The sequence below is a fragment of the Ancylobacter rudongensis genome, assembly GCF_900100155.1.
Taxonomy (GTDB): domain Bacteria; phylum Pseudomonadota; class Alphaproteobacteria; order Rhizobiales; family Xanthobacteraceae; genus Ancylobacter; species Ancylobacter rudongensis.
The window spans coordinates 227,907-664,556 of record NZ_FMTP01000003.1 but is presented as its reverse complement, the minus strand read 5'-3'; the positions used below and the strand labels follow the sequence as shown (position 1 = coordinate 664,556).

Below are 436,650 nucleotides of genomic sequence, written 5' to 3'. Positions count from 1 at the left end.
AACACGCAGGTCATCCCGGCTTCATGGGTCAGGGAGTCGACCACGACCTATTCCTCGGCGAAGCGGATTCGGCAGGGCTATGGCTATTTGTGGTGGACCCTTCCCGAGGACATTTGGGGAAAGAACGCCTTCTACGCGTCGGGCTATGGCGGCCAGATCATCGCCGTTGTGCCGGCCAAACGGCTGGTGGTCGTGCAAACCGTTGATCTGAGCCAAAATCCTAAGGGCGTCCGGACAAGCGCCTTCATCGACTTTTTAAAGGCGATCGCCTCCGCTTCGCGGCAAAGGGTTGGGCCGCAGCGCATGATGACCGAGCACCCCGAGAGCCGGCAGATCGCAGCCCAAGCGAGAGGGCGCTCAATGGTCGGTCGGGGCGCGCAGCAATTCAAATATGTGGGACGAAATGAGGGGCAGCTAACAGGCCCTGCGATAAAAGCTGTTTTAAATCAGCAATTTAACTGAGTTAAATGGCGGGCCGCGAGGGATTCGAACGGGGTTCGCGACGCAGCTTCATGCCGGTAAGCGCTGCTCATATTTCGCTTAGCAGAGTGGGGTAGTATCGGTTGACCTGCTCGGGGACGAACAGGCTTCGGCACGCGACGAATTGCATCTGCACAGCCGAATGAGCGGGCCTTTTTTGGTACGACCGCCTTCGGTTGGTCCCGCCTGCCCCAACGCCAGCACCAGCTGACCAATCCGAAGGCAGTATCTGGCAATCATTTCAGCTTGCAACTGGTATACCGGTCAACCAGACTGTCGGTATGAAAGTGCCCTTCGAATTCGAGCGCGACCGCGCCTATCACCGCCTCGTCGACCTGATTTTCGGGCAGGCGCTGGAGGCCGGCGCGCCGCTGTCCGAGCGCAAGCTCGCTGAACAGCTCGGCATGAGCCGGATGCCGGTGCGCGAGGCGCTGCATCAGCTTGAGCAGGAAGGCGTTGTCGAGGTGAAGCCGGCGCGTGGCACCTTTGTGCGGCGGATATCGGCGGGCGATCTCGCGGAGATTTACCGCGTGCGCGAGGTGCTGGAATGCCTGGCTGCCGAACTTGCCGCCACTCACGGGCCGACGGCGGCGCTTACCGCCTGCGGCGCCCGTATGCGCACCATGGCCAAGGACCCGTCAGCCTTCACCGCCGTCGAGATCGACGATTGCGGCACCGAGTTCCACGAGTTGCTGATGGTGGCCACCGGCAATGCGGCGCTGATCGAAACGGTGCGCCTGCTGAGGCTGCGCTTCCGGCTGGCCTTCCACCTGCCGCGCTATTTCTCCCACGAGAACCTGTACTCAACGCTCGCCGACCACATCGAGATTCTCGACGCCGTTGAGCAGCGCGCCCCGCGTGCCGCCAAAAAGCTGATGCGCGCGCATCTCAAGCGCGGCCTCGACATCCGGCTCAAGCTCGAAGCGGCCTCCGCCGCCAGCCACGTTTCAACACAGAAAAACGCCGCCAAGGGCGCCACCAGAGGTTTGGAGATCACGGAATGAAAAAGCATTTTGCGACCGGGCTCGTCGCCCTCGGCGCCCTTGCCGCCGTGTGCGGCACGGCGGGCGCCACCACGCTCGAGACGGTGAAGAAGAACGGTGTCGTCACCTGCGCGGTGAATGGCAGCCGCCCCGGCTTCTCCTCGGTGGACAGCAAGGGCGAGTGGAACGGCATTGATGTCGATACCTGCCGTGCACTGGCCGCCGCGATTTTCGGTGACGCCACCAAGGTCAAATATCTCAAGACCAATAACCAGACCCGCCTGACCGCGCTGCAAACCGGCGAAGTCGACGTCACCGTCGCCAACACCACCTGGACCCGTGCCCGCGACACCGATCTCGGCGTCGATTTCGTCGCGCCCACCTTCTATGACGGCCAGGGCCTGATGGTGCCGAAGGCGCTCGGTGTGAAGAGCGCCAAGGATCTCGACGGCGCCAGCGTCTGCGTGCGTCCCGGCTCGACCTCCGAGCGCGTGGTCGCCGACATCCAGACCAAGTTCAAGATCACGCTGAAGCTCGTCGTCATCGACGACCAGAAGGAAATCAACACCGCCTTTTTCGGCGGACGTTGCGATGTCGCGGTGCAGTCCTCCTCGGGCCTGTCTTCCACCCGCGCTGCGGTCGCCCCGAACCCAGACGACTATGTCATCCTGCCGGAACTGTTCGGCAAGGACCCGATGGGCCCGGTCGTCCGCCAGGACGACGCGCAGTGGCGCGATATCGTCCAGTGGACGGTGTTCACCCTGTTCCAGGCGGAAGAGAGCGGCATCACCTCGAAGAACGTCGACGAGATGAAGGCCACCAGCACCGATCCGATCGTGCGCCGTCTGCTGGGCGTCGAGGATGCCGGCAGCAAGGGGCTCGGGCTCGATCCGGCATGGGCCTACAACGTGGTCAAGCAGGTCGGCAATTACGGCGAAGTGTTCGAGCGCAACGTCGGCAAGGGCTCGCCCTTGAAGCTGGAGCGCGGTCTCAACGCCCAGTACACCGATGGCGGCCTGATCTACGCCCCGCCGCTCTGAGCGCATTGACCGGAACGAGCAGCCTTCGATGAGCCTCACATCTCCGGCAAGGGTGGCGCCCTCCGTGCCACCCTGGCGAAACCCGCGGGTGCGGGCCATCGTCTGGCAGACGCTGCTCGTTCTTGCCCTGCTCGCGCTCGCCATCTGGCTGGTGATCAATGCCCGCCGGGCGCTGGCCGAACGGGGCATGACGTCCGGCCTCGGCTTTCTGTTTGATCCCGCGCAATTCGCGCTGGGCGAGGCCTTCTTCGTCTTCACGCCGGGCTCGTCCTATCTCGCCGCGCTGGCGGTGGGCGTCGGCAATACGGTGATGCTGTCGCTGGTCAGCATCATCACCGCCACCGTCATCGGCGTTGCACTGGGTTTCGCCCGGCTGTCGCGCAACGCGCTGATCGCCGGTCTGGCAAAGGCCTATGTCGAGGCCTTCCGCAACACGCCGCAGCTGGTGCAGATCGTGTTCTGGTACAGCTTCTTCACCTTGCTGCCAGGACCGCGCCAGTCCTGGTCGTTCTTCGGCCTCGCCTTCGCCTCCAATCGCGGCCTGACGGTTCCGGCACCGGAAAATGGCTCCGTTTTGCTCATCGTGACCGCCATGCTGGCGGTCGGTGCGATGCTGGCGCTGATCTTCGCCCGTCTCGCCGATCGCCGCCGTCGTCGCACGGGGCGGCCGTGGAAGGCCGTCCGCGCGATCGAGGTCGCGATAGTCGTGCTGCCGGCGCTCATAACATGGCTTGTGGCGGGTGCGCCGCTCGGCTGGAGCGTGCCGGAGCTGCGCGGCTTCAACTACACGGGCGGCGCCACGCTCGCCCCGGAATTCCTCGCCATCTATTTCGGCCTGTCCTTCTACATCGCTGCTTTCATCGCCGAGATCGTGCGCGGCGGTCTGGTTAGCATTGATGCCGGGCAGATCGAGGCGGCCAACGCCATTGGCCTGAGCCGTGGCGACCTGTATCGCAAGGTGATGGTGCCGCAGGCGCTGCGGGTCATCATCCCGCCTTTGGCGGCGCAATATGTCAGCCTGCTCAAGAACTCCTCGCTCGGCGTCGCCGTCGGCTATCCCGATCTGTTCAGCATCTCCAACACGGCGCTCACCTATAGCGGGCGCACCATTGAGGTGCTGAGCATCATGGCGGTGATCTATCTCGTGCTGTGTCTGGCCATCGGTGCGGCGGCGAATGTCGTCAACCGCTTCGTGCAGATTCCGGAGCGATGAGATGAACACCGCGCCGCGTTCCTTCGCCCTTCCGGCCTCTTCCCCACCCCGGCTGCCGCCAGCGGATGCGCGGGGCCTGCGGGCCTTTCTGCGTACCCATCTTTTCCAGTCGCCGCTCGCCGGCGTCTTCACCTTTCTGCTCGGTGCGCTGCTCATCATCGCGCTCTGGCATGTGGTGCGCTGGAGCGTGATCGACGCGGTGTGGTACGCGCCGGACAACGGCGCTGCCTGCCGCACCGCGCTAGGCGCCTGCTGGGCTGTCATTGCCGAGAAATACCGTGTCATCTTCTTTGGGGCCTACCCCTATGACGAGCAGTGGCGCGGCGGCCTCATCATCGCGCTATGGGTTGCGTGGGGGGCAATCTCTGCCACCCGCCTGCTCAGCGTCGGCACGCGGCTGGCCGGTTGGGCATTGGTGTTTGTCGTCACCATTCTACTCCTGAAGGGCGGCCTGTTCGGGCTTGCTCCCGTCGGCACCGACCTCTGGGGAGGCCTGCCACTCACCTTCCTGATCTTCGGTGGCACCATTGCCGGCGGCCTGCCGCTTGCCATACTGCTCGCGATCGGTCGGCGCTCGGAATTGCCCGTGGTGCGCCTGCTGTGTGTCGCCACCATCGAGGGCGTGCGCGGGATTCCGCTGCTGGCGCTGCTGTTCTTCGCCGCGCTGATCCTGCCGCTGTTCCTGCCGCCGCAGCTCACCGTCGACAAGCTGATCCGCGCCGAGATCGGCATGATCATCTTCTTCGCCGCCTATGCCGCCGAAGTGGTGCGCGGTGGCCTGCAAGCCGTGCCCGAAGGGCAGGACGAAGCGGCCAAGGCGCTGGGCCTCGGCTATTGGCTGCGCATGCGCAAGATCATCCTGCCGCAGGCGCTGGCCATCGTGGTGCCGGCGCTGTTCAACGACATCATCCGCGCCTTCAAGAACACCACCTTCTTCAGCATTCTCGGTCTGTTCGACGTGCTCGGCGCCACCAAGGCGGCGCTGCAGGACCCGAACTGGGTGCGCTACGGGACCGAGGGCTATCTGTTCGTTTTCCTGCTCTACTTCATCATCTGCTCGGCCATGTCGCTGTATGGCAGCTCTATCGAGCGCGACAATAAGCGCCGCGTGCGGAGGGCGACATGACCGTCACCCGCGATCTCGTGGTCGAAATGTCCGGCCTCAATAAATGGTATGGCGAGCACCATGCGCTGCGCGACGTGTCGCTGGGGCTGGCGGCCGGCGAGAAGATCGTGCTGTGCGGCCCCTCGGGCTCCGGCAAGTCGACACTGATCCGCTGCATCAACGGGCTGGAGGCGTTCCACGAGGGCGATCTCATCGTGTGCGGCACCCGGCTGGACGGCACGCAGGACAGCCTGACAGCCGTGCGCCGCAAGGCCGGCATGGTGTTTCAGAACTTCAACCTGTTCCCGCATCTGACCGTGCTGGAAAACCTCACTCTCGGCGCGGTCTATGCGCGCGGCGAACCCCAGGACCGCGCCATCGAGCGCGCCCATGGCCTCCTGGCGCGGGTGCAGCTCACCTCGCAAACCCTCAAATTCCCCGGCCAGCTTTCCGGCGGCCAGCGCCAGCGTGTAGCGATCGCCCGCGCGCTGATGCTGGAGCCCGAGGTGATGCTGTTCGACGAGCCGACCTCGGCGCTCGATCCGGAAATGGTTCATGAAGTGCTCGACGTCATGGAGGAACTGGCCGTGAGCGGCCAGGCCATGATCGTGGTGACCCATGAGATGGGGTTCGCCCGCAGCGTCGCCGACCTCGTGGTCTTCATGGACCAGGGCGAGATCGTCGAGGCCGCGCGCCCTGAGATTTTCTTCGATGCCCCGGCCACCGCCCGCGCCAAGGCCTTTGTCGGGCAGATTTCCCACGCCACGTAGGACGCCATGAATAAGAACACGACAGCTCCGAACGATCCAGCTTCCCTGGCTCCGCGCCTCGCCGATGGCACGCCGGACTGGGCGCGGCTACGTGAGGAATTCCCCGCGACGCAGCTCACCACCTATCTCGACATCGCCCGCAAGGCGCTGCTGCCGCGCTGCGCCGCGCAGGCCGCCGCCGACTGGTTCGCCGACATCGAGTCGCGCGCCACCGGCCGCCGCGCCTTCTCGATGAACGAGGTCGAGATCACCCGGCGCGTCGTCGGCGAGACCTTCGGCGCAACGCCGCAGACGCTGGCATTGGTGAAGAACACCTCGGAAGCCATCAACATCGTCGCGCAGGGATTCGACTGGCGCGAAGGCGACAATGTCGTCATTTCCGAAGCCGAGCATGAGAACAACACCTTCCCCTGGCGCCCGCTGACCAAGCGCGGCGTCGAGGTGCGCGTGGTTCCCGGCGGGCCGGAGGACCGGGTGAGCACCGACGCGCTGCGTGCCGCCATCGATGCCCGCACCCGCATCCTGTCCGTGGCGTGGGTCAGCTATGGCCTCGGTGAGCGTGCCGATGTCGATGCGCTGGCGCAGATCTGCCGTGACAAGGGCGTTCTGTTCGTGATCGACGGCATTCAGGCCATCGGTGTGCTCGACCGCCGCATCGACGATCTCGGCGCTCATGTCGTCGCCTCCGGCGGCCACAAGGCGCAGATGAGCGTTGCCGGCGCCGGCCTGATGTATGTTGCGCCTGATGCGCTGGAGCGTTTCCGCCCGCCATTCGCCGCGAAATACTCCTTCGCCACCTTCGACCGCACCGAGGCCGAGCCCGCGCTGGCGCCCGACGCGCATCGCTTCGAGTATGGCAACCCGAACTTCCTCGGCCTCGCGGTGCAGCGCCGCTCGGCGCAGTTCATCCAGGGCATCGGCCTGAGCGCCATTGAAGCGCGCATCCATCAGCTCACCGACCTGCTGATCGAACTCGCCGACAAGGCGAAGCTGAAGGTGCGCACCCCGCGCCCATGGAATGAACGCGCCGGCATTGTCAGCCTCGATCTGGAAGGCGCCAGCGCCGACGCTCTGGAAGCTGCGCTGGAGGCCGAGGACATCCGCGTCGCCAGCAAGGACGGCCATCTGCGGGCGGCCGCGCATTTCTACAACAACGAGGACGACGTCCACCTCTTCATGGACCGGGTGCAGCACCATTTGCGGGGAGCCAAGGCGTGACCCGGCCCATCGAGATCGATCTGGTTTCCGACACCGCGACCAAGCCGTCGCCCGGCATGCTGGCGGCGATGGTCAATGCCCGCGTCGGCGATGAACAGCGCGACGAAGACCCCACCGTGCTGGAACTCAACGCGCGCGTCGCCGATCTGCTCGGCATGGAGGCGGCCTTGTTCCTGCCGTCCGGCACCATGTGCAACCAGATCGCGTTCCTGGTGCATTGCCGTCCCGGCGACGAGATCATCACCGCCGCCAATGCCCATGTGTTCGGTTCCGAAGGCGCGGGCGCCTCGGCGCTGGCCGGCGCGCAGTTCCGCACCGTGCCGACCGCTAACGGCATATTCCAGGCGCGCGAGGTCGAGGCCGCCATCCGCGCGCCGCGCCATCGCTCGCCGCGCAGCCGGGTTGTCAGCGTCGAGCAGACCGCCAATCGCGGCGGTGGCAGCGTCTGGCCGGTGGCAACCCTGAACGAGGTTGCCGCTGTGGCTCACGCGCACGGCCTTGCCGCGCATATGGACGGCGCCCGGCTGCCCAATGCGGCGATCGCTTCCGGCCTGCCGATGGCCGCTCACACCGCCGGCTTCGATAGCGCGTGGATCGACCTCTCCAAGGGCCTCGGTTGCCCGGTCGGCGCGGTGCTGGCGGGCTCCAGTGGCTTCATGGAGGAAGCGCTATTCTGGAAGCACCGTCTCGGCGGTGCCATGCGGCAGGCCGGCTTTATCGCGGCAGCCGGTCTTTACGCGTTGGAGCACCATTACCAGCGCTTGGCCGATGACCACGAGAAGGCGCGGCTGTTCGCGGGATGGGTCCATGGGGCCGGCGGCGTCGTGGTTTTCCCGGCTGAGGTCGAAACCAACATCCTCTTCCTCGACCTGTCCCAGTGTGCACTCAACGCCAATGCGGTCGCCACGCGGTTGCGCGACCATGGAATCCGTTTTGGTGTCGAGAGCGCGACACGCATGCGGGTCGTTACCCATCTCGACGTGAGCACCGCACAGGTGCGTCAGGCGGCTGAGCACTTCATCCGCATTGTTGAGGCGCGCTAATGCAGCTGGCCTGACGGCCGGTCGCCGTGAACTTGGAAGCGGCTAGCCGACCTATCGCCGATGAATGTCTGAGGCCCAAACGGACGGACGAAGAGGAGAAGGGGCGCCTGACCTTCGAGCATTGCTCAATGTGGCGGCTGGGAAGCAACCAACGACAAGGGCTGGTATGCTGACCAGTGTCACTATGGTAAAGCTGCCCCGGCTTGGGGCGAGTTTTGCGAGCCGCTTGGCGAAGTTCTAGTCATCGCGGACCTTGCGAACGAACGCTGCTCGTTGGTCTGTGTGTCTCGATATTCCGAATTGCAGTAGGCCAGGGACGGCGACTGGCAGGGCCTTTACAATTGCTTCACCCGTCGCATTGCCGGGGCGCCTTCGATGGCCACACGTCTTGCTCCCACCGGGGCGAGAAGGTCAGTTGTCTGGTTGTAAGGGAAGGTCTCTTACTGGCGCTTCTCCGGCAGGCCGGTGGCGCTGGCTCATCGTCCCAAGTTGCCGACGAGCCGCCAGCACCAGCACCGATGCTCGTAGGGGCATCATGACCAGAACTCAAACGCGGTACCGGGCCTCAAACCGCCCGGGCCACTTCCGCCGCATCGTTCGCGCAGCCTCGGGCAAGGCCATGGAACCATGGCTAGTCAGTCCATCGGATTACCGAACGACCGCTGGTCAGATCCGCCAGCAGCCGGTCCACCCCACCGGCTTCCGGCTTTGGCACTGACACCGACAGAATCGCGCCGCTGTCCGTGAAAGCGTGAACGCTCATTTGCACGCCCGGAACGGCGGTCAACCTCGCCTGGGCCAGCGCCAGATCACTGAACCCGCATGTGACGGTTCCGGAGACGGTCTCGATGAGCGCCACCTTCTCGGCTTCTCGCAGGCAGAGGGCCGCCGTTCCGCCATAGGCACGGATCAGGCCGCCGCTGCCCAGAAGGATGCCGCCGAACCAGCGCGTGACGACGACAGCGACGCGATCGAGGCCTTGCCCGTCGATGGCGGCTAGGATCGGCTTGCCCGCGGTTCCACTGGGCTCGCCATCGTCGTTGAAGCGGTAGTTCTGCTCCACGCGCCAGGCCCAGCAATTGTGGTTGGCGGCCGGATCCGACCGTGTCGCGATGAAGTCCTTCGCCGCCGCCTCGTCCGCGACGGGACCGGCGATCGCGATGAATCGGCTCTTCTTGATCTCCTGGCGGCGGATCGCGAGGTCAACGAGGGTAAGGCGCTCGACCATGCGCTCGTCTGTCATAAACTCGGTTCCCAATCGTCCGTGGCCTGAGGGAATGTCTGCTTCCAGGCAGAGCGCTCACATTAGCTGATGGCGCTCGTCGCCGATCAGCTCCCCATCGATCACGGCTCCCAACTCGGCGGACTTCCGATAGACGTCCGCAAGGCGTCCGTGAAGGCGCGCACCTTCGCGCTCGGCTGCGGCAGGGCGCGAAGGAGGTAGATGCCTGACGGCTCCTCGTTCCACGGCTCGTCACCGAACCGCAAGCGCATCAGCCTGCCGGCCCTCACGTCCGGCCCAACAACCCAGCTCGCCAGAAACGCAATCCCCAGACCCGCCTCGGCTGCCGCACGCAGGGCCTCGAAATCATCCGACCGGAACGTCACCGTGCCATTCCCGGCGTGGCCCGCCGGGCAACGGAGCACGTCGCGCCAGCCAAGGAGATCGGCACCGTGGAGCTTGTCGAGCAGCCGATGCGATGACAGATCCGCTGCGCTGTCCGGCGTGCCCGCCCGCGCCAGATAGGCCGGGCTCGCGACCAGCAGCCGCGTGAGCGGCGCCAGCCTTGTCGCGATCAGCGTACTGTCGGCAAGCGCGCCCATGCGGATGACGGCATCAAGCCGCTCGGCCACCGGATCGGCCAGCCGCTCGGTCAGGTCGAGCTCGACATGCAGGGCGGGATGCTCGGCCTGCAGCGCGGCTACGACCGGCAGGACATAGCGCTTGCCGAAGGTGGGGAAGCAAGCAATCCGCAGCGTGCCGGAAACGGAGCCGTCGAAGGCGGCGACCTCGGCATGGGTATCGGCGAGTTCATCGAGATGCCGCAGGGCCCGTTCATGCAGCCGCCGGCCGGCATCGGTGAGCGTGAGTGCCCGCGTCGAACGGACGAGCAGGGCGACGCCGAGATCCGCCTCCAGCGCGTCGATCTGGCGAACGATCGCCGAAGGCGTCACCGCGCGCCGGCGAGCGGCACCGGAGAAGCTGCCCGCCCGGACGACATCAACGAAGGTGGCGAGATATTCGGCGAAATGGGGTCTCATCTTTGCGATCCAGGCAAAGCCGTTTGCAGCAGGCTCCGGCTTATCGCCGGTCCCGGACACTCGCATATTCGCGGCGTTCACACAGCGGCGGCTCCCGTCGCCGGCACGCAATCCTCACGGCACATTGGGTAGTCGTTCCATCTCGCAAGCAAGATCAGCGATCATGGAGATATTGAAATACATCCGGCCGCGGCATCGCGCCTAACCGTTTTGGCATTTATCTTCATCGTATTGGTACCTGACCTCTGGGAAGACAGCGTTGGAATCTAATGCGAACATCTATAGAAAGGCAAACTCGTGAAAGTTCTAGCCGACAAGATCCTCTCTCAATCTGCCTATACGGCGGAAATCGACATTCCTCTCGAAAAGATCGACATCGCAGACTGGCTGTTTACGCTGCCGGAAGCGGAATATCTGCGTTGCTGCCCACCCGACCATATCGGTTCCGGCGTCACCACGACCGATGATGGCCGTCGCATGGTGATCAATGTCGAGATGATCGGCACCGGGCTGGTGATCCAGCACTATGTGGCCGAGGAAGCCACGGCGACCTATTGCCGGATGAACTCGATCTCCGACGTCTTCACGCCGGTGGGCCGCACGCAGGTCAATGTGATCTGGGAGCTGATCGCCGAGGCCATCGAGGGCGGGCGCACCCTTTATACCAACCGCGTCACCTCGCACCCGACCGAGAGGTTCATGGACTTCCTTGCCGCGCATGGTCAGACCTTCGAGCAGGCAGCCCTCGCCCGGCAGGAAGCCGGTGGCGACCACAACCGCCGCGAGACGTCCCTCTTCGCTGCCAGCATCGCCCGCCGCGCCGTCGCCAAGGCCGCGGCAAAATGAAAGCGATCGTGTTCGACGATTTCGGTGCGGCGGACGTGCTCCGCCTCACCGATGCGCCCGTGCCGGAAGTCCGCGCCGGCGACCTGCTGGTGAAGGTCCGCGCGGCCGGCGTCAACCGCGCCGATCTGCTGCAGCGTCAGGGCTATTATGGTCACCAGAGCTATGGCGAGAGCGACCTGCTCGGGCTGGAATTGGCCGGCGAGGTGATTGCGGTCGGCAGCGATGTTACTGACATCCGCCCTGGCGAGCGGGTCATGGCGATCGTCGGCGGTGGCGCCTATGCTGAGTATGCCCGGGCTGACCGCGGCATGGCGGTGCGCATTCCCGCAGTTGGCCAAGGCGGCAGGGATTGTCGGTCACTTCCGCCGGGTGCCAGCACCGCCCGTCCGGGGGTATGATGTCCCGTCGGGCTGGTGTCGCCCGCTGGCTCGACATATCTTGGGAACCTTTGCCATCAACGATCCGCCGGCTATGATAAACGACGTAGAGCTCCGGGTGGCGGACAAAGGCGGGTATCCTCCGGGACTGGCAGCAGCGATGCTGCTAGGGCCCCCAGCCGGACGAGCTGCCATGTCCCGCGCGAGCCCGATTTAGGCCGTGAACCCATAAAGACGGTGCGTCATTCGGCAGGGAGGCCGGACTTAAATCGCCATTCTGCAGCGAAGCACTTAAGGTGTCATCGCGAAGGTGGAAGAGGAAGTGACGCTTTTCCGGTGTCATTGCCTTAAGCTCGCGCCAATCCGTCGGCGCGAGGCACTGGTCGTCCTCGCCAAGCAACTCGTAAAACTCGCCCCAAGCCGGGGCAGCTTTGCCATAGCGACACTGGTCGCATACCAGCCCTCGTCGTTGGTTGCGCCCAGCCGCCACATTGAGCAATGCTCGAAGGTCAGGCGCCCCTTCTCCTCTTTGTCCGCCGCGTAAGCCGTTGGCATGAGCCGATACGACCTGACCGCCGCGTGATCGAGCCGCTGCTGCCCAACAAGCCGGGAGGCGTGCCGCGCGTCGATGACCGCCGCGTGCTGAACGGCATTTTCTAGGTGCTGCGTTCAGACGCGCCGTGGCGCGCCCTGCCCGAGCGCTACGGTCCGCGCACCATCTGCTACAACCGCCTCGTGCGATGGAGGAAGGCGGGTGTCTGGGACCGGCTGATGGACGCCATTACCGCCGCCCGCGACGGCGACATCCAGATGATCGACAGCATCTTCGTTCGCGCCCACCAGCAGGCCGCGACGGCAAAAGGGGGGCAGATCACTGTCTCGGTCGATCACGCGGCGGGCTCACGACCAAGATCCACGTCGTTGTCGACGCGCAGGGTCTCCCGATCCGGCTCGGCCTAACCGCCGGGCAGACGCACGACGGGCAGATCGCCGACGCGCTGCTCGACTATCTCGGCCCACGCACCATCGTGCTGGCGGACAAGGTTTATGATGCCGATCGCACCCGCGAACTGATCCAAGAACAGGGCGCCACGCCCAACATCCCGCCGAAGGGCAATCGGCGCTGGAAGCCCTGCTTCAGCAAGCGGCTCTATCGCGAGCGAAACCTAATCGAACGGTTCTTCTCGAAGCTGAAGCACTTCCGCCGGATCGCCACACGCTACAACAAGCTCGCTGCCAACTTCCTCGCCATGGTGATGGTCCAACTGGCCTCAATGCGGCTTTGGCTCCGGGCTTATGAGCCTACGGCCTAGGTGTTTGATCCCAAGCTTTGGTGGTGCAGTCTTTTCGCGGGAGTGGAAGGAAGCATTATGGGCCAGGTTCTTCACGGGAGCGCCACGACGACAGAGGCGGTCCGTCGAGCGATACAGCATAGTCAAGAGAGCCTGAGAGCGCTGGCGAAGCGTTACGGGATCAATCAGAAGACCGTCGACAAGTGGAAGAAGCGGACCTCGGTCGATGATCTGCCGACCGGCCCGAGGGAGCCGCCATCGACGGTTCTGTCGATCGAGGAGGAGGAGGCGATCATCATTGCCTTCCGCCGGCATACGTTGCTGCCGCTCGACGACTGCCTCTATGCCTTGCAGGCGACGATCCCGCATCTGACGCGTTCATCTCTGCATCGCTGCCTGCAGCGCCACGGCATCAGCCGGCTGCCGGAGGCGGAGGGCGACAAGGAGCCGAAGAGGCGGTTCAAGTCCTATCCGATCGGCTTTTTCCATATCGATATCGCCGAGGTGCAGACGGCCGAGGGCAAGCTATACCTTTGTGTAGCCATTGATCGCACGAGCACATTCGCCTTCGTGCAGGTCGTCAGGAAAACAGGCCGGCCCTCAGCGTCGGCCTTCCTCATGGCGCTGATAAACGCGGGGCCCTACCGGATCCACACCGTTCTGACGGACAACGGCATCCAGTTCACCTTCCCGCCACGTTATGCCGACGGACCGACGGTGATGAAGCCCAGGGAGCGCAGGTGGCCGATAACGTCGCGGCTGATCGGCTGGAAGTAGCCGATACACAGCAGTACCAGCGCCTCGGACTGGGAGAGCGGCCTGGCCTGGGCTGTGCCTAGCCCGGTCGCCAGTTGGATGGCATCCGTGAAGCTCGTGCGGGTGCGGTGCTGCCAACCGCCGGCGACCGCCACCAGCTCATAGGGCGGGCCCCGCAGCTCGGCGCGGATGTCGTCGATGATGAGGTCGAGATTGCGGTCGAGCCCTACCAGGCGCGCCGGCGCCGCGCGGGTCTCCCCGACAATCGCCAGCTTATCGGCCGGCGCGCAGCGGTGCCGACGCTGCGGTCCTGGAAGGACCTCACTCTTCGCGATCGTACCAGTCATAGAGACGACATCGCTCCTACCTCTTAGCGAAGTCGGAGGACGTGTCCGGTCCGTTCGGGGGCTGCTTCAGAACAGCCTTGGGTAGCGCGACGCGGGAGCCAAGGTCTCGAACGCATCGAGAAGCCCAGTATCGAAGGCTGCTTCCTTCAGGACGTCGAGGAGGACGGTCATCGTCTATCGGCACATCGTTCTGCGGCACGAACCGGCCTCCATCATCCAGCCTCGCCCCAACCCAGTCGAAGGCGGACAAGACCGGTCGCCAGACCGCATCGTTCGAGCCAAACTTCAACACGGAAAGCAGACCTGGCAGCATTTGGCGGTGATGTTCCGGCGCATAGAGTGCGCTGCCGAGGCCGAAGCCATCGGCGCGGGCCGCGCGGTAGGGTGCCATGGCCTGACGGGTGATGCCGCCGACCGGCAGCAGCCGCGCCTCGAGCGGCAAAATGGTGCGGATTGCCTGGACCGCAGCGGGGGGAATCATCTCGGCCGGGAACAGCTTCAGAAAGGCTGCACCGGCCTTCAGGGCGGTAAAGGCTTCGGACGGGGTCGTCACGCCGGGACCGTAGATCAGGCCTCTCGCGGCGGCGGCTGGAAGCCCGGTATGCGTGGCCATCGCGTGCACATCGCGGCCGACGGCATCATGTGCTGAAGGCGATTTCCAAAGGTGTCGAGCCGAAGGTCGCGCTGAGGGACGCAAGGTCGCCACCTTCTCCGCCTTTGGCGCCGAGATCGATGGCCAGTGCGATCAAGCGCAGAGGTGGGAGTGGGACGAGCCCGCCTCCAGGGGCGGGAGGCACGACGGGGATGGCCGCGACTGCCATGCTCGCGGCGATCCGGCGCCGCGGCTATTGGTCGACCGAGCTGCCCGCGCTATCGTCGGTCCATGAACCCCATCCGCATTCTCCTTGTCGACGATCATCCAATCGTGCGCGAGGGCTATCGCCGCCTTCTCGGCCGTCAGGCCAGCCTTTCGGTCGTGGCCGAGGCGGAAGACGGGGAAACAGCGCTGGCGGCATTTGTCGAGCACCGCCCCGATATTGTGCTGATGGACCTCTCCATGCCAGGTGGAGGAGGCTTTTCAGCGGTGGAGACGATCCTCGCCGACGACCCCCAGGCGCGGATCATCATTGTTTCCATGCATCAGGGCGCGGTCTTCGCTCAGAAGGCGATGGCTGCCGGCGCGCGCGGCTTCGTCTCCAAGTCCAGCCCGCCGGACGAACTCGTCCGCGCCATCGCGACGGTGATGGGCGGGCGGCGCGCACTGTCCACGGACGTGGCGCAGGAATTCGCCCGCACCGTGGTCGAGGACGACCCGACCACCGGCCTCACACCGCGTGAGCGTGATATTCTGCTGCTGCTGATGCGGGGCATGAACGGGCGCGCCATCGCCCTCGACCTCAACCTCTCGTCCAAGACGGTCCAGAACAACCTGTCGCAGATCCGGGCCAAGCTGGGCGCGTCGGGCGATGCCGACCTCGTGCTCAAGGCGCAGCGCGCCGGCCTCGTGCCCACCCTGTGATGCGCGGTCTGCTCCCGCAGCTCGTCATGCGGGTGCTGGTCGCCGGGCTGCTCACCGTCATCGTCGCCGCCGGCTGGGTGCTGTGGGACACGGCGAACGCCGCGCGCCGCGACGCCCAGACGACGGCCGCTCTCGTCTCCGACGCCGTCGCCGCCCGCCCTAGCTTCGAGGGACTCGCGTTCGGCGGCGTCGCACCGACACCGGTTTTCCGCGACTGGCAGCAGTTTCCGGCCTGGAGCCTGATCGCGCCGGGGATCTGTGTCGAGCTCGGGCCCCGGGATCAGCCGGTTCAGCGGCGCTGCGGGCCTTATCTGGCCGCTGCCACGCCGCCGGATTGGTTCGTCTGGCTGGCGAAGCGCCTCGGTCTGGTGCCCGAGCCGGTCGCCGTGCCGGTGCGCACACGCTACGTATCGGACGTCTATGTGACGGCCATCGCCGATCCCGGCGTCATCGTCACACGCGCCTGGTCCCGCACCGGCGACCTGATGCGGGTCGCCGTGGGGATGGCGATCGGCGGCGCGCTGCTCACCGGCCTGCTCATGATCCGCCTGCTCGCGCCGTTCGGCATCCTGTTGCGTGGCATCGAGCGGCTGCAGCGCGGCGATTTCGCCTCCCGCCTGCCGCGCCTGCGGGTGGCGGAATTCGACCGGCTGAGCACGGCGGTGAACGACACGGCGGCCACGTTACAGGAGGCGCAGGCCATGCGGGCCGAACTCACGCGTCGCCTGTTCACGGTTCAGGAGAGTGAGCGGCGGGCGCTGGCGCGTGAACTGCATGACGAGTTCGGCCAGTGCCTGACGGCAACCCGCGCCATGGCAGCCGCGATCGCGCAGTCCGGTGAGACCACCGCACGGGATGGCGCGCGCATCGCCGAGATCACCGGCCAGATGATGGACAGCCTGCGGGCCGAACTGGCCCGGCTGCGCCCGCCCGATCTCGACGATCTGGGCCTGCGCCCGGCGCTGGAGCGGATGGTGGCCGATTGGCGCGCGCGCGTGCCGGCGGTACGTTTCGAGCTGGAACTTGCCGGTCCCGTCGACGCCGTGCCCGACGAACTCGCGCTCAGCCTCTACCGCATCGCGCAGGAATGCCTGACCAATGCGATCCGGCACGGTGCCCCCACCAACGTCGCCCTGCGCATCGAGGTCGGCGAGGAGATCACGCTGGCCGCGACCGACAATGGCTCGCCCCGGCATGACGGCGCGATCGGCGACGGCTACGGCCTGCTTGGCATACGCGAGCGGGTCGACGCTCTCGGCGGCAGTTTCGCGTTGACGCCGGTCGAGGGCGGCATGCGCGCCCTTGCCCGCCTTCCGCTCTGACCCGGGCGATCTTCCCGGGTCAGCCGGGAAGCCTTCTCTGGCGCCCTGCTCCGTCCACCCACATCCTTGGAACGGCCGGAGAATCGGGCAGGGAAGGTCGCCGCATGAACGATATGAGCCATCCCATTGCGCAGCTCGGCACGGCGGTCGCGGCTGGGTTGATCGGCCATGAGGAATTGGTCGAACGGCTGCTGATCGCCCTTCTCGCCGGGGGCCATGTGCTGATCGAAGGTCCGCCGGGTATCGCCAAGACGCGGGCGGTCAAGCGGCTCGCCGCCCATCTCCCCGGCAGCCACGCGCGGATCCAGTGCACACCGGACCTGCTGCCTTCGGACCTGACCGGCACGCAGGTGTTCCGCCCCGAGAGCGGCGTTTTCGATTTCGTGCCCGGGCCTCTGTTCCATGCGCTGGTGCTGGTGGACGAGATCAACCGCGCCCCGCCCAAGGTGCAGTCGGCGCTGCTGGAGGCCATGGCCGAGGGCCAGGTGACGAGCGCGGGCATCAGCCGGCCGTTGCCCGATCCCTTCATCGTCGTGGCGACGCAGAACCCGATCGAGCATGAAGGGACCTTTCCGCTTCCCGAAGCGCAGATGGACCGTTTCCTGCTGCATCTCTCGCTGGGTCTTCCGCAGGCGGAGCAGGAGCGCGCCATTCTCGATCTCGTCTCCGCCGAGCGGATCGAGGCCCCCGCCTTCCTGGCCAGCCCGCTTTCGACCGAAGCGCTGCATGCGGCGAAGGCCGAGGTGGCACGGGTGCATCTGGCGCCCGCGCTGAAGGACTTCATCGTCCGGCTGGTCATGGCCTCGCGGCCCGGCGGTGCGGTTTCGCAATGGGTCGAGCATCCGATCTCCCCGCGCGGGACGCTCGCTCTCGCCGTGGCCGCGCAGGCGCGGGCCTGGCTGAAGGCGCGCGACTATGCGCTGCCGGAAGACGTCATCGCCCTCGCACCCGACGCGCTGGCCCACCGGCTGATACCGAGTTGGTCCGCCATCGGCGAAGGGCGCAGCGGGCGCACCCTCGTCGGCGACATATTGCGACGGGTCGAGCCATGGTGAGCGCCGCGCTGGAGGCGCCCGGAATCCGGCTTCACGCCGCCGAGCTGCTGGCCCTTCGCGAGGGGGCTCTCAGAACGAAGCGATCGCAGCCCGCCTCGCGCCGTCCGGGCGCCGTTCCAGCCAAGCCGCCAGGGGCAGGGATGGATCTGCGCGAGATCCGCGCCTTTGCCGAGGGCGATGACGCCCGCCGCATCGACCCTTCCGCCACCGCCCGCACCGGCGCCCCGCATATCCGCAGCTTTCATGAGGATCGCGACGACACGCTGCTGCTGATTGCGGATTTCCGCCCGCCCATGTTGTGGGGCACCGGTGCCACGCTGCGCTCGGTACGCGCGGCTCGGCTGGCGGCGCGGCGGGGGTGGCAGGCGGTGGCGCGGGGCGCCTCCCTGGCCGTCATCAGCGTCACCGCTCACGGCATCGCGGTCGTTCCCCCTGGCAGTGGCACGCCGCAGATGATCCGCGTCAGCCACATGCTCGCCAGCCGGCACGACCAGGCGCTCCACTCTGGGAGAGAGGCGTCGTCGCTGGAGGAGGCGCTCATCCACGCGGCGCGCCTCTCGCCGCCCGGCGGCGAGGTGATACTCGCCACCGGCCCGGAGGGCCTCGCGACCGGCGACGAGCCGGCGCTGGCCCGGCTGGCTCGCCGGCGCCGGGTGCGGCTCCTGCTGCCGCTCGATCCGCTCGAGACCTCCCCGCCGGCCTGGCCGCTTCCCATCCGGGCCGGCGCGCTCTGCCGCCTCGCGCGGTTGGCCCCCTTCGACCGCGCGGCGCTGGCGCAGCAGCTGCGGGCGCTGAATGTGAGCCTGGAGGTGGTAGACGATGACGCCTGCTGAACTCATCGCTGCCCTGCCGGAGGGACGCCTGCCGCCGGCGCTGACGCAGATGAACGCTGCCGACCTGCTGCTGCTGTTCGGCGCTGGCCTGCTGGTGGCGGCGGTGCTGTCGCTGCTGGCAGCGCCCTTCTTCGCCTACCGCCCGTCGCGGCGGGCGCTTGTGCGCGCCACGCGTGGGATGCCGCCGCAGGAGCGGGTGCTGGCGATCGGCCGCCTTCTCGGGCATCTGCCGGAAGCGTTGCGTGCCATGGCCTATGGCAGCGCGCCAGCGCTTGAACCGGAAGAGATCGAGCGCATTGCGCTGGCGGCAAGGCGCCCGCGGCGATGACGCTGGCGTTTCCCCTGGTCCTGCTGCTGCTTCCGCTTCCCGTGCTGGCGCGTCTTCTTCTCGCCGGTCGGGCGCCGGCGGAGGTCGGGCTGCGCGTCGCGCCCGGTGCCTTCGCCGCAGCGCTGACGGCTCGCGGCGGGGGGGATCGGGTGGCAGGCGCGGTTCTCCTCGCGGCCTGGGTCGCGCTGGTGGTGGCACTCGCCGGCCCCCAGGTCGCGGCGACGCGTGAACCGGTGACCGCCTCCGGCCGCGAGATCCTGCTTGCTCTCGACCTCTCCGGCAGCATGCTTAAGGAGGACTTCGTACTCGACGGCAGGCCGCTCTCGCGGCTTGATGCCGTCAAGCGCGTCGCCGCGCGCTTCGTCGCGGCGCGTCGCGGCGACCGGATTGGGCTCGTGATCTTCGGCGACCGGGCCTATGTGGCGCAGCCGCCGACGTTCGACGTCGCCTCGGTGGCCCGCGCCATCGACATCGCCCAGATCGGCATTTCGGGCCGCTCCACCGCCATATCGGACGGGCTGGGGCTGGCGACGCGGCGCATCATGGCAAGCGATGCGACGACCAAGGTCGTCGTCCTGCTGTCGGACGGCATGGATACGTCGGGCAAGGTTCAGGCAGCGGATGTGGCGCGGCTCGCGGCCGGGCATGGGGTGCGGGTGCACACCATCGCCCTCGGCCCGGAGGATCTGGAGGGCCAGCCGGACTCGCGCGACGCGGTGGACGCCGTGGCCTTGCGGGAGATAGCCGAGGTCGGCGGCGGCACCAGCTTCCGGGTGCGTGGCATGGAGGACCTGGAGGCGATGGCGGCAACGCTGGACCAGCTCGAGCCGAACCCGATGAAGCGCCCGCCATCGCGCTACTGGCGCCCGCTCTGGATGTGGCCCGGTGGCGCGGCACTGGCACTGGTGCTGCTGCTCGCCGCATGGAGGCGGACATGAGTGAACTCGTCCTGCTGCGTCCATGGTGGCTCGCAGTGCTGCCGCTCCTCCTTGTCCTGGCGCTGTGGCAATGGCGGCGCGGCCCCGCTGGCGGGGGCTGGGAGCGGGTGATGCCGCCGACCATGTTCGCGGCGATGCGGGCGCTGGGGCATCTGCAGGGGAGAGCCCCGCGCCAGGGTGTGGCTTTGCTGGCCTCGGCAGCCCTGCTTTGCCTCGGCCTCTGCGGCCCTGCAGTGCCGCGCGCGGACGCGCCGCTTCTCGCGGGGAGTGGGGCGGTCCTGATCGCCCTGGACATGTCGCCCTCGGTGACGGAGAGCCCCGCGCTCACCGACGCGCAGGCCGCCGCCGCCACTCTATTGACGGCCGCCTCCGGGCGGCCGGTCGGGATGCTGCTCTATTCCGGTGAGGCCTATGAGGTGGCGGCGCCCACGGCCGATCCGGCGACGCTGGAGAGCCAGATCGCCGTGCTCGGCGCCGACACCATGCCGGGCAGCGGGAGCCGCCCCGCCAGTGCACTGGCGCTGGCGCGGCAGATGCTGCAGGGCGTTGGGGACGCGGATCTCGTGCTGGTGTCCGACGGCGGCGGCGTCGATGAAGCCACGCGCGCGGAGGCCGAGCGTCTTGCCGCCGACGGCGTGCGGCTTTCCGCGCTCACCCTTACCGGCCCGGCGGGCGGCACGGCCGACGCAGCTGGGCTCGAAGCACTTGCAAGCCTCGCCGCTCCCGCCCGTGCACCTGGCCCGGTGCTCCGTCGGCTGTCGCGGCAGGCGACGCTGGAGCGGGACTCGGCGCTCGCGGCTCTGGCGTTCCTCGATCTCGGCCCCTACCTCGCCGGCCTCGCTGGACTGCCGCTGCTCGGCCTTTTCCGGAGGCGCGGATGACCAGCGCCCTGCGCCCGCGTCTGGCGCTCGTTGCCGTGGCCGGGCTCGCCTGCGTCCTCATTGCCGGCCCTGCCGCCTGGGGGCGCCTGCTGTTGCAGAGCGGGGCGCCCGGCGCGGCCGCGCGGCTGCTGGACGACGCGGCGGCCCGCGGGCTCGCCCTGTACCGCGCGGGCGACTACGCTGCGGCCGATGCCGCCTTCGCCGAGGCGGGGCGCAGCCAGACCTTCAACCGCGCTCTGACGCTCGCCGCCACTGGCCGGTACGCCCTGTCGGTCGCCTATTTCGACGCCGTGCTCTTCGCCAGTCCCTCCGACGAAGAGGCGCGCCGGCTGCGCGATCTGGTCGATGCCATGGTGCCGAAGACCACCGGCGAAGCCAAGGTGCCGGGGCGGCTGCCCGGCGAAGGCGGTCTCGGCCCCTCGGCGCAGGCAGACGGCCCCACTATGGCGGGCACGCCCGATCCCGCATGGAAGAAGCCGATTGAGGCGCGCGGGTTCGCCGCGTCCGATGCGTGGCTGGAAACGCTCGCCGACGATCCCGGCGAATTCCTGCGCCTGCGCCTGCGCAGAGAATATGAGCGGCGAGCGGGCCTTGGCCTGCTGCGGCCGGAAGAGGGCGAGAAATGGTGAGATGGATAGGCCTGCTTCTGCTCCTGATCGCGAGCGGCGCCCATGCGGACAGCCTGCGGCTGCTGCTGCCGGAGGGTGCGCGTCCGGTTGTCGGCGAGATGATCCCGGTGACGCTGCGGGGCGAATACACCAGCCGGATCGCGCTGGAGACGCTGAGCTTCCCCGGCTCGCAGGAGTACGACTGGATGCAGCTTGCCCGCGACCAGTGGCGGGACGAGGAGATCGACGGGCGCACCGTCCGGGTGTTCGAGCGGCGCCTCGCCGTCTTCCCCCGGCGAGCCGGGACAATATCGCTCGGCCCGGTAACGCATCAGCTCACCGTGGTCGACGAGAAGAATCTGCGCGCCCCGCTCGACGTGACGGCGCCGCCGGTCAGCTTTTTCGTCGCGCCCTATCCGGGCGAGGGAACGCCGCTGTCCGCCCGAAGCCTCACAGTCGAGGACACGCTGTCGGCCGCGCCGGGCGCGCTGCGCGACGGCGACACGCTGGTGCGCCGGGTTACGCTGAAGGTGGAGGGCACGCTGCCGCACATGCTGCCGGCGCGTCCGGCCATGCGCGAGCCCTGGCTCATCAGCTTCGCCGCTCCGGAACAGCGCGAGATGCTCCCCACGCCCGCCGGCCCGGTGACGACGCTGGTCTGGGAATGGCATCTGCGCCCCAAGACCGGAGAACCCGGCGTGCTGCCGCCGGTCTCCATTCCCTGGTTCGACACGGTGACGCGCCAGATGCGGACAGCAGAAATCCCCGCCCTTCCCTTCGGCTACGCCAGCTTCAACGACAATCGCAGCGGCACCGGCCGGCTGGCGGCCGGGCAGGCGTGGGTAGGTGGGGCGGTACTGCTGGCGGGGACCCTGACCGGGCTCGGCCTGTGCATCTCCGGGCTGGCGCCGCGCCGCAGGGCGCCTCTTCTGCGCGCCCTGCGGCGGCTCTCCCCCGTCGACCCGACGCGCCGCCGGCTGAAGCGCGCGGCCCGCGCCGGCGACATCTTCGCGCTTCGCCGCGCGGCGGCAGCCTACCTTCGCCGAAGGCGGGAGCTGGGTCTGCCGGTGAGCGGAGGTGAAACCGCCGAACTCGACGCAATCCTTTACGACCGGGCCGTCGCGGCAGGAGAAGTCGACCTGAAAGCCAGCGTCAGGGCCATTTTGAGGTTCCCGCCCACCCCCTCGCGCGCCGGGCTGGGACACGCCCTCGAGGGCTCATAACATTCCGGCGTCGTGCCGCTTGCCGAGCATCGCTCTCCCGGTTCCGCTCCGGCGTGACGTCGCCCGGCCTGCCTCCTGGAAAGGCTGCGTGGGCAGCCGTTCGCGGCGGCGTCAGCACGCGCATCACCGCCGGCCGGTCCGCGTTTTCGAGCCAGACCACGTCTCAGCACGGCGAGCCAATCCGCCTCCGTTACCACCCCAAGAGGACGACGTGCGGCGTCCACGATGAAGACGGCATGGACACGGCGCGCACCTCATCCACCGACATCGTTATGCGGGCCGCCACGACGCACGCATGCATGATGTCCGCGCAGGGAAGGTCTCGGTCGGAGCGCGCCAACGCCCTCTGCTCGATCTCGCGCAACAGCCGCTCGAGATCGTTCACGTCAATGTGGAAGGTCTCGCCCGTCCGCTCCAGAGCGGCGGCCAGGTCCGTCCAAGTCAGGTTTCCGACGTGCAGGGGCAGGGGCCCCCTTCCGTCTTCACCCCCGGCTCGGTTCCCTGCTCCGCTCTGCGCCCGAGGAAGGTGAAGACGACAACAGCGGTGATGACTGTGATGACGCAGAGCATCAGGAGCAATGTCGCGAAGGCGTCGCCATAGCTCTGGACGAGCGCAGCGTGGCTCATCTGCGGCAAGGCGGCCGCCGCGCTCCCGATATCGCCGGTGACGAGCCGCTGGGCGGCCGGGCTTGCATGCGCTGCCAGCCCGCTAGCAGCGAGATGTTGCGCCGTCAGCGCCGACAGCACAGCGCTGACCACGGCGAGCGCCACACCTTCACCGGCCACGCGCGTCGTGCTGAAGATGCCGGTCGCCATGCCGGCGCGCTCCTTGGGCACGACACTGACGGCAAGCCCGTCCATCAGTCCCCACGGCAGGCTAATGCCGATGCCGATCAATGCCATGGGCTGAACAACGGCCATTGTCTCGCCCCCAAGCGGGAGGCGGCTCAGCCAGAACAGGCCGACGGCGCAGATCAGCAGGCCTACGCCGCAGATCACCGCTGGTGACAAGCAACGCGTCAGCAGTCCGGCCGCAACCGGCAGAACCAGCAGCGGCGCGGAAAGCGCGATCATCAATCGGCCGGCCGCGATCTCGCTCATGCCCTCGACGCCGATGAAGCGCACCGGCAGCAGGATCAGCAGCACGACGAAAGCATAGGCCGGGGCAGCCGCCAGCAGTTGCACCCCGACGAACCGGGGATAGCGGAACAAAGTGAGATCGAGCATCGGCCGCATGACACGCCGCTCGATCGCGCCGAAAGCGATGAAGAGTGCGACAGAGCCCGTCAGCACACCGATCACGGTCGGTTCGGTCCAGCCGCGCTCGGGTGCCAGAAGGATGCCATAGGTGAAGAGCGCCAGGGCCAGCGTGAAGCTGAGCGCGCCCGGCCAGTCGAGGCCGGCGGCGTCAGGGTCGCGTGTCTCGCGTAGGAAGCATGCGCCCAATCCCAGGGCGAGCATTGCAAGAACGACCACGAGCGCAAAGATACTGCGCCAGCCGAAAGCGTCGATCATCAGCCCCGATGCGACCGGTCCGAAGGCGAGGCCGACGCCGAAGCTCGTCCCGACGATGCTGAAGGCACGGGTGCGCGCAGCCCCCTCGAACTCCTGCGCGAGCGCCGCCATGCCGCTGGAAAAGGCGGCCGCGGCCGCGCAGCCCTGCGCCGCCCGCCCCAGATCGAACCAGAGGATGTCGGGCACAACGGTCAATGCCAGCGAGCACAGGGCGAACGCACCGACGCCGACGAGGAAGACGCGCTTGCGGCCATAAGCATCCGCCAGTCCGCCCGCTGCCATCAGGCTCGATCCGAACGTCAGCATGAAGCCGTTGGTGACCCAGTTGAGCGCGATCGGGCTGCCGCCCAGCGCTTTACCGATGGTGGGAAGCGCCACTGCCGGCCCGGTGAAGGTCAGCGGCATCGCGGCAGCGGCGAGGCAGACAGAAAGGAGCACGAGCGCCTGTTCGGCCGCGCGCGGCCGCGTGATGGTTTGCGTCATATGTCGAAGGCCCTTGTTCGGACGGCGCCGCTAACTCAGCCCGCGCTCGCCATTCTGTCGAAACAGGATAATCTTGAGGGAATCTCTGCCAATGAACCGCCTATTCCGCTCTTATCGGAACAGAACGCTCGAATACCCCTGTGTCGAAAGGGCCTGAATGGACTCGCTCAGCGGCTTGATAGCCTTCGTCCGAACTGCCGATCTCGGCAGCTTCGTGGCAGCCGGACGCATGCTCGGCCTCTCCGCGTCCGCGGTTGGCAAGGCCGTGACCAAACTCGAACAGCAGCTCGGCATCCGCCTATTCCAGCGCTCCACGCGCAGCCTGCGGCTGACAGAAGAGGGTCGCGCCTTCCACGAGCGCTGCCGGCGCATTCTCGATGATCTCGACGACGCCCGCGCCATGCTGGCCCGCACGACGGACGCGCCACGGGGGCGCCTGCGTGTCAGCACCCCAATCGTGAGCTACCACCTGCTGTTGCCGGTCCTGCCGGACTTCATGACGCGCTATCCCGAGATCGATGTCGATCTCGACTTCAATGACCGCCTCGTCGATCTGATCGACGAGGGCGTCGATGTTGCGATCCGTAGCGGCGAACTTCCGGATTCTCGCCTTATGAGGCGGACCTTGCGTCCATTCCAGATGCTGCTCTGCGCCGCGCCCTCCTATCTTGAACGGCACGGCACGCCAGAGTGTCCGCGCGACCTCGACCGGCATCTCGGCATCCGCTTTCGCTATCCCAACAGCGGCAAGATACAGGCCTGGCCGCTCACGCTTCCGGCTGACGGACCGGATCTGCGTACGCGCACGGTGTTGACCTGCAACAATATGGAGGCGCTGCGCGGCGCCATCATTGCCGGGCTAGGCATCGGCTGCATGCCGGACTTCCTGGCGCGGGATCCCCTCGCGAAAGGTGAGCTTCGCACCCTGCTCGACGACCATATCGATGCTCCCGGTCATTTCAGCCTGATCTGGCCCTCCAACCGCAACCTCTCGCCGAAAGTCAGAGTCTTCGTCGACTTTATCGGGGAGCGCTTATTCTCAACCCGCTGCGAACGCCTTCCCAGACAGCCTCTCTCCGGGTGAGTCTTTGGTCTGCGTCCCCGCACGAAATCATGTGTTGATCGGCCGGACTGAACACCTAGCAGGTTGGGCGGCGGATCGCTGCGAGTTTTCATGTTACGCATGCTCACAATGGGACAGAGACCCACAGTGACGAGTAACATCAAAGAATTGAGGGGGGAATTGTAATGCGCTCAATGATTTGGGGCTTCGGGCTCGCCATTCTGGGAATGGCCCTTTGCCTCGCGCAGCCTGCGGCGGCGAAGAACTATCTCTGCAATCAGCAATTCGCCCTGTGCACTTCGGCACCCTGCATCCCCCAGCCGGGCAACCCCGACATCTCGATCTGCGTCTGTGACGTGCAGGAAGGGCCGAATCTTGCGACGGTCGCCTGTGACACGGTCCAGCCGAGCACGGACGCGGCGGGCGTTCGCACGGTCTATTCGCAGTTCGCTCTCACCCAATTCGAGCACGGCAAGAAGGGGCTGAAATGCGAGAGCGGCACGCCCTGGTCGCAGTGCCTCAACAAGATCTGCACCGTCGATCCCGCCAACCCCGACAAGGCGATCTGCGCGTGCGACGTGGTCCGCACGGGCGAATGGCAGACCGCGGGCGGCGATTGCGACGCCGCAACCTGCAAGACGGCATACTGGTCGGGTGCCCTCCTGGCCGACTCCAAAAGCAACGCCGATTTCATGATGGAACAGCTCAAGATCACCAAGTCGCCCGCCGAGGCGTGCCCCACTCCCAAGCCCTAATCGGATCGCATATCGTCATTCGACAGCGGCAACCACAGAGGAGCGGGTACATGCGCAAGATCGCGCTCGAAGAGCATTTCACCACGCCCGAGCTTGCCAAATACGTGGCGCGACCGACGCAGAGCGACGCCATCTTCGCCGATGTGGAACGACGCCTGGTCGATTTCGATGAGCTTCGGCTCGAGATGATGGACCGGACCGGCATCGAGCTAATGGTGCTCTCCGTCACCACGCCGGGCGTTCAGGGCGTCCGCGACACTCAGGAGGCCATCCGGCTTGCGCGCGGCGCCAACGATTTCCTCGCGAGCGAGGTTCAGAAGCGGCCGGATCGCTACGCTGGCTTCGCCCATCTCGCCCTGCAAAACGCCGAGGCGGCAGCGGCCGAACTGGAGAGGGCCGTGAGCGAACTCGGTTTCCGCGGGGCGCTCATCAATGGCCAGACCAACGGGCATTATCTTGACGAGGACCGCTACCTGCCCTTCTGGGAGCGTGTCGAGGAACTGGATGTCCCGATCTATCTGCATCCCGGCGCCATGGCCGACCAGCCCGCCATGTTCGCCCATCGCCCCGAAATCGGGGGGCCGATCTGGGCCTGGACGGCGGAAACCGCGGCCCATGCGCTGCGGCTTGTTTTCGGCGGCACGCTCACGCGCTTTCCCAAGGTGAAGATCATTCTCGGCCATATGGGCGAGACGCTGCCCTTCCTCCTCTGGCGCCTCGACAGCCGGCGGGAGTTCGACCTCGGCGAGACGCTCGCGCCGGACGCTCTTCCCTCGGCGATCATCAAGCGCAACATCGCCGTCACCACCTCGGGGGTATGCGACCCGGGAGCGCTCATCGCGACCCTCCAGGCGTTGGGCGACGACAATGTGATGTTCTCGGTCGACTATCCCTATGAGGATCCGCAGGTCGCCTCCGACTTCATCGAATTCGCACCGATCAGTGAGGACGTCCGCGCGAAGGTCTGCCACGGCAACGCCGAACGGCTGCTGCGCCTCTCGATTGGCGCGGGCAAAATTCGATCGACATGAACCAGTTTCATCGACGAAAGCCGCAATGGACGGAAGCTCTCGATCGGAACAGCGCGTGCCTAACGCGACGATGATCGCTCCTGGCGCGTGAAGCACCGACGAACCAAGCATCCCGCATCGAGCCTACTTACGGCAGCGCTGCCAATGCGGGGCCGTCACTCAGGATAGGTCTCGCCGCGATCCAGTGCATCCTTGTGGAACAGGATGAACACCGAGGGGGTGCCGGGCTCGGCCATCGCGTCGCTCCGCTGGCCGGTCATCTCTCCGGCCCCCTGGCTGGTGCATTCGGCGTTGGACTCTTGCGCCGGAGCCGGCGGGCATAATCCGGTCCGATTTCCGGGCCCAGCGCCGCGCCGTCTCGTAGGACACGCCGATGCCGCGTTCCAGCAGCAACTCCTCGACCAGGCGCAGGCTCAAGGGGAAGCGGAGATACAGCCACACGGTGTGCGCGATAATCGCAGGCGGAAATCGATGGCGCTTGTAGCTGACAGGCGAGAGGCTCATGCCGCTCCAGCTACGACACGCAGCTTTAATCCAGAGCTCACGTGACATCGCCCAGACCGGACGTTCAGAGACGCATTTTGGCAAGGCCTGCTTCGTCCGCCTTGACGCCATTGAACCCAAACGACAGGGATCAGCGCCGGTATCAAGACCATGTCGTCACCCCGACATTCCCGGTGGCTGCAAACCTGACACTGGCTTCAAAGCCCGATTGCCCGCCGAGCAGCTCGAAGTCATCCGCGGGATCCGGGAAGGCGCGCATGTCATGGTCTGCGGCGGGCGGCAGATGGCGGTCGGGGTTGCCGAGGCGATGACACGGATGCTGGAACCGCTCGGCCTGTCGCACCAGCTTCTGAAGGCCGAGGGACGCTATGTCGAAGATGTCTACTAATCTCGCACGGTGCGCCCTCAACGGCCCGACGATGGGGACGCGCTGGTCCGCGCTCTTCCATGCCCCCTCCGGTTTCGATGCCGGTGCCGTTCAGGGGGATTTGCAGGGGCGATGGACGAGGTCGATGCGCAGATGTCGACATGGAAGCCCGACAGCGAGCTGATGCGCCTGAACGGGACTCCGGCGGGAGAATGGGTGAGCGTTCCGGCACGCCTTCTGGATGTGCTCCGGCTGGGGCTGGCGATCGGTCGCGCCTCCGGCGGCGCATTCGACATCGGCATGGGCGACGCGGTCATCGCGTGGGGCTTCGGCGCCGCGCAAGCGAACCCGAACCGCATCCGCAGCGCAATAAAGGCCCGGCGCGTGCCCGCCCATGACGCGCTCGAAATCGATGGAACGAGGGTCCGCAAGCGCGTGCCGATCACGCTCGACCTCAACGGCATTGCCAAGGGATATGGCGTGGACCGCCTCGCCGGGATCCTCGGCTGCGCCGGCATCCGCGATGGGCTCGTGGGCATCGCCGGCGAAATGCGCGCAATGGGCCTGCACTCACCGCAAACGCCACTCTCGGCGCCACCTACTCCGGCCAATACGGCTTTGAAGCCTATGAGAACGCGCTCAGGCCAGCCAAACTTGGAGGTTCTGAAAAACCGGAAAGCTGGCGCGGACTATGGTCAGGTTTACCTGAACTGATCTCGCCACTCGCTGGGCGAGACGCCGAACCGGCTGCGGAACATCCTTCCGAAGGAGGACGGGTCCTTGAAGCCGCACTCGTAGGCGATGACCGAGATGCTTCGTCCTGTGGCCGCCTCGATCAGCTTGCGCGACATGGCGAGCCGGACGTCGCGCACCGTGTCCATGATCGTCACGTCGTTCAGCGTGAAGGCACGGTAAAGTGTCGAGCGCGAGCAGCCGAGCGCACGGGCGACCGCCTCCGGGGAAAGGTCGATCATCTGGTAGTTCGATTGGATATAGTGCTTCGCAGCCAGGAAAAGCGCGTTTGCGTCGGCTTCGCCAGAGCCGTTCAGTTCACGGCCGATGCGTTGGAGCAGCAACAAGGCCAGCGCGTGGATCGCGTCGAGCGCAGCCGCCAATTCCTTTGGCTCAAGATGTTCGGCATGGCGATCCAGCGCCAACATCTGGTCTCGAACCATAACGCCAAGAGGGATGGTATCAACCAGGAGGAAAAGACCGGGAATGCGGCCGCCCAAGGCGCCCAGTGCCTTGGCACGAGGCAGAAGAAGATAGATTTCCCTCCCCGCACTCCGGTGATAGCGCATGGGACGGGTTGCGTCATAGGCGGCGAGGCGACCATGGGGTGCCATGGACAGCGCGCCTCCGGGACCCTCCAGACCGAGTTCCCCCACCGGCATCATCGAAATCACCACGACGTCGCCGGCGCCGCTGAGACTGGCCGAGCGCGAGAAGAGCGTTCGATGCTCCGAGCCTTCCTGGCTGGCGAACACGCCTGTCTCCCCATGCACCGAACGCTTGATGGCGAAGAGGTCGGCTTCGTCCAGACGGGGCGCTTCGAGGTCGACGACGCTATAGGCCGTCTCGCGCCAGGCGTCGAAACGCTCAGTCCGATCGAAATCCGTAGTGGAGATACACTTCAACCGGTAGAGGCCGGTGTCGGCCTCTTTTGGGAATACCGTCTTGATGGCCTTGCCCCTGCGATCGCTCATCCAAACAGGTTCCCCACGTCCTTGGGCGTCTTGCCGTTGCGGGTGTGTGGGGCGAGCGATCCGCCCGCCACGTTAACTGAAGCCACAGGCTTCGGTACGTCCGACAACCACCATCGCACAATCCCGGCCCGCGTCCAGTCGCACCGCCGCGTATTGCGGCGCCGACTGGGCCGCTCGCTTCCAGCTTTGTCGACTGGGAACGCCTAGCCTCGGTCGCACGTGATTCGAATCCGATCACCATTCAGGCAATGAGACGCCACGTCGTGATTTGGAACGCTCCAACGATTGCCAGCCTGACCTGTGGAGGTAGTTTGTCGGCACTCGCGCGAAAGAAAAATCGAGCAACGACATAGTCTCCCTGAACGCGGAGGACATTGTGAGCCTCAAATTGCAGCTTTTCAGCACGTCGTTTAGGCGGGTCAATTTGCGCACGATGCGGAAATGCCCTTCTCTTCTTGTATACGCGCCGATGGAATTTGAAGGTCTCCTACCGGAGAATGCCCCAACGACCAAGGCCCGCGTGAAGAATGCAGCCCAGGTGGCTGCGCGCATGCCCTCCCCCCACGATGATAACCGGGGCGCTGCCTCGGTTCCGGCGGCTGGGTTGCTCACACCGGCCTCGACGTTGCCTCGGGCGATTGCAAGGAAAAGCCGCTCCTGGCCTTCGCCTTCCGACCTGCGGTCGGTTCATCGCCGGCAATGCACGTATTCGTCGCGCTTTCGATAGGCCGTTCACGCCTCCACCGCGCTGGGCGACGTCATCCATGCCGGAATGCGAGGCACAACTCACTTAGCGCACTCACTGAATTTCAACTTTCACTGCAGCGACGGGGAAGTATGCAAGGGGAACATTCAAACCGGCTCGCAATCGATGGTGGCGTCCCCGTGCGGACGCTCGCGCTGCCGCATGAGTTCCCCGGTGCCAACTGGATCGGGGAAGAAGAGCGAGTGCTCGTCGAGCGCGTGGTGATGGCGCGAAGTCCCTTTCGCTTCTACGGCGAGAACCCACAGCGCATGGTCGACACGCTCGAACGGGAGTGGTGCGCCAGCTTTGGCCACGGCCATGCCGTCGCCGTGGCGTCGGCGACTTCGGGCCTCTCTATCGCCATGTCGGCGCTGAGGATAGGGCCCGGCGACGAAGTGCTGCTGCCCGGCTATCTCTGGATCAGCTGCGTTGCCGCCGTGGTCCGTTCGGGAGCGATACCCCGGCTGGTCGACATCGACGACAGTTTTACCATCGACCCCGTCGACCTCGAGCGAAAGATCGGGCCGCGCACCCGCGCCGTGCTGGTTGTACACATGAACGGGGCACCAGGGCACGTTGCCGAAGTCGCCGCGATCTGCGAGCGCCGCAGCGTCGCGCTGATCGAGGATTGCGCACAGGCGGCGGGCGCCTCGTCGGGCGGGCGCGCCGTCGGGCGGTTCGGCGCTATTGGGGTGTTTAGCTTCCAGCTCAACAAGAACATCACCTCCGGAGAAGGAGGGATGGTGGTCTGCGAAGACCCGGCCCTTCACCGCCGCATTGTCGCGCTGCACGATCTCGGCTACGCGCGGGACGTGAACGGGCGGCTGGATACGGGCGACGAGAGCTGCCAGCTCTGGGGCTATGGCGTGCGCATGTCCGAACTGGCCGGCGCGCTCGCCCTGGCGCAGCTGCGAAAGCTGCCCCGAATCGCAGATGCGATGCGCGCGGCCAAATGGCGGATCCGCGAGGGGCTGTCCGACATCCCGGGCCTTGGCTTGCGCACCATTCCCTGTCCGGCGGGCGATACCGGGCCTTTCCTGATCACCCTGTTGCGCGATGAGGAGACGGCGCGCCGCTTTGCCGCCGCCGTGCATTCCGAAGGCATCGCGGGCCCAGGAGGCCGGCCGCTTTGCGTTTCCATGCGCGACTGGGGGCTGCACTGGTACTCGAACATTCCCAGCCTCGTTCGCCGTACTTCGAATAGCCGCGACGGCTTCCCCTGGAGTCATCCGCAGAATTCCTTTGCCGCCGGATATGATTACGACGTGGGCGCGCTTCCCTCGTGCGACGATCTGCATGCCCGCAGCGCCATACTCTCGATCGGATCGACGCTCGCCGAGCAGGATGTCGACGACATCATTCTTGCCCTGCGTAAAGTCGCCCGCCTGGTGCTGTCGTGAACGAGCGGTCGGAGCACGAGGCGGCAGCGCTCCTGCGGGCCATAATCGCGGTGAGCCCCTACCGTGACTATCTGAGCCCGATTGAAGACGACGTGGTCCGGGTCTCCTTCCTCAATCACCAAATCCGCGCCGCCCTTCTGGCTGCGAGCGCGGCCGGAGTGCGCGCCTCGCGCTTCTCCTTACGGCGCGGAGCAGACGAAAAGCTCATTCTGTCCTTCCTCGAATATGTGGCGTTCGCCTCTCCGGGCTTCCTTGCCTCCGTCGGGGAATGGCCATTGGAGCGCGCCAATGGCTGAGATCGATGGCTGCGACGTCTGCGTGGTGGGCACCGGGGCAGCCGGCGGCATCCTGGCCCACAGCCTTGCGATGGCCGGGCTGAAGGTCGTCTCGCTTGAGCAGGGGCCGCGGCTGGCGGCCAACTATTTCCGCAGCGCCGACCCTTATGGCAGCCGCAAGGACTTCGGCATCCGGGCGCATACGAGCTGGCCGGCCGACCCGCACGAGGCGTTTTTCGGCAACGCCCTGTTCGCGTCGGCCGAACACGGATCGGCGCGGCGCCGTGCCGGGGGCTTCCTACCCTATCAGGTCTTTGCCGTCGGCGGCCTGCAGAATCTCTGGAACGGCGTCAGCGTGCGCTTCTCCGCCGACGATGTGCGCGGCTGGCCGCTGCCCTATGACGACCTCGCCCGGCATTATGCGGCGACCGAACGGCTGGTGACGGTGTGCGGCACCTCGGCGAACCTGCCCGAACTGCCGGACGGCGAGTTCATCGCGCCCAAGCCCTTCCGGCCGGTGGACGACCTGCTGGCGAAGGCGGTGGCCAGCCTCGGCGCGCCGACCGCGCATGTCACCGCCAACCGCAAGGCGATCAACACGCGGCCCGGCACGCCCTCCTCGTGCCAGTCGACCGGCGGCTGCGCCTTCGGGTGCCCCACCGACGCTGTCTACAAGTTCTCCAGCCGGCTTCTGCCGCGCATTGCCGGGCGTTCCAATTATTCGCTGCGGCCCGAAGCCAAGGTGACGCGGCTGATCGCCTCGCCGGACGGGGCGCGGGTGGAGAGCGTCGAGTTTCTCGACACGGCGAGCGGTGAGCGGCATCGGCTGCGGGCCGGCATCGTGGTGCTCGCGGCGGGGGCGCTGGAATCGCCACGCATCCTGTTCAATTCAGCGTCCGGTACGGCGCCAGCCGGGCTGGCGAACCGCTACGACCAAGTCGGGCGGCGATTGCAGGACAATCCCAAGACCGTGCTGTCCACCTCGCTCTGGAAGCTCTGGGGCAAGCGGCGGGACTACGACATCGGCTATGGAGACCCTGTGCTGATCGTCGGGCGTGCCAGCTTGCCGGATGGGGAGACCTTTCCCTTCCTTTGCCACAACAGCCACTCGGTGCCCGATATCCCGCACTATCTTGCGGGCCTCAAACGATTTCCCCCGTTCGTGAAGCGGCGGCTGGCGCGGCTCATGTTCCACAGCTACCTGACCATCGGCATGTTCTGCGGCGGCGAGCCCAATCCCGCCAATCGCTTGCGGCCGAGCCGCGAAACCGATGCCTTCGGCGTGCCGCAGGTCGATATCGACTATACCAGCTCGCCGCGCGCGCAGGCCCGGATGGACGCCATGGAGCGCTGGGGCCGGCGCGTGCTGGGCCGCGCGTCGGGCACGATCATCCACGGCGGCAGCTCCGACAATGGAACGGGCATCCACTATGCCGGGACCACCGGCATGGCGGCGGACCCATGTGCCGGCGTGGTCGATGCCAATCTGCGCTGCCACGGCATCGCGAACCTCTATGTCTGTGACGGCGGCGTCATTCCCCAACTGCCCGAGAAGCACCTGACACTGACGATCATGGCCCTCGCGCACCGTCTCGGGGACCATCTGGCCGCCCGCGCGGCAGCGGGGGAACTGTCCGCCGCATGAGACTTCAGGGTGAAACAGCGTGTCCGGGCACGCTGTTTCGGCAATGCGTGTTTCCCGGTTGTGCCGGAGAAGGGAGCTTTCGATGTTCGTCTTGCATATCGCACTGCAGGGATGTCTGCGCGGCTCCGACGTCCAGTACGGCATCAACGCGGATACGGGAGGTCACATCCGCTATCTGTTGGGCATGGTGGAAGCCTCCGAGCGCATCGCGAAGGCCGAACGCATCGTGATCGCGACGCGCGCCTTTGAGAGCAATCACGGCGCCGACTACGCGGTGCCCCGCGAACGCGTGTCGTCCAAGACGGAGATCGTCCGCTTTGCGACGCCGAACCCAGACTACCTGACCAAGGAGGAACTCTGGAGCGAAGTGCCCGCCTATGCCGAGTCGCTCATCGACTGGATTGGCGCCCAGCCCGCCCCACCCGACATCATCCACGCGCATTACGCCGATGCGGGGGTGGTGGCTGGTATCGTTCGCGAGAGGCTCGGCATTCCCTACACCTTCGTCGCGCACTCCCTCGGGCGCGTAAAAATGGATGCCTTTCGCGACAATGCCGGGACGGAGAATCCCGACTCTATGGAATCGCTGGAGCGGCGCATCGAGATCGAGGAGCGGGCCATCCGCGACGCTTCGCTTATCGTCGCCAGTTCACGCGACGAGGCTGAGTTCCAGTATTCGCAGTATAAGAACTACGATCCCGGGCGCATACGCATCATTCCACCGGGCGCGGAACTCGCCGCTTTCCGGGGTGCGCCGCCACGCCTGCATGTGGACCGGCTCATCAACCGCTTCCTCACCCATCCGGAGAAGCCGGCGCTGATCGCCATTGCGCGGCCCGTGGCGAAGAAGAACCTCGCCATGCTGGTAAAAGCATATGGCGAAAGCGCGCAGCTGCAGGAAATGGCGAACCTCGTCCTGATCGCGGGAAATCGCTCCGACATCTCCCATCTGGAGCCGGAGATTTCCAACAGCCTCAACGAGATCCTGCGCCTGATCGACCTCTACGACCTCTACGGCAGGATCGCCTACCCAAAGGTGCACCTGCCCTCCGACGTGCCGGCCATCTATGGCTATGCGCAATACCGGCGGGGCATTTTCATCAATCCGGCGCTGAATGAGCCGTTCGGGCTCACCTTGCTGGAAGCCGCCGCGGTCGGCATCCCCATCATCGCCACGGATAGCGGCGGGCCGAACGATATCGTCGAGATCTGCCGCAACGGGGAGCTGGTCGATCCGAGCTCCTCCGACGACATTGCGCAGGCGGCCATCCGCATGCTCGCCGACCCCGCTTTGTGGGATTCCTACGCATCGGCCGGCGCGCGCGCGGTCAAGCGGTTCGACTGGCGCTCCCACGCCAAGCGCTATCTGCGCCTTGCTGAAGCCGTGACCGGCAAGGAGGGCATCGGAATTCGACAGCCGCGCGAACTGCTCGTGAGCGACATAGACAACACACTGCTGGGATCGCGGGACGCGCTGGCGGAGTTTAGCGAATGGCTGGCGGGCGAGCCCGAGATGGCGTTCGCCATCGCCAGCGGCCGCAGCTTCCACAGTGCCATGTCGGTGCTGGAGCAGGAAGAGTCGCCACTTCCCGATATCATGATCACCAGCGTCGGATCGGAGATCTATTATCGGGCGGAGAACGGGCCCGAATACCGCGCCGATCCCGAATGGGCCGAGTGGATCGCAGAGGGGTGGGATCGCGCGGGCATTCTTGCCGCCTTGCAGGAATTGCCTGGCATCCGGCCGCAATCCCCGCTCGAACAGCGCCGCTTCAAGCTGAGCTACCTCAGCCCGGCCAATCCGGAGGCCGCCGCCATGATTGCCGAGCGGCTGATCGCGGTGGGCCTGCAGGCCACCGTCATGGGCAGTCATGCCCGTTACATTGACATCCTTCCGCCGCGAGCGTCGAAAGGAACGGCGGTCGAGTTCGTGCGCAAGCGTCTCGGGCTGGAGACCCGGCAAGTCTACGTCGCGGGCGATTCCGGCAATGACGTCGAGATGCTCCGGCTGCTGCCCAATGCCATTGTCGTCGGCAATTTCTGCGACCAGTTGCGCAGCCGGCCGGAACTCGATCATTGCCATTTCGCTCCGCGGCGCTACGCGCGCGGCATTCTCGACGGGGTGGCGTACTTCCGGGGCGCGCAAGACGGGCAGGCGCTCTCCGTCGCCTGATCCCGACGGTGCCCCGCCGGTACGAACCGAAGGCTCGAGGTCGAAATGCTCCATCTGTCCGTGGCCATCGCCTCCCTTGGTGGCCTGCTGTTCGGCTACGAGACGGGTGTCGCCGCAGGCGCGCTGCAGCAGGCCGTCGGCGAGTGGGGGCTTGGCCGCTCCGCTCTCCTGCTGGTGAGCACGGGTACGCTGGCCGGAGCGCTTTTCGGGGCGCTTGTCAGCGGCTGGCTGTCGGACCGTATTGGCCGGCGCGACGTTATCATGGCGACCGCCGCACTCTTCACGCTTGGCGCCTTCTCGGGCGCGGTGGCGCCATCGATCGGGGTGCTGTTCGTCGCCCGCGTCGTGGTAGGGGTCGCTGTCGGTGCGATGTCGGCGGTGGGGCCGACCTACATCGCCGAGATCGCCCCGGCCCGTTCGCGCGGCGCGCTGGTAACGGCATTCCAGCTGGCGATTACGCTGGGGGTGCTGCTCGCCTATGGCGCCGACGAGGTCTTCCACGACGTGACAGCCGGCTGGCGCACGATGCTGGGCCTCGGCGCTGCTCCCGGTCTCGTGCTGGCCGGGGCGGCGCTGCTCCTGCGGGAATCACCGCTGTGGCTGGATCTTCAGGACGCGGAGGAGCGCTCCTACCACTGCCGGGACGAGCCGCGCGACGCGGGCCCGTTTTCGATTCAGGGCCGGCAGGCGCTGTTGCTCTGCGTCAGTCTGTTCTTTTTCCAGCAATTCGTAGGTATCAACACCCTTCTTTATTTCGCCCCCTCCATCATGGAGGGCGTCGACTTCAGCCTGGGGAGCGGATTGCTGGCGGGCGATGCGATGCCATTGGGCATCGTCAACGTGCTGGCAACGATCGGAGCCATATGCCTGATCGACCGGATGGGACGCCGGCCTCTGCTGTTGGCCAGCTTCATCGGATCGGCCGCAGGTCTCGCCCTCGCCGGCGCGGGCCTCGCCTTTAGCGTCTCGGAGCCCGGCCCGGGCCATGCGATGGCTGCAGCCGGTGTTTTCGCCTTCGTGGCCTTCTTCGCCATCGGTCTCGGGCCGATCCCGTGGGTGACGGCGGTCGAGCTCTGTCCAATCCGAGTTCGCGGCATGGCGATCGGCCTCGTGGCAGCCTCCCATTGGCTGTTCGATGGAATCACGTCGGCGATCAGTCTGGTTCCTGCCGACGAACCCACGCGGGCGGGCATCTTCGCGGTCTATGCCGGCGTCGCGGTCGTCGGCTTCTTTCTGTTTCGGCGCGCCCTTCCCGAATGCAACGGACTCGGGCTGACCGAGATCAACGCCCGCGCCATGGCCGCCGCCGCCGCAGTGCGGGCCAGAGGCAGCCTGTTCGTGCACTACGCCGTCACGGCGCTCGTCACGACCGGAGGTTTGCTCAACGGCTTCAATTTCGCCATCACCGCGGCGGCCATCGTCCTGCTGGCCCGGGAGTGGGGGCTTGGCCCGTTCGAACAGGGTGCCGTGGTCAGCACGCTGGTGCTCGGTCTTGCCGGCGGCTCCTTTCTCGCCGGCGCATTGGCGGACAGGTTCGGGCGTCGCTATCTTCTGATGTCGACGGCTGCCTTGTTTGTCGCCGGTGCATTCCTGTCGGCGCTTGCGCCCTCGCTGATGTGGCTGCTGATGGCGCGGGCAGCCGTTGGTCTGGCGATCGGGATTGCGTCCCCCACCACGGGCATCTACGTCGCCGAAATCTCGCCCAGCGCCATTCGCGGACGCCTGATGTCCTTCGAGGCGGCGACCTATGGAGCCGGTGCGATCCTGGCCTATTGCGTCAGCATCTGGTTCGAGGCGACGCCCGAAGGCTGGCGCTACATGTTCGCCTTCATCGCGGTTCCCAGCACGCTTTACGGGTTGCTCCTGCTCCCGCTTCCGGAATCTCCGCGCTGGCTTGCGATGCAGGGACGCCACGCCGCTGCCCGCCGCGTGCTGCGCCAGTTCGACGAGCACGATGTCGACCATGTGCTTGCGGAGATGGAGCCTGTGCCGCGGGAAGACATGTCGGGGGCCTGGCGGCAGCTGGCGTCGCGCGCCAACCGGCCGATCCTGGTGCTCGGGATCACGCTGATGTTTCTCATCGTGTTCTGCGGCTGGGACATGGTGCTGTTCTACGCTCCGACCCTGCTGGAAGAGATCGGCTTTGAGGACACCACGGTCAATTTCGTCACCACGCTTGGCCTCAGCGTGGTTTTCCTTGTAGCCACCTTCATCTCGCTCGGAATTGTCGACAGGGTGGGCCGGAAGCCACTGGTCATAAGCGGCCTTGTCATCATGTCTGGCTGTCTCGCCCTGCTGTCGCTGCTGCACGGGAGCGTGGACGGATCGGTCGCCGCCGCCTGGGCCATGGTCGCCGTGCTCGCCGTGTTCGTCGGCGTCTTCGCCCTGACTCTCGGGCAGGTGGGCGAGATCGTGGTGGCGGAGATCTTTCCGCAGGCCATAAGGGGACCAGGCACAAGCCTGTCACACGGCATGCGCAGCCTGTTCGCCTTCATATTCACCCTCACCTTTCCGTTCGTGATCGACACGGCGGGACTGGGCGTAACCTTCCTGAGCTATGCGGCGATCAACTTGCTGGGCGCGGCCTATCTGTTCCGGCACATGCCGGAAACGCGCAACAAGAGCTTGGAGGACATCGCCCGTTACTGGCGTGAACGATGAATGAGGGAGTCGCGCGCGCACCGCTCGGCAATCCGGAAACCGGGCCCCATGATAACAGTGCGACGGCCTATTCGCCGGCGCTGGGGTGAGTCCCAACGCAGCCAGATTGCCCCTCTACGAACGTAGATAACCTCTTAAATTGAATGCCGTAAATGCCAATTGAGGTGGGGCACGCCACTATGCAGGCGGGCGCGCGGCGCGCCGCTTCCATGCTACGCGATCTCCCAGACCGTCGCTCCTGTCCGTCTCCAGGGACGCCCAAACTGATCAGAGATCGAGTGTCACGGTACCTCTGGCCCGGGAGATGCAGGGCATGAGGCGACTGGCCCGGGCCTTAAGGTCAAGTACCGCGTCGCGATGGATCACATCCCCGCTCACATAGCCGCACTCACACGAGCCGCACACGCCGATCTCGCATGAGGAACCACGCACGAAGTGATTGTCCCGCAGCACCTCAAGCAAGCTGCGGTCGGCGGGAACGTGGAGCGTGCGGCCGCTGGAGGCGATAACTGCCTCAAAAGAGTCCGGGACGAAATCGGCATCCGACAGGGCTGCGAAATGTTCCCTATGGTAGAGTTCGACGGGAAAGCCCTGGGCGGCGATGGCGGTTTCAAGCGCCGCCGTCAGACTGTTCGGGCCGCAAGTGTAGAGTTCGGCGCCCGCAGCCTGGGCCAGCAACGTATTCGCGTCGAGGCGCCGTCCCTGCTGTGAAAACCATGTTGTCAGGCGATCGCCGCACACGGTCCTCAATTCGTCGAGAAGGGGCGCTTCGGACGCACTCCTAGCGCAGTAATGGACGGTGAAGTCCGCCTTCCCTGCCGCCAGCGCACGGCTCATGGCGAGGATCGGCGTCACGCCGATGCCACCGGCCACCAGCACGTGTCGTCCGCCCTTTCCATCAAGACCAAAATGGTTGCGCGGAGCGGAGACATGAAGCTCAGAGCCTTCCTTCGCATGGTCATGGATCCATTTCGAGCCGCCGCGTCCGCCTGCCTCGCGTTTAACCGCGATGCGGTAATAGGCGCGATCCTCCGGGTCGCCCCAAAGCGAATACTGGCGCACACCACCGGCCACCATTACGTCCACATGGGCGCCGGGCGTCCATGCTGGAAGCAACGGCCGCTTGGGATGCTGCAGATCAAGCACCAGGACATCCGGGGTCGTCAGCCTCGCACTGACAACCCGCAATTTCATAATCAGACGGTCACTCATCACCTAGTCCAACAACTCGATGAGATCTCCCGGCCGGATGATGCCACCCTTCTCAATGCCGCAATTGAGGCCGGACCGATTGTAAAGCGGCAGGAAAAGGGGACGATCGAGCAGTTTTTCGAGATACTTGCAGGGAAAGTTGAGGCGCCCGCCACGCAGGATCACCTCGCCAACACGAAAGCGCCGGCCCACTAAATGGTTGAGCGGCACCCCGCGCACCGTGAGATTGCGGCGGTGTTCCTCCGGCGCCAGCACCACCGGGCTCTCCTGAAGCGGTGGATCGTTGCGCGCAAGCGCGTCGAGCGCCTCCTGTTCGATAAGCGTGATCTGGCGCACATCGGGGCGGGTCGAATAGGTGCCGGTTCCAAGAAAATAGCGGTCGCCCTCGATCCCGCGGCCGGCGACACATGTCGCGACGGCAAGTTTCTCCATCTCGTAGCTTGCCGCGGGTGCGATATGAATGTGGAGCAATTCGCCCTTCCAGCCCGTGGTGCCGCCCTCAACGCCCAGCGCCGCCTGTGCGGCAGGATGGGCGAAGGCCTCGATTTGTTTCACGCTGGCTTCGTCCGTCATGCCGCCCTCAATCGATCCGCGCCGCAATGGCTTCGATCTCGACCAGCGCGCCCTTGGGCAGTCGTGCCACCTCGATGGTGGAGCGGGCTGGCGCACTACCGGGAAATGACTTGGCGTAGATATCGTTCATGGCGGTGAAGTCGTCCATGTTCTTCAGAAACACGGTGGTCTTCACGACGCTGGCGATGCTCGCCCCGCCGGCCACCAGCACCGCCTCCAGATTGCTCAGCGACGCCTTGGTTTGTGCCACGATGCCTTCCGCCAACTCCCCGGTAGCAAGGTCGATGGGCAATTGGCCTGAGACGAAAACGAGGTTGCCGAATGCGATTCCCTGGGAATACGGTCCGGCCGCCGGGGCCGCGTCTTCGGTCGCGATTACACTGCGTGACATGTGAATCTCCATTGATGCTTAGATTATCAGCTCAATAACCGACATAACTCGGCAACCATATAACCAGCGTCGGGAATATAAGACATAGTAAAAGTCCCATAAGCTGAAGTAAAGTGAATGGAATGATACCCTTGTAGATCTCGCCCAGGGTTAGATACCCCTGGCCTGCCTGGCGCAGGTAAAACAGGGCTGGTCCGAAGGGCGGCGTGAGGTAGGAGGTCTGAAGGTTCACCGCTACGGCAATAGCGAACCAGAGTAGGATCTTGTCCTTGGGAACCGCATCGCCGAAGTCCAGCGCCATCACGATCGGCCGGAAAACAGGCAGGATGATCAAAGTGATCTCCAGCCAGTCGAAGAAGAAGCCCAGCAGGAAGATGATGGCCATGAGCAGAAGCAGGAGCGTCCAGTCATGCAGATCGAGCAGTTCGATCAGATGGACGATGGCGTCATCCCCTCCCAGCTCGCGGAACACGTAGGAGAACAGGGTCGCACCGCAGAAGATGCCAAAGATCATGGCGTTGGTGAGCGCCGTGCCCTGCACCACGTCCTTCAGCAGCCGGAACGAGAACGTGCGGTTTACCATGGCCAACATCGTCGCCCCAAACGCCCCCACGCCCGCCGCCTCGGTGGGGGTGGCGAAGCCACCGATGATGGAGCCCAAAACCAGCACCACCAGCGCCGTGGGGGGCAGGAAGCCCCTGATCACGAGCCCGAGAAGGCTCTGCCCGTCCGCCATCGGCTTCTTCTCGAGCCGGGGCATGCGCTCGGGCTTCAGCAGCGCCATGACGACGATATAGACGAGGTAGAGCCCCGACAGCAGGAAGCCGGGAATGACCGCGCCGGTGAACAGGTCGCCCACGGGGATGGCCAGAAGGTCCCCCATGATGACCAGCATGATGGACGGCGGGATTAGGATCCCCAGCGTGCCCGAGGCGGAGATGACGCCGGCGGTGATGCCCTTGTCGTAGCCCCGCTCCATCATCACCGGGAGGGCAAGCAGCGCCAGCATCACCACCGAAGCACCGACGATGCCCGTGGTCGCCGCCATGATCGTGCCCATCAGCACGACGGAAAGAGCCAGCCCCCCCGGCACCCGCCGCATCAGCACGGAGAGGATTTCCAGAAGATGCCGCGCGACTCCGCTACGCTCCAGCATGATGCCCATAAAGATGAACATGGGAATGGCGACGAGCACCAGATTGTCCGCGATCGAGCCCCAGATGCGGCTGACGATCAGGAACAATTGGGCCGGCACGAACATGTCGAGCATGCCGCCGACCAAGGCGAAGACGAGCCCCACTCCCGCCAGGCAGAACGCAACGGGAAATCCGGAGAAGAGTACCAGCACCAGGACGCCCAGCATGGCGAGGGGCAAGGCGGTTTCGAACAGGCTCACAGCCCCACCTCCTGGTGCGCGTCGTGATGCCGCCCGGGCGGGCGGGCGCCGAGGAGCGTCGCCAAGGCGCCGGTTATGGCACCGAGGGCGGAAAGGAGAAGGGTCGTGAAGCCGATGACCAGCGCGGACTTGATGATCCAGCGGTGCGGCAGGCCGGTCAGTGAGGGCGAGCCCTCGTCAAGTCGGAAGGAATGGGCCACGAAGCCCCATCCGTAGTAGAGGACAACAATGCAGAACGGCACCAGGAAGAGGGCGGCGCCGATCAGCTCAATAGCCGCCGCGGCCTTCGCCCCGAAGCGGGAGTGGAGCACGTCGATGCGCACGTGCTCCCCCTCAACATAGGCGTAGCCGAGGCAGAGCAGGAAGAGAGTGGCGTGGAGATGCCACTCCAGGTCCTGCAGCTTCGTCGAGCCAAGCACGATGAAGCGGCGGGTAATGACGTCGAGCATGACGGTGAGGATGAGGGCGACGACGCACCACGCCGCAACCTCCCCCACGCGTCGTGCGCTCGCCTTCAACACGTTTGAGGTGACCAGCAAGAAGGTCATGGGATCACTTCAGATATCCGATGTCTTTCCAGGTCGCGTAATCCTTGCGGAACGCGGAGAAGCTGGCATAGGCCCGCGCGAAATCGGGGTCGGCGGCCACCTGCTCGGCGATCACCTCGTCGACAGCGACATGGAGCTTCTTCAGGTCCTCGTCGGACCACTTTTTGATGGTAACGCCCTTCTCCTGCAGCTCCTTGAGGGCGGGAAGCTGGATCGCCTCGCCCTCGGCGATGCCGTAGCGCACATTGTCGCCACACACGCTCTCGATCTGAGCCTGCTGGGTGGGGCTCAATTTGTCCCACTGGGCTTTGTTCATCATCAAGTCGAAGAAGGTCGACTGCTGGTGCCAGCCGGGGAAGTAGTAGTATTTGGCGATCTGCCAGAAGCCCATCTTCAGGTCGATGGCAGGCTGCACGAACTCCAGGCCGTCGATGACGCCGCGATCGAGCGCGGGATAGACGTCCGGGGCGGCAAGCAACTGCGCGGAAACGCCGAACTTGCCGAGCGCCTTGGCGCCCAGCCCGAAAAAGCGCAGCTTCATGCCGTTGAGGTCGTCGACGCTCAAGACTTCCTTCTTGAACCAGCCCGAGCCCTCCGGCGCGAGCATGCCGCACATGACCGACTTGATGCCGTACTTGGCATAGATCTCGTCGAAGATCTCCTTGCCGCCGCCGAAATAGAACCACGCCATGTATTCAGGCGCCGCGGGGCCGAACGGCAGAGCGGCAAAGACCTGCAGCGCCGGCACCTTGCCGCCCCAGAAACCGGGGGTGGAGAAAGCAGCGTCCACCGCTCCCATGGACACGGCGTCGAACACCTCCAGTGGCGGCACCAGGGCGTTGGGCTCATAGAAGCGGATCTCGATATTGCCGCCGGAGACCTTGGCGATCTGGTCTTCCAGACGCTTTCCGAGGGTGCCGAGCTGCGGCAGCGAGCTCGGGAAGGTCGCGGCCATCTTCCACTTCACCTTGCTGTCCGCAGCCGCTGCCCCGGAAATGGGCAGGGCTGCGACCATCATGGCCAACACTGCCTGACGCATGTGTTTGGCGAGAGTCATGGGGCAATCCCTTCGATTGTTGCCGTCTACAAATTGGACAACGTTGCTCAATAAGCAACCATTTTCAACTTCCTGAAACTGCGATACGAGCTTCTAAAGCGTTCCGTCGCAAGGCCTGTGCCAAACTTCTGAAGGATGGGCGTGACGGGTTTTCTCACCCTGGTTGCCCAATGGCCAACATTGTAGCTTGGGCGTAATTGCCCACTTGCAATCGGCATCTGAGTGGGGAAATTGTGCTGACGTCGTCGCCAAATTCCCTCCCGGGAATTTGGGTCGGGCAGGACGCGGGTTTGTACGATCCGGTGCATGCCGAGCGAACGCAGGAGTATGAGAGCCCCATGGTCACGCTAGCGGCCCCCGCGACCACGAAGGCGACGACCGATGTCAGCCTTGGTCGCGCCATTCGCGCGCTGCGCGTCGCGCGCGGGCTTTCCCTGTCGCAGTTGGCCTTGGCCGCGGCCCTGGACAAAGGTTATCTCTCCCGCGTGGAGCGTGGGCTGAAAGTCCCTTCCGTGGCCATCGTCCTGCGGATTTCCACGGCGCTGGAAGTATCCGCAGCGCAGCTGTTCGGAGCGGCGGAGAACCACCAGCTGATCTTCATCACGCGTGCGGGCGATCGCGATGCGCTCACCGCCGATGACGGCAACTACCACATGGAGGTTCTGACCCAGGGGACCGACAGTTCAGGCCTGGAAGTCTTCCTCATGTATCCGCCTGCCGAGTTCGCCAATGAGCCGGAAGCGACCCATCGCGGCGAAGAGCTGCTGTTCGTCATTCAGGGTAAGGTAGAAGTGCGTTTTCCTGATCAGGAACTGGTTCTCAACAAAGGTGATTCCGTGCAATTTCCCGGGGTTCTGCGCCATAAGGTCCGTCGCCTGACGGACCAGAGCTGCGTGCTGATATCCGTATACGGCCCTTAAACCTCTGCCAGATACTGGATACTGTTCCTATCTGAAATTTGAGCGGCCAACTCTCTGGAGAGCATGGGACAATTGAATTCTCCACATCCTTCGCACGCCCTCTTAAGAAGGGGAACTATCGCGCCTTCGCGCCGCGTGACGGTGCCACACCCGTTCCCAACCGTCTGGGCGGTACACCGACCCTTGCGGTATGCCGGCATCTTTCGACGAGCCGACGCCGCCCAAGGTACTGAGAAACCTCCACCCCGCTGGCGCCGCCACTGTCGGCGATCTCATTGATTTCAATCTCACTGGAACGCAGCGGATGTAGCGCTTTGCTTGGACGTCTGCTTTGCAGGATGAGCGATTGAGCCGAACGGAGGTGTAGTGATAAGGTCACTGTCTGTGGCCTGTTCCGGCCGCGAGGTTGCGGCGCGGCCCTACGAGGCCTGGCGCCTGCGGAAGGCAGCGGAGCCGCGATGCGAGTCACAGCTATCGCGGGTCAGTGCGCCGATCCGGCGACGTCGACGGCCTCCGGCATGGTGTGGATCCCCGCCGGCCGCTTCACCATGGGCTCGGACCGCCACTACCCGGAGGAAGCCCCCGCGCATGGTGTGGCCGTGGACGGCTTCTTCATCGACCGCACGCCCGTCACCAACCGCGCCTTCGCCGACTTCGTCGCCGCCACCGGCCATGTAACGCTGGCGGAGCGGGCGCCGCGTCCCGAGGACTATCCCGGCGCTGATCCGCGCCTCCTCGTGCCCGGTTCCCTCGTCTTCACGGCGCCCAAGGAGGCGGGGGGGCGGGAAGACTGGACGCGCTGGTGGCGCTTCATGCCCGGCGCCGATTGGCGCCATCCGCAAGGGCCCGGCAGTGACCTTTCCGGCCGCGAAGATCATCCCGTCGTTCACGTCTGCCATGACGATGCACTCGCCTATGCGCGCTGGTGCGGCAAGGAATTGCCGAGCGAGGCGGAATGGGAGTTCGCTGCGCGTGGCGGGCTCGACGGTATGGACTTCGCCTGGGGCGAGGAGCTGGCGCCGGGCGGCGTTCACCGCGCCAATAGCTGGCAGGGCGCATTCCCGCACGAGAACCTCGCGGAGGATGGCTATGTGGCCACCTCGCCGGTCACCGCCTTCCCGCCGAACGGCTTCGGCCTTCACGATATGATCGGCAATGTGTGGGAGTGGACCGACGACTGGTACGCCCCGCGCCACGCCGCTCTGCTGCCGTCCACCAAGCCGTGCTGCCTGCCGCGCAACCCGCGTGGCGCCCGCTGGGAGGAGAGCGTCGATCCGCTGGCGCCCGGCGGGCCGGCGCCGCGCAAGGTGCTAAAGGGCGGCTCGCATCTGTGCGCGCCCAGCTATTGCCGACGCTACCGTCCCGCCGCCCGCCAACCCCAGACGGTCGATACCGCCTCAGTGCATATCGGTTTTCGTTGCATCCGCCGAGCCACAACCTTGTAAATTCCGCTGCCGGAGAACCGCCGTGACCCATCCCGAAATTCACGCCATGCCGGAACGCCCCGCAGAACCGAGCCGGCGCGAGGTGCTCGCCGGCAGCGCCAGCCTGCTCGCGGCCGTCTCCGGCCTGCCGCTGTTCGCCACGGGCGCTTGGGCGCAGGGCACGCAGGTTGGGGGCACGGGTGGCCCGCCGCGCCCGCACATTCTCTACATCATGGCCGATGACCTCGGCTCCGCCGATGTCGGCTTCCGCGGCTCGGACATCAAGACGCCGAACCTCGACGCGCTCGCCGCCGGCGGCGCGGCTCTCGGCCATTTCTACACCCAGCCAATGTGCACCCCGACCCGCGCGGCGCTGATGACCGGGCGCTACCCCTTGCGCTACGGCCTGCAGACCGCCGTCATCCCGTCCGGCGGCGACTACGGCCTCGCCACCGACGAATTCCTGCTGCCACAGGCGCTGAAGGAGGTCGGCTATCGCACCGCGCTGGTGGGTAAATGGCATCTTGGCCACGCCGACCGGAAATATTGGCCGTGCCAGCGCGGCTTCGACCGCTTCTACGGCCCGCTGCTGGGCGAGATCGACCATTTCAAGCACCAGGCGCATGGCGTCACCGACTGGTACCGCGACAATGAGATGGTGGTCGAGGACGGCTATGACACCGAATTGCTCGGCGCCGAGGCGGTGCGGCTGATCGCGGAGCAGGACCCGAAGACACCGCTCTTCCTCTATCTCGCCTTCACCGCCCCGCACACGCCCTTCCAGGCGCCGCAGACCTATATCGACATGTATGCCAGCATCGACGACCCCCAGCGCCGCACCTATGCGGCTATGATCACCGCCATGGACGATCAGATCGGCAAGGTGGTCAAGGCGCTGGAGGCGCGTGGCTTGCGCGAGAACACGTTGATCGTGTTCCACAGCGACAATGGCGGCACGCGCAACAAGAAATTCGTCGGCGAAGGGGACGTGAGCGGCGATCTTCCGGCAAGCAACGTGCCGCTGCGCGACGGCAAGGGCACGCTCTATGAGGGCGGCACGCGCGTGGTCGCGCTGGCCAACTGGCCCGGCCGCATCACGCCCGGCACGAGCCCGGGGGTGATGCATGTAGTGGATATGCTACCGACACTGGCCGGACTCGCCGGCGCCGGCCTCGGCCATAGCAAGAGGCTGGACGGCATCGACATGTGGCCGACACTCGCGGCCGGACAGGCGGGCCGCGACGAGGTGGTCTACAATGTCGAGCCGAGCCAGGGCGCGGTGCGCGAGGGCGACTGGAAGCTCGTCTGGAAGGTGGATCTGCCGCCGAAGGTCGAGCTGTTCGACCTCTCCACGGACCCGACCGAGACGTCCGACATCGCCGAGGCTCACCCGGACAAGGTGGCCGCACTCACCGCGCGTGTGCTAAATCTCGCCCGCGCGATGGCGGAACCGCTGCAACCGGCCACCGCTCATCGGTTGACCCTGTCGGCGCCGCCGACAACTCCCCGGTGAGCCGTCTCCTCTTCGACAGAGTCATTCGACGGGAAATTCCGGACCGAATGCCCCAACGCGCACTGTTTCATGAGCCTGCCCGACGCCCGGGAAAAAGTGGAGACTTGGCTCAGAGAGTACAGCGAGCTACGACACTCATAGTGTGATCGGCAACAAGCCTCCGACATCGCTCGTCGATCGGCCACCGGCATGCAGCCCACGTTGACCGTTTTCCCCCTGGATGCGGCCAGCAGGCCGGTCAAATATCGGGGGCAGGGTAAAAGGCCAACAATGCATTAGCCTAACTGGACCGCTCACTCGGGGCAGGCCACTCGACGAGAACCGCATGGCCGCGCAACTTAAACAAATATTATCAGGCAGACCCCGAGCGGTTCACTCCCTAAAACTTGGTACCGCCGCTGAAGCGAAACTCCTGAACCTCGTCATACCATTCCTTGGTCAGCGCCCAGGCATAGTCGAAGCGCAGTGGGCCGAAGGGCGAGGACCAGATCAGGCTGACGCCGACCGAGGAGCGAATGCTGTCGCTGTCGGCGACGCAGACATTCGCCTTGCCCTTGGTCGACGAGCCGGACAGCGCGTCGCAATCCACGAGATTCTCTTCCCAGCCCGCAATGTTCGTGAAGGTGGTGTTGCCCTGATAATCCCACAGCGAGCCGGCATCGGCGAAGACCGCCGCCTTCAGGCCGAAATCCTTGGGCAGGAAGGAGAGCGGGAACTGGATTTCCGCCGACGTGCCCCAGTACATCGTGCCGCCCAGCGCGTCCATGTCATCGCCATTATAGCCGGAGGCCAGATCGCGCGGGCCGATGCCGTTGGAGGCGAAGCCGCGAACGAGGTCGGGGCCCTTGAAGAAATTGTCGGTGATACGCAGATCCTCGCTGCCCCATGAGATGACATTGCCGACCTGACCGTGCAGCAGCAGGACGAAGTCGCCAACGATCGGGGTGTAGAAGCGGCTGTCGAAGGTCGAACGGATATAGCTGGTGTCACCCCCGAGGCCGGCAAAGTCCTGCTTCAGTTCGAGCAGATACCCGTTGGACGGGTTCCGGTTATCGTCGAGCATGTTGTAGGATAGGGTGTAGCCAATTGCCGAGGTGATGATCGACTCACCGTTAATTTCGATCAACGCCCAAGACGAGTCGTCATAGTAGTCGTCATCGACCGTTATTTCCTTCTGCGACAGCATGTAACGCAGGCCCAGCGTCAATTCGTCGGTCAGCGGAAGCGCGACACGCAGCGTGCCGCCCATCGTCTCGGTGTCGTACTGGCTGGTGCTGGTGGCGCTGGTGGTCTTCCAGAACAGGTCGAAACCGGCAGCCACGCGATAGTCGAGGAAATAGGGTTCGGTGAAGCTGAAATCGGCGCCCTGCACGCTTTCGCCGAGCTGGCCGGCAAGACGGACATACTGGCCGCGCCCGAGGAAATTCTTCTCCGAGATCGCCACTTCGCCAATGATGCCGTCCGAGGTCGAATAGCCGCCCGAGACCGAGAACTCGCCGGTGGGCTGATCCTCGACCGTCACCACAAGGATGATGCGGTCAGGAGCGGTGCCCGGCTCGTTGGTGATTTTCACGTCCTTGAAGTAGCCGAGATTGCGCAGGCGGCGCTCGGCGCGATCCACCATGACGCGGTTATAGGCGTCACCTTCGGCGAAATCGAACTCGCGACGGATGACCCAGTCGCGGGTGCGGACGTTGCCGCGGATCTCGATCCGCTCGACATAGACGCGCGGACCTTCCTCCACGGCAAAGACCAGGGAGATGGTGCGCGCTTCGACATTTCTGTCGCCGCGCGGACGGACCTGGGCGAAGGCATAGCCGGACTTAGAGACCTCGATTGTGGCGTTCTCGACCGACTTCTCGACCAGCTCGGCATTGTAGACTTGGCCGGGCGCGACCCGCAGGGCGGCGCGCAGATCGTTGATCGAGACATCCTTGATGCCCGTAACGACATCGACCGTGCCGACCCGGTACTGCGGGCCTTCCTCAATCACATAGGTGATGACGAAGCCGTCGCGCTGGCGGTCGAGATCGGCCGTCACCGAGATGATGCGGAAATCGGCATAGCCATGCTTCAGGTAGAAGCGGCGCAGCAGTTCCTGGTCGGTGTTGATGCGATCGACGTCATAAATGTCGGTAGTCTTCAGCCAGGAGAGCCAGTTGGTCTCCGTGGTCGTGATCTCTTCCTTGAGCTTGTATTCCGAATAGGCCTTGTTGCCGACGAACTTGATCTCGGCCACGCCCAGCTTGTCGCCCTCGGTGATCTCGAACACCAGATCGACACGACCCTGGCCGCGGTCGATGATCTTCGGCTCGACGCGCACGTCGTAGCGGCCGCCACGATGATAGACGTCGATGATGCGCTGCGTGTCCGCCTGCACCGTCGTCTTGGAGAGCGGGCTGCGGGCCTTTGACTGCACTTCCTGCGCCAGCTGGTCGTCCTTGACCTTCTTGTTGCCCTCGAACGCCACGCGGTTGATGACCTGGTTCTCGACCACGTTGACCACAAGCCGCCCACCGCGGTTGCTGATCGTGACGTCCGAGAACAGGCCGGTGGCATAGAGCGCCTTGAGTGCCTCGTCGATCTTGGCGGGCGTCAGCGACTGGCCGGGCGCGGGCTGGAAATAGGAGCGGATGGTATCGGCATCGACGCGCCGATTGCCCTCGACGACGATGGATACGCTCGCTTGAGGTGCGGCCCCCGCAGCATGAAGCCGGACCGGAACTCCCGTAAACAGCAAAACGAAAAACGAAAGTAAGAATAATTCTGATATGATTTTACTATAAATCACAACCGGTTGATTTTCTAACAGCTTCATATTTCGCCACTCAGCAGTCATCTGTACCAACGCGGAGATAATTACAAATCAGATTGACTGAATTTATCAATCTTTACACATCGATAGCCCGTATTTTTGGCTATTTTCGCGTAGATTTGTTTCTGTATGTTCGATTTTGTGTCGCTTCGCTGGGAACATTGCGCAATGTCGTCTTATGTTGTTTGTAAAAAGTATCATGTATTTTTATGATTTATTTTTATTAATTTCCATATATATCAAACAACGTAATTTACTAGATTAGATATTCCACATTTATATAAGAATACGATATGATTTTATGAAATTGAACCCGCACCTGAAGGGCCGTTCCGTGTCCTTTGTGCGTTTAATTCCTAGGGGAGAGCCTGATCTCAGGGGGCGGCTGTGAACACTGGAATCGCCGCGCCGGGGACGCACACGGAGAATACCAACCCTGAGGATGATATAGGCTACGTGTTTCCTACGGCTAAGCTTCGATAGCACAGCCATGTGTGGACACTCTTAGCTCTTATCGATGACATAAACCCAAAGCATCTGGAGGAAATGCGGCGGTGCGGGCTGATTGACTATTATGAGCGGCTCATCTGCCGTCTCGACGTCGCGGCAGCAATCGGCGAGATGCGTCGGACAGACACCTTGTCGCCACGCAGATGGCCCCCTCCGTGACGTGGGCGATGCATCCGGCTGGACTGTCCATATCGCCACTCCGTTCATGCGCCGGGGGCGCGGTTCCATCATCGATGCGCGCGGGGGACTGGGGCGCCAAACGACGGGTGAGGTCTTTGGTCGGCGCCCCAGTCGGGCATGACGAAGTTGCGCTTCCATCAGCCACCCAGAATGTACCGCAGAATGAAGTATACGTATGTTACAATTTCAGTTTTTATGATGACATTTCGTGTTCTATGTTTCGGTAAAATTACAGCGCGTATCGTCAGCAACGTTTTGACGGAATGCACTTCTGGATTCCCGCACATTTTGCGCGCGTATTTTGATCGAAGACGATCGAGGCCAGCTCTAAGTGCGTCAGAGCGTTACGTCTGGCCACTCGGTACTGACCGATTGGATCGCATGCGGGCTATTTGCTGCGTGGAGATGAGCGGATGCTGGCCGCGCTGAAGGCCGCCCCCGCGTTCCTCGTATCTACCCCCGATGACCGCTCCCGCCGGGGGCGGATCCGTCGGCGTCTGTCCGGGCCATGAGAGTGTCCGCTGCCCGCCGCGGCCGAGGCGGGCCCGTCGGCTCCGGCGGCCGGGGATCCTCGAATCCGTCGGCTCACGTCAATGTGGCCAGCCTTGAGCCTCTGCATGGTCCCCGGGGGCGTTTCCCGTCGTCCACAACTCACACCATTTCAGCAGTCGGCACCTTCGCTGTCCGTTTCGCACCAAGCTGCCCCGTGAGCAGCCCAAGGAAGTCGTCGACGAAGGTGAAGATGACGGGAATGACAAGAAGGCTGAGGAATGTCGATGTCACAAGCCCGCCGATCACGACGATAGCCATGGGCTGCCGGAAGCTGGAGTCGCCGCCGCTCAGGCTCAAGGCTACGGGGAGCATGCCGCACCCCATGGCGATGGTGGTCATGACAATGGGCCGCGCCCGTTTGTGGCAGGCGTCGACCAGGGCCTCGAACCGCGGCATGCCGCCTCGGCGCGCCATGATGGCGTATTCGACCAGAAGAATGGAGTTCTTCGTCACCACGCCCATCAGCATGAGCAGCCCAATGACGGCAGGCATGGAGAAGCTGGTGCCGGTGAGCACGAGCGGCAGAAGGGCACCGCCGAGCGAGAGTGGCAGCGCCATGAGGATCGTCACCGGCTGCAGGAAATCGTGGAACAGCAGCACCAGCACCGCATAGATACAGAACACGCCGATCGCCATGGCGATGCCGAAGCTCTCGAACAGTTCGGAACTGCGCTGCAATTCGCCCTGTTCGACGAGCCGGATTCCCTGCGGCAGGTTTTTGAGAGCGGGCAGCGCCTGCGCTTCGCCATTGACGTCGCCGAGGGTTCGACCGTTGAGTTCGATCGACAAGGTGATGTTGCGCGAACGGTCGATGCGGTTGATCTCGGACGGGCTGCCGCCGATCCGGATGTCCGCAATCGAGCCGAGATTGACACTGCCATTGCTGCCCGCCACCCGCAGATTGGCGATGTCGTCCAGCGTCGCCCGGTTTCGGGGATCCAGCCGCACCCGGATCGGCACCTGCCGCTGCGTCAGATTGAGCTTTGCCATCGAGGCGGAGTAATCGCCATTCGTGGCCACTCGGACCGCTTCGGAAATCGCATCCGATGTCACGCCGAGGGCAGCGGCGCGCGTAAAGTCCGGTGCGATCTGGACCTCGGGCGCCTGCAGCGAGGCGCTGGACGTCACCGCGCCGATGCCGGAGAGGGTGCGCAGCTGCTCTTCAAGACTGGCGCCGACCTTGTCGAGAGTGTCGGGATCATCGCTGGCAAGCGTGATCTCCAGCTTGGTGCCGTTGCCACCCGATCCAACCTCGACGCGCGTGCCCGGCAACACGGCCAGGGCCTGGCGTATAGTGTTCTCTACCTCGGCCTGTTTGCGATCACGGTCGCCAATGGCCGTCAGGTCGACGACGAGGGTTGCCGAGGTGACGTCGCTGGTCGTGCTGGAGTTCAGCCCGCCACCTGACGAGACGCTGCCGACGGCAACGTAGACGCTGGTGACATCGGCCAACTTCGCAATGATGTCGGCGGCTTGGCGCGCCGTCGCATCGGTCTGCTCGACCGTGCTGCCGGGCTGCAAGGTCAGTGTGACTTTCGTCTGCGCGTCGTCGGAGGCCGGCAGGAAGCCCGACTTGAGAAAGGGAATCGTCGACAGCGACAGGCCGAGGAAGACGCACACGCCGAGAACCGTCAGCTTCCGGCGATGCAGGCAGCCCTTCATGAACGCCATATAGGCGCGCATGATCCGGCCATCCTTCTGTTCGTGCGGATGCACCTTCATCATGTAGGCGGCCATCATCGGCGTCACCAGACGCGCCACGAGGAGCGAAGCGAGCACGGCGACGGCCGCCGTCACGCCGAACTGCCGGAAGATGAGCCCGGGAATGCCGCTCATGAACGCCGTCGGCAGAAACACCGCGACCAGCGTGAAGGTCGTCGCAATGACGGCGAGCCCGATTTCGTCGGCGGCTTCGAGAGCGGCATCCATGGGCGCCTTCCCCATCTGCAAATGGCGCGCGATGTTCTCGACCTCGACGATGGCATCGTCGACCAGGATGCCCACCACCAGCGACAATGCGAGAAGGGTCACGGTGTTGAGGCTGAAATCAGCGAAATACATCACCAAAAAGGTCGGGATGACCGACAGCGGCAGGGCGACGGCGGACAGGAACGTCGCGCGCCAGTCGCGCAGGAAAAGCCACACCACCACGACGGCGAGGATCGCGCCCTCATAGAGCATGTGCATCGAGCCGTCGTAATTTTCGATGATCGGCCCGACCGTGCTGTAGGCCTCGACAATCTCCACATCCGGATTGTCGGCGGCGAATTTCAGCATCGCGGTTCTGAGGTCGGCAGCGACGCCGGTATCGGAAAAGCCGTTCGAGCGCTTGACCTCGACGCCGACGACCGGCTGTCCCTTGAGATAGGCAAGTGACGAGCGATCCGAAAAGCTGTCCGCGACGGTGCCGATCTCATCCAGCCGAACCAGCGTGCCATTGGAAAGCGGAATCGCGAGCGCCTTGAGGTCGTCGATCGAGGCGACGGCGCCGAGGGTCCGGATGGTCTGCCGGCCACCGCCGATCTCGCCGCGCCCACCGGAACTGTCCGCCTGGACCGCTTTGAGACGCGAGGACACGGAAGCGGCCGTGATCCCGAGCGACCCCATGACGTCAGGATCGAGATCGACATGCACTTCGCGATCAATCCCGCCGACACGGTTCACTTCGCCGACGCCGGAGACCGACAGCAGCGCTTTGGTCATGTCGTTGTCGACAAACCAGGACAGCTCGGTCTCATTGAGGCGCGTGGAGCGGACGGCATAGGTGATGAGGGGAGAGCTCTGCACCGTCACCTTGGTCACGCTGGGAGATTCCATCTCGGAGGGCAGATCCGTCGTGCTGTCCACCTTGTTGCGAACTTCGTTCAGCGCCTCCTCGCTGTTCTTCTCCAGCTTGAAGGAGACGGTGATCGATACCAGGCCGTCTGTAATCGTCGTCGTGATGTGGTCCAGCAGGCTGAGCGAGGCGAGATTGTCTTCGATCTTCCGGGCGACTTCGGTCTCAAGCTGCGAGGGCGCGGCGCCTTCCAGAGTGGCGGTTATCTTGACGGTCGGCAGGTCCATGTCCGGAAAATTCTGGACCGGGAGCCAGCTGAAGGCGAGCAGGCCACCCACCGTCAGCAGGATGAACAGGAGGATGACCGGGACCGGGTTGCGGATCGCGAGAGCGGAGAAGTTCATTGGACGTCTCCCTCGATCCTGACGAGCGCCTTGTCGGCAAGGAAGGCCCCGCCGGACTTCACGACCCTGGCGGAGGGAGCGAGGCCCGACACGATCTCGACCTCGCCCGCCGCGCGGCGGCCGGTCTCGACCCGTAGGCGTTCGACGCGCTTGTCGTCGTTGACGGTGAAGAGGTAGTTGAGGCCGTCGCGGAAAACGAGCGCCGATTCCGGCACCGAGAGCGCCTGGGTCGTTTCAAGTTCAATATGGCCGGTGACGTAAAGTCCCACCGGCGGACGCGCCTCCACCGGCAGGGAGACATAGACGATGGCCCGTCCCGTGTCGGTGCTGACCGTCGGCCCGACCAGCCGGACATGCCCGGTGATGCTCTTGTCGCCCGGCCCGGCGATGACGGCAACCAAGCCCTCCTTGATGCGCGGCAGATAGCGGGCGGCCACCTCGGCTTGCCACTCGACGCGCTGCTGGCGTACCAGGCGGAACAGCTCGGTGCCGGACGACACCACCGCCCCGAGTTGCGCCGAGCGGGAGGTGATGAGCCCGTCATCGGCGGCAACGATTGTGGCCTGATCGAGCTTGATCTTCTGACCCTGCAGCGTCGCTTCGGCCGACTTCACGTCGGCCAGCGCCGTCTGTTCGGAGATGAGGTATTCTGTCACCTTTTCATCCGACAAAGCGCCGCTTCCCTGCAATTTGCGCACGCGCTCGGCGTTGGCCTTCGCCTTGGCGAGGTTTGCCCTTGCCGTTTCAAGCGCCGCCTCTTCCTTGAGGATGTCCGACTGCAGGGTTTCCTGAGCCAGCTGCACCAGCACCTGGCCCTTCGTCACCATCGAGCCGACTTCGGCAAGCACTGCGGTAATGCGCAGACCGCTGATCTCCGACGCCACAATGGCTTCGTGCCAGGGCTTGAGCCAGCCGCTGGCCGGCACGGTCTCGGGCCACTGGCGCTCGACGGGTCTCACCACGCTCACGGTGAGAGCTGCGGCCTCGTTGGTTTCCTGTGCGCTGGCGGACGGGATGCCGGACGCAAGGCACGCCATGGCGAGCAGGGCCGCGCAGAGGTTCAGGTTTCGCCGCATCAGAGCTGATTTCCTTGTATCGTCGACGAATGACCCGGCGGAGAGCCGGCACCGGCATCCCAGCCGCCTCCGAGGGCCTTGTAGAGCGCGATCCAGTAGCGGACGGCGTCGCGCCGGATTTCGATCAGCGAGATCTCCGACGACTGCGCGGCGCGGCGCGCTTCTTCACGGTCCAGCAGGCTGACGCCGCCGGCCCGCCAATTTGTGTCGATCGCGTTGAAATAGGTGCGGTAGTTGCGGGCCGCGCTGCTGGCATCGCTGATCCGGCGGCGGGTGCTGTCGATCCGCACCAGCGCCGTCTCCACTTCCGCAACGGCGCTCAGTACGCCGGATTTGTAGTTCGCCGCGGCGGTGTCGTAGTCGGCGATCGCTCCCATCACGGTGGCGCGGCGCGCTCCGCCGTCAAAGAGCGGGATGGTGAGGGCAGGCCCGAAGGACCATGGCAAGGCGGCGCCGGTCAGCGTCGAACTGCTGATCGTAACCGAACCCGCAAGGCTCAGGCTGGGGTAGAGATCGGCCTTCGCGGCGCCGACATCGGCGACGGCGGCGGCCACCTCGAGCTCAAGCGCATTGATGTCCGGGCGCTGGCGCAACGCCTCGGCCGGCACCGCCGTGATCTGGAAGCTCTTCGGCGCGGGAAGGCCGGGCTTGCCCTGCGCCAGCAGGCGCCGCACCGCTGCCTCATCGCCGCCGGTGACCTGGGCGAGCGAGATGATCAGCACATTGCATTCCGTGCGCTGGGCGGTCAGCGTCGAGGAAGACGAGGCCGCGCTGGCCCGCGCCAAGGCAAGGTCGGCCGAAGACGTCAAACCGGATGCGGCGGCGGTCTCGGTGGCGCGGATGGTTTCGCGCTGCGAGGTGAGCTCGACGCTGTAGGCATTCTCAAGCTGGCGGCAGGCCCGGTACTGCACATAGTAGTCGGCGACCTCGGCCGCGAGAGACACGCGCGTGTCGTACCAGTCGTCGACGCGCTGATCCACGCGAAGCCCGGCCGCTTCGGTCTTCTGTCGAACCTTGCCGAACAGGTCGACTTCCCACGAGGCATCGAGGCCGCCGCTCGACAGCGTGCCCGCAGCAACCCGGTTGCTGGAGCTGCCGTCGGTGCCGGACCGGGTGGCGGATGCCGAGCCGTCGAGGACGGGGAACAGGTTCGCCTGCTCGGAAGCGAGCGTCGCGCGGGCCCGCTCGATATCGGCCACCGCCGATGCGACGGTGGGATTCTCGTCCTGCGCGAGCCGGATGAGGGCGATGAGCGACGGGTCGTTGAAGGTCCCCCACCACGTCACCAGTTCGGACGTGCTGCCATCATGCGGCCGGGTGGCGTGCCATGTGTCGGGCAGCCTGACGTCGGCGGGACGAAGCTCCGGAAATGCCGCGCAGCCTGACAGGCACAGGCCGATCCCGATCGACACAAGCGCGGCAGAGGTCTTCGTCAACAATGAACGCATGCGCCGCCCGGGTGATCGACAGGTACTCGCTGTGGGTAGCGGTTCGGGCGTTAAGTGCGGTCAAGCCAACGTTAAGATGGGTAAAATCCAGTGCCTGCCCGTCATTTTTCTGTATGGCTCTTGCCTGACTGAATGACGGACTCATCCGATGACCAAGGTCCTTCTCATCGACGACGACGTCGATCTCACCACGCTCCTGCAGGAATATCTTGCCGAGGAGGGCTTCGAGGTCACGGCGACCAGCGATGGGCGCGCCGCGATCGCGCAAGCTGCCGCGAACAGCATCGATATCATCGTCCTCGACATCATGATGCCGGACATGAACGGGATCGACGTGCTGCAGCGGATCCGGCGGCTGAGCCAAGTCCCGGTTTTGATGCTGACGGCCAAGGGCGACGATGTCGATCGCATTGCCGGGCTCAATCTCGGTGCCGACGACTATGTGTCGAAGCCGTGCTCGCCCGGCGAACTGGTGGCGCGGCTGAAGGCAATACTGCGCCGTTCGGGTTCCGCGAGCGCGGCGACACCGCAGGATTCGCTCCGCGCAGGCGAACTCATCATGCACCCCGGGACACGGACAGCGGATTGGCGCGGCCGCCCTCTCGAGTTGACCGGGACGGAATTCAGCCTTCTCGAAGTGCTTGCCCGCCACGCAGGCCAGCTCGTTTCCAAGCAGGACATCTCAAAGCACGCTTTGGGCCGGCCGCTGACGCCGTTCGACCGGCGCATCGACGTGCACCTGAGCAGCATCCGCCAAAAGCTCGGCATGCGGGAGGACGGCCAGTCCTGGATCCAGTCCGTGCGAGGTCACGGCTACCAGCTCCTGCAGGATCGCTGATGCGCCGCTTGTTCTGGAAGTTCTTCTCCATCATCTGGCTGACGCTCGCGGCCTCGATCGGAGGGTTGTTTGTCATCAGCAGCCTGCTCGACGCGGTTCCATTCTCACAGGAACTGGTGCGCCAGCAGCGGGTCATCGCGCTCGATGTCGCGGCGCGGCTGCTGGAGCAGCAGGGAATGGAGGCCGCCAAGGCCTACGCACGTGCCACCGCAACGCTGGCGCAGCCTGTCGAGCTGTCGATCTCCGACAGCGTTACACCGGCCGACTGCGCGGAGGGTGATAGCGCGCATGTGCGCAACGTCATCATCGGCGATACATGCCATCGCGTGACGCTGATTGCCCAGGATCCCGGCGTCATCGAGGGAACCTGGCCGACGCTGCTGCCTTGGGCTTCCGCCTTGATCGCCAGCGCCGTGGCCGCTTTCGCACTGGCGCGCTATCTCATTCGTCCCGTCGCCCATCTCCGCCACGGCCTGAGTGCCCTCGCCCACGGCCAGTTCGACGTCCGCATTGGTGACAAGATGGGTGGCCGGAAGGACGAAGTGGCGGCTCTCGCCCACGATTTCGATACCAGTGCCGGGCGCCTGCAGGAGTTGCAGGAGGTTCAGCAGCGGCTTTTTCACGACGTCTCTCACGAGCTTCGTTCGCCCTTGTCCCGCCTCCAGGCCGCCATCGGCGTGCTCAGGCAGAATCCGTCACGGCTCGAGACATTGCTGGGCCGTATGGATCGCGAGATCGAGCGTATTGACGGGCTGGTCGGCGAGATTCTCACCCTCGCCAGGTTGTCCGGCCGCGTCGACAACGTCGTGGCGCAGACCCTCGATGTCATCGATCTCGTCAACGAAATCGTGGATGACGCGTCATTCGAGGGCCAGGCGCGCGGAATATCGGTCGCGCATGAGGGTGCCGCGACGTTTGTCGCCCAAGTGGACGGAGAGCTGATCTATCGCGCACTGGAGAACGTCATTCGGAATGCTCTGAAGCACTCCCCTGACAACTCCCATGTCTACATTCGCTCCCGGATCATCGGAGAGACGCTCCATGTGACGGTCGCGGATGAGGGGCCGGGTGTGCAAGCGCATGATATCGAAAGAATATTCCAGCCATTCATGCGTGGAAGTGATGCTGTTGCTCACGACGGCTATGGCCTCGGCTTGGCTATCACCAAACAGGCGATCGGCAAGCACGGTGGCCGCGTTACGGCGGCATTGGGCACACGCGGCGGGCTCGGCGTGACGCTGGAAATCCCCAGAGGCGCGCCCGCCACGCCGGATCGGATGAATTAGAGCGCCTATGAGTTTGCGAGACGCTGATCTGCTATTTTACGTACAGCCCTCGGTGAAGGTTACACGGTTCAAAGCCCGCGAACCTACCCCCAGCCTGTCACGACTTAGGCCGTGTTGACAAAAGGGATTCTCAAATCGCTGTCTGACCGATTGAAGGCCTCCGTCCAGAGGAGGCAGGTTTGGCTCGGAGCGATCTGACGGATGATGAATGGGTTGTGGTTGGGGCGTTGTTGCCGGCCGAGCGTGGCCGATGGTCCCGGCCGGCCCTGGACAATCGCCGTTTTCTGAACGGAATGCTCTACGTGCTTCGGGTCGGCTGCCCCTGGCGCGACATGCACGAACGCTATGACAAGTGGAACTCGGTCTATGTCCGTTCCGTCGCTGGGCCGAGCAAGGGGTGTGGGACGCCTTGCTGGAAACGTTGGTCGAGCTTGGGCTCACCGACGACTGGCAGCATATGATCGACAGCACCATGGTGCGCGGCCACTCTCAGGCAGCGGGCGCAAAAAGGGGAACTCATAAGGAAGGTTCTGGTCGAAGCCGCGGCGGCTTTACGAGCAAAATCCACGCCCGCGCAGACGGTCAGGGACGCCCTCTCGGCTTCGTCCTCACCGGCGGCGAAGCCTCCGACTACAAGGCCGTCGACGACCTATCGCTTTGCCTGTCGCCAGGCCCAGGCTGATGCTGGCCGACAAGGGCTATGACAGCGACGACGTCCGCGTCAGCCTGCTGCTCCAGGGAATTCTGCCGGTCATCTCACCCAAGGCTAACCGCAGAGATGCCATCGCCTGCGACTTCCGCGCCTACAAGGACAGGAACCGGGTCGAGCGTATGTTCAACAAGCTCAAGCAGTTCCGCCGCATCGCCACCCGATACGACAAGACCGCCGTTTCTTTGCTCGGATTCCTGGTCCTCGCCGCCGCAAAGCTATGGATGCCGACTTTTGTCAACACCGCCTAGTAGATTTGAGGTCGTTCGCACACCCGCCCGTCTTCGAAGTGAACGATGCGGTCGAACAGGTTGGTCGAGCGCGGATCATGGGTAATCACCACCACCGCCGCCCCGCGCGTCGCGGCGATGCGGCGGAAGATCTCCATCACCTGACGGCCACGCACGCGGTCCAGCGCTGCCGTGGGCTCGTCGGCGAGGATGAGCGGCGGCGCATTGGCAAGCGCTCGCGCCACCGCCACACGTTGCTGCTCGCCACCCGACAGTTTCGCCGGCAGGCTGTCGGCACGGTGCGCGAGGTCCAGCGCAGCGAGCAGCCGCCGGCCATGCACGCGGGCGTCGGCTGGGGTGACATCCGCGATTTCGAGGCCCAGCGCGACATTCTCCACCGCAGAGAGGAAGGGGATCAGATTCGCCTTCTGGAACACGAAGCCGATGCGCTTGCGGCGGATCTCGCGCAGCGCGTCGAGGTCGGCCCCGGCATGGGAGACCCTTTCACCCGCCAGCCAGACCTCACCGGAGGTCGGATTCTCCAGAAGCCCGGCCAGCATGAGGAAGGTGCTTTTGCCTGAGCCACTTGGCCCGAAGATGCCGACCAGCTCGCCAGCGGCAACGTCGAGCGAGACGCCGTCGAGCGCGCGTACCAGGCCGGCACCGGTGGCGTAGTGGCGCGTGAGCGAGCGCACCGAAAGCACGGGCGCGCCGCTCACGACAACACCTCGCGCGCCTCGACCCGCGAGGCGCGGGTAATGCCGACCCATGCCGCGGCGGCGCAGACAAGGGCGAGGGCGAGCGCGATCTGGGCGAGATCCGGCGGCAGCATCACCACGCGGCGCGGGAAGAACGGGAAGATCATCCAGGCCAGAGCAACGGCAAGTGCGTAGCCGGCGATGCCGATGAGTGCGGCCTGCTGGCCGATGAGACGGACCACGACGCTCTCGCGCGCGCCCATCAGCTTGAGCAGAGCGATCACGTGCAGCTTCTCGATTGTCATGGTGTAGACGATGAGCGACACCACGATGGCGGTGATGACAAGGATCATCCCGGTGAAGGTCAGTATCTGGAGGCGCAGCTTCCAGAGCCTGGCATTGAGCATCAGGTCACGCTGCTCGCCCGTGGTCATGACCCGCACGTCGCCCCAGCGCTGAAGGGTGGCGATCACGCGCGCGGTGTCGGCGGCGGGATCGAGCCGGACGAGCACAGCGGAGATCTTGCTGTCCTGCGCTACCGAGCTTGCGTCTGCGCTCACGACGCCAGCGCCGGTCCCGGCGGCGCGCGCGAGATGGATCTCTTCCGATGTGCGGCGTCGGGCGATGACAGCCGCGTCATTGATACCGACGAAAAGCAGTCCGTCGCCGGCCGAATCGACCATGCGCCGCGTGAGGCCGACAACCGTATAGACATCGCGCGCAAGCTGTATCCGGTCGTCGACCTTCAGGCCGGTGCTTGCATCTGCCACGGCCTCATAGCGGCTGCCGCCGAGCCAGCGGCCTTCGGCGAGCGACAGCCAGCGTCCATTGTCGCGCGGCACGTCGACACCTGTCACGGTGGCGCGGCGCGGGGCACCGGCGAAGCTGAACTGCTGGCTGAACTGGGTGAAGCGCCGCACATCCGCGACACCGGGCACGCCCTCGACCCGCCGGTCCATGTCGGCCGCCACGGCGGAACCTTCGGCAAAAGGACCGGCGCGCTCGCCTTGCACGACCCAGAGATCAGCATCGATCCGGTCGATGATGAGGAGCGCATCTTCGACGATGCCGCGATAGAGGCCGATCATGCCGATCACCGCCATGACGAGGAAGGCGACGCCGAGAGTGGTAAGCGCGAAGCGGGCAGGTGCGTGGAGCGTATCTTTCAGCGCCAGATTCACGAGGCCGCTCCGGCGAGGCGCACGCGCATGAACGGGTAGAGGTCGTCAGGTTTGAGGATCTCCTGGCCGGCATCGAGGCCGCCCCGGATCTCGACGCGCCGCGCGCCGGCATCGCCCAGCGTCACTTCGCGCCATCGCGCGCGGCCGCGGGACGCGACCCATACGCCGGGGCGCCCGTCGCGCCAGACAAGAAACGACGTTGGCACGGTCAGCAGCGGCCCGCGCCGCTCGATGATGATGCGCGCCATGGCGCGTTGGCCGAGCGCCCAGTTGGCGGGAATCGTATCGAGCGCGATGTCGATCTCGAACTCCCTCGTCTCTCGGTCGACCTCCCGCCCGAGCCTGAGGACGTGGCCGCGAATGGTGCCCTCGGCGCGAGTGAAGGTGATCTCCGCCGCCTGTCCCGGCCGGATAGCGGATATGGCGCTCTCGTCCAGTCGCGCGGTCAGCACAAGACTTGCGGGATCGACGAGGTGGAGCAGCTCGCTGCCCGGCGCCAGCACGTCGCCGACATGACGCGTGCGCGACACCACCACGCCGGAAATCGGCGCGCGCAGCACGCTATCGTCGAGCTGGACGCGGGCAACGGCTATGCGCGCGTTCGCGGCATCGTGCTCGGCCTCGGCCTGCTCGATGGCGCGGCCTGCGCGTGCAACGTCGGCTTCGGCCTGACGGCGGGCGGCGAGCGCGTCTTCGAGCCCGGCCGCGCTGGAGACACCCTTGGCGAGCAGCGCGACCTGCCGTTCGTGCGTCGCGCGCGCTTGTTCCAGCGTCGCGACGGCGCGGTCGCGCTCGGCTTGTGCGGCGCCCACCCCGCGCTCGGCGGCATGGGCGCTCGCCTCGGCGGCCTCAACCTCGCCGCTGAGGTCATCGAAGGCGAGGCGGGCGAGTATCTCGCCCTTGCCGACCACGTCATTGCGGTCGACGGCGAGTTCCTTGATGCGGGCCTGGATGCGACTTGCGACGCTGGCCTCGGTCAAGGCCGCCAATGTGCCGGGCCCCTGAAGCTCCACATCCAGCATGCCTGGGCGCAGAATCTCACCCTCGACCCCATGCGGATAGAGATAGCGCAGGCCGACGAATCCGATCCCCAGAACCACCGCCGCGAGGACGGTCAGCCGAAACCCATGGCGACGACGCGGGCGCGGGAGGGGGGCCTCCAGCGACAAGAACGGGTCGAGGCCCGGCTGGACGTTCATGACAAGGGCATCCGGGTGAAGGGCGGCCGAGGGCGGGTCACGGGGCGGGGGTAGCCTTGGCGGCGACGAGAGCCTCCTTGCAGGGCTGGGAAATCTTGTCGGGATTGGCCTTGATGCACTGAAGGATGCGCCCGCCGCCCGGCTGCACGCCGGGGCAGGTGGCGCGGATGTCCGCCTCGCAGGCGGCACGGATAGCCTGTGCCTGGGCACGCGAGATATTCTGTGCTGTGGCGGCTCCGGAAAAGGCGGCGCCGAGCAGGGTGGCGAAAGCCAGCACGAGGCCGGCGCGAAGGAAGAACGCACGATCCATGAGGTCGGCTCCTTTAGCGGGTTGGGACGCAGAACCATGGAGCCCGCCCGGCAGGGGGCCGGCCGACCGCGACAGGCTCCATGGCGGGCAGGTTCGCGCCTGCCATGCCGCCGGGAACGGGTGTGCTGCGCACGGCGACGGAAGCGAATATCGACCCGAGGTTTTGCGGTCGTGTCTCCGCGCCGGGGCTTTTTGTTGCAGTTTGTATCGACGCCGTGGGGATGGCTTGCGCGGCTCCGTCGTCGCTGTCATGCCAGCGCCATGACAGCCGCAAGAGTGCTTCTGGTCGAGGACGACCGCGACATTCGCAGCCTGCTCGTCGATTTCCTCGGCGGCGAGGGCTATGACGTCGAAGCGGTCGGCAGCAGCGTCCTGATGGACCGGGCGCTGGCGCGCGGCATGCCCGACATCGTCATCCTCGACATCATGCTGCCCGGCGAGGATGGGTTGTCGATCTGCCGGCGGCTCAGGACCAGAAGCCGGGTACCGATCCTCATGCTCACGGCCAAGCATGACGACATCGACCGCATCGTCGGGCTGGAGATTGGCGCCGACGATTATCTCGGCAAGCCGTTCAACCCGCGCGAATTGCTGGCGCGCATCCGCGCCTTGCTGCGCCGCGCGTCGGGTCCCCTGTCCGCGGGTGTGCCGGAGAGGCGGCGGCGGCGTTTCGCGGGGCTGATCGCCGATCTCGACGCACGCACGGTGGCGGACGAGAGCGGCCAGCGTGTCCTGCTTACCACGGCCGAGTTCGACCTGCTGACCTGTTTCCTCGAACGGCCCGGCCGCGTGCTCTCGCGCGACCAGTTGCTGGACTGGACACGCGGGCGCGCCGGTGGCGACCCGTTCGACCGAACCATCGACGTCACCGTGTCGCGGCTGCGCAGCAAGCTGGCCCGCGGCCTCGGCGAGGCCGAGCAACCGATTACCACCGTGCGAAATGTCGGCTACCTGTTCTCGGCTGACGTGCACGAGGTCTGAGGCGAATTGACATGCGTCTCGGCCTGCTCGCCCGCATCATCCTGATCGTCGCGGTGGCATTTTTCGCCATCCAGCTGGTGGCGCTGGCCTTCTATTTCGGCGCGGGCGAGGGGCGCCCGGCTCTCGGCGAGGCGCCGCCTTCGCTGCCGCGGCAGATCGCGTCTATGGTCCTACTGGTCGACAAGGTGCCGGCCGATCTCCGGCCTGCTTTGCTGGAGGCCTTCAGCGAGAACGGCCGCACCGCAACGATCATTCCCGCGCTACCCGACGATCTCGACCCCACGAAAGGCATCGGACGTATCGAGCGTTCCATCCGGACGGCACTGGCGCTGCGGGGTGCACAGGGGCGGCAAGTGGTCGTGCGACTCGATGGGCCCAGTGAAGACGGGCGCGGCGACATGCTCAGCGTCTATGTCGGACTGGCCGAGGGCGGCTATCTCTGGCTCGACATCCAAGACCGCGTCACGGTCCGGCTGCTCGGCGTGCCGATCGGCTTCTTCGCCGGCCTGTTCGGCGTCCTTGTCGCTCTGGCCGCGCTGGTCGCGGTCGCGCGCGAGATGCGGCCGATCACGCGCCTCGCCCGCGAGGTCGACAGGGTCGGCGAGAACATCGCCCCGGTCACGATAGCCGAGCGCGGCGCGCCGGAGCTGCGCACGCTGATCCGCGCGGTGAACGCGATGCAGGAGCGTATCGCCGCCTTGGTGCGCAACCGCACGCTGACGCTCGGCGCGATCTCGCACGACCTTCGTACCTATCTCACCCGCCTGCGCCTGCGCGTTGAGATGTTGCCGGAGAGTCGCCACCGCGCCGGCGCCATTGCCGATGTCGAAGCCATGCAGTCGCTGGTGGAAGACACACTCGACTTCGCGCAGGAATCCTTCGCCCCGACGGAGCGGGCCTGCGCCGACGTCGCGGCCGCGCTGCGCCGCTACGGCGCCGAGCAGAACGACGCGCGGCTCGTCCTCGAGATGCCGGACGGCCCGGCATGGGTCGCGATGGGCGACAAGGCGCTCGGGCGCGTCATTGCCAACCTCGTCGGCAATGCGCTGCGCTATGGCGAGCGGGCCTTCGCCCGCATCGATGCGAGCGCCTCGCCTGTGGTGCTGGTCATAGAGGATGAGGGCCCCGGCATCCCCGCCGAGGAGCGCGAGCGCGTCTTCGAGCCGTTTCATCGGCTGGAGTCCTCGCGCAATCGCGACAGTGGCGGGACGGGCCTCGGCCTGACCATCGTCCGTCGGCTCGTCGAGCGGCACGGCGGCAGTGTCGAGCTGGACACGAGCCGGTGCGGGGGGCTTGCCGTCCGGGTCCGGTTGCCGCGGGCGGAACCTGCGGGCTGATACAAATCGACATGCCGCGGTTCGAGCGGCGATACCTTGGCCGCTCACCCTTGCCGCCTCATCAACGGCAAAGGACTTGACGCCATGAGAGCCACATTCCCGACCAGACTGACCACACGCCTAGCCGGGGGAGCGGCCGTCCTCGGCCTCGCCGCCGTCATACCCACACTCGGGAGCGCGCGGGAACTGACAGGGCCCGCCGGGCCCTGGGCATGCGAGCCGGAGCCGTTCGTGAGCGAGCCGGGACCGGCCTACGATCCGACTTCCGTTCGGCTCATTGCCGGCCTGTTGCTCTCGGCGCAGGAAACCGCGCTCGGCATCCGGAGCGACCAGATGGATGCCTGGCGCGGCTACACAACGGCGCTCATCGCGCTTCTGCCCTCAGGCGAGCGGCTCGGGCGCTGGACGCAGGAGAAGCAGCGCGCCGAGGCACAGGCTTTCGACCTCGCGCAAGACATCGCCATCGCCGCCATCGAGAGGGCGGAGAAGGCCCGCGCTTTGCAGGACGCGGTCTCCACACTCAAGACGGCGCTGACGCCCGAACAGATGAGCATGGCCAAGCAGATGCAGACGACGTTGGTCGAGCGAATCGTCCGTTTCTTGGAATGGCGCCGCAGCGAGGCGCCTGGCATGCCGCTCTGACGGTCACGCGCGGATAAGAAGAAGGCCGGGAGCGCAGGCTCCCGGCCTTCTTTATCGGGTGACGTCCGATCACCACCGCTGGAAGCTGCGCGAGCCGCTGTGCACACCGCCGCCGGGGCCGACGACCGCGCGATTGGTCGTGCAGCCCTGCCCAACAGCGCAGTTTCGTGTGCGCGCCGCCATGCCGCCATTCGGGCCGGCAGTGACCCGGGTCGAGGTGCACGCCCCGCCGGTGCAGACGCGCGTCTGTCCCGTCGCGCCGCCGTAAACTCCGGTGGCGCCGCGGACGCCGACGCAGGCGCCGCCTGCGCAGGAGACCGAGCGACTGGCCGACGTCACGCGCGGCGCGACATAGGGCGGGTAGGCCGCCCAGTGTCTGTGCCAGGGATAGGCGACATAGTAGCGGTCCCAATAGGCGCGGTTGAACGTCACGACGGCGATGCCAACCGCTGGCGCCACAGGCGCGGTCAGCACGACCGGCGCCCCGCGATAGACCACTTGGATGTAATCTGCCGCCACCCATCCACGATAAGGTCCGAAGCCGATGTCGCACCAGCTAAAGCCGGCAACGCAGCCGAAGGTGGTGATGGCGGCGCCCGCCGGCACCACGGTTATGGCGGGATAGACCGTCGACGGGCCGGCGCGCAGATTGACATTGGTGACGGCGACAGAAGTCGTCGCGGCGCTCGCCGCCGATACGGCAGCGACGGTGAGCGCGGCAGCGAAGAGAAGCGTTCTGAGCATGGCGGAACCCTGATGCGCGCCGCCCGAAGGCAGCGTCTGTTTGTCCGCCGACCTTGATAGTTGCCTGACCTCGCCCGCGTGTCTCGCCCCTGTTTCAGTTTGTGACAGCGAAGGCGGCGATGACGCAGTGGCGGCACCACACAGAAATCGACAGTCAGGTTGCCGCTGGGCAGGGATCTGCCGAGTTTGCCTTGCGCCACGCTACGCAGTTTACCGGCCTCGCGATGCCGCGCCGCCCTGCTTTTCCGCCGCCCGCAGGACTCAGCCTGACGCGGGGCGGAAGCGACTTCAAGATCCCGAACCAGCCATCTCTGCCGAACGTATGAATCCGGGGCTTGCCCAAGGGCCGTCGGCGCGGCAGGCGCGGGTGTGGTGCCCGACGAAGCTCACCCCCTCACATGGCGGGGCCGCCTCGCCTTCAAACACCCGCGCTCGGAGGGGCCGGGATCAGCGAGAACACCCTCAACACGCCTCGCGCGGCGGACCGCATTCGGATGGCCAATCCGCCGTGCCGCCTCGCTCGCTCAGAAGCGATAGTTCAAGCCGACCTTGACCATGTGCAGGTCGAGCGAGTCTGAGGCGCTGCGGCCATTTGCGATGCTGGAACTGCCGGGATGGGTGGTGGTGGTGTAAACGGGGGTTTCGGTTGGCAGGCAGAAATCGCCGCCGAGTATTTCGCACAGGAACTCGTTTGGAGGCTCGATCGTCGTGCCGGTCCGTTCCCTCGTCGTATAGTCCTTGCCAACCCCCGCTCGCGCATTGGCGAAGGTGGCCGTCCTGGCCGCGAAGCGGGTGAAGGTGTAGTCGGCCTTGATCGACCAGCGGTCGTTAATGGCGTATTCGGCGCCGCCGCCGATCGTCCAGCCGGTGCGATCGATCTTCACGCTTTCCGTCGAGAAGATCTTGGTGGACGTGCCGTAGGAATCCGACCCCCAGGCGTCGGCCGAGATATACTGGTCGCGCTTCATGTTCTCCCTGGCAAACGCCGCGCCGCCGGTCGCATACAGGAACAATCCGTTGTCGAAGGCATAGCCGATGCGGCCGCGCAGGCTCGCCATCAGGTCGATGTCGTAGCGCGTCTCCGCCTGCAGCATGTCGGTGCCGGCCAGCGCGCCTTCGGTCGCCAAGGCCTTTTGCGAACCGCTGAGATAGGTCTTGCTGACATCGGCTTCCATGCCGAATACGAAACCGTTCGCCAGCTGGTAGTTGAAGCCGCCCTGAACGCCCCAGAGATAGTTGTCGCCGAGATCGAGATCTGCGGATTCGGTGGCGGCGATGGCGCTCGGCAGCCCGTTCAGTGTCGTGGTGGTGCCATCGATATGGGCCAGAACCCCGCCGGCGTGGAAGCCGGCATAAAGGCCGGTCCAGTCCACCCCCTGCCCCGCGCTCCTGAGCGGCGGCATGAGCGTGGGCGGCTTCTGGTCGCCGCCAAATCGGCCGGTCAGGCCGGCATAGAAGGTGCGCCCCGGACCGGGCTGATTCACCAGCCCCAGCGGATCGACATAATACTCGTCCGTCACATTCTCGACGCGGAGGCTCGCCGTAAGGTCATCGTTGATCTTGTACTCGGCGAACAGGTCCACCAGCACATAGGGCTTCCAGTTGATCTGCGTGATGAACTGGGCGGCGCCCTGCGCCGTCACCTGGCCGTGGCCGATGGCGCGCGGGCCGATATAGGAGACCTGCCCGCCCAGCGTCAGCGCGTCGTCCAGGAATTTCTGCGACACGGTCAGGTTCACCATATATTCCGGCGGCACCTGGTTGGTGGCGTAGTCGCCATAAAGCGTCTTGCTGTCGCAATTGTTGGCGGTGCGGCAATATTCGATGTCGAGATAGTAATTCGCGCCGAATGCGGCGGTGAAGCCGGCATTTTGATAGAGGGCGGAGAATTCGAGGCCCGCGAACTTCGCCCGGTCGATATTGTAGACCTGCATGCCGTACCATTCATACCCGTCGCCCTGGAAGGCACGGAACTCGCGCGTGACATAGTCCTTCACGTCCCAGTTGAAATAGCTGAACTTCAGCATTCCCTGGTCTTCCGCCGCGAAGAGGCCGTCCCTGACATAGTTGACGCCGACTTCCCAATTGCTGGAACGCTCGGGCTTCAGATCGGGATTGGGAATGATGGTGAAGGCGGAGCCGGCCTCGAACAGGCTCGGGAAGCGCAGCGCATTCGAATAGTTGACATAGAACTGCGCGCCGTCGACCGGCTCCACCGTCACGCCGACCGACGGGCTGAAGCCGCCTTCGTCGCGCTGCGGCTCCGGGTTCACATAGGAGCTGTTGGAATTGGTGGAGCGGTCGTCGGACCAGTAATGCGAATAGCGCAGGCCGGCATTGAGCGTCAGCCAGTCGAGTGGCTGGTAGGCCACCTTGCTGAACACCGCCGCTTCCTCGCGCTGGGCGTCGCGCAGGTTGAGCCAGCCTTCCAGGGCCTGGGAATAGCCGCTCGGCCGCGTATCCTCGCTGAGATAGGACACGCCGCTGGTGAGATCGAGCGCGCCGTACTGCTCAAAACCGAGATGCGCGGTGTTGGTCGCGTCGGCGCCCCACATCACCGTGTCCGAGCCGGTGCGGTAGCCGGCCGGCAGGCCGATCGATTCCGGCGTGGGTATGGTCGAGCCCCGCCTCGGATTGCGCAGTTCCAGCCGCGTCGTCCACAGGTTGGACTTGAGGTCGATCAGGTCGTTGTCCTCGGGGTTCCAGCGATAGCGCAGCGTGCCGGTATCGACGGTCGTGCCGGCCGACTGGTTCTGCTGCCTGGGCTGGCCGCGTTCGCCGGTGAAGCGCGAGGCCAGCAGGTCGCCGGCCTCGGCGCGATAGCCCGTATAGCCCGCCTGCAGGCTGTGGCCGTCGCCGAACCGCACGGTTGCCTTGGTGATCCAGGATTCCGTTTCAAGCTGCGTGTTCAGCACCTCCTCGCCGGCGCGGTAATTGGTGAGACCCGTATTGTCGACATAGCTTGGCCAGTCGGTGCAGACATAGGTGCCGCAGACGGATTTCGGCCCGGTATTGACCGGGCTGGCCCCCGGTCCGTTCGTGCCGGCGAAGTAATTGCCACGGTTGCGATAAGCATAGGCCGCGAAGAGATCGTAGTTTTCCTCCTTCACGCCCGCCGCGAAACTGGCCGAGCCGTTCCTGGGGTCGAAGGGGCCGGGCCGGTCCATGCCGGAGGCGGAGGGCACCGCGACGGGAGCGGACCACGGCGTGGACGGCCAGAGATAGCCCCCCTTCGCGCCCGCCTCAGGCTCCGCCGAGTTGGTGCCGAACTCGCCCTTGACGCGCACGCCCCAGGTTTCGCCCGGCTTGACGATGTCGCCGGCGTCGAGCGTACGCATCGTCACCGTGCCGGCGATGCCGCGCGAGGCGACGTCCGATCCCTTGGTGATCTCGATGCCGGCCAGCAGATCGGGGTCGACATAGGTCCGGTTCGAGAGGCCCTGATAGCCCTGATAGACAGTGACGCCGTTCTCGGCGCCGTCGATCGTGGTGGCGACACGGCCGAAGCCCTGCATGCCGCGGATGTTGACATCAATGGCGCCGGCACCATTGCGCGCCTCGCCCGACATCACGCCCGGCGTGCCACGGAAAATATCGGCCGGGCTGCTGCCGCGAAAACGCTCAATGGTCTCCTGCGAGATATAGGCCACCGGCGCCGCCGTCTCGAATGGCCGGTAGACCGGATTGCCGGCATCGGACACGGTGATGACGTCCAGCACGACGACGTCGTCGGAAGCGCCGCTCCCGGCTCCACTTTGGCCGGGGTCGCTGATCGTCGCGGTGGAGCCGCTGATATTGTAGGCGAGGTTGGTTCCCCGCAGCAGCGCGTCAAGCGCCTGGTGGGGAGCGTAGCTGCCCGAAAGCCCCTGCGTGCGCTGCCCGCTCAGCACCTGCGAGGAGGCGAGGAACTTCATGCCCGAGGCACGCGCCCAGGTGGTGAGCGCGAGGCCGAGGCTTCCCGCCGGGATGTTGTAGGAAACCTGCTGCTGGGCGATTGCCGGGGCCCCATGGCCCGCCGTCGCCAAGGCCGTGGATCCGAGAAAAAGCGCCAGGCGCGCCTTGCGGAAAATGCCCCTGCCGTCGCGCCTCATCCTGGTTTCCCCTGCCTCGAGCCCTGCCCCTTCCGGGGCCTCAACGGGGAAAGACGCGGCTCACGCAAAACCTGACAGCACGGCACGAAAGATCGTAATTACTCTAATTCTGCGGCGGCTCCCTATTCAGACACGGGCCCGATCAAGATGAGATAGGGCAGGCGCGTGACACGCACCGGCAATGTCTGCTCAAGCGCCAGGAAGAAATCATCGGTATCATGGGTCGAGAAGATGCCGGTGACGGGAAGTTGCTTGAGTTTATCGTCGATGAAGAAGACGGTGCCGCGCCGGTACCGCCCCATTTCATTGACGACCTCGCCGAGCGGGCGGCCATCGAACAGGATTTCGCCCTTCCGCCACGCCGTCACCTGCTCGATATCGACCGCGCGCGGGGCGCTAAGCCCCGTCGCCGGGGCGAAGTCGACACCCTGTCCCTCGCGGACCTCGACACTGCCTGCCGACTCCAGCGAGACGCGGACGGCATGCTGGGTGACGCTCACATCCGTGCGGGCGCCGTCCCGGCGTATGTTGAAGGCGGTGCCGAGCGCCCGCACCTCGCCCTCGCCCGCATCGACGAGGAAGGGGCGCGAGGCGTCGGCGGCGACGGTGACGAAGACCTGGCCGTCCAGCACGCGGATACGCCGCTGGCTACCGCCGAAATCGACATCAAGGCTGGTCGCGGAATCCATGACCACGGAAGACCCGTCGTCGAGCGTGACGGTGCGGATTTCCCCCACCGACGTGGCCTGATCGGCAAACCAGCTGGAGAAGGATCCGGACGCACCCGCGCCGGCGAGAGCAACGACCAGCACCAGCGCGCCCGCCGCCTTCCATCCAGGCCGGGGCGGCGGCTTCAAGGCCGGGCCGAGGCGGCTCCAGACATGTTCCGCACGCGCGGCGGCCTCGGCATGGCTCGGATGCGCCATCTTCCACTCGTGATAGGCGAGCCAGTCCTGCTCCGTCTCGCTGCCCGAATGCAGACGGACCAGCCAGGAAAGCGCGCGCTCCGTCAGCGGGTCGTTGGTGGTGGCAGCACGCGCCCTGCGCCTCATGGGAGACCATCCATGACGATAAAGACGTGCGAGGGTGCCTTCATGACACTGGGTCTGGCGCTTTTCTAGAAGCCGGCTTCACTGAGCCGCGCGAGGCAATGGCCGAGCGCCCGCGAAATATACTTGTTGACCATGCTCGGCGAGACGCCGAGCCGGATGGCGATCTGCGCATGGGTGAGACGCTCGACCCGGTTGAGCAGCAGCGCGGTCCGGGCCTTGGCCGGCAGTTCGTCGAGCGCCTGCCGCAGCGCCCGGTACTCCTGACGCGCCGAGAGGCGTCGCTCGGCCGACGGCGCGTTGTCCGACAGCTCGTGCGGCGCGACGGCATCAAGGGCAACCATCTGACCGCGCCGCCGCTCGCGGCGGGCAAGATCGAGCAGGAGGTTGCTGGCAATGCGCCAGAGGAAGAAGCGCGGGCTCTCGGCCGCCATCTCCGTCTGCCGCACATGGGCGATGTACCGAACGAACGCATCCTGCACGAGATCGGACGCGGCCTCCCGGTCGTGCAGCTTGCGATAGGCAAATGTCGCCAGTTCCCGGTGATACTCCCGGAACAGGCTGTCCAGTTCAGCCGACGAGGTAGAGACAGAACCCATGCCCCGCCTTAACGCGAACAAAAAAACAATGCAAACTCAATAGTTTATAGATTTTCCAAATAACATGAAGAGAGCAGGCGCCCGACGGGCGGCCGGCCCGCCCTCACCGGGCATGCCGGCTGGCGGGGCGCCTGAGGCCGAGATTGTCGCGCAGGGTCGTGCCCTGATAGGCGGTGCGGAACAGGCCGCGCCGCTGCAGCTCCGGCACCACCTGCGTGGTGAACTCGACAAGACTGTCCGGCAGCACCGGAAAGGCGATCATGAAGCCGTCGCAGGCGCCGGCCTCGACCCAGGCCTGCATCTGGTCGGCGACCTGAGCGGCGTCGCCGAAGAAGATCGCCTTGCTGCGGTTATAGCGCCGGCACACCTCGCGCAGCGTCAGTCCCTGATGGATGAGGCCGGCGATCTCCTGGAAATAGACCTGATGGTGGTTCGAGGTGGCCGGCACCCGGTGCGGCGGCACCGGCTCGTCCAGCGGCAGGTCCGACAGATCGGTCTCAAGGTCGGTCTTCAGATAGAGCAGGCCGATGTCGATATGGACCTTGTCCTGCCAGGAGGCCCATTTCTCCCGCGCGTGCGCCTCGCTGTCGCCGACGACGATGGAGACGCCGGAGAGGATCTTCAGCGCGTCCGGATGACGATTATAAGCCGGCATACGACCCTTGAGATCGCGGTAGAAGGCGAGGGCTTCCTCCATGGTCGCGCCGGTGCCGAACACCACTTCCGCCGTCTCGGCGGCGAAGGCCTTGCCGGTCTCCGAGGCACCGGCCTGGAAGATCACCGGGCTGCCCTGCGGCGGGCGCGCCATGTTGAGGGCGCCATGAACCTTGAAGAACTCGCCCTGGTGGTCGAGCACATGGAACTTCGACGGCTCGAACATGCGGGCATTCGCCTTGTCGTAGATGAAGGCGTCGTCCTCCCATGTGTCCCACAACCCGCGTACCACATGGAGGAATTCGCGCGCCCTGGCGTAGCGGCGATCGTGCGGGGGCAGCCTGTCGAGGCCGAAATTGCGCGCGGCGAAGTCGTTGGCAGAAGTTACGACATTCCACGCCGCCCGCCCATGGCTGATGTGATCGAGCGAGGCGAACAGCCGGGCGACGTTAAAGGGCTCGTAGAAGCTGGTGGAGGCGGTGGCCCCTAACCCGATATGGGCGGTGGTCCCGGCAAGAGCGGAGAGCAGGGTAATCGGCTCCAGCATGTTCATGTAGAGCGGACCTCGGGTCCAGGCGTCGAGGTTCTCGGTCCGCGCGGCCGGCGTGTCGGCGAGGAAGAAGAAATCAAGCAGGCCGGCTTCGGCGATCTGGATGATGCGCCGGAAGTAATCGACATCCGTCGGCGCCTTGTCCTGCGCGCCCGGCAACAGCCAGGCGGAGGAGTGATAGCCATTGGCCTCGAACAGGCCGCCAAGCACCATGTTTCTACGCAACGCCATCTGCTTTCGCCGGCCCGATTTGGAGAGACTGAACGCTGGAATTGGAGGGCTAATGCCCCCGGCCGCTGCGGTGCACGGTGCCGATTGACGCGCCCGGTTCCTCGGACGGCCGGCTGTTCATGTATTTCATGAACAGCTCCGCCTGCGAGGAGATGTTGAGCTTCACATAGAGCCGCTTGCGATGGACCTTCACCGTGTCCTCGGAAATGCCGAGCACGCAGGCGATGGACGCATTGGTATGGCCGCGCAGCACCAGCAGGGCGACTTCCATCTCGCGGCGGGTGGCGTTGACGCGCCGCAGCCAGGCGGCGTCGAACTCCTCGCCCTTGTCAGCCGGCAGCGGCGCGGCACGCGGACAGAGGTCGGGCCGCAGCAGCGCATGCTTGCGCACCAGCGATGCCAGCAACGGCTCGGCGGCGTTGAGGTTGTCGAGCACCGACGGGTCGAAGTGCGGCGCGCCGGTGCAGCGGCCGAGCGAGATATGGATGGTCTGCAAAGCGCTTACGGGACAGAGGATGCCAATCTCGTCGACCAGCGGCACATCCTTGTAGTAGGTGTTGTGGTAGGCGCTGCTGGCGAAGTCATAGTCGAAGATCTCCTTGCAGCGGCTGACGCCGATCGTCATGCCCTGCACGGCGGCGGTGTAGAACGGGTCCAGCCGATAGGCCTGCGTCATGTAGCAGTGCCGGAACCTGTCGGGCTGGATGGTCGAGCAATGCTCCAGCACGATAGGCGGGGCGGAGGCGGAGAAGGACAGGATGAGGCAGCTGTTGAACCCGGTGAGTTCGTAGAGCGCGGCTCTTAGCGTGCGATGGAACTCGTCCGTGCCCAGCTGGTCGACAATGCTGCTGAACGAGCGGGACGACATCGCCAGATTGGCGCTTTGAGCGCGATCGATAGCACTTGCAACGCTCGGCTGTCCGGCATCGGTGAGCATCGAATTCCTCCCGGCTGTGGCGGGATGTCGACGCAAGAACAGGGCCATCCATGATTCGCCGCTCGGCGCGCGCGCCGTCAGCCCCTGGCGGTAGCTCGATGTGCCTGGACGCAGCCCCCCGGCCCAAGGCGGCAGCGTCCGGCGGCGCTGTCGCTGATAAAGGCGAAGGCAGCGTTCAGAATTCGAGCAGATTGTCCCGGAAATGCTCATGCGCATAGGCCTTGCGCATCAGGCCGCGCTTCTGCAGCGCCGGGGCGAGCCCGTCCTCGATCTCGGCGAGGGTGCGGCGATGAAGATTGGGCAGCGAGAACAGGAAGCCGTCGCCCCCCACTTCCTGCATCACCTCGCCCATCTGCGCGGCGACATCGTCGGGCGAGCCGAGCAGTTCGACGCCGTCGCCGTCATGGTTGAAGGAAACGATGGCCTGGCGCAGCGTCTTGTTGCCGGCGGCCTTCTTGAAATCGTCGAGCAGCTGCTGATGGCCATTGGTGGTGAGGTCGCCGATCGGCGCGTCGAGATCCAGCTTGGTGAAGTCGATATTGGTGATCTTGCCGAGGAAGGCCATCTTGAGGTCGGTCTGCCGGGCCTCGGCGGCCCGGCGCTCGGCCTGGATGGCGCGGGCATCCGCCATGCTGGCGGCGAGGATCGGCGTGACCAGGAACATCACCTTGCAGCTGTCCGGGTCGCGGCCATGGCCGACCATGCGGGCGCGCACATCGTCGCGATAGGCGCGCATCGCCGGGGCGCCGACCACGCTGGCGACGATGGTGTCGGCGTGGCGGGAGGCAAATTCCCGCCCGCGCGGCGAGCCGCCGGCCTGGGCGATGACCGGGCGGCCCTGGGGGGCCGGACCGCAATTGAGCGGACCGCGCGAGCTGTAATATTTGCCCTTGAAGTCGATCTGATGCACCCGCTCATGGTCGACCAGCATGCCGCTCTCGGCATCCGCAACCAGCGCATCCGGGTGCCAGGACTTCCACAGCCGGTCGACCAGATCGATATACTCGTCCGCCATGTCGTAGCGCAGATCGTGCTCGGTGAGCTTCTCGAGCCCGAAATTGCGCGCGGCGAAATCCGAACTGCCCGTCACCATGTTCCAGCCCGCCCGCCCGCCCGACACCTGGTCCAGCGTCGCCACCAGACGGGCGAGCAGGAAGGGCGGATAGGCGAAGGTCGCCAGCGTCGGCACGATGCCGATATGGCGGGTCGCCCCGGCCATAAGGCTCGCCACCACGGAAGGGTCCTGCCGGGGCACGGAGATGCCATTGTGGAGATAGATGGCGCGCGAGCCGGCAAAGCTCTCGCCGATATAGGAACTGTCCTCCAGCAGGATGTAGTCGAAGCAGGCCCGCTCCAGCGACCGCGCCGCGTCGAGGAAAAATTCCGGCTTCATCCAGGTCTCGGCGATGCGCCCGGTCCAGGGCTGGCCCCAGGCCTGGACGCTGGAGCCCTGGAGAAAGAGGCCGAGATGGAAAGGGTGTGGCATCGTCTTGTCCCCGGATAGGCGGCGCGGCGGGGCCCGGCGGCGCGCGCGCCGGCCGGGCCTCTCAATGCAGGATCGAGCGAATGAACCCGCTGAGACGCGGGTTCTGCGGGTTGTCGAAAATGCGGTCCGGCGGGCCGGATTCCATGATCGTGCCGTCGGCGATGAAATGGACGACATCGGCCAGCTTGCGGGCGAAGGCCATTTCGTGGCTGACCACCACCAGCGTCATGCCGCGATCGGCCAGGGCGCGGATGGTGTCGAGAATGCCCGCCACCAGTTCGGGGTCGAGCGCCGAGGTCGGCTCGTCGAACAGAATCAGCTTGGGCCGCATGGCGAGCGCGCGGGCGATGGCCACGCGTTGCTTCTGCCCGCCCGAGAGCTGGTCGGGATAGAAATCAGACTTGTCGTGCAGCCCCACCTCGCGCAGCAGCCGCTCGGCGTCGGCGATGGCCTCGGCGCGCGGGCGCCGCTTCACCATGATCGGACCTTCGATGACGTTCTCCAGCACGGTGCGATGGCTGAACAGGTTGAAATGCTGGAACACCATCGGCATTTCGCTGCGCGCGGCACGCAGCACACGCTCCGGCGCGAGATGGAAGATGCGCCCGTCCTCATGGCAGAGAGGGCGTCCATCGAAGGTGATTTCGCCGGAACTCGGCGTTTCCAGAAAGTTGATGCAGCGGATCAGCGTCGACTTGCCGCCACCGCTGGGGCCGATCAGGAAGGCCACCTCGCCCGAACGCACGGCAAGGTCGACGCCCTTGAGCACATGCAGGGCACCGAAGGATTTGTGCAGCCCGCGCACACTGAGCAGCGGTGCCTCGCTCATGGCAGCACCGCGATGTCAGGCGCCAGCGCCTTGGCCTTGCGCCCCTGCCGGCGCAGATATTTCGGCGTCAGCTGATGTTCCAGATGACGGATGAGGCGCGACGCCACGAAGCTGAGAATGAAGTAGATGATCGCCACCATCATATACACCTCCATATTACGGAACGTATTGGAGATAATGATGTTGCCGTTTCGGAGCAGTTCATTGACCGATATAAAGGAGACGAGGGACGAGTCCTTTAACAGCGCGATGAAGTATCCGCCAATGGTCGGGATCGCGATGCGGAAGGCCTGGGGAAAGATGATCCGCCGGTAGATCATCGGTTTCGACATGCCGATCGACATGCCCGCCGCCCGCTGGCCGGGGTCGATCGACAGGATGGCGGCGCGAAACACTTCGGACAGATAGGCCCCGAGATTGAGGCTGAGGCCGAGAACTCCCGCCCAGAAACCCGACAGGGTGATGCCGATCGTCGGCAGGGTGAAATAGATCACCATGAGCTGGACGATCAGCGGCACATCCCGCCAGATCTCGACATAGGTCATCAATGGCCAGTCGAGCCAGCGCTTCCCGCTCAGCCGCCCCAGCGCCGTCGCCAGCCCCAGCACGAGCCCGAAGGCCATGCTTAGGAAGGACAGTTCGAGGGTGACAAGAGCGCCTTCGAGCAGAAACGGGAAATGCCGGGGGATCAGGACGAAGAAGAACTCGTACATCGCGCCGTCTCCGCGCCGGTTATTTCATCGTCTTCTCCTGATGGGCGGCCCAGACGCCGTATTTGGAGAGGATGGCCTTGCGGGTGCCATCTGCTTCCATCGAGGCGAGCGCCTCGTTGATCGCGGCGAGCAGTTCCGGGCATTCCTTGCGCACGCCCACGGCCGTGCCACCGAGGATGTAGGGGGCCTTGGCCTCCGCCTCGGCCCATTCCGGCTTGGAGGTGTAGTAGATCGGATCGCCGAGCGCCCTGAGGTCCCCGAGCTGCTCCTGCTGCGCCAGAAGCGTGGCCTGATCCATGACAACGGCATCGGCCTGGCCGTTGCGCAAGGCCGAGAACGGAGCGCCGAAATCGTTGAAGTCCAGCACCTTTCCGGCCTTTCCGGCGTCGACGAGGACGTGGGCGTTCAGCGAGTCCAGCGTGCCGAGCGTCGACGCCAGGGTCTTGCCCTTCAGATCGTCGAAGGTCTTGATCGGCGAATCCTTGGTGACGATGACATAGTCATAGAGCAGGAAATAAGGGTTGGAGAAGGAGATGCCGGCGCCCTGCATGCGCTCCTGCGTCACCGCCATGCCCGACAGGATGATGTCCCAGCGCCCGACCTTCAGGCCGGGGATCAGCGAGGTCCACTCGGTGACGACATAGTCCTGCTTGGGCACGCCGATGCGCTTGCCGATCTCCTGGAAGATCTCCCATTCCATCCCGCCATAGGTGCCATCCTCGTTCTTCCAGACGAAGGGCTTGGTCCCCAGCAGGCCATTGCCGGCGGTAATGACCCCGGCCTTCTTGATGTCGGCCAGGCAATCGGCCCGGGCACCGGACACGGCCGAGAGCATCGCCAAGGTTGCCAGCGCCGTCAGTTTCATCGCCATTTTCATGATGCGCTTCCCTGCCTGAGTGGGGCCGCACCTTCCGGCGGACAGCGCCAGCGTGCGGAATCTGCCCTCCAGTTCAATCGCGCGGGGAGAGCCGAACAATAACCAAAGGTGGGTAGTCGCGGCCCTGTGCCGACGGGTTCCGGCGCTGTGGCCGGCCGGCGGAAATCCCGGCGACGACGAGACGCTCTGGCACGCGCATTGCTGCGTGCGGCACCCCGCCCTGTGCCGAGGTTCCGCCGATGACCGCTCACCCCTCCCGCTATCGCTCGCCGGCCGATTTCGGCGCACGCGCCCAGGACCGGGCGCAGGACCTCATCTTCGTGTCGGCGCAGTTCGGCGATCCGGGCGATGGGCTGGAGGCCCAGATCGACCAGGCGGCGGCGAAAGTCATCGCGGCGCTGGCGGAGGCCGGCGCCGGGCCGGGCGACGTGGTGAAGCTCGGCATTTTCTACCACCGTTTGCTGATCACGCGCGAGACGACGATCCTCTCCCGTCTGCGGGCGGCTTTCCCGGCCGAGCCGCCGGCGGTGGTCACCGCCATCCCCCTGCATGCCCTCGTCGCCGGGGCACTGGTTCAGATCGAGGCCATCGCGCTGCATCCCGACGGGGTCCGGCACGGTCAGCGGGTGGCGGCCGCGCCCGCCAATGCGGACGGCTTCAGCCGCGCGCTACGCTGTGGTGATCTCGTCTTCGTCGGCGCGCAGATGTCGCGGGACGGCCAGGGCCAGACGCTGCACCGGGACGACATTGTCGGGCAGGCAAAAGCCACCATCGGCCATATCGGCGAGGCGCTGGAAGAACTGGGCGCCGATCTTTCCTGCGTCGCCAAGCTCAACACCTATTATGTCGGCCACGGCACCACCGAGGACTGGGCGATGGCCGCCCGCGTGCGCTCGGATGCCTTCCGCAAGCCGGGTCCCGGCGCCACCGGCGTGCCCGTGCCCGGCCCCTATCCCGCCGACATTCTCATCCGCCAGGAATCGATCGGCCTTGTTGCGCCCGACGGCACGGCGGCGCCGCGCGCCACCAGCTGGCCGGAAGGCACCTGGGACTGGCCGATCCCGGTCTCGTTCGAGCAGGGGCTGAAGATCAATGAGCTGCTGATCCTCGGCGGGCAGATTTCCGCCAACCCGCAGGGCGAAGCGGTCTTTCCCGGCGATCTCGCCGCGCAGGCGCGCAACACGATGGAGTGCATTGGCCGCATCCTTGCCGGCTTCGGCGCCGGCCCTGACGACCTCGCCAAGGTGACGGTGTTCATCGCCACCGAGGGGGACGACGCGGATATCGCCGTCGTGCTCGACGTCCTCGCCCCGTTCTTCAGCAATGGTCTGCCCGCGCTGACCCTCATCCCGCTGTCCCGCCTCGGACTAACCGGGCTGGAGATCGAGATCGAGGGCGTCGGCACGCTCCGCGCCTGAACCGGACCGCGCCGTAACCCTTTGTGGGTAGATATTTCAAGCCGCTGTTATCCTAGAGGATTCCGAGCTTGCGTAACTGGCAGCATCGGGTCCTGCCCGACAGTTCGCTGCCGGAAGCGGCCCGGTTCCGACGCCAGAGGGGTCATCATGGCATCTCCTTTCCACATGGCCTGGTTCCTTCAGGGCTCCAGCGCCCAGGCCTGGGGCGAACCCTGGACGGGAAATATCGGCCGCGAATGGATGAGCGCGGATCTGTTTGTCGATCTCGCCCGCGCCATCGAGCGCGCCTGTTTCGACTATCTGCTGATCGAGGATTCGATCTTCATCGGCGAGAACTGGCAGAATTCGCGCGACATCTTCCTGCGCAATGGCATCTGCGTGCCGCGCCAGGAGCCCTCCGTGGTCGCCACCCTGCTGGCGGCGTCGACGAAGCGGCTCGGCATCGTGCCGACGCTCTCGACCTTCGCCTATCATCCCTACCTCACCGCCCGCATCATCGGCTCGCTCGACCAGATCTCCGGCGGGCGCGCCGGCTGGAACCTGGTGACAGGCTTCAACGATCTCGCGGCGCAGAATTTCGGGCTGGAGGGCATGGCCGACCATGACGAGCGCTACGCCATGGCCGAGGAATACGCTAACATCGTCAAGCAGTTGTGGGATTCCTGGGAGCCGGGCGCCATCGTCGATGATCGCCAGAACGGCGTGCTGGTCGATCCCTCAAAGGTCCACACCATCGACTATGCCGGCACGTACTACGCCTCGCGCGGGCCGTTGAACTCGGGACCCTGCCCGCAGGGCCGGCCGATCATCGCCCAGGCCGGCGGTTCCGCGACCGGGCGCGCCTTCGCCGCCGCCCATGCCGACACCATCGTCGCGGCGCCTTCGGGGGTCGAGAACATGAAGCGCTACCGCGCGGAGGTGCGCGCCCAGATGAGCGCCATGGGGCGCGATCCCGACAGCTGCAAATTGCTGTTCCTGCTCTCACCGATCATTGCCGAGACCGAGGACCAGGCCCGCTGGTTCGCCGAGCAGCGCAAGATCCAGACGGCGGAGAGCATTCCCGCCCGCCTCGCCCGGCTCGGCTGGGCGACCAATATCGACTTCTCGCAGTTCGACCTCGACGCGCCGGTGGGCGAACTCACCACCAACGGCACCCAGTCCACCCTGCAGGCCTTTCTGGTCCGCGCCGGCAAGCGGACACTGCGCGAGGCCATTGTCGCTCATTACGGCTCCGGCTACTGCGTCGACGTGGTCGGCACCCCCGACAGCGCGGCGGCGCAGATGGGCGAGATCATGGAAGAGATCGGCGGCGATGGCTTCCTCATCGTGCTGCCCGATGTCAGCCGCCGCTCCATCGCCACCATCACCGACGGGCTGGTGCCGGCGCTGCAGCAGCGTGGGCTGATGCGCCGGGCCTATGAGCACGCCCATCTGCGCGACAATCTCCTCGCCTTCTGACGGCGGGCCGCGGATGGTCGCCCGCCTCGGCCGCGCCCCTCATCCGCCTCAAGGCACCGCCGCGACGGCGGCGGGCTCCGCAGGCGTTGCCGGCGCTGCGGGCGCTGCGGGCCCGGCGCCCTTGTCGGTCCATTCGGGCGGCAGGCCCAACTGACCCCCGACCATGCCGGCAAGGCCGGGATAACGGCCATAGCGTTCGCAGGCGACATGCTTCGGCGGCAGGCCCATCGCCGAATTGATCTTCTGCGCCGAGGGCAGGTCGATGCCGCCATGGCCGAACGGGCTCTCGCCCTTGACCAGAAGCGCGCCGAAATCCTCGCCGAAGGCGTCGGCGAGTTCATAAGCGTCGCTCGCCTTCGAGGCCCGCGGCGAGCTGAAGAAGGCATTCGCCCCCCGGGCCCACAGCATCGACGCCTGCTGCTGGCCGGAGGGGTCGGTGGCCGCCGCCTCCATCGACAGATTGCCCATGCCGATGGGAAGGCGCGGGGTTGGCACCGGCACGCCCAGATCGACGAAATTCATGCCGATCGAGGTGGCGGCCGAAAGGCCGGCGGCAACCTCGTCGGTCTCGGTCGCCTGGGTGACATGGGCCTGCACGGTGAGATCGGCGGGCTCGTCCGGCGGCACCACCTCGAAGCGGTCGCTCAGGGAAACGCAGAGCCCGCGATTGACGCTGTTGGCGACCAGCGCCCGCTGCTGGCCGGTCAGTTTCGGGGCGATGTGGGAGGGGAAGCTGGTCGGCACGATCCGGACCGTCCTGGCGGCCAGAACCTGTTCCTTGTTCACCGCGAGGCGCGATTTTGTGAGAACGCCATCGGCGGGCACCATCGCGTCATAGGATGAGAGCCCGACGCCCTGCACCAGCGGCGCGGGGGCGCAGCCGCCGATGGAGCCGGCCACGGCGAACACGCCAGCATATCCGGCGCTACGAAGCGGTCGCATCTCTCGCCCCCTCTGCGCCCGAAACGCCGGGGCGGCCGGAACCTGCCAACCGAGAGAAAGAGCGAATACTTGGCCGCCTCCGTCGCGCCATCGGGCGATCCCGATCCGGCTTCGGCTCAGAAAGAACAAGCATCTCGCGCCTTCCTGTAGTGAACAGTGCAGTCCGTCATTGCACAGCGCTATCGATAGAGCGCGTTGTGGAGTAAAATCAGGCCGTAGATGTCTGAATGCGTCTGCTCGTCTCAATTTAATGTCAAAATATGTCTCGGCGTTCTTCGCGCCACCCTCGCCACGGCGACCGCCTTCGACAGGTCGGGAGGCGCGATGAAGAGGGCCGTGCGTGCAGGTCCGTTGCCGGCTAATGTGATCGGACACCCGTGAACGCCCTCCGCGCGCCGCCCGTCGAGGGGCGAGTTACGGCGCGCTCTGGATCATCGATTGCGACCAGTCTTCCAGAAACCGCTTGCGGCGGGCGGCATCCTGCACGGCGAGGAGTGCGGGCCCCACGGCAATGGGCCGGGCGATGCCCGAGGTGACGACATCCGGCCCCTCGATCCCCGGAGGGGCCGTCCCGTCCAGCCCGAAGAAGAAGGACTGGCTCTGTCCCACTCCCTGGCCCCGCTCGGACAGAAGATAGTCGACGAAGCGGGCAGCCAGGCCTGGATGTGGGGCATGAGCCGGCACCATCGCGCCGCGGCTCAGCACCAGCGTATAGTCCGCCGGCATGATGATGCCGATCGGCTGGCCGCGCCGCACCCGCTCATAGGCGTAGGAGCCGAGCATATTGTAGCCGATCAGCAGCCGGCCGGCCGCCACCTCGTCGAGTATCTCCGAGGTGCAGCAGCGCACGACCACCTGGGCACGGCCAAGGCTCTCCAGCAGGCGGCCATAGGTGGTCGTGGTCTGCCGGGCATCGTTGAAGGCGAGGAGATAGCCGATGCCGGACAGCCGCACATCATAGGTTCCCACCCGGCCGCGATAGCGGTCGGCCTCGCGCCGAAGCAGTTCGGCCAGTTCGAGATGCGTGCGCGGCACCTCGGCGGCGGGCACGCTGTCGCGGTTATAAACCATGACGATCGGTTCGAAGGTGAAGCCGAACACCTCGTCCCGCCAATTCGCCCAGCGCGGGGCGCGGGGCAGGTTCGGTCCTTCGACGCGCCGGGCGCAGCCGTCATTGGCCAGCTTCACCAGCTGGTCCACCGAGGAGGACAGCAGGACGTCGCCGAGCGGGCGGCCCTCGTGGCACGCCCGGGCGGCGGCAGAGAACAGGTCGTTGGTCACATATTCCCGTATCTCGACCGTGGTTCCGGGCGCGAGTTGCTGGAAATCCTGGATCAGCGGCGCCAGCGCCGTGAGATCCGTCGCGGCATGGATCGACAGCGTGTCGGATGGCGTGCCGGGGGCCGGAAACCGCGTCATGGCCTGGCCGTGTGCGCCAGCGCTCAGGGCGAGCAGCGCAGGGCCGATCGCAGCGGCAAGAGCGGCGGCCAGGATGAGGCGTCGTGTGGAAAGTCTCATGCGACCTCGCGTCCCTGCGCCGCCAGCGTCAGCACCACGACAAAGCCGAAGGCGCCCTTTTCCCTGAAGCATAGCGCTCCGCCATGGGCGGCGGCGACCTCGGCCGCGATCGACAGGCCCAGCCCCGATCCCTTGCCATCGGAGGAGGGCGCGCCGAAGCGCTGCACCACCCGCGCCCATTGCGCCGGCGGAATGCCCGGGCCGTCGTCCTCCACTTCGAGAACCGCCCTCGCGCCGTGCCGCGAGAGCCGCACCGTGATACGTCCCGGCGCGCCATGGCGCAGGGCGTTGTCGACGATGTTCTTGATCGCCTCGGCGAGGTTGACCGGGTCGCCACTCACGATCAGCGGGTCGGGCGGCGCGTGCAGGGTGACGAGAATATCCCGCTCCAGCGTGTCGGGGATCGCGTCGTCGAGCGCGCGTCGCGTCAGCTCGGTGAGATCGACCAGCGAACCCGCCACCGCCCGCTCCCTATGCGCCACCATGGCGTGGCTGAGCAGCTGGTTGGCGAGGCGGGAGAGCTGCCCGGTGCGGACGCGAATGCGGTCGAGATGCCGGCGCCCCTCCGGGGTTACCTCGTTGTTCGAGAGCAGGTCCACCTGCCCCTCCAGCGCCGCCAGCGGGGTGCGAAGCTGGTGCGCGGCATCGGCGATGAACTGCTGCATCAGCTCGACCCGGCCGCGCAACCGCTCGATGAAGCTGTTGATTTCCGCGACGAAGGGGGCCAGCTCGCGCGGGGTGGAGACGCTGACAAGCGTCAGGTCGAGCGGGTCGCGCTGGCGGATCGCCACCTCCAGCCGGCTGATCGGCGCCAGCGCACGGCGCACGGCGAAAATCGTGCCGCCAATGGCGATGGCGCCCATGACGCCCACCAGTATGAACGAGCGGAAGGTGAGGTCACGCGCCAGCGCCTGCCGGGCCTCCACGGTCTGGGCGACGATAACGACGGCGTCGCCGCGCATCTGCGGGTCGTCGAAGCGGCGCGACACGCGGGCGACGCGCACGACCTCGCCATCGAAGGTCGCGTTTTCGACAAGCGCCTTGTCGGGCGCGGCCGCCTCCGCTGCCGGATCGGCGAGGCTTTCATAGCCGGTCATTGTGCGCCCGGCCGGATCAAGCACCCGGTAGAAGATGCGGTCGCGATCCGACAGCGCCAGCAGCTCGAAAGCGGAGACGGGAAGCGCGATCTCCGGCTCGCCCTCCTGCACCTGGATGGCGTCGGCGATCTGGTAGGCGGCGCCGAGCAGCAGGCGGTCATAGGCCTCATCGGCGGCCTCGCGGGCCGAATACCAGGCGGCGGTCATCAGCACCGCCGCGCCGAACGCCAGCACGAGCGACATCAGGGCGAACAGGCGCAGGAAAAGCGAAGGCTCACGCCGGGCCATCGATCACCATCTGGTAGCCGAAGCCCCGCACCGTGACGATCTGGGCGCGGGCGCCGTCGATCTTGCGGCGCAGGCGGCCGATATAGAGCTCGACGGCATTGGGGCCGGGCGCCTCGTCATGGCCGAACATGCGGTCGAGCAATTCGTCCTTGCCGAAGACGCGGCCCGGCCGCGAGGAGAGGATTTCGAGCAGGGTCAGCTCGCGCCGCTTGAGATGGACTTCGCAATCGCCCACCCGCACCATGCGGGTAAGTCGGTCGATGCTGATGTCGCCGCAGCGCAGAAGGTTGGTCGCCTCGCCGCCATTGCGCCGGATCAGCGCGCGCACGCGGGCTTCGAGCTCGCGGAAGTCGAACGGCTTCACCAGATAGTCGTCCGCGCCGATGTCGAGCGCGTCCACCCGGTCCTCCACCCGCGAGCGGGCGGTGAGGATCAGCACGGGCGTCGTCGAGCCGCGCGCCCGCAATTGCGCCAGCAGGCTGAACCCATCGAGTCCCGGCAGCATGACGTCAAGGATGACGAGATCGTAGCTGGTGCGGCTGAGCACCTCCATGCCCGAGAGGCCGTCCAGCTCCCAGTCGACCGCATGGCCGATCCGGCTGAGGCGGCCGATGATCGCCTCGCCGACATCCCTCGTGTCTTCGACCAGCAGGATACGCATCTGTCACCCGGGGCGCGGCGCCTGTCGCAAAGACAGCTGTATGACAGGAAACGGCTCTAGCAAAGCACCTCCAAGCACCGCGCAGACGGTGCCGCACCAGTGGAGGAACGTCCGGCCAGCGCAGGCCCCGCCCGCGCGGGCCTCCCGACTCCGCTGACCTTTCGAGCCGCCCCCGCACGCGGTGAGGCGATGGCGCAGAGTTTTCGGAGGAGCCCCACGATGAACGCCACTTTCACGAAATTCGCCCTGGCCGGCCTGGTGAGCGCACTGCTCGCCGGCGGCGCGGTGGCACTGCCGCAGAAGACCGAGTGCCTTGCCGGCGCCAAGCCGGGCGGCGGCTTCGACGTCACCTGCCGGCTCGCCGCCAATTCCCTGCTCGCCGCCAAGCTGATCGAACAGCCGATGGTCGTCACCTATATGGAAGGCGGCGTCGGTGCCATCGCCTATAACCACGTCGTCGGCAAGCGCGCGGCCGATCCCAGCCTGATCGTCGCGGCCTCGACCGGCTCGGCGCTGCTGCTCGCCCAGGGCAAGTTCGGCAGCCATGACGAAAACGCCGTCCGCTGGATCGGTGCGCTGGGCGCGGATTACGGCGTCATCGTCGTCGGCGCGGATTCGCCCTACAAGACGCTGAAGGAACTTTCCGACGCCTATGGCGCCAATCCGACCAGCTTCCCGATCGGCGGCGGCGGCGCCGTCGGCAGCCAGGACTGGATGAAGGCCGCGCTCATCGCCAAGGGCGCCGGGCAGGACCCGAAGAAGATGCGCTATGTCGCGCTCGAAGGCGGCGGCGCGGTGCTGACCTCGCTGGAAGGCGGGCATATCAAGATCGGCGCCGGCGACGCCTCGGAGATGGTCAAGCACCATCTGGCGGGCAAGGTCCGCATCCTCGCCGTCATGTCCCCCGAACGCCTCACCGGCGATCTCGCCGATATTCCGACCACGCGCGAGCAGGGCTATGATTTCGACTGGGTGATCTGGCGCGGCTACTACACCGGCGCCAAGGTCAGCGATGCGGACTATGCCGCCTGGACCGGCACCTTCGAGAAGCTCGTGCAGACGCCCGAGTTCAAGGCGGAACTCGCGGCGCGCGGGCTGTTTCCCTACACCCTCATCGGCCCCGCCTTCGACGCCAAGGTGAAGAGCGACGTGCTGCGCTTCAAGACGCTGGCCAAGGAAGCCGGCCTCTAAGTCCAACCGAACAGCCTGCGGCCCCGCCGGCGTGCGGGGCTGCCCCTTGCCGCCTGTCAGGACCTCGCCATGGATGCCCCTCAACGCCCCCTCGCCGGCTCGCTCAGCAATCGCCTCGCCGCGCTCGCCCTGCTGGCGTTCAGCCTGGTCTACGGCTTTGCCGGTAGCCGGATCGACTACGCCTTCTCGTCCGATCCGCTGGGCCCGCGCGTGTTCCCGGTGCTGCTCGCCGGCATTCTCGGCCTGCTGTCGCTGATCTACCTCCTGGTTCCCGGCCGCTCGGAGACCTGGCCGCAGGGCTCGGTATTGATGCGCTGCCTCGCGCTGCCGGTGCTGGTGCTCATCGCCGCGCTGCTGTTCGAGCCGATCGGCTTTGCCGGCGCGATGTTCGTCATGACGGCGGGCGTGGGCCGGATCTTCGGCGCCTCCTGGCGCGCCTCGCTGATCGGCGGGCTGGTGCAGGCGGCCCTCTGGTACGTCGTCTTCGGCTATCTGCTCGACGTCTATCTTCCCGTCGGCGAGCTTTTCGCCGTCTCGCGCCGGGGCTAGCACACCGATGAATCTCGATTATCTCTGGACCGGCTTTTCCGTCGCGCTGAGCTGGCAGAACCTGCTGATCGGCCTTGTCGGCTGCTTCCTCGGCACCATCATCGGCGCGCTGCCGGCCATCGGCCCGATCAACGGCATCGCCCTGCTGCTGCCGATCGCCTACACGCTCGGCCTGCCGCCGGAGAGCACGATGATCCTGCTCGCCGCCATCTATACCGGCTCGGAATATGGCGGGCGCATTTCCTCCATCCTGCTCAACGTCCCCGGCGATGCCGGCGCGGTGATGACGGCGCTGGACGGCAACCCGCTGGCGCGCCAGGGCCGCGCGGGCGAGGCGCTGATGATCAGCGGCCTGTCTTCCTTTGTCGGCGGCATCATCGGCGTGGTGGGCCTGACGCTGTTCGCGCCCTTCCTCGCCAGCCTCGCCATCGGCTTCGGCCCGGCCGAGTATTTCGTGCTGATGGTCTTCGCCTTCGCCACGCTGGGCTCGATGGTCGGCAGCCAGCCGGTTAAGACGCTGATCGGCTGCGTGCTGGGCCTGATGCTGGCCACTGTCGGCCTCGACCCGACCTCGGGCGCCTATCGATTCACCTTCGACAGCCCGGAACTCGGCGACGGCATCGACTTCGTGGTGCTGGTGATCGGCCTGTTCTCGATTTCCGAAGCCATGCTGATGCTGGAGAGCCATGCTGCGGGCACCTCGATCGTCGGCAAGGTCGGGCGCACCTTCGTGCGCTGGAAGGATGTTGTCTTCACCACCGGGGCGACGCTGCGCGGCTCGATCATCGGTTTTGTCGTCGGCGTGCTGCCGGGCACCGGCGCCTCGGTGGCGAGCGCGGTTTCCTACACGCTGGAAAAGCGCGTTTCCGACCGTGACGGCACCTTCGGCAAGGGCGACATGCGCGGCCTCGCCTCGCCGGAAGCGGCGAATAATTCCTGCGCCGCCGGCGCCTTCGTGCCGATGCTGACCCTTGGCGTGCCCGGCAGCGGCACCACGGCAGTCATGCTCGGCGCGCTGATGCTCTACAACATCCAGCCCGGCCCGCAGCTCTTCGCCGAACGGCCGGAGATCGTCGGCGGCCTGATCGCCTCGCTCTATATCGGCAATGTGCTGCTGCTGCTGCTCAACATCCCCTTCGTTGGCATCTTCTCGCGCCTGCTGCTGCTGCCGAATTGGATATTGGTGCCCGGCATCCTCGTCCTGTCGGTGGTGGGCGTGTACTCGACCCATGCCAGCGTTGAAGCTGTCCTGCTCATGCTGGGTGTGGGCTGCATGGGCTGGCTTCTGCGCAAACTCGGCTTCGACATGGCCCCGATCATCCTCGGCTTCGTGCTCGGCAAGGTGATGGAAGTGAATCTGCGCAATGCCTTGGCCATCAGCGGCGGCGAGCTCGGCATTCTCTTCCAGAGCCACATCTCGCTCATCCTGTGGGTGTTGGCGGCCCTCGTCGCCGTAGGGCCCTGGGTTCTCCAGCGCTGGTCGCGGCGGCGCGCGGCGCGGGGGTGACGGCGCCAACGCCATAAAACGACCGGTTTGCGCCATCATGGCGCGCTCAAGGCGCGGGCCCCCGCGCCGGGCGCAAGGCAGGGCTGCGCTTGCCAGCCGTGCCTCCCGGGCGTTATCTCCTCCCGTGAAGAGGCACGCCGGCCGGGTGGCCCGCCCCTCCTTCGCGCGCAGTACGGGAAGCCCACAAATGATGCTCAGCCGCCGCTCTTTTCTCGCCGGCTCAGCCCTCGGCCTTGGCGCGCTGGGGCTGGCGGGCTGTGCCAATCCCGATGGGATGAGCCTCGCCGAGGCGGCCAAGGTCTATGGCCCGGTGCCCGAGGAAAAGTTCCCCATCCCGGCGGTCGATGTCAGCAAGGTCAAGCCGAAATATTTCCGCCGCACCGTCCGTTACGAGACAGAGGAAGCGCCGGGCACCATCGTCGTCGACCCGAAGAATTACTACGTCTACCGTATCGAGGAAGACGGCATGGCGACCCGCTATGGCGCCAATGTCGGCCGCGAGGGCTTCCTGTGGAGCGGTGACGCCTATGTCGGGCGCAAGAGCGAATGGGCGACCTGGACGCCGCCCAAGGAAATGATCAAGCGCCAGCCGGAAGCGGCCAAATATGCCCGCGGCATGCCGGGCGGCCTCGACAACCCGCTCGGCGCGCGCACGCTGCATCTCTATCAGAACGGCGTCTACACGCTGTACACAATCTACGCGACCAGCGACCCTGAATCGATCGGTTCCGGCGTGACCAGCGGCTGCGTCGGGCTGTTGAGCCAAGACATGATCGACCTGTATGACCGCACCCCGGTCAAGACCAAGGTGGTGGTCCTCCCGGGCTGAGCCTTCCCGGCATGCGGGCGGGTCACGCCCGCCCCCGGGCGCTCTGCGCGAGGAGCTCGAAGCGCTGCTGTACATCGTCGGCGGCGTGAACAATTCCGCCACCAGCGGGCGCCACGAGGACGTGCTGGCCAGTCCGCATTCAACCGCGTGCGCTGTCGAGCGCTTCATCATCGCACGCCGTGAGCCGGCCGAGGAAGGGTGCAGAGTGCCGGCCCCATTGTTGGGGCCGCACCGCCGATCCGCTGGCCTCGCCCGGCCTGCGGCATCAATGCCTGCAGCCTTCGCGGTGGTGCTCGGCATCGGCCCTGCCGGCATCGCCGACGCGATGGTGTTCCTGAAGGACGGCGTCCTCGCCGCCGCGGGCCCGCCGCGCCAGGTGCTCACCACCGCGACCATCAAGGACGTGTTCGGCGTCGCCGCCCGCGTGGTCGAGGACCCGACCGACGGCACGCCCTTCTGCTTCACCCGGCCCTGAGGCGGGTTCGAACGATCCAGCCCGGACGCCGATCGCCGGCCCAGCAAGGCTGCTTGCGTCTGGTTTTGCGTCGGCGCCACTCTAGAATTGATTTAAACTATTGATATTGCTGGACAATCCAACTTTTTGTAGAGAGTGTCTCACGGTGCGCTGGGCACTGCTTGCTGGAGTCATAGGATTGCCCGTGCTGGCTCTCGCCTCCGACCTTGGCCATTTGTTCCGCACCGAGCATGATCGCTTGATGCGGGCGATGCGTCGCCTGGTCGGCAGCCCGAGCACGGCGGAAGACCTGGTGCAGGACGTGTTTGTTGGCCTGCTGCGGGGCAACGCCTTTGCCGATGCCGAGAACAAGCAGGCCTATCTGGCCCGCTGCGCCACCAATATGGCGCTCGACCATCTCAGGCGCGAGCGGGTGCGGGCGCGCTATATCTGCGGAGCCGACCTTGCCGACTGCGAGGTCGCCTGCACCGTGCCGCTGCCGGACGAAACGCTGCAAGGCGTGCAGGAACTCGCTCTCCTGCGCCGCACCATCGACGCGCTGCCGTCGAAATGCCGCGCCGTCTTTCTGCTCTCGCGCGATCATGGCCTGACCATGAAGGAGATCGCCGCCCGTCTCGGCCTGTCGGACAAGACGGTGGAGAAGCACATCGCCCGCGCCATGACGCAGTGTCGTCAGGCCCTGCGCAATGCCGGGCGGGCAATCTGAGCGGGCGTGGAGGTGGGACTGGGGGACAGGCCGCTGCGGCTTCGTCTATATCGGTGGGCCACGGTCGGCCCGCCCGCTCGATTCCGGATGGTTGTTTGATGACTGCGTCCCGGCCCGGCCCCGCCACACGCGCCGATGCCGCCTTCGAGGCGGCCAGCCGATGGCATGCGCGGCTGCGCGAGCCCGACGCCGACGCCCAGACCCATGCGGCGTTCCAGGCCTGGCTCGCCGACGATCCCTGCCATTTCGAGGCCTATGAGCAGGCGGAACGGCTGTGGGCGGCCATGGGCGGGGCGCCCGGCGGGCGGCGCGACGAGGCCGCCATCACGGCGCTGGTCGAGAGCGCCGCCCCGCGCCGCAGGCTGGGGCGCGGCCTCGTGGCCGGCCTGCTCCTGTGTCTTTCCCTAGCGGGAGCCGAATGGGTGCGGCGCGGCGGGCTGGATGATCTGCGCGCCGACCACATCGCCTCGATCGGCGAACACCGGGCAATCCGGCTTGAGGATGGTTCGGTGGTCGAGCTGAACACCGACACCGCGCTGGCGGTCGATCTCGCTCCCGGGCAGCGCCGGGTCCGGCTGTTCCGCGGCGAGGCGTTCTTTCAGGTCGCCCCTGATCCACAGCGCCCCTTCCTGGTGTCGACCGGCGAGGGCGAGGTGCGCGTCACCGGCACCAGCTTCAATGTGCGGCTGCGGGACCATGTCACCGAGGTCGGCCTGGTGGAGGGCGCCGTCAGCCTGACCTCCGCCGCCGATCCCGACGCCTCGCTGCGCCTTTCCCCGGGAGAGGAAGGCGTCCTCACCCCGGATGGTCTCGGTCAGGTCCGGCCCTTCGAGGCCGATACCGCCACCGCCTGGCGCCGGGGGCAGATGGTGTTCTTCCGCGCGCCGCTTGGCGAGCTGATCGAGGAACTGAACCGCTACCAGCGCGGCCGCATCCTGATCCTCAGCGAGCGGGTACGGGCGCTCCCCGTCACCGGCGTATTCGATACGCGTGATCCTGCCGCCGTCATCGACATGATCGAAGCCACGCTCGGCGTGTCGTCGCTGCGCCTGACCAACGCGCTGATCGTCCTAAGATGATTTTGTGAGCGCCGCACTGGGGGAGTCCGCCCGCAGCCTTCGTCATACCCACTGAGGAGCTCGCCGATGCCGTCCGCCCGGCTTAGGCAGAACATGTGGGACCGACGATGAGGATGATGACTACCCGACGCCTGCGCCTGCTGACCCTGTGCCTTCTGGCGGGAACCGCGCTCGCGACTCTTCCTGCCGGAGTGCCGCACGCCCATGCGCAAGGCGGCCAGAGCGTCGCCCTCTCCATTGCCTCCATGCCGGTGCCGCGGGCCCTTGCCGACCTGTCGGTGCGCGCCGGGCTTCAGGTGCTCTACTCCGGCACCAAGGCCTACGAGATCATGTCCCGGCCGGTGAACGGGCTTTACCCCCCGGAGGAGGCGCTGCGCATCATGCTGGCCGGAACAGGGATCAGCTGGCGCTTCGTCGGCCCCCGGGCGGTAACGATCCTCGTGCCGGGGGAAGACGGTCCCTTGGGTGGGGCGGTGCAGGGGGCTGGTGCCGACGGCGCGATCGAGCTCGGCACGATCGACGTCACCGGCACCGGCACGCCCGCCGACCGGCCCTTCGAGACGGCGGGCTCCACCAATTATATCTCCTCCGAGGAAATCGAGCGCTTCCCGCCGCAGACCGCCGGCGCGTTGTTCCAGGGCACACCCGGCGTCATTTCCGGCGGCGGCAATAATGGCGCCTCGATCGACCCGAATATTCGCGGCCTGCAGGGCCAGAACCGCGTCGCCACCACGATCGACGGCTCGCAGCAATCGACCTCCTCCTATCGCGGCTATTCCGGCATCGACAGCCGCACCTATGTCGACCCCGACCTCATCTCGGGCATCACCATCACCAAGGGGCCGGACGGCGCGGTGGCCGGCGCCATCGGCGGCACCATCGCGATGGAGACCCTGAACGTCGAGGACATCCTCAAGGCCGGCGAGCGCTGGGGCGTGCGGGTGCGGGCCGGGATCGCCACCAATTCCATCGACCCGGTAATCGGGGCGAGCGCGGCGACGTTCGGCGACCCGGATGGGGCCGCCATCACCAATGGCAGCTTCGCTCTCGCGGTGCGCGAGGATAATGTGGACGCCATCGGCGCCTTTGTCCGCCGCAAGTCCGGCAATTACTTTGCCGGCACACAGGGGTCCCTGACCACCACCGACTATCTCGGCAATGAGGTGCCGCTGTCGAACTACGGCCATGGCCAGTTGGTCTACAACACCTCAGAGGACGTGACCTCGGCGCTGCTGAAGGCCACCTTCCGACCGACCGACGAGCAGCAATTGCAGATCGGCTATCTCTACTACGGCAACGACTTCGGCGAAGTGTCGCCCTCCGTCATCACGGCGGGCAACGGGGTGACCGACCAGCTGCCGCTGTCCTCGGTGGAGATCAACCAGGCCACGCTGCGCTATCACTACACGCCGACCAGCACCGATCTCGTCGATTTCAGGCTCGACACCTATGTCTCGAACACGGAAGAGTCGAACGTCTTCATGTCGCTCGGCGAGCTGCAGGAGCTTGACCAGCAGTCGCAGAATGTCGGGGTGAACGCGAGCAACACCTCGCGCTTTTCGGTGGCGGACATGCCGGTCGCGGTGAGCTATGGCGGCTCTTATGTCTATGAGAACGCCCGGCCGACGCAGATCTACGACTTTTCGGACGTTGCGCTCTGGGCCATTCCGGCCAATGGCGAGCGCGAGGTCGGCGCGCTGTTCGCCCGGGTGAAATGGGAGCCCACCACCTGGCTCGAACTTTCCGCCGGGCTGGAATATCTGACCTACAACACCTCCTTCAACGGCATCAGCACCTATAACGTCCAGGGCGAACCGTTCACCGGCTATTCCGGTGATGGCCTGAGCCCCAGCGCCAGCGTGATGGTGACCCCCCTGGAGGGCTGGCAGATCTATGGCCAGTACCAGAGCGGCATCCGCCCGCCGAGCGTGCGCGAAACCAGCCAGACCCGCAGCGACCAGGTCTTCAACCCGGACCTTCAGGCGGAAGAGGCCAGCAACTGGGAGTTCGGCACCAACCTGCTGCGCGACGATGTGCTTCTTGCGGGCGACAAGCTGCGGCTGAAGCTCGCCTATTTCGACAACACCACCGACAACTATATTGGGCGCCAGTTCGACGGCAGTATGGGGCTGTTCAACTACGACTATGTCCGCTTCAAGGGTGTCGAATTCTCCGGACGCTACGATGCCGGTGCTGTCTTCGCCGAGTTCGGCCTCAACTACTACACCGACTTCGAATCCTGCCAGCAGAACGGCGTCTGCACCGACTACACCCTCTCCGCCGACTACCTCACCAACCAGATTCCCCCTCGCTTCACCGCCTCGCTGACGGCCGGCGCGCGGTTCCTGGACGATCGGCTGACGCTGGGCGGGCGTGTGACCTATATGAGCGAGCGGCTGGTCCCGGTGGAGGAGGATGGCGGGTTCTTCACCTGGGTGACGAAGGTGTGGGAGCCCTACACCGTGGTCGACGCCTTCGCCCAGTGGAAGCTGAACAGCCACCTCACCCTCGATATCAGCGTGCAGAACCTGCTCGATACCTATTATGTCGACGCGCTGAACAACACCGACATGCCGGCCCCCGGCCGCACGGTCATGGCCACGCTCACCGGCACCTTCGGCAGCGACGAGCCGATCGCGCCGCTGCCCGTCGGCCTCCGGGGGAATGGCGAGCGCTGGACCGGCCTCTATGCCGGCGGCTCGTTCGGTTATGGCTTCGGCTCGGTTGACGGCACTACCACGCTGGCGGATGGCAGCTACGCCCCCCGCGCGTTCAATGAGTCCGCCAATGAAGAGTTCAGCGGCGGTCTGTGGGGCGGGCAGGTCGGCTATAACTACCAGTTCGCCAATAATGTCGTGTTCGGCATCGAGGCCGATATCAGCTCTCTCGATATCGGCAGTTCCAGCGTGCTCGGCGCGACCGAGGGGCCCAATCTGATCGCCAACCGCATGCCGGAGGCGCAGACCGACTATTCCTTCGATTGGATGAGCACGGTGCGCGCCAAGCTCGGCTATGCCCTGAACGACCAGTGGCTGGTCTATGGCACGGCCGGCATTGCCTTCCTGCACGAGACCGAGGATCGCGCCCAGTACATCTCGGCCTCCGCCACCGCCTCGAATCCGGGGGGCAGCCGGACCAATCTGAGCTTCACGGAATCCGCAAGCCGGACCCGCACCGGCTTTTCGGCCGGCGGCGGCGCGGAATTCGCCATCAACGACCGCTGGTCGGTCAAGGCCGAGTATGCCTTTGCCGGCTTTGGCGCCGAGAGCTTCACCTTCAACAGAGCGCGTTCAGGCGTCACCCGCTCCTACTCGACCACGACCCAGATCGGCACCGTATGGGCCGTCCGCAGCGAAGTCGGGTGCGCCACGAGGGGTGGAAGGTTCTGCGACATCATCGAGAAGCCCGTTTACGAGACGAAGAACTATGTCGGAACATCGGAGATCGCCGACGGCCGCGACGCCTCGAACTCGGCCTCGTTCCAGGCGGTCAAGATCGGGCTCAATTACCGCTTCTGAAGAGCGGACGGGCTGACCACCCCTCGCGCCTGCCGCGTCCCCGCCGAAGCGGCAGAATCGTCAGCCTCCTGTCAGCCATTCCGCCCGACAGTCGCGACGAGAGCGGAGTGGAGATCGTGATCGCCGATGGCGGCCCACCGCCGGCGGTCGAGGGGCTGAGAGATGGGTGGCAGCGGGCATCGTTCGACCTGGTGCGGAAGGCCGCCGCACGCGAACGCGGCCGGGACCCCCGGCCACTCCGACATCGTCGCGCCTCGGCTAGCGGCGTATCGGCGCCGTCTTGGGCTGATGGCCGGCGGCACTCTGCCGGCCGGCCACATCGGGCGCGTCGCCATCGTCGGCTTGACAGGAATGGCCGTCGATTTCCTGGCGTTCCAGGCGTTCTTCCTTCTCGGAGCCGGGCTGAACAGCGCGCAGATCCTGAGCTTCGGCCTCGCGACCCTTTTCAACGCTGCGCTGAACGCCCGCTGGGCTTTCGCGGCGGAGGATGGCAAGCCGCTTCCCCGCTCCGGCGATCACATTGCGCGCCTTCTCGTCGTCGCCCTGCTGGCGCTGTCGCTGCGCGGCGGGGTGCTGGCCTGCGCCACCGGCCTTCTGGGCCTGCCCGCGCCCTCCGCCATCCTCTTCGCCATCGGCGCGGCGGCGGTGGTGAGCACTGGCGGCGCGGCCTTCTTCGTCTTTCCCTCGGTCCGTTCGCCGGCGACAGGCGCCGCGCGCTGGCGTGTCGCCGCCATTGGCATCGTCGGCTACAGCGTGGCGCTGCGCCTCATGTTTCTCGGCACCGCCGAGCTCCTGCCGCAGGAAGCCTATTACTGGAACTACGCCCAGCATCTCGATATCGGCTATCTCGACCATCCGCCGATGGTGGCATGGCTGATCTGGGCCGGCACCGCCCTGTTCGGCAACAATGAGTTTGGCGTGCGCATCGCCGCCTGGCTGTGCTGGGGCGTGACCGCCTTCTTCAGCTTCGGCCTCGCCGGTCGCCTGTTCGGGCGGCAAGCTGCCTTCGTCTGCGTGCTGCTGGTGGCGGCGCTGCCCTTCTACTTCGGCACCGGCCTGGTGATGACCCCCGATGCGCCGCTCACCGCCTGCTGGGCCGGCGCGCTGTTTTTCATGGAGGGAGCGCTGCGCGGCGGACAGCGCCGGGCCTGGTGGGGCGTCGGCATCTGCATCGGCCTCGGCCTCCTGTCGAAATACACCATCGCCCTGCTCGGGCCGGCCGCCCTGTTGTTCATGCTGCTGGACGCGCGGGCGCGTGTCTGGTTCAGGCGTCCCGAGCCCTATCTCGCCGCGGCCCTCGCACTGGTGCTGTTCGCGCCGGTCATTGTCTGGAACGTCGAGAACGGCCTTGCCTCCTTCGCCTTTCAGAGCACGCGCCGGATCGAGGGGGCGTTCCGCTTCTCCCTGCCGGAACTGCTGCTCGGCGTCGCCGGCCTGCTGACGCCCACCGGGCTGGTCGCCGCCTTCGCCGCGCTCTGGCTGCGCGAGCGAGGGGTGCGGCCGCAGGCGCCCGGCCTGAGCCCCGGCGCCATCCGTGATCAGTCAGACCTTCCGGGTCCCTGGCTGTTCGTCGGCCTTTTCACCCTGGTGCCGCTTGCCGTCTTCGTCGCCTACAGCCTGTTCCACATGGCGCGGCTGAACTGGACCGGGCCGCTCTGGCTGGCCGTGCTCCCGGCGATCGCCGCCGGCCTTCTCGCGCCAACAGACCACGCCGGCGCCCTGCAGCGGCACCTGCACCGCGCCTTCATGCCCACCCTCGCCATCAGCCTGATCGTCTATGGCCTCGGCCTGAACTACCTGGTCGCCGGGCTGCCCGGGCTCGGCCATGTCGCGGATGTGCCTGCCCTGCCGGTCGCCTGGCGCGCCTTCGGCGGAGAGGCGGCGGCGATCGCCGATGAGGTGAGGACCGCCACCGGGGAGGCACCCTTGCTGATCGGTCTCGATACCTACAACATCGCCAGCGAGCTTGCGTTCTACGCTACCGACAACGGCGCCGCGCCCGGCGTTTCCGTCGGCCGCGGCGTCCTTGACCAGCCCAGCCTCATGTATGGCTACTGGTATTCTGCCGACACGCTGCGGGGACGGCCCGCCATCCTCTTCGCCTTCACTCGCCGCCAGATCGACAACCCGCTGCTGGACGCTCACCTCAGCGATTCAGGCGAGGTGGGGCAACGTGACCTGGTGCAGAACGGCCGGGTGGAGGGGCATTTCTACTATCGGGTCGGGCGCCTGCGCGCCCAGCCCGATTCGGCAGGGGCGGCGCAGGCGACCGTCATCCCGCAGACCGAAAGCGCGATCCGATCCAATTGACCCCTTTGACGGGGGCCCTCGACCTTCAAGGCTGAGCACGCGCCTCAGCGGGCGAGCCGGGCGGCGTGCCAGGCGATATGGTCTGCCATAAAGGTGGAGATGAAGAAGTAGGAATGGTCATAGCCCTCGCGCAGAGTGAGCGTGAGGGGGATGCCGGCGCTCGCGCAGGCGTCGGCCAGAAGCTGCGGCCGCAAGCCGGTCTCCAGGAACGGATCGGCGGCGCCCTGGTCGACCAAGAATTCCGGAAAGCGCTTTCCGTCCTCGATCAGCGCCACCGCGTCATAGGCCCGCCAGCCCTGCGGATCGGCGCCGAGATATTTCTCCAGCGCCGGCCGCGACCAGTCCGCCGTCGAGGGCTGAACGATCGGCGCGAAGGCCGAGCAGCTCTTGAAGCGGTCCGGATGCTTCAGCGCGATGGTCAGCGCGCCATGCCCGCCCATGGAATGGCCGAAAATGCCTTGCCGGCTCATATCGGCCGGGAACTGCGCGGCGATGAGCGCGGTGAGTTCCTCGACGATGTAGGAATACATCCTGTAATGGGTGGCGTAGGGCGCCTGCGTCGCGTCGAGATAGAAGCCGGCACCGGAGCCGAACTGCCAGTTGCCGGGCTCGTCCGGCACGTCTTCGCCGCGCGGGCTGGTGTCCGGCGCCACCAGGATGACGCCCTGGGCGGCCGCAGCGGCGCGGTATTCGCCCTTCTCCATCACATTGGCATGGCTGCAGGTGAGACCCGAGAGATACCAGAGCACCGGCACGGGGCCGTTGGCCGCCTGCGGCGGGACGAAGACGGCGAAGGTCATCGGCGTCCCGGTGATCGCCGAATCGTGGCGATAGACACCCTGCACGCCGCCATGCGACTTCGCCTTGGAGACGGTTTCCATCGTCGCGCCCATCAGTAGATCACCACGGAGCGGATCGACTTGCCCTCATGCATCAGGTCGAAGGCGGTGTTGATCTCATCGAGCGGCATGGTGTGGGTGATCAGGTCGTCGATGTTGATTTTGCCCTCCATGTACCAGTCGACGATCTTCGGCACATCGGTGCGCCCGCGCGCGCCGCCGAAGGCGGAACCCCGCCAGTTGCGGCCGGTGACGAGCTGGAACGGGCGGGTGGCGATCTCCGCCCCGGCCGGCGCCACGCCGATGACGATGGAGGTGCCCCAGCCGCGATGGCAGGCTTCCAGCGCCTGGCGCATCACGTTCACATTGCCGGTGCAGTCGAAGGTGAAGTCGGCACCGCCATCGGTGAGGTCCTGGATCGCCGCGACCACCTTGTCATTGCCGACGTCGAGCGGGTTGATGAAGTCGGTCATGCCGAACTTTCTGGCCATCTCGACCTTGGCCGGGTTGATGTCGACGCCGATGATCTTGTCGGCACCCACCATGCGGGCGCCCTGGATCACGTTGAGGCCGATGCCGCCCAGCCCGAACACCACGACATTGGCGCCCGGCCACACCTTGCCGGTATAGACCACCGCGCCGATGCCGGTGGTGACGCCGCAGCCGATGTAGCAGATCTTGTCGAAGGGGGCGTCCTCACGCACCTTGGCGAGCGCGATCTCCGGCAGCACGGTGAAGTTCGAGAAGGTCGAGCAGCCCATATAGTGGAAGATCTCGCCGCTCTGGGCGCCCACCCGTTCGCAGGAGAAGCGCGTGGTGCGGTCCGGCATCAGGCCCTGGCCCTGGGTGGCACGGATCGAGGTGCACAGGTTCGAGCGCTGCGACAGGCAGGTTTTGCACTGCCGGCATTCCGGCGTGTAGAGCGGGATGACGTGATCGCCGACCTTCAGCGAGGTCACGCCGGCGCCGACCTCGCGCACGATGCCCGCGCCCTCATGGCCGAGAATGGCGGGGAATTTGCCCTCGGAATCCAGCCCGTCGAGCGTATAGGCATCGGTGTGGCACACGCCGGTCGCCATGATTTCGACCAGCACCTCGCCGGGCTTTGGCCCGCCGATTTCAATGGTCTCGATGGTCAGCGGCTTCTTGGCTTCCCAGGCGACGGCGGCGCGCGATTTCATGGACGTGTTCCCTCTTGAATCTGGTGCGGCTACTTCAGATAGGTACGCAGAATTTTCATGGTAGCGTCGAGATCGTCGGCGGCGGGCGGCGCGGCGGCGTCCACGCGCGCATGCTCGAAGGTCTCGCGCAGGTGGATGTCGAGCACCTCAGCCATCAGTCCACCGGCCGCCCCTCGCAGGGCGGAAATTTGCTGGAGCAGCAGATTGCAGTCCGCCCCCGCCTCGATCGCGCGCTCAAGTGCCTCGGCCTGGCCCTTGATGCGACGCAGCCGTGTCAGGGCACGTTTCTTGTCGTCCGGCGAATGAGGCATCAGGACACCACGCTCCCACGTTTGCGCGTGCGGCTCGGCGTGTGAATATACTGGAGGGAGTATAGGTGCAAGTGCCGCCGGCGCGTCGGCACGGCGCGCGGAAAGCGTGGAACGCATCAGCCGTTGCAGCCGGCACCGACATGAAATGGCCGCCGTCCTTGCGGGCGGCGGCCGGGGCAGATGGTGGTGTCGCGCGGGATAGAGGGCGCGCTCAGGCGCGAATGAAGGCCAGCACGTCGGCGTTGAAGCGATCCGCTTCGATTTCCGCCAGACCATGCGAGCCGCCGGGATAGACCTTCAGCGTCGCGTTGGCGACAATCTGCGCAGCCGGGTGGGCGGAGGCGTCGATCGGCACGATCTGGTCGTCATCGCCATGAATGATGAGGGTCGGGCGGTCGATGCGCTTGAGGTCCTCGGTGTAGTCCACCTCGGAGAATTCGTGGACGCAGTCATACTGCCCCTTGATGCCGCCCTGCAGGCCGATGCGGCGGAAATTCTCGCGCAGGCCTTCATTGGCCGGAACGCCCTCGCGATTGAAACCGTAGAACGGAACCGTCAGGTCGAAGAAGAACTGCGAGCGGTTCTTGGCCGTGCTCTCGCGGATGCTGTCAAACACGGCCAGCGGGGTGCCGGCCGGGTTGTCCTGCGTCTTCAGCATCAGCGGCGGCACCGCGCCGACGAGCACCACCTTCGCCACCCGCGCCGTGCCGTGGCGGCCGATATAATGGGCGACCTCGCCACCGCCGGTGGAATGGCCGACGAGGATCAGGTCGCGCAGGTCGAGCGCCTCGATCAGTTCCGCCAGATCGTCGGCATACTGGTCCATATTGTTGCCGTCCCAGGTCTGGTCGGAGCGGCCATGGCTGCGGCGGTCATGGGCGATGACGCGATAGCCCTGCTGGCCGAAGAACAGCATCTGCTGGTCCCAGGCGTCAGACGATAGCGGCCAGCCATGGGCGAAGAGGACCGGCTGGCCAACGCCCCAATCCTTGTAGAAGAGACGGGTGCCGTCCGTGGTGGTGAAGCTGCTCATGTCGCTCTCCTGTGATTTGCGCTCAATTGAATCGAGCGCGATTGATTAGGATGCGATTTAATTAGTCCGCCTTGGCGCAGCTGTCAATCGCTTGCAAACCCATCGCGCACAAATTATCTGGAGGGAAAGGAGATCCCGATGAGCAGCCCGTCCCCCGGCACCGCCACCCCCGCCCCCGCCCCTGAGGTCAGCGACATGCTGTGCTTCTCGATCTATGCGGCGGGACACGCCTTCACCCAGCTCTACCGCCCGCTGCTCGACAAGCTCGGCCTCACCTATCCGCAATATCTCGTCATGGTGACGCTGTGGAACCGCGACGGGCAGAACGTGAAGGAACTGGGAAAGACGCTTTTTCTCGATTCCAGCACCCTCACCCCGCTGCTGAAGCGGCTCGACGCGGCGGGGCTGATCACCCGCACCCGCAACCCGAGGGATGAGCGCGAGGTGCTGCTGCGCCTGACGCCGGCAGGGCAGGCGCTAAAGGGCGAAGCTGCCGAGATCATGCGCTGCGTCGCGGCGGCGGTGGGACAGGACGGGCAGACCATCGACACCCTGCGCGCCGCCATCGACACCATTCGCGACCGTCTGCACGCGCAGCGAAAGGCGTAGGCCATCCGGCAAGATGCCGGCCGGGGACAACACGGCTCGGGGGCCGCCCCAGAAGCCCACCCAGCCGCCCGGCGGAATTATCCCGCAGGCGGTACTGTCTCGGTCAGCCACCGAATCCTGCGGCTTGACCGGCTAATATTTCTAACCTAACGACTGAATTACAGGATGTATTCTGCATCAATATCTGACCTTAGACTTCTTTCGGATTCCCATGACTAAAAGCGGCAATGGCATCCTCCCTACGTCAGCCCCGCTGGGATATAGACCGGAAATTGATGGCTTGCGTGCCATCGCGATAATACCCGTCATCTTAGATCATGCAGGATTCAGCATTGCTCCAGGAGGCTATCTTGGAGTTGACGTTTTCTTCGTCATAAGCGGGTTCCTGATCACATCAATCCTCCACCGTCATATCAGCGAAGGCAGGATGTCGTTCCTGACCTTCTACGAAAGGCGTGCTCGGCGGATACTTCCGGCATTATTTGTGGTTCTCGTTTTCAGCCTGATCGTCGGCTGGCTCATCATGCTGCCCGAGGATTTCCGGAATTTCGGCCAAAGCGTATTTGCAACCAATGTCTTTTTGTCCAATGTCTTTTTCGCGCGTGAAACAGGCTATTTCGACTCGGAATCGGCGCTCAAGCCGCTGCTCCATACGTGGTCATTGAGCGTAGAGGAGCAATTCTATCTCGTATTTCCCGTGATTATGGTCGCTATCTACGCCATACGTCCACGCCTCGCGCCGTTCATTCTTGCCATCCTGTTTGCAGTGAGTATCGCTGTGGCGCAGTACGGGTCGATCTATTTTCCTCAGATCAACTTTTTCTCGCCATTCAGTCGCGCATGGGAGTTGCTGGCAGGTGCGCTCGCAGCCTATGTGCACATTGAAAGGGTGAGGATATCCGCCCGACACCAGGCTTGTTTGGGCGCGCTTTCTCTTCTGGCGCTTTCAGCCATTGTCCTGGCGTATCTTCTGTTTGACGAGGACACGCCAAATCCGAGCTTGCTGACGCTGATACCTGTCATGGGCGCCGTTGGCGTCATCCTGTTTGCGATTCCGGGAACGCTCGCCCATCGATTGCTATCGAACCGCTGGGTCGTTCTCGTCGGGCTGACAAGCTACAGCGCCTATCTCTGGCATCAGCCCCTGTTCGTGTTCGCACGACTTTGGTTCGGCGCTATTCCCACGCTTGGCTGGGTCGGCCTCATCGTCTTGACGCTGAGCCTGGCCTGGTTGAGCTGGAAATATGTCGAGGCGCCCTTTCGCGACACGGCATGGCTTCGCCAGCGAACGATCTTCGCCTTGGCGGCCACCGGAATCTGCCTGTTTGCCGCGGCGGGACTTGGACTTCACATCACCAGGGGCGCCTGGTGGCGGCTGGACGCGCAGGGGCAGCTCCTGGCTGCCGGCCAGATCGACATCAGCCCGATGCGCGACAGTTGCGGCAATGTGCTGCCGGACACGTTCGATGATTACTGCATCATCGGCGCGGCAGCACCGGCCAGCCCGATTGTCGCCTATCTCGGTGACAGTCACGGCAAGGAAATGTTCTGGCGGCTGTCGGAAAAACTGAAGCACGATCCCGGCTCGACCTACCGCGTCCAGCCCTTTCTCTGGAATGCGTGCCTTCCCTTTGCCAGCATCGAGACACCGGGGGACAGCTGCAATGTCTTTCATGCGCGGGCGCGTGACTACATTCTGGCCAATCCAGACATCAAGATCGTGGTGATCGGCGCGGCCTGGCAGGGCCATCTGGATTGCGAGGGCTCCAGAACCGGCCGGGCGGCGCTAGCGGACTGCGCGTTCCTCGACGGCGCCGCCAAAAAGATGGCCGAGGAAATCGAGCTGTACCGGCAGGCGGGCAAAAAGGTGATCGTCGTCGGCCCGTTCCCATCCATGCCCTGGGACGTGCCGCGCGAGCTGCAGGCGCGACGCCTGCACGGCCAGGCGTGGACGGACCTCGCCCAGCGGCCGGTGATTGACCGCGAGGCCATGGCGCGTTTCCGGACCCTGGAGAGCCTGGTGCCCGATGTCCGGTTCTATCAGCCGGCCGCCGCGCTGTGCCCGGCCGCGCAGGAGGGCGCATGTCGGGTGTCGATCGACGCTCGCCCTCTTTACTTCGACAGCAACCACATCAGTGGACACGGTGCCGACCTTGCCCTTCCCGGCCTGATGGCCGCGATCGACCAAGAACTCGCCGCCATCAAGTAGCGCCTCGCGCCGGGCTCCAGCGCCCTTTCCCGATCGGGTGGATTCACCTGATCGGCGCGGAAGCGCTCCAGCTGCCCGAGCCGAAGTCGACACTGGCGCGCACCCCGGGCCGGTCCGTGCGGTTGGCAATGTCGAGCTGAGCACCGAGCCGACGGGCAGCGGCGTCGGCGATGGCGAGGCCGAGACCCGAACCGGCAGCGGTCGTCATGCGCCCGCGGTAAAAGCGCTGGCGCACCAGGCCAAGCTCCTCCGCGGGAATCCCGGGGCCTTCATCCTCCACCACCAGCCTGCCCGCCCCCTCCCCGCGCCAGCGGATGGTGCCGGCCGTCATGTTCTGGACGGCGTTCTCCTGAAGGTTGCGCAGCAGGAGAGTGAGCGTATCGGGGTCCAACTGCCGCACCATAGGGTCCAGATCGGGGTCGATGACGGTGATGACCTCCGGCGGGTGCGGCACCGCGGCCACCATGTCGCGAATGAGCGCGCCGATCGAGACGTCTCGCGTATCGACAGGAGCTCCCGCATCGAGCCGCGCCAGCGCCAGAAGCTGCCGCACGAGGCGGGTGCTCCGGTCGACCGAGACGAGGATCTGCCGCAGGGCATTCTCGCGCACTCCGGTCTCGCCGGCGGCGAGGGCAACCTGCGCCTGCGTCTTCAGCCCGGCCAGTGGCGTGCGCAGCTCGTGCGCGGCGAAGGCGGTGACGTCGCGCTCATGCGCGCGTGCCGCTTCCACCTTGGCGAACAGCCCGTTCAGGGCCGTGATGAGCGGCTGGATTTCATCCGGCGCGCCGTCCGGCGGGATCGGCCGCATGTCCTCGCCCTCGCGCGCCGCGATTTGCTCGGCCGCCCGGTTGAGCGGGCGCAGGCCCCGCCCCAGGCTCCACCAGATCAGCAGCCCCAGCAGCGGCATGGCCAGCAGCGCCGGGGCCGCAAGCCCGGCGACGAGGTCGCGCACCAGCCGGTCGCGCAGGCCGATCCGGTCGCCGACCACGACCCGGACGTTCTTTTCGGGATCGACGATCGTGTAGACGCGCCATGTCTCGCCGCCCACCTCGCGGTCGGCGAAGCCTTCCCGCTCCTCGGCGAGCACCGCGTCGGGCGCGCCGGAGGAGCGGGCAAGGAGCCGGCCGTCGAACGACCAGATCTGGCAGGACAGCTGGCGCTCATAGCCGCCGGGCTCGGAGGGCACCGCGTCGGCAAGGTCCCGGGGCTGTACGGGCGGGTCTTTGGCCGGCTTTTGGGCCGATTTTTCGGCCCCCTGCACCGGATCGCCCGCCATCACGAGCGAATGGACCATGCGGGCCGCCTCCTTGAGGCGCGTGTCGAGCACATGCTCCAGCTCGCTGCGGCTGCCCATGCTGATCCAGGCGACGGCGCACAGCCAGATCAGCCCCGTTGCCGCGAGCAGGATGAGGAAAAGCCGGCGGCGCAACGAGCTCATGCCGGCACCCGCAGGCGATAGCCCAGCCCGCGCACGGTTTCGATCACGTCGCGGCCCAGCTTGGCGCGCAGATTGTGCACATAGACCTCGACCGTGTTGCTCTCCACCTCCTCCTGCCAGCCATAGAGCCGCTCTTCCAGCTCGCCCTTCGAGCGGATGACGCCCGGCCGCTCCACCAGCATGGACAGCACGGCGAACTCCCGCCGCGACACCGGCACGGCGTGGCCATCCAGGTTCACCGAGAGCATGGCGGGGTCAAGCGCGAGGCCACCATGGGTGAGCAGCGGGCTTGCCCGCCCAACGCCGCGACGGACAAGGGCGCGCAGGCGCGCCGCCAGTTCGTCGAGATCGAACGGCTTGCCGAGATAGTCGTCGGCGCCGGCGTCGAGCCCGCGAATGCGGTCCGGGGTCTCGTCCAGAGCCGTCAGCAGCAGCACCGGCGTCGCGTCCTGCTGCGCCCGCAACGCCGCCAGCACGTCCAGCCCCGAGCCATCAGGCAGCATGAGGTCGAGCACGACGGCGTCGAATCGCAAGCCGGCGAGGGCCGCCTGCGCGTCGGCGCCGCTGGTCACGGCGTCGACCGTCAGGCCGGCCAGCCCGAGGCCGGCGCGGATTCCATCCGCCAGCACCGGGTCGTCCTCGACCAGAAGAATACGCATCACGCCCTGTTCATCTCCGCTTGTCGCCGCCGGCCATCATCAGGCGCCACCTTAAGCCTGGCTTAAGGTGGGGAGTAGAGCGCTGCACCGCGACGAATGAGGAGCGGTGACGCGATGGCAGGGCAAGACGGGATGACGGGGCACTCACTGGCAAAGGCGCTGCGCTGGGGAGTTCTTGCGCTGGCGTGCCTTTCGCCCCTGAAGGCCGGCGCCACCGAGGCCGCCGGCTTCACCTCGCTTTTTGCGCCCTCGGCCACCGGCGAGCCGTTCACGCTTGAGGCCGCGCGCGCGGCCTCCGGCGCGCTGCTGCTGCGCTGGACGGTCGAACCCGGCAATTATCTCTATCGCGACAGCCTGGAGGCAACGCGCGACGGCGCGCCCGTGCCTCTGGAGCGGCCGGCCGGCGAGGTGAAGGACGATCCCACTTTCGGCGTCGTGCAGATCTTCCCCCGGGATGTCGAGGCCAGCGCCGGCGGGCTTGAGGGGACCGGCACGCTCAGGGTCGCCTATCAGGGCTGCTCGGAGACGGGAATCTGCTTTCCCCCGCAGGCACGCCTCGTCGATCTCGCGAGCCTCGCCATCGAGCAGGCGCCCGCCGGCCTGATGTCTTCCCCGGCAGATGGGTCCGGCCGGAACAGCGTGGCCTCGACCGGCGCAGCGGCCATGCCCGCTTCGCTCGACGAAAGCGACGGCATCGCGTCGCTGTTCCAGGGGAGCCTGGGCTGGACGATGCTGGCCTTTCTTGGCTTCGGCCTGCTGCTGGCACTCACGCCCTGCGTGTTTCCGATGATTCCCATCCTCGCCGGCATGCTCACCCGTTCGGGCCAAGCGTTGACGGCACGGCGCAGCCTTGTGCTCACCGGCGCCTATGTGCTGGCCATGGCTGGCGCCTATGGGCTGGTCGGCGCGGTGGCCGGCTGGTCGGGGGCGAGCCTGCAGGCGGCGCTGCAGACCCCGCTGGCGCTTGGCGTGAGCGCCGCGATCTTCACCCTGTTGGCCCTCTCCATGTTCGGCCTGTTCGACCTTGCGCTTCCAGCGGGGCTCTCCGCCCGGCTGACCGGGCGCGGCACCGGCGGGTCGCTCGGTGGCGCGGCGTTGGTGGGCTTCGGCTCGGCGCTCATCGTCGGGCCCTGCGTGACCCCTCCGCTGGCCGGCGCCATGCTCTACGCCGCCGCAACCGGCGATGCTGCCACCGGCGCGGCCGCGCTGTTCATGCTCGGCCTCGGCATGGGCCTGCCGCTGATGCTGGTCGGGGCGTTCGGCCCGGCGCTGCTGCCACGCGGCGGCGTCTGGCTGGAGCGCACGAAACAGCTGTTCGGCGTGGTCTTCCTCGCCGTCGCCATCCTGCTCGCCGGCCGGCTTCTGCCACCGCCGGCGACGCTCGCCCTGCTCGGCGTGCTGCTGGTCGGCTCGGCGGCGTTCTTCGGCGGCTTTGACCGCCTCACCGCGGCGAGCGGTGCGGCCGCCCGCCTCGCCCGCGGCGGCGGCATGGCGGCGGCGCTTTATGGCGCGACGCTCATCATCGGCGCCGCCGGCGGCGCGCAGGATCCGCTGCGTCCGCTGGTCTTCGCCAGCGCCCCGGCCGCGAGCCAAGGGGAAGACACCGCCGTCACCGTCGCCTCCTCCGACGGCTTTGACCGGGCGGTGGCCGAGGCGGCCGCCGGGCCCGCCAACGGCCGGCCCATCCTCGTCGACGTCACCGCCGCGTGGTGCTCCGTTTGCAGGTCGAATGAACAGGTGCTCGCCGGCCCGGAACTGCGCGCCCGGCTCTCGCATCTGCCGCAAGTGACCGCCGATGTGACCCACACCAACGCCGAGACCCGCGCCCTGATGGAGCGGTTCCGCATCGTCGGCCCGCCCGCTTTGTTCCTCGTCGATGCGCAGGGCCGCGAGATTCCCGGTTCGCGCATCATCGGTCCCGTGACCGTCGAGGAGATCACCCGCCGGCTCGACGCCGCCGGCGCCTGAATTCGCCTCGCCCCTTCACACCCTTGAACGCTCAGGAGCTCCCATGCAGCGCCGACATTTCCTAACGCTTGCCGGCGCCGTTGCGGCCGGTGCCCTCGCGGGTTCTCGGCTCCTCGCGCAGGGCGTCGATGTGGACGCCATCCTGCGCGATCCGGCCGCGCCGACCGCCGGCAACCCGAAGGGCGACGTCACCGTCGTCGCCTTCCTCGATTACAACTGCCCGTTCTGCAAGAAGGCGGCGCCGGACCTGGAGCGCACGGTGAAGGAGGATGGCAAAATCCGCCTCGTCTACAAGGACTGGCCGATCCTCACCGAAGCCTCGGTCTATGGCGCGCAGATGGCGCTCGCGGCCAAGTACCAGGGCGGCTATTCCAGGGTCCATCACGCGCTGATGGCGATCCCCGGGCGCGGCGTCAGCAAGGAGCAGATGGCGGCAGCGGTCCGCGCATCCGGCATCGACCTCGCCCGGCTGGAGGCCGACCTCACGGCCCATGCCGGCGACATCTCCACCTTGCTCAAGCGCAACCTCGCCCAGGCGGAATCGATTGGACTGCAGGGCACCCCGACTTATCTGATCGGCCCGTTCCGTACCTCGACGCTGGACTATGCCGGCTCCAAGCAGGCCTTTGCGGAAGCGCGACGCCGGCAGGCGGCGGAGTGAGCTGGATGGACATGCGTTATTCGCGGGCGCGCGCCGGCCTGTCGCGCCGCGGCCTCCTCTGCCTGCTTCCCCTTGCGCTCGGCGCCTGCGCCACCCGCCGGCCACAGCCGGCGCCTGCGCCCGTGGCCTCTCCCTTCGCCGCGCGCTATGGCGCGCTGGAGGATGGCGGCTTCCGCGTGCCCGGCGTGCCCGCCGACGCAATGAAGGACCGCAACCGCCGTACACTGGTCGACGACCCCACCGGCCAGCCGCCGGGCACGCTGGTGGTCGATCCCGCCAGCCGTTTCCTCTATCTCGTGCAGGAAAACGGCAAGGCGCTGCGCTATGGCGTCGGCGTCGGCCGGGAAGGTCTGGAATTCAGCGGCACCGCCGAGGTCGCTCACAAGCGCGCCTGGCCGCGCTGGACGCCGACGCAGAACATGATCGCCCGCGAGCCGGAAAAATACCGGCAATGGGCCGGCGGCATGGAAGGCGGGGAGACCAACCCGCTCGGCGCCCGCGCGCTCTACCTGTTCAAGGACGGCAAGGACACGCTCTACCGCATCCACGGCACCAACGAGCCCTGGTCGATCGGCGAGGCGGTCTCGTCGGGTTGCATCCGCATGATGAACCAGGACGTGATCGACCTCTATCAGCGGATCCCCGACGGGACGAAGGTGGTGGTTCTCCCCGCCAACTGATCTCGTCCGGGCAGCTCAGCGCCGCGCGGCTACTGGCTCATCACCTTGACCTCCGGGGTCGCCGAAGTGGCAGCGATGCCGAGCATGAGGGCTGCCGATCGGCCGGCACGGTCGATTTTGCGCGATTATTACCTCCGCCCGGACCAGGGTTCATTTAGCTCTATCAAGGTCGAAGCTCACACGGAGCGCATGCCGGATGGACGAGGCCATCTTTGCCGGGCAGCAGAGCCGCCGACTGGCGCATCCGCTCCGGTGCCTATGGAAGACGCGGCCGCCGGGTCTTCGCTCTCCAGCCTGTTCGCGCGCCGGATGAATGGGGCGAGCGGCTTGGCCGCGCCGTCGAGGGGCGCGCCATCCGGCGCCAGCGCGGCATCGGCACTCACCGAGATCTGGACCGATCCGCTGCCACTTGCGCCGCCGGCGCGGGTTGAAACCGGCTTTGTGCTGTCAACGCTCGACTGGATCGAGAGCGATACCGGCGCACCGCGCACAATCGAGGCCGCGGCCGAGCGCGTAGGCATGAGCCCGTTTCATTTCCACCGCCGGTTCGCCGAGCTCATGGGCGAGACCTACGGCGCCTATGTGCGCCGCACCCGGCTTGCTCATGCGGCCGCGCTGATCTGCCGGTCGTCCACCTCCATCATCGAGGCTTCCCTGCGCAGCGGCTATGGCAGCCAGGCAGCGTTCACGCGCGCCTTCTCCCGGCAGTTCGCCGTGGCGCCGAACCGTCTGCGGGCCATGGCGCTGGCCCAGACGCCGCATCCCCAACGGCTGCACGTCGATCTCGTCGAGGCGGCGGCCCCCGTGCGGCTGGGCGCCGTACCTCTCATCGGCATGCGCTTTCACGGGCCGCTGACCCAAGTCCCCGCCCATTGGCAGCACTTCGCCTCAGCCCTCATGGCCGCTGGACTGCCGCTGGAAGCGGTGACAGCGGTGGGCATTCTCCACGACGATCCGGGTTTCACCGCGCCCGGGCAGATCCGCTATGACTGCACCATCGTGGACACGCACTCGACGTTCCCCACCCTGCGCGCGCCGCTGCGGCGCCTGAACGTGCGCGCCGGCTCGTTCGTGCGGCTGGATGTGGAGGGAGCTTATACGCTCATACCGGAAGCCGTGTTCGGCGTGTGCGCGGTGTGGATGCCGCGGCACCGTCGGGCGCTGGGCGAGGCCCCTGCCTATGAGATGTACCGCACCCCGCCCTGGCTGCGGACCGGCAGCGTCCGGGCCAGCGTCCTCGTGCCGTGCTCGCCCTGATCAACTGTTGTCGCCGCGCATCGCCGCCGAAGGCGCGCCGGCCAATAGCAAGAACGATCAAACAGGGCGCATCTCCAACTGTTAGGCGGGAGAGCCGGTGCCGGCTGACACCCGAATTCGCATGGGGAGGCTCTGATGGGCAGGGACGAGACGAGGCCCGCACGCGCAGGGCGAACGAGCCTTCACGCTGGTCGTATCGGCGCAAAGAGCGCCCTGATGGCCGCCATCTCCCTGCCGACCCTGTGCCTCGTCGCAGCTCCTGCACGCGCGCAGGAGCTCAACGTCACCGGCGCGGTCCAGATCGACCAGGGCGCCACCCCTTCCTATGACACTACGCGCATCGGTCTTGCCGGGATGGCGGGAACCCTGACCGTTACCGACCCCGGTACCGCGCTGTCCAACGCTGGGGCCGTTGTCGTCGGCGCCAGCGGCGACGGCACGCTGAACGTTCTGGCCGGCGCCTCCGTTTCCGGCGCAACTGGCACGGTGGGACAGGCGGCAGCGGGGCAGGTGCTGATAGCGGGCGCCGGCTCCCGTTGGGACACGGCCGGTACCCTCTCCGTGGCCATTGACGCCGATGCCAGTCTCGTGGTGGAGCAAGGCGGGCTTCTCACCTCCGCCGACGCCAGCTTTGGCGTGGCCGGCTCCAACGCCACCGGCTCGGTCGAGGTCACGGGCATCGGCTCGCAATGGCGCAATGAAGGCAGCCTGGCGCTGGGCGGGCTGGGATCCGGCCGGCTGACGATCGCGGATGGCGGCGTCGTCACCACCGGCGACACGGTGGTGGCCGGCCTGCTGTCACCCAGCGGCGAGGTCCTGGTCAGCGGTGCCGGCTCGGCGTTCCGGGTCGAGGGCTCCCTCGCCATCGGCACCAATGGCAGCGTCTCGATTCTCGACGGGGCGGCGATGACCTCGGGCCATGCCAACATCGGCGACGGCGTCAGTGCGGCAACCGGCAATGTCACCGTGGACGGCGTGGGCTCGCGCTGGGACGTCGACGGCGCCCTCACCGTCGGCGCGCTGGGCGCGGGCTCGCTGGTGGTGGCCTCGGGCGGCGTCGTTACCGCCACCAGCGCTCTGATCGGCAACGCCAACAGTAACGGGCAAGCCGCCGTGCAGGGCGCCGGATCGCTCTGGGAGATCGCCGGCGACCTCACAGTGGCGACGGAAGGCGGGCAAGGAACCCTGGCGATCAGCGACGGCGGCCAGGTCTCCAATGGCAACGCCGTAGTCGGCGACGAATTTTCGACCGGCCTTGTGGAGGTCGGGGGCGAGGGCTCACGCTGGGACAGCCGCGGCACGGTCCGCGTCGAGACCGGCGGCACCGTCTCCGTCTTTGATGGCGCCACCGCCACGAGTGCGCAGCTTCTGGTCGGCGTCGATCTCTTTGACCCGGCGCGGGTCGAGATCACCGGGCCGGGCTCCAGCTGGACCGCCTCGCAGGCGGTTGCCGTCGGCTATGGCGGCTATGGCTCGCTGAGCGTGACGGATGGCGCCTCGCTACGTTCCGGCGATGGCGTGATCGGCGCTTACTTCGGCACGATCGGCATTGTCGACCTCTCCGGCAACGCCTCCAGCTGGAACGTCGACGGCGCGCTGTATGTCGGCGATGGCGGCGACGGTGAACTCGGAATCGGCGATGGCGCCTCGGTCCGCGCCACTGTCGCGGTGGTGGGCTATCAGGCGCAGAGCCACGGCGCCATCGGCATCGGCGCCGGCGCTTCGCTCACGGTCGCCGACACGTTCTATGTCGGCTTCGGCGGCAGCGGCGAGGTGGTGGTCGAGGCCGGCGGAACGCTCGTCACCGGCGCCACGGCGCTGGGCGCCGGCCCCGGTTCCGACGGCTTCGTCAGTATCGCGGGCACTGGTTCGAGCTGGACCGTCGGGGGAGAGCTGTCGATCGCCAGCGAGGGCGGGCGCGGCACGCTTGAGGTCGAGAATGGCGGGCGCGTCGTCGCCTCCTTCGTCGACGCCCTCGGCGGCACGTCCGAAATCACCGTGACCGGCAGCGGGTCGCGGCTGGAGGCCGGCAGCATCCTCGCGCTTGGCGGGGTGACGCCGAGCGTACTGACCCTTTCCGACGGCGGAACCGTGGTCGCCGATCGTGTCTGGGTCGGCGATACCGATCAGGACGGCAATGCCGGCATCTCCGCCGTCATCATTGTCGGCGCCGCAGCGGGTGATGCGGCAACGGCGGCGGGAACGCTGCAGGCCGGGACGCTCACCGTGCAGGAGGGCGCCAGCGCGCAGCTGGTGCTGAACCACACGGACGAGACCCTGATCGCCGCCGACCTCTCCGGGGCGCTGACGATTGATGCCTATGCCGGCCTCACCACCCTGACCGGCCTCAACACCCACACCGGCACCACCACCATCCACGACGGGACCCTGATCGGATCGGCGTCAAGCTTCGGCAGCGGGGCGATCGTCAATGAGGGAACGCTGGTGCTCGACCAGACCGAGACCGGCCGGCTCGGCAGTACGCTGAGCGGCAGTGGAACGCTGGTGAAGACCGGAAGCGGCATGCTGACCTATGCCGGCGACGCCAGCGCCTTCACCGGTGCGACCAATATCGAGGCCGGCACGCTGGCGCTGGCAGGGTCGCTCGGCGGGGCCGTCAGCGTGGCGGAAGGCGCCGTGCTGGCCGGAACGGGCAGCGTCGGCGCGCTTGGCCTCGCCTCGGGTGCCACGGTGGCACCGGGCACCTCGGTCGGAACGTTGACCGTGGCCGGCGATTTCGATCAGGCGGCGGGTGCGCTTTACGCCGTGGAGGTTGCGGGCGGCCGGGCTGACCTCATTGCCGTCGGCGGCACCGCCAGCATCGCGGACGGCGCGCAGCTCAGCGTCGGTGGTCTCGGCGGCGTCACGCCTGTCGGCACACGTTTCACCGTGCTCACCGCCGACGGCGGCCTCACCGGCAGCTATATGCTGGTGGGCGATACCTCGATCTCGACCTTTTATGCAGTGGAGGGCAGCGCGGACGATACGGCAGTGTATCTCGACGTGATACAGGATCGCGCCTTCACCGCCGCCGCCTGGTCGCCGAACCAGTTGGCCACCGCGGCGGCGCTGGACGGGCTGCCCGGTGCAAGCTTCTTGCGCGAGGCGGTCGGCTCGCAAATGTCCGATTCCGCCGCCCGTCTCGCCTTCGACCAGCTGTCGGGCGATCTCTATGCCAGCGCCCAAAGCGCCGCGCTCGAAGACAGCCGCTTCGTGCGTGACGCCGTGCTCGGCCGGCTGCAGCAGGCCTTCGCTGACCCGGCCGCGGCGTTTTGGGGCCAGGCCTATGGGTCGTGGGGCACCTTCGACGGCGATGGCAACGCAGCCGGGTTCGACCGCACGATCGGCGGCTTCGTCATTGGCGCTGATCGCACCATCGGCGACAGCTTCCGGATCGGTGGCTTTGCCGGCTATGGACAGAGCCGCTACCGTCTCGCTTCGGGCGGTACCTCCGCTGAGAGCGACGATGTGCATGCGGGGCTCTATGGCGGCGGCCAGTTTGGCGATCTGGCCCTCCGTCTCGGCGCGGCCTACACTTACCAGGAGGTGGATACCACGCGGCAGATCGCCTTTCCCGGTTTCGCCGAACGCCTGAGCGGCACCTATGACGGCCACACGGCGCAGGCATTTCTGGAAGCCGGCTGGCGGCTGGCGATCGGTTCGGCCGAGCTGGAGCCCTTTGCCGGCCTGGCCTATGTCAACGTCTCCAATGGCGGCTTCAGCGAGAGCGGAGGAGTGGCGGCGCTTTCGGGCGCGACAGGAGACGCCGGGGTGACCTTCACCACGCTGGGACTTCGCGCATCGGCCGATGCCTCGATGGGTGCCGTTCAGGGTCACCTGACCGGGATGGCCGGATGGCGCCACGCCTTCGGCGACACGGATCCGCAGGCCATTCTTGGCTTTGCCGGCGGCGCCCCCTTCTCCGTGCTCGGCGTGCCGGTCGCGGAGGATGTGCTGGTGCTGGAGGGCGGCCTGTCGCTGCCGCTGTCCTCAACCGCAGAGCTCGCTGTGTCCTATACCGGTGCCTTCGGCTCAGGCCTCGTCGACAACGGTTTTGAGGCCGGCCTGAGCTGGCGCTTCTAAGCAGGACCTAGATCTGGAAGTCGGAATAAAACACGACCTTGTCTTGTACATTTTCGAGTTTCCGATTGATCCCTGTGAGATATTGACCCCGCCTTTCCGCCTGTCTAAGAACGGCGGCATGAGGATTGTCTCAGCCCGTCCATCTGGCACGCGTTCCGCGCCGTGCCGCGAGAGGCGGCTCAGGCATCGTTCTCGTCGACGGACGGGCGTGGCCCGCCGGCGCCACGGGCGGAAAAATCGTCATGCGCTCACCGGGCCGGGCGACGGAAAGTCTTGAGAGATAGGCGGATTTGATGTCGTCAGAACGGATGACGCACCTTAGGCGTCTGGAAGCGGAATCCATCTTCATCATGCGGGAGGTGGCAGCCGAATTCGCCAACCCGGTGATGCTCTATTCGATCGGCAAAGATTCCGCCGTCATGCTGCATCTAGCAGCTAAGGCGTTTTATCCCTCACTGCCGCCCTTTCCGCTGATGCACATCGACACGACGTGGAAATTTCGCGAGATGATCGCCTTCCGCGACGCGATGGCAGCGCGTCTCGGCTTCAAATTGCTCGTACACACCAACCAGGACGGCGTCGCCAAGGGCATCAACCCGTTCGACCATGGCTCCTCGCTCTACACCCATGTGATGAAGACCGAAGCGCTGAAGGAGGCGCTGACGCTGCACGGCTTCGACGCCGCCTTTGGCGGGGCGCGGCGCGACGAGGAGAAGAGCCGCGCCAAGGAGCGGGTGTTCTCCTTCCGCACCGCCAATCATGGCTGGGACCCGAAGAGCCAGCGCCCCGAACTGTGGAACCTCTATAATGCCCGCATCCGGCCGGGTGAATCGATCCGGGTGTTTCCGCTCTCCAACTGGACCGAGCTCGACATCTGGCAATACATCTTGGCCGAGAACATCCCTATCGTGCCGCTTTATCTCGCCGCCGAGCGGCCGGTGGTGGAACGTGACGGCCAGCTGATCATGGTGGACGATGAGCGTCTTCCGCTGGCGCCCGGCGAGGTGCCGCTGATGAAGCGCGTGCGTTTCCGCACGCTGGGCTGCTATCCCCTGACCGCCGCCATCGAGAGCGACGCCGACACGCTGGAGGCGATTGTCGGCGAGATGCTTCTGGCGCGCACCTCGGAGCGCGCCGGCCGCCTCATCGACCATGACGAGGCCGCCTCGATGGAAAAGAAGAAGCGCGAGGGATATTTCTGATGACCGAGGCAATCGCGCCCGTCAGTGCCGCCGACTATCTCGCGCGGCATGAGGCCAAGGGCCTGCTGCGCTTCCTGACCTGCGGCAGCGTGGATGACGGAAAGTCAACCCTCATCGGCCGCCTGCTCTACGACACCAAGCTGCTCTTCGAGGACCAGCTGGCGACGCTCGCCTCCGATTCGCGCAAGCACGGCACCACGGGAGATGAGCTCGACTTCGCGCTGCTGGTCGACGGGCTGGCCGCCGAGCGCGAACAGGGCATCACCATCGACGTCGCATACCGCTTCTTCGCCACCGAACGGCGCAAGTTCATCGTTGCCGACACGCCCGGCCATGAACAGTACACCCGCAACATGGCGACCGGCGCCTCGAATTCCGATGTCGCCGTGATCCTGGTCGATGCCCGCAAGGGCATCCTCACCCAGACGCGCCGCCATTCCTTCATCGTCTCGCTGCTGGGGCTGAAGGATGTGGTGCTGGCGGTGAACAAGATCGACCTCATGGACTATTCCCAGTCCGTCTTCGATCAGATCGTCGCCGACTACCGCGCCTTCGCCGCGGAATTCGGTTTCCGCACCCTCGTGCCGATCCCGATCTCCGCCCGCCACGGCGACAATGTCATCGCCCGCAGCGTCCACACGCCCTGGTATGAGGGCCCCTCGCTGCTGGATCATCTGGACACGCTGGACGTGGAAAGCGTGGCGCAGACGCGCCCGTTCCGCCTGCCGGTGCAGTGGGTGAACCGTCCCAACCTGAATTTCCGCGGCTTTTCCGGCACGGTCGCGTCCGGCACGGTGCGGGTCGGCGAAGCGGTGGTCGTGGCCGGTTCCGGCGCGACCTCGCGCGTCGCCTCGATCGTCACCGCCGATGGCGAGCTGCCGCAGGCCGGTGCGGGCCAGGCCGTGACCCTCACCCTGGAAGACGAAATCGACGCCTCACGCGGCGACGTGATCGCGGCGGCGAATGCCCGGCCGGACGTTTCCGACCAGTTCGCCGCGCACCTGATTTGGATGCATGAGGATTCCCTCCTGCCCGGCCGGCCCTATCTGATGAAGATCGGGACACGCACCGTCGTGATGTCGGTGACGGAGATCAAGCACCGCGTCGACGTGAACAGCTTCCAGAAGCTCGCCGCCAAGACGCTGGCGCTGAACGATGTGGCCGTCGTCAACATCGCCACCCACGATCCCATCGCCCTCGATCCGTTCGCCGAAATTCCCCAGACCGGGGCCTTCATCGTCATCGACCGCATGACCAACCAGACGGTCGGTGCCGGCATGGTCGACTTCGGCCTGCGGCGGGCGACCAATGTGCATTGGCAGGCTCTGGACGTCTCCAAGGCGAGCCGGTCCGGGCTCAAGCAGCAGAAGCCGGCCGTCCTGTGGTTCACCGGCCTCTCCGGCGCGGGCAAGTCCACCATCGCCAACCTTGTCGAGAAGCGCCTCAACGCGCTGGGCAGGCACACCTACCTGCTCGATGGCGACAATGTGCGCCATGGCCTCAACAAGGACCTCGGCTTCACTGATGCCGACCGCGTGGAGAACATCCGCCGCGTGGCGGAAGTGGCCCGGCTGATGGTGGATGCCGGATTGATCGTGCTGGTTTCCTTCATCTCGCCTTTCCGCGCCGAACGGCAGATGGCACGGGAGCTTCTGGAGGCCGGGGAGTTCATCGAGATCTTCGTCGACACCCCGCTGGCCGTCGCGGAGGAGCGGGATGTGAAGGGGCTCTACAAGCGGGCCCGCGCCGGCCTGATCCAGAACTTCACCGGCATCGACAGCCCCTACGAGCCACCGCTCGACCCCGAGATCACCATCGAAAGCGGCGCCCTCGCCGCCGAGGCGGCGGCCGAGCGCATCTTCGCGTTTCTGCTGCAGAACGGGTATCTCGGCTGATGGGAGCCCCGACGCCCCGAGGCGGGGCGTCATCTCTCGGGAAGGGCGGCGTCCCGAGGTCGGGGGCTGGTGCGGGCGGTCGGACTCGAACCGACACTCTGTCACCAGAAACGGATTTTGAGTCCGTCGCGTCTACCATTCCGCCACGCCCGCGCGGTGCGGTTCTCTATAACGAAATGAACCGCGCCGCCAAGTGAAAAGCCGGCTTTTCAAGGCGGAAGGGCCGCTTCCGAAAGCGGCCCTTGGCGATCTTCGTCATGGGCGGCCGGATGAAGTGCCGCCGTGAGCCTTCAGGATGCCGGCTTGCAGGTGCCGAAGGCGGTCAGCACCTTTCCGCCCGCCAGCGTCGTCAGCGTCGCCTCCGGCTTGGACGGAGACAGCTCGATCGCCCAGGCGGCCATGTTGTCATTGCCGTCCAGGATCAGCGTGTCGCCATCGCCGATCACGCTCTGGATCGAGCTGATATGCGGAAGGTCGTCATCCGAGACGCTGGCGATGATCTGCTCGCCGAAATGGATCAGGAAGCGCGCGGGCAGGTCGATCGTGCCGAGTTCCTGAGAGGGATTGCAGCCCGACGCCTCGCAGACGAACACCTTCTCGAAGGTGCAGGCGATCGGAGCCGGAAGCGCGTCGTCCGACGGGGCCGGCGGCGGCACGGCGGCGGAAGGCCCGGAGGTGGCGCCGGAAGCATCCTGTGCCTGTGCGGCGGCGAGGCCAAGGATAAGGCAGAGCGCGGTAGCGGCCGTCTTCAGCATGGGAGTGCCCTGGTGCGTGACCGGAAGGAACGGAACGATGCGTCTCAATAGACCGGCGTGCGGCATGGCGGGTAGGGCGGCGCGCCGCAATAGCCCGGGCCGTAGACCGGCCGGGGCGGCGGCGGCGGGTAATAGGCCGGCGGGGGCGGCGGGGGCGGCGCATAATAATAGGTCTTCGGCTGGTTTACGGCGGACGTGACGACCGATCCCACCAGCGCGCCGGCCACCAGGCCGCCAATCAGCGCCCCGGTCGAATTGCTCGCCTGAGCGGGCGGGCTCACCGCCAGCAGAGGCAGGGCGACGGCGACGGCGAGCGCCGCGCGCATCATCCACTTCAAGACCTTGGTGCCGAAGACTGTCATGTCCGACCTCTGCGATTCGCTTCGTTGACTATCGCGCGCGCCCCCGCAGCCGGCAAGTGCCGATACGGCCGTCGTCGTGCCGCCGCGCGGGCGCCGCGATTGCCGTCCACCCTGTCCATGGTCGGCGAACCATCTGCCCCGCGCTGCGTTGATCCGGGCCGGCAGCCCATCGTGGCGCGCACGGGGTGGAAGAGTGGAGAACGACATGGACAGACGAGGCTTTTTACTCGGCCTTGCCGGGGCGTTGGGAGCGGGCGTCGCCATCGGGACGCTGCTCACGCCCGCCCAGGCAATGGTCCTGGACCAGCTCAAGGATATCGCCCCCGAGGCCCCGCCCGGCGCGGGGCCGGCGGGCCACACGCCCGATGGCACCCCTGTCGATACGACTCAGTGGGGCCCTCCCGGCGTGCCCCCGGGTCGGCGTCACCGTCGGCGCCGGCGTCGGCGGGTTTGCGCCGTGCGGCGGGACAGGTGGGGCCGACCGGTGCGCCGCTGCTGGTATGTCTACCGTTAGCGCCTGATCCAGCCAGATTGGTGCGAACGGGATGACGCCGGCCGCGACGGAAGCCACTTCCGTCGCGGCCGTTCGTCTATTTGATCTCGATGGCCGTCTTCGGGCTAAGCCGCGCCAGCAGGCGCCGAAGATCCGTGGGCCGAAAAGCGACGCAGCCCGCCGTAGGTTCAAAGGTCCCCCGGGCAATGTGCAGAAAGACCGCGGAGCCGCGCCGGGAACGGCGGGGTCGGCTGTTGTGGTCGAGCACGACGACCAGATCGTAGAGCCCGTCATCCCGCCACATCTCCTCATGCGAGGCGCGCATCGGCAGGCTTACCGGGCGGTTGTAGCGCCCGTCGCGGGGATCGTCGCACCAGCCATCCCCGCGGCGAGTGCGGAGCACCGGCAGGCCGGTAATCGGGCGCGGGCCGCGATCGGCCCGGTAGCGAACCTCGCGCGCATGCCAGGTTCCCCGTGGCGTGGCGCCGTCGCCTTCGCGCTTGTCCGCGCGAATGCCGGTGCGTCCCAAGGCGACGGGGATCAGGCGTCCATCGAGGATGAGGTAGCCGCGCTGGCGTCCGTGGAGGTGACCGGCCGGCCGCATGGCGACACGCAGGCGGGAGGCAAAGCGGGATTTCCCGTGCGTTTCTGTGCGAAGGGTCTTCTTCTTCACGCCATTTCCGTTCACGATCACGTCACGAACCGGCAGCACCTTCGTCTCGCAAGTGCTCAACGCTTGCCGAATGCGTTTCGCCTGCCTACTCGGGACATACGGCATTTCACTCCAGCCTTGCGTGAGAGTGGACGCGCGAGGCGCCAGGAACAAGGGCTTCGGCCAGCGGCCTCTCGGGAACGCGGATATTCGGGAAAGCGATATGGCGAACGCTCTGCGAGTTTTGGTGGTCGATGACGACAAGGACCTGCGCGAGGCGCTGGTCGAACAGCTCTCGCTCTATGACGAATTCGAGGTGGTGTCGGTCGACAGCGCCAATGCCGCCATCAGCGAGGTGGAGACGACGCGGGTCGATCTCGTGCTGATGGATGTCGGCCTGCCGGACAAGGATGGGCGCGAAGCGGTGCGCGTGATGCGGCAGAACGGCTTCAAGGCGCCGGTGATCATGCTCACCGGCCACGATACCGACAGCGACACCATCATGGGGCTGGAAGCCGGCGCCAATGACTACGTGGCCAAGCCGTTCCGCTTCGCCGTGCTGCTCGCCCGCATCCGCGCTCAGATGCGCTCGCATGAAGCGAGCGAGGACGCGGTCTTCACCATCGGACCCTACACGTTCCGGCCCGGTGCCAAGATGCTGGTGACCGAGCGCAATTCGAAGATTCGGCTCACCGAGAAAGAGACCGCCATACTTCGATACCTCTACCGGGCTGGAAAGAAGCCGGTGGCGCGCGAAATACTGCTGCAGGAAGTCTGGGGCTATAATTCGGGCGTGACGACTCATACCCTTGAGACGCATATATATCGCCTGCGCCAGAAGATTGAGAAGGACCCGTCCCACCCCAGCCTGCTTGCCACCGAGGCTGGGGGGTACAAATTGCTGCCCTGACAGGCCGATTGATTCGTCCTGCCTTGGAGTTTCGCCCGCCGAATGTCCATCGAGGACGACATCGCCTTTCTGGAACGTGTGCCGACGCTCGCATTGATGGGGCGTGAGGCTCTGCGCGTCATCGCCATCAGCGTCGAGCATTTCGCGCTGGCGCGCGGGCAGGTGCTTTTCCACGAGGGGGAGCCGGCCGATTGCGCCTATGTGGTGCAGGACGGCAGCCTGGCGATCGCGCCGGACGACCCGCATCTGGCGGCGCGGCCGGGCCAGAGCGCGCGCGTCGGCGAAGGCGCGCTGATCGGCGAAATGGCGTTGCTGACCGAGACGCGGCGGCCCGCCACCGCCACCGCGCTGGAGCCGGCGGAGGTTTTGCGCATTCCCCGCAACGTCTTCCTGCGCACGCTGGAGAGCTATCCTGACGCCGCCCGCGAGCTGACGCAGCGGTTGAGCGAGCGGGTGGCGGCGACGCTGGCCGATCTGGACCGCGTGCGGGAGCGGCTGGAGGCGATCGAGGACGTGCGGCGGCCATGATTCCGGTCACGCCCCGGGTCTGGCTCGACGAGGACGAGATCGAGGAAACCTTCATTCGCGCCTCCGGTCCGGGCGGCCAGAACGTTAACAAAGTGTCGAGCGCGGTGCAGCTGCGCTTCGACGTGCGCGGCTCCAAGACCTTGGCAGACCACGTAAAAGAGCGCTTGTCCCGCCTCGCCGGGCGGCGCCTGACCAAGGACGGCGTGCTGGTTCTGGTGGCGCAGCGCTACCGGACGCAGGAGCAGAATCGCGCCGATGCGCTGGCCCGGCTGGTGGAACTGGTGCGCGAGGCGGCAATCGTGCCGATTACCCGCCGCCCGACCCGGCCGACTCTGGGCTCGAAGATCCGCCGGCTGGAGGGCAAGGCCAAGCGGGCGGGGGTCAAATCACTGCGCCGCGACCGGCCGGGCGCGCCGGACGAATAGGCGCTAACCCCTTAGAAATCCGTCGCTATTCCCTTCACTTCCCAGTCGCCATAGCGCACCGGCTCGGGCCCGTTTCGGCCGTCGATTTCCCTAGGCCCGGCCACCGGGGCCGCAGCGGCGCGGCGGGCGGCGGCCTCGGCCAGCGCCCGCTCGGCGGCAGGTGTGAGCGGCCGGCGCGGGGCCGGCGCATCGGCGCCATCGGACGGGCCGGTGAGGCCGGTTGGGTGGAGTGTCGGTGCGATCGGATCGATCTGGCTCATGCGCTATTGGAACCACCCGCCGCCCGCCCGCGTCAAGACAGGCCCGCTCACGAGCGCGCGACGCGCGGGCCGCTCACATGCGCCGGATCGCCCGCCGTGACACTCCCCTTGCCGCCGCGCTCCAATCTTGCGCGGCCGCCGGACCCATCCCATTTTCCCCACCGACAGGCCGCAACCTGCGGCGGATGAGGCAATGATGAACTATTTCCGTACGGCGATCCTGCTCGCGGGCATGACAGCGCTGTTCATGGGCGTCGGCTTCATGATCGGCGGCCAGGGCGGCATGCTGATCGCGCTGCTGGTGGCGGCCGGCATGAATGTGTTCAGCTACTGGAATTCCGACCGGATGGTGCTCTCCATGTACGGCGCCCGCGAGGTCGACCGTGCCAGCGCGCCTGACTATTACGCCATGGTGGAGGAGCTGGCCGCGCGGGCGCAGCTGCCGATGCCACGCGTCTACATCATGGACAACCCGCAGCCCAACGCCTTCGCCACCGGCCGCAACCCGCAAAACGCGGCGGTCGCCGCCACCACGGGGCTGCTCAATTCGCTGTCGCGCGAGGAAGTCGCCGGCGTCATGGCGCATGAGCTGGCGCATGTGAAGAACTACGACACGCTGACCATGACCATCACCGCCACGCTGGCGGGGGCGATCTCGATGCTGGCCAATTTCGCCATGATCTTTGGCGGCAACCGCAACAACAACAGCGGCTTCGGCGTGATCGGCACCATCGCGATGATGATCCTCGCCCCGCTCGCCGCCATGGTGGTGCAGATGGCGGTGTCGCGCTCGCGCGAATATGAGGCCGACAAGCTCGGTGCGCAGATCTGCGGCCAGCCCATGTGGCTCGCCTCGGCGCTGGCGAAGATTTCCAATGCGGCGCACGCCGTGCCGAACATGCCGGCCGAGCACAACCCGGCCACCGCGCACATGTTTATCATCAACCCGCTCTCGGGCGAGCGGATGGACAGCCTGTTCTCCACCCACCCCGCCACCGAGAACCGCATCGCCGCGCTGCAGGCGCTGGCGCAGCAGATGGGCGCCAGCGGCGGTTATCCCTCTGCCGCCGCGCCGCAGGGCGGGCCGTGGGCGGGCTCCGGCGCGGCGCGGCCGGCCAGTCGCCGGCCGGGCAATCCCTGGGGGCGCAGCGGTGGCGGCGAGCGGCGCGGCCCCTGGGGCTGAAGCGAGGCTGTCGCCGGGCTTGGCAGAAAAGACCGGCAGGGGCCGGCGGAGTCACTTTCGCCGGCAATGCGCGCGCCTGAGGCCGCCGCGCCGCTTGAAAAAGCCGCGCTTCGCAGCTATCAGAGCCGCGCGTGCCGCTTTAGCTCAGTTGGTAGAGCATCGCATTCGTAATGCGGAGGTCGTCAGTTCGAGTCTGACAAGCGGCACCATTCCTCCGCCTCCGCGCCGTTCTGGCGCCTTATGGCCGCCAAGCCCTTCCCCGTAGTAGACTCGCGCCCTATCGGCATCGCCGCCGTTTCGTGCCGCCGTGTCCCGCCGCTGTCCGTGTCTCCTGCCGTGCCCTCTAGCAGAGGAGGCCGGACGTGAAGCAGAGCCGCCCTCATCGCCGGGCCTGACCAGGGGATCCAGCCGTCTCGCTGCCTCTCAGTCCAAGCCTGGGTGGCCGGGTCAAGCCCGGCCATGAGGGGGAACGGGTGGGACGGGCTGATGGCTGTCGCACGCGCCGCTGCAGGCTTTCCCTCGCCGCCGCATGCCCCTTCTGCGCGACGCGCGGCTCGTCTTTCAGTGGAGCGCGGCGGACCACACGCACACCCTCATCCCCGGGCCTGACCCGAGGATCCAGCCGTCTCGCTGCCTCTCAGTCCAAGCCTGGGTGGCCGGGTCAAGCCCGGCCATGAGGGGGGGAACGGGTGGGACGGGCTGAAGGATACCGCGCGCCCTCACTCCCCGCCGCATGCGCTTCCTCCTCGCCGCGCGCGCCTAACTCGCGCCACACGCCCCGCCCTCTCGGCCGCACGCCCTTCTCCGCGACGCGCGGCGGGTCTTTCCGGGGAGCGACTGGCCATACGCGCGCCCTCATCCCCGGGCGTGACCGGGGAACCCAGTTTGCGCACCGGTGCGGAGGCAAGCCTGGGTGGCCGGGTCACGCCCGGCCATGAGGGCTCGGCCCTTCGCTCGTACGTGTATTTCCGCTGCACAACCCCGTTCCCCGGACCAGCCGCGCGCAGCGCGGCGCCGCTCCGGGGCCAAGGGTACCGGGAGCCGCGCTCCCCTGTTCGGTAAAGAGCCGAAGAGCTTGGCGCTGGGTCCCGGATCGCCTTCCGCTACCGCTGCAGGCGTCCGGGACACGGCAGCGCGCTTCGATACCTTTCAGCCCTCATGGCAGGCCGCATCCTTCTCCCTCTCCCCCTGGGGGAGAGGGTTGGGGTGAGGGGCTTTGTCCCTCCGCCCCGGCGCCCCCCTCACCGACCCGCTTCGCGGGCCACCTCTCCCCCACGGGGAGAGGCACGTCGCGGGTCAGCGCCGGGCATTGACCGCGCCCCAGACCGCCCTCGCCGCCAATGGTCAGTGCCAAGCCTGACCTTCGTCGCTCATGGGATGACAGCGGCGACGCGTTCAACTCTCCGATTTTATCGAATGATTTGTGCGATATAATGCGCTGGATCGAACGATCATCGCCTGCGATCAGAGGACGTTGCCGGAATGGAGACGTATCATGGTCGCGCATGTCGAAATGGCCGAGGGCCACAGGGTGGCGAAGGCGCGCCCCACCGCGATCCTGCCCGGCCTCGCGCTGACGGCGGGCATTGCCGGCCTCGCCTTCGGCCTGCGCCAGCTGCCGATGGTCGGGGTGCTGAGCCCGATGATCCTCGCCATCATGATCGGCATCGGCTTCCACAATCTCATCGGCACGCCGGCGCGGGCCAAGCCCGGCGTGGCGTTTGCCATGCGCCGCATTCTGCGCGCCGCCATCGTGCTGCTGGGCCTGCAGCTCACCGCCGCGCAGATCGCCGAAGTGGGCGCGACCGGCATCGCGGTGATCGCCCTCACCCTGGTCGCCACCTTCCTCTTCATCACCTGGCTCGGCCGGCTGATCGGGGTCGAGCGCGGGCTGGCCGAGCTGATCGCCGCCGGCACCTCGATCTGCGGCGCCTCGGCGGTGATCGCCACCAATACGGTGACGCGCGCCCCGGACGAGGATGTCGCCTATGCGGTGGCCTGCGTCACCGTGTTCGGCTCGGTGGCGATGTTCCTCTATCCGCTGCTTCCTGTCGTGCTCGGCCTCTCGCCGCATGCCTATGGGCTTTGGGCCGGCGCCTCGATCCACGAGATCGCCCAGGTGGTGGCCGCCGCCTATCAGGGCGGGCCGGCGGCCGGCGAGTTCGGCACCATCGCCAAGCTCTCCCGCGTGATGCTGCTGGCGCCGATGGTGATCGGGCTCGGGCTCGTCGCCGCCCGCCGCGCCACCCGGCACGGCCACGGCGCCAGCCGCGCCCGCCCGCCCATGCCGTGGTTCGTGCTCGGCTTTCTCGCCATGGTGGGGCTGAACAGCGTGGTGACGATGCCGGCGGAGATGAAGGCCGCGCTGGTGCTGGCCACCACCTTCATGCTCTCCATGGCGCTGGCGGCGATGGGGCTGGAAACCGACATCGCCAAGCTGCGCGCCAAGGGGCTGCGGCCGTTCCTGCTCGGCCTGGCCGGCTTCGTCTTCATCGCCCTGTTCAGCCTCGCTCTGGTAAAGATGACCGCCTGAGCGAGGCCGAGGACGGTGGATGACCCTGGAGCAGCTGCGCATCTTCGTCGCCGTGGCGGAGCGTGAACACATCACGCAAGGCGCGCGCGACATCCATCTCACCCCCTCGGCCACCAGCGCGGCGATCGCGGCGCTGGAGGCGCGCCACGCGACACGGCTGTTCGACCGGGTCGGCCGGGGCATCGTGCTCACCGAGGCGGGGCGGCTGTTCCTGCCGGAAGCGCGCGCCGTGCTCGCCCGCGCCAGCGCCGCCGAGAAGGTGCTGGCTGACCTTGCCGGGCTGGTGCACGGCGCGCTGGCGCTGGCGGGGAGCCAGACGGTCGCCAATTACTGGCTGCCGCCGCTGATCGAGCGCTACCGCCGCCGCTATCCCGGCGTCGCGGTGAGCCTCGTCATCGGCAACACCGATTTCGTCGCCGCACGGGTGCAGGACGGCGCCGCCGATCTCGGCTTCATCGAGGGCGAGGTCGAGGCGCCGGTGCTGGTGGCCGCGCCCGTCGCCGATGACGAGATGGTGCTGGTGGCGCCGGTGACGCATCCCTGGCACTGGCGCGCGCCCACCTCCCCGGCCGAGCTGGCCGACGGCCCGTGGGTGCTGCGCGAGCCGGGCTCGGGCACCCGGGCCATTTTCGAATCCTATCTGCAAGAGACCGGCCTCGCCCCCGGCGCGCTGCGCGTCGTGCTGGAATATCCCTCCAATGAGGCGGTGCGGGCGGCGGTGGAGGCGGGCAGCGGGGTGACGGTGATCTCGCGCCGCGTGGTGGAGGAGGCGATCCGCGCCGGCACCATGGCGCTGATCGACTACCCCCTGCCCTCGCGCCCCTTCCTCTCGCTGCGCCACCGCGAGCGCTACGCCACCAAGGCGGCGCAGGCCTTTCTCGACCTGGCGACGGCGGCGCCCGAAAGCGCCGGCTGACGGCCGTGCCGGGGCCCGGGAAAACGCCGCCTCCCCGCGCAGATCGGCGTGGCGCCGCCCGGCGCGACGCGGCACAATGGACGCGCGGCGGCCCTCGATTGGGCATGCGGGCGGTCGCGGGCGGGGGCAGAACGATTTGAACGCGCAGGAACGCAGTCAACCCGCCGGCCGCGGCGAGGTCCGCATCGACATTGTCGACGTGCTGCGCGGCATCGCGGCGAGCGCCGTGGTGGTGCAGCATGTGGCGGAATCCTCCGGCCTGCCGGGGCTGTGGTACCTGCTGGAACTGGCGCCCGGCGTGTTCGGCGTCGTGCTGTTCTTCCTCATCAGCGGCTTCGTCATCCCGCTCTCCGTCCGGGGAGTCTCGGACTGGCGGGCCTACGCGCTGCGGCGGGTGTTCCGGATCTACCCGCTCACCTTGTTCGCCTTCGCCCTGCTGGCGGCGCTGATGCTGCTGGGCGCGCTGCCGCCCGCCGACGCCCCGTGGTATGTGTGGCTGGCCAACCTTTTGCTGCTGCAGGATTTCGTCCGGGTGCCCGCCCTGCTCGGCGTGACCTGGACGCTGCCGATCGAATTCGCCTGGTACACGCTGTTCGGGCTGAGCTTCTTCCTGCTGGGCCGCCGGGGGCTGCGGTTGCTCAGCCTTGCCTATCCGATCGGCATGGTGGGGCTGATCGCGCTGTCGCTTCTGCTGGAGATCCGCCTGCCCTTCGGCCGGATCGGCATGCTCTACGCCGCCCTTATCGGCATGCAGTGCTTCCGCTTCGCCGGCGGGGAGATCGGGCGCCGCGAGATCCTGGTGTCGTGCGGCGTGTTCGTGGGGCTGATGATGGTGGCGAACTGGGTGGCGTTCGGGCATTTCTCCCACCCCAACATCAAGCTGCACCATGCGCTGATGCCCTGGGCGCTCGCCTCGCTGCTGTTCTTCGTCGCGCTGTTCCGCATCAAGCTGGCGTCGCCGCCCTCCTGGATCGGGCAGGGCCTCCTGTTTCTCGGGCGGATCAGCTTTTCGGTGTACCTGCTGCACCCGATCGTCATGGGGCTCGTGCACCCCTTTGCCGAGGGCCTCGCCTTCATCGTCGCGGTGTGCGGGCTGACCCTGCCGCTGGCATGGCTGAGCTTCACCTATATCGAGAAGCCCGGCATCGAGATGGGCCGGGCATTGGTGCGCCGGCGGCGGACCGTCGCCGCCTAGGCTGCCCCCCGGAACCCGGTCCGCTCAAATGATCTAGCGGCCGCCGAAAATGGCGCTGCCGACCCGCACATGGGTCGCCCCCAGCGCGATGGCGGTCTCGAAATCGCCGCTCATGCCCATGGAGAGCGTCTTCAGCCCGTGGCGGGCGGCGATCTTGGCCAGCAGGGCGAAATGCGGCGCGGCCGGCTCGTCGGCCGGGGGAATGCACATCAGCCCGTCGATCGCCAGCCCGTGCGTGTCGCGGCATTCGGCGAGGAAGGCATCGACCTCGCCGGGGGCGACGCCGGCCTTTTGCGGCTCCTCGCCGGTATTGACCTGCACCAGCAGGCGCGGCGCGGGCGCGGCGCCCTCGCGGCGCAGCTCCTTCGCCAGCGCGGCGGCGAGAGACGGGCGGTCCAGCGTCTGGATCACATCGAAAAGGCTGAGCGCCTCGCGCACCTTGTTGGTCTGCAGCGGGCCGATCAGATGCAGTTCGAGATCGGGATGGGCCGCGCGCAGCGCCGGCCATTTGCCCGCCGTCTCCTGCACCCGGTTCTCGCCGAAGACGCGCTGGCCGGCTTTGATGACGGGCGCGATGTGCTCGGCCCCGAAGGTCTTGGAGACGGCGACCAGCTGGACGCTGGCGCGATCGCGCCCGGCATCCTCGCAGGCCTGGGCGATGCGCGCGCGCACCTCGACGAAACGTGCGGTGACCTCGCGGGCCGCGAGCTCCTGCGCAATGACGTCCTCGGTCCGGTCCGGCTCCATCCTGGCTCTCCTGCTGATCCCGCCGCCCTCGATACGCCAATCGCGCCCGCGCGGGAATGCGGGCGCGGGGGAAAAGCGCCGGGCCGCCTCTGCCGCGCCCGCCCTTCCCCGCAATGCAGCGAAAAGGTTGACCAGGAACGCGGTTTGGTGCCTAGTCCGGCGCCATCCGTGAACCTTTTTCCTGAAGGTTCACGCCCCTTTGTCAGATGTTTGCCGATCCAAGAAGCCTGTCCATGAGCACCGAGCGCTACAACGCCCGCGAGGCCGAGCCCCGCTGGCAGAAGATCTGGGACGAACGCGGCATCTACCGCACCCGCAACGACGATCCGCGTCCCAAATACTATGTGCTCGAAATGTTTCCCTACCCGTCGGGGCGCATCCATATCGGCCATGGCCGCAATTATGTGATGGGCGACGTGGTGGCGCGCTTCAAGCGGATGAAGGGCTTCAACGTCCTCCACCCCATGGGCTGGGATGCGTTCGGCCTGCCGGCGGAAAACGCCGCCATCGAGCGCAAGACCCATCCGGGCAAGTGGACCTACGAGAACATCGCCACCATGCGCGAGCAGCTGAAGCTGCTCGGCCTCTCGCTCGACTGGTCGCGCGAGATCGCCACCTGCGACGTCTCCTATTATGGCGAGCAGCAGCGCATCTTCCTCGACTTCCTCAAGGGCGGCTTCGCCTATCGCCGCGAGAGCGAGGTCAATTGGGACCCGGTCGACAACACCGTGCTCGCCAATGAGCAGGTGATCGACGGCCGCGGCTGGCGCTCGGGCGCGCTGGTGGAGCGGCGCAAGCTGGCGCAATGGTTCTTCCGCATTTCCGACGCCTCGGAGGAGCTGCTGGCCGGGCTCGACACGCTGGAGCGCTGGCCCGACAAGGTGCGCCTGATGCAGCGCAACTGGATCGGCCGCTCCGAGGGCCTGCATGTGCGCTTCGTGCTGGCGGATGCGCCCGCCGGGGTCGCCGAGAACCTGCCCGCCGCGATCAAGGTCTACACCACCCGGCCGGACACGCTGTTCGGCGCCGCCTTCCTCGCACTCTCCCCCGGCCATCCGCTGACCGAGAAGCTCGCGGCGGCGAACCCGGCCCTGGCGAGCTTTGTCGAGGAATGCCGGCGCGGCGGCACCTCCACCGCCGAGATCGAGACCCAGGAAAAGATGGGCTTCGACACCGGGCTGAAGGTGCGCCACCCGCTCGGCGGACCGGACCTGCCGGTCTATGTCGCCAATTTCGTGCTGATGGACTACGGCACCGGCGCCATTTTCGGCTGCCCGGCGCATGACCAGCGCGACCACGACTTCGCCCGCAAATACGCCCTGCCGATCACCCCGGTCGTTCTGCCGCCCGATGTCGACCCCGCCAGCTTCTCGGTGGCGGAGGCGCCCTATGAGGGCGAGGGCACGCTGTTCAATTCTGGCTTCCTCGACGGCCTCACGGTGCCGGCGGCGAAGGAGAAGGTGGCGCTGCGGCTGGAGAACGAGATTCTCGGCAACGCGCCGGTGGGCGAGCGGGCGGTGAACTACCGGCTGCGCGACTGGGGCATTTCGCGCCAGCGCTATTGGGGCTGCCCGATCCCGATCATCCATTGCGATTCCTGCGGCCCGGTGCCGGTGCCCGAGGACCAGCTGCCCGTGCAGCTGCCGGAGGACGTGACCTTCGACCAGCCGGGCAACCCGCTGGACCGGCACCCGAGCTGGAAGCATGTGAACTGCCCGCAGTGCGGCGCGCCGGCCCGGCGCGAGACCGACACCATGGACACGTTCGTCGATTCGTCCTGGTACTTCGCCCGCTTCGCCGCCGAGCCCGGCACAGCGCCGCTGCAGAAGGGCGCCGCCGACCATTGGCTGCCGGTCGACCAGTATATTGGCGGCATCGAGCACGCGATCCTGCACCTGCTCTATTCCCGCTTCTTCATCCGCACGCTGAAGAAGCTCGGCCGCGTCTCCGTGGCCGAGCCCTTCGCCGGGCTGTTCACCCAAGGCATGATCGTCCACGAGACCTACAAGGACGCGGAAGGCCGCTGGCTGTTCCCCGAGGAGGTCGAGCGCGACGGCGAGGGCCGGCCGGTGAAGGTGGGCACGGGTGAGCCCGTGACCATCGGCGCGCCGGAGAAGATGTCGAAGTCGAAGAAGAACGTGGTGCCGCCGGAGATCGTCGCCGACACCTATGGCGTCGACTGCGCCCGCTGGTTCATGCTCGCCGACACCCCGCCCGAGCGCGACAGCGAATGGACCAGCGCCGGCATCGAGGGCGCCTGGCGCTTCGTCCAGCGGCTGTGGCGGCTGGTGGGCGACACCGTGGCGCTGGCGCCGGAAGAGGTGACGCGGCCGGCTGATTTCGGTGCCGAATCGATTGCCCTGCGCCGCGCCTCCCACCGGCTGGCAGCTCAGGTGGCGGAGGATATCGAGCGCCTTCGCTTCAACGTCGCGGTGGCGCGGGTGCACGCCTTCGCCAATGTGTTCGCCGAATCGCTCACCGGCGCCCGTACCGGCGCGGCGGCGGGCCCGGTGGCGCCCGACCTTGCTTTCGCGCTGCGCGAGGCTGCCACCTTCCTCACCGCCGTGGTGGCGCCGATGGTGCCGCATCTGGCCGAGGAATGCCGGCTGGTGCTGGCCGGCAGCGGGCTGATGGCCGAGGCCGGCTGGCCGCAGGTCGAGGACGAGCTGCTGGTCGACGATACCGTTACGCTGCCGATTCAGATCAACGGCAAGCGGCGCGGCGAGATCGTGGTGCCGAAGGCGGCCAGCCCCGCCGAGGTGGAGAAGGCGGTGCTCGCGCTCGATCTCATCGCGCAGGCACTCGACGGGCGCGCCCCGAAGCGTATCATCGTTGTGCCGCAAAGGATTGTGAATGTCGTCGCCTGACCGGAGGAACACGATGCCCGCACGCCGCCGCCTGCTTGGTCTCGCCGGGGCGGGACTGCTTGCCCTGTCTGCGGCCGGCTGCTTCCAGCCCATGTATGCCGAGACGAGCCCGGGCCAGGGCTCGGTGCTGCAGCAGAGCTTCAGCGAGATCGAGGTGGTCTTCGCCACCGGCCGGGTCGCCGACGAGGTGCGCAACGACCTGATCTTCGCGCTGACGGGCGGCGCCGGAAACCCGGTGGGCGCCCCTTATCGCCTCATCCTCGACGTGAGCAGCAAGACCGCCGAGGCTTCCGTCGTCAGCCCGCTCACCGGCCTGCCGGAGGTCGAGATCGTCTCGGTCGATGTCAAATGGCAGCTCTATGAGGCCGGCAACACCAAGACGCCGCTGCGCGTCGGCACCGCCACCGGCAAGGCCTCGCTGGACAGCGGCTATCAGCGCTTCGCCCGCGCCCGCGCCATTCGCGACGCCGAGAACCGCTCCGCCTCGGTGGTCGCCGAGACGATCAAGAGCCAGCTCGCCTCCTATTTCCTGACCCGCGCGCCCAAGAGCTGAACCGGCCATGGTCGCTGTCCGGCCGGGCGATGTCGAGGCGACGCTGAGCCGCCTCGATCCGCTGCGCCCCGTGGTGCTGCTGTTCGGGCCCGATAGCGGGCTGGTGCGCGAGCGCGCCCGCGCTTATCTCGCCCGCGCCAGCGCCGGCTCCGACGACCCGTTCGGCATTGTCCGGCTCGACGGCGACGAGATCTCAGGCGATCCCGGCCGGCTGGTCGACGAGGCCGGCACGATGGCGCTGTTCGGCGGCCGGCGGGTGGTCTCGCTGCGGGCCGGTTCCAAAAACGTCGTTCCGGCGGTCGAGGCGCTGCTGGCGGCGCCGCCGGAACAGGCGATCATCGTCATCGAGGCCGGCGACCTCAAGCGCGGCATGGGCCTGCGGGCGCTGTGCGAGGCCTCGCCGCACGCGCTGGCCATCGCCTGCTATGCCGATAGCGAGCGCGATCTCGCCCGGCTGGTCGATTCCATGACGGCGGAGGCCGGCATGGCGCTGGACCGCGACGCGCGCGGCGAGTTGCTCGCCCTGCTCGGCGGCGACCGCATGGCCTCGCGCGGCGAAATCGCCAAATTGCTGCTCTACGCCACCGGCGAGCCGCGCATCACCAGCGCCCATGTGCGCGCCATTGTCGGCGACGCCTCAAGCCTGGCGCTGGACGAGATTGCCGACGCCACCTTCGCCGGCCAGCCGGCTGACATGGCGAGCGCCTTCGCCAAGGCGACCGGCGAGGGCATGCGGGCCGATATCGTGCTGGGCGCGGTGTGCCGCACCGCGCAGGCGCTGCACCAGATGCGCCTTTCCATCGAGGCCGGCGGCAATGTCGAGCGGGCGCTGGACGGCGCTCGGCCGGCGATCCATTTCCGCCGCAAGCCGTTCGTGGAAAAAGCGCTGCGCGGCTGGAGCGTCGCCCGGCTGGAGGCGGCGCTGTTCGCGCTCGACGACGCGCTGCTCGCCGCCCGGCGCAACGCGGCGCTGGGCCCGGCGATCGCCGAGCGGGCGCTGCTGCAGGTGGCGGGACAGGCGAAGCGGGGCTGAGGTCCGGACGGCCGGAAATCAGATCCCCGCCAGACGCCGGCAGACCTCGTCCAGCTGGTCGAGCGAGGAATAGCGGATGCGGATCTCGCCCGCCTCGCCATCGTGCTTCAGCGTCACGGCGAGGCCCAGCTCGTCGGAGAGGCGGCGCTGCAGCGCGGCGGTGTCGGCGTCGAGCGCGGGATGCAGCTTGGCCTTTTTCGGCGGCTTGCCGGCGGCTTCCGCCTTGGCGACGTTGAGCTCCTGCGCCAGCGCCTCGATCGCCCGCACATTCATGCCCTGGGCGACGATGGCCTGCGCCAGCGTCTCCGGGTCGTCCTGGGTCAGCAGCGCCCGGGCATGGCCGGCCGAGAGGCGGCCATCGGCGAGAAACTGCTTCACCGTCTCCGGCAGGCGCAGCAGCCGCATGGTGTTGGCGACATGGCTGCGGCTCTTGCCGATCACCCGGGCGAGGTCGCTCTGCGAATAGCCGAACTGGTCGGCCAGCGACTGATAGCCCGCCGCCTCTTCCAGCGGATTGAGATCGGCCCGCTGGACATTCTCGATGATGGCGATTTCCAGCGCCTCGCGATCGTCGACCTCGACGACGACGATCGGCACTTCATGGATGCCGGCGCGCTGGCCGGCGCGCCAGCGGCGCTCGCCGGCGACGATCTCATAGGCCTCGCGCTCGCCGGCGACCTGGCGCACGACGATGGGCTGGATGATGCCGCGCTCGCGGATGGAGGCGGCGAGATCGTCGAGATCGCCCTCGGCGAAGGTCCGACGCGGGTTGCGCGGATTGGCCCGCAAAAAGGCGAGCGGCACCTTGCGCGCCCCGCCGCCGATGCGGCCCCGGTCATTGGCCGCGCCGCTGTCCTCGCCCATATCGCCGATCAGCGCCGCAAGGCCGCGCCCGAGCCGCGAGCGTCCGCCGTCTTCCGCCATGGCCATCGCCCCCTCCCCTACGCCGCCGCGAGGCGCAGGCTGCGCTCGCGCTGGATTATTTCGGATGCGAGACGAAGATAGGCCTGCGACCCGACGCATTTGAGATCGTACAGCAGCACCGGCTTGCCATAGGACGGCGCCTCCGACACCCGCACATTGCGCGGGATGATGGTCTCATAGACCTTGGACCCCATGAACTGGCGCACATCGTCGACCACCTGGGTCGAGAGATTGTTGCGCGCGTCGAACATGGTCAGCACGATGCCGTGGATGGTGAGCTCCGGGTTGAGCGTGGTCCGCACCTGCTCCACCGTCTTCAGCAGCTGGGAGAGACCCTCCAGCGCGAAGAACTCGCACTGCAGCGGCACCAGAATGGCGTTCGACGCCGCCATGGCGTTGACCGTGATGAGGTTCAGCGAGGGCGGGCAGTCGATCAAAACGTAGGTGTAATCAATATCGTTACGGGCCCGTTCGAACTGCTCGGCCGGACCGTTCAGCCGGCGGATGGCGTCGCGCAGGCGATAGGCCCGGTCGCGCTGGCTGGCGAGTTCCAGCTCGATGCCGGACAGGTCCATGGTCGAGGGCGCGATATGCAGCCGCGGCACCGCCGTCTCCAGCACCGCCTCGCGCAGCTCGATTTCGCCGGTCAGCACATCATAGGTCGAAACCCGCCGGCTGCGGCGGTCGATGCCGAGCCCGGTGGAGGCATTGCCCTGCGGGTCGAGGTCGATGATCAGCACCGTCTCGCCGATCGCCGCCAAGGCGGTGCCGAGATTGATCGCCGTCGTGGTCTTGCCGACCCCGCCCTTCTGGTTGGCCAGGGCCAGGACGCGGGGAACCGGCCGGGGCGCGGCCGGAGCGAGCAAAGCCTCATCCATGATGTCCACCCTGCGAAAATCCCTTGCCGCCCGAAGACTCGCCGGCCCCGTCAGGCCCCAGCGGGACTGCGTTGCGGACGATCAGGACATGGCCGCCGCCATCGGTCAGGCTCGCCCTAATCTCAGCCTCGATTCTCCAAGATTTAGCTGCCTGGGTCAATTCGTTATCAACATCTTGTCCCTTGAGGAACAGCCCGGTCGCTCCCTGCGCAAGGAAGGGAGCCGCCAGCTCCAGCAGCCGTGGCAATGGCGCAAGCGCGCGGGCTGACACGACCTCGACCCCCGGCGCAAGCACGGCGGCGACCTGTTCGATTCGCGATGGCAGCACGGTGACCGGAAGCTCGGCCAGCCGCGCCGCTTCGCGCAGGAAGGCGGCCTTGCGACTGTCGCTTTCCACCAGCGTCACATCGGCGTCGGGACGCTCCGCCAGCACCGCTGCCACCACCAGACCGGGAAAGCCGCCGCCCGAGCCGAGATCGACCCAGCGCCTGACCTCGCCGGCGAGCGGGATCAGCTGGAGCGAATCGGCGACATGCCGGGTCCACACCTGCGGCAGCGAGGCAGCCGCGACCAGATTGATGGTGCGCTGCCATTTCTCCAGCAGACCGACAATGACGTCGAGCCGCTGTTCCGTTTCACGTGAAACAGGGGTGAGGCTCAGCGCGCGGGCGCGATCGGACGAATCATTCCTGGACATGGCGCTTTATACCGCATCCCCGCCCCCGCAGCAGCCGGAGCGCGCGCGACAAAACCCGCCGGCGCGCCTCACGACACCCGGCGGGCATGCGCCGCCAGCAGCGCCAGCGCCGCCGGGGTCATGCCGTCGATGCGACCGGCCTGGCCAATGGTACGGGGCCGAATCGATTCCAGCTTGGCCTTGATCTCGTTCGAGAGCCCGGCCAGCCCGCGATAATCCATCTCCGCCAGCTCCGCCGCCTCGTCGCGGCGGAACGAGGCGATGTCGGCCTCCTGGCGATGGAGATAGACCGCGTATTTGGCATCGACCTCCACCTGCTCGCCGATGCGGGCATCCTCGCCCGCCACCTGCGGCCAGATGCGACAAATATCGGCCCAGCCGACATGTGGGTAGGACAGCAGATCGAACGCCGTGCGGCGCTGGCCGTCGCGGTTGAGGGTGAGACCGTGCGCATCGCCCTCCCCCGGAGTGATCGACACCGAGCGGCTCCAGGCCGAGACCCGCGCCAGCGCCTCCCGACGGGCGGCGAACTGCACCCGCCGCGCCGCGCCGACCAGGCCGAGCCCGTCGCCCTTGGCGGTGAGGCGCTGGTCGGCATTGTCAGCCCGCAGCGACAGGCGATACTCCGCCCGCGAGGTGAACATGCGGTAGGGCTCGCTCACCCCGCGGGTGACGAGATCGTCGATCATCACCCCGATATAGGCTTCCGCCCGGTCGAAGGTGACGCCGTCCTGCCCGCCCGCCCGGCGCGCCGCGTTCAGCCCGGCGACCAGACCCTGCGCCGCCGCTTCCTCATAGCCGGTCGTGCCATTGATCTGGCCGGCGAGGAACAGGCCGGGCGCCTTGCGCACTTCCAGCGTCGGCTCCAGTTCGCGCGGGTCGACATGGTCATATTCGATCGCATAGCCGGGACGGATGAGGCGCACCCGTTCCAGACCCGGAATGGTTGCCAGCAGCAGGCGCTGGACCTCTTCCGGCAGCGAGGTGGAGATGCCATTGGGATAGACGGTGGGATCGTCCAGCCCTTCCGGCTCCAGGAAGATCTGGTGGCCTTCGCGCTCGCCGAAGCGGACGATCTTGTCCTCGATCGAGGGGCAATAGCGCGGGCCGACGCTCTGGATGTTGCCGGAGTACATCGCCGAGCGGGCGATATTGGCGCGGATCACCGCATGGGTTTCCGGCGTCGTTCGGGTGATGCCGCACATCACCTGCGGGTTGGTGATCGCTGCGGTGAGCGAGGAAAACGGTTCGGGGGGCGTGTCGCCCTCCTGCATTTCCAGCCCGGCCCAGTCGATCGTGCGGCCATCGAGGCGCGGCGGCGTGCCGGTCTTCAGCCGGCCGAGCCGAAGCCCCAGCGCGGCGAGCGAGGTGGAGAGCCCGCGTGCCGGCGCCTCGCCCATCCGCCCCGCCGGGATCTGCTGGTCGCCAATATGGATCAGCCCGTTGAGGAAGGTGCCCGTGGTGACGACGACGGCGCCGGCTTCGAGGCGCCTCCCGTCTGCCAGAACCAGGCCGGTGACGCGCCCCTCCTGGAGGATCAGGCTGTCGGCTTCGCCCTCCACCACGAATAGGTTCGGCTGCGAATCGATCGCCCGCTGCATCGCCTGGGCGTAGAGCTTGCGGTCGGCCTGGGCGCGAGGGCCGCGCACCGCCGGGCCCTTGCGGCGATTGAGCAGGCGGAACTGGATGCCGCCCTGGTCGGCGACGCGGCCCATCAGCCCGTCCAGCGCGTCGATCTCGCGCACGAGATGCCCCTTGCCCAGCCCGCCAATCGCCGGGTTGCACGACATGGTGCCGAGCGTGGCGTGGCTGTGCGTCACCAGCGCGGTGCGGGCACCCTGCCGCGCGGCAGCGGCCGCCGCCTCTGTGCCGGCATGGCCGCCGCCGATAATGACGACGTCGAAGGAGAGAGAGTGAGCGGTCATCGGGCAGGCTCGCAGGCTTCTGTCGCGCCGTGACAACGGGCGCGCGCATCTCGGCGGGCGAAGGGATGGCCTGTTCAGCCAGCGATTTGCCCCGCCGTCAAGCCGGAGCGAGACCCTCACCACTTGTGGACAGCAGCGCAGCCTGATTCACGTGAAACATTTCGTTTACGAATCGGCCTCGGCACTCCCTGTGTTTCACGTGAATCCGCGCCCGCCGGCGGCGCTACTTGCCGATGCAGAACTCGCGGAACACGACATCGAGAAGATCCTCGACGCCGATCGCCCCGGTCATCCGGCCGAGCGCGCGGGCGGCAAGCCGAAGCTCCTCCGCAAGCAACTCGTCGTCCAGCCGTTCCCACTGCCCCAGAGCGACGGCGAGATGCGCGGCCGCTTGCCCGGCGCTGGCCCGGTGACGGGCGCGGATCAGCGCCGGGTGCTCGCCTTCCGTTCGTGCGGCGATGAAGCCACCGATGCCGCGGGTCAGCGCCTCCAGCCCCTCCCCGCTCGCCGCCGAGACATTGTAGTCCTGAACCGCCCAGCCGGCCGACGGCGCCGGCGCGGCGTCGGCGCGGTCGATCTTGTTGGCCACCAGCCAGAGCGGGGCGTCGACCTCGATCGAAGGGCAGGCCTCAGGCGCCGGCCCGGCGGAAAGATCATGCACCCACAGCACGAGATCGGCATCGGCGATGCGGGCGCGGGCGCGGCGTATGCCCTCGGCTTCCACCTTGCTCTCGGCCTCGCGCAGGCCGGCGGTGTCGACGAGTGTCGCCTTGTGGCCGTCGAGGTCGAGCGCCACCTCCAGCAGGTCGCGCGTGGTGCCCGGCTCGTCGGAGACGATGGCGATGTCGCGCTGCGCCAGCGCGTTGATCAGCGACGACTTGCCGGCATTCGGCAGGCCGGCAATGGCGATGAGCGCCCCTTCCCGCACCAGGGCGCCGCGCCGGTCGGCCAGCGCCGCCTGCAGTTCGGCCTGCAGCGCCTCGACCTCCGGCCGCGCCAGCGCGCGCGCACCGGCCGGCACATCGTCCTCATCGGCGAAATCGATGCCGGCCTCAATGAGCGCCATGGCGCGAATCAGGCGGCGGCGCCAGTCCTCCACCCGCTGGCCGAGATGGCCGAAGGCATGGGCGAAGGCGAGCCGGCGCTGCGCCTGCGTCTGCGCCCCGATCAAATCGGCCAGGCCCTCCGCCTCGGTAAGGTCCATCCGCCCATTGAGAAAGGCGCGCCGGGTGAACTCGCCCGCTTCCGCCGGCCGCAGGCCGGGGACGGCGAGCACGGCGCCGAGCACGGCGGCGACCACCGCGCGCCCGCCATGGATCTGCAGTTCGGCCATGTCCTCCCCCGTCGCGCTGCGCGGGCCGGGGAACCAGAGCGCCAGCCCCTGGTCGAGCACCTCGCCGGAGGTGGGGTGGCGCAGCCGCGCCAGATGCGCCCGGCGCGGCTCGGGCAACCGGCCGGCCAGCGCCACGAGAACAGCCCCGGCCTGCGGGCCGGACAGGCGGATGACGGCAACCGCGCCGCCGCTGCCGGAGGAAACGGCCGCGATGGTGTCGGCGCCGGCCACGGGAGGTTCGATGGCGCTTTTGTCGATTGCGCTTTTTTCCTGCACGTCCACCCGCTACGCCCTATCTGTTGAATCGGCCGCGTCTCCTGAAATGAACGCCTGCCGCCGCGCCACGATACTGTGTCCCAAGCCGGAGCGACATCTTGCCCAACCAGCTCGCCGCCGCCGCCAGCCCCTATCTGCTGCAGCACAAGGACAACCCTGTCGACTGGTGGGAGTGGACGCCGGACGCCTTCGACGAGGCCCGCCGCAGCAACCGGCCGATCCTGCTCTCCATCGGCTATGCCGCCTGCCACTGGTGCCATGTGATGGCGCATGAGAGCTTCGAGGATGCGGCGACGGCGGCGGTAATGAACGAGCTGTTCGTCAACATCAAGGTCGATCGCGAGGAACGGCCGGAGGTCGACCAGATCTATATGGCCGCTCTGCAGCAGTTGGGCGTCCAGGGCGGCTGGCCGATGACCATGTTCCTCGACCCCGAGGGCGCGCCCTTCTGGGGCGGCACCTATTTCCCGAAAGAGCCGCGCTATGGCCAGCCTGCCTTTACCGAGGTGCTGAAGACCATGGCCGGCGCCTATGCTTCCGGCGATCCGCGCATCACCCAGAACCGCGCCGCCCTGCTGGAACGGCTGCGGCAGAAGGCCCGCCCGGCCGGCCAGGTGGTGATCGGCACCAATGAGCTCGACGACATCGCCGGGCGCATTCTCGGCATCATGGACACCGAGCATGGCGGGCTGCAGGGCTCGCCGAAATTCCCCAACACGCCGTTCCTCGAACTGCTCTGGCGCGGCTGGGAGCGCACCGGGCGAACGAGACTGCGCGACGCGGCGCTGCACGCGCTCGACGGCATGAGCGAGGGCGGCATCTACGACCATATTGGCGGCGGCTATTCCCGCTACAGCGTCGATGACCGCTGGCTGGTGCCGCATTTCGAGAAGATGCTCTACGACAATGCGCAGATCCTCGACCTGCTCGGCCTCGCCTATGCCGAGACCGGTGCGGAGCTGTTCCGCGCCCGCGCCATCGAGACCGTTGGCTGGCTGCAGCGCGAGATGATGACCGAGGGCGGCGCCTTCGCCGCCAGCCTCGATGCCGATTCCGAGGGCCATGAGGGCCGCTATTATGTCTGGACGCTGAAGCAGGTGCTGGACGCGCTGGGCGCGCAGGACGCCGAGTTCTTCGCCCGCCATTATGACATCGCCCCGTTCGGCAATTGGGAAGGCGTGTCGATTCCCAACCGGCTGAAGGAGATGGAGCGCTCGGGCGCCGACGAAATCCGGCTCGCCATGCTGCGCGACAAGCTGCTTGCCGTGCGCGAAAAGCGCGTGCCGCCCGGCCGCGACGACAAGGTGCTGGCGGACTGGAACGGGCTGATGATCGCGGCGCTGGTGGGCGTCGCCCCGCGCATCGGACGGCCGGAATGGGTGAAGCTGGCCGCTGGCGCCTTCCGTTTCATCGCCGAATCGATGGTGAAAGACGGCAGGCTCGGCCATAGCTGGCGTGCCGGGCGGCTGGTGTTCCCCGGCCTTTCCGCCGACTACGCCGCAATGATCGGCGCCGCGCTGGCGCTGGCGGAAGCAACGGGCGAGCGGGCCTATCTCGATCAGGCGATTGCCTGGCAGGCGATGCTGGAAACGCATCACGCGACAGAAGCGGGCGGCTATTATCTCACCGCCGATGACGCGGAAGGGCTGATCCTGCGCCCGGAGGCCACCGCCGATGACGCCGTGACCAGCCCGCAGGCGCTGATCGCCCGCAACCTGGTGCGGCTGGCGATCCTGACCGGCGATGATGCCTACCGCGCCCGTGCCGACCGTCTGTTCGATGCGCTGCTGCCGCGTGCCGCGCCGCATCTCTACAGCCATGCCGGCCTGCTCAACGCGCTCGACACAAGGCTGAGGGCGCGCGAGGTGGTGGTGATCGGCGCGGGTGCGGAGGCTGACGTGCTCGCAGACGCCGCCCGCCGGATGCCGCTGGTCGATGTCAGTGTGCAGCGCGTGAGCGATTCCTCGGCCCTGCCCACCGATCACCCCGCGCGCGCGAAGGCGACAAGCCTGACGAGCGGAGGCAATGTCGGCAACGGCGCGCCCGCCGCTTTTGTCTGCGCTGGCGGCAGTTGCTCGCTGCCCGTTACGGAAGTGAATCGACTGGAGGAATTGCTGCGCGGCGGCTGAGCGAGGCGGCCGATGAGGCCCTCGCCTGGCTTGCCGGCAGGAGCGGACGGTTTGGGCGCAGCCGGCAGCGTGTTGGGGTCGAATCGGCCGTCGCGGCGGCCTTTGTGGGTAAGCCTGTGGATAATCTGGGGAGAAACCCCCCACCCCCCGGTCAAATCAACAGAAATGCCCGCTGGCGGGCGTTTCCACTTTTGCGAGGAATGGATCGGACGACCAGCTCTTCGCCCGTCCTGAGTCATTTCTGAAGGCCATCATTTCGTCAGCGAAATGATGTTATCTTGGCAAATTCGCCTGAGATATCGAAAATATCGCGGCCTTTATTGCGATAAAGCACTCAGCGTCGCTGGCGCCGCATTCCCGGACGGTTATCCGTGTCCAGCCGGCTGAACTTCACATTGGCCAGCATCAGCGGCACCACCAGCATCAGCGCACCGGCGAGGTCCGCCTGCAGCACATAGGCGAGCCCGAGTTCCTCGCGGACTGCCGGCCCGATGACCGGATCGGCGAAGTCGGCGATGAGGCTGGCGACGAACAGGGCCGTGGGCAGCCACACGGCGAGGGGAAGCCACCAGCGCCGGCAGGCCATGACCCAGCTGAGCGCGGCGATGCCGATGACGAACAGCCAGAGTTCCGCTGTCGGCGGCTCGCGTTCCGCGACGCCGGCTTGCACCGGCAGCGCGAGAAGCAGTGTGAGGGGAAGCGCCATGACGGAAAGCCGGTAGAACTGCCCTGCCCTCATGCCCGCCTCCCCGCGGTCTGCTTCGGCTTTACGCCTTAGGTATTCATGGAATCGAAGAAGTCGCCATTGGTCTTGGTCTGGCGCAGCTTGTCGACCAGGAACTCGATCGCGTCGACCGTGCCCATCGGGTTGAGAATGCGGCGCAGGACGTACATTTTCTTCAAAACGTCGGCCGGCACAAGCAGCTCTTCCTTGCGGGTGCCCGAGCGGGTGATGTCGATCGCCGGGAAGACGCGCTTGTCCGACACCTTGCGGTCGAGGATGACCTCCGAATTGCCGGTGCCCTTGAACTCTTCGAAGATCACTTCGTCCATGCGCGAGCCGGTATCGACCAGCGCGGTGGCGATGATGGTGAGCGAGCCGCCTTCTTCGATGTTGCGCGCCGCGCCGAAGAAGCGCTTGGGCCGCTGCAGCGCATTGGCATCGACACCGCCGGTCAGCACCTTGCCCGACGACGGCACCACCGTGTTGTAGGCGCGGCCGAGACGGGTGATGGAGTCGAGAAGGATGACCACGTCGCGCTTGTGCTCGACCAGGCGCTTGGCCTTCTCGATCACCATCTCGGCGACCTGCACATGGCGCTGCGCCGGCTCGTCGAAGGTGGAGGAGACAACCTCGCCCTTCACCGAACGCTGCATGTCGGTAACTTCCTCCGGCCGCTCGTCGATGAGCAGCACGATGAGGTAGCACTCGGGATGATTGGTGGTGATGGACTGGGCGATGTTCTGCAGCAGCACCGTCTTGCCGGTGCGCGGCGGGGCGACGATGAGGCCGCGCTGGCCCTTGCCGATGGGCGCCACGACATCGATGACGCGGGCCGAGAAATCCTTGCGGGTGGGGTCTTCGATTTCCAGCTTCAGCCGCTCGTCGGGATAGAGCGGGGTCAGGTTGTCGAAGTTGATCTTGTGCCGGATCTTGTCCGGGTCCTCGAAATTGATCGTATTGACCTTGAGGAGGGCGAAATAGCGCTCCCCGTCCTTCGGGGAGCGGATCTGGCCTTCGACCGTGTCGCCGGTGCGCAGGCCGAAGCGGCGGATCTGGCTCGGCGAGACATAGATGTCATCGGGGCCGGGCAGATAATTCGCGTCCGGCGAGCGCAGGAAGCCGAAACCGTCGGAAAGGATCTCGACCACGCCTTCACCGATGATATCGGTGTCCTTGGCGGCGAGCTGCTTGAGAATGGCGAACATCAGCTCCTGCTTGCGCAGCGTGCTGGCGTTCTCGACCTCAAGCTCCTCCGCAACCACGAGAAGTTCGGCGGGGTTCTTGGACTTGAGGTCCTGGAGCTTCATTTCCCCCATGGGAAAGGGCCTCGATATTTCTGATGTGGACGTAGCCGGTCGGGAAAACACCCGCCGAAACGACAAAAGGTGGGAAGCGCTGGTCTGCGGACCCAGGCCGAGGGGATCGGCTTCTTGTCCGGCACACCGTGCGGCATCGGGGAGATGCCCGTCTGAACGGAGCGACAGCCAGCTTCGTGGAGTTCGCGCACCATAGGCAAAGCCGCGAACCGGCGCAAGCCTGCCGTATGACGGTTTAACCCGCTTAAAACGGCTTTACGATGACCATGATGACGATGCCGATCATCAACAGCGTCGGCACCTCGTTCATCATGCGGAAGAAACGCGCCGGCCGGACATTCCGGTCGGCGGCGAAATCGGCGACCCAGCGGGCCTGATATTCCTGCGCGATGGTCATGCCGACCACCAGCGCCAGTTTCACGTGAAACCAGCCGGACGCAAACCACCCGCCCTCCCAGGCGAGGTAGAGCCCGGCCAGCCAGCTCACCGCCATGGCCGGGCGGGAGATCGCCTTCAACAGGCGCCGCTCCATCACCTTGAAGGTTTCCGACTGCGCCGAGCCCTTGGGCGCGTCGCAGTGATAGACCATCAGCCGAGGCATGTAGAGCAGCGCCGCCATCCAGGAGATGATGGCCATGACATGCAGCGCCTTGATCCACTCATACAGCATGGCAATCCCAACCCGGCCCTGCCTCTAGACGCCGCGAATGCGGGCGATCATCTGCTCGACATGGACGATCGGCGTTTCCGGGCGGATGCCATGGCCGAGATTGAACACATGCGAGGCGCCGCGGAAATCGGCCAGAATCGCGTCGATCGACGCATCGAGCGCCCGGCCACCGGCGATCAGGGTGAGCGGATCGAGATTGCCCTGCAGCGCGCATTTCGCCCCCAGCGCATAGCGGGTCGCCGGGCGATCGGCGGTCCAGTCGAGCCCCACCGCATTGACGCCCGTCGCCTGCACCATCGCGGTGAGGCCGGGCAGAGTGGCGCCCTTCGGGAAAGCGATGATGCGCGCGCCGGGAACTTCAGCCCGCACCAGGGATACGATGCGGCGGATCGGCTCGATCGACCAGCGACGGAAGCTTGTCGGATCCAGCACCCCGGCCCAGCTGTCGAAGATCTGCACCGCATCGGCGCCGGCCTTGAGCTGGCCGACGAGATAGCGGGCCGAAGTTTCCACCAGCCGATCGATCAGCGCGGTGAAGAACGCCGGGTCCCGCAGCGAGGCGAGGCGCGCCGGCGCCTGGTCCGGCGTGCCGCGCCCGGCGATCATATAGGTCGCGACCGTCCACGGCGCGCCGCAGAAACCGAGCAGCGCCGTCTCTTTGGGAAGCTCGGCCCGGATGCGGCTGACCGCTTCCAGCACCCGGTCGATCTTGTCCGGGTCCAGCTCCTCGCGCAGGGCGGCAAGCTCGGCGCTGGTGGTGACAGGCACCAGACGGGGTCCCTCCCCGGCCTCGAAGGTCAGCGGGCAGCCGAGCGCATGCGGCACGACGAGAATGTCGGAGAACAGGATCGCCGCATCGAAGCCGAAGCGCCGGATCGGCTGCAGCGTCACCTCGACGGCGAGATCGGGCGTGTAACAGAGGGTGAGGAAATCACCGGCCTTCTCGCGCACCGCCCGGTATTCCGGGAGATAGCGCCCGGCCTGACGCATCATCCAGATCGGCGTGCGGTTCGGCACCCGTCCGTCCAGCGCTTGCAGCAGGATCGGCTCGTTCTTCACGCTGGCCTCTGCCCTGGCGCTTTCCATTCCGGCGCTTTCCATCCGCTTGTCCCCTGCCTCTTCATACTTCTTTAAGCACTTTGAATCGAAGGTTGTCTGTGTAGTGAGCAGGGGATTAGACATGTTCCTCCCTGCCCACAACACGCCCCCAGCCTTGTCGCCTGCGGGCCGGCCGCGGATGAATCCATAATCCAGTCGGATGAAGGGCTTAGACGCGGCCTGCAGTGTTATCCACGCAGTTCGCCGATCCCGCCTTGATAAAGCGCACAGGGTGACGCCTGTGGAGGAAATCGCCCTCTATCCCCAGGGCGCCCTTGCGAACGCGCCGAGGGCGTGGCTTGTTCCCATCCTATGCACAGGCCTGTGGATGACCGGGGTGACTGAAACCGTCCGCCCCTCGGAGAGCTACTACCACCTCCATCTCGTGTCGGATTCCACCGGCGAGACGCTGATCAGCGTCGGCCGGGCGGCGGCGGCGCAGTATGATGTGAAGCCGATCGAGCACATTTACCCGCTGGTGCGCTCGCACAAGCAGCTCGACAAGGTGGTGCAGGCGATCGACGAATTTCCCGGCATCGTGCTCTACACCCTGACCGACCCGGAACTGCGCAACCGGCTGAAAACCTATTGCCGCGACCATGGCGTGCCGGTGCTCTCGGTGCTGGCGCCTGTGGTGCAGCTGTTCCAGGCCTATCTCGGCGGCGCGCCGGAACCGCGCGTCGGCGGCCAGCACCAGCTCGACGGCGATTATTTCCGCCGCATCGACGCGATGAACTTTACCGTGATGCATGATGACGGCCAGCATGTGGACGGGCTGGAAGCCGCCGATGTCGTGCTGCTCGGCATCTCGCGTTCGTCGAAGACGCCGACCAGCATCTATCTCGCCAATCGCGGCATCAAGACCGCCAATATCCCGCTGGTGCCGAGCCTGCCGGTGCCGCCGGGCCTCGCGGAACTCAAGCGGCCGCTGATCGTCGGCCTGCTGGCCAGTGCCGACCGGGTGGTGGAAATCCGCCGCAACCGGCTGCTCGGGCTGAATGCGGCGCAGGCGGCCGACACCTATACCGACCGCCAGGCGGTGGCGGAGGAGATCGCCTTTTCCCGCCGGCTCTGCGCCCGCCATGGCTGGCCGATGATCGACGTCACCCGCCGCTCGATCGAGGAGACGGCGGCGGCGATCATCGCCCTGTTGCAGGAGCGCCGGCGCAAGCTGACCGAGAATCCCAATGGCTGACGCACCGCGCGGAAATCCGCAGTGGCGCGGGACGGCGCCACTGCTGCTCGCCTCCAAGAGCGCCGCCCGACGTGCCTTGCTGGAGGCGGCGCGCCTGCCCTTCGAGGTGGTGAGCGCCGAGGTGGACGAGCGCGCCATCGAGGCGAAGGCCGTTGAAGAGGGTGCCGATCCCGCGGGCGTGGCGCTCACCCTTGCCCGCGCCAAGGCGCTGGCGGGCGCCGCCGCGCACCCGGGTCGGCTGGTCATCGGTGCCGACCAGACGCTGGCGCTGGGCGACGAAGCCCTCCACAAGCCGACCGACCGGGCGGCAGCGAAGGCACAGGTCGCCCGCTTGGCCGGGCGCACCCATGAGCTGCATTCCGCCGTGGCGGTGGCGCGCGACGGAGAGGTGCGGTTCGTGTGCGTCGAGAGCGCCCATCTCTCCATGCGCCCGCTCGATGACACTGCGATCGAGGCCTATCTCGATGCGGCCGGCGACGCGGTGCTGTCCAGCGTCGGCGGCTACCAGCTGGAGGGGCTCGGCATCCATCTGTTCGCGCGTGTCGAGGGCGACCATTCGGTGATACTGGGGCTGCCGCTGCTGCCGCTGCTCGGTTTTCTACGCTCTGAGGGATTTCTGCTGTGACCCGCAACGTGGCGATTATCGGCCATCCCGTCAGCCATTCCCGTTCGCCGCTGATCCATGGCTACTGGCTGGCCCGGCACGGCATCGACGGCGCCTATGGCGTGCGCGCTGTCGCCCCTGGAGATATCGATTCGTTTCTCGCCGCTTTCGCCGCCTCGGGCCTCGTCGGCGGCAATGTCACCGTGCCGCACAAGGAAGCCGCCTTCCGCGCCTGCGCAGCGCGTGATGCGGTGGCGGAGGCGCTCGGCGCGGTGAACACGCTGTGGCTGGAAGACGGCGCCCTGCATGGCGCCAACACCGATGTGCACGGCTTCCTCGCCAATCTCGACGCCGCCGAACCGGACTGGGCGCGGGCGCTGGGCGAGGCGGTGGTGCTCGGCGCCGGCGGCGCGGCGCGGGCTGTTGTCTATGGGCTGCTGCAGCGCGGCGTCGACCGCGTAGTGGTGGCCAACCGCACACGGGCGCGCGGCGAGGCGTTGCGCGACACCTTCGGCCCGCGCGTGCTGCCGATCGACTGGCGCGATCTCGGCGGGCGGCTGGTTGGCTGCCGGCTGCTGGTCAACACCACCTCGCTCGGCATGAAGGGCCAGCCGCCGCTCGACATCGACCTTTCCCCGCTGTCGCCAGACGCGCTGGTGACCGACATCGTCTATGTGCCGCTGGAAACGCCGCTGCTCAAGGCGGCGAAGGCGCGCGGCCTCGCCACGGTGGATGGGCTCGGCATGCTGCTGCACCAGGCGGTGCCGGGTTTTGAGCGCTGGTTCGGTGTGCGCCCGGAGGTGACGGCCGAGCTGCGGGCGCTTGTTATCGCCGATCTCAAGGCCAAGGGGCAGCTGGCGTGAGCCCTCGCCTGCCCTTCCGGCTCGGCCTGACCGGCTCGATCGGCATGGGCAAATCGACCACGGCGCAGATTTTCCGCGAGCTCGGCGTGCCGGTGCACGATGCGGATGCGGCGGTGCACGCACTCTATGGCGCGGAAGGGGCCGCCCCGGTCGAGGCGGCCTTTCCCGGCGTGGTGGTGGACGGGCGGGTCGACCGCGCGCTGCTGGGCGCCCGTGTGTTCGGCAATGACGAGGCGATGAAGCGGCTGGAAGCCATCGTTCACCCGCTGGTGCGGGCGCGGGAAAAAGCCTTCCTCGACCAGGCGGCCGAGGCGGGCGAACCTATCGCCGTGCTCGACATCCCGCTGCTTTATGAGACCGGCGCGCAAGACCGGGTCGATGCCGTGCTTGTCGTGACCGCGCCGGAAGACGTCCAGCGTGCGCGGGTGATGGCCCGGCCCGGCATGAGCGAAGAGACTTTCGCCGCCATCCTCGCCCGGCAGATGCCGGATGCCGAGAAGCGCCGGCGCGCCGATCATGTGCTCGATACCCGCCACGGGCTGGACCATGCCCGGGCCGCCGTGGCAGAGCTGCTGCACCAGCTGCGGGCGGCGCGCGGCGGGAACGCGAACAAGGAAGACGGCGATGCGTGAGATCGTGCTCGACACCGAGACCACCGGCCTCAACCCGCTCACCGGCGACCGGCTGGTCGAGATCGGCTGCGTCGAGATCTATAACCGCATCCCGACGGGGCAGGTCTACCACGTCTATCTCAACCCCCAGCGCGACATGCCGGTGGAGGCGTTCAACGTCCATGGGCTGTCGAGCGAATTCCTCGCCGACAAGCCGCTCTTCGCCCAGGTGGTGGACGATTTCCTCGCCTTCATCGCCGGCGATCCGCTGGTGATTCACAACGCCGCCTTCGACATCGGCTTCCTCAATGCGGAGCTGGCGAAGATAGGCCGGCCGGTGCTGACCTTCGACCGGGTGATCGACACGCTCTCGCTGGCGCGGCGGCGGCATCCGGGTGCGTCGAATCGTCTCGACGACCTGATGAACCGCTACGGCATCAACAGCTCGCGCCGCACCAAGCACGGAGCGCTGCTGGATTCCGAATTGCTGGCGGAGGTCTATGCCGAACTGTGTGGCGGCAAGCAGACGGCGCTGAGCCTGACCGCCTCGGAGGCCACCGTCGTCGTGATCGAGGGCCAGGTGGCGAGCCCGATGCAGCGTCCGCGCCCGCTGGCGCCGCGCCGGCACGAGGCGGAGGCCGCCGCCCATGCCGCCTTCATCGCCACGCTGGGCGAGAACGCCATCTGGAAAGACTACACGGCCGGAAGCTGACGCCGCCGGCCGTGCTGTAAGGCTCAGGATCGAAAGGCCTGCGTCAGGAGGCGAGCACGTTGCTCGGCGCCTGCTGCGCCATGCGCTGGCGATAGAGGGTGACGAAGTCCACCGGATCGATCATCAGCGGCGGGAAGCCGCCATTGCGCACCGTGTCGGCGACGATCTGCCGCGCGAAGGGGAACAGCATGCGCGGGCATTCGATCAGGATGAAGGGGTGGATGGTCTCCTGCGCCACGTTCTGGGCGCGGAAGATGCCGGCATAGACCAGCTCCAGCGCGAACAGCGTCTTGCCGTTCAGCTCGGCCTTGGCCTCGACCTTCAGCTCGACTTCATATTCCGAGCCTTCGCGCATCGGCTTGGCATTGACGTTGATCTGGATGCCGATCTGCGGCTGGCCCTTCACGACCAGCGATTCCGGCGCGCCCGGATTTTCGAAGGACAGGTCTTTCGTGTACTGCGTCAGTACCTGCAGCGTCGGCATCTGGGCGTTGTCGGTCTCAGCCATAGGTTTCTCCGTGGGGTTCGCCGGAATCGGCCATCCGGGGCGCCGGCGATGGTGCCGCTGGGTCGGGGATCCCGCCTCAGCCGGTCTTTCAAGGGGCGGGTGTCGCTAACACGGTTGGATGCGGCTCACAAGCGCGGTGCGGCGCCGTTTCCGGTGGGTTCTGGCATGCCAGGGCGCCAAGCCCCGGACCAGACCTCGAACCACGCCGCTTGGCGGAAGCCGCCGGCTTGCTCTACTGTGCGGATGGATGTCCGGCCGCGCTGTTCGCCTTCCCCTGTTCCGCCCGATGTGATGACCCTGGGGCAGGGACGGGGTGGCGAAATCGGCCAGACGTCGTAAATAGGTCATGTGAACGGGTCGGTTCTTCCTTGGAAGCCGCCGCGCCGGCACCACATGATGTTCAGTCCCGCGCCGGAACGGCTCCGGCGGGGCCAACAGCGGCGAACTGCGACGTGTTCGACATTTATACGATCATCTTCCTGGCCCTCGCCGTGTTCATTTTCATACGGCTGCGGAGCGTGCTGGGGCAGCGGACAGGGCGCGAGCGGCCGCCCTACGACCCCTATTCGCGCCGTGATGCCGCCAAGGCGCCGGTGGGCGCTCCCGACAAGGTGGTGAATTTCCCCGGCGCCGCCAATGACAAGCCGGCCGTGCCCGCGCCGGTCGAGCCGCTGGAGGACGCGGAACCCGCGCCGGCGCGCTGGGCGGGCGTGGCCGAGGTCGGCTCGGCGGTGGCCAACGGCCTCGACGCCATTGCCGCGCAGGAGCGCGATTTCGACGCCAAGCACTTCCTCACCGGCGCCCGCGCCGCCTATGAGATGATCGTCGTCGCCTTCGCCCATGGCGACCGCGCCGCGCTCAAGGACCTGCTGGCGCGTGACGTGTTCGAGGGCTTCGCCGCCGCCATCGCAGAGCGCGAGCAGCGTGGCGAGACGATGGAGACGCAGTTCGTCGGCATCGAGAAGGCCGACATCATCGAGGCCGATGCCCGCGGCCGCTCGGCGCAGATCACCGTGCGCTTCCTGTCGCAGCTGATTTCCGTCACCCGCGACAAGACGGGCGGCGTGGTCGATGGCGATCCCGAGCAGGTCGCCGACGTCACCGATGTGTGGACCTTCGCCCGCGAGCTCGGCGCCCGTGATCCCAACTGGAAGCTTGTCGCCACCGAAGCGGCTTCGTGAGAAGATGGCGCGGTGCGCGCTTTCCTTCTCATTATCGCCCTTTCCGGGACTTTGACCGGCGCCCTTCTCCTGGGCGCGGGGACTGCGCGCGCCGCGCCGGCGCCGCTGTTTCCGCAAGCGGTGCTTGAGCCGACCCGCTTTGCCGAGCTGCCCGGCTGGGCGCAGGACGACCACGCCAAGGCTCTCACCGCCTTCCGCCGCAGCTGCGGCGCGATTGCCCGCAAGGGTGATCGTGTCACCCCGCCCCGCCAGGTCTTCTCAGCCCTGCGGCCGATCTGTGCCCGGGCGGCGCGGCTGCCGAGGCAGCCGAGCGACGCGGTGGCGCGACGATTCTTCGAGAAGGAATTCCGCCCCTATACGATCACCGCGCTGGAGCAGGCCAACGGCTTCCTCACCGGCTATTACGAGCCGGAGGTCGAGGGGTCGCGCACCCGCTCGGGCGACTTCGCCACCCCGCTCTATGCCCGCCCGGCCGATCTCGTCATCGAATCGCCGCCCGGCGGCGGGCCGCCGACCAATAAGAGCGGCGCCTTCCGCAAGGTGGACGGCGCTCTGGTGCCCTATCACGACCGTGCCGCCATCGAGGACGGGGCGCTCGGCGATGAGGGCGCGGTGGTGGCCTGGATCCGCGACCCGGCGGATGCCTTCTTCGCCCATATTCAGGGCTCGGTGCGGGTTCGCCTGCCCGATGGCGAGGTGCTGCGGCTGAACTATGACGGACATAACGGCCAGCCCTATACGCCGATCGGTCGGCTGCTGATCGAGCGCGGGCTGGTGCCGCGCGAGAAGATGTCGATGGACGCCATCCGTGCCTATATCGCGGCGCACCCGGAGGAGGGCCGCGCGCTGATGCGGGAAAACCGTTCCTACATCTTCTTCCGCATCGCCCATGAGCTGACGGCCGAGGACGGGGCGGTGGGCGCACAGGGCCTGCCGCTGATGGCGGGGCGCTCGATTGCGGTGGACAAGGCGATCCATGTCTACGGCACGCCCTTCTATCTCGACGCTGATCTGCCGACCGGGCCGGAGGGGGCGAGCGAACCGTTCGAAAGGCTGATGATCGCGCAGGACACCGGCTCGGCCATTATCGGCCCGGCGCGGGCCGATATCTTCTTCGGCGCCGGCGATGAGGCGGGCACCGTGGCCGGACGGATCCAGCATCCCGGCCGCTTCACCCTGCTGCTGCCGCGCGCGCTCGATCCCGCCCGCGCCCGTGTGCCGCTGCCCAGGCCGAGGCCCGCGACGGCGCCCGAACCGGCACCCGCAGCGTCGCTGCTTCCCGCCGCCGTGTCGGAAACACCGTGATGGCCGGGCCGCCCGATCCGCGCCCCCGTCCCCGCCGGCGCCGCCCGCTCGATGCCGAGGAGACGGCGCTGTGGGAGCATGTGACCCGCTCGATCCGGCCGATCCGCCCGGTGAAGCGGACCACTCTCACGGCCGAGGCCGGCGGCGTGGTCGAGGCGGCGGCGGAGCCGGCCGCCGATAAGCCCGTCCGGCTGACAAAGGCCGTACCCGTCGCTGCCAAGACCGCCCCCAAGCCCCCCGCGCCGCCGCCGCTCGCCCCGCTGGAGCCGAAGCTGCGGCGCCGGCTGTCGCGCGGGGCGGAGGTGGATGCGCGGCTCGATCTGCACGGCATGACCCAGGCGGCCGCGCATGGACGGCTGATCGCCTTTCTGCGCGGGGCGCAGGGCGAGGGCCACGGGCTGGTGCTTGTTATCACAGGCAAGGGCGAGGCGATGAGCATGCTTGCCGGCGAGGGCGGGCGCGGCGTGCTGCGCCGGCTGGTGCCGCAATGGCTCGGCGCGCCGGAGCTGCGCGCCATCGTGCTCGGCTTCGAGACCGCCGGGCGTGGCCATGGCGGGGAGGGCGCGCTTTATGTGCGGGTGCGCCGGCTGCGGGGGGACCGGCCGTGACGCCGTTCGGCCGCCGCCTGCGCGAGCTGCGGGCCGAGCGCGGGGTGACGCTGAGCCAGATGGCGGAAGCGATCGGCGTCTCCGCCGCCTATCTCTCGGCGCTGGAACATGGCAAGCGCGGCCAGCCGACCTGGCTGATGCTTCAGCGCATCATGGCCTATTTCAACGTGATCTGGGACGAGGCGGAGGCGCTGCGGGCGCTGGCCGACCTTTCCGATCCGCGCGTGGTGGTGGACACATCTGGCCTCTCGCCCGAGGCGACCGAGCTGGCCAACCTGCTCGCCCGCGAGATCGCCACCCTGCCGCCGGAGGCGGTCGCGGAACTGCTTGGCCGGCTGAAGATTCTGGGGCGGCCGGGGTAGCGGTGCGGTGGACCTGCGTGCTTCGAGACGCGGGGCAATGGGCCGCTCCTCAGCATGATGCCCCTCGTCATCCTGAGGTGCTCGCGGAGCGAGCCTCGAAGGACGCAGAACATCGCCGATCCCGTTCCTGCTGGGCATGTGGGACGCCTTCCGAGCCAACGCCGGTTTAGCCACCTGCGTGCTTCGAGACGGCAGGCTCCGCCCGCCTCCTCAGCATGACGGGGGTATTTCCAGCGTCACTATCCGACTGCTCCCGTTTCACGTGAAACCTCAGCCGGCTCAGGACTCGTTCCGGGCCCGAATCAGAGGATGTAGCGGCTGAGATCGGTGTTGCCGGCGAGGTCGGCGACGCGGGAGCGGACATAGTCGCCATCGACCACCACCTTGTCGCCGGCGCGGTCCGGGGCGGTGAAGGACAGGTCGTCCAGCACCCGCTCGATCACCGTCTGCAGCCGCCGCGCGCCGATGTTCTCGACGCTGGCATTTACCTGCACGGCGATGTCGGCGATGGCGGCCACCGCGTCCTCGGTGATGATGAGCTCGACCCCTTCCGTGCCCATCAGCGCCACCGACTGCTTGACCAGGCTCGCCTCGGTTTCGGTGAGGATGCGGGTGAAATCCTCCCGCGTCAGCGCTTCCAGCTCGACCCGGATCGGCAGCCGGCCCTGAAGTTCGGGCAGCAGGTCCGAGGGCTTGGAGACGTGGAAGGCGCCGGAGGCGATGAACAGGATGTGGTCGGTCTTCACCGCCCCGTGCTTGGTCGAGACGGTGGTGCCCTCGATCAGCGGCAGCAGGTCGCGCTGCACGCCCTCGCGCGACACGTCCGCGCCGCCGCGCCGCTCGGAACCGGCGATCTTGTCGATCTCGTCGAGGAAGACGATGCCGTTCTCCTCCACCGAGCGGATGGCCTCCTGCACGATGGCTTCCTGGTCGATCAGCTTGTCGGCTTCTTCCGAGAGCAGCAGCGGATGGGCGTCCTTCACCGTGACCCGGCGCGGCTTGGAGCGGCCGCCAAAGGCCTTGCCGAGCATGTCGCCGATGGAGACGGCGCCCATCTGCGCCCCGGGCATGCCGGGAATCTCGAACATCGGCATGCCCTGGCCGCTGGAGGTGAGCTCGATCTCGATCTCCTTGTCGTCCATCAGCCCGTCGCGCAGCTTCTTGCGGAAGCTCTCGCGGGTGCCTGACGAGGCGGTGGCGCCGACCAGCGCGTCGAGCACCCGCTCCTCGGCGGCCAGATGCGCCTTGGCCTCGACGCCCTTTCGGCGCACCTCGCGCACCAGGCCGATGCCGATTTCGACCAGGTCGCGGATGATCTGTTCGACATCGCGGCCGACATAGCCGACCTCGGTGAACTTGGTCGCCTCGACCTTGAGGAAGGGCGCGCCGGCCAGCCGGGCGAGGCGGCGGGAGATCTCCGTCTTGCCGACGCCGGTGGGGCCGATCATCAAAATGTTCTTCGGCAGCACCTCCTCGCGCAGCTGGCCCTCCAGCTGCTGGCGGCGCCAGCGGTTGCGCAGCGCGATGGCGACCGCGCGCTTGGCCTTGTGCTGGCCGACAATGTAGCGGTCGAGCTCGGAGACGATTTCGCGGGGCGAGAAGCTGGTCATGATGATGATGCAATATCGGGGGTGGGAAGGACGTTCGGATGCGGCAGGCGCCGGGCCAGCCGGGCCGGCAGCACGGCGAGCACGGCCCGACGCAGCGGGTGCCACAGGGCGCTGAGCAGCAGGATGAAGGCGCCGAGAATGAAGAGGGTCAGCGGCGTCGAGCTGCCGGCAAAGCCGCTGACCTTGATCAGCGAGGCGAAGGCGATGCCGGCATAAGCGAGACCGGAGACCAGCAGCGCGCGGCGGTCGATCAGCACCGCGACCACGCCGAGCCCGGCGAACACCGCCAGCATCGGCACCGCGCTGGCCTCGCCGGGCGCGCCGTCCGGCCAGATGAAGCCACGGATCAGCGGGTGCACGATCAGCGGCGCCGCCAGCAGATGCAGCCAGAAGGCGATATCGGTCCGCCGCGTCAGCCGCTGCGGATCGCTGATGTCGAAGCGCATGGCGAGGGCAAAGACGCAGAGGCCGCACACCATCAGCACCGGATTGATCGCCGCCTCGATACCGCCGGGCGCCGCGGCAGCGACCAGGCCGACCACGATCGCGACCACCGCTGCGGCGCCGGCGGCAAGGGTGATCGGCACCCGGAAGCGCCAGTAATGCAGGGTCACGGCGAGCAGCGTCGCCAGACCCGCCAGCGCCAGGGTGAGCGGATCCTCGCCGAGCGACGCGAGGCTCGGAATGAGAGGAAGGGTGCTGCCGAGCCAGGTGGACGCCGCCATGAACACCGAGGCGCAGAACACCACCAGCAGCACGATGCTCGGCAGGGCCATGCGCTGCACGCGGGTGAAGAATTCCGCAAGCAGCCAGCTGGCTGCGCCGATCACGGCCCACATGCCGGCCGCGCCGAGCACGTCGCCGAAATAGCCCAGCGCCCCGAGGAACAGCGCCAGCCCGATGGTGACGAAGATGTCGCCGAAGCCGGTGATGAAGCGCAGCCGCTCGTCGTCCTCCGGCGGCGGGAGGGCGGCGTCGGTGCTGGTGCCGGGCGCCAGCTCCACTTCCAGCGCGCGCAGGCGCTCCGCCTGGTCCGGGGTGATGACGCCGCGCTCGGTGGCGATGAGGATGGTGCGGTCGGAAATCCTCACCCGATGGTCTCCACCACCACATTGTGGTTGGTGTAGATGCAGATCTCGGCGGCGATGGCGAGGCTCTTGCGCACGATGGCCTCGGCGTCCCTGCCGCTGTCGGCGAGCGCGCGGGCCGCCGCCAGCGCGAAGCCGCCGCCCGAGCCGATGGCGGCGATGCCGTTTTCCGGTTCTAGCACGTCGCCGGTGCCGGTGAGCACGAGGGTGATGTTGGCGTCGGCCACGATCATCATCGCCTCCAGCCGGCGCAGATAGCGATCGGTGCGCCAGTCCTTGGCAAGCTCGACGCAGGCGCGCTGCAGCTGGCCGGGATACTGCTCCAGCTTGGTTTCCAGCCGCTCGAACAGGGTGAAGGCGTCCGCCGTGGCGCCGGCGAAACCGCCGATCACATCGCCCTTGCCGAGCCGGCGCACCTTGCGCGCGTTGGATTTCATCACCGTGTTGCCGAGCGTCACCTGCCCGTCGCCGCCAATGGCGACACGCCCGTCAGCGCGGACGGAGACGATGGTGGTGCCGTAGATCGTATCGGGGGAATGGGTCATCAAGGACTCTGTATCGAGGGCGCGTCACATGCGCCCTTACTTAAGTCTTCAACGCGTCAGCGCAACTCGGGACCGGCTGCGGCCGTCGCCCCCGCCAGCCGGAGGCCGGGAAGGAGGGCGATCAGGACGATGACGCCCCCGGCCGCGAGGAACGCATCGGCCGGCAGGACAACGAGCAGGCTGCTCAGCAACCCGGCGATCAGGACGGAAAGCGCGACCCCCGCATTGGCGATGCCGAGCGCCCAGCCCCGCTCGCTCTCGTCCACCGCCGAGGAGATGGCGGCGAGCAGGGTGATGAAGGCGAGAATGTTGCTGGCGGTCGACAGGAAGCCGAGCGCCACCTGGGCCCAGGCCGGCAGGGGCAGCGCGCTGGCGATGAGACAGAAGCCGCACAAAGCGAGGCCGACGAGGGCGGTCGCCTTGTCGCTGCCGAGCCGCGCGCGAACCAGCGCGAATCCGACGGCGGAGGAGACGGCGCAGCCGATGCCCATCACCATGGAGAACAGGCCGAGCCCGGCCGTCGTGAAGCCATAGGAGCGCTGCATCTCGATGAGGATGAAGGTGTAGTAGATGAGGAACCCGAGCTGGAAGAGGAAGAAGGACGCCGCCGGCATGAGGATCGCCGGCCGGTCCCCGATCCGCGCCAGCAGGCGGAACGGCTGCCGCCAGTCGAGCACGAGGGCGCGGCGGGACTCATCCCGGGCAAAATGCGCCGCGTTGAGGCTGACGAGTGTAACGACGCAAAGCGCCAGAGCGACAATGAGCGGCAGGCGCAGCTCGAAATGGCCGAGCAGCCCGCCGATCGCCGGACCCGCCACCATACCGATCGTGTTGACCAGCACGACCTGCGCCATCGCGGCGCTGCGTTGGTCCGGCGGCACGGCGTCCACGACCGACGCCTGGGCGATCGGCGCGGTGCCGGCCATCAGCCCGGAGGAAAGGCGGCCGAGGAAGAACAGCCAGAGATGCCCGACGGAGAGCGCCACCGCCATCAGCGCGTAGCTTGCGGCCAGCCCGCCCATGCAGATCATCAGCGTGCGCCGGCGGCCCAGCGCGTCCGACAGGTCGCCGAGCAGCGACGAGCCGAAGAACATGCCGATCGGGAACAGGGAGAAGGCCAGCGACAGCAGCGTGTCGCGCGTCGCCGGACCATAGGCGTTCGTCAGCCATGGACTCTCGAAGAGCGCAACGATCAGCGGATACATCAGGCCGAAGGAGAAGATGTCGATGAAGACGGCGAGGAACAGGGGCGCGCGCGTGCGCAGCGTGGCCAGGTCCATCAAGAGATGCTCCCATGCGCGGAGACCGGAATGATGACGGCGTTTCTTACCGCGCGCCAGCCTTGCACGGCGGGAAAGGCTGGGCATATGGCCTCGCAACACTTTAGCTGCTAAGACGCGCGCTCTTTCCGGGAGCCCCTCGCCATGCGCACGGCCAGCATCACCCGCGCCACCAAGGAAACGCAGATCCGCCTCTCCGTCGACCTCGACGGCACGGGGAAGGGCACGATCGCGACCGGGGTGGGCTTTTTCGACCATATGCTGGATCTTCTGGCCCGCCATTCGCGCATCGACATGGAGATCGAGGCCAAGGGCGACCTGCACATCGATTTCCACCACACGGTGGAGGATGTCGGCATCGCGCTCGGCCAGGCGGTGAAGGCGGCGCTGGGCGACATGCGCGGCGTCACCCGCTATGCCAGCCTGCATTTACCGATGGACGAGACGCTGACCCGCGTCGCGCTCGACATTTCCGGCCGGCCCTTCCTGGTGTTCCGCACCGAATTCGCGGTGGCGAAGATCGGCGAGTTCGACACCGAACTGGTGCGCGAGTTCTTCCAGGCCTTCGCGATGAATGCGGGGCTGACCCTGCATGTCGAGACTCTCTACGGCGCCAACGCGCACCATATTGCCGAGAGCTGCTTCAAGGGGCTGGCGCGGGCGCTGCGGGCGGCGGTGGCCATCGATCCGGCGGCAGCGGGGGAAATCCCGTCCACCAAGGGCAGCCTTGGCGGCTGAACCGGGGCTGGAGAAGTCATGACGGTCTGGACGGTCTTCGAGCCTGACGAGGACGGCGAGCGGCACACCACCCTCGCCTGGGCGGACGGCTTCGTCTTCGTGCCCGAACGCCTGTCCTGGAGCGCGCTGCTGCTCGCCCCGCTGGTGCTGCTGCGCCACCGCCTCTGGCTGGCGTTCATTGTCTATGTGCTGGCGCAGGGTGCGGTGATCGCGGCGATTCTCACGCTCGACCTTCCCGACCGGGCCTTCGCCCTGCTGCTGGTGGCCAATATCGCGGTGGCGGTCGGCCTGCCGGGGCTGCGCCGGGCCAAGCTGCTCGGCAAGGGCTTTGAGGAGGCCGGCTGCGTGGTGGCACCGAAGCTGGAGGCCGCCGAGCAGCGCTATTTCGATGCCCGGCTCGGCGACATAGCCGTCGCCCGTGTTCCGCTGCCCCCCGTGGGCGGCGCCCGCATCAACGCTGCGGCGCGGCCGGCGCAGGCCGGCGTGCTGGGCCTGTTCCCGGAGGCCGCCCGATGATCCCCCCCGCGCCCGTCGTCCTGATCGACTATGGCTCCGGCAATCTCCATTCCGCTGGCAAGGCGCTGGAGCGCGCCGCGCGCGAAGGCGGCAGCGGCAAGAGCGTGCTGGTGACGGCCGACCCCGACGTGGTACGCCGCGCCGACCGCATCGTGCTGCCGGGCGTCGGCGCCTATGCCGATTGCCGGCGCGGGCTCGACGCCGTGCCGGGGATGGTGGAGGCGCTGACCGAGGCGGTGATGACGCGCGGCCAGCCCTTTCTCGGCATCTGCGTCGGCCTGCAACTGATGGCGACGCGCGGCCGCGAGCATGGCGACACCGCCGGCCTTGGCTGGATCGAGGGCGAGGTGGTCAAGATCGAGCCGCGCGATCCCACGCTCAAGATCCCGCATATGGGCTGGAACTCGCTCGATGTGGCGCGCCCGCACCCGATCCTGGAGGGTATTCCCACCGGCGAGGACGGGCTCGACGCCTATTTCGTCCATTCCTATCATCTCAACGCCGCGCGTGCGGACGATGTGATCGCGACCACCTCTTATGGCGGTACTGTCACCGCCATGGTCGGCCGCGACAACCTCGCCGGAACGCAGTTCCATCCCGAGAAGAGCCAGCGCCTCGGCCTCGCCCTTCTCGCCAATTTCCTGAAGTGGGCGCCGTGATCCTCTTTCCCGCCATCGATCTCAAGGACGGCAAATGCGTGCGCCTGCAGCAGGGCGACATGGCACGCGCCACCATTTTCAACCATGACCCCGCCCAGCAGGCGGCGCAGTTCGAGGCACAGGGCTTCCGCTATTTGCACATCGTCGATCTCGACGGCGCCTTCGCCGGCCAGCCGGTGAATGCGGCTGCGGTGGAGCGCATTCTCGAAGCGGTCGGCATGCCGGTGCAGCTTGGCGGCGGTATTCGCGATATCGCGCGGGTCGAGGACTGGCTGGAAAAGGGCATCACCCGCGTCATCCTCGGCACGGCGGCGGTGCGCGACCCGGCCTTCGTCAGGCAAGCGGCGCGCCGCTTCCCCGGCCGCGTCGCGGTGGGGCTGGACGCCAAGGACGGGCGCGTGGCGGTGGAAGGCTGGGCCGAGACCTCGGACCTCACGGCGCTGGAGCTGGCGCAGCGCTTCGAGGATGCCGGCGTTTCCGCCATCATCTACACCGACATCGCCCGCGACGGCCTGCTGAAGGGGCTCAATCTCGACGCCACCATCGCCCTTGCCGACGCCATCTCCATTCCGGTCATCGCCTCGGGCGGGCTCGCCTCGATGGACGACGTGACGGCGCTGCTCGCGCCGCGCGCGGCGAAGCTGGAAGGCGCCATCACCGGCCGCGCGCTCTATGACGGCCGGCTGGATCCCCGCGCGGCGCTGGCGCTGGTCGCCGGCCTGCCGGCATGAGCGGAAAAGGCGAGGCGTCCATGCTCAAGGTTCGCGTCATCCCCTGCCTCGACGTGAAGGACGGCCGCGTCGTCAAGGGCGTGAAGTTCGTCGATCTGCGCGATGCCGGCGATCCCGTCGAGGCGGCCAAGGCCTATGACGCGGCCGGCGCCGACGAATTGTGCTTCCTCGACATCACCGCCAGCGTCGAGGCCCGCAGCACGCTGATCGATGTGGTGAGCCGCACCGCCGAGCAGTGCTTCATGCCGCTCACCGTCGGCGGCGGCGTGCGCACGGTGGAGGACATCCGCGCGCTGCTGAATGCCGGCGCCGACAAGGTGTCGATCAACACGGCGGCGGTGAACCGGCGGGACTTCGTGCGCGAGGCGGCGGAGAAGTTCGGCGAGCAGTGCATCGTCGTCGCCATCGACGCCAAGAAGGTGTCCGCCGAGGGCGAGCCCGACCGCTGGGAGATCTTCACCCATGGCGGGCGCAACCGCACCGGCATCGACGCCATCGCGTACGCGAAGGAGGTCGTCGCGCTGGGCGCCGGCGAAATCCTGCTCACCTCGATGGATCGCGACGGCACCGGCGAGGGCTTTGACCTCAAGCTGACCCGCGCCATTTCCGACGCGGTGAAGGTGCCGGTTATCGCCTCGGGCGGGGTCGGAACGCTCGATCACCTCGTCGACGGCATTCGCGAGGGCGGCGCTTCGGCGGTGCTGGCGGCCTCGATCTTCCATTTCGGCACCTTCACCATCGGCGCCGCGAAGGAAGCCCTCGGCGCGGCCGGGCTTCCCGTCCGCCTGCATGGTGGGGACATTGAGGAGGCGGGCCGATGAGCGAAGCATCCAGCCGCGTGACGCTGGAAGACCTCGCCGCCATCGTCGCCGCCCGCGCGGCGGCGGAGGGCGAGGCCTCCTATACCCGCACCCTCATCGCCAAGGGCGTCGCCAAATGCGCCCAGAAGCTCGGCGAGGAAGCGGTGGAGACGGCGCTCGCCGCCGTCGGCACCGATACCAAAGCGGTCATTTCCGAAACCGCCGATCTTCTCTACCATCTGGCCGTGCTGCTTCAGGCACGCGGCGTGTCGCTGGATGACGTGTATGCGGAGCTCGGCCGCCGGACGAACCAGTCCGGCCTGGAGGAAAAGGCGTCCCGCCCCAAGGGCTGAGGGCGCCGCGACGATCGCGCTCGGCGCGGCTCCCGGGTCTCGCGCGGGCGGTATCACGTCTCCTCCTTTAGTGGTATACGGTCGACCAACGCCTGGCGCTTTGAATGTCCGGGCGAGCCGGGAAACGCTGCCATGGACCTGAAGCTCGACGGGGCGGGGCTCTCGCCCTTCCGTAATTTCAGCCGCGCCGAATGGGCGGCTTTGCGTGCCGACACCCCCCAGCCGCTGAAGACGGACGAAATCCAGCGCCTGCAGGGTTTCAACGACCGGCTGTCGACCCCCGAAATCGAAGAGATCTACCTGCCGCTTTCGCGTTTGCTGTCGATCTATGTCGGCGCGACGCAGAAGCTGTTCCGGCAGATGCAGAAGTTTCTCGGGCCCGAGCAGAACGGCAAGATGCCCTATATCATCGGCGTCGCCGGCTCGGTGGCGGTGGGCAAGTCCACCACCGCGCGCGTGCTGCAGGCGCTGCTGGCCCGCTGGCCCAACACGCCGAAAGTGGCGCTCGTCACCACCGACGGCTTCCTGCTGCCCAACGCCATTCTGGAACGCGAAGGGCTGATGGGGCGCAAGGGTTTCCCCGAGAGCTACGATTTGCCGGCGCTGCTGCATTTCCTCACCGACATCAAGGCCGGTCGCCGGCCGGTGCGGGCGCCGGTCTACAGCCATTTCGACTATGACGTGACGCCGAACCTCACGGTGGAGGTCGACCAGCCGGACATCCTCATCGTCGAAGGGCTGAACGTGCTGCAGACCAGCCGCCCGCCCAAGGACGGCAAGGGCATCCCCTTCGTCTCCGACTTCTTCGACTTCAAGGTCTATATCGACGCCGACGAGACGATCCTGGAGCGCTGGTATGTCGAGCGCTTCATGCGGCTGCGCGAGACCGCCTTCCGCGACCCGAAAGCCTATTTCCACCGCTATTCCAGCCTCACCGCTGCCGAGGCGGACGCCACCGCCCGCGCCATCTGGCGCTCTATCAACCTGCTGAATTTGCAGGAAAACATCCTGCCCACCCGCCAGCGGGCCGACCTCATCCTGCGCAAGGGCGGCGACCATGAGGTCGAGGCGGTTTCGCTGAGGAAGCTGTAAATGTCGACCTCGGTCGACATCGTGCCCGGCTGCCGCTACTGGCCGGGCTGGCTCGACCGCGCGGCTCAGGAGGCGCTGGCCGAGGAACTGCGCCAGATCCTCATCGAGGCGCCACTGTTCACCCCGCTTATGCCGCGCACGGCAAAGCCCTTCTCTGTCCGCATGTCCAATTGCGGGCCGCTGGGCTGGGTGTCTGACGTGACGGGCTATCGCTATCAGCCGACCCATCCCGACACCGGCCGGCCCTGGCCGCCCTTCCCCTCGGCGCTAACCCGCGCCTGGGACGCGCTCGCCGGCGTGGCGCTGGCCCCTGAAGCCTGCCTGATCAACTGGTATGCCCCCACGGCCCGCATGGGGCTGCACCAGGACCGCGACGAGGAGGAGTTCTCCGCCCCCGTGCTGTCGCTGTCGCTGGGCGACACGGCGCTGTTCCGCATCGGCGGCACGGCGCGCAAGGACCCGACGCGCTCGCTCCGCCTCGCCTCGGGCGATGCGCTGCTGCTGGCGGGACCGGCCCGGCTGGCCTTTCACGGGATTGACCGCATCTATCCCGGTACGTCGACACTGCTCAAGCAGCCCGGGCGGATCAATCTGACGTTACGGCGGGTGCATGCGGCGCCGGCGGGCGAAATTCGGCCTTGATGAACCCGCAGAAAGGGCGAAGTTACGGCTTCCTTAAGCTCGAAGGATTGCGAATGCGCCTTGTTGCCCGCTTTGCCGCCGCCGCCTTTGCCCTGGCAGTGCTCGGTCTTCCCGCCTCTGCCCAGACGGTTTTTCCCAATGACGGCACGATCGGCATCGTCCCGCCGGCGGGCATGGTGCCGGTGCCCGGCGTGCCCGGCTTCCAGGACCGCGCCGCCAGCGCCTCGATCCTCGTGCTGGAGATGCCCAAGCCCGCTTTCGCCGAGATCACGTCGAACCTGGCGTCGGACGAGCTGAAGAAACAGGGCGTGACAGTGGAGCAGCGGCGCGACGTGGCGCTGGCCGACGGCGTGCCGGCGGTGTTGCTGAAGGGCTTCCAGGACGTCAAGGGCGGCACCTTGAAGAAATGGATCCTGATCGCCGGTGGCAAGGAGCAGACCGGCATGGTGACGGTGCAGTTCCCCGAGGCCGCCAGCACGACCTATCCCGATGCCAAGGTGGAGGAGGCGCTCAAGACCGTGGTCTTCCGCGCCCCGCCGAGCACCGAGGAGATGCTGGCCAAGCTGCCCTTCACCCTCGGCGATACCGAGGGCTACAAGGTGATGAAGGTGATCGGTGCCAGCGCCGTCCTGCTCACCAAGCCCGAAACCGGCGAGGCGGGCGAGGCCGACAAGGCGGCGCCGCAGACCCAGTCCTTCTTCATCGTCGCCGTCGGGCCAGGCGAGATTCGCGAAGAAGAGCGCGAGGCCGCGGCCAAGCGGGCGATCACCAGCGTGCCCGGGATCAAGGAACTGCGTATCGAGCGCGGCGGCCCGCTGCGCGTCGGCGGCCAGCCCGGCTTCGAGCTGATCGCCAATGCGGTGGACCAGCAGACCGGCAAGCCGGTGAAGGTGGCGCAGTGGCTGAGCTTCGGCCGCACCGGCTATCTCCGCATGGTCGGGGTGGCGCCGACGGAGAATTTCGACACCGATTATACCGCCATGCGCGCGCTCCGCGACGGGGTCGCCCTGCGCTGACCGCCGGCGCGATGAGCCGACAAAAGGAAAAGGGCCCTCGCAAGGGCCCTTTTTTACGCGCGTTCGAGGGGGCGTTGGACGCCGGAGCGCCCGCCGCTCAGCCCTCGCCGGCCGGGGCGTCCGCCGGCGGCGCCTTGGGGCCGCCCTTGGACACGCCGACAAGCGCCGGGCGCAGCACACGTTCGCCGAGCTTGTAGCCGGGCTGGATGACCTGGACCACGGTGCCGGACGGCACCTCGGCATTGGGCACCTCGAACATCGCCTGATGCATGTTCGGGTCGAACTTGGCGCCCTCCGCCTCGATCCGCGCCACGCCATGCTTGGTCAGCGCCTGCACCAGGGCACGCCCGGTGAGGTCGATGCCCTCCAGCAGCGTCTTCAGCGTTCCGTCGGCCTTGGCGCGGGCATCGGCGTCGATGGCGCCCAGCGCGCGCTCGAAATCATCCGCTACGGTGAGAACGTCGCGGGCGAAGCCGGTGATGCCATAAATCTTGGCATCCGCCACCTCGCGCTCGGCGCGGCGGCGCACATTGTCGGCCTCGGCGAAGGCGCGCAGGAACTTGTCCTTGAGCGCGACGATCTCGGCCTCCAGCCGCTCCTTCTCGGCGGCGAAGGCGGCGGCGAGGTCGTCCGGCGCGCCCGCAGCGCCGTTCTCGGCGTCGACAGTCTGATCGGCCATTTCGGGCTGGTCAGCCGGAGTGCGGTTCTCGTCGCTCATGAATACCTCGTCGAAGAATGGATTTGTCCCGGCATCGGGCCACGCGGACGCCCGCCATATCGGGTCGGACGGCGCAAAAATCAAGCCGCGTCGGTGCCCGGCCCGCCGAGAACCCGGCTGACGACGCGGGCGGTGAAGTCGACCATCGGCACGATGCGGGCATAGTTGAGCCGTGTCGGGCCGATCACCCCGAGCACGCCGACCACCCTGCCCTGCCCGTCGCGATAGGGTGCGACGATGGTGGAGGAGCCCGACAGCGAGAACAGCTTGTTCTCCGAGCCGATGAAGATGCGCAGGCCCTGCGCGTCCTCGGCCCGGCCGAGCAGATCGACCACTTCCTGCTTGGCGTCGAGATCGTCGAACAGCAGGCGCACCCGCTCCAGATCCTCGATCGCGCGCAGGTCCTGCAGCAGCCGCGTCTGCCCGCGCACGATGAGCCGCCGATCGGCCTTCTCGCCGCCCGACCAGCTGGCCATGCCGCTTTCCACCACCCGCGCCGTCACCTCGTCGAGCTCGGCGCGGCGGGCGGCGAGCGTGCGCTCCACCTCGGCGCGCAGTTCGGTCAGCGTGCGCCCGCGCGTCAGCGAGGAGAGGAAATTGGTCGCTTCCACCAGCGCCGAGGGCGGCAGGCCCTTGGGCAGCGGCACCAGCCGGTTTTCCACCTCGCCATCGTCGGAAACGAGGATCAGCAGCGCGCGGGTGGCGTCGAGCGGGACGAACTCGATATGCTTGAGCCGCACATCGGTCTTGCCTGTCGTGACGACGCCGGCGCCGCGCGACAGGCCGGAAAGCAGGTTGGAGGCTTCCGCCAGCACCCCGTCCACGGTCTGGGCGCGGGCGGCGGCGCGCACCTGGGTCTCGATCGAGTTGCGCTCATCCTCCGAGACGTCGCCGATCTCCAGCAGCGCATCGACGAAGAAGCGCAGCCCGCGCTCGGTCGGCAGCCGACCGGCGCTGGTATGGGGGGCGAAGATGAGGCCGGCGGCCTCAAGGTCCGCCATCACATTGCGCACCGAGGCCGGCGACAGCGTCATCGGAATAAGCCGCGAAATGTTGCGCGACCCCGCCGGCTCGCCGGTGGCGAGATAGGTTTCGACGATCTGCCGGAAGATCTCGCGCGAGCGCTCGTCGAGATGGGCAAGCGAGGGCGCGGTGGCGGACAGAAATGGATCGAGGGGCATCGCCGGGCTTGTCCCTTGTGTCGTCTACCCGTTCATGGGCCGCTATTATCTCGGTATTCGCCAGCCATGTACAAGCGGCGCGGCTGAAGCGCCGCCCGGCGCCGGACGGAGAGTCCGCGCCCGGCGATTGCACCGGGCCCGCGCCACCCTTACAAGGTCCGGCCACAGGGCGAGGCCAGGATGCCCTGCCACCCGCCGTTCAGGAGACCACACGCATGCGCCCTTCCCGCCGCCTTCCCGACGAGATGCGTGCCGTGAGCTTCGAGCGCGGCGTGCTGCGCCATGCCGAGGGCTCGTGCCTGGTGAAGTTCGGCGAGACCCATGTGCTGGTCGCCGCCACGCTGGAAGAGCGCCTGCCGCCCTGGCTCAAGGGCCAGGGGCGCGGCTGGGTGACGGCGGAATATGGCATGCTGCCGCGCGCCACCCATGACCGCACCCGCCGTGAGGCCGCCGCCGGCAAGCAATCCGGCCGCACCCAGGAAATCCAGCGCCTGATCGGCCGCTCGCTGCGTGCCGTGGTCGACCTGGAAAAGCTCGGCGAGCGGCAGATCACGGTGGATTGCGACGTCATCCAGGCCGATGGCGGCACCCGCACCGCCGCCGTCACCGGGGCGTGGGTCGCGCTGCATGACTGCCTGAGCTGGATGAAGTCGCGCGGCATGCTGCCCGCCATCCCGCTGCGCGATCATCTCGCCGCCGTCTCCTGCGGCATCATCGATGGCGAGCCGCGGCTCGATCTCGACTATGCCGAGGATTCCGAGGCCCACACGGATGTCAATTTCGTCATGACCGGCTCCGGCGGCTTCGTCGAGGTGCAGGGCACGGCGGAGAAGACGCCGTTCTCCGAGGACGAGTTCAACGCCATGCTCGGTCTCGCCCGCAAGGGCGTCGCCAAGCTGGTCGATCTGCAGAAGCTGGCTGTCGCATGAACACCGCCCCGCACCGCCGGCTGGAAGGCCGGATCGTCATCGCCACCCATAATCCCGGCAAGCTGGAGGAGATGCGCGGCCTGCTCGCGCCCTATGGCATCGACGCCGTTTCCGCCGGCGAGCTGGACCTGCCCGAGCCGGAAGAGACCGGCCTCACCTTCACCGAGAATGCCCGGATCAAGGCGATCGCCGCCGCGACCGCCGCCGGGCTGCCCGCCTTCGCCGACGATTCCGGGCTGTGCGTCGACGCGCTGGGCGGCGCGCCGGGGCTCTACACCGCCCGCTGGGCCGGGCCGGAGAAGGACTTCATGGCGGCGATGACCCGCGTGGAGGAGGAGCTGCGCGAGGCCGGCGCCGAACTGCCGGACCTGCGCCGGGCGCATTTCGTCTCCGCCTTGTGCCTCGCCTGGCCGGATGGGCATGTCGAGGATTTCGAGGGCGTGGTCAACGGCACGCTGGTCTGGCCGCCGCGCGGGCCGGCCGGCTTCGGCTATGACCCGATGTTCCAGCCCGACGGTCAGCCGGAAGACAACCCGCGCACCTTCGGCGAGATGTCGGGGGCGGAAAAGCACGGCCTGCCGCCGCTCGGCCGCGGCCTGTCGCACCGCGCGCGCGCCTTCATGGCGCTGGCGCAGGCCTGCCTCGGGGCGGACTTTGACTGAGCGCCCCCCGGCGCCGCCGCCGCTCGATCCCGGCTTCGGCGTCTATGTGCATTGGCCGTTCTGCAAGGCCAAATGCCCCTATTGCGACTTCAACTCGCATGTCCGCCATGCCCCGCCCGACCAGGCCCGCTTCGTCGCCGCGTTCCAGGCGGAGATCGCCCACACGCGCGCCCGCATCGGCCAGCGGCGCACCCAGAGCGTCTTCTTCGGCGGTGGCACGCCCTCGCTGATGGAGCCGGGCACGGTCGGGGCGATCCTCGACGCCATCCATGCCGCCTGGCCGCTCGACGCGCGCGCCGAGGTGACGCTGGAGGCCAACCCGACCAGCGTCGAGGCGGAGCGTTTTCGCGGCTACCGCGCCGCCGGCGTCAACCGCGTCTCGCTGGGCGTGCAGGCGTTGGACGATGCCGCGCTGAAGGCGCTCGGGCGCATGCACAGCGCCGAGGAAGCGCTGGGCGCGGTGGCGGTGGCGCGCGCGGCGTTCGAGCGTGTGTCGTTCGACCTCATCTATGCCCGCCCCGGCCAGACGCCGGAGGCCTGGGCGGCCGAACTCAAGCGCGCGATCAATGAGGGCTGCGAGCACCTCTCGCTCTACCAGCTCACCATCGAGGACGGCACGCCCTTCGCCGCGCTGCACCGCGCCGGCCGGCTGATCGTGCCCGATAGCGAGGCCGCGCGCGTGCTGTGGGACGTGACGCAGGAGACCACCCACGCCGCCGGGCTGCCGGCCTATGAGGTGTCGAACCACGCCCGCCCGGGGGCGGAGAGCCGGCACAATCTTCTGTACTGGCGCTATGGCGAATATGCCGGCATCGGCCCCGGCGCGCATGGAAGGCTCGACACGCCGGAAGCGCGGGTCGCCACCTCCACCGAGCGCGGGCCGGAGGAGTGGGTGGCGCGGGTGGAAGCCGCCGGCCATGGCGTCATCGTCGACGAGAAGCTCACCCGCGCGGAACAGGCCGACGAATATCTGCTGATGGGGCTGCGGCTGCTGGAAGGCATCGACGCCCGCCGCTTCGCCCGGCTGGCGGGCCGGCCCTTCGACCCGGCGCGGGTGGCGGCGCTGCTGGAGGACGGCATGATCGAGGCGCTGCCCGATGAGCGCCTGCGCGCCACCGCGCTCGGCCTGCCGGTGCTCGACGCCATCGTCGCCGATCTGGCGGCGTGAGGGCGTACGCTTTCAATTTGCGATTGAGGCACTATGGTAGAGGCGAGTGTGGAGTTTTTAGAATCCTGTGACCAAGCACTACACCGCTTATATCGATGAAGCCGGTGACGAGGGTATCGGCAAACTTGCGGCTGGTCCTGTCGGTGGTCAGTCGCGTTGGCTTGTACTTGGTGCCTGTATAGTCAGTCGAGAAAATGATCTTAAGTTGCCAGCATGGAGAGACAAAATCCTCTCCAGATTTCCTGATAAGAAATCTCGCGATCTTCATTTTCGTGAATTAAAACATGAACAAAAGATTGTTGTATGTCAGGAATTGTCGGGTCTTCCGATTGGTGTATCCCTCGCATTTTCCCATAAAGTGACAATTCCAGGGACTAAATGGGAGTCAATTTTCAAGCAAAAGGGATATTTATACAATTATCTATTGCGGTGGCTGCTTGAGCGCGTGACCATGACATGCGAAAGGGCGGCAGGCGGAGACCAATGTGTACTTAAGATTGTTTTTTCCCGTCGAGGGGGGACCGACTATCAGGCTATGAAGGATTATCTATGTTTGATGCGGGATGGCAACGAGGTAATGAGGCCCGTACGATCAATTCGCTGGAACGTATTGGATATCGACACTATTTCGGTAGAAAATCATAAAAAATGGGCAGGATTACAATTGGCCGACTGCGTTACCAGCGCAGGATTTTGCGCTCTGGAGCCTAATAGATATGGAAATTACGAGTCCTCATACGCAAGAATTCTGCGAGAGAGATTCATAAAGCATAATGGATCTATATTTAACTGCGGAATTACAGCTGTTCCGTCGTTATGGCGATGCAATATTGACGATGCTCAACGAGAATTTTTTGAAAGCTTCAGATAAAGGTGGGCAGACCCCCGGCCCCTGATCCACATCGCAAAGGATGCTGCCGCTCAAAGAGCAACTCGGAGTTATTCCGGCGCGTGTCTGCCCAATACGAATCTGGAGGATGTGGGGAAGAAAGTCAAGAGTCAACAAGAACAAATATAGAACATAATGTGTCTCACATCCCCTGCGCGAAGCTGCGCGGGGCGGGGCTGACGATCTGGGTGGTGCCGCCGGAAATCTGCATCACCGCCAGCCCGCGCTCATTGGTGCCATCGGCGCGGAAGCGGAAAATGCCGTCGACGCCGGAAAAGCCCGAGGGGTTCTGGATCGCCGCGTCGGTGATGCCGTTCTCGCCATAGGAGTTGACCAGCGCCGCCATCAGCGACACCGCATCATGCGAGAGCGTGGTGGTGCGGACCGGCTCGCGGCCGAAGCGCGCCCGGTAGCGGGCGGCGAAGGCGCGGAAGCCTGCCGTGTCGGGCGCGGCGAAGATGCCGCCATTCATTACAGGATTGGCGAACAGCTTGGCATCGTCCCACAGGCCGGTGCCGATCAGCTGCTTGCCGGCGAGGCTGGCGCCCGCGCCTGAGAGCGCCTGCACGATCTGCGGCACGGTGTCGGCGGCATCCGGCAGGAACACCGCGTCGGCCTGCGCCACCGAGCCGGCCAGCCGCCGCGCGGCCTCCGCCGCCTGGCCGGCGCCATAGCGCTCCAGCCCGACCACGCGCCCGCCGACCGTGGGCACGGTCTCGCGGAAGGCGGCCTCGACCACCGAGCCATAGGCATTGTCCGGCACCAGCCCGACAAAGGAGCGCCGGCCCTGGGAGGCGGTGTAGCGGATGGCGCGCTCGACATCGGTCTGCGGCAGGAAGCTGAGGAGGTAGACCCCGTGCGTCGCCACATTGGTATCGGTGGAGAAGCCGACCAGCGGCACGCCGCGCTGGCGCGCCACCTGGCCGGCAGCGCCGACGGAATGGGCGAAGAGCGGGCCGATGATGGCGCGGGCGCCCTCGTCCAGCGCCTGCTGCGCGGCGGCCTGCGCGCCGGGGCCGGTGCCGCCATCGTCCTTGACGATCAGCCTTATACGGGCGCCGGCGAATTCCGAGAGCGCCATCTCCGCCGCGTTGCGCAGCGAGAGCGCCACCGCGCCGGCATTGCCGCTGGCGCCGAGCGGCAGGATGAGGCCGATGGGGGTGCCGGTGCCGAGTCCCGCATTGGGGTCCGGCGGCAGTTGCGGTGCCGGCAGCGCCGCCTGTGGCGGTCCCAGATCCGGCCCGGAGGAGCAGGCGGCCAGTCCGGCCGCGCCGGCCATGACGAGAAAGCCGCGCCGGCTGGTCCGGGCGAGGCCTGTGCGGATCGCGGCCGTATCCCTAGCGTTCATGCGGTGCGTTCGGCTCGGCTGTGCGCCTGCCACCCTGGCCGACGTCGCCCACCTTTTTAGGACGGCGCGACAAGCCCTGTCACCTTCCCGCCGCGGCACCGGGCCGGAAAGCCTGACATATCCACCCGTTCGGCCCCTTTTGGCGGCGGCGGGCGACGGCCCGGCGCGCGACGCGACACTGACGAGAGGCATGACGGCGCCGCCGGGGCTCTCTACAATGCGCCACCATGACGCTTTCACCCGATCTGCCTTCCGATGATGCCGCCCCCGACGCGGCTCCTGCCCGCCGCTTCCGCATCGGCGCGCACAGCCTTCCCGCCGCGCGCCCGCAGCCGGGCCTCTACATCGTCGCCACGCCGATCGGCAATCTCGGCGACGTGACGCTGCGGGCGCTGGAAACGCTGGCCGGCGCCGACCTGATCGCTTGCGAGGACACCCGCATCACACGGCGGCTGCTGGAGCGTTACGGAATCGAAACGAAGCTGGTGGCCTATCACGACCACAATGCCGAGCAGGCGCGGCCCCGGCTGCTGGCGCGGCTGGCGGAGGGCGGCGTGGTGGCGCAGGTGTCGGATGCCGGCACGCCGCTGATCTCCGATCCCGGCTACAAGCTGGTGGCGGCGGCGATCGCGGCCGGGCACCGCGTCATTCCGCTGCCAGGCGCCTCGGCCAGCCTCGCGGCGCTGGTGGCGGCGGGGCTGCCGACCGACCGTTTCTTCTTCGAGGGCTTTCTGCCGGCCAAGAGTGGCGCCCGCCGCACCCGCATCAGCGAGCTGAAGACGCTGCCGGCGACGCTGATCCTCTATGAATCGGGCCCGCGCCTGCCGGAAAGCCTCGCCGACCTGAATGAGGGCCTCGGCCCCCGGCCGGCGGCGGTGTGCCGGGAGCTGACCAAGACCTTCGAGGAGGCGCGGCGCGGCCCGTTGGATGCGCTCGCCGCCTTCTATGCCGAGGCCGGCCCGCCCAAGGGCGAGATCGTGATCGTGATCGGCCCGCCTGGGGCGGAGGAATCCAGCGCCGCCGATCTCGACGTCGCGCTGAAGCAGGCGCTGGCCAGCCTCTCGGTCAAGGATGCGGCGGCGGCGGTGGCGACCGCGACCGGCCTGCCCCGCCGCGCCGTCTATGCCCGCGCGCTCGCCCTGCAGGGCGGCGATGGCTGAGGCGGCGCGGCCGGACGCGCCGATTGAACGGGCGCGGGCGCGCCGCCAGGCCGCCTTCACCCGTGGCCTGGCGGCGGAGGCCGCTGCAGCCGCCCTGTTCGAGGCCGAAGGCTTTGTCATTCTGGAGCGGCGCGCCCGCACCCCGCGCGGCGAGATCGACCTGGTGGCGCGGCGCGACGGGCTGGTCGTGTTCATCGAGGTGAAGGCGCGTGCCTCGCTACGTTTCGCAGCCGAATCGATCCTGCTGCGCCAGCGCCGGCGCATCATCGGCGCGGCGGAAATCTATCTCTCCCGCCATCCCGAGCTGGCCGGTCTCGATATGCGGCTCGATGTGGTGCTGGTGGCCCCCGGTGCACCGCCGCTGCACCTGCCGGGCGCCTTCGAGGCGGAGTGAGCGGGGGAACGAGGTCGTGGCGCGACGCCGCGCGAGCGATTAAACAGAAAGGCGAATGCCGCCGGGCGGTCCCGCCTCCGGCCGGCTCCCTCCTGTCGCAGACGGAACTCCCATGAGCCTCAACGTCGCCGTCCAGATGGACCCGATCGACCGCATCAATATTGCGGGCGATTCCGCCTTCGCCCTGATGCTGGAAGCGCAGGCGCGCGGCCACGCACTGTCCTATTACACGCCCGACCGCATGGCGATGCGCGACGGCGAGGTGTTCGCCACCGTTCAGCCGCTGGAAGTGCGCGACCTGAAGGGCGACCATTTCACCCTCGGCGACCCCAAGCGCGTGCGGCTCGACACGTTCGACGTGATCCTGATGCGGCAGGACCCGCCCTTCGACCTCCACTACATCACCGCGACGCATCTGCTGGAGCGCATTCACCCGAAGACGCTGGTGGTGAACGACCCCGCCCATGTGCGCAACGCGCCGGAAAAAATTTTCGTCACCGAATTTCCCGATTTGATGCCGCCGACGCTGATCACCCGCGACCTCGACGAGATCAAGGCGTTCCGCGACGAGTTCGGCGACATCGTGATGAAGCCGCTCTATGGCCATGGCGGCGCCTCGGTGTTCCGCCTCACCCGCGACGACCTGAATTTCGGCTCGCTCTACGACCTGTTCGCCACCACCTTCCGCGAGCCCTGGGTGGTGCAGCGCTTCATCCCCGAGGTGAAGCATGGCGACAAGCGCATCATCCTGGTGGACGGGGTGTTCGCCGGGGCGGTGAACCGCGTGCCGAGCGAGGGCGACCTGCGCTCCAACATGGTGCGCGGCGGCGCGGCAGCGGAAACCGACCTGACGCCGCGCGAACGCGAGATCTGCGAGCGGCTGGGGCCGGCGCTGCGGGCGCGCGGGCTGCTGCTCACCGGCATCGACGTGATCGACGGCAACCTCACCGAGATCAACGTCACCGCGCCGACCGGCATCCGCGCCATCAAGCGGATCGGCGGGCCGGATATCGCACCGATCGTGTGGGACATGATCGAGGCCAAGCGCGCCTGAGGGCGCGGGCGCCCGCCAGACATGCAAACGGCACCGCCCCGGTTTCGAGGCGGTGCCGTCTTTTTCGCGCGCGGCGCGGTTCAGTGGACGCTGAGCGTCACCAGTTCGTTCTGCATCGCGTTGGCGATCGCCGCCTCGCGGCTGTCGGTCAGCATGATCGGCGTGCCATCGGCGGCATGCAGGGTGAACAGCACGAGGCCCGGTGAGAGATGGGCCTGCGGAAACAGCTCCGCCGCTTCTTCCGAACGGATGGTGCGCAGATAGGCGATGTGCCCGCCGCCGAGATTGGCGAAATCCTCCGCGGTGAGGGCGCCGGCGAGCGCCGAACCGGCGGAGGCGGGATCGATGTGAAATTCATTGGTCATGATCGGCTACTCCTCTGCGTACAGTCGAGCGGCTTGGGGGTCCGTCATTCATCCGTCGCTATGGTGATACGCCGGACGACGCGTTCCGGTTCCGGTCGCACCAGCTCGACGCAGAGCAGGCCGTTCTTCAGCTCGGCACCGATCACCCGCATGCCCTCGGCCAGCACGAAGACGCGCTGGAACTGGCGTGCGGCAATGCCACGGTGGAGAAAGACCCGCCCGGGCTCTTCGCTCTGGCGGCCGCGGATGACGAGTTCCTTCTCCTCCACCGTCACTTCCAGCTGCTCGCGGGTGAAACCCGCGACCGCCAAAGTGATGCGGAGCTTTTCCGGCTGCTCCGCCGTGGCGACCCGCTCGATATTGTAGGGCGGGTACCCGTCGGAACCTTTCATGACCCGGTCGAGCGCCCGCTCGACCTCGTCAAAGCCGAGCAGGAAGGGGCTCGACAGCGAGGGAATACGCGACATGCTCCCAAAGTCCTCGTCTGAAGCGACTTTGTGTGATGGGACCCCGTTCAGGCATCCCGTTGGGAAGCGATATGGGACAGCGCCCGCCTCCGCGCAAGACGCGGGGCGTGCGAGCAGGGTCGCAGGGGAAGGGGCCGAGCGAGGCGGCGCGAGCGGGGCGATGCGCTCAGGCGGCGTGGCGCTCGCCATTTACGCCGAAATGGTCGAGATAGCGCGGGCTGATCTTCTCCACCGGCAGCACGATCAGCACATCGGTGGTGCCGAACTGGCGATCGACCACGGCGCCGCGGCCGATCTGGGCGCCGAGGCGCAGATAGCCCTTGATCAGCGGCGGCAGCGCATTGAGCGCCGCCTTGGCATCCAGCGCCTCGACCGAGACGAGGTCCATCGGCGCGGCATGGCGGGGCAGCGCCTGCGCCGCCCATTCCGGATCGGTGGGGGCGAAATGGTGCAGGAAGGCCAGCGGCCGCGCCAGCGCCTGCGGGTCGCAGCCCTCCAGGCTGGCGCAGCCGAACATCACGTCGATGCCATGCCGGCGCACATAGGCCCAGATGCCGTGCCAGAGCAGCTCCACCGTGCGCTTGTTGCGGTAGGAGGCGAGCACGCAGGAGCGGCCGAGCTCCAGAAAGCGGCGGTGCGGGTGGCGCGCCAGCAAGGGGGCGATGTCGAATTCGCTCGCCGTGTAGAAGCCGTTGTGACGGTCGGCGATCTCCTGGCGCAGCAGGCGATAGGTGCCGACCACGCGCGGCACCCGCCGGCCGCGCACCATCCGGCAGGATTCGTGGTCGAGCACCAGAAGGTGATCGCAAATGCCGTCAAAGGCGTCGACATCGCGCCGGGTGAGTCGCATGGCGGCGGCGGGCGTCGCCGACATTTCCTCGTAGAACACCTCGTAGCGCAGGCGCTGGGCGCGGCGCACATCCGCCGCCGTGACCGCGAGGCGCACTTCCAGCGCGCCGATCCGCCCCAGCGTCGCCGGGCCGGGCTCGCCCCGGCTGCCGCGATGGCGCACGCCGGAATAGGAGCGCAGCGCCGGCATCAGGCGCGAGGGGGTGAGGGCGGCCGGCACCAGCCGCAGCGGCGTGGCGCCCTTGGACCCCGGCGCGGCATTCTTCGGGGTGAATTTGGGGGTGAAGAAATGGCGCCAGGCTGCCAGCCCGGGCGTGGCGAGCGAGGCACTGAGGGAGGCGACCCGCGAGGCTGGCGGTGTCTCGACAGTCCCATCGGCGAACAGCTGCGTCATGACCGACCCCCCACGCTGCCTTCACTATAGCGTTTTATGACAGGAATCACATTTCTCGGACGCCCATGTGACAGCCCGACCGCACCGGCCTGCCGTAGCGGGAGGCGGGTCGTCGGCAAGGGTTACGAACGCGCGTGGCGGCGGAGATCACGGCTTGTGACCGGCGGCGGACAGGGCCGTGTGCGCGGGATACCCGGCCGGCCACGGTCAGCCTTTTCGCTGGTGCGGGCCGTGAGGGCAGCGGTGCGGGCAGGCGTCCAGGACCGGGAGCCCATGATGCCTCAAACAGGGGCGCGCGACGTCATGGGTGTCGGCGGCGGCGCGAGGAGGCGTGTGCCAGCAGGGCGGGCGGTAGGACGGCCGCTGCCGCTCCCACCTCCCACTCCCTCCTGCCGCTCCTGCGGCCGCGCCGCTGCCGCTGCCGCTGCTGGGGGCGCGCGGCGCGCCTTGATGGTGCGGCGGCGGCGGTTTGCCCGGTGTCGGCGCCCAGGTTGGGCCCCCGGGTTGGGCGAGCGGTGAGAGGGCCGGGCCTGCTTGGACGCCTGTCCAGCGCATCCTTCCAGAAGCATCGCCGGCCCGCTCCGGCATCGTCTTCCCCGTCGAGGCGGGCCGAGAGGGATGGCGCGCCGTCAGCACGCTGCAAAAACGGCTGGCGCCCCGCATGTGGGTGCAAACCCTTCGCACGGATGCCCGGGGGCGCCCACGGCCTGAGCCCGGTCTCTGCGCCAGACCCGGCGCTCCCCGCGCCCGCTCTCAGGCTGCGGCGGCGTTGCGGTCGGCGGCGGCACGATAGGCGAGCGCTTCGGCGAGGTGGCCCCGCCCGACCGTCTCGGCGCCGGCGAGATCGGCCAGGGTGCGCGCCACCCGCAGCACCCGGTGATAGCCCCGCGCCGACAGCCGCATCAGCTTGGCGGCGTCCGCCAGCAGGGCCGAGCCGGCGGCATCCGGGGTGGCGATCTCTTCGAGTATCGGGCCTGTCGCCTCGGCATTGGTGAACAGGTCCGGCCGGCCGAGCGCGCAAAAGCGCTCGCGCTGCACGATCCGCGCCTGCGCCACCCGCTGCGCGACGGCGGCGCTGGGCTCGGACGGGCCGGGACGCACGAGATCGACCGCCGCCACGGCGGGCACGTCGAGATGCAGGTCCACCCGGTCGAGAAACGGGCCGGACAGGCGCGCCTGGTATTCCGCCGCGCAGCGCGGGCCGCGCCGGCAGGTCTGCCCCGGCTCGCCGGCACGGCCGCAGCGGCAGGGGTTCATCGCCGCGATCAGCTGGAAGCGGGCGGGGTAGGAAATGCGGTGATTGGCACGGGCGATCACCGCCTCGCCGGTCTCCAGCGGCTGGCGCAGCGAATCGAGCACGGCGGGGGCGAACTCCGGCAATTCGTCGAGGAACAGCACGCCATTATGCGCCAGCGACACCTCGCCCGGCCGCGCCCGCATGCCGCCGCCCACCATCGCCGCCATGCTGGCGGAATGATGCGGGGCGCGGAAGGGGCGCCGGCTGGTGAGCGCGCCGCCCTGCAGCGTGCCGGCGACCGAGGCAACCATCGACACTTCCAGCAGCTCGGAAGGGGTGAGCGGCGGCAGGATCGAGGGAAGCCGCTGCGCCAGCATCGACTTGCCGGCGCCCGGCGGCCCGCTGAGCAGGAGATTGTGGCGCCCGGCGGCGGCGATCTCCAGCGCCCGGCGCGCGGTTTCCTGGCCCTTCACCTCGGCGAGATCGGGCAGGTGCGCCGTGCTGGCCTCCAGCCGCGGTTCCGGGCGGGCGAGCAATTGGCGGCCGGCGAAGTGATTGACCAGCTGGATCAGCGAATGCGGTGCCAGCACAGGCATGTCAGGGCTGGCCCAGGCCGCTTCCGGCCCGCAGGCCTCGGGGCAGATGAGGCCATGGTTGCGGGCATTGGCGCCGATGGCGGCCGGCAGCACGCCGGCGACGGCGGCGATGCGCCCGTCCAGCGCCAGTTCGCCGACCACGGTGAACCCGTCCAGCGCGTCGGGCCCGATCGCGCCGATTGCCGCCATCAGGCCGAGGGCGATCGGCAGGTCGTAATGGCTGCCTTCCTTCGGCAGGTCGGCAGGGGCGAGGTTGACGGTGATGCGCCGGGCGGGAAGGGCGAGGCCGGAGGCGGTGAGGGCGGCACGCACCCGTTCCTTCGCCTCGGTGACCGCCTTGTCGGCCAGGCCGACCAGATTGAAGGCCGGCAGGCCCGGGCTCACCTGAACTTGAACGTCGACCGGGCGGGTCTCGACGCCCTCGAACGCCACCGTTGCCACGCGCTGGACCATCGACGCCCTCCTGCCGGAGCCTTGCGCGCCGGCTGCCAGCGGCCGCGCAGGTGGCAGAATAAGGGCTTGGCTGTTGGCGTCAAGAACAATACGGGAACAAATCGCCGCAAAAATCAACGAAACGTTAAGGAAGGTCGCGTCAGCCTTATGATAGAAAAATTCTATCGTGGCACGGAACACCTGAATTGATTTCGGTTTCGGCGCGTACCATCCTTACCTTTGGAAAATTCTAAAAGAAGGCTACGGGAGAAATGCCGCATTACGAACCCTGGAGCGACGAGCGCGCCCGCGCGGTCATCGATGAGTTCGCTCATCTGGAAGGCCCGCTGATGCCGATGCTCCACGCTGTGCAGGAGACGTTCGGCCATGTGCCCGACGCCGTCGTGCCGATGCTGGCCGAGAAGCTCAACGTTTCGCGCGCCGAAGTCCATGGCGTCGTGACTTTCTACCATGATTTCCGCCACGAGCCGGCCGGCCGCCATGTGCTGAAGCTCTGCCGCGCCGAGGCCTGCCAGGCGGCGGGCGGCGACGCGCTGGCCGAGCATGCCGAGCACCGGCTGGGCTGCAAGCTGGGCGAGACCACGGCGGACGGGCGCGTCACCGTCGAGCCGATCTACTGCCTCGGCCTGTGCGCCACGGCGCCGTCGGCCATGCTGGACGGCAAGATCGTGGCGCGGCTCAACGAGCGTCGTCTCGACGCGCTGATCGCGGAGGCCCAGTCATGAGCACCAATTCCGGGACCATTCGCATCTACGTTCCCAAGGATGCCTGCGCCATCGCCTGCGGCGCCGACGAGGTGGCCGAGGCCATCGCCGCCGCGGCGCTGGCGGCGCGCCAGCCGGTCGAGATCGTCCGCAACGGTTCGCGCGGCATGCTCTGGCTGGAGCCGATGATCGAGGTCGTCACCGATGAGGGCCGCATCGCCTATGGCCCGGTCGAGGCCGGCGACGTCGACGGCCTGTTCGCGGCCGGCTTCCTCACCGGCGGCGACCATGCGCTGCGCATCGGCAAGCCGGAGGAGCATCCGTTCCTCGCCAAGCAGACCCGCCTCACCTTCGCCCGCTGCGGCATCATCGACCCGGCTTCTTACGAGGATTACCGCGCCCATGGCGGCTATCGCGGGCTGGAGCGGGCGCTGACGCTCGGCCCGGCGGGCATTATCGAGGAAGTGAAGACCTCGGGCCTGCGCGGGCGCGGCGGCGCTGGCTTCCCCACCGCCATCAAGTGGAAGACGGTGGCGGACGCCAAGGGCGACCAGAAATACATCGTCTGCAACGCCGACGAGGGCGACAGCGGCACCTTCGCCGACCGCATGATCATGGAAGGCGACCCCTTCGAGCTGATCGAGGGCATGACCATCGCCGGCATCGCGGTGGGCGCGACCAAGGGCTATGTCTACACCCGCTCGGAATATCCGCACGCCATCTGGGCGATGGAGAAGGCGGTCGAGGTGGCGCGGGCCAATGGCATGCTCGGCGCCAACATCGCCGGCTCGCCCTACAGCTTCGACATGGAAGTGCGCATGGGCGCCGGCGCCTATGTGTGCGGCGAGGAAACCGCCCTGCTCGACAGCCTGGAAGGCAAGCGCGGCACGGTGCGCGCCAAGCCGCCGCTGCCGGCGCATAAGGGCCTGTTCCAGAAGCCGACCGTCATCAACAACGTGCTCTCGCTCACCGCCGTGCCGCATATCCTGGCCGATGGCGGGCAGTTCTACGCCGATTTCGGCATGGGCCGCTCGCGCGGCACGATGCCGATCCAGATCGCCGGCAATGTGAAGTTCGGCGGCCTGTTCGAGACCGCCTTCGGCATCACGCTGGGCGAGCTGGTCAACGACATTGGTGGCGGCACCGCCACCGGCAAGCCGGTCAAGGCCGCCCAGGTCGGCGGCCCGCTCGGCGCCTATGTGCCGACCTGGCAGTTCGACCTGCCCTTCGACTACGAGGCCTTCGCGGCCAAGGACGCGCTGATCGGCCATGGCGGCATCGTCGTGTTCGACGAGAGCTCCGACCTCGCCAAGATGGCCCGCTTTGCCATGGAGTTCTGCTCCGTGGAGAGCTGCGGCAAGTGCACGCCCTGCCGCATCGGCTCGACGCGCGGCGTCGAATTGATGGACAAGATCATCGCCGGCGACCGCGTCACCGCCAACCTCGCGACGCTCACCGATCTCTGCCAGACGATGAAGCTTGGATCCCTTTGCGCCCTTGGCGGGTTTACCCCGTATCCGGTGCTGAGTGCGCTGAACCATTTCCCCGAGGATTTCGGTGCGCCCCCGCGCGTCGTCCTCGAAGCCGCCGAATAGGAGGACGCATCATGTCACTCGTCCATGAGATCGACTACGGTACGCCCGCTCCCAAGACCGACAAGATGGTGACGCTCACCATTGACGGGATGGAAGTCACGGTTCCGGAAGGAACCTCCATCATGCGCGCGGCGATGGAGATGGGAACGCAGATTCCCAAGCTCTGCGCCACCGACTCGCTGGAGGCATTCGGCTCCTGCCGCCTGTGCCTGATCGAGATCGAGGGCCGCAACGGCACCCCGGCCTCCTGCACCACGCCGGTGGCACCGGGCCTGAAGGTCCACACCCAGACCCCGCGCCTCGCCCAGCTGCGCAAGGGCGTGATGGAGCTCTACATCTCCGACCACCCGCTGGACTGCCTGACCTGCGCCGCCAATGGCGATTGCGAGCTGCAGGACATGGCCGGCGCAGTCGGCCTGCGCGAAGTGCGCTACGGCATGGAGGGCGCCAACCATTTCGCCCCCTCCTCCGAGCTGCTGATGCCGAAGGACGAGTCGAACCCGTACTTCACCTATGACCCGGCCAAGTGCATCGTCTGCAATCGCTGCGTGCGCGCCTGCGAGGAAGTGCAGGGCACCTTCGCGCTGACCATTTCCGGCCGTGGCTTCGACAGCCGCGTCTCGCCCGGCCAGTCGGAGGCCTTCCTCACCTCGGAATGCGTGTCCTGCGGCGCCTGCGTGCAGGCCTGCCCGACCGCCACCCTCTCCGAGAAGCGGCTGATCGACATCGGCACCCCTGAGCATTCGGTGGTGACGACCTGCGCCTATTGCGGCGTCGGCTGCACCTTCAAGGCGGAAATGCGCGGCCAGGAAGTGGTCCGCATGGTGCCGTGGAAGGACGGCAAGGCCAATCGCGGCCATAGCTGCGTCAAGGGCCGCTTCGCCTGGGGCTATGCCATGCACCAGGACCGCATCCTAAAGCCGATGATCCGCTCCAAGGTCACCGAGCCGTGGCGCGAAGTGTCGTGGGAAGAGGCGATCGCCTACACCGCCTCCGAGCTGAAGCGCATTCAGGATACCTATGGCCGCAAGTCGGTCGGCGGCATCACCTCCTCGCGCTGCACCAATGAAGAAGCCTATCTGGTCCAGAAGATCATCCGCGCCGGCTTCGGCACCAACAATGTCGACACCTGCGCCCGCGTCTGCCATTCGCCGACCGGTTATGGCCTGAACCAGGCCTTCGGCACCTCGGCGGGCACGCAGGACTTCGATTCGGTCGAGGATTCGGACGTCATCCTGGTCATCGGCGCCAACCCGACCGACGGCCACCCGGTGTTCGGCTCGCGGATGAAGAAGCGGCTGCGCGAGGGCGCCAAGCTGATCGTCATCGATCCGCGCCGCATCGACCTCGTGCGTTCGCCCCACGTCACGGCCGACTACCACCTGCCGCTGCAGCCGGGCACCAATGTCGCCGTCGTCACCGCGCTGGCCCATGTCGTCGTCACCGAAGGCCTGGTGGACGAGAATTATGTCCGCCAGTTCTGCGACTGGGAGGAATTCCAGGACTGGGCCGAGTTCGTCGCCGATCCGCGCCACTCGCCTGAGGAAGTCGAGAAGATCTCCGGCGTGCCGGCCGAGCAGATTCGCGGCGCCGCCCGGCTGTTCGCCACCGGCGGCAATGGCGCGATCTATTACGGCCTCGGCGTTACCGAGCACTCGCAGGGCTCGACCACCGTCATGGCCATCGCCAACCTCGCCATGGCGACCGGCAATATTGGCCGTCGCGGCGTCGGCGTGAACCCGCTGCGCGGCCAGAACAACGTGCAGGGCTCGTGCGACATGGGCTCGTTCCCGCATGAGCTGCCGGGCTATCGCCACATCTCCGACGACGCCACCCGCGCCACCTTCGAGGCGATGTGGGGCCGCCCGCTTGATCCCGAGCCCGGCCTGCGCATTCCCAACATGCTGGACGCCGCCGTCGACGGCACCTTCAAGGCGATCTACATCCAGGGCGAGGACATTCTGCAGTCCGACCCGGACACGCATCACGTCGCCTCCGGCCTCGCGGCGATGGAGTTGGTGATCGTGCAGGACCTGTTCCTGAACGAGACCGCCGCCTACGCCCATGTCTTCCTGCCGGGCTGCACCTTCCTTGAGAAGGACGGCACCTTCACCAATGCCGAGCGCCGCATCCAGCTCGTGCGCAAGGTGATGGCGCCGAAGAACGGCTATGGCGACTGGGAAGTCACCCAGATGCTGGCCCGTGCCATCGGCATGGACTGGAACTACACCCACCCCTCGCAGATCATGGACGAGATCGCCGCGCTCACCCCGAGCTTCGCCGGCGTGTCGTTCAAGAAGCTCGACGAGATGGGCTCGGTGCAGTGGCCCTGCAACGACGCCAATCCCGAAGGCATGCCGATCATGCATATTGGCGGCTTCGCGCGCGGCAAGGGCAAGTTCGTACTCACCGAATATGTGGCCACCGACGAGCGTTCGGGCCCGCGCTTCCCGCTGCTGCTGACCACCGGCCGCATTCTCAGCCACTACAATGTCGGCGCGCAGACCCGCCGCACCGAGAATGTGGCCTGGCATCCCGAGGACGTGCTGGAAATCCACCCCCACGATGCCGAGCAGCGCGGCGTGCGCGACGGCGACTGGGTGCGGATCGACAGCCGCGCCGGCTCCACCACCCTGCGCGCGCAGATCACCGACCGCGTGGCGCCGGGCGTCGTCTACACCACCTTCCACCACCCGACGACGCAGGCCAATGTCGTCACCACCGACTTCTCGGACTGGGCCACCAACTGCCCCGAGTTCAAGGTGACGGCGGTGCAGATCGCCCGCTCGAACGGCCCGTCCGAGTGGCAGGAAGACTATGACGAGTTCACCCGCCAGAGCCGCCGCATCGCGGTCGCGGCGGAGTGAGCGGAGCCGTCCGTCGATGATCGCGCCGGTCGCCCGCGTCTCGCGCCTGGCCGTCACCCCTTCGGGGGCGACGGTGGGCGAGCGGGCGATCCCCGAGGAGACGCCGGTCGCCATCGTCCATAACGGCTCGACCTATGCCGTGATGATGGCGACGCCGGCGGATCTGGAGGATTTCGGCTATGGCTTCAGCCTGACCGAGGGCGTGATCGACAGCCTCGCCGACGTGCAGTCCATCGAAACGCTGGAATTCGAGGACGAGGCCGGCGTGCTCGGGGTCGAGGTGCGGCTCTGGCTCGACGAGGCGCGCGCCGGCCAGATGGTGGCGCGCCGCCGTCAGATCGCCGGCCCCACCGGCTGCGGCCTGTGCGGGGTGGAGAGCCTGGAACTGGCGGTGAAGCCCGCCCGTACCGTGGCCGACGGGGCGCGGTTCACCGCCACTGAGATTTCTCGTGCCGTCGCCTCGCTGCCGCCGGCGCAGGTTCTTAATCACCAGACCCGCGCCGTGCATGCGGCCGCCTTCTGGGAACCCGCCGCCGGGCTGGTGGCGGTGCGCGAGGATGTCGGACGCCACAACGCGCTCGACAAGCTCGTCGGCCATCTCGTCCGCGAGGGTCATGCGGCGGGCGGCGGCGTGGTGCTGCTGACCAGCCGGGTGTCGATCGAGATGGTGCAGAAGACCGCCATGCTCGGCGCTTCCGTGCTGGTGGCAGTGTCCGCCCCCACGGCGCTGGCGCTGCGGACGGCGGAGAAGGCGGGCATCACCCTCGTCGCCATCGCCCGCGATGATGGATTCGAAGTCTTTACCCACCCCCATCGCATCGTGCTGGACGGGGCAGAGAAGGAGCGTATCGCCCATGTCGGCTAACACGATGGAACGTCTGGTCTATATGGCGAACCAGATCGGCAAGTTTTTCCAGCCGCAGGGCCACGAAAAGACCGTCACCGGCGTCGCCAAGCACATCAGGGATTTCTGGGATCCGCGCATGCGCGCCCGCATTGAGGACCATATCGCTGCGGGCGGCGAGGGGCTGGCGCCGGACGTGCTCGAAGCGCTGAAGTCGCTGCCCAAGGTCAGCCGCGACACCATTCCCGCCGCCCGCCCGACGGTCGACGTGCCCGGCCCGACCGCGCACCACCACTAATTTGCTCTTTGCAGACAGAGGCCGGCACGCCGCGGGGCGCTGCCGGCCTTTCCATGTCGGCGCCAGCCCCCTGCGCCTTCCGTAAGGGCATGGGCCGCCAGCGTTTTTCGCAACGCCCGAATCACGCAATTGCGGCCCGGCGCGCGAATTCTTCACCGCACCATCACGCTTCCGCCATCGGCGCGCGTCATCCGATCCTCTAACGTAGGGGCTGGGCAGCGGGCGGAGGATGGCGGGTCCATGCATGAAGACGGTCACGGATTGCTGCTGGGGGCGCTGGTGTTTCTCGCCACCGCCGTCATCGCCGTTCCGGTGGCGCGCCGGCTCGGCTTGTCGCCGATCGTCGGCTACCTGCTGGCCGGGGTGGCGATAGGCCCATCCGGCATCGGCGCGTTCGATGATCCCGAGCGCATCATCACCGTCGCCGAGATCGGCGTCGTGCTGCTGCTGTTCATCATCGGGCTGGAGCTACAGGTCTCGCGGCTGCTGGCGCTGCGGCGGGCGATCTTCGGCCTGGGCACGGCACAGCTTCTGTTCAGCGGAGCCGCCATTGCGGTGCTGACCCATTACGCCGCAACCGGCTTCGACTGGCGCGGCGCGCTGGTGGCCGGCATGGCGCTGGCGCTGTCGGCGACCTCGATCGCGCTGCAGCTGCTGGAGGAGAAGGGCGGACTCGCCCAGCCCTATGGCCAGCGGGCCTTCGGGGTGCTGTTGTTCCAGGACATGGCGATCGTGCCGCTGCTCGCCCTGCTGCCCTTTCTCGGGCAGGGCACGCATGAGGAGCACAGCTTTCTCGATTCGGCGCGGCATGTGGCGATCATCGTCGGGGCGATGCTGCTCATCATCGGTGCCGGTCGCTATCTGCTCACGCCGCTGTTCCGCATCCTCGCCCGGTCCGGCGCCCGCGAGGTGATGACGGCGGCGGCGCTGCTGGTGGTGCTGGGGGCCGGGGCGCTGATGGCGGCGGCCGGCATGTCGATGGCGCTGGGCGCGTTCCTGGCCGGCGTCATGCTGTCCGAATCGAATTTCCGGCACGAGCTCGAAGCCAATATCGACGCCTTTCGCGGCCTGTTGATCGCGCTGTTCTTCATGGGCGTGGGCATGTCGATGAACCTGCCGGTGGTGCTCGCCAACGCGCCGCTGCTGATCATCGGCACGCTGCTGGTCACGCTGGTGAAGGCGGTCTCGGTGTGGGCGGTGTTCCGCTTCTCCGACAGCACGCGGGCCGACGCGGTGCGCTCCGCTTCGGTGCTGACGCCGGCGGGCGAGTTCTCCTTCGTGTTGTTTCCGCTGGCCCTCGGGCTTGGGCTGATCGATTCGCGCCAGTCCGACATGCTGGTCGCCTGCGCCGCGATGACCATGCTGCTTGGCCCACCGGTGGCACTGCTTGGTGAGCAGCTGGCGCGGCGGCTGGATCGCCGAAAGGCCGCTTTGCCGAGCGAGGATTTCAGCGACGCCCATGGCTCGGTGCTGGTCGTCGGCTTCGGCCGCTTCGGCCAGATCGTCTCGCAATGCCTGCTGGCGCAGGGGATGGAGGTCACGATCATCGACAATGATGTCGAGATGATCCAGAACGCTGGCCGCTTCGGCTTCCGCATCTATTATGGCGACGGCACCCGGCTCGACGTGCTGCGCGCCGCCGGTGCCGAGCGGGCACGGGTCGTTGCCATCTGCGTCGACCGGCGCGAGACCACTGACCGGATCGTCGAGATCATCCGCCAGAACATGCCCGATGTGCGGCTGCATGCGCGGGCCTTCGACCGGACCCATGCGGTGGCGCTGCGCGGGCGCGGGGTGGATTACGAGATTCGCGAGACCTTCGAATCGGCGCTGGCCTTTGGTGAGGCCGCCCTGCGCGCCAATGGCATCGACGCCGCTACCGCTCAGGCCACCGTCGCCGATGTGCGCCAGCGCGACCTGGAACGGCTCCGCCGGCAGCTCGCCGAGGGCGAGGATCGTGGGCCGCTGCCGCTCGAACCCGAGCCGCTGATCACTCCCGAGCGTCCCGCCCGCCCGCTCAACCCCGAGGCCGAGGACGTGCTGAAGCACGAGACCGAATTCTCTTCCTGAGATGTGAACGCACCGTCATCGGTCAAAGGCGGCGCTTTCTCACCCGGCCCGTTTCAATTGTCGCATGGTCGGCATAGGCTTGGCCTAGACATTCGGCTTGAATGCAACGGGCGCTGGCCCGGACCGCGGGGTTCGCGGGCGCTGGCGTCGTATCGGGGAGAAAAGCAGATGCAGCTCGGAATCGTTGGCCTTGGCCGCATGGGTGGGAATATCGCGCGCCGTCTCACCAAGGCGGGACACGACTGCGTGGTGTGGGACCGCAACGAGGCCGCCGTGACGGAGCTGGGTGGCGAAGGCAACCGGCCCGCCGCCGACCTCGCCGATCTCGTCGCCAAGCTCGACGCCCCGCGCGCCATCTGGGTGATGCTGCCGGCCGGCGCACCGACCGAGAGCACCATCGCTACCCTGGCCGGGCTGCTGGCGCCGGGCGATGTCATCATCGACGGCGGCAACACCTTCTACAAGGACGACATCCGCCGCGCCGCCGAACTGGAGCCCAAGGGCCTGCACTATATCGATGTCGGCACCTCAGGCGGCGTCTGGGGCCTGGAGCGCGGCTACTGCATGATGATCGGCGGCACCAAGGAGGCGGTCGACCGGCTCGACCCGATCTTCGCCGCCCTCGCCCCCGGCCTTGGCGACATTCCCCGCACCCCGGGCCGCGAGGGCCGCGATTCGCGGGTCGAGAACGGCTACATGCATTGCGGGCCGGCCGGCTCCGGCCATTTCGTCAAGATGGTGCATAACGGCATCGAATACGGGCTGATGCAGGCCTATGCCGAAGGCTTCGAGATTCTCCGGCACAAGGATTCGACCGCCCTGCCCGAGAATGAGCGCTTCACGCTCGATCTCGCCGACGTCTCGGAAGTGTGGCGTCGCGGCAGCGTGGTGTCGTCCTGGCTGCTCGATCTCTCCGCCATCGCCCTGACCAAGGACGAGCAGCTGAGCGATTTCCCCGGCGAGGTCGCCGATTCGGGCGAGGGCCGCTGGACGGTGATGGCGGCGATCGAGGAGGCTGTGTCCGCCGAGGTGCTTTCCGCCGCCCTCTACACCCGCTTCCGCTCGCGCCAGGACCACACCTTCGGCGAGAAGCTCCTGTCGGCCATGCGCTTCCAGTTCGGTGGCCATACCGAATTCAAGTCCAAGTGAGCGGCGGGCCAGCAATCCATGGGAAGCGAATCCGTCGTTCTCGGCAAGAAGGTGCTGGCGCCCGATACGGCGCCGGCACCGGCCTCGACCTTTTTCATCTTCGGCGCCTCGGGCGATCTCACCAAGCGCCTGCTGCTGCCCTCGCTCTACAACCTCGCCCATGAGGGCGTGCTGGTCGACGACTTCGCCATTGTCGGCGTCGACCATGTCGCGCAGAGCGAGGAGGATTATCGCGCCTTCCTGACCGACGCGGTGCGGGAGCTGCCGGGCTCGGTCGATACCGAAGGCGAGACCTGGCGCTGGCTGGTCAGCCGGATCTTCTACGTCTCCGGCGATTTCGAGGACCCCGCCACCTATGGGCGCATCCGCGAGCGGCTGGACCAGCGCAAGGCGCAGACCGGGAATGCGGTGTTCTATCTCGCCGTGGCGCCGCGCTTCTTCGCCACCATCTCCGAGCAGCTCGGCGCCGCCGGCCTGCTGGAGGAGGGGGAGGACAGCTTCCGTCATATCGTGGTGGAAAAGCCCTTCGGTTCCGACATGCCCTCGGCCAAGGCGCTGAACCGGCGCCTGCTGGCGGTGGCCGACGAGCGCCAGATTTACCGGATCGACCATTTCCTCGGCAAGGAAACGGTTCAGAACATGATGGCGCTGCGCTTCGGCAACGGCATTTTCGAGCCGATCTGGAGCAAGGAATATATCGACCATGTCCAGATCACCGCCGCCGAGACGGTGACGGTGGAGCAGCGCGGCGGCTTCTACGACGCGACAGGCGCGCTGCGCGACATGGTGCCGAACCACATGTTCCAGCTGCTCGCCATGACGGCGATGGAGCCGCCGAACTCCTTCGATGCCGACGCGGTGCGCTCGGAAAAGACCAAGGTGATCGAAGCCATCCGCCACATGCGCCCGAGCGAGGCGATCGGCGCGGCGGTGCGCGGCCAGTACCGCGCCGGCTTCGTCAATGGCGAGGCGGTGAAGGACTATCGCGACGAGAAGGACGTGCATCCTGACAGCCGCACCGAGACCTATGTGGCGCTGAAATGCTACGTCGATTCCTGGCGCTGGAACGGCGTGCCGTTCTATGTTCGCACCGGCAAGGCGCTGGCGGTGCGGCGCACCGAGATCGCCATCCAGTTCAAGCGGGCGCCCGGCGTGCTGTTCCGCCATCTGCCCACGGCGCTGAAGCCGAACCTGATGGTGATCCATGTCCAGCCCGACGAGGGCGTGTCGCTGCGTTTCGCCGCCAAGGTGCCCGGCCGCAAGGTCAAGCTCTCGGATGTCGAGATGAGCTTCAAATATGCCGACTACTTCAAGGCGGCGCCGAGCACCGGCTACGAGACGCTGATCTATGACTGCCTGTGCGGCGACCCCACCCTGTTCCAGCGGGCCGACACGATCGAGGCGGGCTGGGAGGCGGTGGAGCCGATCCTGGAGGCGGTCAGCGGCGGCGAGAACGAGGTGCAGTTCTATTCCGCCGGCTCCAGCGGCCCGGCGATGTCGGACGTGATGCTGGCGCAAGACGGCTTCCAGTGGCTTCCGCTCGAAAGGGATCGCCCGCGATGAGCGTATCGAACCTCGCTGAGGCAATTGACGAGCGCGGGGGCGCGACCAGCGCCCCGGCCTCGCGCATCCGCCTGATGGTGTCGGATGTCGACGGCACGCTGGTGAACAAGGCCAAGGAGGTCACGCCGGCCACGATCGAGGCGGTGCGCCGCCTGCACGCCGCCGGCATCGCCTTCGCTGCCGTCTCGGCCCGCCCGCCGCGCGGCATGAAGCTGATGGTCGAGGCGCTGAATGTCGATCTGTTCGGCGGCTTCAATGGCGGCTCCATCCTGCGCCGCGACTTCTCGGTGGTGGAGGAGCATTTCGTCGCCGCCGAGGCGGCCCGTGCCGGCATCGCCCTGATGAAGCCGCGCGGCGCCTCGATCTGGGTGTTCGCCGACAATGAGTGGTTTGTCACCGACCCAGACAGCACCTATGTCGCCGGGGAGACCCGCACCGTGGCGTTCCAGCCGACAGTGGTGGAAGATTTCGGCGACCACATCACCCGCGCCGGCAAGATCGTGTTCTCCTCGACCGATTTCGACATGCTGGCGGCGAGCGAGCCGGAGCTGCAGGCGCTGGTGGGCACAGGCGCCACGGCGCGGCGCTCGCAGGCCAAATATCTCGACATGACACCGCCCGGCACCGACAAGGGCTATGCGGTGCGCGCCTTCGCCCGGCACTATGGGGTGGCGCTCGACGAGGTGGCTGTCATCGGCGACATGTCGAACGACCTGCCGATGTTCGCCGTCGGCGGCCTTGCCATCGCCATGGGCAATGGCGCGCCGGAGGTGAAGCAGCAGGCGCATTTCGTCACCCTCACCAATGAGGAGGACGGCGTCGCCCACGCCATCGAGCGCTTCGTGCTGCCCCGCGCGCCCGGCGCCTAGCCCGGCGTGACGTGAGATGTCCTCCCGCCTTGGCGGGAGGACCCGGCGCCGCGTCCGGTTGTGGCGCTAGATGCCGAGCCGCTGGCCGATATTGTCGAATCCGCCGGGGCCGATGAGGCCCGAGATGCCGATAAAGATCAGGTAGATGGCGACGATATAGGCGAGCAGGCGCGGCATCACGAGGATGAGGATGCCGGCGATCAGCGCGACGATCGGCTGGATGGCGATGATGTTGATATCCATGGGACGCTCCGCTGGGTGGTAACGACATAAGCCGCCGCGCGCAGGATGGTTCCGCGCCCGCGTCTGTGCAAGCAGGGGGAGGGCGCTGTCCGCGCCGAGCGCTCCGCCCCTGCACCGTCATCCTGAGGTGCGCGCGCCGCGCGCCGCGAAGGATGGCGCGCTGCGGACGGTGGTGGGCTGGTTGCTTCGCGCCTGCGTGCGTCGAGGGCGCCTGCGGCGCCGCCTCAGCCTGACGGGCTGGGCTTTCAAGTCCCTGGGTCCCCGGGTCAAGCCCGGGGATGAGGGCGTGATTTCGCCCGCGGGCCGCCTCGAAGGGAGAGGCCGCGCCCCCTACCCCTCGATGCGGTCGAAATCGGCGATGGAGCGGGTGGCGGCACGGATGTCGGCGAGCAGGCGCAGGCGGTTGACCCGCAGCGCCGGGTCTTCCGCGTTCACCGTCACCTTCTCGAAGAAGGCATCGACCGGGGCGCGCAGGCCGGCGAGCAGCGCCATGGCGGCCTCGAAATCCTCACCGGCCAGCGCCGCCTCGATCTGCGGGCCGAGCGCGGCGATGGCGTCGGCCAGCGCTCGTTCCTCCGGCTCGTGCAGCAGCACCATATCGACGCCGCCCTCGTAAGTGACGCCGTCCTTCTTCTCCTCGATGCGCAGAATATTCGCCGCGCGCTTGGTGCCGGCGAGCAGGTTCTTGCCGTCCTCGGTGGAAAGGAACCGCCCAAGGGCTTCGACGCGCTTCACCACGAGCAGCAGGTCGTCCTGGCCGGGAAGGGCGAACACCGCGTCGACGAGGTCGTGGCGGGCACCCGCTTCGCGCAGATGGACCTTCAGACGGTCGGCGAAGAAGGAGAGGAGGTCCGTCGTCAGAGATTCGGCCTGAATATCCAGTGTTTCCGAAACTAGGTCGCGCGCTTGTTCAAAGCTTAATGCGGTATCAGAAAGTACGGCCCCCAAAATTCTCGTGCCAAACAATCCCGTTACAACTGTTGTGGTTCCGACCTCAACTTTCGCGGTCATACCCGATCGGAACAGCGAACGAAAGAACTGCCCCAGCCTCAGTTTCAGCCCATTCTCCAGCACGATCCGCACCACGCCCAGCGCCGCGCGGCGCAGCGCATAGGGGTCCTTGGAGCCCGTCGGCTTCTCGTCGATGGCCCAGAAGCCGACCAGCGTGTCGAGCTTGTCGGCCAGCGCCACCGCCACCGAGACCGGCGCGGTGGGAACAAAGTCGGTCGGGCCCTGCGGCTTGTAGTGTTCTTCCGCCGCCGCAGCGATTTCCTCGGGCAGACCTTCCAGCCGGGCGTAGTAGCGGCCCATCAGCCCCTGCACTTCGGGGAATTCGCCCACCACTTCGGTGCGCAAATCGCTCTTGGCGTAGAGCGCGGCCTGTTCGGCAAGGTCCGGGTCGGCCCCCACCACGGGCGCGAGTTCGCGCGCCAGCGCGGCGATGCGGCGGATGCGCTCCAGCTGCGAGCCGAGCTTTTCGTGGAAGGTGACGTTGCCGAACCGTTCCAGCCGTTCCGCCAGCGGCACGGTGGCGTTGGTCTTCTGGTCGGTCTCCCAGAAGAACTTGGCGTCCGACAGCCGGGCGCGGATGACGCGCTCATTGCCGGCGATGATCGCCGCGCCGCCATCGCTGGCGGCAAGGTTCGACACCAGGATGAAGCGGCGGGCGAGGCGCCCGGTGGCGGGGTCCCGCAAAACGAAGCACTTCTGGTTGGCGCGGATGGTGGCGCGGATCACCTCGTCCGGCACGTCGAGAAAGGCCGGGTCGAACGACCCCATCAGCACGACAGGCCATTCCACCAGCCCGGCGATCTCCTCCAGCAGGCCGGCATCCTCCACCAGCTCCAGCCCCTGCGCGAGTGCAAGGTCCTTGGCGTCGTTGAGGATGATGTCCTTGCGGCGCTCGCGGTCGACCACGACGAAGGCGGCCTCCAGCTTGGCCATCCAGTCTTCCAGCCGGCGCACGCGGATCGTGCCTTCCGAGAGGAAACGGTGGCCGCGCGTCACATCGCCCGAGCGGATGCCGTCGACCTCGAAGGCCACGACTTCCGGCTCCTCGGTCTCCGGCCCGAAGGTGCAGACGATGGACTGTAGCGGGCGCACCCAGCGCAGCGTGGTGGGGCTGGACGAGCCCTTGCCCCAGCGCATCGACTTCGGCCAGGGGAAGGCGCGGATCACCTGCGGGATGATCTCGGCGATCACCTCAGGCGTGGCGCGGCCATGCTTGTGCAGGCGGGCGACATAGAACTCGCCCTTCTTCGGGTCGCTCTCGATGCTCGCCTGCTCAATGGAGGTGAGGCCGGCGGCCTTTAGGAAGCCGTCGATCGCGCCTTGCGGGGCACCGACGCGCGGGCCCTTGCGCTCCTCATGCGTGTCCGGCTGCTGGGCAGGCAGGCCATGCACGGCGAGCGCCAGCCGGCGCGGGGTGACGAACGCCTTGGCGCCCTCATAGACCAGGCCGCGCTCCACCAGCGCATCGGTGACGAGCTTGCGCAGGCTTTCCGCCGCGCCGGCCTGCATGCGGGCGGGGATTTCTTCGCAGAACAGTTCGAGCAGAAGATCGGGCATGGCGCTGCGTCACGTCGGCTGGCGGGCGGCGCCTTGCGGCGGGCGCCCTTGCGGGAAGGTCGCGGCAGGCCCTAGCACGTCGGGCCGCGCGAGGGGAGGCGTCACGTTCAGGAAAGCACGCGGCCGCGCCCTTCCTTCATCGTCAGCGCGGCAATGAGCGAGACCGCCGCCACCGCGATGAGATAGACGGCCGGGCCCATGTCGAACTGCTCGCGGTTGACCAGATACACCGCCACCATCGGCGCGGTGCCGCCGGCAAGGCCGAGGGCGAGATTGTAGCTGAGCGAGAGCGCGCTGCACCGCGTCGCCGGGCGGAACATCTCCACCAGCACGCAGGGCATCGGCCCGGCATAGGCGGCGACCAGCACCGCGAAGCCGAGCTGTCCCACAAGCGCGGCGCCCGCATCGCCCGAATCCAGCAGGCGGAACAACGGCCAGGAGAACAGGATGAGGCCGATCAGCCCGCCGCACACCACCGGCTTGCGCCCCACCCGGTCCGACAGTGCGGCGAAAACCGGCGCCAGCCCGAGCACCGCGACCATGCTCACCGTGTTGATCTGCAGCGACAGCCGCTCGGTCAGCCCGTCCACCTGCTGCATATAGGTCGTGAGGTAGACGAACAGCATGTAGAAGCTGACGCCGAGCGTGAGGTTGAGCACCGCCGCGCGGATCATCTCCCGCCCGTCCGAGCGCATGGCCTCGATCAGCGGCAGCCGGCCGGGCCGGTGCGCCCGCGCCGGCGGCTCATTCCCATGGGCGGACGAGCCGCGCAGATAGAGGGTGAAGCCGCCGAGCAGAATGCCGAGCAGGAACGGGATGCGCCAGCCCCAGGCGATGAGGTCATCGGTGCTCATCAGTGTCGCGGTGGCCGCGCCCACCATCGAGCCGAGCAGCGTGCCGCCGGAGGCGCCGCAGCCGGCGAAAGAGGCGATAAGCCCGCGCCGGCGCACCTTGGCGTTCTCGGCCAGGAAGATCGCCGACGTCGTGTATTCGCCGCCGATGGAAAGCCCCTGCAGCAGCCGAAGCAGCAGCAACAGAAGCGGCGCGAGCGCGCCAATCGCCGCGTAGGTCGGAAGCAGGCCGATGGCGACGGTCGACGCCGTCATCATCGCGGCGGAGATGAACAGCGCCTGCCGCCGGCCGTAGCGGTCGCCGATATGGCCGAAGACGATGCCCCCCACCGGGCGCATGACGAAGGAGGCGGCGAACACGCCGAAGGCCGCGATCAGCCCGACAAAGGCATCGCTGTCGGGGAAGAAGTTCTTGGCGAAGATCGCGGCGAGGAAGCCGTAGGCGGCGAAATCATACCATTCCAGCGCATTGCCGAGCGCCCCGGCGAGCAGCGCGCGCGGACCCGCCGGCGCGGCGGCGGGCGGAGCGGTCGCCGGTCTGCTATCGCTGCCATGCGCAATGTCGAGGCTGGCCATGGACACGGCTCCGCGCGGGCGGTGGTGGGTCAGGGCGCGGGGGTGCCACCTGCTGCGGTGGCGAGCCAGGCCGCACCGCAGGCCTTGGCCAGTTCGCGCACGCGCAGAATGTAGCTCTGCCGCTCGGTGACGGAGATCACCCCGCGCGCGTCCAGCAGGTTGAACACGTGGCTGGCCTTGATGCACTGGTCATAGGCCGGCTGCGCCATCAGATGGCGGGCCTTGCTGGCGTCTTCCCAGCCCGCTTCAAGATATTTCGCCGCCGCACTTTCGGCCATGCGGAACTGCTCGAACAGCATGTCGGTATCGGCATGCTCGAAATTGTGCCGGGAATATTCCTCTTCCGCCTGCAGGAACACGTCGCCATAGGTGACTTTCTCGTCGCCCTCGCGGCCGTTGAAGTTGAGGTCGTAGACGTTCTCGACCCCCTGCACATACATGGCGAGGCGCTCCAGACCATAGGTCAGCTCGCCCGCGACGGGGGCGCATTCAAAGCCGGCCACCTGCTGGAAATAGGTGAATTGCGAGACTTCCATGCCGTCGCACCAGCACTCCCAGCCCAGCCCCCAGGCGCCGAGCGTCGGGCTTTCCCAGTCATCCTCGACGAAGCGCACATCGTGCAGATTGAGGTCGATGCCGATGGCCGAGAGCGAGGCGAGGTAGAGGTCCTGCAGGCCGGCGGGCGAGGGCTTCAGGATCACCTGGTACTGGTAATAATGCTGCAGCCGGTTGGGGTTCTTGCCGTAGCGCCCATCCTTGGGCCGGCGCGAGGGCTGCACATAGGCGGCTTTCCACGGCAGCGGCCCGAGCGCGCGCAGCGTGGTGGCGGGGTGGAAGGTGCCGGCGCCGACTTCCATGTCATAGGGCTGCAGCACGACGCAGCCCTTGTCCGCCCAGAAGGCATGGAGCGCGAGGATGAGCCCCTGGAACGACTTGTCGGGGCGCATATGCGGCGGCAAAGCGGGATCGATCATGGATGAGCCGGCGGTTGGCGGGAAAGGCGGCGCAACCTAGGCCGGGGAAGGGCGGGGATCAAGGTGGCGGCCAAGGCCGATCGTCGTCATCGCGCGCCACCCGCCGTCATCCCTGACGGCCGCAGGGCGAGTCGGGATCGGGTGAGTCAGCACTCCGGGCGAGAACCCGGCTCTATGAAATCCGCCCACAGCCAATAGAGGCCGGCAAAAGCCATCACACCGCTGCCCATTAACATCCATCCCCTCCAGCCGTCGGCGAAGAAAATCAGATACGCCGTGATGACAACGCCTGCCGATGACATCGACAGCGCAATCAGGAAATTGATGGTGCGACGGATTGGGCCCATGGCGCAGCTTGACCCGTTCATTCCGGCCGATCAATGCCCGAGAGTTCGGACGAGCCACCATCGCCGCCCCGTTTCCGCCCCGGCCAAAACCCATTATCACTTCCCCATGCCCGACAGCCTCTCCGAATCGCCCGTCTCCAACGCCCCCGACTGGACCGTCTCGGAACTCTCCGGCGCGCTGAAGCGCACGGTGGAGGATTCATTCGGCCATGTGCGGGTGCGCGGCGAGATTTCCGGCTATCGCGGCCCGCATTCCTCCGGCCATGCCTATTTCAGCCTGAAGGACACCAATGCCCGGCTCGACGCCGTGGTGTGGAAGGGCGTGTTCGGCCGGCTGAAGCTGCGCCCGGAAGAGGGGCTGGAAGTGGTCGCCATCGGCCGCATCACCACCTTTCCCGGCAAATCCTCCTACCAGATCGTCATCGAGCAGCTGGAATTCGCCGGTGCCGGCGCCATCATGGCGATGCTGGAGGAACGCAAGAACCGCCTCGCCGCCGAGGGGCTGTTCGCGCCCGAGCGCAAGCGCCGCCCGCCCTTCCTGCCGCGCGTGATCGGTGTCGTCACCTCGCCCACCGGGGCGGTGATCCGCGACATTCTGCACCGGCTGAACGACCGTTTCCCCCGCCATGTGCTGGTGTGGCCGGTGCGGGTGCAGGGGGATACGTGCGGGGGAGAGGTCAGCGCCGCCATTCGCGGCTTCAATTCTCTTGCTCCCGGCGGCCCGATTCCCCGCCCCGACGTGCTCATCGTCGCGCGCGGCGGCGGCTCGCTGGAGGATCTGCTCGGCTTTTCCGAGGAGAGCGTGGTGCGGGCGGTGGCCGACAGCGCCATCCCGCTGATCTCCGCCGTCGGCCACGAGACCGATGTGACGCTGATCGACTTCGCCGCCGATCTGCGCGCCCCCACCCCGACGGCGGCGGCGGAGATGGCGGTGCCGGTGCGGGCCGATCTCGTCGCCGAGGTGGCGCAGCTGCATGCGCGTTTGCGCGCCTGTTTCGCTCGTGGAATCGACCGGCGGCGCAGCGACCTGCGCGGCCTCGCCCGGCTGCTGCCGAGCGCCGATGCGGTGCTCGCCGTGCCGCGCCAGCGCCTCGACATGGCCGGACAGCGCCTGCCGAGGGCGCTCAAGGCGAATGCCGGCGCCCACCGGCTGCGGCTCACCCGCACGGAGGGCCGCTTCGGCCCGCACATCCTCACCACCGCCCTCGCCCGGCGGCGCGAAGGGCTCGCTGCGATCACTGCCCGGCTGCCGCGCGGGCTGAGCGCCACCACCGCCGCTCACCGGCTGCGCCTCACCGGCGCCGAAACGCGGCTGCGCCTGATCGCGCAGTCGCAGCGCGACCGCCGCGAGCGCGGCCGCGAGCGACTGGAAAATCTGCGCACGCGGCTGCAGCGCTGCCAGCGCCAGCAGGCGCTCGAGCGTGGCGCCCGGCTGGACGGCGTCGCCAAGCTGCTGACGGCGCTGTCCTATAAGGGGGTGCTCGCGCGTGGCTATGCGCTCGTCCGCGATAGCGCCGGCGCGCCGGTCCACGCGGCGGCCGGCATCCATGCCGGCGACGCGCTGGAGATCGAGTTCCGCGACGGCCGGGTGGCGGTGCAGGCGACGGCCAGCGCCCCGGACGCGCCACCCTCGCCTTCCCGGCCGGCGCGCAAGCCGGCGAAGGCGCGCGCGGCCCCCTTGCCGGACCAGCCCCGCCAGCCCACCTTGTTTGACAGCTGAGGGCCGCAACGCCGATACGTAGTGGCCACGGGCTTGCCGGACCCCCGGCCGGCTCTTTATTGTCGCGGTAACCGAACCGACAGGATGAGCGGGACCATGAACCGCTTCGAACGATTCTCCGCCTCGGGTGAAGCCGAAGTGCGCTATCTCGACGGCGACTTCCGCGTCGTGCGTCCCGGCACCTTCGTGCGCTGCGCCGTGACCGGCGAGGCGATCCCGCTCGACGAGCTGCGCTATTGGAGCGTCGACCTGCAGGAGGCCTATGCCACGCCGGAAGCCGTGCTGGCGCGGCTCTATCCGGAGCGGGCCAAGCCGACCTGATCCCGAGCGACGCGCGCCGCCTGATCGATAAGAGCGTGTTCTAATGCTCGCGCGGGCCCGCTTCCAGCCCGCCGAGCATGCGCTCCAGCGCCTTGGCGCTCTGCGGCTCCAGCGCCATCCGCACCGGCAGCACGTCCGACACCTCGATCAGATGCTGGCCGATCTCGCTGCCGGCCAGGCGCATGGCGTCCTTCTCGGTGGTGACGAGCAGGAGATCCATCTCCTCGGCCTGGGCGCGCAGTTCCTGCACTTCCGACGCGGTATAGACGTGGTGATCGGGAAAGGCCCGGGTCACGACCGGCAGCACGCCGAGCGTGCGCAGCGTCTCGAAGAACTTGGCCGGCCGGCCGATGCCGGCATAGGCCAGCACGCGCTTGCCGAACAGCCGCGCTACCGCCTGCGCTTCCGGCGCCAGCCTTCCGCGCAGCACCACGATGCCGGCGGCATAGCCCTCGCGGGCGGCGCGCTCGCCCGGCGCGCCCTCGCCGATGACGAGCAGCGCCTGCGCCCGCTCCAGCTGCGGGGCGAGCGGCGCGCGCAGCGGCCCCGCCGGCAGGCACAGGCCGTTGCCGACGCCCACCCCGGCATCGATGACGAGGATCGACAGCGACTTGGCCAGCGCCGGGCTCTGGAAGCCGTCATCCATGATGAGGACATCCGCCCCCGCCTGGGCGGCGGCCTGCGCGCCGGCGAGGCGGTCGCGGGCGACGAAGGTCGGGGCACTGCGGGCCAGCAGCAGCGGCTCGTCGCCCACCTCGTCGGCGCCATGCAGCAGCGGGTCGACCCGCACCGGCCCCTTCAGCCGGCCGCCATAGCCGCGGGTGAGAACGGCCGGCTTGTGGCCGCGCAGGCTGAGGCGACGGGCGATCTCGATCACGGTCGGCGTCTTGCCGGCCCCGCCGACGGTCGGGTTGCCGATGCAGATCACCGGCACGCCGACATCGGTGCCGGGCCGGCGCAGCCGGGCCAGCGTCGCCCCGCCCACCAGCGCGCCGAGCGGCGCCAGCAGCTGCGCCAGCCGCCCGCGTTCCCGACGCCACCAGAAAGCGGGTGCCCGCATGACGTTCAGTGCCTCTCCAGCCTGATCTGTACCAGATAGGGATCGATGGCGCCCAGCGTGCGCTCCAGCGCGCCGCCGAAGCTGTCCACCGTGACCTGCGCCGCCGCGATCATCTTCTGCCGTGAGGCGCCGTCGGCGAGCAGCATGTAGATGGCCGCGGCCAGGGTGCGCCCGTCGGTCGCCAGCGCGGCGCCGCCGGCCTCGTCGAGCCGGGCATAAAGCGCATTGAAATTGGTCACATGCGGCCCGTGCACGATCGCGGTGTCGAGCTTGATCGGCTCGATCGGGTTCTGCCCGCCCTTGCGCACCAGCGAGCCGCCGAGCAGTGCCACCGGGCCGAGGCGGTAGAACAGGCCGAGCTCGCCGATCGTGTCGGCGACATAGATGGCGGTGCCCTTGTCGGGCCGGTAGCCATCGCTGCGCAGCACCGCCGGGCATCCCGCCGCCGTCGCCAGCTGCACCACCGCCGTGCCGCGCTCGGGATGGCGCGGGGCGATGACGGTGAGCAGGTTCGGCAGTTCCTTGGCGAGCCGCTGATGCGCCTCGATGACGATCTCCTCCTCGCCCGGATGGGTGGAGGCGGCGACGAACACCACGCGCCCGGCGGTCGCCAGCCGCAGCGCGTCGAAGGCGGCGATGTCGACCGGCGGCGGGGGGGCGTCGAATTTGAGATTGCCGGTCACGGTGACGCGCGGCGCACCGAGCTGGCGCAGCCGCTCGCCATCCTCCGGCCCCTGGGCCAGGCAGAGATCGACCCGCGCCAGCAGCGCCGACACGCTGGCATGGACGCGCTGCCAGTTGGCGAAGGAGGAGGGCGACATCCGCGCATTGACCAGCACCAGCGGCGTCGAACGGGCGTTCACCTCCAGGATGAGATTGGGCCACAGTTCCGATTCCACCAGCAGGACCAGATCCGGCCGCCAGTGCTTGAGGAAGCGGCGAAGGAAGAGCGGCGAATCCAGCGGCACGAACTGGTGCGGCACATCCGGCGGCAGCCGCGCCTGGGCGAGCCGGGCCGAGGTCAGCGTGCCTGACGTGAACAACACGCGAAAGCCGCGCGCGCGCAGCCGCTCGATCAGCGGCAGCACCGCGATCATCTCGCCGACGCTGGCGCCGTGCACCCACACCAGCGGCCCGCGCGGGCGTGGTGCGCTGGCCCGGCCATAGCGCTCGGTGAGCCGCGCGCCATCTTCCTTGCCGCGCTTCAGCCGGCGCGCCAGCAACAGGCCGACAAAGGGCGTCGCGAGCCAGGTCGCCGTGCGGTAGAGGCGCACGAGAAGGGGAGAGCGGGCGCGGTCCATGGCGCGCTAGCCGTTGCGCGACGGGGCGGCCGCGGGATCGACGGCCCCTGTGGCCGTGGCCTGCGCCTTGCGGGCGAGCGCCCTTGCCTCCTCCGGCCGGCCGACGAGTTCCTCGGCGCGGGCGGTGGCGACCTCCAGCTGGCGCTGCACCTCGCGCCGCGCCGCTTCCAGCTCGGCCGGCCCGGCATCGGCCGCCACCCGTACGCCGTCGCCGGCGACAACGGCCGCGCGGCCGAAGGGCAGGTGGATGGCCGATTTGTCCCAGCTGCGGGCGATGATGCGCCGCGACGTGGCGATGGCGACCGGGTAGATCGGCCGGCCCGAATGCTTGGCGATGGTGACGACGCCGAGGCCGGCAAGGCGCGAGATCTTCGGCACATCCGCCGTCATCGCCACATTGGTGCCCTCAGCCAGATGGCGGATCATTTCCAGCGTGGCGTTGAACCCGCCCTTGGTGCGGAAATCGCGCCCCTGCGCGCCCGAGCCGCGGACCGCCCCGATGCCGAGCGCCTCGGCGGCGATGGCGTTCACATCGGCATCGGCGCTGCGCGAGATCATCACCTTGGCGCGGTGATAGGGCCGCACCAGGAAGGGGGTGAGGAAATGCTGGCCGTGCCAGAAGGTCAGGATCATCGGCAGCTGGGCGTCGGCCAGCTCATAGAGATTGGCCGGCTCCATGACTACCCGCTGGGTCCGCCAGACCAGGCGCAGATAGGACGCCATGCCGCGCCCGAGAACGGTGCGGACCGTCGGTGAGGTGCGCAGTCGACGCCACATGCGAAATGCCGGCGGTCAGCTGGTCTTCGCGCTGGCGTCCGGATCCAGCAGGCGATGGAGGTGCACGATGAAATAGCGCGTCTGCGCCTGGTCGACCGTCTGCTGCGCCTTCGCCTTCCACGCGGCGTGGGCGGTGGCGTAGTTCGGAAACACGCCGACGACGTCGAGCGCGTCGAGATCCTTGAAGGTGACGCCGTCGATCTTCTCCAGCTCGCCGCCGAAGACGAGGTGCAGAAGCTGGGGACTGGTGGTCTCGGGCATTCCGGTCGCGTCCTGTGCTCGGGGATCGTCAGCGCGCCACAGCTATGAGAGCCGGATGCAGCAGGCTGCCGGCGGAAACCAGCGCCCCATGCCGCGGTACCGGCGCGTTATAGGCGAGCGGACGACTGTCGAGCGTGGTCAGTCGTCCGCCTGCTTCGTGCACCAAAAGGTCCGCTGCGGCAAGGTCCCAATCATTGCCGTTGGGCGAGGCCAGCGCCGCGTCGAGCTCGCCGGTGGCAACCCGGGCGAGGCGCAGCGCCAGCGAACGGATGCGATCGACCCGGCGCCAGCTGCCAGCGTGGTCGAGATGGGCCAGCCAGGGGGCCGGGCCGTCGATCACGGCGCCGGCCAGCGCGTGGGTGGTGGACACCCGGATCGGCTGGCCATTGCGCGTCGCCCCGCCGCCGAGCACGGCAATGAAAAGCTCCTCGGTGACGGGGGCGAACAGGGCGCCGGCAATGGGACGGCCGTCCTCCACCAGCGCCGCCTCGACGCACCAGTCGGCGCGCCCGGCCATATAGGCGCGGGTGCCGTCGATGGGATCGACGATCCACACCCGCCGCCGCGACAGGCGGGAGGGCTCGTCCACCGTCTCCTCCGACAGCCAGCCATAGTCCGGCCCGACCAGGCTCAGGCGCTCGCGCAGCATCACGTCGACGGCGAGATCGGCCTCGGTGACGGGGGAATCATTGTGCTTCGACCAGCTCTTCACGCCGGCGCGGAACATGTCCACCGCCACCGCGCCAGCCGCGACCACCGCCTCGGCCAGATGCCGCGCCGCCACCGCCGGATCGGCGAGAGGATCAGGGCGGGGCGTGTCGGCGGCAAAAGTGGACATGGGTTCCATTGGCGGGGAGTACGCGGGAGAGATCAGGATTGCAAACGCGATATCGGCATTGCGAGCCATTCCGACAAGCTTTCATCAAGCATAGGTGCCATTCCCGGCCGAGAAGAAACGGTCAACCATGTCCCTTAAGCGGGCCGGCAGCCGCCCGCGACTAGGGTGTCCCCACGACCGAGGCCACAGAGCCAGAAGATCGGCGGGGAGTTGCGTGATGCGTCAACGGAAGATGGAAGCACAGACGATGCCAGCCGGGTCCAGCGCGGCGTTCGAGCCCTATGTAGCGCTGGCGCGCCCGACCACGGCGGAAGACTGGCCGCTGCGGTTCGACGCCGCCGATGCCGGCGCCGATGACGGCTGGCGCCAGATCGAGATCGGCCACGACGAGGTGGTGCTGCGCCGCCGCGTCGCCGGGGTGGCGATGAAGGCGGCGCGCCCGCTCAACGCCTATCTCGGGCTGGCGGTGGCGCTGCTCGATCCGGAGGGCTGGGATGATGGCGTCGCCATCGTGCTGGTGCATGAGGATCCGGCGCTGTCGGTCACGCTCTACAGCGCGCCCCATATCGACGATGTGGTGGCGGAATGGCGGGGCTGGAGCGCGGCGCTCGGCCGACCGATGCTGGTGACGCAGGCGGATGGGTGCCACCGGCCGGCCACTGCGATGATCGGCCGGCTCACCCTTGGCGAGGTGCGCGGGCGCCGGGCGCGCCGGGGCGCGCTCAAGCACCGCCGGCCGAGCGTCTACCGCCGGCGCGGCGCCGGGCGCCCGGGCGAGCTCACCGTGCATCGCGGCGAACGCGAACTGAGCGCGCGGGACTGAGCGCGGCGCCCGGCTCACTCGCTGGTCAGTCGCCCCCCTGCAGCCCGAACGGCCTCACCAGATGGCCGTGGAAGGCGAAGGCGGTCGCCGTGAGGCCTGCCAGCAAAAGGCACGCAGCCACCAGCGCCGGCACAAGCCCGGTCGCCGCCAGCAGCGTGGCGCCGATGCCGGCACCGGTCACGAACGACGCCCAGGAGCCGGCATAGGCCAGCGCCTCCACCGGCTTGCCTCGCCCCCGCGCCCAACGCGCCAGCGCCTGGCCGAGGCCGAACAGCGCCCCGGTGACGAAGCTCTTGCCGATATCCGCCCCGGCGATGATCTGGTGCACGCTGTTCTGCATGCCCATGGCGAGCGCCACCGGCAGCAGCGCCAGCCGGCCGACATCAAGGCCGGCCAACCCCGCCGCCAGCGCGAACAGCAGCACCTCGCTGCCGAGCACCGCGACCAGCTTCCATTCGCCCACCGCGTCGGTGATCAGCGTGCCGAAGAAGGCGCCGGCGACAAAGCTGGCGATGACCGAGGCGGTCAAGAGCGCCAGCGGCCAGTGCCCCTCGGCCAGCTGGATGCCGAGCCGGGTGCTGTTGCCGCTCATGAAGGAGAGAAACAGCCCGCCGAGATGGGCGTAGCCGACGGCGTCGACAAAGCCGGCGATGAGGGTGGCGAAGGTGGCGAACAGAAGCGGGCGGGAACCGGCATCGGTCATCGGCGTCTCGGGTCTCCCGCTCCTTCGACGAAGGGCGGGGGTGCGGCAGGGCGGTCAAGAAAAGGGCGGAGCCCAAGAAAGCGGCGGCCAGAAGGGCCGTCAAGCAGGGGGTGGCTGGGCAACGTGCGGACATGAAAAAGGGCGCACGAAATGCGCCCTTCCTCTCACGATCAGGCACGCCCCTCGGCGGCAGACCCGCAACAAGGCCGGGCTGCGTCAGGGGCAGACATGCACCCAGCCGCCACCCCAGCCGCGACGCCAGAAGCAGTTCGGACGCAGCGGCGGGCCCCAGCCGCGGGCATAGGGGGGCACGTACCAGTTGTTCCAGTTCGGCCGCCAGAAGCAGCGGAACGGACCGCAGACCCAGCGCACGGTCTCGGTAAGCGCGGTCGTCGGTGCAAGGATATCGAGCGCGGCGGCGGAGGGTGAGGCAAGGCCCGGCGTGGCGACGCCGGCTTCGGCCGTGCTGGTGGTCAGGCCGACGGCGGTGAAGGCGGCAAAAACCAGAGCGGCGGCGAAGACCGCCCGGCGCAGCAGCGCGAGAACGGACGTAACGGAGGGACGACGCATGAAGCACTCCCGAGGGAAAGATGGCGATAGCGAGGCAGGATAGCACGAGCCCTGCCTCGTGCCAGCCGTAACCCCATGCGGCAATGGAAATTTCTCAAGGCGGGCAACCGGCGGGCGACAGCGCGCCGCGCGCCGCTTACACTCGGCTTCCGCTCCCCCGATTGACCGCGCGCCGCGCCGCGCGCGCCGCCCCCGGAGACCTTCCATGCGCTCGAAGATCATCGGCACCACGCTCCCCGTTCTCGAACTCCAGCTCGAACCCGGCGACCGGGTCGTCGGCGTGCCGGACCAGCTGTCCTGGATGTCCGGCGATATCGCGCTCACCACCTCCACCGCAGGGGGCGGCGCGGGCGGACTGCTCGGGCTGATGAGCCGTGCGGTCTCCGGCGGCGGGCTGTTCATGACCGAGTTCCATGCCGAGCGCGGGCCCGGCAATGTCGCCTTCGCCGCCAAGCTGCCCGGCAGCTTCGTGGAGATCGAGATCGAGCCCGGGCGCGGCTATCTCGTCCACCGGCACGGCTTTGTCTGCGGTACGCCCGGCATCGAGGTGACGACCGCCTTCCAGCAGACGCTGGGCGGGGCGGTGTTCGGCGGCGAGGGCTTCATCCTGCAGAAGCTCGCCGGCCGGGCCAGCGCCTTTGTCGAGCTGAGCGGCGAGCTCGTCACCTATGAGCTGCAGGCCGGCCAGCAACTGCTCGTCCATCCCGGCCATGTCGGCCTGTTCGAGGAGAGCGTCGCCTTTGAGCTGACGACGATGCGCGGCGTGCGCAACGCGCTGTTCGGCGGCGACGGGCTGTTTCTGGTGCGGCTCTCCGGCCCCGGCAAGGTGTGGCTGCAGAGCCTGACCGCGCCGGGCCTTGCCCATGCGATCAGCCATTATCTGCCCGAGCGCCGGGGGTAGGCGGCGCTTTAGGGCGGTGGCATGCCGGCGCCGGTGCCGCTGAGCAGCGCGAGGCCGACCAGCCCGCCGCCGAGCACCAGCAGCGCCGGGTTGATCTTCTTGACGCAATAGACCCCGGCGAACACAGCGAAGGCGATGATGATGGTGAGCCGGCCGTCGATCGCCGTGCGGGCGATGGAGATGGTGCCCGACGCCATCAGCCCGACCACCAGCGGCGCCAGCCCCTGCTGCAGCGAGCGGCGCCAGGGCGAGCCCTCGAAATGGTCCCAGACCCGCGAGGCCGCCCAGGAGATCGCCCCGGCCGGCAGGAAGAAGCCGACAAAGGCCATCAGCGCCCCGAGAAAGCCGGTGACGTGGTAGCCGATGACGATCACCATCAGCATGTTCGGCCCGGGCACCACCTGGCCGAGGCCGTAAATGTCGCGAAACTGGTCGTCGTTCAGCCAGTGATGGGTCTCGACCACCAGCGCCTTGGTTTCCGGCAGCACGGCGGCGCCGCCGCCCACCGCGAGGATCGACAGCAGCGAGAAGACGCCGAGGACCGACAGGTTCTCGTTCATGAGGTTTCCCCTTCGCCCGTGCCGGCGTCATCCTTGCGCGGGCGGAACAGAAACACCGCCACCGGCCCGACGGTGAGCAGCACCCAGACCAGCGAGATGTGCAGGAAGCTCACCATCAGCACGGTCGCGGCGATGATGGCGACGTTCAGCATCTGGCCGAGCTGCTTGTGGCCGATCTGCAGCGTGACCGCCGAGAGCATGCCGACCGCCGCCGCGCCCACCCCGACCAGGGCCGCGTTGACATAGGGGTTATGGGCGTTGGCGGCATAGGCGACGCCGAGCGCCAGCACCATGCTGCCGCCGGGCAGCGTCATGCCGGTGAAGGCGACGATGGCGCCGGCGATGCCGCGCAGCCGGTCGCCGACGATGATGCTCATATTGGTGGCGTTGAGGCCGGGCAGCGCCTGGGCGATCTCCAGCGCCGAGAGGAAATGTTCCTCGTCGAGCCAGCCCTTCTTCAGCACCAGGCTGGCCCGCAGATACGCCACCACGCCGCCGCCGAAGCTGATGGCGCCGATGAACAGGAAGGTGACGAAGATGTCCCATAGCCGCACGTCCTGCGGCACCGCATAGGCGGCGGGCGCCTCGGCGACAGGGGCGTCGGCGGCATGCGCGGCGCCGGGAGCCGGCGGCAGGGAGGGGCTCATGGCGGGGGCGTTCCCAGATGCGAGGAGGCCGGCGTCAGCCCTCGTGGCTGGCCACGAGCTGCTTGCCGAAATTATAGACCAGCGCGGTCTTGGTGGCGCCAAGCTTCACCCATTCGGGCGCGCGGGTCTGCGCCGCCTTGAAGAACGCCTCCGAGCGCTCGCGGGCCTTGGCATGCACCGCGTCGTAGCGGTCGAACTTCGCCTGGAAGGCGAATTCACCGATGATCGCGCTCTCGGTGGCGCGGTCGCGCCAGACCGAGATGGTCGCCTTGGCGGTAAGCCCATGGCCGAAATCGAACGAGCCGACATTCACCTGCACCTCTTCCACCGGCAGGTTGTTGACCAGCGAGATGGTGGCGGCCTTGTCGGCCGGGCAGTGCTCGGCCAGTTCCGGGAACACGGAGGTGATGCGCTCCAGTCCCTCATTCAGCACAAGGCCGGGGCTGAGCAGGACGCAATTGTGCGAATAGAGCGAGCGCATGCCGCCCAGGCTGTCCTTCAGCGGCAGCAGCTCTTCCTTGAACTTGATGTCGGCCTGGCCGCTCAGATGCGGCACCACATCGACCGCCGCCGCCACCGCGAGCTCGGGATGGCGGAACTTGAGCGTCAGCTCATGCTCCGGCTCGGGCCAGCCATCGGTATAGAAGGTGCGTTTGCGCAGAATGAAGGCGTTGCGGTAAAGGTCGTAATCGGGCGTGTCGTAGAACAGGACCTCGCGCACCTGGCGCTTGAAGCCGTCCTTGTTCGTCGTCACCCCGACCTTGAACTCGGGGGCGATCAGGCCCAGCTTGTGCCAGTAGACCTCGAACTGGTGCGGATCGAAGAAGCGCTCCGGGCGGAGCAGGATTTTGTATTCGAGGTAGTGAATATCGTCCATGGAAGGTCCCGCTGGCCCAAGCCGCACGCCGGGTTGAGAGATTTACGCCTCTCACGGCGCCGCGACAAGGCCGCTTCAAGGGAGACGTCACATGCGCGTCATTGATTGCGCAGCTTGAAGAAAGCGCCCCAAATGTGGTCCAACGAAGCCGATCCGTCGCTCCGTGCCTGCGGACAGGACCACGGGGGTCCTTTCCCGCGAGAAGAGAGATAGCGCCATGCCCTCCAAGCTCGACCAACTGCGTGCCATGACCGTTGTCGTTTCCGACACCGGCGATATCGAGACGGTTCGCCGCCTGAAGCCGCAGGACTGCACGACCAACCCGACGCTGCTGCTCAAGGCGGCAGAAATGTCGGCCTATTCCTCCCTCGTCGACGAAGCGCTCGCCTGGGGCACCAAGCAGGGCGGCACCTCGGAGGCTGTCGTCGCCGCGACCTGCGACCGGCTGGCGCTGAACTTTGGCGCCGAACTGTCGAAGATCGTCCCCGGCCGGGTCTCCACCGAGGTGAATGCCGACCTCTCCTTCGATACGGAAGCGACGCTGGCCAAGGCGCGCGCCTTCGTCAAGGCCTATGAGGAGCGTGGCGTCGGCCGCGAGCGCATCCTCATCAAGATCGCCTCGACCTGGGAGGGCATCCGCGCGGCGGAGGTTCTGCAGAAGGAAGGCATCGACTGCAATCTCACCCTGCTGTTCTCGCTCGCCCAGGCGGCGGCGGCGGCGGATGCCGGCGCCTTCCTCATCTCGCCCTTCGTCGGCCGCATCCTCGACTGGCATGTGAAGGCGGGCGAAGGCCCGTTCACGGCCGAGACCGACCCCGGCGTCGTCTCGGTGCGGCAGATCTATGCCTACTACAAGAAGCACGGCATCCCGACCGTCGTCATGGGCGCCTCTTTCCGCAACACCGGCGAGATCGAGGCGCTGGCCGGCTGCGACCGGCTGACCATCGGCCCCTCGCTGCTCGACCAGCTCGCCGCCGACGAGGGCACGCTGGAGCGCAAGCTCGACCCCGCCAACACCGAGGGCGCGCCGGAGCGGCTGCATCTCGACGAGAAGGCGTTCCGCTTCGCCCTCAATGAGGACGCGATGGCGACGGAAAAGCTCTCCGAGGGCATCCGCCAGTTCGTCCGCGACCTCAATTCGCTGCGCGCACTGGTCGCCAAGCGGATCGAGGGCGCCAAGGCGGCCTGAAACCGTTCGCGCTCCTGAACTGCGGAGGAGGGCGGCGCCCTCCTCTTTCGTTTCTTCCGCCGGTCCCTGCCGTCATGTTCGTGCCCGATCTCGGCTTTGCCCTCGCCGCCGGCCTTGCCGCCTTCTTCGTCGGCATGAGCAAGGGCGGGGTGCCGATGATCGGCTCGCTCGCCGTGCCGACCCTGGCGCTGTTCATGTCCCCGGTGACGGCCGCCGGCCTCCTGCTGCCGGTCTATGTCATCAGCGACATGTTCGGCGTCTGGGCCTATCGGCGCGAATTCTCCGGGCGCAACCTCGCCATCCTCATTCCCGCCGCCACGCTCGGCATCGGCATCGGCTGGGCCACCGCCTCCCTCGTCACCGACGCGATGGTGATGCTGATCGTCGGGCTGATCGGCCTCGCCTTCTGCCTGATCCGCTGGCTTGGCGGGGCGGGGCGTGAGGCGCGGCCGGCGGATGTGCCACGCGGGCTGTTCTGGGGTGCGGTGTCGGGCTTCACCAGCTTCGTCAGCCATGGCGGGGCGCCGCCCTACCAGATGTATGTGGTGCCGCAGCGCCTGCCGAAAATGGTCTATGCCGGCACCACCACCCTCGCCTTCGCCGCCATCAACGCCATCAAGCTCATCCCCTATGCCGCGCTCGGCCAGCTCAACCCGGCCAATCTGACGGTCACGGCGGCGCTGATGCCGGTGGCGGTGGCGGCGACCTTCGTCGGGGTCTGGCTCACGAGGCGCCTCCCCGAGGCGCTGTTCTACAAGCTGGTGATGGGCGCGCTCTTCCTCATCTCGCTGAAGCTCACCTGGGACGGCGCGATGGGCCTTGCTGCCTAGTCTACCGGGCTAATCTTGCGGGCTAATCCCCCTCCGCGAGCGGCTGCGCCATCGCCGCCGCGCACCAGAAGCCCAGCGCCAGCACGCTGGCGAGGGCGATCACCGCCACCAGCACGGCGTCATAGGAGCCGGTGGCGGTCCACAGCATGGCCATGCCGGCCGGCGCCAGCGCGCGGGAGAAGGTGGCGGGCACCGCCAGCGCCCCGTTGACCGCGCCATAGGCGCGCCGCGTCAGCAGTTCCGGCACCACCAGCCCGCGCACGATGGTGAGGATGCCGTTGACCGCGCCATAGGCGAGCGCGAACAGCGCCACGAAGGCGAAGTCGGGCGGCATCAGCTCCAGCGCCAGGAAGGCGAGCGGGAAAACCGCGACGATGACCGCCCCCACCACCCGTACCGGCGCGCGCGGCGCCAGCACCGACACCACCACCCGCCCGCCGACCTGCGCCGGACCGATGAGGGCGAGGGCGCTCACCACCGTCGCCGTGTCGAATCCGCGCTCCACCAGCAGCGGGTACATGTGGAAGGTGAAGCCGGAGAACATGGCGGCATAGGCGGTGAAGGCCACCGCCAGCGCCCAGAACACCGGCTGGCGGATCACCTGGCCGATCACCGAGCGCGGCGCGCCGGGCAGGCGGCGGGATTGGGCGTGCGGCGCGGCCCGGTCGTGCCGCGCATCGGCGGCGAGGAAGTTCATGGTGGCGCAGACAAGGATGTTCACCGCGCCCAGCACCAGCAACGTCTCGCGCCAGCCCAGCGTGTCGAGGAGAAGCTGGATCAGCGGGATGAACACGGTGGAGGAGAAGCCGCCCCACAAGGTGAGCGCGGTGATGCCGGCGCGCGCCCGCAGCGGCCCGGCCCGACGGGCGACGACGGCGAAGGCGGGTTCGTAGAGCGTTGCCGCCTGCACCGCGCCGATGCCCGCCACCGCGACATAGAACAGCGCCAGGCTTTCCACCTGCGCCCACAGCACCAGCAGCGCGCCGGCGAGCAGCGAGGCCCCGGCCATGATCACCCGCCCATGGCCCCGGTCGATGGCCGCACCGACCGGATAGGCGGCGAGGCCGGCCAGAGCGAGCCCCAGAGTGGCCGCACCATAGAGATCGGCCTTCGACCAGCCGAGATCGGTGCCCATCGCCTGCGCGATCTGCGGGAAGCTGTAGTAAAGGCTGCCCCAGGAGCAGAGCTGGGCGACACCGAGCCCGATGATGAAGGGCGTGCGCCCATTGGGCGGCGCGGAAGAGGAAGCAGCGGTCACGATACGCGTACTCTCAAGGCGTCACCCGCGCGCCGCCGGCCCCAGCAGCGATTGCACGAGATTGACCCAGTAGCTGGCGCCCACCGGCAGCAGCGCGTCGTTGAAATCATAGGCGGCATTGTGCAGGTTGGCGCCCGGCCCGCTGGCGAGGCAGAGATAAGCGCCCGGCACCGCCTCCAGCATGTAGGCGAAATCCTCCGCCGCCATGATGCGCTCGAAATCGGCGTCCACCGCCGCGCCCACCGTGGCGTGGGCCGCCGCCAGCGCGTGGCCGAATTCCGCCGGGTGGTTCACCAGCGAGGGGTAGCGCCTGTCATAGCGCACCTCGGCCCGCGCGCCCTGCGCGGCGCAGACGCCCTCGACAATGGCGCGGAAGCGCTGCTCCGCGAGGTCGCGCACCTCGGGGGAGAAGGTCCGCACCGTGCCGCGCAGCACCACCTCGTCGGGAATGACGTTCCAGGTGTCGCCGCCATGGATCTGGGTGACGGTGACGACGGCCGCTTCCTGCGGGTTCACCGAACGGGCGACGATGGACTGGAGCTGGGCGACGAGATGGGACGCCGCCAGCACCGGGTCGATGCCGCGCTGGGGCATGGCGGCATGGGCGCCACGGCCGATCACCGTCACCTCGAAGATGTCGAAGGCGGCGAACATGGCGCCGGGCCGGCCGAGAAAGGTGCCGAAGGGGGCGTTCGGCCAGTTGTGCAGGCCATACACCCCCTGCATCGGGAACAGCTCGAACAGGCCCTGCTCGACCATCACCTTTCCGCCGCCCTCATTCTCCTCCGCCGGCTGGAAGATGAAATGCACCGTGCCTTTGAAATCGGGATTCTGGCTGAGATGGCGGGCGGCGGCGAGCAGCATGGTCATGTGGCCGTCATGGCCGCAGGCGTGCATCTTGCCCGGCGTGTCGGAGCGCCAGGGCAGGTTGGTGGCCTCGTGAATGTCGAGCGCGTCCATGTCGGCGCGCAGGCCGATCGCGGGCCCGTCGCCGCGATTGCCCTTCAGCGTCGCCACCAGTCCCGTGCCGGCGAGGCCCGTGTGAACGGGCAGGCCGAAGCTTTCCAGCTTTTCGGCGACGAAGGCCGAGGTGCGGTGTTCCTCGAACGCGGTTTCCGGCATGGCGTGGAGGGCGCGGCGCCATCCCGCCAGCTCGTCCGCCTGCGCCGCCAGCGCGGGAAGGATGCCGGAGCCGTCGCCTGTCGCCTGCTGCACCCTCGTCACTCCCTGCTGAGCCGGCGCCGGTCGCCGTTGCCGGCCAGTTAGTCCCGCGCCGGCGGGCGCGGCAAGCGCGCTGGCGGCAGGGGGCCTGCGCCCTGTCTGCATGGGTGCATTGCAGCACGCGCCCCCACCGCGCTTTCGCTGTTGTGAACGGCCCTGCCTCTGCCGCTGGGCTATGCCGGACGCGCCGCCGAAAAATTTTCGGCGAGGCGCGGGATGAAGGACGGCCACGGCTCCGTATACGGGACATGAAGCGCGACGAGACCCCCTTCGACGTGCCGGCCCAGCTCGGTGTGATGCGGCGCTATGCGCGCTCGCTGACGCGCGACGATGTCGAGGCCGAGGACCTGGTGCATGACGCGCTGGTGCGCGCCTATGAGCGGCGCGGCAGCTTCGACACGGAGCGCGCCGCCCCCGGCAAGGGGCAGCGCGGCGCGGGACAGGATGGCGCGGGGCTGCGCGGCTGGCTGCTCTCCGTGCTGCACAATGTCTTCATCGACCGCCGCCGCTCGCGCGTGGCCGAGGCCCGTCGCGAGGCGGAGAGCCTCGATCGGGCGGAGAGCGTCACCGCCCCGGCGCAGGAGCACCATGTGCGCCTCGCCCAGGTGCGCGACGCCTTCATGGACCTGCCGGAGGAGCAGCGCGCCGTGCTGCACCTCGTCGCCATCGAGGGGCTCGGCTATGTCGAGGCCGCCGCCACGCTGGGCATTCCGCAGGGCACGCTGATGTCGCGCCTGTCCCGCGCCCGCGCCACGCTGCGGGCGATGGAGGACGGCACGGCGGCGGCTCCCAACCATTTGCGCATCGTAGGAGGTACGGATGAACCGTCCCGCTGATCCCGTCTCCGGCGACGACCTGCAGGCCTATGTCGACGACCAGCTGAGCGTCGCCCGCCGCATCGATGTCGAGGCCTATCTCAGCGCCAACCCCACGGCGGCCTCGCGGGTGATGGGCGATTTGCGCATCCGGGACGAGCTGCGCCTCGCCTTGGCCGAGACGCCGCGCGCCGCTTCCACGGCAGCGGCCCGCCTCGCCACGGTGGAAGCGGCGCGGCGGCTGCAGGGCGCGCTCACGCGGGCGCGCTGGACCCGCCGGCTGCGCATCGCCGCCATGGTGGCGCTGCTGGTCGGTGCCGGCTGGATGGCCAATGCGCAGTTCGGCCATTTCGGCGTGAGCCGCGTCGTCGCCTCGGGGTTGCCCCCGGCCTATCTGGAGGACGCGGTGCGCTCGCACCGCACCGCCCTGGTGCGCGCCGGCATGCCCTCGCAGCCGGGCACGCGCCATTACGATCCGGCCGAGATCCTCTCCGCCACCGCCATCGTCATGCCGTCATTGCCGGAGGGCTGGAAGGTGGAGGACGTGCAGGTGTTTCCCTCCACCTTCGGCCCGAGCGTGGAGATGACCGTCGAGGCCGGGGAGATCGGCACCGCCTCGCTGTTCGCGGTGCGGCCGGGCGGCTTCGATGTGGTGCCGGCCACCACCGTGCCGCAGGACGACCTCACCGCCGCCTATTGGCAGATCGGCGAGGTGGCCTATGCGCTGGTCGCGCAGCGCAGCCTCGCCGCCGATACCCATGATCTCGACCGGGCGGCGGCGCGCCTTGCCCGGTCGCTCTACTGAACCCAGATGCTTCTCATCAGGAGACTGACATGAACACGCCGAATTCCGGCTTCCAGTGGTCCCGCACGGCGAGCGTCGACCAGGCCGTTTATGACGAGGGCCTGCGCCGCCACATGCTGCGGGTCTACAACTACATGGCGCTCGGCCTCGTGCTGACCGGCGCGGTGGCCTTCATCGTCGGCACCACGCCGGCGCTGTATGTGCCGATCTTCTCCACCCCGCTGAAATGGGTGGTGATGCTGGCCCCGCTGGCCTTCGTGCTGTTCTTCTCGTTCCGCATGCAGTCCATGTCGGCCAGCAGCGCGCAGACCATGTTCTGGGCCTTCTGCGCGGTGATGGGCCTGTCCATGGCCTCGATCTTCCTGGTGTTCACCGGCACGTCGATCGCGCGCACCTTCTTCATCGCCGCGACGATGTTCGGCGCCACCAGCCTCTATGGCTACACCACCAAGCGCGACCTCTCGCTGTTCGGCTCGTTCCTGATCATGGGCCTGATCGGCGTGGTGATCGCCAGCGTGGTCAACATCTTCCTCGGCTCGACGATGCTGCAGTTCATCGTCTCCGTGGTCGGCATCCTCGTCTTCGTCGGCCTGACCGCCTGGGACACCCAGTCGATTAAGGAACAGTACGCCGACAATTTCGACGCCGAATCGCAGCAGAAGCTCGCCGTGTTCGGCGCCTTCTCGCTCTATCTGAACTTCGTCAACATCTTCCAGCTGCTGCTGAACTTCACCGGCGAGCGGGAGTGAGACGCCCCATTAGCGAAGGAACATGTCCATGAACGACCAGGACCGACAGGCCATTGACGGCCTCTTCGCCAAGCTCGCCGAGGCCGAGCGCCAGTCCGGCCCGCGCGACGCCGACGCGGAAGGCTTCATCGCCCAGCGCGTCGCCCAGCAGCCGGCGGCGCCCTACCTGATGGCGCAGACCATCGTGATGCAGGACTACGCGCTGCAGCAGGCGCAGGCCCGCATCCAGGATCTGGAGCAGCAGGTGCAGCAGGCGCAGGAAGCGGCTCCGGCGCGTTCGGCCGGCGGCGGGCTCTTCGGCGGGCTGTTCGGCTCCAGCGAGCCGGCGCGTCGCAGCTCGGTTCCCTCGATGCCGCGCACGGGGGCGGCCCCGGCCGGTGCCAGCGCCATTCCGGCCGGCGCGTCGCCGGCCTGGCAGTCCGGCTCCGTGCAGGGCGGCCAGCCCATGGGAGCCCCCGGTGCCCAGCCGCCCGGCGGCTTCGGTCGTCCCGGTGGCGGCGGCTTCCTGGCCGGCGCCGCGCAGACCGCGGTGGGCGTGGCCGGCGGCGTGCTGCTCGGCAGCGCCATTGCCGGCATGTTCGGCGGCAGCGAAGCCAATGCCGCAGAGGCCCCGGCCGACGCGCCGGCGGCGGCCGACGAACCGACCGATGCGGGCGCCGACGATGCCGGGGCGGCCGATGATGGCGGCTTCTTCGGCGGTGGCGACTGGTTCGGCGGCGGCGGCGACGAGTTCTAGGCGCGCGCCGCACCTCGATCGATCCCTGCCCCCGGGCAGGGCCGCGATGGACCCCCTGCCTTCGGGCGGGGGGCACTTCCCAACTCCAGCAGGCCGGCCCCTCACCGGCCTGTTTTTTTATGCCGCGCCCGGCGCCGGGGGCCTGTGCCGGGGTCAGACCCGCAGGCCGTTCTCCTCCGCGTAGTCCTTGAGCCGGCGTTCCGGCCGGGCACCGATATGGCTGATGATCTCGGCCGCGCACAGGGCGCCGAGCGACAGGCATTCCTGCGCCGCGAAACCCTTGGCGAAGCCGTGGAGATAGCCGGCGGCGAACAGGTCGCCCGCCCCGGTCGTGTCCACCAGCTTCGGCACCGGGAAGGCCGGTACCGCGACCAGCTCGCCGCCCGACACCGCGAGCGCGCCCTTTTCGCTGCGGGTGACGACGGCGTGGCGCGCGTCCTGCCGCATCTGGGCCAGCGCGGCGTCGAAATCGGTCTCGTAGAGCGACATCAGCTCCGCCTCATTGGCGAAGACGAGATCGACCGTGCCCTCGCGCAGCAGCTTCAGGAACTCGGCGCGGTAGCGTCCGACGCAGAAGGCGTCCGACAGGGTGAGCGAGACGGTGCGCCCGGCGGCATGGGCGATGCCGGCGGCCTTGAGGAAGGCTTCCTTGGCCGGCGGCGGGTCCCAAAGATAGCCTTCGAGATAGGTGACCTTCGCGCTTGCCACCAGCGCCTCGTCGACATCGGCGGGGGACAGGTCCTGCGCCGCGCCGAGATAGGTGTTCATGGTGCGCTCGCCATCCGGCGTCACCAGGATGAGGCAGCGGGCGGTGGTGGGGCCGGCGCTGGCGAAAGGTGTGGCATAGGCGACGCCGGCGGCGCGGATGTCGTGGGCGAAGATGCCGCCCAGCTCGTCGTTGCGTACCTTGCCGATGAAGCCGGCCTTGCCGCCCAGCGCGGCGACGCCGACCATGGTGTTGGCGGCCGAACCGCCCGATATTTCCACCCCCGGTCCCATGGCGCCATAGACCGCCTCGGCGCGCGCCTCGTCGATCAGCGTCATGCCGCCCTTGCGCATGCCGTGGCGATCGAGAAAGGCCTCTTCGGAGCGGGCGATCACGTCGACAATGGCGTTGCCGAAGCCGATCACATCGAGCTGGGGGACGGTCATGGACGGCGTTTCTCCGCAAGGTTTCGCCGGGGACGAAGGCGGGTCACGCGGTAGCAGACGGGCGCCCATCCCGCAACGGCGCCGCCGCGCGCGACGCGGCTCACCTGCGAGGAACGTCATGACGAGGCGCGCGGCCTGCGGCTGGACCTCGACCGAGACCTGGGTGGCCGGGTCAAGCCCGGCCATGAGGGGGAGCGGCGCGCCGGGAACTCCGCCCGCAACCTCCGTGCCGCTTTCCCTTCCCCCGGCCGCCGACTATTGCTAGCCGATGGCCCTGCTCCGCCACGCCTCCACCGTCGCCCTGCTGACCCTTGCCTCTCGCGTGCTCGGCTTTGCCCGTGACGCCGGGGTGGCGGCGCTGTTCGGCACCGGGGTGGTGGCGGACGCCTCGGTCGCCGGGCTCGCTTTGCCGCAGATCGCCCGCCGGCTGCTCGGGGAGGGCGCGCTCAATGCGGCGCTGCTGCCCGATCTGGCGCGGGCGCCGGACGCGGCGGCGCGCCGCGCGCGGGCCGGCGCCACGCTGGTCGTGTTCGCGCTGGCCGGCCTCGCCCTTGCCGCCCTGCTCTTCCTGTTCATGCCGGCCGTGGTGAGTGTGCTGGCGCCGGGCTTCGCCCTGGACGGCCCGCGCGCGGAAGGCGCGGTGCTGGCCGGGCGGCTCGCGGTGGTGTGCCTGCCGCTCGCTCTGCTCGCTGGCGTGTTCGCCGCCTTCGCCAATGAAGCCGGCCGCTTCGCCCGGCCGGCCCTGGCGCCGGCCGCCGCCAATGTCGCGGTCATCGCGCTGCTCGTGCTGCTGTGGCTGGCCGGTGCCCACACGATGAGCCCCTCCGCCGCGCTGGCCTGGCTGGCGGCGGGGGCGGTCGCCGGGGCGCTGACCCAGTTCGCGCTAAACCTTGCCGCCGTGCCGCGCGGCTATTTCAGGCTTGCCCTCGCGGCCGCCGATCTGAAGGCGGCGCTGCCGCTGCTGGCCGGGGCGGCGACGCCGCTGCTGGCGGCGGCCCTGCCGCAGCTGCGCTTTCTCATTGCGGCGGCGGCGGCTTCCGGAATCGGCGGCGGCGTGGCGGCGCTGTTCTATGCCACCCGCCTCGTCGAGCTGCCGCTCGGGCTGGTCGGCGCCAGCGCCGGGGCGGTGCTGCTGCCGGCGCTGGCGGCGAGCGGGCGCGAGGAGGCAACCCTTGGAGCGGACAGCCTTGGCGCCGGCGGCATCACGGCGGCGCTGGCGCTCTCGCTGCCGGCGGCGCTCGGCCTCGCGGTGCTGGCCCACCCCATCGTCGTGGTGCTGTTCGAGCGCGGGGCCTTCGATTCCTCGGCCAGCGCACTGACGGCGAGCGCGCTGGCGCTGCTGGCGCTCACCCTGCCGGTGCAGGCGCTGGAGAAGGTGCTGATCACGATTGCCTTCGCGCGGGGCCTGTCGCGCCTTGTCACCCTTGCCAGCCTCGCGGCCCTGCCCGTCGGGGCGGTGATCGGCTTTCTCGCCGTCGGGGCGCTCGGCATGGCGGGGCCGGCGCTGGGGGTGCTGGCCTCCAGCCTGGTCGCGCTCGCCGGGCTGGCGACAGGGCTCGGCCGGCGCCGGCTGATCGTGCTGCCGCCCACTGCGCGCCGCCGACTGCTGCGGCTGGTGGTGGCGGCACTCGCCATGGCGGCGGCGGTGGTGGCGGCGCGGCAAGGGCTGGAGGGTGTGCTGGCGCAGGGCGGGCTTGCCGCCGCTGTCGCCCTGGCGGGCCTGGTCGCGCTGGGGGGCGCAGCCTATGCCGGGCTCGCGCTGGCGCTGGGCGGCGTCGATGGCGCCACGCTGCGCGCGGGCCTGCGCAAATAGCGCGTGTGCCGACGCCGGAAGAAACTTGCCCCTGAAGGTCATGCGTGCCATAGCGCCCCCGCGCCGGGGGCACGTTCCCGCGGCACGGCAGGGCGCAGACCACAGGACGTCCCGACATGGAATTCAAGCCGCTCGTGTTTTCCGGCGTCCAGCCGACCGGAAACCTGCATCTCGGCAATTATCTCGGCGCCATCCAGCGCTTCGTGGCGCTGCAGGACAGCCATGACTGCCTCTATTGCGTGGTCGACATGCACGCCATCACGGTGTGGCAGGACCCGGCCGACCTGAAGCGGCAGATCCGCGAGGTCACCGCCGCCTTCATCGCCTCGGGCATCGATCCGACCAAGCACATCGTGTTCAACCAGAGCCAGGTCTCCGGCCATGCCGAGCTGGCCTGGGTGTTCAACTGCGTGGCGCGGCTGGGCTGGCTCAACCGCATGACCCAGTTCAAGGAAAAGGCCGGCAAGGACCGCGAGAACGCCTCGGTGGGCCTTTACGCCTATCCGAGCCTGATGGCGGCCGACATCCTGCTCTACCGCGCCACCCATGTGCCTGTGGGCGAGGACCAGAAGCAGCATCTGGAGCTGACCCGCGACATCGCGCAGAAGTTCAACAATGATTTCGGCCCCTCCATCGCCGCCAACGGGCTGGGCGAGGCGTTCTTCCCGCTGCCCGAGCCGCTGATCGGCGGGCCGGCGGCGCGGGTGATGAGCCTGCGCGACGGCGCCAAGAAGATGTCGAAGTCGGACCCGTCCGATCTCTCGCGCATCAACCTCACCGACGATGCCGACCTCATCGCCTCGAAGATCCGCAAAGCCAAGACCGATCCCGAGCCGCTGCCCTCCGAGGCCGAGGGCCTGAAGGGCCGGCCGGAGGCGGAGAACCTCGTCGGCATCTATGCCGCGCTCGGCGCGGTGCCGAAGGAGGAGGTGCTCACGCAGTTCGGCGGCGGCCAGTTCTCCACCTTCAAGGCGGCGCTGGTCGACCTCGCGGTCGCCAAGCTCGGCCCGATCGGCGCCGAGATGCAGCGCCTGGTGGCCGAGCCGGACCATATCGACGCCATCCTGCGCGACGGCGCGGCGCGCGCCCGCGTGCTGGCCGATGCCACCATGGCCAATGTGCGGGACATTGTCGGCTTCGTGCGCTAGCCTCCCCGGTCAGAACCGTCGCCGGGGGAAAAGCCGATGCCGCGCCGGCGCCAAAGCCACGAGCCGGGCCACCGCCGCAAGTTTCTGGTGCTGGCCGACGACACGCCGGAATGCGACCGCGCGCTTTATTACGCAGCGCGGCGCGCGGCGCGCACCGGCGGCGGGGTGGTGATGCTGAGCGTGCTACAGCTGGAAGACGCCCCGAGCCAGTGGCTGGGCGTCGCCGACCTGATGCGGGCCGAGGCGACCGACAAGGCCGAGGCCCGGCTCGACCTGTTGTCCGCCCGCGCGCAGGGCATTTCCGGCATCGATCCCGAGCGGGTGGTGCGCGAGGGCGGCATCGCCGAGCAGATCCACAGGATCATCGAGGAGGACGAGGACATCGCCATCCTCGTGCTCGCCGCCGGCACCAGCAAGGAAGGGCCGGGCCCGCTCATCGCCTCGCTGGCCAAGGGGATGTGGGCCAGCCTGCCGGTGCCGATCACCATCGTGCCCGGCACGCTCTCCGATGGCGAGATCGACGCGCTGGCGTGACCGGGTGGGCGGCCGGGAGGCGGCGTCGCCGGTGCGGGGAGTCTCCCGCCCCTTCCCCCGCGCCACCGGAGAGCTTATCTAAAGAGCAAATTCCCCCGTCGCCGCGGCCTTGAACCCCGGTTGGCAAGGAGACCGACATGTTCATCCAGACCGAAGCCACCCCGAATCCCGCCACGCTGAAGTTCCTGCCCGGCCGCTCCGTGCTGGGCGACGGCACCTTCGAGGCCCGCGACGCCAATGAAGCCGCCCGCTCGCCGCTGGCGGTGCGCCTGTTCGAGGTGCCGGGCGTCACCGGCGTTTTCTTCGGCTCCGATTTCGTCACCGTGACCAAGGCGCAGGGCGACTGGGCGCATCTCAAGCCGGCCATTCTCGGCGCCATCATGGAGCATTTCGTCTCCGGCCAGCCGATCCTGCCCGAGGACCATGAGCACACCGCCGACGACGCCTTCTTCGAGGCCAAGGATGCCGGGTTGGTCGACACGATTCGCGAGCTGATCGACACCCGCGTGCGCCCGGCCGTGGCCAATGACGGCGGCGACATCACCTTCCGCGGCTACAAGGACGGCGTGGTGTTCCTGGCGATGAAGGGCTCCTGTGCCGGCTGCCCGTCCTCCACCGCGACACTGAAGAACGGCATCGAAAATCTGCTGCGCCACTTCGTGCCCGACGTCGTCGAGGTGCGCCCGGTCTGATCGCCGGCGCTCCGCTTTCCATTGCGAGGCGACCATGAGCATGGTGGGCGCATGATCGCCCCTGTTGATTCTGGCCCTTGCTGATTGTCGCCCATGCTTATCCTTGCCATCGACACCGCGCTTGAAGCCTGTTCGGCGGCCCTGCACGACATGGCCACCGACCAGACCCGGGCGGTGGAACATGTCGTCATGGCGCGCGGCCATGCCGAACAGCTGATCCCGATGGTCGAGCGGGTGATGGCCGGCGCCGGGGCCGATTTCAGCGAGATCGACCTCTTCGCCGTCACGGTCGGCCCCGGCAGCTTCACCGGGCTGCGGGTGGGCATCTCCGCCGCGCGCGGCTTCGGCCTCGCCACCGGCAAGCCCGTCCTGGGCCTGCCGACGCTGACGGTGCTGGCCGCGCCGCTGCTGGCGCGCGACGACGCGGTACCGGTGGCCGCCGCCATCGATGCCCGCCACGGCAATGTCTATCTGCAGATGATCGGCCCGGCCGGCCGGATTCTGGTGAGTCCCCGCGTGATGAGCGTGAAGGACGCCGCCCGCTCGGTCGCCAACGGGCCGGTGCGGCTGGTGGGCTCCGGCGCCGGCCTGCTCGCCGATGCCTGGCCGTCCGGCGCGCAGCCCCCGGTCGAGGTGCGGGCCACCGCGACGCCGGACCCGGTATGGCTCGCCCGCATCGCCAGCGTCGCCGACCCCTCCCGCTCCGAACCCAAGCCCCTTTATCTGCGCGATGCCGACGCCAAGCCGCAGACCGGCGGGCGGATTGCCCGTCGATGACCGGGCTGCCGGCATGGCTTGGCTGGATGACGGGCGGGCGCCCATCCGAGGTGTCGCTGCGCGCCCTGCGCGCCGGCGATGCCGAGGCGCTGGCGCGGATTCACGCCCAGTCCTTCCGGCTTGGCTGGGACGCCGCCGAGTTCGAGCGCCTCATTGCCAACCGGCTGACCCGCGGCCTTGTTGCCACCGACGGCCCGGCCGGGGCGCCGGTCGGCTTCATCCTGCTGAGCGGGGTGACGCCGGAAATGGAGATACTCTCGGTGGCCGTCGACCACCGGCGGCGCGGCGCCGGCATCGGCCTCAAGCTGGTGCAGGCCGCCTTCGGCGCGCTGGCGGCGGAGGGCTACCGCACCGTGTTCCTGGAAGTCGAGGACGGCAACGCTGCCGCCCTGAAGCTCTATGCCCGCACCGGCTTTCGCGAGATCGGCCGGCGCCCGGGCTATTATCGCGACAGTGCCGGCGCGCCGGTGGCGGCGCTGACCATGCGGCGCGACATCGCCTGAGAGAAACCATTGCCCTTGCCGGCTTTGCTGCGCCATAAGGCGGACAGGCGCGGAAAGACCGGCCGATGCGGGCTTAAGGAAGCAGGCCGAGGAATGAACGACAAGCCGACCGCGATTGAGGAAGCCTGCGTCACGCTGGGCCTGCGGATGACCGACCAGCGCCGGGTGATCGCCCGCATCATCGCCGATGCGCAGGACCATCCCGATGTCGAGGAACTGCACCGGCGCGCCATCGCCGTGGATGACCGCATCTCCATCTCCACCGTCTACCGCACGGTGAAGCTGTTCGAGGATGCCGGCATCATCGCCCGCCACGACTTTCGCGATGGCCGCTCGCGCTACGAGCCGGTGCCGGACGAGCATCACGACCATCTCATCGACCTGCGCAGCGGCCATGTGGTGGAGTTCCGCTCCGAGGAGATCGAGCATCTGCAGGAGGAGATCGCCCGCAAGCTCGGCTACCGGCTGATCGGCCACCGGCTGGAACTCTATGGCGTGCCGCTCGACACGCCGACGAGCACGGAAACCCCCACGGCGTCCGATTCGTCGCGGAAGGAGTGAGGGCATGCGGGCCTGGCTGGTGATCGTGCCGGTCGTGCTCGTCACGCTCATCGGTATTCCGCTGCAATGGCTCTCGCTCGCGCTGCGCCTGCCGACCCGGCGGACCCTGCCCGTGCTCTATCATCGCATCGTGCTGGCGCTGGTGGGGGTGCGGGTGCAGGTGGTCGGCGCGCCGGCGGCGGCGCGGCCGCTGCTGATCCTTGCCAATCATACCTCCTGGCTGGACATTCCGGTGCTCGGCGGGCGCCTGCCGCTGTGTTTCGTCGCCAAGAGCGAGGTCGCCCGCTGGCCCGGCATCGGGCTGCTGGCCAGGCTCCAGCGCACCATCTTCGTCGACCGTTCCTCGCGCACCGCCACCGGCCGCGTCGCCGGCGAGATGGCGGCGCGGATGAATGACGGCGACCCGGTGGTGCTGTTCGCCGAAGGCACCTCCAGCGACGGCAACCGGGTGCTGCCCTTCCGCTCGGCGCTGGTCGGCGCCGCCCGCCAGAGCCTGGGCGAGGCGGAAGGGCCGGCGGCGACGATCCAGCCGCTCGCCATCGCCTATGTCGGCCTTGCCGGCCTGCCGCTCGGCCGCGCCGGGCGCCCGCGCCTCGCTTGGTATGGCGACATGGACCTCGCCCCGCATCTGATGGAGGTGCTGCGGAGCGGCGGGGTCGAGGTGGAACTGCGCTTCGGCGAAACGCTGGCGGCGGGCGGGCGCAAGGCGGCGGCGCAGGAGGCCGAGCGTGCGGTGCGTACCCTGTTGGCGCAGGCCCTTACCGGGCGACCGGGCTGAGGGATAAGTTGCGGCTTTTAAGGCTTTGCGCCCGCGGGGAAGGCCCCGGCGCATTTCCTTTTGGCGGGAATCCCGTTACACAGAAGCTCTGGGCGCCACTTCTGGAGAGCTGGACGATCTCGACCTGCGCGATACCGAGCTGGGACCGGGCGGCAATGGATGAGGGCGCCTTGCGAGCGCGCGCCCATCGTGCCCTCGGGTTGCCAACGCAGAGGGCCGCCGCGTCTCCGGACGCCGTGCGGCACGGGTCGATCGACACGCAATGAGTGAAACGCGCAAGCTTTACGTCCGCTCCTTCGGCTGCCAGATGAACGTCTATGACGCCCAGCGCATGACGGACACGCTGGCGAAGGAGGGCTATGTCGAGACTGACAGCCCCGACGACGCCGATCTCGTCATTCTCAACACCTGCCATATCCGCGAGAAGGCGGCCGAGAAGGTCTATTCCGAGCTTGGCCGGCTGAAGAAGGCGCAGGAGGTGGCGGGGCGCCAGCAGATGGTGGCGGTCGCTGGCTGCGTGGCGCAGGCGGAAGGCGCCGAAATCCTCAAGCGCGCCCGCGGCGTCGATCTCGTTGTCGGCCCGCAGAGCTACCACAAGCTGCCTGAACTGGTCGCCGACGCCCAGCGGCGCGGCGGCAACCGGCGCGCCGGCATTGTCGAGACCGAGTTTCCGGTCGAGGACAAGTTCGATTTCCTGCCCCCGCCGACGCGGGCGGCGATCAACAAGCGCGGCCCGGCGGCTTTTGTCACCGTGCAGGAAGGCTGCGACAAGTTCTGCACCTTCTGCGTCGTGCCCTATACGCGCGGGGCGGAAGTCTCGCGCCCGCTGCCGAAGATTCTCGACGAGGTGATCCGCCTTGCCGAGGCCGGGGTGCGCGAGGTCACGCTGATCGGCCAGAACGTCAATGCCTATCACGGGCTCGACGCCGCCGGCCGCAGCGCCAACCTGACCGAGCTGATCCACCGCATCGCCGAGGTGCCGGGTATCGCCCGCGTGCGCTACACCACCAGCCACCCGCGCGACATGGATGACGAGCTGATCGCCGCCCATCGCGACCTGCCGGCGCTGATGCCCTATCTGCACCTGCCGGTGCAGTCCGGCTCCAACCGCGTGCTGGCGGCGATGAACCGCAAGCATGACCGCGAGCTGTTCTTCGAGATCGTCGCCAAGGTGCGCGCCGCGCGGCCCGACATCGCCTTCTCCTCCGATTTCATCGTCGGCTTTCCCGGCGAGACCGACGCCGATTTCGCCGACACGATGGACCTCGTCGAGCGCGTGGGCTTCGCCTCCGCCTTTTCGTTCAAATATTCCTCCCGCCCCGGCACGCCGGCGGCCGGCATGGAGGGGCAGGTTCCCGAACAGGCGAAGTCCGAGCGCATCCATGCGCTGCAGGCCCTACTCGACGCACAGAAGACGGCGTTCGACGTCGCCTGCCGTGGCCGGGTCCTCGACATATTGATCGAGAAGCCGGGCCGTTTCCCCGGCCAGCTCATCGGCCGCTCGCCCTATCTCCAGTCCATCGTCGTCGAGGGGCCGAGGGAGGCCATCGGCACGCTGGCGCAGGCGCTGGTGCGCGAGGTCAGTACCAAGAATCTCACAGGCGAGCTGCGCGGCGGCGAGTTCTTCAATGAACGACCGGCGCGCGAATCGCGTTTCATCGGGCAGAGCGAGAAGCTGGAGGCGTGAGCGTGCGTCGACCTGGTAGCGGATCTGGTAGCGAGAGCGAACGTGCCTTGGCCTCCCCGCGCGCGGCCCCGCGCCCCGTGCCGGCGCCCGCGCGCTGGATGGAGGCGTCCGGCGACGATGCGCCCGGGCAGATCGTCCTCGCCTTTGACGACAACCGCATCGCCAGCCAGCTTTTCGGCCATTACGGCCAGAACCTCGCTCTGATCGAGCGGCGGCTGGAAATCGTCGCCGAGCAGCGCGGCAACCATGTCACGCTGGAAGGCCCGCGCGAGGCCTGCGAGCAGGCGCGCCATGTGCTGGAAACGCTCTATGCCCGGCTGAAGAAGGGCGGCGAGCTGCAGCCCGGCGATGTCGAGGGCGTGATGCGCGAGGCCGCCGCGCAGGGGCAATTATTCGAGTTCGACCCCGCCACCAAGAAGCAGAGTTTCGACGAGATCCAGCTCCGCCGCCGCCCGGTGCGGGCTCGCACCGCCGCGCAGGACGCCTATATCCGCGCGCTGAAGCGCCAGACGCTGGTGTTCGGCGTCGGCCCGGCCGGTACCGGCAAGACCTGGCTGGCGGTTGCCTATGCCGTGCACCTGCTGGAGCGCCGCGTGGTCGACCGGCTGATTCTCTCCCGCCCGGCGGTGGAGGCGGGCGAGCGGCTCGGCTTCCTGCCCGGCGACATGAAGGAGAAGGTCGACCCCTATCTGCGCCCGATCTATGACGCGCTGCATGACCTGATGGACCGCGCCTTTGTCGAGCGGGCGATGATCTCGGGCGAGATCGAGATCGCGCCGCTGGCCTTCATGCGCGGGCGCACGCTGGCCAATGCCTGCGTCATCCTCGACGAGGCGCAGAACACCACCTCGATGCAGATGAAGATGTTCCTCACGCGCCTGGGCGAAAACTCGCACATGATCATCACCGGCGATCCCAGCCAGATCGACCTGCCGCCGGGCCAGACCTCGGGCCTTGCCGAGGCGGTGGGGCTGCTGGGCGATGTCGAGGGCGTCGAGGTCTGCCATTTCAACGCCGCCGACGTGGTGCGCCACGAGTTGGTCGGCCGCATCGTCGCCGCTTATGACAACAAGGATGCGGCGGCGCGGGCGGCGGCCCCCGCCGGGCTGCCGCGCCGATGAGCCAGGCGCCGCGCATCGAGGTCGACGTGCTGGTGGAGGCCGCCTTGTGGGCGTCGCTCGCCGATGCCGAGGCGCTGGTGGTGCGGGCGGTCAACGCGGCCTGCGCCGGGGCGATGACCGAGTACGAGATCGACGTGGACGGCGCCGAGATCGCGGTGAAACTGACCGACGACGCCACCATAAGGGCGCTCAACCGCGACTGGCGCGGCAAGGACTACGCGACCAACGTGCTGTCCTTTCCCACCCCCGAGGTGGCGCGCGCCGGCGGCGATCCCCATCTGGGCGACATCGCCATCGCCTATGAGACGCTGGCCCGCGAGGCGGAGGCGGAGGGCAAGCCGCTCGCCGACCACCTCGCGCATCTTGCGGTCCATGGTACGCTGCATCTGCTCGGCTACGACCACGAGGTGGCGGAAGAGGCCGAGGAGATGGAGGCGATGGAGCGCCGCGTGCTCGCCGATCTCGCGATTGCCGACCCCTATGCCGACACCGAACCCGTTCTCACCCCTGACCCGATCAACTGAACCAAAGAGCGATGTCCGAACCTGTCTCAAGCTCGTCCTCCGCCCCTCGGGGCAGCGAGGGCCCAAGTAGCGGCGCTTCCGGTAACGGCGCCTCCAGTAGCGCCACGGCGAGCGCCGGGCAGCGAAGCAAGGCCGGCGGAGGTTCCAGCGAGCCCCGCGCCGGCTTTTTCGACCGGCTCCGCCATCTCATCGGCGGCCGGCGCTCTTCCGGCTCGCTGCGCACCGATCTCGCTACCATCCTCGCCGCGACCAGCGCCGAGCCCGGTGCCGACCTGACCGCCACCGAGCGGACGATGCTGAAGAGCATTCTCGATCTGCGCGAGCTGCGCATCGGCGACCTCATGGTTCCCCGTGCCGACATCGTCGCCGTGCAGAAGGACATTTCCCTGGGCGAACTGCTCGCGGTCTTCGCCGAGGCCGGCCATTCGCGGCTCGTCGTCTATGACGACACGCTCGACGACCCCGTCGGCATGGTTCATATCCGCGATCTCGTGACCTATCTGACCCAGCGCGCCATGGCGCCGCGCACCGAATCGCCGCGCGCCGCGGCGCCGCGCAGCGGCCCGCGCGAAGCCGCCATCGCCGAGGCCCCCGCCATCGGCGGCAAGGCGGCCCGTCCGGCCTTTAACCTCAAGGCCATTGATCTCAGCAACTCACTCAGCGGCGCCAAGCTGATCCGCCGGCTGCTGTTCGTGCCGCCCTCCATGCCCTCGATCGAGCTGCTGGCCAGCATGCAGGCGAGCCGCATCCATCTCGCCCTCGTCATCGACGAATATGGCGGGACCGACGGCATCGTCTCGATGGAGGACCTGGTCGAGGAAATCGTCGGCGACATTGAAGACGAGCACGACGAGGACGAGACGCCTACCATCGCCCGCCAGGCCGATGGCAGCTTCATTGCCGATGCCCGCGCCAGCCTCGAGGATGTCGCTGACATGATCGACCCGGCCTTCGCGCTCGGCGAGGAGGCCGAGGAGGTCGACACGCTCGGCGGCCTGCTCGTCACCCTGGCCGGCCGGGTGCCGGTGCGGGGCGAAATCGTGCCGGGGCCGGGCAATTTCGAGATCGAGGTGCTCGATGCCGATCCGCGCCGGGTGAAGCGGCTGCGCCTTTCGCCGAGCCGTGGCGAAGCGGGTGCCGACGCCCGGCTGGCGGGCGGCGGAAGCGCGGGCGCCACGGCGCGGGCCCTGCCCCCGCCCGCCCAGCAGGCCGGGGAGGCCTCCCGGAGCGATTCGCGCCGCGATACCGATGCCGCCTGAGGGTATGCCAGGCGTTCGGCCCGGCGTTCAGCGAGCGCTTCGTCGATGCTGACGCCGGAGCGGCTGCAGGCGGCGTCCGGCCGCTGGCGCGCGCTCGCCGCCCTCGCGGCGGGCGGGCTCTCGGCGCTGGCCATGCCGCCCTTCGGCCTGTGGCCGGTGTTGGCGCTAACGCTGCCGGTGCTGGTGTTCCTGATCGACGGCACTCTGGATCTGCCGCTGCGTCGGGCGCTGCGGGCGAGTTTCCTCGCCGGCTGGCTGTTCGGCATGGGCTATTTCGTCGCCGGCCTGTGGTGGATCGGCCAGGCTTTTCTCGTCCAGGCGGAAGTCTTCATGTGGCTGATGCCGTTCGCGGTGATCGGCCTGCCGGCGGCGCTTGCGGTGTATACCGGGCTCGGCTGTGTGCTCGCCCGGCTGCTGTGGACCCGGGGGCCCGGGCGCATTCTCGCCTTTGCCGCCGCCCTCACCTTGGCGGAGACGGCGCGCGGCACGCTGCTGACCGGCTTCCCCTGGAACGATTTCGGCTATGCGTTGGCCACCGATCTGCGCTTCGCCCAGGTCGCCTCGGTGATCGGCCTCATCGGCCTGTGCCTGGTCACGCTGGCCTGCCTGGCCAGCCCGGCGGCGCTGTTCAGCCCCGCCGGCGAGCGCCGCGGCCGCCATGTGCCGCTCGGCCTTGCCGTCGGCCTGCTCGCCGCGCTGTGGGCGGGCGGGCAATGGCGGCTTGCCACCACCGAGATCGGCACGGTCCCCGGCGTGCGGCTGCGGCTGATGCAGCCCGACCTGCCGCAGGACCAGAAATTCCGCTACGACGCCCGCCGCACCGTGATGGACCTCTATCTCGCCACCAGCGAGAGCCAGGGGGGCCTTGCCGGCGTCACCCATCTGTTCTGGCCGGAATCGGCCTTCCCGTTCTTCCTGGAGCGCGAGCCGGAGGCGCTGGCGCGGATCGTGGCGATGCTGCCGCGCGGCACCACGCTCATAACAGGTGCCGCACGCTACCAGCCGGTGCCGGGACGCGAGCGGCCGGACGTGTTCAACGCCGTGCGGGTGATCGATTCGGAAGGGACGATCCGCGGCAATGCCGACAAGGTGCACCTCGTTCCGTTTGGCGAATATCTGCCGTTTCAGGAAACGCTCGAAGCGATGGGGCTGGAGGCGCTTACCCGCCTGCGCGGAGGCTTCGCCGCCGCGACCTCGCGCAGCCTGCTCGCCATTCCCGGCCTGCCCGACGCGGTGCCGCTGATCTGCTACGAGGCGATCTTTCCCGACGAGGTGATGCCCGCGTCCAGCGCGGGGCCCGACGGGGCGGAAGCGCGGCCGGGCTTTCTGCTCAACCTATCCAACGATGCCTGGTTTGGCCTCACCCCGGGCCCCTACCAGCATTTCGAGCAGTCCCGCCTGCGGGCGATCGAGCAAGGCCTGCCACTGGTCCGGGTAACCAACAATGGCATCTCCGCCATTGTCGATCCGCTGGGACGAATTCGCGCGATTCTACCCTTGGGTGTGCGAGGCGTACTGGACGACAGCCTCCCGCAAGCTATGTCCGCTACCCCTTATGCCTCATTCGGCATGGTGATACCGTGGATGTTGCTTCTTGGCTGCCTCTGCGGGGCGCTCGTGCTGCGTCTGCGAGCTATGCACGTCTAGATTGATCGACGCCGGAACGCGCTGCGCCTAGACTGTCCACGGGCTCGGGCACTGCTTCTCTCCCTCTGAACCGGGGGGGAGGTATTTTTTTGTTTGCAGTCGGGGAAGCCGATGACGAAGAAATCTCCCAATCCCGTCGACAAGTATGTCGGCAGCCGGGTCCGCATGCGTCGCATGATGGTCGGCATGAGCCAGGAAAAACTTGGCGAGAGCCTCGGCATCACCTTCCAGCAGATCCAGAAATACGAGAAGGGCACCAACCGGATCGGCGCCAGCCGCCTGCAGAATATCTCGCAGGTGCTCTCCGTGCCGGTGGCCTTCTTCTTCGAGGGCGCGCCCACCATGACCGGCGACGTCGCCGGCTTCGCCGAGGACGCCTCGCCGGCCTATGTCTCGGATTTCCTCGCCTCGTCGGAAGGGCTCGCCCTCACCCGTGCTTTCCTCAAGATCGCCGATAGCAAGGTCCGCCGCCGTATCGTCGACCTGGTGGAAGCCCTCGCCGAGCCGAGCCCGGCCGCGTGAGGACGCAGCACCGGGGCGTTCTTTTTTCCGAACGATTCCGCCTTTAAAACCTTGACCGTCCCGACCGCGCTTGCAAAAGATGCGCGGCCGGGCGCGGGCAAATGCGCCTGCCGAGAATCGAGGAGCCGACTCGTGTCCCGCCAAGCCTATCTCTTTACTAGCGAATCCGTCTCCGAAGGCCACCCCGACAAGGTGTGCGACCGCATCTCCGACGAGATCGTCGATGCCTTCTTCAAGCACGGCCCGGAATTTGGCTGGGATCCGAGCCACCTGCGCGTGGCCGCCGAGACGCTGGCCACCACCAACCGGGTGGTGATCGCCGGCGAGACGCGCGGACCGGCCCAGCTGACCAAGGACTTCCTCAGCCATATCGCCCGGCTCGCGATCAAGGATATCGGCTACGAGCAGGACGGCTTCCACTGGGAGAAGGCGGCGATCGACGTGCACCTGCACGCGCAGTCGGTCGACATCGCCCAGGGCGTCGATTCGGCCGGCAACAAGGACGAAGGCGCGGGCGACCAGGGCATCATGTTCGGCTATGCCTGCCGCGAGACGCCCGAGCTGATGCCGGCGCCGATCTACTACGCGCATAAGATCCTCAAGCTGCTCGCCGATGCCCGCCATTCCGGCGAGAGCACCGTGCTCGGCCCCGACGCCAAGAGCCAGGTGACGGTGCGCTACGAGGGCGGCAAGCCGGTCGAAGTGACGCAGATCGTGCTCTCGACCCAGCACCTCGATGCCGACCTCTCCTCGCACGATGTGCAGAGCATCGTGGAGCCCTATATCCGTCAGGCGCTGCCCGATGGCTGGATCACCCCGTCCACCGTCTGGCACGTCAACCCGACCGGCAAGTTCGTCATTGGCGGGCCGGACGGCGATTGCGGCCTCACCGGCCGCAAGATCATCGTCGACACTTATGGTGGCGCGGCCCCGCATGGCGGTGGCGCCTTCTCCGGCAAGGACCCGACCAAGGTCGACCGCTCGGCCGCCTATGCCGCGCGCTACCTCGCCAAGAATGTGGTCGCCGCCGAACTCGCCGACCGCTGCACCATCCAGCTCGCCTACGCCATCGGCGTGTCCGACCCGCTGGCGGTCTATGTCGACCTCTACGGCACCGGCAAGGTCGAGGAAGCCAAGCTGGAGAGCGCGCTGCGCGAGGTGATGAACCTGCGCCCGCGCGGCATTCGCGAGCATCTCGGCCTCAACAAGCCGATCTACGCCCGCACCTCCGCCTATGGCCATTTCGGCCGCGCCCCGGACGCCGATGGCGGCTTCTCCTGGGAGCGCACCGATCTCGTCGCGGCGCTGAAGTCGGCCGTCGGCTGAGTTTTCCTCCCGCGCGATTGCGCGCGGAAGACACTGCGCTTATGCGGGGCGGACAGGCCATGTCCGCCCCGCCTTTGTTTCGAGCATCCTCATGACCGCCGACGATGAGTCCCGCCCCTTCACGCCCGTCGACAGGCCGGCGGATGGAGCCCCCCGCGAGGCCGCCTTCTATGGACGGCGCAAGGGCAAGAAGCTGCGCACGGCACAGGCCGCCCACATGGCGCAGGACCTGCCCCGCCTGGCCATCGGCCTTGAGGATGTCGGCGCGGCGCCGCTCGCCGGCCTTTTCCCCCACCCCGTACGCGAGGTGCGGCTGGAGATCGGCTTCGGCGGCGGTGAGCATCTGGTGGCCGAGGCCCTGCGCCATCCCGATGTAGGCTATATCGGCGCCGAGGCCTTCCTCAACGGCATCGCCAAGGCGACGACCAGCGTGAGCGAGAAGGGGCTGGCCAATGTCCGCCTCTATGGCGACGACGTGATTCCGCTGCTCGACCGCTTGCCGGCCGCCAGCCTTGCACGCATCGACCTGCTCTATCCCGACCCCTGGCCCAAGCGCCGGCACTGGAAGCGGCGCTTCGTGCAGGCCGACAATATCGACCGCATCGCCCGGCTGCTGATGCCCGGCGGGCATTTCCGTTTCGCCACCGATATCGAGCACTATGCGGCGTGGACGCTGCGCCAGTTTCTCGCCGATGCGCGCTTCGACTGGACGGCCGAGCGGGCCGACGACTGGCGCCTCGCCTGGGCAGGCTGGCCGGGCACGCGTTACGAGGCGAAAGCCCTGCGGGAAGGGCGGCGGCCGGGATACTACGAGTTCCAGCGCCGGTGAATACCGCTTAGAGTGGGAACTATGACGGCGGCGGCCGCGTTTACGTGGCACGTCGACCCCCTGTTCCTTACCCGGAGATTCCCATGGCCCAGCCGCAGGACGATTTCGCCAAGCTGTCCGCTGACCTCTCGACCCTGCGCAGCGATGTCGCGAAGCTCACGGAGACGCTCACCGCTCTCGCCAAGTCGGAAGGCGCCTCGGCTGCCGACGCCATCGCCGGCCGCTTCCGCTCGGGCGCCGCTCGGGCGGATGCCGCCGCGTCCGGCCTTGCCGAGGAAGGCTATGCCGCCCTGCACGACGCCAAGGCGCGCGCCCAGGAGCTGACCGGTGACCTCGGCGCGACGATCGAACGCAACCCCTATGGCTCGGTGATCGCGGCGCTGGGTGTCGGCTTCCTGTTCGGCCTGCTGTCGCGGGGCAAGTGATGCTTCGCCTTCTGCTGGCGATATTCGGCGGCGAAATCCGCCTGATGGCGCGCAGGGCCGCCCGCACGGCCCTAATCTGCGCGATTGGCGGCCTGCTGATCGCGTGTTCGGCGGTTTTCTTCATGATCGCCTCCTTCATCGCCCTCGCCGACCGCTATGACGCGCTCACCGCCGCGCTTGTTATCGGCGGGTTCCTGCTGGTGCTGGGCCTGATCTTCCTTCTCGTTGCGCTGCTGCGCGGGCGTCGGCGCCGGCCGGTGAGCCTTGGCGGGTTTGGTGCCTATGGGGCGGTGCCCCCGGCAGCTTCGGGTATGGCCCCCGGCGTCGGCCCGGCGCCTTCGGCCGGGATGCCTCCCGCCAGCGTGAAGACCGTTCTCGGCATTGCGGCCGGCGCTGCGGTAATCGGCCTTATTCTTGGCCGACGGGTCTGAAAATGTGATGCCGGGCCCTCACGGGCCCGGTCCGCATTAGCCTCCCGTTATTGCAGGGGCCGCTAAAAAGGACCAATCTGCCACAAAGGCCGGAGCCCGGCGCCACCCGCGTGGCGCGGGGCGCTCCGCTTGCCGCAGGAGGTTCCAACTTGACGTCTCGACGTTTGTCGCTGCGGCCGGGAGCGGCCATTCTCGCTACGCTCACGGCATTGGGTGTCGCTCTGCCCGCGCGTGCCGACGCCCCGCCGGCAGACTTCATCGCCCGCTCCTCGCCGGCCGGCAATTATCTCGCCGCGCGCCTCGCCATCACCGAGCGCGACACGGCTGCCGCCGCCGCCTATTACCGGGAACTCGCCCGCCTGTTCCCGCGCCAGCGCGAATTACTGGAGCGCGCCTTCCTCACCTTGCTGGCGGAAGGCTCGATCGACGAGGCGGTCGGTCTGGCGCAGCGTCTGGTGCGGATCGAGCCCGAGCACACGCTGGCCCGGCTGGTGCTCGGCGTGCGGGCGATCAAGGCCAAGCAATATGTCACCGCCCGCAGCAATCTGCGCCGCTCCGGCCAGGGCGCCATCGCCGAGCTGAACGCCACGCTGCTCAGCGCCTGGAGCCAGTTCGGTTCGGGCGATGCGCGCGCCGGTGTCAAGGCGATCGACGCGCTGCAGGGGCCGGAATGGTATGCCGGCTTCAAGGATTTCCACGCCGGGCTGATGCTCGACGCGGCCGGCATCAAGAAGGAGGCCGGCCAGCGGCTGGAAGCGGCGCTCAAGCTCGATCCGCGCACCCTGCGCGTGGTCGACGCCTATGCGCGCTGGGCCTCGCGCAATGCCGACAAGGCGCTGGCCATCTCGACCTATGAGGACTTCGACAAGCTGGTGCCCGGCGACCCGCTGGTGGCCCGCTCGCTGGAGCAGCTCAACGCCGGCAAGACGCTTCCCCCGCTGGTGACCACCCCGGTCGCCGGCGCGGCGGAAGTGCTGTACGGCCTCGGCGCGGCGCTTGGCCGGCAGGGCGGCGAGGATCTCGCCCTTGTCTATCTGCAGCTCGGCCGCTGGCTCGACCCCGCGCAGCCGCTGATGGCGATCACCCTCGCCGACCTGTTCGAGACGATGAAGCGGCACGAGGACGCCATCGCCCTCTACGCCGCCGTGCCTGATTCCTCGCCCTTCAAGACCAATGCCGAGGTGCAGCGCGCGCTCAATCTCGACGCCATCGACCAGCATGACGCCGCGCTCGCCGTGCTCAAGCAGGTGGTTGCCGGCAATGTGAAGGATCAGCGCTCGATCATGGCGCTCGGCGACGTGCTGCGCTCGAACGAGAAGTTCGCCGAGGCGGCGGAGGTCTATACCACCGCCATCGACCAGCTCGGCACGCCGCAGGCCAAGGACTGGGTGCTCTATTACTTCCGTGGCACCTGCTATGAGCGCACCAAGCAGTGGGACAAGTCCGAGGCGGACCTGAAGAAGGCGCTGGAGCTGAGCCCCAACCAGCCGCATGTGCTGAACTATCTCGGCTATAGCTGGATCGACCAGGGGATCAACCTGGAGGCCGGCACCGAGATGATCCGCAAGGCGGTGGCGCTGCGCCCCGATGATGGTTTCTTCATCGACAGCCTGGGCTGGGCCTATTACCGCACCGGTCATTACGACGAGGCGGTGCGCGAGCTGGAACGGGCGGTCGAGCTCAAGCCGAACGAGGCGGTGATCAACGACCATCTCGGCGACGCCTATTGGAAGGTCGACCGCAAGCTGGAAGCCCGCTTCAAGTGGAACCATGCCCGCGACCTGAAGCCCGAGCCGGACGAGCTGGCCGATATCGAGCGCAAGATCGCGGTGGGCCTCGACGAGGCCGAGCGCGTCAAGGCCGGCACGGCGACGATCCAGAAGACCGAGGCGGCGCCTGCCGTCGAGCCGCAGAAGGCGGCGGTGGACAAGTCGCAGGATGCCGCGACGCCGGGCAATGGTGGCTGAGGCCGCCCCGGCCACGCTCGGCTGACGCAAAAAGGGGCGGGACCCGCGCGGGACCCGCCCCTTTTCGTTGAGCGGCCTGCGGGATCAGCGCGCCGCGGCGCCGACGAAGAACAGCGGACGCGAGCGCAGCGCCAGGGCGCCATCGCCGATCAGCCACAGCGCGAAGGACGCCACGATCAGGAAGCCGGGATATTCCCAGCCACCGCCGGCGGCGGAGAACAGCCAGCCATTGGGAATGTGCACGCTCATGGCGCCGGCCATCACCGGGATCAGCAGCAGCGCGACATGGCGGGCATAGACGCCGGCGATGATCAGCAGGCCGCCGATCAGCTCGGCCAGGAACACCGGCCAGGCCAGCGCTTCCGGCAGGCCGAGGCTGCCGAGGAAGCCGGCAAAGCCGGGAATGGTGAAGACGGCATATTTCAGCAGGGCGTGGGATACCCACATGAGGCCGAGCGCGACGCGCAGGACAAGCGCGCCGTAAGGGGCGGAACGGGAATCGATCATGGCGGATCTCGCGGGAGCGTTGAAGGAACGGGGCAGGCGGCGCCTGTCGTCGTTCGGAGGTAATTCAACGCGCGCCGCAACGCGATAGCCGCGAATACCCGAGCGCCCTTGCATCTGCGCAATGAGGTCGCCATTGACACCAACGCCGCGTTTCCCGTCTGCTGGCAATGCGCGGTGGTGTAAGCTGTTCTGTAACGATCAGCCCCGGGCGGTAGGGTGCGTGCGTCCCGAGGCGGCAAGCCCGGGAGACGGACCGTCTGAGGGGTGCGCCCTACAGGCGGGCCGGCTGCGACAGGAACTGGAAGCAGCTTTTGTTTTCAAGAAATCGCCCGGACCCTACCGAGCGGCAGATCCGACCCGCCCTCTGTGCGGGCGGCGCCTACTTGATCGGATCGATCTCCGCCGTCTCGACCGGCACGGTCGCGGCGCGGGCCGCCGCCGGCTTGGGCGCCACGGCGCGTTCGGCCAGCCGGGTGCGGCCGCTACCGCCGCGCTTGAATTCGCACCACAGCCGGTCCGCCCCGGCGAGATTGCCGCGGAAGCTGACCTTGTCGGTCTTCTCCAGCTCGAAGCAGGGCTGGAAGGCCACGCCCTTGAGCTTGGCGCACACCGACTCGCCGCGCACCATGATGGTGCCGGCGGGCAGCGTCACATAACGCGCATTGCCCTTGCCGCGCATCTGGATGGTGCCGGCGACCGAGCCGTCGGGCAGGATGCGCCCCGAACCGGCCGTGCCCTCATAGCAGGTATAGGAAAAGGTCTGCCCGACGACGAAGCGCTGGGCCTCCTGCGCCGTCAGCGTCTCGGCCGAGGCAGAAGCCATCGGCGCCACCAGGGTGGCGGCGAAAAGGGCGGCAGCCGGCAGGGCAGAACACAGGCGCATGAGGGCATCCATCGCTCGGGAGTTTTAACGATGCGCTGCGAAGGGCCTGCCTTGTCAAGGCCGCGCGGCGAATCAGTCCCCTCTGCCGGGGCACGCGACCTGCCGGTGTGGCCCCGCCGCAACGCCTTCGGTACCACAATCCCTATGGTGAAGGATGAGGGTTAACAGCGCGCAAACGCGCGCCGCTCTTCAGCCTGCCGCCGGCTGCGCCGCCCGCGCTACCGGCTTCTCGACGATCGGCAGGTTGATGGCGGCGGAGGCGAAGCTGAGCGCCACCGACAGCCACCAGACGAAATCATAGGAGCCGAGGCTCTCATAGAGCAGCCCGCCGAGCCAGACGCCGAGGAAGCCACCCACCTGGTGACTGAAGAAGGCGAAGCCGTAAAGCATGGCGAGATAGCGGGTGCCGAACATCAGCATCACCAGCCCCGAGGTCGGCGGCACGGTGGAGAGCCACAGCAGCCCGAGCACGATGCCGAAGCCGATCGCCGTCACCGGGTTCGCCGGCAGCAGGACGAAGGCGATGATGGCAAGGCCACGGGCGAAATAGATCGCCGCCAGCAGATAGCGGCGCGGCATGCGGCTCGACAGCCAGCCCGAGCCGAGCGAGCCGGCCATGTTGGCCAGCCCGATCGCCGCCAGCGTCCAGCCGCCCACGGTGATGGAGAGGCCCCGATCCATCAGATAGGCCGGTAGATGGGTGGTCACAAAAGCCAGCTGGAAGCCGCAGGTGAAGAAGCCGAGCACCAGCAGCACATAGCTGGGGTGGCGGAAGGCCTCGCCCAGCGCGGCGCCGATCGACTGCGGGCGTTCACCCACCTTGGGGGCGGATGGCGCGCCCGACAGCGCCAGCGCCAGCGGCATGATGAGCAGCATGGCGAGGCCGAAGACGAGCAGCGTCTGGTGCCAGCCAATGGTGGTGTTGAGCCCCGCCGCCAGCGGCGGAAACAGGAACTGGCCAAAGGAGCCGGCCGCCGTGCCGGCGCCGAAGGAGAGCGGCCGCCACTTCTCCGGCAGCATCTTGCCGAAGGCGGCGATCACGATGTTGAACGAGCAGCCCGACAGGCCGAAGCCCACGAGCACGCCGGCGGACAGGTGCAGCATCCCCGGCGTCGCCGAATAGGCCATCAGCCCCAGGCCGGCGGCATAGAGCGCCGCCCCGATCCACAGCACCCGCGTCACCCCGAAGCGGTCGGCGACCGCGCCGGCAAAGGGGGTGCCGATGCCCCAGACCAGGTTCTGGATGGCGATGGCGAGGCCGAACGTGTCGCGCCCCCAGCCATATTCGCCCGTCATCGGCAGCATGAAGATGCCAGAGGAGGCGCGCGGGCCGAAGCTGAGCATGGCGATCAGGCAGCCGCACAGCACGATCAGCAGGGGGGCGCGGGCGGCGAGGCTGGGCCGGGGGGCGTCGGTGAGGGCGGACATCGGGGGCCTCGAATCGGCGCGGCGCGGCAGGCCGCCTCAGCCACCAAGCTAGCCTCGGGCGATACGGCATGGAAAACGAATAAATTTCAGGATGAGAATCAGCAAAACTGATGAAAGGCAGCCAATCCCAAGGGGCCCGGGTGTTCGGCTACAGCCGCAGTGCGGCCGCCGTGCCACACCCCGGCGCAATTGCGGCGAGTGACACGCCCGTGATCGGCGCATTGACGAACTTTGCCATGCTTCGCCTGTAGGTGAGCATCATTGCCGCATTTCACCGTTCCCCCTCTCCTTGATCCCCGCGTGCGCCCCATGCTTCTCGACCGCCGCCTGTTTCTCCTTGCCTCGCCGTTCGCCCTCGCCGGCTGCGTCACCACGCGCGAGCCGATGACGAGCCGCGTCCTGCCGCCGGCGATGGACCCGCATTATCTGCGGATGTATGCGGCGATCACCGACGAGCCCTTTCCGGTGCCGGCGGTCGACCTCACGCAGATCGACCCGCGCTTCCTGCGCCAGGAAGTCGCGTATCCGACGCGCTACCAGCCCGGCACCATCGTGGTCGATCCCAATGAGCGCTTCGCCTATCTCGTCATGGCCAATGGCCGTGCCCTGCGCTACGGCGTCGGCGTCGGCCGCGAGGAAGGCTTCAATTTCCGCGGCGAGGGCGTGGTCGCCCGCAAGGCGTCGTGGCCGGGCTGGACCCCGACCCCGGCGATGATTGCCCGCGAACCCGAGCGCTACGGCCCCTATGCCGGCGGCCTGCCCGGCGGGCCGACCAACCCGCTGGGGCCGCGCGCGCTCTATCTCTACAAGGACGGGCGCGACACCTATTACCGCCTGCACGGCACCACCGAGCCGTGGACCATCGGCACGCAGGTGTCGTCCGGCTGCGTGCGCTTCATCAATCAGGACATCATCGACCTTTACCGCCGCGTGCCCACCGGCACCCGCGTCATCGTGCTGCCCGCCACCGGCGTGCCGGTCGGCTGAGCCGGGCGGGCGAGAGGCCTCAGCCCAGCCGGATCTCGAACGGCTCGTTCTCCATCGCCTCGCGGCCGCGGCCGATGGCGGCGATGGCGGCGCGCATGCGGCCCTGCCGGCCGAGCGCGGCATCGGCGATCTCGACCAGCAGCGCGTTCGGCGTGGCGATGGGAGAGGCGGCGCGCAGCGCCTGCGCGATCTCGGCCTCGTCGCGCTCGGGCGCCAGCGCGCAGGCGGTGATATAGGCCGAGGCGGTGGAGCGGCTGACGCCGAGATAGCAGTGCACTACCAAAGGCGCCTGGCGCGGCCAGCGCCTGACGAAGCCGAGGATCGCCTCGACATGCTCGATCGAGGGATGCACCAGCCCTTCCTGGGGGCTGAGAATGTCGTTGAAGCCGACGAAGAGATGGTTCTCGCGCCGCACGGTCGGCGGCAGCGTGACCGGCGTCGCGATGTTGATCACGCTGAGCACATGCTCGGCACCGGTGCGCGTGACGGTCTCTTCGAGACGGGAGAGCGGGCAGACGTGAATCATGAGGCCTCCGCGACCAGTTCCTGAAAGCGGGCGAGGAAGCGGGCTTTCGCCTCGCCCGCGCTCCACGGCGTGAGGTAGTCCCGCTCGTCGGCGCTGTCGAGCGGGCAGGGCGTGCCGAAGAAGCGGCGCGCTTCCGCGATGTCGAAACCGGCGAGCCGGGTCGCTTCCAGAAAGGCGCTGGCGCGGTCGGCGGCCTTGACCCGCGCCACCAGCGTCGCCGGCCAGTGCGCCGGCAGGCCGAAGCGCAGGCTCACCGCCGCCAGCAGCCGCCCCTCCACCGCCTTGTAGTCGCCGCCGATCACCGCCTTGAACGGGCTGATCATGTCGCCGACCACATATTCCGGCGCGTCGTGCAGCAGCATGGCGAGCCGCCAGCGCGGGTCGAGAGCGGCCCCGCGCCGCGCCGCCTGCCGCCGGGCCACCAGCTCCACCAGCACCGAATGCTGTGCGACCGAGAAGATGTGCTCGCCATGCGTCTGGCCGTTCCAGCGGGCGACGCGGGCAAGGCCATGGGCGATGTCCTCGATCTCGATGTCGAGCGGCGAGGGATTGATCAGGTCGAGCCGCCGCCCCGACAGCATGCGCTGCCAGGCGCGCAGCGGCTTGGCGGCAGACGCGGGGGCGGGGGGGCGGGCTGTGGCGGGGTCGATCATGGTGGGGTCGGCCGTGTCGGGTTCGGTTTTGGCGCGGTGCCGCATCGTGCCGGGCATCAGGCCCGCGCGCCGTGGCGGTGGCAGGTGACGGCGTGGTCGTCCACCATGCCCACCGCCTGCATGAAGGCGTAGACGATGGTTGGCCCGACGAAGTTGAAACCGCGCTTTTTCAGCTCTTTCGACATGGCGATCGCCACCGGCGAGGTGACGAGCGCCGGCTCGTCCGGCTGGCGGCGATTGTCGAGCACCGGGCCGTTGATGTCCCAGAGCAGCTTCGAGAAGCCCGGCCCGCGCTCCTGAATGTCGAGCCAGACCTGCGCCGAGCGGATGGTCGATTCGATCTTGGAGCGGTTGCGCACGATTCCCGCGTCCTGCATCAGCGCCTCCACCTTATCAGGGGTGTAGCGGGCGATGATCTCCGGCTGGAAGCCGTCGAAGGCGGCGCGAAACCCTTCGCGCTTGCGCAAGATGGTGATCCAGGCAAGGCCGGCCTGGAAGCCGTCCAGGATCAGCTTCTCGAACAGCGCCCGGTCGTCATATTCGGGCACGCCCCATTCGGTGTCGTGATAGGCGACATAGAGCGGATCGGTGCCGCACCAGGCGCAGCGGGTCAGCCCGTCCTCATGAGTATGGACCTTCACGGCCGATTCTCCCTCATGAAGCGTTCTCCGTGCCCGGAACGGCAAAGCGCGCCCAGCCGGGCCGCTCGGGCACCAGCGCGGCGCCGTCCGCCTCGACGAGATGGCCGGCGGCGCGCGCCTCCTCCAGCCGGTCGAGCCGCACCAGCGCCAGCGCCCGCCCGTCGACGCCCGAGCCGATGCGGCCGAGGCTCTTGCCGCCGGCGGTGATCGGCGTGCCCGCGGCCGGCGGCGGCCCGCACAGCGCCATCGGGATGATGCGGGTGCGCGCGGTGCCGCGATGCTGCATGCGGCTGACGATCTCCTGCCCGACATAGCAGCCCTTGTCGAAATCGATGCCGCCGAGCTGGTCCATGTCGGCCTCGTGCGGGAAGGCGTCGCCATAGAGATAATCCTGCCCGCCTTCCGGCACGCCGAGGCCGATGCGGTGGGCGTGCCATTCGGCTTCCGGCACCATCGCGATCTGCGCCGCCTCCGCCGCCGGCAGCAGGAAGCGCCGGCCGAGCGCCGGAAGGCGCGGGTCGTCATAGGAAAGCGTGTCGACCAGCGGTTCCGCCCCGCCCCAGGCCACCGCGACGGCGAGGTCGTCGAGCAGGCCGATCTCGACCTTCGCCCGCAGCCGGTAGAGCTGCAGCCGCTTGAGAAGGTCGGGCGCCACCGCGCGGGGAATGTCGAGGCGGAAGCCGCCTTCGGTCGCCAGCACGATCATGTCGGCGACGATCTTGCCCTGCGGCGCGAGCAGCGCGGCATAGCGCGCCGCGCCGGGCGCGGGGGTGCGGGCGGTGAGCAGATTGTCGAGGAAATGGGTGGCGTCAGCCCCGGCGATGCGGGCGACGGCACGCTCCTTCAGGATCGCGATCGGCATGGAGGCGCGCTCCGAACTGGGGTGCCCGGCGGTGCGGGCGGGTTGCCCGAGAGGTACGACGCGCCGGGCGATCGGGCAAGCGCAAAGAAACGAAACGGGAACAGGTGGCGCCGGTGGGGCTCGCCGCCGCCGTGCGGATGCGCAAGGCAATTTCGCCGGCACGGTTGCCCGGCGGGGTGGGCGCCCCATGTTCAGGGCGGGGCCGGCCTGTCCCGGCCTACGCCATTTTCAAGGGAGATTTCCATGTCCGGCACCGTTCTCTTCACCGGCACCGCCACCGCCATTGGCGGCCGGGGCGGCCATTCGCAGACCAGCGACGGCTCGGTCTCGGTCGATCTCGGCATGCCGAAGAACGGCGTGCTCGATTCCGGCAAGACCACGCCCGAGCACCTGTTCGCCACCGGCTATGCCGCCTGCTTCGGCTCGGCCGTCGAGGCGGTCGGCCACCAGAAGAAGCTTGACGTGACCGGCGCCGCCGTCACGGTCGCGGTGTCGCTGGTGAAGGGCGATGACGGCTTCAGCCTCGCCGCCAAGCTCTCGCTGAAGGCGCCGGCGCTGACGCCCGAGCAGACCGAGGAGGTGCTGGAGGCCGCGCACCAGATGTGCCCCTATTCCAAGGCCACGCGCGGCAACATCCCGGTCGAGCTCAGCGTCGGCTGACGCGGCGCTCTCGGCGCTGTTCTGAAAATGTCATCCCGGACGGCCGAAGGCCGATCCGGGATCGCCTTGCGTCCGTGTCCTCAGCCGATTCCGGCTCTCCGGCGGCGCCTCCGGCCGGGATGACGCCGGACTACCGCCAGAACGAGGTCATCCCCGGGCTCGGCCCGGGGATCTATGTCTGCGGGGTTAAGTGGAACGCTCAGGCCGAGCGGCGCAGCTCGCCCGTCCCGCCCTGCGCCACCAGTTCGCCCAGGCTCGGCAGTTCCACCGGCGCGCCGGTCGGGCTGACCAGGCCGCGCGCGCCCTTGAGCGCACCGGGGCTCAGCTCCAGCCCGAGGAAGCGGCTGCGGTCGAAGGCGCCGGGCAGCCACAGGGCTTCCGTCAGCCCGACATCGAAGCCGAAGCGGGCGTAATAGGGCGCGTCGCCAACCAGCAGGATGGCGCCATGGCCGAGCCGGGTCGCCTCGCAGATGGCGGTGTTCATCAGCGCCGCGCCGAGGCCACGGTCGCGGAACCACGGATGCACCGCCAGCGGGCCGAGCAGCAGCGCCGGGCGGCCGGGGCCGGCGGTCACATGCCAAAGGCGCAGCGTCGCCACCACGCGCCCGTCCGGGCCGTGCGAGGCAAAGGCGAGGCCGTTAGCCGGCTTACGGCCTTCGCGCAGGCGCTCGCTGGTCTTGGCGAGGCGGGCGGCGCGGCCGAAGGCGAGATCGAGCAGGGCCTCGCGCTGGACGATGTCGGCCGGCGTCTCGAGCGAAATGGCGGGGGCGGCGGTGGCGAGCGAAAGGGTGGACATGGACGGCCTCCAACACCCGGGATCGCCGGGCAAAGAGGGACAGGGAATTGTGAAATCGGTCGTCGGCCAGCGATCCCGGATCGCCGCAGCGTCCGGGATGACGAGAGCGGGGCGCGGCCCGCTCAGATCACATAGGATCGCAGCGGGTCGAAGCCGTTGAACGCCACCGCCGAATAGGTGGTGGTGTAGGCGCCGGTGGCCTCGATCAGCACCTTGTCGCCGATGGCGAGCGACACCGGCAGCATGACCGGGGTCTTCTCATACAGCACGTCGGCCGAATCGCAGGTCGGGCCGGCGAGCACGCAGGGCTCCACGGCGTCGCCATCGCGCGCCGTCACGATCGGGTAACGGATCGCCTCGTCCATCGTTTCGGCGAGACCGCCGAACTTGCCGATGTCGAGATAGACCCAGCGCACCGAATCGGTGTCCGACTTCTTCGAGATCAGCACCACCTCGGCCTCGATCAGGCCGGCGGCGCCGACCATGCCGCGGCCCGGCTCGATGATGGTCTGCGGGATGGCATTGCCGAAGTGCCGGGACAGGGCGCGGAAGATCGCCTCGCCATAGGCCTCGGCGGCCGGAACGTCCTGCAGGTACTTGGCCGGGAAACCACCGCCGAGATTGACCAGCGAGAGCGAGATGCCGCGCTCGGCGCAGGCGCGGAAGATCGCCGAGGCCGAGGCCAGCGCCGAATCCCACGCCTCGACATTCTTCTGCTGCGAACCGACGTGGAAGGAGACGCCATGCGCCTCCAGACCGAGCCGGTGGGCGTGCTCCAGCACGTCGACCGCCATGTCGGGCTCGCAGCCGAACTTGCGCGAGAGCGGCCATTCGGCGCCGGCGCCGTCGCACAGAATGCGGCAGAACACCTTGGCGCCAGCGGCGACGCGGGCGACCTTCTCGACTTCCTCGGTGGAATCGACCGCGAACAGGCGCACGCCCAGCTGGAAGGCGCGCGCAATGTCGCGCTCCTTCTTGATGGTGTTGCCGAAGGAGATGCGGTCCGCCGTGGCGCCGGCGGCGAGAACCATCTGGATCTCGGCCACGGAGGCGCAGTCGAAGCAGGAGCCCATCTCGGCCAGGGCCGAGAGAATGGCCGCGTCCGGGTTCGCCTTCACCGCGTAGAAGACGCGGGTGTCCGGCAGCGCCCGGGCGAAGGCGGCATAATTGGTGCGCACCACATCGAGATCGACCACGACGCAGGGGCCATCTTCACGGCGGGTACGCAGGAATTCGCGAATACGGTCGGTCATGGCAGTCTCCACAGACCCGAAGCTTCGATCCAGATGAAGCGGACATGTGGATGCGAACACCCGCCCGCGGCGCCAATGGGCCGCGTTGATGGCAGGAATGCGCATCCGTCCGCCGACCGCACGGCAGGTGCCGCATGGCCGTTCGGAATGGAGCCGTGGCATCAAATCGCCGCTGCGCGCATGTGGAGAGCGCCAGCGTCGTCAGATGCCTTCGCTTGGTACGGGAAACCCGACCGCACGCCCGGCAAGAAGTAGTGCCTCTTCAGTTTCCCGACCTTTGGAGGGCCGACAGAGACCAAAAAAGCCCGTACGTCGTTGCTTCAAGTCACGTTCCCCGCTGAGAGCGAGGTGCGCCGGTTTCGCCTCCGGCTACCGATCTGACTGGCGACTTTCCGGCCTCTTGTCCGGACTTCCGCCGATCGGCACGCGACCACAGGCACGTGCGAATATTGGGCAGGGCGGGATTTAGGGTTCTACGCTGTCATATGCAAGCGGCTTTTGCGGTTTTTATCGCATACGCCCGAAATATCGGCATGCTTGCCGATCGGGCGGTACCGCAGCGCCGGCGCAGGACGTGCAAGGGGGGCATGCGCGCGCCGAAGCCGGTGCGCAGCGCCTCAGCCTTCGACGAAGGGCTCGATCGACTTGGCCTTCAGCACGAAGCGATAAATGCCGTAGAGGGCGAGCAGGCCGAAGGCGCCCTCGAAGATGAGCTCCCACACCCAGCTGGCCTCGAACAGGGCGGCGAGGGCCCAGCCGGCGGCAAGGCCCGCCCCGATGAGCTCGGCGCCCAGCAGGATGGCGGCGCTCCCCACCGTGCTGACATTGTCCCAGCGAATGCGTCGGCCCGTGCTCATCGCGTCCCAATCCGTCTACTTCGGCGGGGCGCAACCTGCTATGCCCGGCGTCGCGGGTCAAGCTGCCGGCCGCCGGTGGCGCCGCGGGGAGTGCGAAATGGCTCACGATCAGCATCACGAGAGCGCGCGCGCCGGCTCCGGCATGGTCGCCACTCCTCATGGTCTGGCCACCGAGGCGGGACGTGCCGTGCTGCAAGAAGGCGGCAATGCGGTGGAGGCGGCGCTCGCCGCTGCCGCGACGCTGGCGGTTGTTTCCCCGCATCTCAGCCAGCTTGGCGGCGACGGCGTCTGGCTGATCCGCGATCCGGCCGGGCGCGTCACCTGTATCGATGCCGCCGGCCCTGCCGGGGCGAGCGTCACCGCTTCCTTCTACAGGGAGCGCGAGCATGACGATATTCCCGCATGCGGCCCGCTCGCTGCCCTCACCGTGCCGGGGCAGGTGGGCGGCTGGGCCCTGGCGCAGGAGGCGGCGCAGGCCTTCGGTGGCAGGATGCCGCTGCGCCGGCTGCTGGAATCGGCGATCGAGCACGCGCGGGCGGGCCTTACCGTCTCGCCCTCTCTGTACAGGGCCGGCCTTGCGACGAGCGTCACGTTTGAGGCGATTCCCGGCTTCCGGGCGGCCTTTCTGGCGCCCGACGGCAAGGTGCCGGCGGTCGGCTCGGTGCAGCCCTGCGAGCGGCTGGCCGACACGCTGGGGCAGCTCGCCGGCGCCGGGCTGGACGATTTTTACCGGGGCGATGTCGGCCGCGAGATCGCCGCCGACCTTGAGCGCGCCGGCAGCCCGCTGACTCGCGCCGATTTGCGGGCCTATCGCGCCGTGACGCGCCGGCCGCTTACGGTCAAGCTGCCGGAGATGGAGCTCTGGTCCTCGCCCCCGCCGACGCAGGGGCTGGCGACGCTGCTCATCCTCGCCCTTTTCGCCCGGTCGGGCGTTTCGCGGCCGGACGGCGTCGCCCATGTCCATGCTCTGGTCGAGGCCACCAAGCGGGCCTTCGGGGTGCGCGACGGGCTGATGAGCGAGCGTGACCTGCTCCTTCACGACCCCGCCGACGCCTTCACCGCCGAGGCGCTCGCCCGCGAGGCGGCGGCGATCGACCCGAAGCGCGCCGCGCCCTGGTCGCATCGGGCAATGCCCGGCGCGGCGGCGTGGCTCGGCGCGGCAGATCGCAGCGGCGTCGTGGTCTCCTATATCCAGTCGAATCACGGGGTGTTCGGCGCCGGCCTCGTGCTGCCGGCGACCGGGGTACTGATGCATAATCGCGGCAGCGCCTTCTCGCTCGACACCCGGGCCAGGAACGCGCTCGCGCCCGGCCGCCGTCCATTCGGCACGCCGGCGCCCGGCCTTGCGCGCCTTCCGGACGGGCGCGTCGTCGCCTTCGGCGCGGCGGGGGGCGACGGCCAGCCGCAGACCGATGCGGCGGTCATGAGCCGCTACGCCCTGTTCGGGATGCCGCTCGGCGAGGCGATTGCCGCGCCGCGCTGGCGGCTCGGGCGCGAGGGGAGCGCCGACCCGTTCAATCTACGCGTCGAGGGCGCGTTCGACGGCGCCATCGCCGAACAATTGGCCGCCGCCGGTCACGATGTCGAGATTGTCCACGAAGCCTTTTCCGACATGATGGGTCCTGCCGGGGCGGTCATCCTGCATCCCGGCAAGGCGGGGCTGGAGGGCGCGCATGATCGGCGCTCGGACGGCGGCGCATGCGGGGTGTGAACGGACATATCTGCCCCTACGCGACTTCATCGAACGGTCACAACAACATGCGAGACGCGCCGCCATGGACGTGATTCTCACCAATGCCCGCCTTGTTCTGGAAGACCGCGTCGTCGACGGCACGCTGGTCCATTCGGACGGGCGCATCCGCGCGATCGACGAAGGCCGCTCGCACCTGCCCGCCGCGCTCGACTGCGAGGGCGCCTATCTCGCCCCCGGCCTGATCGACCTGCACACCGACGCGCTGGAAGGCCATTTCGTGCCGCGCCCGAAGGTGATTTGGCCCGACGCCCGGGCCGCCGCGCTGGCGCATGACGCGCAGATGGCCGCCTCGGGCGTCACCACCGTCTATGACGCCATCTGCGCCGGCGGCTTCGACCAGGCCAAGGCGGACCGGCGGGCGCTCTATGAGGTCATGCTCGATGCGGTCGATTCCGGCGTCGAGCGCGACCTGTTCCGGGTCGACCACCGCATCCATCTGCGCTGCGAACTGACCGACCGCACCCTGCCCGACCTCGTCGACGCCGCGCTGGGGCGCCCCACTCTGGCGCTGGCCTCGCTGATGGACCACACGCCCGGCACCCGCCAGTGGCGCAATGTCGAGCATCTCAAGGTCTATCTCTCCGGCATCGGCAAGGGCGGCGCCGACATCGACGCCGAGGTCGCCGACCGCATCGAGCGCGCGCGCGGCGCCGTCGCCGACAATTACAGCCGGATGGTGGCGCTGTTCGCCTCCTCCGGTCTGGTGCTGTCGAGCCATGACGACACCACCCCCGAACATGTCGACGAGGCGGTGGCGGCCGGCTGCACCATTTCCGAATTCCCGACCACGATGGATGCCGCCCGCGCCGCCCGCGACAGCGGGCTCGCCACCATTGGCGGCGCCCCCAATGTGGTGCGTGGCGGCTCGCATGCCGGCGGCGTGTCGATGCGCGACCTGGCGCGCGAGGGGCTGCTCGACGCCCTCGCCTCGGACTATGTGCCGGCGAGCCTCTTGCAGGCGGCGCTGGCGCTGACCCGCACCGCCGGCCTCACCCTTCCCGACGCGCTGGCTCTCGTCACCTCAGCGCCCGCAAGGCTCGCCCGGCTGGAAGATCGCGGCCGGCTGGAGGCGGGGCTGCGGGCCGATCTGGTGCGCTTCCGTCTTGCCGACGACACGCCCCGGATCGACGAGGTCTTTGTCGCCGGCCGGCGCGTCTTTTGAAGGGCCCGCTTTTGTCCGCCTCCGTCAACGCCGCCACTCCCGCCGCGCCCAGACCGGCGACGCCGCGCTACGCGCTCTATTTCGCCCCGCCGGCGCAGAGCCCGCTCTGGCGCTTCGGCTCCGCCGCGCTCGGCTATGACGCGGAGACCGGCGTGGAGGCCGAGCCGCTGCCGCTGCGCCGTTTCGATGCCGCGCGCTGGCACGAGATCACCGCCGAGCCGCGCCGCTACGGTTTCCACGGCACGCTGAAGGCGCCGTTCCGGCTCGCGCCCGGCCGCAGCGAGGCGGAGCTTCAGGCCGCCTGCGCCCGCTTCGCCCAGAACCGCGCCGGCTTCGCCTCCCCTGGGGTGAAACTGGCCAGCATCGGCCGCTTCCTCGCCTTGCGCCTCGCCGCCCCCAGCGCCGCGCTGGACCGGCTGGCCGCCGGCACGGTGGCCGCGCTCGATGATTTCCGCGCCCCGATGAGCGAGGCTGAGCGCGAGAAGCGCCTGCGGGCGCCGCTTACCCCGCGCCAGCAGGAATATCTCGCCCGCTGGGGCTACCCCTATGTGCTGGACGATTTCCGCTTCCACATGACGTTGACCGGCACGCTGGACGATGAGGAGCGGGCGCTGGCCGAGGCGGAGCTTTCCGAGCATTTCGCCGCCAGCGGCGCCGACGGGCCGCTCATCGTCCGCGAGATCGCCCTTTATCGGCAGGAGGCCGGCCCGTTCCGGCTGATCGCCCGCTTTCCCTTCGGCAGCTGAGGCGGAGACACGACCATGGCGCTCAAGCTCGGCCCGGTGCCGACCGTCGATCCCACCGCCGAGGTCACGCGCTCGACGCTGGGGCGCTACACCGAGGTCGGCCCGCGCACCCAGTTGCTGGAAGTGGAGCTGGGCGACTATTCCTATGTCGTCAACGATTCCGACATCGCCTATACGCGCATCGGCCGGTTCACCTCCATCGCCGCCATGACCCGGATCAACCCGGGCAACCACCCGATGCAGCGGGCGAGCCAGTCGCATTTCACCTACCGCGCCTCGGCCTATTTCGACGACGCGCAGGACGAGCCGGACTTCTTCGCCTGGCGCCGCGCGCAGGGCGTGACCATCGGTCACGATGTGTGGATCGGCCATGGCGCCATCGTGCTGCCGGGACGGACCATCGGCGATGGCGCGGTGGTGGCGGCCGGCGCGGTGGTGACGAAGGACGTGGCGCCCTACACCATCGTCGCCGGGGTGCCGGCCAGGCCGGTGCGCGAGCGCTTCCCGCCCGCAATCGCCGCCCGGCTGCAGGCGCTGGCCTGGTGGGACTGGGACCATGCCCGGCTGCGTGCGGCGCTGGAGGATTTCCGCGAACTGCCGATCGAGGCCTTTCTGGACAAGCACGGCGGGTAGCGGGCTGACGTCCCTGCGTCTCCCCCGCCCTTGCGCCCGTCACGTCGCCCGGCTACGCCTTGGCCCGAGAGTGGGAGGACGCGATGGCCGCCAGCACATTGGACGTCGACGAGGTGCTCGCCCGCCGCCGGCTGCGGCGCAAGCTCGCCTTCTGGCGGGTGCTCGCGCTGCTGGTGGTGCTGCTGGGCGGGCTCGGCGCCTTCGCCTGGTGGAGCGATGGCGCGGTGCTGCCGCGCGCCTCGGCCCATGTCGCCCGCGTCACCATTGGCGGCATCATCCGCAATGAGCGCGAGCGGATCGAGATGCTGGAGGCCATCGGCAAATCCGGCGCCACGGCGGTGATTCTCTCCATCGACAGTCCCGGCGGCACGGTGGTCGGCTCGGCCGCGCTCTATGACGCGCTGCGCCGGCTGGCGGAGAAGAAGCCGATCGTCGCGGTGGTGAATGGCATGGCAGCCTCGGGCGCCTATATCGCCGCCATGGGCGCTGACCACATCGTCGCGCCGCGCAACGCGCTGGTCGGCTCGATCGGCGTGCTGTTCCAGTTCCCGAACTTCGCCGAACTGATGAAGAATGTCGGCATCTCCTATGAGGAGATCAAGTCGAGCCCGCTGAAGGCGGCGCCGAACATGTTCGATCCGCCGACCGAGGACGCCCGCGCAGCGGTGCGCTCGCTGGTCGAGGACAGCTATGACTGGTTCAAGGGGCTGGTGGCCGAGCGGCGCCTGCTGGAGGGCGACAAGCTCGCCCTCGCCACCGACGGGCGTGTGTTCACCGGCCATCAGGCGCTGCCGCTGCGCCTGATCGACGAGATCGGCGACGAGCGCACCGGCCGCGACTGGCTGGAGCGCGAGCGGGGCATCGACAAGGATCTTCCCGTCCGCGACTGGCACACGCGCCGCGCCGGTGATGAATTCGGCTGGCTGCACGGTATTTCCATCAAGCTGATGTCGTTGATCGGGCTTGAAGATCTCGCCCGTATCGTGGCAGATGCGGCCGGTGGGGCCGCGGTGCAGGCCCGCCTTGACGGTCTTCTGGCCCTCTGGCACCCTCGGGGCGGCTAGACGGGGCCAAGAGCTTCCAAAATATCAATTTTTTGGAGTACCGACGAGCCGAACAACAAAGGGGCCGGGGCGTCGATGATCAAGTCCGAACTGGTGCAGCGGATCGCTGAAGCAAATCCGCATCTCTATCAGCGCGATGTCGAGAACATCGTGAATGCGATTCTCGACGAGATCGTCGCGGCGCTCGCGCGTGGCGATCGTGTCGAGCTGCGTGGCTTCGGCGCCTTCTCGGTGAAGGCCCGTCCCGCGCGTACCGGCCGCAATCCGCGCACCGGCGCGCATGTGGATGTCGACGGCAAGGCCGTGCCCTATTTCAAGACGGGCAAGGAAATGCGCGAGCGCCTGAATGATGGCGTCGACCTGGAATAGGTCGGCTGGAATAGGCTGCCGAGGGAGAATTCGTGCTGCGTCGTCTGCTGCTGATCCTCATCGTCCTGCCGATCTCGGTAGGGCTCGTCATGCTCGCCGTGGCCAATCGCCACCCGGTGTCGCTGGTCATCGACCCGCTGACGGGACCGGGCGGCTGGGCGATCGAGGCGCCGCTGTTCCTCATCGTCTTCGCGGCGATGATCATCGGCGTCGTGCTGGGCGGGGTCGCCGCCTGGCTGAGCCAGGGCCGGCACCGCCGCGCCGCCCGCAGCTCCGCGCGCGAGGCCCGTTCCGCCCATGCCGAGGTGGAGGCGCTGCGCGCCGCCAGCCGCGAGCCGGCGGCACGGCCGGTGCTCACCCATCGCCGCGACGCGGCCTGACGGGACCCATTCATGAGCGATCTTCGTTTCGTCTCGTCCGGCGAGATCGCCGGGCTGTTGTCCTTTCCCGCGCTGATCGACGCGATTGAGGCCGCCTTCCGCCGCTCCATCACCGTGCCGGTGCGCCATCATCACACAATGCCGCGCCCCGATGGCGACGCGACGGCGCTGCTGATGCCGGCCTGGACCAGCGAGGGCACCGAGGACGACGTCTACGGCACCAAGCTGGTGACGGTGTTCCCTGGCAATGCCGCCCGCAGCATCGAGAGCATTACCGGCCTCTACATCCTCAATTCCGGCGCCACCGGCCAGCCGCTGGCGGTGATGGACGCGCGCGCCCTCACCGTGTGGCGTACCGCAGCCGCTTCGGCGCTCGCCGCCCGCTATCTCGCCCGCGAAGATGCCAGCCGGCTGGCGCTGATCGGCGCCGGGGCGCTGGCTCCCTATCTCGCCCGCGCCCATGCCAGCGTGCGGCCGATCCGCTCCATCGCCATCTGGAACCGGACGCTCGCCAAGGCCGAGGCACTGGCGGAAAGCCTGCGCAGCGAGGGCTTCGAGGCAACGGCCGAGGCCGATCGCGGCGCCGCCATTGCGGGGGCCGACATCGTCACCTCCGCCACGCTCTCGCCGCAGCCGCTGGTGGAGGGGCGCTACCTCGAAGCCGGACAGCATGTGGACCTGGTCGGTGGCTTCACGCCGATCATGCGCGAGGCCGATGACGAGGCAATCCGCCGGGCGCGCGTTTACGTCGACACCCGCGCCGGCGCCGGCAAGGAAGCGGGCGACATCGTCATCCCGCTCGCCAGTGGCGTCCTGGCGGCGGACGCGATCCAGGGCGACCTGTTCGAGCTGACCGCCGGCACCGCCAAGGGGCGCGGCAGCGCCGACGAGATCACCCTGTTCAAGTCGGTCGGTACCGCGATCGAGGACCTCGCCGCCGCCGAGCTGGTGTGGAAGGCGCTGAAGGGCTGACTCTCCCCGCCTCCCGACCCGGCCTGGATGGACCGATCGCCATGACGGCGCCTGCCGTCGACCGGGCGCCTCAGGCGTCGGCGGCGAGGATGTGGTTGCGCACCAGCGGGTAGACCTGGCCCTTCCAGCGGCGGCCGGAGAACACGCCGTAATGGCCGACGCCAGCCTGCATGTGGTGGCGCCGCAGATGCGGCCGCAGGCCTGAGCAGATATCCTGCGCCGCGACCGTCTGGCCGACCGCGCAGATGTCGTCGCGCTCGCCTTCCACGGTGAGCAGGGCGGTGCGGCGGATGGCGCGGAAATCGAGGCTGCCGCCGCGATAGGTCAGCACGCCGCGCGGCAGCTCGTGCTGCTGGAACACCTTGTCGATGGTTTCCAGATAGAACTCGGCGGCGAGGTCGAGCACGGCGAAATACTCGTCATAGAAAGTCTTGGTGGTGCCGGCCTTCTCGTGCTCGCCCATGGCGAGGTTCTCGAACAGCCCGACATGCGCCTTCACATGGCGCTCCAGATTCATCGCCATGAAGGCGCCGACCTGGATGAAGCCGGGATAGACCCGCCGCCCCGCGCCCTTGAAGCCGGGCGGGACGGTGGCGATGAGGTTCTGCTCGAACCATTCCATCGGCTTGGAGGTGGCGAGTTCGTTGACCTTGGTCGGATTGATGCGGGTGTCGACCGGCCCGGCCATCAGCGTCATCGACAGCGGCTGGGCGGGGTTGTTCTCCTGCGCCATGACGGCGCAGGCGGCAAGCACCTGCACGCAGGGCTGGCACACGGCGAGCACATGCCCGCCCGGCCCGATCTCCTCCAGGAAGCGCACGACATGGCCGACATAATCGTCGAAGCCGAAGCCGCCGGCGGAGAGCGGCACGTCGCGGGCATTGTGCCAGTCGGTGATGTAGACGTCGTTCTCCGGCAGCAGCGTCTTCACCGTGTCGAGCAGCAGCGTGGCGAAATGGCCCGACAGCGGCGCGACCACCAGCAGGCGCGGCTGTTTCTGGTCGACATCCTTGGCGAAATGCAGCAGCGAGCCGAAGGGCAGGGTGAGCGCCACCTCCTCGCGCACCTCGACCTCGCGATTGCCTGAGGTGACGGTGCCGATGTCGAAGGCCGGGCGCTCATGGCTGAGCCCGGCGCGCTCGATCATCTCGCAGGCGGCGGTGAGATTGCGCAGCAGTGGCGTATCACCGAAGCCGCCCATCGTGCCGATCATCTGCCGCGACAGGCGCGCGGCGAGGCGGATCGGATCGAAGAGGTCGGACTGAGCCTGATAGGCGGCATAGATCATCGGCGGGGAATCTTCCGGCAAGAGCCTTTGCGGCAGGAGCTCGGGCGACAACAGTGTGGGCGGCGAGAGGTCATGCGCGCTCCGGCAGAGGGTCCATGTGCGGCGGTCGGTGCGGGGCGCACGGTTCGCCGGCAATGGTCCTGCCGGACCCATCCTAGAGCGGATGCAAGGCCGCTGCCAAGGCGGTTGCGGGGTAGGATGGCAGCGCTGGCTTGCGCGGGGATGCCCGGGCGGGCACGGGCCCCGTCATACACCCGTCAGGAATGGCACGAAGTGTGATTGCGCTCTCCGGGCCGCACAATGGACGCCCGCCGGAACAGGAAGCCTGCCATGCCCGCCCCGACCCCGACCTCCAAGCCTGCCGCCAAGCCGGCCTCGAAGCCCACCGCGCGCGGGACGACGAAGGCACCGCGCAAGGCCCCGAGCAAGGCGGCGGGCGTGAAGGCCGACGCCAAAGCCGTGGCGAAGCCGGCGAAAACGGCCGCCCCCGAGGCCGCCGCGCCGGCCGCGGTGCTGACCATCAGCAGCAAGAACTACTCGTCCTGGTCGTTGCGCGGGTTTCTGCTGTGCCGGCTGGCAGAGCTCGATGTGGCGGAGGCGCGCGTCTCCGCCGACGACCCGGCGATCCGCGCCGAGCTGCTGCTGCAATCCTCCTCCTTCCTGGTGCCGCGCCTCGACCATGAGGGGCTGCGCATCTGGGACACGCTGGCCATTGCCGAGTACCTGCACGAATTGAAGCCAGAGGCCGGACTTCTGCCTAGCGATCGCGCAGCGCGGGCGCATTGCCGTTCCATCAGCGGCGAGATGCATTCGGGCTTTGCCAATCTGCGCTCGGCGCTGCCGATGAACATCAAGGCGCACCACCCCGGCTTCAAGGTGTGGGCGGGGGCGCATAGCGACATCCTGCGCATCGTCACCATCTGGACGGCGTGCCTGAACACCTATGGCGGACCCTATCTGTTCGGGCCGGCGCCGACCCTGGCCGACGCGATGTACGCGCCCGTGTGCTCGCGCTTCACCACCTACGACGTGGCGCTCGACCCCAGGAGCCGGGCCTATTGCCAGACCATGCTGGCGCTTCCCGCGATGCAGGAATGGACCGCCGCTGCGCGGGAGGAGCCGGACGAGATGGAGGAGCTGGACGTCGAGTTCTGAAGGGGGTAGCCGTCACCCCGGACGGCCGCAGGCCGGTCCGGGATCGCTCTCAGGAGAAGCCGGCCCGCGATCCCGGCTCTCGCTGCGCTCGGCCGGGATGACGATGAGGACCGGCCGTGTCCGCCTCCTCCCTACTCCCTCATGGCCGGGCTTGACCCGGCCACCCAGCCTTCGCACCTGCGCGGGTGGATGGGCTGGGTCCCCGGGTCAAGCCCGGGGATGAGGGCTCGCGCGCAGCGTGCCTGCCGAAGAGAGGCCGCCGCCCGGCCCGCCCCTCAATGCGCCTCGTCCCAGTTCAACGCCGCGCGGGCGTCGACTTTCAGCGGCACCTTCAGCGCCACCGCCGGGAAGGGGGCGAGTTCCATCACCTCGCGCACCACGGGGATGGTGGCGTCGACCTCGCCGTCCGGCACCTCGAAGATCAGTTCGTCATGCACCTGCAGCAGCATGCGGGCGGAAAGACGGGCCTTCTCCAGCGCCGCATCCATGCGCACCATGGCGCGGCGGATGATGTCGGCGGCCGAGCCCTGTAGCCGCGCATTGATCGCCGCGCGCTCGTTGAAGGCGCGGATCGAGGGGTTCTTGGCGTTGATGTCGGGGTAGTGGCAGCGCCGGCCGAACAGCGTCTCGACATAGCCATGTTCGCGGGCGAAGGCGCGGGTCTCGTCCATATAGGCGCGGATGCCGGGGAAGCGCTCGAAATAGCGCTTGATATAGGCCCCCGCCTCCTCGCGCGGGATCGAGAGCTGGTTGGCGAGGCCAAACGCCGAGATGCCGTAGATGATGCCGAAATTGATCGCCTTGGCCCGCCGGCGCACCTCGCCCGGCATGCCCTCGATCGGCACGCCGAACATTTCCGAGGCGGTCATGGCGTGAATGTCGAGCCCGTCCTGGAACGCCTGGCGCAGCGAGGGCGTATCGGCGATCTCGGCCAGCAGCCGCAATTCGATCTGCGAATAATCGGCCGAAATCAGCTTGTGGCCGGGGGCGGCGATGAAGGCCTTGCGGATCTTGCGCCCTTCTTCCGAGCGCACCGGGATGTTCTGCAAATTCGGCTCGGAGGAGGAGAGCCGCCCCGTCGTGGTGGCGGCCAGCGCGAAGGAAGAATGCACCCGGCCGGTTTCGGGGTGGACATAGGAGGGCAGGGCGTCGGCATAGGTCGATTTCAGCTTCTGCAGCTGGCGCCAGTCGAGAATGCGGCGCGGCAGCTCGTGCCCCTGCTCGGCCAGCTCCTCCAGCACGTCGGCGCCCGTCGACCATGCGCCCGTCGGCGTCTTGCGCCCGCCGGGAATGGCCATCTTGCCGAACAATATGTCGCCGAGCTGCTTGGGCGAGCCGGGGTTGAAGCTCTCCCCCGCCATTTCGGAAATATCCGCCTCCAGCCGGCCCATGCCCTGCGCGAACTCGCCGGACAGCCGCGAGAGCATCTGCCGGTCGATCATGATGCCGCGCGCTTCCATGCGGGCGAGCACGGCGACCAGCGGGCGTTCCAGCGTCTCATAGACGGTGGCCTTGCCCTCACTGGCGAGGCGGGGCTTCAGCACCCGCCAAAGCCGCAGCGTGACGTCGGCGTCCTCGGCGGCGTATTCGCTGGCCTTGTCGAGCGGGGCGCGGTCGAAGCTGATCTGCCCCTTGCCCTTGCCGCACACCTCCTCGAACTTGATCGGCGTGTGGCCGAGCCAGCGCATGGAGAGCGGGTCCATGCCATGCGGCGAGGCGCCGGCGTCGAGCACATAGGAGAGCAGCATCGTGTCGTCGTAAGGGGCGACCTCGATGCCGACGCGCTTCAGCACCAGCCAGTCATATTTCAGGTTCTGGCCGATCTTGAGGACGGACGGGTCCTCCATCAGCGGCTTCAGCACCGCCAGCGCCTCGCGGGGCGGAATCTGGCCGGGCAGCAGGCCCTCGCTGAACAGTCCCTCATCGCCGCCCTTATGGGTGAGCGGGACATAGCAGGCCTCGTTTGGCGCGGTGGCGAGCGAAAAGCCGACCAGCTCCGCCTGCATCGGGTCGAGGCCGGTGGTCTCGGTGTCGACGGCCACAAAGCCGATCTGCGTGGCGCGGGCGATCCATTCCTTCAGCCGCGCGAGCGTCGTCACCGTCTCGTAGCGGGAACGGTCGACCGGGGTGGCGGTGGCCTCCGCCTGCCGTTGGGCAGCGAGCGCCTGCGGGGTAAGGCCCTCGGCCGCGCTCGGCGCGCTCTCCAGCGGCACCGCCGTCTCGTGCGTGTCCGGGTCGAGGCCGGCGGTCAGTAGTGCAGTCTCACCGCCCCCCGCCTTCAGCCCGGGATCGGGCTCGATGGCGGCGATGTCGATTTCATAGGCCTCGCCGACGCGGCGGGTCAGCGTGGTGAACTCCATCGCCTTGAGGAAAGCGACCAGCTTGCGCCCTTCCGGCTCGATCACGGCGATGTCGTCGAGCGGCACGTCGAGCGCCACGTCGCGCTTGAGCGTGACCAGCTGGCGCGACAGGCGGGCTTGGTCGGCGAATTCAATCAGGTTCTCGCGCCGCTTGGTCTGCTTGATTTCGCCGGCGCGGGCCAGCAGCGTGTCGAGGTCGCCATATTCCCCCAAGAGCTGCGCCGCGGTCTTGATGCCGATGCCGGGCACGCCGGGCACGTTGTCGACCGAATCGCCGGCGAGCGACTGCACGTCCACCACCTTGTCCGGGGCGACGCCGAACTTCTCGAACACTTCCTCGACGCCGATCGCCTTGTCCTTCATCGGGTCGTACATGCGCACGAGCCCATCGACGAGCTGCATCAGGTCCTTGTCGGAGGAGATGACGGTGACGAGGGCGCCGCGCGCCTTGGCCTGCTCGGCATAGGTGGCGATGAGGTCGTCGGCCTCGAAGCCGCTCTGTTCCACACAGGCGAGATCGAAGGCGCGGGTGGCCTCGCGGATCAGCGGGAATTGCGGGCGCAGATCCTCCGGCAGGTCGGGGCGCTGCGCCTTGTAGAGCGGGTAGATGTCCTTGCGGAAAGTCTGCTCGGACTTGTCGAACACCACGGCGAGATGGGTCGGACGCGGCGCGAAGCCGCCGCCATTCTGCCCGGCCCGCACCAGCTTCCACAGCATGTTGCAGAACCCGGCCACCGCGCCCACGGGGAGCTTGTCGGACGAGCGGGTCAGCGGGGGCAAGGCGTGGTAGGCGCGGAAGATATAGGCCGAGCCGTCGATCAGGACGACATGGTCGCCGGCGTCGACATTCTCGTGGTGGGCATCAGTGGCGGGCATTGCGGGCTCCGTTTGCGGCCGCACGATGCCCCCGCCGCCGCCCCGGGGCAAGGGGGCGCGGAGAGAGGGGGCGGAGGACGGGTCCGCCCTCCCTCCCTCATCCCCGGGCTTGACCCGGGGACCCAGTGCTCATCGGGTGGCGCGCGGTCGAAGCTGGGTGCCCGGGTCAAGCCCGGGCATGAGGGGGTAGGTGCGCAGGTGCGCCCGACCGTGACCGGCCGGCGTTCAGCGGTCCAGCCAGGCGGCGAGGCCGTCCAGCGTCTGCATCCCGTACCCCACCGCGCCGAAGCCGATGACCGCGGCACGCCGCTCGCGGCTGGGGTGCAGTTGGCACAGGGTGAGCACGGTCTTGCCGTCGGCCTGCTGGTCGAAAGTCACGGTCATCCGGAAGCGGTCGGGATCGTCCGGATCGGGCGTGCCATAGTCCATGACAATCCGCTCGTTCCGCACGATCTCGAGAAAGCGCATGAGATTGGGGAAACGCTCCTCCTTGCCCTCGAACACGCCGACCATGTCGAATCGCCACACGCCACCCTCGCGAATGTCCGCCTCATGGGTCTCGATCCGCAGGCCGGCCGGGCCGTACCACGCCCCAAGGGCGGCGGGGTCCATCCAGGCGGCAAAGACCTTCTCGCGCGGGTGATCGAGCACTCTCGCCAGAACGATCTCCCGGTCCAGCTCCCAGGTCTCCAACAGACTTGTCATGCCCTTCACCCTTCTTCCGTCTTCGCCAGATAGGATTCCAGCCGGTCCAACCGCTCGGCGGCGCGCCGGCGCTCCGCCTCCATCCAATCGGCCGCCTCGGCGAAGCGCGCCGGCACCAGCCGGCACCACCGGCTGCGCCCACGCTTCTCGCTGGCGATCAGCCCGGATTCCTCCAGTACCCGGAGATGCTGGGCGAAGGAGGGCAGCGCCATCCCGAAAGGGGCAGCGAGGGTGCTGACCGAGGCCTCGCCTTCGGCGAGACGCGAGATCACCGCGCGGCGCGTGGGATCGCTGAGGGCGTGGAAGGCAAGGTCAAGCGGCGCTGAATGATAAGGCATTTGACTTAGTATCGCTCGATCAGATCGGCGTCAACCATAAAAAGGCAACTGACTAAGTATCGGTGGTGCCGGCACGCGCGGCGAGGCGCGGCCGGTTCGGCAGGGGAGACAGCGCCACGCTCTCCGGCTGCGCAGGTGACGCGCCGGCCTTCCGGCGCTACAGAGCGCCATGCCCCGCTACAAGCTCACCATCGAATATGACGGCACCCCCTTTGTCGGCTGGCAGGTCCAGGCGGCGGGGCGGACCGTGCAGGGCGTGCTCGCCGAGGCGGTGCGCCGCTTTTCCGGCGAGGAGGTGGTGGTGCACGGCGCCGGCCGGACGGATGCCGGCGTGCACGCCACTGGGCAGGTCGCCCATATCGAACTCGCCCGCGACTGGAAGCCGGACACGGTGCGCGACGCGATGAACGCGCATCTGCGCCCGCATCCGGTCGCGGTGCTGGAGGCCGAGCCGGCGGCCGAGGATTTTCACGCCCGGTTCTCGGCGACAGGGCGGCGCTATCTCTACCGCATCATCGCCCGCCGGCCCGACCTGGTACTGGAGCGCAACCGGGCCTGGCGGGTGCTGCGCCCGCTCGATGTCGACGCGATGGCGCTGGGCGCGGCCCGGCTGGTCGGCCGGCACGACTTCACCACCTTCCGCGCCATTGGCTGCCAGGCGGCCTCGCCGGTGAAGACGCTCGACCGGCTGGCGGTGGAAACCGTGCCGCTGGAAGGGCCGGGCATGGAGATCCGCGTCCACGCGCAGGCGCGCTCCTTCCTGCACCATCAGGTGCGGAGCATGGTCGGCACGCTGGTGAAGGTCGGCGAGGGGGCGTGGACGCCGGACGACGTGACCGCCGCGCTGGAGGCAGCCGACCGCACGCGCTGCGGCCCGATGGCGCCCTCGGCGGGGCTGTATCTGGCGGAAGTGACGTATTGAGAGGGGCCCTCATTCACCCCGTGGGAGGTTGGGGGTCCTGCGTGCTTCGAGGCCGGCCTGTCGGCCGACACCTCAGCATGACGGGGGCGCCCCCACATCGGCAACGTCATCCTGAGGTGCGAGCGCAGCGAGCCTCGAAGGATGGTCACAAGGGCGGGTTATCGCCGCAACCGTAGAGTTAAATCTCACCCCTTCGCCAGCGTCTCCAGGAAGCGGATGGCCTCGCCCTGCGCCGGGGCGACCAGTTCGCCTTCCCACATCACGCGGTTGCCGCGGATGAGCGTGCCGACCGGCCAGCCCGTCACCTCCACCCCGTCATAGGGCGTCCAGCCGGCCTTGGAGGTGATCCATTCATTGCGGATGGTTTCGCGGCGCTTGAGGTCGACAATGGTGAAGTCGGCGTCATAGCCGACCGCGATGCGGCCCTTGGTGGCGATGTTGAAGATGCGGGCCGGGCCGGCGCTGGACAGATCGACGAAGCGCTCCAGCGTCAGGCGGCCGGCATTCACATGGTCGAGCATGGTGGGCACGAAGGTCTGCACCCCGGTCATGCCCGAGGGGCTCGCCGGATAGGGCTTGGCCTTCTCTTCCCGCGTGTGCGGGGCATGGTCGGAGCCGAGCACGTCGACCACGCCCTCCGACAGGCCGCGCCACAGCGCCGCCTTGTGGCGCGCCTCGCGCACCGGCGGGTTCATCTGCACATGCGTGCCGTGCGAGGCGTACCAGGAGGCGTCCATGGTGAGGTGATGCGGCGTCACCTCGACGGTGGCGACATCCTTCTGGCCGCGCAGATACTCGATCTCTTCCTGGGAAGTGATGTGCAGCACATGCACGCGCTTGCCCTCAGAGCGGGCGAGGTTGACCAGCCGGGTGGTGGCGGTGAGCGCGGCGATTTCGTCGCGCCACACCGGGTGCGAGGAAGCATCGCCCGGCACGCGCAGGCCCTTGCGCTCTTCAAGGCGCGGCTCGTCCTCGCAATGGAAGGCGGCGCGGCGGCGGATGACCTTGAGGATGGCGCGCACGCCGGGATCGTCCGCCACCAGCAGCGAGCCGGTGGAGGAGCCGATGAACACCTTGATGCCGGGCACGCCGGGCAGCATTTCCAGCTCGGGCAGGTCCTTCACATTGTCATGCGTGCCGCCGACGAAGAAGGCGAAGTCGCAATGCATGCGGTGATGGGCGCGCGACAGTTTGTCTTCCAGCGCCTCGGCGGAGGTGGTGAGCGGGTTGGTGTTGGGCATCTCGAACACGCCGGTGACGCCGCCCATGACGGCGGCGCGGGAGCCGGATTCGAGGTCTTCCTTGTGCTCGAGGCCGGGCTCGCGGAAATGCACCTGGGTGTCGATGACGCCCGGCAGCAGATGCAGGCCGGTGCAGTCGACCGTCTCGCCCGCCTGCGCGGCCTCGAACGCGCCGATCCCGGCGATTCGCCCGGCGCGAATGCCGACATCGCGGGCGGCGATGCCGTCCTGGTTCACCACCGTGCCGCCCTTGAGGAGAAGATCGAAGGTCTGCGTCATAGCTGCCCCGCCGGTGCTCGAACTCGATGGCTCGCTCTTACGCCAAAGCGCGCCTGAGGTGAACGCCCCCGTGCCCGGATCGGCGCCGCGCGCGGCGCGGCGGCAGAGGGTTATGGTGTCCCGGCCCAGCGCAGCCGGAGGCGGAGCGCGGCGCCGGGACCCAGGAGAAAATCATCTGCCGTTTCCTTCGCGGAGGACGAAGCCGCTGCGCGGAGTCTTTCCTGGGTCCGGGATCGGCGCCGCGCGCGGCGCGGCTGGTCCGGGACACGGCGCCGGGCCGGCGCTCAGGCGACGGTGAACTGCACCCGCACCGCCGTGCCGCGGCTGGGCTCCACCCGGCTGGCCAGCTCCACCTTGCCGCCGAGCTGGGCGGCGAGGCTCTGGATGATGCGCCAGCCGAGCCCGTCGCTGCGCGAGAGGTCGGCATCGGGCGGCAGGCCGCGGCCATCATCGGCGATGGTCATCTCGTAGCGGTCCGGGCCGCAGGGCAGCACGGTGATGAGGATCGTGCCGGAATCGGCCTCGATGAAGGCGTGCTTGAGCGAATTGGTGACGATCTCCGCCACCAGCATGGACAGGGTGGTGAGCTGGGTGACGCTGAGCGGCAGGTTAGGGGAATCGACCTTCGAGGTGATGCCGGCCGTACCCGAGGCGGTGACGAGATCGCAGCAGAGCTGGCGCAGATACTGGTCGGTCGGCAGGTCGAGCCGCTCGGGGGCGTAGAGCTGGCGGTGGATGCGGGCGATGGTGTCGAGCCGCGAGCGCGCCTCGTCCAGCGCCGTGATCGCCTGGCGCGCATCCTGCCCCACCTTGCGCTTCTGCAGGGTGAGCAGGGCGGCGACGAACTGCATGTTGTTGGCGACCCGGTGCTGCAGCTCCTGGAACATGGTGCGCTGGTTCTCATAGAGCCGGGCGGTCGTCTCCTTCTCCGTGCGCAGCCGGTCAGCGGCGCTGAAGGTGAAATGGATCAGCGTGATGTCGATGGCGGCGATGACGACGAAGAAGCCGAGCGCCAGCAGCGACTGGCCGTCCAGCTGCATGTCGTTGGCCGGGCCGATGAAGAAGAACCAGGCGGCGAAGGTCGACAGCACCGCGCAGGTGACACCCGGCCGCAGCCCGCAGAAGAAGGTGGTGAGGATCACCGCCGGGAAGAAGGTGAGGAAGGGAAAGCCCGGCGGCAGCACGTCATCCACCCCGAAGCGCAGCGCCAGAGCCAGGGCGAACATCGCCACCCCGATCGCATCGGGAAGCCAGGGATGGCGGCGCAGCGGCTGGGCGGCGCGCACCAGCGACCAGAAGAACGAGCCGTCGCCGCGCACGGCTGATTCGCCCTTGCCGATGCCGTCTGCCGAATCCCGCTGACGGGCCGCGCCGTCATTCATGGGCGAAAAGCCGCTCCGGCGGCCATTGCCGCAGGGAAGGGCGCCTGCGCCGGATCGCCGGACAAGGAAGTCGCATACATCGAACAGGACTCCCCCAAAGCGCTGCGATTTCCGCTGGTGCGCGAGTGTGCCTGTTTGTACCCAACTCGTCATCTGAGTTCTGTCCGCTTGTGAACATTTCCCCGGCTCGTGCGTTGTCGCCGCAAAGGGGAGAGGTTCATGCGCGTCGACACCAGCGAAGAAGCCGGCGGCCATGGCGTCGCCGTCACCTCGTCGGGCGGCAACAATCTGCTGGGCGCCCTGCGTCCGGCTGATTTCGCCCTGCTGCGCGGCCATCTGCGCCGCATCGACCGGCCGGCCGGCGCCGTGCTCTACGAGCCGGGCGACGATGTCCGCCATGTCTATTTTCCCTGCGGCCAGGCGCTGCTCTCCTTCATGGTGCTGCTGGAGGACGGGCGGCAGGTGGAGATCACCAGCATCGGCCGCGAGGGCGCGGTGGGCGGCATCGTCAGCCAGGGCAGGCTGCCGGCCTTCTCCCGCGCCGTGGTGCAGATGGAAGGCCCGCTGCTCCGGCTCGACGGCGTCGAGCTGGAGCGAGCCAAGGAAACCTCGCCGCCGCTGCGCAACCTGTTCGCCCGCTATGCCGACTGCCTGCTGGCGCAGGTGTTCCAGTCGGTCGCCTGCAACGCCACCCATTCCATCGACCAGCGCACCGCCAAATGGCTGCTGGCCGCCCATGACCGTACCGGCGACGAAACGCTGACTCTGACCCAGGAGCAGCTGGCCTCCATGCTGGCGGTCGGCCGGCCCTATATCAGCCGGGTGCTCGGGCAGATGAAGGAGGCCGGCGCGGTCGACCCGCTGCGCGGACGCATCCGGATCACCGATGTCGACCGGCTGCGCGGCCTGTGCTGCGGCTGCCACGCGGCCGTGAAGCGGCATTTCGACGAGGTGCTCGGCGGCGTCTATCCCCGCGCCAACGAGGTCGCCGGCCACGGCATGGTCATCACCAACGGCCCCTCTTTCCGCCCGTGAATCCGGTGCCGATAAGTTCCCGCAGCCCTGCCCTGCCGGGACGGGTCTTGTGCGGCGCGCGCCCTCATGGCATGCGCGGCCGCATGGATATCGAAAACACCCCGCTGATCGTTCCGTCCTTCGCCGCGCTGGCGCCCCGCTACGACCTCGTCCTGTGCGACGTGTGGGGGGTGCTGCACAATGGCGTCCTCGGTTCGCAGGCCGCCGCGCAGGCGCTGATGCGCGCCCGGGACGCCGGCGCCACGGTGATCCTGGTCTCCAACGCCCCGCGCGAGCCGGAAGGCGTCGCCCGCATTCTCGACGGCTTCGGCATTCCGCGCACCGCCTATGACGCCATCGTCACCTCGGGCATGGTGACAAGCGCCCTGCTGGCCGGGCGGCCGGGGGTGAAGATGTGGCATCTCGGTCCGCAGCGCGATCTCGGCATCTATAAGGGCCTCGACCTCACCCTCGCCTCGTTCGAGGAGGCGGAGCTGATCGTCTGCACCGGCCTGTTCGACGACACGGTCGAGACGCCGGACGACTATGCCGACACGCTGGCGGCGGCGAAGGCGCGGGGCCTGCCCTTCATCTGCGCCAATCCCGATATCGTGGTGGAGCGCGGCGGCGACCTGATCTGGTGCGCCGGCGCCATCGCCGAGGCCTATGCGGAACTCGGCGGCGAGGTGGTGTTCTGCGGCAAGCCGCACCGGCCGATCTACGAGACCGCCTTCGCCACCGCTGAAAAGCTGCGCGGCGCCCCGGTGGAGAAGGCGCGCACGATCGCCATCGGCGACGCGCTGCGCACGGACCTTGCCGGCGCGCTCGGCCATGGCATTGACTGCCTGTTCGTGGCGGCCGGCATTCATGCCGGCGAGCTGGGCCTCGAACATGGCGCCGAGGTCGATCCGCGCTCGCTCGCCCGGCTGCTGGCCGACGGGCCGGGCCGCCCGGCCGCCGTGACCACGCGTCTCGCCTGGTAGCGGGCGCTCCGCCCTCGCCCGCCGCGCAGTCCCCCGGATTGACGCCGGGGCGGGACGGGGCCACTTAACAGGCCTCTTCCTCGCCGCCCCGCATCCCCCGGGCGCCCTTCCCGTTGCGTAGCGCTGACATGACCCACGCCGCCGCCGCCCCGCATCCCTTCCCCGTCCTGCGCATGGATGACGCGCTGCCGGCGGCTCTTGCCGCGCCTGTCGTCGCCATCGGCAATTTCGACGGGGTGCATCGCGGCCACCGGGCGGTGATCGGCACCGCCATCGACCAGGCCCGCTCGCTCGGCAAGCCGGCGCTGGCGGTGACGTTCGAGCCGCATCCGCGCGCCTTCTTCCGCCCGTCCGAGCCGATCTTCCGCCTGACCCCAGAACCGATGAAGCTCCGGCGCCTCGCCGCGACCGGGCTCGACGGGGCGGTGGTGCTGGCCTTCGACGCGGCGCTGGCGGCGCGCGACGCCGAAAGCTTCGTCGCCGACATTCTGGTCGGGCAGCTCGGCGTCTCCATGGTGGTGGCCGGCTACGATTTCCATTTCGGCAAGGGGCGCGGCGGCTCGCCGCTGTTCCTGCGCGAGGCGGGCAAGCAGCATGGCTTCGGGGTGGAGATCGTGCCGCCGCTGCTCGATGAGGGCGCGCAGATTTCCTCCAGCGTCATCCGCGCCGCGCTGGCGCAGGGCCGTGTCGAACAGGCCGCCCACATGCTGGGCGCGCCGTTCGAGATTGAGGCGCAGGTGATCCATGGCGACAAGCGCGGGCGGGAGCTCGGCTACCCCACCGCCAATATGCGTCTCGACCCGGCGGTGACGCTGGCGCATGGCATCTATGCGGTGACGGTCGAAATCGACGGCGTGCGGCACAAGGGCGTCGCCAGCTTCGGCCGACGCCCGACCTTCGACGACGGCGCGCCGCGTCTGGAAACCTTCATCTTCGACTTCGCCGACGACCTCTATGGCCGCGTGCTCACCGTCGCCTTCCACGCCTGGCTGCGGCCGGAACTGAAATTCGACGGCATCGACGCGCTGATCGCGCAGATGGACATCGACAGCGCGCGGGCCCGGGCGGTGCTGGCCTAGGGGGCTCGCGGCTTCCATCCTTCGAGGCTCGCTCCGCTCGCACCTCAGGATGACGTGGCCCTTTCCAAGCGGCCAGCGACGTCGTCATGCTGAGGTGCCGGCCGTCAGGCCGGCCTCGAAGCACGCACATGCTCTCCGCCCCCCTCCCTTGCACGCGCCCGGCGCTGCGCTTAAACCGGGCGGCGATGGCAAGGAGCGCGTCATGACGAGCCGCAACAGCGATGGTCGCACTGGGAACGAGCCCGCCGGGGAACCGGCCGGCGACGGGACGGCGCACGATTATTCCACCACCTTGTTCCTGCCGCAGACCGATTTCCCGATGCGCGCCGGCCTGCCGCAGCGCGAGCCGGAACTGCTGGCGCGCTGGGAGCGGATCGACCTCTACGGCCAGCAGCGCAAGGCCGGCGAGGGCCGCCCGCGCTTCGTGCTGCATGACGGCCCGCCCTATGCCAATGGCAACATTCATATCGGCCACGCGCTCAACAAGATCCTGAAGGACGTGGTGGTGCGCAGCCAGGGCGCGCTCGGCCATGATTCCAACTATGTGCCGGGCTGGGACTGCCACGGCCTGCCGATCGAATGGAAGATCGAGGAGCAGTACCGCGCCAAGGGCAAGAATAAGGACGAGGTGCCGGTCGTCGAGTTCCGCCAGGAATGCCGGGCCTTCGCCGAAGGCTGGATCGACGTGCAGCGCGCCGAGTTCAAGCGGCTCGGCGTCGAGGGCGACTGGTCGCACCCCTATGTGACCATGAGCTATGACGCGGAAGCGCAGATCGCCCGCGAGATCGTGAAATTCGCCGGCAACGGCCTGCTCTATCGCGGCTCGAAGCCGGTCATGTGGTCGGTGGTGGAGCGCACCGCGCTGGCCGAGGCCGAGGTCGAGTATCACGACCACCAGTCGACCACGATCTTCGTCAAATTCCCCGTCACCGGCTACCGCAAGAGCGCGGCCACCGCCGGCGGCCTGCCCAAGGGGCTGGAACCGGCGGACGCGGCCGCCGACATCCACCTGTTCCCCTCCTATGAGGGCGCCTCGATCGTCATCTGGACGACCACGCCCTGGACCATCCCCGGCAACCGCGCCATCGCCTTCTCGCCGAACGTGACCTATGCGGTCTACGAGGTGACGGAAGCCCCGCACGACAATTGGGCCAAGGTTGGCGAGCACTTCATCCTCGCGGACAAGCTGGCGGAAGAGGTGTTCAAGGCCGCCCGCGTCACCGGCTGGGAGCGGCACAAGGAGGTGGACCCGACGCATCTGGTCTGCGCCCATCCGCTGAACGGCGTCGAGGGCGCGCAGGGCTATTTCGACTTCCGCGTGCCCGTGGTGCCCGGCGATTTCGTCACCGACGACACCGGCACCGGCTTCGTCCACATCGCCCCCGGCCACGGCGCCGACGACTTCAACCTGTTCATGTCCGCGCATCTGGGCGAGGTGCCGCACACGGTCGGGCCGGACGGGCGCTATTACGACCATGTGCCGCTGTTCGCCGGCGCCCGCGTCATGGACGACAAGGGCAAGGATGGCGACGCCAATGATGCGGTGATCAAGGCGCTGATGGCGGCGGACAAGCTGCTGGCGCGCGGAAGGCTGAAGCACCAGTACCCGCACAGCTGGCGCTCCAAGGCGCCGATCATCTTCCGCAACACGCCGCAATGGTTCATCGCGATGGACAAGGACATCGCGGCGGCGGACGGTTCGTCGACGGCCGGCGACACGCTGCGGGCGCGCGCGCTCGATGGCATCGCCAAGGTGCAGTGGGTGCCGGCCTCCGGCCAGAACCGCATCACCGGCATGATCGAGAACCGCCCGGACTGGGTCGTCTCGCGCCAGCGCGCCTGGGGCGTGCCGATCGCCGTGTTCGTCAAGGACAAGGGCGACGGCACGGTCGAGATCCTGCGCGACGAACGGGTGAATGCCCGCATCGCCGAGGCCTTCGCCACCGAGGGGGCGGACGCCTGGTACCGGGAAGGCGCCGCCCAGCGCTTCCTCGGCACCGACCACAGTTCCAATGAATGGACCAAGGTCGACGACATTCTCGACGTGTGGTTCGATTCAGGCTCCACCCACGCCTTCACGCTGGAAGTGCGCGAGGACCTCAAGGCCGACCGCGCCTTTGCCGGCGGGCCCGACCGGGTGATGTACCTCGAAGGCTCGGACCAGCATCGCGGCTGGTTCCACTCCTCGCTGCTGGAGAGCTGCGGCACGCGCGGGCGCCCGCCCTATGACGTGGTGCTGACCCATGGCTTCGTGCTCGACGAGCAGGGCCGCAAGATGTCGAAATCGGTCGGCAACGTGGTCGCCCCGCAGGAGGTGATCAAGAATTCCGGCGCCGACATCCTGCGCCTGTGGGTATGCGCCTCCGACTATTCCGACGATCTGCGCATCGGGCCGGAAATCCTGAAGACCACGGTCGAGACCTACCGCAAGCTGCGCAACACGCTGCGCTGGCTGCTGGGCTCGCTGCACCATTACCGCGAGGCCGAGCGCGTCGCCTATGCCGACATGCCGGCGCTGGAGCGCATGGTGCTGCACCGGCTGGCCGAGCTCGACACCACCGTGCGCGAGGCCTATGCCGCCTTCGACTTCAAGCGGGTGAACGCGGCGCTGACGGCCTTCATGACCAGCGAATTGTCGGCCTTCTATTTCGACGTGCGCAAGGACGCGCTCTATTGCGACCCGATCTCCTCGGTGACGCGGCGGGCCTGCCTGACCGTGCTGGACGAGGTGTTCGCCCGTCTCGTCGTCTGGCTGGCGCCGATCCTGCCCTTCACGGCGGAGGAAACCTGGCTGGCGCGCTTCCCCTCCGAGACCGGCTCGGTCCATCTGGAAACCTTCCCCGCCACGCCGGCCAAATGGCGCGACGACACGCTGGCCGACGAGTGGCGCAAGATCCGCCAGGTGCGGCGCGTGGTGCTCGGCGCGCTGGAAGTGGAGCGCGCGGCCAAGCGCATCGGCTCCAGCCTGGAGGCGGCGCCGGTGGTGCATGTCTCCGACGCCAGCCTGTTCGCGGCGGTGAGCGTGGTAGACCTCGCCGAGGTGTGCATCACCTCCGACGCGCATCTGATGCCCGATGAGGGCCCGAAGGAGGCCTTCCGCCTGCCCGAGGTGCCTGGTGTGGCGGTGGTGCCGAACCGGGCGGTGGGCCACAAATGCGCCCGCTCGTGGAAGATTTCGCCGCTGGTGGGGACGGATGCGGACTATCCGGACGTGACCCCGCGCGACGCCCTGGCGCTTCGCGAACGTGCGCATGCGCGGCGGGCGGCCGAATGAGCGGCGCCCCGTGAACCTCCGCCTCGCCGGTCCGTTCACTCTTTACGGAGGCGCTTTCGCGCTGGCGGCGCTGGTCGCCGACCAGGCGTCCAAGCTCGCCGTGCTCAATGGGGTCGATTTCGGCCCCGACGGCATCGTCCCCGTTACGCCCTTCCTCGACATCGTCTGGGCGTGGAACACCGGCATCAGCTACGGGCTGTTCTCGCTGGGGGCGGAGGGCTGGTGGGTTCTCGGCGGGCTGAAAGTGGCGGCCGCCCTGCTGTTCTGGCTCTGGCTGGCGCGCATCGACAACCGGCTGGAGGCGGCGGCGCTGGGGTTGCTGATCGGCGGCGCGCTGGGCAATGCCATCGACCGCGCCGCCTATGGCGCGGTGTTCGATTTCATCTCGCTGCACGCCTTCGGCTTCTACTGGTACGTGTTCAACCTCTCCGATGTCGCCATTGTTGCCGGGGTGGGCGTGCTTTTGTATGCTTCCTTCTTCGGTGGCGCCGCAAAATCGCCGCCCTGAGGTGAGATCGGGTCTTCCGCACGCTTGAGCGGTCGCGCGGGGGCGGCATCTCGCCCGCCTCACCCGACCGGCAGGAGACGACCGGATGACGAAACGAGTTCATGCCACCCGCGCCGCGCTTCTGCGGGGCGCCATGGTCTGCACGATGGCCGGTGCTTTCGGCGTCGCGCCGGTTTTTGCCGCCGACGACCCGCCGGAGATGAACCTCACCGGCCAGCTGCTCACCGGCCTCGGCCTGGTGGCGCCGCCGCCGCCCAATATCGATTATCGCGAGCGCGCCCCGCTGGTGGTGCCGCCCACCGGCGACATCCTCCCGCCGCCGCGCGACGCCTCCGCCATCGCGCAGAACCCGGCCTGGCCGAAGGACCATGACGCGGTGGTCCGCGAGCAGGCGGAGAAGACCAACTGGTCCGAGGCGTGGGAATCGATCGCCCGCGACGGCAACACCAATGCGCGCACCCTGACCCCGGCCGAGCTCGACAAGGGCTACCGGGCCGGCAAGGCGACGGGTTCCGGCTTCAACAACCGGCGCACCAATGACGACAACCGCCTGTCGCTCAACCAGCTCGAATTCTTCGGCTGGGGCAACAAGAAGGGCGAGGAGGCGGTCCCGTTCGAGGGCGAGCCGGACCGGGAATCGCTGGTCCAGCCGCCGCCCGGCTACCAGACGCCCGCCCCCGGCGCCAAATACGGCGTGGTGTCCGACCGTCCGGAAGACAAGGACTGGAAGATGCCGGCCTGGTTCGATCGCGCCCAGCCGAACAAGTGACCGCCTGAACGGGGCGGGGCACGCGCGCGCCGGCGCCCCGCCGGACTGCAGCCCCGCCGCGGGGCCTCTCACTTCGCGGTGAAGCGCGCCCGCCGCGCGTCGCGCGCCGCCCGCTTCGTCGCTACATTGTATTTGTCGTTACATTGTACCTGCGATCCCCGCCCTGCGCGGCCCGAGCCCCGGGCAGCGCGCCCTCCGGTGTCCTCCGGGCGGCCGCCGAAACGGATGAAGCTGTGACTGGAAGATTCATGCCCGCTCTGATGCTGATCGCCGGCGCCGCCGCCGGCCTTGCCACGGCCCCCTCGCGCGCCGAGGCCGCCGACGTATCGGAATTCACCCTCGGCAACGGCCTGCAAGTGGTGGTGGTGCCCGATCATCGCGCGCCCGTTGTCACCCACATGGTGTGGTACCGGGTCGGTTCGGCCGACGAGCAGCCGGGCAAGTCCGGCATCGCCCATTTCCTCGAACATCTGATGTTCAAGGGGACGGCCACCCACCCGGCGGGCGAGTTCTCGCAGGTGGTGGCCAAGCTCGGCGGGCAGGAGAATGCCTTCACCTCGCAGGACTACACCGCCTATTTCCAGCGCGTCGCCAAGCAGAATCTCGGCACGGTGATGGGCTTCGAGGCTGATCGCATGACCGGCCTGGTGCTCACCGACGAGGTGGTGCTGCCCGAGCGCGACGTGGTGCTGGAAGAGCGCCGCATGCGCACCGACAACGACCCCGCCTCGCAGCTTTCCGAGGCGGCGCAGGCGGCGATGTTCGTCAACCACCCCTATGGCCACCCGATCATCGGCTGGGAAGACGAGATCAAGAAGCTGAACCGCGAGGACGCGCTCGACTTCTACCGCCGCTTCTACACCCCCAACAACGCCATCCTTGTCGTTGCGGGCGATGTCGAGCCGGAGGAGGTGAAGAGGCTTGCCGAGGACACCTACGGCAAGGTTCCCCGCCGCGCCGAGACCGCCGAACGGGTCCGCCCGCAGGAGCCGCCGCCGCGCGCCGAGCGCCGCCTGGTGCTGGCGGACGGGCGCGTGGGCCAGCCGAGCCTCTCGCGCAGCTATCTCGTGCCGTCCTATCGCGGTGACAAGCAGGAGAGCGCTGCCCTCGACGTGCTCTCCCAGGTGCTGGGCGGCGGCTCGACCGGGCGGCTCTACCGCACGCTGGTGGCCGACAAGGCCGTCGCCGCCAATGCCGGCGCCTGGTACCAGTCCACCGCGCTGGACGATACCCGCTTCGGCCTCTCCGTCACCCCTCGCCCGGAGGTGACGATGGAGGCGCTGGAGACCGCGCTGGACGAGACCATTGCCGCGCTTGCCAAGGACGGGCCGGACCCGGCGGAACTGGAGCGCGCCAAGACGCGGCTGGTGGCCGAGGCGATCTATGCCCAGGACAACCAGGCGACGCTGGCGCGGATCTATGGCGCCGCGCTCGCCACCGGCTCCACCGCGCAGGACGTGAAGATCTGGCCGGAACTGGTGAAGGCCGTCACCGCCGAGCAGGTGCGCGACGCCGCCCGGCGCTGGCTGGTGCCCGCCCGCGCCGTGACCAGCCAGCTGCTGCAGGTCAAGCCGGCCCCCGCCGCGGCCTTGCCTGAGCCGGCGGTGCCGGCGGAGGACCGTTCGTGACCGGCGGCGCCTCAAGCCGGCGCTTCGGCGCTTCCCGTTCCCTCCTGTCCCTCGCTGCGGCCACCCTCATGACCATCGCCCTCGCCCCCGCCTCCCTCGCCCAGTCCGAGACCACGCGCATCCAGCGGGTGATCAGCCCGGGCGGCATCGAGGCCTGGTTGGTGCACGACACCACCCTGCCGCTGGTGGCGATGGAGATCGCCTTTATCGGCGGCGCGGCACAGGACCCGGCCGAAAAGCCCGGTGTCGCCAGCCTCACCTCCTCCCTGCTCGACGAGGGCGCCGGCGATCTCGATTCCCGCGCCTTCCAGGACCGGATGGCGGAGAAGGCGATCGAACTGCGCTTCGACGCCTCGCGCGACAGCCTCGGCGGTTCGCTGCGCACCCTGTCGGAGAATGTCGACGACGCCTTCGCGCTGATGGCGCTGGCGGTGAATGCGCCGCGCTTCGACGATGAGGCGGTGGAGCGCATCCGCCAGGGCCAGCTGGCCCAGCTGCGACGGCGGCTGAACGATCCCTCCTCGCTCGCCAGCCTGGGCTGGTCGGCCGCCGCCTTCCCCGGCCATCCCTATGGCCGGCCGGTGGCCGGCACGCTGGATAGCGTGCCCACGATCAGCCGCGACGACCTCAAGGCCTTTGTCGGCCGTACCATGGCCCGCGACAATCTGAAGATCGCCGTGGTCGGCGACATCACGCCGGAGAAGCTCGGCCCGGCGCTCGACGCCATGTTCGGCGCCCTGCCGGCCAAGGCCCAGCTGACCCCGGTGCCGGATGTGGAGCCGCGCGGCCTCGGCACCGATGTGGTGAAGACCCTCGACGTGCCGCAGACCTCGATCGTCTTCGGCGGCATCGGCCTCAAGCGCGACGACCCGGACTTCATCCCCGCCTTCGTGCTCAACCACATCTTCGGCGGCTCGGCCTTTTCCTCGCGCCTGTTCAGCGAAGTGCGCGAGAAGCGCGGGCTGGCCTATTCGGTCTACAGCCATCTCGCCCCGCTCGACCATACGGCGCTGATCCTCGGCGGCACCGCGACCAAGAATGAGCGCGCCGGCGAGAGCGCCACGCTGATCCGCTCGGAATATCAGCGCCTGCTCACCGTCGGCCCGAGCGAGGAAGAGCTGGAGGACGCCAAGAGCTACCTCATCGGCTCCTTCGCCCTGCGCTTCGACAGCTCGGCCAAGGTCGCCTCGCAGCTGCTGCAGATCCAGATCGACAAGCTCGGCATCGACTATATCGACATCCGCAACCAGCTGGTGGCGGCGGTGACGCTGGACGACGTGAAGCGGGCGGCGGCCCGGCTCAATGAGCATCCCGCGCTGCTGTTCAGCCTGGTGGGCAAGCCCGAGGGGCTGACCCAGTGACGGCAGGCCGGCCCGGGCAGCGCTATAGAACCGCTGCCCCTGCGGCGGACGGCGGCAACGGGCCGGGCGTTTGCGCCCCCCGACGCCGCGCGGAAGCTTGACGGGAGGGCGTCAGGGCATGTTCCCTGTCGCCGATCCCCTGCTATAAGAGCGTCCGGGAACGTATGGGTTTAGTACATCGGCCATCCGGCGCCGCGGGGGAGGGCGCCGGGGCCCATCCAGCCGCCACGGCGGGGAGTATGCGTATGGGTATCGGGGACGTTGGGAGCCGGAACGTGGGGAACGCCGAACAGGTGAACGGGCCGGTCCGCCAAGGCAGGCACGGGCGGACGCAGATGGGGCGTGCCCACCACTGGCTTGCGCTCCCGGCGCTCGCTCTGCTGCTGGCGGGTTGCGCTGGCAGCGGCATTGGTGGCGGCGACGGCAATGATGGCCCGATGGGCGCCGGCAATAGCGGCGACCAGGGCGTTTTCGGCTCGTCGATGGAAACCACCACCGTGGCCCCGACCGGCGGCAGCGCCGCGGCGAGCGGCACGGTGGGCGCCGGCACGGCGGCGGTCACAGCAGGCGATGCCGATCCGTCCGCGTTCACCTGCCCGCCGGTCCAGGTGCGGGCCGGCGCGGCGGCCTGGCAGGTGACGGAGCCCTCCGATGGCGGCGTGCGCTACCAGGCGACGCTCGGCCAGTTCTCGCGCGAATGCCGCTTCTCCGCCCCCGACATGAACATGCGCGTCGGCATTCAGGGCCGGGTGCTGCTCGGCCCCAAGGGCGGCCCGGGCAAGCTCACCGTGCCGATCCGCCTCGCCGTGGTCGAGGAAGGCCCGGCGCCGAAATCGGTGTGGACCAAGTTCTATTCGGTGCCTGTTGAAGTGGGGCCGAACGTCATGCAGGTCGATTTCGGCCTGGTGGCGGACGACGTGAATTTCCCGCGCCCGACGCCGGGCCTGTCCGAGCGCTATGTGCTCTATGTCGGCTTCGACCCGCAGGGCAAGGAAGAGAAGCCGGTGCGGGCACGCCCGACCACGCCGCGCGCGCAGCCGCAGGCGCAGCGTCCCGCTCCCGCCGCCACGGCGGCCCCGCGCGCGACCCAGGCAGCGACGCCCGCCGCCACTGCCACGCCGCGCCAGATTGCGCCGGCGACCGCGCCGGCCGCCACGGCGGCGCCGCGCACCAGCCCCTCGGCGCCGACCTCCACCGTGCAGACCGCCCCCGCCACCCCGGCACCGGCGGCCCCCGCTCCGGCAGCCACGGCGCCGGCCACTCCGGCGCCGGCCACCAGCGCGCCCGCGCCCGCCCCGGACAACAGCCAGACCCAGTGGATCGGCGCGCCCGCGCCCTCCACCGGCGGCTTCTCGCAGTAAACGCCGCTGGCGCCACGCCACGCATCAGCAAAAAGCCCCGGGAGACCGGGTCTTTTTCATTTCGGGGCGGGGGCGGGCATGCCTCACGTCATGTCGCCGGCCGGGTCGATGGAAAACGCTTTTTGATCAGAGCGATGACGGCATGATCGTCGGTTGTCAGTTCAAAGAAGCAACCATCGAAGGCGCTGATGATCGCCCAAGGCTCCGGGCTCGTATCCTCAAACACACGAAACTGACCCCAGATGAGCTGATGAATGCCCTCGGCCAGCGTCGACAGGTCCGTGCCGGCCACCTTCTCGCCGGACGCCGCCAGCGCATTGAGCCGGCGAATGTCGCTCCCCATCGCCCAGAAGTCCTCCTCGCCGCCGCCGATATCCCAGAGGGAGCGATCGGCGCGCGGCTGCAGGCTCGCGAGGATGTCGCGCAGGTCGACCGTCCGACCGTCATCGGTCTGCATGTTTATCTGGAGAACTGGCATGCCCCAGCGTGGCACGGGGCGCGGGTACGTCGCAACGATGGATGGCGATGAGGTGCCGGGCCGCGCCGCCGCTCAGGCATCGTCCTCGGCATGGCCGCGGCGGATGCGGCGCACCACCGACCAGATGAGCAGCACCACCAGCGGCACGGCGATGGCGGTGGCGACGCCGACATCGTAATGCAGCCCGGCCGCCTCGGCGCGGGTGTGCAGCCCTTCCAGCGCGTAGTGCAGCAGGCTGATGACGTAATAGGAGATGGCGGCGACCGAGAGCCCTTCGACGGTCTGCTGCAGGCGCAGCTGCATCCGCGCGCGCTTGTTCATGCTTTGCAGCAGGTTACGGTTCTGCTGCTCCAGTTCGACATCGACCCGGGTGCGCAGCAGATTGGCGGCGCTGGTGAGCTTGACCGACAGATTGGCCTGGCGTTGCTCGATCGCCTGGCAGGTCCGCATGGCGGGCTGCAGCCGGCGCAGCAGGAATTGCTGCCAGGTGGGGTAGCCCGAAATTGGCCGCTCGCCGATGGTGCGCAGGCGCGAGGAGACGATCTCCTCATAGGCGCGGGTGGCACCGAAGCGGAACAGCGAGGCGGCGGCGTCCGCCTCCAGCTGCGCGGCGAGGCCGGTCAGCGCGTGCAGCAGCTTGTTGTTGGCGGCGAGCCCCTCGCTCTGGCGCATCTGCTCGGTCAGCGCGGAAAGCTCCTGCTCGCTATGGGCGACGCTGGGCGCGAGGCGCTGCGCCTCCGGCAGGCCGAGCAAGGCGAGGGTGCGGTAGGTCTCGATCTCCAGCACCCGCTGCACCAGAGCGCCGGCGGCATCGTCGGTCATGCCGCGGTCGCGCACCAGGATCCGCACGAAGCCGGAGGGGTCGGGCTGGAAATCGGTGGCGATCTCGGCGAAGCCGTCCTCGACATCCGAGCGGGCCAGGCTGGTGCGGTCGAACAGCCGGTCGAGCGGCAGCGCATCGGCGGTATCCGTCACCAGATGCAGGTCCACCGCCACCAGCAGCGGCCCCGGCTGGGGCAGCTGGGTGAGCACATCGGCCAGGCTGGCGCCGGAGGGCTGGAACGGCAGGCCGCCCTCGGTGACGTCCTCGGCCGGCACCTCCCAGGTATAGGTGGTGAATTCGGCATGCCGCTCCCAGCGCAGCACGAAGCGGCCAAAGGCCACGCGGTGCTGCTTGGCGTCGCGGCCCGGCGCCGGCTGGCCGCGCGCCAGGCACAGGCTGGCGAAGGCGGCGCGGTCGGCGATCGCCTGCGCGCGGTCGACCAGAAAGGCGACATGCAGGATGCGGGCGGGGGTCGATACCGCCACGAACGGGCGGGCATGCAGCTCCGCCAGCACCGGGGCGCGCAGCGGATGATCGTAAAAGGCCTTGCCGGCGGCCGGGGCCGTCGCGTTCGCTGTCACCGGGCCTGCTCCCTCACCTGACCCCGCCGCCTACCACCGCAGCGGGGGAACTCCGCGCCGCCAAGTGGGTTGCATGCTCGCGGGTCGCTGGCAAGGGGGAGACGTTGACGGGAGACGTTGGCGAGCGACGTCGCCGCTGCGCGCCGCGAAATGGGCCGCGAAGCGCGCCGCCGCACTGTTGCCCAACGGCATCAGGCCGTCGGCAAAGCGGTGGCGATTTAGAATCTGTTTGCAAGGGTCGGGACCCCAGAGCATGAAGTCAGACGGTCTTTTCGGGATTTGTGACATGAGATTTTCGCGGGTCTTGGCCGTGTGCCTCGCCGTTTCCGCCATGGTGTTCGTCGGTTTCGCTCCGGCTCAGGCCCAGTCCAAGCCGAATCCGAACCAGCCCCGCGTCTATCTGCTGCGCGGTCTCGCCAACATCTTCTCGCTCGGCATGGACGACCTCGCCGCCAAGCTGCGCGCGCGCGGCATCGAGGCGAGCGTGCATTCCTATGTCGATCTGGAAACGCTCACCCGGTATGCGGTGGAGCAGGCCAGCATGGGCAAGCGCCGCCCCTCGCCGGTCATCATCATCGGCCATTCGCTCGGCGCCGACGCCGCCGTCACCATGGGCAACCGCGTCACCGCCGCCGGCGTTCCGGTGCCGCTGGTGGTGACCTTTGATCCCGTGACCGCGATGACCGCCTCGTCCAAGATCGGCAAGGTAGTGAATTATTACCAGGCCGGCGGCTCGGGCAAGCCGGTTTCCGGCGCGCGCGTCGAGAACATCGACCTGACGGGTTCGGGCGCCCTCAGCCATTTCAACATCGACAAGGCGGCCGAGCTGCACAACAAGGTCATCGGCATGATCCAGCGCCCGGCGCGGCAGACGCGCCCGCGCGCCGTGGCCGCCACGCCAACGCCGAAGCCGGCTTCGGCGCCTGCCGACGCGGCCGCCGTGCCGGCGGCGACACCTGCCGTGACCCCGGCGGGCGCGGCACCTGCCACACCCCCTGCCACCACCCCCGCCAGCGTTCCTGCCGCCCCCGCGCCGGCTGCCGCGACCCAGAGCGGCGCCCTGGCGCCGGTCGCCGGCACGGAAACCGCCTCGGCCCCGAGCGCCGTGCCGACCGCGCCGGCGGGAATCGGCACCTCGAACTGACCGACCGCCTTCGGACGCCGGCGGCGCGGGCCCAAACGGGCGTCCGTGCCGTCGGTGTGTGAGGGCTCGCCCTCAGGCCGGCACCACCGAGAACACGGTGAAGGTGTGCATGTCGCCGTCCTCGTCGCGCAGCGAGACATACTCGCCCGGGACGAAGGCATGGTCGCCGAAGCGGTAGCCGGTCTCGTCGTCGTCGCTGGCGTCTTCCTCATAGTCGAACACCCAGCTCGATCCGCCGACACCGCCGGCGCGATGCACCAGCCTGCCGTGCTCGGGCGCCTCATTGGCCCAGAAGCGGGTGACGGTGCAGGCCGCGCGCTGGTCCTTCCAGGCCTCGGCGTCGATCCGGCCCTCGCCGTCCAGCGGGGCGAGGAACTCATAGCCGTGGCGGGCGCTGCCTTCGGGAAATTCCTTCGAGCGGGCGAGGTGCAGGCGGATGCGGCGGAGCGCCCCGGGGATGGTCTCGGCGCTGGTTCCCTCGGTGGCGCCTTCTGTGGCCTCGTTCATGCGCGTCTCCCTTTTCCTGGCCGGGCGGTGATGCGCGGCCTTTGGCAGTGGCCTTAGGCGCTAGAGGTGCGCGCTGCCTTGATCGCGCGCAAGGGTCTGGATCGCGCGGCGCCCGCCCCGCCCGTCATCGGCGAGGGCCGAACACGCAACATTCATCCTTGGTCTAGTTTTTTTACCATAGGAAGGCGCCGCGCTTTTCCCTAGAATGGATCGAAATCAGACTCGACCGGCGCCGGTCGCAAAAAACGTCGATTGGGAGGAGTGCCATGTCCGGTCTCGTCATGCCGGCGCCGAAGGCCGATGTTCTGGCCCGCCGCGCCCGGATCATCGCCGATCTGCGCGCCATCGTGCCCGGCGAGGGGGTGATCGACACCGAGGCCGAGATGCGCCCCTTCGAGAGCGATGGGGTGACGGCCTATCGCCAGCTTCCACTCGTCGTCGTGCTGCCCTCCACCACCGAGCAGGTGTCGAAGGTGCTGGCCTATGCCAACGCCAACGGCATTCCGGTGGTGCCGCGCGGGGCGGGCACCTCGCTGTCGGGCGGGGCGCTGCCGCTGGAAGACGGAATCCTGCTCGGCATGGGCAAGTTCAACCGCATCCTCGACATCGACTTCGCCAACCGGACCGTGGTCGCCCAGCCGGGCGTGACCAATCTCGGCATCACCACGGCGGTGGCGCATGAGGGCTTCTATTACGCCCCCGACCCCTCCTCGCAGATCGCCTGCACCATTGGCGGCAATGTCGGCGAGAATTCCGGCGGCGTGCACTGCCTGAAATACGGCCTGACGACCAACAACGTGCTGGGCGTCGAGATGGTGCTGATCACGGGCGAGATCATCCGCCTGGGCGGCAAGCACCTCGATTCCGGCGGGCTGGACCTGCTCGGCCTTATCGTCGGCTCGGAAGGTCTGCTCGGCGTGGTGACGGAAGTCACCGTCCGCATCCTGAAGAAGCCGGAGACGGCGCGCGCCGTGCTGCTGGGCTTTCCCTCCTCGGAGGCGGCCGGCGCCTGCGTCGCCGCCATCATCGCCGCCGGCATCATTCCCGGCGGCATGGAGATGATGGACAAGATGATGGTCCATGCTGCCGAGGCCTTCCTCGGCGCCGGCTATCCCCTCGATGTCGAGGCGCTGCTGATCGTCGAGCTGGACGGGCCGGAGGCGGAGGTGAACCACCTCATCGACCGCGTCGCCGAGATCGGCAACGGGCTCGGCTGCATGACGCTGCGCGCCTCCACCAGCGAGGAGGAGCGCGTCGCCTTCTGGGCCGGGCGCAAGGCGGCCTTCCCGGCGGTGGGGCGCATCTCGCCGGATTATCTCTGCATGGACGGCACCATTCCGCGCAAGGCGCTGCCGCTGGTGCTGAAGCGTATGGAGGAGATGTCGGAGAAATACGGCCTGCGCTGCGGCAATGTCTTCCATGCCGGCGACGGCAACCTGCACCCGCTGATCTGCTACGATGCCAACACGCCGGGCGAGCTGGAAAAGGCCGAGGCCTTCGGCGCCGACATTCTTCTGCTCTGCGTCGAGGTCGGCGGCGTGCTCACCGGCGAGCACGGGGTGGGCGTCGAGAAGCGCGACCTCATGCCCTCGATGTTCAACGAGATCGACCTCGCCCATCAGGAACGGCTGAAATGCGCCTTCGATCCCGAGGCGCTGCTCAACCCCGGCAAGGTGTTCCCCGTGCTGCACCGCTGCGCCGAGCTGGGGCGGATGCATGTCTCGGGCGGCAAGCTGCCCTTCCCCGATTTGCCGCGCTTCTGATGGCGACCCTGCTCGTCCGCAACGCCACGGTGCTCGTCACCATGGACGGCGCCCGCCGAGAGATCGCTGGCGGCGGCCTGTTCGCGCGCGACGGGATGATCGAGCAGGTCGGCCCGGGCGAGACGCTGCCGGACAGCGCCGACGAGGTGCTTGACCTGTCCGGCCATGTGGTGCTCCCGGGCCTCGTCAACGCCCATCACCATCTCGACCAGACGCTGACCCGCGCATTGCCGGCCGCGCAGAACGTCAACCTGTTCCGCTGGCTCGGGGCGCATTACCGGCTGTGGGCGGCGCGCACGCCGGAGGCCTCGCGCACGGCGACGCTGGTCGGGCTGGCGGAACTCGCTTTGTCCGGCTGCACCACCTGTTTCGACCACGCCTATGTCTTCCGCAATGGCTGCGCGGTCGACGACCAGATCGGCGCCGCGCGCGAGATCGGCATGCGCTTCATGGTCTCGCGCGGCTCGATGTCGCTTGGCCAGTCCAAAGGCGGGCTGCCGCCGGACGAGTGCGTCGAGGACGAGGACGCGATCCTGGCCGACAGCGCCCGCGTCATTGCCCGCTATCACGATGCCACGCCCGGCGCGCGGCTGCAGATCGCGCTCGCCCCCTGCTCGCCCTTCTCGGTGACGCCCGAGCTGATGCGCGACAGCGCGGCGCTGGCGCGGGACAAGGGCGTGCGGCTGCACACGCATCTGGCCGAGACCATCGATGAGGAGCGCTTCACCCTGGCGCGCTTCGGCAAGCGCCCCGTCGCCTATATGGAAGAGCTGGGCTGGCTGGGCGAAGATGTGTGGTTCGCCCATGCGGTGCATGTGAACGCGCACGAGATTTCCTGCTTTGCCGGCGCCGGGGTCGGCGTCTGCCATTGTCCCTCCTCCAATATGCGCCTCGCCTCCGGCATCGCGCCGGCCATGGCCTATCGGCGCGCCGGGGTGAAGGTCGGGCTCGGGGTCGACGGCTCGGCCTCCAATGACGGCAACAACCTGCTCGCCGAAGCACGCCAGGCCATGCTGCTCGCGCGGCTGCAGATCAGCCTGCGCCCGCCGGAAGGGCCGGACACCACGCTCTCCACCGCCGACCCCGCGCGCGATGCGGAGTGGATGACCGCCCGGCAGGCGGTTGAACTCGCCACGCTCGGCGGGGCTTCGGTGCTCGGGCGCAGCGATATCGGCGCGCTGGCGCCGGGATATTGCGCCGATTTCTTCGCCCTGCGGCTGGATGAGGTCGCCTTTGCCGGCGGGCTCGCCGACCCGGTGGCCGCCGCTTTGTTCTGCACGCCGGGGCGGGCCGCCTTCACCTATGTCCATGGCCGCCCGGTGGTGGCCCATGGCGAGGTGGTGACGATCGACCTGCCGGCGGTGGTGGCCGAACACAACACGCATGCCGCGCGGCTCGCCGCGCTTTCGGGAGTGGCTTGAGATGAGCGAGAGGCTGTGTCCGCGCGACGAGGCCGATGTGGTGGAGGCCGTGCGCTGGGCCGTGTCCAACGCCCGCACGCTTGATGTGGCCGGCAGCGGCTCCAAGGCGCGCCTCGGCCGTCCGCTCCAGACCGACGCCACGCTGGAGCTGAAGGGGCTCTCCGGCGTCACCCTCTATGAGCCGGAAGAGCTGGTGCTGAGCGCCAGGGCCGGCACCCCGGTGGCGGAGATCGAGGCGCTGGTCGCCGCCTCCCGGCAGATGCTGGCCTTCGAGCCGATGGATTTCGGCCCGCTGCTCGGCGTGGCGCCGGGCGGGGGCACGCTGGGCGGGTTGATCGCCTGCAATCTCGCCGGGCCGCGCCGGCCGAGCGCCGGGGCGGCGCGCGACCATGCGCTCGGCATCCGCGCCGTTTCCGGCCGGGCCGAGGCGTTCAAGGCTGGCGGGCGGGTGGTGAAGAACGTCACCGGCTATGACCTGCCGCGCGGGCTCTCGGGCTCCTATGGCACGCTCGCCGCCTTCACCGAGCTCACCATCAAGGTGCTGCCGCGCCCGGAGACGGTGGAGACGCTGCTGGTGCTCGGCCTCGACGATGCCGCCGCCAGCGCGGTGATGAGCGCGGCGGTCGGCTCCTATTACGACGTCTCCGGCGCCGCGCATCTGCCGGCCGAGGTCGCCGCGACCATTCCCGCCATCGCCGGGGCGGGGGCGGCGGTGACCGCGCTGCGGCTGGAGGGGGTGCAGCCCTCGATTCTCCACCGGCGCGGCAAGCTGGAGGCGATGCTGCGCGCCCATGGCACGCTGTCCTTCCTCGACGCCGACGCCTCGCGCGACTTCTGGCAGGCGGTGCGCGATGTCACGCCGTTCGCGCTTCCCGAGGGGGGCGATGGCGAGACCGCGAAGGTGGTGTGGCGGGTCTCGGTGGCGCCGATGGCCGGGCCCCATGTGGGCGCGGCGCTGCGGGAGATCGGCGCCCGCTGCCTGTATGACTGGGCCGGCGGGCTGGTCTGGATTGAGATGCCCGGCACTGAGCCGCACAGCGCGCGCGTCCGCGCGGCGGTGGCGGGCGCCGGTGGCGGCCATGCGACGCTGATCCGCGCCAGCGCGGCGGCGCGCGCGGCGGAAGAGGTGTTCCAGCCGCTCGACCCGATCACCGGCGCGCTGATCGCCCGGATGAAGAACGGCTTCGACCCCGGGCGCGTGCTGAGCCCCGGGCGCATGTATGCGGGAGTGTGAGCCATGCAGACCAACTTCTCCCTCGCCCAGCTCGCCGACCCGCAGACGGCGCGGTCTGAACAGGTTCTGCGCGCCTGCGTCCATTGCGGCTTCTGCACCGCCACCTGCCCGACCTATGTGCTGCTGGGGGATGAACTGGATTCCCCGCGCGGGCGAATTTACCTGATCAAGGACATGCTGGAGAATGACCGGCCGGCGACGCAGGAGGTCGCCAAGCATGTCGACCGCTGCCTCTCCTGCCTCTCCTGCATGACCACCTGCCCCTCGGGCGTGCACTACATGCACCTGGTCGACCATGCCCGCGATCATATCGAGAAGACCTATCACCGCCCGCTGATGGACCGGCTGACCCGGGCATTGCTGGCGCGGGTGCTGCCCAGCCGCACGCTGTTCCGCCTCGCCATTGGCGGGGCGATGGTGGCCAAGCCCTTCGCCGGCCTGTTCGCGGCGGTGCCGGGAATGCGCCCGATCGCCGCCATGCTGCGCCTCGCCCCCGCCCGCCCGGCCACCCGCTCCGCCGATGAGGGCGTGCGCCTTTTCCCGGCGCAGGGCGCCCGGCGCGCCCGCGTCGCCCTGCTCGATGGCTGCGCCCAGCCGGTGCTGCGGCCGGAGATCGACGCGGCGGCGATCCGGCTGATGACCCGCATGGGGGTGGAGATCGTCCGCCCCGGCGGCGGCGGCTGCTGCGGCTCGCTCACCCACCATATGGGCAAGGAGGAGCTGGCGCTCGCCAATGCCCGCGCCAATGTCGACGCCTGGATGCGCGAGATCGAGGGCGAGGGGCTGGACGCCATTCTCGTCACCACCTCGGGCTGCGGCACCACCATCAAGGATTACGGCCACATGCTGCGCACCGAGCCGGCCTATGCCGAACGCGCGGCCAAGGTGTCGGCGCTGGCCAGGGATGTGAGCGAGTTCCTGGCCGCGCAGGAGCTGCCGGCCCCGGTGATCGCGCCGGGCATCCGGGTCGCCTATCATTCCGCCTGCTCGCTGCAGCACGGCCAGCGGGTGCGCACCCCGCCCAAGGCGCTGCTCACCAGTGTCGGCTTCACCGTGCTGGAGCCGGCCGAGGGGCATCTGTGCTGCGGCTCGGCCGGCACCTACAACATCCTGCAGCCGGAGATCGCCGAGCGCCTGCGCGCCCGCAAGGTCGCCAATATCGAGCGCACCGACCCGCAGGTGATCGCCGCCGGCAATATTGGCTGCATGACGCAGATCGGCGGCGGCACCGGCCTGCCGGTCGTGCACACGGTGGAACTGCTGGACTGGGCGACCGGCGGGCCGATGCCGGCCGAACTGGCGGGCGTGCGCGCGGCGGCGTGAACGCCTGACAGACGGGGCGGCGGGCGGCTATGATCGCCGCCCCATCGCTGCTTCGTCAGGGCCTTCCATGTCGATTCCCCGTCTTCTCGTCCTCTCCCTCGGCGGCACCATCACCATGACGGCGGGCGCCGGCGGCGGCATTTCGCCGACGCTGGGCGCGGCCGAGCTGGTGGCCGCCGTGCCCGGCCTGGGCGAGCTGGCACAGATCGAGGCGCGCTCGCCGCTGAAGGTCGGCAGCGCCTCGCTGACGCTGGAGAATATCGCCGCCGTGGCCGCCGAGATCCGCGCCGGCTTCGCGCAGGGTTTCGACGGCGCGCTCGTCATCCAGGGCACCGACACGATCGAGGAGACCGCCTTCGCGCTCGACCTGCTGGTGGGCGATGAGCGGCCGGTGGTGGTGGTCGGCGCCATGCGCGGGCCGCAGCAGCCGGGCGCCGACGGGCCGGCGAACCTGCTGGCCGCCGCCCTTGTGGCCACCAGCGAGGCGGCGCGGGGGCTGGGCACGCTTGTGGTGATGAATGACGAGATCCACGCCGCCCGCTTCGTGCGCAAGGCCCACACCGCGCTCACCTCGGCCTTCGTCTCCGAGATGGCCGGCCCGCTCGGGCTGGTGGCGGAGGGGCGCGTGCGGCTGCTGGCCCGCGTCGCGCGCCCGGCGCTTCCCACGCTGGAGGCCGGCCTGGCGGCATTGCCGCCGGTGGCGCTGCTCAAGATCGCCATGGGCGACGATGGACGGGTCTTGCGGGCGGTGCCCGGCCTCGGCTTTGCCGGCCTCGTCATCGAGGGCGCCGGGGCGGGCCATGTGCCGGGGGTGATGGCGGAAAGCCTCGGCGAGGTCGCCGCGCACATGCCGGTGGTGCTGGCCAGCCGGACGCTGGCGGGGCCGGTGTTCGAGCGCACCTATGCCTATCCCGGCTCGGAGATCGACCTGCTGGCGCGCGGCGCGCTTTCCGCCGGGCTGCTGACCGGGGTCAAGGCGCGCCTGCTGCTCACCCTCGCGCTTGCCGCTGGCTGGGACCGCGCGGCGCTGGCCCGCGCCTTCGCCGCCTATGGCTGAACCCGGCGCGCGGCCGCGCCGCCGCTGACGCACGGGGGCGGCCAGGGCACCCGGCCAAGGCACCCGCCACCTCGCGTCGCGCGTCCCTTGGCAAGTTCCGCACAAGCCAGATGGCCTCCTCTACCGGCATGTTAAATGCTCTGTGGAGGTGTTCCGTGGGTACGATGCGACTGGGCATCGCGATGAAGCTCGGCATCGCGTCCGTGCTGCTGGTTCTTCTGTCGTGCGGCGTTCTCGTCAGCCGGCATTACGCCATGTCGAGTATCGAGGAGGCCAATGCGGCCTCGGACCGGCAAGCGGCCATTCTGAACGAAGCCGAACAGGTTGGGCAGTTGCTCACCCGGACCCAGCTCAACGCCACCGAACTGCGGCTGTCCTTCGCCAATCCGGACAATGACGCCCTGCTCGGGGCGGTGAAGAAGGATATCGGGACGGCGCAGGCCGGGCTCGACCGGCTACTGGAGCTGGAAACCCATGACGACGATCGCGCGGTTTTCGTGGAGCTGAAGCAGCTGCTGGTCCAGATCGGCGCGGTCACGGCCAAGGTGCATGCCTCCGAGGTGGTGCAGCAGCAGCTGGTCGAGGCCCGCCCGGCGCTCGCCATGCGGGCGCGCACCCATTTCTCCACCCTCGTCGGGCAGATGCTCGAACTCGGCCAGACTGACATGGCCAGCAACGTGCAGCCGCTGGAACAGCTGGTCGACAACATCAACCTCGCCGCCTCCACCTATATGCTGGAGGGCGACACCAAGCAGCTGAAGCGCCTCGCTTCCATGCAGAACCGGGTTGCCACCATCCTGACCGATGTCGGCCAGCAGCTGGCCGACAACCCGCAGGTGGCGCAGACGGTGGAGATCGCGCTGAAGGATTTCGATGCCTATAAGCGGCTGATCGACGACAATCTCGCCGAGCTTGCCAGCCGCGCCGCACTGGTGAACGACAGCAGCACACCGCTGATGCGCGAGGCCAACCGGATCCTGAACGCCGTGGTGCACGAGACGCGGGTCCAGGCCGACGAGGCCAAGGCCCTCGCCGAAGAGGCGCTGGCGGATGGCATGACGCGCATCTTCATCTTCTCGGCCATCGCCATCGTCGCGGCGATCCTGGCCGGCGTCTATTCCTTCCTGGGCATCGCCCGGCCGGTGCGCGAGGTGAGCGCGGCGATGGAGCAGGTGTCCGCCGGCGATCTGGAGACCGTCATTCCCCATGCCGCCCGCACCGACGAGATCGGCGAGCAGGCCCGGGCGCTGACCGTGTTCCGCGACGGGCTGCGCGAGGCCGAGCGCCTGCGCGAGGAGGCCCATCGCGCCTCGCTGCGCGCCGCCGAGAACCGGCACTCGGAAATGCGCCAGCTTGCCGACCAGTTCGAGACGGCGGTGGGAGCGGTGGTCGACATGGTCGCCAATGCCGCCAGCGACCTGCAGGCCGCTTCCGAGGCGCTGAACGCCACGGCGGAGGAGGCCACCAGCCAGGCCGCGGCGGTCGCCGCGGCGGCGCAGCTCGCCACCACCAATGTGCAGACCGTGGCGGAAGCGATGGACGAGCTTTCCGCCGCCGCCCAGGAAATCGGCGACCGGCTGCAGCATTCCACCGTGATGACCGAACGGGCGGTCGGCGAGGTCGCCGCCACCACCGGCCAGATGAACGAGCTGAAGGCCTCGGCCGAACAGATCGGCACCATCACCGGCCTCATCGGCTCCATTGCCGGCCAGACCAACCTGCTCGCCCTCAACGCCACCATCGAATCCGCCCGCGCCGGCGATGCCGGCAGGGGCTTCGCCGTGGTGGCGCAGGAGGTGAAGGCGCTGGCCAGCCAGACCGCGGAGGCCTCCGCCGGCATTTCCGAACGCATCTCCGGCATTCAGGAATCCACCGGCGGTGTTCAGGGTGCCATCGCCGGCTTCAGCCACACCATCACCGAGCTGCGCAACGCGGCAGCGGCGATTTCCGCCGCCATGACCGAGCAGCACGCCACCACGTCCGAGGTCGCGCGCTCGATCCAGCAGGCGGCGAGCGGAACGCAGGACGTCACCAGCAACATCTCCGCCGTCCAGCGCACGGCGCAGGCCTCGGCCGCCGCCGCGCACCGGGTGCTGACCTCAGCCCGCGACCTCTCGCAGCAGGCGGTGACGCTGCGGCGCGAGGTGCACAGCTTCGTCGACATGGTGCGGGCGGGCTGAACGGCGCCGCCTTCCCACCGGCACACGAAAAAGGGCGGCCGCGAGGCCGCCCTTTCTGTATCTGGTGCCCTGAGGCGTCGCCCCGCAGGCGGTGCGACCGGGGCGGCACGCCGCCCCGTTGCGCCTCACTCGGCGGCGCCGGCCTCGGCGTCGTCGGCCGGCTTGGCCTTGGCTTCGAGGTCCTCGCCGGTCTCCTGGTCGACAACCTTCATCGACAGGCGGGTCTTGCCGCGCTCGTCGAAGCCGAGCAGCTTCACCTTCACCTTGTCGCCTTCCTTGACGACGTCGGAGGGCTTGGCCACCCGCTCCTTGGCGAGCTGCGAGACGTGCACGAGGCCGTCCTTGGCGCCGAAGAAGTTCACGAAGGCGCCGAAATCGACGACCTTCACCACCGTGCCCTCATAGATCTGGCCGATCTCGGGCTCGGAGGCGATGGACTTGATCCAGTTCAGCGCCGCCTTGATCGATTCGCCGGAGGCGGAGGCGACCTTCACCGTGCCGTCGTCCTCGATGTTGATCTTGGCGCCGGTCTTCTCGACGATCTCGCGGATCACCTTGCCGCCCGAGCCGATCACTTCACGGATCTTGTCGACCGGGATCTGGATCACCTCGATGCGCGGGGCATGCTCGCCGAGCTCGGAACGGGCGCCGGTGAGCGCCTTGTTCATCTCGCCGAGGATGTGATGACGGCCATCCTTCGCCTGGGCGAGGGCGACCTTCATGATCTCCTCGGTGATGCCGGCGATCTTGATGTCCATCTGCAGGGCGGTGACGCCCTTGTCGGTGCCGGCCACCTTAAAGTCCATGTCGCCGAGGTGATCCTCGTCGCCGAGGATGTCGGAGAGCACGGCGAACTTCTCACCCTCGAGGATGAGGCCCATGGCGATGCCGGCCACCGGGCGGCGCATCGGCACGCCGGCGTCCATCAGCGCCAGCGAGGTGCCGCAGACGGTCGCCATGGAGGAGGAGCCGTTCGACTCCAGGATCTCCGAGACGGCGCGCAGCGTGTAGGGGAACTCGTGCGCGGGCGGCAGCAGCGGGCGGATGGCGCGCCAGGCGAGCTTGCCATGGCCGATTTCGCGGCGGCCGGGCGAACCCATGCGGCCGGTCTCGCCGACCGAGAAGGGAGGGAAGTTGTAGTGCAGCAGGAAGCGCTCCTTGTAGGTGCCTTCCAGGCTGTCGATGAACTGCTCGTCCTCGCCGGTGCCGAGGGTGGCGACCACGAGGGCCTGCGTCTCGCCGCGGGTGAACAGGGCGGAGCCGTGGGCGCGCGGCAGAACGCTCGCCTCGGCGACGATCTGGCGGACGGTCTTGGTGTCGCGGCCGTCGATGCGGATCCCCTCGTCGAGGATGTTCCAGCGGACGATCTTGGCCTCGAGCTCCTTCAGCACCTCGGCCAGCACCTGGGCGTCCGGCACCGGCTTGCCTTCGGCGGCGAGCGCGGCGTAATGCGCCTTGGCCTTGGCCTTGGCATTGCCGACCGCCTCGTAGCGGTCCTGCTTGCGGACGATCTTGTAGGCGGCGCGCAGATCGCCATCGATCAGGGCGCGCACTTCGGCTTCAAGCGCCGAATGGTCCGGCGCGGTGTAGTCGCGCGGCTCCTTGGCGGCCTTCTCGGCCAGGCGGATGATGGCGTCGATGACCGGCTGGAAGTGGCGGTGGCCGAACATGACCGCGCCGAGCATCACGTCCTCGGAGAGTTCCTTGGCCTCGGACTCGACCATCAGCACGGCGTCGGCGGTGCCGGCGACCACCAGGTCGAGCGCCGATTCCTTGACCTCGTCGAGGGTGGGGTTCAGCACATACTCATTGTCGATGAAGCCGACGCGGGCGCCGCCGATCGGGCCCATGAAGGGCACGCCCGAAAGGGTGAGGGCGGCGGAGGCGGCGACCAGCGCCACGATGTCGGGATCGTTCTCAAGGTCGTGCGAGAGCACGGTGACGACGACCTGGGTCTCGTTCTTGTAGCCGTCGGCGAAGAGCGGGCGGATCGGACGGTCGATCAGGCGGGAGACAAGCGTCTCCTTCTCGCTCGGGCGGCCTTCGCGCTTGAAATAGCCGCCGGGGATGCGGCCGGCGGCGTAGGTCTTTTCCTGGTAGTTCACGGTCAGGGGGAAGAAGTCCTGGCCGGGCTTCGCCGACTTGGCGGAAACGGCGGTGGCGAGCACGGTGGTGTCGCCATAGGTCGCGAGCACGGCGCCATCGGCCTGGCGCGCCATGCGGCCGGTCTCGAGGGTGAGCGTGCGCCCGCCCCAGTCGAGTTCCTCGCGGTGAATATCGAACATGTCTGTCTCTGGCTTTCCGAAGCGGGGCCATGGACAAGACGGCGAGAGACTCGGGCGAATGGCCGGGCGGCCTTCAGCAAGGCGGGGCCACGGGACCACAAGTCTCCGGCGATCCTGCCATGGCGCGCCGCTTCACTATCGGTCGCGGCGAGCCCCATGCCCGCCGCATCTTGCGTCTTCAGCGCGGCGGGTCATCCGCCCGCGCCGTCTTTCAGCGCGCGAGGCCCGCACCAGGGTGGCGCGAGCCTCGCATGTCAACTCAGCGGCGGATGCCCAGGCGCTGGATCAGCGCCTTGTAGCGGCCTTCCTCGGTCTTCTTGAGATAGTCGAGAAGACCGCGACGGGCCGACACCATCTTGAGCAGGCCGCGGCGGGAATGGTTGTCCTTGGCGTGGCCCTTGAAGTGGCCGGTGAGGTTGGCGATGCGCTCGGTGAGGATCGCAACCTGCACTTCCGCTGAGCCGGTGTCGTTCGGCTTGGTGGCGTATTCCTTGATGAGCGCCTGCTTGCGCTCGGCAGTGATCGACATCGGAAACTCCTTTTCCATAAGGGAGGGGGTGAAGAAGCGCTTTCGCGCCGCTTCGGGCCAGTGTCGCGGGCCGAGCCGGGATGTCGTCCAGCACGGTCGATGCAACAATGGGTTCGCGCGGACGAGAGGTCCGCAACGCGCGCGCACCATACACGAAAACGCCGCAGGTGCTAGTGGCAGCTGCCGGCGCGGCCTGGCGGCGCGCGCCGCAACGAGGAGCAGGAGGGGCGCGCGTGGCGCCCCCCGGGTGTCACTTGCCGGAATGGAAGATCCGCTTGGGATGGATCTCGCCGGCCTCGGCCTCGCCGAGCGCGATGAGGCGCCCGCCGGCGGTGATGGCGACCGGGCCTTCCAGCACAGGCGCATCGCGCCCGCGCAGGATGATCGGCTGGCCATGGGCGAGCCGGGCGGCGTCGGAGGACGAGACGCGCAGCGCCGGCAGGCTCTCCAGCCCGATCTCCACCGGACGCAGGGCGAAGGCCGGCGGGGCGTCGTCCATCGCCTCGGAGACTTCGCGCAGCTTGGCCAGCGGGATCAGCTCTTCCTCGGGGAAGGTGCCCACGCGGGTGCGGCGCAGGGCGCTGATATGGCCGCGCGCGCCCAGCGCCCGGCCGAAATCGCGGGCCAGCGAGCGCACATAGGTGCCCTTGCCGCATTCGGCCTCGAACACCGCATGATCGGCGTCCGGCTGGTCGACCAGCTCCAGCGAGTGGATGACCACGGTGCGGGCGGCGAGGTTGACCTCGACGCCGTCGCGGGCGAGGTCGTAGGCGCGTTCGCCATTGATCTTGAGCGCGGAATAGTTCGGCGGCACCTGTTCGATCTCGCCGCGATAGGCGGGCAGCAGGTCGAGGATCGCCTCGCGCGTCGGGCGCAGATCGGAGGTCTCGGTGGGCTGGCCCTCGCTGTCGTCCGTGTCGGTCTCGATGCCCCAGCGCACGGTGAAGCGATAGACCTTGCGCCCGTCCATGACGAAGGGAACGGTCTTGGTCGCCTCGCCCAGCGCGATCGGCAGGCAGCCGGAGGCGAGCGGGTCGAGCGTGCCGGCATGGCCGGCCTTCTTGGCCTGGAACAGCCATTTCACCGCCCCGACCGCCTGGGTCGAGGTCATGCCGACCGGCTTGTCGAGCAGCACCCAGCCATCGACATCGCGCTTGGGCCGGCGCTTGCGCGGGGCCTCGCGGGCCTCGTCGCGAGCCTCCTCGCGGGACTCCTGGATGGCCGGCGCGGCCGCAGCGATCTCGGGAGCGTCGTCCTGCAGGCGGATGGGGTCGAGCGGGGCGTTCATACCGCGTCCTCTTGGTCGTTCGGATCGTTCGGGCCATCTTCGGCGCCGCCGAGGTCGCGCTGCACCTGAGGCAGGCGCAGCAGGGCGTCGATGCGCGAGCCTTCCTCGAACGAGGTGTCGATGCGGAAGCGCAGCTCGGGAATGGATTTCAGCGCGAGGCGGCGGCCGATCTCGCCGCGCAGCGGCTTGGCATTGGTCGCCAGCGCGGCGATCGCCGCCTTGGCGTCCTTGCCGCCGAGCGGCATGACATAGCAGGTGGCGATCTTCAGGTCCGGGCTCATGCGAACCTCGGGCACGGTGATCACCACCCGGGTCAGCGCCGGATCGGGCAGATCGCCGCGCGACAGGATATCGGAAAGGGCGTGGCGCACCAGCTCGCCCACGCGCAGCTGGCGCTGGCTCGGGCCGCCGCCCGAGCTCGCTTTGTTCTTCATGCGATCAAACCTTCAAGGCCCCGCCCGCACCTGGGGGCATCGGGGCCGGCCGCGACCGGAGCGAACGGGCTTGGACCGCGCGCTCCCGTGGAAAGGCCGCCCCCGCGTGCGGGAACGGCCAAAGCGTTGCGTGCACCTGGTGTGCTCAGAGCGTGCGCTGCACGACCTCGACGCGGTAGCACTCGATGACGTCGCCGGCGCGCATGTCCTGGTAGTTCTCGAAGGACATGCCGCATTCCTGGCCGGAATGCACCGTGTTGACCGCATCCTTGAAGCGGTTGAGCGTCGCCAGCTTGCCTTCGTGGATGACCACGTTGTCGCGGATGAGGCGCACATGCTGGCCGCGTTCGACGACACCGTCGGTGACGAGGCAGCCGGCGACCTTGCCCACCTTGGAGACCGCGAAGATCTCCTTGATGAGGGCGTTGCCGAGCATGGTCTCGCGGTTGATCGGGGCCAGCAGGCCGCCCATCGCCGCCTTCACGTCATCCACCAGGTCGTAGATGATGTTGTAGTAGCGGATCTCGATGCCGGCACGCTCTGCCGCGTCGCGCGCTTCCTTGTTGGCACGCACGTTGAACGCGATGATCGCCGCGCCGGCCGTCTCGGCCAGCGTCACGTCGCTCTCGTTCACGCCGCCCGCGCCGGAGTGGATGATGCGGGCCTGCACCTCGTCGGTACCGAGCTTCTCCAGCGAGGTGGTGATCGCCTCGATGGAACCCGACACGTCGCCCTTGATGATGAGCGGGAATTCCTTCCGCCCGGCCGTCTTGGCCTGGCTCATCATCTGCTCCAGCGAGCCGCGGACGGTGGCGGAACGGGCCGCCGCCTTCTCGCGCTTCTGGCGCTGGCGGTAATCGGTGATCTCGCGGGCCCGGGCTTCGTTCTCGACCACGGCGAGACGGTCGCCCGCCTCCGGCGTGCCGCTGAAGCCGAGCACCTCGACCGGGAAGGACGGGCCCGCCGAGGTGACGTTGGCGCCCTTGTCGTCGATCAGGGCGCGCACGCGGCCCATCTCGGCGCCGGCGACGACGATGTCGCCGACACGCAGCGTGCCGCGCTGGACGAGGACGGTGGCGACAGGCCCCCGGCCACGGTCGAGCTTGGCCTCGATGACGGTGCCTTCCGCGTCGCGGTTCGGGTTCGCCTTGAGGTCGAGCACTTCCGACTGCAGCGTGATGAGCTCCAGCAGCTTGTCGAGATTGATCTGCGCCTTGGCCGAAACCTCGACTTCCAGCGTGTCGCCGCCGAGGCTTTCGACCTGGACCTCGTACTGCAGCAATTCGCTGCGCACGCGCTCCGGCTTGGCATCGGGCTTGTCGATCTTGTTGATCGCGACGATGAGCGGCACCTTGGCGGCGCGGGCGTGGTTGATGGCCTCGATGGTCTGGGGCATCACGCCGTCATCGGCCGCCACCACCAGCACCACGATGTCCGTCACCTTGGCGCCGCGGGCGCGCATCGCCGTGAAGGCGGCGTGGCCGGGCGTGTCGATGAAGGTGATCTTGCCGCCGAGCGGCGAGGTCACCTGATAGGCACCGATATGCTGGGTGATGCCGCCGGCCTCGCCGGAGACGACATTGGCCTTGCGGATGGCGTCGAGCAGCGAGGTCTTGCCGTGGTCGACATGACCCATGATGGTCACGACCGGGGGGCGCGTCTCCAGGTGCTCGTCGGTATCCGTTGTGTCGAACAGGCCTTCTTCCACGTCGGATTCGGCGACGCGGCGCACGCTGTGGCCGAGTTCCTCGGCGATCAGCTGGGCGGTGTCGGCGTCGATCACGTCGGTGATCTTCACCATCTGGCCCTGCTTCATCAGCATGCGGATGACGTCGACCGCGCGCTCGGCCATGCGGTTGGCCAGCTCCTGGATGGAGATGGTCTCCGGGATGATGACCTCGCGGGCGATCTTTTCCTTCGCCTCGACATGGCGATGGCCGCTCATGCGCTGGGTGCGGCGACGGAACGAGGCGACGGAGCGCTGGCGTTCGTCGTCGGACGACTGAGCGGTGACGACGGTCAGGCGGCCGCGGCTCTTCTCCGGGCCGGCGGGGCGGGTCGGCTTGGCCGGGGCGGCGGGGCGCGCGGGGGCGCCACCGGGACCGCGACGGACCGGACGACGATCGTCCTCCTCGGCATCCATCGGGCCGCGCGGCGTGGCGACGCGCGGCGCGCCGGGAGCGGCGGGCGCCGAGGACGGGCTGGCGGGCGTGGCGGCGCGGGGCGCCGTGCCGGACGGCGAGGCGGCGGGCTGGTCGTCGCCGAAGCGCTTGCGCGCCTCCTGCTCGGATTTGCGCTTGGCTTCCTCTTCGAAGGCGCGGCGGGCGTCTTCCTCGCGCTTGCGGGCCTCGGCGGCCTCGCGCTCGATCTTCTCGCGCGCCTCGCGCTCGGCGCGGCGGACGGCCTCGATCTCGGCGCGCTTGCGATCCTCGACCTCACGGATGCGGGCATCCTGGAGGGCGGCGGTACGGGCGCGGGCTTCCTCTTCCGTCAGGGTGCGCAGCACCACGCCGCCGGGGCGGCTGCCCTGCGGGGCCGGACGGGGGCTGGAAAGATTGGCGCCCGGGGAGGGCTGGGTGCGCAGCGGCGGCCGGCCGGAAGGCTGGTTCGCCGGTGTGCTCGCCGCCGCCGGAGCGGGTGCGGCACTGCGTGCGGGCGCGGCGCTCGGCGCCGGTGCGGCACTGCGCACGGGTGCGACGCTCGGCGCGGCAGGTGCCGCTGCGGCCGGTGCGGGGCGCGCGGGGGCGCTCGCGGCCGGCTGCGGGGCCGCGCTCGGTGCCGGGCGGGCCGGCTGTGCGGCGGGCGGAGCGGATGCCGGCGGCGAAGCCGGTGCGGCCGCTGCCGGCGCCTCGGGCTTGTCGCCCGGGCCGAGCACGCGGCGCTTCACCTTCTCCACCACGACGGACTTGGACCGCCCATGGCTGAAGCTCTGGCGGACGACGCCCTGCTCGACAGGTCGCTTGAGCGTGAGGGTGGTCTTGCCGCCCTGTCCGACGCCCATCGTCTTCTCGCCGGGGTTCTTCGTATCGGTCATTCGGTATCCGTTCCTGTACCTTTCCGCCTCATGCGGAAAGGCCCCACTATCGTCGGCCAGCCTGCTTAATCCGCGCGCCAGCCTTCGAGCCTTTTCATTCGCGCGAGGAACCCCGCGCTCGTCGGATGCGCGAGCAGCGCAGCATGTACCACATTTGCCCGCCCTAGCGCCAAGTCCAATTGTTCGCCCGGCAGGCTGTCGATACGGGCGATTTCCCGTCCGGCAGCTTCACCGATCCGCCGGGCCAGCGCGTCGAGCTTTCCCGCCCCGTCCGGGGCGGCTTCGCTCGCATGCATCAGCACCGCGACCTTGCCGCTCTGCAGCGCCTCGATCACCTTGGCGTTGCCCGTCACCACCTGCCCCGCCTTCTTGGCGAGGGCGAGGGAGGCCAGGGCATCCTTCTCCAGGAGCTGGCCGACCATGTCGGACAGTCCCGGCTCGGTTCGTCCCTTGCCCTTGAAGGCGCGCGAAAACGCCTTCCGCTTCAGGGCGTCGGCCAGCACGGCGTGCCGTGCCGTCACCCAGGCGCCGCGCCCGGGAAGCCGGGCATGGATATCCGGCACCACCGTGCCGTCAGGCGCCACGACGAAGCGCAGCAATTCCTCTACCGGCCGCACCGTCCGGCTGGCGATGCACAAACGGGTCGGCGCGCGTCCCGCATCCGGCAGGCCGGCATCGGTCAGCCCGACATCGGCCTGGTCGGTGCCGGCGGCATCGGTGCCGTCCACCGGCTCCGCCCCGTGGGGGGCCGTCTCGTCCGTCACCGCTTCCATTCCCTTCGGTCCCGATGCCGCGCCGGAGCGGGCGACCGGGGTGAGCGATCAGGCCTGGCTTTCGCCGTCCTCAGTCGTCTCGGCCAGCTCGGCCTCGTCCTCAGCCGGGCCGGCGAGCTCCTCGGCGGTGATCCAGCCGGCCTTGACGCGGGCCTGCATCACCAGCGCCTCGGCGGCCTCGCGGGAAAGCTCGAAGCCTTCCAGCGCGCCGGCGATACGCACCACCTCGCCATCCTTGCGCTCGGTCCAGCCGACGAGATCATCGGTGGCGCAGCCGGCAAGGTCCTCGACCGTCTTGATGTCGTTCTCGCCGAACGCCACCAGCATGGGCGAGGTGACACCGGGCACTTCCCGCAGCGCGTCCTCGACGCCCAGCGCCTTGCGGCGCTCGTCGAAGGTGGCTTCCACCTGCGCCAGATGCGCCAGGGCGCGGTTCTGCAGTTCCTGCGCCGTGTCCTCGTCGAAGCCCTCGATGCTCGCCAGCTCGTTCAGCGGCACATAGGCGATTTCCTCGACCGAGGCGAAGCCTTCGGAGGCGAGGAGCTGGCCCATCATCTCGTCGAGGTCGAGCGCCTCGGCGAACATCGTGGTGCGCTCGGCGAAGTCCTTCTGCCGGCGCTCGCTCTCTTCCGCCTCGGTCATGATGTCGATGTCCCAGCCGGTCAGCTGGGAGGCAAGGCGCACATTCTGGCCGCGGCGACCGATCGCGAGGGAGAGTTGGGCATCGGGGACCACAACTTCAATACGCTCGCGGTCTTCATCGAGCACCACCTTGACCACTTCGGCCGGGGCGAGGGCGTTGACGATGAAGGTCGCGACGTCCGGCGACCACGGAATGATGTCGATCTTCTCGCCCTGCAGCTCGTTCACCACCGCCTGCACGCGCGAGCCGCGCATGCCGACGCAGGCGCCCACCGGGTCGACCGAGGAATCGCGCGAGGTGACGGCGATCTTGGCGCGCGAGCCGGGGTCGCGGGCCACCGACTTGATCTCGACGATGCCGTCATAGATCTCCGGCACTTCCTGCGCGAACAGCTTGGCCATGAAGTGGGGATGGGTGCGGGAGAGGAAGATCTGCGGCCCGCGCTGCTCGCGGCGCACGTCATAGACATAGGCGCGGATGCGGTCGCCGGTCTTGAACACTTCGCGCGGCAGCAGCTCGTCGCGGCGCAGCGAGGCTTCGCCGCGGCCGAGGTCGACGACCACATTGCCGTATTCCACCCGCTTGACCGCGCCATTGACGATCTCGCCGATGCGGTCCTTGAACTCTTCATACTGCCGGTCGCGCTCGGCCTCGCGCACCTTCTGCACGATGACCTGCTTGGCCGACTGCGCAGCAATGCGGCCGAAATCGAACGGCGGCAGGGTGTCGGCGATGGAATCGCCGATCTGCGCCGCCGGGTTCAGCCGGCGCGCGCCGACAAGGTCGATCTCCACCGCCGGGTTGTCGACCTGCTCGACCACCAGCAGATGGCGGGCAAGGCGCAGTTCGCCGGTGCGCGGGTTGATCTCGGCGTGGATGTCGGTCTCGGCGCCGTAGCGCGAGCGCGCCGCCTTGGCGATCGCATCCTCCATCGCGGCGATCACGATACCGCGGTCAATCGTCTTTTCCCGCGCGACCGCGTCGGCGATCTGCAGGAGTTCAAGCCGGTTGGCGCTGACGACGGCCATCAGTGCGTCTCCTTCGCATGGGATTTGCGTTTGGCGTTGGATTTCTTGCCGGGCTTGGCGGCGCCCTTGGGCTTCAGCATCGGTTTGGACTTCTGCTTGACCGGCATCTTCTTCGGCGGGACGACACGCGGGGCCACGCCCTCGCCGCCCACGAACATGTCGTCATCGGCATTCTCGTCGGCCTCGTCGCCGTCGAGCGGCACCTCGCCGATGTCGGCGAAGTCGATGTCGTCCTCGTCGATGCCGGCGCCCTCGCGCAGCGCCTTGTCCCGGCGCAGCGCCTCGCGGATCAGCGCGTCGGTCATGACAAGGCGGGCATCGCCAATGTCGGAAATGGGCAGGGCGACGGTGTCGGGCGCTCCGGCGGCGACGTCGGGCAGGCGCAGCAGCGCCTCCTCGCCCTTCGCGCCGACCAGGATGCCGCGGAAGCGCTTGCGCCCATCCACCGGCACCGCCATGTCGACCTTCACGTCATGGCCGGCCCAACGCTGGAAATCGGAGAACCGCACCAGCGGCCGGTCGATGCCGGGCGAGGACATTTCGAGATTATAGGCCCCGGTGATCGGGTCCTCGACATCGAGCACCGGCGAGATGGCGCGGCTCGCCGCCTCGCATTCGTCAATGCCGAAGGAGCCGTCGGGGCGCTCGGCCATGATCTGCAGGGTCGGCGGGCTGCCGCCGGAGATCTTGGCCCGCACCAGACGGAAGCCGAGGCCCTGCAGCACCGGGCCGACAATGCCGGCCACACGGGCGGCGGGGCCGGTCTCGATGACAAGACGCGGCTCGTCGAGACGGCCCTCGGGCAGGGCGTTCGAATCAGCAGTGGCTTCGTTCACGTGGGCTTCGGTTTCGCTCATCGTCCTCGTCGGATCGCCTAACGATCCGCAATGCAAAAAGAGCGGGCCCCGGCGACGGAACCCACTCTCAACCGATCAGATGATCGTTTGTGAGATCGTTGAATGCCCCGCTTATACAGCCAAACCGCCCCGGGGTGCAAGGGAGCGCTCCATCGAGCGGTCCCGCGGGTGATTGATCACGCGCGAGAGCGGGCAGGCCCCCTGCCGGGCCGGGCCTACGAGAGGCGGGCGCGGCGGCGGTTGCGGCCGGCGAGGGCGCGTCGCATAAGCGGTTCATGTCTGTTCGCCCCCCGCCCCTTCCCGTGCTGCGCGAGCGCGCGCCCGCCAAGGTCAACCTCACCTTGCGGGTGCTCGGCCGGCGCGCCGACGGCTATCACGATTTGTCGAGCCTCCTCGCCTTTGCCGGCGCCGGCGACCGGCTGGCGCTGCTGCCGGGGGCGGAACTGGCGCTCGCCCTTGAGGGGCCGGGCGCGCCGGCGCTGGCCGGCGAGGGCGATAATCTGGTGCTGCGGGCGGCGCGGGCGCTGGCGGCGCGCGTGCCCGGGCTGGTGCTCGGCCGCTTCACCCTCGCCAAAAGGCTGCCGGTGGCGGCCGGCCTTGGCGGCGGCTCGGCGGATGCGGCGGCGGCGCTGCGGCTGCTGGCGCGGGCGAACGCTCTTGCGCTCGACGATAACAGGCTGTTCGAGGCGGCGCTCGAGACCGGCTCGGACGTGCCGGCCTGCCTCCAGAGCCGCTCCTGCCTGATGGGCGGGCGCGGCGAGGCGCTCACCCCGCTCGCTCTGCCGCGCTTCGGCGCCGTGCTGGTCAATCCGCGCGTGGCGGTGGCGACCGCCGACGTGTTCCGCGCGCTGGCGCTGGTGCCGGGCACGTGCTGCGGGGAGGCCGCGCCGGCGCCGGAAGCGGCGTCGCGCTCCGGGCTGGTCGCCTGGCTGCGCACCGAGCCCAATGATCTGGAGCCACCGGCGCGGGCGCTGGCGCCAGTGCTCGGTGCCGTCGAGGCGGCGCTGCAAGCCACGGCGGGAGCGCGGCTGGTGCGGATGTCCGGTTCCGGGGCGACGATGTTCGCGCTGTACGACGACTGCCGCGCGGCGGCCGCCGCGGCGCGGATCGTGGCGGCGGCCCACCCGGAATGGTGGGTGAAGTCCACCGTGCTCGGATAAGCGGGAAGCTAAAGATGCACACCGCGCTGTTCTTCGCCGCCGCCGCTTCGCTTGAGATCGCCGGCTGCTTCGCCTTCTGGGCGGTGATCCGCAACGGGGCGAATGCCCTCTGGCTGGTGCCGGGGGTGCTCAGCCTCATCGCCTTCGGCGCGGCGCTGACCCAGGTCGAGGCGGCGGCGGCCGGGCGCGCCTTCGCCGCCTATGGCGGGGTCTATGTCGCGGCGTCGCTCATGTGGCTGTGGGCGGTGGAGGGTTTCCGGCCCGACCGCTGGGACCTGATGGGCGGGGCGGTGTGCCTCGCCGGGGCGGCACTCATCGTCTTCGCGCCGCGCGGCTAGAACCGGCATCCACGTCGCTCGAAAACGCTCTCGGCGTCAGCGCACCCGCGCGATGCAGAAATCGACCACGTCGAGCAGCGCGTCCTTGGCCGGTCCGGCGGGAAAGACATCGAGCGCCTGCTTGGCCGCCGCGCCATAGGCGCGGGCGCGCTCCACCGTGGCGGCGATGGCGCCGTGGCGCAGCAGCAGCCCCAGCGCATGGGCGAGGTCGCCCTCGCCGATCTCGCCTTGTTCGAGGCAGCGGCGCCAGAAGCCGCGCTCCGCCTCGTCGCCGTTGCGTACCGCCAGCACGATCGGCAGCGTGATCTTGCCCTCGCGGAAATCGTCGCCGACATTCTTTCCGAGATCGGCCTGCGAGCCGCCATAATCCAGCGCGTCGTCGACCAGCTGGAAGGCGATGCCGAGATTCATCCCATAGGCGCGGCACGCGGCCTGCTCGGCCGCGCTCCGCCCGGCCAGCACCGGCCCGACCTCGCAGGCGGCGGCGAACAGCTCGGCGGTCTTGCCGCGAATCACCGCGAGATAGGCGTCCTCATCCGTGCCGATATTCTTGGCGGCGGCGAGCTGGGCGACCTCGCCCTCGGCGATGACCACGGCGGCGGTGGAGAGGATGTCGAGCGCCCGCATGTTGCCGACCTCGATCATCATGCGGAAGGCCTGGCCGAGCAGGAAGTCGCCGACCAGCACGCTCGCCTCATTGCCCCACAGCATGCGGGCGGCCAGCTTGCCCCGGCGCATCTCGCTGTCGTCGACCACGTCGTCATGCAGCAGCGTCGCCGTGTGCATGAACTCGACCGAGGCGGCGAGCTTGACCGTGCCCTCGCCCTCATAGCCCGCCAGCGCGCCGGTCGCGAGGGTGAGCATGGGACGCAGGCGCTTGCCGCCTGATGAGATGAGGTGCTGGGCAACCTCCGGAATCATCGCCACGTCGGAGCCGGTGCGCGACAGGATCAGCGCGTTGACGCGCCCCATATCGGCCTGCACAAGCGTGACGATGCCCGTCAGTGAGGCTTCGGACCCCGTCACGGCGGGAGTGAAGGAGTAGGCGACGGACACAAGGAGGCTCCCTCAGCAATGGCGACGGCGAGCGGCGATACGCTCGTAACCCGAAGGGTCCTCATAGCTTACCGCGCCAGAAGGCGAAAGTTTTCGTCGGGCCCCGCCGACCAGCCGAGCGGCCCGCGCGGGCCGGCTGGCGGGAGTTTGGGCCGGTCGCGGGGGAAACATCAAACCAGCTGTTGCGAAGATAACGTGGAATTGACTAGTATCTTGATACTAGAGTCTCCTGGGATCACGGGCTTGGCGTTGTTTTTGAAAGTCCGCAAGGAGTTGGGGCGCTGGCGCTCCAAGCTATCCAGCGTCCCGTGGATGTTTCTCGGTTCCGTGCGGCGGCGAGACTACGATTCAGGGCGCCCGCACAGCGTCAGGATTACGCTGGGAAAGCAGCCGATTGCCGACGATGTCGCCATTCTGGTGATCTTTCCGCGCGGGGGCATTGCCGGCTCCACCCTTGCCACCCTGGCCCATTTCGCCCGCAACGGCATGGCCTGCGTCGTCGTGTCCAATGCGCCCCTGCGCGAGGAAGACCGCGAGACGCTGGGCGCGGTCACGCATCTGGTGATCGAGCGGCCCAATGCCGGCTATGATTTCGGCGGCTTCCGCGAGGGGATCCTCACCCTGTTCGAGCGGGGGGTGAAGCCGCGCATGCTGTTCCTGATGAATGACAGCCTGTGGTTCCCGCTCCGTCCCGATTGCGACGCGCTGGCGCGCTGCCGCGAGGCCACGGAAGACATTTTCGGCTTCCATCTCAATGGCGTCGCGCGCTGGGGCCTGCGCCGGGACTATGTGCAGTCCTATTTCCTGCGCTTTTCGCCGCGGCTGGTGGCGAGCGCGGACTTCCTCGCCTTCTGGCGCGACATGCCGCTCATCGACAACAAGCACCTGGTGGTGCGGCGGCTGGAGCGCGGCCTCTCGCGGCATTTCGCCCGGCGCGGCTACACGCTGGGCGCCCTCGTCCACTGGCGCGACGTGATCGACCGGCTGCTGGCGCTGGATGACCCGGACAAGCTCGCCCGCCTCTTCGCCTATCAGTGCCGGCTCAACCCCAAGGAGGCGGCGATGCTGCAGCCGCTGCTCGACAAGGGCTGGTCGCCGCTGCGCATCCGCGACGCGCTGGCCGGGCCGATCCGCGCCAAGCGGCTGTTCGCCTCGTTTCCGATGATGCACCCCGAATTCGTGCTGGAGCTCGGCATGCCGGCGCTGAAGCGCAAGCTCACCATTCAGTACCGCGAACTCGTCCGCCTCGGCCTTGATGAGGGTTTCGAGCCCGCCGTGCGGGCCGAGATGCGGCTCTGAGGCGGCGCGCTTGTCCGCCGGCTTGCCTTGCGGGCGGCTTGCTGCCTCATATAGCGCGATGCGCGAACTGCTCCGGACCAATGACGTCGTCCTTCTCTCCGCCATCGCCGCCCTGCTCGACAGCGCGGGGATCGGCCATCTCGTGCTCGACCAGCATATGAGCGTGATGGAGGGCTCGATCGGCCTGCTGCCGCGCCGGCTGCTGGTGGAAAGCGAGCGGGAGCGGGAGGCGCGGGCGCTGCTGGACGAGGCCGGCTTCGGTGCCGCCCTGGGCGACGCATGAGTGATGGCACACGCGAGCCGATGGGCGAGGCGCCGGCGGACGACGCCGCGACTGACACCCCTGTGACCGACACGACCGCAACCGGCACGACCCTGGCCGACGCCGCCCTGACGGACGATGCGTTCCTCGGTGGCCGCCTGCGCCTTCTGCAGCCCCAGCGCGGCCACCGCGCCGGCCATGACGCGCTGCTGCTCGCCGCCAGCGCGCCGGAAGCCTCGCGCGCGGTCGATCTCGGCGCCGGGGTCGGCGCGGCCGGCCTTGCCTTCGCCGCCCGGGTGCCCGCCGCCACGCTGACGCTGGTGGAGATCGACCCGGTGCTGGCGGCGCTGGCCGCCCGCAACGCCGCGCGCCAGACGCCCGACCTTGGCGACCGGGTGGGGGTGGTCTGCGCCAATGTCATGACGCTCGGCCGCTCCTCCGGCCCGGACGTGCCGACGGCCGGCGCCGCCGATCTCGTGCTGATGAACCCGCCCTTCAACGACCCCGCCCGCCACCGCGCCTCGCCGCATGCCGGCAGGGCTCTTGCCCATGCCATCGCCGATGCCGATGTCGAGACCTGGCTGCGCGCGGCGGAGCGGTTGCTGGCGCCGGGCGGGCGGCTGGCGCTGATCCACCGGCCGGAGGCGATCGAGGCGCTGCTGGCCGGGCTGAAGGGCCGGTTCGGTGCCGTGACGATCCGCCCGGTCCACCCGTCCCCCGAGGCGCCGGCAAACCGGCTGCTGATCGGCGCCATCAAGGGCCGGCGCACGCCCCCCGCGCTGCTGCCGGCGCTGGTGCTGGCGGGAAGCGACGGCCGCCCCAGCGCCGCCGCCGAGCAGGTGCTGCGGGCGGGCGGGGCGATCGGGCCGGGATGAGCCACGCACCGCCGCCCCGCCACGGCGCGACGACGCATTGAGCAAAGGCCGAACGCACCCTATCTCTAGGGCATGGCCACATCATCCTTCTTCCAAGACCTCCGCCGCCGTCTCGATCCCCTCCTGCCCGCCCGGCTGCGCGGCGGCACGCCCGTCGTGCCGGTGGTGCGGCTGAACGGGGCGATCGGCATGGCCAGCCCCTTCCGGCCCGGCATCACCTTCGCCAACACGTCGCGGGCGCTGGAGCGCGCCTTTTCGGTGAAGGGCGCCAAGGCGGTGGCGCTGGTGATCAATTCGCCGGGCGGCGCGCCGACGCAGTCGCACCTCGTCTACAAGCGCATCCGCGCGCTGGCGGTCGAGAAGAAGCTGCCGGTGATCGCCTTTGTCGAGGATGTCGCGGCCTCGGGCGGCTACATGCTCGCCTGCGCCGCCGACGAGATCGTCGCCGACGATTTCTCCATTCTCGGCTCCATCGGCGTGGTCAGCGCCGGCTTCGGCTTCCCCGCCGCGCTGGAAAAGCTCGGCATCGAGCGCCGCGTCTACACCGCCGGCACCCGCAAGGTGATGCTCGACCCGTTCCAGCCGGAGAAGGCGGAGGATATCGAGCGGCTCAAGGCGCTGCAGCAGGAGATCCATGCCGCCTTCGTCGCGCTGGTGAAGGCGCGGCGCGGCGACGTGCTCTCGGGCGATGACGACACGCTGTTCTCCGGCGAGTTCTGGGCGGCGCCGCAGGCGCAGGAGCTCGGCCTCGTCGACGCCATCGGCGACCTGCGCGGCTTCCTGCGCGCCCGCTATGGCGAGACGGTCCGCACCCCGCTGATCGAGGTGAAGCCCGGCCTGTTCGGCCGTCGCTCGCCCGGCGTGGCGATGAGCGCGGCAATGGGCGGCGGCGCGGCGGCCGATATCGGCGCCGGGGCGGCGGAAGCCCTCATTTCTGCCGCAGAAGAGCGCGCATTATGGAGCCGCTTCGGTCTTTGACGCGCCGCTGCCACCCCCTCTGGGAAACACCCTGATGCCGCCCGTCTTCATTTTCGCCCTGGGTGCCCTCGGCACCGCCGCCCTGGTCAAGGTGCTGGTGCGCGAATCGCGCCGGGTGAACACCGAGCTCGACGCCCAGCGCCGCGCCGAGAAGGCGGGGGCGCTCGACCCCCGCGCCACGCTGCGCCGCGACCCCGCCACCGGCGAGTACCGGCCGGGCGATTCCTGAGGCCCCGGCCCGCGCGCTGGAACGCCTCCAATGTTGCCGCTGTCCCCCATCATTACCGCGAATTCACTTTATTTGCCGTGACTTGAGCCTTACGCCTTGAGGCCGGCGAGGACGGAACGGCGTGATGTTGCAGAAGGCGGAAAACAGCTGGACGGGTGAGAAGACGACGCGCCGGCGGCGCCGCCGGCGCTGGCCGTGGCTGCTCGCCGCCCTGCTGATGGCCGGGGGCGGGTATTATTACTATGCCGGCGTGCAGGCGCCCGAGGTGGCACCCGCCTTCCAGACCGCGGTCGTCACCCGCGGCGACATCGAGATCAGCGTCAACGCCATCGCCAAGATGCAGCCCAAGACCTATGTCGATGTCGGCACGCAGGTGTCCGGCCAGCTGCGGGTCATCCACCCGGATGTCGGCAATGTGGTGAAGAAGGGCGACCTGCTCGCCGAGATCGACCCCACCGTCTACCAGACCCGCGTCGCCGGCGACCGCGCCAGCCTGGACAATCTGCGCGCCCAGCTGGCGCAGGCCGAAGCGCAGCTCACCCTCGACAGGCTGCGCAACGAGCGCGCCCAGCAATTGCTCAAGAACCAGTCCGGCAGCAAGGACGCCGCCGATGCCGCCATGGCGACCGAGCAGATCAGCGAGGCCAAGATCGACGCGCTGAAGGCGCAGATCGCCCAGATGCAGGCGACGCTGGACGGCGACCTCGCCAATCTCGGCTACACCAAGATCTACGCGCCGATGGACGGCACCGTCGTCTCCATCACCGCCCGCGAAGGCGGCACGCTGAACGCCAACCAGTCCGCCCCCATCGTGCTGCGCATCGCCGATCTGCAGACCATGACGGTGACGGCGCAGGTGGCGGAGGGCGACATTCCGCGCATCACCGTGGGCACGCCGGCCGCCTTCTCGACGCTCGGCCTGCCGGACCGGCGCTGGCGCGGCACGGTGCGGCAGATCGAGCCGACGCCGACCATCGTCAATGACGTGGTGCTCTACAATGTGCTGATCGACGTGCCGAACGACGATCTGATGCTGATGACCGACATGACGGCGCAGGTGTTCTTCCGCCTCGGCGAGGCGAAGGACGTGCCGCTGGTGCCGACGCCGGCGATCCGCACCGCCCGCGACGGCGGCCAGAGCGTGCGCGTGCTGACCCCGCAGGGGCCGCAGGAGCGCCCGGTGAAGACCGGCCTGTCCAACCGCAGCCAGACCCAGATCCTTGAAGGTTTGGAGCCGGGCGAGACGGTGATCACAGGCACCAACGCCCCGGCCGGCCCGCGCCCGGCCGGCGGGCGCCCCTCCATGCCGCCGCGCCTGGGCTGACGCCATGAGCGAGGCCCTGACCCGCAGCGAGGAACGCGCCGCCGCGCCCCGGCCGCCGGGCGAGGGCCTGCGGCCGATCGTCGAGCTGGTCGATGTCAGCCGCATCTACCCCAATGGCGAGAGCGTGGTGCGCGCGCTCGACCGGGTGTCGCTGGCGATCCAGCCCGGCGAGTTCATCGCCATCATGGGCCAGTCCGGTTCCGGCAAGTCGACGCTGATGAACATCATCGGCTGCCTCGACCGGGCATCGGCCGGCACCTACCGCGTCGACGGGGTGGATGTGAAGGAACTGGGCCCGGACGAGCTGGCGGAACTGCGCTGCTCGGCCTTCGGCTTCGTGTTTCAGCGCTACAATCTCTTGCCCAGCCTGACGGCGGCGGAGAATGTCGCCATTCCCGCCATCTATGCCGGCATGGGGCGCGAGGCGCGCGAGGAGCGGGCGCATGCGCTGCTCGGCCGGCTCGGTCTGGGCGAGCGCAGCGAGCACCGGCCGAACCAGCTGTCCGGCGGCCAGCAGCAGCGCGTCTCCATCGCCCGCGCGCTGATGAACGCCGCGCCGGTGATTCTGGCCGACGAGCCGACCGGCGCGCTCGATTCGCGCTCGGGCGAGGAGGTACTGGCGCTGCTCGGCGAACTGAACGCCGAGGGCCACACCGTCATTCTCATCACCCATGATCCCGATGTCGCCGCCCATGCCCGGCGCGTCGTGCGCTTCCAGGACGGGCGCATCGTCTCCGACGAGCGGCGGGAGGACGAACCTTCCCGCACGCCGCTGCCCGGCACCGGCCCGGCCCGGCGCGGCGGGCTGGCGCGCTTCGTGCCCGACCTGGCGGAAGCGGTGCGGATGGCGATTGCCTCGATGACGGCGAACCTGTTCCGCACCGCGCTGACCCTGCTCGGCATCGTCATCGGCGTCGCCTCGGTCATCACCATGCTGGCGGTGGGCGATGGCGGCAAGCAGAGCGTGCTGGAGCGCATCTCACAGATCGGCACCAATCTTCTCATCGTCCGCCCCGGCGCGCCGGGCATCCGCACCGCCGGCGACAATGCCACGCTGCTGCCGGACGACGCCGAGGCGCTGAAGACCATTGCGGGCATCGAGGCCATCGCCCCCGACCGTTCCGGCCGCTACACGATGCGCTACGGCTCGCTGGACTATTTCACCACCGTGACCGGCACCACGCCGGACTATCTCGCCGCCCGCGACTGGGCGCTGGCCCGTGGGGTGATGTTCACCCCGGCCGATGTGCGCGCCTATGCGCCGGTGACGGTGCTGGGCCAGACCGTGGCGCAGAACCTGTTCGGCGCCGATGACCCGATCGGGCGCTATGTCATGGTCAAGAACGTGCCCTATGAGGTGATCGGCGTGCTCGCCCCGCGCGGCGCCAACGCCTTCGGCCAGGACCAGGACGATGTGGCGCTGGTGCCGCTCTCCACCGGCTTCGTGCGGGTGTTCGGCCGGCAGTTCCTCAACTCGATCACGATCAAGGTGACGGAGGCCGGCGACATTCCGGGCGTCGAGGCGGCGATCACCCGCACCCTCACCGAGCGCCACCAGGCCGAGGATTTCCAGGTGCGCAACACCGCGCAGTTCCTGGAGACGGCGATGGAGACGCAGAACACGCTCACCCTCGTGCTCGGCTGCGTCGCCGCCATCTCGCTGCTGGTGGCCGGCATCGGGGTGATGAACATCATGCTGGTGAGCGTCACCGAGCGCACCCGCGAGATCGGCATCCGCATGGCGACGGGGGCGCGGATGAGCAACATCATGCTGCAGTTCAACACCGAGGCGCTGGTGGTGTGCTCGGTCGGCGGGGCGGTGGGCGTCGGGCTCGGCCTGGCCGCCGCGCTGGGGCTGGAGGGGATGGGCGTGACCATCGTGCTCTCGCTGATGCCGCCGCTGCTGGCCTTCGCCTGCGCCTTCCTCACCGGGCTCGTCTTCGGCTACCTGCCGGCCCGCAAGGCGGCGGGGCTCGATCCGGTGGTGGCGCTGGCCTATGAGTGAGGGCCACCACCGCCGTTATCCCGGACGGCCGCAGGCCGCGCCGGGATCGGGCGCCTTGCCGGTGGACGATCCCGGCGCTCCGGCTACGCCTGCAGCCGGGATGACGGGCGTGGGACGCCGCTCCCCCTTGCTCCCCGCCGCCCGAACGTTTAGGCGAAACGCTCAGCGAGGCGCCCGCCGGGGCGCGCAGATCGAGGTTGCCGCATGAATGTTCTTCTGCTCGGCTCAGGGGGCCGCGAGCATGCGCTCGCCTGGAAGCTGGCGCAGAGCCCGCTGATGGGCGCCTTCTTCGCGCTGCCCGGCAATCCCGGCATCGCCGAATTCGCCACCTGTTTCGACAGCGTGCCGCTGGACGACCACGACGCCATCGTCACCCTGTGCCTGGCCGAGAAGATCGACCTCGTTGTCGTCGGCCCGGAGGCGCCGCTGGTGGACGGCATCGCCGACCGGCTGATCAATGAGGGCATCGCCGTGTTCGGCCCTCGCCGGGTGGCGGCGCAGCTGGAAGGCTCCAAGCTGTTCACCAAGGAACTGTGCAAGGCGCACGCCATTCCCACCGCCGCCTTCGGCCGCTTCACCGATGTGGAAGGCGCCCGCGCCTTCGTCCAGCACCACGGCGCGCCGATCGTGCTCAAGGCCGACGGCCTGATGGCCGGCAAGGGCGTGATCGTGGCGATGACGCTGGAGGAGGCGCTGGCCGGCGTCGACGAGGTGTTCGCCATGGGCGGGGCGGGGACGGAAATCCTGATCGAGGAATTCCTCGACGGCGAGGAAGTCTCGTTCTTCTGCCTGGTCGATGGCGAGACCGTGCTGCCCTTCGGCTCGGCGCAGGACCACAAGCGCGCCTTCGACAATGACGAGGGGCCGAACACCGGCGGCATGGGCGCCTATTCGCCCGCCCCGGTCTTCACCGCCGAGATGGAGCGGCGCACCCTCCACGAGATCGTCAAGCCGACCGCGCGCGCGCTGGCCGATGCGGCGAGCCCGTTTCGCGGCGTGCTGTTCGCCGGGCTGATGATCACCAGCGAGGGGCCGAAGCTGATCGAATACAATGTCCGCTTCGGCGATCCTGAATGCCAGGTGCTGATGATGCGGATGGAGGGCGATTTGCTGCCGCTGCTCGCCGCCGTCGCCACCGGACGGTTGGAGGACCAGCCGGTCGCGCTGAAGCCCGACGCGGCAATTTCCGTTGTGATGGCGACGAAGGGCTATCCCGGCCCCTATGGCAAGGGCTCGCGCATTGGCGGGCTGGAGGCGGCGGAGACCATTCCCGGGGTGAAGGTGTTCCATGCCGGCACCCGCCGGGAGGGCGATTCCATCCTCGCCCATGGCGGGCGGGTGCTGACCGTCACCGCGCTCGGCGGCAATGTCGCCGAGGCGCGCGAGCGCGCCTATGACGCCATCGCTCGCATCGACTGGCCGGAAGGCTTCTGCCGCCGCGACATCGCCTGGCGGGCGCTGGGCGAGTAAGCCGAGGGCTGAAAAGCCCTGCCGCCGCGTCGATTGCGGGCCGCCCTCTCTGGCGTCCCCGCGCGGGCATGCCCATGTTCAAACAAATGCCGCGGGCCCGTGGCAGAAGAAGTGCATGGGCGAAACCATGGATGATTCCACTTCTGGCCGACGTCGGCGCCCGCCGGCAAGCGACCTCCCGCCGGCGCCTCCCCCGCCCTCCTCCCCGGTGGCCGGGGAAGCGGCGGCCGGTGCCGTCATCTCCTCGGCCGGCGGCACCGTGCCGGGCGCGCCGGCGCACCGGGTGCCGACGCTCGGCGTCGCGCTGGGCTCGGGCGGGGCGCGCGGGCTGTCGCATATTCTCGTGCTGGAGGCGCTGGACGATCTTGGCCTGCGCCCCACCGCCATGGCGGGAGCCTCGATCGGTGCGCTGTTCGCCAGCGTCTATGCCGCCGGCATGCCCGCGCGCGACATCCGCCACCTCGTCACCCACACGCTGAAGAACCGCGGCGAGGTGATGAAGCGCCTGCTTGCCGCCCGGGTGGGGCGCATCTCCGATCTGTTCGGCGCCGGCCTCGGCAACCCGGTGCTGATCGACGCCGAGCGCTTCATCGGCGGGTTTCTGCCGGAGGCGGTCCCGGAGACCTTCGAGGAACTGTCGATTCCGCTGCAGGTGGTGGCGACCGATTACTGGGAGCGCTGCGAGCGCACCTTCGCCAGCGGCGCGATCCGCCCGGCGGTGGCGGCCTCGCTGGCGATTCCCGGCCTCATCCGCCCGGTGCAGCTGGAGGGCCATACCCTAGTCGATGGCGGGGCGGTGAACCCGTTGCCCTTCGACCTGCTACGCACGCGGGCCGATGTGGTGATCGCGGTCGACATCACCGGCGGCCACGGCACCGAGATGCGCGGCGTGCCCGCCCCGTTCGAGGCGATGTTCGCCACGCTGCAGATCATGGCCTCCTCGATCGTCGGCGAGAAGCTGAAATCGGGGGCGCCGGATATCCTGATCCGCCCGAATGTGAATGATTTCCGCGTGCTCGACTTCTTCCGCGCCGCCGCCATCCTGAAAGCGGCCGAGCCGGTCAAGGACGAGGTGAAGCGTCGGCTGGAGGCGGTGCTCGGCTAAGACCCATCGCCGGTTCCGGGCGCGAATCCGGCTCCCGTTTCGCCGGGGGCCGCCCTACTCCCGCCGCCCGGCGAAGAAGCCGCGCAGCAGGCTCGCCGCCTCGCTCTCGCCCAGGCCGCCATAGACGTCCGGCCGGTGGTGGCAGGTCGGCTGGGCGAAGAAGCGCACGCCGCTTTCCACCGCCCCGCCCTTGGGATCGGCCGCGCCGTAATAGACCCGGCGCAGCCGGGCGAAGGAAATCGCGCCCGCGCACATGGTGCAGGGCTCCAGAGTGACGTAGAGATCGCAGTCGGTGAGCCGATCATTGCCGAGACGGACGGCCGCCGCGCGCATGACCAGCATTTCCGCATGGGCGGTGGGGTCGGAAAGTTCGCGGGTGCGGTTGCCATCGGCGGCCAGCACCGTGCCGTCCTTCACCAGCACCGCGCCCACCGGCACCTCGCCACGGGCGGCGGCGCGCGCCGCCTCACTGAGGGCAAGCCGCATGAAATCGCGGCGCGCCCGCCCGCTGCCGGCGCCTGCCGCGTCGGAATCGTCGCTCGTCAAGGCTCTACTCGTCTAAAGCTCGCCAAAAGCTCGCATCCCCCCGCAGGACATGCTAGCACCCGCCGCCCGGAGACCGGATCAATCCCCATGCCCAAAAACACGCCGCCCCGCAAGGAAGTCAACCGCGTTCCCCGCGCCGCCCGCCCGGCCGCGCCGGAGGAGGCGGGCCCGCGCGAGGCGGAACGCATCGCCAAGGTGGTGGCCCGCGCCGGGCTCGGCTCGCGCCGCGAGATCGAGGAATGGATCCTGGCCGGCCGTGTCGCGGTGAATGGCGAGGTGCTGGAAAGCCCCGCCCGCACCGTCACCGCCGAGGACGAGATCACCGTCGACGGCGTGAAGCTGCCGGAGAAGGAGCGCACGCGGCTGTTCCTCTACCACAAGCCCAAGGGCGTGGTGACGACCAATTTCGACCCGGAAGGCCGCCCGACCCTGTTCGAGATCCTGCCCGCCGGCCTGCCGCGCCTCGTCTCCGTCGGCCGGCTCGACCTCAACACTGAGGGCCTGATCCTGCTCACCAATGATGGCGGGCTCTCGCGGGTGCTGGAGCTGCCGGAAACCGGCTGGCTGCGCCGCTACCGCGTGCGCGCCAAGGGCGACATCACCCAGGACAAGCTCGACGCGCTGATCGCCGGCATCACTGTCGAGGGCGTGCATTACGGGCCGATCGAGGCGGTGCTCGACCGCGTGCAGGGCGCCAATGTGTGGCTGACCCTGGCGCTGCGTGAGGGCAAGAACCGCGAAGTGCGCAATGTGCTCGGCTCGCTCGGCCTCGACGTGAACCGGCTGATCCGCCTCTCCTATGGTCCGTTCCAGCTCGGCGAGCTGCCGCAGGGCGAGGCCGAGGAAGTGCGCACCCGCATCCTCGCCGACCAGCTCGGCGAGGCCTTGTCCAAGGCCGCCGGCGCCGATTTCGACGGCCCGCTGTTCAACCATGCCGAGGACGACGCGCCCGCCCGTGCCACCAAGGGGGGCGCCAAGGGGGCGGCGAAGGGAGCGGCGAAGCCGCGCTACGCCAAGCCGGAAGGCACCGAGGACCGCCACCGCCGCCTGCCGATCGACACCGAGCCGGGCGAGGGCAAGAGCGTGACGGCCGGCGTCGTTGCCGACCGCAAGGGCCGCAAGGTACTGGTGCAGCGCGTGCGCTCCACCGAAGCCCCGCCCGAGGACGCGCCCGCCCGCCCCGCACGCGCCCGCCGTGACGAGGAGCGCGCCAACGTGCGCACCGGCAAGCGCCCCGCCGCCGCCAGCGGCGAACGCGGCGGCGAGCGCACCTTCCGCAAGCGCCCGGATCAGGCTTCCGAGGCCGGTGAGGCCCGCCCCGCCCGGGAGGATCGCCCGTTCGGCGAGCGGCCCGCCCGGGCCGGCGCCTCCAGCCGCGACCGCAAGGTCGGCGGCCCGCGCCCCGCCCGTCCGCGCGTCGAGCGCGAGGGCGAGGCCGGCGAACGCAGCTTCCGCCCCCGCAGCGATTCCGAGGCCCCGCGCGGCGAGCGTCCCGAGCGTGGTGATCGGCCGGAGCGTGGCGAGCGCCCCGAGCGCCCGTTCCGCGAGCGCGCCCCGCGTCCCGAGGGTGCGCGCAGCTTCCGCCCCCGCAGCGATTCCGAGGCCCCGCGCGGCGAGCGTCCCGAGCGTGGTGATCGGCCGGAGCGTGGCGAGCGCCCCGAGCGCCCGTTCCGCGAGCGCGCCCCGCGTCCCGAGGGTGCGCGCAGCTTCCGCCCCCGCAGCGATTCCGAGGCCCCGCGTGGCGAGCGTCCCGAGCGCGGCGAACGCCCGGCCCGGCCGGAGCGTCCCGAAGGCGGGCGCTCCTTCCGTGGCGCCGGCACCAGCCGGCCCTATAGCGGCCGGGTGAAGTCCGAGCAGTCGCGCAGCTTCCGCCCCCGGCCGGAGGGCGAGGAGCGCCCCGCCCGCCACGAACGCCCCGAGGGCGCGCGCCCGCAAGGCGAGCGTCCGTTCCGCGAGCGCACGCCGCGCCCGGAGGGCGAGCGACCCGCCCGTTCCTTCCGTCCCCGGCCGGAAGGCGAGGAGCGCCCCGCCCGCCGCGAGCGTCCCGAGGGCGCACGTCCGCAAGGGGAGCGTCCGTTCCGTTCCCGCGACGACCGGCCGGCGCGCCCGCCCCGCGAGGACCGCGACGACCGCGCCCCGCGCGGCGATCGCCCGTCCGGCGGCCGTTCCTTCGGTGACCGGCCGGCGGGTGGCGGCGGCAAGAGCTATGGCGCCAAGAATTTCGCCGACAAGCCCGGCGGGCGCCCGTCCGGCGGCAAGCCGTTCGGCAAGCCCGGCAGCCGGCCGGAAGGCGGCAAGTCTTTCGGTGGCAAGCCGTCGGGTGGCAAGCCCTTCGCCGGCAAGCCGGCCGGTGGCAGGCCTTCAGGTGGCAAGCCTTCAGGTGGCAAGCCTTCGGGTGGACGGCCTTCAGGCGGCAAGCCTGGGCGTCCGCCGCGTAGCTGACGGGCCGGCCGATGCGGATCGTCGGCGGGCGCTTCAAGGGGCGGACCTTGCGTGGCCCTTCCTCCATGGCCACGCGCCCGACCTCGGACCGGCTGCGCGAGGCGCTGTTCAACGTGCTCGCCCATGCCTATGGCGACGCGGCGGACGGCGCCCGCGTGCTCGACCTGTTCGCCGGCACCGGCGCGCTGGGGCTGGAGGCGCTGTCGCGCGGGGCGAAGCTGGCGGTGTTCGTCGATGAGGCGCCGGAGCCGCGCGGGCTGATCCGCGCCAATGTCGAGACGCTCGGCGTCGCCGGCATCACCCGCATCTTCCGCCGCGACGCGACCAAGCTCGGCGAGGCGTTCGCCAGCGACGCCTTCGACCTCGTCTTCTGCGATCCGCCCTATGGGCGCGGCCTCGCCGAGAAGGCGGTGGCGGGCGCGCTGGCGGGCCGCTGGCTGGCGCCCGGCGCGCTTGTTGTGGTGGAGGAATCGGTCGAGGCCGCCTTCGCCGCCCCCGAGGGCTTCGAGGAACTGGAGCGCCGCCGCTACGACAGCAGCGAGATCATCTTCCTGCGGGCGCCGGGCGGCTGAAGCCGGCCGCGACCGGCCGGCGTGCCGGCGCCCGGCTCACCCCACTTCCGCCACCGCCGCCAGGATGCGCTCAATGTCTTCGGGCCGCGACAGGCGGTGGTCGCCGTCCTTGATCAGGCTCAGCACCACATCGTCCTCGGCCAGGCAGCTGACGAGGCGCAGCGCGTGCTGCCAGGGCACATCCGGGTCGGCGACGCCCTGCAGGATCCGCACCGGGCAGCCGACCGCGAAGGGCGCGCCGAGCACGAGGTTGGCCCGCCCGTCCTCGATCAGCCCCCGGGTAATGACCTGCCCGGGGCCATACTCCGACGGGCGCACCCAGCGGCCCTCCTGCAGCAGCGTGGCGCGCACCTCCTCCGGCATCGCCTTCCACATCAGCTCCTCGGTGAAATCGGGCGCCGGGGCGATCAGCACCAGCGCGGCGAGCCGGCCGGTCTCGCCCCGCGCCGCCCGCGCCCGCGCCAGCAGCAGCGCGATCCAGCCGCCCATGGAGGAGCCGACGACGATCTGCGGGCCTGTCGTTTCGGCGTCGAGCACGGCGAGCGCGTCCTGCGCCCAGCGCGAGATCGTGCCGTCCTCGAAGGCGCCGGCCGATTCGCCATGGCCGGAATAGTCGAAGCGCACGATGCGCCGCCCGGTGCGCGCGCCCCATGCGGCCAGCGCCTGCGCCTTGCTGCCGCGCATATCGGAGAGAAAGCCGCCGCACCACAGGACGCCCGGCTTTTCGGCGGTCGAAACGCCCGGGGTGACGCGCACCGCGATGGCCCTGGCGTCGTCGCCGACGGTGAGAAAGTGGGGGGCGTCGTCGGTGTCGGCGGGGTGGTTCATCAAGGGTCCTTCCTCAACCATCGGCGGGTGCGGTGCGCGTGCCGCGCGGCGCCAGCCTCTTGCGATTCGCCCCGGCCGCGCCATCTTGGCTTACAGCCAGGGATCGCGCGCGAACAGCAGGACGGAGCTCCAGGGCGGGTAAGTGCTGCTGGCATGCGTAATTACATGCGATCGCGGCCGTCACGCCGTTGACTTCTGCCGGGTTTGTCACGATCTTCTGCGACCGTTTTACGCGCGCGGAAATCAGCCGGCCGGCGACCTTCGAGGCGCGGAGAAAACGCTACTATCTGAAATGGCAGAGGAGAAGACGCCATTCGTCGCCCCATGAGACCCGTCGCGCCGGAAAAGGACGGTCCGCGCGTCAACGAAGACATCCGCATCCGCGAAGTTCAGCTCATCGATCAGGAGGGGCAGAACCTCGGTGTCGTGCTCACGCGCGACGCGATCGCGATGGCGCAGGAGGCCGGTCTCGATCTCGTCGAGATCGCCCCGAATTCGGCGCCGCCGGTCTGCAAGATTCTCGACTATGGCCGGTTCAAATACCAGAACCAGAAGAAGGCCAACGAGGCGCGCAAGAAGCAGCACGTCGTCGAGATCAAGGAAATCAAGCTTCGCCCCGGCATCGACACCCATGACTATGAGGTGAAGATGAAGTCCATCCACCGCTTCTTCGAGGAAGGCGACAAGGTGAAGATCACCCTGCGCTTCCGCGGTCGCGAGATGGCGCATCAGGAGCTGGGCTACAAGCTGCTGAACAAGGTGAAGGAAGAGCTGGCGACCATTGCCAAGGTCGAGGCCGAGCCCTCGCTGGAAGGCCGTCAGATGATCATGGTTCTGGCGCCGCGCTGACGCGCGCCGGCCCCTCGATCAGGAGCGTCTATCCCCGGGCCTGGCCCGGGGATTCTCGTCTTCCGGCACGAACCAGACCGCGTATGGCCGGGTGACGCCCGGCCATGATGCCCCGCGACGACGGGCGAGGCCGCCGCGTCGTGCGCCGCTGTTCTGTCTCGGCGTGTGTTGATCTAGTTCTTTGTTTTGTCGCGTTTTCTTCACGCGAACCGGTATCCAATTCGCTCGAAAACGCTCTAATCCGGCAGCGCGCCGTTCTCGCCCAGCACCGCGCCGGCGAGATAGAGCGAGCCGGCGATCAGCACGCGCGGCGCCGCCCCCACCGGAAACGCCGCCAGCCCTTCCAGCGCGGCGGCGACGCTCGGGGCGGTCGAGGCATCGAGCCCGTGCGCCCGTGCCGCCTCCGCCAGCGCTTCCGGCGCCGCGCCCTTGTGCTCGCCGGGCACCGGCACCGCCACCAGCTCGCGCGCGAGCCCGGCGAACGGCGCCAGGAAGGCGTCCGCGTCCTTGTTTCCCAGCATGCCGACGACCAGCACCAGCGGCCGCGACACCCGGTCTTCCAGATCGGCCAGCGCGGCGGCGAGCGCCTGCCCGCCGGCGGCGTTGTGGCCGCCATCGAGCCAGATATCGACGCCCTCGGGCGCCCGCTGGGTCAGCGGGCCGGGGCCGAGCCGCTGCAGCCGCGCCGGCCACTGCGCCGACCGCATGCCCTCCTCGAAGGCGTAGGCCGGCAGGCCGAGATCGGCCACCCGCAGCGCTTCCACCGCCAGCCCGGCATTGACGATCTGGTGCGGCCCGACAAGGCGCGGGCGCGGCAGGTCCATCAGCCCGGCCTCGTCGGCGACGACCAGCCGGCCGCCCTCCTCATGCGCCTGGTAGTGCTCGCCCATCACCGAGAGCGGCACGCCGAGCCGGGCCGCCTGCCGCTCGATCGCCGCCAGCGCCTCGCGCGGCTGGTGGCCGAGCACGGCCGGCACGCCGCGCTTGAGGATGCCGGCCTTCTCGCCGGCGATCTCCGCCACCGTCTCGCCGAGAAAATCGACATGGTCGATCGAGACCGGGGTGATGACGCTCACCAGCGGCTTGTCGATCACATTGGTGGCGTCGAGCCGGCCGCCGAGGCCGACTTCCAGCAGCAGGATGTCGGCGGGCACCTGCGCGAACAGCAGCAGCGCCGCCGCCGTGGTGATCTCGAAGAAGGTGATCGGCTCGCCGCCATTGGCCTCTTCCGCCTGCGCCAGCGCCTGGGTGAGGCGTGCATCGTCCACCAGCGTGCCGGCGAGGCGGATGCGCTCGTTGAAGCGCACGAGATGGGGCGAGGTGTAGACATGCACCCGCTTGCCGGCGGCTTCCAGGATCGCCCGCATGAAGGCGACGGTGGACCCCTTGCCATTGGTGCCGGCGACGTGGATGACCGGCGGCAACCGGTGCTCGGGATGGCCGAGCCGGTCGAGCAGCCGCCACATCCGGTCGAGCGACAGGTCGATCAGCTTCGGGTGCAGCGCCAGCAGGCGGTCGAAAATGGCGTCCACCGGCCGCAGCGGCCCCTCGATGGGGCCGGGGCCGGCGGCGGGAAGCGCGGTCATGGGGGCCTCAGGCGCTCGTGGGAGCGGCACTTTTCGGCGCGGATGCCGGCAGGGCCGGGGCCTCGCCCGACGCCGCGTCCTCGGAAGGCGTGGCCGGCGGCGCCTTGGGTTGATCGGCAAGCGGGGCGGGCGCCGGGGCACGCATCAGCAGGCGGCAGAGCCGGGCCAGCGTGGCGCGCATCTCGTGGCGGTGGACGACCAGGTCGATCATGCCGTGGTCGCGCAGATATTCGGCGCGCTGGAAGCCCTCGGGCAGCTTCTCGCGGATCGTCTGCTCGATGACGCGCGGGCCGGCGAAGCCGATCAGCGCGCCCGGCTCGGCGATCTGGATGTCGCCCAGCATGGCGTAGGAGGCGGTGACGCCGCCGGTGGTCGGGTTGGTCAGCACCACGATATAGGGGCGCTTGGCCTCGCGCAGTTCCTGAATGGCGCAGGTGGTGCGCGGCATCTGCATCAGCGAGAGGATGCCTTCCTGCATGCGCGCCCCGCCTGACGAGGCGAACATGATGAAGGGGGTGCCGCGCGAGGCGGCGGTCTCAAGGCCGGTGACGATCGCCTCGCCCGCCGCCATGCCGAGCGAGCCGCCCATGAAGCCGAAATCCTGCACCGCCACGGTGACGGGCAGGCCTTCCAGCTTGCCATAGCCGACCTTCACCGCGTCCTGCGCGCCGGTCTTGGTGCGGGCGTCCTTCAGCCGGTCGACATAGCGCTTCTCGTCGCGGAACTTCAGCGGGTCGATGGGAACCGCCGGCAGGGCGATGTCGTACCATTTGCCGCCGTCGAACACCGAGCGCAGCCGCGCCGCCGGTTCCATCCGCATGTGGAAGCCGGAACCGGGGACGACGTGGAGATTCGCCTCCAGATCCTTGTGGAACACCATCTGCCCGGTCTCCGGGCACTTCACCCAGAGATTCTCCGGCACTTCCCGGCGGTTCAGGAAGGAGCTCAGCTTGGGGACGACGTTCGAGATCCAGTTCAACGGTCGGGCTCCGGACGGTGGCGCGGCGGCCCGCGACAGGGTTTCCCTGCCGCCGGCCGCCCCTCATCTAATGCCGCAGAAGGGCGATGAAAAGGCGCAACAGCGATTCCGCCGCGCGCCTTGCGGGCGCGCCGCCTATTCCGCCGCCTGGCGGCGCACGCCGCGCACCGCCTCGGCCAGCCGGCCGACCAGGTCGGTGACGGCGGGAAGCGTCGCCGGCGTCGCCCGGTCCTCGCTGTCGAGCGTGGCGCGCAGCGCGTCGATCAGCGCCGAGCCGACCACCACGCCATCGGCATTGGCGGCGATGGCGGCGGCGCTTTCGGGCGTCTTCACGCCGAAGCCGACGGCGACGGGCAGCGCGGTGTGGCGCTTGATCCGCGACACCGCCGTGCCGACCGCCGTGGGATCGGCCTGCGCCATGCCGGTGATGCCGGTGATGGAGACGTAGTAGACGAAGCCCGCCGTGTGCTTGAGCACCGCCGGCAGGCGCTTGTCGTCGGTGGTCGGGGTGGCGAGGCGGATGAAGTCGAGCCCGGCCGCCAGCGCCGGCAGGCACAGCTCGTCATCCTCTTCCGGCGGCAGGTCGACCACCACCAGGCCGTCGACGCCGGCCGCCTTGGCATCGGCGAGGAAGCGCTCGACGCCATAGACATAGACCGGGTTGTAATAGCCCATCAGCACCACGGGCGTGGTGTCGTCGTCCGCACGGAAGGTCTTCACCATCGCCAGCGTCTTGGCCAGCGTCTGCCCGGCCGCGAGCGCGCGCAGCCCCGCCGCCTGGATCGCCGGGCCGTCGGCCATCGGGTCGGTGAAGGGCACGCCGAACTCGATGATGTCGGCGCCCGCCGCCGGCAGCGCCTTCAGCAGCGCCAGCGAGGTGTCGAAATCGGGGTCGCCGGCGGTGACGAAGGTGACGAGCGCGGCGCGCCCCTCGGCGGCGCAGGCGCGAAAGCGCGTCTCGATGCGGGTGCTCATAGGCTCGTTCCCAGAATGTCCGCCACCTGCGGAATGTCCTTGTCGCCACGGCCGGAGAGGTTGACCACCATCAGATGGTCGTCCGGCAGGGTCGGGGCGAGATCGGCGACCTTGGCCAGCGCATGCGCCGGCTCCAGCGCCGGGATGATGCCCTCAAGCTTCGCCACCAGCTGGAAGGCGGCCAGCGCCTCGTCATCGGTGGCGGAGATGTAGGTGGCGCGGCCGGTGTCGTGCAGCCAGGAATGCTCCGGCCCGATGCCGGGATAGTCGAGGCCGGCCGAGATCGAATGCGCTTCGGCGATCTGGCCGTCGCCATCCATCAAGAGATAGGTGCGGTTGCCGTGCAGCACGCCGGGGCGCCCGCCGGTGAGCGAGGCGGCATGCTGGCCGGAGGGAATGCCATGGCCGGCAGCCTCGACGCCGAAGATCCGCACGCCGGGATCGTCGAGGAAGGGGTGGAACAGGCCCATGGCATTGGAGCCGCCGCCGATGCAGGCGATCAGGCTGTCCGGCAGGCGGCCCTCCATTTCCAGCATCTGCTCGCGGGTCTCGGTGCCGATGATGCTCTGGAAGTCGCGCACCATGGCCGGGTAGGGGTGCGGGCCGGCCACCGTGCCGATGCAGTAGAAGGTGTCGCTGACGTTCGTCACCCAGTCGCGCAGCGCCTCGTTCATCGCGTCCTTCAGCGTCTTCGAGCCGGACTGAACCGGCACGACGCTGGCGCCGAGCATCTTCATGCGGAACACATTCGGCGCCTGCCGGGCGACGTCCACGGCGCCCATATAGACAACGCATTCGAGCCCATAGCGGGCGCACAGCGTGGCGGTGGCGACGCCGTGCTGGCCGGCGCCGGTCTCGGCGATGATCCGCTTCTTGCCCATGCGGCGGGCGAGCAGGATCTGGCCGAGGACGTTGTTCACCTTGTGCGAGCCGGTGTGGTTCAGCTCTTCGCGCTTGAAATAGATCTTGGCGCCCATGCCCGCCGGGGCGCCGGCGCGCAGATGCTCGGTCAGGCGCTCGGCGTAATAGAGCGGGCTGGGGCGGCCAACATAGTGCTTCAGCCCGGCATCCATCTCCGCCTTGTAGGCGGGATCGGCCTTGGCCTCATTATAGGCCGTCTCCAGGTCGAGGATCAGCGGCATGAGCGTTTCGGCAACGAAACGACCACCGAAGAGGCCGAAATGCCCGTTGTCGTCGGGGCCGGTGCGGAAGGAATTGGGAGCGTTCACGACGGGCTCGTCTCTCTGGCAGGTGAAGGCGGCGTCGGCTTGGCGCCAGCGGGTGTGTCGCCGGTGGGTCGGCGGGCCCCGCCTTCCGCCTCGGCCGCCCGCGCGGCGCGCAGGAAGGCTTCGATGCGGGACGGGTCCTTGATGCCGGGTCCACGTTCGACACCGGAGGATACGTCCAGACCGGGCGGATGGATGAGCCGCACCGCGCTCGCGACGTTTTCCGGGTCGAGCCCGCCTGACAGCATGAAGGGCCGGGCGAGGTCAAGGCCGGCGAGCAGGTTCCAGTCGAAGGTCACGCCATTGCCGCCGGGCAGCACGGCGCCCTTAGGCGGCTTGGCGTCGAGCAGCAGCCGGTCGGCCACGCCCTCATAGGCGGCCAGCGCGGCAAGGTCCTCGGCTGAGGCGATGCCGAGCGCCTTCATCACAGGCAGGCCGAAGCGCGCCCTGATGGCGGCGACGCGCGCCGGCGTCTCATGGCCATGCAGCTGGAACATGTCGGGGCGCAGCGCGTCGAGAATGGCGGCGAGGGTGGCGTCGTCGGCATCGACGGTGAGCGCGACAATCTGCGCCCGCCCGCGCGCCTGCGCGCCAAGGGTGGCGGCGGTGGCGAAGTCCACATGGCGCGGCGAGGGGGCGAAGAACACCATGCCCACCATGTCCGCACCCGCGCCGAGGGACGCCTCCAGCGTCTCGGCGGTGCTGAGCCCGCAGATTTTGATCTCAAGCGACAAGGCCGCCTCCATGAAGAGAGCCACCTAGCACGGAACCGCCCCCTGACGCGAGGGCATCGCCGAGAACGGCGCGGACGCTGGCACAGAAGCCGGCCGACATCGGCGCCGCGCGCGCCCGGGAGCGGGAAAGGCGAGCGGCGGGGTTGAAATTACCCCTTCCGTCACGACATTCCGCATGCTACTCACAATTGACTGTGAAATTATTCAATTCACGCAAGTTTAATGGATATAGCGGCCTGTCGCGGTCGCGCATCCTTCCGACCCCTGGAGACTGCCCATGCGCCTCTCGCGCCGCCTGATCCTGACCACGGCCCTCGCCGCCGCGCTCGCGCCCCTCGCCCTTGTCGCCATCGCGCCGCAGGCCCGGGCGGACGAGCCGAACCAGATCCTCAACGCCTCCTACGATATCGCCCGCGAGCTGTTCGACGCCGAGAACAAGCAGTTCGAGCCGGCCTACAAGGCGAAGACCGGCAAGGAGATCAAGGTCAACCAGAGCCATGCCGGCACCTCCAAGCAGGCGCGCTCCATCGTCGAGGGCCTTGAGGCCGACGTCGTGACCTTCAACCAGATCACCGACATCACCTTCCTCGTCGACAAGGGCTTCGTCGCCAAGGACTGGCAGAGCCGCCTGCCGAACGGCTCCTCGCCCTGGTACTCCTTCCCGGCCTTCCTCGTGCGCGAGGGCAACCCGAAGAACGTGAAGAACTGGGACGATCTCGTCCGCGACGACGTGAAGCTGGTGTTCCCCAACCCGAAGACCTCGGGCAATGCGCGCTACACCTACCTCGCCGCCTATGCCTTCGCGCTGGAGAAGTTCAACGGCGACGTGGCCAAGGCCGACGCCTTCGCCAAGAAGCTGCTCTCCAACGTCGTGGTGTTCGACACCGGCGGGCGCGGCGCCACCACCTCCTTCGTCGAGCGCGAGCAGGGCGATGTGCTCATCACCTTCGAGGCCGAGGTGATCGGGGTGAAGGACGCCTACAAGGACAAGAACTTCCAGGTCGTGGTGCCGGAGGTGAGCCTGCTGGCCGAGTTCCCGGTCGCGGTGGTGGACAAGGTGGTCGACAAGCGCGGCTCGCGCCAGATCGCCACCGACTACCTCACCTATCTCTATTCGCCCGAAGGCCAGAAGATCGCCGCCGAGCTGAACAACCGCGTCGTCGACCCCAAGGTGTCCGAGGAGTTCAAGGCCAAGTTCGCGCCCGTCCGCCTCGTCAAGGTCGAGGACGTGTTCGGCGGCTGGGCCAACGCCCAGAAGACCCACTTCGCCTCCGGCGGCAAGCTGGACGAGCTTTTCGTCGCGCAGTGAGGGGAGCGATTTTGCACGCGGTTTCCGTGTGAATAATCGTTTCCTGCTGGACTTATCCGTTGAACTGCGGCATGGCCGGGCTTGTCCCGGCCATTGCCTTTTCACCGCTGCCCGACCCCGGTCGGTGCGACCGACGCAAGGAGCCGCCCGTTGAACCGCGTCATACCGGGCCTTCCGCTCTCGCTCGGCATCACCGTGCTCTATCTCAGCCTGATCGTGCTGCTGCCGCTCGGCGCGCTGGTCTGGCAGGCGCTGGATGTCGGCTGGGAGCGCTACCTCGCCATCATGAGCGGGGCGCGCACCATGGCCGCCTTCCGCATCACCCTGTCCACAGCCGCCATCGCCACCCTGTTCAACGGCGTCTACGGGCTCGCTTTGGCCTGGGTGCTGGTGCGCTACGAATTTCCCGGCAAGCGCTTTCTCGACGCGCTGGTCGACGTGCCCTTCGCCCTGCCGACCGCCGTGGCGGGCCTTGCCCTCTCCGCTTTGTTCGCCAAGAACGGCTGGTTCGGCGGGCCGCTGGCGCAGATCGGCATCGAGGTCGCCTACACCCCGCTCGGCATCGCCATGGCCATGGCCTTCACCTCGATTCCCTTCGTGGTGCGCACCGTGCAGCCGGTGCTGGAGGATCTTGCCGCCGATGTCGAGGAAGCCGCCGCCACGCTTGGCGCTTCGGATCTGCGCATCTTCGCCCGCATCATCTTTCCCGCCATCCTGCCGGCCTTTCTCACCGGCGCCTCGCTCGGCTTCGCCCGCTCGCTGGGCGAGTTCGGCGCCATCATCTTCATCGCCGGCAATCTGCCGTTGAAGACCGAGGTGGTGTCGCTGCTCACCTTCATCCGCATCGAGGAATATGACTACCCGGCCGCCGCCGCCATTGCCGCGACGCTGCTCGGCTTCGCCTTCGTCCTGCTGTTCCTGGTCAACATGCTCCAGCTCTGGCAGCAGCGCCGCATCGGCACGGGGGACTGACACCATGGCCCGCGAACCGCTCTCCCCCGAAAACGCCCACGCCCCGCGCCGTATCCGCGTCGGCGACGGCCCGCTGGCGCGTTTCCTGCTGATCGGCACCGTGCTGCTCGTCACCGTGCTGGTGCTGGTGGCGCCGCTGCTGGCGATCTTCGCCGAGGCGTTCCGGCACGGCATGGGCGCCTATGCCGCCTCCTTCAGCGCGCCGGACACGCAATACGCCATCGGCCTCACTTTGTTCACCGCGCTGATCGTGGTGCCGATCAATGTCGGCTTCGGCATCGCCGCCGCCTGGTGCATCGCCAAGTTCAGCTTTCCCGGCCGCAACCTGCTGGTGGCGCTGGTGGAGCTGCCCTTCTCGATCTCGCCGATCATCGCCGGCGTCGCCTATCTCTTCGTCTATGGCGCGCAGGGGCTGCTGGGGCCGTGGCTGGGCGAGCACGACATCAAGATCATGTTCGCCGTGCCGGCCATCATCCTCGCCAGCCTGTTCGTCACCGCCCCCTTCGTCGCCCGCGAGCTGATCCCTCTGATGATCGCTCAAGGGTCGGAGGAGGAAGAGGCGGCGGTGACGCTGGGGGCGGGGGGCTGGCGCATCCTGCGCCTCGTCACTTTGCCCAATGTCCGCTTCGCCCTGCTCTATGGCGCGGCGCTGTGCAATGCGCGGGTGATGGGCGAGTTCGGCGCCGTCTCGGTGGTGGCGGGCAATATTCGCGGCCAGACCAACACGCTGCCGCTGCAGATCGAACTGCTCTACCAGGACAATAACGCGGTGGCCGCCTTCGCGGTGGCGACGCTGCTGACCCTGGTCGCGCTGGTCACGCTGGTGGCCAAGGCGATCATCGAGCGGCTCGACGCGGCGCGGGTGAAGGCGCAGGGCAAACCCGGCCATTAACGCGGGGCCAAAATAACCCCTGGCCACTGATGCCCGGCGCGGCCCGCCGCCGGCCATTGCCCCTGACGATGGTCGTCCGCCATGGCCGCATGGCGACCTCACGCCACGCCGCCCTCCGGGTAGGGGCCCCGTCACGCGCCCGTCACCATTGACGCGGCAGGCTGGCTCGCCGCATGGTGCGCGCGCATCTGTGCCTTTTGGAACCAAAGGAGTGTCCCCGCGAATGTCAGTCTGGCCGGTCTACGGAAAAATCGACGGTCCCCTCGTGCTCATCGGCTTCGGCTCGATCGGGCGCGGCATCCTGCCTCTCCTGGAGCGGCACTTCGATTTCGACAAGGAAAGCCTGACCGTCATCGACCCGGTGGACGATCACCGCGCCCTCCTCGACGAGCGCGGCATCCGCTTCCTCCAGCTCGCCATCACCCAGGAAAACTACCGCGACGTGCTCACCCCCCTGCTCACCACGGGCGGGCGCGGCTTTGTCATCAACCTCTCGGTCGATACCGGCTCGGTCGACCTGATGCTGTTCGCCCGCGAGCTGGGCGCGCTCTACATCGACACGGTGGTCGAGCCCTGGCTCGGCTTCTATTTCGACAAGGACGCCACCCCCGCCAGCCGTTCCAACTATGCGCTGCGCGAATCCATGCTCAAGGCCAAGCGCGCCCATCCCGGCGGGCCCACCGCCGTCTCCTGCTGCGGCGCCAATCCGGGCATGGTGTCCTGGTTCGTCAAGCAGGCGGTGATCGACATCGCCACCGATACCGGCCTTGATTTCACCGAGCCGACCAGCCGCGAGGGCTGGGCGGAGCTGATGAGCCGCGTCGGCGTCAAGGGCATCCACATCGCCGAGCGCGACACCCAGCGCGCCCGCGACCCGCGCCCCTTCGGCACCTTCGTCAACACCTGGTCGGTGGAGGGCTTCGTCTCCGAGGGGCTGCAGCCGGCCGAGCTCGGCTGGGGCACGCACGAGACCTGGATGCCGGAGAACGCCCACACCCATAATTTCGGCTCCGGCGCGGCGATCTATCTGATGCAGGCCGGCGCCGCGACCAAGGTGCGCACCTGGTGCCCGACGCTGGGCCCGCAGCACGGCTTCCTCGTCACCCATAACGAGTCGATCTCGATCGCCGACTATTTCACCGTCCGCAACGGCGCCCAGGTCGCCTACCGCCCGACCTGCCACTATGCCTACCATCCCTGCAACGACGCGCTGCTGTCCTGGCACGAGATGTTCGGCACCGAGGGCGGGCCGCTCGGCGACTGGTCGATCCTGACCGAGCACGAGATCGTCGACGGGCGCGACGAACTCGGCGTGCTGCTCTATGGCCACGCCAAGAACGCCTACTGGTACGGCTCGCAGCTCACCATCGAGGAAGCGCGCGACCTCGCCCCCTACCAGACCGCGACCGGGCTGCAGGTGACATCAGCCGTGCTCGCCGGCATGGTGTGGGCGCTGGAGAACCCGCAGGCCGGCATCGTCGAGACCGACGAGATGGACTATCGCCGCTGCCTGGAGATCCAGAAGCCCTATCTCGGCACGGTGAAGGGCTACTACACCGACTGGACCCCGCTGGACGGCCGCCCCGGCCTGTTCCCCGAGGATATCGACCCCACCGACCCCTGGCTGTTCCGCAACATTCTGGTGCGGTGACCTCACAGGTCGCGCAGGCGGAACACGAAGAAGTACAGCAGCGCCGTATTGGTGCACACGCCGATGATCGCGGCGAGGAAATAACGGCCCGGGTGAAAGCCCGGGCTTTGCCGTTGCGATTTGAACGTCAGCAGCCCCACCGCCAGCAGCGAATAGACCGCCGAGGAGACGATACGTGTCATCACCTCGTCGCCATTGGTCAGTTGCCCGACCAGCGAGTGGACGCCGGGGGTCCAGCTCAGCGTCATCAGCAGATGGTCGGCGACCAGGGCGACCAGCGAGAAGGTCCAGACGAAGACGAAGAACGTGCCCCACTGGTCGACCCGGCTGGCGCCATCGGCGGTGTCGCGGCAGATCACCAGCCCGACCGTCTGCACCAGCATGATGGTGCCGATCACGCCGATGACGAGGCCGAGATTCAGCGCCGCAACCTCGAACAGGTCGCCGCGCGTGCCGACAATGCTGCGGGCGATGAAGAACAGGATGCTGGAAACCACCAGCGCGGCGACGTTGTTCTCCAGGTTCGTCGTCTCCTTCGGAATCTTTTCCGGCGGAATCTGCGACGAGATCAGCATCTTGCGGTAGGCGGCGAAGGTTTCGCTCAGATATTTGGTCGGATTGTCCATCCTTGCGCCGCCTATGGCGCCTCCGCCATCCACTCGATGGCCCAGCCCGGCTCGCTGTCGGGCCGGCGGCCGGTGACGTCGCGGCGGTCGAGATCATTCAGCCAGAGCTGCGAGCGCGCGCCGGGTTTGCCCGCGATGACGAAGGGGATGCAGGCCGCGCCGGCGGCATATTGGCCCATCTGCGTCTCGATGCGGGCGTAGCGGGTGTATTTCTGCAGCGCTGCGTCCACCCGATCATTGGGGTCGAATTTGCCGTCGGCCACCGCCCGCCGCATCAGCCGCATGTCTTTGAACACCACCATGGCGTCGGTGAAGCGGTCTTCATAGAGGAACTGCTCGCGATTGCCGCCGCGCACATCGTCGGTGCGCCGGCAGCTCGCGCCGGGCCCGGGATAGTTACGATGGAAGCCGATCAGGATCGGCGGCTGGTCGCGTGGCGCCATGTGAAAGCGGACATAGTCCGCCACATCGACCTGGGTGCCGAAACGGGCATAGGCGTTGGAGAGCGGCAGCAGCGCCCGGATGAGCGGAATGAGGCCGCATTCGGAAAATTCGGACCGGATCAGGCGGACCTGGGTGGCGCTGAACTCATCCTTGGCGCGCAGATCGACGAATTTGATCGCCACCACGCCGGCCTCGCCGCCGGGAAAGAGATAGGCGAAACGGCGCGGTCCGGGGGCGAGGCTGGTCCGGCGATTGACCCGCAGCTCCTTCCAGCTACCACCCTCCTCGACCAGCAGAGCGGGCCGGCCCGCCAGCTTCGCCGCGACCGCGTCCGGCACCGGACAGGTGGGCGCGGCGATTGCCTCCCCGAGCACAAGCAGGCACCCCAAGGTACTGAGAAGCCACCGGCTACATGCGAACATGCACCCCTCCTGACACTATCTTAACGAGCTAATCTATATTATACCTCTCATGGTTGTGTGCCCAGCGTTATTTTACCCCCCCGGCCTCACCCCTCCGGCGTGCCGATCGTCAGGCAGCGCCGGCGGGCTGCCTCCAGCCCCTGGGCGACGACATCGGTAAGGCCGGCGGCGCGCAGCGCCTCCAGCCCGGCCGCCGTGGTGCCGGCATAGTCCACCATGTCGCGCACAAAATCCGCCGCCGGCCGCTCGCTGGTCGCCAGCATCGCCCCGGCGGAGTGGAACAATTGCCCCACCGCCCGCCGCGCCACCTCAGGGGCGACGCCCTGCCCGTTCGCATAGTCCTGCACGCTGGCGGCGAAGGCGGCGACGAAGCCCGGCACCGGCCCGGTGATGGCGGTGAACACGTCGATCTGGCTCTCTTCCGGCACCTCGTCGGTGATCCCGCAGGCGGAAAACAGCGCCCGCACCACCGCCCGGTCGGTCTCGCTCACCCCCGCCCCGGCGAACCAGGGCGAATAGGCCATGCCGGTTTCGGCGGCCGGCGAGGACATCGCCCGCACCACCCGCGCCCCGCCGCTGATGGTGTTGAGCGCCTCCACATCCACCCCCGCCATGACAGACACCACCAGCCGCCCGGCACCATTAAAGCGCAGCTTTCGCCCGGCGGCGGGCGGCAAGGCGAGCAGCAGCGTGTCGCATTCCTCTACCAGCACCGGCACCTCGCGGGTCCAGTTCAGCCCGGGGTAATCGGCAAGGGTCGGCAACGGCCCGGACCGGTTGGCGATCCACATCCGGCCCGGTTCCACCACCCCCGCCCGCAGCAGCGCGCTCGCCAGCGCCGCGCCCAGCTGGCCGCAACCGACCAACCCCAATGTGCCGTGAATTTTGTCCATGTCGCCCCCTGCCGCGCTGAACCCCGGCGCCCCGGGCAGCGTACAACACACCGGCTGAAACCTGCGCCCGCCTGCGACATGCGTCCGGTTGGAATGCGCCGCCCATCCACCTATAAGCACGGCAGAAGCTGCCGGCAGCGATCCGTCGAGGGAGTACCGATGACCAAGCCTGTTCCGGTGGACGCGGCCTCCGTTGCCCTCCACCCCGGCCCCGATGGCGGGCTGCCCGCCGGCCATCCGCCGGTCAAATTCGGCAAGATCGGCGTGCTCATCGTCAATCTCGGCACGCCCGACGGCACCGATTACTGGTCGATGCGGCGCTATCTCAAGGAGTTCCTCTCCGACCGCCGGGTGATCGAGGTCAACCGCGTGCTGTGGTGGTTCATCCTCAACGTCATCATCCTGTCCATCCGCCCGCAGGCCAAGGGCAAGGACTATGCGACGATCTGGAACAAGGAGCGCGATGAGGGCCCGCTGCGCACCATCACCCGGTCGCAGTCGGAAAAGCTCGGGGCTGCCCTGGCTCCCCGCGATAGCCGCCTCGTCTTCGACTGGGCGATGCGCTACGGCCAGCCCTCCATCGCCTCGCGCATCGAGGCGCTGCAGGCGCAGGGCTGCGAGCGGTTGCTGCTGATCCCGCTCTACCCGCAATACGCCGCCGCCACCTCGGCGACGGTGTGCGACGCCGCCTTCGACGCGCTGAAGAAGATGCGCTGGCAGCCGGTGCTGCGCGTCGCCCCGCACTGGCCGGACGAGCCGGCCTATATCGAGGCGCTGGCCAATTCCATCACCTCGGAACTGGCGAAGCTCGACTGGGAGCCGGAGCTGGTGCTCGCCTCCTTCCACGGCATTCCGAAGGAATATTTCGACAAGGGCGACCCCTATCACTGCTACTGCTACAAGACGATCCGGCTGGTGCGCGAGCGGCTCGGCTGGCCCGAGGGCAAGCTGCGCCTCACCTTCCAGTCGCGCTTCGGCAGCGCCGAATGGCTGCAGCCCTACACCGACAAGACGGTGGAAGCGCTGGCGAAATCCGGCGTGAAGCGCCTCGCCGTGCTCACCCCCGGCTTTGTCGCCGACTGCCTGGAGACGCTGGAGGAAATCGCCGGCGAGAACGCCGAGATCTTCCACCATAATGGCGGCGAGAAGTTCCACTTCATCCCCTGCCTCAATGACAGCCCGGACGGCATCAAGGTGCTGGAAGCGGTGGTCAAGCGCGAGCTGAAGGGCTGGGCGGAGCTGTAGGGGGCATCAAGAGCCCCCCTCATCCCCGGGCTTGACCCGGGGATCCAGCCTCGCCGCCGTCGCGCCCAAAACCTGGGTGCCCGGGTCGAGCCCGGGCATGAGGGAGAGAAGGGCGGGGCGTGCGCCGGGCACAGTCTGCGGGCTTCGAGGCCGGCCTCGCGGCCGGCACCTCAGCCTGACGGCCTCTTCTTCCGGCGAACCCTCGTCATCCCAAGGTGCGCGCACCGCGCGCCTCGAAGGACGCAGAGCCTCCCCAACGGAGCGCCCTCATCCCCGGGGCGTGACCCGTGGATCCAGCGTTCCTCGGCGCCGTTACGCCCGGTCCTGACGGGATGCGTGGGAGCGGAGCGCCGCGCGTATCAGCCGCGAAACCCAATGTGTTTTGCCGCGCCGGCCACCATCGCCCAAGCAGGGCGCCCGCAATGTGCCACGGAGCGCCGGCCATGCCCCCTACCCGCAGCGAACCCGCCCTGCCCGCCGCAGACGATCCCCGCAGCGAGATGCAGCGCATGCTGGCTGGCGAACTCTACCGCGCCAGCGATCCCGAGATTCAGGCCGCCGAACGCGCCGCCTTCGGCTGGCTGGCGCGCTTCAACGCCTCGCTCCCCCTCTCGCGCGCCGAGCGGCGGGCGCTGCTGGCGGAAGGGCTCGGTACGGTCGGGGAGCGCACCGGCATCCGCCCGCCCTTCCACTGCGACTATGGCTTCAACATCCATCTCGGCACGGGCGTCTTTCTCAATTTCAACTGCGTCATCCTCGACGTGGTGCCGGTGCACATCGGCGACGGCACCGAGATCGGGCCGGGCACCCACATCTACACCGCCGACCACCCGCGCGACCCCGACGCGCGCCGCCTCGGCCTCGAATTCGGCCGCCCCGTCACCATCGGCCGCAATGTTTGGATCGGGGGCAAGGCGATCATCCTGCCGGGCGTCACCATCGGCGACGATGCGGTGATCGGCGCCGGCGCCGTGGTCACAAAGGACGTGCCGGCGGGGGCGACAGCGGTGGGCAACCCGGCGCGGGTGAGGTGAGCGGGGGCGCGGCCTATTCCGCGCGGCGGCTGGTGCCGGCGAAGCGCTCGGTGAAGGCCAGCACCGCATAGGCGGCGAGGAACAGCACGCTCGCCGCCATCAGCCAGCGCACCTGCGTCTCGCTCACATCGGTTTCCAGCCGCATCAGCGCCTTCAGCAGGGTGATGCCGGAAATCGCCATCAGCGAGGCGAACAGCTTGAGCTTCAGCTCGAAAAAGCTGATCCGCATCATCCAGGCCGGCGATTCCGGCGCCTGCCGGCGGTCGATCTGCTCGACGAAATTCTCGTAGCCGGACTGGATCACGATCACCATCAGCCCGCCGACCAGCACGAGGTCGATCAGGTTGAGCAGCTCCATGATCACGGCGGTCTCGGAAAGGCTGAAGATCTGCAGCGCAAAGGCCCACAGCCGCGCGGCGAAGGCGACCACCAGCAGCGCCAGGGCGAAGGCCAGCCCGAGAAACAGCGGCACCATCGCCCAGCGGCTGAGCAGCACAATGCGGACGATGACGCGCCCCGGCCAGCCCGACATGTCCGCCGCCATCAACGTCACCCTCTGCGCCTGCCCGCCGGCCACCCCGCGCGCCGGGTGGCCGATGCTAGCGGAGGAGCGGCGCGGGTTCAAAGGGGGGCTTGGGTGGACACGCGCGGGGGCGCCGCCACGGGCCCGCGCGAGGTGACTTCCAGCCGTCACCGCAGGCGCCGGCTCGATAGGAAATAGCGGCGCGCGGCTTCCGACGCGACAAAGGTCGGGGCACGCAGTTCCGCCCGGTGGGCGCGCGAGAAGAGCAGATGGAACGTGGCGTTGCCAAAACCGCATACCACGTAAAAGCTGCCAACGGACAACAGTCCTAAACCAACTCTCAGCGCCATCTCTGGTATGGCAACATTATCTATCGCGAATAGAATATAAACAATGCAGCATGCTAAATAAACTACAACAATAATACGATAATACCGGGCCCATAGCCATGTGATCATTGTCAGAAACGCGGTAAAAGTCTTCAGCTGTGTCATTTTGAGCCGCCCTCCATCCCCTCCCGCCAGTCGGGCGGCAAGTGGAAGGTGGCGATCAGGCCGGCTTCGCCGGTGCGGGTGAGGGTGAGGGCGCGGCTGCCGGGCACGCGGGCGAGCCAGCCGAGCGCGAGCAGCCGCTCCAGCAGCCCGGCGCCGAGCCGGCCGGCAAGGTGCGGGCGCCGCTCGCTCCAGTCGAGGCAGGTGCGGCAGAGCGGGCGGCGTGAGGCTTGGCGGCAATCTGCGCCGGAGGTTTGCCCCGGCCCGTCGAGGTCGAGGCCGAATTCGGCCAGAAACGCCCGCCCCTGCGGCGTCGGCTCCACCGCCTCGCCCTCATTGGCGAGCCGCACATGCCCCTGCGCCTCCAGCGCGGCCAGCAGCGCCACCGCCAGCCGGCCGGCGAGGTGGTCGTAGCAGCTGCGGGCGAGCCGCAGCGCACCGTCGCGCGGGCCGGGCGGGCGATGGCGCGGCGGGCCCAGGGTCGCCGCCAGCATCAGCGCGTGCAGCACCTCGGCGATCTCGGGCGAGGCCAGCCGGTAATAGCGGTGCCGCCCCTGCGGCCGCGCCGCCACCACCCCGGCTGCGGCCAGCTTGGCGAGGTGGCCGCTGGCCGTGGGCGCGCTCACCCCGGCCTGGCGCGCCAGCTCGCCGGCCGTCAGCGCCGGCCCGCCCATCAGCGCCAGCAGCATGTTGGCGCGGGCGGGATCGCCCAGCAGTGCCGCGATTTCGGCGATGCCGGCGCCAGAGGCGAAGGCCGTGGCGGCGTGGGGCAGGGTGGCGTGGGCCGTGGCGTCGAGGGGGGCAGGGGCGTTCATCGCGCAAGCTTAACCCCCCGGCGGGCCGCTCGTCAGCCATTGGGGCTTCGGCCAGCGCCGAAACGTCGGCGCCGCGCGGCGGGCTAGTCAGGGTGTCCCTCCCCAACGCCGGACGCCCCATGGAAAAGCCCCGCCTCGCGGTCGAACTCGCCCTGCTGCTGCTGCTGTCGACCCTGTGGGGCGCCTCCTACAGCTTCATCAAGATCGGTGTGGAGACCATCCCGCCGCTCAGCTTCATCGCCGCCCGCACCGCGCTGGCCGGCGCGGTGCTCTATGCAGTGCTGCGCGGGCGCGGCCTGCGCCTGCCGGCGGACCGGGCAACCTGGCGCGCCTTCCTCCTCCAGGCCTGCCTCAACAGCGCCGTGCCCTTCACCCTCATCGCCTGGGCGGAGACGCGGCTCGGCGCCGGGCTGGCTGTCATTCTCAACGCCACCACGCCGATCTTCGCCTTCCTGATGGCGGCCGCGACCGGCCGGCATCCCTCCGGCGGGGCGCGGCGGGGGGTGGGCGTCGCCTGCGGGCTCATCGGCACCGGCCTGGTGGTGGGGACGCAGGCGCTCAGTGCGGACGCCTTCGCCACGCCGTCAGCGGTTCTGGCGCCGCTCGCCATTCTCCTCGCCACCGCCTGCTATGCCGGGGCGGCGCTGTTCGGTGCCCGCTTTGCCGGGCTGGACCCGATGCTGCCGGCCTGCGGTTCGCTGCTGTGCGGAACCGTGCTGCTGGCGCCGCTGGCGCTGGTGGTGGACCGGCCCTGGACGTTCACCCCCTCGCCCGCCTCGCTGGCGGCGCTGGTGGCGCTGGCGCTCGCCTCAACGGCGGCGGCCTTCGTGCTGTATTTCCGCCTGCTGCGCACGCTCGGCCCGGTGGGCGCCACGGCGCAGGCCTATCTCCGGGTGCCGATCGGCGTCGGCATCAGTGTCGCCTTCCTCGGTGAGGCGCTGGCCCCCACCGCCTGGCTCGGGCTGGTCGTCGTAGCGATCGGCGTCGCGGCGATGACGTTGCCGGCGCCCACCGGCCGCTGAAACAAAACGGCCGGCGTGTCGCCACGCCGGCCGTCTTTAGCTTTGTCGATCCGCGCTCAGGCGGGCCGGGTCAGGCGGATCGCTCCGCCTTCTCCGGAGAGGCCGATCAATCGGCCTTCTCCAGAGAGGCGGATCAATCCGCCTTCTCGGCCTGCTTCTTCAGCGCGGCGCCGAGGATGTCGCCGAGCGAGGCACCGGAATCCTGCGAGCCGAACTGGGCCACGGCTTCCTTTTCCTCGGCGATTTCCAGCGCCTTGATCGAGACCTGCACCTTGCGCGCCTTGCGGTCGAACAGGGTGACGCGGGCGTCGAACTTCTCGCCGACGGCGAAGCGGTCCGGGCGCTGGTCGCCGCGGTCGCGGGCCAGTTCCGAGCGCTTGACGAAGGCGGTCATGTCCGAGCCGATGATCTTCACATCGACGCCGCCATCCTTCACGTCGATCACTTCACAGGTGACGATCGCGCCCTTGCGCAGTTCGCCAGCGTCCTGGAAGGGGTCGCCGCCGAGCTGCTTCACGCCGAGCGAGATGCGCTCCTTCTCGACATCCACGTCGAGAACGACCGCCTTGATCATGTCGCCCTTCTTGAACTCCTCGATCACCTGCTCGCCGGGACGGTTCCAGTCGAGATCCGACAGGTGGACCATGCCGTCGACGTCGCCGTCGAGGCCCAGGAACAGGCCGAACTCGGTCTTGTTCTTGACCTCGCCCTCGACCACCGCGCCGGCCGGATACTTCTCGGCGAAGGCGTCCCAGGGGTTCTGCAGCGTCTGCTTGAGGCCGAGCGAGATGCGGCGCTTGACCGGATCCACCTCGAGGATCGCCACTTCCACTTCCTGCGAGGTGGCGACGATCTTGCCGGGGTGGACGTTCTTCTTGGTCCAGCTCATTTCGGAGACGTGGATCAGGCCTTCGATGCCCGGCTCCAGTTCCACGAACGCGCCGTAGTCGGTGATGTTGGTGACGCGACCCTTGAAGCGGGCCTCGACCGGGTACTTGGCCTCGATACCCTCCCACGGATCGCCGAGCAGCTGCTTCATGCCGAGCGAGATGCGGTGGGTCTCGTGGTTGATCTTGATGATCTTCACCTTGACCGTCTGGCCGATGGAGAGCACCTCGGTCGGGTGGTTCACGCGGCGCCAGGCGATGTCGGTGACATGCAGCAGGCCGTCAATGCCGCCGAGATCAACGAACGCACCGTAATCGGTGATGTTCTTGACCACGCCGTCGATGACCTGACCCTCTTCGAGGTTCTGCACCAGCTCGTGACGCTGCTCGGCGCGGGTCTCTTCCAGAACCGTGCGGCGCGAGACGACGATGTTGCCGCGGCGGCGATCCATCTTGAGGATCTGGAAGGGCTGCGGGTTGTGCATCAGCGGGCCGACATCGCGGATCGGGCGAATGTCCACCTGGGAGCGCGGCAGGAAGGCCACGGCGCCGTCGAGGTCGACGGTGAAGCCGCCCTTGACCTGGTTGAAGATCACGCCGGTGACCTTCTCGGTGGCGTTGAACGCCTTCTCGAGGCGGACCCAGCTCTCTTCGCGGCGGGCCTTGTCGCGCGAGAGCACGGCTTCGCCCAGCGCGTTCTCGACGCGCTCGAGATAGACCTCGACCTCGTCGCCGACCTTGATGTCCTGGTCGCGGCCGGGGCCGGCAAATTCCTTCAGTGCCACGCGGCCTTCGGTCTTCAGGCCGATATCGATGATCGCGAGATCCTTCTCGATCGCGACGACGATACCCTTGACGACTGAACCTTCGGCGAGCTCCGATTCACCGAAGCTCTCTTCGAGCATGGCGGCGAAATCGTCACGAGCGGCGGCAAGCGTTTGAGTAGCGGACATAGATGCTCCTTGCCAGGATCTGCGCCGGATTGGGTTGAATGAGCCTCTTCCTCCACGGGCGCCGGGACTGGCAGGCCCGGCGCTGTCCACCCGCAAAGGCGAACCCGGCGCGCTGGCCGTGAGGGACAAGGCTTTGAAAGCTCTACGCCACGCTGCCCGGGCGCGGCCCCCCGGAGGGAGCCGTCACGCATGGGCACGCGGTACTGTCCGGGGCACGCCGCGAGGCAGGATCGGAGGACTGGCCTCCAAGCACGGAGAGCGCGCATCCCGCGCCCCCGGCCCTCCCGATGGACCGCCTCGATGAGATGGTGGCCCGGACAAGCGCGTGCAATAGCGCAAGGGGAGGGCAAGGGCAAGGGTGGGGTGGGAGCTGGGGGGAGGGCGTAGGGAACCTCCCTATATGAAATCAAGTCCACCTATTAACGTGGCCGGAAACGCTCGCAGCTCATAAGCTGCTGTTCCGATTCGATAAATTAACACGTTGAAAAATTTGCTAGATTCTCTATATTTGGGAATGGGTCTGAACCTGAGCATAACTCAGCAGTAGGACCTACCCGGGGAGGGCGTAAGCTCTCCCCCTTCCTTTTTGGGCCTAAGGCCTCGATCTAATTTATTAAAGATCGACGATCCCCAAGGCGGACCCTTTTCGGGCCCACACGTTAGCGATGGGCTGCAAACGGTCGAAGTAGTTCCTTGCGCCCGATTTCCTTACGTAACTGTTGGGAATATATTTTTGGGTCAAAAAATACGCACAGACGTCAGCAGCCTGCAAGGGTAACGTATCTCTAGAATCTTTCCCGTGCGGATCCTCTATTATTTTAATTATTGGTACATTGCGATACCCTGGACCGAAATGTTGCTGATTTGGAATATAATTTATAACTGACATTCGGCGCACTAGACGAAGAAGCGCTTTTCCATTCGTTGCATCCGTTATTACAATTCCGTGGTCGTTACGGAATGCCCCAGGAAAATTTCCATATTTCATTGTATTTTCAAATCTTTGAAATAACGTAAGCCATGCGCTATCGAACACATTGTAATTAGCTGGTTTATTCGATTTATCAATTATAACATTTGTTAAAGAAATATAATCTAATTTGGACAATTCATCGAGAAAATTTCTTAAAATTGCAAGTCTATTATGCTTTGCGATTCCGTACGGATTCTTATTCAATATTTCAGACGAATGAATCTCTAATCGCACAGGAAACCCGTATGCGTGCCTGATTGTCTTTTTAAATGATATCAAAGCATTGATAAAATCTCTCCAACGACTTTCGTGAACTACAATGCCCGACAGTCCGAAATACCGAGTTGGTGAATTATTCAAACCCGGGTCGCCACTTTCATCGACGTACATTATGTACATGATTTACCTTCAGATTTCGAATATTCAGCATAATTAGTAATCTAGGATCGCGCCCTGCGCCGCCCCGTTCCGCCCGGTTCAAGGTAGTGTTCTTTGGGCGCCCCTAATCAACCCGTCTGTGGTGACGGTGTCCGACTCCAGACTACGCGTCAACCGTGTGTCACAAACACTAGTGTGGAGTATGTGATGAAGATGCAAAGGCTTGCCCGCTTTAGCCGACCACAATCCAGTGGGGATTCGCTAATTGAGTCCAGCCCAATATTTGCTTTTCCCGGTTGACAGTGGGGATGTCGGGAATAGCAAAAAAGCAAGGGCGCCCGGAGGCGGCCTTTTTCATGACTCGAGCGGCATCAGCTTCGCCTCTACCGACTGCTATTTCGGCGCCTCGCCATTATTAGCGGGATGGAGGAGGACCTAATACGATTGCTTGTCTTGGCGTCCCCTCACCGCCTCCCCGCCCGCACCACGACCGCCACGCCCAGCAGGATCAGCCCGGTGCATACCCCGCTGGCGAGGACGGCGGCGGGGGTCATGCGGGCGCCGGCGGAAAGGCGCAGCGGGCCGAGGCGGAGGTCACAGGCCGCCTTCATCTCCTCCGGATGGGTCGGGGGCGCGGCCAGCCAGTCGAGCGCGGGGGTGGCATTGCCACCCGCCACGCGGGCGGCGCCCGGCCCGGGGGCGGTGTCCGGCGGGGTGGCGCGGGACAGGGCGGGAACGGGCGGCATTGGCGTCTCCTCCAGCGGAGACGCGATTATGAACCGGATCGGCGGGCCGTCGAGGCTTTCCGCGTCGAGGCGTTACCCGTCGAGGCTTTAGCCGTCCCGCCGCGCCAGCCACACATCCATCACCCAGCCGCGCGCCGCCTTCACCTGCGCCCGCGTCTCTAAAATCGCCCCGGCGACCTCGGAGAACGTGCCGGCGTGCAGCACCTGCCCCGCCGTGCCGAGATTGGCCCCCCACCAGATCTGGCCCTGAAACCCGCGCGCCGCCAGCGCGGCGAGCCCGGTTCCATCGTCCAGCAGCACGGCGAAGGCGGGGGCGTCGGGCGTCGCCGCCGCCACATGGCGGCCGGTGGTGAGCAGCACCTCCTCGCCAATGGCGTTGAGCGGCAGGGCGTGGGCCGCGCACAGAGCTTGCAGCGCGGTGATCCCCGGAAACACCTCGACCGCAAAATCCGCCTGCGCCCGCGCCTTTGCCAGCACCCTCAAGGTGGAATCATAGAGCATCGGGTCGCCCCAGACGAGCATCGCCCCGGTCTGGTCCTCGCCCAGCTCGCCGGCGATCAGCCCGGCCAGCAGCGCCGCGCGGGCGCCGTGCCAGTCCGCCACCGCGCCCTCATAGGTGTTTCGCGCGCTGTCGAGGGAGGCGGGGGCGCGCTTCGGGCTGGGGGCGCGCACCACCCGGTGGCCCGGCTTGCCGAAGCGGGCGATCAGCTCTTCGCGGGCGCGCACCAGTTCGCCGGCGCCCTCGGATTTGTCGAGCAGGAAAAACACATCCGCCCGTCCGAGCGCGGATAGGGCGTGGCCGGTGAGCCCTTCCGCCTCGCCCATGCCGATGCCGATGACCAGCACATGGCGCATGGCTTACCCCGCTGCGGGGGCGGCATCGCGCGCGGAAAAGACCTCCTTGGCGATGAGCAGCGCGTCGAGCGCGGCGGGGAAGCCGGCATAGAGCGCCATCTGCATGATCACCTCCACCACCTCCTCGCGCGTCGCCCCGACATTCAGCGCCGAGCCGATATGCACCCGCAATTCCCGCGCGGCATGGCCCAGGCACACCAGCCCGGCGACGGTGGCGAGCATGCGGGCGCGCAAATCGAGCCCGGGGCGGGAATAGACGTCGCCATAGCCGAACTCGAAAATGTAGCGGGCGAAATCCGGGGCGACATCGCCGAGCGCCGCCATCACCTCCTCGCCGGAGCGGCCGGTGATTTCCGACAGCCGCGCCTGGCCGCGGGCGAGCCGGGCGTCCGGTGTGGCCACATCGGTCGCATCGGCCTGATCGTCCACCTGATCGAACCGGTTATTCCCGCTCATGCGACCCTCCCGGAGCGCTTTGCTGCCACGAGGGCGAGCGCTGCCTGCCAGCTTTCATCGATGTTCATGTCGGTGGTGTCGAGAAGGGCGGCATCCCCGGCGCGAATCAGCGGCGCGTTGGCGCGTCCGCTATCCCGCTGATCGCGCTTGAGAATATCGGCCAGAACGGCGTCCAGCGTCACGCTCTCGCCGCGCCCGGCCAGTTCCGCATGGCGGCGCGCGGCGCGCGCTTGCGGGCTGGCGGTGACGAACAGCTTCACCTCCGCCTCTGGGGCGATGACGGTGCCGATATCGCGCCCGTCCAGCACCGCACCGCCCGGCTGGCGGGCGAAATCCTGCTGCAAGGTCAACAGCTTGGCGCGAACCTGAGGCAGGGAGGCGACCCGCGAGGCGGCTTCCCCCACCGCGCCCGCTTTCAGCGCCTCGGGGTCGAGCGCGGCCGGGTCGAGCGCGCCGGCAAGCGCGGCAAGCGCCGCCTCGTCATCAAGATTGACGTGGTCCGCCAAGGCCTTGGCGCCCACCGCGCGGTACAGCAGCCCGGTGTCGAGATGCGGCAGGCCGAAATGGGCGGCGAGGCGCCGCGCGATCGTCCCCTTGCCCGAGGCAGCCGGCCCGTCAATGGCGATGATCATCCCGCGACAGCCTCGGAATCGATCAAAGCCCCCAACCCCCGCATCTGCGGCAGGAAGGTGGGGAAGGAGGTGGCGATGAAGGAAATATCGTCCACTTTCAACGGCTTGTCGGTGGCGAGGCCCATCACCAGGAAGCTCATGGCGATGCGGTGGTCCATATGGGTGGCCACCGTGCCGCCCCCCGCCGCCCCGCCCGCGCCGGTCACGATCAGGTCGTCACCCTCGATGCGGTAGGCGGCACCGGCCTGCGCCAGCCCGTCGGCAACGGCGGCAAGGCGGTCGGACTCCTTCACCCGCAATTCGGAAAGCCCGTTCATCCGCGTCTCGCCAGAGGCGAAAGCCGCCGCCACGGCGAGCACCGGATACTCGTCGATCATCGACGGCGCCCGCTCGGCCGGCACGGAAACGCCTGTCAGCGCGGAGGCGCGCACGCGGATGTCGGCGACGCTCTCGCCGCCCTCGACGCGCTCGTTCTCGAAGCTGATGTCGGCACCCATCTCCTTGAGCGTGATCAGCAATCCGGTACGCAGCGGATTGGTCATCACGCCTTCGATCACCACCTCCGAGCCCGGCACGATCAGCGCCGCCACCAGCGGGAAGGCGGCGGAGGAGGGATCGGCCGGCACGCGGATCGGGGCCGGCTTCAGCTCCGGGCGGCCCTTCAGCGTCACCTTGCGGCCATGTTCGCCATAGGGCTCCACCGTCACCTCGGCACCGAAATGGGTGAGCATGCGCTCGGTGTGGTCGCGGCTCGCCTCCTTCTCGATCACCGTGGTCTCGCCCGGCGCGCCAAGCCCGGCGAGCAGCACGGCGGATTTGATCTGCGCCGAGGCGACCGGGCTCTCATAGGTGATCGGCACCAGCTCCTGCGGGCCCTTGAGGGTGAGCGGCAGGCGCCCGCCCTCGGCCGCCTCCACGACCTCGACGCCCATCTGCTCCAGCGGGTCGAGAATGCGGCGCATCGGCCTGCGGCGCAGGCTGGCGTCGCCGTCGAAGGTGGCGGTGATCGGGTTGCCGGCCACCATGCCCATCATCAGCCGCGAGCCGGTGCCGGCATTGCCGAAATCGAGCACGCCCTCGGGGGCGCGCAGCCCGCCGACGCCAAGGCCGTGCACCCGCCATTCGCCCTCGCCCACCCGCTCGACATCCGCCCCCAGCGCGGCGCAGGCCTTGGCGGTGTTGAGCACGTCCTCGCCCTCCAGCAGGCCGGAAATGCGGGTCTCGCCAATGGTCAGCGCGCCGAAGATGAGCGAGCGGTGCGAGACCGACTTGTCGCCGGGCACGCGCACCCGGCCCTTGAGCGCCGGGGAACGGCGGGCGAGGGCGGGAACGGGGAGGGCGGCGTGACCGGTGCTGCTCATCACTCAAGCCTTGTCTTGTGAAGTTAGAGGTCTTGTGAAGTTAGGGGTCTTGCGAAGTTGGATGTCGTGTGAAGTTCGGGCCCCCGGCCGGGAGCGGTAACGCGCAACGCCGGCAGAACCCTTCCCCCGGCGGCGTGGTGGGCGCCCCTCCTAGCATGTGGGCGCTGCTGCCGCCACGGCCCTCGCAGATGCGGCTTGACTCCGTCCCGCGAGCGGTTCAATGGGAGCACCCTTTCCATCACCACCCGAGGTCTGAAACCGTGGTGAAACCTGAATTAGGCACCAAGCGCGTCTGCCCCGTCACGGGGCGGAAGTTCTACGACCTGAACAAGGATCCGGTGATCTCGCCCTATACTGGCCAGATCGTTCCGATCACCCTGCCGGTAACGCGCGGTCGCGCGGAAGCGCCGCGTGCGGCCGTGGCGGCGGTGGCCGACCCCGATCTGGAAGAGGTCGCCGAGGTCGAGCTGGTCTCGCTCGAGGACGCCGACGAGGAAGCCGCCGGCACGACCAAGGCGGCGGTTGTCGACGACGACCTGGAGATCGACGACGACGAGGTCGCCAGCGACGATGACGACACCTTCCTCGAAGAAGACGAGGACGCCGACGATGACGTGACCGATCTCATCGGCGACGGCATCGAGGACGACGAGGAAAGCTGAACGAGGAAAGCTCTGGGGATGGATCACTCGATTTAAAATCGAGGCTTGCAGTCCGATCCGCCATATGCTTTACGACCACTCCGCCCCGGGTTGATCCGGGTCGGCAAGTCCGGATGAGAACCCAAGGTGCAGCGCCCCGGCGCTTCACGCATCCGGCACCCTCGGTGGGGCCATAGCTCAGTTGGGAGAGCGCTTGAATGGCATTCAAGAGGTCGGCGGTTCGATTCCGCCTGGCTCCACCAAATCTCTCCCTGACGACGACATCTCCCCTTATCGGCACCTGATCAGGCCTGTCCGGCTCCGCGCCGGAGCGGATGTGCGTTCCGCGCGCCAGCCGGATACTCCATGTCGAGCGTGAAGGTGGCTGGCCCTGCCCGGGCGTTCCGGGCAAGGCCTGTTTCAGCTTGCGCCTGATCGCGGCTCAGCGCCGCTCGGCACCGCGCAGCGCATCGACGCTCCAGGGGCCGGGGCCGGCGAAGACGAGATAGAAGAACACGAAGCAGTACAGCGCCGCGAGTTCGCCGCCATTGACCAGCGGGTAGAAATCCTTCGGCGCGTGGACCAGGAAATAGGCCACCGCCGTCAGGCCCGAGAGGATGAAGGCGGTCGCGCGCGAAAACAGCCCGATCAGCAGCAGCGCGCCGCCGACCAGCTCGATGATGCCGGCGATGCCGGGCATGGAGACGAGGCTGATGCCGGTCATCTGGGTGACCGGAAAGCCGAGCACCTTGGTGGTGCCGTGCTGCATCAGCAGCAGCGCCGCCATGATGCGCATCAGGCTCAGAACGTGCGGGGCCAGCCGCGTCAAATTGCCAATCATCGGATCTTCCTCTCGGGGCTCATGGATTGCCGGCCCGCCAACCTGCCCCAATGGCCGTGCCGCTTCAATCGGCGCGCCGGCGGCCGACGGTGCGGGGCACAAACTTCATGACGCAACTGCGAATGATGGATTGAAGGGAAGACCTCAAAACGCTAGACCAAGAGTGGGAAAAGGCTTGGGACCTTTCGCGGGGCTCGGCTCAACCCGTTGGCGTTGCGTACATTTCAGCCATGGCTGAATTTCCATCACGGCGTCGGGGCGCGTGGCGACCCCACCCAACAGGGCATCTGAAATGACGAAATGGGTCTACACCTTCGGCGACGGCACTGCGGAAGGTGCGGCGGAGATGCGCAACTTGCTCGGCGGCAAGGGCGCGAACCTCGCGGAAATGTCGAATCTCGGTCTGCCGGTGCCCCCCGGCTTCACCATCTCGACCGAGGTCTGCACCTATTATTACGCCAATGGCAACGTCTACCCGGACAGCCTGAAGGCCGATGTCGACGCCGCGCTCGCCCATGTCGGCACGCTCGCCGGCCGCACCTTCGGCGATCCCGCCAACCCGCTGCTGGTTTCCGTGCGCTCGGGCGCCCGCGCCTCCATGCCCGGCATGATGGACACGGTGCTCAATCTCGGGCTGAACGACGTCACCGTCGAGGCGGTGGCCGCCTCCTCGGGTGACGCCCGCTTCGCCTATGACAGCTACCGCCGCTTCATCCAGATGTATTCCAACGTGGTGCTGGATTTCCCCCACCACCATTTCGAGGAAGTGCTCGACGGCTACAAGGCCGATCACGGGCATAATCTCGACACCGATCTTTCCGCGCAGGACTGGAAGGAAATCGTCGCCCGCTACAAGGCGCTGGTGGTCCATGAGTTGGGCCGCCCCTTCCCGCAGGACCCGCACGACCAGCTCTGGGGCGCCATCGGCGCCGTGTTCGGCTCGTGGATGAACCAGCGCGCCATCGTCTATCGCCGGCTGCACCAGATCCCGGAAAGCTGGGGCACGGCGGTGAACGTCCAGGCCATGGTGTTCGGCAATATGGGCGAGACCTCCGCCACCGGCGTCGCCTTCACCCGCAACCCCTCCACCGGCGAGAACGCGCTCTATGGCGAGTTCCTCATCAACGCCCAGGGCGAGGATGTGGTGGCCGGCATCCGCACGCCGCAGAACATCACCGAAGTGGCGCGCATCGGCGCCGGCTCCGACAAGCCCTCGATGGAGAAGGCGCTGCCGGAGGTCTATGCCGAGTTCGTCCGCATCGCCGGGGTGCTGGAAGGGCACTACCGCGACATGCAGGACCTCGAATTCACCGTCGAGCGCGGCAAGCTGTGGATGCTGCAGACCCGCTCGGGCAAGCGCACCGCCAAGGCCTCGCTGCGCATCGCGGTGGAACTCGCCCATGACGGCGTCATCACCCGCGAGGAGGCGATCGGCCGCGTCGATCCCGCCGCGCTGGACCAGCTGCTGCACCCGATGCTCGACCCCAAGGCCGACAAGAAGGTGATCGGCGCCGGCCTGCCGGCCTCGCCCGGCGCCGCCTCCGGCGAGATCGTGTTCTCCGCCGACGAGGCGGAGCTGCTGAAGACTCAAGGCCGCAAGGTCATCCTGGTGCGCATCGAGACCTCGCCGGAAGACATTCACGGCATGCATGCGGCGCAGGGCATCCTCACCACCCGCGGCGGCATGACCTCGCACGCCGCCGTGGTGGCGCGCGGCATGGGCAAGCCCTGCGTCTGCGGCGCCGGCACCATCCGCGTCGACTATGCCGCCGGCACCCTCACCTCGGGCGGCGTCACGCTGAAGAAGGGCGACATCCTCACCATTGACGGCGCCACCGGCCAGGTGATCGCCGGCGCGGTGGCGACGCTGCAGCCGGAACTCTCCGGCGAGTTCGCCACGCTGATGGGCTGGGCTGACGGCGTGCGCCGCCTCAAGGTGCGCGCCAATGCCGAGACGCCGCTGGACGCGCGCACCGCGAAGAATTTCGGCGCCGAGGGCATCGGCCTCTCGCGCACCGAGCACATGTTCTTCGAGGGCGACCGCATCCGTTCCGTGCGCGAAATGATTCTCGCGGACGACGAGAAGGGCCGCCGCGCCGCGCTCGCCAAGCTGCTCTCGGCCCAGCGCTCGGATTTCCAGCAGCTGTTCGAGATCATGGACGGGCTGCCCGTCACCATCCGCCTGCTCGACCCGCCGCTGCACGAATTCCTGCCGCACACCGAGGCCGACATCGCCGAGGTGGCGCAGGGGCTCGGGGTCAGCGCCGCCAAGCTCGCCGCCCGCAAGCGCGAGTTCGACGAGTTCAACCCGATGCTCGGCTTCCGTGGCTGCCGCCTCGCCATCGCCTTCCCGGAGATCGCCGAGATGCAGGCGCGCGCCATCTTCGAGGCGGCGGTGGCGGCGCAGAAGAGCACCGGCAAGCCGGTGGTGCCGGAGATCATGGTGCCGCTCATCACCGGCAAGCGCGAGTTCGACCTCGTCAAGCACGACATCGACACGGTGGCCAAGCAGGTCGAGGCCGAGACCGGGGTGACGCTGGAGTATCAGGTCGGCACCATGATCGAGCTGCCGCGCGCGGCGCTGATGGCGGGCGAGATCGCGGAAACGGCGGAGTTCTTCTCCTACGGCACCAACGACCTCACCCAGACCACCTATGGCATCTCGCGCGACGATGCCGGCACGTTCCTCGGCACCTACATCGCCAAGGGCATCTTCGCGGTCGACCCCTTCGTGTCGATCGACACCGAGGGCGTGGGCGAACTGGTGCGGATCGCCACCGAGCGCGGCCGCGCGGTGCGGCCCAAGCTCAAGCTCGGCATCTGCGGCGAGCATGGCGGCGATCCGGCCTCGGTCGCCTTCTGCGAGGAAGTCGGGCTCGACTATGTCTCCTGCTCGCCCTTCCGCGTTCCCATCGCCCGCCTGGCCGCCGCCCAGGCCGCGCTGAAGACGCAGGCCGCCAGCCAGGCGTGAGGAGACAGACCGCACGAGGCTGGCAGGAGCGCCGGCCTCGTGCCTTCCTCCTCGTCGCCAGGCCGCCGCTCAGAGCCGGGCGGCGAGGGCCTGCCTGAGCCGCGCCGCCGCGGCCCGGCCGAGGATGACCGGGTCACTCATGCCCTCCAGCACGACCCGCGCCTCGTCGCGCGAGCGCGTCTGCACGCTGCGGATGCGGTCGCAATTGATAAGGATGGAGCGTCCGGCGCGCAGGAAGGGCGGGGAGGGCAGCAACGCCTCGAACTGCCCGATGCTGCGCAGGATCATCAGCGGCGGCTGCTCGGCTACGTGCACGCGGCTGAAATCGCCCTCCGCCTCGATGGCGAGAATGTCGCCGGGCGTGCAGCGCAGCAGCCGTCCGGGTGCGCGCAGTTCGAGCGTGTCGTGCCCCTTTGGCGTGGCCGCGAGGAGGCGCCGCGCGCGGTCGAGCGCCGCGTCGAGGCGGGGCTGGGCCACGGGCTTGAGCAGATAGTCGATCGCTTCCACCGCAAAGGCGTCGACGGCATATTCCGCATAGGCGGTGACGAAGATCACCCGCGGCGGATCGGCCATGCCGGCGAGCAGGTCGAACCCGTCGGCCCCGTTGAACTCGATGTCGAGCAGGATCAGCGCGGGCTGCAGCTGGCCGATGAGTTCCATCGCCTGCGCCACGCTCTCGGCTTCGCCGACAATCTCGACATCGGTATGCGGCGCGAGCAGGCGGCGCAAAGCGCGGCGGGCCAGGGGCTCGTCATCGGCGATCAGGATGCGGAGCACGCTTCCCCCTCGATCAGCAGCGTGGCGACGACCTGTCCGCCGTCGATCTCCCGCAGATCGAAGCGGTGCCGGCCGGGATAATGAACGTCAAGCCGGCGGCGCAGATTGGCGAGGCCAAGCCCATGCCCGGCGCGCAGGCGATGGGCCGGCTCCAGCCGGCCGGTATTGGCGATAGCGACGCGCAACGCCTCGCCCTCCAGCCCGACATGGACGCTCAGTTCCAGCATGTCCGAGCGGTCGCCATGCTCCACCGCGTTCTCGGCAAGCGGCTGGAGCAGGCTGTTGGGAACGTGCCGGCCGGCAGCGGCCGGGTCCATCTCCACCGTGACGCGCAGCCGAACGCCGAATCGGGCCTGCTGGATCCTGAGATAGGCCGAGAGCGCCGCCACTTCCTCGCCCACCGGCACCACGGGCGTGCGGATGCCGGCAAGGACATGGCGGAGATAATCGGTGAGGTCGCGCAGCATCGCCAGCGCCGCGTCGGGATGCTCGGGCACCTCCTCGGCGATGCCGTTCAGCGCGTTGAACAGGAAATGCGGGTTGATCTGCAGCCGCAATTGCTGGATCTCGGCGGCCAGCGCCTCGGCCTTCGCCGCGAGCATCTGCGTCTCGGCCGTCAGCGCTGCCGCGTGCGCGGCCTGGCGCTGGCGGTCGGCCCGCAGCCAGAAGAACAGCAGGCTCCAGCCGGTCAGCGCCACCGCGTAATGGGTGGAGGGCAGCGCGATTTCCTCCAGCGCGCCCCACTCCGGAATGGTCCAGCCGAAAATCTGGCGCGCCAGCATGGTGGTCGCGACCACCAGCGCCGAGGCCGCGCTCGCGAGCAGCACCATGGCCCCGACGACGCGCGGAGCGAGCACCGCCCCGGAGAAGGCGCGGTCATAGATGCCGCCGAGCACGGTCGAGAGACCCACGAGCAACAGGAAGGTCAGCCCGCTCAGGGACAGCGCGGCGGTGAGGTCCTGATAGGTCAGCTGGCGGTTCACCAGATCGACAAGGGTGAACAGCGCCCAGCCGGCGATCTGGATGCGCGCGAAGGACCCAAGGCGCCACGACGAGCCGGACGCAGCGATCGGCATGGGCAGGAGGTTCACCTGAAGGGCTCCGGGGGCGGGCTGGCGATTGGCAGGGGCGGCGGGACCGGACAATCGGCAGCCTCATCGATTTCTGCGCCCCGTTCATCGAGTCGCAGGCGTCGTCGCGGTGCCGGAGTGCCTAGCCCATGGCATCTTTCCCGCGCGCTGCCTAGAGCGCGCCGAATGGACGCGACCCCTTCCTTCGACAGTGCGGCGTCGCGCGCGGCCTGGGCTGCCGCGTTGCCGGCGGCTCACCGCTCACAGGACCTGCCAATGGCCGTCCCGCCCGTTGCCCGCGCCTTGTCCTCCTGCCGGCCGGCCTTCCTCGCGGTGGGGGCCTTCTCCGCCGTGATCAACCTGTTGATGCTCGCGGGTTCGCTCTACATGCTGCAGGTCTATGACCGGGTGCTGAGCTCGCGCAGCGTGCCGACGCTGATCGGCCTGTCGCTTCTGCTGCTCGCCGCCTATGCCTTGCAGGGCTACCTCGATGCGGTGCGGGTGAAGATGCTGGCCCGCATCGGCGCGCGCTTCGACGAGCAGGTCTCGCCGCTCGCCTTCGCCGCCGCGCGCCGCCTGTCGCTCGCCGGACGGCGTGCCGACGAGGCGCTGCAGCCGATCCGCGACCTCGACCAGATCCGCGGCTTCCTCGCCTCGCTGGGCCCCACCGCACTGTTCGACATGCCGTGGATGCCGCTGTTCTTCGCCGGCTGCTTCCTGCTGCACCCCTGGCTCGGCCTGCTGGCGCTGGGCGGCGGCGTCCTCATCGTCGCGCTGACGCTGCTAACCGAGCGGGCCAGCCGTTCGGCGCTGAAAGCCCAGTCGGCCAGCCGCGCCGCGCGCGAGGCGCTGGCCGAAGCGTGCCGGCGCAATGCCGAGGCGGTCACGGCGATGGGCATGGGCGGGGCGTTCGGCGGCAAGTGGCGGGAGGCCAACCAGCGCCATGTCGGCGGCTGGCTGGCCGCCGCCGATGTGACCGGGGCCAGCGGCGCCTTCGCCAAGGTGTTCCGCATGGTGCTGCAATCGGCGGTGCTGGGGCTCGGGGCCTATCTCGCCATCCACGACCAGATTTCCGGCGGCGCCATGATCGCCGCTTCCATCATGACCTCGCGGGCGCTGGCGCCGATCGAGATCGCGGTGGCCAACTGGAAGGGCTTCATCGCCGCCCGGCTCGGCCGGCGCCGGCTGGCCGAACTGCTGGACGCGCCGTCAATGGCCGCGCGCGAACCCACCCCGCTGCCGGCGCCGGCCGCCACGCTCACGGCGGACGCGCTCGTGGTCGCGGCGCCCGGCCGCACCGCGCCGATCGTCACCGGCGTCACGCTCCGGCTGGAGGCGGGGCAGGGGCTCGGCGTCATCGGCCCCAGCGCCTCCGGCAAGTCGACGCTGGTGCGGGCGCTGGTCGGCGTCTGGCCAGCGCTCAAGGGCGAGGTGCGGCTCGACGGCGCCCGCCTCGACCAATGGGCGCCGGACGCTTTGGGCCGCCATGTCGGCTACCTCCCGCAGGATGTCGAACTGTTCGACGGCACGGTGGCGGAGAACATCGCCCGCTTCGTCGCCAACGCCACGGGAGAGGACATCCTCGCGGCGGCGCGGGCGGCGGGGGCGCATGAGCTCATCCTGCGGCTGGAACAGGGCTACGACACCCGCATCGGCGAGGGCGGGATGGCCCTGTCAGGTGGGCAGCGCCAGCGCATCGGGCTGGCCCGCGCGCTCTATGGATCGCCCTTTCTCGTCGTTCTGGACGAGCCCAATTCCAATCTCGATACCGAGGGCGATGCCGCGCTGACGCGGGCGGTGCAGGGCGTGCGCGCCCGCGGCGGCATCGTGATCGTCGTCACCCATCGCCAGAGCGCCATCGCCGGGCTCGACCGGCTCGCGCTGATGGCCGAGGGCCGCCTCCAGGCCATCGGCCCGACCGAGGAGGTGCTGGCAAAGCTCGCCCGGGAGTCCCGTGTTGCCGACCTGCCCGGCCTCAAGCCGGCGGTGGCCTCATGACAATCGCCTCCCCGTCGGACCATGGCGCCGCCCTTCGCCGGCTGACGCTGCTGGGCGGCGCGGCCGTGCTGCTCTTCGCCGGTACGGTCGGCGTCTGGGCGGTGGCATCGACGCTGACCGGCGCCGTGGTCGCCTCCGGCCAGTTCGTCGTCGACGGCAATGTGAAGAAGGTGCAGCACGCCACCGGCGGCATTGTCGGCGCGCTGAACGTGCGGGAGGGCGACCGGGTCGAGGAAGGGGCGGTGCTGATCCGCCTCGACGACACCATCACCCGCGCCAATCTCCAGCTGGTCACGCAGCAGCTCGACGAGTTCGCGGCGCGGCGCGGCCGGCTGCTGGCCGAGCGCGACGGGCTCGCCGTGATCGCGGTCGCGCCGGAACTGGCCGCGCGCGGCGGCGAGCTTGATATCGCGGCGCTGATCGCCTCCGAGCAGAACCAGTTCGCCGCCCGCCGTGTCGCGCGGGCGGGACGCCAGGCCCAGCTGGCCCGCCGCATCGCCCAGCTGGAGGACGAGATCGCCGGACTGCGGGCGCAGCAGGCCGCGCGCGACCGGCAGGCGGCGCTGATCGCCGAGGAACTGGCGGGCGTGCGCCAACTCTACGCCAAGAACCTGGTGGCGCTGAGCCGCAAGGCGGCGCTGGAGCGCGAGGCGGCGGAACTCGACGGCGAGAGCGGCCGCCTCATTGCGGCGGTGGCGCAGGCCGAGGGCCGGATCGCCGAGACGCGGCTGCAGGTGATCGAGATCGACGACGTGCTGCGCGAAGAGGTGATGAAGGAGCTGGGCGAGATCCAGTCCAAGGCGGCCGAACTCACCGAGCGCCGCATCGCCGCCGAGGACCAGCTGAAGCGGGTCGACATAAGGGCGCCAAGCGCGGGCTTCGTGCACCAGCTCGCCGTGCACACGGTGGGCGGCGTCATCACCCCGGCGGAGCCGGCGATGCTGATCGTGCCGGCCCGTGAGGCGCTGCAGGTGGAGGCGCGGGTGAACCCGCCCGATATCGACCAGATCGCGCCCGGCCAGCCGGCACAGATCCGCATCCACGCCTTCAACCAGCGCACCACGCCGCAGCTGGCCGGCACGGTGGCGCGCATCTCCGCCGATACCAGCCGGGATCCGCAGAGCGGGGCGGTGTTCTATACGCTGCGTGTGGCGATCCCCGCCGAGGAACTGGCGCGGCTCGCCCCGCAGGCGTTGAGCCCGGGAATGCAGGCGGAGGTGTTTGTGCAGACGCAGGACCGCACGCCGCTGCACTACCTCGTCAAGCCGCTGCAGGACCAGATCGCCCGCGCCTTTCGCGAGCGCTGACCCCGTGGCGGCTAGTCGTCGCCGCGGTGGCTGGGTGTCCCTGTGGGGTTGGCGGACTCGTCGATTTTTGCGCCGCCTTCATCGAGTGGCCGGGAGTGCCCCGGTGATGATGAGAGCGGCTCATGCATTCTCTTACCGCTCGGGTGAGAGCGGCGATCTGGCGAGGAGAGGCAGAGCATGTCCGGTACCATCTATTCCGCGGAATTGCCTGAATCCGGCCAGCGGCGCATCGAGGGTTTCGATCCCGCCACCGACAAGCTCGATCTCGGCGCGAACTCGGTGCATGGCTATATCGTCGTCGACACGCCGGAAGGTGTCGCCTTCATGGACCCGTGGAGCGGCAGGCAGACGCTGATTGCCGGCGTCTCGCTCGGCCAGCTCACGGTGAACAGCTTCACCCCGGTCGAGAACGATCATCTGCGGCAGGACCTCAGCGGCGCGCTGGCCTGGGAGCACGGCATCACCCGCGCGCCGAACACCGTCTATGCCCGCTCGCATGAGGTCGGCCAGATCGACCGTGTCGCCTTCGATCCCGACACGGATGTGGTCGACTTCCGCTATTACGGCTCGCGCGAGCAGATCTACATGGTGGACAGCGCCGAGGGCGTGGTGATCGGCAACTACACCACCGGGCAGACGCTGATCCTGCTCGGCACCACCGTGGCCGAGCTGTCCGTGGAGAATTTCCTGTTCCACGCCGCGCAGGTGCGGGAAGACCGGCTCTTCCTGCAGCTCGGTTTCGCCTCGGTGCCGGATTCGCAGGTGATCGGCCGGGCCGACATTCCCACCGTCGGCAGCGATCTCTGGCCGACCGCCGCCGGCCCCGGCACGCCGCCGAGCGGCGTCACCGGCACCACCTATCTGATCGACTGGGACTATGGCACCAAGGCCGTGCTCGACTTCGACCCGGCGGTGGACCGGCTGGACTTCAAGTATTTCCGCCCCGCCGAGTTCACCGTCGCCGAGGTGGGCGGGTCGGTGGTCATCACCATTGTCGGGCAGAACCAGACCTACACGCTGGCGGGCGTCTCGCTGGCGGAGCTCGACTACAACAACATCGTCGCGGTGGAGGATGCCACCTACCAGAAATGGCGCGGCCTGATCGAGAGCGCCGATGCCGGCAACGAGGTGCCGACGCTGCGGGTGGCGGACGCCCAGCTCACCGAAGGCCAGAGCGGCACGAGCGTGATGAGCTTCACGGTCACCCTGTCCAAGGCGGCGGCGGGCGTGGTGAGTGTCGACTATTCCACCCTCAACGGCACGGCGCTGGCCGGCGCGGACTACCAGGCCGCCCTCGGCCGGCTGACCTTCCAGCCGGGCGAGACAGCCAAGACCGTGCAGGTCGCCATCAATGGCGACGCCACCTTCGAGCTCAATGAGGCGTTCGATCTCGTCCTGTCCTCGCCTTCAGGCGCGACGCTGGCCGATGAGCGGGCGACCGGCACCATCGTCAATGACGACGCGCAGGCGCCGGACGTGCTGCCGGCCCTCTCCATCGCCGATCTCTCGGTGGCCGAGGGCGACGGGGCGCATGTGCATTTCATGTTCATGGTCACGCTCGACAAGGCTTCCACCACGCCAGTGACGGTGCAGTACCGCACCGCCAACGGCACGGCGCTCGCCGGGTCGGACTATGAGGCGGCCACCGGCACCCTCACCTTCGCGCCGGGCGAGACCGCCAAGCAGATCCATGTCGATGTGATCGGCGACACGGTGGCGGAAGCCGATGAGCGCTTCACCGTGACCCTGCTCACCCCCACCGGCGCCACCATCGCCGATGGCGAGGCGACCGGCACGCTGCTGAACGACGATGCCGCCGCGCCAGCGCCTTCCGGCGACAGCCTCGCCCTGTCGGTGACAAGCAATTGGGGCGCCGGCTTCACCGGGGCGATGACGCTGAAGCCCGTCGCCGCGCTGAATGGCTGGACGGTGGAATTCGATGCCGCCTTCGACATCTCCAACATCTGGAACGCCGAGATCGTCAGCCATGTCGGCGACCACTATGTGATCCGCAACGCTTCCTGGAACGGCAAGGTGGCGGCAGGCGGCACGGTGAGCTTCGGCTTCCAGGCCTCGCCCGGCGGGGCCGCGATCGTCGCCGATGACTTCGTGGTCAACGGTGTGCCGGCGGGCGGAGGGGCGGACCCGGCGCGTGTTCTGCCGACGCTGGCCATTGCCGATGCGAGCGTGACCGAAGGCAATGATGGCACCGCCTCTCTCTCCTTCACCGTCACCCTCTCCAAGGCCGCGACCAGCGCGGTGAGCGTTGCCTATGCCAGCGCCAATGGCACGGCGGTGGCGGGGCAGGACTATCAGGCGGTGTCCGGCACGCTGACCTTCGCCGCCGGCGAGACCTCGAAGGTCATCCGCGTGCCTGTGACAGGCGACACGGTGGTCGAGGGCAATGAGGCGCTGACCCTCACGCTCTCGAACCCCTCCGGCGCCACGCTGGCGGACGGCGCCGCGACCGGCACCATCGTCAATGACGATGTGGCGCCGCCGCCCACCGTCTCCGTCTCTGGCGGCACGGTGGTGGAAGGCAATGCGGGCGGCGGTGGCGTGGCGGAGGGCTGGTTCTCCACCTCCGGCAACCAGATCGTCGATTCCGCCGGCAATGCGGTGAAGATCGCCGGGGTGAACTGGTTCGGTTTCGAATCCACCAATGCCTCGCCGCATGGCGTCTGGACCCGGCCCTACACCGACATGATGGACCAGATGAAGGAGCTGGGCTTCAACACCATCCGCCTGCCCTTCGCCAGCGCCACCCTTCATGCCAGCAGCGCCAGCGGCATCGATTACAGCCAGAATCCCGATCTTGCCGGCCTGACGCCGCTTGAGATCATGGACAAGATCGTCGCCTATGCCGAGGAGATCGGGCTGAAGATCATCCTCGACCATCACCGCTCCTCCTTCGGCGCCGGCACCTCCGAGAACGGACTCTGGTACGACAGCACCTACACGGAGGCGGCGTGGATCGACGACTGGCAGATGCTGGCCGAACGCTATGCCGACAGCACCGCTGTCATCGGCGCCGATCTGCACAATGAGCCACATGCCGGCACCTGGGGCGGCGGCGGGGCAAACGACTGGGCGGCCGCCGCCGAGCGCGCCGGCAACGCCATTGGCGAGGTCAACCCGAACTGGCTGATCTTCGTCGAGGGCGTCGCCGCCTATGAGGGCGACAATTACTGGTGGGGCGGCAATCTCCAGGGCGTGCGCGACCGGCCGATCGAACTCGATGTGCCGAACAAGCTGGTCTATTCCGCCCATGACTACGGCAACTCGGTCTATGAGCAGCCCTGGTTCAGCGATCCGGACTTCGCCGCGCAGCTGCCGGAAAAATTCGACGAGATGTGGGGCTACATCTACCGCGAGAACATCGCCCCCGTGCTGATCGGCGAGTTCGGCACCAAGCTGCAGGACCCCAAGGACGCGCCCTGGCTGGAGGCGCTGACCTCCTACATGGCCGGCGATTTCGACAATGACGGCACCATCGACATTTCCGCCGGGCAGGAAGGCATCAGCTGGACCTACTGGTCGTGGAACCCCAATTCCGGCGATACCGGCGGCATCCTCGCCGATGACTGGCGCACGGTGAACACCAACAAGCTCGCCTATCTCGAACCCATCCAGTTCGATCTCGACACCGAGGGCGGCGCCGGGGCCGGCGCCACTGCGGTGTTCACCGTCACCCTCTCGGCGGCGGCGACGCAGGCGATAACGGTCAGCTACGAGACGCTCGCCGGCAGCGCCGGCGCCGACGACTTCACCGCCGCCAGCGGCACGCTGAGCTTCGCGCCGGGCGAGACCACCAAGACGGTGCGGATCGCCATAACAGGCGACAGCCTTGCCGAGACCAATGAGAGCTTCACCCTCGTGATCCGCGATGCGCAGGGCGCGGTCATCGGCATCGGCCAGGCAAGCGCCATCATCGAGGACGACGACACGGCAGCGCCCGCTCTGCCGTCCTTCAGCATCAGCGATGCGACGGCGGCGGAGGGCAGCGCCGGCGCGCCCGGTACGCTCACCTTCACCATCAGCCTGTCGCAGGCCACCGAGGGGCCGGTGAGCGTGCGCTATGCCACCGCCAATGGCTCGGCCGTGGCGGGGCAGGATTACCAGGCGGTGTCCGGCATGCTGACCTTCGCGGCGGGCGAAACCAGCAAGACGGTCACGGTCGCCGCCATCGGCGACACCGTTCTGGAGGGCAATGAGACGTTCAACCTCGTTCTTTCCAGCCCGGCCGGCGCCACCCTGGCCGATGGCACGGGGCGCGGCACGATCGAGAATGACGATGCGGCCCCGCCGGCCGGGGGCGACGCGGTCGCCTTCTCCGTGGCCAGCAACTGGGGCAGCGGCTTCACCGGCGCGATGACGCTGACGCCGGAGGCGGCGCTGAACGGCTGGACCGTCGAATTCGACGCGCCGTTCGACATCTCCAACATCTGGAACGCCCAGATCGTCAGCCATGTCGGCGACCACTATGTCATCCGTAACGCTTCCTGGAACGGCAAGGTGGCGGCGGGGGGCGAGGTGAGCTTCGGCTTCCAGGCCTCACCCGGCGGCGCCAGCGTGGTGGCGGAGGATTTCGTCGTCAACGGCAAGGCCGTGGGCGAGGCCGAGGGCGCGGCGCTGCGACTTGCCTCGCTGCCGCTCAGCGACGATGTGATCGACGTGTCGATCGCGCTGGTGGAGGCGCGCGCCCTCGACTTTACCGCCGAGGTGACGCTGCACGATGACGGCGCCGGGCTCGACGGCTGGACGCTGGAAATCGCCACGCCCTACGAGATCGCCGCCATTGAGGGCGCGGAAATCGTCTCGCGCGACGAGGACGGCTATGTGGTGCGCAGTCTTCCCGCCACAGAAGCTCTCGACCCGCAGGCCGACCTCCGCTTCCAGATCGTCGGACAGGGCAGTTTCGACAGTTCGCAGTTCGACTTCCTGATCTAATTCTTTGTTTTGTCGCGTTTTTCACGCGAACCGGCATCCACTTCGCTCGAAAACGCTCCAGCTGTCGAAGCGATGAAGGTTGTTCACCCGGGGGGTGCTGGGAAGCGGGCGTTGCGACGCCAGCCAGCCCTGTGCGAAGCCTCTCGGGTGAACGTGCCCATTCATGCCCGGCGCGGCCCGGGCATCGACGCGGCTTCGCGCCAGGGGGGCGACTACCCGCCCTTCGCTGCCGCCTTCAGCCGGTACAGCGCTTCCAGCGCCTCGCGCGGGGTCATCTCGTCGGGGTCGATGCCGGCCAGCGCGTCCTTCACCGCCGCCGCCACCGGGTCCGCCTTCGCGGCCGGCGCGGCGGGAGGCGGGGCGCGGTTGAGCGCGGCGAAGAGGGGAAGGTCGTCGAGGATGCGCTGGGTCGGGGCGGCGCGGTCGGCGGACTCCAGCTCGGTCAGCACGGCGCGGGCGCGCTCCACCACCGCGTGCGGCAGGCCGGCGAGCTTGGCGACCTGGATGCCATAGGAGCGGTCGGCGGCGCCCGGCACCACCTCGTGCAGGAAGATCACCTCGCCTTCCCACTCCTTCACCTTCACCGTCGCGTTGACGAGGCGGGAAAGGCGCTGGGACAGCGCGGTCAGCTCGTGGAAATGGGTGGCGAACAGGCCCCGGCAGCGATTGGTCTCGTGCAGGTGCTCAAGGCTCGCCCAGGCGATGGAAAGCCCGTCAAAGGTCGCGGTGCCACGGCCGATCTCGTCGAGAATGACCAGCGAGCGCTCCGTCGCCTGGTTGAGGATGGCGGCGGTCTCCACCATCTCGACCATGAAGGTGGAGCGCCCGCGCGCCAGATCATCCGTCGCGCCGACGCGCGAGAACAGCCGGTCGACCACGCCGATGCGGGCGAACGTCGCCGGCACGAAGGCGCCGGCCTGGGCGAGGATGGCGATCAGCGCGTTCTGGCGCAGGAAGGTCGATTTGCCCGCCATGTTCGGGCCGGTGACCAGCCAGATCCGCCCGGCGCGGGCACCCTCGGGCGGGGAAAGCTCGCACTCATTGGCGACGAACGGCCCGCCATCGCGGCGCAGCGCCTGCTCCACCACCGGGTGGCGGCCGCCCTCGATGCGGAAATCGAGCCCGTCATCCACCTCCGGGCGCACATGGCGCTCGTCCACCGCCAGCTTGGCGAGGCCGGCGGTGACGTCGATGACCGCGAGCGCCTCGGCGCAGGCGCGGATCGCCTCGGTCTGGCCCATGACCGCGCCGACCAGCTCGTCGAACAGAATCTGCTCCAGCGCCAGCGCCCGCTCGCCGGCGCTGGATATCTTCGCCTCCAGCTCGGCCAGCTCGGTGGAGGTGAAGCGCATCGCCCCCGCCATGGTCTGGCGGTGCATGAAGACGGCGTCGAAGGGCGGCTCGCGCAGCCGGTCGGCATTCTGCTGGCTCACCTCGACGAAATAGCCGAGCACCGCATTGTGCCGGATCTTGAGGGCGCGCACCCCCGTCTCCTCGACATAGCGCCGCTCCAGCGCCGCCACCACGCGCCGGCTCTCGTCGCGCAGGGCGCGGGTGGCGTCGAGTTCGCCCTGGTAGCCGGCACGGATGAAGCCGCCATCGCGGCGGTTGAGCGGCAGTTCGTCGGCGAGCGCGGCGGTGAGCGTCGCCGCCAGCGCGGGATCGACGCCTGTGAGCGCGGCGGCGGCCCGCGTCAGCTCGGCCGGTGCCGGGGCGTCGGCGATCAGCCCGGCGATGGCGGTGCCCTCAAGCAGCCCTCGCCCGATGGCGGCGAGGTCGCGCGGGCCGGCACGCCCCAGCGCCACCCGCGAGAGGGCGCGGGCAAGGTCCGGCACGCCGGCAAGGCGGTCGCGCAACTGGGCGCGCAAGCCGGTCTCATCGGCCAGACACTCCACCGCATCGAACCGATCGGCGATCCGTTTCGGGTCGGTCAGCGGCTCGGCCAGGCGGCGGGCGAGCAGGCGCGCGCCGGCCGAGGTGACGGTACGATCCACCGCCGCCCAGAGGCTGCCGCTGCGCTCGCCGGTGGTGGTGCGCAGGATTTCGAGGTTGGCCCGGGTCGCCGGGTCGATGATCATCGCCTCGCTGGAAGCCTCGCGCTGCGGCCGGCCGAGCGGCGGGCGGGCGCCGAGCTGGGTGCGCTCGATATAGGCGACGATGGCCCCGGCGGCGGCCAGCTCGGCGCGGGAGAAAACACCAAAGGAATCAAGCGTCGCCACCTGGAAGAAGCCGGCAATGCGGCGTCCGGCGGTGGCGCCGTCGAAGCTCTCCTTCGGCAGCGGGGTGACGGCCGGCAGGGAGCGCCAGAGCGGGCGCAGCTCCGCATCCTCATAGACCGCATCGGCGACCAGCAATTCGGCCGGCTCGATGCGGGCGAGATCGGCGGAAAGCCTTGTGCTGTCGGTCTCGGCGACGCGGAAGGAGCCGGTGGAGATGTCGGCAAAGGCGAGGGCGTAGACATAGCCGTCGCCCTCTTCGCCCGCCCCGCCCTTCACCCGGGCGAGGCTCGCCAGCACATTCTCGCGCCGGGCGTCGAGCAGCGCGTCCTCGGTGAGCGTGCCGGGGGTGACGAGGCGGATCACGTCGCGCTTCACGACGCTTTTCGGGCCGCGCTTCTTCGCCTCGGCCGGCGGCTCCATCTGCTCGCACACGGCGACGCGGTAGCCGGCGGCGATCAGCTTGTGCAGATATTCCTCGGCCCGGTCCACCGGCACCCCGCACATCGGGATGTCCTCGCCCTGGTGCTTGCCGCGCTTGGTGAGCACGATGCCGAGCGCCCGCGCGGCGATCTCGGCGTCTTCGAGAAACAGCTCGTAGAAATCGCCCATCCGGTAGAACAGCAGGCTGCCAGGATTGGCGGTCTTGATCTCGATGTACTGCGCCATCATCGGCGTCACGCGCTCGATATCGCCTGCCGCCTTGGGCGAGGCAGGCGGGTTCGGAGCCTCGCCGGACGTGGTGCTGTTCAAAGGCTGATCCATGAAGGGGACGCTGGCAGAGGCGGGGGGCGCGTTTCAAGCGCCATGGCCGGTTATCCCCTCTAAAGCGCGATCCCGCGCAGCGCCTCGGGGTCCATCAGCGCCATCAGTCTTCCGGCGGCAGCGCGGGCGAAGCGCAGGGTCAGCGCCTTGCGGGTGGCGCCAGCCATGGGATGGCGCGGCGCCTCGCGCACCAGCCCGGCGCCGAACGGGTCGGCGACCAGGATGCCGGTGTCCTCGGGGAGAATGTCGAGCGGAAAGTCCGGCCCGACGGCGAAGAACAGCCGGTCGCAATGCAGGCGGTATTCGGTCCATTTGCGGTCGGTGCGGAAGTCGATGACCGAGGACTTGATCTCGACCACCCACACCTCGCCGCGCATGTCGAGAGCGGCGATATCCGCCCGCCGGCCGGAGGCGAGGCAGAATTCCGGCACGCCGACAAGCCCGCGCGCCGCCAGATAGCGCAGCGCGCCGCGCTGGATGCCGCGGGCGGTCTCGGACTGACGCCCGTCCGGGGGCAGGACGAGGTCGGGAAAGCTGCTATCGCTCATTCCCGTACTCTATCCGTTCTCCTCCTCGCGGGGGAAGACCCCCGCAGCGGTCTCTATGGCCGGTGCGTCCTCGCCGCGCGAGAAGGGCGGCAGTTCCGGGCCCGCCAGCGCCGTTGCCGGTGTGGGCGGCGGCGTGCCGGCATGCAGCCGGCGCACCACGGCGAAGGCGCAGATCAGCGCCGTGACGCCGAAGGCGACCGATCCCAGCGCCTGTCCGGCGATCACCCCCTCGACCCCATACCAGCGCCCGCCAAGCCAGACGAAGGGGATGGTGCCGAGCGTCGCCCGGCCCCAGTTGAACAGGGTGGAGAGCAGCGGCGCGCCCAGATTGTTGAAGGCCGCATTGGCGACGAACAGGGCGCCAAAGAACACATAGGCGCCGGCCGCGTAGAGGCAGAAGAACTCGACCAGCGCCACGCCCTCCGCCGACAGGCCGAACACCCCGGCAATGGGCTGGCGGGCCAGCGCCAGGATCAGCCAGACGCTGAGCACATAGGCGAGGGTCAGCTTCAGGCTGTCGCGCACGGTCTGCCGCACCCGGTCATAGCGTTCGGCTCCCACATTCTGGCCGATCACCGGGCCGATGGCGCCGGTGAGGGCGAAGAGCGGGCCGAAGGCGACCGGGATCAGCCGGCCGATCACCGCCCAGGCCGCCACCGCCGCATCGCCATGCGGGGCGAGGGCGTAGGTGACATAGGCGTTGCCGACCGGAGTGGCGATGTTGGTGAGGATCGCCGGCACGGCGATGGCCGAGAGCGGGCCGACATCGGCCATGAAATCGGCCAGCTTCGGCCGCGCCGCGAGCCGATGCACCCGGATCACCGCGTTCAGCCCATAGGCGGTCATCGCCACGCGGGCGATCACCGTGGCGATGGCGGCGCCCTCGACACCGAGGCCGAGCCAGAGAATCAGCAGCGGGTCGAGCGCGGCGGTGGCGAGGCCGCCCGACAGCGTGACCCACATCGAGCGCCGCGCGTCGCCAATGCCGCGCAGCGTGCCCGAGGCCGCCATGCCGAGCCCGAGCAGGGGCGTGGAGGGCAGTACGATGAGCAGGAAATTCCGCGCCAGCTCCAGCGTCCGGCCGCTGGCACCGAGCAGCGCCAGCAGCGGCCCGAGAAAGGGCAGCATCATGAGCGTCATCAGCCCGGTGGCGAGCGCCATGTAGATGAGTGAGGAGGTGGAGAGCCGCCGCCCGTCACCGAGCCGCCCGCTGCCAATCGCCCGCGACACCAGCGCCGAGCCGGAAATCATCACGCCGATGCCGACCGAGGTGGTGAAGAACATCACCGTGCCGGCATAGCCGATGGCGGCCGCCAGTTCCTCCTCGCCGAGCAGCGAGATGTAGAACAGGTTCAGCAGGTCGACGACGAACACCGCCATCAGGCCGACCGAGCCGGCCGCCGTCATGGTCGCGACATGGCGCAGCGTCGAACCTTCAACGAAGCGGGCCTTGAGGGGCTTGCGGGGGGAGGGCGTGTCCATCGGCTGGATATGGCACGCGCGGCGGCCGGCGGACAGGCTCACCGGCGCAAGCCATGGCTTGCACGCCCGCCCGGCCTGCGGCCATGCCGCCGACACAAGGCGATGATTGAGAAGCGTCATCGAAATCGGCTAGAAGGGCTCTCCCTCCGGCCGCCCCCAGTGGCCCGCGCCCGTCTCGCCCCTTGCTCACCCGTGCAACGGACCCACCATGACCGCTGAGACCATCGACGATCACACCAAGGCCCGCGTGCTGGTGCAGGCGCTGCCGCACATGCAGCGCTATGACGACGCCATCATCGTGGTGAAATATGGCGGCCACGCCATGGGTGACGAGCAGGTGGCGCGGGACTTCGCGCAGGACATCGTGCTGCTCGAACAGTCCGGCGTGAACCCGGTCGTGGTGCATGGCGGCGGGCCGCAGATCGGCGCCATGCTGTCCAAGCTCGGCATCAAGTCGGAATTCGCCGCCGGGCTGCGCATCACCGACAAGGCCACCGTCGAGATCGTCGAGATGGTGCTCGCGGGCTCGATCAACAAATCCCTTGTCGGCTTCATCAACGAGGCTGGCGGCAAGGCGCTTGGCCTGTCCGGCAAGGACGGCAACATGGTCGTTGCCTCCAAGGTGACGCGCTCGGTCCGCGATCCCGATTCGAACATCGAGCAGGTGATCGATCTCGGCTTTGTCGGCGAGCCCGAGACGGTGGACACCACGGTGCTCGACCAAATCCTCGGTCGCGAGCTGATTCCGGTGCTGGCGCCGGTCGCCACCGGCAAGGGCGGCGGCACCTTCAACGTCAATGCCGACACCTTTGCCGGCGCCATCGCCGGCGCGCTTGGCGCCAAGCGGCTGCTGCTGCTGACCGACGTGCCCGGCGTGCTCGACGCGGACAAGCAGCTCATCAAGGAGCTCACCATCGCCCAGGCGCGGGCGCTGATCGCCGACGGCACGATTTCCGGCGGCATGATCCCCAAGGTGGAAACCTGCATCTACGCGCTGGAGCAGGGTGTCGAGGGGGTGGTGATCCTCGACGGCAAGGTGCCGCATGCGGTGCTGCTGGAGCTGCTGACCGACCACGGCGCCGGCACGCTGATCACCCGCTGACGCCAGACATCGCGCGACCCCACGCGTCATCCCGGCCTTTCGCTGCGCAGCAACCGGGATGACGAAGGCCTCGCCCGACGGCCCGGTCTTCGCTATGGATGGCGCCATGACGACGCCCCCCATCGAAGCCCGCGCCACCGCACCCATCGACTTCTCCCATGTCGAGACCTGGGTGTTCGACCTCGACAACACGCTCTACCCGCCCGGGCTCGACCTGTGGCGGCAGATCGACATGAAGATGCGCGCCTATATCGCGAACTTTCTCGGCCTGACGCTGGACGAGGCCTTCGCGCTGCAGAAGGGCTATTACCGGAAATACGGCACCTCGCTGCGCGGGCTGATGATCGAGCACGCGATGGACCCGGACGACTTTCTCGCCCATGTCCACGCCATCGACCTCGCCAGCCTCGACGCCGCCCCGGCGCTGGGCGAGGCGCTCGGCGCGCTGCCGGGCCGCAAGCTGGTCTACACCAATGGCTCGCGCGGCCATGCCGAGCAGGTTCTCGCCAAGCTCGGCATTTCCGAGCACTTCGCCGATGTGCACGACATCGTCTCCTCGGAATTCCACCCCAAGCCGCACGAGATCGCCTATCGCGGTTTCCTCACCCGCTTCGAGGTCGACCCGACCCGGGCGGCGATGTTCGAGGACCTCGCCCGCAATCTCGAAGTGCCGGCCATGCTCGGTATGCGCACCGTGCTGGTGGCGCCGCCGGGCCTTGCCGTGAACCCCGCCGACCGCGAGGCGTGGGAGCATGAGGGCCGCGACGGCGCCCATATCGACGTGGTGACGGACGATCTGACGGCGTTCCTGAACGGCCTTCGGAGCTCCTGATGCGACTGGACCGTTGACAGAAGCGCCCGGCGACCGGACAAGACCCGCGAACAGCGGAGAATGACATGTCGAGCCAGCTTCAGAGCATCATCGAAACCGCCTTCGACAACCGGGCGGAGGTCAATTTCGAGACCGGCGGCGAGATTCGTCATGCGGTGAACGAGGCGCTGGCCCTGCTCGACGCCGGCACGGCGCGCGTCGCCGAGCCGGGCGCGGACGGCCACTGGACCGTCAACCAGTGGCTCAAGAAGGCGGTGCTGCTCTCTTTCCGCCTCAACGACATGACCGCCATTCCCGGCGCCCCCGGCGGCGCCCATTGGTGGGACAAGGTGCCCTCCAAGTTCGAGGCCTGGGGTGAGGCCGAGTTCCGTGCCGCCGGCTTCCGCGCCGTGCCGGGCGCCATCGTCCGCCGCTCCGCCTTCATCGCGCCGAATGTGGTGCTGATGCCCTCCTTCGTGAATCTCGGCGCCCGCGTCGATGCCGGCTCGATGGTCGACACCTGGGCGACCGTCGGCTCCTGCGCCCAGATCGGCAAGAACGTGCATCTGTCCGGCGGCGTCGGCATTGGCGGCGTGCTGGAGCCGCTGCAGGCCGGCCCGGTCATCATCGAGGATGACTGCTTCATCGGCGCCCGCTCGGAAGTGGTCGAGGGCGTCATCGTCCGCCGCGGCGCGGTGCTCTCCATGGGCGTGTTCATCTCCGCCACCACCAAGATCATCGACCGCGCCACTGGCGAGGTCTTCATCGGCGAAGTGCCGGCCTATTCGGTCGTCGTGCCCGGCGCCCTGCCCGGCAAGCCGCTGCCGAACGGCCAGCCGGGGCCCTCGCTCTACTGCGCGGTGATCGTCAAGCGCGTGGACGAGCAGACCCGCTCCAAGACTTCGATCAACGACCTGCTGCGCGACTGAGCGCCGGTTCCTCGCGCTCCCGCTTGACCGTCATCCCGGCCGAAGCGTAGCCAAGAGCCGGGACCGTTCGCGGCAGGCGGCCATGGGGCCGGCCCGCGATCCCCGCTCGGCCGCCGGCCGTCCGGGATGACGAGGAGAGGATCACGCATGTCCGCCACCCCTTCCGTCGTTTCCGCCGCCCCGGCAGACCCCGTCGATATCCTGCGCACGCTGATACGCTGCCCCTCCGTTACCCCGGCGGAGGGCGGCGCGCTGGCCTATCTCGACGCCGTGCTCTCCAATGCCGGCTTCGCCACCCACCGGGTGACGCTGACCGGCCCGGACACGCCGGATGTGGAGAATCTCTATGCCCGCTTCGGCACGCGCGGCCCCAATCTGTGCTTTGCCGGCCATACCGACGTGGTGCCGCCCGGCGATGCCGCGCATTGGCGCTTTCCCCCCTTCGAGGGCGCGATCCACGAGGGGGTCATCTATGGGCGCGGCGCGGTCGACATGAAGGGCGGCGTCGCCGCCTTCATCGCGGCCGGGCTCGATTTTGCCGGCGCCCATGGCCACGACCCCGACCATGCGGAGCTGCCGGGCTCGATCTCCTTCCTGCTCACCGGCGACGAGGAGGGCCCGGCGATCAACGGCACCGAGAAGCTGCTGCGCTGGCTGGCCGACCGCGACGAGCGGATCGACCATTGTGTGCTGGGTGAGCCCACCTCGCGGGCAACGCTGGGCGACATGGTGAAGATCGGCCGGCGCGGCTCGCTGTCCGGCACGCTCACCGTGCATGGCCGGCAGGGCCATGTCGGCTATCCCCATCTCGCCGAGAACCCGATTCCCGGCATGGTGAAGCTGCTCGCCGCGCTGAAAGCCGAGCCGCTGGACGGCGGCAACGCGCACTTCCAGGCGTCGAACCTTGAGATCGTCTCGGTCGATGTCGGCAATCCGGCCTTCAACGTGATTCCCGCCGAGGCGCGGGCGCGCTTCAATATTCGCTTCAACGACCTGTGGACGCCGGACACGCTCGCCGCCGAGATCGAGCGGCGCCTGAGGGCGGCAGCCGGCAACGAGGTGCGTTTCACCCTCGCCTTCGAGGCCCGCTCCTCCGACAGCTTCCTCACCGCCCCGGGCGAATTCGTCGACCTCGTGGTCGAGGCGATCGCGGCGGCGACCGGCCGCCGGCCGGAACTCTCCACCACGGGCGGCACCTCGGATGCGCGCTTCATCAAGGATCACTGCCCGGTGGTCGAGTTTGGGCTGGTGGGCACCAGCATGCATGCGGTGGACGAATCGACGCCGGTCGGAGAGGTGGCGGCGCTCACCCGCGTCTATGCCGGTGTGATCGCCCGCTACTTCGCGCTGTTCGGGCGCTGAGGGCGGACGCGGCCTATCGGCTCTTCAGTCCCGGCGCGAGGGCGTCGACCCGGCTCGTGCTGTTCACATCGGTGGAATAGAGGTCGGTCTGCACGCTGCCGCTGATCTTCACGCAGGTGGAGGACCCGGCCAGGCGGGTGAAGCCGGCGCCATAGCGGGCGCAGGCGGGATCGCTCTTCTCGGCGGCGGCGGTGTTGGCTGGGCGGCCGGGGGCGGTGGCCTGTGCCGCTGCCGGCAGGCTGCCGAGGAGCGTTGCCCCGGCGAGAAGCAGGGCCTGGGCACCCGAGCGCCGGGCGCTGCGTCCGTTCGTCGCCGTCCTGCCCATGTTGTCCCCCGTCGCCTGCAACCGTGCCGATTTTCCGATCCGAATGCGGCTCCAATCGGGCGCGGTCAAGCCTTGCCGCTTCCGGCGCCGGGGGCGAAACCGGATAGGATGGCCTGATTCGTTCACCGGACGCCCGCCATGCCGAACATGCCCCGCCCCGTGCTCGCCACCAGCGCCGCCGTCTTCCGCGATGGCAAGGTCCTGCTGGCCCGGCGCGGCCGGCCTCCTTCGCTGGGGCTGTGGACCTTGCCGGGCGGGCGGGTCGAGCCGGGCGAGACGCTGGCCGAGGCGGCCGCGCGCGAGGTGATGGAAGAGGTGGGTGTGACCTGCGCGATTGTCGGCGTCGCCGGCGCACTCGACATCATCCAGCATGATCGGGAAGGCGTGCTGGCCGCCCATTTCGTGGTGGTGAGCCATGCCGCGCGTTGGGTGGGCGGCGAGCCCCGCATCGGCCCCGAGGCGGCGGAAGTCGGCTGGTTCGATCCCGAGGCCCTGCCGCAGGAAACGACCGAGGGGCTCACCGGCATCATTGAGGCGGCCTGTCTGCTGGCACGGGCCGACGACGCGCCGGAGGCTCAGTAGGCCCATGCGGGCTCTTGACGCTCGCGCGGCGCCGGCGCACCACACGCCCATGCGACGCACTGCGCCCGTCACCCTACTGCTCGCCCTGCTGCTGGCGACCCTCGCCCTCGCCACACGGCCGGCGGCGGCGCAGGCGACCCAGGGCGGTGCCCCGCCCTATGAGGGCGAGCTGCTGCATCTGGCCGAAATCCTTGGCGCCCTGCACTATCTGCGCCCGCTTTGCGGGGCGGCCGAGGCGACGCGCTGGCGCGACGAGATGCAGAGCCTTCTGGATGTGGAGGCGCCCGCCGGCGCCCGCCGTGGCCAGCTCACCGGCGCCTTCAACGCCGGCTATGAGAGCTATCGGCAAGTCTATCGCGTCTGCACGCCCTCGGCGGAACTGGCCAGCCAGCGCTATCTGGAGACCGGCGCCAAGCTCGCCCGCGACGTTGCGACCCGCTACGGCAGCAACTGAGCCGCGGCGCAGGAGCCGGGCGATCGAACGATTATGTCACACCTGTCGCATTTTTGCCGCGGCAAATTAACCGTCCTTCAATTCTTGGGCGGACGTGCCGCCGGGGCATGCTAAGGTTTGGTCGTTGCGTGCCCCGCAGGGCGGAAACTCGGCACGCGGAGGATTTGGTTTGTCTCAGCTTCCTGGAACGCTCGATATCGACGACAAGGCCGACCAGGCTCACGAGGACGAGCGCCATGCTGCGCTCGCCTATCTCGATGAGGCGTGGAACGAGGCCGTCTATGACGGGCTCGACGAGGACTGCCTTGCCCAGGCGGCCCTGTTCACCGCCATCCGCTCGATGGTCGCCACCTATGGCGAGGAAGCCGCCGCCGGCTTTGCCGAGCGCCTGGCCGAGCGCATCCGCGCCGGCGAGTACACGATTCCCTATAATCGCCAGTAGCCGCGGCGCCGAGCGAAGGCGTCGCCTCTAGCCCTTGCGCCGGACGAAAATCTCCAGCCCGTCGACATCCGATTCGCTGAGTGCCCAGCCGCGCGCGGCGTAATAGGGCGCCAGCGGCGCCTCCGCCGCCAGATAGACTTGCGCATGGCCGGCCGCGAACGCCGCCTCGGTCGCATGCGCCAGCAGGGCGGCGCCGATGCCCTGCGCTCTCACCTCAGGCTCCACCCACAGCGCGGCCGCCCAGGGTGTCAGTTGCGGACGCTGGTCGAGATCGCTGGCGATGAGTGCGACGCAGCCGCGAAAGCGCGCGCCTTCATGCGCGACGAAGGTCGTCGGCACCGCGTTCGGCCCAAGGCTCTCGTCGAGCCGGGCGCGCAGGGCGGCAAGCGGCACGCCGTCCGCCTCCCACCACGCCCGCCAGACACGTTCGGCGACCACGGCCGTGAAGGCGGGGACCCTGCGCAGGTCCGACACGGTGCCGGCGGATGTCATGCGGGTGAATCTCCAACGCAAAAAGCGCGGCGACTGGCGTCACCGCGCTTGGAAATCTCTTGCGTCCCGACAGCCCCTGCCGGGGCCATCCGGCGTCGTCTCAGCGGGGGCCGCTGGGAACGACCTTGGGCTTCGAGGGCAGCAGGCCTTCGCGCTGGGCGCGCTTGCGGGCCAGCTTGCGCGCACGACGGACGGCCTCGGCCTCCTCGCGGGCGCGCTTCTCGGACGGCTTCTCGTAGTGCCCGCGCAGCTTCATCTCGCGAAAGATGCCTTCGCGCTGCATCTTCTTCTTCAGCGCCTTGAGGGCCTGATCGACGTTGTTGTCCCGAACGAGAACCTGCACGTGTCTTCCTCTTTCGTGCTTCGCGTATCGCGCATCGTTGAATTCTGGCGATTGGCGCGGGTCTCCCGAAACCTACGGGATGGCGGGCAGCCAATCAGGGTGAGGGCACATAGCAGGACTCCCCACGCTTGTCCACCATCACGCGGGCCGGGGCGCGACAAAGCCGCGTGAAGCCGCCGAAAGCAGCCCTCACACGCCAACGATGGCGATCACCTCGGCCACCGCCGCCTTGCTGCGGAAAGCCAGCGCCGCCTGATATTCCGGCGAGTGGTAGCAGGCTAGCGCGGTCTTAAGGTCCTTGAAGGCGACCAGCACGTTGCGCGAGCGGGCCGCACCGTGCACCCCCTCGTGCCGGCCGCCGCGCACCACAAACCAGCCTTCATATTTCGCGATGGCGATGGCATCGGCCGCGACATAGGACTTGTAGGTCTCCATGTCGTGAACATCGATCCGCATCACCCAATAGCCGGTGCCGGGCCCGGCCGCCGGGCCGGAAATGGTGCCGGAAGCGGGTTGGTCGCCCTCATAGCCCTCGATGATCAGGTGCTCGCCCTCCGAGGAGGCCACGCGATGGGTGTAGGCGGCCTGGTATTCCGGCGAGTGGAAGCAGGCGAGGGCGGTGTCGTAATCCTTGAATTCGACCACGACATTGCGCGAGCGCGCGGTGCCCTCCAGCGCCTCAGGCGTGCCGCCGCGCACCAGGAAACGCCCGCCAAAGGCGGCGATCGCCGGCTCCGCGCCCTGTAGATAGGGCTTGTAGCCGTCCGTGTCGTGCACATCGAGGCGGCTGATCCAGTAGCCCTTGGCCATTGTTCTCGGTCCTTTTGCGTCGGTTCAGGAAAGGGCGCGGGCGATTTCGGCCTGCACCGCACGGGCGGCTGCGGCGGGATCGGGCGAGGCGACGATCGGCCGGCCGACCACCAGATGGTCGGCACCGGCGCGGATGGCGGCAAACGGCGTGGCGATGCGCTTCTGGTCGCCGACGTCGCTGCCGTCCGGACGCACGCCGGGGGTGACGATGGCGCCCTTGGGGCCGAGCGCGGCGCGCACGGAGGTCGCGTCGGTCGGGGCGCAGACGATACCGTCAATGCCGATCTCGCGCGCCTGCGCCACCCGGCGCGCCACTGTTTCGGCGACGCTCGCGGCATAGCCGGCCTCGGTGAGGTCGGCCGCGTCATAGGAGGTCAGCACGGTGACGGCGAGGATGCGCAGCGGGCTCGCCCCCTTGCCTTCCATCGCCGCGCGCATGGTCTGGGGGTAGGCGTGCACGGTGGCGAAGCTGGCGCCGAGCCCGGCGAGGCTGGCGACGCCGCGCGCCACCGTGTTGCCGATATCGTGCAGCTTGAAGTCGATGAACACCTTGCGGCCATCGGCGATCAGCTCGCGGGCAAGGCCGAGGCCGCCGGCAAAGCCGAGCTCATAGCCGATCTTGTAGAAGCTCACGCTGTCGCCGAGCCGGGAGACGATGCTCTCCGCCGCCCCGACCGAGGGCAGGTCGAGCGCGACGATGAGCCGGTCGCGCGGATCGGGAACGGGGGCGTGCATGAAGACGGTCTCCGCGCTTGAGTACTCTCTGCAAAAGTCGACCAACTTCCGCGAGGAGAAAGGCTCCGGTCTCTCTAGGCGCGCAGACCCGCCCGCAGCGCCGCCTGCTCGATAAGCGCTGTCATCACCGCGCGCAACCTTTCGCGGGCCTTCTCGTCCTTGAAGTCACCACGCTCGTCGAAGGCACTGGACGCGCCCGCCAGCATCACCTGCTCGGCCAGCACGAGGCAGCCGAGGCCGAGCGCCAGGGTCTGGCGCAGCATCATGGAGGCGCGGTAGCCACCTAAACCGCCGGGCGAGGAGGAGCCGATGGCGTAGACCGGGCCCTTGAAGGCGTCGCCCTCGCCGCCGCGCACCCGGCTTGCCCAGTCGAGCGCGTTCTTCAGCAGCGGCGGCAGGCCGGCATTGTATTCCGGGGTGACAATGAACACGCCATCGGCACGGGCGAGCTGCTCGCGCAGCTGCGTCGCGGCGGGCGGCACGCCCTCTTCCGCTTCGAGGTCGCCGTCATAGATCGGCATCGGGTAGTCGGCCAGCGACAGCCGCACCGGCTCGCACGCCATCTGCGCCAGTTCCTTCACCGCCAGCGCGGCGAGGCTGGCCGAGAAGGAGCCTGTGCGGATGGAGCCGGCGAAAACGACGATGCGGGGCAGACGCATGCGACCTCCTGCGATGGCGCGACTGATGCGACCGGCCGTCACGCCTCGACCGCGTTCAACTCCGGCGCCACCGCGCGCTGGGCGTTGGAACGATACACCCAGACGCGGGCGGGCGGGAGGTTGGCCCAGATGCGCTGGCTGACATGGGCGTCGAAACGCTCCGGCGCCAGCGGCACCGGCGAGACGACGGCATAGGTGAACTGGATGAAGGGTGCGCGGGGGGCGCTGAGGCCGAAGGCCTGGTCGAGCAGGCCGTGGCGCTCGGGCGCCGGGCGGGTGAACAGCGGCAGGCTCGACACCACGGCGGCGCAAGGGCCATCGAGATGGCCGTCCACCGTGCGCGCCATGTTGTAGGCGTCGCCCTGGATGACGGTGGCGGCGGGGAAGCGCAGGCGCAGCAGCTTGCAGAATTCCGGGTTGTACTCGATCAGCACCAGCCGCTCCGGCGCGACGCCACGGGCGATGAGCGCCGCCGTCACCGGCCCGGTGCCAGGGCCGAGCTCGATCACCGGACCATCCTGCTCGGGGTCGACAAAGCTCGCCATGGTGCGCGCCAGGGCCCGGCCGGAGGGCGAGACGGCGCCGGTACGCAGCGGGTTCTGCAGCCAGGACTGGAGGAAGCGGACTTCGTCGGGGCGCTCTTTCGGCGAGGGGCAGGCAGAACGATTGAGCATGCGACTTCGATTCCGGTAAGCCGTGGCGGGAAGGCGCGCAACGCGAGGCGGCGAGGCGAGGGCAGCGCGGCAACGCGACGAGGCAGGTGCCGCGCGCCAGGAGACCGGGGCCAACATTAGAGGCCGGACAGCCTCCTGTTAAGGCCTCGCGATGACGCAGTGATTACGTTTCGCCGCTTATTCGGCATCGCCGGCAAAGAAATCCTTTACCCGGGCGAAGAAGCCGCTCGATTCCGGATGAGTGTCCTTTGAACATTCCGCATCGAACTCGCTCAGAAGTTCGCGCTGACGTCGCGTCAGGTTCTGCGGCGTTTCGACGACAACCTGCACATACATGTCGCCGCGCGTGCGGCTACGAAGTACCGGCATGCCCTTGCCGGACAGGCGGAAACGCTTGCCGGACTGCGTGCCCTCGGGGATTTTCACCTTGGTGGTCTCGCCGTCGATGGTCGGCACCTCGCAGGTGCCACCAAGCGCGGCGGTGACCATGGAGATCGGCGCCCGGCAGAACAGGTCCGCCCCGTCGCGCTGGAAGAAGTCATGCGGGGCGAGCGAGAGGAAGATGTAGAGGTCGCCCGGCGGGCCGCCGCGCACACCGGCCTCGCCCTCATTGCCGAGGCGAATGCGGGTGCCGTCCTCGACACCGGCCGGAATGCCCACTTCCAGCGTGCGCTCCTTGGTGGTGCGCCCGGCGCCGTCGCATGCCGGGCAAGGATCCTCGATCACCTGGCCGCGTCCCTGGCAGGTCGGGCAGGTGCGCTCCAGGGTGAAGAAACCCTGCGCCTGGCGGATGCGCCCGCTGCCCGAACAGGTGCGGCAGGTGGTGGGCTGGGTGCCCGGCTTGGCGCCGGTGCCGGTGCAGGTCTCGCAGACGATCGAGGTCGGCAGGCGGATGGTGGCGTCCTTGCCGGAGAACGCCTCCTCCAGCGTGATTTCCATGTTGTAGCGCAGGTCCGCCCCGCGCTCGCGCCCGCCACGCCCGCCGCCGCTGGCGCCGCCGCGCCGGCCGCCGGACATGCCGAACAGGTCGTCGAAAATGTCGGAGAAGGTTGAGGCGAAATCGGAACCGAAGCCCGGCCCGCCCTGCCCGCTCATGCCGCCATCGAAGGCGGCATGGCCGAATCGGTCATAGGCTGCGCGCTTCTGCGGGTCCTTGAGGACGTCGTAAGCCTCGCTGATTTCCTTGAACCGGACCTCGGCATCGCCGTTGCCGGGGTTCTTGTCGGGATGCCACTTCATCGCCAGCTTGCGGTAGGAGCTCTTCAGCTCGCCATCGCTGCAGGTCCGGGTGACTTCGAGGAGTTCGTAATAGTCGCGTTTGGACATGGGTCGCTGTGCCGTCGCATCCTTGGCCGCCGCCGGCGCTTCCCGCGGCGGGCGGTACCGGCCGCCATGCAGGAAACCTGCCGGAGGACGCCCCGGCGGTGATCCTGCGTGCCGGGCTCACGCTACCTGTGGCGGCTGCGGCACGGCCGCGCGGCCACGGAAAGAAATCCGCCCCCGGAACGGAATCCGGGGGCGGCGCTCAGATGTCGATCAGGCCGACTTCTTCTTGTCGTCGTCGACCTCGGTGAACTCGGCGTCCACCACATCGTCCTTCGGCGCCTCGTCGCTGCCGGCATCGCCCTGCTGCGAGGCGTACATCGCCTCGCCGAGCTTGAGAGAGGCCTGCGCCAGCGTGTTGGTCTTGGTGACGATCGCTTCGCCATCATCGCCTTCCATCGCCGCCTTGAGATCGGCCAGCGCCGTCTCGATCGCGGCCTTCTCGGGCGCGCCGACCTTGTCGCCATAGTCGGCGAGCGACTTCTCGGTCGAGTGGATCAGCGCCTCGGCGTGGTTCTTGGCTTCGACGGCCGCGCGCCGCTTCTTGTCTTCCTCGGCGTGCGCCTCGGCGTCCTTCACCATCTTGTCGATGTCGGCGTCCGACAGGCCGCCGGAGGCCTGGATGCGGATCTGCTGTTCCTTGCCGGTGCCCTTGTCCTTGGCCGAGACATTGACCAGGCCATTGGCGTCGATGTCGAAGGCGACCTCGACCTGCGGCACGCCGCGCGGCGCCGGCGGGATGCCGACGAGATCGAACTGGCCGAGGATCTTGTTGTCCGCCGCCATTTCGCGCTCGCCCTGGAAGACCCGGATCGTCACCGCCGTCTGGCCGTCCTCGGCGGTGGAGAAGACCTGGCTCTTCTTGGTCGGGATGGTGGTGTTGCGGTCGATCAGGCGGGTGAACACGCCGCCCAGCGTCTCGATGCCGAGCGAGAGCGGGGTCACGTCGAGCAGCAGCACGTCCTTCACGTCGCCCGCGAGCACGCCGGCCTGGATCGCGGCGCCGATGGCGACCACTTCATCCGGGTTGACGCCCTTGTGGGGCTCCTTGCCGAAGAACTGCTTCACCACTTCCTGCACCTTGGGCATGCGGGTCATGCCGCCGACGAGAACGACCTCGTCGATCTGCCCGGCGGTGAGGCCGGCATCCTTGAGCGCCTTCTTGCAGGGCTCCATGGTGCGCTGGATCAGGTCGTCCACCAGAGCCTCGAACTTGGCGCGGGTGAGCTTCATGGTCAGGTGCTTGGGACCCGAGGCATCGGCCGTGATGAAGGGCAGGTTGATCTCGGTCTGGGCCGCGCTCGACAGCTCGATCTTGGCCTTTTCGGCGGCTTCCTTCAGCCGCTGCAGGGCGAGCTTGTCGTTGCGCAGGTCGATGCCCTGCTCCTTCTTGAACTCGTCGGCGAGATAGGTGACGAGCCTCATGTCGAAGTCTTCGCCACCCAGGAAGGTGTCGCCATTGGTGGACTTCACCTCGAAGACGCCGTCGCCGATCTCCAGGATCGAGACGTCGAAGGTGCCACCACCGAGGTCGTAGACCGCGATCGTGCCGGCCTGCTTCTTGTCGAGGCCATAGGCCAGCGCAGCCGCCGTCGGCTCGTTGATGATGCGTAGCACTTCAAGGCCGGCGATGCGGCCGGCATCCTTGGTGGCCTGGCGCTGGGCGTCGTTGAAATAGGCCGGGACGGTGATGACCGCCTTGTCGACCTTGGCGCCGAGATAGGCCTCGGCCGTCTCCTTCATCTTCTGCAGCGTGAAGGCGGAGATCTGCGAGGGCGAATACTTCTTGCCGTCCGATTCCAGCCACGCATCGCCATTGTCGCCGCGCACGATCTGGTAGGGGACGAGCTTCTTGTCCTTCTCAACCATCGGGTCTTCATAGCGGCGGCCGACGAGGCGCTTCACCGCGAAGAAGGTGCGCTCGGGGTTCGTGACCGCCTGGCGCTTGGCCGGCTGGCCGACGAGGCGCTCGCCATCTTCGGTGAAGGCGACGATGGAGGGTGTGGTACGCGCGCCTTCCGCGTTCTCGATCACCTTCGGGGTGGTGCCTTCCATGACCGCGACGCAGCTATTGGTCGTGCCGAGATCGATGCCGATGACTTTAGACATATGTTTCTCCTTCCGGCAGGCCGGCCGGACCTTCTTGAAGCACCCGGAGAGGAACGGACTGGATGCCGTGCCCCCGGACCGGCCCCCAAACAATTGGGTACGACGCTATCCGCGCCGTTCGTGGCCGATATAGGGGGCGGCCGTTTCCGCCGCAAGAAGCAGCGTGCGTGGAAAAGATGCGCCGCGCGAAAGCCTCGCCCGGCGCGGGGGCCGCCGCGGGCGGCCCGGAAGTCACGGCGCGGGCGCGAAGGCCGGCTGGAAGCGCCCGGCGAGCGCCCGCAGCACCGTGATCTGGTCGCCCAGTTCGCGCCAGTGGCGGGGGTTCAGCTCCAGCATGGCGACGGCGCCGGCGGGCGGGCGGACCATCTGCACAACCGCGTCCCAGTCGATGCCGCCCCAGCCGATCGGCAGGTGCAGGTCGCCCTCGCCAAACGCCACCGCCTCGGCCGGGTCGTAGAACCACAGGTCGGCCGGCCGGCGCTCATTGGGGCGACCGAAGGAATCGTGCAGGTGGAAATGGGCGACATGCGGCGCCAGCGCCGCCATTTCGGCCAGCGGGTCGAGCCGCGCATCGGTGCAGCGGATATAGGCGTGGCTCACATCGAGCGTCGCCTTCACCGCCGGGTGGTCGATCGCCGCCAGCTCGCCGGCGAGCTTGGCCGGGGTCGCGGTTTCGCGGGCGTGAACGAAGCGGAAGATGTTCTCCACGCACAGCGTCACGCCATTGGCCGCCGCATGGTCGCCGGCGCGGGCGAGGGCGTCGCGCTGGCGGGAATAGGCGACTTCCAGATCGTCGTCGGGGTCGCGCACGAAGCCGGTATGGATGACGAGGTGCTGGGCGCCGATGGCGGCGGCGATGTCAATATGGGCGGCGAGCACCTTCTCATGCCGCGCCAGGCGATCGGGCACGTCCATCAGGTTGACGGCCAGCGCGCCGTGCACGCTGTAGCCGAGCCGGCGACCCTGGAGCGCCCGGACCAGATCGTTCAGCCGGTTGTCGAGGACGCGCCCGTTCACCACGAGGTGCCAGGCATAGACCGGCAGTTCCACCATATCGACGCCGAGCGCTTCCGCTTCGTCGAGCCCGGCCCCCACATCGTCGAACTCGGGACTCCCCTCGCGAAGGGAGAAGCCGCAGGCGCGAATGGCGGGAACCGGGATATGGAACTGCATCGTGTCGATCTTCCCCAGGGATAGGCATGAAACGCGGGCGACCGCCGGGTACGGCGCTCGACCAGATTACGGCACATATATGGCACAGACGTAACGGCTCGGCCGAATCGTCTGGAATAACGGTAGGTTAGCGGGCTCCCAAGCTGCCGCGCCGCTCACATTTTCGGTGTCATCCAGCCGGTAACGGCGCCTTGCGAATCGCGCACAATGGCGATGCGGCCGACCTCGGGCACGTCAAAGGGCGCGCGTAGCAGGGTGCCGCCGGCGGCGACCGCCCTTTCGCACCGCGCATCGACATCGTCGACCGCGATATAGCAAAGCCAGTGCTCCGGCACCCCGTCGAATTCCGGCCCGTCGAGGGGGAAGATGCCGCCCACCTGCGCCTCGCCCTGGCGGATGATCCAGTAGTCCGGGCCGCCCTCCATGGGCATTGGTGTGAAGCTCCAGCCCAGCGCGGCGGCGTAGAACGCCTTGGCGGCCGGGATGTCGCGGCTGTTCAGTTCGTTCCAGACGAAGATGCCGTGCGGCGGTTCGGTTTGCCCCGTGCCTTCCATGGCGATGGCCCTTCCATGTTAACCCTGTGGACACCATAACCCGAAAACGGCTGCCGGGTTCACCGCCGCCGGCGGCCCGGCCCGCCATGTTGACGCCGCGATGGCTTGCGATGAGGCGCGAACCCTTCTAGACCGATTTCAGGCGCCGCCTGCCGACGGTCCGCGACAACCCTCCCGGAACATGCAGCTCTATCATCATCCCTTCTGTGCCCATTCGCGTCTCGTGCGCCTCGCCCTTGGCGAGATGGGCATCGAGCCGGAACTGATCGAAGAGCGGGTCTGGGAGCGCCGGCCCGATTTCCTCATGCTCGACCCGGCGGGCGCCACCCCCGTGCTGGTGGAGGATGACGGCTTCGTGGTGCCGGGCATCGACCCGATCACCGAATATCTCGACGAGACGCGCGGCAGCGCCCTGGGCGCGCGGCGCCTGCTGCCGGTGCACATTGGCGAGCGGGTCGAGGTGCGCCGGCTGTCCTCCTGGTTCAACCACAAGTTCTTCGCCGAAGTCTCCGAGCCGCTGGTGCGCGAGAAGGTGTACAAGCGCTACACCCCGCGCGAACTTGGCGGCGGCCCGCCGGATATGGCCATCATCCGCGCCGCGCGGGCCAATATCCGCTATCATCTGCAGTATATCGGCTGGCTGCTGAAGGCGCGGAACTGGCTCGCCGGCGACCGGATGAGCTATGCCGATCTCGCCGCCGCCGCGCATATTTCCAGCGTCGACTATCTCGGCGACGTGCCCTGGGACGAAGATGAGGGAGCGAAGATCTGGTACGCGCGCATCAAGTCGCGTCCCGCGTTCCGGCCCCTGCTCGCGCTGACCATGGCGGGCATGCCGCCGGCACCGTGCTACGCGGATCTGGATTTCTGACGCCGGAAGCGGCCAGGGACTATCTGTTCGCGCTGGCCCGCGAGGAAGGCTTCGACGCGATGGGGATCGCCGCCGCCGATGCCATTCCTGAGGCCGGTCCGCGCCTGCACCAGTGGATCGCCGAAGGCGCCCATGGCGACATGGAGTGGATGCCGGAGACCGCCGCCCGCCGCGCCGCGCCGGCAAACATGTGGCCGGAGGTCGGCTCTCTTCTTATGCTCGGGCTCAATTACGGACCGGACCAGGACCCCCGCGCCATCCTGGCGGAGCGCACGCGCGGGGCGATCTCGGTCTATGCCCAAGGCGACGATTACCACGAGCTCATCAAAGGCAAGCTCAAGCGCATCGCCTCGCGCTTCGTGCCGCGCGCGGGTGCGGCCGGCACGGTCGAGGTCAAGGTGTTCGTCGACACCGCGCCGCTGATGGAAAAGCCGCTGGCGCAGGCCGCCGGGCTCGGCTGGCAGGGCAAGCACACCAATCTGGTCTCGCGCGACAAGGGCTCCTGGCTGTTCCTCGGCGCCATCGCCACCAATCTGGCTTTGCCACCGGACGCGCGCGAGACCGACCATTGCGGTTCCTGCCGCGCCTGCCTCGACGCCTGCCCGACCAACGCCTTTCCCGCGCCGTACCAGATCGACGCGCGCCGCTGCATCTCCTATCTCACCATCGAATTGAAGGGCGCCATTCCCCGCGAGCTGCGCCCGCTGGTCGGCAACCGCATCTATGGCTGCGACGATTGCCTGGCCGCCTGCCCCTGGAACAAGTTCGCCGCGCTCGGCCGCGAGGTGCGCCTCGCCGCGCGCGAGGAGAACCGCGCTCCGCCGCTGGCCGAACTCGCCCGGCTCGACGATGCGGCGTTCCGGGCGCGCTTTTCCAAGAGCCCGGTCAAGCGCATCGGCCGAGCCAGGTTTCTGCGCAACGTGCTGGTGGCGATCGGCAATTCCGGCGAGGCGGCGCTTGCCGTCGATGCCGGGCGGCATCTGGGCGACGCCCACCCGCTGGTGCGCGGCGCGGCGGTGTGGGCGCTGTCCCGCCTGCTGCCGCCCGCCGAGTTCGCCGCCCTGCGCGCGGCCCATGACACGGAAACCGACCCCGAGGTGCGCGCGGAATGGCGGCCGGCACCGGTGGAACCCGCGGGAGTGCACGCATGACCGGAACCCTGCTCTGCCTCGGCCACGGCTATTGCGCCCAGCGCTTCACGGCCCTCCATGGCGAGGCTTTCGGCCGTCGTGTCGGCACCAGCCGCACCGGCGCGCCCGCCCCCGGCATGGAGATGCTGCGCTTCGACGGCGAGGTCCCCGCTGAGCTGCTTGCCGCCGCCGGCGCGGCCGATGCCGTGCTCGTCTCCGCCGCGCCGGGAGAGGCGGGCGACCCGTTCCTCGGGCCGCTCGGCGCGGCGCTGGCGGAAGGGCAGGGGCCGCTGGTCTATCTCTCGACCATCGGCGTCTATGGCGATGCCGGCGGCGGCTGGATCGACGAGGGCGCGCCGCTGGCCGCCACCGCGCCGCGGGCGCGCCGCCGCATCGAGGCGGAGGCCGGCTGGCAGGAACTGGGCCGCCGTGCCGGGCGTCCGGTGGCGGTGCTGCGGCTCGGCGGCATTTACGGCCCCGGCCGCAACGCGCTGATCGACGTGGCGGACGGCTCCGCCCGCTGCATCGAGCGCGACGGGCAGGTGTTCAACCGCATCCATGTCGACGACATCGCCGGCGCCGTTCAGGCGGCCATCGCGCATCGGTTCGACGGCGTGGTGAATGTGGTGGATGACGAGCCTTCGCCCTCCTGCGCGCCGGTGCGCTTTGCCGCCGCGCTGCTCGGCCTGCCGCCGCCGGTGCCGGAGCGTTTCGAGGAAGCCGCGCGCTCGATGTCGGCCATGGCGCTGTCGTTCTGGGCCGACAACCGGCGGGTGAGCAATGGTCGCCTGCGGGCCCTCATCGGCGGCGCGCTGCGCTACCCGACATTTCGCGAGGGCCTGTCGGCGCTGGCGCCGACATTTAGCCAGGGCTAGTCGGCGCTGGCCGGTGAAGGGTCGGGCGTTTCGGCCGCTGCCGCGCCGTGGGCGGTGCCATTTGCCGCCTGCTTTTTGCTGGCAAAGGCGCTCATGAAGGAGCGCACCGTCTGGTCCACCACATTGCCGATTATTGTGGCGTCCGGGCGAGCATTGTCGCCGAAGATCATCGGGACGATAATCTTGCTCTGGCAGCCCAGCATGAACTGCCAGGCGGCGAGTTCCACATCCTCGATAACGAATTCGCCCTGCGCAATCTTGACCTGCAACCATTTCGACAGCCGGCGGACCCCCTCCACGTGGCCGGCCTGCAGGAAGGCGCGGCCGATCTCGGGCAGCTTCTCGGCGACGCCGATCACCATCCGCACGGTGCGGAGATGGCTGGGCTCCAGCATGGCGTGGATATACCGGCTGGCGAGCCCTTGCAGGGTCTCCTCGCTGGGGCCGTCGGGATCAAGGTCGAAGCAGGCTTCGGCGGTGCGGGTGCATTCATCCGTCACCAGGGCGGTGAACAGATCTTCCTTCGAATCGAAATACACATAGAGCGTGCCTTTCGAGACGCCGGCGGCTCGCGCGATTTCGCCCATGCTGGCGCCGTCGAAGCCCGACGCAAGAAAGACCTCCCGTGCACCGCGCAGTATCTGGTTGTGCTTGCTGGAAGGGGGGCTGGAGGCGCCGGAGGCCGATCCGGCACGCCCTGGTTCGGCGTGCCCTCCGCGGGCCGGCCGGCGCTCGATCCGTTGATGGGCAAAGTCCGGTAATGATGCCATGAACAATCTGATTTCGATGAGCAATTACGACTTATCGGCGACAGCAGTTTGGAGCGCCGGGCGCATTTGCGCAACGCGGTAGAGGGGTCCGGAGGCGGGCACGAACGAAATGACCGAACGGTTCAGTCGATATTGATCGCGGGCGATGAAGCGTTTAATGATCCAGACGTACCAGTGCGTGCCTGGTCCCAAGGAGCCCGCAAGCCTTTGGACACCACGGGCCCGCTGGTCGAGGGAGGGGGATTAAACCGCCCCCCCAATCCCCCTCCCTCATCTCCGATTGTGCTCTGCACCATCGATCTGACGGCATGTCTTCACATTCGCGTGGTTGTCGGAGCCGACGATCATGATGCGCCAGCGAGACGGCGCTTGGCGTCGGTGGCGCGGCGGAGTATTGCTGCGACGCTCCCGATGCTACGGCATTGTTCTGCGCGAATCCGGCCCTCATGCTCCGTCCCATCGCGTCTTCTCCATTGATCTCCCGTCCCGCCCGCGCGCCCGTCGCCGGCTGGCCGGGCCATGCGTGCCGGGCCGGTACCGGCCAGTGCCGAGGCGGCGCGAAGGGCGAGCGGGGGTTCCATGGCTGAACGTCATCTCGCCGGCCGCCGGGCGATTCCCTTCGCTGCGGAGATGGCGGCGCTGGGTGTGGTGTTCGGCGATATCGGCACCAGTCCACTTTATGCCTTCAAGCAGGGGCTCAATGCCGTCGGCGGGCCGGCCATTTCCGATGCAGACGTGTTCGGACTGCTCTCGCTGATCAGCTGGGCCATCATCCTTTCCGTCACCCTCAAATATGTCATGCTGGTGCTGCGGGCGGACAATGACGGCGAAGGCGGCATCCTCGCTCTGGTCACGCTGCTGGATCTGCACCGCTCGGCCAATGGCAAGCGCCTGTTTCTTCTGGTCGCCGGCCTCGTCGGCGCGGCCATGCTCATCGGCGATGGCGTGCTGACGCCGGCCATATCGGTGCTATCGGCCATTGAGGGGCTGGAGGTGATCGCGCCGGCGCTCGACCACTGGATCGTGGCGGCCACGGTGCTGGTGATCCTGCTCGTCTTCATCTCGCAGCGCGCGGGGACCGAGCGGATCGGCGCCTTCTACGGGCCCGTGATGCTGGTCTGGTTCCTGTCGCTGGCCGCCCTCGGGATTCACGGCATCGTCCAGGCGCCGCAGGTGCTGGCGGCGTTCGATCCGCGCCATGGCATCCTCATCCTGGTCGACAATCCGCTGCTCGCGGGCGTCATTCTCGGCGCCACCTTCCTGGCGATAACAGGCGGCGAGGCGCTCTATGCCGATCTCGGCCATTTCGGCCGTCCGGTCATCGCCCGCGCCTGGCTGCTCGTCGCCATGCCCGCTTTGCTGCTCAACTATTACGGCCAGGGCGCCCATGTGCTGCTGCACCGCGAGTCGGTGCGCAATCCCTTCTACGATCTGGCGCCTGACATGTTCGAGGTGCCGCTGCTGATCCTCGCCACCCTGGCGACGGTGATCGCCTCGCAGGCGATCATCACCGGCGTGTTCTCGCTGGCCAAGCAGGCGATCGAGCTCGGCTATTTGCCGCCGATGCGGATTCGCTACACCAGCGAGCACAACGACCAGCACATCTATGTCGGCCGGCTCAACTGGATCATGATGGCGGCCTGCGCGGCCATCGTGGTGTCGTTCGGCTCCTCCGATCGGCTGGCCTCCGCCTATGGCATCGCCGTGGCAATGGCGATGGTCTCGACCACCCTCCTGTTCGTCGCCTATGTCCGCCGCCGCTGGAAGTGGCCCTGGCCGGCCCTGGTCGCTCTGGCCGTCGGCCTGGGGGTGGTCGACCTGTCCTTCGCCACCGCCAATCTCACCAAGCTGCACGATGGCGGCTGGCTGCCCGTGACCATCGCTGCGGTGGTACTCGTCATCATGGTGTCCTGGCGACGCGGCATGGAAGGGGTGGGCCTGCAGCAGCGCCGCTTCACCGAGCCGCTTGACGAGTTCGTCGCCAAGGGCCGCCCGCCGGGCTGCGCGGTGAGCCCGCGTACCGCCATTTTCCTCTCGCGCGGCGGGGCGATGACGCCGGTGGCGCTTGGACGCCTGTCGGAACTGCTGAACACGCAGTTCACCCGTGCCGTCATCGTCTCGGTATGGATCGCCTCGCGCCCCCGCGTGCCGGTCGACGAGCGGGTCCGGGTCCTGCCGCTCGACGCCGCCCATCTGCGCGTCGATGTGCGCTTCGGCTACATGCAGCAGATCGATGTTCCCTCCGTGCTTGGCCCCGCCCTCTACGCCCAGGGCATTGATCCCGACGAGGCGGTCTATGTCATCGGTCACGAGCGTGTGATGCCGCCCGATGACATTCTCGGCGTGCGCGACGTGCTTGCCCACATCTTTGCCTTTCTCGCCCGCAATGCCGAGCGCTCGGTCGACCGCTTCGGCCTGCCGCGCCCGCGTACCATCGAGATCGGCTATCCGGTACGGCTATAGGCCCGGGCCCCGCTCATGCCGACGTGCCTGTCATTGCCTCGTCGCATGGGCGCCGCCATCTGGCGTCAGACAGATGCGAGAGCCGGCGGAACCGGGTGGGTGCGTTAATGCGCCGCCGCACCGCTGAACGTGTTTCGCAAGCCCGCCGGGTCTGCTAGGGCTGCCCGGCAACTGGGCGCGACAGGGAGAGACGCACGCAATGACGGGACTGAAGCTGATTCCCGGCTGGCTGCGCGCGCGGCTCGGCTGGCACACGCTCGGTCTGGTCGCGAGCCTGGTCATCATCGGGATCGCCGTTTTCGTTCTCTACGAGATGCTGCGCCATATCCGGCCCGGCGAGGTGCTGGACGCGATTTCGGGCACCGATCCGTGGCGGATCGGCGTGGCGGCGCTGTTCGTGGCGGGGGCCTATTTCACCCTCACCTTCTATGACTGGTTCGCCCTGCGCACCATCGGCAAGCCGCATGTGCCCTACCGGGTCGCGGCGCTGGCCTCCTTCACCTCCTATTCCATCGGCCACAATATCGGCTTTTCCGCCTTCACCGGCGGCACGGTGCGCTACCGCATCTATTCCGCCCACGGGCTGGGCGCGGTGGATGTGGCCAAGCTGTGCTTCATCACGGGGCTCACCTTCTGGCTCGGCAACATCGCCATTCTCGGCCTCGGCATCACCATCGAGCCCTGGGCCGCCAGCGCGGTCGACCATCTGCCGCCCTGGGTGAACCGGCTGATCGGGCTGGCGCTGCTCGCCGGGCTTGCCGCCTATGTCGTGTGGGTCGGGCTCAAGCCGCGCCGCATCGGCGTCGGCAAGGGGCACTGGACCGTCACCCTGCCGGGCTGGAAGCTCACCTTGCTGCAGATCGTGATCGGCATCATCGATCTCTCCTTCTGCGCCGCCGCCATGTATGTGCTGATGCCGCAGCAGCCCTATATCGACCCGATCGCGCTCGGCGTGGTGTTCATCTCCGCCACCCTGCTCGGCTTCGCCAGCCACGCGCCGGGCGGCCTCGGCGTGTTCGACGCGGCGATGCTGGTGGCGCTGCCGCAGTTCGCGACCGAGCCGCTGCTGGGCGCGCTGCTGCTGCTGCGCCTGCTCTATTACGTGACGCCCTTCGCCATCGCGCTGATCCTGATGGGCAGCCGCGAACTGATGATGAGCCGCCGTCGCATCGCCGCCACCCGGGGCGTCTCTCTGGACCCGCTGGCTGCCCTGCCGGTGATCGAGCCGGACGCGGCGCCGGACGATGCCTCGGACAAGCCCGAGCGTCGCCGCGCCGCCGGCTGAAGGCGACCCGTTCCGGTCAGCGGATAAGGTCGGGCAGCAGGCTGCGCATGCTGGGCGGCACTTTGCGCGCCTTCATGCCCTTGGGCAGGACGAACTGCGCCGGGTCCTGGGGCCCGCGCGTGAGTTCCGTGACCTCGAACAGCACCACCGGCTTGCCGCCCATCACGGTGGTGGTCCTGAGCACGATGCCGTCGGCGGTGACGCAGGTCTCCACCGGCTGGTTCAGCGCCTTGGCCTCGAACCGCCATAGGTCGCACGCCTCCCCCAGCGCCTCGCTGGTGCCGGTGCGGGTGCCCAGCCGGTTGGCGTCGGAAAAGGCGAATCCGGGCGGCATGTCCATCTCGACGGCGATGCGGTCCATGCCGGGCACATCCATCAGCACCACCATGCCGCGCCGGTCGAGATCGATCAGGCTGACCATGCCGTTGGCGACCTCGACGCGCAGATGCCCCTCATGATGCGCCACGCTCATCTCGATGCCCTGCGCCGCACGCGCCCGTGCGCGGTAATCGGCGGCGGGTGCCGGCATGGACTCGGCGGCAAGAGCGGCAATGTCGAACGACATGCCGATGCCCAGCATCAGGCTGACGATCCCATGGCGGCGCATCAAGGTCCCTTCACGGTTGGTCAAGCGGGTTGACGGCCCAGATAGGCACGTCCATCGAGCACGATGGCGGGGTCGGGAGTGCCGACGACGCGGTCATCCCTGCCCTCATACGGGATTTGGGCGAGGATTTGACGTATGACTCCAAGTCGCGCCCGCATTTTGTCGTTGGCCAGAACCACCGACCATGGAACCGGGGTCTGGCTCGCCGCGATCATGGTGTCGCGCGCGGCGGAGATGGCGTCCCAGCGCGCCGGGGCGGCGAGATCGACCGGCGACAGCTTCCAGCGTTTGAGCGGGTCCTGATGGCGCTCATGCAGGCGCTGCAGCTGCATCTCCCGCCCGATGTCGAGCCAGATCTTGAACAGCCGGATGCCGTCATCCTTCAGCATCTGCTCGAAGACCGGCACCTGGGTGAGGAAATGCGCGCTTTCGGCGGGGGTGCAGAAGCCCATTACCGGCTCGACGACGGCGCGGTTGTACCAGGAGCGGTCGAAGATCGCGATTTCGCCCCGGCGCGGCAGATGGGCGATGTAGCGCTGGAAATACCATTGCCCGGCTTCCACCTCGGTCGGCTTGTCCAGGGCGACGACGTGCACGAAGCGCGGGTTGAGGTGCTGCGTCAGGCGGTGGATGGTGCCGCCCTTGCCGGCGGCGTCGCGCCCCTCGAAGACGATCACCACCCGCTCATGCTGGGCCTTGACCCATTCCTGCAGCTTCAGCAGCTCGATCTGCAGCGCGCGCAGATCCTTCTGATAGGTCTTGCGCTTGGGCCGGTCGCTGTAGGGATAGCCTCCGCTGCCATAGGCGTGCGCGGCAATCTCCGGCGGCAGTTCGGGCGTCTCCACCGAGAACGCGGCCACGGCGGCCGAAAGCGCCGCCTCCCGATCTCCGGGCTTTTGCGCAGCGGCCGTGGCGCGGACCTTGGCGGCCTTGCCGCTGGCGACGTTGCCTTTGGCGGCTTTCCCCTTGGAGGCGGCACGGGGCGCGGCCGGCTTCTTCGTCATATGGAAGCCTTTCAACTGTACAATAAGGTGCAACGTGCCGAGCTGCGGAAGGTTCGCCCCTGAGGCGATTCGCCTTTCGGCCGGCGCGGCAAGAGCATATCAGGAAAGAACGGCGCGCCTGAAAAGGCGGTAGCAACGCCGTCCAGTCACATCGTCCACGACTGTCGGGCAGGAAGTGCGGGCATGGCCCTCGGTGAGTCGCAGCAATTGACGGAGGATACGCTGCGAGAGCGCCTCATTAGCGCGCGCTGGATTCTTGGCGCCGCCGCGCTGGGCCTCGGCGGCGCGTGCTGGGCCGGCACGATGACGCCGGGCGCGGCGTTCACGGTGGGGTTCCTGGTGGCGCTGGGCGCGCTGCTGCCCACCCGCCGGCGCCCGGTCGCGGCGGCGCTCGCCCGTTTCAGCGGCGAGCCCAAGCCCTCCCCGCGCGCCGAGGAACGGCTCCCCGCGCTGGTGCGCGCGCTGCCCGAGGCGGCGCTGCTGCTCGACGCGCGCGGTACCGTGCTCGCCGCCAATGCCGGCGCGGTCGGCCTTCTCGCAAGCGTGCGGGTCGGCGATCCCGTCTCCTTTGCCGTGCGCGTGCCCGAGGTGCTGGAAGCGCTGCGGGCCTCGATCGCGGACGGCGCCGCCCGCCGCATCGAATTCGCCGAGCGCGTGCCGATCGACCGCTGGCTGCGGGCCGACATCGTGCCGATCCGTCCCGGCCTGCTGCGCGAGGGCGCGCCGACCGAAGCGGTGCTGCTGAGCTTCATCGACCTCACGCCGCAGCGCCGTGTCGAGCAGATGCGCGTCGACTTCGTCGCCAATGCCAGCCACGAGCTGCGCACGCCGCTGGCCTCGCTCTCGGGCTTCATCGAGACGCTGCAGGGCCCGGCCCGCAACGACGCCAGTGCCCGTGAGCGCTTCCTCAAGATCATGAACGAGCAGGCGCGGCGCATGTCGCGGCTGATCGACGACCTGCTGTCGCTGTCCCGCATCGAGCTCAACGCCCATCTGCGCCCGGAGGCGCCGGTGGATCTCGTCGCCGTGGTCAGCCATGTCCGCGACGCGCTGGCCCCGCTCGGCCGCGAGCGCGGGGTGGAGATCGCCTTCGAGCACCCGGCGGACCCGGTGGAGGTGCGCGGCGATCGCGACGAGCTGATCCGGGTCTTCGAGAACCTGGTCGAGAACGCGCTGAAATACGGTGCCGCCGGGGGCCGCGTTGACATCACCATCGCGCGCGAGGGAACGGACGCGCTGGTGACGGTGCGCGATTACGGCCCCGGAATTGCGCCCGAGCATGTGCCGCGCCTGACCGAGCGCTTCTACCGCGTCGACACCGCCCATTCGCGCGAACAGGGCGGAACCGGGCTCGGGCTGGCCATCGTCAAGCACATCGTCGCCCGCCATCGCGGCAAGATGGGCATTGAGAGCGTGCCGGGCGGGGGATCGACATTCTCGGTCCGTTTGTCGACAGGGTCGACGACAAAGCGATAACGCAAGCATTATCAATAGCTTAGTCTGTCATCAAGAGTTCATCGAAGGGTCATAGAACCTTGGTGCCCGGGCGGTAAGACTCCCGTGTGAAACGTTAACCGCCCTTCGGCCAATCGCGCATCCGGGCCTTTCTCCGCGATGCGGCCGATCTCCCGACCTAAGGAGAAGACCCTTGAAATTCACCCATTTGCTCGGCGCTGCGGCGCTGTCGTTCGGCGCCGTGTTTTCGGGCGCCGCCTTCGCCGCCGACATCAATGGCGCCGGTGCCTCGTTCCCCGCGCCCGTCTACCAGGCTTGGGCTGCCGCCTATAAGGAAAAGACCGGCACGGGCCTGAACTATCAGTCGATCGGTTCCGGCGGTGGCCAGAACCAGATCGTCAACCGCACCGTCGATTTCGGCGCCTCCGACGCGCCGATGAAGGACGACAAGCTCGAATCCGCCAACCTGCTGCAGTTCCCGACCGTGATCGGTTCGGTCGTCGCCATCGTCAACCTCGGCGAAGACCATGCGCTGACCCTCAATGGCGACATCATTGCCCAGATCTACCAGGGCAAGATCACCAAGTGGAACGACCCGAAGATCGTCGCCCTGAACAAGGACGCCAAGCTCCCCGACCTGGCCATCGTCCCGGTCTACCGTTCGGACTCGTCGGGCACCTCCTTCGTGTTCACCAGCTACCTGTCGTCCGCCAGCTCGGACTGGAAGTCGGCTGTCGGCGCCGCGACCTCGGTCCAGTGGCCGGCTGGCGCGGGCGCCAAGGGCAATGAAGGCGTTGCCGGCACCGTGAAGAACACCAAGGGCGCGATTGGCTACGTCGAGTTCATCTACGCCGCCGCCAACAAGCTCGCCACCACCGACCTGGTCAACAAGGCCGGCAAGGTCGTGAAGCCCGAGACCAAGACCTTCATGGAAGCGGCTGCGGCTGCCGACTGGAAGGGCGCGAAGAACTTCGCCGCCTCGATGATCGACACCGCCGGCGAAGGCGCCTGGCCGATCACCTCGGCCACCTACATCCTGCTGCCGAAGAACCCGAGCAGCGCCGCGCAGTCGGCCGAAGCCATCAAGTTCTTCGACTGGGCCTACAGCGCCGAAGGCGACGCCATCGCCGAGAAGCTGCACTACATCCCGCTGCCGGACTCCGTCGCGGACGAAGTGCGCAAGGCGTGGGCCACCGAAGTCAAGGCCGACGGCAAGGCCGTCTGGACCAACTGATCCTGCCCTGCAGGGGAAGAGGCGGCCCCCCGGCCGCCTCTTTTCGTCCGGCTCGGCCAATTGTATTCTGCCCTAACGCCCGCGACGCCCACGCTCCGTCACAGCACGCCGCCCCTCAGGCCGATCGCGGCTTCCGGGTGACAAGGCGCTCCAAGGATCACACGACATGGATGCCACTCTCAGCGGAAGGCAGGCGGGTACCGGCCTGATCGCCGCACGCAAGCCGACGGGCCGGGTCAGTGACCCCGTGTTTGTTGGTATTCTCTGGACCAGTGGCATTGTCGTTCTGCTGCTGCTCGGCCTGATCATCGCCATGCTGTTCGAGGGCGGCCTGCCGGCGATTCAGGAATTTGGCCTGTCCTTCATCTGGTCGACGACGTGGAACCCGGTAACGGAGGTGTTCGGCGCCGGCGTGATGGTGTTCGGCACCGTCTTCAGTGCCGTCATTGCCGTCATCATCGCCCTGCCGCTGTCCTTCGGCATTGCCTTCTTCCTCACCGAGATCGCTCCCGGCCCGCTGCGCCGGCCGATCGGCGTCGCGATCCAGCTGCTCGCCGCCATCCCGTCGATCATCTATGGCATGTGGGGCTTCTTCGTCATCGTGCCGCTGATGGCCGCCTATGTGCAGCCGCCGCTGATCGAGTGGCTCGGCCCGCTGCCGCTGATCGGCGCGCTGTTCCAGGGCCCGCCGCTGGGTGCCGGCATGCTGACCGCCGGCCTTATCATGGCGATCATGATCCTGCCCTTCATCACCGCCATGTTCGTCGAGGTGCTGGAATCGGTGCCGCCGATGATCAAGGAATCCGCCTATGGCGTCGGCGCCACCACCTATGAGGTCTACCGCAACGTCTCGGTGCCCTATGGCCGCACCGCCATGGTCGGCGCCGTCATGCTCGGCCTCGGCCGCGCCCTGGGCGAGACCATGGCTGTGACCTTCGTTATCGGCAATGCCACGCGCATGTCGGCCTCGCTATTCGCGCCAGGCGCGACCATAGCCTCGACCATCGCCAACGAATTCCCCGAGGCGTCCACCGGCTCGCTGAAGCTGCAATCGCTGCTGGAGCTCGGCTTCATCCTGTTCGTGATTTCGTTCATCGTGCTCGCGCTGTCGCGCCTGCTCGTCCGGTCCCGGCTCAAGGGCTGAGTGGAGACACACATGGCATCCCTCGCCCGCCGTCGCGCCACCGACTACACCGTCAAGGCGATCAGTGTCGGCTTCGCCGCGCTCTCGCTGGTCCTGCTCGCCTGGATCCTGTGGACCCTGGTGGCGCGCGGCCTGCCCGCGCTCGGGCCGCACGTCTTCACCAAGATCACCGCGCCGCCCGGCGCCGGGGGCGGCCTTCTCAACGCCATTGTCGGCTCGCTGATCCAGATCGGCGTGGCGCTGATCATCGGCACCCCGATCGGCCTGATGTGCGGCACCTTCCTGGCCGAGAACGGCCGCGGGACGCAGGTCGGCAACGCGGTACGCTTCGTCAATGACGTGCTGCTCTCCGCTCCGTCGATCCTCATCGGCCTGTTCGTCTACCAGATACTCGTCGTCCCCTTCGGCGGCTTCTCCGGCTGGGCCGGCGCCATTGCGCTGGCGATCATCATCATCCCGGTGGTGGTTCGCACCACCGAGGACATGCTGAATCTGGTGCCGATCGGCCTGCGCGAGGCTGCCTTCGCGCTGGGTGCCCCGCAGTGGAAGGTCGTGACCTTCATCACCTGGCGCGCCGGCCGGGCCGGCATCGTCACCGGCATCCTGCTGGCCATCGCCCGCGCCGCCGGCGAGACCGCGCCGCTGCTGTTCACCTCGCTCGGCAATAATGGCTGGTCGCTCAGCCTCGACGCGCCCATGGCCAGCCTGCCGATCGCCATCTATCAATACGCCGCCAGCCCCTTCGAGGACTGGGTCGCCCTGGCCTGGGCGGGCGCCCTCATCATCACCGTCGGGGTTCTGACCCTGAACATCCTTTCCCGCCTCGTCCTGGCGAAGATGAAGTGAGACGGACCATGAATTTCGCACCCGAGACGTCGATCGACATCGCCTCCGCCGTCAACCGCGCCACCGCGCCCTCGGCCGAGGCCAAGCTCAAGGTCGAGAAGCTCAATTTCTTCTACGGCGACAACCACGCGCTGAAGAACATCAATTTCGAGATCCCGGAAAAGCGCGTTACCGCGATGATCGGGCCCTCGGGCTGTGGCAAGTCCACCCTGCTGCGCATCTTCAACCGCATGTACCAGCTCTATCCGGGCCAGCGCGCGGAAGGGAAGATTCTGTTCGACGGCGCCGACCTGCTCAGCAAGGACCTGGACTCCACCGTCGTGCGTTCGCGCATCGGCATGGTGTTCCAGAAGCCCACGCCTTTCCCGATGTCGATCTATGACAACATCGCCTTCGGCGTGCGCCTGCACGAGCGCCTCTCCAAGGCGCAGATGGACGAGCGCGTCGAGTGGTGCCTGCGCAAGGCGGCGATCTGGGAAGAGACCAAGGACCGCCTCCACACTTCGGCGCTCGGCATGTCCGGCGGCCAGCAGCAGCGCCTGTGCATCGCCCGCACCATCGCGGTGCGGCCGGAAGTGATCCTGCTCGACGAGCCTACCTCGGCGCTCGACCCGATCTCGACCTCGAAGATCGAGGACCTGATCGACGAGCTGAAGCAGGAATTCACCATCGTCATCGTGACGCACAACATGCAGCAGGCGGCGCGCTGCGCCGACATCACCTCGTTCTTCTATCTCGGTGAGCTGATCGAGGTCGCCGCCTCGAACGAGATCTTCACCAACCCGCGTGAAGCCCGCACCCGCGACTACATCACCGGCCGCTTCGGCTGAGCCCGCGACGAGAGAGGCCTGCCCCATGACCGAACATATCGTCTCGTCGTTCGACACCGACCTCAAGGAACTCGGCCGCCGCGTGGTGGAGATGGGCGGCCAGTCCGAGCGTCTCGTCGCCGACAGCGTCCAGGCGCTGGTCAAGCGCGACAGCGAGCTCGCCCAGAAGGTGATCGTGCTCGACGGTCCGGTCGACCTGCTGCAGCGGGAGATCGAGGAAAAGGCGGTGCTCGTCATCGCCCGCCGCCAGCCGCTGGCTGGCGACCTGCGCGAGATCGTCGCCGCCATGCGGATCGCCAATGATCTGGAGCGCATCGGCGACCTCGCCAAGAACACCGCAAAGCGCGTGCTCGCCCTCACCGGCGAGTTCCATCCGCAGAAGCTGGTGCGCGGCGTCGAGCACATGTCCAACATCGTGCTTGAGCAGCTGAAAGTGGTGCTGGACGCCTACGCCACCCGCGACGAGGTGCGGGCGCTGGAAGTCTGGCAGCGCGACGGCGAGGTCGACGTGCTCTATACATCGCTGTTCCGCGAACTCCTCACCTATATGATGGAAGATCCGCGCAACATCTCGCTGTGCACGCATCTTCTGTTCTGCGCCAAGAACATCGAGCGCATCGGCGACCACGCGACCAATGTCGCCGAAACCATCCACTATCTTGTGACCGGCCAGCTTCTCACCGAGGAGCGGCCCAAGCAGGACACCAGCAGCCTGACCAGCGTCGCGTTCCCGGCCTGACGCCGACGGCGGCCCGCGAACGCACGGGAACGACATAATGGCGACCAACATACTGATCGTGGAGGATGAGGAGCCCCTCACCCTCCTGCTCCGCTACAATCTCGAATCCGAAGGCTATTCGGTCGATAATGTCGGGCGGGGCGACGAGGCGGAAACCCGGCTGCGCGAGAGCGTGCCGGACCTTCTCATCCTCGACTGGATGCTGCCGGGCCTTTCCGGCATCGAGCTGTGTCGCCGCCTGCGCGCCCGGCCGGAAACCGAGCGCATGCCGATCCTCATGCTCACCGCCCGCGGCGAGGAGACCGAGCGCGTGCGCGGGCTCGCCACCGGCGCGGACGACTATGTGGTGAAGCCGTTCTCGGTGCCCGAGCTTGTCGCCCGGGTGCGGGCGCTGCTGCGCCGGGCCAAGCCCGAGCACATCTCCACCTTGCTGCGGGCCGGCGACATCGAGCTCGACCGCGAGACCAAGCGCGTGCACCGCGCCGGCCGCGAGCTGCATCTCGGCCCGACCGAGTTCCGGCTGCTGGAGTTCCTCATGCAGTCGCCGGGCCGCGTCTATTCGCGCGAGCAGCTGCTCGACGGCGTGTGGGGGCAGGACGTCTATATCGACGAGCGCACGGTCGACGTGCATGTCGGGCGGCTGCGCAAGGCGCTCAACCGGCCCCGCCAGCCCGACCCGATCCGCACCGTGCGCGGCTCCGGCTATTCCTTCAACGAGATGTTCGCCCGCGCGCACTGAGCGCGCCGGCACGCCCGCCTCGTCACCCCGCCGGCGTTGGCGGGGTGCGATACTGCGCCTCGATCTCCAGCAGCCGCTGCTTGCGCCACAGGCCGCCGCCATAGCCGGTGAGGGCCCCGTCGGTGCCGATGACGCGGTGGCAGGGAACGACCAGCGCGAGCTGGTTGGCGCCGTTTGCCCGCGCCACGGCGCGAATGGCGGAAGGTTCACCGATCCGCCGGGCGATCTCGGCATAGCTGGCTGTCTCGCCGGCCGGTATGCGCCGCAGCTCCGCCCAGACCGCGCGGGTGAAGGCGCTGCCGTCCAGCGCCACGGGCGTGGTGAACTCCGCTGACCGGCCGGCGAAATAGGCGGTGAGTTCGGCGCGTATCCGCTCCGTCGGCGGGACGCTGCCGATTCCAAGCTCCCCCTTCACGCCCTTGCGCAGCCGGGCGATCTCCGCCGGAAGGCCGCGCCGCTCGATGAATTCCAGCAGGTGCAGATGCGTGGCGCTGGAAATCGCGATCATGTCGCCGAGCGGCGTGCCGATCCAGTCGGCGAGCAGCCGGCCCTCGCCGGCGATCTCGCCCGGCGCGCAGCCGATCAGCCGGGCGAAGGCGGCGCGGAAGGCGCTGGCGGACTGGAAGCCCGCCTCCTGCTGCGCGGCGATGACCGAGCCGCCGACCGCCAGCGTCTCGAAGCCCTCGCGCAGCCGGCGGTGGCGCGCCATGTCGAGAAAGGTCATGCCGAACTGCCGCTTGAAGGTGCGGCGGACGGTGGAGAGGTCATAGCCCATGCGGGTGATGTCGTCTTCGCCGAAGCGGTAGGCCGGGCGCGCCTCCAGCGCGGCGAGCAGCGCCGCGATCATCGGATCGGCTTCCGCAGCCGGCTTGAGCGGATGGCAGCGCTTGCAGGGGCGGAAGCCCGCCTCGATGCAGGCGCCGATCGTCGGCCGGAAAGTGCAGTTCACCGCCAGAGGCTTGCGGGCCGGGCAGGTCAGCCTGCAGAAGATTCCGGTCGTGGCGACGCACACATAGGCGCGCCCCTCATAGCGCGCATCGCGCGCCAGCAGCGCCCGGTAGAGCGTGGCCGCATCCGGCAAAGCGAGGTCGAACAGGTCGCGGGGCGCATCGGTCAGCATGGCGCGACGCTAGCATCGCGCCCGTCGCCGCGCCGCCGGAAAACGGGCGGTTATTTCCCGTCCGTCGGGGTGTCACCGTCCGGCCGGTTGTGACCCTTCTTCGGCCAGTTGTGCGAGAGCACGAAGTCGGAGATGCGCGGGGCGATCTCGGCGCGGAAGCGCGAGCCGTTGAACACGCCGTAATGGCCGACGGTGGGCTGCAGGTAATGCGCCTTCATGTCGTCCGGCAGGCCGGAGCACAGTGTCTGCGCCGCCCGTGTCTGGCCGATGCCGGAAATGTCGTCATTCTCGCCCTCGACGGTGAGCAGCGCGACATTGCGGATCTTCGACGGGTCCACCCGGGCGCCACGATGGGTCATCGTGCCCCGCGGCAGAGCGTGGTCAATGAACACGGCCTGCAGCGTCTGCAGGTAATATTCCGCCGGCAGGTCCATGACGGAGAGATATTCGTCGTAGAACTCGCGGTGCTTGGCGGCGGAATCGCCGTCGCCCTTCACCAGATGGCCGAACATGTCGGCATGCGCCTTCAGATGGCGCTCCATGTTCATTGCCATGAAGCCGTGCAGCTGCAGGAAGCCGGGATAGACCTGACGCATCACCCCGGCATTGGGCCAGGGCACGGTGGTGATCACATTGCGCTGGAACCAGTCGAGGCCGCGCTCCTGGGCGAAATGGTTCACCGCCGTCGGGCTCTCGCGGGTGTCGATCGGCCCGCCCATCAGCACCATGGAGGCGGGCACGTCGGGGTCGCCCATCTCCTCCATCCGCGCCACCGCGGCCAGCACCGGCACCGCCGGCTGGCACACGGCCAGCGCATGCACCCCGCCGCCGAGATGGCGGAAGATCTCGATGACGTAGTCGATATAGTCGTCGAGACTGAACGGGCCCTCGGCCGCCGGCACGTTGCGGGCGTCGACCCAGTCGGTGATGTAGAGGTCGTGATTGGGCAGCAGGGTCTGCACCGTGCCGCGCAGCAGCGTGGCGTAATGGCCCGACAGCGGCGCGACGATCACCATGCGCGGCTGCGGCCGGCGCGGCTTGTTGGTGAAATGACGCTTGAAATGCAACAGCTTGCAGAAGGGCCGCTCCCACACCGTCTCGATCTCGACCGGCACGGAAACGCCGCCGACCGTCACCTCTTCAATGCCCCAGTCCGGCTTGCCATAGCGCCGCGTGGTGCGCTCGAACATTTCCAGCGAGGCCGACATGGTCTTGCCGAAGCCGGTATGGCTGAGCGGGTTGGCGGGGTTGCGGTAGAACAGCCGGCCGGCATCGGCCATCATGCGCAGCGGGTCGAGGGCGGCGTGGCCGAGCTCGAACATCCAGTACATTGGCTGTGCCAGCGCCGAGGCCGCCTCGCGCGTCACCTCGGGTGCCGCCACCACGTCTTCCGCATCGGGCACATCGCCGAAAACGCCGATCGCCATGAAAGCCTCCGTAGCCCATTCCGCCCGTTCGGCGCTGTCGCGTCGTTCTTGTGCGTTGCAGCATAAATAGGCTCTTTCGCGCTCGCGTCAACGCGGGGCCCGCTCTCGCGCTTGGGCGGGCAGTGGCGCTATAGAGGGCGCCACGGCGCGGTGAGGCGCCGCGCAAGGGGCTTTCATGTCGCTCTCGCTCGATCATCCCATTGGCGAACGCTTTTTCGGCCTGCGGCTGGATACGCTCATCCGTCTGCGCTGGCTGGCGATTTCCGGCCAGACCGTCGCCATCGTCGTGGTGCAGTGGCTGCTGGGCTTCGCGCTGCCGATCGGGGCGAGCCTCGCGGTGGTCGCCCTTTCCGCCTGGCTCAATCTGGCGCTGCGGCTGCGCAATCCCGGTGCCCGGCGGTTGTCGGATGTGGAGGCGGCGTGGCTGCTGGCCTATGACATCCTGCAGCTGGCCGCGCTGCTTTTCCTCACCGGCGGGCTGTCCAACCCCTTCGCGCTGCTCTTTCTCGCCCCGGTGCTGATTTCGGCGACGGCGCTCTCCCCGCGCACCACCCTTCTGCTCGGCGTGCTGGCGGCGGCCTGCGCGGCGCTGGTCGGCTTCTGGCACATGCCGCTCCCTTGGGCGGCCGGCGGGGCGCTGGGCGAGGTGCCCGAGCTGCCGACGCTCTATCTTCTCGGCATCTGGCTGGCGCTTGCCATCGCCATCGCCTTCATGGGCGTGCATGCTTGGCGGGTGGCGGAGGAGACGCGCGAACTCTCCGAGGCGCTGGCGGCGACCGAGCTGGTGCTGGCGCGCGAGCAGCATCTCTCGGCCCTGGACGGGCTGGCGGCGGCAGCGGCGCATGAGCTGGGCACGCCGCTCGCCACCATCACCGTCGTGGCCAAGGAACTGGCGCGGGCTTTGCCGGCCGATAGCCCGATGAGCGAGGACATCAAGCTGGTGAGCGAGCAGGCCGAGCGCTGCCGCGCCATTCTGCGCCGGCTGACCACGCTCGATTCCGGCGAGGCGCCGTTCGACCGCATGCCGATCTCCCACCTGCTGGAGGATGTGGTGGCACCGCACCGCAATTTCGGCATCACCATCGCCGTCACTCTGCCCAATGGGGCGCCGGGCGAGCCGATCATCGCCCGCAATCCCGGCCTGCTCTACGGTCTCGGCAACATTGTCGAGAACGCCGTCGATTTCGCCGAGAGCCGGGTCAGCATCGTCGCCAGCTGGAGCGAGGACGAGGTGACGATCTCCGTCACCGATGACGGGCCGGGCTTTCCGATCGAACTGCTCGACAGCATCGGCGCGCCCTATGTCACCAGCCGCGGCCGCAACCGCTGGAAGCGCGGCGCGGAATCGGACGGCGAGGACCAGAACGGCCTCGGCCTCGGCGTGTTCATCGCCAAAACGCTGCTGGAGCGCACCGGCGCCGGGCTCACCTTCGTCAACCGCCCGCCCCCGGCGCATGGCGCTTCGGTGGGGGTGCGCTGGCCGCGCGAGCTGATCGACATATCAGGCGATCGTGAACAGGAGGCGGAGAACGGGGCGCCCGCCCGTCCGTAGAAGGGTTGCGACATTTTGCTCTCGCTGCCCACGGGGTATAAGCTGCGGCAAAAGTCGAATTGGCGACGCATCGCGGGTGGCGGTCCCTGACCGAGCCCCGGGATGCCGCAGCCGGCACAATGGGAAGCGTTGAGATGCTTGATATCGCCATGGAACCGCAGGACCGCACGCTGCTCATCGTCGATGACGACCGGCCGTTTCTGCAGCGCCTCGCCCGGGCGATGGAAACGCGCGGCTTCATGGTCACCACGGCGGAAACCGTGGCCGACGGTCTCGCCAGCGTCGAGGGCAGCGCCCCGGCCTATGCGGTGGTGGACATGCGCCTCGGCGATGGCAACGGGCTCGACGTCATCTCCGCCCTCAAGCGCCGCCGGCCGGAAGCGCGCGGCATCATCCTCACCGGCTATGGCAACATCGCCACTGCCGTGAACGCGGTGAAGATCGGCGCCGTCGACTATCTCGCCAAGCCGGCCGATGCCGACGACATCTGCGCCGCCCTGAACGCCCAGGGCGACTACAAGCCCCAGCTGCCCGAGAACCCGATGTCGGCCGACCGGGTGCGCTGGGAGCATATCCAGCGCGTCTATGAGCTGTGCGGCCGCAATGTCTCAGAAACCGCCCGGCGCCTGTCCATGCACCGGCGCACGCTCCAGCGCATCCTCGCCAAGCGCGCGCCGCGCTGAACCGACGGCCGCGGGCAACGACCCGCCGGCGTAAGCAAAACTCCGCTAGGCCCCGGGAGGGCGCGCCTTTAGGTTCCGGGCTAACGCAACGTCAGCGAGCGCCCCCGACCGATGCACGATGCCCCCCACGCTCCGATTCCGCCCGCCCCCGCCCACTGGCACGCAATTCCCCATGAAGAGGTGGCCGGCCGGCTCGGCGTGACCAGCGTCGGACTGACGCCGGAGGAGGCGCAGGCGCGCCTCGCCACCCACGGCCCCAACGCGCTGCCGGAGTCCCCCGGCCGCCCGCCCTTGCTGCGCTTCCTCGCCCAGTTCCACAATGCGCTGATCTATTTCCTGCTCGCCGGCGCGGCGGCGGCGCTGGCCCTGGGTCATTATGTCGATGCCGGCGTGATCATCGCGGTGGTGCTGGTCAACGCCCTGGTCGGCTTCATCCAGGAGGGCAAGGCGGAACAGGCGCTGCGGGCGATCCGCAACATGATCTCGCCGCACGCCACTGTGATGCGCGCCAGCCGGCGCCAGAGCGTGCATGCCCGCGACCTCGTGCCCGGCGACCTCGTGCTGCTGGAGGCCGGCGACCGGGTGCCGGCGGACACCCGGCTGATCCGCGCGCGCGGCATGCTGATCGACGAGGCGATCCTCACCGGCGAATCCGTCGCCGCCGTCAAGAACGAGGCGCCGGCCGCGGTGGAGGCGCCGCTCGGCGACCGTCACTCGATGGCGTTTTCCGGCACCACCATCGCCGCCGGACAGGGCGCCGGCATCGTCGTCTCCACCGGCCCCCATACCCAGATCGGCCGCATCGGTCGGCTGATCGCCGATGTCGAGCCGCTGGCGACGCCGCTGCTGCGGCAGGTCAACGCCTTCGCACGCCGCTTCACCTGGCTGGCCATCGCCAGCGCGGCGGCGCTGTTCCTGTTCGCCGTCGGGGTGCGCGACTATGGCTGGAGCGAGGCGCTCATCGCCGTAGTGGCGCTGGCGGTGGGCGCGGTGCCGGAGGGGCTGCCGGCGGTCATCACCATTACGCTGGCCATCGGCGTGCGGCGCATGGCCCGCCAGCACGCCGTCATTCGCCAGCTGCCGGCGGTGGAAACGCTGGGGGCGACCTCGGTCATCTGCTCCGACAAAACCGGCACGCTGACCCGCAACGAGATGACCGCCCGGCGGCTGGTGATCGCGCAGGTCGGCCTCGTCGACATCACGGTGTCGGGCATCGGCTACGACCCGGAAGGCGCGCTCAGCTGGGACGCGCCAGGCGATGCCGCGCGCGGCGATCGGGCCGAGGCGCCGGCCGCGGCGGCGGCACAGCTGCTGCGCTGCGGCCTGCTGTGCAACGACGCGCATCTGCACGCCGAGAATGGCGTCTGGCGGGCGGAGGGCGACCCGATGGAGGGTGCGCTGGTCGCCCTCGCCGTCAAGGCCGGGCTGGGCCCGGAGCGTGAGCGCGCCGCCGTTGCCCGGATCGACGAAATTCCCTTCGATGCCGCCTACCGCTTCATGGCGAGCCTCCATCGCGACCCGCAAGGCGAGGCGGTGATCTTCGTCAAGGGCGCGCCGGAAGAGGTGCTGAAGCTCGCGGGCGTGCCCGGGGGCGGGGTGTGGGAGGCGGCGATCGCCCGCGCGGCGGCGGCAGGTGAGCGGGTGCTCGGCTTCGCCATGAAACGGCTCGCCGTGGCGCCGGCGCGCCTTGGCTTCGACGATGTGCGCGACGGTTTCGCGTTTCTCGGCCTCATCGGCTTCATCGACCCGCCGCGCCCCGAGGCGGTGCTCGCCATTGCCGAATGCCGCAGCGCCGGCATCGGCGTGAAGATGATCACCGGCGATCACGGCGTCACCGCCGGCGCCATCGCCCGCCAGCTCGGCCTCGCCGAAGACCCGGTGGTCGCCACCGGCGCTGACGTGGATGCAGTGTCCGACGCGGAGCTGGTGGATATGGCGGCGCGCACCAGCGTGTTCGCCCGCACCAGCCCGGAGAACAAGCTGCGCATCGTGCGGGCGCTGCAATCCACCGGCGCGGTGGTGGCGATGACCGGCGACGGCGTCAATGACGCGCCCTCGCTCAAGCAGGCCGATGTCGGCATCGCCATGGGGCGCAAGGGCACGGAAGCGGCCAAGCAGGCGGCGGAAGTGGTGCTGCTCGACGACAATTTCGTCTCCATCGTCGCGGCGGTGAAGGAAGGCCGCACCGTCTACGACAATATCCGCAAGATGATCGCCTGGACGCTGCCGACCAATGGCGGCGAGGTGCTGGCGGTGATCGGCGCCATCCTGCTCGGCATTGCCATGCCGATGTCGGCCGCGCATATCCTGTGGATCAACCTGGCGACCAGCGCGACGCTCGGGCTGGCGCTGGCCTTCGAGCCGACCGAGCCCGGCGTGATGGAGCGCCCGCCGCGCCCGCCCCGCGCGGGCCTGCTCACCCCCTTCATGCTGTGGCGGGTGGCGCTGGTCTCGGTGCTGTTCACCCTGGTGTCCTTCGCCGTGTTCTTCCAGTCGCTCTGGCGCGGGCAGGAGCTGGAGATGGCCCGCACCCTGGTGGTCAACACGCTTGTCGTGATGGAGATCTTCTACCTGTTCAATGTGCGGTTCCTGCACATGCGGTCGCTCACCTGGCGCGGCGCGCTGGGCACGCCGGCGGTGCTGCTGGCGCTGGCGGGGCTGGTGGCCGCGCAGCTCGCCTTCACCTATCTACCGATCATGCAGGCCATCTTCGACACCCGCCCGGTCGCGCTCCTCGACGGGGTAATGATCATCGGCATCGGCGCGGCGCTGATGGTCGTCCTGGAGCTGGAGAAGATGCTGCTGCGGCGCCTGCGCATTTTTTCGGCGGCGGATATGTAGGGCGGCAAGCGCTCCACTGCGCCGCCTCGCGCCGTCATCCCGCCGGTGCGTCGCGATGTTCGATACGGGCGGCGAGCGCGGGCGACAGGCCCGTGGTCGGCTTGGCCGGCGGGCGGCTGAAGCGGCCGCGCACCGGCTTGCGTGGGGCAAGGGTGACGAGCCCTTCCGCCATCTTCACCGCCGCGACGATGGGATCGACCACCGGCACGGGCACCTGCGCCCGCAGGCGCGGCGCCATGCCGGCGAGCGGCGCCCCGCCGAGGATCACCACATCCGCTCCATCCTCCTCCACCGCCTCGCAGGCGAGCGCGACGATGGCCTGTTCCATCTCCGCCTGCACATTCTCGATCGCCGAGAAGGGCAGGCTGCGGGCACGAATGCCGGCGCAGCGGCCGGAGAGGCGGTAAGCGTCGACCGTGTCCTGATACCAATTGGCCATGGTGGTGGTGAAGGTGATGATGCTGAAGCGCTGGCCCAGCGTGCAGGCGGTCAGCATTGCCGCTTCCGCCATGCCGAGGATCGGCAGGTCGAACAATTCGCGCGCCGGCAGCAGGCCGGGATCGCCGAAGGCCGCGATGATGGCGGCGTCATAGCCGCGATGGTGCTCGGCCAGCATTTCCAGCGTCAGCGCGCCGGCGAGCTGCGCCTCCGTGCGCGAGGCGATGTAGGGCACACCGCGCGGGGCGGTCAGGCCGGTCAGAACGGTGCCGGTGGCCACCATGGGGCGCGCGGCGGCGAGCAGCATCTGCGTCACCGCTTCGGTCGTGTTGGGATTGAGCACGAGTATGCGCAAAGGGCTGTTCCTTCAGGCGGCGGCGCCGGCGGTGGCGGCGAGCCGTGCCAGCACGCCGGTGCCTGTATGCATGACATGGGCGGCGAGCAGCCGGCCGGCGGTATCGGACTGGCGCTGTTCCAGCGCGGCGAGGATGGCGCGGTGTTCCTCGATCGATTCGGCCCAGCGGGCATGCGCCCCCAGGGCGAAATAGCGGGCCCGTTCGGCGCGGGCGAACAGCCAGCCATGCATCTCGACCAGCGTGGCGTTATGGGCCCCGGCCAGGATGGCGCTGTGGATCGCCTGGTTGATCGCGAAATAGGCGGCGAGGTCGCCGGCGCGGTAATGCGCTTCCATCGTCTCCTGCAGATCGCGCAGATGCGCCAGCTCGCGCGCGCTCAGGCGCTGGGCGGCATATTCGGCGGCGATCCGCTCGACATTGCTCAGCGCCTCGAACAGCTCGGTGATGTGGCTGGCGTCGAAGGGGGCGATGCGGGCGCTGCGATTGGGGCGCAGCTCCACCAGCCCCTGCGCCGCCAGCATCTTCACGGCCTCGCGCAGCGGCGTGCGGGAAATGCCCAGCAGCGCGCATAGGTCCGCCTCGACGATCGGCGCCCCCGGCGCCAGCGCGCCGGTGACGATCATCTCCCGCAGCTGACGGCCGGCCTGTTCGTGCAGGCCGGCGCGGCTGAGCCGCTCCGTGCCATGGCCCTCGACTGGGCGCAGCTTGCGCGGGCGCCCTCGCTTCCGTGGTGTGTCCATCTGTTCCGTCCCGCGCCGATCCTAGCACGCACGCGCACCGCGATAAGGGGTCCCAACGCTGCAATTATAGCCACATTCTGACGTAGGAATAGGCGCTTGGAGTAAATTGTATTCAACATACAAAAAATCATTGCGCCAACGGTCCGCGCGTCTTTTACTCCCCGGCAGATGCGGTCCGGCTGCCGCTTCGCAGGAAGTGTCAGGCCGGGGTCGCGGGCCGCCCGGAGGGGCGATCCGGTCCGGCGGCCTCCGTCGGATGGGAGGGACCTTCTCCGGGCTCAGGGGATGCGGGGCGTGTGCGCACGGCCTGCCTGAGCGGCGGTTCGGTGCGGGCTCTCGGCCGGTGGAGACGGCGGGTGCGAAAGGGAGTGAGCGTATTCGCTCATTTCTTGGTCAGAATGATGGGTCTTCTGACGCTTATTTGCGCTTGGTTGTCTGTATTGGCCTCGTATAGTGCGGATGTTTTCGCCGCACCTGTGGTGTAGCGCAGGGCGAAAATGCTCTTTCGGGTTGGCGTGCCCATCATCGTGATCCCGTCTGCGGGTCCCGTTGCTGCGGTGTGCAACCGTAGCGACGTGATCTACAGTTCGACAACGAACGGGCTGTAAGGCGGGGTCGTATCGGTTCTCAAGATCCGGAGGGGATCATGTGTGATCGTGACGGCACCTTCTATCGTAACTTCTCGCGCCGAAGCTTCCTGAAATCCTCGGTGGCGGGCGCGGCGGCGAGCATCGCTCTGCCGGCCGGGCTGGCCAGCCTGCTGGCGCCGAACGTGGCGCGCGCCGCCGGCACCACCATCAAGGCGACGCACGGCTCCGGCTTCTGCAATATGGGCATCTTCCTCGCCAAGGAGCGGGAACTGACCAAGGCGGACGGCGTCGAACTCGACTTCGTGGTGACCCCGTCCAATACCGAGATCACCACCATGTTCGGCGCGGGTCTCGTCGACATGTCGATGATCCCCTATTCGAACTTCATGACGCTCTACGATGCCGGCGCGCCGGTGAAGATCGTCGCTGGTGGCGGCGTCGAGGGCTGCATCATCGTCGCCAAGGAGGGCATCACCTCCGCCGCCGACCTGAAGGGCAAGACCTTTGGCACCTTCCAGGCCGACACGCTGGAAGTCCTGCCCTATGATTACCTGAAGAAGGCCGGGCTTTCCTTCAACGACGTGCAGATCAAGTATCTCGACACGTCGCCGGAACTCGCCCAGGCCTTCATGGCCGGCGCCATCGACGCCATCTGCCACATCGAACCCTATGCCTCGCAATGCGTGCTCGGCCGCAAGGGCGCGACCGTGCTGTCCGATGGCACCGACGTCTATGGCAAGGGCTATTCGGACTGCGTGCTGGCCGTGCGCACGCCGCTGCTGGAAAGCAACCCGGCGGCGGTGAAGGCGGTCATCAAGGCGCTGATGGTCGCGCAGTCGCAGGCCGAGACCGACAAGCAGGCCGCGCTCAACGACACGGTCGGCAAATACTACAAGACCAGCATGGAAGCGGCCGAGGATGCGTCCTCGAAGCAGCCGATCGTCGTAGACCAGCGCAACCAGACCCAGTTCATCATCGATCGCGGCCAGTCGATGATGGAGCTCGGCTACGTCAAGAAGCTGCCCGACCAGGGCGCCTTCGACTGGAGCCTGCTGGAAGAGGTCATCGCCGCCAACAAGCCGGTCTATGACAGCCTCAAGCTGAAGTCGGCCTGAGCACGGCGGCCCTCTCCCTGAGGGGAGGGGGCCTGGGCGGGGCCCCACCGCTGTCCTGCGGCCGCCCCCGCCCCACGCTGAGCCTTCCACGGGCGCACCGCGCGGCCCGTGGGCGTGCCATCCGGGGCCTGGGTTCCGGCCCGGCCCCGCTTCACTGGAAGGACGCCATGACGATGACCGCAGATGCCGGGCAGACGCGCCTCGGCGAGGCCGGGGCCGGGCGCCCGGCGCCGAAGATCAAGACGCCGCTCCTCTCGCCCGCCCTGCGCCGGCGCCTCAGCGCCATCGGCTGGGGCCTGGTGTCGGTCGGCCTGTTCGCCGGCCTGTGGGAGGCGCTGTGGTTCTTCGGCATGGTGAACCCGCTGCTGCTGCCGCCGCCGCACCTGTTCCTCTCCGACATTCCCGGCACGCTGAAATTCTTCGACCGCTCGAACCGCATCGGCTCGGTGGCGAGCGGCGTCGGCGTCTGGCCGCTGCTGTTCACCATGGGCTCGACCACGCTGCGCGTGCTGGTCGGCCTGTCGCTCGGCTTTGCCTGCGGCGTCGCGGTGGGCGCGGCGATCCATTATGTGAAGATCCTGCGCAACCTGCTGCTGCCGACCATCCTGCTGCTGGCGCCGATCTCGCCAGTGGCGTGGCTGCCGGTCGCCATCTTCGTCTTCGGCATTGGCGATGTGCCGGCGATCTTCCTGGTCTTCATCACCGTGTTCTTCGCCATCGTGCTCTCGACCGGGGCGCAGATCGAAAGCGTGCCGAAGAACTACATCCATGTCGCCCGCATCATGGGCGCCAGCCAGCGGCAGACCTTCTGGAAGGTGATCCTGCCCGCCATCCTGCCCAGCCTGTTCATGACGCTGCGGCTGAACCTGTTCGCCGCCTGGATGGTGGTGCTGATCGCCGAGACGGTTGGCGTCGGCACCGGCCTTGGCCAGATCACCTCGATGGCGCGCTCGACCTTCAACGCCAAGCTGGTCTTCTTCACCATGGCGATCATCGGCCTGCTCGGCTTCCTCTCCGATTTCGCCCTGCGGCAGGTGCAGCACAAGATGCTGTGGTGGATCGCCCCCAACCAGGGAGCCGCCCGATGAGCCGCCCCGCCGTCTCGATCCAGTCCGTCTCCAAGCGCTGGACCCCCGAGGGCCGCGCCCCGGTGCAGGCGCTGGAAGATCTCAGCTTCGACGTCGCGCCGGGCGAATTCATCGTCCTGCTCGGGCCCTCCGGCTGCGGCAAGTCCACCCTGCTCTACATGATCGCCGGGCTGGAGGACGTGTCCGGCGGCACCATCGCCTGCGATGGCGAGCCCGTCACCGAGCCTTCCGCCGAGCGCGGGCTGATCTTCCAGGAAGCCTCGCTGTTTCCCTGGCTCACCATTGCCGACAACGTCGCCTTCGGCCTCGCCGTGCAGCATGTGCAGCCGGTCAAGCGCCGCGAGATCGCGCTGGAAACGCTGCGGCGCGTCGGCCTCGGCGACATGCTGGACAAGAAGCCGGACGAGCTTTCCGGCGGCATGCGCCAGCGCGCCGCCTGCGCAAGGGCGCTCGCCATGCGCCCGAAGGTGCTGATGATGGACGAGCCCTTCGCCGCGCTCGACGTGCAGACCCGCGCCCGCATGCAGGACTTCCTGTTGCAGATCTGGCGCGACAGCGGCGCCTCGATCCTGCTCGTCACCCATTCCATCGACGAGGCGATCTCGCTGGCCGACCGGGTGGTGGTGTTCACCTCCCGCCCCGGCAAGGTGAAGACCATCGTTCCCATCGACCTGCCGCGCCCGCGCGAATCCCGCGATCCGCGCTACCACGCCTATCGCGACCTGTTCACGGAGCTTCTCGCCGACGAGGTCGACCGCGCCTTCGCCGAGCAGGAAACGGTGTGAGCCGCCATGGCCGCTGCCTTCTCCCTCGCCGCCGTGCCGATCGGACCGGCGGGCCGCGACCCGGCGCCGCTCTGGCGTGAGGCGGAAGCCGGCATTGCCGGCGCCTCCCGCGCCGGCGCCGGCCTCGTCGTTCTCCCCGAGCTGTTTGCCCTTCCCTATGTCGCGGCGCAGGCGCCCGGCGACTGGGCCCTGCTTGCGGAAGAGCGCGAAGGGCCGACCGCCGCCCGCATGGGGGCTGCGGCCACGCGGCACGGCGTTGCCGTGCTGTTCGGCCTGGCGCTGCGGCGCGAGGGCGGGCTGCCCTTCAATGCCGCGTTGCTCGCCCGGCCGGACGGCCGGATCGAGACGCTGGCGCACAAGATCCACCTGCCGCCGGCCGGCCCGGGCGAGAGCTATGGCGAGGGCGACCATTTCACGCCCGGCGCGCCCGAGATCCGCACCCTTGAGGTCGGCCCCTGCCGGGTTGCCGCGCTCATCTGCTACGACCGCCGCTTTCCCGAATGCTGGCGCGCCGCCGCGCGCGCCGGGGCGGATGTGGTGGCGGTGCTGGTCGGCGGGCCGGCGCCCTCCGATCCGGAAGGGCTCTATGCCGCCGAACTGCAGGCGAGTGCCCGCGCCAATGCCGTCTATGCGGTGGCGGCGGCTCGCTTCGGCACCGAAACCGTCACCGGCCGGCCGGTGCGCCATGACGGCGAGACGCTGGCTTTCGGCCCCGACGGGGCGCGTCTGGCCGGCGCCGCGCGCGGCGACAGCCGGCCGCTCCTCGTCTCCATCGATCCCGAATGTCTCGCCCATGCCCGGGACACCAGTGCCACGGCGGCGCGTCTGCGCCTGCCCCGTCAGTTTGAGGAAGCATCATGTCTGAATTGATCGTCCAGGCCCGCTGGGTCGTCACCGGCATCCGGGACCGTTTCACCCCGGAGGTGATCGACGACGGCGCCGTGCTGTCGCGCGACGGCGTGATCATCGCCAGCGGCACGCTGGAGGACATGCAGAAGCTGGCGCCGACGGCCGAGGTGCGAAAGTACCCCGACCACGCCATGCTGCCGGGCTTCGTCAACAGCCACCACCATGTCGGCATGACGCCGCTGCAGCTCGGCTCGCCCGACCACGCGCTGGAGCTGTGGTTCGCCAGCCGCATGCCGGCGCGCCGGCTCGACCTGACGCTGGACACGCTCTACTCCGCCTTCGAGATGATCGCGTCCGGTATCACCACCGTGCAGCACATCCATGGCTGGATGCCGGGCGGCTATGACGCCATCCACGGCGCCGCCAGCAAGGTGCTGGGCGCCTACCGCTCGCTCGGCATGCGCGCCTCCTATTGCTACGCCGTGCGCGAGCAGAACCGGCTGGTCTATGAGGCGGACGAGGCCTTCTGCGCCCGCCTGCCGGCCGATCTTGGCGAGATGCTGGGCAAATATCTGAAGGCGCAGGCCATGCCCTTCGACGATTTCCTGAAACTGTTCGACCAGCTCTCGGCCGAGAATGCCGGCCAGGACCTGACCCGCATCCAGCTCGCCCCGGCGAACCTGCACTGGTGCACGGATGAAGGGCTGCAGGCGCTCGACGCCAAGTCCAAGGCGGCCGGGGTGCCGATGCACATGCACCTGCTGGAGACGATCTACCAGAAGGAATATGCCCGCCGCCGCACCGGCAAGACGGCGCTGCGCCATCTCCACGATCTCGGCGTGCTCGGCCCGCACATGACGCTCGGCCATGGCGTGTGGCTGAACGAGGAAGACATCGACATCGTCGCCGATACCGGCACCTGCATCTGCCACAATTGCTCGTCGAATTTCCGCCTGCGCTCGGGCCTTGCCCCGCTCAACCGCTGGGAGGCCAAGGGCATCACTGTCGGCATGGGCCTTGACGAGGCCGGCATCAATGACGACCGCGACATGCTCTCCGAACTGCGCCTCGCTTTGCGCGTCCACCGCGAGCCCGGCATGGATGAGGCGGACGTGCCGACCTGCGCGCAGGTGGTGAAGATGGCGACCGAGGCCGGCGCGATGACCACCGCCTTCGGCGCCACCATCGGGCGGTTGGATGCGGGGCGCTTGTTCGACGCCGTGCTGATCAACTGGACCAAGGCGACCTATCCCTACCAGGACCCGGACATCCCGATGCTCGACGCGCTGGTGCAGCGCGCCAAGACCGGGGCGGTGGACGCCGTCTTCATCAATGGCGAGCGGGTCTATGAGGATGGGCGCTTCACCAAGGTCGACCGCGAGGCGGTGCTGGCGGAAATCGCCGACACGCTGGGCAAGCCGCGCAGCGAGGACGAGCTTGCCCGCCATGCGCTCGGCCACGCCGTGTTCCCCTATGTGAAGAAGTTCTACGAGGGCTATCTGCCGGAGGCCGAGCCGACGCCCTTCTACGCCAATTCGGCGCGCATCTGACCCCCCGATGCTGCGCACCGAAGGAGAGGGCGCCCCGTCGCGGGCGCCCTTTTTCGTGTTTAGCGCTTCCGAGCGAAGTGGATACCGGTTCGCGTGAAGAAAGCGCGACAAACGAAAGAGTTAGAGCCTTCTCAGCGCCGGCGCTCCAGCGTGGCGAAGAACAGGATGGTGAGGCCGAGTACGATCAGCAGCAGCACGAAGGCGGCCGCCGCCCCCTCATTGAGGTGCAGGCCGAGAAAGGCGCGGCGATAGGCGAAGAAGCTCAGCACCTCGGTGGAATTGCCCGGCCCGCCCTTGGTGAGGATATAGGGCAGGTCATAGGTGCGGAATTCGTTGATCAGCTGGATGATGACCGCGATCGCCGCCACCGGGCGCAGCATCGGCAGAGTGATGTACCAGAACTGCTGCAGCGGCGAGGCCCCGTCCACTTCTGCGGCCTCATAGGGGTCACGCGGCAGCGAGGCGAGGCCGGCGGCCAGAATCAGGATGACGAAAGAGGTCTGCTGCCAGATGTCGATCGCCGCCATGGTCCAGAGCGCGAAATCGGCATCGCCGAGCCAGTCGAGGCGCGGCAGGCCGAGGCTCTCCAGCAGCTGGTTGGCGATGCCGAGATTGGGCTGCAGCAGCATGCGCCAGATCAGCGCCACGCTCACCGGCGACATCGCCATCGGAATGGTGAGAATGGCGAAATAGACCGGCTTCATCGTCACCGCGCGGTTCAGCATCAGGGCGACGCCGAGCCCGAGCACGAATTCGCCGGTCACGGTGATGACCGAATATTTGATCGTCAGCCACAGCGCGTCCCAGAACAGCGGGTCGCTCATCACGATGGCGAAGTTCTTGAACCCCGTGAGGGGCAGCAGCATCGGCTTCAGCAGAGTGAGCGAGGAGACCGAGATCAGCGCCGCATAGACCAGCGGCAGGCCCATGACGATGGCCAGCGTGACAAGGCCCGGTGCTGCGAAGGCCCAGCCGGTGCGCCAGTCCCGATCCGCCAGTGCCGCAAAGCGCATGCGCGTCGTCCGTTCCGTGAAGAGCAAAGCGAGAAAAGAGACCGGCGCGCCAGCCGACGAGGGGGAAGGCTGGCGCGCCGTATGGCCGGGATCCTGCGGGGCTCACGTAGAGTCCCGGCCGATGGGCTTATTTGTTGAGCAGCTGGGTCAGGCCGTCGGCGGCCGCCTTCAGCGCGTCCTCGGGCTTGGCCTGCCCGCCGGCGGCGAGCGAGAGCTGGGCGCCCAGCACGTCCTCATACTGAGCCGAATAGGCGAAGATCGGGAACGACTTGCCGGAGGCGACGACCTCAAGGCCGGTCTTGTAGAAGGGGTACTTCTTCAGCACGGCCGCGTCCTCGAACACGTCCGAGCGCACCGGCGCATGGCCTTCCATGGCGCGGGCGACCGAGATCTTCTTGCCCTGCACCCATTCGATAAACTTCCAGGCCGCGGCCTTGGACTCATCCGACGTGTTCTTCGGAATGCCCCAGCCCCAGCCGCCGCTCTCGCCATGGCCACCGGGCATGACGGACAGCGCCAGCTTGCCGGCCACCTTCGGGCACTTCTCGGCATCGTCGAGCTGCGGCAGCATCCACCAATAGGTGACCATGCTGAACGCTTCGCCGGCGCACATCAGCCGCATCGTGTCGTCGAGCGTGGCGGAGAGGGCGCCCTGCTGCGCGCCCTTCTGCACATTCTCGGCATAGAGCTTCAGCGCGGTCAGCCCCTGCGGGCTGTTCAGCACCACCTTGCGGTCGGCGTCGAGATAGGCGCCGCCGGCGGAGAACAGGTAGTTGGAGAATTCCATCGCGTTCGGGTCGCCGCGCTGGCCCTGCATGGCGGCGCCGACGACCGGCGTGTTGGCCTTGAAGAAGGCGGAGAGCGCGACATAGTCGGCCAGCGTTGCCGGCAGCGCCAGCTCCTTGCCGGTCTTCGCCTTGTAGTCCGCCTTGATCTTGGCGTCGCTCAACAGGTCGGTGCGGTAGATCAGGCCCATCGAGTAATTGTACATGGGCAGGATCGGCGTCGCGTCCTTGGTCTGGCCGAGCAGGTCAAGCATGGACGGGATGAACGGCTTCAGGTCGAAGCCCGATTTGGCGATATAGGGGTTGAGGTCTTCCAGCCAGCCGGCGGCGGGGAACTCGCCCGCCCACAGGAAGTCGACTTCGAGCAGGTTGTAGTAGCTCTCCGGCGAAACAAGTTGGGCGACCAGCTTGTCGTGCATGTCGCCATAGCCGATCTTCTCGAACTCGACCTTGATGCCGGTTTCCTTCTCGAATTCCGGCAGCAGCTTCTCGATGATCTGCGTCTCCGGCACGTCCTCCATCAGGGCGCGCAGGGTGACGTTCTGGGCATAGGCCGGCCCGGCCACTGCGAGCAGCGTGGCGCCGAGCAGCGCCGCCTTGAGGCTACACTTAAACTGCATCTCGTTCTCCTGTTCCTCTGGTACGGGCTTTGCCCGCCTCGTTGGCGCACGCCCGACTGGACGCGGCGGAAGGCACGCTCACTTCACGCTGCCGAAGGTCAGGCCCTGGACGATGAAGCGCTGGATGAAGCGCGAGGCGATCACCAGCGGCAGCACGGCGAGCACGACGCCGGCCGACACTTTGGCGATCTGCACGCCGTTGGAGGTCTGGAGCGCCGCCAGCGCCACCGGCACGGTCGCGGTCTGTGGACCGCTCAGCACCAGCGCGAACAGGAACTCGTTCCAGGTGAGGATGAAGCCGAGCACGCCGGCCGCCGCGATGCCGGGCAGCGAGACCGGCAGCACGATGCGCCAGAACGCGCCCCAGGCGGTGGCGCCGTCGGTCTGCGCCGCCCATTCGAGATCCACCGGAATGCCCTCGAAGAACCCCATCAGGATCCAGATCAGGAAGGGCAGGTTCACCGCGGCATAGACGATGATGAGGCCGGTCAGCGAATTGGTGAGGCCCACCGTGCGCAGAAGCGCGAAGGCCGGCAGCACGATCGCGACGGGGGGCAGCATCTGCGTCGCCAGCACCGCGAAGCGCCCCGCCCGCCCGCTGGTCTTGAAGCGGGCGAAGGCATAGCCGGTCATTGCCGCGAAGGGCAGCGCCACCACCACCGAGCCGAAGGCGACGATCAGGCTGTTGAGATAGGACTGGCCGTAGCGGGTGGAGGTGAACAGGGCGACGTAATTGTCGAGCGTCACCGCCGGCATCAGCTCCGGCGAATAGGAGAGGTGCTCGGGCAGAAGGCTGGTGCGGACGACCCAGAGCAGGGGCACGAGAATGACGGCGCAGGCGAAGAGAAGGCCAAGGTGAAGTCCGATGCGCCGCATGCTGCCCCCTCCCTCAGTTGGTCACGAGGCGGAGGCTGGGACGGGGGAAGGCCCGCGTCGTCTCCGGATCGAACAGGTGCATGGGGCGGGGGTCGAGATAGAGCGGCACGCGCGCGCCCACCGGCGCGGTGAAGTGGCGCGACAGCCGGGCGGAGAGTTCCAGCGGCTTGTCGCCGGTGCCGATCTGGCCGACCAGGATGTTCTCCACCCCCAGCGCCTCCATCGCCACGACGCTGACCTCGATCGGCGAAAATCCGGGCTGCGGCGCCTCGTGCAGGTCTTCCGGGCGCAGGCCGAAAATCACCTCGCGCCCGGCCAGCCCCGCATAGGCGGCGCGGTGCATCGGCGGCACCTCGACCGTGAAGCCGTCGCCGCTCACCACCAGCCCGTCGCCGCGCCCTTCGAGGCGGGCGGGCAGCAGGTTCATCGGCGGGGTGGCGAGGAAGCGGGCGACGAAGGTGTCGACCGGGTCGGCATAGACCTCCAGCGGCTTGCCGACCTGGATCATCCGCCCCTCGCGCATGATGCAGATACGGTCGCCCATGGTCATCGCCTCGACCTGGTCATGGGTGACATGGACGATGGTGCGCCCCAGCCGGCGGTGCAGCTTGACCAGTTCGAGCCGCATCTCCGCCCGCAGCTGGGCGTCGAGATTGGACAGCGGCTCGTCGAGCAGGAAGGCGACGGGATCGCGCACAATGGCGCGGCCGAGCGCGACGCGCTGGCGCTGGCCGCCGGACAGTGCCGCCGGCTTGCGGTCGAGATAGGGAGTGAGGCCGAGCAGGCCAGCCGCCTCGCGGATCTTCTCCTCGATGAGGGGGCGGGCGACGCCGCGCATCTTGAGGCCGAAGCCCATATTGTCGCGCACGCTCATATGCGGGTAGAGCGCGTAGGACTGGAACACGACGGCGATGTTGCGGTCGCGCGGGGGCACGTTGTTGACGCTGCGCCCGCCGATCCGCAGATCGCCCGAGGTGATACCCTCCAGCCCGGCGATCATCCGCAGCGTCGTCGATTTCCCGCAGCCCGAGGGGCCAAGGAAGATCACGAACTCACCCTCTCCAATGGAAAGGTCCACGTCGCGCACGCCATAGGCGCCGTTGGCGTAGAGCTTGGAGACATGATCGAGTTCGATCGACGACATCAGCGATCCTTTGCCTGCAACGGCAGGGTCCCGCCACACGGGGCGGAGGGAAGGGGAAAACCCCGCCCGGTGCGCCGTTGGCGGGCGGAGTGTAGTTGAACAAAATCGAACATCGCAAGTCCTAATTCAAACCTGACGACAGTAGATTCGATCATCGCGCGCCGGGTGCCGGCTCAGGTCGTGTAGACGCCGCCGGTGACGTTGACGCCCTGGCCGGTCATGAAGCGGGCCTGTTCGGAGGCGAGGAACACCACCACGTCGGCCACGTCCTCCGGCACTTCCAGCCGGCCGAGCGGGGTCTGGGCGATATAGTCGTCGATCACACGCTGCGGGGAGACGCCGCGCAGGCTCGCCTCCCATTCCACTTCGCGCGACTGCATCCCGGTCGACACGAAGCCGGGGCAGACGGCGTTGACGCGGATGCCCGTGGCGGCCAGTTCGCGCGCCAGCGCCTGGGTCCAGCCGAGCACGGCGAATTTCGAGGCGGAGTAATGCGCCAGGAACGGCGCGCCGACCTTGGCCGCCAGCGAGGCGGTGTTGACGATGCAGCCCTTGCCCTGCGCCACAAAGTGCCGGGCGGCGATCTGGTTGGTGAGGAAGACGCCGCGCGTGTTGACGTCGAAGTTGAAATCCCACTCCTCGTCGGTCAGCTCCAGCGCCGCCCGCATGGTGGAGACGCCGGCATTGGCCACCAGAAGGTCGCAGCCGCCGAGCCCTTCCAGCACCTGGGCGAAGGCGGCCTCCACCGAGGCGCGCTTGCGCACGTCGATTTCCACCGCGATGGCGCCGCCGCCGAGGGCCGTCGCCGTCTCCTGCGCCGCCGCCAGATTGATGTCGCCGATGGCGACCCGCACGCCCTGCCGGGCCAGCGCCACGGCGATGGCCCGGCCAATGCCGGTCGCCGCGCCGGTGACGAAGGCCAGCCGGCCCTTCAGCTCATAATAGGCGGGGACGGGCGCGGCGGATGCGGGCGGACTCATGCGAAGCTCCTCATGTTCGCTTCTCAATCTATATGAACAAGAACTCACATCAAGTGCATTCTTGTGTTTGATCTTGTGCGATCCCTGAGCTAAACAGGATTAGCCGACCGGGCGCGAATCCGTTCCTCTGCGAGGGAACCGCGATCAGGCAGGGTGGAGCGATGGCCGAAGACGTGTCTTTCCGAGAGCATTCCATGGCCGAGCCGCCCGCGGGCGAGGATCGCCAGCGCCTGCTCTCGCATGTGCGCCATGCCCGCATTCTCGATCATCTCGCCGCCGCCGGCTCGGTCGGCGTCGCCGTCCTTGCCGCCGAGCTCGGCGTGTCCGACATGACCATCCGCCGCGACCTGCTGGAGCTGGAGCGCGACGGCCGTCTGCTGCGCGTGCATGGCGGGGCGGTGCTGGCGGAGACGCCGGCCAGCGTCGCCATGGACAGCGAGGAGCCGCGCTTCGACGCCCGGCTTCGGCGTGGCAGCGAGGCCAAGTCGGCCATCGCCGCCTGCGCCGCCGGCATTGTCGCCGGCTACCGCACCTGCGCCATCGATGTCGGCACCACCACCTATCTGATGGCCGGGCATCTGCGCGAGGCCGGCCATCTCAAGGTCTTCACCAACAGCCTGCGCGTCTCCACCCATCTCGATGGCGGCGCGCCGGAAGTCTATGTCGCCGGCGGCCGCGTCCGCCCGGAGGAAATGTCGGTGTGGGGTCCCACTGCCGTCGCCCAGTTCGAGAAGCTGTGGTTCGATGTCGCCGTGCTCGGCACGTCGGGCATCACCTCGGAAGGCTTCTTCGACTATTCCTTCGAGGACACCGACATGAAGCGCGTCTATCTGCGCCGGTCGGGGTTCAAGATCCTGCTGTGCGACAGCGCCAAGTTCCAGCGCATGTCGCTGGTCCAGGTCGGCACGCTGGCCGACATCAACCTGCTTATCACCGACGCCGAGCCGCCCTCGCGCATCGCTGCGGCACTTGCCGCGGCCCGTGTCGAGCTGCGCATCGCGCCGCCTGCCGCCGGACATTGAGGCGCCGCGCGCGCCGTCCCCTCAAGGAGTAGTTGGAATGGTTTTCGAGTGTTTCGGCGCCAAGAAGAAGGTCGTCATCGCCATGGCCCATATCGGCGCCCTGCCCGGCGCGCCGCTCTATGATGCCGATGGCGGCCTCGACAAGCTGATCGAGGGCGTGCTCGCCGATGTCGAGAAGCTGCAGGCCGGCGGCGTCGACGCCATCATGTTCGGCAATGAGAACGACCGCCCCTACGTCTTCAAGGGTTCGCCCGCCTCCATCGCGGCCATGAGCGCCATCGTCCAGGCGGTGAAGCCGAGCCTGAAGGTGCCGTTCGGCGTCAACTATCTCTGGGATCCGGTCGCCACCGTCGCCATCGGCGCCGTGACAGGCGCCAGCTTCGTGCGCGAGATCTTCACCGGCCTGTTCGCTTCCGACATGGGCCTGTGGGAGCCGAACTGCGCCGAGGCGGCGCGGCTGCGCCACGACCTGAAGCGCGACGACATGAAGATGCTGTTCAACATCAATGCCGAGTTCGCCCATTCGCTCGACCAGCGGCCGATCGAGCTGCGGGCCAAGAGCGCGGTGTTCTCCTCCATCGCCGACGCCATCCTCGTCTCCGGCCCGATCACCGGCCAGCCGGCCGACCAGTCGCATCTGCAGAAGGTGGCCGAGACGGTCAAGGACGTGCCGATCTTCGCCAATACCGGCGTCAACATCGACAATATCCGCGACATCTTCTCGGTCGCCTCGGGCGTGGTCATCGGCACCCATTTCAAGGTCGACGGCAACACCTGGAACGCGGTGGAGCAGGCGCGGGTGTCGCGCTTCATGGATGTGGTGAACTCCATCCGCTGACCGCGCGCCGCCCTCCCGGACCGGCGGCGTCGCCGCTGTCCGGGGTGAGTTCTTTCTCTGCCTAGACTTGCCCACCGCCCCAAGAGGCTCCCCATGAAGAGCTGCGTTCTCGGCCTCGATATCGGCACGACCTCGACCATCGGCCTCTTGCTGCGGCTGCCGGGGGAGATCCTTGCCGTCGCCTCGCGGCCGGTGACGCTGACCTCGAAACATGCGGGCTGGGCGGAGGAAGACCCCGCCGAGTGGTGGGCCAATGTCTGCGCTCTCAGCCGCGAGCTGATCGCCACCGCCGGGATCGATCCGACTGAGATTTCCGCCATCGGCGTCACCGGCATGCTGCCGGCCGTGGTGCTGCTGGACGAGGCGGGCACCCTCCTGCGCCCTTCCATCCAGCAGAGCGACGGACGCTGCGGGGCGGAGGTGGCGGAACTGCGGGCCGAGCGCGATGAGCCCGGCTTCATCGCCAAGGCCGGCAACGGCATCAACCAGCAGCTCGTCACCGCCAAGCTGCGCTGGATCGCCCGCCACGAGCCCGACGTGTTCACGCAGATCGCCACCGTGTTCGGCTCCTATGATTATGTGAACTGGCGCCTCACCGGCGAGCGGGCGGTGGAGCAGAACTGGGCGCTGGAGGCCGGCTTCATCGACGTCTCCCGCCACGCCATCGACGACGATCTCGTCGCCTGGGCCCGCATTCCCCGCAGCGCCATTCCGCGCAAGACCGCCTCGCACGAGGTGATGGGCCGCATGTCGGCTGAGGGCGCGGCTGAGACCGGCCTTGCCGCCGGCACGCCTGTCATCGGCGGCGCGGCTGACATGATCGCCTCGGCGCTCGGGGCCGGCGTCACCCAGCGCGGCGATATTCTGCTCAAATTCGGCGGTGCCATCGATATTCTGGTCGCCACTGATCAGGTGAAGCCGGACCCGCGGCTCTATCTCGACTATCACCTCATTCCCGGCCTCTACATGCCCAATGGCTGCATGGCGACCGGCGGCTCGGGGCTGAATTGGTTCGTGCGCAACTTCGCCGGCGGCGAGGCGGCGGCGGCCGAGAGGGCCGGGCTGACGCTGCACCAGCATCTCGACGCCCTCGCAGACCAGCGCCCCGCCGGCGCCGACGGGCTGACGATCCTGCCCTATTTCCTCGGCGAGAAGACCCCGATCCACGACCCCGCCGCGCGCGGGGTGATCGACGGGCTCACCCTCTCGCACGATATCGGCCATGTCTGGCGGGCGCTCTTGGAAGGCTATGCCTATGCCTGCGCCCACCATGTCGAGGTGCTGGCCGATATGGGCCATGCCGCCGGTCGTGTGCTGGTGTCCGATGGCGGCTCGAATTCGCGGGTGTGGATGCAGATTATCGCTGATGTGCTGCAGCAGCCGGTGCACCGGCTGAAAGGCCATCCCGGCTCCTCCCTCGGCGCCGCCTGGACGGCAGCGGTCGGCATCGGCGCGGCGACCTGGAGCGGCATTTCCCGCTTTGTCGAGCAGGGCGAGACCTTGCAGCCCAACCCTGCCTCCGCTGAAACCTATGCCGCCGGCTATGCCCGCTACCGCGATCTCTACCGCCGCCTCGAAGGCCGACCCGCATGAGCCGCCCGGCGCTGAAGGCGGTCGCCTGGGACATTGACGGCACGCTGATCGACAGCGAGCCGCTGCACCATCGCGCGCTGGTGGCCGCCTGCCGGGCGCTCGGCGCGGATCTTTCCGATCTGCCGGACCAGGCTTTTCGCGGCATCCATATGGGCGATGTGTGGAAACAGGTATCGCCGCGCCTGCCCGCCGCCGTCGCCGAAGCCGAATGGGCGGCGCGGATCAATGCCCATTATGTCGACAACCGCGACAGCCTGATCGCCCTGCCCGGCGCCGTCGCCACCATCCGGGCGCTGGCGAAGCTCGGCGTCACGCAGGCCTGCGTCTCCAATTCCAGCCGCTCGGTGGTGGACGCCAACATCGCCGCGCTCGGCATTGCCGACGCGCTCTCCTTCTCGCTCAGCCTCGACGATGTGGCGGCCGGCAAGCCCGATCCCGAGCCCTATCGCCGCGCCTGCACCCGGCTCGGCCTGCCGCCGGAAAGCGTGGTCGCGGTCGAGGACAGCCGCTCCGGCGCGCTCTCCGCCCGCGCGGCGGGGCTGTTCGTGGTGGGCTACACCCCCACCGGCGGCGGTTTCGAGGCGGTCGACCTGGAGATCGACCGGCTGGAAAACCTGCTGGCGCTGTTCGGCTGATCCGGCCGTCTCAGGCCAGCAGTTCCTCCAGCGCGTCGACCAGCACATCCGCATCCGCCGTGGTCACGCAAAGCGGCGGGCGGATCTTCAGCACATTGCCATAGCGGCCGGCGGCGCCGATGAGGATGCCGTGGTCGCGCAGCCCGTTGATCAGCCCCTTGGCGATGTCAGGCGCCGGGCCCTTCTCGGTGCCGAACTCCACGCCGAGATAAAGCCCGGCCCCGCGCACGGCGGTGATCGGCGCCCGCGCCTGCAGCCGCTTCAGCCGCGCGGTGAGATGCCGGCCGACGCGGGCGGCATTGGCGATGAGGCCGTCTTCCTCGATCGCCTCCAGCACGGCGAGCCCGGCTGCGCAGGCCGCCGGGCTGCCGGCGAAGGTGTTGAAATAGCCGACATCGGCGCAGAAGGTGTCAAGGATATCGGGCCGGGTGACGAGGCCGGCCATCGGGTAGCCATTGCCCATCGGCTTGCCCATGGTGACGATGTCAGGCACCACGCCATGGCGGGAAAAGCCCCACATGCCCTCGCCGGTGCGCCCGAATCCCGGCTGCACCTCGTCGGCGATGAACAGCCCGCCAGCCGCGCGTGTCACCTCCACCGCCGTCTTCAGGAAGCCCGGCGGGTCGGCATAGACGCCATCGGAGGAGAAGATGGTGTCGACCAGCAGCCCGGCGAAGCCGATGCCGTCCGCCTCCAGCGCCGCGATCTCGGCCTTCACCGCATCGGCGAAGCCCTGCGCCACGTCATTGCCGAACAGCGCCGGGTCGGGCGGGGGCACGGTGCGGACATGGCGCGGCGGCGCGCCGGTCTTGTAGGAGGAGGGCGAGACCTCGGTGACGGTGGCGGTGTTGCCGTGATAGGCGGCGCGGGTGACGATGATGCCCGCTTTGCCGCTCACCTTGCGGGCGAGCCGCAGAGCGAGGTCGTTGCTCTCGCTCCCCGTGCAGGCGAGCACCACATTGCTCAGCTCGGCCGGGAAGGTGGCGAGCAGCTTTTCGGCGTAGTCATGCGCCACGTCGAACAGATAGCGCGAATGGGTGTTGAAGGTGCCGAGCTGCGCCCGCACCGCCTCCACCACCTTGGGGTGGCAATGGCCGACGGTCGGGACATTGTTGTAGAAATCGAGATAGGCCCGCCCGTCGGAGGCGTGGATGGTGGCGCCTTCCGCCCGCACGATGCGCAGCGGCTCGTCATAGAACAGCACCGAGGCGGCTCCGAAGCTGCGCCGCCGCCGCTCCACCAGCGCCGCAACATCCGGCGCCATCGGGCCGGTGGCGCCGGAAAAGGCGTTGAGCGCCAGGATCTGCAGTTCCTCGGTCTTCTGAAGGCTCTTCACGAGGCCACCCTCCCGGCTGCGGCCATTGCCGGCGCGTCATAGGTCGCGAGAAAGGCGCGGGCGAGATCGACCGTGCCATGGGTGTAGCCCTCGCCCAGCGCCTGTGCGGTGGGGGTCTCGGCATGCGAGGCGATCCAGGCGGTGAGCAGCAGCCGGCGCAGCATGATGAACACCGGCAGCATCGCGCAGTCTTCATCGGCGAGCGGCGCGACGGTGCGGTAGCCCTCGATCCACGCCGCCTGCAGCGTCGGGATATAGGGCTCGTGCTCGCTGAAGCTGATGGCGGAGGCGAAGTCGTAGAGATACCAGCTGAAGCCGCAATCGTCGAAATCGATCACCGACAGCGTGTCGCCCTCGACCAGCAGATTGGCGAGGCGCATATCGGCATGGACGAGGCCGAAGCGGTCCTCGCCGGTGCCGTACGCGTCCAGCAGGGCGCGCAGCACCGTGGCGGTGCGCTCCAGCACGGCACGGCCCTCGCGGGTGAGGCCGAGCGCCGCGCGCCAGTCGCCCCACAGCTTCACCTCGCCCAGCATGGCGTCATAGTCCCAGCGCTTGCGGGTGAAGCCCGCCGGGCGCTGCCAGCCCCGCGCATGCAGGTGCAGGCGGGCATTGATGGCGCCGAGCTCGCGGTACCAGCGGGCGAGGTCGTCGCCCTCCGCCGGCTCGCGCCCCGCCACCAGCTCGAACGCCACCGCGTGCCGCAGCGTGCCGCCCTCGTCGAGCTCGGCGATCAGGCCGCCATCGGTTTGCGGTACCGGCGTCAGCGTCGCCACCACCTCCTCGCGGCCGAGCGCGGTCAGCCAGGCGAGCTCGGAGTCGATCTCGTCGCGGCTGTGATAGCCCGGCCGGTGGACGCGGAACACCACGTCGCGCCGCGTGGCCGGGTCATGGGCGCGGAAGGTGGCGTTCTCGGAAATGGTGAGCAGCCGCAGGTCGCTCTCGCCCGAAAGCCCCCAGCGCGGCAGGGCGGCGCGCAGCGCGTCTTCGATGCGGGACAGGAAGGCGTCGTCATAGATCGGCTGGGTCATGGCTCACGTCTCGGCAACGGTAATCTCGACCCGTGCCCGGCCGAGAGCGCGCGCCACCGCGCCCTCGGGGGCCCGGTCGGTGACCAGGTGCTGGATGTCGGGAATGCGGGCCCAGATGGCGAGCGAGGGCACGTCGAATTTCTGGTGGTCGGAGACGATGATGGTCTGCGCCGCCCGGTTCATCATCGCCCGGTAGACGAAGGCGGCGTCCGGCTCGGCATCGGCGAGGCCATCGGTGGTGAGGCCTGAAATGCCGAGAATGGCGCGGTTCACATTGTAGTTCTGCAGGAACTCGCCGGTCTCCACCCCCACCATCATCCCCTCGCGGGCATTGTAGCGGCCGGGGCACATGATGACGTCGATGGTCGGGTTGGCGGACACCACCGTCGCCACCGAGAAGGAATGGGTGATGACGGTCAGGTCGCGGCAGGCGGCGGCCATGCGGCGGGCGACATGGGTGGTGGTGGCGCCGGCGCCGATGGCGATCACCTCCTTCGGCTTGATCAGCTGCACGGTGGCGGCGGCGATCGCCTCGCGCTCCGCCACCATCAGCCCGTGCCGCTCGGTGACGGAGGGCTCGGAAGCGAAGGGGCGCACCGCGCCGCCATAGGTGCGGTTGATCAGGCCCTTTTCGCCCAGCTCGAACAGGTCGCGCCGGATCGTCTCGGTCGAGACGTTCAGCTCGGTGGCGAGGTCGCCGACGCGCAGCGTCGCCGAGGCGCGCATTTCGGCGAGGATGCGCGCCTGCCGGGCGGCCTTGTCGAGCCGGGGCGGGCGGCGCTCGGCCCGTGCGAGGGGGTCGGCCCGGCTCATGCCGCCGCCCGCCGCCGCAGCAGGAGGCCGATCAGCCCGCCGGCCAGCAGCAGGCCCGCCGCGCCCAGCGTCGCCATGGTGCCGAGCGCCGGCACCATCGGCGTGTAGCCGGCGACCATCTTGGCGTAGAGCCATTCGGGAATCGTCGAGTCGGCCCCTGTCGTGTAGAGCGAGAGCGGAAAATTGCTCCAGGACAGCAGGAACGCGAACAGCATGCCGGACCAGATGCCCGGCCACAGCAGCGGCAGCGTCACCTCGCGGAAAACCTGCGTGCGCGAGCAGCCGAGATCATAGGCGGCCTCCTCCAGCGAGGGGTCGAAGCCATAGACCTGGATGGCGATGACCAGCGTCACCACGGGCACGATCCAGATCATGTGGGCGAACACCGCCGTCATCCAGCTGGTCTGGATGCCCACCGCGTTGAAGCCGAGCAGCATGGCCAGCCCCAGCACCGGCTGGGGAAAGAAGATCGGCAGCAGGATCAGCTTCTGGTAGAACCTGCGCCCCTTCCACTCATAGCGGGCGAAGGCGAGCGCGCCGAAAGTGGCGATGACGACGGAGAACACCGTCACCAGGAGCGCGATCGAGATCGAGGTCTTGACGATCATGCCGATCTCGATCGAATCCAGCGTCTTCTGCCACCATTCGGTCGAGTAGGTCTTGATCGGGAAGCCGAAATACCGGCTCTTGTTGAAGCTCGCCAGCGCCCCGCAGACAATGGGCAGGTAGATCGCGACGAGGACAAACAGCGTCCAGGTCCAGATGGCGGCATTGGTGCGCCTGTGGCCCATGGCTCAGCGCCTCCCCAGCATGCGGTCGAGGTCCAGCTTCGACAGGGCGAACAAGGTGAGTGCGCCGATGAAGAAGGTGACCAGCACCGCCAGCGCCGAGCCCAGCGGCCAGTTCTGCGAATAGGTGAAGGCGATCTCGATATCGTGCGAGATGACGATGATCGACTGGCCGCCAAGGATCTTCGCCTCCGCCGTGGCGCCGATGGCGAGCACGAAGGTGAGCAGCATGCCGATGAGGATTCCCGGCATGGCCAGCGGCAGTTCGATCTCGCGCCAGATGAACAGCCGCCCGGCGCCGAGGTCGCGCGCCGCGTCCACGAGGTCGCGCGGCACGAGGGCGAGGCCCAGCGTCATCGGAAACAGCATGAAGGGCAGGTAGGTGTAGACCATGCCGAACAGGGTGATGCCGGGCGTGTACAGCACCTCCGGCCCGCCGGAGAGGCCAAGCCATTTCAGCGTGCCGTCGAGCACGCCGTTCTTGATGAAGAAGAGCACCCAGCCATAGAGCCGCACATTCTCCGAGACGAAGAGCGGGAACACGAAGAACACGCTGATCAGCGCCGACCAGCGGCCGAAGACGAGGTTCAGCCCATAGGCGATGGGGTAGGCGATCACGGCCAGGATCGCCACCGTGAGCAGCGCCAGGCCGCAGGACCAGAAGAAGGACAGCCACACCGTGTTGGTGGTGTCGAACAGGGTGGCGAAATTGGCCAGGGTGAAGCTGGTGAAGACGTCGAAGCTGCGCGGCGTGGCGAAGGCATAGCCGAAGATCGCCACCAGCGGGGCCAAGAATCCGATGCCGAGCAGCAGCGCGACGGGGAGCGCGCAGCGCGCGCCGACCGAGAGCATCCGGGCGTGGCGCAGCTGCGCGGTGCTTTCCGGGGCGGCCTCCCGCGCGGGGGCAATGGCGAGGTCGGCCATGCTCAGCTCTCCAGCGTGAAGGCGTCGGCGGCGTCCCAGCCGAGCGTCACCTTGCGGTCGGCGCTGGCGGGCAAAGCGCGCCCGCGCGACAGCTCGACCAGCATCACCTTGGCCCCGACCCGCACCTGGTACTGGATGCGCGAGCCGAGCGAATATTCGTTGTAAACGACGCCCTCCAGCCGGTTGTCGGCGCTCTCGCCGGGCCCGAGAATGCGCATGAATTCGGGGCGCACCACCACGAAGGCTTCCTTGAGATCGGCCCCGCTGCGGGGCGGCGCCAAGGTGAAGGTGCCGGGCACGTCGACGCCCTGCCAGGCGCCGTCCGGCCCGCGCGTGACCTTCAGCGTGTTCACCTCGCCGACGAATTCGCAGACGAAGCGGTCGACCGGGGCGCCGTAGATCTCTTCCGGCGTGCCGATCTGCACGATCCGCCCGGCGCGCATGACGCCGATGCGGTCCGACATCACCATCGCCTCCTCCAGCGAATGGGTGATGTAGATGAAGGTCTTGCCGGTCTCCCGGTGCAGGTCCTTCAGCTCCTTTTCCAGCGTCTTCTTCAGCTTGTAGTCGATGGCCGAGAGCGGCTCGTCGAAGAACAGCACCTCGGGGTCATAGGCCAGCGCCCGGGCGAGCGCGACACGCTGGCGCTCGCCGCCCGAGCACTTCATCACGTTCTTGTCGAAGTAGCTTTCCGGCAGCCGCACCACCCGCATCAGCTCCAGCGCCCGCGCCTTGCGGGCGGCCGGGTCGACGCCCTTCACCTTGAGCGGGAAGGCGATGTTCTCGCCGACGCTCTTGTGCGGAAACAAAGCGAGCGACTGGAACACCAGGCAGGTCGGCCGCTTGTTGGGCGGCACGTCGTTGATCAGCTGGCCGTGCAGGGTGATGTTGCCCTCGCTCGGCGTGTCCATGCCGGCGAGCATGCGCAAAAGCGTGGTCTTGCCCGAGCCGGAAGGGCCGACAATGGTGAGGAATTCGCCCTCGCGCACGTCGAGATCGATGTTCTCGACCGCGGTGAAGGCGCCGAAGGTCTTGCGGATGCCGACAAGCTGGAGGATCGGCTTCGGCAGTTCGGCGCTCTGCGGGGCGGCCGGCGAGGTCTGGAGCATCAGGTCTTCCGTCATGGGCCGGGGCGGGTGGTCACCGCCGATGGTGGGCCGAGGATATCGATCGTTCCGATCCGCCCCTCATCCCCGGGCTTGGCCCGGGGACCCAGATGTTCCCGCCGTCGCATGGCGTCGCCCCTGGGTGGCCGGGTCAAGCCCGGCCATGAGGGCAGGATGAGGTGACGGACTCAGGTCCTCTCCGCCTCACCCCCGCAGGCGCTTGGCGGCGTTCATCAGGTCGAGCGCCTTGTCGTAGTCCGGAACGATGTCGTACTCGGCTGAGCGGTCCATCTCTTCCTGCAGGCTGTCCCACTGGATCGCGTCCAGCTCGTCCTTGGTGAACAGGTCGAAGCAGGCCTTGTTGCCCATCTGCGCCACCGGGTTGAACGTGCCCTCGGCGAAGGCCACGGTGTGGGCGACGTCGGGCGCCTGCACATATTTCAGGAAGTCGAGCGCCAGCGGCGACAGGTTCGGGTTGTTCACCGTCGAGGTGATCTCGATCCAGGCGATGCCGCCCTTGCCGCCGGGCAGCGGGCCCCGGAGCGGGGTGATGCCGCGCAGGTTCGGGTGGCCGTCGGCGCGGGCGGGGGAAACCGAATAGGTGCCGCCGGTCATGTGCAGGTCGATCTCGCCCGAGATCAGCGCCTGGTTCATCGAGGCGATGTCGCCGATCAGCTTGGCGCCCTTGAAGACGCGCTTGGCGGTCTCCTCGAACTTGGTGAACTCCTCCGGCGTGTGCACCTTGAACGGGTCGATGCCGGCGATGATGAAGATGTTGAAGACGTTCCAGTCGTCGGATTCGAGAATGCCGTATTTGCCGGCGAGCGCGGGGTCGTTGAACAGGTCCCAGCCGGTGTCTTCCGCGGTCTTGCGGGAGATCTTGTCGGTATTGACCACGAAGCTGTAGGGCCCGAAGCGCTGGGCCATGCCGATCAGCTCGGAGCCATCTTCGCTCATCGCCCATTTATAGGGCCATTTGAACTCCGGCATCATCTTGGCGAAGAACGGCTCGAACTCGGCCTTGGGCAGCGGCTTGATCAGCTTCTCGGGCAGCATCACCTTGCGTGCCCAGGGATTGTTGACGTTGATCAGGTCCCAGGTGTTGATCTCGCCGGCGCGCAGCCGGTTGATCATGGTGGGGTCGTTGGTCAGGCTTTCCGCCTTCACCGTCGCCCCGGTCTGCGAGCGGAACGGGTCCAGCACCTGGGCGGAATTGTAGCCCTCCCAGCACAGGATGTTCAGCTCCTTCTCGCGCGCCGCGAACGCCTTGTTGGCGTTGAACAGCGGACCGGCGGCGGCGAGCGCGCCAAGGCCCGCTCCCATGCCCTGCAAGACCGACCTTCTCGAAATATGCGCCATCTCGAAGTCCCTCTGGATTGTTGGCGCGGAACCTTGGGCGGCCGCGCATTCGTTCGGCATCCGGCGTTGGGCGGATGTGGGAGACATGTTGGACTGTGTGTGATCCTAAACATCTGGATTTGGGCTTTACAACACTAAATTTGCGGCTCAACCTGATGAAAAGGAAGGCAGCCTGTTTTCACGGCATGCCGGCCGCCGGCGGTATGATTTGCCGGAAAACAAACTCCAGAACTCCATCGGGAACAGCCGCACCATGTTCATGTCGCTTCAAGGCAAGACCGTCATCGTCACCGGCGCCAGCAAGGGGATCGGGCGCGGCCTGGCGCTGCGCTTCGGCCAGGCCGGGCTCAACGTGCTGGTGGTCAGCCGCGCGCTCACTGAGGCCGAGAAGGTGGCGGCCGAAATCGGCCCCCACGCCTCCGCCTTCGCCGCCGACGTGACCAAGGCGGAGGACATGGCGGCGATGGCCGCGGCGGCGCTGGAGCGCTACGGCGCCATCGACGTGCTCTGCGCCAATGCCGGCATCTTCCCCGCCGCCAAGCTCGGCGAGATGACCGGGGACGATTTCGACCATGTCATCGGCACCAATCTCAAGGGCACCTTCCTCTCCGTCTCCGCCGTGCTGCCGGCGATGAAGGCGGCGAAGAAGGGCCGCATCATCCTCACCTCCTCCATCACCGGCCCGATCACCGGCTTTCCCGGCTGGACCCATTACGGCGCCTCCAAGGCCGGGCAGATGGGCTTCATGCGCACGGCGGCGATCGAGCTGGCGCCGTGGAACATCACCGTCAACGCCGTCATGCCGGGCAATATCCTGACCGAAGGCATGGAGGGCATGGGCGAGGCCTATATCGCCTCCACCGCCGCCTGCGTGCCGATGAAGAAGCTCGGCAGCGTGTTCGACATCGCCAATGCCGCGCTGTTCTTCGCCAGCGAGGAAGCCGGCTACATCACCGGCCAGGGCATGGTGATCGATGGCGGCCAGGTGCTGCCGGAATCGCCGATGGCGCTGGACGAGATGGGCACCGCCTGACCCTGCCGCGCGCTCAGAAGGTGGCGGCGAACATCAGCAGGAAGTCGTTCGCCGCCTGCGAGGCGAGCGGGAGGCCCTGCGTGCCGGGGCGGAAGCCGTCGGCCTCGTAGAGATTGTACTGATATTGCAGCGTCACCGTGAACGGCCCGACCGGCGTCCAGCTGAGATTGGCGCCAAGGTTCCAGTTGCCGATGCCGCTGGCGCCATAGGTGAGCCGCGCCAGCGGGTCGGCGATGTCGAACCGGCCATAGCCGGCGAAGAAGGCCGAGTTCCACTCGTCGTTCCAGTTGTGCAGGAACTGGCCGACCGCGCTCCAGCCCTCCACCTTTGACAGCGAGCCGTCGAGCCGCTGGAAGGCGTCAGGGGCGGAAAAGCGGCCACTCGGGTCGATCAGCCCGAGATAGGAAGTCGCCCCAAGGGCATAGGCCGCCTGGAGGTAGAGCGTGTCGCCCGGCCCGAGTGCCGGCAGGTTGACCATCACCCCGGCCTGAAGCGCGTAGCCCCACTCATTGGTCGAGGCGCCGATCCGCTCGCTCACCGGCGATTGCGCGATCTGGTGCAGCGCGCCCGAGAACTGGAAATTTCCCCAGTCGCCGCTCTGGCCGAAAGTGGCGACGATCTCTGGCCAGCCCGCCGCCCCTCCCGCCTCCGCCTCGTCATCAGCGACCACAGCGGCGCCGCATTCCACGACAGGCAGGATGCCATTGTCGCGGTTGGCCGATCCTTCCAGCGAGAGCTGGGCGAGGAACCCGTCCCGCAGGTGCCAGCTATAGCCGAGCACGGGCAGCTGGGTCTGGTCGCCGATGGTCGCCGGGTCGGTGCCCATCACATTGGCATTGGCGTAGAAGTCGAAGAAGGACTGGAGATAGCCGAAGGTGAAGCCGGCGAACTCGATATGCATGTCGTAGGGGTCGAAGTCGACGCCGTCCCGCACCCCCTCGCCCCAGGGGTCGGCGGTTCGCCAGATGATCCGCAGATCGGTGTAGGAGCGCAGCGTGCCGTATTCCGTGCGCGTGCGGGCATCCGTCACCAGCCCGAAGGTGGAGACCCAGTAGCTCCTCGCATTGGCGGCGGGATAGTCGGTGTAGCTGTTGGCATAGGTCTCGGCCCAGAGATAGCCGCCGAGCCGCAGGCAGGTGTCCGAGCCGGGTATGTAGGCGAAGCCCGGCCCTTCCGCCTTGCAGGCCTTCACATAAGGTGCGGAAGCCGGGCCCGGCGGCTGGGCCGCCTGCGCGTCCGGCGCCGTTGCCGCGAGCAAGGCCGCGACGAGTCCGGCCGCGCTTCCTGCCGCCGCGCCGCGCCCGCATGGAGCGGGCAGCGGCCCTCGTCGGCGCGAATGGCGCACATCCTCTGCGGCTTTTGCTGGTTCGCGGCGCATGAGCGGTTAAATATCAGCCTATTATTGCATTGATGAGGGCGTAATGGCCGATTCGCACTGTCTTTACCGCCATGGCTTCCTGCGCATCGGCACCGGCGTGCCGCGCGGGCGGGTGGCGGACCCCGCCTTCGCGCTGGCCGAACATCTGGCGCTGGCGCGTGAGGGCGCGGCGCGCGGCATCGGCGTGCTGCTGTTTCCCGAGCTGGGCCTGTCCTCCTATGCCATTGACGACCTGCTGTTCCAGGACGCGCTGCTGGACCGGGTGGAGGCGGCCATCGCCGAGCTCGTCGCCGCCTCGCGCGATCTGTTTCCGGTGCTGGTGGTCGGCGCGCCGCTGCGCCGGCAGGGGGCGCTCTACAACACAGCGGTGGTGATTCATCGCGGCGTCCTCCTCGGCGTGGTGCCCAAGAGCTACCCACCTAACTACCGCGAATTCTACGAGCGGCGCCACTTCGCGCCCGGCCTCGGCACCTCCGGGTGGATCGCGGTGGCGGGCGAGGACGCGCCGTTCGGCACCGATCTGCTGTTCCGGGCCGAGGGCGCGGTGCCCTTCACCTTCCATGTCGAGATCTGCGAAGACCTCTGGGTGCCGCTGCCGCCCTCCACGCGCGGCGCGCTGGCGGGGGCGGAAGTGCTGCTGAACCTCTCCGCCAGCAACATCACCATCGGCAAGGCGCGGCATCGCCGGCTGCTCTGCGCCAGCCATTCCGCCCGCTGCCTCGCCGCCTATGCCTATTCCGCCGCCGGACCGGGCGAATCCACCACCGATCTCGCCTGGGACGGGCAGGCGGCGATCTTCGAGAATGGCGACTGCCTCGGCGAGAGTGAGCGCTTCCCCGACGGGCCGACCCTGCTTGCCGCCGATATCGACCTGGAGCGCCTGCGGCAGGAGCGCATGCGCACCACCACCTTCGGCGAATGCATGCGCGAAGAGGGCGCGTGCGGAGAGGGCGCGGACGATTTCCGCAGGATCGGCTTCACCCTCGGCGCCCCGCCTGCGCCGGCGCCGCTGGAACGCCTGATCGAGCGCTTCCCCTATGTGCCTGATGACCCCGAGCGCCTCGCGGAAGACTGCTACGAGGCCTACAACATCCAGGTGCAGGGCCTCGCCCAGCGCCTCGCCTCGTCAGGCGTGCGGCGGGCGGTGATCGGCGTCTCCGGCGGGCTCGATTCGACCCAGGCGCTGCTGGTGGCGGTGCGGGCGATGGACCGGCTCGGCCGTCCGCGCAGCGATATTCTGGCCTACACGCTGCCGGGTTTCGCCACCTCCGACGCCACCCGCGCCAATGCGCGGGCGCTGATCGACACGCTCGGCGTCACCGGCGGCGAGATCGACATCCGCCCGGCGGCGCGGCAGATGCTGGCCGATCTCGGCCATCCCTTCGCCGGCGGCGAGCCGGTCTATGACGTGACCTTCGAGAATGTGCAGGCCGGGCTGCGCACCGACTACCTGTTCCGCCTCGCCAACCAGCAAGGCGGGCTGGTGGTCGGCACCGGCGATCTCTCCGAGCTGGGGCTGGGCTGGTGCACCTATGGCGTCGGCGACCACATGTCCCATTACAACGTCAACGCCTCGGTGCCGAAGACGCTGATCCAGCACCTCATCCGCTTCGTCGCCGCCTCGGGCGACGTCTCGGCCGAGACCGCGCGGGCGCTGGAGGCGGTGCTGGCGACGGAGATTTCGCCCGAGCTGGTGCCGGCGGAAGCGGGCGCCACCATCCAGTCGACCCAGCAGGTGGTCGGCCCCTATGCGCTGCAGGACTTCAACCTGTTCTACCTCACCCGCTACGGTTTCCGTCCCTCGCGCATCGCCTATCTCGCTTTGCAGGCCTGGGGCGATGCTGCGCGCGGCGCCTGGCCGGCGAACATTCCGGCCGAGGACCGCCGTGCCTATTCGCGGGCCGAGATCCGGCACTGGCTGAAGCTGTTCCTGAAGCGCTTCTTCGCCAACCAGTTCAAGCGCTCGGCACTGCCGAACGGGCCGAAGATCACCTCCGGCGGTTCGCTCTCGCCGCGCGGCGACTGGCGCGCGCCCTCCGATGCCAGCGCCCAGGTCTGGCTGGACGAGCTCGACGCCAATTTTCCCGACGAGGATTGAGCCGGTATTTGCCGCAGGCGAGAGAGCCGCGCGGCGATGCGCGCGTGAAGGAAACAGGCGTGAACGACGACATCTCCCCCCATCACAGCTACCGCCTGGCGGCGCTGGACCAGGATTTCATCCTCGGTGATTCCATGCGCGGCCTGCGCTTCCAGCTGGAATACGCCAAGCCGGAGGAAGAGCTGCGGCGCTGGCGCATCCGCTCCACCCTCGTGGTGTTCGGCTCGGCCCGGGTGCGGGAGAACGGTCCCGGCCGCCAGCCCTTCATCTATGAGCAGGCGCGGGCTTTCGGGCGCCTCGCCTCGCAGCGCGGCGGCGCGCTCGATGTGTCCGAGGGCGGCTACCGCGACAATGTCATCGCCACCGGCGGCGGTCCGGGGGTGATGGAGGCGGCCAATCGCGGCGCCTATGAGGTGGCGGCGCCCAGCATCGGCTTCAACATCTCGCTGCCGCACGAGCAGGTCCCCAACCCCTACACCACGCCGCAGCTGACCTTCCGCTTCCACTACTTCGCCATGCGCAAGATGCACCTGGCCATGCGCGCCAATGCGCTGGTGGTGTTTCCCGGCGGCTTCGGCACGTTGGACGAGCTGTTCGAGATCCTCAACCTGCAGATAACAGGCAAGGCGCCGCCGGTGGCCGTCGTGCTGTTCGACGAGGCCTATTGGCGCTCGGTGGTCAATTTCCAGGCGCTGATCGACGAGGGCATGGTGAGCGCGGGAGAAGTGGGTCTGATCCGCTTCGCCGACACAGCCGAGGACATCTGGACCCAGCTGGTGGCGGACGGGCTGAAGCGGCCCGCGCGCTGACGGCGCGGGTTTAGGTGCGTGCTCACGCGCGGGCGAAAATCCAGTCGGCGATGCGCGGCCACACCTGCCGGTGCGCCTGCCGCCCGGCGAGAATGGCGAGGTGCTGCAGCCCGACGCCGACCTCGGTGGGGTGCTCGATGATCTCGGTGCTGCCTTTCGCCATGCGGGCGAAGAACGGCGCCACCGCCGCGCGCGGGCCGATTTCGTCGGCGGCGTTCACCACCGCCAGCGCCGGCAGGCGCAGCGCCTCCGGCCCCAGAAGCCGCCCGCCCAGCTCCAGCCGGCCTTGGCTGAAGCGGTCCTCCCGGTAGAGCCAGTCCACCATTTCATGCACCAGCCGGCCGGCCAGCGGCACCTCGTCCAGTGCCCAGCGGGTGATGCGCAGATGCAGGTCGAGCGCCGCCGGATCGGTCAGGCTCAGCGCCCCGTCCAGCCAGCGGTTCCAGACGAAGGTGGCGGGCGCGAGCAGGGCGCAGGACTGCGCCAGCAGCCCGCCGGGCAGGATGCCGTCCTCGCCCGCGCGCGCGTCCTGCGCCGCCACGCTGTCGCGGAAGGCGCTGGAGCCGGGCGCGAAGCTCACCGGCGCGGCGAGCAGCACCAGCCCGCGAAAAAGCGCCGGCTCCAGCGCGGCCGCCAATGCCGCCAGCGTGCCGCCGAGCGAATGGCCGAGCACCACCGGCGCCCGCCCGCTCCGGTCCGCCACTTCGCGCGCGGCGTCGAGCAGGGCGAGGGCATAGTCCTCCAGCCCGTGCGGCGCGCCGCCTTCCACCGGCGGGCGCCACTCCGTGAGAAACACGTCCATGCCGCGATCGAGGCAGAAGCGCACCACGCTGAGCTCCGCCGTCAGGTCCCAGACATAGGGGCGCTTGATCGGGGCGGGGATCATCAGCACCGCCGGTCCCGCCGGAGCCGCCAGAGGCGCCGCCGACTGCCGGTAATGCCGCAGCCGCAGCAGCGGCGCCTCGGCGGCGATCTCATAGGGGTGTTCGGCAACGCCATAGCCGAGCAGGTCCAGCGTGCCGGCCTGCGTCTGGCGCCAGTTCTCCTGCGCGGCGCGCTGCGCTGCCTGCAGCGGGGCGAAAGGCTCGGGCAATGGCGCGCGTGGCGACATGGCGTCCTCCTCGGCCGCACGGGCGGACGCCCCTGTCGGCACCAAGGCCGAGCTTACCACGCGGCAACCCATCTTCCTTGATGCGGGTCAGTCGGCGGCGACCAGCACGGTCGTCAGCGGCAGCGGCGCCGGGCGCTCGAACCCGGTGTCGCCGGCCAGCACCCGCCCGGCAATGGCGATGCCGCGCCGCACCGCCGCCGGCAGCGGCGCGCCGGCCAGCCAGCCATCGATGAAGCCGGCGGCGAAGGCATCGCCCGCCCCGGTGGTGTCGCCCGGCACGGCGCGCGGCGGCACGGCGAGGCTCATCCGCCGCTGCGCCTCGCACAGTTCCACCGGCCCGGCCCCCTGCGTCAGCACCAGCGCCGCCAGCCCCTCGCCGCCGATCGCCCGCGCGTGGGCGAAGGCGTCCGTGCCGGCGAACAGCGCGTGGTCGGCGGCGGAGGCGATGAGCACCTGCGCCGGCCGTCGCTCCATGTGCTCCAGCGGCATCTGCGCCACCACCTGTGTGCGCGCGGCCAGCGCCTCCAGCACGCCGGGCGCGGTGCGGCGGACATTGATATAGGCGATGTCGGCCTCGATCGCCGGCAGGGCGGTGAGAAGGCGCGCCTCGGTCGTGGCCGGGGCGATGATGGTGCGCTCGCCCGTGGGGTCGACGAGAAGGTCCAGCGGCACGGTGGGCGCGTCGGTATCGCTCAGATAGCGCAGGTCGAAGCCCATCGCCTCCAGCCGGGCGCGGCAGGCGGCGCCGGCGGCGTCGGTGGAAAGCGTCGCTACAAGCGTCACCCGGTGGCCGAGCGCGAGGAGCGCCGCGCCGGTGTTGAAGCCGCCGCCGCCACAGCGCAGCGTCACCTCGCTGCGCGTCAGCCGCTCGCCGGCCCGCAGCGGGGCGGCGAGCCGCCAGATGCGGTCGACATTGACGCTTCCGGCCACCAGCACATGGCCCATATCTGTCTCCCGCACGGCCGGCGCGCCGTGTCCCGAGCGATAGGAGAGCGGCCCTGATTCGACAAGCCGGCACGCCAACCCGCCGCCCGCGGCCTCGACGCCGCCGGGCTTTGCCGGTACCTCTGAGGGCGCTCGCCGGCGAAGGTATAGGCAAAGCCCGGCGGATCGGTTCTGGCGGCAGGGAGAAACGTCCGATGAAGCTCGTTCGCTATGGAGAGATCGGGCATGAGCGCCCCGGCCTGATCGACGAGGCCGGCGTGCTGCGCGATCTGTCCTCGCTGGTGTCCGACATTGCCGGCAAGGTGCTGCTGCCGGAAAGCCTCGCACGCCTGCGCGCGGTCGACACGGAGGAGTTGCTGCCGGTGGAGGGCGCGCCGCGCCTCGGCGCCTGCGTCGGTCACGTCGGCAAATTCGTCTGCATCGGCCTCAACTACACCGACCACGCGCGCGAGGCCGGCCTGCCGATCCCCGAGGAGCCGGTGGTGTTCCTCAAGCCGACAAGCTGCATCGTCGGGCCGAACGACAATGTCGAGATCCCGCGCGGCGCGACCAAGACCGACTGGGAGGTCGAACTGGGCATCGTCATCGGCAAGCCGGCTAAATATATCACTGTGGAAGAGGCTTACGCCCATATCGCCGGCTATTGCGTCGTCAACGACGTGTCCGAGCGCGGCTTCCAGCTGGAGCGCGGCGGCACCTGGGACAAGGGCAAGGGCTGCGACACCTTCGGCCCCGTCGGCCCGTGGCTGGTGACGACGGACGAGATTCCCGACCCGCAGGCGCTGGACATGTGGCTGGAGGTGGACGGCGTGCGCCGCCAGTCGGGTTCCACCCGCACCATGATCTTCGACGTGCCGACCCTGGTCTCCTATGTCAGCCAGTTCATGAGCCTGCAGCCGGGCGACATCATCTCCACCGGCACGCCGCCGGGCGTCGGCCTCGGCATGAAACCGCCGGTCTATCTCACCCCCGGCCAGACCATGCGGCTCTCGGTGTCGGGCCTCGGCGTGCAGGAACAGCGTCTCGTCGCGGCCGGCTGAGCCTCGCGGGCTGGGCATCCAGCGCCAGGGCGGGTTTGCGGCAAATCAAGGCGCCGGCCCGCCCGGCGTGCTTGGCTTCACCCATTCACTTGTGCCAGCGGCCCATTCGGATGTGTCCGCTGCCGAAGTGGGAGGATGCCATGCAGGACGCCGCGCTTTATCGCCGCCTTCGGGACGCCGTGGATCACGCCGTCGATCAGGCTTGGGAGGGCGCCGAGGTCGATGTCGGCATCTGCCCGGACAAGGGAATCATCACCCTCACCGGCCGCGTCTCCTCGCGCGGCGTCCAGATCCTGATCGAGGACGCCGTCGGCCGCCTCGCCGGCGACTTCACCATCGTCAATCAGGTGAAGGTCGAGCCGCTGCTCTGCCACCGGGCCGTGCGGTTCCACTAGAGTGCGATCCGATCAGATTGAATCAATCTGATCGGCAAATCGCCCTCTAACTCCAGGAGAGAGAACGCGTTATCCGATCAGCTTGCGATGCAAACTGATCGGCGCGTGCTCTAAAGCGTCGGCGCGCCGGACATCGGACAGGCGGCCGCTGCCGGCTTTATCCCGCCTCCCGTCTTCACTATCCTGACATGGGTCCCGGAGAGGACCATGCGGGAGGCCTGAGCATGACTGACGCGCCCGAAACCGCTTCGCCCCCCTCGGGTGCGCCTCAAAGCTCCAATCGCTGGCGCCGTTTCGCCGAGTGGGACGCGCGGCCGCTGCGGCACGATCTGTTCGCGGCGGAAAATCCCGAGGCCGGCTTCTCGGTGTTCCACAGCCCCTATGACCCCGCGCCCTCGCTCAGCATCGAGGATGGCCAAGTCACGGTCATGGACGGCAAGGCGGCGGCCGATTTCGACATTCTCGACGCCTTCATCGCCGCCCATCACATCGACCCCGCCATGGCGGAGGTGGCGATGGCGATGGACCCGGGCGAGATCGCCCGCAAGCTGGTCGACATCAATGTGCCGCGCCATGAACTCGAAGCGCTGGCGCGCGGCCTCACCCCGGCGCGGCTCGCCGAAGTGGTGGGCCGGCTGTCGGCGCTGGAAATCGCTTTCGCCTACTCAAAAATGCGCCAGCGCCAGACCCCCGGCAATCAGGCGCATGTGACCAACGCCAAGGACGACCCGCTGCAGCTGGCCGCCGATGCCGCCGTCACCGTGGCGCTCGGCTTTGACGAGATCGAGACCACGATGCGGGTGGCCTCCAACAGCTGGGCCAATGCGCTGGCCTGCACGGTGGGGGCGGCGGTCGGGCGCGGCGGGGTGCTGTTCCAGTGCTCGATCGAGGAGGCGGAGGAGCTGCAGATCGGCCTCGCCGGGCTTTCCTCCTATGCCGAGACGGTGTCGGTCTATGGCACAGAGCGCGCCTTTATCGATGGCGACGACACGCCGTGGTCGAAGGCGCTGCTTACCGCCGCCTATGCCTCGCGCGGCATCAAGGCCCGCTGCACCTCGGGCGCGGCGGCGGAACTCTTGATGGGCTTTCACGAGCAGCGCTCGCTGCTCTATCTCGAAGCGCGCTGCCTGTGCCTGCAGCGGGCCATGGGCGTGCAGGGCACGCAGAATGGCGGCATTGACGGCGCCCCGCTCACCGCCTCCATGGCCGGCGGGGTACGCGAGCTGATGGCGGAAAACCTCATCGCCGTCTGGCTCGGGCTCGAATGCGCTTCCGGCAATGACTGCCGCACCAGCGAATCGGAAATCCGCGTCGGCGCCAAGATCACGCCCTATCTGCTGGCCGGCTCCGACCTCATCTGCTCGGGCTTCGGCTCGATCAAGAAATACGACAATTCGTTCAACCCCTCGCTGTTCAATGGCGAGGAGATCGAGGACTATCTGCTGCTCCAGCGCGATTTCCAGACCGATGGCGGCCTGACCCCGGTGGAGGAGGACCAGGTGCTGGGCCTGCGGGTGCGGGCGGTGGAGGCGCTGGGCGCGGTTATGGAAGAGCTGGGCCTCGGCACCGTGCCGCGGGCGCGGATGATGTCGGTAGTGTTCGCCTCCGGCTCGGAGGAGACGGTGAGCTACACCCCGGGCGAGGTGACGCCGATCAGCGCCGCCATCAAGGCGCGCGGCCTCACCGCCATCGATGTGGTGCGGGCGCTGGGCAAGCGCGGCTTCACCGAGGAGGCGGAAAATCTCCTGCTCATGCTGCGCCAGCGCATTTCCGGCGACTATCTGCAGACCTCCGCCCTGGTGCGCGACGGGCGGGTGATGAGCGCCATCAATGATCCCAATGATTATCGCGGCCCGGGCACCGGCTACCGCATGCCGGAGGAGCGCTGGCAGGCGGTGCAGGGCATCCGCAACGTGCTCACCCGCGAGCGGGTGCTGGCGGCGGAGAATGTCGTCGCTGGCGCCGGCGGCGCGGAGGTGGACTGGCTGGTGGCCGCCGGCCCGGCGCAGAAGGGCACGGGCCACCACGAGGTGGTGATCGGCGTCAGCCCCGCCTTCGCCCGCCAGCTGCACCAGACCACGGCCGGCCATGCGCTGGTCGATGTGGTGGCGGCGCTGGTCAGCGGCATCACGGCCGGGGGCGGCACGGCGCGGCTGGTGCGGATGCTGCACACCGCCGACACCTCCTTCCTCGGCCTCGCCGCCGCGCGGCTGTCGGGGTCCGGCTTCGGCATCGGCATCCAGGCCAAGGGCACCACCGTCTTGCACCAGGCCGACCGCATGCCGCACATGAACCTCGAACTGTTCTCCAACGCTCCCCTCACCGGGCTCGACCATTACCACGCGCTCGGCCGCAACGCCGCCCGCCACACCTTCGGCGAGACGCCCGAGCCGGTGGTGGTGCCCACCCATGGCGAAGCGCTCGGCGCCCGCTTCCATGTGCGGGTGGCGCTGCTCTACGCGATCGAGACCGGTCTCATCGATCCGATCGGCCACCCCATCGAACTGGCCTACCGCCCCGAAATGCGAGCGCCGGAGGCTGCGCAATGAGTGTAAAATCCGTCAGCGACCTCGACCTCTACCCCGTCGCCGAAAAGGCCCCGGAGCGGGTGAAGACCCCCACCGGCAAGCCGCTTTCCGCCCTCACATTGGAGGCGGTGCTCGCCGGCGAGATCGGCGCCGAGGACATCGCCATCACCCCTGAGGCCTTGATGTTGCAGGCGAAAATCGCCCGCGCCGCCGGGCGCGCGACGCTGGCGGAGAACTTCGAGCGCGCCGCCGATCTGGTGGGCGTGCCGCAGGAACTGATCCTCGACACCTATGAGCTGCTGCGCCCGGGCCGCGCCGGCAGCGCCCAGGAACTGCTCGACCGGGCGGCGCTTCTGCGCCGCGACTACGGCGCCGAACGGGTCGCCACCCTCATCGAGGAAGCCGCCGCCGTCTATACGAGGCGCGGCCTGTTCGTAAAGAGATACTGAGCCTTTTCAGAGGCTTAGCAGTGTCGATCAGGGTAGGGTGAGACGACGCACGGCATCGCGCCAGCCGGCGATCTTCGTCTCGCGGGTCTCCGCCGGCATGGTGGGATCGAAGCGGTGGTCGAGCCGCCAGGAATCGGCGAACCGCCCCGGTGCCGGCATGATGCCGGCCTGATAGCCGGCCAGATAGGCCGCGCCAAGCGCCGTCGTCTCGCGGATCACCGGCCGATCGACCGGCGCGGCGAGCAGATCGGCGAGCCGCTGCATGGCGAAATTCGAGGCCACCATGCCCCCATCGACCCGCAACACCGGCGTGCGATGGCCCGCCGCGCCCGAGCGCGCCCAGTCGGCATTCATCGCCGCGATCAGGTCGGCGGTCTGGTAGCAGACGCTCTCCAGCGCGGCGAGGCAGAACTCGGCCGGCCCGGAATTGCGGGTGAGGCCGAACATCGCCCCGCGTACATCGGGGTTCCAGTGCGGTGCGCCGAGGCCGACAAAGGCCGGCACCAGATAGACCTGCTGGGCTGGATCGGCCGATTCCGCCAGCGCTTCGCTCTCGGCCGAGTTTTTGATGATGCCGAGCCCGTCGCGCAGCCACTGCACCGCCGCGCCGGCCACGAAGATCGAGCCTTCCAGCGCATAGGTGCGCTTGCCGCCGAGCTGGTAGGCAATGGTGGTGAGCAGGCGGTTCTGCGACACGACCGCTGTCGGGCCGGTATTGAGCAGGGCAAAGCAGCCGGTGCCGTAGGTCGACTTGATCATGCCCGGCTGGAAGCAGGCCTGGCCGACGGTGGCGGCATGCTGGTCGCCGGCAATGCCGCCAATGGCAATGGCGCCACCGAAGAAGTGCGGCTGCGTGGTGCCGAAGTCGGCGGCGCAGTCCTTCACCTCCGGCAGCATGGAGCGCGGCACGCGCAGCAGGGCCAGCAGATCTTCGTCCCAGGCGCCGGTGTGGATGTTGAAAAGCAGCGTGCGGGCGGCGTTGGTGGCATCGGTGGCGTGAACCTGCCCGCCGGTGAGCTTCCACAGCAGCCAGCTGTCCACCGTGCCGAAGGCGAGTTCGCCGCGCTCGGCGCGGGCGCGGGCGCCCGGCACATGGTCGAGGATCCAGCCGATCTTGGTGCCGGAGAAATATGGGTCGAGGATCAGCCCGGTGCGTTCGCTGACCAGCGGCTCATGCCCATCGCCGCGCAGACGGGCGCAGAGATCCGCGGTGCGCCGGTCCTGCCAGACGATCG

General features: G+C 68.3%; 390 protein-coding genes, 3 tRNA genes and 11 pseudogenes (1 of these 404 cut by a window edge). 229 read left to right on the top strand and 175 right to left on the bottom strand.

Annotation, left to right across the window (positions count from 1 at the left end):
- The 8 genes and pseudogenes from BLO63_RS21115 to BLO63_RS11205 all read left to right on the top strand — a co-directional run.
- Positions 1-462 (top strand): annotated as a pseudogene (locus BLO63_RS21115) (hypothetical protein); the annotation flags it as partial.
- A gap of 299 nt (positions 463-761) precedes the next feature.
- Complete coding sequence (locus BLO63_RS11235) at positions 762-1,484, top strand: GntR family transcriptional regulator (RefSeq protein WP_091440359.1); 723 nt, start codon at positions 762-764, stop codon at positions 1,482-1,484.
- Entirely contained in the window at positions 1,481-2,503 is a 1,023-nt protein-coding gene (locus BLO63_RS11230; RefSeq protein ID WP_091440356.1) for an amino acid ABC transporter substrate-binding protein, read from the top strand. Before BLO63_RS11235 ends, BLO63_RS11230 begins: the two co-directional genes overlap by 4 nt.
- Before the next feature lie 28 nt (positions 2,504-2,531).
- A complete protein-coding gene (locus BLO63_RS11225; protein ID WP_091440352.1) occupies positions 2,532-3,716 on the top strand; it encodes an amino acid ABC transporter permease in 1,185 nt (394 codons plus the stop codon).
- Between the two features lies 1 nt (position 3,717).
- On the top strand, positions 3,718-4,842 hold the full coding sequence (locus BLO63_RS11220; RefSeq protein WP_091440347.1) for an amino acid ABC transporter permease: 1,125 nt from the start codon (positions 3,718-3,720) through the stop codon (positions 4,840-4,842).
- Positions 4,839-5,591 carry an amino acid ABC transporter ATP-binding protein gene (locus tag BLO63_RS11215; protein ID WP_091440344.1) on the top strand — a complete coding sequence of 251 codons (753 nt, stop codon included), beginning with the start codon at positions 4,839-4,841 and terminating at the stop codon, positions 5,589-5,591. The genes BLO63_RS11220 and BLO63_RS11215 overlap by 4 nt, the downstream gene beginning before the upstream one ends.
- 6 nt (positions 5,592-5,597) lie before the next feature.
- Positions 5,598-6,809 carry an aminotransferase class V-fold PLP-dependent enzyme gene (locus BLO63_RS11210; RefSeq protein ID WP_091440341.1) on the top strand — a complete coding sequence of 404 codons (1,212 nt, stop codon included), beginning with the start codon at positions 5,598-5,600 and terminating at the stop codon, positions 6,807-6,809.
- Positions 6,806-7,852: a threonine aldolase family protein gene (locus BLO63_RS11205; protein ID WP_244517812.1), complete on the top strand. Its 1,047-nt coding sequence runs from the start codon at positions 6,806-6,808 to the stop codon at positions 7,850-7,852. Before BLO63_RS11210 ends, BLO63_RS11205 begins: the two co-directional genes overlap by 4 nt.
- A 631-nt stretch (positions 7,853-8,483) precedes the next feature.
- Here the strand turns inward: BLO63_RS11205 and BLO63_RS11200 are convergent.
- Positions 8,484-9,095, bottom strand: a complete 612-nt coding sequence (locus tag BLO63_RS11200; RefSeq protein WP_091440336.1) for an IMPACT family protein — start codon at positions 9,093-9,095, stop codon at positions 8,484-8,486.
- A 101-nt stretch (positions 9,096-9,196) separates the two neighbouring features.
- Positions 9,197-10,114: a LysR family transcriptional regulator gene (locus BLO63_RS11195; protein WP_091440332.1), complete on the bottom strand. Its 918-nt coding sequence runs from the start codon at positions 10,112-10,114 to the stop codon at positions 9,197-9,199.
- Positions 10,115-10,411: 297 nt separating this feature from the next.
- Between BLO63_RS11195 and BLO63_RS11190 the strand changes: the two genes are divergently transcribed.
- From BLO63_RS11190 to BLO63_RS11175, 4 genes and pseudogenes are all read left to right on the top strand, one after another.
- Complete coding sequence (locus BLO63_RS11190) at positions 10,412-10,960, top strand: hypothetical protein (protein WP_091440330.1); 549 nt, start codon at positions 10,412-10,414, stop codon at positions 10,958-10,960.
- Complete coding sequence (locus BLO63_RS11185; RefSeq protein WP_244517810.1) at positions 10,957-11,358, top strand: alcohol dehydrogenase catalytic domain-containing protein; 402 nt, start codon at positions 10,957-10,959, stop codon at positions 11,356-11,358. Before BLO63_RS11190 ends, BLO63_RS11185 begins: the two co-directional genes overlap by 4 nt.
- A 532-nt stretch (positions 11,359-11,890) precedes the next feature.
- Positions 11,891-12,650: pseudogene (locus BLO63_RS11180) on the top strand (IS5 family transposase).
- A gap of 57 nt (positions 12,651-12,707) precedes the next feature.
- Positions 12,708-13,322, top strand: a pseudogene (locus BLO63_RS11175) (transposase family protein); the annotation flags it as partial.
- 14 nt (positions 13,323-13,336) lie between these two features.
- On the opposite strand, the pseudogene BLO63_RS11170 reads toward BLO63_RS11175, so the two are convergent.
- Both BLO63_RS11170 and BLO63_RS21340 read right to left on the bottom strand, forming a co-directional pair.
- A pseudogene (locus BLO63_RS11170) lies at positions 13,337-13,639 on the bottom strand (SMC-Scp complex subunit ScpB); the annotation flags it as partial.
- Between the two features lie 109 nt (positions 13,640-13,748).
- A complete protein-coding gene (locus tag BLO63_RS21340) occupies positions 13,749-14,345 on the bottom strand; it encodes a beta/alpha barrel domain-containing protein (RefSeq protein ID WP_244517809.1) in 597 nt (198 codons plus the stop codon).
- A 270-nt stretch (positions 14,346-14,615) separates the two neighbouring features.
- On the opposite strand from BLO63_RS21340, the gene BLO63_RS11160 reads away from it, so the two are divergent.
- From BLO63_RS11160 to BLO63_RS11120, 9 genes are all read left to right on the top strand, one after another.
- Positions 14,616-15,251: a response regulator gene (locus BLO63_RS11160; protein WP_091440327.1), complete on the top strand. Its 636-nt coding sequence runs from the start codon at positions 14,616-14,618 to the stop codon at positions 15,249-15,251.
- Between the two features lie 26 nt (positions 15,252-15,277).
- Positions 15,278-16,573 (top strand): histidine kinase, encoded by a 1,296-nt coding sequence (locus tag BLO63_RS11155; protein ID WP_244517808.1) that lies wholly within the window; start codon positions 15,278-15,280, stop codon positions 16,571-16,573.
- Positions 16,574-16,677: 104 nt separating this feature from the next.
- Positions 16,678-17,628: an AAA family ATPase gene (locus BLO63_RS11150; protein ID WP_091440321.1), complete on the top strand. Its 951-nt coding sequence runs from the start codon at positions 16,678-16,680 to the stop codon at positions 17,626-17,628.
- A gap of 140 nt (positions 17,629-17,768) precedes the next feature.
- On the top strand, positions 17,769-18,461 hold the full coding sequence (locus BLO63_RS11145) for a DUF58 domain-containing protein (protein ID WP_091440320.1): 693 nt from the start codon (positions 17,769-17,771) through the stop codon (positions 18,459-18,461).
- Complete coding sequence (locus tag BLO63_RS11140; RefSeq protein WP_091440316.1) at positions 18,448-18,789, top strand: hypothetical protein; 342 nt, start codon at positions 18,448-18,450, stop codon at positions 18,787-18,789. Before BLO63_RS11145 ends, BLO63_RS11140 begins: the two co-directional genes overlap by 14 nt.
- Entirely contained in the window at positions 18,786-19,727 is a 942-nt protein-coding gene (locus BLO63_RS11135) for a VWA domain-containing protein (RefSeq protein ID WP_091440314.1), read from the top strand. Before BLO63_RS11140 ends, BLO63_RS11135 begins: the two co-directional genes overlap by 4 nt.
- Entirely contained in the window at positions 19,724-20,608 is an 885-nt protein-coding gene (locus BLO63_RS11130) for a vWA domain-containing protein (protein WP_091440433.1), read from the top strand. Before BLO63_RS11135 ends, BLO63_RS11130 begins: the two co-directional genes overlap by 4 nt.
- Positions 20,605-21,237 carry a hypothetical protein gene (locus tag BLO63_RS11125; RefSeq protein WP_091440312.1) on the top strand — a complete coding sequence of 211 codons (633 nt, stop codon included), beginning with the start codon at positions 20,605-20,607 and terminating at the stop codon, positions 21,235-21,237. The genes BLO63_RS11130 and BLO63_RS11125 overlap by 4 nt, the downstream gene beginning before the upstream one ends.
- Positions 21,231-22,439, top strand: coding sequence for a BatD family protein (locus tag BLO63_RS11120; protein ID WP_091440310.1), 1,209 nt, complete (start codon positions 21,231-21,233; stop codon positions 22,437-22,439). The genes BLO63_RS11125 and BLO63_RS11120 overlap by 7 nt, the downstream gene beginning before the upstream one ends.
- Positions 22,440-22,880: 441 nt before the next feature.
- Here BLO63_RS11120 and BLO63_RS11110 read toward each other — a convergent pair whose 3' ends face one another.
- A complete protein-coding gene (locus tag BLO63_RS11110; protein WP_091440305.1) occupies positions 22,881-24,437 on the bottom strand; it encodes an MFS transporter in 1,557 nt (518 codons plus the stop codon).
- Positions 24,438-24,594: 157 nt separating this feature from the next.
- Between BLO63_RS11110 and BLO63_RS11105 the strand changes: the two genes are divergently transcribed.
- The 3 genes from BLO63_RS11105 (at position 24,595) to BLO63_RS11095 (ending at position 27,286) form a co-directional block, all read left to right on the top strand.
- Positions 24,595-25,521 carry a LysR family transcriptional regulator gene (locus BLO63_RS11105; protein WP_091440302.1) on the top strand — a complete coding sequence of 309 codons (927 nt, stop codon included), beginning with the start codon at positions 24,595-24,597 and terminating at the stop codon, positions 25,519-25,521.
- 164 nt (positions 25,522-25,685) lie between these two features.
- Positions 25,686-26,255, top strand: a complete 570-nt coding sequence (locus BLO63_RS11100) for a hypothetical protein (protein ID WP_143007066.1) — start codon at positions 25,686-25,688, stop codon at positions 26,253-26,255.
- A 50-nt stretch (positions 26,256-26,305) separates the two neighbouring features.
- Positions 26,306-27,286 carry an amidohydrolase family protein gene (locus tag BLO63_RS11095; RefSeq protein WP_091440296.1) on the top strand — a complete coding sequence of 327 codons (981 nt, stop codon included), beginning with the start codon at positions 26,306-26,308 and terminating at the stop codon, positions 27,284-27,286.
- 292 nt (positions 27,287-27,578) lie between these two features.
- Here BLO63_RS11095 and BLO63_RS11090 read toward each other — a convergent pair.
- Positions 27,579-27,790, bottom strand: a pseudogene (locus tag BLO63_RS11090) (IS6 family transposase); the annotation flags it as partial.
- Here BLO63_RS11090 and BLO63_RS20935 point away from each other — a divergent pair.
- On the top strand, positions 27,789-28,178 hold the full coding sequence (locus BLO63_RS20935; protein ID WP_143007065.1) for a ferredoxin reductase domain-containing protein: 390 nt from the start codon (positions 27,789-27,791) through the stop codon (positions 28,176-28,178). The pseudogene BLO63_RS11090 and the gene BLO63_RS20935 overlap by 2 nt on opposite strands.
- Positions 28,159-28,742 (top strand): annotated as a pseudogene (locus tag BLO63_RS11080) (FAD:protein FMN transferase); the annotation flags it as partial. The gene BLO63_RS20935 and the pseudogene BLO63_RS11080, both read left to right, overlap by 20 nt.
- A gap of 116 nt (positions 28,743-28,858) precedes the next feature.
- On the opposite strand, the gene BLO63_RS11075 reads toward BLO63_RS11080, so the two are convergent.
- Positions 28,859-29,863 carry a helix-turn-helix transcriptional regulator gene (locus BLO63_RS11075; RefSeq protein WP_091440290.1) on the bottom strand — a complete coding sequence of 335 codons (1,005 nt, stop codon included), beginning with the start codon at positions 29,861-29,863 and terminating at the stop codon, positions 28,859-28,861.
- 885 nt (positions 29,864-30,748) lie between these two features.
- On the opposite strand from BLO63_RS11075, the gene BLO63_RS11070 reads away from it, so the two are divergent.
- The 5 genes from BLO63_RS11070 (at position 30,749) to BLO63_RS11050 (ending at position 38,762) form a co-directional block, all read left to right on the top strand.
- Positions 30,749-32,008, top strand: coding sequence for a DegT/DnrJ/EryC1/StrS family aminotransferase (locus BLO63_RS11070; RefSeq protein WP_244517807.1), 1,260 nt, complete (start codon positions 30,749-30,751; stop codon positions 32,006-32,008).
- A complete protein-coding gene (locus BLO63_RS11065; RefSeq protein WP_091440285.1) occupies positions 32,005-32,304 on the top strand; it encodes a hypothetical protein in 300 nt (99 codons plus the stop codon). Before BLO63_RS11070 ends, BLO63_RS11065 begins: the two co-directional genes overlap by 4 nt.
- Entirely contained in the window at positions 32,297-33,928 is a 1,632-nt protein-coding gene (locus BLO63_RS11060; RefSeq protein WP_091440282.1) for a GMC oxidoreductase, read from the top strand. The genes BLO63_RS11065 and BLO63_RS11060 overlap by 8 nt, the downstream gene beginning before the upstream one ends.
- A gap of 82 nt (positions 33,929-34,010) precedes the next feature.
- Positions 34,011-36,101 (top strand): HAD-IIB family hydrolase, encoded by a 2,091-nt coding sequence (locus BLO63_RS11055; RefSeq protein WP_091440281.1) that lies wholly within the window; start codon positions 34,011-34,013, stop codon positions 36,099-36,101.
- A gap of 45 nt (positions 36,102-36,146) precedes the next feature.
- Positions 36,147-38,762, top strand: a complete 2,616-nt coding sequence (locus BLO63_RS11050; RefSeq protein WP_091440278.1) for a sugar porter family MFS transporter — start codon at positions 36,147-36,149, stop codon at positions 38,760-38,762.
- A 267-nt stretch (positions 38,763-39,029) separates the two neighbouring features.
- Here the strand turns inward: BLO63_RS11050 and BLO63_RS11045 are convergent, their stop codons facing one another.
- From BLO63_RS11045 to BLO63_RS11020, 6 genes are read right to left on the bottom strand one after another with little or no spacing between them, the layout of a single operon-like run.
- Positions 39,030-39,974 (bottom strand): PDR/VanB family oxidoreductase, encoded by a 945-nt coding sequence (locus BLO63_RS11045; RefSeq protein WP_091440275.1) that lies wholly within the window; start codon positions 39,972-39,974, stop codon positions 39,030-39,032.
- Between the two features lie 3 nt (positions 39,975-39,977).
- Complete coding sequence (locus tag BLO63_RS11040) at positions 39,978-40,547, bottom strand: MOSC domain-containing protein (protein ID WP_091440273.1); 570 nt, start codon at positions 40,545-40,547, stop codon at positions 39,978-39,980.
- Between the two features lie 7 nt (positions 40,548-40,554).
- Complete coding sequence (locus tag BLO63_RS11035) at positions 40,555-40,938, bottom strand: Rid family detoxifying hydrolase (RefSeq protein ID WP_091440271.1); 384 nt, start codon at positions 40,936-40,938, stop codon at positions 40,555-40,557.
- 31 nt (positions 40,939-40,969) lie between these two features.
- Complete coding sequence (locus BLO63_RS11030) at positions 40,970-42,334, bottom strand: TRAP transporter large permease (RefSeq protein ID WP_342028864.1); 1,365 nt, start codon at positions 42,332-42,334, stop codon at positions 40,970-40,972.
- Positions 42,331-42,882, bottom strand: a complete 552-nt coding sequence (locus BLO63_RS11025; RefSeq protein ID WP_091440268.1) for a TRAP transporter small permease subunit — start codon at positions 42,880-42,882, stop codon at positions 42,331-42,333. The genes BLO63_RS11030 and BLO63_RS11025 overlap by 4 nt, the downstream gene beginning before the upstream one ends.
- A gap of 4 nt (positions 42,883-42,886) precedes the next feature.
- Positions 42,887-43,990 carry a TRAP transporter substrate-binding protein gene (locus tag BLO63_RS11020; RefSeq protein WP_205409307.1) on the bottom strand — a complete coding sequence of 368 codons (1,104 nt, stop codon included), beginning with the start codon at positions 43,988-43,990 and terminating at the stop codon, positions 42,887-42,889.
- 239 nt (positions 43,991-44,229) lie between these two features.
- On the opposite strand from BLO63_RS11020, the gene BLO63_RS11015 reads away from it, so the two are divergent.
- The 4 genes and pseudogenes from BLO63_RS11015 to BLO63_RS21530 form a co-directional block, all read left to right on the top strand.
- Positions 44,230-44,859, top strand: a complete 630-nt coding sequence (locus BLO63_RS11015) for a helix-turn-helix domain-containing protein (RefSeq protein WP_205409306.1) — start codon at positions 44,230-44,232, stop codon at positions 44,857-44,859.
- Positions 44,860-45,317: 458 nt separating this feature from the next.
- Complete coding sequence (locus tag BLO63_RS11010; RefSeq protein ID WP_244517806.1) at positions 45,318-46,304, top strand: formylglycine-generating enzyme family protein; 987 nt, start codon at positions 45,318-45,320, stop codon at positions 46,302-46,304.
- A gap of 22 nt (positions 46,305-46,326) precedes the next feature.
- Positions 46,327-47,796: an arylsulfatase B gene (locus tag BLO63_RS11005; RefSeq protein ID WP_342028863.1), complete on the top strand. Its 1,470-nt coding sequence runs from the start codon at positions 46,327-46,329 to the stop codon at positions 47,794-47,796.
- A gap of 27 nt (positions 47,797-47,823) precedes the next feature.
- A pseudogene (locus BLO63_RS21530) lies at positions 47,824-47,937 on the top strand (integrase core domain-containing protein); the annotation flags it as partial.
- 238 nt (positions 47,938-48,175) lie between these two features.
- On the opposite strand, the gene bamA reads toward BLO63_RS21530, so the two are convergent.
- The 4 genes from bamA to BLO63_RS10980 form a co-directional block, all read right to left on the bottom strand.
- The gene (bamA, locus tag BLO63_RS10995) at positions 48,176-50,614 is read right to left on the bottom strand and encodes an outer membrane protein assembly factor BamA (protein WP_425284327.1); all 2,439 of its coding nucleotides are present in this window, start codon (positions 50,612-50,614) and stop codon (positions 48,176-48,178) included.
- Between the two features lie 1,338 nt (positions 50,615-51,952).
- The gene (locus tag BLO63_RS10990) at positions 51,953-55,033 is read right to left on the bottom strand and encodes an efflux RND transporter permease subunit (protein WP_091440255.1); all 3,081 of its coding nucleotides are present in this window, start codon (positions 55,031-55,033) and stop codon (positions 51,953-51,955) included.
- A complete protein-coding gene (locus BLO63_RS10985) occupies positions 55,030-56,109 on the bottom strand; it encodes an efflux RND transporter periplasmic adaptor subunit (protein WP_091440252.1) in 1,080 nt (359 codons plus the stop codon). The genes BLO63_RS10990 and BLO63_RS10985 overlap by 4 nt, the downstream gene beginning before the upstream one ends.
- Positions 56,109-57,545 (bottom strand): efflux transporter outer membrane subunit, encoded by a 1,437-nt coding sequence (locus BLO63_RS10980; RefSeq protein WP_244517805.1) that lies wholly within the window; start codon positions 57,543-57,545, stop codon positions 56,109-56,111. The genes BLO63_RS10985 and BLO63_RS10980 overlap by 1 nt, the downstream gene beginning before the upstream one ends.
- Positions 57,546-57,705: 160 nt before the next feature.
- Here BLO63_RS10980 and BLO63_RS10975 point away from each other — a divergent pair, with 160 nt between their 5' ends.
- From BLO63_RS10975 to BLO63_RS21525, 3 genes and pseudogenes are all read left to right on the top strand, one after another.
- Positions 57,706-58,395: a response regulator transcription factor gene (locus BLO63_RS10975; RefSeq protein WP_091440246.1), complete on the top strand. Its 690-nt coding sequence runs from the start codon at positions 57,706-57,708 to the stop codon at positions 58,393-58,395.
- Positions 58,395-59,681, top strand: a complete 1,287-nt coding sequence (locus tag BLO63_RS10970) for a HAMP domain-containing sensor histidine kinase (protein ID WP_091440243.1) — start codon at positions 58,395-58,397, stop codon at positions 59,679-59,681. Before BLO63_RS10975 ends, BLO63_RS10970 begins: the two co-directional genes overlap by 1 nt.
- A gap of 179 nt (positions 59,682-59,860) precedes the next feature.
- Positions 59,861-60,641, top strand: a pseudogene (locus tag BLO63_RS21525) (IS5 family transposase).
- Here BLO63_RS21525 and BLO63_RS10960 read toward each other — a convergent pair.
- The 4 genes from BLO63_RS10960 to BLO63_RS10945 are packed head-to-tail and all read right to left on the bottom strand — an operon-like array spanning position 60,638 to position 64,008.
- Complete coding sequence (locus BLO63_RS10960) at positions 60,638-61,339, bottom strand: ABC transporter ATP-binding protein (protein ID WP_091440242.1); 702 nt, start codon at positions 61,337-61,339, stop codon at positions 60,638-60,640. The pseudogene BLO63_RS21525 and the gene BLO63_RS10960 overlap by 4 nt on opposite strands.
- Positions 61,336-62,499, bottom strand: a complete 1,164-nt coding sequence (locus tag BLO63_RS10955; protein ID WP_091440239.1) for an ABC transporter permease — start codon at positions 62,497-62,499, stop codon at positions 61,336-61,338. Before BLO63_RS10955 ends, BLO63_RS10960 begins: the two co-directional genes overlap by 4 nt.
- The gene (locus tag BLO63_RS10950) at positions 62,496-63,698 is read right to left on the bottom strand and encodes an efflux RND transporter periplasmic adaptor subunit (protein WP_091440238.1); all 1,203 of its coding nucleotides are present in this window, start codon (positions 63,696-63,698) and stop codon (positions 62,496-62,498) included. The genes BLO63_RS10955 and BLO63_RS10950 overlap by 4 nt, the downstream gene beginning before the upstream one ends.
- A 37-nt stretch (positions 63,699-63,735) precedes the next feature.
- Positions 63,736-64,008 (bottom strand): hypothetical protein, encoded by a 273-nt coding sequence (locus BLO63_RS10945; protein ID WP_091440235.1) that lies wholly within the window; start codon positions 64,006-64,008, stop codon positions 63,736-63,738.
- Positions 64,009-64,269: 261 nt separating this feature from the next.
- On the opposite strand from BLO63_RS10945, the gene BLO63_RS10940 reads away from it, so the two are divergent.
- From BLO63_RS10940 to BLO63_RS10930, 3 genes are all read left to right on the top strand, one after another.
- Positions 64,270-64,989 carry a response regulator gene (locus BLO63_RS10940; RefSeq protein WP_091440233.1) on the top strand — a complete coding sequence of 240 codons (720 nt, stop codon included), beginning with the start codon at positions 64,270-64,272 and terminating at the stop codon, positions 64,987-64,989.
- A gap of 11 nt (positions 64,990-65,000) precedes the next feature.
- Positions 65,001-66,326: an ATP-binding protein gene (locus tag BLO63_RS10935; RefSeq protein ID WP_091440231.1), complete on the top strand. Its 1,326-nt coding sequence runs from the start codon at positions 65,001-65,003 to the stop codon at positions 66,324-66,326.
- Positions 66,327-66,557: 231 nt separating this feature from the next.
- Positions 66,558-66,968: a hypothetical protein gene (locus BLO63_RS10930; protein WP_091440219.1), complete on the top strand. Its 411-nt coding sequence runs from the start codon at positions 66,558-66,560 to the stop codon at positions 66,966-66,968.
- Between the two features lie 69 nt (positions 66,969-67,037).
- On the opposite strand, the gene BLO63_RS10925 is transcribed toward BLO63_RS10930, so the two are convergent.
- The 10 genes from BLO63_RS10925 to BLO63_RS10880 all read right to left on the bottom strand — a co-directional run bounded on the left by BLO63_RS10925 (position 67,038) and on the right by BLO63_RS10880 (position 79,728).
- Positions 67,038-67,712 (bottom strand): SH3 domain-containing protein, encoded by a 675-nt coding sequence (locus BLO63_RS10925; protein ID WP_091440217.1) that lies wholly within the window; start codon positions 67,710-67,712, stop codon positions 67,038-67,040.
- A gap of 524 nt (positions 67,713-68,236) precedes the next feature.
- On the bottom strand, positions 68,237-71,803 hold the full coding sequence (locus BLO63_RS10920) for a TonB-dependent receptor domain-containing protein (protein ID WP_091440215.1): 3,567 nt from the start codon (positions 71,801-71,803) through the stop codon (positions 68,237-68,239).
- Positions 71,804-71,925: 122 nt separating this feature from the next.
- Complete coding sequence (locus BLO63_RS10915; protein ID WP_091440213.1) at positions 71,926-72,855, bottom strand: FecR family protein; 930 nt, start codon at positions 72,853-72,855, stop codon at positions 71,926-71,928.
- A gap of 65 nt (positions 72,856-72,920) precedes the next feature.
- Positions 72,921-73,451 (bottom strand): RNA polymerase sigma factor, encoded by a 531-nt coding sequence (locus tag BLO63_RS10910; protein WP_091440211.1) that lies wholly within the window; start codon positions 73,449-73,451, stop codon positions 72,921-72,923.
- 103 nt (positions 73,452-73,554) lie between these two features.
- A complete protein-coding gene (locus BLO63_RS10905; protein WP_244517803.1) occupies positions 73,555-74,886 on the bottom strand; it encodes an LLM class flavin-dependent oxidoreductase in 1,332 nt (443 codons plus the stop codon).
- Positions 74,887-74,935: 49 nt separating this feature from the next.
- Positions 74,936-75,823 (bottom strand): helix-turn-helix transcriptional regulator, encoded by an 888-nt coding sequence (locus BLO63_RS10900; protein WP_091440205.1) that lies wholly within the window; start codon positions 75,821-75,823, stop codon positions 74,936-74,938.
- A gap of 175 nt (positions 75,824-75,998) precedes the next feature.
- Positions 75,999-77,309: an NtaA/DmoA family FMN-dependent monooxygenase gene (locus BLO63_RS10895; protein WP_091440202.1), complete on the bottom strand. Its 1,311-nt coding sequence runs from the start codon at positions 77,307-77,309 to the stop codon at positions 75,999-76,001.
- A gap of 61 nt (positions 77,310-77,370) precedes the next feature.
- Positions 77,371-78,138 carry an amino acid ABC transporter ATP-binding protein gene (locus BLO63_RS10890; protein ID WP_091440198.1) on the bottom strand — a complete coding sequence of 256 codons (768 nt, stop codon included), beginning with the start codon at positions 78,136-78,138 and terminating at the stop codon, positions 77,371-77,373.
- Positions 78,135-78,851, bottom strand: coding sequence for an amino acid ABC transporter permease (locus BLO63_RS10885; RefSeq protein WP_091440195.1), 717 nt, complete (start codon positions 78,849-78,851; stop codon positions 78,135-78,137). Before BLO63_RS10885 ends, BLO63_RS10890 begins: the two co-directional genes overlap by 4 nt.
- A 19-nt stretch (positions 78,852-78,870) precedes the next feature.
- Positions 78,871-79,728, bottom strand: coding sequence for a substrate-binding periplasmic protein (locus tag BLO63_RS10880; protein ID WP_091440190.1), 858 nt, complete (start codon positions 79,726-79,728; stop codon positions 78,871-78,873).
- Positions 79,729-79,967: 239 nt separating this feature from the next.
- Here BLO63_RS10880 and BLO63_RS10875 point away from each other — a divergent pair, with 239 nt between their 5' ends.
- Both BLO63_RS10875 and BLO63_RS10870 read left to right on the top strand, forming a co-directional pair.
- Positions 79,968-81,146: a RidA family protein gene (locus BLO63_RS10875; protein ID WP_091440187.1), complete on the top strand. Its 1,179-nt coding sequence runs from the start codon at positions 79,968-79,970 to the stop codon at positions 81,144-81,146.
- A gap of 147 nt (positions 81,147-81,293) precedes the next feature.
- Positions 81,294-82,604 (top strand): NtaA/DmoA family FMN-dependent monooxygenase, encoded by a 1,311-nt coding sequence (locus BLO63_RS10870; protein WP_244517802.1) that lies wholly within the window; start codon positions 81,294-81,296, stop codon positions 82,602-82,604.
- Between the two features lie 48 nt (positions 82,605-82,652).
- On the opposite strand, the gene BLO63_RS10865 is transcribed toward BLO63_RS10870, so the two are convergent.
- From BLO63_RS10865 to BLO63_RS10850, 4 genes are all read right to left on the bottom strand, one after another.
- Positions 82,653-83,546 carry a DUF3313 domain-containing protein gene (locus BLO63_RS10865; protein WP_091440183.1) on the bottom strand — a complete coding sequence of 298 codons (894 nt, stop codon included), beginning with the start codon at positions 83,544-83,546 and terminating at the stop codon, positions 82,653-82,655.
- A gap of 414 nt (positions 83,547-83,960) precedes the next feature.
- On the bottom strand, positions 83,961-85,064 hold the full coding sequence (locus BLO63_RS10860) for an ABC transporter substrate-binding protein (protein ID WP_091440181.1): 1,104 nt from the start codon (positions 85,062-85,064) through the stop codon (positions 83,961-83,963).
- Positions 85,061-86,449, bottom strand: coding sequence for a sensor histidine kinase (locus BLO63_RS10855; protein WP_091440178.1), 1,389 nt, complete (start codon positions 86,447-86,449; stop codon positions 85,061-85,063). Before BLO63_RS10855 ends, BLO63_RS10860 begins: the two co-directional genes overlap by 4 nt.
- Positions 86,436-87,110, bottom strand: coding sequence for a response regulator transcription factor (locus tag BLO63_RS10850; protein WP_091440177.1), 675 nt, complete (start codon positions 87,108-87,110; stop codon positions 86,436-86,438). The genes BLO63_RS10855 and BLO63_RS10850 overlap by 14 nt, the downstream gene beginning before the upstream one ends.
- 219 nt (positions 87,111-87,329) lie before the next feature.
- On the opposite strand from BLO63_RS10850, the gene BLO63_RS10845 reads away from it, so the two are divergent.
- The 9 genes from BLO63_RS10845 to BLO63_RS10805 all read left to right on the top strand — a co-directional run bounded on the left by BLO63_RS10845 (position 87,330) and on the right by BLO63_RS10805 (position 99,274).
- Positions 87,330-88,301: a Bug family tripartite tricarboxylate transporter substrate binding protein gene (locus tag BLO63_RS10845; RefSeq protein WP_091440175.1), complete on the top strand. Its 972-nt coding sequence runs from the start codon at positions 87,330-87,332 to the stop codon at positions 88,299-88,301.
- Between the two features lie 69 nt (positions 88,302-88,370).
- On the top strand, positions 88,371-88,850 hold the full coding sequence (locus BLO63_RS10840; RefSeq protein ID WP_091440173.1) for a tripartite tricarboxylate transporter TctB family protein: 480 nt from the start codon (positions 88,371-88,373) through the stop codon (positions 88,848-88,850).
- A gap of 7 nt (positions 88,851-88,857) precedes the next feature.
- Complete coding sequence (locus BLO63_RS10835; RefSeq protein WP_091440170.1) at positions 88,858-90,357, top strand: tripartite tricarboxylate transporter permease; 1,500 nt, start codon at positions 88,858-88,860, stop codon at positions 90,355-90,357.
- A gap of 187 nt (positions 90,358-90,544) precedes the next feature.
- The gene (locus BLO63_RS10830) at positions 90,545-91,186 is read left to right on the top strand and encodes a L,D-transpeptidase (RefSeq protein ID WP_091440167.1); all 642 of its coding nucleotides are present in this window, start codon (positions 90,545-90,547) and stop codon (positions 91,184-91,186) included.
- Between the two features lie 268 nt (positions 91,187-91,454).
- Positions 91,455-91,661, top strand: coding sequence for a hypothetical protein (locus tag BLO63_RS10825; protein WP_091440166.1), 207 nt, complete (start codon positions 91,455-91,457; stop codon positions 91,659-91,661).
- 184 nt (positions 91,662-91,845) lie between these two features.
- Complete coding sequence (locus BLO63_RS10820; RefSeq protein ID WP_244517801.1) at positions 91,846-92,367, top strand: RNA polymerase sigma factor; 522 nt, start codon at positions 91,846-91,848, stop codon at positions 92,365-92,367.
- A 98-nt stretch (positions 92,368-92,465) separates the two neighbouring features.
- A complete protein-coding gene (locus BLO63_RS10815; RefSeq protein WP_091440161.1) occupies positions 92,466-93,446 on the top strand; it encodes a FecR family protein in 981 nt (326 codons plus the stop codon).
- Positions 93,447-93,562: 116 nt separating this feature from the next.
- Positions 93,563-96,964 carry a TonB-dependent receptor domain-containing protein gene (locus tag BLO63_RS10810; protein ID WP_244517800.1) on the top strand — a complete coding sequence of 1,134 codons (3,402 nt, stop codon included), beginning with the start codon at positions 93,563-93,565 and terminating at the stop codon, positions 96,962-96,964.
- Positions 96,965-97,252: 288 nt separating this feature from the next.
- Positions 97,253-99,274 (top strand): glycosyltransferase family 39 protein, encoded by a 2,022-nt coding sequence (locus BLO63_RS10805; RefSeq protein ID WP_162841803.1) that lies wholly within the window; start codon positions 97,253-97,255, stop codon positions 99,272-99,274.
- Positions 99,275-99,318: 44 nt separating this feature from the next.
- On the opposite strand, the gene fghA is transcribed toward BLO63_RS10805, so the two are convergent.
- From fghA to BLO63_RS10785, 4 genes are all read right to left on the bottom strand, one after another.
- A complete protein-coding gene (gene fghA / locus BLO63_RS10800) occupies positions 99,319-100,155 on the bottom strand; it encodes an S-formylglutathione hydrolase (RefSeq protein WP_205409318.1) in 837 nt (278 codons plus the stop codon).
- A gap of 11 nt (positions 100,156-100,166) precedes the next feature.
- Positions 100,167-101,294 carry an S-(hydroxymethyl)glutathione dehydrogenase/class III alcohol dehydrogenase gene (locus BLO63_RS10795; RefSeq protein WP_091440151.1) on the bottom strand — a complete coding sequence of 376 codons (1,128 nt, stop codon included), beginning with the start codon at positions 101,292-101,294 and terminating at the stop codon, positions 100,167-100,169.
- A 29-nt stretch (positions 101,295-101,323) separates the two neighbouring features.
- Positions 101,324-101,605 (bottom strand): metal-sensing transcriptional repressor, encoded by a 282-nt coding sequence (locus tag BLO63_RS10790; protein ID WP_091440148.1) that lies wholly within the window; start codon positions 101,603-101,605, stop codon positions 101,324-101,326.
- Positions 101,606-101,816: 211 nt separating this feature from the next.
- The gene (locus BLO63_RS10785) at positions 101,817-102,638 is read right to left on the bottom strand and encodes an alpha/beta fold hydrolase (RefSeq protein ID WP_091440144.1); all 822 of its coding nucleotides are present in this window, start codon (positions 102,636-102,638) and stop codon (positions 101,817-101,819) included.
- A gap of 138 nt (positions 102,639-102,776) precedes the next feature.
- On the opposite strand from BLO63_RS10785, the gene BLO63_RS10780 reads away from it, so the two are divergent.
- Together BLO63_RS10780 and BLO63_RS10775 are read left to right on the top strand one after the other, a co-directional pair.
- Positions 102,777-103,247, top strand: a complete 471-nt coding sequence (locus BLO63_RS10780) for a MarR family winged helix-turn-helix transcriptional regulator (protein ID WP_091440141.1) — start codon at positions 102,777-102,779, stop codon at positions 103,245-103,247.
- A 211-nt stretch (positions 103,248-103,458) separates the two neighbouring features.
- Positions 103,459-105,456 carry an acyltransferase family protein gene (locus BLO63_RS10775; RefSeq protein WP_091440138.1) on the top strand — a complete coding sequence of 666 codons (1,998 nt, stop codon included), beginning with the start codon at positions 103,459-103,461 and terminating at the stop codon, positions 105,454-105,456.
- Positions 105,457-105,499: 43 nt separating this feature from the next.
- On the opposite strand, the gene BLO63_RS10770 is transcribed toward BLO63_RS10775, so the two are convergent.
- Both BLO63_RS10770 and BLO63_RS10765 read right to left on the bottom strand, forming a co-directional pair.
- Positions 105,500-106,894 (bottom strand): ATP-binding protein, encoded by a 1,395-nt coding sequence (locus BLO63_RS10770; RefSeq protein ID WP_091440135.1) that lies wholly within the window; start codon positions 106,892-106,894, stop codon positions 105,500-105,502.
- Positions 106,891-107,553, bottom strand: coding sequence for a response regulator (locus BLO63_RS10765; protein ID WP_091440134.1), 663 nt, complete (start codon positions 107,551-107,553; stop codon positions 106,891-106,893). The genes BLO63_RS10770 and BLO63_RS10765 overlap by 4 nt, the downstream gene beginning before the upstream one ends.
- Positions 107,554-107,667: 114 nt before the next feature.
- Between BLO63_RS10765 and dsbD the strand changes: the two genes are divergently transcribed.
- The 7 genes from dsbD (at position 107,668) to cysN (ending at position 119,299) form a co-directional block, all read left to right on the top strand.
- Positions 107,668-109,521: a protein-disulfide reductase DsbD gene (gene dsbD / locus BLO63_RS10760; protein WP_244517799.1), complete on the top strand. Its 1,854-nt coding sequence runs from the start codon at positions 107,668-107,670 to the stop codon at positions 109,519-109,521.
- A gap of 43 nt (positions 109,522-109,564) precedes the next feature.
- On the top strand, positions 109,565-110,182 hold the full coding sequence (locus tag BLO63_RS10755) for a DsbA family protein (protein ID WP_091440130.1): 618 nt from the start codon (positions 109,565-109,567) through the stop codon (positions 110,180-110,182).
- A gap of 5 nt (positions 110,183-110,187) precedes the next feature.
- Complete coding sequence (locus BLO63_RS10750; RefSeq protein ID WP_244517798.1) at positions 110,188-110,862, top strand: L,D-transpeptidase; 675 nt, start codon at positions 110,188-110,190, stop codon at positions 110,860-110,862.
- 258 nt (positions 110,863-111,120) lie between these two features.
- Complete coding sequence (locus BLO63_RS10745) at positions 111,121-112,119, top strand: AraC family transcriptional regulator (RefSeq protein ID WP_244517797.1); 999 nt, start codon at positions 111,121-111,123, stop codon at positions 112,117-112,119.
- Positions 112,120-112,335: 216 nt separating this feature from the next.
- On the top strand, positions 112,336-116,202 hold the full coding sequence (locus tag BLO63_RS10740) for an autotransporter domain-containing protein (RefSeq protein ID WP_091440128.1): 3,867 nt from the start codon (positions 112,336-112,338) through the stop codon (positions 116,200-116,202).
- A gap of 308 nt (positions 116,203-116,510) precedes the next feature.
- The gene (cysD, locus tag BLO63_RS10735) at positions 116,511-117,404 is read left to right on the top strand and encodes a sulfate adenylyltransferase subunit CysD (RefSeq protein WP_091440126.1); all 894 of its coding nucleotides are present in this window, start codon (positions 116,511-116,513) and stop codon (positions 117,402-117,404) included.
- Positions 117,404-119,299 (top strand): sulfate adenylyltransferase subunit CysN, encoded by a 1,896-nt coding sequence (gene cysN, locus BLO63_RS10730; protein WP_091440123.1) that lies wholly within the window; start codon positions 117,404-117,406, stop codon positions 119,297-119,299. The genes cysD and cysN overlap by 1 nt, the downstream gene beginning before the upstream one ends.
- A 67-nt stretch (positions 119,300-119,366) precedes the next feature.
- On the opposite strand, the gene BLO63_RS10725 is transcribed toward cysN, so the two are convergent.
- From BLO63_RS10725 to BLO63_RS10705, 4 genes are all read right to left on the bottom strand, one after another.
- Positions 119,367-119,452, bottom strand: a tRNA-Leu gene (locus tag BLO63_RS10725).
- 137 nt (positions 119,453-119,589) lie between these two features.
- The gene (locus BLO63_RS10720; RefSeq protein ID WP_091440121.1) at positions 119,590-120,054 is read right to left on the bottom strand and encodes a hypothetical protein; all 465 of its coding nucleotides are present in this window, start codon (positions 120,052-120,054) and stop codon (positions 119,590-119,592) included.
- A 44-nt stretch (positions 120,055-120,098) separates the two neighbouring features.
- Entirely contained in the window at positions 120,099-120,416 is a 318-nt protein-coding gene (locus tag BLO63_RS10715; RefSeq protein WP_091440118.1) for a hypothetical protein, read from the bottom strand.
- A gap of 590 nt (positions 120,417-121,006) precedes the next feature.
- Positions 121,007-121,603, bottom strand: coding sequence for a L,D-transpeptidase family protein (locus BLO63_RS10705; protein WP_091440422.1), 597 nt, complete (start codon positions 121,601-121,603; stop codon positions 121,007-121,009).
- 181 nt (positions 121,604-121,784) lie between these two features.
- Between BLO63_RS10705 and BLO63_RS10700 the strand changes: the two genes are divergently transcribed.
- The 3 genes from BLO63_RS10700 to arfB are packed head-to-tail and all read left to right on the top strand — an operon-like array spanning position 121,785 to position 123,424.
- Positions 121,785-122,471, top strand: a complete 687-nt coding sequence (locus BLO63_RS10700) for a response regulator transcription factor (RefSeq protein ID WP_091440114.1) — start codon at positions 121,785-121,787, stop codon at positions 122,469-122,471.
- Positions 122,472-122,513: 42 nt separating this feature from the next.
- Complete coding sequence (locus BLO63_RS10695) at positions 122,514-122,999, top strand: cyclic nucleotide-binding domain-containing protein (RefSeq protein WP_091440112.1); 486 nt, start codon at positions 122,514-122,516, stop codon at positions 122,997-122,999.
- The gene (gene arfB, locus BLO63_RS10690) at positions 122,996-123,424 is read left to right on the top strand and encodes an alternative ribosome rescue aminoacyl-tRNA hydrolase ArfB (protein ID WP_091440109.1); all 429 of its coding nucleotides are present in this window, start codon (positions 122,996-122,998) and stop codon (positions 123,422-123,424) included. Before BLO63_RS10695 ends, arfB begins: the two co-directional genes overlap by 4 nt.
- Before the next feature lie 11 nt (positions 123,425-123,435).
- On the opposite strand, the gene BLO63_RS10685 is transcribed toward arfB, so the two are convergent.
- Complete coding sequence (locus tag BLO63_RS10685; RefSeq protein WP_091440107.1) at positions 123,436-123,684, bottom strand: DUF1674 domain-containing protein; 249 nt, start codon at positions 123,682-123,684, stop codon at positions 123,436-123,438.
- Between the two features lie 196 nt (positions 123,685-123,880).
- Here BLO63_RS10685 and htpX point away from each other — a divergent pair, with 196 nt between their 5' ends.
- The 5 genes from htpX (at position 123,881) to BLO63_RS10660 (ending at position 129,511) form a co-directional block, all read left to right on the top strand.
- Positions 123,881-124,867, top strand: a complete 987-nt coding sequence (htpX, locus tag BLO63_RS10680; protein WP_205409305.1) for a zinc metalloprotease HtpX — start codon at positions 123,881-123,883, stop codon at positions 124,865-124,867.
- Positions 124,868-125,000: 133 nt separating this feature from the next.
- A tRNA-Thr gene (locus BLO63_RS10675) sits at positions 125,001-125,076 on the top strand.
- Between the two features lie 1,286 nt (positions 125,077-126,362).
- Positions 126,363-127,400 (top strand): YeiH family protein, encoded by a 1,038-nt coding sequence (locus tag BLO63_RS10670; protein ID WP_091440100.1) that lies wholly within the window; start codon positions 126,363-126,365, stop codon positions 127,398-127,400.
- Positions 127,401-127,419: 19 nt separating this feature from the next.
- Entirely contained in the window at positions 127,420-128,316 is an 897-nt protein-coding gene (locus BLO63_RS10665) for a LysR family transcriptional regulator (RefSeq protein ID WP_091440097.1), read from the top strand.
- Positions 128,317-128,452: 136 nt separating this feature from the next.
- Positions 128,453-129,511 carry an acyltransferase family protein gene (locus BLO63_RS10660; protein ID WP_162841801.1) on the top strand — a complete coding sequence of 353 codons (1,059 nt, stop codon included), beginning with the start codon at positions 128,453-128,455 and terminating at the stop codon, positions 129,509-129,511.
- 33 nt (positions 129,512-129,544) lie between these two features.
- Here the strand turns inward: BLO63_RS10660 and BLO63_RS10655 are convergent, their stop codons facing one another.
- Positions 129,545-130,258: a YggS family pyridoxal phosphate-dependent enzyme gene (locus BLO63_RS10655; protein ID WP_091440092.1), complete on the bottom strand. Its 714-nt coding sequence runs from the start codon at positions 130,256-130,258 to the stop codon at positions 129,545-129,547.
- Positions 130,259-130,491: 233 nt separating this feature from the next.
- Here BLO63_RS10655 and leuS point away from each other — a divergent pair, with 233 nt between their 5' ends.
- Genes leuS through holA form a run of 3 tightly spaced genes read left to right on the top strand, consistent with a single transcriptional unit; the run spans position 130,492 to position 134,711 of the window.
- A complete protein-coding gene (gene leuS / locus BLO63_RS10650) occupies positions 130,492-133,125 on the top strand; it encodes a leucine--tRNA ligase (protein WP_091440088.1) in 2,634 nt (877 codons plus the stop codon).
- 13 nt (positions 133,126-133,138) lie between these two features.
- Entirely contained in the window at positions 133,139-133,678 is a 540-nt protein-coding gene (locus tag BLO63_RS10645; protein WP_091440086.1) for a hypothetical protein, read from the top strand.
- A gap of 7 nt (positions 133,679-133,685) precedes the next feature.
- Entirely contained in the window at positions 133,686-134,711 is a 1,026-nt protein-coding gene (holA, locus tag BLO63_RS10640) for a DNA polymerase III subunit delta (protein WP_091440083.1), read from the top strand.
- Positions 134,712-134,729: 18 nt separating this feature from the next.
- Here the strand turns inward: holA and BLO63_RS10635 are convergent, their stop codons facing one another.
- The 5 genes from BLO63_RS10635 to mnmE all read right to left on the bottom strand — a co-directional run bounded on the left by BLO63_RS10635 (position 134,730) and on the right by mnmE (position 140,750).
- The gene (locus tag BLO63_RS10635) at positions 134,730-135,641 is read right to left on the bottom strand and encodes a ParB/RepB/Spo0J family partition protein (protein ID WP_091440080.1); all 912 of its coding nucleotides are present in this window, start codon (positions 135,639-135,641) and stop codon (positions 134,730-134,732) included.
- An 11-nt stretch (positions 135,642-135,652) separates the two neighbouring features.
- On the bottom strand, positions 135,653-136,513 hold the full coding sequence (locus tag BLO63_RS10630; protein ID WP_205409304.1) for a ParA family protein: 861 nt from the start codon (positions 136,511-136,513) through the stop codon (positions 135,653-135,655).
- The gene (gene rsmG / locus BLO63_RS10625; RefSeq protein WP_091440075.1) at positions 136,506-137,210 is read right to left on the bottom strand and encodes a 16S rRNA (guanine(527)-N(7))-methyltransferase RsmG; all 705 of its coding nucleotides are present in this window, start codon (positions 137,208-137,210) and stop codon (positions 136,506-136,508) included. The genes BLO63_RS10630 and rsmG overlap by 8 nt, the downstream gene beginning before the upstream one ends.
- A 68-nt stretch (positions 137,211-137,278) precedes the next feature.
- Positions 137,279-139,135, bottom strand: coding sequence for a tRNA uridine-5-carboxymethylaminomethyl(34) synthesis enzyme MnmG (gene mnmG / locus BLO63_RS10620; protein WP_091440073.1), 1,857 nt, complete (start codon positions 139,133-139,135; stop codon positions 137,279-137,281).
- Positions 139,136-139,358: 223 nt separating this feature from the next.
- A complete protein-coding gene (gene mnmE / locus BLO63_RS10615) occupies positions 139,359-140,750 on the bottom strand; it encodes a tRNA uridine-5-carboxymethylaminomethyl(34) synthesis GTPase MnmE (protein ID WP_091440070.1) in 1,392 nt (463 codons plus the stop codon).
- Between the two features lie 92 nt (positions 140,751-140,842).
- On the opposite strand from mnmE, the gene BLO63_RS10610 reads away from it, so the two are divergent.
- Positions 140,843-142,873, top strand: coding sequence for a thioredoxin domain-containing protein (locus BLO63_RS10610; protein WP_091440068.1), 2,031 nt, complete (start codon positions 140,843-140,845; stop codon positions 142,871-142,873).
- 334 nt (positions 142,874-143,207) lie between these two features.
- Here the strand turns inward: BLO63_RS10610 and BLO63_RS10605 are convergent, their stop codons facing one another.
- The 4 genes from BLO63_RS10605 to hemE all read right to left on the bottom strand — a co-directional run bounded on the left by BLO63_RS10605 (position 143,208) and on the right by hemE (position 146,669).
- The gene (locus BLO63_RS10605; protein ID WP_205409303.1) at positions 143,208-143,612 is read right to left on the bottom strand and encodes a hypothetical protein; all 405 of its coding nucleotides are present in this window, start codon (positions 143,610-143,612) and stop codon (positions 143,208-143,210) included.
- Positions 143,613-143,647: 35 nt separating this feature from the next.
- Entirely contained in the window at positions 143,648-144,913 is a 1,266-nt protein-coding gene (rho, locus tag BLO63_RS10600) for a transcription termination factor Rho (RefSeq protein ID WP_018388498.1), read from the bottom strand.
- A 244-nt stretch (positions 144,914-145,157) separates the two neighbouring features.
- The gene (gene hemJ / locus BLO63_RS10595) at positions 145,158-145,583 is read right to left on the bottom strand and encodes a protoporphyrinogen oxidase HemJ (RefSeq protein ID WP_091440064.1); all 426 of its coding nucleotides are present in this window, start codon (positions 145,581-145,583) and stop codon (positions 145,158-145,160) included.
- Between the two features lie 24 nt (positions 145,584-145,607).
- Positions 145,608-146,669 carry a uroporphyrinogen decarboxylase gene (hemE, locus tag BLO63_RS10590; RefSeq protein ID WP_091440062.1) on the bottom strand — a complete coding sequence of 354 codons (1,062 nt, stop codon included), beginning with the start codon at positions 146,667-146,669 and terminating at the stop codon, positions 145,608-145,610.
- Between the two features lie 340 nt (positions 146,670-147,009).
- Here hemE and BLO63_RS10585 point away from each other — a divergent pair, with 340 nt between their 5' ends.
- Genes BLO63_RS10585 through dnaQ form a run of 5 tightly spaced genes read left to right on the top strand, consistent with a single transcriptional unit; the run spans position 147,010 to position 150,666 of the window.
- Positions 147,010-147,876, top strand: a complete 867-nt coding sequence (locus tag BLO63_RS10585; RefSeq protein ID WP_091440059.1) for a pyruvate, water dikinase regulatory protein — start codon at positions 147,010-147,012, stop codon at positions 147,874-147,876.
- Positions 147,869-148,501 carry a Maf family protein gene (locus tag BLO63_RS10580; RefSeq protein ID WP_091440057.1) on the top strand — a complete coding sequence of 211 codons (633 nt, stop codon included), beginning with the start codon at positions 147,869-147,871 and terminating at the stop codon, positions 148,499-148,501. The genes BLO63_RS10585 and BLO63_RS10580 overlap by 8 nt, the downstream gene beginning before the upstream one ends.
- On the top strand, positions 148,489-149,343 hold the full coding sequence (locus BLO63_RS10575; protein WP_425284331.1) for a shikimate dehydrogenase: 855 nt from the start codon (positions 148,489-148,491) through the stop codon (positions 149,341-149,343). Before BLO63_RS10580 ends, BLO63_RS10575 begins: the two co-directional genes overlap by 13 nt.
- A complete protein-coding gene (coaE, locus tag BLO63_RS10570; RefSeq protein WP_091440051.1) occupies positions 149,340-149,975 on the top strand; it encodes a dephospho-CoA kinase in 636 nt (211 codons plus the stop codon). The genes BLO63_RS10575 and coaE overlap by 4 nt, the downstream gene beginning before the upstream one ends.
- Positions 149,968-150,666, top strand: coding sequence for a DNA polymerase III subunit epsilon (gene dnaQ / locus BLO63_RS10565; RefSeq protein ID WP_091440048.1), 699 nt, complete (start codon positions 149,968-149,970; stop codon positions 150,664-150,666). Before coaE ends, dnaQ begins: the two co-directional genes overlap by 8 nt.
- Before the next feature lie 43 nt (positions 150,667-150,709).
- Here dnaQ and secB read toward each other — a convergent pair whose 3' ends face one another.
- A complete protein-coding gene (secB, locus tag BLO63_RS10560) occupies positions 150,710-151,174 on the bottom strand; it encodes a protein-export chaperone SecB (protein ID WP_091440046.1) in 465 nt (154 codons plus the stop codon).
- A 452-nt stretch (positions 151,175-151,626) separates the two neighbouring features.
- Here secB and BLO63_RS10555 point away from each other — a divergent pair, with 452 nt between their 5' ends.
- The 4 genes from BLO63_RS10555 to BLO63_RS10540 are packed head-to-tail and all read left to right on the top strand — an operon-like array spanning position 151,627 to position 154,630.
- Positions 151,627-152,355 carry a Tim44/TimA family putative adaptor protein gene (locus BLO63_RS10555; protein WP_091440043.1) on the top strand — a complete coding sequence of 243 codons (729 nt, stop codon included), beginning with the start codon at positions 151,627-151,629 and terminating at the stop codon, positions 152,353-152,355.
- A 12-nt stretch (positions 152,356-152,367) separates the two neighbouring features.
- Entirely contained in the window at positions 152,368-153,660 is a 1,293-nt protein-coding gene (gene mltA, locus BLO63_RS10550; RefSeq protein WP_091440041.1) for a murein transglycosylase A, read from the top strand.
- Positions 153,660-154,268, top strand: a complete 609-nt coding sequence (locus BLO63_RS10545) for a Smr/MutS family protein (RefSeq protein ID WP_091440038.1) — start codon at positions 153,660-153,662, stop codon at positions 154,266-154,268. The genes mltA and BLO63_RS10545 overlap by 1 nt, the downstream gene beginning before the upstream one ends.
- A complete protein-coding gene (locus BLO63_RS10540) occupies positions 154,265-154,630 on the top strand; it encodes a helix-turn-helix domain-containing protein (RefSeq protein ID WP_091440036.1) in 366 nt (121 codons plus the stop codon). The genes BLO63_RS10545 and BLO63_RS10540 overlap by 4 nt, the downstream gene beginning before the upstream one ends.
- A gap of 302 nt (positions 154,631-154,932) precedes the next feature.
- On the opposite strand, the gene hslU is transcribed toward BLO63_RS10540, so the two are convergent.
- From hslU to BLO63_RS10520, 4 genes are read right to left on the bottom strand one after another with little or no spacing between them, the layout of a single operon-like run.
- On the bottom strand, positions 154,933-156,240 hold the full coding sequence (gene hslU, locus BLO63_RS10535; RefSeq protein WP_091440033.1) for an ATP-dependent protease ATPase subunit HslU: 1,308 nt from the start codon (positions 156,238-156,240) through the stop codon (positions 154,933-154,935).
- The gene (locus tag BLO63_RS10530) at positions 156,237-157,331 is read right to left on the bottom strand and encodes a hypothetical protein (protein ID WP_091440030.1); all 1,095 of its coding nucleotides are present in this window, start codon (positions 157,329-157,331) and stop codon (positions 156,237-156,239) included. The genes hslU and BLO63_RS10530 overlap by 4 nt, the downstream gene beginning before the upstream one ends.
- The gene (gene hslV, locus BLO63_RS10525) at positions 157,328-157,873 is read right to left on the bottom strand and encodes an ATP-dependent protease subunit HslV (protein WP_091440028.1); all 546 of its coding nucleotides are present in this window, start codon (positions 157,871-157,873) and stop codon (positions 157,328-157,330) included. The genes BLO63_RS10530 and hslV overlap by 4 nt, the downstream gene beginning before the upstream one ends.
- Positions 157,874-157,929: 56 nt before the next feature.
- The gene (locus BLO63_RS10520) at positions 157,930-159,153 is read right to left on the bottom strand and encodes an MFS transporter (RefSeq protein WP_091440025.1); all 1,224 of its coding nucleotides are present in this window, start codon (positions 159,151-159,153) and stop codon (positions 157,930-157,932) included.
- 144 nt (positions 159,154-159,297) lie between these two features.
- Between BLO63_RS10520 and hisB the strand changes: the two genes are divergently transcribed.
- The 9 genes from hisB to BLO63_RS10475 all read left to right on the top strand — a co-directional run bounded on the left by hisB (position 159,298) and on the right by BLO63_RS10475 (position 165,700).
- Positions 159,298-159,891, top strand: coding sequence for an imidazoleglycerol-phosphate dehydratase HisB (hisB, locus tag BLO63_RS10515; protein WP_091440023.1), 594 nt, complete (start codon positions 159,298-159,300; stop codon positions 159,889-159,891).
- A gap of 18 nt (positions 159,892-159,909) precedes the next feature.
- Positions 159,910-160,407 carry a DUF2628 domain-containing protein gene (locus BLO63_RS10510; protein ID WP_091440021.1) on the top strand — a complete coding sequence of 166 codons (498 nt, stop codon included), beginning with the start codon at positions 159,910-159,912 and terminating at the stop codon, positions 160,405-160,407.
- A complete protein-coding gene (gene hisH / locus BLO63_RS10505; protein WP_091440018.1) occupies positions 160,404-161,066 on the top strand; it encodes an imidazole glycerol phosphate synthase subunit HisH in 663 nt (220 codons plus the stop codon). Before BLO63_RS10510 ends, hisH begins: the two co-directional genes overlap by 4 nt.
- Entirely contained in the window at positions 161,063-161,797 is a 735-nt protein-coding gene (gene hisA / locus BLO63_RS10500) for a 1-(5-phosphoribosyl)-5-[(5-phosphoribosylamino)methylideneamino]imidazole-4-carboxamide isomerase (protein ID WP_091440015.1), read from the top strand. Before hisH ends, hisA begins: the two co-directional genes overlap by 4 nt.
- A gap of 20 nt (positions 161,798-161,817) precedes the next feature.
- Complete coding sequence (gene hisF, locus BLO63_RS10495; protein ID WP_091440013.1) at positions 161,818-162,618, top strand: imidazole glycerol phosphate synthase subunit HisF; 801 nt, start codon at positions 161,818-161,820, stop codon at positions 162,616-162,618.
- Positions 162,615-162,950 carry a phosphoribosyl-ATP diphosphatase gene (locus BLO63_RS10490; protein WP_091440011.1) on the top strand — a complete coding sequence of 112 codons (336 nt, stop codon included), beginning with the start codon at positions 162,615-162,617 and terminating at the stop codon, positions 162,948-162,950. The genes hisF and BLO63_RS10490 overlap by 4 nt, the downstream gene beginning before the upstream one ends.
- A 132-nt stretch (positions 162,951-163,082) precedes the next feature.
- Positions 163,083-164,042, top strand: a complete 960-nt coding sequence (coaA, locus tag BLO63_RS10485) for a type I pantothenate kinase (RefSeq protein WP_091440009.1) — start codon at positions 163,083-163,085, stop codon at positions 164,040-164,042.
- Positions 164,043-164,684 (top strand): alpha-ketoglutarate-dependent dioxygenase AlkB family protein, encoded by a 642-nt coding sequence (locus BLO63_RS10480; RefSeq protein WP_091439998.1) that lies wholly within the window; start codon positions 164,043-164,045, stop codon positions 164,682-164,684.
- Between the two features lie 53 nt (positions 164,685-164,737).
- Positions 164,738-165,700, top strand: coding sequence for a hypothetical protein (locus BLO63_RS10475; protein WP_091439995.1), 963 nt, complete (start codon positions 164,738-164,740; stop codon positions 165,698-165,700).
- Positions 165,701-165,797: 97 nt separating this feature from the next.
- On the opposite strand, the gene grpE is transcribed toward BLO63_RS10475, so the two are convergent.
- Positions 165,798-166,418, bottom strand: coding sequence for a nucleotide exchange factor GrpE (gene grpE, locus BLO63_RS10470; RefSeq protein ID WP_091439992.1), 621 nt, complete (start codon positions 166,416-166,418; stop codon positions 165,798-165,800).
- A gap of 80 nt (positions 166,419-166,498) precedes the next feature.
- Positions 166,499-167,599, bottom strand: coding sequence for a heat-inducible transcriptional repressor HrcA (gene hrcA / locus BLO63_RS10465; RefSeq protein WP_091439990.1), 1,101 nt, complete (start codon positions 167,597-167,599; stop codon positions 166,499-166,501).
- Between the two features lie 215 nt (positions 167,600-167,814).
- On the opposite strand from hrcA, the gene rph reads away from it, so the two are divergent.
- The 4 genes from rph to BLO63_RS10445 all read left to right on the top strand — a co-directional run bounded on the left by rph (position 167,815) and on the right by BLO63_RS10445 (position 171,229).
- Positions 167,815-168,528: a ribonuclease PH gene (gene rph, locus BLO63_RS10460; protein WP_091439988.1), complete on the top strand. Its 714-nt coding sequence runs from the start codon at positions 167,815-167,817 to the stop codon at positions 168,526-168,528.
- Positions 168,525-169,190 carry a non-canonical purine NTP pyrophosphatase gene (locus BLO63_RS10455; RefSeq protein WP_091439985.1) on the top strand — a complete coding sequence of 222 codons (666 nt, stop codon included), beginning with the start codon at positions 168,525-168,527 and terminating at the stop codon, positions 169,188-169,190. Before rph ends, BLO63_RS10455 begins: the two co-directional genes overlap by 4 nt.
- Positions 169,183-170,358: a radical SAM family heme chaperone HemW gene (hemW, locus tag BLO63_RS10450; RefSeq protein WP_091439983.1), complete on the top strand. Its 1,176-nt coding sequence runs from the start codon at positions 169,183-169,185 to the stop codon at positions 170,356-170,358. Before BLO63_RS10455 ends, hemW begins: the two co-directional genes overlap by 8 nt.
- 67 nt (positions 170,359-170,425) lie before the next feature.
- Entirely contained in the window at positions 170,426-171,229 is an 804-nt protein-coding gene (locus tag BLO63_RS10445; RefSeq protein ID WP_091439980.1) for a DUF3800 domain-containing protein, read from the top strand.
- Positions 171,230-171,389: 160 nt separating this feature from the next.
- Here BLO63_RS10445 and BLO63_RS10440 read toward each other — a convergent pair whose 3' ends face one another.
- Positions 171,390-172,595 (bottom strand): penicillin-binding protein activator, encoded by a 1,206-nt coding sequence (locus tag BLO63_RS10440; protein WP_091439977.1) that lies wholly within the window; start codon positions 172,593-172,595, stop codon positions 171,390-171,392.
- 227 nt (positions 172,596-172,822) lie between these two features.
- Between BLO63_RS10440 and rsmI the strand changes: the two genes are divergently transcribed.
- From rsmI to gshB, 3 genes are all read left to right on the top strand, one after another.
- Positions 172,823-173,755 carry a 16S rRNA (cytidine(1402)-2'-O)-methyltransferase gene (gene rsmI, locus BLO63_RS10435; protein WP_091439976.1) on the top strand — a complete coding sequence of 311 codons (933 nt, stop codon included), beginning with the start codon at positions 172,823-172,825 and terminating at the stop codon, positions 173,753-173,755.
- Complete coding sequence (locus tag BLO63_RS10430) at positions 173,748-174,149, top strand: YraN family protein (RefSeq protein ID WP_091440421.1); 402 nt, start codon at positions 173,748-173,750, stop codon at positions 174,147-174,149. The genes rsmI and BLO63_RS10430 overlap by 8 nt, the downstream gene beginning before the upstream one ends.
- A gap of 112 nt (positions 174,150-174,261) precedes the next feature.
- Positions 174,262-175,203, top strand: a complete 942-nt coding sequence (gene gshB / locus BLO63_RS10425) for a glutathione synthase (protein ID WP_091439973.1) — start codon at positions 174,262-174,264, stop codon at positions 175,201-175,203.
- A gap of 80 nt (positions 175,204-175,283) precedes the next feature.
- On the opposite strand, the gene BLO63_RS10420 is transcribed toward gshB, so the two are convergent.
- The 4 genes from BLO63_RS10420 to BLO63_RS10405 all read right to left on the bottom strand — a co-directional run bounded on the left by BLO63_RS10420 (position 175,284) and on the right by BLO63_RS10405 (position 179,564).
- The gene (locus BLO63_RS10420; RefSeq protein ID WP_091439971.1) at positions 175,284-175,568 is read right to left on the bottom strand and encodes a BQ00720 family protein; all 285 of its coding nucleotides are present in this window, start codon (positions 175,566-175,568) and stop codon (positions 175,284-175,286) included.
- A 44-nt stretch (positions 175,569-175,612) separates the two neighbouring features.
- Complete coding sequence (locus tag BLO63_RS10415) at positions 175,613-176,035, bottom strand: Hsp20 family protein (RefSeq protein ID WP_091439969.1); 423 nt, start codon at positions 176,033-176,035, stop codon at positions 175,613-175,615.
- Between the two features lie 166 nt (positions 176,036-176,201).
- Positions 176,202-177,278, bottom strand: a complete 1,077-nt coding sequence (gene olsB, locus BLO63_RS10410; RefSeq protein ID WP_091439966.1) for a l-ornithine N(alpha)-acyltransferase — start codon at positions 177,276-177,278, stop codon at positions 176,202-176,204.
- 753 nt (positions 177,279-178,031) lie between these two features.
- Positions 178,032-179,564 (bottom strand): YifB family Mg chelatase-like AAA ATPase, encoded by a 1,533-nt coding sequence (locus BLO63_RS10405; RefSeq protein ID WP_091439963.1) that lies wholly within the window; start codon positions 179,562-179,564, stop codon positions 178,032-178,034.
- A 251-nt stretch (positions 179,565-179,815) separates the two neighbouring features.
- Between BLO63_RS10405 and BLO63_RS10400 the strand changes: the two genes are divergently transcribed.
- From BLO63_RS10400 to BLO63_RS10360, 9 genes are all read left to right on the top strand, one after another.
- The gene (locus tag BLO63_RS10400; protein WP_091439960.1) at positions 179,816-180,289 is read left to right on the top strand and encodes a formate dehydrogenase subunit gamma; all 474 of its coding nucleotides are present in this window, start codon (positions 179,816-179,818) and stop codon (positions 180,287-180,289) included.
- Positions 180,286-181,863 carry a formate dehydrogenase beta subunit gene (locus BLO63_RS10395; protein ID WP_091439957.1) on the top strand — a complete coding sequence of 526 codons (1,578 nt, stop codon included), beginning with the start codon at positions 180,286-180,288 and terminating at the stop codon, positions 181,861-181,863. The genes BLO63_RS10400 and BLO63_RS10395 overlap by 4 nt, the downstream gene beginning before the upstream one ends.
- 11 nt (positions 181,864-181,874) lie before the next feature.
- Positions 181,875-184,730, top strand: coding sequence for a formate dehydrogenase subunit alpha (fdhF, locus tag BLO63_RS10390; protein ID WP_091439954.1), 2,856 nt, complete (start codon positions 181,875-181,877; stop codon positions 184,728-184,730).
- 16 nt (positions 184,731-184,746) lie between these two features.
- The gene (fdhD, locus tag BLO63_RS10385; protein WP_091439952.1) at positions 184,747-185,595 is read left to right on the top strand and encodes a formate dehydrogenase accessory sulfurtransferase FdhD; all 849 of its coding nucleotides are present in this window, start codon (positions 184,747-184,749) and stop codon (positions 185,593-185,595) included.
- The gene (locus BLO63_RS10380) at positions 185,585-185,872 is read left to right on the top strand and encodes a formate dehydrogenase subunit delta (protein WP_205409302.1); all 288 of its coding nucleotides are present in this window, start codon (positions 185,585-185,587) and stop codon (positions 185,870-185,872) included. The genes fdhD and BLO63_RS10380 overlap by 11 nt, the downstream gene beginning before the upstream one ends.
- A 240-nt stretch (positions 185,873-186,112) precedes the next feature.
- Positions 186,113-187,942 carry a monovalent cation:proton antiporter-2 (CPA2) family protein gene (locus BLO63_RS10375; protein ID WP_091439947.1) on the top strand — a complete coding sequence of 610 codons (1,830 nt, stop codon included), beginning with the start codon at positions 186,113-186,115 and terminating at the stop codon, positions 187,940-187,942.
- Between the two features lie 3 nt (positions 187,943-187,945).
- Positions 187,946-189,091 carry a phosphogluconate dehydrogenase (NAD(+)-dependent, decarboxylating) gene (gene gnd / locus BLO63_RS10370; RefSeq protein ID WP_342028862.1) on the top strand — a complete coding sequence of 382 codons (1,146 nt, stop codon included), beginning with the start codon at positions 187,946-187,948 and terminating at the stop codon, positions 189,089-189,091.
- 18 nt (positions 189,092-189,109) lie between these two features.
- Entirely contained in the window at positions 189,110-190,654 is a 1,545-nt protein-coding gene (gene zwf, locus BLO63_RS10365) for a glucose-6-phosphate dehydrogenase (protein WP_091439942.1), read from the top strand.
- A complete protein-coding gene (locus BLO63_RS10360) occupies positions 190,651-191,523 on the top strand; it encodes a Cof-type HAD-IIB family hydrolase (protein WP_091439940.1) in 873 nt (290 codons plus the stop codon). Before zwf ends, BLO63_RS10360 begins: the two co-directional genes overlap by 4 nt.
- Before the next feature lie 66 nt (positions 191,524-191,589).
- On the opposite strand, the gene BLO63_RS10355 is transcribed toward BLO63_RS10360, so the two are convergent.
- The 5 genes from BLO63_RS10355 to BLO63_RS10335 form a co-directional block, all read right to left on the bottom strand.
- Positions 191,590-191,766: a DUF3096 domain-containing protein gene (locus BLO63_RS10355; protein ID WP_091439938.1), complete on the bottom strand. Its 177-nt coding sequence runs from the start codon at positions 191,764-191,766 to the stop codon at positions 191,590-191,592.
- Positions 191,767-192,096: 330 nt separating this feature from the next.
- Entirely contained in the window at positions 192,097-194,334 is a 2,238-nt protein-coding gene (glyS, locus tag BLO63_RS10350; protein ID WP_091439936.1) for a glycine--tRNA ligase subunit beta, read from the bottom strand.
- A 107-nt stretch (positions 194,335-194,441) separates the two neighbouring features.
- Positions 194,442-195,761 carry an MFS transporter gene (locus BLO63_RS10345; protein WP_091439933.1) on the bottom strand — a complete coding sequence of 440 codons (1,320 nt, stop codon included), beginning with the start codon at positions 195,759-195,761 and terminating at the stop codon, positions 194,442-194,444.
- 29 nt (positions 195,762-195,790) lie between these two features.
- Complete coding sequence (locus BLO63_RS10340; RefSeq protein WP_091439932.1) at positions 195,791-196,735, bottom strand: glycine--tRNA ligase subunit alpha; 945 nt, start codon at positions 196,733-196,735, stop codon at positions 195,791-195,793.
- 146 nt (positions 196,736-196,881) lie between these two features.
- Entirely contained in the window at positions 196,882-197,103 is a 222-nt protein-coding gene (locus tag BLO63_RS10335; RefSeq protein ID WP_143007064.1) for a hypothetical protein, read from the bottom strand.
- An 85-nt stretch (positions 197,104-197,188) separates the two neighbouring features.
- Here BLO63_RS10335 and xseA point away from each other — a divergent pair, with 85 nt between their 5' ends.
- Complete coding sequence (gene xseA / locus BLO63_RS10330) at positions 197,189-198,802, top strand: exodeoxyribonuclease VII large subunit (RefSeq protein WP_091439926.1); 1,614 nt, start codon at positions 197,189-197,191, stop codon at positions 198,800-198,802.
- Positions 198,803-198,898: 96 nt separating this feature from the next.
- Positions 198,899-199,123, top strand: coding sequence for a DUF2093 domain-containing protein (locus tag BLO63_RS10325; protein ID WP_091439924.1), 225 nt, complete (start codon positions 198,899-198,901; stop codon positions 199,121-199,123).
- 40 nt (positions 199,124-199,163) lie between these two features.
- On the opposite strand, the gene lpxK is transcribed toward BLO63_RS10325, so the two are convergent.
- From lpxK to BLO63_RS10300, 5 genes are read right to left on the bottom strand one after another with little or no spacing between them, the layout of a single operon-like run.
- A complete protein-coding gene (lpxK, locus tag BLO63_RS10320) occupies positions 199,164-200,183 on the bottom strand; it encodes a tetraacyldisaccharide 4'-kinase (RefSeq protein ID WP_244517795.1) in 1,020 nt (339 codons plus the stop codon).
- 5 nt (positions 200,184-200,188) lie between these two features.
- Positions 200,189-201,484, bottom strand: coding sequence for a 3-deoxy-D-manno-octulosonic acid transferase (locus BLO63_RS10315; RefSeq protein WP_091439922.1), 1,296 nt, complete (start codon positions 201,482-201,484; stop codon positions 200,189-200,191).
- A 6-nt stretch (positions 201,485-201,490) separates the two neighbouring features.
- Positions 201,491-202,261 carry a lysophospholipid acyltransferase family protein gene (locus BLO63_RS10310; protein ID WP_091439920.1) on the bottom strand — a complete coding sequence of 257 codons (771 nt, stop codon included), beginning with the start codon at positions 202,259-202,261 and terminating at the stop codon, positions 201,491-201,493.
- A gap of 15 nt (positions 202,262-202,276) precedes the next feature.
- Positions 202,277-202,522, bottom strand: a complete 246-nt coding sequence (locus BLO63_RS10305) for a DUF4170 domain-containing protein (RefSeq protein ID WP_091439917.1) — start codon at positions 202,520-202,522, stop codon at positions 202,277-202,279.
- A 28-nt stretch (positions 202,523-202,550) separates the two neighbouring features.
- Positions 202,551-203,360 (bottom strand): 3'(2'),5'-bisphosphate nucleotidase CysQ, encoded by an 810-nt coding sequence (locus tag BLO63_RS10300; protein WP_091439916.1) that lies wholly within the window; start codon positions 203,358-203,360, stop codon positions 202,551-202,553.
- A 247-nt stretch (positions 203,361-203,607) separates the two neighbouring features.
- Between BLO63_RS10300 and BLO63_RS10295 the strand changes: the two genes are divergently transcribed.
- Positions 203,608-204,183 carry a DUF6101 family protein gene (locus BLO63_RS10295; protein ID WP_091439913.1) on the top strand — a complete coding sequence of 192 codons (576 nt, stop codon included), beginning with the start codon at positions 203,608-203,610 and terminating at the stop codon, positions 204,181-204,183.
- 25 nt (positions 204,184-204,208) lie between these two features.
- Here BLO63_RS10295 and BLO63_RS10290 read toward each other — a convergent pair whose 3' ends face one another.
- Together BLO63_RS10290 and BLO63_RS10285 are read right to left on the bottom strand one after the other, a co-directional pair.
- On the bottom strand, positions 204,209-204,886 hold the full coding sequence (locus tag BLO63_RS10290; RefSeq protein ID WP_091439910.1) for a YoaK family protein: 678 nt from the start codon (positions 204,884-204,886) through the stop codon (positions 204,209-204,211).
- 216 nt (positions 204,887-205,102) lie between these two features.
- On the bottom strand, positions 205,103-205,456 hold the full coding sequence (locus BLO63_RS10285; protein ID WP_091439907.1) for a hypothetical protein: 354 nt from the start codon (positions 205,454-205,456) through the stop codon (positions 205,103-205,105).
- A gap of 205 nt (positions 205,457-205,661) precedes the next feature.
- Here BLO63_RS10285 and BLO63_RS10280 point away from each other — a divergent pair, with 205 nt between their 5' ends.
- On the top strand, positions 205,662-206,357 hold the full coding sequence (locus BLO63_RS10280; RefSeq protein ID WP_091439904.1) for a TIGR00266 family protein: 696 nt from the start codon (positions 205,662-205,664) through the stop codon (positions 206,355-206,357).
- 8 nt (positions 206,358-206,365) lie between these two features.
- Here the strand turns inward: BLO63_RS10280 and BLO63_RS10275 are convergent, their stop codons facing one another.
- The 3 genes from BLO63_RS10275 to BLO63_RS10265 are packed head-to-tail and all read right to left on the bottom strand — an operon-like array spanning position 206,366 to position 208,441.
- A complete protein-coding gene (locus tag BLO63_RS10275; RefSeq protein WP_091439901.1) occupies positions 206,366-206,917 on the bottom strand; it encodes a chromate transporter in 552 nt (183 codons plus the stop codon).
- Positions 206,914-207,564 (bottom strand): chromate transporter, encoded by a 651-nt coding sequence (locus BLO63_RS10270; protein WP_091439897.1) that lies wholly within the window; start codon positions 207,562-207,564, stop codon positions 206,914-206,916. The genes BLO63_RS10275 and BLO63_RS10270 overlap by 4 nt, the downstream gene beginning before the upstream one ends.
- Positions 207,565-207,598: 34 nt before the next feature.
- A complete protein-coding gene (locus BLO63_RS10265) occupies positions 207,599-208,441 on the bottom strand; it encodes a hypothetical protein (protein WP_091439894.1) in 843 nt (280 codons plus the stop codon).
- 217 nt (positions 208,442-208,658) lie between these two features.
- Here BLO63_RS10265 and tal point away from each other — a divergent pair, with 217 nt between their 5' ends.
- Together tal and BLO63_RS10255 are read left to right on the top strand one after the other, a co-directional pair.
- The gene (tal, locus tag BLO63_RS10260) at positions 208,659-209,630 is read left to right on the top strand and encodes a transaldolase (protein WP_091439891.1); all 972 of its coding nucleotides are present in this window, start codon (positions 208,659-208,661) and stop codon (positions 209,628-209,630) included.
- Positions 209,631-209,704: 74 nt separating this feature from the next.
- Complete coding sequence (locus BLO63_RS10255; RefSeq protein WP_091439888.1) at positions 209,705-210,460, top strand: sulfite exporter TauE/SafE family protein; 756 nt, start codon at positions 209,705-209,707, stop codon at positions 210,458-210,460.
- Positions 210,461-210,482: 22 nt separating this feature from the next.
- Here the strand turns inward: BLO63_RS10255 and BLO63_RS10250 are convergent, their stop codons facing one another.
- On the bottom strand, positions 210,483-211,721 hold the full coding sequence (locus BLO63_RS10250; protein WP_425284330.1) for an MFS transporter: 1,239 nt from the start codon (positions 211,719-211,721) through the stop codon (positions 210,483-210,485).
- Between the two features lie 18 nt (positions 211,722-211,739).
- Positions 211,740-212,891, bottom strand: coding sequence for a M20 aminoacylase family protein (locus BLO63_RS10245; RefSeq protein ID WP_091440416.1), 1,152 nt, complete (start codon positions 212,889-212,891; stop codon positions 211,740-211,742).
- A 296-nt stretch (positions 212,892-213,187) separates the two neighbouring features.
- Between BLO63_RS10245 and BLO63_RS10240 the strand changes: the two genes are divergently transcribed.
- Genes BLO63_RS10240 through BLO63_RS10225 form a run of 4 tightly spaced genes read left to right on the top strand, consistent with a single transcriptional unit; the run spans position 213,188 to position 216,044 of the window.
- Complete coding sequence (locus BLO63_RS10240; RefSeq protein ID WP_091439884.1) at positions 213,188-213,775, top strand: sigma-70 family RNA polymerase sigma factor; 588 nt, start codon at positions 213,188-213,190, stop codon at positions 213,773-213,775.
- A complete protein-coding gene (locus tag BLO63_RS10235; protein ID WP_091439883.1) occupies positions 213,759-214,559 on the top strand; it encodes an anti-sigma factor family protein in 801 nt (266 codons plus the stop codon). Before BLO63_RS10240 ends, BLO63_RS10235 begins: the two co-directional genes overlap by 17 nt.
- Positions 214,560-214,588: 29 nt before the next feature.
- Positions 214,589-215,308 (top strand): Bax inhibitor-1/YccA family protein, encoded by a 720-nt coding sequence (locus tag BLO63_RS10230; RefSeq protein ID WP_091439881.1) that lies wholly within the window; start codon positions 214,589-214,591, stop codon positions 215,306-215,308.
- A 28-nt stretch (positions 215,309-215,336) separates the two neighbouring features.
- Positions 215,337-216,044, top strand: coding sequence for a DUF2076 domain-containing protein (locus tag BLO63_RS10225; protein ID WP_091439880.1), 708 nt, complete (start codon positions 215,337-215,339; stop codon positions 216,042-216,044).
- A 153-nt stretch (positions 216,045-216,197) separates the two neighbouring features.
- Here BLO63_RS10225 and BLO63_RS10220 read toward each other — a convergent pair whose 3' ends face one another.
- Positions 216,198-217,196, bottom strand: a complete 999-nt coding sequence (locus BLO63_RS10220; RefSeq protein ID WP_091439878.1) for an adenosine kinase — start codon at positions 217,194-217,196, stop codon at positions 216,198-216,200.
- A 268-nt stretch (positions 217,197-217,464) separates the two neighbouring features.
- Here BLO63_RS10220 and BLO63_RS10215 point away from each other — a divergent pair, with 268 nt between their 5' ends.
- From BLO63_RS10215 to BLO63_RS10125, 19 genes are all read left to right on the top strand, one after another.
- Positions 217,465-219,009 carry a lipid II flippase MurJ gene (locus BLO63_RS10215; RefSeq protein ID WP_091439875.1) on the top strand — a complete coding sequence of 515 codons (1,545 nt, stop codon included), beginning with the start codon at positions 217,465-217,467 and terminating at the stop codon, positions 219,007-219,009.
- 116 nt (positions 219,010-219,125) lie between these two features.
- Positions 219,126-220,157 carry a tryptophan--tRNA ligase gene (gene trpS / locus BLO63_RS10210; RefSeq protein WP_091439874.1) on the top strand — a complete coding sequence of 344 codons (1,032 nt, stop codon included), beginning with the start codon at positions 219,126-219,128 and terminating at the stop codon, positions 220,155-220,157.
- Between the two features lie 36 nt (positions 220,158-220,193).
- The gene (locus BLO63_RS10205; RefSeq protein WP_091439872.1) at positions 220,194-220,691 is read left to right on the top strand and encodes a universal stress protein; all 498 of its coding nucleotides are present in this window, start codon (positions 220,194-220,196) and stop codon (positions 220,689-220,691) included.
- A 137-nt stretch (positions 220,692-220,828) separates the two neighbouring features.
- Entirely contained in the window at positions 220,829-221,383 is a 555-nt protein-coding gene (locus tag BLO63_RS10200; RefSeq protein ID WP_091439870.1) for a NifU family protein, read from the top strand.
- A gap of 93 nt (positions 221,384-221,476) precedes the next feature.
- A complete protein-coding gene (gene tsaB, locus BLO63_RS10195; protein ID WP_091439867.1) occupies positions 221,477-222,160 on the top strand; it encodes a tRNA (adenosine(37)-N6)-threonylcarbamoyltransferase complex dimerization subunit type 1 TsaB in 684 nt (227 codons plus the stop codon).
- Positions 222,157-222,663 carry a GNAT family N-acetyltransferase gene (locus BLO63_RS10190; RefSeq protein WP_091439865.1) on the top strand — a complete coding sequence of 169 codons (507 nt, stop codon included), beginning with the start codon at positions 222,157-222,159 and terminating at the stop codon, positions 222,661-222,663. The genes tsaB and BLO63_RS10190 overlap by 4 nt, the downstream gene beginning before the upstream one ends.
- A gap of 93 nt (positions 222,664-222,756) precedes the next feature.
- Positions 222,757-223,224 carry a Fur family transcriptional regulator gene (locus tag BLO63_RS10185; protein WP_091439863.1) on the top strand — a complete coding sequence of 156 codons (468 nt, stop codon included), beginning with the start codon at positions 222,757-222,759 and terminating at the stop codon, positions 223,222-223,224.
- A 4-nt stretch (positions 223,225-223,228) separates the two neighbouring features.
- Positions 223,229-224,002 (top strand): lyso-ornithine lipid O-acyltransferase, encoded by a 774-nt coding sequence (olsA, locus tag BLO63_RS10180; protein WP_091439860.1) that lies wholly within the window; start codon positions 223,229-223,231, stop codon positions 224,000-224,002.
- A gap of 262 nt (positions 224,003-224,264) precedes the next feature.
- Positions 224,265-225,689, top strand: coding sequence for a tRNA (N6-isopentenyl adenosine(37)-C2)-methylthiotransferase MiaB (miaB, locus tag BLO63_RS10175; protein ID WP_091439859.1), 1,425 nt, complete (start codon positions 224,265-224,267; stop codon positions 225,687-225,689).
- A gap of 98 nt (positions 225,690-225,787) precedes the next feature.
- On the top strand, positions 225,788-226,810 hold the full coding sequence (locus BLO63_RS10170; protein WP_091440414.1) for a PhoH family protein: 1,023 nt from the start codon (positions 225,788-225,790) through the stop codon (positions 226,808-226,810).
- Entirely contained in the window at positions 226,807-227,334 is a 528-nt protein-coding gene (ybeY, locus tag BLO63_RS10165) for an rRNA maturation RNase YbeY (RefSeq protein WP_091439856.1), read from the top strand. The genes BLO63_RS10170 and ybeY overlap by 4 nt, the downstream gene beginning before the upstream one ends.
- 11 nt (positions 227,335-227,345) lie before the next feature.
- Complete coding sequence (locus BLO63_RS10160; protein WP_091439853.1) at positions 227,346-228,593, top strand: hemolysin family protein; 1,248 nt, start codon at positions 227,346-227,348, stop codon at positions 228,591-228,593.
- 45 nt (positions 228,594-228,638) lie between these two features.
- Positions 228,639-230,240 (top strand): apolipoprotein N-acyltransferase, encoded by a 1,602-nt coding sequence (lnt, locus tag BLO63_RS10155; RefSeq protein ID WP_091439850.1) that lies wholly within the window; start codon positions 228,639-228,641, stop codon positions 230,238-230,240.
- A 111-nt stretch (positions 230,241-230,351) separates the two neighbouring features.
- Complete coding sequence (locus tag BLO63_RS10150) at positions 230,352-230,762, top strand: helix-turn-helix domain-containing protein (protein ID WP_091439847.1); 411 nt, start codon at positions 230,352-230,354, stop codon at positions 230,760-230,762.
- 132 nt (positions 230,763-230,894) lie between these two features.
- On the top strand, positions 230,895-232,088 hold the full coding sequence (gene metK / locus BLO63_RS10145; RefSeq protein WP_091439844.1) for a methionine adenosyltransferase: 1,194 nt from the start codon (positions 230,895-230,897) through the stop codon (positions 232,086-232,088).
- 91 nt (positions 232,089-232,179) lie between these two features.
- A complete protein-coding gene (trmB, locus tag BLO63_RS10140) occupies positions 232,180-232,917 on the top strand; it encodes a tRNA (guanine(46)-N(7))-methyltransferase TrmB (RefSeq protein WP_091439841.1) in 738 nt (245 codons plus the stop codon).
- Positions 232,918-233,000: 83 nt separating this feature from the next.
- A complete protein-coding gene (locus tag BLO63_RS10135) occupies positions 233,001-233,342 on the top strand; it encodes a hypothetical protein (protein WP_091439839.1) in 342 nt (113 codons plus the stop codon).
- The gene (locus tag BLO63_RS10130) at positions 233,342-233,773 is read left to right on the top strand and encodes a hypothetical protein (protein ID WP_091439837.1); all 432 of its coding nucleotides are present in this window, start codon (positions 233,342-233,344) and stop codon (positions 233,771-233,773) included. The genes BLO63_RS10135 and BLO63_RS10130 overlap by 1 nt, the downstream gene beginning before the upstream one ends.
- A gap of 209 nt (positions 233,774-233,982) precedes the next feature.
- Positions 233,983-235,740 carry a tetratricopeptide repeat protein gene (locus tag BLO63_RS10125; protein ID WP_091439835.1) on the top strand — a complete coding sequence of 586 codons (1,758 nt, stop codon included), beginning with the start codon at positions 233,983-233,985 and terminating at the stop codon, positions 235,738-235,740.
- 84 nt (positions 235,741-235,824) lie between these two features.
- Here the strand turns inward: BLO63_RS10125 and BLO63_RS10120 are convergent, their stop codons facing one another.
- From BLO63_RS10120 to BLO63_RS10110, 3 genes are all read right to left on the bottom strand, one after another.
- The gene (locus tag BLO63_RS10120; protein WP_091439834.1) at positions 235,825-236,247 is read right to left on the bottom strand and encodes a DoxX family protein; all 423 of its coding nucleotides are present in this window, start codon (positions 236,245-236,247) and stop codon (positions 235,825-235,827) included.
- 379 nt (positions 236,248-236,626) lie between these two features.
- Positions 236,627-237,130: a hypothetical protein gene (locus BLO63_RS10115; RefSeq protein ID WP_244517793.1), complete on the bottom strand. Its 504-nt coding sequence runs from the start codon at positions 237,128-237,130 to the stop codon at positions 236,627-236,629.
- Between the two features lie 189 nt (positions 237,131-237,319).
- On the bottom strand, positions 237,320-238,558 hold the full coding sequence (locus BLO63_RS10110; RefSeq protein ID WP_091439830.1) for an MFS transporter: 1,239 nt from the start codon (positions 238,556-238,558) through the stop codon (positions 237,320-237,322).
- A 309-nt stretch (positions 238,559-238,867) separates the two neighbouring features.
- On the opposite strand from BLO63_RS10110, the gene BLO63_RS10105 reads away from it, so the two are divergent.
- On the top strand, positions 238,868-239,545 hold the full coding sequence (locus tag BLO63_RS10105) for a L,D-transpeptidase (RefSeq protein WP_091439827.1): 678 nt from the start codon (positions 238,868-238,870) through the stop codon (positions 239,543-239,545).
- A 19-nt stretch (positions 239,546-239,564) separates the two neighbouring features.
- Here BLO63_RS10105 and BLO63_RS10100 read toward each other — a convergent pair whose 3' ends face one another.
- Genes BLO63_RS10100 through ygfZ form a run of 4 tightly spaced genes read right to left on the bottom strand, consistent with a single transcriptional unit; the run spans position 239,565 to position 242,227 of the window.
- A complete protein-coding gene (locus tag BLO63_RS10100; protein ID WP_091439826.1) occupies positions 239,565-240,071 on the bottom strand; it encodes a tyrosine phosphatase family protein in 507 nt (168 codons plus the stop codon).
- The gene (locus tag BLO63_RS10095) at positions 240,068-240,724 is read right to left on the bottom strand and encodes an HD domain-containing protein (RefSeq protein ID WP_205409314.1); all 657 of its coding nucleotides are present in this window, start codon (positions 240,722-240,724) and stop codon (positions 240,068-240,070) included. The genes BLO63_RS10100 and BLO63_RS10095 overlap by 4 nt, the downstream gene beginning before the upstream one ends.
- A 56-nt stretch (positions 240,725-240,780) precedes the next feature.
- Positions 240,781-241,365 carry a DNA-3-methyladenine glycosylase I gene (locus tag BLO63_RS10090; RefSeq protein ID WP_091439823.1) on the bottom strand — a complete coding sequence of 195 codons (585 nt, stop codon included), beginning with the start codon at positions 241,363-241,365 and terminating at the stop codon, positions 240,781-240,783.
- Positions 241,366-241,378: 13 nt separating this feature from the next.
- Complete coding sequence (ygfZ, locus tag BLO63_RS10085; protein WP_091439820.1) at positions 241,379-242,227, bottom strand: CAF17-like 4Fe-4S cluster assembly/insertion protein YgfZ; 849 nt, start codon at positions 242,225-242,227, stop codon at positions 241,379-241,381.
- 243 nt (positions 242,228-242,470) lie between these two features.
- Between ygfZ and BLO63_RS10080 the strand changes: the two genes are divergently transcribed.
- A complete protein-coding gene (locus BLO63_RS10080; RefSeq protein WP_091439817.1) occupies positions 242,471-242,887 on the top strand; it encodes an Ohr family peroxiredoxin in 417 nt (138 codons plus the stop codon).
- Between the two features lie 199 nt (positions 242,888-243,086).
- Here the strand turns inward: BLO63_RS10080 and BLO63_RS10075 are convergent, their stop codons facing one another.
- The 3 genes from BLO63_RS10075 to BLO63_RS10065 all read right to left on the bottom strand — a co-directional run bounded on the left by BLO63_RS10075 (position 243,087) and on the right by BLO63_RS10065 (position 245,793).
- Positions 243,087-243,683, bottom strand: coding sequence for a GNAT family N-acetyltransferase (locus tag BLO63_RS10075; protein WP_091439816.1), 597 nt, complete (start codon positions 243,681-243,683; stop codon positions 243,087-243,089).
- Positions 243,684-243,805: 122 nt separating this feature from the next.
- Positions 243,806-244,936, bottom strand: coding sequence for a type III PLP-dependent enzyme (locus BLO63_RS10070; protein WP_091439813.1), 1,131 nt, complete (start codon positions 244,934-244,936; stop codon positions 243,806-243,808).
- Between the two features lie 617 nt (positions 244,937-245,553).
- Positions 245,554-245,793, bottom strand: coding sequence for a hypothetical protein (locus BLO63_RS10065; protein WP_091439812.1), 240 nt, complete (start codon positions 245,791-245,793; stop codon positions 245,554-245,556).
- Between the two features lie 97 nt (positions 245,794-245,890).
- Between BLO63_RS10065 and BLO63_RS10060 the strand changes: the two genes are divergently transcribed.
- From BLO63_RS10060 to lhpI, 8 genes are all read left to right on the top strand, one after another.
- The gene (locus BLO63_RS10060) at positions 245,891-247,504 is read left to right on the top strand and encodes a gamma-glutamyltransferase family protein (protein WP_091439809.1); all 1,614 of its coding nucleotides are present in this window, start codon (positions 245,891-245,893) and stop codon (positions 247,502-247,504) included.
- A gap of 64 nt (positions 247,505-247,568) precedes the next feature.
- A complete protein-coding gene (locus BLO63_RS10055) occupies positions 247,569-248,708 on the top strand; it encodes an alpha-D-ribose 1-methylphosphonate 5-triphosphate diphosphatase (RefSeq protein ID WP_091439807.1) in 1,140 nt (379 codons plus the stop codon).
- Between the two features lie 11 nt (positions 248,709-248,719).
- On the top strand, positions 248,720-249,454 hold the full coding sequence (locus BLO63_RS10050) for a DUF1045 domain-containing protein (protein ID WP_091439804.1): 735 nt from the start codon (positions 248,720-248,722) through the stop codon (positions 249,452-249,454).
- Between the two features lie 15 nt (positions 249,455-249,469).
- On the top strand, positions 249,470-250,087 hold the full coding sequence (locus BLO63_RS10045) for a DapH/DapD/GlmU-related protein (protein WP_091439801.1): 618 nt from the start codon (positions 249,470-249,472) through the stop codon (positions 250,085-250,087).
- Between the two features lie 83 nt (positions 250,088-250,170).
- Positions 250,171-251,151: a signal peptide peptidase SppA gene (gene sppA / locus BLO63_RS10040; RefSeq protein WP_091439799.1), complete on the top strand. Its 981-nt coding sequence runs from the start codon at positions 250,171-250,173 to the stop codon at positions 251,149-251,151.
- Positions 251,152-251,226: 75 nt separating this feature from the next.
- Entirely contained in the window at positions 251,227-251,520 is a 294-nt protein-coding gene (ihfB, locus tag BLO63_RS10035) for an integration host factor subunit beta (protein WP_091439795.1), read from the top strand.
- 32 nt (positions 251,521-251,552) lie between these two features.
- Positions 251,553-251,900 (top strand): lipopolysaccharide assembly protein LapA domain-containing protein, encoded by a 348-nt coding sequence (locus BLO63_RS10030; RefSeq protein WP_091439792.1) that lies wholly within the window; start codon positions 251,553-251,555, stop codon positions 251,898-251,900.
- Between the two features lie 12 nt (positions 251,901-251,912).
- The gene (gene lhpI, locus BLO63_RS10025) at positions 251,913-252,872 is read left to right on the top strand and encodes a bifunctional Delta(1)-pyrroline-2-carboxylate/Delta(1)-piperideine-2-carboxylate reductase (RefSeq protein WP_091439788.1); all 960 of its coding nucleotides are present in this window, start codon (positions 251,913-251,915) and stop codon (positions 252,870-252,872) included.
- A gap of 70 nt (positions 252,873-252,942) precedes the next feature.
- Here the strand turns inward: lhpI and BLO63_RS10020 are convergent, their stop codons facing one another.
- The gene (locus BLO63_RS10020; RefSeq protein WP_091439784.1) at positions 252,943-254,160 is read right to left on the bottom strand and encodes a polyhydroxyalkanoate depolymerase; all 1,218 of its coding nucleotides are present in this window, start codon (positions 254,158-254,160) and stop codon (positions 252,943-252,945) included.
- Between the two features lie 459 nt (positions 254,161-254,619).
- Here BLO63_RS10020 and BLO63_RS10015 point away from each other — a divergent pair, with 459 nt between their 5' ends.
- Entirely contained in the window at positions 254,620-255,315 is a 696-nt protein-coding gene (locus BLO63_RS10015) for a glutathione S-transferase (protein ID WP_244517820.1), read from the top strand.
- A gap of 275 nt (positions 255,316-255,590) precedes the next feature.
- Here BLO63_RS10015 and polA read toward each other — a convergent pair whose 3' ends face one another.
- The 3 genes and pseudogenes from polA to BLO63_RS10000 form a co-directional block, all read right to left on the bottom strand.
- Positions 255,591-258,551, bottom strand: a complete 2,961-nt coding sequence (gene polA, locus BLO63_RS10010; protein ID WP_091439780.1) for a DNA polymerase I — start codon at positions 258,549-258,551, stop codon at positions 255,591-255,593.
- Positions 258,552-258,776: 225 nt separating this feature from the next.
- The gene (locus BLO63_RS10005; protein WP_425284326.1) at positions 258,777-259,265 is read right to left on the bottom strand and encodes an SRPBCC family protein; all 489 of its coding nucleotides are present in this window, start codon (positions 259,263-259,265) and stop codon (positions 258,777-258,779) included.
- Positions 259,243-259,594, bottom strand: a pseudogene (locus BLO63_RS10000) (ArsR/SmtB family transcription factor); the annotation flags it as partial. The gene BLO63_RS10005 and the pseudogene BLO63_RS10000, both read right to left, overlap by 23 nt.
- A 169-nt stretch (positions 259,595-259,763) precedes the next feature.
- Here BLO63_RS10000 and truA point away from each other — a divergent pair.
- Positions 259,764-260,516, top strand: a complete 753-nt coding sequence (gene truA / locus BLO63_RS09995) for a tRNA pseudouridine(38-40) synthase TruA (protein WP_091439775.1) — start codon at positions 259,764-259,766, stop codon at positions 260,514-260,516.
- A gap of 185 nt (positions 260,517-260,701) precedes the next feature.
- On the opposite strand, the gene BLO63_RS09990 is transcribed toward truA, so the two are convergent.
- Positions 260,702-262,036: a dihydroorotase gene (locus BLO63_RS09990; protein ID WP_091439773.1), complete on the bottom strand. Its 1,335-nt coding sequence runs from the start codon at positions 262,034-262,036 to the stop codon at positions 260,702-260,704.
- A gap of 284 nt (positions 262,037-262,320) precedes the next feature.
- A complete protein-coding gene (locus BLO63_RS09985) occupies positions 262,321-263,418 on the bottom strand; it encodes a sensor histidine kinase (protein ID WP_091439770.1) in 1,098 nt (365 codons plus the stop codon).
- Between the two features lie 219 nt (positions 263,419-263,637).
- Here BLO63_RS09985 and BLO63_RS09980 point away from each other — a divergent pair, with 219 nt between their 5' ends.
- The 9 genes from BLO63_RS09980 (at position 263,638) to BLO63_RS09940 (ending at position 275,395) form a co-directional block, all read left to right on the top strand.
- A complete protein-coding gene (locus BLO63_RS09980; RefSeq protein WP_091439769.1) occupies positions 263,638-264,453 on the top strand; it encodes a Crp/Fnr family transcriptional regulator in 816 nt (271 codons plus the stop codon).
- 83 nt (positions 264,454-264,536) lie between these two features.
- Positions 264,537-265,415: a TIGR01459 family HAD-type hydrolase gene (locus BLO63_RS09975; protein WP_244517792.1), complete on the top strand. Its 879-nt coding sequence runs from the start codon at positions 264,537-264,539 to the stop codon at positions 265,413-265,415.
- A 128-nt stretch (positions 265,416-265,543) separates the two neighbouring features.
- Entirely contained in the window at positions 265,544-266,494 is a 951-nt protein-coding gene (locus BLO63_RS09970; protein ID WP_091439764.1) for a bifunctional riboflavin kinase/FAD synthetase, read from the top strand.
- 202 nt (positions 266,495-266,696) lie between these two features.
- Complete coding sequence (gene ileS / locus BLO63_RS09965) at positions 266,697-269,768, top strand: isoleucine--tRNA ligase (RefSeq protein ID WP_091439762.1); 3,072 nt, start codon at positions 266,697-266,699, stop codon at positions 269,766-269,768.
- The gene (gene lspA / locus BLO63_RS09960) at positions 269,746-270,276 is read left to right on the top strand and encodes a signal peptidase II (RefSeq protein ID WP_091439760.1); all 531 of its coding nucleotides are present in this window, start codon (positions 269,746-269,748) and stop codon (positions 270,274-270,276) included. Before ileS ends, lspA begins: the two co-directional genes overlap by 23 nt.
- A gap of 85 nt (positions 270,277-270,361) precedes the next feature.
- Complete coding sequence (locus tag BLO63_RS09955) at positions 270,362-271,045, top strand: class II aldolase/adducin head domain-containing protein (protein WP_244517791.1); 684 nt, start codon at positions 270,362-270,364, stop codon at positions 271,043-271,045.
- A 248-nt stretch (positions 271,046-271,293) separates the two neighbouring features.
- Positions 271,294-272,673, top strand: a complete 1,380-nt coding sequence (locus BLO63_RS09950) for a M16 family metallopeptidase (protein WP_091439757.1) — start codon at positions 271,294-271,296, stop codon at positions 272,671-272,673.
- Positions 272,670-274,034 carry a M16 family metallopeptidase gene (locus BLO63_RS09945; protein WP_091439754.1) on the top strand — a complete coding sequence of 455 codons (1,365 nt, stop codon included), beginning with the start codon at positions 272,670-272,672 and terminating at the stop codon, positions 274,032-274,034. The genes BLO63_RS09950 and BLO63_RS09945 overlap by 4 nt, the downstream gene beginning before the upstream one ends.
- Before the next feature lie 275 nt (positions 274,035-274,309).
- Positions 274,310-275,395 carry a hypothetical protein gene (locus BLO63_RS09940; protein WP_244517790.1) on the top strand — a complete coding sequence of 362 codons (1,086 nt, stop codon included), beginning with the start codon at positions 274,310-274,312 and terminating at the stop codon, positions 275,393-275,395.
- 88 nt (positions 275,396-275,483) lie between these two features.
- Here BLO63_RS09940 and BLO63_RS09935 read toward each other — a convergent pair whose 3' ends face one another.
- The gene (locus tag BLO63_RS09935; protein WP_091439747.1) at positions 275,484-275,852 is read right to left on the bottom strand and encodes a hypothetical protein; all 369 of its coding nucleotides are present in this window, start codon (positions 275,850-275,852) and stop codon (positions 275,484-275,486) included.
- 93 nt (positions 275,853-275,945) lie between these two features.
- Positions 275,946-277,277: a DUF3422 family protein gene (locus BLO63_RS09930; RefSeq protein ID WP_091439744.1), complete on the bottom strand. Its 1,332-nt coding sequence runs from the start codon at positions 277,275-277,277 to the stop codon at positions 275,946-275,948.
- Positions 277,278-277,563: 286 nt separating this feature from the next.
- Here BLO63_RS09930 and BLO63_RS09925 point away from each other — a divergent pair, with 286 nt between their 5' ends.
- Positions 277,564-278,421 carry a hypothetical protein gene (locus BLO63_RS09925; protein WP_091439742.1) on the top strand — a complete coding sequence of 286 codons (858 nt, stop codon included), beginning with the start codon at positions 277,564-277,566 and terminating at the stop codon, positions 278,419-278,421.
- A 72-nt stretch (positions 278,422-278,493) separates the two neighbouring features.
- Here the strand turns inward: BLO63_RS09925 and BLO63_RS09920 are convergent, their stop codons facing one another.
- Positions 278,494-278,928 carry a hypothetical protein gene (locus BLO63_RS09920; protein ID WP_091439739.1) on the bottom strand — a complete coding sequence of 145 codons (435 nt, stop codon included), beginning with the start codon at positions 278,926-278,928 and terminating at the stop codon, positions 278,494-278,496.
- A gap of 266 nt (positions 278,929-279,194) precedes the next feature.
- On the opposite strand from BLO63_RS09920, the gene BLO63_RS09915 reads away from it, so the two are divergent.
- The 6 genes from BLO63_RS09915 to BLO63_RS09890 all read left to right on the top strand — a co-directional run bounded on the left by BLO63_RS09915 (position 279,195) and on the right by BLO63_RS09890 (position 287,906).
- The gene (locus BLO63_RS09915) at positions 279,195-280,691 is read left to right on the top strand and encodes an FAD-linked oxidase C-terminal domain-containing protein (RefSeq protein ID WP_091439736.1); all 1,497 of its coding nucleotides are present in this window, start codon (positions 279,195-279,197) and stop codon (positions 280,689-280,691) included.
- On the top strand, positions 280,691-282,112 hold the full coding sequence (locus BLO63_RS09910) for an 8-oxoguanine deaminase (RefSeq protein ID WP_091439735.1): 1,422 nt from the start codon (positions 280,691-280,693) through the stop codon (positions 282,110-282,112). The genes BLO63_RS09915 and BLO63_RS09910 overlap by 1 nt, the downstream gene beginning before the upstream one ends.
- Before the next feature lies 1 nt (position 282,113).
- Positions 282,114-283,346: an FAD-binding protein gene (locus BLO63_RS09905; protein ID WP_205409300.1), complete on the top strand. Its 1,233-nt coding sequence runs from the start codon at positions 282,114-282,116 to the stop codon at positions 283,344-283,346.
- Between the two features lie 3 nt (positions 283,347-283,349).
- Positions 283,350-284,669, top strand: coding sequence for a glycolate oxidase subunit GlcF (gene glcF / locus BLO63_RS09900; RefSeq protein ID WP_091439728.1), 1,320 nt, complete (start codon positions 283,350-283,352; stop codon positions 284,667-284,669).
- Between the two features lie 67 nt (positions 284,670-284,736).
- Positions 284,737-285,726 carry an asparaginase gene (locus BLO63_RS09895; protein WP_091439726.1) on the top strand — a complete coding sequence of 330 codons (990 nt, stop codon included), beginning with the start codon at positions 284,737-284,739 and terminating at the stop codon, positions 285,724-285,726.
- Positions 285,727-285,890: 164 nt separating this feature from the next.
- On the top strand, positions 285,891-287,906 hold the full coding sequence (locus tag BLO63_RS09890; RefSeq protein WP_091439724.1) for a methyl-accepting chemotaxis protein: 2,016 nt from the start codon (positions 285,891-285,893) through the stop codon (positions 287,904-287,906).
- Positions 287,907-288,031: 125 nt separating this feature from the next.
- On the opposite strand, the gene pnp is transcribed toward BLO63_RS09890, so the two are convergent.
- From pnp to rimP, 8 genes are all read right to left on the bottom strand, one after another.
- The gene (gene pnp / locus BLO63_RS09885; protein WP_091439721.1) at positions 288,032-290,191 is read right to left on the bottom strand and encodes a polyribonucleotide nucleotidyltransferase; all 2,160 of its coding nucleotides are present in this window, start codon (positions 290,189-290,191) and stop codon (positions 288,032-288,034) included.
- 259 nt (positions 290,192-290,450) lie between these two features.
- Positions 290,451-290,720: a 30S ribosomal protein S15 gene (gene rpsO / locus BLO63_RS09880; protein WP_091440406.1), complete on the bottom strand. Its 270-nt coding sequence runs from the start codon at positions 290,718-290,720 to the stop codon at positions 290,451-290,453.
- Positions 290,721-290,970: 250 nt separating this feature from the next.
- On the bottom strand, positions 290,971-292,008 hold the full coding sequence (gene truB, locus BLO63_RS09875; protein ID WP_091439719.1) for a tRNA pseudouridine(55) synthase TruB: 1,038 nt from the start codon (positions 292,006-292,008) through the stop codon (positions 290,971-290,973).
- On the bottom strand, positions 292,005-292,442 hold the full coding sequence (gene rbfA, locus BLO63_RS09870; RefSeq protein WP_091439716.1) for a 30S ribosome-binding factor RbfA: 438 nt from the start codon (positions 292,440-292,442) through the stop codon (positions 292,005-292,007). The genes truB and rbfA overlap by 4 nt, the downstream gene beginning before the upstream one ends.
- Before the next feature lie 145 nt (positions 292,443-292,587).
- Positions 292,588-295,476 carry a translation initiation factor IF-2 gene (infB, locus tag BLO63_RS09865; RefSeq protein ID WP_091439713.1) on the bottom strand — a complete coding sequence of 963 codons (2,889 nt, stop codon included), beginning with the start codon at positions 295,474-295,476 and terminating at the stop codon, positions 292,588-292,590.
- Between the two features lie 65 nt (positions 295,477-295,541).
- Positions 295,542-296,249 carry an RNA-binding protein gene (locus tag BLO63_RS09860; RefSeq protein WP_091439710.1) on the bottom strand — a complete coding sequence of 236 codons (708 nt, stop codon included), beginning with the start codon at positions 296,247-296,249 and terminating at the stop codon, positions 295,542-295,544.
- Positions 296,250-296,297: 48 nt separating this feature from the next.
- Positions 296,298-297,920, bottom strand: coding sequence for a transcription termination factor NusA (gene nusA, locus BLO63_RS09855; protein WP_091439706.1), 1,623 nt, complete (start codon positions 297,918-297,920; stop codon positions 296,298-296,300).
- Positions 297,920-298,777: a ribosome maturation factor RimP gene (rimP, locus tag BLO63_RS09850; protein ID WP_091439702.1), complete on the bottom strand. Its 858-nt coding sequence runs from the start codon at positions 298,775-298,777 to the stop codon at positions 297,920-297,922. Before rimP ends, nusA begins: the two co-directional genes overlap by 1 nt.
- Positions 298,778-299,052: 275 nt before the next feature.
- Between rimP and BLO63_RS09845 the strand changes: the two genes are divergently transcribed.
- Positions 299,053-299,937, top strand: coding sequence for a 4-(cytidine 5'-diphospho)-2-C-methyl-D-erythritol kinase (locus BLO63_RS09845; protein WP_205409299.1), 885 nt, complete (start codon positions 299,053-299,055; stop codon positions 299,935-299,937).
- A 14-nt stretch (positions 299,938-299,951) separates the two neighbouring features.
- The gene (locus tag BLO63_RS09840; protein ID WP_091439696.1) at positions 299,952-300,275 is read left to right on the top strand and encodes a YnfA family protein; all 324 of its coding nucleotides are present in this window, start codon (positions 299,952-299,954) and stop codon (positions 300,273-300,275) included.
- 36 nt (positions 300,276-300,311) lie between these two features.
- Here the strand turns inward: BLO63_RS09840 and BLO63_RS09835 are convergent, their stop codons facing one another.
- Complete coding sequence (locus BLO63_RS09835) at positions 300,312-301,331, bottom strand: polyprenyl synthetase family protein (RefSeq protein ID WP_091439693.1); 1,020 nt, start codon at positions 301,329-301,331, stop codon at positions 300,312-300,314.
- Between the two features lie 312 nt (positions 301,332-301,643).
- Between BLO63_RS09835 and BLO63_RS09830 the strand changes: the two genes are divergently transcribed.
- The 9 genes from BLO63_RS09830 to BLO63_RS09790 all read left to right on the top strand — a co-directional run bounded on the left by BLO63_RS09830 (position 301,644) and on the right by BLO63_RS09790 (position 310,878).
- Positions 301,644-302,630 (top strand): rhamnan synthesis F family protein, encoded by a 987-nt coding sequence (locus BLO63_RS09830; RefSeq protein WP_244517789.1) that lies wholly within the window; start codon positions 301,644-301,646, stop codon positions 302,628-302,630.
- A gap of 58 nt (positions 302,631-302,688) precedes the next feature.
- Positions 302,689-302,913: a putative signal transducing protein gene (locus BLO63_RS09825; RefSeq protein WP_091439688.1), complete on the top strand. Its 225-nt coding sequence runs from the start codon at positions 302,689-302,691 to the stop codon at positions 302,911-302,913.
- 20 nt (positions 302,914-302,933) lie between these two features.
- Positions 302,934-303,767: a tRNA1(Val) (adenine(37)-N6)-methyltransferase gene (locus BLO63_RS09820; RefSeq protein WP_091439686.1), complete on the top strand. Its 834-nt coding sequence runs from the start codon at positions 302,934-302,936 to the stop codon at positions 303,765-303,767.
- Positions 303,768-303,839: 72 nt separating this feature from the next.
- On the top strand, positions 303,840-304,745 hold the full coding sequence (locus BLO63_RS09815) for a S49 family peptidase (RefSeq protein WP_091439683.1): 906 nt from the start codon (positions 303,840-303,842) through the stop codon (positions 304,743-304,745).
- A 34-nt stretch (positions 304,746-304,779) separates the two neighbouring features.
- Complete coding sequence (locus BLO63_RS09810; protein WP_091439681.1) at positions 304,780-304,974, top strand: hypothetical protein; 195 nt, start codon at positions 304,780-304,782, stop codon at positions 304,972-304,974.
- A gap of 124 nt (positions 304,975-305,098) precedes the next feature.
- Positions 305,099-306,298, top strand: coding sequence for an efflux RND transporter periplasmic adaptor subunit (locus tag BLO63_RS09805; protein WP_091439678.1), 1,200 nt, complete (start codon positions 305,099-305,101; stop codon positions 306,296-306,298).
- A 4-nt stretch (positions 306,299-306,302) separates the two neighbouring features.
- Entirely contained in the window at positions 306,303-308,303 is a 2,001-nt protein-coding gene (locus tag BLO63_RS09800) for a MacB family efflux pump subunit (RefSeq protein ID WP_091439675.1), read from the top strand.
- A 204-nt stretch (positions 308,304-308,507) separates the two neighbouring features.
- Positions 308,508-309,773 carry a phosphoribosylamine--glycine ligase gene (purD, locus tag BLO63_RS09795; RefSeq protein WP_091439673.1) on the top strand — a complete coding sequence of 422 codons (1,266 nt, stop codon included), beginning with the start codon at positions 308,508-308,510 and terminating at the stop codon, positions 309,771-309,773.
- A gap of 115 nt (positions 309,774-309,888) precedes the next feature.
- The gene (locus BLO63_RS09790; RefSeq protein WP_091439670.1) at positions 309,889-310,878 is read left to right on the top strand and encodes a patatin-like phospholipase family protein; all 990 of its coding nucleotides are present in this window, start codon (positions 309,889-309,891) and stop codon (positions 310,876-310,878) included.
- A gap of 54 nt (positions 310,879-310,932) precedes the next feature.
- On the opposite strand, the gene BLO63_RS09785 is transcribed toward BLO63_RS09790, so the two are convergent.
- Positions 310,933-311,424 carry a nucleoside deaminase gene (locus tag BLO63_RS09785; RefSeq protein WP_091439667.1) on the bottom strand — a complete coding sequence of 164 codons (492 nt, stop codon included), beginning with the start codon at positions 311,422-311,424 and terminating at the stop codon, positions 310,933-310,935.
- Between the two features lie 87 nt (positions 311,425-311,511).
- Between BLO63_RS09785 and BLO63_RS09780 the strand changes: the two genes are divergently transcribed.
- A complete protein-coding gene (locus tag BLO63_RS09780) occupies positions 311,512-313,866 on the top strand; it encodes a pseudouridine synthase (RefSeq protein ID WP_091439665.1) in 2,355 nt (784 codons plus the stop codon).
- Between the two features lie 11 nt (positions 313,867-313,877).
- Positions 313,878-314,438: a 16S rRNA (guanine(966)-N(2))-methyltransferase RsmD gene (gene rsmD / locus BLO63_RS09775; protein ID WP_091439662.1), complete on the top strand. Its 561-nt coding sequence runs from the start codon at positions 313,878-313,880 to the stop codon at positions 314,436-314,438.
- Positions 314,439-314,474: 36 nt separating this feature from the next.
- Here rsmD and BLO63_RS09770 read toward each other — a convergent pair whose 3' ends face one another.
- On the bottom strand, positions 314,475-315,266 hold the full coding sequence (locus tag BLO63_RS09770; protein ID WP_091439659.1) for an alpha/beta hydrolase: 792 nt from the start codon (positions 315,264-315,266) through the stop codon (positions 314,475-314,477).
- 324 nt (positions 315,267-315,590) lie between these two features.
- Between BLO63_RS09770 and infC the strand changes: the two genes are divergently transcribed.
- The gene (infC, locus tag BLO63_RS09765) at positions 315,591-316,115 is read left to right on the top strand and encodes a translation initiation factor IF-3 (RefSeq protein WP_018388620.1); all 525 of its coding nucleotides are present in this window, start codon (positions 315,591-315,593) and stop codon (positions 316,113-316,115) included.
- Between the two features lie 236 nt (positions 316,116-316,351).
- Here the strand turns inward: infC and BLO63_RS09760 are convergent, their stop codons facing one another.
- The 5 genes from BLO63_RS09760 to BLO63_RS09740 all read right to left on the bottom strand — a co-directional run bounded on the left by BLO63_RS09760 (position 316,352) and on the right by BLO63_RS09740 (position 321,615).
- Positions 316,352-317,701, bottom strand: a complete 1,350-nt coding sequence (locus BLO63_RS09760) for a bifunctional folylpolyglutamate synthase/dihydrofolate synthase (protein ID WP_091439657.1) — start codon at positions 317,699-317,701, stop codon at positions 316,352-316,354.
- A 7-nt stretch (positions 317,702-317,708) separates the two neighbouring features.
- Entirely contained in the window at positions 317,709-318,680 is a 972-nt protein-coding gene (gene accD / locus BLO63_RS09755; RefSeq protein WP_091439655.1) for an acetyl-CoA carboxylase, carboxyltransferase subunit beta, read from the bottom strand.
- Positions 318,681-318,815: 135 nt separating this feature from the next.
- Positions 318,816-319,655 (bottom strand): tryptophan synthase subunit alpha, encoded by an 840-nt coding sequence (gene trpA / locus BLO63_RS09750; protein WP_091439652.1) that lies wholly within the window; start codon positions 319,653-319,655, stop codon positions 318,816-318,818.
- A complete protein-coding gene (gene trpB / locus BLO63_RS09745) occupies positions 319,652-320,884 on the bottom strand; it encodes a tryptophan synthase subunit beta (protein WP_091439650.1) in 1,233 nt (410 codons plus the stop codon). Before trpB ends, trpA begins: the two co-directional genes overlap by 4 nt.
- Positions 320,881-321,615 carry a phosphoribosylanthranilate isomerase gene (locus tag BLO63_RS09740; protein WP_091440404.1) on the bottom strand — a complete coding sequence of 245 codons (735 nt, stop codon included), beginning with the start codon at positions 321,613-321,615 and terminating at the stop codon, positions 320,881-320,883. Before BLO63_RS09740 ends, trpB begins: the two co-directional genes overlap by 4 nt.
- A 277-nt stretch (positions 321,616-321,892) precedes the next feature.
- On the opposite strand from BLO63_RS09740, the gene cysP reads away from it, so the two are divergent.
- From cysP to BLO63_RS09720, 4 genes are all read left to right on the top strand, one after another.
- Positions 321,893-322,924 (top strand): thiosulfate ABC transporter substrate-binding protein CysP, encoded by a 1,032-nt coding sequence (cysP, locus tag BLO63_RS09735; protein WP_091439647.1) that lies wholly within the window; start codon positions 321,893-321,895, stop codon positions 322,922-322,924.
- Between the two features lie 150 nt (positions 322,925-323,074).
- Complete coding sequence (gene cysT / locus BLO63_RS09730) at positions 323,075-323,896, top strand: sulfate ABC transporter permease subunit CysT (protein WP_091439646.1); 822 nt, start codon at positions 323,075-323,077, stop codon at positions 323,894-323,896.
- Between the two features lie 4 nt (positions 323,897-323,900).
- Positions 323,901-324,788, top strand: a complete 888-nt coding sequence (cysW, locus tag BLO63_RS09725; RefSeq protein WP_091439643.1) for a sulfate ABC transporter permease subunit CysW — start codon at positions 323,901-323,903, stop codon at positions 324,786-324,788.
- Positions 324,789-325,011: 223 nt separating this feature from the next.
- On the top strand, positions 325,012-326,439 hold the full coding sequence (locus BLO63_RS09720) for a homospermidine synthase (RefSeq protein ID WP_091439641.1): 1,428 nt from the start codon (positions 325,012-325,014) through the stop codon (positions 326,437-326,439).
- Between the two features lie 2 nt (positions 326,440-326,441).
- Here BLO63_RS09720 and BLO63_RS09715 read toward each other — a convergent pair whose 3' ends face one another.
- The 3 genes from BLO63_RS09715 to BLO63_RS09705 all read right to left on the bottom strand — a co-directional run bounded on the left by BLO63_RS09715 (position 326,442) and on the right by BLO63_RS09705 (position 328,824).
- Positions 326,442-327,065: a hypothetical protein gene (locus BLO63_RS09715; RefSeq protein ID WP_091439639.1), complete on the bottom strand. Its 624-nt coding sequence runs from the start codon at positions 327,063-327,065 to the stop codon at positions 326,442-326,444.
- A gap of 11 nt (positions 327,066-327,076) precedes the next feature.
- Positions 327,077-327,883 carry a hypothetical protein gene (locus BLO63_RS09710; protein ID WP_143007063.1) on the bottom strand — a complete coding sequence of 269 codons (807 nt, stop codon included), beginning with the start codon at positions 327,881-327,883 and terminating at the stop codon, positions 327,077-327,079.
- A gap of 134 nt (positions 327,884-328,017) precedes the next feature.
- On the bottom strand, positions 328,018-328,824 hold the full coding sequence (locus BLO63_RS09705) for a pyrroline-5-carboxylate reductase family protein (protein ID WP_091439635.1): 807 nt from the start codon (positions 328,822-328,824) through the stop codon (positions 328,018-328,020).
- A 159-nt stretch (positions 328,825-328,983) separates the two neighbouring features.
- Between BLO63_RS09705 and hemH the strand changes: the two genes are divergently transcribed.
- A complete protein-coding gene (hemH, locus tag BLO63_RS09700) occupies positions 328,984-330,069 on the top strand; it encodes a ferrochelatase (protein ID WP_091439633.1) in 1,086 nt (361 codons plus the stop codon).
- 443 nt (positions 330,070-330,512) lie between these two features.
- Positions 330,513-331,103: a sugar O-acetyltransferase gene (locus tag BLO63_RS09695; protein ID WP_091439631.1), complete on the top strand. Its 591-nt coding sequence runs from the start codon at positions 330,513-330,515 to the stop codon at positions 331,101-331,103.
- 13 nt (positions 331,104-331,116) lie between these two features.
- On the opposite strand, the gene BLO63_RS09690 is transcribed toward BLO63_RS09695, so the two are convergent.
- From BLO63_RS09690 to BLO63_RS09685, 3 genes are all read right to left on the bottom strand, one after another.
- A complete protein-coding gene (locus tag BLO63_RS09690; protein WP_244517787.1) occupies positions 331,117-331,647 on the bottom strand; it encodes a YqhA family protein in 531 nt (176 codons plus the stop codon).
- A gap of 146 nt (positions 331,648-331,793) precedes the next feature.
- The gene (locus BLO63_RS20930) at positions 331,794-332,120 is read right to left on the bottom strand and encodes a hypothetical protein (protein ID WP_143007062.1); all 327 of its coding nucleotides are present in this window, start codon (positions 332,118-332,120) and stop codon (positions 331,794-331,796) included.
- Positions 332,117-332,932 carry an ArsR/SmtB family transcription factor gene (locus tag BLO63_RS09685; protein ID WP_091439628.1) on the bottom strand — a complete coding sequence of 272 codons (816 nt, stop codon included), beginning with the start codon at positions 332,930-332,932 and terminating at the stop codon, positions 332,117-332,119. The genes BLO63_RS20930 and BLO63_RS09685 overlap by 4 nt, the downstream gene beginning before the upstream one ends.
- Positions 332,933-333,051: 119 nt before the next feature.
- Between BLO63_RS09685 and BLO63_RS09680 the strand changes: the two genes are divergently transcribed.
- Positions 333,052-333,954 (top strand): DMT family transporter, encoded by a 903-nt coding sequence (locus tag BLO63_RS09680; protein WP_091439625.1) that lies wholly within the window; start codon positions 333,052-333,054, stop codon positions 333,952-333,954.
- Positions 333,955-334,087: 133 nt separating this feature from the next.
- On the opposite strand, the gene rpsA is transcribed toward BLO63_RS09680, so the two are convergent.
- The 7 genes from rpsA to aroA form a co-directional block, all read right to left on the bottom strand.
- Complete coding sequence (rpsA, locus tag BLO63_RS09675; RefSeq protein WP_091439623.1) at positions 334,088-335,794, bottom strand: 30S ribosomal protein S1; 1,707 nt, start codon at positions 335,792-335,794, stop codon at positions 334,088-334,090.
- A gap of 613 nt (positions 335,795-336,407) precedes the next feature.
- Positions 336,408-337,157 (bottom strand): DUF3800 domain-containing protein, encoded by a 750-nt coding sequence (locus BLO63_RS21520; RefSeq protein WP_162841800.1) that lies wholly within the window; start codon positions 337,155-337,157, stop codon positions 336,408-336,410.
- Between the two features lie 452 nt (positions 337,158-337,609).
- Complete coding sequence (locus BLO63_RS09665; RefSeq protein ID WP_091439619.1) at positions 337,610-337,891, bottom strand: hypothetical protein; 282 nt, start codon at positions 337,889-337,891, stop codon at positions 337,610-337,612.
- Between the two features lie 87 nt (positions 337,892-337,978).
- The gene (gene cobF, locus BLO63_RS09660) at positions 337,979-338,746 is read right to left on the bottom strand and encodes a precorrin-6A synthase (deacetylating) (RefSeq protein WP_091439616.1); all 768 of its coding nucleotides are present in this window, start codon (positions 338,744-338,746) and stop codon (positions 337,979-337,981) included.
- Positions 338,747-338,749: 3 nt separating this feature from the next.
- Entirely contained in the window at positions 338,750-339,202 is a 453-nt protein-coding gene (locus tag BLO63_RS09655; protein WP_244517786.1) for a carboxymuconolactone decarboxylase family protein, read from the bottom strand.
- Positions 339,199-339,834: a (d)CMP kinase gene (cmk, locus tag BLO63_RS09650; RefSeq protein WP_091439614.1), complete on the bottom strand. Its 636-nt coding sequence runs from the start codon at positions 339,832-339,834 to the stop codon at positions 339,199-339,201. The genes BLO63_RS09655 and cmk overlap by 4 nt, the downstream gene beginning before the upstream one ends.
- Positions 339,831-341,195, bottom strand: coding sequence for a 3-phosphoshikimate 1-carboxyvinyltransferase (aroA, locus tag BLO63_RS09645; protein ID WP_091439612.1), 1,365 nt, complete (start codon positions 341,193-341,195; stop codon positions 339,831-339,833). Before aroA ends, cmk begins: the two co-directional genes overlap by 4 nt.
- 260 nt (positions 341,196-341,455) lie before the next feature.
- Here aroA and BLO63_RS09640 point away from each other — a divergent pair, with 260 nt between their 5' ends.
- Positions 341,456-341,857 carry a TIGR02300 family protein gene (locus tag BLO63_RS09640; RefSeq protein ID WP_091439608.1) on the top strand — a complete coding sequence of 134 codons (402 nt, stop codon included), beginning with the start codon at positions 341,456-341,458 and terminating at the stop codon, positions 341,855-341,857.
- A gap of 166 nt (positions 341,858-342,023) precedes the next feature.
- Positions 342,024-342,099, top strand: a tRNA-Ala gene (locus BLO63_RS09635).
- A 179-nt stretch (positions 342,100-342,278) separates the two neighbouring features.
- Here BLO63_RS09635 and BLO63_RS09630 read toward each other — a convergent pair.
- Positions 342,279-342,677 carry a DoxX family protein gene (locus BLO63_RS09630; RefSeq protein ID WP_091439606.1) on the bottom strand — a complete coding sequence of 133 codons (399 nt, stop codon included), beginning with the start codon at positions 342,675-342,677 and terminating at the stop codon, positions 342,279-342,281.
- A 292-nt stretch (positions 342,678-342,969) separates the two neighbouring features.
- Here BLO63_RS09630 and ppdK point away from each other — a divergent pair, with 292 nt between their 5' ends.
- Positions 342,970-345,648 (top strand): pyruvate, phosphate dikinase, encoded by a 2,679-nt coding sequence (ppdK, locus tag BLO63_RS09625; protein WP_091439603.1) that lies wholly within the window; start codon positions 342,970-342,972, stop codon positions 345,646-345,648.
- A gap of 69 nt (positions 345,649-345,717) precedes the next feature.
- Here the strand turns inward: ppdK and BLO63_RS09620 are convergent, their stop codons facing one another.
- Together BLO63_RS09620 and BLO63_RS09615 are read right to left on the bottom strand one after the other, a co-directional pair.
- On the bottom strand, positions 345,718-346,425 hold the full coding sequence (locus BLO63_RS09620; protein WP_091439600.1) for a LytR/AlgR family response regulator transcription factor: 708 nt from the start codon (positions 346,423-346,425) through the stop codon (positions 345,718-345,720).
- Complete coding sequence (locus BLO63_RS09615) at positions 346,410-347,516, bottom strand: sensor histidine kinase (protein WP_091439597.1); 1,107 nt, start codon at positions 347,514-347,516, stop codon at positions 346,410-346,412. The genes BLO63_RS09620 and BLO63_RS09615 overlap by 16 nt, the downstream gene beginning before the upstream one ends.
- A gap of 255 nt (positions 347,517-347,771) precedes the next feature.
- Here BLO63_RS09615 and BLO63_RS09610 point away from each other — a divergent pair, with 255 nt between their 5' ends.
- The 3 genes from BLO63_RS09610 (at position 347,772) to BLO63_RS09600 (ending at position 355,750) form a co-directional block, all read left to right on the top strand.
- Positions 347,772-349,493, top strand: coding sequence for a type I secretion system permease/ATPase (locus BLO63_RS09610; protein WP_091439594.1), 1,722 nt, complete (start codon positions 347,772-347,774; stop codon positions 349,491-349,493).
- The gene (locus BLO63_RS09605) at positions 349,490-350,800 is read left to right on the top strand and encodes an HlyD family type I secretion periplasmic adaptor subunit (protein ID WP_091439591.1); all 1,311 of its coding nucleotides are present in this window, start codon (positions 349,490-349,492) and stop codon (positions 350,798-350,800) included. The genes BLO63_RS09610 and BLO63_RS09605 overlap by 4 nt, the downstream gene beginning before the upstream one ends.
- Positions 350,801-350,977: 177 nt before the next feature.
- The gene (locus BLO63_RS09600; protein WP_091439588.1) at positions 350,978-355,750 is read left to right on the top strand and encodes a Calx-beta domain-containing protein; all 4,773 of its coding nucleotides are present in this window, start codon (positions 350,978-350,980) and stop codon (positions 355,748-355,750) included.
- A 212-nt stretch (positions 355,751-355,962) separates the two neighbouring features.
- Here BLO63_RS09600 and mutS read toward each other — a convergent pair whose 3' ends face one another.
- The 3 genes from mutS to BLO63_RS09585 are packed head-to-tail and all read right to left on the bottom strand — an operon-like array spanning position 355,963 to position 360,761.
- Positions 355,963-358,731, bottom strand: coding sequence for a DNA mismatch repair protein MutS (gene mutS / locus BLO63_RS09595; RefSeq protein ID WP_091439585.1), 2,769 nt, complete (start codon positions 358,729-358,731; stop codon positions 355,963-355,965).
- A 59-nt stretch (positions 358,732-358,790) separates the two neighbouring features.
- Positions 358,791-359,279, bottom strand: a complete 489-nt coding sequence (locus tag BLO63_RS09590) for an MmcB family DNA repair protein (protein WP_091439582.1) — start codon at positions 359,277-359,279, stop codon at positions 358,791-358,793.
- A gap of 9 nt (positions 359,280-359,288) precedes the next feature.
- Positions 359,289-360,761 carry an MATE family efflux transporter gene (locus BLO63_RS09585; protein WP_425284329.1) on the bottom strand — a complete coding sequence of 491 codons (1,473 nt, stop codon included), beginning with the start codon at positions 360,759-360,761 and terminating at the stop codon, positions 359,289-359,291.
- A 208-nt stretch (positions 360,762-360,969) separates the two neighbouring features.
- On the opposite strand from BLO63_RS09585, the gene argB reads away from it, so the two are divergent.
- From argB to dapE, 4 genes are all read left to right on the top strand, one after another.
- Positions 360,970-361,863: an acetylglutamate kinase gene (argB, locus tag BLO63_RS09580; protein ID WP_091439580.1), complete on the top strand. Its 894-nt coding sequence runs from the start codon at positions 360,970-360,972 to the stop codon at positions 361,861-361,863.
- Positions 361,864-361,969: 106 nt separating this feature from the next.
- On the top strand, positions 361,970-362,695 hold the full coding sequence (locus BLO63_RS09575; protein WP_205409298.1) for a pyrimidine 5'-nucleotidase: 726 nt from the start codon (positions 361,970-361,972) through the stop codon (positions 362,693-362,695).
- A 65-nt stretch (positions 362,696-362,760) separates the two neighbouring features.
- Positions 362,761-363,603 carry a 2,3,4,5-tetrahydropyridine-2,6-dicarboxylate N-succinyltransferase gene (gene dapD, locus BLO63_RS09570; protein ID WP_091439578.1) on the top strand — a complete coding sequence of 281 codons (843 nt, stop codon included), beginning with the start codon at positions 362,761-362,763 and terminating at the stop codon, positions 363,601-363,603.
- A 147-nt stretch (positions 363,604-363,750) separates the two neighbouring features.
- A complete protein-coding gene (dapE, locus tag BLO63_RS09565) occupies positions 363,751-364,965 on the top strand; it encodes a succinyl-diaminopimelate desuccinylase (RefSeq protein WP_091439576.1) in 1,215 nt (404 codons plus the stop codon).
- Between the two features lie 13 nt (positions 364,966-364,978).
- On the opposite strand, the gene BLO63_RS09560 is transcribed toward dapE, so the two are convergent.
- Positions 364,979-365,290: a hypothetical protein gene (locus tag BLO63_RS09560; protein ID WP_091439574.1), complete on the bottom strand. Its 312-nt coding sequence runs from the start codon at positions 365,288-365,290 to the stop codon at positions 364,979-364,981.
- 138 nt (positions 365,291-365,428) lie between these two features.
- On the opposite strand from BLO63_RS09560, the gene BLO63_RS09555 reads away from it, so the two are divergent.
- From BLO63_RS09555 to BLO63_RS09545, 3 genes are all read left to right on the top strand, one after another.
- Positions 365,429-365,872: an NUDIX hydrolase gene (locus tag BLO63_RS09555; RefSeq protein WP_091439572.1), complete on the top strand. Its 444-nt coding sequence runs from the start codon at positions 365,429-365,431 to the stop codon at positions 365,870-365,872.
- Between the two features lie 49 nt (positions 365,873-365,921).
- Positions 365,922-366,326 carry a TIGR02301 family protein gene (locus BLO63_RS09550; RefSeq protein WP_244517784.1) on the top strand — a complete coding sequence of 135 codons (405 nt, stop codon included), beginning with the start codon at positions 365,922-365,924 and terminating at the stop codon, positions 366,324-366,326.
- A 169-nt stretch (positions 366,327-366,495) separates the two neighbouring features.
- A complete protein-coding gene (locus BLO63_RS09545) occupies positions 366,496-366,768 on the top strand; it encodes a hypothetical protein (protein WP_018388667.1) in 273 nt (90 codons plus the stop codon).
- A 27-nt stretch (positions 366,769-366,795) separates the two neighbouring features.
- On the opposite strand, the gene BLO63_RS09540 is transcribed toward BLO63_RS09545, so the two are convergent.
- The 11 genes and pseudogenes from BLO63_RS09540 to BLO63_RS09495 all read right to left on the bottom strand — a co-directional run bounded on the left by BLO63_RS09540 (position 366,796) and on the right by BLO63_RS09495 (position 375,640).
- Positions 366,796-367,260 (bottom strand): GNAT family N-acetyltransferase, encoded by a 465-nt coding sequence (locus tag BLO63_RS09540; protein WP_091439567.1) that lies wholly within the window; start codon positions 367,258-367,260, stop codon positions 366,796-366,798.
- A 100-nt stretch (positions 367,261-367,360) separates the two neighbouring features.
- Positions 367,361-367,603 (bottom strand): 30S ribosomal protein S21, encoded by a 243-nt coding sequence (rpsU, locus tag BLO63_RS09535; protein ID WP_091439565.1) that lies wholly within the window; start codon positions 367,601-367,603, stop codon positions 367,361-367,363.
- Positions 367,604-367,792: 189 nt separating this feature from the next.
- Positions 367,793-368,062 (bottom strand): annotated as a pseudogene (locus tag BLO63_RS21320) (DUF1330 domain-containing protein); the annotation flags it as partial.
- 51 nt (positions 368,063-368,113) lie between these two features.
- A pseudogene (locus BLO63_RS21315) lies at positions 368,114-368,413 on the bottom strand (DUF1330 domain-containing protein); the annotation flags it as partial.
- 24 nt (positions 368,414-368,437) lie between these two features.
- Positions 368,438-369,148 carry an orotidine-5'-phosphate decarboxylase gene (pyrF, locus tag BLO63_RS09525; RefSeq protein ID WP_091439561.1) on the bottom strand — a complete coding sequence of 237 codons (711 nt, stop codon included), beginning with the start codon at positions 369,146-369,148 and terminating at the stop codon, positions 368,438-368,440.
- Positions 369,149-369,222: 74 nt separating this feature from the next.
- The gene (locus BLO63_RS09520) at positions 369,223-369,807 is read right to left on the bottom strand and encodes an NADPH-dependent FMN reductase (RefSeq protein ID WP_091439559.1); all 585 of its coding nucleotides are present in this window, start codon (positions 369,805-369,807) and stop codon (positions 369,223-369,225) included.
- A 38-nt stretch (positions 369,808-369,845) separates the two neighbouring features.
- On the bottom strand, positions 369,846-370,481 hold the full coding sequence (locus tag BLO63_RS09515) for a class I SAM-dependent methyltransferase (RefSeq protein WP_091439558.1): 636 nt from the start codon (positions 370,479-370,481) through the stop codon (positions 369,846-369,848).
- Between the two features lie 177 nt (positions 370,482-370,658).
- Positions 370,659-371,807 (bottom strand): molecular chaperone DnaJ, encoded by a 1,149-nt coding sequence (dnaJ, locus tag BLO63_RS09510; protein WP_091439556.1) that lies wholly within the window; start codon positions 371,805-371,807, stop codon positions 370,659-370,661.
- A gap of 210 nt (positions 371,808-372,017) precedes the next feature.
- Positions 372,018-373,913 carry a molecular chaperone DnaK gene (gene dnaK / locus BLO63_RS09505; RefSeq protein WP_091439554.1) on the bottom strand — a complete coding sequence of 632 codons (1,896 nt, stop codon included), beginning with the start codon at positions 373,911-373,913 and terminating at the stop codon, positions 372,018-372,020.
- A gap of 231 nt (positions 373,914-374,144) precedes the next feature.
- On the bottom strand, positions 374,145-375,086 hold the full coding sequence (locus BLO63_RS09500) for a sugar phosphate isomerase/epimerase family protein (RefSeq protein ID WP_091439553.1): 942 nt from the start codon (positions 375,084-375,086) through the stop codon (positions 374,145-374,147).
- A 155-nt stretch (positions 375,087-375,241) separates the two neighbouring features.
- A complete protein-coding gene (locus BLO63_RS09495) occupies positions 375,242-375,640 on the bottom strand; it encodes a VOC family protein (protein ID WP_091439551.1) in 399 nt (132 codons plus the stop codon).
- A 181-nt stretch (positions 375,641-375,821) separates the two neighbouring features.
- Here BLO63_RS09495 and BLO63_RS09490 point away from each other — a divergent pair, with 181 nt between their 5' ends.
- Genes BLO63_RS09490 through BLO63_RS09480 form a run of 3 tightly spaced genes read left to right on the top strand, consistent with a single transcriptional unit; the run spans position 375,822 to position 378,516 of the window.
- Positions 375,822-376,511 (top strand): glutathione S-transferase family protein, encoded by a 690-nt coding sequence (locus BLO63_RS09490; RefSeq protein ID WP_091439550.1) that lies wholly within the window; start codon positions 375,822-375,824, stop codon positions 376,509-376,511.
- On the top strand, positions 376,487-377,662 hold the full coding sequence (gene queG / locus BLO63_RS09485; protein ID WP_091439548.1) for a tRNA epoxyqueuosine(34) reductase QueG: 1,176 nt from the start codon (positions 376,487-376,489) through the stop codon (positions 377,660-377,662). Before BLO63_RS09490 ends, queG begins: the two co-directional genes overlap by 25 nt.
- Positions 377,659-378,516, top strand: a complete 858-nt coding sequence (locus tag BLO63_RS09480; RefSeq protein WP_091439547.1) for an NAD-dependent epimerase/dehydratase family protein — start codon at positions 377,659-377,661, stop codon at positions 378,514-378,516. The genes queG and BLO63_RS09480 overlap by 4 nt, the downstream gene beginning before the upstream one ends.
- On the opposite strand, the gene BLO63_RS09475 is transcribed toward BLO63_RS09480, so the two are convergent.
- Complete coding sequence (locus BLO63_RS09475; RefSeq protein ID WP_244517783.1) at positions 378,513-379,310, bottom strand: TetR/AcrR family transcriptional regulator; 798 nt, start codon at positions 379,308-379,310, stop codon at positions 378,513-378,515. The two genes, BLO63_RS09480 and BLO63_RS09475, sit on opposite strands and share 4 nt — an antisense overlap.
- A gap of 555 nt (positions 379,311-379,865) precedes the next feature.
- Between BLO63_RS09475 and BLO63_RS09470 the strand changes: the two genes are divergently transcribed.
- Positions 379,866-381,749, top strand: coding sequence for a potassium transporter Kup (locus BLO63_RS09470; protein WP_244517782.1), 1,884 nt, complete (start codon positions 379,866-379,868; stop codon positions 381,747-381,749).
- A gap of 199 nt (positions 381,750-381,948) precedes the next feature.
- Entirely contained in the window at positions 381,949-383,034 is a 1,086-nt protein-coding gene (locus BLO63_RS09465) for a putative bifunctional lysylphosphatidylglycerol flippase/synthetase (RefSeq protein WP_091439545.1), read from the top strand.
- A gap of 16 nt (positions 383,035-383,050) precedes the next feature.
- Here BLO63_RS09465 and BLO63_RS09460 read toward each other — a convergent pair whose 3' ends face one another.
- Both BLO63_RS09460 and ppk2 read right to left on the bottom strand, forming a co-directional pair.
- Entirely contained in the window at positions 383,051-383,641 is a 591-nt protein-coding gene (locus BLO63_RS09460) for a hypothetical protein (RefSeq protein ID WP_091439543.1), read from the bottom strand.
- A gap of 20 nt (positions 383,642-383,661) precedes the next feature.
- The gene (gene ppk2 / locus BLO63_RS09455) at positions 383,662-384,645 is read right to left on the bottom strand and encodes a polyphosphate kinase 2 (RefSeq protein ID WP_091439541.1); all 984 of its coding nucleotides are present in this window, start codon (positions 384,643-384,645) and stop codon (positions 383,662-383,664) included.
- A gap of 183 nt (positions 384,646-384,828) precedes the next feature.
- On the opposite strand from ppk2, the gene BLO63_RS09450 reads away from it, so the two are divergent.
- The 7 genes from BLO63_RS09450 (at position 384,829) to phoB (ending at position 391,632) form a co-directional block, all read left to right on the top strand.
- On the top strand, positions 384,829-386,121 hold the full coding sequence (locus tag BLO63_RS09450; protein WP_091439540.1) for an ATP-binding protein: 1,293 nt from the start codon (positions 384,829-384,831) through the stop codon (positions 386,119-386,121).
- Between the two features lie 172 nt (positions 386,122-386,293).
- Positions 386,294-387,334: a phosphate ABC transporter substrate-binding protein PstS gene (gene pstS / locus BLO63_RS09445; protein WP_091439538.1), complete on the top strand. Its 1,041-nt coding sequence runs from the start codon at positions 386,294-386,296 to the stop codon at positions 387,332-387,334.
- 166 nt (positions 387,335-387,500) lie between these two features.
- Positions 387,501-388,478, top strand: coding sequence for a phosphate ABC transporter permease subunit PstC (gene pstC, locus BLO63_RS09440; protein WP_091439537.1), 978 nt, complete (start codon positions 387,501-387,503; stop codon positions 388,476-388,478).
- Positions 388,479-388,490: 12 nt separating this feature from the next.
- Positions 388,491-389,324, top strand: a complete 834-nt coding sequence (gene pstA / locus BLO63_RS09435) for a phosphate ABC transporter permease PstA (protein WP_091439534.1) — start codon at positions 388,491-388,493, stop codon at positions 389,322-389,324.
- A gap of 8 nt (positions 389,325-389,332) precedes the next feature.
- Positions 389,333-390,154, top strand: coding sequence for a phosphate ABC transporter ATP-binding protein PstB (gene pstB, locus BLO63_RS09430; protein ID WP_091439532.1), 822 nt, complete (start codon positions 389,333-389,335; stop codon positions 390,152-390,154).
- Between the two features lie 25 nt (positions 390,155-390,179).
- Positions 390,180-390,893: a phosphate signaling complex protein PhoU gene (phoU, locus tag BLO63_RS09425; RefSeq protein ID WP_091439530.1), complete on the top strand. Its 714-nt coding sequence runs from the start codon at positions 390,180-390,182 to the stop codon at positions 390,891-390,893.
- Positions 390,894-390,930: 37 nt separating this feature from the next.
- Positions 390,931-391,632 carry a phosphate regulon transcriptional regulator PhoB gene (gene phoB, locus BLO63_RS09420; RefSeq protein ID WP_091439529.1) on the top strand — a complete coding sequence of 234 codons (702 nt, stop codon included), beginning with the start codon at positions 390,931-390,933 and terminating at the stop codon, positions 391,630-391,632.
- 22 nt (positions 391,633-391,654) lie between these two features.
- On the opposite strand, the gene BLO63_RS09415 is transcribed toward phoB, so the two are convergent.
- Together BLO63_RS09415 and BLO63_RS09410 are read right to left on the bottom strand one after the other, a co-directional pair.
- A complete protein-coding gene (locus tag BLO63_RS09415; protein WP_091439527.1) occupies positions 391,655-392,752 on the bottom strand; it encodes a bifunctional transcriptional activator/DNA repair enzyme AdaA in 1,098 nt (365 codons plus the stop codon).
- 50 nt (positions 392,753-392,802) lie between these two features.
- Positions 392,803-394,179 (bottom strand): polyhydroxyalkanoate depolymerase, encoded by a 1,377-nt coding sequence (locus tag BLO63_RS09410; protein ID WP_091439525.1) that lies wholly within the window; start codon positions 394,177-394,179, stop codon positions 392,803-392,805.
- 175 nt (positions 394,180-394,354) lie between these two features.
- On the opposite strand from BLO63_RS09410, the gene BLO63_RS09405 reads away from it, so the two are divergent.
- The 3 genes from BLO63_RS09405 to BLO63_RS09395 all read left to right on the top strand — a co-directional run bounded on the left by BLO63_RS09405 (position 394,355) and on the right by BLO63_RS09395 (position 399,255).
- Positions 394,355-395,731: an ActS/PrrB/RegB family redox-sensitive histidine kinase gene (locus BLO63_RS09405; protein ID WP_091439524.1), complete on the top strand. Its 1,377-nt coding sequence runs from the start codon at positions 394,355-394,357 to the stop codon at positions 395,729-395,731.
- Between the two features lie 134 nt (positions 395,732-395,865).
- Positions 395,866-396,414: an ActR/PrrA/RegA family redox response regulator transcription factor gene (locus BLO63_RS09400; RefSeq protein WP_091439523.1), complete on the top strand. Its 549-nt coding sequence runs from the start codon at positions 395,866-395,868 to the stop codon at positions 396,412-396,414.
- 111 nt (positions 396,415-396,525) lie between these two features.
- A complete protein-coding gene (locus BLO63_RS09395; RefSeq protein WP_091439522.1) occupies positions 396,526-399,255 on the top strand; it encodes an HAD-IC family P-type ATPase in 2,730 nt (909 codons plus the stop codon).
- A gap of 34 nt (positions 399,256-399,289) precedes the next feature.
- Here BLO63_RS09395 and BLO63_RS09390 read toward each other — a convergent pair whose 3' ends face one another.
- Positions 399,290-400,048 carry an aspartate/glutamate racemase family protein gene (locus BLO63_RS09390; RefSeq protein ID WP_091439520.1) on the bottom strand — a complete coding sequence of 253 codons (759 nt, stop codon included), beginning with the start codon at positions 400,046-400,048 and terminating at the stop codon, positions 399,290-399,292.
- 12 nt (positions 400,049-400,060) lie between these two features.
- Positions 400,061-400,789, bottom strand: coding sequence for a GntR family transcriptional regulator (locus tag BLO63_RS09385; RefSeq protein ID WP_091439519.1), 729 nt, complete (start codon positions 400,787-400,789; stop codon positions 400,061-400,063).
- Between the two features lie 646 nt (positions 400,790-401,435).
- Between BLO63_RS09385 and BLO63_RS09380 the strand changes: the two genes are divergently transcribed.
- The 5 genes from BLO63_RS09380 (at position 401,436) to BLO63_RS09360 (ending at position 406,766) form a co-directional block, all read left to right on the top strand.
- Positions 401,436-402,494 carry an ABC transporter substrate-binding protein gene (locus BLO63_RS09380; protein ID WP_091439518.1) on the top strand — a complete coding sequence of 353 codons (1,059 nt, stop codon included), beginning with the start codon at positions 401,436-401,438 and terminating at the stop codon, positions 402,492-402,494.
- A gap of 167 nt (positions 402,495-402,661) precedes the next feature.
- Complete coding sequence (locus tag BLO63_RS09375) at positions 402,662-403,582, top strand: ABC transporter permease (protein ID WP_091439517.1); 921 nt, start codon at positions 402,662-402,664, stop codon at positions 403,580-403,582.
- Positions 403,579-404,367 (top strand): ABC transporter ATP-binding protein, encoded by a 789-nt coding sequence (locus tag BLO63_RS09370; protein ID WP_091439516.1) that lies wholly within the window; start codon positions 403,579-403,581, stop codon positions 404,365-404,367. The genes BLO63_RS09375 and BLO63_RS09370 overlap by 4 nt, the downstream gene beginning before the upstream one ends.
- 6 nt (positions 404,368-404,373) lie before the next feature.
- Positions 404,374-405,237 (top strand): carbon-nitrogen hydrolase family protein, encoded by an 864-nt coding sequence (locus tag BLO63_RS09365; protein ID WP_091439510.1) that lies wholly within the window; start codon positions 404,374-404,376, stop codon positions 405,235-405,237.
- Entirely contained in the window at positions 405,225-406,766 is a 1,542-nt protein-coding gene (locus BLO63_RS09360; RefSeq protein ID WP_091439493.1) for an amidohydrolase family protein, read from the top strand. The genes BLO63_RS09365 and BLO63_RS09360 overlap by 13 nt, the downstream gene beginning before the upstream one ends.
- A gap of 131 nt (positions 406,767-406,897) precedes the next feature.
- Here the strand turns inward: BLO63_RS09360 and BLO63_RS09355 are convergent, their stop codons facing one another.
- From BLO63_RS09355 to BLO63_RS09335, 5 genes are all read right to left on the bottom strand, one after another.
- Positions 406,898-407,779 (bottom strand): carbohydrate ABC transporter permease, encoded by an 882-nt coding sequence (locus tag BLO63_RS09355; RefSeq protein WP_091439490.1) that lies wholly within the window; start codon positions 407,777-407,779, stop codon positions 406,898-406,900.
- Between the two features lie 127 nt (positions 407,780-407,906).
- Entirely contained in the window at positions 407,907-409,184 is a 1,278-nt protein-coding gene (locus tag BLO63_RS09350) for an extracellular solute-binding protein (protein WP_091439486.1), read from the bottom strand.
- Positions 409,185-409,262: 78 nt separating this feature from the next.
- Positions 409,263-410,060 carry a carbohydrate ABC transporter permease gene (locus BLO63_RS09345; RefSeq protein WP_018388745.1) on the bottom strand — a complete coding sequence of 266 codons (798 nt, stop codon included), beginning with the start codon at positions 410,058-410,060 and terminating at the stop codon, positions 409,263-409,265.
- A gap of 13 nt (positions 410,061-410,073) precedes the next feature.
- The gene (locus BLO63_RS09340; RefSeq protein ID WP_091439483.1) at positions 410,074-411,204 is read right to left on the bottom strand and encodes an ABC transporter ATP-binding protein; all 1,131 of its coding nucleotides are present in this window, start codon (positions 411,202-411,204) and stop codon (positions 410,074-410,076) included.
- 173 nt (positions 411,205-411,377) lie between these two features.
- Positions 411,378-412,184, bottom strand: coding sequence for an SDR family NAD(P)-dependent oxidoreductase (locus BLO63_RS09335; protein ID WP_091439474.1), 807 nt, complete (start codon positions 412,182-412,184; stop codon positions 411,378-411,380).
- Between the two features lie 161 nt (positions 412,185-412,345).
- Between BLO63_RS09335 and BLO63_RS09330 the strand changes: the two genes are divergently transcribed.
- From BLO63_RS09330 to BLO63_RS09315, 4 genes are all read left to right on the top strand, one after another.
- A complete protein-coding gene (locus BLO63_RS09330) occupies positions 412,346-413,206 on the top strand; it encodes a DeoR/GlpR family DNA-binding transcription regulator (protein ID WP_091439472.1) in 861 nt (286 codons plus the stop codon).
- A 37-nt stretch (positions 413,207-413,243) separates the two neighbouring features.
- A complete protein-coding gene (locus tag BLO63_RS09325; protein WP_091439471.1) occupies positions 413,244-414,044 on the top strand; it encodes a BtpA/SgcQ family protein in 801 nt (266 codons plus the stop codon).
- 93 nt (positions 414,045-414,137) lie between these two features.
- A complete protein-coding gene (locus BLO63_RS09320; RefSeq protein WP_091439469.1) occupies positions 414,138-415,637 on the top strand; it encodes an FGGY-family carbohydrate kinase in 1,500 nt (499 codons plus the stop codon).
- Positions 415,634-416,272: an HAD family hydrolase gene (locus tag BLO63_RS09315; protein ID WP_091439466.1), complete on the top strand. Its 639-nt coding sequence runs from the start codon at positions 415,634-415,636 to the stop codon at positions 416,270-416,272. Before BLO63_RS09320 ends, BLO63_RS09315 begins: the two co-directional genes overlap by 4 nt.
- Before the next feature lie 10 nt (positions 416,273-416,282).
- On the opposite strand, the gene BLO63_RS09310 is transcribed toward BLO63_RS09315, so the two are convergent.
- The 7 genes from BLO63_RS09310 to BLO63_RS09280 all read right to left on the bottom strand — a co-directional run bounded on the left by BLO63_RS09310 (position 416,283) and on the right by BLO63_RS09280 (position 423,629).
- Positions 416,283-417,536, bottom strand: coding sequence for an aspartate aminotransferase family protein (locus tag BLO63_RS09310; protein WP_205409310.1), 1,254 nt, complete (start codon positions 417,534-417,536; stop codon positions 416,283-416,285).
- Positions 417,537-417,604: 68 nt separating this feature from the next.
- Complete coding sequence (locus tag BLO63_RS09305; protein ID WP_091439460.1) at positions 417,605-418,639, bottom strand: phosphotransferase enzyme family protein; 1,035 nt, start codon at positions 418,637-418,639, stop codon at positions 417,605-417,607.
- Positions 418,640-418,642: 3 nt separating this feature from the next.
- Positions 418,643-419,452: a DeoR/GlpR family DNA-binding transcription regulator gene (locus BLO63_RS09300; RefSeq protein WP_091439457.1), complete on the bottom strand. Its 810-nt coding sequence runs from the start codon at positions 419,450-419,452 to the stop codon at positions 418,643-418,645.
- The gene (locus BLO63_RS09295; protein WP_091439454.1) at positions 419,449-420,243 is read right to left on the bottom strand and encodes an ABC transporter permease; all 795 of its coding nucleotides are present in this window, start codon (positions 420,241-420,243) and stop codon (positions 419,449-419,451) included. The genes BLO63_RS09300 and BLO63_RS09295 overlap by 4 nt, the downstream gene beginning before the upstream one ends.
- Before the next feature lie 3 nt (positions 420,244-420,246).
- Entirely contained in the window at positions 420,247-421,164 is a 918-nt protein-coding gene (locus tag BLO63_RS09290; RefSeq protein ID WP_091439451.1) for an ABC transporter permease, read from the bottom strand.
- A gap of 2 nt (positions 421,165-421,166) precedes the next feature.
- Complete coding sequence (locus BLO63_RS09285) at positions 421,167-422,273, bottom strand: ABC transporter ATP-binding protein (RefSeq protein WP_091439446.1); 1,107 nt, start codon at positions 422,271-422,273, stop codon at positions 421,167-421,169.
- 201 nt (positions 422,274-422,474) lie between these two features.
- Positions 422,475-423,629, bottom strand: coding sequence for an ABC transporter substrate-binding protein (locus BLO63_RS09280; protein WP_091439442.1), 1,155 nt, complete (start codon positions 423,627-423,629; stop codon positions 422,475-422,477).
- A 253-nt stretch (positions 423,630-423,882) separates the two neighbouring features.
- Here BLO63_RS09280 and fabG point away from each other — a divergent pair, with 253 nt between their 5' ends.
- Positions 423,883-424,662, top strand: a complete 780-nt coding sequence (gene fabG, locus BLO63_RS09275; protein ID WP_091439438.1) for a 3-oxoacyl-ACP reductase FabG — start codon at positions 423,883-423,885, stop codon at positions 424,660-424,662.
- A gap of 13 nt (positions 424,663-424,675) precedes the next feature.
- On the opposite strand, the gene BLO63_RS09270 is transcribed toward fabG, so the two are convergent.
- The gene (locus BLO63_RS09270; protein WP_244517780.1) at positions 424,676-425,920 is read right to left on the bottom strand and encodes a porin; all 1,245 of its coding nucleotides are present in this window, start codon (positions 425,918-425,920) and stop codon (positions 424,676-424,678) included.
- Between the two features lie 163 nt (positions 425,921-426,083).
- Here BLO63_RS09270 and BLO63_RS09265 point away from each other — a divergent pair, with 163 nt between their 5' ends.
- Together BLO63_RS09265 and BLO63_RS09260 are read left to right on the top strand one after the other, a co-directional pair.
- Positions 426,084-428,138 carry an NAD(+) synthase gene (locus tag BLO63_RS09265; protein ID WP_091439431.1) on the top strand — a complete coding sequence of 685 codons (2,055 nt, stop codon included), beginning with the start codon at positions 426,084-426,086 and terminating at the stop codon, positions 428,136-428,138.
- Between the two features lie 59 nt (positions 428,139-428,197).
- Positions 428,198-428,947, top strand: a complete 750-nt coding sequence (locus tag BLO63_RS09260) for an LOG family protein (RefSeq protein WP_244517779.1) — start codon at positions 428,198-428,200, stop codon at positions 428,945-428,947.
- Between the two features lie 22 nt (positions 428,948-428,969).
- On the opposite strand, the gene BLO63_RS09255 is transcribed toward BLO63_RS09260, so the two are convergent.
- Together BLO63_RS09255 and BLO63_RS09250 are read right to left on the bottom strand one after the other, a co-directional pair.
- A complete protein-coding gene (locus tag BLO63_RS09255) occupies positions 428,970-430,058 on the bottom strand; it encodes an alpha/beta fold hydrolase (RefSeq protein ID WP_091439428.1) in 1,089 nt (362 codons plus the stop codon).
- Between the two features lie 87 nt (positions 430,059-430,145).
- Positions 430,146-431,003: a carbohydrate kinase family protein gene (locus tag BLO63_RS09250; RefSeq protein WP_091439424.1), complete on the bottom strand. Its 858-nt coding sequence runs from the start codon at positions 431,001-431,003 to the stop codon at positions 430,146-430,148.
- A gap of 194 nt (positions 431,004-431,197) precedes the next feature.
- Between BLO63_RS09250 and BLO63_RS09245 the strand changes: the two genes are divergently transcribed.
- The 4 genes from BLO63_RS09245 to BLO63_RS09230 all read left to right on the top strand — a co-directional run bounded on the left by BLO63_RS09245 (position 431,198) and on the right by BLO63_RS09230 (position 435,415).
- The gene (locus tag BLO63_RS09245) at positions 431,198-432,043 is read left to right on the top strand and encodes a fumarylacetoacetate hydrolase family protein (RefSeq protein ID WP_091439421.1); all 846 of its coding nucleotides are present in this window, start codon (positions 431,198-431,200) and stop codon (positions 432,041-432,043) included.
- A gap of 140 nt (positions 432,044-432,183) precedes the next feature.
- Positions 432,184-432,438, top strand: coding sequence for a BON domain-containing protein (locus BLO63_RS09240; RefSeq protein ID WP_091439418.1), 255 nt, complete (start codon positions 432,184-432,186; stop codon positions 432,436-432,438).
- A 224-nt stretch (positions 432,439-432,662) separates the two neighbouring features.
- Positions 432,663-434,987, top strand: a complete 2,325-nt coding sequence (locus BLO63_RS09235) for a propanediol/glycerol family dehydratase large subunit (protein ID WP_091439415.1) — start codon at positions 432,663-432,665, stop codon at positions 434,985-434,987.
- Positions 434,984-435,415, top strand: a complete 432-nt coding sequence (locus tag BLO63_RS09230; protein ID WP_091439413.1) for a diol dehydratase small subunit — start codon at positions 434,984-434,986, stop codon at positions 435,413-435,415. The genes BLO63_RS09235 and BLO63_RS09230 overlap by 4 nt, the downstream gene beginning before the upstream one ends.
- Positions 435,416-435,442: 27 nt before the next feature.
- On the opposite strand, the gene glpK is transcribed toward BLO63_RS09230, so the two are convergent.
- Positions 435,443-436,650, bottom strand: partial view of a glycerol kinase GlpK gene (gene glpK, locus BLO63_RS09225; RefSeq protein ID WP_091439410.1) — the 3' portion only. It continues 295 nt past the right edge of the window; 1,208 of the gene's 1,503 nt are visible here — the last part of the coding sequence; its start codon lies off the right edge, out of view; the stop codon is at positions 435,443-435,445.

Excerpts from the sequence above, each read along its gene's own strand:
- BLO63_RS11235 (WP_091440359.1), top strand. The coding sequence starts at position 762 with ATGAAAGTGCCCTTCGAATTCGAGCGCGACCGCGCCTATCACCGCCTC.
- BLO63_RS11230 (WP_091440356.1), top strand. The coding sequence starts at position 1,481 with ATGAAAAAGCATTTTGCGACCGGGCTCGTCGCCCTCGGCGCCCTTGCC.
- BLO63_RS11225 (WP_091440352.1), top strand. The coding sequence starts at position 2,532 with ATGAGCCTCACATCTCCGGCAAGGGTGGCGCCCTCCGTGCCACCCTGG.
- BLO63_RS11220 (WP_091440347.1), top strand. The coding sequence starts at position 3,718 with ATGAACACCGCGCCGCGTTCCTTCGCCCTTCCGGCCTCTTCCCCACCC.
- BLO63_RS11215 (WP_091440344.1), top strand. The coding sequence starts at position 4,839 with ATGACCGTCACCCGCGATCTCGTGGTCGAAATGTCCGGCCTCAATAAA.
- BLO63_RS11210 (WP_091440341.1), top strand. The coding sequence starts at position 5,598 with ATGAATAAGAACACGACAGCTCCGAACGATCCAGCTTCCCTGGCTCCG.
- BLO63_RS11200 (WP_091440336.1), bottom strand. The coding sequence starts at position 9,095 with ATGACAGACGAGCGCATGGTCGAGCGCCTTACCCTCGTTGACCTCGCG.
- BLO63_RS11195 (WP_091440332.1), bottom strand. The coding sequence starts at position 10,114 with ATGAGACCCCATTTCGCCGAATATCTCGCCACCTTCGTTGATGTCGTC.
- BLO63_RS11185 (WP_244517810.1), top strand. The coding sequence starts at position 10,957 with ATGAAAGCGATCGTGTTCGACGATTTCGGTGCGGCGGACGTGCTCCGC.
- BLO63_RS21340 (WP_244517809.1), bottom strand. The coding sequence starts at position 14,345 with ATGGCCACGCATACCGGGCTTCCAGCCGCCGCCGCGAGAGGCCTGATC.
- BLO63_RS11160 (WP_091440327.1), top strand. The coding sequence starts at position 14,616 with ATGAACCCCATCCGCATTCTCCTTGTCGACGATCATCCAATCGTGCGC.
- BLO63_RS11155 (WP_244517808.1), top strand. The coding sequence starts at position 15,278 with ATGCGGGTGCTGGTCGCCGGGCTGCTCACCGTCATCGTCGCCGCCGGC.
- BLO63_RS11150 (WP_091440321.1), top strand. The coding sequence starts at position 16,678 with ATGAACGATATGAGCCATCCCATTGCGCAGCTCGGCACGGCGGTCGCG.
- BLO63_RS11145 (WP_091440320.1), top strand. The coding sequence starts at position 17,769 with ATGGATCTGCGCGAGATCCGCGCCTTTGCCGAGGGCGATGACGCCCGC.
- BLO63_RS11140 (WP_091440316.1), top strand. The coding sequence starts at position 18,448 with ATGACGCCTGCTGAACTCATCGCTGCCCTGCCGGAGGGACGCCTGCCG.
- BLO63_RS11135 (WP_091440314.1), top strand. The coding sequence starts at position 18,786 with ATGACGCTGGCGTTTCCCCTGGTCCTGCTGCTGCTTCCGCTTCCCGTG.
- BLO63_RS11130 (WP_091440433.1), top strand. The coding sequence starts at position 19,724 with ATGAGTGAACTCGTCCTGCTGCGTCCATGGTGGCTCGCAGTGCTGCCG.
- BLO63_RS11125 (WP_091440312.1), top strand. The coding sequence starts at position 20,605 with ATGACCAGCGCCCTGCGCCCGCGTCTGGCGCTCGTTGCCGTGGCCGGG.
- BLO63_RS11120 (WP_091440310.1), top strand. The coding sequence starts at position 21,231 with ATGGTGAGATGGATAGGCCTGCTTCTGCTCCTGATCGCGAGCGGCGCC.
- BLO63_RS11110 (WP_091440305.1), bottom strand. The coding sequence starts at position 24,437 with ATGACGCAAACCATCACGCGGCCGCGCGCGGCCGAACAGGCGCTCGTG.
- BLO63_RS11105 (WP_091440302.1), top strand. The coding sequence starts at position 24,595 with ATGGACTCGCTCAGCGGCTTGATAGCCTTCGTCCGAACTGCCGATCTC.
- BLO63_RS11100 (WP_143007066.1), top strand. The coding sequence starts at position 25,686 with ATGCGCTCAATGATTTGGGGCTTCGGGCTCGCCATTCTGGGAATGGCC.
- BLO63_RS11095 (WP_091440296.1), top strand. The coding sequence starts at position 26,306 with ATGCGCAAGATCGCGCTCGAAGAGCATTTCACCACGCCCGAGCTTGCC.
- BLO63_RS20935 (WP_143007065.1), top strand. The coding sequence starts at position 27,789 with ATGCCGCTCCAGCTACGACACGCAGCTTTAATCCAGAGCTCACGTGAC.
- BLO63_RS11075 (WP_091440290.1), bottom strand. The coding sequence starts at position 29,863 with ATGAGCGATCGCAGGGGCAAGGCCATCAAGACGGTATTCCCAAAAGAG.
- BLO63_RS11060 (WP_091440282.1), top strand. The coding sequence starts at position 32,297 with ATGGCTGAGATCGATGGCTGCGACGTCTGCGTGGTGGGCACCGGGGCA.
- BLO63_RS11055 (WP_091440281.1), top strand. The coding sequence starts at position 34,011 with ATGTTCGTCTTGCATATCGCACTGCAGGGATGTCTGCGCGGCTCCGAC.
- BLO63_RS11050 (WP_091440278.1), top strand. The coding sequence starts at position 36,147 with ATGCTCCATCTGTCCGTGGCCATCGCCTCCCTTGGTGGCCTGCTGTTC.
- BLO63_RS11045 (WP_091440275.1), bottom strand. The coding sequence starts at position 39,974 with ATGAGTGACCGTCTGATTATGAAATTGCGGGTTGTCAGTGCGAGGCTG.
- BLO63_RS11040 (WP_091440273.1), bottom strand. The coding sequence starts at position 40,547 with ATGACGGACGAAGCCAGCGTGAAACAAATCGAGGCCTTCGCCCATCCT.
- BLO63_RS11035 (WP_091440271.1), bottom strand. The coding sequence starts at position 40,938 with ATGTCACGCAGTGTAATCGCGACCGAAGACGCGGCCCCGGCGGCCGGA.
- BLO63_RS11025 (WP_091440268.1), bottom strand. The coding sequence starts at position 42,882 with ATGACCTTCTTGCTGGTCACCTCAAACGTGTTGAAGGCGAGCGCACGA.
- BLO63_RS11010 (WP_244517806.1), top strand. The coding sequence starts at position 45,318 with ATGCGAGTCACAGCTATCGCGGGTCAGTGCGCCGATCCGGCGACGTCG.
- bamA (WP_425284327.1), bottom strand. The coding sequence starts at position 50,614 with ATGAAGCTGTTAGAAAATCAACCGGTTGTGATTTATAGTAAAATCATA.
- BLO63_RS10990 (WP_091440255.1), bottom strand. The coding sequence starts at position 55,033 with ATGAACTTCTCCGCTCTCGCGATCCGCAACCCGGTCCCGGTCATCCTC.
- BLO63_RS10985 (WP_091440252.1), bottom strand. The coding sequence starts at position 56,109 with ATGCGGCGAAACCTGAACCTCTGCGCGGCCCTGCTCGCCATGGCGTGC.
- BLO63_RS10975 (WP_091440246.1), top strand. The coding sequence starts at position 57,706 with ATGACCAAGGTCCTTCTCATCGACGACGACGTCGATCTCACCACGCTC.
- BLO63_RS10970 (WP_091440243.1), top strand. The coding sequence starts at position 58,395 with ATGCGCCGCTTGTTCTGGAAGTTCTTCTCCATCATCTGGCTGACGCTC.
- BLO63_RS10950 (WP_091440238.1), bottom strand. The coding sequence starts at position 63,698 with ATGAACGTCCAGCCGGGCCTCGACCCGTTCTTGTCGCTGGAGGCCCCC.
- BLO63_RS10945 (WP_091440235.1), bottom strand. The coding sequence starts at position 64,008 with ATGGATCGTGCGTTCTTCCTTCGCGCCGGCCTCGTGCTGGCTTTCGCC.
- BLO63_RS10940 (WP_091440233.1), top strand. The coding sequence starts at position 64,270 with ATGACAGCCGCAAGAGTGCTTCTGGTCGAGGACGACCGCGACATTCGC.
- BLO63_RS10935 (WP_091440231.1), top strand. The coding sequence starts at position 65,001 with ATGCGTCTCGGCCTGCTCGCCCGCATCATCCTGATCGTCGCGGTGGCA.
- BLO63_RS10925 (WP_091440217.1), bottom strand. The coding sequence starts at position 67,712 with ATGCTCAGAACGCTTCTCTTCGCTGCCGCGCTCACCGTCGCTGCCGTA.
- BLO63_RS10920 (WP_091440215.1), bottom strand. The coding sequence starts at position 71,803 with ATGAGGCGCGACGGCAGGGGCATTTTCCGCAAGGCGCGCCTGGCGCTT.
- BLO63_RS10915 (WP_091440213.1), bottom strand. The coding sequence starts at position 72,855 with ATGAGGCGCAGGGCGCGTGCTGCCACCACCAACGACCCGCTGACGGAG.
- BLO63_RS10910 (WP_091440211.1), bottom strand. The coding sequence starts at position 73,451 with ATGGGTTCTGTCTCTACCTCGTCGGCTGAACTGGACAGCCTGTTCCGG.
- BLO63_RS10905 (WP_244517803.1), bottom strand. The coding sequence starts at position 74,886 with ATGGCGTTGCGTAGAAACATGGTGCTTGGCGGCCTGTTCGAGGCCAAT.
- BLO63_RS10900 (WP_091440205.1), bottom strand. The coding sequence starts at position 75,823 with ATGCTCACCGATGCCGGACAGCCGAGCGTTGCAAGTGCTATCGATCGC.
- BLO63_RS10895 (WP_091440202.1), bottom strand. The coding sequence starts at position 77,309 with ATGCCACACCCTTTCCATCTCGGCCTCTTTCTCCAGGGCTCCAGCGTC.
- BLO63_RS10890 (WP_091440198.1), bottom strand. The coding sequence starts at position 78,138 with ATGAGCGAGGCACCGCTGCTCAGTGTGCGCGGGCTGCACAAATCCTTC.
- BLO63_RS10885 (WP_091440195.1), bottom strand. The coding sequence starts at position 78,851 with ATGTACGAGTTCTTCTTCGTCCTGATCCCCCGGCATTTCCCGTTTCTG.
- BLO63_RS10880 (WP_091440190.1), bottom strand. The coding sequence starts at position 79,728 with ATGAAAATGGCGATGAAACTGACGGCGCTGGCAACCTTGGCGATGCTC.
- BLO63_RS10875 (WP_091440187.1), top strand. The coding sequence starts at position 79,968 with ATGACCGCTCACCCCTCCCGCTATCGCTCGCCGGCCGATTTCGGCGCA.
- BLO63_RS10870 (WP_244517802.1), top strand. The coding sequence starts at position 81,294 with ATGGCATCTCCTTTCCACATGGCCTGGTTCCTTCAGGGCTCCAGCGCC.
- BLO63_RS10865 (WP_091440183.1), bottom strand. The coding sequence starts at position 83,546 with ATGCGACCGCTTCGTAGCGCCGGATATGCTGGCGTGTTCGCCGTGGCC.
- BLO63_RS10860 (WP_091440181.1), bottom strand. The coding sequence starts at position 85,064 with ATGAGACTTTCCACACGACGCCTCATCCTGGCCGCCGCTCTTGCCGCT.
- BLO63_RS10855 (WP_091440178.1), bottom strand. The coding sequence starts at position 86,449 with ATGGCCCGGCGTGAGCCTTCGCTTTTCCTGCGCCTGTTCGCCCTGATG.
- BLO63_RS10850 (WP_091440177.1), bottom strand. The coding sequence starts at position 87,110 with ATGCGTATCCTGCTGGTCGAAGACACGAGGGATGTCGGCGAGGCGATC.
- BLO63_RS10845 (WP_091440175.1), top strand. The coding sequence starts at position 87,330 with ATGAACGCCACTTTCACGAAATTCGCCCTGGCCGGCCTGGTGAGCGCA.
- BLO63_RS10840 (WP_091440173.1), top strand. The coding sequence starts at position 88,371 with ATGGATGCCCCTCAACGCCCCCTCGCCGGCTCGCTCAGCAATCGCCTC.
- BLO63_RS10835 (WP_091440170.1), top strand. The coding sequence starts at position 88,858 with ATGAATCTCGATTATCTCTGGACCGGCTTTTCCGTCGCGCTGAGCTGG.
- BLO63_RS10830 (WP_091440167.1), top strand. The coding sequence starts at position 90,545 with ATGATGCTCAGCCGCCGCTCTTTTCTCGCCGGCTCAGCCCTCGGCCTT.
- BLO63_RS10825 (WP_091440166.1), top strand. The coding sequence starts at position 91,455 with ATGCCTGCAGCCTTCGCGGTGGTGCTCGGCATCGGCCCTGCCGGCATC.
- BLO63_RS10815 (WP_091440161.1), top strand. The coding sequence starts at position 92,466 with ATGACTGCGTCCCGGCCCGGCCCCGCCACACGCGCCGATGCCGCCTTC.
- BLO63_RS10810 (WP_244517800.1), top strand. The coding sequence starts at position 93,563 with ATGACTACCCGACGCCTGCGCCTGCTGACCCTGTGCCTTCTGGCGGGA.
- BLO63_RS10805 (WP_162841803.1), top strand. The coding sequence starts at position 97,253 with ATGGCCGGCGGCACTCTGCCGGCCGGCCACATCGGGCGCGTCGCCATC.
- fghA (WP_205409318.1), bottom strand. The coding sequence starts at position 100,155 with ATGGAAACCGTCTCCAAGGCGAAGTCGCATGGCGGCGTGCAGGGTGTC.
- BLO63_RS10795 (WP_091440151.1), bottom strand. The coding sequence starts at position 101,294 with ATGAAATCGCGCGCCGCCGTCGCCTGGGAAGCCAAGAAGCCGCTGACC.
- BLO63_RS10790 (WP_091440148.1), bottom strand. The coding sequence starts at position 101,605 with ATGCCTCATTCGCCGGACGACAAGAAACGTGCCCTGACACGGCTGCGT.
- BLO63_RS10785 (WP_091440144.1), bottom strand. The coding sequence starts at position 102,638 with ATGAGCAGCTTCACCACCACGGACGGCACCCGTCTCTTCTACAAGGAT.
- BLO63_RS10780 (WP_091440141.1), top strand. The coding sequence starts at position 102,777 with ATGAGCAGCCCGTCCCCCGGCACCGCCACCCCCGCCCCCGCCCCTGAG.
- BLO63_RS10775 (WP_091440138.1), top strand. The coding sequence starts at position 103,459 with ATGACTAAAAGCGGCAATGGCATCCTCCCTACGTCAGCCCCGCTGGGA.
- BLO63_RS10770 (WP_091440135.1), bottom strand. The coding sequence starts at position 106,894 with ATGAGCTCGTTGCGCCGCCGGCTTTTCCTCATCCTGCTCGCGGCAACG.
- BLO63_RS10765 (WP_091440134.1), bottom strand. The coding sequence starts at position 107,553 with ATGCGTATTCTTCTGGTCGAGGACGACCCGGTGCTGGCGGATGGAATC.
- dsbD (WP_244517799.1), top strand. The coding sequence starts at position 107,668 with ATGGCAGGGCAAGACGGGATGACGGGGCACTCACTGGCAAAGGCGCTG.
- BLO63_RS10755 (WP_091440130.1), top strand. The coding sequence starts at position 109,565 with ATGCAGCGCCGACATTTCCTAACGCTTGCCGGCGCCGTTGCGGCCGGT.
- BLO63_RS10750 (WP_244517798.1), top strand. The coding sequence starts at position 110,188 with ATGGACATGCGTTATTCGCGGGCGCGCGCCGGCCTGTCGCGCCGCGGC.
- BLO63_RS10745 (WP_244517797.1), top strand. The coding sequence starts at position 111,121 with ATGGAAGACGCGGCCGCCGGGTCTTCGCTCTCCAGCCTGTTCGCGCGC.
- BLO63_RS10740 (WP_091440128.1), top strand. The coding sequence starts at position 112,336 with ATGGCCGCCATCTCCCTGCCGACCCTGTGCCTCGTCGCAGCTCCTGCA.
- cysD (WP_091440126.1), top strand. The coding sequence starts at position 116,511 with ATGACGCACCTTAGGCGTCTGGAAGCGGAATCCATCTTCATCATGCGG.
- cysN (WP_091440123.1), top strand. The coding sequence starts at position 117,404 with ATGACCGAGGCAATCGCGCCCGTCAGTGCCGCCGACTATCTCGCGCGG.
- BLO63_RS10720 (WP_091440121.1), bottom strand. The coding sequence starts at position 120,054 with ATGCTGAAGACGGCCGCTACCGCGCTCTGCCTTATCCTTGGCCTCGCC.
- BLO63_RS10715 (WP_091440118.1), bottom strand. The coding sequence starts at position 120,416 with ATGACAGTCTTCGGCACCAAGGTCTTGAAGTGGATGATGCGCGCGGCG.
- BLO63_RS10700 (WP_091440114.1), top strand. The coding sequence starts at position 121,785 with ATGGCGAACGCTCTGCGAGTTTTGGTGGTCGATGACGACAAGGACCTG.
- BLO63_RS10695 (WP_091440112.1), top strand. The coding sequence starts at position 122,514 with ATGTCCATCGAGGACGACATCGCCTTTCTGGAACGTGTGCCGACGCTC.
- arfB (WP_091440109.1), top strand. The coding sequence starts at position 122,996 with ATGATTCCGGTCACGCCCCGGGTCTGGCTCGACGAGGACGAGATCGAG.
- BLO63_RS10685 (WP_091440107.1), bottom strand. The coding sequence starts at position 123,684 with ATGAGCCAGATCGATCCGATCGCACCGACACTCCACCCAACCGGCCTC.
- htpX (WP_205409305.1), top strand. The coding sequence starts at position 123,881 with ATGAACTATTTCCGTACGGCGATCCTGCTCGCGGGCATGACAGCGCTG.
- BLO63_RS10670 (WP_091440100.1), top strand. The coding sequence starts at position 126,363 with ATGGTCGCGCATGTCGAAATGGCCGAGGGCCACAGGGTGGCGAAGGCG.
- BLO63_RS10665 (WP_091440097.1), top strand. The coding sequence starts at position 127,420 with ATGACCCTGGAGCAGCTGCGCATCTTCGTCGCCGTGGCGGAGCGTGAA.
- BLO63_RS10655 (WP_091440092.1), bottom strand. The coding sequence starts at position 130,258 with ATGGAGCCGGACCGGACCGAGGACGTCATTGCGCAGGAGCTCGCGGCC.
- leuS (WP_091440088.1), top strand. The coding sequence starts at position 130,492 with ATGAGCACCGAGCGCTACAACGCCCGCGAGGCCGAGCCCCGCTGGCAG.
- BLO63_RS10645 (WP_091440086.1), top strand. The coding sequence starts at position 133,139 with ATGCCCGCACGCCGCCGCCTGCTTGGTCTCGCCGGGGCGGGACTGCTT.
- holA (WP_091440083.1), top strand. The coding sequence starts at position 133,686 with ATGGTCGCTGTCCGGCCGGGCGATGTCGAGGCGACGCTGAGCCGCCTC.
- BLO63_RS10635 (WP_091440080.1), bottom strand. The coding sequence starts at position 135,641 with ATGGCCATGGCGGAAGACGGCGGACGCTCGCGGCTCGGGCGCGGCCTT.
- BLO63_RS10630 (WP_205409304.1), bottom strand. The coding sequence starts at position 136,513 with ATGGATGAGGCTTTGCTCGCTCCGGCCGCGCCCCGGCCGGTTCCCCGC.
- rsmG (WP_091440075.1), bottom strand. The coding sequence starts at position 137,210 with ATGTCCAGGAATGATTCGTCCGATCGCGCCCGCGCGCTGAGCCTCACC.
- mnmG (WP_091440073.1), bottom strand. The coding sequence starts at position 139,135 with ATGACCGCTCACTCTCTCTCCTTCGACGTCGTCATTATCGGCGGCGGC.
- BLO63_RS10605 (WP_205409303.1), bottom strand. The coding sequence starts at position 143,612 with ATGAGGGCAGGGCAGTTCTACCGGCTTTCCGTCATGGCGCTTCCCCTC.
- rho (WP_018388498.1), bottom strand. The coding sequence starts at position 144,913 with ATGGGGGAAATGAAGCTCCAGGACCTCAAGTCCAAGAACCCCGCCGAA.
- hemJ (WP_091440064.1), bottom strand. The coding sequence starts at position 145,583 with ATGCTGTATGAGTGGATCAAGGCGCTGCATGTCATGGCCATCATCTCC.
- hemE (WP_091440062.1), bottom strand. The coding sequence starts at position 146,669 with ATGGAAAGCGCCAGGGCAGAGGCCAGCGTGAAGAACGAGCCGATCCTG.
- BLO63_RS10585 (WP_091440059.1), top strand. The coding sequence starts at position 147,010 with ATGACCGGGGTGACTGAAACCGTCCGCCCCTCGGAGAGCTACTACCAC.
- BLO63_RS10580 (WP_091440057.1), top strand. The coding sequence starts at position 147,869 with ATGGCTGACGCACCGCGCGGAAATCCGCAGTGGCGCGGGACGGCGCCA.
- dnaQ (WP_091440048.1), top strand. The coding sequence starts at position 149,968 with ATGCGTGAGATCGTGCTCGACACCGAGACCACCGGCCTCAACCCGCTC.
- secB (WP_091440046.1), bottom strand. The coding sequence starts at position 151,174 with ATGGCTGAGACCGACAACGCCCAGATGCCGACGCTGCAGGTACTGACG.
- BLO63_RS10545 (WP_091440038.1), top strand. The coding sequence starts at position 153,660 with ATGGCCGGGCCGCCCGATCCGCGCCCCCGTCCCCGCCGGCGCCGCCCG.
- hslU (WP_091440033.1), bottom strand. The coding sequence starts at position 156,240 with ATGACCAGCTTCTCGCCCCGCGAAATCGTCTCCGAGCTCGACCGCTAC.
- hslV (WP_091440028.1), bottom strand. The coding sequence starts at position 157,873 with ATGACCCATTCCCCCGATACGATCTACGGCACCACCATCGTCTCCGTC.
- BLO63_RS10520 (WP_091440025.1), bottom strand. The coding sequence starts at position 159,153 with ATGGACCTGGCCACGCTGCGCACGCGCGCGCCCCTGTTCCTCGCCGTC.
- hisB (WP_091440023.1), top strand. The coding sequence starts at position 159,298 with ATGCGCACGGCCAGCATCACCCGCGCCACCAAGGAAACGCAGATCCGC.
- BLO63_RS10510 (WP_091440021.1), top strand. The coding sequence starts at position 159,910 with ATGACGGTCTGGACGGTCTTCGAGCCTGACGAGGACGGCGAGCGGCAC.
- hisH (WP_091440018.1), top strand. The coding sequence starts at position 160,404 with ATGATCCCCCCCGCGCCCGTCGTCCTGATCGACTATGGCTCCGGCAAT.
- hisF (WP_091440013.1), top strand. The coding sequence starts at position 161,818 with ATGCTCAAGGTTCGCGTCATCCCCTGCCTCGACGTGAAGGACGGCCGC.
- BLO63_RS10490 (WP_091440011.1), top strand. The coding sequence starts at position 162,615 with ATGAGCGAAGCATCCAGCCGCGTGACGCTGGAAGACCTCGCCGCCATC.
- coaA (WP_091440009.1), top strand. The coding sequence starts at position 163,083 with ATGGACCTGAAGCTCGACGGGGCGGGGCTCTCGCCCTTCCGTAATTTC.
- BLO63_RS10480 (WP_091439998.1), top strand. The coding sequence starts at position 164,043 with ATGTCGACCTCGGTCGACATCGTGCCCGGCTGCCGCTACTGGCCGGGC.
- BLO63_RS10475 (WP_091439995.1), top strand. The coding sequence starts at position 164,738 with ATGCGCCTTGTTGCCCGCTTTGCCGCCGCCGCCTTTGCCCTGGCAGTG.
- grpE (WP_091439992.1), bottom strand. The coding sequence starts at position 166,418 with ATGAGCGACGAGAACCGCACTCCGGCTGACCAGCCCGAAATGGCCGAT.
- hrcA (WP_091439990.1), bottom strand. The coding sequence starts at position 167,599 with ATGCCCCTCGATCCATTTCTGTCCGCCACCGCGCCCTCGCTTGCCCAT.
- rph (WP_091439988.1), top strand. The coding sequence starts at position 167,815 with ATGCGCCCTTCCCGCCGCCTTCCCGACGAGATGCGTGCCGTGAGCTTC.
- BLO63_RS10455 (WP_091439985.1), top strand. The coding sequence starts at position 168,525 with ATGAACACCGCCCCGCACCGCCGGCTGGAAGGCCGGATCGTCATCGCC.
- BLO63_RS10440 (WP_091439977.1), bottom strand. The coding sequence starts at position 172,595 with ATGAACGCTAGGGATACGGCCGCGATCCGCACAGGCCTCGCCCGGACC.
- rsmI (WP_091439976.1), top strand. The coding sequence starts at position 172,823 with ATGACGCTTTCACCCGATCTGCCTTCCGATGATGCCGCCCCCGACGCG.
- BLO63_RS10430 (WP_091440421.1), top strand. The coding sequence starts at position 173,748 with ATGGCTGAGGCGGCGCGGCCGGACGCGCCGATTGAACGGGCGCGGGCG.
- gshB (WP_091439973.1), top strand. The coding sequence starts at position 174,262 with ATGAGCCTCAACGTCGCCGTCCAGATGGACCCGATCGACCGCATCAAT.
- BLO63_RS10420 (WP_091439971.1), bottom strand. The coding sequence starts at position 175,568 with ATGACCAATGAATTTCACATCGATCCCGCCTCCGCCGGTTCGGCGCTC.
- BLO63_RS10415 (WP_091439969.1), bottom strand. The coding sequence starts at position 176,035 with ATGTCGCGTATTCCCTCGCTGTCGAGCCCCTTCCTGCTCGGCTTTGAC.
- olsB (WP_091439966.1), bottom strand. The coding sequence starts at position 177,278 with ATGACGCAGCTGTTCGCCGATGGGACTGTCGAGACACCGCCAGCCTCG.
- BLO63_RS10405 (WP_091439963.1), bottom strand. The coding sequence starts at position 179,564 with ATGGTCCAGCGCGTGGCAACGGTGGCGTTCGAGGGCGTCGAGACCCGC.
- BLO63_RS10400 (WP_091439960.1), top strand. The coding sequence starts at position 179,816 with ATGCCGCATTACGAACCCTGGAGCGACGAGCGCGCCCGCGCGGTCATC.
- BLO63_RS10395 (WP_091439957.1), top strand. The coding sequence starts at position 180,286 with ATGAGCACCAATTCCGGGACCATTCGCATCTACGTTCCCAAGGATGCC.
- fdhF (WP_091439954.1), top strand. The coding sequence starts at position 181,875 with ATGTCACTCGTCCATGAGATCGACTACGGTACGCCCGCTCCCAAGACC.
- fdhD (WP_091439952.1), top strand. The coding sequence starts at position 184,747 with ATGATCGCGCCGGTCGCCCGCGTCTCGCGCCTGGCCGTCACCCCTTCG.
- BLO63_RS10380 (WP_205409302.1), top strand. The coding sequence starts at position 185,585 with ATGTCGGCTAACACGATGGAACGTCTGGTCTATATGGCGAACCAGATC.
- BLO63_RS10375 (WP_091439947.1), top strand. The coding sequence starts at position 186,113 with ATGCATGAAGACGGTCACGGATTGCTGCTGGGGGCGCTGGTGTTTCTC.
- zwf (WP_091439942.1), top strand. The coding sequence starts at position 189,110 with ATGGGAAGCGAATCCGTCGTTCTCGGCAAGAAGGTGCTGGCGCCCGAT.
- BLO63_RS10360 (WP_091439940.1), top strand. The coding sequence starts at position 190,651 with ATGAGCGTATCGAACCTCGCTGAGGCAATTGACGAGCGCGGGGGCGCG.
- BLO63_RS10355 (WP_091439938.1), bottom strand. The coding sequence starts at position 191,766 with ATGGATATCAACATCATCGCCATCCAGCCGATCGTCGCGCTGATCGCC.
- glyS (WP_091439936.1), bottom strand. The coding sequence starts at position 194,334 with ATGCCCGATCTTCTGCTCGAACTGTTCTGCGAAGAAATCCCCGCCCGC.
- BLO63_RS10345 (WP_091439933.1), bottom strand. The coding sequence starts at position 195,761 with ATGGCCAGCCTCGACATTGCGCATGGCAGCGATAGCAGACCGGCGACC.
- BLO63_RS10340 (WP_091439932.1), bottom strand. The coding sequence starts at position 196,735 with ATGATCGATCCCGCTTTGCCGCCGCATATGCGCCCCGACAAGTCGTTC.
- BLO63_RS10335 (WP_143007064.1), bottom strand. The coding sequence starts at position 197,103 with ATGAACGGGTCAAGCTGCGCCATGGGCCCAATCCGTCGCACCATCAAT.
- xseA (WP_091439926.1), top strand. The coding sequence starts at position 197,189 with ATGCCCGACAGCCTCTCCGAATCGCCCGTCTCCAACGCCCCCGACTGG.
- BLO63_RS10325 (WP_091439924.1), top strand. The coding sequence starts at position 198,899 with ATGAACCGCTTCGAACGATTCTCCGCCTCGGGTGAAGCCGAAGTGCGC.
- lpxK (WP_244517795.1), bottom strand. The coding sequence starts at position 200,183 with ATGCGGGCACCCGCTTTCTGGTGGCGTCGGGAACGCGGGCGGCTGGCG.
- BLO63_RS10315 (WP_091439922.1), bottom strand. The coding sequence starts at position 201,484 with ATGGACCGCGCCCGCTCTCCCCTTCTCGTGCGCCTCTACCGCACGGCG.
- BLO63_RS10310 (WP_091439920.1), bottom strand. The coding sequence starts at position 202,261 with ATGTGGCGTCGACTGCGCACCTCACCGACGGTCCGCACCGTTCTCGGG.
- BLO63_RS10305 (WP_091439917.1), bottom strand. The coding sequence starts at position 202,522 with ATGCCCGAGACCACCAGTCCCCAGCTTCTGCACCTCGTCTTCGGCGGC.
- BLO63_RS10300 (WP_091439916.1), bottom strand. The coding sequence starts at position 203,360 with ATGTCCACTTTTGCCGCCGACACGCCCCGCCCTGATCCTCTCGCCGAT.
- BLO63_RS10295 (WP_091439913.1), top strand. The coding sequence starts at position 203,608 with ATGCCAGCCGGGTCCAGCGCGGCGTTCGAGCCCTATGTAGCGCTGGCG.
- BLO63_RS10290 (WP_091439910.1), bottom strand. The coding sequence starts at position 204,886 with ATGACCGATGCCGGTTCCCGCCCGCTTCTGTTCGCCACCTTCGCCACC.
- BLO63_RS10285 (WP_091439907.1), bottom strand. The coding sequence starts at position 205,456 with ATGCGTCGTCCCTCCGTTACGTCCGTTCTCGCGCTGCTGCGCCGGGCG.
- BLO63_RS10280 (WP_091439904.1), top strand. The coding sequence starts at position 205,662 with ATGCGCTCGAAGATCATCGGCACCACGCTCCCCGTTCTCGAACTCCAG.
- BLO63_RS10275 (WP_091439901.1), bottom strand. The coding sequence starts at position 206,917 with ATGAACGAGAACCTGTCGGTCCTCGGCGTCTTCTCGCTGCTGTCGATC.
- BLO63_RS10270 (WP_091439897.1), bottom strand. The coding sequence starts at position 207,564 with ATGAGCCCCTCCCTGCCGCCGGCTCCCGGCGCCGCGCATGCCGCCGAC.
- BLO63_RS10265 (WP_091439894.1), bottom strand. The coding sequence starts at position 208,441 with ATGGACGATATTCACTACCTCGAATACAAAATCCTGCTCCGCCCGGAG.
- tal (WP_091439891.1), top strand. The coding sequence starts at position 208,659 with ATGCCCTCCAAGCTCGACCAACTGCGTGCCATGACCGTTGTCGTTTCC.
- BLO63_RS10255 (WP_091439888.1), top strand. The coding sequence starts at position 209,705 with ATGTTCGTGCCCGATCTCGGCTTTGCCCTCGCCGCCGGCCTTGCCGCC.
- BLO63_RS10240 (WP_091439884.1), top strand. The coding sequence starts at position 213,188 with ATGAAGCGCGACGAGACCCCCTTCGACGTGCCGGCCCAGCTCGGTGTG.
- BLO63_RS10235 (WP_091439883.1), top strand. The coding sequence starts at position 213,759 with ATGAACCGTCCCGCTGATCCCGTCTCCGGCGACGACCTGCAGGCCTAT.
- BLO63_RS10230 (WP_091439881.1), top strand. The coding sequence starts at position 214,589 with ATGAACACGCCGAATTCCGGCTTCCAGTGGTCCCGCACGGCGAGCGTC.
- BLO63_RS10225 (WP_091439880.1), top strand. The coding sequence starts at position 215,337 with ATGAACGACCAGGACCGACAGGCCATTGACGGCCTCTTCGCCAAGCTC.
- BLO63_RS10220 (WP_091439878.1), bottom strand. The coding sequence starts at position 217,196 with ATGACCGTCCCCCAGCTCGATGTGATCGGCTTCGGCAACGCCATTGTC.
- BLO63_RS10215 (WP_091439875.1), top strand. The coding sequence starts at position 217,465 with ATGGCCCTGCTCCGCCACGCCTCCACCGTCGCCCTGCTGACCCTTGCC.
- trpS (WP_091439874.1), top strand. The coding sequence starts at position 219,126 with ATGGAATTCAAGCCGCTCGTGTTTTCCGGCGTCCAGCCGACCGGAAAC.
- BLO63_RS10205 (WP_091439872.1), top strand. The coding sequence starts at position 220,194 with ATGCCGCGCCGGCGCCAAAGCCACGAGCCGGGCCACCGCCGCAAGTTT.
- BLO63_RS10200 (WP_091439870.1), top strand. The coding sequence starts at position 220,829 with ATGTTCATCCAGACCGAAGCCACCCCGAATCCCGCCACGCTGAAGTTC.
- tsaB (WP_091439867.1), top strand. The coding sequence starts at position 221,477 with ATGCTTATCCTTGCCATCGACACCGCGCTTGAAGCCTGTTCGGCGGCC.
- BLO63_RS10190 (WP_091439865.1), top strand. The coding sequence starts at position 222,157 with ATGACCGGGCTGCCGGCATGGCTTGGCTGGATGACGGGCGGGCGCCCA.
- BLO63_RS10185 (WP_091439863.1), top strand. The coding sequence starts at position 222,757 with ATGAACGACAAGCCGACCGCGATTGAGGAAGCCTGCGTCACGCTGGGC.
- olsA (WP_091439860.1), top strand. The coding sequence starts at position 223,229 with ATGCGGGCCTGGCTGGTGATCGTGCCGGTCGTGCTCGTCACGCTCATC.
- miaB (WP_091439859.1), top strand. The coding sequence starts at position 224,265 with ATGAGTGAAACGCGCAAGCTTTACGTCCGCTCCTTCGGCTGCCAGATG.
- BLO63_RS10170 (WP_091440414.1), top strand. The coding sequence starts at position 225,788 with ATGGAGGCGTCCGGCGACGATGCGCCCGGGCAGATCGTCCTCGCCTTT.
- ybeY (WP_091439856.1), top strand. The coding sequence starts at position 226,807 with ATGAGCCAGGCGCCGCGCATCGAGGTCGACGTGCTGGTGGAGGCCGCC.
- BLO63_RS10160 (WP_091439853.1), top strand. The coding sequence starts at position 227,346 with ATGTCCGAACCTGTCTCAAGCTCGTCCTCCGCCCCTCGGGGCAGCGAG.
- lnt (WP_091439850.1), top strand. The coding sequence starts at position 228,639 with ATGCTGACGCCGGAGCGGCTGCAGGCGGCGTCCGGCCGCTGGCGCGCG.
- BLO63_RS10150 (WP_091439847.1), top strand. The coding sequence starts at position 230,352 with ATGACGAAGAAATCTCCCAATCCCGTCGACAAGTATGTCGGCAGCCGG.
- trmB (WP_091439841.1), top strand. The coding sequence starts at position 232,180 with ATGACCGCCGACGATGAGTCCCGCCCCTTCACGCCCGTCGACAGGCCG.
- BLO63_RS10135 (WP_091439839.1), top strand. The coding sequence starts at position 233,001 with ATGGCCCAGCCGCAGGACGATTTCGCCAAGCTGTCCGCTGACCTCTCG.
- BLO63_RS10130 (WP_091439837.1), top strand. The coding sequence starts at position 233,342 with ATGCTTCGCCTTCTGCTGGCGATATTCGGCGGCGAAATCCGCCTGATG.
- BLO63_RS10120 (WP_091439834.1), bottom strand. The coding sequence starts at position 236,247 with ATGATCGATTCCCGTTCCGCCCCTTACGGCGCGCTTGTCCTGCGCGTC.
- BLO63_RS10115 (WP_244517793.1), bottom strand. The coding sequence starts at position 237,130 with ATGCGCCTGTGTTCTGCCCTGCCGGCTGCCGCCCTTTTCGCCGCCACC.
- BLO63_RS10110 (WP_091439830.1), bottom strand. The coding sequence starts at position 238,558 with ATGTCCGCCCTCACCGACGCCCCCCGGCCCAGCCTCGCCGCCCGCGCC.
- BLO63_RS10105 (WP_091439827.1), top strand. The coding sequence starts at position 238,868 with ATGCTTCTCGACCGCCGCCTGTTTCTCCTTGCCTCGCCGTTCGCCCTC.
- BLO63_RS10100 (WP_091439826.1), bottom strand. The coding sequence starts at position 240,071 with ATGATTCACGTCTGCCCGCTCTCCCGTCTCGAAGAGACCGTCACGCGC.
- BLO63_RS10095 (WP_205409314.1), bottom strand. The coding sequence starts at position 240,724 with ATGATCGACCCCGCCACAGCCCGCCCCCCCGCCCCCGCGTCTGCCGCC.
- ygfZ (WP_091439820.1), bottom strand. The coding sequence starts at position 242,227 with ATGCCGATCGCGATCCTGAAGGAGCGTGCCGTCGCCCGCATCGCCGGG.
- BLO63_RS10080 (WP_091439817.1), top strand. The coding sequence starts at position 242,471 with ATGTCCGGCACCGTTCTCTTCACCGGCACCGCCACCGCCATTGGCGGC.
- BLO63_RS10075 (WP_091439816.1), bottom strand. The coding sequence starts at position 243,683 with ATGTCCACCCTTTCGCTCGCCACCGCCGCCCCCGCCATTTCGCTCGAG.
- BLO63_RS10070 (WP_091439813.1), bottom strand. The coding sequence starts at position 244,936 with ATGACCGACCGTATTCGCGAATTCCTGCGTACCCGCCGTGAAGATGGC.
- BLO63_RS10065 (WP_091439812.1), bottom strand. The coding sequence starts at position 245,793 with ATGAGCACGGGCCGACGCATTCGCTGGGACAATGTCAGCACGGTGGGG.
- BLO63_RS10060 (WP_091439809.1), top strand. The coding sequence starts at position 245,891 with ATGGCTCACGATCAGCATCACGAGAGCGCGCGCGCCGGCTCCGGCATG.
- BLO63_RS10055 (WP_091439807.1), top strand. The coding sequence starts at position 247,569 with ATGGACGTGATTCTCACCAATGCCCGCCTTGTTCTGGAAGACCGCGTC.
- BLO63_RS10045 (WP_091439801.1), top strand. The coding sequence starts at position 249,470 with ATGGCGCTCAAGCTCGGCCCGGTGCCGACCGTCGATCCCACCGCCGAG.
- sppA (WP_091439799.1), top strand. The coding sequence starts at position 250,171 with ATGGCCGCCAGCACATTGGACGTCGACGAGGTGCTCGCCCGCCGCCGG.
- ihfB (WP_091439795.1), top strand. The coding sequence starts at position 251,227 with ATGATCAAGTCCGAACTGGTGCAGCGGATCGCTGAAGCAAATCCGCAT.
- lhpI (WP_091439788.1), top strand. The coding sequence starts at position 251,913 with ATGAGCGATCTTCGTTTCGTCTCGTCCGGCGAGATCGCCGGGCTGTTG.
- BLO63_RS10020 (WP_091439784.1), bottom strand. The coding sequence starts at position 254,160 with ATGATCTATGCCGCCTATCAGGCTCAGTCCGACCTCTTCGATCCGATC.
- polA (WP_091439780.1), bottom strand. The coding sequence starts at position 258,551 with ATGCCCGCCACTGATGCCCACCACGAGAATGTCGACGCCGGCGACCAT.
- truA (WP_091439775.1), top strand. The coding sequence starts at position 259,764 with ATGCCCCGCTACAAGCTCACCATCGAATATGACGGCACCCCCTTTGTC.
- BLO63_RS09990 (WP_091439773.1), bottom strand. The coding sequence starts at position 262,036 with ATGACGCAGACCTTCGATCTTCTCCTCAAGGGCGGCACGGTGGTGAAC.
- BLO63_RS09985 (WP_091439770.1), bottom strand. The coding sequence starts at position 263,418 with ATGAATGACGGCGCGGCCCGTCAGCGGGATTCGGCAGACGGCATCGGC.
- BLO63_RS09980 (WP_091439769.1), top strand. The coding sequence starts at position 263,638 with ATGCGCGTCGACACCAGCGAAGAAGCCGGCGGCCATGGCGTCGCCGTC.
- BLO63_RS09975 (WP_244517792.1), top strand. The coding sequence starts at position 264,537 with ATGGATATCGAAAACACCCCGCTGATCGTTCCGTCCTTCGCCGCGCTG.
- BLO63_RS09970 (WP_091439764.1), top strand. The coding sequence starts at position 265,544 with ATGACCCACGCCGCCGCCGCCCCGCATCCCTTCCCCGTCCTGCGCATG.
- ileS (WP_091439762.1), top strand. The coding sequence starts at position 266,697 with ATGACGAGCCGCAACAGCGATGGTCGCACTGGGAACGAGCCCGCCGGG.
- lspA (WP_091439760.1), top strand. The coding sequence starts at position 269,746 with ATGCGCGGCGGGCGGCCGAATGAGCGGCGCCCCGTGAACCTCCGCCTC.
- BLO63_RS09955 (WP_244517791.1), top strand. The coding sequence starts at position 270,362 with ATGACGAAACGAGTTCATGCCACCCGCGCCGCGCTTCTGCGGGGCGCC.
- BLO63_RS09950 (WP_091439757.1), top strand. The coding sequence starts at position 271,294 with ATGCCCGCTCTGATGCTGATCGCCGGCGCCGCCGCCGGCCTTGCCACG.
- BLO63_RS09935 (WP_091439747.1), bottom strand. The coding sequence starts at position 275,852 with ATGCAGACCGATGACGGTCGGACGGTCGACCTGCGCGACATCCTCGCG.
- BLO63_RS09925 (WP_091439742.1), top strand. The coding sequence starts at position 277,564 with ATGAGATTTTCGCGGGTCTTGGCCGTGTGCCTCGCCGTTTCCGCCATG.
- BLO63_RS09920 (WP_091439739.1), bottom strand. The coding sequence starts at position 278,928 with ATGAACGAGGCCACAGAAGGCGCCACCGAGGGAACCAGCGCCGAGACC.
- BLO63_RS09915 (WP_091439736.1), top strand. The coding sequence starts at position 279,195 with ATGTCCGGTCTCGTCATGCCGGCGCCGAAGGCCGATGTTCTGGCCCGC.
- BLO63_RS09910 (WP_091439735.1), top strand. The coding sequence starts at position 280,691 with ATGGCGACCCTGCTCGTCCGCAACGCCACGGTGCTCGTCACCATGGAC.
- BLO63_RS09905 (WP_205409300.1), top strand. The coding sequence starts at position 282,114 with ATGAGCGAGAGGCTGTGTCCGCGCGACGAGGCCGATGTGGTGGAGGCC.
- glcF (WP_091439728.1), top strand. The coding sequence starts at position 283,350 with ATGCAGACCAACTTCTCCCTCGCCCAGCTCGCCGACCCGCAGACGGCG.
- BLO63_RS09895 (WP_091439726.1), top strand. The coding sequence starts at position 284,737 with ATGTCGATTCCCCGTCTTCTCGTCCTCTCCCTCGGCGGCACCATCACC.
- BLO63_RS09890 (WP_091439724.1), top strand. The coding sequence starts at position 285,891 with ATGCGACTGGGCATCGCGATGAAGCTCGGCATCGCGTCCGTGCTGCTG.
- pnp (WP_091439721.1), bottom strand. The coding sequence starts at position 290,191 with ATGTTCGATATTCACCGCGAGGAACTCGACTGGGGCGGGCGCACGCTC.
- rpsO (WP_091440406.1), bottom strand. The coding sequence starts at position 290,720 with ATGTCGATCACTGCCGAGCGCAAGCAGGCGCTCATCAAGGAATACGCC.
- truB (WP_091439719.1), bottom strand. The coding sequence starts at position 292,008 with ATGAACGCCCCGCTCGACCCCATCCGCCTGCAGGACGACGCTCCCGAG.
- rbfA (WP_091439716.1), bottom strand. The coding sequence starts at position 292,442 with ATGAAGAACAAAGCGAGCTCGGGCGGCGGCCCGAGCCAGCGCCAGCTG.
- infB (WP_091439713.1), bottom strand. The coding sequence starts at position 295,476 with ATGACCGATACGAAGAACCCCGGCGAGAAGACGATGGGCGTCGGACAG.
- BLO63_RS09860 (WP_091439710.1), bottom strand. The coding sequence starts at position 296,249 with ATGGAAGCGGTGACGGACGAGACGGCCCCCCACGGGGCGGAGCCGGTG.
- nusA (WP_091439706.1), bottom strand. The coding sequence starts at position 297,920 with ATGGCCGTCGTCAGCGCCAACCGGCTTGAACTCCTGCAGATCGCCGAC.
- rimP (WP_091439702.1), bottom strand. The coding sequence starts at position 298,777 with ATGAGCGAAACCGAAGCCCACGTGAACGAAGCCACTGCTGATTCGAAC.
- BLO63_RS09845 (WP_205409299.1), top strand. The coding sequence starts at position 299,053 with ATGTCTGTTCGCCCCCCGCCCCTTCCCGTGCTGCGCGAGCGCGCGCCC.
- BLO63_RS09840 (WP_091439696.1), top strand. The coding sequence starts at position 299,952 with ATGCACACCGCGCTGTTCTTCGCCGCCGCCGCTTCGCTTGAGATCGCC.
- BLO63_RS09830 (WP_244517789.1), top strand. The coding sequence starts at position 301,644 with ATGTTTCTCGGTTCCGTGCGGCGGCGAGACTACGATTCAGGGCGCCCG.
- BLO63_RS09825 (WP_091439688.1), top strand. The coding sequence starts at position 302,689 with ATGCGCGAACTGCTCCGGACCAATGACGTCGTCCTTCTCTCCGCCATC.
- BLO63_RS09820 (WP_091439686.1), top strand. The coding sequence starts at position 302,934 with ATGGGCGAGGCGCCGGCGGACGACGCCGCGACTGACACCCCTGTGACC.
- BLO63_RS09815 (WP_091439683.1), top strand. The coding sequence starts at position 303,840 with ATGGCCACATCATCCTTCTTCCAAGACCTCCGCCGCCGTCTCGATCCC.
- BLO63_RS09810 (WP_091439681.1), top strand. The coding sequence starts at position 304,780 with ATGCCGCCCGTCTTCATTTTCGCCCTGGGTGCCCTCGGCACCGCCGCC.
- BLO63_RS09805 (WP_091439678.1), top strand. The coding sequence starts at position 305,099 with ATGTTGCAGAAGGCGGAAAACAGCTGGACGGGTGAGAAGACGACGCGC.
- BLO63_RS09800 (WP_091439675.1), top strand. The coding sequence starts at position 306,303 with ATGAGCGAGGCCCTGACCCGCAGCGAGGAACGCGCCGCCGCGCCCCGG.
- purD (WP_091439673.1), top strand. The coding sequence starts at position 308,508 with ATGAATGTTCTTCTGCTCGGCTCAGGGGGCCGCGAGCATGCGCTCGCC.
- BLO63_RS09790 (WP_091439670.1), top strand. The coding sequence starts at position 309,889 with ATGGGCGAAACCATGGATGATTCCACTTCTGGCCGACGTCGGCGCCCG.
- BLO63_RS09780 (WP_091439665.1), top strand. The coding sequence starts at position 311,512 with ATGCCCAAAAACACGCCGCCCCGCAAGGAAGTCAACCGCGTTCCCCGC.
- rsmD (WP_091439662.1), top strand. The coding sequence starts at position 313,878 with ATGCGGATCGTCGGCGGGCGCTTCAAGGGGCGGACCTTGCGTGGCCCT.
- BLO63_RS09770 (WP_091439659.1), bottom strand. The coding sequence starts at position 315,266 with ATGAACCACCCCGCCGACACCGACGACGCCCCCCACTTTCTCACCGTC.
- infC (WP_018388620.1), top strand. The coding sequence starts at position 315,591 with ATGAGACCCGTCGCGCCGGAAAAGGACGGTCCGCGCGTCAACGAAGAC.
- BLO63_RS09760 (WP_091439657.1), bottom strand. The coding sequence starts at position 317,701 with ATGACCGCGCTTCCCGCCGCCGGCCCCGGCCCCATCGAGGGGCCGCTG.
- trpA (WP_091439652.1), bottom strand. The coding sequence starts at position 319,655 with ATGAGCACCCGCATCGAGACGCGCTTTCGCGCCTGCGCCGCCGAGGGG.
- cysP (WP_091439647.1), top strand. The coding sequence starts at position 321,893 with ATGCGCCTCTCGCGCCGCCTGATCCTGACCACGGCCCTCGCCGCCGCG.
- cysW (WP_091439643.1), top strand. The coding sequence starts at position 323,901 with ATGGCCCGCGAACCGCTCTCCCCCGAAAACGCCCACGCCCCGCGCCGT.
- BLO63_RS09720 (WP_091439641.1), top strand. The coding sequence starts at position 325,012 with ATGTCAGTCTGGCCGGTCTACGGAAAAATCGACGGTCCCCTCGTGCTC.
- BLO63_RS09715 (WP_091439639.1), bottom strand. The coding sequence starts at position 327,065 with ATGGACAATCCGACCAAATATCTGAGCGAAACCTTCGCCGCCTACCGC.
- BLO63_RS09705 (WP_091439635.1), bottom strand. The coding sequence starts at position 328,824 with ATGGACAAAATTCACGGCACATTGGGGTTGGTCGGTTGCGGCCAGCTG.
- hemH (WP_091439633.1), top strand. The coding sequence starts at position 328,984 with ATGACCAAGCCTGTTCCGGTGGACGCGGCCTCCGTTGCCCTCCACCCC.
- BLO63_RS09695 (WP_091439631.1), top strand. The coding sequence starts at position 330,513 with ATGCCCCCTACCCGCAGCGAACCCGCCCTGCCCGCCGCAGACGATCCC.
- BLO63_RS09690 (WP_244517787.1), bottom strand. The coding sequence starts at position 331,647 with ATGGCGGCGGACATGTCGGGCTGGCCGGGGCGCGTCATCGTCCGCATT.
- BLO63_RS20930 (WP_143007062.1), bottom strand. The coding sequence starts at position 332,120 with ATGACACAGCTGAAGACTTTTACCGCGTTTCTGACAATGATCACATGG.
- BLO63_RS09685 (WP_091439628.1), bottom strand. The coding sequence starts at position 332,932 with ATGAACGCCCCTGCCCCCCTCGACGCCACGGCCCACGCCACCCTGCCC.
- BLO63_RS09680 (WP_091439625.1), top strand. The coding sequence starts at position 333,052 with ATGGAAAAGCCCCGCCTCGCGGTCGAACTCGCCCTGCTGCTGCTGCTG.
- rpsA (WP_091439623.1), bottom strand. The coding sequence starts at position 335,794 with ATGTCCGCTACTCAAACGCTTGCCGCCGCTCGTGACGATTTCGCCGCC.
- BLO63_RS21520 (WP_162841800.1), bottom strand. The coding sequence starts at position 337,157 with ATGTACGTCGATGAAAGTGGCGACCCGGGTTTGAATAATTCACCAACT.
- BLO63_RS09665 (WP_091439619.1), bottom strand. The coding sequence starts at position 337,891 with ATGCCGCCCGTTCCCGCCCTGTCCCGCGCCACCCCGCCGGACACCGCC.
- cobF (WP_091439616.1), bottom strand. The coding sequence starts at position 338,746 with ATGCGCCATGTGCTGGTCATCGGCATCGGCATGGGCGAGGCGGAAGGG.
- BLO63_RS09655 (WP_244517786.1), bottom strand. The coding sequence starts at position 339,202 with ATGAGCGGGAATAACCGGTTCGATCAGGTGGACGATCAGGCCGATGCG.
- cmk (WP_091439614.1), bottom strand. The coding sequence starts at position 339,834 with ATGATCATCGCCATTGACGGGCCGGCTGCCTCGGGCAAGGGGACGATC.
- aroA (WP_091439612.1), bottom strand. The coding sequence starts at position 341,195 with ATGAGCAGCACCGGTCACGCCGCCCTCCCCGTTCCCGCCCTCGCCCGC.
- BLO63_RS09630 (WP_091439606.1), bottom strand. The coding sequence starts at position 342,677 with ATGATTGGCAATTTGACGCGGCTGGCCCCGCACGTTCTGAGCCTGATG.
- ppdK (WP_091439603.1), top strand. The coding sequence starts at position 342,970 with ATGACGAAATGGGTCTACACCTTCGGCGACGGCACTGCGGAAGGTGCG.
- BLO63_RS09610 (WP_091439594.1), top strand. The coding sequence starts at position 347,772 with ATGGCCGTCCCGCCCGTTGCCCGCGCCTTGTCCTCCTGCCGGCCGGCC.
- BLO63_RS09605 (WP_091439591.1), top strand. The coding sequence starts at position 349,490 with ATGACAATCGCCTCCCCGTCGGACCATGGCGCCGCCCTTCGCCGGCTG.
- BLO63_RS09600 (WP_091439588.1), top strand. The coding sequence starts at position 350,978 with ATGTCCGGTACCATCTATTCCGCGGAATTGCCTGAATCCGGCCAGCGG.
- mutS (WP_091439585.1), bottom strand. The coding sequence starts at position 358,731 with ATGGATCAGCCTTTGAACAGCACCACGTCCGGCGAGGCTCCGAACCCG.
- BLO63_RS09590 (WP_091439582.1), bottom strand. The coding sequence starts at position 359,279 with ATGAGCGATAGCAGCTTTCCCGACCTCGTCCTGCCCCCGGACGGGCGT.
- BLO63_RS09585 (WP_425284329.1), bottom strand. The coding sequence starts at position 360,761 with ATGGACACGCCCTCCCCCCGCAAGCCCCTCAAGGCCCGCTTCGTTGAA.
- argB (WP_091439580.1), top strand. The coding sequence starts at position 360,970 with ATGACCGCTGAGACCATCGACGATCACACCAAGGCCCGCGTGCTGGTG.
- BLO63_RS09575 (WP_205409298.1), top strand. The coding sequence starts at position 361,970 with ATGACGACGCCCCCCATCGAAGCCCGCGCCACCGCACCCATCGACTTC.
- dapD (WP_091439578.1), top strand. The coding sequence starts at position 362,761 with ATGTCGAGCCAGCTTCAGAGCATCATCGAAACCGCCTTCGACAACCGG.
- dapE (WP_091439576.1), top strand. The coding sequence starts at position 363,751 with ATGTCCGCCACCCCTTCCGTCGTTTCCGCCGCCCCGGCAGACCCCGTC.
- BLO63_RS09560 (WP_091439574.1), bottom strand. The coding sequence starts at position 365,290 with ATGGGCAGGACGGCGACGAACGGACGCAGCGCCCGGCGCTCGGGTGCC.
- BLO63_RS09555 (WP_091439572.1), top strand. The coding sequence starts at position 365,429 with ATGCCGAACATGCCCCGCCCCGTGCTCGCCACCAGCGCCGCCGTCTTC.
- BLO63_RS09550 (WP_244517784.1), top strand. The coding sequence starts at position 365,922 with ATGCGACGCACTGCGCCCGTCACCCTACTGCTCGCCCTGCTGCTGGCG.
- BLO63_RS09540 (WP_091439567.1), bottom strand. The coding sequence starts at position 367,260 with ATGACATCCGCCGGCACCGTGTCGGACCTGCGCAGGGTCCCCGCCTTC.
- pyrF (WP_091439561.1), bottom strand. The coding sequence starts at position 369,148 with ATGCACGCCCCCGTTCCCGATCCGCGCGACCGGCTCATCGTCGCGCTC.
- BLO63_RS09520 (WP_091439559.1), bottom strand. The coding sequence starts at position 369,807 with ATGCGTCTGCCCCGCATCGTCGTTTTCGCCGGCTCCATCCGCACAGGC.
- BLO63_RS09515 (WP_091439558.1), bottom strand. The coding sequence starts at position 370,481 with ATGCTCAATCGTTCTGCCTGCCCCTCGCCGAAAGAGCGCCCCGACGAA.
- dnaJ (WP_091439556.1), bottom strand. The coding sequence starts at position 371,807 with ATGTCCAAACGCGACTATTACGAACTCCTCGAAGTCACCCGGACCTGC.
- dnaK (WP_091439554.1), bottom strand. The coding sequence starts at position 373,913 with ATGTCTAAAGTCATCGGCATCGATCTCGGCACGACCAATAGCTGCGTC.
- BLO63_RS09500 (WP_091439553.1), bottom strand. The coding sequence starts at position 375,086 with ATGCAGTTCCATATCCCGGTTCCCGCCATTCGCGCCTGCGGCTTCTCC.
- BLO63_RS09495 (WP_091439551.1), bottom strand. The coding sequence starts at position 375,640 with ATGGAAGGCACGGGGCAAACCGAACCGCCGCACGGCATCTTCGTCTGG.
- BLO63_RS09490 (WP_091439550.1), top strand. The coding sequence starts at position 375,822 with ATGCAGCTCTATCATCATCCCTTCTGTGCCCATTCGCGTCTCGTGCGC.
- BLO63_RS09480 (WP_091439547.1), top strand. The coding sequence starts at position 377,659 with ATGACCGGAACCCTGCTCTGCCTCGGCCACGGCTATTGCGCCCAGCGC.
- BLO63_RS09470 (WP_244517782.1), top strand. The coding sequence starts at position 379,866 with ATGGCTGAACGTCATCTCGCCGGCCGCCGGGCGATTCCCTTCGCTGCG.
- BLO63_RS09465 (WP_091439545.1), top strand. The coding sequence starts at position 381,949 with ATGACGGGACTGAAGCTGATTCCCGGCTGGCTGCGCGCGCGGCTCGGC.
- BLO63_RS09460 (WP_091439543.1), bottom strand. The coding sequence starts at position 383,641 with ATGCGCCGCCATGGGATCGTCAGCCTGATGCTGGGCATCGGCATGTCG.
- ppk2 (WP_091439541.1), bottom strand. The coding sequence starts at position 384,645 with ATGACGAAGAAGCCGGCCGCGCCCCGTGCCGCCTCCAAGGGGAAAGCC.
- BLO63_RS09450 (WP_091439540.1), top strand. The coding sequence starts at position 384,829 with ATGGCCCTCGGTGAGTCGCAGCAATTGACGGAGGATACGCTGCGAGAG.
- pstC (WP_091439537.1), top strand. The coding sequence starts at position 387,501 with ATGGATGCCACTCTCAGCGGAAGGCAGGCGGGTACCGGCCTGATCGCC.
- pstA (WP_091439534.1), top strand. The coding sequence starts at position 388,491 with ATGGCATCCCTCGCCCGCCGTCGCGCCACCGACTACACCGTCAAGGCG.
- pstB (WP_091439532.1), top strand. The coding sequence starts at position 389,333 with ATGAATTTCGCACCCGAGACGTCGATCGACATCGCCTCCGCCGTCAAC.
- phoU (WP_091439530.1), top strand. The coding sequence starts at position 390,180 with ATGACCGAACATATCGTCTCGTCGTTCGACACCGACCTCAAGGAACTC.
- phoB (WP_091439529.1), top strand. The coding sequence starts at position 390,931 with ATGGCGACCAACATACTGATCGTGGAGGATGAGGAGCCCCTCACCCTC.
- BLO63_RS09415 (WP_091439527.1), bottom strand. The coding sequence starts at position 392,752 with ATGCTGACCGATGCGCCCCGCGACCTGTTCGACCTCGCTTTGCCGGAT.
- BLO63_RS09410 (WP_091439525.1), bottom strand. The coding sequence starts at position 394,179 with ATGGCGATCGGCGTTTTCGGCGATGTGCCCGATGCGGAAGACGTGGTG.
- BLO63_RS09405 (WP_091439524.1), top strand. The coding sequence starts at position 394,355 with ATGTCGCTCTCGCTCGATCATCCCATTGGCGAACGCTTTTTCGGCCTG.
- BLO63_RS09400 (WP_091439523.1), top strand. The coding sequence starts at position 395,866 with ATGCTTGATATCGCCATGGAACCGCAGGACCGCACGCTGCTCATCGTC.
- BLO63_RS09395 (WP_091439522.1), top strand. The coding sequence starts at position 396,526 with ATGCACGATGCCCCCCACGCTCCGATTCCGCCCGCCCCCGCCCACTGG.
- BLO63_RS09385 (WP_091439519.1), bottom strand. The coding sequence starts at position 400,789 with ATGGACACACCACGGAAGCGAGGGCGCCCGCGCAAGCTGCGCCCAGTC.
- BLO63_RS09380 (WP_091439518.1), top strand. The coding sequence starts at position 401,436 with ATGTGTGATCGTGACGGCACCTTCTATCGTAACTTCTCGCGCCGAAGC.
- BLO63_RS09375 (WP_091439517.1), top strand. The coding sequence starts at position 402,662 with ATGACGATGACCGCAGATGCCGGGCAGACGCGCCTCGGCGAGGCCGGG.
- BLO63_RS09370 (WP_091439516.1), top strand. The coding sequence starts at position 403,579 with ATGAGCCGCCCCGCCGTCTCGATCCAGTCCGTCTCCAAGCGCTGGACC.
- BLO63_RS09365 (WP_091439510.1), top strand. The coding sequence starts at position 404,374 with ATGGCCGCTGCCTTCTCCCTCGCCGCCGTGCCGATCGGACCGGCGGGC.
- BLO63_RS09360 (WP_091439493.1), top strand. The coding sequence starts at position 405,225 with ATGTCTGAATTGATCGTCCAGGCCCGCTGGGTCGTCACCGGCATCCGG.
- BLO63_RS09355 (WP_091439490.1), bottom strand. The coding sequence starts at position 407,779 with ATGCGCTTTGCGGCACTGGCGGATCGGGACTGGCGCACCGGCTGGGCC.
- BLO63_RS09350 (WP_091439486.1), bottom strand. The coding sequence starts at position 409,184 with ATGCAGTTTAAGTGTAGCCTCAAGGCGGCGCTGCTCGGCGCCACGCTG.
- BLO63_RS09345 (WP_018388745.1), bottom strand. The coding sequence starts at position 410,060 with ATGCGGCGCATCGGACTTCACCTTGGCCTTCTCTTCGCCTGCGCCGTC.
- BLO63_RS09340 (WP_091439483.1), bottom strand. The coding sequence starts at position 411,204 with ATGTCGTCGATCGAACTCGATCATGTCTCCAAGCTCTACGCCAACGGC.
- BLO63_RS09335 (WP_091439474.1), bottom strand. The coding sequence starts at position 412,184 with ATGAGTCCGCCCGCATCCGCCGCGCCCGTCCCCGCCTATTATGAGCTG.
- BLO63_RS09330 (WP_091439472.1), top strand. The coding sequence starts at position 412,346 with ATGGCCGAAGACGTGTCTTTCCGAGAGCATTCCATGGCCGAGCCGCCC.
- BLO63_RS09325 (WP_091439471.1), top strand. The coding sequence starts at position 413,244 with ATGGTTTTCGAGTGTTTCGGCGCCAAGAAGAAGGTCGTCATCGCCATG.
- BLO63_RS09320 (WP_091439469.1), top strand. The coding sequence starts at position 414,138 with ATGAAGAGCTGCGTTCTCGGCCTCGATATCGGCACGACCTCGACCATC.
- BLO63_RS09315 (WP_091439466.1), top strand. The coding sequence starts at position 415,634 with ATGAGCCGCCCGGCGCTGAAGGCGGTCGCCTGGGACATTGACGGCACG.
- BLO63_RS09310 (WP_205409310.1), bottom strand. The coding sequence starts at position 417,536 with ATGGCGCCGGATGTTGCGGCGCTGGTGGAGCGGCGGCGGCGCAGCTTC.
- BLO63_RS09305 (WP_091439460.1), bottom strand. The coding sequence starts at position 418,639 with ATGACCCAGCCGATCTATGACGACGCCTTCCTGTCCCGCATCGAAGAC.
- BLO63_RS09300 (WP_091439457.1), bottom strand. The coding sequence starts at position 419,452 with ATGAGCCGGGCCGACCCCCTCGCACGGGCCGAGCGCCGCCCGCCCCGG.
- BLO63_RS09295 (WP_091439454.1), bottom strand. The coding sequence starts at position 420,243 with ATGGGCCACAGGCGCACCAATGCCGCCATCTGGACCTGGACGCTGTTT.
- BLO63_RS09290 (WP_091439451.1), bottom strand. The coding sequence starts at position 421,164 with ATGGCCGACCTCGCCATTGCCCCCGCGCGGGAGGCCGCCCCGGAAAGC.
- BLO63_RS09285 (WP_091439446.1), bottom strand. The coding sequence starts at position 422,273 with ATGCTCCAGACCTCGCCGGCCGCCCCGCAGAGCGCCGAACTGCCGAAG.
- BLO63_RS09280 (WP_091439442.1), bottom strand. The coding sequence starts at position 423,629 with ATGGCGCATATTTCGAGAAGGTCGGTCTTGCAGGGCATGGGAGCGGGC.
- fabG (WP_091439438.1), top strand. The coding sequence starts at position 423,883 with ATGTTCATGTCGCTTCAAGGCAAGACCGTCATCGTCACCGGCGCCAGC.
- BLO63_RS09265 (WP_091439431.1), top strand. The coding sequence starts at position 426,084 with ATGGCCGATTCGCACTGTCTTTACCGCCATGGCTTCCTGCGCATCGGC.
- BLO63_RS09255 (WP_091439428.1), bottom strand. The coding sequence starts at position 430,058 with ATGTCGCCACGCGCGCCATTGCCCGAGCCTTTCGCCCCGCTGCAGGCA.
- BLO63_RS09250 (WP_091439424.1), bottom strand. The coding sequence starts at position 431,003 with ATGGGCCATGTGCTGGTGGCCGGAAGCGTCAATGTCGACCGCATCTGG.
- BLO63_RS09245 (WP_091439421.1), top strand. The coding sequence starts at position 431,198 with ATGAAGCTCGTTCGCTATGGAGAGATCGGGCATGAGCGCCCCGGCCTG.
- BLO63_RS09240 (WP_091439418.1), top strand. The coding sequence starts at position 432,184 with ATGCAGGACGCCGCGCTTTATCGCCGCCTTCGGGACGCCGTGGATCAC.
- BLO63_RS09235 (WP_091439415.1), top strand. The coding sequence starts at position 432,663 with ATGACTGACGCGCCCGAAACCGCTTCGCCCCCCTCGGGTGCGCCTCAA.
- BLO63_RS09230 (WP_091439413.1), top strand. The coding sequence starts at position 434,984 with ATGAGTGTAAAATCCGTCAGCGACCTCGACCTCTACCCCGTCGCCGAA.